The 461,373-nt window shown below is 37.8% G+C and carries 317 protein-coding genes, 4 tRNA genes, 1 other RNA gene and 3 pseudogenes (1 of these 325 running past the window's edge); 149 read left to right on the plus strand and 176 right to left on the minus strand.

Going from position 1 to position 461,373, the window contains the following annotated elements; translation table 11 throughout:
* From miaA to ACI7T6_RS01980, 6 genes and pseudogenes are all read left to right on the plus strand, one after another.
* On the plus strand, positions 1 to 85 hold the end of the coding sequence (gene miaA, locus ACI7T6_RS01955) for a tRNA (adenosine(37)-N6)-dimethylallyltransferase MiaA (protein WP_404665916.1). 911 nt of this gene lie to the left of the window's left edge; 85 of the gene's 996 nt are visible here — the last part of the coding sequence; the start codon falls outside the window, past its left edge; its stop codon occupies positions 83 to 85.
* A gap of 280 nt (positions 86 to 365) precedes the next feature.
* Positions 366 to 1,982 (plus strand): hypothetical protein, encoded by a 1,617-nt coding sequence (locus ACI7T6_RS01960; RefSeq protein ID WP_404665917.1) that lies wholly within the window; start codon positions 366 to 368, stop codon positions 1,980 to 1,982.
* Positions 1,963 to 2,634 carry an HAD family hydrolase gene (locus ACI7T6_RS01965; RefSeq protein WP_404665918.1) on the plus strand — a complete coding sequence of 224 codons (672 nt, stop codon included), beginning with the start codon at positions 1,963 to 1,965 and terminating at the stop codon, positions 2,632 to 2,634. Before ACI7T6_RS01960 ends, ACI7T6_RS01965 begins: the two co-directional genes overlap by 20 nt.
* Positions 2,635 to 2,699: 65 nt before the next feature.
* Positions 2,700 to 5,432: a tetratricopeptide repeat protein gene (locus ACI7T6_RS01970; RefSeq protein ID WP_404665919.1), complete on the plus strand. Its 2,733-nt coding sequence runs from the start codon at positions 2,700 to 2,702 to the stop codon at positions 5,430 to 5,432.
* Positions 5,433 to 5,592: 160 nt separating this feature from the next.
* Entirely contained in the window at positions 5,593 to 7,782 is a 2,190-nt protein-coding gene (locus ACI7T6_RS01975) for a hypothetical protein (RefSeq protein ID WP_404665920.1), read from the plus strand.
* A 317-nt stretch (positions 7,783 to 8,099) separates the two neighbouring features.
* Positions 8,100 to 8,244 (plus strand): annotated as a pseudogene (locus ACI7T6_RS01980) (IS5/IS1182 family transposase); the annotation flags it as partial.
* A gap of 45 nt (positions 8,245 to 8,289) precedes the next feature.
* On the opposite strand, the gene ACI7T6_RS01985 reads toward ACI7T6_RS01980, so the two are convergent.
* A complete protein-coding gene (locus ACI7T6_RS01985; RefSeq protein ID WP_404665921.1) occupies positions 8,290 to 9,915 on the minus strand; it encodes a hypothetical protein in 1,626 nt (541 codons plus the stop codon).
* 642 nt (positions 9,916 to 10,557) lie between these two features.
* Between ACI7T6_RS01985 and fabF the strand changes: the two genes are divergently transcribed.
* From fabF to ACI7T6_RS02020, 7 genes are all read left to right on the plus strand, one after another.
* A complete protein-coding gene (gene fabF / locus ACI7T6_RS01990; RefSeq protein WP_404665922.1) occupies positions 10,558 to 11,814 on the plus strand; it encodes a beta-ketoacyl-ACP synthase II in 1,257 nt (418 codons plus the stop codon).
* On the plus strand, positions 11,811 to 12,239 hold the full coding sequence (locus ACI7T6_RS01995) for an NUDIX domain-containing protein (protein WP_404665923.1): 429 nt from the start codon (positions 11,811 to 11,813) through the stop codon (positions 12,237 to 12,239). Before fabF ends, ACI7T6_RS01995 begins: the two co-directional genes overlap by 4 nt.
* Before the next feature lie 134 nt (positions 12,240 to 12,373).
* Positions 12,374 to 13,822 (plus strand): hypothetical protein, encoded by a 1,449-nt coding sequence (locus ACI7T6_RS02000; RefSeq protein WP_404665924.1) that lies wholly within the window; start codon positions 12,374 to 12,376, stop codon positions 13,820 to 13,822.
* 674 nt (positions 13,823 to 14,496) lie between these two features.
* Positions 14,497 to 15,162 carry a hypothetical protein gene (locus ACI7T6_RS02005; RefSeq protein ID WP_404665925.1) on the plus strand — a complete coding sequence of 222 codons (666 nt, stop codon included), beginning with the start codon at positions 14,497 to 14,499 and terminating at the stop codon, positions 15,160 to 15,162.
* Between the two features lie 85 nt (positions 15,163 to 15,247).
* Positions 15,248 to 17,911 carry an AMP-binding protein gene (locus ACI7T6_RS02010; RefSeq protein WP_404665926.1) on the plus strand — a complete coding sequence of 888 codons (2,664 nt, stop codon included), beginning with the start codon at positions 15,248 to 15,250 and terminating at the stop codon, positions 17,909 to 17,911.
* Positions 17,908 to 19,317 carry a cysteine--tRNA ligase gene (gene cysS / locus ACI7T6_RS02015; RefSeq protein ID WP_404665927.1) on the plus strand — a complete coding sequence of 470 codons (1,410 nt, stop codon included), beginning with the start codon at positions 17,908 to 17,910 and terminating at the stop codon, positions 19,315 to 19,317. The genes ACI7T6_RS02010 and cysS overlap by 4 nt, the downstream gene beginning before the upstream one ends.
* A 27-nt stretch (positions 19,318 to 19,344) precedes the next feature.
* The gene (locus ACI7T6_RS02020; protein WP_404665928.1) at positions 19,345 to 19,608 is read left to right on the plus strand and encodes a hypothetical protein; all 264 of its coding nucleotides are present in this window, start codon (positions 19,345 to 19,347) and stop codon (positions 19,606 to 19,608) included.
* Positions 19,609 to 19,619: 11 nt separating this feature from the next.
* On the opposite strand, the gene ACI7T6_RS02025 is transcribed toward ACI7T6_RS02020, so the two are convergent.
* Positions 19,620 to 22,205: an ATP-dependent Clp protease ATP-binding subunit gene (locus ACI7T6_RS02025; RefSeq protein WP_404665929.1), complete on the minus strand. Its 2,586-nt coding sequence runs from the start codon at positions 22,203 to 22,205 to the stop codon at positions 19,620 to 19,622.
* Between the two features lie 198 nt (positions 22,206 to 22,403).
* On the opposite strand from ACI7T6_RS02025, the gene ACI7T6_RS02030 reads away from it, so the two are divergent.
* The 5 genes from ACI7T6_RS02030 (at position 22,404) to ACI7T6_RS02050 (ending at position 32,519) form a co-directional block, all read left to right on the plus strand.
* The gene (locus tag ACI7T6_RS02030) at positions 22,404 to 22,715 is read left to right on the plus strand and encodes a hypothetical protein (protein WP_404665930.1); all 312 of its coding nucleotides are present in this window, start codon (positions 22,404 to 22,406) and stop codon (positions 22,713 to 22,715) included.
* A 104-nt stretch (positions 22,716 to 22,819) separates the two neighbouring features.
* Entirely contained in the window at positions 22,820 to 24,442 is a 1,623-nt protein-coding gene (locus ACI7T6_RS02035) for a hypothetical protein (RefSeq protein ID WP_404665931.1), read from the plus strand.
* Positions 24,439 to 27,795: a tetratricopeptide repeat protein gene (locus ACI7T6_RS02040; protein ID WP_404665932.1), complete on the plus strand. Its 3,357-nt coding sequence runs from the start codon at positions 24,439 to 24,441 to the stop codon at positions 27,793 to 27,795. The genes ACI7T6_RS02035 and ACI7T6_RS02040 overlap by 4 nt, the downstream gene beginning before the upstream one ends.
* Positions 27,796 to 27,860: 65 nt before the next feature.
* On the plus strand, positions 27,861 to 32,228 hold the full coding sequence (locus tag ACI7T6_RS02045; RefSeq protein ID WP_404665933.1) for a tetratricopeptide repeat protein: 4,368 nt from the start codon (positions 27,861 to 27,863) through the stop codon (positions 32,226 to 32,228).
* A gap of 48 nt (positions 32,229 to 32,276) precedes the next feature.
* Positions 32,277 to 32,519, plus strand: a complete 243-nt coding sequence (locus ACI7T6_RS02050; protein WP_404665934.1) for a hypothetical protein — start codon at positions 32,277 to 32,279, stop codon at positions 32,517 to 32,519.
* Positions 32,520 to 32,800: 281 nt separating this feature from the next.
* Here the strand turns inward: ACI7T6_RS02050 and ACI7T6_RS02055 are convergent, their stop codons facing one another.
* Complete coding sequence (locus ACI7T6_RS02055; RefSeq protein WP_404665935.1) at positions 32,801 to 33,616, minus strand: IS982 family transposase; 816 nt, start codon at positions 33,614 to 33,616, stop codon at positions 32,801 to 32,803.
* A 132-nt stretch (positions 33,617 to 33,748) separates the two neighbouring features.
* Here ACI7T6_RS02055 and ACI7T6_RS02060 point away from each other — a divergent pair.
* Positions 33,749 to 34,156, plus strand: a pseudogene (locus ACI7T6_RS02060) (ISAs1 family transposase); the annotation flags it as partial.
* Between the two features lie 126 nt (positions 34,157 to 34,282).
* Positions 34,283 to 34,417: a hypothetical protein gene (locus ACI7T6_RS02065; RefSeq protein WP_404665936.1), complete on the plus strand. Its 135-nt coding sequence runs from the start codon at positions 34,283 to 34,285 to the stop codon at positions 34,415 to 34,417.
* A gap of 144 nt (positions 34,418 to 34,561) precedes the next feature.
* Here the strand turns inward: ACI7T6_RS02065 and ACI7T6_RS02070 are convergent, their stop codons facing one another.
* The 6 genes from ACI7T6_RS02070 to sctU all read right to left on the minus strand — a co-directional run bounded on the left by ACI7T6_RS02070 (position 34,562) and on the right by sctU (position 42,458).
* Positions 34,562 to 36,028 carry a transglutaminase family protein gene (locus tag ACI7T6_RS02070; RefSeq protein WP_404665937.1) on the minus strand — a complete coding sequence of 489 codons (1,467 nt, stop codon included), beginning with the start codon at positions 36,026 to 36,028 and terminating at the stop codon, positions 34,562 to 34,564.
* A 120-nt stretch (positions 36,029 to 36,148) separates the two neighbouring features.
* Positions 36,149 to 36,595: a CesT family type III secretion system chaperone gene (locus ACI7T6_RS02075; RefSeq protein ID WP_404665938.1), complete on the minus strand. Its 447-nt coding sequence runs from the start codon at positions 36,593 to 36,595 to the stop codon at positions 36,149 to 36,151.
* A complete protein-coding gene (locus ACI7T6_RS02080; protein ID WP_404665939.1) occupies positions 36,596 to 37,780 on the minus strand; it encodes an HrpJ domain-containing protein in 1,185 nt (394 codons plus the stop codon).
* A 205-nt stretch (positions 37,781 to 37,985) separates the two neighbouring features.
* Complete coding sequence (locus ACI7T6_RS02085) at positions 37,986 to 38,615, minus strand: DUF6088 family protein (RefSeq protein ID WP_404665940.1); 630 nt, start codon at positions 38,613 to 38,615, stop codon at positions 37,986 to 37,988.
* A 655-nt stretch (positions 38,616 to 39,270) separates the two neighbouring features.
* Positions 39,271 to 41,391 carry a type III secretion system export apparatus subunit SctV gene (sctV, locus tag ACI7T6_RS02090; protein ID WP_404665941.1) on the minus strand — a complete coding sequence of 707 codons (2,121 nt, stop codon included), beginning with the start codon at positions 41,389 to 41,391 and terminating at the stop codon, positions 39,271 to 39,273.
* Positions 41,388 to 42,458: a type III secretion system export apparatus subunit SctU gene (gene sctU / locus ACI7T6_RS02095; protein ID WP_404665942.1), complete on the minus strand. Its 1,071-nt coding sequence runs from the start codon at positions 42,456 to 42,458 to the stop codon at positions 41,388 to 41,390. Before sctU ends, sctV begins: the two co-directional genes overlap by 4 nt.
* Before the next feature lie 310 nt (positions 42,459 to 42,768).
* Between sctU and ACI7T6_RS02100 the strand changes: the two genes are divergently transcribed.
* Positions 42,769 to 43,902 carry a hypothetical protein gene (locus ACI7T6_RS02100; RefSeq protein ID WP_404665943.1) on the plus strand — a complete coding sequence of 378 codons (1,134 nt, stop codon included), beginning with the start codon at positions 42,769 to 42,771 and terminating at the stop codon, positions 43,900 to 43,902.
* Between the two features lie 9 nt (positions 43,903 to 43,911).
* On the opposite strand, the gene priA is transcribed toward ACI7T6_RS02100, so the two are convergent.
* From priA to ftsY, 3 genes are all read right to left on the minus strand, one after another.
* On the minus strand, positions 43,912 to 46,122 hold the full coding sequence (priA, locus tag ACI7T6_RS02105; RefSeq protein ID WP_404665944.1) for a primosomal protein N': 2,211 nt from the start codon (positions 46,120 to 46,122) through the stop codon (positions 43,912 to 43,914).
* Positions 46,065 to 46,910, minus strand: coding sequence for a hypothetical protein (locus ACI7T6_RS02110; protein WP_404665945.1), 846 nt, complete (start codon positions 46,908 to 46,910; stop codon positions 46,065 to 46,067). The genes priA and ACI7T6_RS02110 overlap by 58 nt, the downstream gene beginning before the upstream one ends.
* Positions 46,911 to 47,009: 99 nt before the next feature.
* The gene (gene ftsY / locus ACI7T6_RS02115) at positions 47,010 to 47,924 is read right to left on the minus strand and encodes a signal recognition particle-docking protein FtsY (RefSeq protein WP_404665946.1); all 915 of its coding nucleotides are present in this window, start codon (positions 47,922 to 47,924) and stop codon (positions 47,010 to 47,012) included.
* A gap of 202 nt (positions 47,925 to 48,126) precedes the next feature.
* Between ftsY and sucC the strand changes: the two genes are divergently transcribed.
* Together sucC and sucD are read left to right on the plus strand one after the other, a co-directional pair.
* Positions 48,127 to 49,302 (plus strand): ADP-forming succinate--CoA ligase subunit beta, encoded by a 1,176-nt coding sequence (sucC, locus tag ACI7T6_RS02120; protein WP_404665947.1) that lies wholly within the window; start codon positions 48,127 to 48,129, stop codon positions 49,300 to 49,302.
* On the plus strand, positions 49,283 to 50,173 hold the full coding sequence (gene sucD, locus ACI7T6_RS02125; protein WP_404665948.1) for a succinate--CoA ligase subunit alpha: 891 nt from the start codon (positions 49,283 to 49,285) through the stop codon (positions 50,171 to 50,173). The genes sucC and sucD overlap by 20 nt, the downstream gene beginning before the upstream one ends.
* A 78-nt stretch (positions 50,174 to 50,251) precedes the next feature.
* On the opposite strand, the gene ACI7T6_RS02130 is transcribed toward sucD, so the two are convergent.
* The 4 genes from ACI7T6_RS02130 to ACI7T6_RS02145 all read right to left on the minus strand — a co-directional run bounded on the left by ACI7T6_RS02130 (position 50,252) and on the right by ACI7T6_RS02145 (position 55,094).
* Positions 50,252 to 51,184 carry a DMT family transporter gene (locus ACI7T6_RS02130; RefSeq protein WP_404665949.1) on the minus strand — a complete coding sequence of 311 codons (933 nt, stop codon included), beginning with the start codon at positions 51,182 to 51,184 and terminating at the stop codon, positions 50,252 to 50,254.
* 77 nt (positions 51,185 to 51,261) lie between these two features.
* Positions 51,262 to 52,689 carry a DegQ family serine endoprotease gene (locus tag ACI7T6_RS02135; RefSeq protein WP_404665950.1) on the minus strand — a complete coding sequence of 476 codons (1,428 nt, stop codon included), beginning with the start codon at positions 52,687 to 52,689 and terminating at the stop codon, positions 51,262 to 51,264.
* Between the two features lie 152 nt (positions 52,690 to 52,841).
* A complete protein-coding gene (locus ACI7T6_RS02140; protein WP_404665951.1) occupies positions 52,842 to 54,302 on the minus strand; it encodes a sodium/proline symporter in 1,461 nt (486 codons plus the stop codon).
* 48 nt (positions 54,303 to 54,350) lie between these two features.
* Entirely contained in the window at positions 54,351 to 55,094 is a 744-nt protein-coding gene (locus tag ACI7T6_RS02145; protein ID WP_404665952.1) for a tRNA 2-thiocytidine biosynthesis TtcA family protein, read from the minus strand.
* A 59-nt stretch (positions 55,095 to 55,153) separates the two neighbouring features.
* Here ACI7T6_RS02145 and ACI7T6_RS02150 point away from each other — a divergent pair, with 59 nt between their 5' ends.
* The 4 genes from ACI7T6_RS02150 (at position 55,154) to ACI7T6_RS02165 (ending at position 56,542) form a co-directional block, all read left to right on the plus strand.
* Complete coding sequence (locus tag ACI7T6_RS02150) at positions 55,154 to 55,351, plus strand: SEC-C metal-binding domain-containing protein (RefSeq protein ID WP_404665953.1); 198 nt, start codon at positions 55,154 to 55,156, stop codon at positions 55,349 to 55,351.
* A 61-nt stretch (positions 55,352 to 55,412) separates the two neighbouring features.
* Positions 55,413 to 55,484, plus strand: a tRNA-Thr gene (locus ACI7T6_RS02155).
* Between the two features lie 7 nt (positions 55,485 to 55,491).
* Positions 55,492 to 55,573 (plus strand) — tRNA-Tyr (locus ACI7T6_RS02160).
* Between the two features lie 108 nt (positions 55,574 to 55,681).
* Positions 55,682 to 56,542 carry a hypothetical protein gene (locus tag ACI7T6_RS02165; RefSeq protein WP_404665954.1) on the plus strand — a complete coding sequence of 287 codons (861 nt, stop codon included), beginning with the start codon at positions 55,682 to 55,684 and terminating at the stop codon, positions 56,540 to 56,542.
* Here ACI7T6_RS02165 and ACI7T6_RS02170 read toward each other — a convergent pair.
* Complete coding sequence (locus ACI7T6_RS02170) at positions 56,505 to 57,584, minus strand: bifunctional transcriptional activator/DNA repair enzyme AdaA (protein ID WP_404665955.1); 1,080 nt, start codon at positions 57,582 to 57,584, stop codon at positions 56,505 to 56,507. The genes ACI7T6_RS02165 and ACI7T6_RS02170 overlap by 38 nt on opposite strands.
* 280 nt (positions 57,585 to 57,864) lie before the next feature.
* On the opposite strand from ACI7T6_RS02170, the gene ACI7T6_RS02175 reads away from it, so the two are divergent.
* Together ACI7T6_RS02175 and ACI7T6_RS02180 are read left to right on the plus strand one after the other, a co-directional pair.
* Positions 57,865 to 59,292: a hypothetical protein gene (locus tag ACI7T6_RS02175; RefSeq protein WP_404665956.1), complete on the plus strand. Its 1,428-nt coding sequence runs from the start codon at positions 57,865 to 57,867 to the stop codon at positions 59,290 to 59,292.
* Between the two features lie 349 nt (positions 59,293 to 59,641).
* Positions 59,642 to 59,794: a hypothetical protein gene (locus tag ACI7T6_RS02180; protein ID WP_404665957.1), complete on the plus strand. Its 153-nt coding sequence runs from the start codon at positions 59,642 to 59,644 to the stop codon at positions 59,792 to 59,794.
* A 23-nt stretch (positions 59,795 to 59,817) separates the two neighbouring features.
* Here ACI7T6_RS02180 and ACI7T6_RS02185 read toward each other — a convergent pair whose 3' ends face one another.
* From ACI7T6_RS02185 to ACI7T6_RS02205, 5 genes are all read right to left on the minus strand, one after another.
* Entirely contained in the window at positions 59,818 to 63,045 is a 3,228-nt protein-coding gene (locus ACI7T6_RS02185) for a tetratricopeptide repeat protein (RefSeq protein WP_404665958.1), read from the minus strand.
* Between the two features lie 461 nt (positions 63,046 to 63,506).
* Entirely contained in the window at positions 63,507 to 64,577 is a 1,071-nt protein-coding gene (locus tag ACI7T6_RS02190) for a PotD/PotF family extracellular solute-binding protein (RefSeq protein WP_404665959.1), read from the minus strand.
* Entirely contained in the window at positions 64,574 to 65,362 is a 789-nt protein-coding gene (locus ACI7T6_RS02195) for an ABC transporter permease (RefSeq protein ID WP_404665960.1), read from the minus strand. Before ACI7T6_RS02195 ends, ACI7T6_RS02190 begins: the two co-directional genes overlap by 4 nt.
* Positions 65,355 to 66,221 carry an ABC transporter permease gene (locus ACI7T6_RS02200; protein ID WP_404665961.1) on the minus strand — a complete coding sequence of 289 codons (867 nt, stop codon included), beginning with the start codon at positions 66,219 to 66,221 and terminating at the stop codon, positions 65,355 to 65,357. Before ACI7T6_RS02200 ends, ACI7T6_RS02195 begins: the two co-directional genes overlap by 8 nt.
* Positions 66,218 to 67,348 carry an ABC transporter ATP-binding protein gene (locus ACI7T6_RS02205; RefSeq protein ID WP_404665962.1) on the minus strand — a complete coding sequence of 377 codons (1,131 nt, stop codon included), beginning with the start codon at positions 67,346 to 67,348 and terminating at the stop codon, positions 66,218 to 66,220. The genes ACI7T6_RS02200 and ACI7T6_RS02205 overlap by 4 nt, the downstream gene beginning before the upstream one ends.
* Positions 67,349 to 67,504: 156 nt before the next feature.
* On the opposite strand from ACI7T6_RS02205, the gene trxB reads away from it, so the two are divergent.
* Together trxB and ACI7T6_RS02215 are read left to right on the plus strand one after the other, a co-directional pair.
* Entirely contained in the window at positions 67,505 to 68,461 is a 957-nt protein-coding gene (trxB, locus tag ACI7T6_RS02210) for a thioredoxin-disulfide reductase (protein WP_404665963.1), read from the plus strand.
* Entirely contained in the window at positions 68,448 to 69,257 is an 810-nt protein-coding gene (locus tag ACI7T6_RS02215; protein WP_404665964.1) for a hypothetical protein, read from the plus strand. Before trxB ends, ACI7T6_RS02215 begins: the two co-directional genes overlap by 14 nt.
* Before the next feature lie 483 nt (positions 69,258 to 69,740).
* Here the strand turns inward: ACI7T6_RS02215 and ACI7T6_RS02220 are convergent, their stop codons facing one another.
* The 9 genes from ACI7T6_RS02220 to ACI7T6_RS02260 all read right to left on the minus strand — a co-directional run bounded on the left by ACI7T6_RS02220 (position 69,741) and on the right by ACI7T6_RS02260 (position 86,272).
* A complete protein-coding gene (locus tag ACI7T6_RS02220; protein WP_404665965.1) occupies positions 69,741 to 71,411 on the minus strand; it encodes a hypothetical protein in 1,671 nt (556 codons plus the stop codon).
* Positions 71,384 to 71,974, minus strand: coding sequence for a Maf family protein (locus tag ACI7T6_RS02225; RefSeq protein WP_404665966.1), 591 nt, complete (start codon positions 71,972 to 71,974; stop codon positions 71,384 to 71,386). Before ACI7T6_RS02225 ends, ACI7T6_RS02220 begins: the two co-directional genes overlap by 28 nt.
* Positions 71,975 to 71,977: 3 nt before the next feature.
* Entirely contained in the window at positions 71,978 to 73,873 is a 1,896-nt protein-coding gene (locus ACI7T6_RS02230; protein ID WP_404665967.1) for a DUF3604 domain-containing protein, read from the minus strand.
* Positions 73,874 to 74,028: 155 nt separating this feature from the next.
* Entirely contained in the window at positions 74,029 to 74,427 is a 399-nt protein-coding gene (locus tag ACI7T6_RS02235; protein WP_404665968.1) for a DNA polymerase III subunit chi, read from the minus strand.
* Positions 74,424 to 75,053 carry a DUF502 domain-containing protein gene (locus ACI7T6_RS02240; RefSeq protein ID WP_404665969.1) on the minus strand — a complete coding sequence of 210 codons (630 nt, stop codon included), beginning with the start codon at positions 75,051 to 75,053 and terminating at the stop codon, positions 74,424 to 74,426. The genes ACI7T6_RS02235 and ACI7T6_RS02240 overlap by 4 nt, the downstream gene beginning before the upstream one ends.
* A complete protein-coding gene (locus ACI7T6_RS02245; RefSeq protein WP_404665970.1) occupies positions 75,050 to 75,679 on the minus strand; it encodes a DUF502 domain-containing protein in 630 nt (209 codons plus the stop codon). The genes ACI7T6_RS02240 and ACI7T6_RS02245 overlap by 4 nt, the downstream gene beginning before the upstream one ends.
* Before the next feature lie 35 nt (positions 75,680 to 75,714).
* Positions 75,715 to 76,362 carry a DNA-3-methyladenine glycosylase gene (locus ACI7T6_RS02250; RefSeq protein WP_404665971.1) on the minus strand — a complete coding sequence of 216 codons (648 nt, stop codon included), beginning with the start codon at positions 76,360 to 76,362 and terminating at the stop codon, positions 75,715 to 75,717.
* 13 nt (positions 76,363 to 76,375) lie between these two features.
* Positions 76,376 to 78,571 (minus strand): ribonuclease R family protein, encoded by a 2,196-nt coding sequence (locus ACI7T6_RS02255; protein WP_404665972.1) that lies wholly within the window; start codon positions 78,569 to 78,571, stop codon positions 76,376 to 76,378.
* A 102-nt stretch (positions 78,572 to 78,673) separates the two neighbouring features.
* A complete protein-coding gene (locus tag ACI7T6_RS02260) occupies positions 78,674 to 86,272 on the minus strand; it encodes an ankyrin repeat domain-containing protein (RefSeq protein ID WP_404665973.1) in 7,599 nt (2,532 codons plus the stop codon).
* Positions 86,273 to 86,422: 150 nt separating this feature from the next.
* On the opposite strand from ACI7T6_RS02260, the pseudogene tnpC reads away from it, so the two are divergent.
* Positions 86,423 to 87,907, plus strand: a pseudogene (tnpC, locus tag ACI7T6_RS02265) (IS66 family transposase).
* Positions 87,908 to 88,083: 176 nt separating this feature from the next.
* Here the strand turns inward: tnpC and ACI7T6_RS02270 are convergent.
* From ACI7T6_RS02270 to ACI7T6_RS02315, 10 genes are all read right to left on the minus strand, one after another.
* Positions 88,084 to 88,935, minus strand: coding sequence for a bifunctional 5,10-methylenetetrahydrofolate dehydrogenase/5,10-methenyltetrahydrofolate cyclohydrolase (locus tag ACI7T6_RS02270; protein WP_404665974.1), 852 nt, complete (start codon positions 88,933 to 88,935; stop codon positions 88,084 to 88,086).
* A 101-nt stretch (positions 88,936 to 89,036) separates the two neighbouring features.
* A complete protein-coding gene (locus ACI7T6_RS02275) occupies positions 89,037 to 89,564 on the minus strand; it encodes a hypothetical protein (RefSeq protein ID WP_404665975.1) in 528 nt (175 codons plus the stop codon).
* Positions 89,565 to 89,813: 249 nt separating this feature from the next.
* Positions 89,814 to 91,163, minus strand: a complete 1,350-nt coding sequence (locus tag ACI7T6_RS02280) for a UDP-glucose dehydrogenase family protein (RefSeq protein WP_404665976.1) — start codon at positions 91,161 to 91,163, stop codon at positions 89,814 to 89,816.
* The gene (locus tag ACI7T6_RS02285) at positions 91,145 to 91,828 is read right to left on the minus strand and encodes an ABC transporter ATP-binding protein (RefSeq protein WP_404665977.1); all 684 of its coding nucleotides are present in this window, start codon (positions 91,826 to 91,828) and stop codon (positions 91,145 to 91,147) included. Before ACI7T6_RS02285 ends, ACI7T6_RS02280 begins: the two co-directional genes overlap by 19 nt.
* Positions 91,825 to 93,774, minus strand: a complete 1,950-nt coding sequence (locus ACI7T6_RS02290) for an ABC transporter permease (protein WP_404665978.1) — start codon at positions 93,772 to 93,774, stop codon at positions 91,825 to 91,827. Before ACI7T6_RS02290 ends, ACI7T6_RS02285 begins: the two co-directional genes overlap by 4 nt.
* A gap of 3 nt (positions 93,775 to 93,777) precedes the next feature.
* Positions 93,778 to 93,936, minus strand: a complete 159-nt coding sequence (gene rpmG / locus ACI7T6_RS02295; protein WP_404665979.1) for a 50S ribosomal protein L33 — start codon at positions 93,934 to 93,936, stop codon at positions 93,778 to 93,780.
* Positions 93,937 to 94,049: 113 nt separating this feature from the next.
* The gene (gene tsaD / locus ACI7T6_RS02300; protein ID WP_404665980.1) at positions 94,050 to 95,063 is read right to left on the minus strand and encodes a tRNA (adenosine(37)-N6)-threonylcarbamoyltransferase complex transferase subunit TsaD; all 1,014 of its coding nucleotides are present in this window, start codon (positions 95,061 to 95,063) and stop codon (positions 94,050 to 94,052) included.
* A gap of 91 nt (positions 95,064 to 95,154) precedes the next feature.
* Positions 95,155 to 95,586 carry a hypothetical protein gene (locus tag ACI7T6_RS02305; RefSeq protein WP_404665981.1) on the minus strand — a complete coding sequence of 144 codons (432 nt, stop codon included), beginning with the start codon at positions 95,584 to 95,586 and terminating at the stop codon, positions 95,155 to 95,157.
* 234 nt (positions 95,587 to 95,820) lie between these two features.
* The gene (locus ACI7T6_RS02310) at positions 95,821 to 96,237 is read right to left on the minus strand and encodes a hypothetical protein (RefSeq protein WP_404665982.1); all 417 of its coding nucleotides are present in this window, start codon (positions 96,235 to 96,237) and stop codon (positions 95,821 to 95,823) included.
* 222 nt (positions 96,238 to 96,459) lie between these two features.
* The gene (locus ACI7T6_RS02315) at positions 96,460 to 96,609 is read right to left on the minus strand and encodes a hypothetical protein (RefSeq protein WP_404665983.1); all 150 of its coding nucleotides are present in this window, start codon (positions 96,607 to 96,609) and stop codon (positions 96,460 to 96,462) included.
* Between ACI7T6_RS02315 and ACI7T6_RS02320 the strand changes: the two genes are divergently transcribed.
* The gene (locus tag ACI7T6_RS02320) at positions 96,608 to 97,489 is read left to right on the plus strand and encodes a TerC family protein (RefSeq protein ID WP_404665984.1); all 882 of its coding nucleotides are present in this window, start codon (positions 96,608 to 96,610) and stop codon (positions 97,487 to 97,489) included. The two genes, ACI7T6_RS02315 and ACI7T6_RS02320, sit on opposite strands and share 2 nt — an antisense overlap.
* 88 nt (positions 97,490 to 97,577) lie before the next feature.
* Here the strand turns inward: ACI7T6_RS02320 and ACI7T6_RS02325 are convergent, their stop codons facing one another.
* From ACI7T6_RS02325 to ACI7T6_RS02340, 4 genes are read right to left on the minus strand one after another with little or no spacing between them, the layout of a single operon-like run.
* Positions 97,578 to 98,894 (minus strand): hemolysin family protein, encoded by a 1,317-nt coding sequence (locus ACI7T6_RS02325; protein WP_404665985.1) that lies wholly within the window; start codon positions 98,892 to 98,894, stop codon positions 97,578 to 97,580.
* Positions 98,876 to 99,349, minus strand: a complete 474-nt coding sequence (ybeY, locus tag ACI7T6_RS02330) for an rRNA maturation RNase YbeY (RefSeq protein WP_404665986.1) — start codon at positions 99,347 to 99,349, stop codon at positions 98,876 to 98,878. Before ybeY ends, ACI7T6_RS02325 begins: the two co-directional genes overlap by 19 nt.
* Positions 99,289 to 99,450 carry a small basic protein gene (locus ACI7T6_RS02335; RefSeq protein ID WP_404665987.1) on the minus strand — a complete coding sequence of 54 codons (162 nt, stop codon included), beginning with the start codon at positions 99,448 to 99,450 and terminating at the stop codon, positions 99,289 to 99,291. The genes ybeY and ACI7T6_RS02335 overlap by 61 nt, the downstream gene beginning before the upstream one ends.
* A 4-nt stretch (positions 99,451 to 99,454) precedes the next feature.
* Positions 99,455 to 99,634 carry a hypothetical protein gene (locus tag ACI7T6_RS02340; protein ID WP_404665988.1) on the minus strand — a complete coding sequence of 60 codons (180 nt, stop codon included), beginning with the start codon at positions 99,632 to 99,634 and terminating at the stop codon, positions 99,455 to 99,457.
* Positions 99,635 to 99,868: 234 nt separating this feature from the next.
* On the opposite strand from ACI7T6_RS02340, the gene ACI7T6_RS02345 reads away from it, so the two are divergent.
* Positions 99,869 to 100,543: a thymidine kinase gene (locus tag ACI7T6_RS02345; protein ID WP_404665989.1), complete on the plus strand. Its 675-nt coding sequence runs from the start codon at positions 99,869 to 99,871 to the stop codon at positions 100,541 to 100,543.
* Here ACI7T6_RS02345 and tgt read toward each other — a convergent pair.
* Together tgt and ACI7T6_RS02355 are read right to left on the minus strand one after the other, a co-directional pair.
* Positions 100,525 to 101,646, minus strand: coding sequence for a tRNA guanosine(34) transglycosylase Tgt (tgt, locus tag ACI7T6_RS02350; RefSeq protein ID WP_404665990.1), 1,122 nt, complete (start codon positions 101,644 to 101,646; stop codon positions 100,525 to 100,527). The genes ACI7T6_RS02345 and tgt overlap by 19 nt on opposite strands.
* Positions 101,636 to 102,301 carry a queuosine precursor transporter gene (locus ACI7T6_RS02355; RefSeq protein WP_404665991.1) on the minus strand — a complete coding sequence of 222 codons (666 nt, stop codon included), beginning with the start codon at positions 102,299 to 102,301 and terminating at the stop codon, positions 101,636 to 101,638. Before ACI7T6_RS02355 ends, tgt begins: the two co-directional genes overlap by 11 nt.
* A 164-nt stretch (positions 102,302 to 102,465) precedes the next feature.
* Here ACI7T6_RS02355 and ACI7T6_RS02360 point away from each other — a divergent pair, with 164 nt between their 5' ends.
* Complete coding sequence (locus ACI7T6_RS02360; RefSeq protein WP_404665992.1) at positions 102,466 to 103,101, plus strand: MarC family protein; 636 nt, start codon at positions 102,466 to 102,468, stop codon at positions 103,099 to 103,101.
* Between the two features lie 63 nt (positions 103,102 to 103,164).
* Here the strand turns inward: ACI7T6_RS02360 and ACI7T6_RS02365 are convergent, their stop codons facing one another.
* From ACI7T6_RS02365 to ACI7T6_RS02395, 7 genes are all read right to left on the minus strand, one after another.
* Entirely contained in the window at positions 103,165 to 104,067 is a 903-nt protein-coding gene (locus ACI7T6_RS02365) for a hypothetical protein (RefSeq protein WP_404665993.1), read from the minus strand.
* Between the two features lie 207 nt (positions 104,068 to 104,274).
* Positions 104,275 to 105,708 (minus strand): hypothetical protein, encoded by a 1,434-nt coding sequence (locus ACI7T6_RS02370; RefSeq protein ID WP_404665994.1) that lies wholly within the window; start codon positions 105,706 to 105,708, stop codon positions 104,275 to 104,277.
* Positions 105,709 to 106,424: 716 nt separating this feature from the next.
* Positions 106,425 to 109,934, minus strand: coding sequence for a DUF4116 domain-containing protein (locus tag ACI7T6_RS02375; RefSeq protein ID WP_404665995.1), 3,510 nt, complete (start codon positions 109,932 to 109,934; stop codon positions 106,425 to 106,427).
* A gap of 784 nt (positions 109,935 to 110,718) precedes the next feature.
* Positions 110,719 to 111,438 (minus strand): 6-phosphogluconolactonase, encoded by a 720-nt coding sequence (gene pgl, locus ACI7T6_RS02380; RefSeq protein WP_404665996.1) that lies wholly within the window; start codon positions 111,436 to 111,438, stop codon positions 110,719 to 110,721.
* Positions 111,439 to 111,520: 82 nt separating this feature from the next.
* Positions 111,521 to 113,032, minus strand: a complete 1,512-nt coding sequence (zwf, locus tag ACI7T6_RS02385) for a glucose-6-phosphate dehydrogenase (protein WP_404666122.1) — start codon at positions 113,030 to 113,032, stop codon at positions 111,521 to 111,523.
* Positions 113,033 to 113,106: 74 nt separating this feature from the next.
* The gene (ruvX, locus tag ACI7T6_RS02390; protein WP_404665997.1) at positions 113,107 to 113,535 is read right to left on the minus strand and encodes a Holliday junction resolvase RuvX; all 429 of its coding nucleotides are present in this window, start codon (positions 113,533 to 113,535) and stop codon (positions 113,107 to 113,109) included.
* Entirely contained in the window at positions 113,528 to 115,147 is a 1,620-nt protein-coding gene (locus tag ACI7T6_RS02395) for a CTP synthase (RefSeq protein ID WP_404665998.1), read from the minus strand. The genes ruvX and ACI7T6_RS02395 overlap by 8 nt, the downstream gene beginning before the upstream one ends.
* Before the next feature lie 114 nt (positions 115,148 to 115,261).
* Here ACI7T6_RS02395 and ACI7T6_RS02400 point away from each other — a divergent pair, with 114 nt between their 5' ends.
* The 9 genes from ACI7T6_RS02400 (at position 115,262) to ACI7T6_RS02440 (ending at position 121,425) form a co-directional block, all read left to right on the plus strand.
* Entirely contained in the window at positions 115,262 to 116,644 is a 1,383-nt protein-coding gene (locus ACI7T6_RS02400) for an L-serine ammonia-lyase (protein WP_404665999.1), read from the plus strand.
* Between the two features lie 85 nt (positions 116,645 to 116,729).
* Positions 116,730 to 117,473, plus strand: a complete 744-nt coding sequence (locus ACI7T6_RS02405) for an SAM-dependent methyltransferase (RefSeq protein ID WP_404666000.1) — start codon at positions 116,730 to 116,732, stop codon at positions 117,471 to 117,473.
* A gap of 464 nt (positions 117,474 to 117,937) precedes the next feature.
* Positions 117,938 to 118,011: transfer RNA gene (locus ACI7T6_RS02410), tRNA-Val, on the plus strand.
* 13 nt (positions 118,012 to 118,024) lie between these two features.
* The gene (locus ACI7T6_RS02415) at positions 118,025 to 119,149 is read left to right on the plus strand and encodes a hypothetical protein (RefSeq protein WP_404666001.1); all 1,125 of its coding nucleotides are present in this window, start codon (positions 118,025 to 118,027) and stop codon (positions 119,147 to 119,149) included.
* Positions 119,136 to 119,645, plus strand: coding sequence for a translation initiation factor IF-3 (infC, locus tag ACI7T6_RS02420; RefSeq protein ID WP_404666002.1), 510 nt, complete (start codon positions 119,136 to 119,138; stop codon positions 119,643 to 119,645). Before ACI7T6_RS02415 ends, infC begins: the two co-directional genes overlap by 14 nt.
* A gap of 29 nt (positions 119,646 to 119,674) precedes the next feature.
* Entirely contained in the window at positions 119,675 to 119,860 is a 186-nt protein-coding gene (gene rpmI / locus ACI7T6_RS02425; protein ID WP_404666003.1) for a 50S ribosomal protein L35, read from the plus strand.
* A gap of 1 nt (position 119,861) precedes the next feature.
* Positions 119,862 to 120,218 carry a 50S ribosomal protein L20 gene (gene rplT, locus ACI7T6_RS02430; RefSeq protein ID WP_404666004.1) on the plus strand — a complete coding sequence of 119 codons (357 nt, stop codon included), beginning with the start codon at positions 119,862 to 119,864 and terminating at the stop codon, positions 120,216 to 120,218.
* A gap of 12 nt (positions 120,219 to 120,230) precedes the next feature.
* A complete protein-coding gene (gene pheS, locus ACI7T6_RS02435; RefSeq protein ID WP_404666005.1) occupies positions 120,231 to 121,250 on the plus strand; it encodes a phenylalanine--tRNA ligase subunit alpha in 1,020 nt (339 codons plus the stop codon).
* 87 nt (positions 121,251 to 121,337) lie between these two features.
* Positions 121,338 to 121,425 (plus strand) — tRNA-Ser (locus tag ACI7T6_RS02440).
* A 562-nt stretch (positions 121,426 to 121,987) separates the two neighbouring features.
* Here the strand turns inward: ACI7T6_RS02440 and ACI7T6_RS02445 are convergent.
* Both ACI7T6_RS02445 and ACI7T6_RS02450 read right to left on the minus strand, forming a co-directional pair.
* A complete protein-coding gene (locus ACI7T6_RS02445) occupies positions 121,988 to 124,420 on the minus strand; it encodes a hypothetical protein (RefSeq protein ID WP_404666006.1) in 2,433 nt (810 codons plus the stop codon).
* A 211-nt stretch (positions 124,421 to 124,631) separates the two neighbouring features.
* Positions 124,632 to 125,834, minus strand: a complete 1,203-nt coding sequence (locus tag ACI7T6_RS02450; protein WP_404666007.1) for a hypothetical protein — start codon at positions 125,832 to 125,834, stop codon at positions 124,632 to 124,634.
* 597 nt (positions 125,835 to 126,431) lie between these two features.
* Between ACI7T6_RS02450 and ACI7T6_RS02455 the strand changes: the two genes are divergently transcribed.
* Positions 126,432 to 126,575, plus strand: coding sequence for a hypothetical protein (locus tag ACI7T6_RS02455; protein ID WP_404666008.1), 144 nt, complete (start codon positions 126,432 to 126,434; stop codon positions 126,573 to 126,575).
* Positions 126,576 to 126,751: 176 nt separating this feature from the next.
* A complete protein-coding gene (proC, locus tag ACI7T6_RS02460) occupies positions 126,752 to 127,540 on the plus strand; it encodes a pyrroline-5-carboxylate reductase (RefSeq protein WP_404666009.1) in 789 nt (262 codons plus the stop codon).
* Positions 127,541 to 127,561: 21 nt separating this feature from the next.
* On the opposite strand, the gene ACI7T6_RS02465 is transcribed toward proC, so the two are convergent.
* A complete protein-coding gene (locus ACI7T6_RS02465; RefSeq protein WP_404666010.1) occupies positions 127,562 to 128,458 on the minus strand; it encodes a hypothetical protein in 897 nt (298 codons plus the stop codon).
* Positions 128,459 to 128,602: 144 nt separating this feature from the next.
* Positions 128,603 to 128,917 carry a TMEM14 family protein gene (locus ACI7T6_RS02470; RefSeq protein ID WP_404666011.1) on the minus strand — a complete coding sequence of 105 codons (315 nt, stop codon included), beginning with the start codon at positions 128,915 to 128,917 and terminating at the stop codon, positions 128,603 to 128,605.
* 56 nt (positions 128,918 to 128,973) lie between these two features.
* On the opposite strand from ACI7T6_RS02470, the gene ACI7T6_RS02475 reads away from it, so the two are divergent.
* Positions 128,974 to 129,561 carry a YqaA family protein gene (locus tag ACI7T6_RS02475; protein ID WP_404666012.1) on the plus strand — a complete coding sequence of 196 codons (588 nt, stop codon included), beginning with the start codon at positions 128,974 to 128,976 and terminating at the stop codon, positions 129,559 to 129,561.
* A complete protein-coding gene (locus ACI7T6_RS02480; RefSeq protein WP_404666013.1) occupies positions 129,558 to 130,496 on the plus strand; it encodes an L-threonylcarbamoyladenylate synthase in 939 nt (312 codons plus the stop codon). Before ACI7T6_RS02475 ends, ACI7T6_RS02480 begins: the two co-directional genes overlap by 4 nt.
* On the opposite strand, the gene ACI7T6_RS02485 is transcribed toward ACI7T6_RS02480, so the two are convergent.
* Complete coding sequence (locus ACI7T6_RS02485; RefSeq protein ID WP_404666014.1) at positions 130,493 to 132,961, minus strand: tetratricopeptide repeat protein; 2,469 nt, start codon at positions 132,959 to 132,961, stop codon at positions 130,493 to 130,495. The genes ACI7T6_RS02480 and ACI7T6_RS02485 overlap by 4 nt on opposite strands.
* A gap of 241 nt (positions 132,962 to 133,202) precedes the next feature.
* Between ACI7T6_RS02485 and ACI7T6_RS02490 the strand changes: the two genes are divergently transcribed.
* The 6 genes from ACI7T6_RS02490 (at position 133,203) to ACI7T6_RS02515 (ending at position 142,056) form a co-directional block, all read left to right on the plus strand.
* The gene (locus tag ACI7T6_RS02490; protein ID WP_404666015.1) at positions 133,203 to 135,251 is read left to right on the plus strand and encodes a hypothetical protein; all 2,049 of its coding nucleotides are present in this window, start codon (positions 133,203 to 133,205) and stop codon (positions 135,249 to 135,251) included.
* An 11-nt stretch (positions 135,252 to 135,262) separates the two neighbouring features.
* Positions 135,263 to 135,436, plus strand: a complete 174-nt coding sequence (locus ACI7T6_RS02495) for a hypothetical protein (RefSeq protein WP_404666016.1) — start codon at positions 135,263 to 135,265, stop codon at positions 135,434 to 135,436.
* Positions 135,437 to 135,489: 53 nt separating this feature from the next.
* Positions 135,490 to 139,707, plus strand: coding sequence for a DUF4116 domain-containing protein (locus ACI7T6_RS02500; RefSeq protein WP_404666017.1), 4,218 nt, complete (start codon positions 135,490 to 135,492; stop codon positions 139,705 to 139,707).
* A gap of 357 nt (positions 139,708 to 140,064) precedes the next feature.
* Positions 140,065 to 140,391, plus strand: a complete 327-nt coding sequence (locus ACI7T6_RS02505) for a DMT family transporter (RefSeq protein WP_404666018.1) — start codon at positions 140,065 to 140,067, stop codon at positions 140,389 to 140,391.
* A 3-nt stretch (positions 140,392 to 140,394) separates the two neighbouring features.
* Positions 140,395 to 141,219, plus strand: a complete 825-nt coding sequence (locus ACI7T6_RS02510; protein WP_404666019.1) for a hypothetical protein — start codon at positions 140,395 to 140,397, stop codon at positions 141,217 to 141,219.
* A gap of 102 nt (positions 141,220 to 141,321) precedes the next feature.
* Complete coding sequence (locus tag ACI7T6_RS02515; protein ID WP_404666020.1) at positions 141,322 to 142,056, plus strand: MIP/aquaporin family protein; 735 nt, start codon at positions 141,322 to 141,324, stop codon at positions 142,054 to 142,056.
* Here ACI7T6_RS02515 and ACI7T6_RS02520 read toward each other — a convergent pair.
* Positions 142,053 to 142,889: an RluA family pseudouridine synthase gene (locus tag ACI7T6_RS02520; protein WP_404666021.1), complete on the minus strand. Its 837-nt coding sequence runs from the start codon at positions 142,887 to 142,889 to the stop codon at positions 142,053 to 142,055. The genes ACI7T6_RS02515 and ACI7T6_RS02520 overlap by 4 nt on opposite strands.
* A gap of 95 nt (positions 142,890 to 142,984) precedes the next feature.
* Here ACI7T6_RS02520 and ACI7T6_RS02525 point away from each other — a divergent pair, with 95 nt between their 5' ends.
* From ACI7T6_RS02525 to ACI7T6_RS02560, 8 genes are all read left to right on the plus strand, one after another.
* Entirely contained in the window at positions 142,985 to 143,602 is a 618-nt protein-coding gene (locus ACI7T6_RS02525) for an FKBP-type peptidyl-prolyl cis-trans isomerase (RefSeq protein WP_404666022.1), read from the plus strand.
* Positions 143,602 to 144,870, plus strand: coding sequence for a 3-phosphoshikimate 1-carboxyvinyltransferase (gene aroA, locus ACI7T6_RS02530; protein ID WP_404666023.1), 1,269 nt, complete (start codon positions 143,602 to 143,604; stop codon positions 144,868 to 144,870). Before ACI7T6_RS02525 ends, aroA begins: the two co-directional genes overlap by 1 nt.
* Positions 144,863 to 145,351, plus strand: a complete 489-nt coding sequence (locus ACI7T6_RS02535; protein WP_404666024.1) for a shikimate kinase — start codon at positions 144,863 to 144,865, stop codon at positions 145,349 to 145,351. The genes aroA and ACI7T6_RS02535 overlap by 8 nt, the downstream gene beginning before the upstream one ends.
* Positions 145,315 to 146,391 (plus strand): chorismate synthase, encoded by a 1,077-nt coding sequence (aroC, locus tag ACI7T6_RS02540; protein WP_404666025.1) that lies wholly within the window; start codon positions 145,315 to 145,317, stop codon positions 146,389 to 146,391. The genes ACI7T6_RS02535 and aroC overlap by 37 nt, the downstream gene beginning before the upstream one ends.
* On the plus strand, positions 146,388 to 147,344 hold the full coding sequence (locus ACI7T6_RS02545) for a 3-dehydroquinate synthase family protein (RefSeq protein WP_404666026.1): 957 nt from the start codon (positions 146,388 to 146,390) through the stop codon (positions 147,342 to 147,344). The genes aroC and ACI7T6_RS02545 overlap by 4 nt, the downstream gene beginning before the upstream one ends.
* The gene (locus ACI7T6_RS02550) at positions 147,319 to 148,518 is read left to right on the plus strand and encodes a type I 3-dehydroquinate dehydratase (protein WP_404666027.1); all 1,200 of its coding nucleotides are present in this window, start codon (positions 147,319 to 147,321) and stop codon (positions 148,516 to 148,518) included. Before ACI7T6_RS02545 ends, ACI7T6_RS02550 begins: the two co-directional genes overlap by 26 nt.
* A gap of 150 nt (positions 148,519 to 148,668) precedes the next feature.
* A complete protein-coding gene (locus ACI7T6_RS02555; protein ID WP_404666028.1) occupies positions 148,669 to 149,268 on the plus strand; it encodes a type IV toxin-antitoxin system AbiEi family antitoxin domain-containing protein in 600 nt (199 codons plus the stop codon).
* Between the two features lie 284 nt (positions 149,269 to 149,552).
* A complete protein-coding gene (locus tag ACI7T6_RS02560) occupies positions 149,553 to 152,648 on the plus strand; it encodes a hypothetical protein (protein ID WP_404666029.1) in 3,096 nt (1,031 codons plus the stop codon).
* Positions 152,649 to 152,742: 94 nt separating this feature from the next.
* Here the strand turns inward: ACI7T6_RS02560 and ACI7T6_RS02565 are convergent, their stop codons facing one another.
* Positions 152,743 to 153,234, minus strand: a complete 492-nt coding sequence (locus ACI7T6_RS02565) for a hypothetical protein (protein ID WP_404666030.1) — start codon at positions 153,232 to 153,234, stop codon at positions 152,743 to 152,745.
* 377 nt (positions 153,235 to 153,611) lie between these two features.
* On the opposite strand from ACI7T6_RS02565, the gene ACI7T6_RS02570 reads away from it, so the two are divergent.
* Complete coding sequence (locus tag ACI7T6_RS02570) at positions 153,612 to 157,514, plus strand: autotransporter outer membrane beta-barrel domain-containing protein (protein WP_404666031.1); 3,903 nt, start codon at positions 153,612 to 153,614, stop codon at positions 157,512 to 157,514.
* A gap of 83 nt (positions 157,515 to 157,597) precedes the next feature.
* Here the strand turns inward: ACI7T6_RS02570 and glmS are convergent, their stop codons facing one another.
* From glmS to ACI7T6_RS02600, 3 genes are all read right to left on the minus strand, one after another.
* Positions 157,598 to 159,430 carry a glutamine--fructose-6-phosphate transaminase (isomerizing) gene (gene glmS, locus ACI7T6_RS02575; protein ID WP_404666032.1) on the minus strand — a complete coding sequence of 611 codons (1,833 nt, stop codon included), beginning with the start codon at positions 159,428 to 159,430 and terminating at the stop codon, positions 157,598 to 157,600.
* A gap of 7,104 nt (positions 159,431 to 166,534) precedes the next feature.
* Positions 166,535 to 167,275 (minus strand): class I SAM-dependent methyltransferase, encoded by a 741-nt coding sequence (locus ACI7T6_RS02595; RefSeq protein ID WP_404666033.1) that lies wholly within the window; start codon positions 167,273 to 167,275, stop codon positions 166,535 to 166,537.
* Positions 167,272 to 168,687, minus strand: coding sequence for an amino acid permease (locus tag ACI7T6_RS02600; RefSeq protein ID WP_404666034.1), 1,416 nt, complete (start codon positions 168,685 to 168,687; stop codon positions 167,272 to 167,274). The genes ACI7T6_RS02595 and ACI7T6_RS02600 overlap by 4 nt, the downstream gene beginning before the upstream one ends.
* Before the next feature lie 64 nt (positions 168,688 to 168,751).
* Between ACI7T6_RS02600 and ACI7T6_RS02605 the strand changes: the two genes are divergently transcribed.
* Positions 168,752 to 169,678 carry a 2-hydroxyacid dehydrogenase gene (locus ACI7T6_RS02605; RefSeq protein ID WP_404666035.1) on the plus strand — a complete coding sequence of 309 codons (927 nt, stop codon included), beginning with the start codon at positions 168,752 to 168,754 and terminating at the stop codon, positions 169,676 to 169,678.
* Positions 169,671 to 170,930: an alkaline phosphatase family protein gene (locus tag ACI7T6_RS02610; RefSeq protein ID WP_404666036.1), complete on the plus strand. Its 1,260-nt coding sequence runs from the start codon at positions 169,671 to 169,673 to the stop codon at positions 170,928 to 170,930. Before ACI7T6_RS02605 ends, ACI7T6_RS02610 begins: the two co-directional genes overlap by 8 nt.
* A gap of 504 nt (positions 170,931 to 171,434) precedes the next feature.
* Here the strand turns inward: ACI7T6_RS02610 and ACI7T6_RS02615 are convergent.
* The 9 genes from ACI7T6_RS02615 to typA all read right to left on the minus strand — a co-directional run bounded on the left by ACI7T6_RS02615 (position 171,435) and on the right by typA (position 181,945).
* Positions 171,435 to 172,631, minus strand: coding sequence for an AMP-binding protein (locus ACI7T6_RS02615; protein ID WP_404666037.1), 1,197 nt, complete (start codon positions 172,629 to 172,631; stop codon positions 171,435 to 171,437).
* A 7-nt stretch (positions 172,632 to 172,638) separates the two neighbouring features.
* A complete protein-coding gene (locus tag ACI7T6_RS02620; protein ID WP_404666038.1) occupies positions 172,639 to 173,472 on the minus strand; it encodes a hypothetical protein in 834 nt (277 codons plus the stop codon).
* On the minus strand, positions 173,465 to 174,325 hold the full coding sequence (locus tag ACI7T6_RS02625; protein WP_404666039.1) for a 1,4-dihydroxy-2-naphthoate polyprenyltransferase: 861 nt from the start codon (positions 174,323 to 174,325) through the stop codon (positions 173,465 to 173,467). Before ACI7T6_RS02625 ends, ACI7T6_RS02620 begins: the two co-directional genes overlap by 8 nt.
* Positions 174,322 to 175,182 carry a 1,4-dihydroxy-2-naphthoyl-CoA synthase gene (gene menB, locus ACI7T6_RS02630; protein WP_404666123.1) on the minus strand — a complete coding sequence of 287 codons (861 nt, stop codon included), beginning with the start codon at positions 175,180 to 175,182 and terminating at the stop codon, positions 174,322 to 174,324. The genes ACI7T6_RS02625 and menB overlap by 4 nt, the downstream gene beginning before the upstream one ends.
* Entirely contained in the window at positions 175,170 to 176,852 is a 1,683-nt protein-coding gene (gene menD, locus ACI7T6_RS02635; protein ID WP_404666040.1) for a 2-succinyl-5-enolpyruvyl-6-hydroxy-3-cyclohexene-1-carboxylic-acid synthase, read from the minus strand. The genes menB and menD overlap by 13 nt, the downstream gene beginning before the upstream one ends.
* Before the next feature lie 12 nt (positions 176,853 to 176,864).
* Positions 176,865 to 177,911 carry an isochorismate synthase MenF gene (locus tag ACI7T6_RS02640; RefSeq protein ID WP_404666041.1) on the minus strand — a complete coding sequence of 349 codons (1,047 nt, stop codon included), beginning with the start codon at positions 177,909 to 177,911 and terminating at the stop codon, positions 176,865 to 176,867.
* Entirely contained in the window at positions 177,908 to 178,603 is a 696-nt protein-coding gene (gene ubiE / locus ACI7T6_RS02645; RefSeq protein WP_404666042.1) for a bifunctional demethylmenaquinone methyltransferase/2-methoxy-6-polyprenyl-1,4-benzoquinol methylase UbiE, read from the minus strand. Before ubiE ends, ACI7T6_RS02640 begins: the two co-directional genes overlap by 4 nt.
* Before the next feature lie 85 nt (positions 178,604 to 178,688).
* Positions 178,689 to 180,095 (minus strand): Npt1/Npt2 family nucleotide transporter, encoded by a 1,407-nt coding sequence (locus ACI7T6_RS02650; protein ID WP_404666043.1) that lies wholly within the window; start codon positions 180,093 to 180,095, stop codon positions 178,689 to 178,691.
* 20 nt (positions 180,096 to 180,115) lie between these two features.
* Positions 180,116 to 181,945 carry a translational GTPase TypA gene (gene typA, locus ACI7T6_RS02655; protein WP_404666044.1) on the minus strand — a complete coding sequence of 610 codons (1,830 nt, stop codon included), beginning with the start codon at positions 181,943 to 181,945 and terminating at the stop codon, positions 180,116 to 180,118.
* 366 nt (positions 181,946 to 182,311) lie between these two features.
* Between typA and ACI7T6_RS02660 the strand changes: the two genes are divergently transcribed.
* Positions 182,312 to 184,522: a hypothetical protein gene (locus ACI7T6_RS02660; RefSeq protein ID WP_404666045.1), complete on the plus strand. Its 2,211-nt coding sequence runs from the start codon at positions 182,312 to 182,314 to the stop codon at positions 184,520 to 184,522.
* Positions 184,523 to 184,877: 355 nt separating this feature from the next.
* Here the strand turns inward: ACI7T6_RS02660 and ACI7T6_RS02665 are convergent, their stop codons facing one another.
* Both ACI7T6_RS02665 and ACI7T6_RS02670 read right to left on the minus strand, forming a co-directional pair.
* Positions 184,878 to 186,281 (minus strand): magnesium transporter, encoded by a 1,404-nt coding sequence (locus ACI7T6_RS02665; protein ID WP_404666124.1) that lies wholly within the window; start codon positions 186,279 to 186,281, stop codon positions 184,878 to 184,880.
* Between the two features lie 196 nt (positions 186,282 to 186,477).
* A complete protein-coding gene (locus ACI7T6_RS02670) occupies positions 186,478 to 187,311 on the minus strand; it encodes a hypothetical protein (protein WP_404666046.1) in 834 nt (277 codons plus the stop codon).
* 322 nt (positions 187,312 to 187,633) lie between these two features.
* Between ACI7T6_RS02670 and ACI7T6_RS02675 the strand changes: the two genes are divergently transcribed.
* From ACI7T6_RS02675 to ACI7T6_RS02695, 5 genes are read left to right on the plus strand one after another with little or no spacing between them, the layout of a single operon-like run.
* Positions 187,634 to 187,909 (plus strand): DciA family protein, encoded by a 276-nt coding sequence (locus ACI7T6_RS02675; protein ID WP_404666047.1) that lies wholly within the window; start codon positions 187,634 to 187,636, stop codon positions 187,907 to 187,909.
* Between the two features lie 13 nt (positions 187,910 to 187,922).
* A complete protein-coding gene (gene gyrB / locus ACI7T6_RS02680) occupies positions 187,923 to 190,403 on the plus strand; it encodes a DNA topoisomerase (ATP-hydrolyzing) subunit B (RefSeq protein ID WP_404666048.1) in 2,481 nt (826 codons plus the stop codon).
* 13 nt (positions 190,404 to 190,416) lie between these two features.
* Positions 190,417 to 192,867, plus strand: a complete 2,451-nt coding sequence (gene gyrA / locus ACI7T6_RS02685) for a DNA topoisomerase (ATP-hydrolyzing) subunit A (protein ID WP_404666049.1) — start codon at positions 190,417 to 190,419, stop codon at positions 192,865 to 192,867.
* Between the two features lie 3 nt (positions 192,868 to 192,870).
* Positions 192,871 to 193,479: a dTMP kinase gene (tmk, locus tag ACI7T6_RS02690; protein ID WP_404666050.1), complete on the plus strand. Its 609-nt coding sequence runs from the start codon at positions 192,871 to 192,873 to the stop codon at positions 193,477 to 193,479.
* Positions 193,409 to 194,299 carry an AAA family ATPase gene (locus tag ACI7T6_RS02695; protein WP_404666051.1) on the plus strand — a complete coding sequence of 297 codons (891 nt, stop codon included), beginning with the start codon at positions 193,409 to 193,411 and terminating at the stop codon, positions 194,297 to 194,299. The genes tmk and ACI7T6_RS02695 overlap by 71 nt, the downstream gene beginning before the upstream one ends.
* Before the next feature lie 93 nt (positions 194,300 to 194,392).
* Here the strand turns inward: ACI7T6_RS02695 and ACI7T6_RS02700 are convergent, their stop codons facing one another.
* Complete coding sequence (locus ACI7T6_RS02700; RefSeq protein ID WP_404666052.1) at positions 194,393 to 194,578, minus strand: hypothetical protein; 186 nt, start codon at positions 194,576 to 194,578, stop codon at positions 194,393 to 194,395.
* A 222-nt stretch (positions 194,579 to 194,800) separates the two neighbouring features.
* The gene (locus ACI7T6_RS02705; protein WP_404666053.1) at positions 194,801 to 200,395 is read right to left on the minus strand and encodes an NEL-type E3 ubiquitin ligase domain-containing protein; all 5,595 of its coding nucleotides are present in this window, start codon (positions 200,393 to 200,395) and stop codon (positions 194,801 to 194,803) included.
* 1,093 nt (positions 200,396 to 201,488) lie between these two features.
* On the opposite strand from ACI7T6_RS02705, the gene ACI7T6_RS02710 reads away from it, so the two are divergent.
* Positions 201,489 to 202,331 (plus strand): tetratricopeptide repeat protein, encoded by an 843-nt coding sequence (locus ACI7T6_RS02710; RefSeq protein WP_404666054.1) that lies wholly within the window; start codon positions 201,489 to 201,491, stop codon positions 202,329 to 202,331.
* Between the two features lie 129 nt (positions 202,332 to 202,460).
* On the opposite strand, the gene ACI7T6_RS02715 is transcribed toward ACI7T6_RS02710, so the two are convergent.
* Genes ACI7T6_RS02715 through xseA form a run of 3 tightly spaced genes read right to left on the minus strand, consistent with a single transcriptional unit; the run spans position 202,461 to position 204,779 of the window.
* On the minus strand, positions 202,461 to 203,300 hold the full coding sequence (locus ACI7T6_RS02715; protein ID WP_404666055.1) for an NAD(+)/NADH kinase: 840 nt from the start codon (positions 203,298 to 203,300) through the stop codon (positions 202,461 to 202,463).
* Complete coding sequence (locus tag ACI7T6_RS02720; protein WP_404666056.1) at positions 203,297 to 203,533, minus strand: exodeoxyribonuclease VII small subunit; 237 nt, start codon at positions 203,531 to 203,533, stop codon at positions 203,297 to 203,299. The genes ACI7T6_RS02715 and ACI7T6_RS02720 overlap by 4 nt, the downstream gene beginning before the upstream one ends.
* Entirely contained in the window at positions 203,523 to 204,779 is a 1,257-nt protein-coding gene (gene xseA, locus ACI7T6_RS02725) for an exodeoxyribonuclease VII large subunit (RefSeq protein ID WP_404666057.1), read from the minus strand. Before xseA ends, ACI7T6_RS02720 begins: the two co-directional genes overlap by 11 nt.
* Before the next feature lie 39 nt (positions 204,780 to 204,818).
* Between xseA and tpiA the strand changes: the two genes are divergently transcribed.
* The 5 genes from tpiA (at position 204,819) to ACI7T6_RS02750 (ending at position 211,402) form a co-directional block, all read left to right on the plus strand.
* Positions 204,819 to 205,562 carry a triose-phosphate isomerase gene (gene tpiA, locus ACI7T6_RS02730; RefSeq protein WP_404666058.1) on the plus strand — a complete coding sequence of 248 codons (744 nt, stop codon included), beginning with the start codon at positions 204,819 to 204,821 and terminating at the stop codon, positions 205,560 to 205,562.
* Positions 205,559 to 205,855 (plus strand): preprotein translocase subunit SecG, encoded by a 297-nt coding sequence (gene secG / locus ACI7T6_RS02735; RefSeq protein WP_404666059.1) that lies wholly within the window; start codon positions 205,559 to 205,561, stop codon positions 205,853 to 205,855. Before tpiA ends, secG begins: the two co-directional genes overlap by 4 nt.
* A 6-nt stretch (positions 205,856 to 205,861) precedes the next feature.
* Complete coding sequence (gene def / locus ACI7T6_RS02740; protein ID WP_404666060.1) at positions 205,862 to 206,398, plus strand: peptide deformylase; 537 nt, start codon at positions 205,862 to 205,864, stop codon at positions 206,396 to 206,398.
* A gap of 340 nt (positions 206,399 to 206,738) precedes the next feature.
* A complete protein-coding gene (locus ACI7T6_RS02745) occupies positions 206,739 to 209,939 on the plus strand; it encodes a tetratricopeptide repeat protein (RefSeq protein ID WP_404666061.1) in 3,201 nt (1,066 codons plus the stop codon).
* A 248-nt stretch (positions 209,940 to 210,187) separates the two neighbouring features.
* Positions 210,188 to 211,402, plus strand: coding sequence for a hypothetical protein (locus ACI7T6_RS02750; protein ID WP_404666062.1), 1,215 nt, complete (start codon positions 210,188 to 210,190; stop codon positions 211,400 to 211,402).
* A gap of 54 nt (positions 211,403 to 211,456) precedes the next feature.
* Here ACI7T6_RS02750 and cydB read toward each other — a convergent pair whose 3' ends face one another.
* The 3 genes from cydB to ACI7T6_RS02765 form a co-directional block, all read right to left on the minus strand.
* Complete coding sequence (cydB, locus tag ACI7T6_RS02755) at positions 211,457 to 212,485, minus strand: cytochrome d ubiquinol oxidase subunit II (RefSeq protein ID WP_404666063.1); 1,029 nt, start codon at positions 212,483 to 212,485, stop codon at positions 211,457 to 211,459.
* On the minus strand, positions 212,478 to 213,848 hold the full coding sequence (locus ACI7T6_RS02760; protein ID WP_404666064.1) for a cytochrome ubiquinol oxidase subunit I: 1,371 nt from the start codon (positions 213,846 to 213,848) through the stop codon (positions 212,478 to 212,480). The genes cydB and ACI7T6_RS02760 overlap by 8 nt, the downstream gene beginning before the upstream one ends.
* A 420-nt stretch (positions 213,849 to 214,268) precedes the next feature.
* Positions 214,269 to 215,087 (minus strand): hypothetical protein, encoded by an 819-nt coding sequence (locus tag ACI7T6_RS02765; protein WP_404666065.1) that lies wholly within the window; start codon positions 215,085 to 215,087, stop codon positions 214,269 to 214,271.
* Between the two features lie 65 nt (positions 215,088 to 215,152).
* On the opposite strand from ACI7T6_RS02765, the gene ACI7T6_RS02770 reads away from it, so the two are divergent.
* From ACI7T6_RS02770 to ACI7T6_RS02780, 3 genes are all read left to right on the plus strand, one after another.
* A complete protein-coding gene (locus tag ACI7T6_RS02770) occupies positions 215,153 to 216,121 on the plus strand; it encodes an anion permease (protein ID WP_404666066.1) in 969 nt (322 codons plus the stop codon).
* A gap of 246 nt (positions 216,122 to 216,367) precedes the next feature.
* A complete protein-coding gene (locus tag ACI7T6_RS02775; protein ID WP_404666067.1) occupies positions 216,368 to 217,303 on the plus strand; it encodes a hypothetical protein in 936 nt (311 codons plus the stop codon).
* 287 nt (positions 217,304 to 217,590) lie between these two features.
* The gene (locus ACI7T6_RS02780) at positions 217,591 to 219,144 is read left to right on the plus strand and encodes an NEL-type E3 ubiquitin ligase domain-containing protein (RefSeq protein WP_404666068.1); all 1,554 of its coding nucleotides are present in this window, start codon (positions 217,591 to 217,593) and stop codon (positions 219,142 to 219,144) included.
* 176 nt (positions 219,145 to 219,320) lie between these two features.
* Here the strand turns inward: ACI7T6_RS02780 and ACI7T6_RS02785 are convergent, their stop codons facing one another.
* The 9 genes from ACI7T6_RS02785 to ACI7T6_RS02825 all read right to left on the minus strand — a co-directional run bounded on the left by ACI7T6_RS02785 (position 219,321) and on the right by ACI7T6_RS02825 (position 229,828).
* Positions 219,321 to 220,523, minus strand: coding sequence for an MlaD family protein (locus ACI7T6_RS02785; protein ID WP_404666069.1), 1,203 nt, complete (start codon positions 220,521 to 220,523; stop codon positions 219,321 to 219,323).
* Complete coding sequence (locus tag ACI7T6_RS02790) at positions 220,520 to 221,305, minus strand: ABC transporter ATP-binding protein (protein WP_404666070.1); 786 nt, start codon at positions 221,303 to 221,305, stop codon at positions 220,520 to 220,522. The genes ACI7T6_RS02785 and ACI7T6_RS02790 overlap by 4 nt, the downstream gene beginning before the upstream one ends.
* 3 nt (positions 221,306 to 221,308) lie before the next feature.
* Positions 221,309 to 222,136, minus strand: coding sequence for an MlaE family ABC transporter permease (locus tag ACI7T6_RS02795; RefSeq protein ID WP_404666071.1), 828 nt, complete (start codon positions 222,134 to 222,136; stop codon positions 221,309 to 221,311).
* A 151-nt stretch (positions 222,137 to 222,287) separates the two neighbouring features.
* A complete protein-coding gene (locus tag ACI7T6_RS02800; RefSeq protein ID WP_404666072.1) occupies positions 222,288 to 222,728 on the minus strand; it encodes a hypothetical protein in 441 nt (146 codons plus the stop codon).
* Between the two features lie 13 nt (positions 222,729 to 222,741).
* The gene (locus ACI7T6_RS02805; protein ID WP_404666073.1) at positions 222,742 to 223,578 is read right to left on the minus strand and encodes a hypothetical protein; all 837 of its coding nucleotides are present in this window, start codon (positions 223,576 to 223,578) and stop codon (positions 222,742 to 222,744) included.
* A complete protein-coding gene (locus tag ACI7T6_RS02810; protein ID WP_404666074.1) occupies positions 223,571 to 223,981 on the minus strand; it encodes a hypothetical protein in 411 nt (136 codons plus the stop codon). The genes ACI7T6_RS02805 and ACI7T6_RS02810 overlap by 8 nt, the downstream gene beginning before the upstream one ends.
* On the minus strand, positions 223,941 to 224,495 hold the full coding sequence (locus tag ACI7T6_RS02815) for a hypothetical protein (protein WP_404666075.1): 555 nt from the start codon (positions 224,493 to 224,495) through the stop codon (positions 223,941 to 223,943). Before ACI7T6_RS02815 ends, ACI7T6_RS02810 begins: the two co-directional genes overlap by 41 nt.
* Before the next feature lie 117 nt (positions 224,496 to 224,612).
* A complete protein-coding gene (locus ACI7T6_RS02820) occupies positions 224,613 to 228,074 on the minus strand; it encodes a translocation/assembly module TamB domain-containing protein (protein ID WP_404666076.1) in 3,462 nt (1,153 codons plus the stop codon).
* Positions 228,074 to 229,828: an autotransporter assembly complex family protein gene (locus ACI7T6_RS02825; protein WP_404666077.1), complete on the minus strand. Its 1,755-nt coding sequence runs from the start codon at positions 229,826 to 229,828 to the stop codon at positions 228,074 to 228,076. The genes ACI7T6_RS02820 and ACI7T6_RS02825 overlap by 1 nt, the downstream gene beginning before the upstream one ends.
* 226 nt (positions 229,829 to 230,054) lie before the next feature.
* On the opposite strand from ACI7T6_RS02825, the gene ACI7T6_RS02830 reads away from it, so the two are divergent.
* On the plus strand, positions 230,055 to 230,636 hold the full coding sequence (locus ACI7T6_RS02830; protein WP_404666078.1) for a hypothetical protein: 582 nt from the start codon (positions 230,055 to 230,057) through the stop codon (positions 230,634 to 230,636).
* A 63-nt stretch (positions 230,637 to 230,699) separates the two neighbouring features.
* Here the strand turns inward: ACI7T6_RS02830 and ACI7T6_RS02835 are convergent, their stop codons facing one another.
* Entirely contained in the window at positions 230,700 to 232,421 is a 1,722-nt protein-coding gene (locus tag ACI7T6_RS02835) for a hypothetical protein (protein WP_404666079.1), read from the minus strand.
* A gap of 337 nt (positions 232,422 to 232,758) precedes the next feature.
* On the opposite strand from ACI7T6_RS02835, the gene hemL reads away from it, so the two are divergent.
* From hemL to acpS, 3 genes are all read left to right on the plus strand, one after another.
* Complete coding sequence (gene hemL, locus ACI7T6_RS02840) at positions 232,759 to 234,036, plus strand: glutamate-1-semialdehyde 2,1-aminomutase (protein ID WP_404666080.1); 1,278 nt, start codon at positions 232,759 to 232,761, stop codon at positions 234,034 to 234,036.
* 345 nt (positions 234,037 to 234,381) lie between these two features.
* Positions 234,382 to 235,398 carry a PIN/TRAM domain-containing protein gene (locus tag ACI7T6_RS02845; protein ID WP_404666081.1) on the plus strand — a complete coding sequence of 339 codons (1,017 nt, stop codon included), beginning with the start codon at positions 234,382 to 234,384 and terminating at the stop codon, positions 235,396 to 235,398.
* Positions 235,395 to 235,784 carry a holo-ACP synthase gene (gene acpS / locus ACI7T6_RS02850; RefSeq protein ID WP_404666082.1) on the plus strand — a complete coding sequence of 130 codons (390 nt, stop codon included), beginning with the start codon at positions 235,395 to 235,397 and terminating at the stop codon, positions 235,782 to 235,784. Before ACI7T6_RS02845 ends, acpS begins: the two co-directional genes overlap by 4 nt.
* A 19-nt stretch (positions 235,785 to 235,803) precedes the next feature.
* Here acpS and ACI7T6_RS02855 read toward each other — a convergent pair whose 3' ends face one another.
* Entirely contained in the window at positions 235,804 to 238,617 is a 2,814-nt protein-coding gene (locus ACI7T6_RS02855; RefSeq protein WP_404666083.1) for a valine--tRNA ligase, read from the minus strand.
* Positions 238,618 to 238,881: 264 nt separating this feature from the next.
* Here ACI7T6_RS02855 and ACI7T6_RS02860 point away from each other — a divergent pair, with 264 nt between their 5' ends.
* On the plus strand, positions 238,882 to 240,696 hold the full coding sequence (locus ACI7T6_RS02860) for a hypothetical protein (protein WP_404666084.1): 1,815 nt from the start codon (positions 238,882 to 238,884) through the stop codon (positions 240,694 to 240,696).
* 218 nt (positions 240,697 to 240,914) lie between these two features.
* Here ACI7T6_RS02860 and ACI7T6_RS02865 read toward each other — a convergent pair whose 3' ends face one another.
* The 4 genes from ACI7T6_RS02865 to ACI7T6_RS02880 form a co-directional block, all read right to left on the minus strand.
* Entirely contained in the window at positions 240,915 to 241,061 is a 147-nt protein-coding gene (locus ACI7T6_RS02865; RefSeq protein WP_404666125.1) for a DUF4116 domain-containing protein, read from the minus strand.
* A gap of 51 nt (positions 241,062 to 241,112) precedes the next feature.
* Positions 241,113 to 243,608 carry a DUF294 nucleotidyltransferase-like domain-containing protein gene (locus tag ACI7T6_RS02870; protein WP_404666085.1) on the minus strand — a complete coding sequence of 832 codons (2,496 nt, stop codon included), beginning with the start codon at positions 243,606 to 243,608 and terminating at the stop codon, positions 241,113 to 241,115.
* Positions 243,609 to 243,953: 345 nt separating this feature from the next.
* A complete protein-coding gene (locus ACI7T6_RS02875) occupies positions 243,954 to 247,229 on the minus strand; it encodes a DUF4116 domain-containing protein (protein ID WP_404666086.1) in 3,276 nt (1,091 codons plus the stop codon).
* Between the two features lie 212 nt (positions 247,230 to 247,441).
* Positions 247,442 to 250,120 (minus strand): protein kinase domain-containing protein, encoded by a 2,679-nt coding sequence (locus ACI7T6_RS02880; RefSeq protein WP_404666087.1) that lies wholly within the window; start codon positions 250,118 to 250,120, stop codon positions 247,442 to 247,444.
* A 45-nt stretch (positions 250,121 to 250,165) separates the two neighbouring features.
* Between ACI7T6_RS02880 and trpS the strand changes: the two genes are divergently transcribed.
* Together trpS and ACI7T6_RS02890 are read left to right on the plus strand one after the other, a co-directional pair.
* Positions 250,166 to 251,164, plus strand: coding sequence for a tryptophan--tRNA ligase (trpS, locus tag ACI7T6_RS02885; RefSeq protein ID WP_404666088.1), 999 nt, complete (start codon positions 250,166 to 250,168; stop codon positions 251,162 to 251,164).
* A gap of 335 nt (positions 251,165 to 251,499) precedes the next feature.
* Positions 251,500 to 253,557, plus strand: coding sequence for an NEL-type E3 ubiquitin ligase domain-containing protein (locus ACI7T6_RS02890; RefSeq protein ID WP_404666089.1), 2,058 nt, complete (start codon positions 251,500 to 251,502; stop codon positions 253,555 to 253,557).
* Positions 253,558 to 253,727: 170 nt separating this feature from the next.
* Here the strand turns inward: ACI7T6_RS02890 and uvrA are convergent, their stop codons facing one another.
* Positions 253,728 to 259,238, minus strand: coding sequence for an excinuclease ABC subunit UvrA (gene uvrA / locus ACI7T6_RS02895; RefSeq protein WP_404666090.1), 5,511 nt, complete (start codon positions 259,236 to 259,238; stop codon positions 253,728 to 253,730).
* Between the two features lie 141 nt (positions 259,239 to 259,379).
* Complete coding sequence (locus ACI7T6_RS02900; RefSeq protein ID WP_404666091.1) at positions 259,380 to 263,528, minus strand: hypothetical protein; 4,149 nt, start codon at positions 263,526 to 263,528, stop codon at positions 259,380 to 259,382.
* Positions 263,529 to 263,958: 430 nt separating this feature from the next.
* On the opposite strand from ACI7T6_RS02900, the gene ACI7T6_RS02905 reads away from it, so the two are divergent.
* Positions 263,959 to 265,590: a hypothetical protein gene (locus ACI7T6_RS02905; RefSeq protein WP_404666092.1), complete on the plus strand. Its 1,632-nt coding sequence runs from the start codon at positions 263,959 to 263,961 to the stop codon at positions 265,588 to 265,590.
* 186 nt (positions 265,591 to 265,776) lie between these two features.
* Here ACI7T6_RS02905 and ACI7T6_RS02910 read toward each other — a convergent pair whose 3' ends face one another.
* Both ACI7T6_RS02910 and ACI7T6_RS02915 read right to left on the minus strand, forming a co-directional pair.
* Positions 265,777 to 266,892: an NSE2 family E3 SUMO-protein ligase gene (locus ACI7T6_RS02910; RefSeq protein ID WP_404666093.1), complete on the minus strand. Its 1,116-nt coding sequence runs from the start codon at positions 266,890 to 266,892 to the stop codon at positions 265,777 to 265,779.
* Positions 266,893 to 267,362: 470 nt separating this feature from the next.
* Positions 267,363 to 267,989: a hypothetical protein gene (locus ACI7T6_RS02915; RefSeq protein ID WP_404666094.1), complete on the minus strand. Its 627-nt coding sequence runs from the start codon at positions 267,987 to 267,989 to the stop codon at positions 267,363 to 267,365.
* Between the two features lie 276 nt (positions 267,990 to 268,265).
* Here ACI7T6_RS02915 and ACI7T6_RS02920 point away from each other — a divergent pair, with 276 nt between their 5' ends.
* The 4 genes from ACI7T6_RS02920 to ACI7T6_RS02935 all read left to right on the plus strand — a co-directional run bounded on the left by ACI7T6_RS02920 (position 268,266) and on the right by ACI7T6_RS02935 (position 272,982).
* A complete protein-coding gene (locus ACI7T6_RS02920) occupies positions 268,266 to 268,859 on the plus strand; it encodes a type IV toxin-antitoxin system AbiEi family antitoxin domain-containing protein (protein ID WP_404666095.1) in 594 nt (197 codons plus the stop codon).
* Positions 268,856 to 269,716: a nucleotidyl transferase AbiEii/AbiGii toxin family protein gene (locus ACI7T6_RS02925; RefSeq protein WP_404666096.1), complete on the plus strand. Its 861-nt coding sequence runs from the start codon at positions 268,856 to 268,858 to the stop codon at positions 269,714 to 269,716. The genes ACI7T6_RS02920 and ACI7T6_RS02925 overlap by 4 nt, the downstream gene beginning before the upstream one ends.
* 225 nt (positions 269,717 to 269,941) lie before the next feature.
* Entirely contained in the window at positions 269,942 to 271,480 is a 1,539-nt protein-coding gene (locus ACI7T6_RS02930) for a hypothetical protein (protein WP_404666097.1), read from the plus strand.
* A 227-nt stretch (positions 271,481 to 271,707) separates the two neighbouring features.
* Positions 271,708 to 272,982 (plus strand): dicarboxylate/amino acid:cation symporter, encoded by a 1,275-nt coding sequence (locus tag ACI7T6_RS02935; RefSeq protein WP_404666098.1) that lies wholly within the window; start codon positions 271,708 to 271,710, stop codon positions 272,980 to 272,982.
* A gap of 7 nt (positions 272,983 to 272,989) precedes the next feature.
* On the opposite strand, the gene ACI7T6_RS02940 is transcribed toward ACI7T6_RS02935, so the two are convergent.
* The 3 genes from ACI7T6_RS02940 to ACI7T6_RS02950 form a co-directional block, all read right to left on the minus strand.
* On the minus strand, positions 272,990 to 273,847 hold the full coding sequence (locus ACI7T6_RS02940) for a nucleotidyl transferase AbiEii/AbiGii toxin family protein (RefSeq protein ID WP_404666099.1): 858 nt from the start codon (positions 273,845 to 273,847) through the stop codon (positions 272,990 to 272,992).
* On the minus strand, positions 273,844 to 274,437 hold the full coding sequence (locus tag ACI7T6_RS02945; protein ID WP_404666100.1) for a type IV toxin-antitoxin system AbiEi family antitoxin domain-containing protein: 594 nt from the start codon (positions 274,435 to 274,437) through the stop codon (positions 273,844 to 273,846). The genes ACI7T6_RS02940 and ACI7T6_RS02945 overlap by 4 nt, the downstream gene beginning before the upstream one ends.
* A gap of 611 nt (positions 274,438 to 275,048) precedes the next feature.
* Positions 275,049 to 279,896 carry an ankyrin repeat domain-containing protein gene (locus tag ACI7T6_RS02950; protein WP_404666101.1) on the minus strand — a complete coding sequence of 1,616 codons (4,848 nt, stop codon included), beginning with the start codon at positions 279,894 to 279,896 and terminating at the stop codon, positions 275,049 to 275,051.
* A gap of 165 nt (positions 279,897 to 280,061) precedes the next feature.
* Here ACI7T6_RS02950 and tpx point away from each other — a divergent pair, with 165 nt between their 5' ends.
* Complete coding sequence (tpx, locus tag ACI7T6_RS02955) at positions 280,062 to 280,574, plus strand: thiol peroxidase (protein WP_404666102.1); 513 nt, start codon at positions 280,062 to 280,064, stop codon at positions 280,572 to 280,574.
* On the opposite strand, the gene ACI7T6_RS02960 is transcribed toward tpx, so the two are convergent.
* Positions 280,553 to 282,214 carry an NAD-dependent malic enzyme gene (locus ACI7T6_RS02960; RefSeq protein WP_404666103.1) on the minus strand — a complete coding sequence of 554 codons (1,662 nt, stop codon included), beginning with the start codon at positions 282,212 to 282,214 and terminating at the stop codon, positions 280,553 to 280,555. The genes tpx and ACI7T6_RS02960 overlap by 22 nt on opposite strands.
* A gap of 24 nt (positions 282,215 to 282,238) precedes the next feature.
* Positions 282,239 to 283,423 (minus strand): Npt1/Npt2 family nucleotide transporter, encoded by a 1,185-nt coding sequence (locus ACI7T6_RS02965; protein WP_404666104.1) that lies wholly within the window; start codon positions 283,421 to 283,423, stop codon positions 282,239 to 282,241.
* A 350-nt stretch (positions 283,424 to 283,773) separates the two neighbouring features.
* On the opposite strand from ACI7T6_RS02965, the gene ACI7T6_RS02970 reads away from it, so the two are divergent.
* Positions 283,774 to 285,567: a hypothetical protein gene (locus ACI7T6_RS02970; RefSeq protein WP_404666105.1), complete on the plus strand. Its 1,794-nt coding sequence runs from the start codon at positions 283,774 to 283,776 to the stop codon at positions 285,565 to 285,567.
* Positions 285,568 to 285,646: 79 nt separating this feature from the next.
* Here ACI7T6_RS02970 and ACI7T6_RS02975 read toward each other — a convergent pair whose 3' ends face one another.
* A complete protein-coding gene (locus ACI7T6_RS02975; RefSeq protein ID WP_404666106.1) occupies positions 285,647 to 286,219 on the minus strand; it encodes a hypothetical protein in 573 nt (190 codons plus the stop codon).
* A gap of 423 nt (positions 286,220 to 286,642) precedes the next feature.
* Between ACI7T6_RS02975 and ACI7T6_RS02980 the strand changes: the two genes are divergently transcribed.
* The 5 genes from ACI7T6_RS02980 to ACI7T6_RS03000 all read left to right on the plus strand — a co-directional run bounded on the left by ACI7T6_RS02980 (position 286,643) and on the right by ACI7T6_RS03000 (position 291,413).
* Entirely contained in the window at positions 286,643 to 287,227 is a 585-nt protein-coding gene (locus tag ACI7T6_RS02980) for a 3'-5' exonuclease (protein WP_404666107.1), read from the plus strand.
* Between the two features lie 178 nt (positions 287,228 to 287,405).
* Complete coding sequence (gene cdaA, locus ACI7T6_RS02985; RefSeq protein WP_404666108.1) at positions 287,406 to 288,203, plus strand: diadenylate cyclase CdaA; 798 nt, start codon at positions 287,406 to 287,408, stop codon at positions 288,201 to 288,203.
* Entirely contained in the window at positions 288,203 to 289,444 is a 1,242-nt protein-coding gene (locus ACI7T6_RS02990) for a YbbR-like domain-containing protein (protein WP_404666109.1), read from the plus strand. The genes cdaA and ACI7T6_RS02990 overlap by 1 nt, the downstream gene beginning before the upstream one ends.
* Before the next feature lie 108 nt (positions 289,445 to 289,552).
* Positions 289,553 to 290,746 (plus strand): lysophospholipid acyltransferase family protein, encoded by a 1,194-nt coding sequence (locus ACI7T6_RS02995; RefSeq protein WP_404666110.1) that lies wholly within the window; start codon positions 289,553 to 289,555, stop codon positions 290,744 to 290,746.
* Positions 290,709 to 291,413, plus strand: a complete 705-nt coding sequence (locus tag ACI7T6_RS03000) for an RsmE family RNA methyltransferase (RefSeq protein WP_404666111.1) — start codon at positions 290,709 to 290,711, stop codon at positions 291,411 to 291,413. Before ACI7T6_RS02995 ends, ACI7T6_RS03000 begins: the two co-directional genes overlap by 38 nt.
* Here ACI7T6_RS03000 and pyk read toward each other — a convergent pair.
* The 8 genes from pyk to ACI7T6_RS03040 form a co-directional block, all read right to left on the minus strand.
* The gene (gene pyk / locus ACI7T6_RS03005) at positions 291,408 to 292,823 is read right to left on the minus strand and encodes a pyruvate kinase (protein WP_404666112.1); all 1,416 of its coding nucleotides are present in this window, start codon (positions 292,821 to 292,823) and stop codon (positions 291,408 to 291,410) included. The two genes, ACI7T6_RS03000 and pyk, sit on opposite strands and share 6 nt — an antisense overlap.
* A 265-nt stretch (positions 292,824 to 293,088) precedes the next feature.
* Positions 293,089 to 294,483: a hypothetical protein gene (locus tag ACI7T6_RS03010; protein WP_404666113.1), complete on the minus strand. Its 1,395-nt coding sequence runs from the start codon at positions 294,481 to 294,483 to the stop codon at positions 293,089 to 293,091.
* A gap of 175 nt (positions 294,484 to 294,658) precedes the next feature.
* Positions 294,659 to 298,183, minus strand: a complete 3,525-nt coding sequence (locus ACI7T6_RS03015; RefSeq protein ID WP_404666114.1) for a hypothetical protein — start codon at positions 298,181 to 298,183, stop codon at positions 294,659 to 294,661.
* Between the two features lie 61 nt (positions 298,184 to 298,244).
* On the minus strand, positions 298,245 to 299,105 hold the full coding sequence (locus ACI7T6_RS03020) for a hypothetical protein (RefSeq protein WP_404664943.1): 861 nt from the start codon (positions 299,103 to 299,105) through the stop codon (positions 298,245 to 298,247).
* An 11-nt stretch (positions 299,106 to 299,116) separates the two neighbouring features.
* Positions 299,117 to 299,821 carry a hypothetical protein gene (locus ACI7T6_RS03025; protein WP_404664944.1) on the minus strand — a complete coding sequence of 235 codons (705 nt, stop codon included), beginning with the start codon at positions 299,819 to 299,821 and terminating at the stop codon, positions 299,117 to 299,119.
* Positions 299,822 to 299,830: 9 nt separating this feature from the next.
* Complete coding sequence (locus tag ACI7T6_RS03030; RefSeq protein ID WP_404664945.1) at positions 299,831 to 300,238, minus strand: ankyrin repeat domain-containing protein; 408 nt, start codon at positions 300,236 to 300,238, stop codon at positions 299,831 to 299,833.
* Positions 300,239 to 300,250: 12 nt separating this feature from the next.
* On the minus strand, positions 300,251 to 307,006 hold the full coding sequence (locus ACI7T6_RS03035) for an ankyrin repeat domain-containing protein (protein WP_404664946.1): 6,756 nt from the start codon (positions 307,004 to 307,006) through the stop codon (positions 300,251 to 300,253).
* Between the two features lie 13 nt (positions 307,007 to 307,019).
* Positions 307,020 to 307,652, minus strand: a complete 633-nt coding sequence (locus tag ACI7T6_RS03040) for a hypothetical protein (RefSeq protein ID WP_404664947.1) — start codon at positions 307,650 to 307,652, stop codon at positions 307,020 to 307,022.
* A 319-nt stretch (positions 307,653 to 307,971) separates the two neighbouring features.
* Here ACI7T6_RS03040 and ACI7T6_RS03045 point away from each other — a divergent pair, with 319 nt between their 5' ends.
* The 3 genes from ACI7T6_RS03045 to ACI7T6_RS03055 all read left to right on the plus strand — a co-directional run bounded on the left by ACI7T6_RS03045 (position 307,972) and on the right by ACI7T6_RS03055 (position 309,105).
* Positions 307,972 to 308,268 carry a transposase gene (locus ACI7T6_RS03045; protein ID WP_404664948.1) on the plus strand — a complete coding sequence of 99 codons (297 nt, stop codon included), beginning with the start codon at positions 307,972 to 307,974 and terminating at the stop codon, positions 308,266 to 308,268.
* 131 nt (positions 308,269 to 308,399) lie between these two features.
* On the plus strand, positions 308,400 to 308,573 hold the full coding sequence (locus ACI7T6_RS03050) for an IS3 family transposase (RefSeq protein ID WP_404664949.1): 174 nt from the start codon (positions 308,400 to 308,402) through the stop codon (positions 308,571 to 308,573).
* Positions 308,574 to 308,610: 37 nt separating this feature from the next.
* Complete coding sequence (locus ACI7T6_RS03055) at positions 308,611 to 309,105, plus strand: IS3 family transposase (protein WP_404664950.1); 495 nt, start codon at positions 308,611 to 308,613, stop codon at positions 309,103 to 309,105.
* Positions 309,106 to 309,488: 383 nt separating this feature from the next.
* On the opposite strand, the gene ACI7T6_RS03060 is transcribed toward ACI7T6_RS03055, so the two are convergent.
* Positions 309,489 to 310,748, minus strand: a complete 1,260-nt coding sequence (locus ACI7T6_RS03060; protein WP_404664951.1) for a protein phosphatase 2C domain-containing protein — start codon at positions 310,746 to 310,748, stop codon at positions 309,489 to 309,491.
* A gap of 119 nt (positions 310,749 to 310,867) precedes the next feature.
* Between ACI7T6_RS03060 and ACI7T6_RS03065 the strand changes: the two genes are divergently transcribed.
* Together ACI7T6_RS03065 and ACI7T6_RS03070 are read left to right on the plus strand one after the other, a co-directional pair.
* On the plus strand, positions 310,868 to 312,163 hold the full coding sequence (locus ACI7T6_RS03065; RefSeq protein WP_404664952.1) for an ankyrin repeat domain-containing protein: 1,296 nt from the start codon (positions 310,868 to 310,870) through the stop codon (positions 312,161 to 312,163).
* 97 nt (positions 312,164 to 312,260) lie between these two features.
* Entirely contained in the window at positions 312,261 to 316,529 is a 4,269-nt protein-coding gene (locus ACI7T6_RS03070; protein WP_404664953.1) for an ankyrin repeat domain-containing protein, read from the plus strand.
* Between the two features lie 66 nt (positions 316,530 to 316,595).
* On the opposite strand, the gene ACI7T6_RS03075 is transcribed toward ACI7T6_RS03070, so the two are convergent.
* Positions 316,596 to 319,832: an ankyrin repeat domain-containing protein gene (locus tag ACI7T6_RS03075; RefSeq protein WP_404664954.1), complete on the minus strand. Its 3,237-nt coding sequence runs from the start codon at positions 319,830 to 319,832 to the stop codon at positions 316,596 to 316,598.
* 519 nt (positions 319,833 to 320,351) lie between these two features.
* On the opposite strand from ACI7T6_RS03075, the gene ACI7T6_RS03080 reads away from it, so the two are divergent.
* Positions 320,352 to 321,638, plus strand: a complete 1,287-nt coding sequence (locus tag ACI7T6_RS03080; protein WP_404664955.1) for an ankyrin repeat domain-containing protein — start codon at positions 320,352 to 320,354, stop codon at positions 321,636 to 321,638.
* 165 nt (positions 321,639 to 321,803) lie between these two features.
* Here ACI7T6_RS03080 and ACI7T6_RS03085 read toward each other — a convergent pair whose 3' ends face one another.
* The 4 genes from ACI7T6_RS03085 to rimO all read right to left on the minus strand — a co-directional run bounded on the left by ACI7T6_RS03085 (position 321,804) and on the right by rimO (position 329,555).
* Complete coding sequence (locus ACI7T6_RS03085) at positions 321,804 to 325,643, minus strand: ankyrin repeat domain-containing protein (protein WP_404664956.1); 3,840 nt, start codon at positions 325,641 to 325,643, stop codon at positions 321,804 to 321,806.
* Positions 325,644 to 325,774: 131 nt separating this feature from the next.
* Positions 325,775 to 326,983, minus strand: coding sequence for a sugar porter family MFS transporter (locus tag ACI7T6_RS03090; protein ID WP_404664957.1), 1,209 nt, complete (start codon positions 326,981 to 326,983; stop codon positions 325,775 to 325,777).
* Positions 326,984 to 327,039: 56 nt separating this feature from the next.
* Entirely contained in the window at positions 327,040 to 328,185 is a 1,146-nt protein-coding gene (locus ACI7T6_RS03095) for a class I SAM-dependent rRNA methyltransferase (protein WP_404664958.1), read from the minus strand.
* Positions 328,167 to 329,555 (minus strand): 30S ribosomal protein S12 methylthiotransferase RimO, encoded by a 1,389-nt coding sequence (rimO, locus tag ACI7T6_RS03100; protein ID WP_404664959.1) that lies wholly within the window; start codon positions 329,553 to 329,555, stop codon positions 328,167 to 328,169. The genes ACI7T6_RS03095 and rimO overlap by 19 nt, the downstream gene beginning before the upstream one ends.
* 29 nt (positions 329,556 to 329,584) lie before the next feature.
* Between rimO and ACI7T6_RS03105 the strand changes: the two genes are divergently transcribed.
* Genes ACI7T6_RS03105 through ACI7T6_RS03120 form a run of 4 tightly spaced genes read left to right on the plus strand, consistent with a single transcriptional unit; the run spans position 329,585 to position 333,150 of the window.
* Entirely contained in the window at positions 329,585 to 330,511 is a 927-nt protein-coding gene (locus tag ACI7T6_RS03105; protein WP_404664960.1) for an ABC transporter permease, read from the plus strand.
* Positions 330,504 to 331,361, plus strand: a complete 858-nt coding sequence (locus ACI7T6_RS03110) for an ABC transporter permease (protein WP_404664961.1) — start codon at positions 330,504 to 330,506, stop codon at positions 331,359 to 331,361. Before ACI7T6_RS03105 ends, ACI7T6_RS03110 begins: the two co-directional genes overlap by 8 nt.
* The gene (locus ACI7T6_RS03115) at positions 331,358 to 332,323 is read left to right on the plus strand and encodes an ABC transporter ATP-binding protein (protein WP_404664962.1); all 966 of its coding nucleotides are present in this window, start codon (positions 331,358 to 331,360) and stop codon (positions 332,321 to 332,323) included. Before ACI7T6_RS03110 ends, ACI7T6_RS03115 begins: the two co-directional genes overlap by 4 nt.
* Before the next feature lie 8 nt (positions 332,324 to 332,331).
* The gene (locus ACI7T6_RS03120) at positions 332,332 to 333,150 is read left to right on the plus strand and encodes an ATP-binding cassette domain-containing protein (protein WP_404664963.1); all 819 of its coding nucleotides are present in this window, start codon (positions 332,332 to 332,334) and stop codon (positions 333,148 to 333,150) included.
* 127 nt (positions 333,151 to 333,277) lie between these two features.
* On the opposite strand, the gene ACI7T6_RS03125 is transcribed toward ACI7T6_RS03120, so the two are convergent.
* From ACI7T6_RS03125 to ACI7T6_RS03140, 4 genes are all read right to left on the minus strand, one after another.
* On the minus strand, positions 333,278 to 335,146 hold the full coding sequence (locus ACI7T6_RS03125; RefSeq protein ID WP_404664964.1) for an amino acid permease: 1,869 nt from the start codon (positions 335,144 to 335,146) through the stop codon (positions 333,278 to 333,280).
* A gap of 126 nt (positions 335,147 to 335,272) precedes the next feature.
* Positions 335,273 to 337,033: a bifunctional serine/threonine-protein kinase/formylglycine-generating enzyme family protein gene (locus ACI7T6_RS03130; RefSeq protein WP_404664965.1), complete on the minus strand. Its 1,761-nt coding sequence runs from the start codon at positions 337,031 to 337,033 to the stop codon at positions 335,273 to 335,275.
* A 2-nt stretch (positions 337,034 to 337,035) separates the two neighbouring features.
* On the minus strand, positions 337,036 to 339,048 hold the full coding sequence (locus ACI7T6_RS03135) for a thioredoxin domain-containing protein (protein ID WP_404664966.1): 2,013 nt from the start codon (positions 339,046 to 339,048) through the stop codon (positions 337,036 to 337,038).
* Positions 339,038 to 339,451: a helix-turn-helix domain-containing protein gene (locus ACI7T6_RS03140; protein WP_404664967.1), complete on the minus strand. Its 414-nt coding sequence runs from the start codon at positions 339,449 to 339,451 to the stop codon at positions 339,038 to 339,040. The genes ACI7T6_RS03135 and ACI7T6_RS03140 overlap by 11 nt, the downstream gene beginning before the upstream one ends.
* 125 nt (positions 339,452 to 339,576) lie before the next feature.
* Here ACI7T6_RS03140 and rnhC point away from each other — a divergent pair, with 125 nt between their 5' ends.
* Positions 339,577 to 340,461 carry a ribonuclease HIII gene (rnhC, locus tag ACI7T6_RS03145; RefSeq protein WP_404664968.1) on the plus strand — a complete coding sequence of 295 codons (885 nt, stop codon included), beginning with the start codon at positions 339,577 to 339,579 and terminating at the stop codon, positions 340,459 to 340,461.
* A 153-nt stretch (positions 340,462 to 340,614) separates the two neighbouring features.
* Here rnhC and ACI7T6_RS03150 read toward each other — a convergent pair whose 3' ends face one another.
* From ACI7T6_RS03150 to ACI7T6_RS03160, 3 genes are all read right to left on the minus strand, one after another.
* Positions 340,615 to 341,583 carry a hypothetical protein gene (locus tag ACI7T6_RS03150; protein WP_404664969.1) on the minus strand — a complete coding sequence of 323 codons (969 nt, stop codon included), beginning with the start codon at positions 341,581 to 341,583 and terminating at the stop codon, positions 340,615 to 340,617.
* 745 nt (positions 341,584 to 342,328) lie between these two features.
* Entirely contained in the window at positions 342,329 to 343,825 is a 1,497-nt protein-coding gene (locus ACI7T6_RS03155; RefSeq protein ID WP_404664970.1) for a DEAD/DEAH box helicase, read from the minus strand.
* A gap of 451 nt (positions 343,826 to 344,276) precedes the next feature.
* Complete coding sequence (locus tag ACI7T6_RS03160) at positions 344,277 to 345,278, minus strand: hypothetical protein (RefSeq protein WP_404664971.1); 1,002 nt, start codon at positions 345,276 to 345,278, stop codon at positions 344,277 to 344,279.
* A gap of 685 nt (positions 345,279 to 345,963) precedes the next feature.
* Between ACI7T6_RS03160 and ACI7T6_RS03165 the strand changes: the two genes are divergently transcribed.
* Positions 345,964 to 347,316 carry a hypothetical protein gene (locus tag ACI7T6_RS03165; protein ID WP_404664972.1) on the plus strand — a complete coding sequence of 451 codons (1,353 nt, stop codon included), beginning with the start codon at positions 345,964 to 345,966 and terminating at the stop codon, positions 347,314 to 347,316.
* Between the two features lie 265 nt (positions 347,317 to 347,581).
* Positions 347,582 to 348,484 (plus strand): hypothetical protein, encoded by a 903-nt coding sequence (locus ACI7T6_RS03170; protein WP_404664973.1) that lies wholly within the window; start codon positions 347,582 to 347,584, stop codon positions 348,482 to 348,484.
* A gap of 4 nt (positions 348,485 to 348,488) precedes the next feature.
* Here ACI7T6_RS03170 and ACI7T6_RS03175 read toward each other — a convergent pair whose 3' ends face one another.
* The 6 genes from ACI7T6_RS03175 to ACI7T6_RS03200 form a co-directional block, all read right to left on the minus strand.
* The gene (locus ACI7T6_RS03175; protein ID WP_404664974.1) at positions 348,489 to 349,097 is read right to left on the minus strand and encodes a hypothetical protein; all 609 of its coding nucleotides are present in this window, start codon (positions 349,095 to 349,097) and stop codon (positions 348,489 to 348,491) included.
* Between the two features lie 81 nt (positions 349,098 to 349,178).
* Positions 349,179 to 349,808 (minus strand): YIP1 family protein, encoded by a 630-nt coding sequence (locus tag ACI7T6_RS03180; protein ID WP_404664975.1) that lies wholly within the window; start codon positions 349,806 to 349,808, stop codon positions 349,179 to 349,181.
* 358 nt (positions 349,809 to 350,166) lie between these two features.
* Positions 350,167 to 350,406 (minus strand): acyl carrier protein, encoded by a 240-nt coding sequence (acpP, locus tag ACI7T6_RS03185; protein WP_404664976.1) that lies wholly within the window; start codon positions 350,404 to 350,406, stop codon positions 350,167 to 350,169.
* A 30-nt stretch (positions 350,407 to 350,436) separates the two neighbouring features.
* Positions 350,437 to 351,189: a 3-oxoacyl-ACP reductase FabG gene (fabG, locus tag ACI7T6_RS03190; protein WP_404664977.1), complete on the minus strand. Its 753-nt coding sequence runs from the start codon at positions 351,187 to 351,189 to the stop codon at positions 350,437 to 350,439.
* A complete protein-coding gene (gene fabD, locus ACI7T6_RS03195; RefSeq protein ID WP_404664978.1) occupies positions 351,176 to 352,105 on the minus strand; it encodes an ACP S-malonyltransferase in 930 nt (309 codons plus the stop codon). The genes fabG and fabD overlap by 14 nt, the downstream gene beginning before the upstream one ends.
* Positions 352,098 to 353,099, minus strand: coding sequence for a beta-ketoacyl-ACP synthase III (locus tag ACI7T6_RS03200; protein ID WP_404664979.1), 1,002 nt, complete (start codon positions 353,097 to 353,099; stop codon positions 352,098 to 352,100). Before ACI7T6_RS03200 ends, fabD begins: the two co-directional genes overlap by 8 nt.
* A gap of 272 nt (positions 353,100 to 353,371) precedes the next feature.
* Here ACI7T6_RS03200 and ACI7T6_RS03205 point away from each other — a divergent pair, with 272 nt between their 5' ends.
* The gene (locus ACI7T6_RS03205; RefSeq protein ID WP_404664980.1) at positions 353,372 to 354,643 is read left to right on the plus strand and encodes a replication-associated recombination protein A; all 1,272 of its coding nucleotides are present in this window, start codon (positions 353,372 to 353,374) and stop codon (positions 354,641 to 354,643) included.
* Here the strand turns inward: ACI7T6_RS03205 and dnaG are convergent.
* Positions 354,640 to 356,424, minus strand: a complete 1,785-nt coding sequence (gene dnaG / locus ACI7T6_RS03210; RefSeq protein ID WP_404664981.1) for a DNA primase — start codon at positions 356,422 to 356,424, stop codon at positions 354,640 to 354,642. The two genes, ACI7T6_RS03205 and dnaG, sit on opposite strands and share 4 nt — an antisense overlap.
* 226 nt (positions 356,425 to 356,650) lie before the next feature.
* Here dnaG and ACI7T6_RS03215 point away from each other — a divergent pair, with 226 nt between their 5' ends.
* Complete coding sequence (locus ACI7T6_RS03215) at positions 356,651 to 357,385, plus strand: hypothetical protein (RefSeq protein ID WP_404664982.1); 735 nt, start codon at positions 356,651 to 356,653, stop codon at positions 357,383 to 357,385.
* Here the strand turns inward: ACI7T6_RS03215 and ACI7T6_RS03220 are convergent.
* From ACI7T6_RS03220 to ACI7T6_RS03245, 6 genes are all read right to left on the minus strand, one after another.
* A complete protein-coding gene (locus ACI7T6_RS03220) occupies positions 357,305 to 358,453 on the minus strand; it encodes a bifunctional folylpolyglutamate synthase/dihydrofolate synthase (protein WP_404664983.1) in 1,149 nt (382 codons plus the stop codon). The two genes, ACI7T6_RS03215 and ACI7T6_RS03220, sit on opposite strands and share 81 nt — an antisense overlap.
* The gene (locus ACI7T6_RS03225; RefSeq protein ID WP_404664984.1) at positions 358,450 to 359,289 is read right to left on the minus strand and encodes a PHP domain-containing protein; all 840 of its coding nucleotides are present in this window, start codon (positions 359,287 to 359,289) and stop codon (positions 358,450 to 358,452) included. Before ACI7T6_RS03225 ends, ACI7T6_RS03220 begins: the two co-directional genes overlap by 4 nt.
* Positions 359,286 to 360,152 (minus strand): UDP-N-acetylmuramate dehydrogenase, encoded by an 867-nt coding sequence (gene murB / locus ACI7T6_RS03230; RefSeq protein WP_404664985.1) that lies wholly within the window; start codon positions 360,150 to 360,152, stop codon positions 359,286 to 359,288. The genes ACI7T6_RS03225 and murB overlap by 4 nt, the downstream gene beginning before the upstream one ends.
* On the minus strand, positions 360,142 to 360,561 hold the full coding sequence (gene nusB, locus ACI7T6_RS03235; protein ID WP_404664986.1) for a transcription antitermination factor NusB: 420 nt from the start codon (positions 360,559 to 360,561) through the stop codon (positions 360,142 to 360,144). The genes murB and nusB overlap by 11 nt, the downstream gene beginning before the upstream one ends.
* A gap of 156 nt (positions 360,562 to 360,717) precedes the next feature.
* Positions 360,718 to 364,266, minus strand: a complete 3,549-nt coding sequence (locus tag ACI7T6_RS03240) for a DUF4116 domain-containing protein (protein WP_404664987.1) — start codon at positions 364,264 to 364,266, stop codon at positions 360,718 to 360,720.
* Between the two features lie 103 nt (positions 364,267 to 364,369).
* Entirely contained in the window at positions 364,370 to 370,306 is a 5,937-nt protein-coding gene (locus tag ACI7T6_RS03245; RefSeq protein ID WP_404664988.1) for a tetratricopeptide repeat protein, read from the minus strand.
* Between the two features lie 447 nt (positions 370,307 to 370,753).
* Here ACI7T6_RS03245 and ACI7T6_RS03250 point away from each other — a divergent pair, with 447 nt between their 5' ends.
* The 4 genes from ACI7T6_RS03250 (at position 370,754) to ACI7T6_RS03265 (ending at position 377,669) form a co-directional block, all read left to right on the plus strand.
* Positions 370,754 to 371,401: an SAM-dependent methyltransferase gene (locus tag ACI7T6_RS03250; RefSeq protein ID WP_404664989.1), complete on the plus strand. Its 648-nt coding sequence runs from the start codon at positions 370,754 to 370,756 to the stop codon at positions 371,399 to 371,401.
* Between the two features lie 66 nt (positions 371,402 to 371,467).
* The gene (locus tag ACI7T6_RS03255) at positions 371,468 to 372,388 is read left to right on the plus strand and encodes a DMT family transporter (RefSeq protein ID WP_404664990.1); all 921 of its coding nucleotides are present in this window, start codon (positions 371,468 to 371,470) and stop codon (positions 372,386 to 372,388) included.
* 254 nt (positions 372,389 to 372,642) lie between these two features.
* The gene (locus tag ACI7T6_RS03260; protein WP_404664991.1) at positions 372,643 to 376,650 is read left to right on the plus strand and encodes a DUF4116 domain-containing protein; all 4,008 of its coding nucleotides are present in this window, start codon (positions 372,643 to 372,645) and stop codon (positions 376,648 to 376,650) included.
* A 104-nt stretch (positions 376,651 to 376,754) separates the two neighbouring features.
* The gene (locus ACI7T6_RS03265; protein WP_404664992.1) at positions 376,755 to 377,669 is read left to right on the plus strand and encodes an enoyl-[acyl-carrier-protein] reductase; all 915 of its coding nucleotides are present in this window, start codon (positions 376,755 to 376,757) and stop codon (positions 377,667 to 377,669) included.
* Here ACI7T6_RS03265 and ACI7T6_RS03270 read toward each other — a convergent pair.
* Positions 377,644 to 378,924: a hypothetical protein gene (locus ACI7T6_RS03270; RefSeq protein ID WP_404664993.1), complete on the minus strand. Its 1,281-nt coding sequence runs from the start codon at positions 378,922 to 378,924 to the stop codon at positions 377,644 to 377,646. The two genes, ACI7T6_RS03265 and ACI7T6_RS03270, sit on opposite strands and share 26 nt — an antisense overlap.
* A gap of 136 nt (positions 378,925 to 379,060) precedes the next feature.
* Entirely contained in the window at positions 379,061 to 380,179 is a 1,119-nt protein-coding gene (locus ACI7T6_RS03275; RefSeq protein ID WP_404664994.1) for a hypothetical protein, read from the minus strand.
* A 61-nt stretch (positions 380,180 to 380,240) separates the two neighbouring features.
* Here ACI7T6_RS03275 and ACI7T6_RS03280 point away from each other — a divergent pair, with 61 nt between their 5' ends.
* Positions 380,241 to 380,606, plus strand: coding sequence for a flagellar biosynthetic protein FliO (locus ACI7T6_RS03280; protein ID WP_404664995.1), 366 nt, complete (start codon positions 380,241 to 380,243; stop codon positions 380,604 to 380,606).
* 45 nt (positions 380,607 to 380,651) lie between these two features.
* Here the strand turns inward: ACI7T6_RS03280 and ACI7T6_RS03285 are convergent, their stop codons facing one another.
* The 3 genes from ACI7T6_RS03285 to ACI7T6_RS03295 are packed head-to-tail and all read right to left on the minus strand — an operon-like array spanning position 380,652 to position 382,250.
* Positions 380,652 to 380,810 carry a hypothetical protein gene (locus ACI7T6_RS03285; RefSeq protein ID WP_404664996.1) on the minus strand — a complete coding sequence of 53 codons (159 nt, stop codon included), beginning with the start codon at positions 380,808 to 380,810 and terminating at the stop codon, positions 380,652 to 380,654.
* Complete coding sequence (gene floA / locus ACI7T6_RS03290; protein WP_404664997.1) at positions 380,797 to 381,786, minus strand: flotillin-like protein FloA; 990 nt, start codon at positions 381,784 to 381,786, stop codon at positions 380,797 to 380,799. Before floA ends, ACI7T6_RS03285 begins: the two co-directional genes overlap by 14 nt.
* Complete coding sequence (locus ACI7T6_RS03295) at positions 381,783 to 382,250, minus strand: NfeD family protein (protein WP_404664998.1); 468 nt, start codon at positions 382,248 to 382,250, stop codon at positions 381,783 to 381,785. The genes floA and ACI7T6_RS03295 overlap by 4 nt, the downstream gene beginning before the upstream one ends.
* Before the next feature lie 379 nt (positions 382,251 to 382,629).
* Here ACI7T6_RS03295 and ACI7T6_RS03300 point away from each other — a divergent pair, with 379 nt between their 5' ends.
* On the plus strand, positions 382,630 to 384,009 hold the full coding sequence (locus ACI7T6_RS03300; protein ID WP_404664999.1) for a cryptochrome/photolyase family protein: 1,380 nt from the start codon (positions 382,630 to 382,632) through the stop codon (positions 384,007 to 384,009).
* On the opposite strand, the gene ACI7T6_RS03305 is transcribed toward ACI7T6_RS03300, so the two are convergent.
* Positions 384,006 to 384,704, minus strand: a complete 699-nt coding sequence (locus tag ACI7T6_RS03305) for a hypothetical protein (RefSeq protein WP_404665000.1) — start codon at positions 384,702 to 384,704, stop codon at positions 384,006 to 384,008. The two genes, ACI7T6_RS03300 and ACI7T6_RS03305, sit on opposite strands and share 4 nt — an antisense overlap.
* Positions 384,705 to 384,912: 208 nt before the next feature.
* On the opposite strand from ACI7T6_RS03305, the gene ACI7T6_RS03310 reads away from it, so the two are divergent.
* The 10 genes from ACI7T6_RS03310 (at position 384,913) to ACI7T6_RS03355 (ending at position 400,269) form a co-directional block, all read left to right on the plus strand.
* Positions 384,913 to 386,313 (plus strand): NTP/NDP exchange transporter, encoded by a 1,401-nt coding sequence (locus ACI7T6_RS03310; RefSeq protein WP_404665001.1) that lies wholly within the window; start codon positions 384,913 to 384,915, stop codon positions 386,311 to 386,313.
* Between the two features lie 421 nt (positions 386,314 to 386,734).
* Positions 386,735 to 388,594 (plus strand): AAA family ATPase, encoded by a 1,860-nt coding sequence (locus tag ACI7T6_RS03315; protein ID WP_404665002.1) that lies wholly within the window; start codon positions 386,735 to 386,737, stop codon positions 388,592 to 388,594.
* A 47-nt stretch (positions 388,595 to 388,641) separates the two neighbouring features.
* Positions 388,642 to 389,079 carry a PaaI family thioesterase gene (locus ACI7T6_RS03320; protein WP_404665003.1) on the plus strand — a complete coding sequence of 146 codons (438 nt, stop codon included), beginning with the start codon at positions 388,642 to 388,644 and terminating at the stop codon, positions 389,077 to 389,079.
* Between the two features lie 233 nt (positions 389,080 to 389,312).
* A complete protein-coding gene (locus ACI7T6_RS03325; RefSeq protein ID WP_404665004.1) occupies positions 389,313 to 390,302 on the plus strand; it encodes a hypothetical protein in 990 nt (329 codons plus the stop codon).
* Positions 390,303 to 390,634: 332 nt separating this feature from the next.
* A complete protein-coding gene (gene lepB / locus ACI7T6_RS03330) occupies positions 390,635 to 392,503 on the plus strand; it encodes a signal peptidase I (RefSeq protein WP_404665005.1) in 1,869 nt (622 codons plus the stop codon).
* Positions 392,504 to 393,060: 557 nt separating this feature from the next.
* Positions 393,061 to 395,004, plus strand: a complete 1,944-nt coding sequence (locus tag ACI7T6_RS03335) for a tetratricopeptide repeat protein (protein WP_404665006.1) — start codon at positions 393,061 to 393,063, stop codon at positions 395,002 to 395,004.
* On the plus strand, positions 394,974 to 395,369 hold the full coding sequence (locus ACI7T6_RS03340) for a transposase (RefSeq protein WP_404665007.1): 396 nt from the start codon (positions 394,974 to 394,976) through the stop codon (positions 395,367 to 395,369). Before ACI7T6_RS03335 ends, ACI7T6_RS03340 begins: the two co-directional genes overlap by 31 nt.
* A complete protein-coding gene (locus ACI7T6_RS03345; RefSeq protein ID WP_404665008.1) occupies positions 395,338 to 395,784 on the plus strand; it encodes a transposase in 447 nt (148 codons plus the stop codon). Before ACI7T6_RS03340 ends, ACI7T6_RS03345 begins: the two co-directional genes overlap by 32 nt.
* 279 nt (positions 395,785 to 396,063) lie before the next feature.
* Positions 396,064 to 396,711, plus strand: coding sequence for a hypothetical protein (locus tag ACI7T6_RS03350; protein WP_404665009.1), 648 nt, complete (start codon positions 396,064 to 396,066; stop codon positions 396,709 to 396,711).
* 321 nt (positions 396,712 to 397,032) lie between these two features.
* Positions 397,033 to 400,269, plus strand: coding sequence for a hypothetical protein (locus ACI7T6_RS03355; protein WP_404665010.1), 3,237 nt, complete (start codon positions 397,033 to 397,035; stop codon positions 400,267 to 400,269).
* A gap of 184 nt (positions 400,270 to 400,453) precedes the next feature.
* Here the strand turns inward: ACI7T6_RS03355 and ACI7T6_RS03360 are convergent, their stop codons facing one another.
* Positions 400,454 to 400,984, minus strand: a complete 531-nt coding sequence (locus ACI7T6_RS03360) for a CesT family type III secretion system chaperone (protein ID WP_404665011.1) — start codon at positions 400,982 to 400,984, stop codon at positions 400,454 to 400,456.
* A 275-nt stretch (positions 400,985 to 401,259) separates the two neighbouring features.
* Here ACI7T6_RS03360 and ACI7T6_RS03365 point away from each other — a divergent pair, with 275 nt between their 5' ends.
* The 4 genes from ACI7T6_RS03365 to ACI7T6_RS03380 all read left to right on the plus strand — a co-directional run bounded on the left by ACI7T6_RS03365 (position 401,260) and on the right by ACI7T6_RS03380 (position 404,744).
* On the plus strand, positions 401,260 to 401,904 hold the full coding sequence (locus ACI7T6_RS03365) for a CT253 family lipoprotein (RefSeq protein WP_404665012.1): 645 nt from the start codon (positions 401,260 to 401,262) through the stop codon (positions 401,902 to 401,904).
* Between the two features lie 14 nt (positions 401,905 to 401,918).
* Positions 401,919 to 402,761, plus strand: a complete 843-nt coding sequence (locus tag ACI7T6_RS03370) for a lysostaphin resistance A-like protein (RefSeq protein ID WP_404665013.1) — start codon at positions 401,919 to 401,921, stop codon at positions 402,759 to 402,761.
* Between the two features lie 124 nt (positions 402,762 to 402,885).
* Positions 402,886 to 403,632, plus strand: coding sequence for a PP2C family protein-serine/threonine phosphatase (locus ACI7T6_RS03375; RefSeq protein WP_404665014.1), 747 nt, complete (start codon positions 402,886 to 402,888; stop codon positions 403,630 to 403,632).
* On the plus strand, positions 403,629 to 404,744 hold the full coding sequence (locus ACI7T6_RS03380; protein ID WP_404665015.1) for a cysteine desulfurase family protein: 1,116 nt from the start codon (positions 403,629 to 403,631) through the stop codon (positions 404,742 to 404,744). Before ACI7T6_RS03375 ends, ACI7T6_RS03380 begins: the two co-directional genes overlap by 4 nt.
* 27 nt (positions 404,745 to 404,771) lie before the next feature.
* Here the strand turns inward: ACI7T6_RS03380 and ACI7T6_RS03385 are convergent, their stop codons facing one another.
* Positions 404,772 to 406,436: a hypothetical protein gene (locus ACI7T6_RS03385; RefSeq protein WP_404665016.1), complete on the minus strand. Its 1,665-nt coding sequence runs from the start codon at positions 406,434 to 406,436 to the stop codon at positions 404,772 to 404,774.
* 307 nt (positions 406,437 to 406,743) lie between these two features.
* On the opposite strand from ACI7T6_RS03385, the gene ACI7T6_RS03390 reads away from it, so the two are divergent.
* Positions 406,744 to 407,082, plus strand: a complete 339-nt coding sequence (locus tag ACI7T6_RS03390) for a hypothetical protein (RefSeq protein WP_404665017.1) — start codon at positions 406,744 to 406,746, stop codon at positions 407,080 to 407,082.
* 87 nt (positions 407,083 to 407,169) lie between these two features.
* Here the strand turns inward: ACI7T6_RS03390 and ACI7T6_RS03395 are convergent, their stop codons facing one another.
* From ACI7T6_RS03395 to ACI7T6_RS03425, 7 genes are read right to left on the minus strand one after another with little or no spacing between them, the layout of a single operon-like run.
* Positions 407,170 to 407,595, minus strand: a complete 426-nt coding sequence (locus ACI7T6_RS03395; RefSeq protein ID WP_404665018.1) for an ATP synthase subunit C — start codon at positions 407,593 to 407,595, stop codon at positions 407,170 to 407,172.
* Positions 407,596 to 407,599: 4 nt separating this feature from the next.
* Complete coding sequence (locus ACI7T6_RS03400; RefSeq protein ID WP_404665019.1) at positions 407,600 to 409,525, minus strand: V-type ATP synthase subunit I; 1,926 nt, start codon at positions 409,523 to 409,525, stop codon at positions 407,600 to 407,602.
* Positions 409,522 to 410,127, minus strand: a complete 606-nt coding sequence (locus tag ACI7T6_RS03405; RefSeq protein WP_404665020.1) for a V-type ATP synthase subunit D — start codon at positions 410,125 to 410,127, stop codon at positions 409,522 to 409,524. Before ACI7T6_RS03405 ends, ACI7T6_RS03400 begins: the two co-directional genes overlap by 4 nt.
* Positions 410,124 to 411,437, minus strand: coding sequence for a V-type ATP synthase subunit B (locus tag ACI7T6_RS03410; RefSeq protein WP_404665021.1), 1,314 nt, complete (start codon positions 411,435 to 411,437; stop codon positions 410,124 to 410,126). The genes ACI7T6_RS03405 and ACI7T6_RS03410 overlap by 4 nt, the downstream gene beginning before the upstream one ends.
* On the minus strand, positions 411,434 to 413,200 hold the full coding sequence (locus ACI7T6_RS03415) for a V-type ATP synthase subunit A (protein ID WP_404665022.1): 1,767 nt from the start codon (positions 413,198 to 413,200) through the stop codon (positions 411,434 to 411,436). Before ACI7T6_RS03415 ends, ACI7T6_RS03410 begins: the two co-directional genes overlap by 4 nt.
* A 4-nt stretch (positions 413,201 to 413,204) precedes the next feature.
* Positions 413,205 to 413,975 carry a DUF2764 family protein gene (locus ACI7T6_RS03420; RefSeq protein ID WP_404665023.1) on the minus strand — a complete coding sequence of 257 codons (771 nt, stop codon included), beginning with the start codon at positions 413,973 to 413,975 and terminating at the stop codon, positions 413,205 to 413,207.
* A gap of 16 nt (positions 413,976 to 413,991) precedes the next feature.
* On the minus strand, positions 413,992 to 414,618 hold the full coding sequence (locus ACI7T6_RS03425) for a V-type ATP synthase subunit E (RefSeq protein WP_404665024.1): 627 nt from the start codon (positions 414,616 to 414,618) through the stop codon (positions 413,992 to 413,994).
* A 108-nt stretch (positions 414,619 to 414,726) separates the two neighbouring features.
* Between ACI7T6_RS03425 and recR the strand changes: the two genes are divergently transcribed.
* The 4 genes from recR (at position 414,727) to lpxD (ending at position 419,410) form a co-directional block, all read left to right on the plus strand.
* Positions 414,727 to 415,326: a recombination mediator RecR gene (gene recR / locus ACI7T6_RS03430; protein ID WP_404665025.1), complete on the plus strand. Its 600-nt coding sequence runs from the start codon at positions 414,727 to 414,729 to the stop codon at positions 415,324 to 415,326.
* A 101-nt stretch (positions 415,327 to 415,427) separates the two neighbouring features.
* Complete coding sequence (gene bamA / locus ACI7T6_RS03435; protein ID WP_404665026.1) at positions 415,428 to 417,791, plus strand: outer membrane protein assembly factor BamA; 2,364 nt, start codon at positions 415,428 to 415,430, stop codon at positions 417,789 to 417,791.
* 23 nt (positions 417,792 to 417,814) lie between these two features.
* Complete coding sequence (locus ACI7T6_RS03440; RefSeq protein ID WP_404665027.1) at positions 417,815 to 418,369, plus strand: OmpH family outer membrane protein; 555 nt, start codon at positions 417,815 to 417,817, stop codon at positions 418,367 to 418,369.
* Complete coding sequence (lpxD, locus tag ACI7T6_RS03445; RefSeq protein ID WP_404665028.1) at positions 418,370 to 419,410, plus strand: UDP-3-O-(3-hydroxymyristoyl)glucosamine N-acyltransferase; 1,041 nt, start codon at positions 418,370 to 418,372, stop codon at positions 419,408 to 419,410.
* 42 nt (positions 419,411 to 419,452) lie between these two features.
* Here the strand turns inward: lpxD and ACI7T6_RS03450 are convergent, their stop codons facing one another.
* Both ACI7T6_RS03450 and ACI7T6_RS03455 read right to left on the minus strand, forming a co-directional pair.
* Positions 419,453 to 420,070 (minus strand): hypothetical protein, encoded by a 618-nt coding sequence (locus ACI7T6_RS03450; RefSeq protein WP_404665029.1) that lies wholly within the window; start codon positions 420,068 to 420,070, stop codon positions 419,453 to 419,455.
* A gap of 44 nt (positions 420,071 to 420,114) precedes the next feature.
* Positions 420,115 to 420,579: a hypothetical protein gene (locus ACI7T6_RS03455; RefSeq protein WP_404665030.1), complete on the minus strand. Its 465-nt coding sequence runs from the start codon at positions 420,577 to 420,579 to the stop codon at positions 420,115 to 420,117.
* Between the two features lie 598 nt (positions 420,580 to 421,177).
* Between ACI7T6_RS03455 and ACI7T6_RS03460 the strand changes: the two genes are divergently transcribed.
* The 4 genes from ACI7T6_RS03460 (at position 421,178) to ACI7T6_RS03485 (ending at position 427,150) form a co-directional block, all read left to right on the plus strand.
* Positions 421,178 to 421,972 carry an autotransporter outer membrane beta-barrel domain-containing protein gene (locus ACI7T6_RS03460; protein ID WP_404665031.1) on the plus strand — a complete coding sequence of 265 codons (795 nt, stop codon included), beginning with the start codon at positions 421,178 to 421,180 and terminating at the stop codon, positions 421,970 to 421,972.
* Between the two features lie 4,148 nt (positions 421,973 to 426,120).
* A complete protein-coding gene (locus ACI7T6_RS03475) occupies positions 426,121 to 426,267 on the plus strand; it encodes a hypothetical protein (protein ID WP_404665032.1) in 147 nt (48 codons plus the stop codon).
* Positions 426,268 to 426,338: 71 nt separating this feature from the next.
* Complete coding sequence (locus tag ACI7T6_RS03480; protein ID WP_404665033.1) at positions 426,339 to 426,698, plus strand: transposase; 360 nt, start codon at positions 426,339 to 426,341, stop codon at positions 426,696 to 426,698.
* Positions 426,699 to 426,703: 5 nt separating this feature from the next.
* Complete coding sequence (locus ACI7T6_RS03485) at positions 426,704 to 427,150, plus strand: transposase (protein ID WP_404665034.1); 447 nt, start codon at positions 426,704 to 426,706, stop codon at positions 427,148 to 427,150.
* On the opposite strand, the gene ACI7T6_RS03490 is transcribed toward ACI7T6_RS03485, so the two are convergent.
* Positions 427,119 to 427,763: an IS982 family transposase gene (locus ACI7T6_RS03490; RefSeq protein ID WP_404665035.1), complete on the minus strand. Its 645-nt coding sequence runs from the start codon at positions 427,761 to 427,763 to the stop codon at positions 427,119 to 427,121. The two genes, ACI7T6_RS03485 and ACI7T6_RS03490, sit on opposite strands and share 32 nt — an antisense overlap.
* Positions 427,764 to 428,312: 549 nt before the next feature.
* A complete protein-coding gene (locus ACI7T6_RS03495; RefSeq protein WP_404665036.1) occupies positions 428,313 to 428,579 on the minus strand; it encodes a hypothetical protein in 267 nt (88 codons plus the stop codon).
* A gap of 110 nt (positions 428,580 to 428,689) precedes the next feature.
* Between ACI7T6_RS03495 and ACI7T6_RS03500 the strand changes: the two genes are divergently transcribed.
* A complete protein-coding gene (locus tag ACI7T6_RS03500; RefSeq protein WP_404665037.1) occupies positions 428,690 to 429,445 on the plus strand; it encodes an IS5 family transposase in 756 nt (251 codons plus the stop codon).
* Between the two features lie 605 nt (positions 429,446 to 430,050).
* On the opposite strand, the gene ACI7T6_RS03505 is transcribed toward ACI7T6_RS03500, so the two are convergent.
* The 6 genes from ACI7T6_RS03505 to ileS all read right to left on the minus strand — a co-directional run bounded on the left by ACI7T6_RS03505 (position 430,051) and on the right by ileS (position 441,154).
* Positions 430,051 to 430,668, minus strand: coding sequence for a hypothetical protein (locus ACI7T6_RS03505; RefSeq protein WP_404665038.1), 618 nt, complete (start codon positions 430,666 to 430,668; stop codon positions 430,051 to 430,053).
* Positions 430,669 to 434,432: 3,764 nt separating this feature from the next.
* Positions 434,433 to 435,737, minus strand: coding sequence for a dihydrolipoamide acetyltransferase family protein (locus ACI7T6_RS03515; RefSeq protein ID WP_404665039.1), 1,305 nt, complete (start codon positions 435,735 to 435,737; stop codon positions 434,433 to 434,435).
* 17 nt (positions 435,738 to 435,754) lie between these two features.
* Positions 435,755 to 436,735 carry a pyruvate dehydrogenase complex E1 component subunit beta gene (locus ACI7T6_RS03520; protein ID WP_404665040.1) on the minus strand — a complete coding sequence of 327 codons (981 nt, stop codon included), beginning with the start codon at positions 436,733 to 436,735 and terminating at the stop codon, positions 435,755 to 435,757.
* The gene (gene pdhA / locus ACI7T6_RS03525) at positions 436,732 to 437,748 is read right to left on the minus strand and encodes a pyruvate dehydrogenase (acetyl-transferring) E1 component subunit alpha (protein ID WP_404665041.1); all 1,017 of its coding nucleotides are present in this window, start codon (positions 437,746 to 437,748) and stop codon (positions 436,732 to 436,734) included. Before pdhA ends, ACI7T6_RS03520 begins: the two co-directional genes overlap by 4 nt.
* 45 nt (positions 437,749 to 437,793) lie before the next feature.
* Positions 437,794 to 438,042, minus strand: coding sequence for a hypothetical protein (locus ACI7T6_RS03530; protein ID WP_404665042.1), 249 nt, complete (start codon positions 438,040 to 438,042; stop codon positions 437,794 to 437,796).
* A gap of 10 nt (positions 438,043 to 438,052) precedes the next feature.
* Positions 438,053 to 441,154 (minus strand): isoleucine--tRNA ligase, encoded by a 3,102-nt coding sequence (ileS, locus tag ACI7T6_RS03535; RefSeq protein WP_404665043.1) that lies wholly within the window; start codon positions 441,152 to 441,154, stop codon positions 438,053 to 438,055.
* 65 nt (positions 441,155 to 441,219) lie between these two features.
* Here ileS and ssrA point away from each other — a divergent pair.
* Positions 441,220 to 441,577, plus strand: a transfer-messenger RNA (tmRNA) gene (gene ssrA, locus ACI7T6_RS03540).
* A gap of 46 nt (positions 441,578 to 441,623) precedes the next feature.
* Here ssrA and cyoE read toward each other — a convergent pair.
* A complete protein-coding gene (gene cyoE, locus ACI7T6_RS03545; protein ID WP_404665044.1) occupies positions 441,624 to 442,481 on the minus strand; it encodes a heme o synthase in 858 nt (285 codons plus the stop codon).
* A gap of 138 nt (positions 442,482 to 442,619) precedes the next feature.
* Between cyoE and ACI7T6_RS03550 the strand changes: the two genes are divergently transcribed.
* Positions 442,620 to 442,778: a hypothetical protein gene (locus tag ACI7T6_RS03550; RefSeq protein ID WP_404665045.1), complete on the plus strand. Its 159-nt coding sequence runs from the start codon at positions 442,620 to 442,622 to the stop codon at positions 442,776 to 442,778.
* Positions 442,779 to 442,961: 183 nt separating this feature from the next.
* On the opposite strand, the gene ACI7T6_RS03555 is transcribed toward ACI7T6_RS03550, so the two are convergent.
* From ACI7T6_RS03555 to ACI7T6_RS03580, 6 genes are all read right to left on the minus strand, one after another.
* The gene (locus ACI7T6_RS03555; RefSeq protein WP_404665046.1) at positions 442,962 to 448,586 is read right to left on the minus strand and encodes an NEL-type E3 ubiquitin ligase domain-containing protein; all 5,625 of its coding nucleotides are present in this window, start codon (positions 448,584 to 448,586) and stop codon (positions 442,962 to 442,964) included.
* 572 nt (positions 448,587 to 449,158) lie between these two features.
* On the minus strand, positions 449,159 to 449,485 hold the full coding sequence (locus ACI7T6_RS03560; RefSeq protein ID WP_404665047.1) for a cytochrome o ubiquinol/quinol oxidase subunit IV: 327 nt from the start codon (positions 449,483 to 449,485) through the stop codon (positions 449,159 to 449,161).
* A complete protein-coding gene (locus ACI7T6_RS03565) occupies positions 449,482 to 450,099 on the minus strand; it encodes a cytochrome c oxidase subunit 3 (protein WP_404665048.1) in 618 nt (205 codons plus the stop codon). The genes ACI7T6_RS03560 and ACI7T6_RS03565 overlap by 4 nt, the downstream gene beginning before the upstream one ends.
* Entirely contained in the window at positions 450,096 to 452,018 is a 1,923-nt protein-coding gene (locus ACI7T6_RS03570) for a cbb3-type cytochrome c oxidase subunit I (RefSeq protein ID WP_404665049.1), read from the minus strand. Before ACI7T6_RS03570 ends, ACI7T6_RS03565 begins: the two co-directional genes overlap by 4 nt.
* Positions 452,015 to 452,899 (minus strand): ubiquinol oxidase subunit II, encoded by an 885-nt coding sequence (gene cyoA, locus ACI7T6_RS03575; protein ID WP_404665050.1) that lies wholly within the window; start codon positions 452,897 to 452,899, stop codon positions 452,015 to 452,017. Before cyoA ends, ACI7T6_RS03570 begins: the two co-directional genes overlap by 4 nt.
* Before the next feature lie 21 nt (positions 452,900 to 452,920).
* A complete protein-coding gene (locus ACI7T6_RS03580) occupies positions 452,921 to 454,231 on the minus strand; it encodes a PhoH family protein (RefSeq protein WP_404665051.1) in 1,311 nt (436 codons plus the stop codon).
* A gap of 193 nt (positions 454,232 to 454,424) precedes the next feature.
* Here ACI7T6_RS03580 and ACI7T6_RS03585 point away from each other — a divergent pair, with 193 nt between their 5' ends.
* From ACI7T6_RS03585 to ACI7T6_RS03595, 3 genes are all read left to right on the plus strand, one after another.
* Entirely contained in the window at positions 454,425 to 455,111 is a 687-nt protein-coding gene (locus ACI7T6_RS03585) for a hypothetical protein (protein ID WP_404665052.1), read from the plus strand.
* A gap of 129 nt (positions 455,112 to 455,240) precedes the next feature.
* A complete protein-coding gene (locus ACI7T6_RS03590; protein ID WP_404665053.1) occupies positions 455,241 to 455,504 on the plus strand; it encodes a 2Fe-2S iron-sulfur cluster-binding protein in 264 nt (87 codons plus the stop codon).
* A 9-nt stretch (positions 455,505 to 455,513) separates the two neighbouring features.
* On the plus strand, positions 455,514 to 456,074 hold the full coding sequence (locus ACI7T6_RS03595; RefSeq protein ID WP_404665054.1) for an iron-sulfur cluster assembly accessory protein: 561 nt from the start codon (positions 455,514 to 455,516) through the stop codon (positions 456,072 to 456,074).
* Between the two features lie 67 nt (positions 456,075 to 456,141).
* Here the strand turns inward: ACI7T6_RS03595 and ACI7T6_RS03600 are convergent, their stop codons facing one another.
* Both ACI7T6_RS03600 and ACI7T6_RS03605 read right to left on the minus strand, forming a co-directional pair.
* Complete coding sequence (locus ACI7T6_RS03600; RefSeq protein WP_404665055.1) at positions 456,142 to 457,251, minus strand: 2-oxo acid dehydrogenase subunit E2; 1,110 nt, start codon at positions 457,249 to 457,251, stop codon at positions 456,142 to 456,144.
* Positions 457,248 to 459,887, minus strand: coding sequence for a 2-oxoglutarate dehydrogenase E1 component (locus ACI7T6_RS03605; RefSeq protein WP_404665056.1), 2,640 nt, complete (start codon positions 459,885 to 459,887; stop codon positions 457,248 to 457,250). Before ACI7T6_RS03605 ends, ACI7T6_RS03600 begins: the two co-directional genes overlap by 4 nt.
* Between the last annotated feature and the right edge of the window lie 1,486 nt (positions 459,888 to 461,373).

Genomic DNA, 461,373 nt, shown 5'->3' on the forward strand with positions numbered 1-461,373 from the left:
GCTTTTTAGATGGCTGAATTTACACCACTATAAGGAAGAAACAGCTTTAGAGATGATCATGCAAGATTATGAGCAACATTTTTAGAGGCTCTTCCCGATTTTTTTAGAGAGAGAAGAAGAAAAAGTCGCTCTTCAAAAGTTTTTTGGTAGAGTGAAATTCTGTTTTGTTCTACAATCATTCTGTGATACCGATTTCATCAATCTCTAAATAGGTGAAATCTACAAAAGCCCTTTTGATATTGGACACCGTCTGTCCTTAAGTTTAAAAACAATGGATCCTCTTAAAAGAGGGGATCGTTTGTCACTCTTAAGGCCGCTGTACAATCAATAAGGATAAGGTATAATCTCTTCAACATTGGATTTTTATGGATCAAGATTGTCAACAAACACCTCCTCATGATATAGCAACTCCTCACAAGCCACAGGTTAAGGAAAAAGAATTGTCAGATGTGGTGAAGGCTTTTGTTGAGCAATTAAAGAGTGTCCCTTCTTTAGAAGAAAAAATTCAAATGTATCTGGCTCAAATGCGGCTTGCCCTCGGCGAAAAAAAGCCACGCTTTAAAGATTATTGGGATCTTAAACAACTCTGCCTTCCTCTTTTTAAAGAAAAAGTGTCTCAAAACGTCCGTACTCAGCTATGGGAAGAATACACCCAGCTATCTGGAGAAGCTAGACACTTAAAATCCGTTTTAGATGAGCAATCGACTTTTGCTATTGAACAGATTGAACTGGCTATTGGAGCGGTTGAACACGATCTTTCTCAAAGAGATGAGTGGATTAGTCAAAAAGTGTTCCTTGAGCTCCCTGAAGAGTGCTACCTCCTCTCAGTGAGCGGTCAAATTTATGCAGAACTGCAGCAAGAGCTTGTGTTCCTCAATACCTTTGCAACACGCATTACAGCTTTACGTAAAGAGATCATTCAAACGGAAATGAGAATCCGTTTCAAAAATAAATTCTTTGATAGATTATCTCTTGCAGGAGACCATGTGTTTCCGAGAAGAAGAGAACTCATTCAGAAAGTGTCTGCTCAATTCTTACATGATGTGATGGAGTTTTCAGGATGTTACTTCTCAGAATCGGCATCTTATCAAAGACCTCCTATGAATCTTCGTCAAGAAATTAAAGCGCTTCAAACCCTTGCTAAAGTGTTAACACTTGATGCTGCAACCTTTAATCAAACACGGTTAGAACTGAGTAAATGTTGGAACCTTCTCAAAGAAAAAGATCTCGAGAGAAAGAAAGACTTTGAAAAGAAGAAGGAAGTTTACGAGCATAACCAAGCTCTTGTGATGGAAAAAATTGGGGTTCTTGCAGAACGTTGTCAAGATGCAGCTTTCACATCTGAAGAGGCGTCTAAGCTATCCTCTGAGATTTTAGCTTTTATGAAAACGGTTGATTTAGGAAGAGATTCGGTTCAACTCTTAAGAGATGAAATTGCAAAAGCGAAAGCTCCGATCACTGCAAAAATCGAACAGATCATGCAAGCCCGGGAAAAAGAAAACGAGATCAATCAAAGACAGCGCGTAGAAAAAATCGAGCAGTTTAAAGCCAATTTAAGCCAAGTGATTAAAGATATCGATAATAGCTCATTAGAGTCCCTCTTTAAAGAAAGAGAAAAGTTTCAGCAGCAGCTCATCACTTTACAGTTAACAAGTGCAGAAAAAGAGCTGTTAGAAAATGAAATTAAAATTTTTAGAGACTTAATCATCGATAAAAAAGAGAAAGCTATTCTCTCTTTAACACCTGAACAAAAGCAATCTTTAGAAAGCCTTTACCTTCACTTAACCGATTGGAAAGAGCAAAAGAATGAAATTCGGACGCAGTTAGAAGTGTACCGTAAAGCACTAGCCGGCTCTGGATTTGATTTTGAAAAAGCGATTCGGTATAAAGAACTTGTTGAGAACGAAAAACTTCGATTAGATAGGGTAAATGCGACCATTGAAAAGCTTGAAAAACAAATTGATGAAGTTGAAGGGTCCTAAAACACCCTCTTCTCGTTTAGCTGTTTTTGATCTTGACCGTACACTGATTTCTGTGGTCTCAAGTTCTTGCTACATGAAGAATCTATATCAAAAACGGCTTGTCTCCTTTGTCACGGTATTAAAAGCAGTGTGGATTAAGGTGAAGTATATGCTCACTTCGATGAGCTTAGAAGAGCTTCACCACCAAGTCTTTAATAAACTCGTTAAAGGGTTTTCTATTGAGGCTTTAGAGTATCATGTCGAAGAGTTTGTGAATCAATTACTGCCTAGTGCCATTTATAAGCCAGCTTTTCAAGAACTTCAAGAGGCTAAGGAAAGAGGGGACTACATTGCTCTCATCTCTAGCGCGCCTGATTTTCTTGTAAGAGCGTTTGCAACTTATTTCAATATTTCCCATTGGGAGAGCACCGTATATGCTGTAAATCAAAAAAAACAGGTATGCGATATTGCCAAACTCATGGTGGGATCCACAAAAAAAAGATCGTTCTTAAAGCTTAAAAAACAGCTTGGCTTAGCAAAAGATCAAACTGCTGTCTACTCTGATAGCCACGATGATCTTCCTCTTTTTTTCCAAGCAGGACACCCTGTAGCTGTCAATCCTGATCGCAAACTTGCAAAAGTTGCACGTCAGCTCAACTGGCGTATTATCTAATATTTCAGTCTGGGTTTTCCCTATTACTATATTTTGCTTTATATTGAAGGTCTTGCTAGGATGGCATGCATCATCCATATACTTGCATTACAATCCATCTTAAATATAGCTATATCATGACAATTAGACCCTATTCTTTAATGACAGCTGAATCAGCATCTCTTCATCAAGAAAATTTATCCTCTGTTTTAGAAGAAGAAAAGTCTTCTAAAAAGCTCCGAGTAGAGATCTTAAAAACAGAACAAATCGCAAATGTTGTTTTAGAAACAAATCCCAATAAAGATGTGAGCATAGGGGTAAATCTTACAAATGCTCATGAGATCAATAAGCCATTAAGTGATCAATACAGCGCAAAAAAAGAGTCTTTGCTACAGGCTATTAATTGTCATTCCAAAGACGAAAATGCCTATTGTAATCTTGCTGATCTTTTAAAAAAGAGTGAAACAATAGAGTTTTTCAATGGAGAAAGTTGTACACAAAAAGAGCTGTATCTTAAGGCTATTGCGTTGAATCTTCAAGATGGAATTTCTTACAATAATCTTGCGAATTGTTTAAAGGATGATGAAATAGTTCAGCTTTTAAACGGAGAAGGTTACACAAAAAAAGAGCTATATCTTAAGGCTATCCAGCTAAATTCTCAAGAGGGAGATTTTCACTATAACCTTGCGAAGTGTTTAAAAGATGATGAAACGATCCAGCTTTTAAACGGAGAAACGTATACAAGAAAAGAGCTGTATCTTAAAGCTATCCAGCTAAATCCTGGGGATGGAATTTCTTACTATAATCTTACGCATTATTTAAAAGATGATGAAATGGTCCAGCTGTTAAGTGGAGAAATGTATACAAAAAAAGAGCTATATCTTAAGGCTATCCAGTTAAATCCTGAAGATGGAAAAGCTTACTGTAATCTTGCACATTATTTAAAAGATGATGAAATAGTTCAGTTTTCAAATGGAGAAAGTTATACACAAAAAGAACTCTGTCTTAAGGCTATCCAGCTAAATCCTCAGGAGGGGGTTTCTTACAATAATCTTGCGCATTGTTTAAATAATTATGAAACGGTTCAGTTGTTAAATGGAGAAAGTTATACAAAAAAAGAGCTATACCTTAAGGCTGCCCATTTAAATCCTCAAAAGGGAATTTTTTACAATAATCTTGCGCATTGTTTAAATAATGATGAAACGGTTCAGCTGTTAAGTGGAGAAACATATACAAAAAAAGAGCTGTGTCTTAAGGCTATCCAGTTAGATCCTCAAAAGGGAATTTCTTATTCTAGCCTTGCAAATCTTTTGGAAGATGATGAAACTGTCCATCTTTTAAATGGGAAGCCCTATACTAAGAAGGATCTCTACTGTAAGGCAATTGATTTAGACTCAAATCTATTAAATTTTGATCAAACTAGGCAATATTTACAGAAATTTTATATCCAAGAAATTGAAAAGAATCCAAAGAATATAGAAAATCATTTTGGATTAATTGAAATCATTCAAAATATTTCTATTTTTTTAAAAAATGAAGAAATTGTAGATGGTGAATTTCTTTTTAAAGAGGCGCTGGATATAGATCCTACCCAAGCTCTTAGCGCGCCGTTTGCGCCTTATTTTCTCTCTATAGCAAATCATCTACATGAGAAAACAAAGTATCTTGTTAATAACGATATTTCTCTTAGAACACAGCTTCTCAAACAAGGGGCTTCTCTAACATTAAAAAATGGAGAGGTGATTTCTGTAAAAGCACTCTATCAACATGCGCTTTCTTTTCTTTCACTTGCTGATTTAAAATATAAAGGAGATGCAGGAATTGGAGACTATCTCTCCTATAGAAAGTATACCGTATTACAAGACGGAACAAAATTTAGAAAATTGATGGCTTACCTATATGCCTACAAAAAACATCAAAGCCCACCTATTTTAATGAAAATAGGAGATGCTCTTCACCCTGAACAGCGCGTTCTATTAAATGAGAAATTCTACGATAAAAGAACATGTTACGAAGAAGCAAGCTTAGATGAAAGGTATGAGCAACTTTTTTTAAGACAAGCGGAATCTCTTTATCCTCATGAATATTTAAGAAGAGAAGAGTTAGTTTATCAAACTTTAGAGTGTGCTTATCAATTTTCTAAAGATCGCTTAGCAGCTTACACAACATTGGCACGTGTTCTTTCTCAGTATGAACTGAAAGAGTTAGTATCTAAATACCTCTTTATGTTTAAAGAAGATTTGCAAGGAGATCATTTGACTCAGAATGAAACTTCTCACTTGCCTATAGCAGCGCGCATCCCAAATCAAGACTCTCTGATGATGGAGGATGACCTTTATTTGATCAAGAGAGAAGAGTTTTTACTTAAATTATTAACCTATATTCCTTCTTGTGAAGAAGCTTACGTAGCTCTTGCCAAAAGCTTTCAAGCTCCCTTGATCATTCATGAAAAAAACTATGCGTCCAAAGAGTCTCTTTATTTACAAGCAATTGATATTAACCCTGAATATAGCTTGCCCTACTTTCTTTTAGGAAAAGAGCTTTTTCATCAAAAGGTAGAGAGCATTCAGCTTTTAAATGGAAGCACACTATCTTGTAAGCAGCTCTTGATGAGAGCAATCCAGCTAGGCACATATGAGCCTGAGGCTTATCACTTAGCAGCTCTTTTAATGCAGGATAAAGATGGTATTCTTCTTTTTGATGAGAAGACCATTCTTTCAAGAGGAGACCTCTTTATCCGTGCCTTTGAACTGGATTCTGAACGGGTCATTGATTTGAAAAATTTTATTTCTTACGTAAAAAGAGTTCTAGTCAAATAAGGATGGGCCGCTGTTGAATCCTAGTTTTCCATACTGTTATGATTTTGCCTTAAATTGAAGGCTTTGTTAGGATGGCACGCATCATCAATATGTATACCTTTGTATAAAAAAACTATCCATATGCTTGCATTGCAAGCCATCTTAAACATATAGCTATATCATGACAATTACACCCTATTCTTTAATGAAAGCTGAATCAGCATCTCTTCACCAAGAAAATTTATCCTCTGTTTTAGAAGAAGAAAAATCTTCTAAAAGGCTCCAAGTAGAGACTTCAAAAACAGAACAAATCGCAAATGTTGTTTTAGAGATAAATCACAATAAAGATGTGAGTGCAGGGGTAAATCTTGCAAATGCTCATCAGATCAATAAGCCATTAAGTGATCAATATAGAGCAAAAAAAGAGTCTTTGCTACAGGAAATTCATTGTAATTCCAAAGACGAAAAGGCTTATTGTAATCTTGCTGATCTTTTAAAAGAGGGTGAAATAATCCAGTTTTTAAATGGAGAAAGCTATACACAAAAAGAGCTGTATCTTAAAGCTACCCAGCTGAATCCTCAATATGAAAAATCTTATAATGGTCTTGCGAATTGTTTAAAGGGTGATGAAACAGTTCAGTTTTTCAACGGAGAAAGTTATGCAAAAAAAGAGCTGTATCTTAAAGCTATTAAGTTAAATCCTCAAGAGGGGGCGTTTTACTGTAATCTTGCGGATTGTTTAAAAGATGATGAAATGGTCCAGCTGTTAAGTGGAGAAACCTATACAAAAAAAGGGCTATATCTTAAGGCTAGTGAGTTAGATCCTCAAGGAGGGACTTCTAACCTTTCCCTTGCGATTCTTTTAGAAGATAATGAAACTATCCATCTTTTAAATGAAAAGCTCTATACCAAGAAGGATCTCTATTATAAGGCAATTGATTTAGACCCCAATCTATTAAATTTTGATCGAACTAGGCAATATTTACAGAAGTTTTATAGCCAAGAAATGGAGAAAAATCCAAAAAATATAGAAAATCATTTCGGATTAATTGAAATCATTCAACACTCTTTTATTCCTTTAGAAAAAAGAGAAATTATAGAGTGTGAATTTCTTTTTAAAGAGGCACTAGATATAGATCCTACCCAAGCTTTTAGCGCGCGGTTTGCGCATCATTTTCTTTCTATAGCGAATTATCTACATGAGAAAACAAAGTCTCTTGTTAATAACGATATTTCTCTTAGAACACAGCTTCTCAAAGAGGGGGCTTCTCTAACATTAAAAAATGGGAAGATGCTTTCTGTAAAAGCACTCTATCAACATGCACTTCCTATGCTTTCACTTAGCGATTTAGAATATAGAGGAGATACAGGAGTTGGCGACTATCTCTCTTATAGAAAGTATACCGTACTGCAAGACGGAACAAAATTTACAAAATTAATGGCATATCAATATGCCTACAAAAAATATCAAAGCCCGCATATTTTAATGAAAATAGGAGATGCTCTTCACCCTGAGCAGCGCGTTCTATTAAATGAGAAATTCTACGATAAAAGAACATGTTACGAAGAAGCAAGCTTAGATGAGAAGTATGATAAACTTCTCTTAAGACGAGTGGAATCTCTTTATCCTCACGAATCCTTAAGAAGAAAAAATTTAGTTCGTCAAGCCTTAAAACATGCTTATCGATTTTCTAGAAATCGCCTAGCACTTTACACAACATTGGCACGGATTCTTGCTCAGTATAAACTGAAAGGGTTAGTCTCTAACTATCTCTTTATGTTTAAAGAAGATTTACAAGAAGATTATTTGACTCAGAATGAAACTTCTCACTTGCCTATAGCAGCGCGCATCCCAAATCAAGACTCTCTGATGATGGATGATGATCTTTATTTGATCAAGAGAGAGGAGTTTTTACTTAAGCTATTAACCCATGTTCCTTCTTGTGAAGAAGCTTACGTGGCTCTTGCTAAAAACTTTCAAGCTCCTTTGATCATTCATGAAAAAAACTATGCGTCCAAAGAGTCTCTTTATTTACAAGCAATTGATATTAACCCTGAATATAGCTTGCCCTACTTTCTTTTAGGAAAAGAGCTTTTTCATCAAAAGGTAGCAAGCATTCAGCTTTTAAATGGAATTACACTATCTTGTAAGCAGCTCTTGATGAGAGCAATCCAGCTAGGCACATATGAGCCTGAGGCTTATCACTTAGCAGCTCTTTTAATGCAGGATAAAGATGGTATTCTTCTTTTTGATGAGAAGACCATTCTTTCAAAAGGAGACCTCTTTATCCGTGCCTTTGAACTGGATTCTGAACGGGTCATTGATTTGAAAAATTTTATTTCCTATGTAAAAAGAGTTGTAGTGAAATAAGGATGTACTGCAAAGCGATGATGAATGATGATAATGATATTTTACACTAAAGGAATGATAGCTGTATCCTGTTAACTTTTATCCTTGGGACCTAGCTTCTAATCAGGGCTAACCCTAGAGGTGAAGTTTTATGAAAGTTCTTATTTAAGAGATGGGCGCAAGGAAGAGGCCTTTTTTAAGAAATACATAGGGTGTAAAAGAGGTCAGAATCGTTCAAATAAGGTTTGTTTTATTGCTTAACTTGTTTATTATCAAAGGCTTAATGTTAAATCTCTTTCATTGAAAAATTAATACCTTATAGAGAGATTACTGCGAAAAGAGCCTTGAATGAGAATGTAATAGGGTGTCTAAAAAATATTTAAAATTATAAATAACAAGGATAGAAATCGTAGAAAAAAGTTTGGGCTATGGTTTAATCTTACTACAGGGATTTATCATTTAGAACTCTCTAATGGATTTTGAAAGAAATCGATTCGATCTTTTCAAAAAGATCTTCTTTATCATTCATCATAATATATTACACGGCGTTATCTTAAGAGCTATGCAGTTAGAGAGGTTAAGAGATCCTTTAACCTGAAGATTTTTAGGTAAAGCAGTAAGGGCTATGCAATTTGAGAGATTAAGATCTTTTTCTACTTCAAGTCCTTCAGGAAGAGATGTAAGAGCTGCGCAGTTAGAAAGATTAAGAGATCCTTTAATTTTAAGATTTTTAGGTAAAGCAGTAAGGGCTGTGCAATTTGAGAGATTAAGATCTTTTTCTACTTCAAGTCCTTCAGGAAGATGCGTAAGAGCTGCGCAGTTAGAAAGATCAAGAGAGCCTTTAACCTGAAGATTTTTAGGTAAAGTAATAAGGGCTATGCAATTTGAGAGATTAAGATCTTTTTCTACTTTAAGCCCTTCAGGAAGATGTGTAAGAGCTGCGCAGTTAGAGAGGTCAAGAGAGCCTTTAATTTGAAGATGTTTAGGTAAAGCAGTAAGGGCTATGCAATTTGAAAGATTAAGATCTTTTTCCACTTCAAGTCCTTCAGGAAGACATGTAATACTTGTACAATTATAGAGATAAAGAGAGCCTTTAACTTTTAGATTTTTAGGTAAAGTAGTAAGAGCTATACAACTTGAAAGATTAAGATCTTTTTCCACTTCAAGTTCTTCAGGAAGACATGTAATACTTGTACAATAAGGGAGATTAAGAAACCCTTTAACTTTAAGATTCTTAGGTAAAGTAGTAAGGGCTGAGCAACTTGAGAGGTTAAGATCTTTTTCCACTTCAAGTCCTTCAGGAAGACATGTAATCCCTATACAATGAAAAAGATAAAGAGAACCATTAATTTTAAGCTTATCTGGTAAAGCCTTAAGGAGGGGGCAATAACTTAAGGTAAGATCATTTTCTATTTCAAATTCTTCAGGAAGATGTGTAAGAGCTGAGCAGAAACTTAAGTTAAGATTTTTTCCAATTTTAAGTCCTTTAGGAAGACATGCAAGAGTTCTACAATGTGAGAGATTAAGATTATTTCCCACTTTAAGTCCTTGCGGTAAAGCTGTAAGAGCGCTGCAGTCACTAACTGTAAGATTATATTTAATCTCTAGTCTTGCAGGAAGAGATGTAAGAGCTGTACAGTTAGTGATCTTAAGGTTGTTTCCTACTTCAAGATGTTCAGAAAGGAATTGAAGCTCTTGGCAATCCTCTAACGCAAGGTCTCTTTCAACTTGAAAAACCTCAGACAAGGAAAAAAGTCCATGGAGATTAGAAAGTTGTACATCTCCATTCACTTTGAGTTTTTGAGGAAAAAATCCCCATTTCTCTTCCCCAAAATGATGAGTATCTTTATCTAGGACGTGAGATAAGCGAATTTGATGACACTCAAGACTACTTTCTAGTTCAACATTTTTAGAGCTTAAAAGGGCAAAAGAGCAGATATTGGAGGGTGTAACTATTAGATGCCCTTTAATCAAAATTTTATCTGGCAAAGCTTCAAAAGACGTTAAATGGTGTAGTCTTTCTGCCCAAAAGACTCCCTCTTGCTCTAAATGCTCTTGATTTCTCAAGAAGATCCTCTCTTGTTCTAAGGCATTTGAATCTGAAGGGTGATTAATAGGGCAAGACTTTAAGTAATTAATATTTGAAATACTCATAAAAATCCTTGATATTTTTTTTATGAATTTCAATCTTATCCCTAGTGCCTTTTTTATGATACTGAAAGATGTAGAAAAAAGGCATGAGCCTGAATAAAAATTTATTGCTTTATTAGGGATGTGTTGTCCTAACATGACCCCTGTCTTGAAGAGCCATTAAGGATCTATAAAATCCCTTCGTAGCCCTTAAGGTGAATCTTAAGAATCATCATAGAACGGATCAAAAAAGCTGAATAGGTAAAAAGGCTGCTCTGTTTTTTCTTATTTTTCGCTTTAAATTTTTTATAGGCCCCTAGATTTTGCCTAAAAAATGATAATGGTCTATGTATTGTAGGGAGATTATATCAAGCTATAATAGATGAATGTTCTTAAGGGTATGATAAATGTCTCTAAAAGAGAAGAAGTTAAGATGACTTTAAAGCTTTTAGATATGATCGATCATAAAAGCCCTTACTTCTATAAAAGCTCTCTTTTTAAATAAATTGATATTAAAGGTTTTTTCAAGGGGTGTATAGAGCTTAAAAGAGATTTATCATCTTCAAATAAGGTTTGTTTTTTACATAAGTTGCTTATTATGAGCGATCTAAGCTTTAATCTCTTCCATTGAAAAATTAACACCTTAATGATATTCTGTTAACTGCTATGAAAAAGAAACGCGTTGTAATTACAGGAATGGGCATTGTCTCATGCTTTGGAACAGATGTTGATCATTTTTACCAACAATTGCTAGAAGGCAAAAGCGGTATTACTCCTATTACAGAATTTCCTTGCGAAAACTACCCTACTCGGTTTGCAGGAAGTGTTAAAGATTTTGATATCGGCAACTACCTAGATAAAAAACAGGCAAGACGAGTTGATCCTTTTGTGAGATACACGGTAGTTGCAGGGAAAAAAGCGTTAGAGCACAGCAATCTTTCAGAAGATAAGTTAAGTACATTAAATAAGCTCCGTTGCGGGGTCATTATCGGCTCTGGTATGGGCGGAATGAAGACATTTTACGAAGGGGTGGAAACACTTTTGCAAAGTGGACATAAAAGACTCTCTCCTTTCTTTGTTCCCTATATCATTACCAATATGGGGGGAGCCATGCTTGCCATGGATCTGGGGTTTCAAGGGCCTAACTACTCGGTTTCAACGGCATGCGCAACAGCTAACTACTGCATTGTATCAGCTGCTGAGCATATTCAAAGAGGTGATGCCGATCTTATGGTGTGCGGAGGCGCTGAGGCGTCTTTAAATCCGATCGGGGTTGCAGGGTTTGTGGCTTGTAAAGCGCTATCAGAGAGAAATGACGATTTTCAAAAAGCGTCCCGTCCGTGGGATAAAAGCCGGGACGGTTTTGTGATTGGAGAAGGGGCGGGTGTTCTTGTGTTAGAGAGCTTAGAGCACGCTCTTGCAAGAGGAGCTCCTATTTTAGCAGAGTATTTAGGGGGAAGTGTCAATTGTGATGCGTATCATATCACATCACCTCGTGAAGATGGCTCTGGTGTTTCTGAATGCATTAGGCTAGCTGTTCAAGATGCAGGGATTGAGAAGGAACAGATTAACTATGTGAATGCGCATGCCACCTCAACACTTGCAGGCGATGTATGTGAAATCACAGGCATTAAGCACTACTTTGGCGATCATGCAAAACAGCTTTCAATTAATTCAACAAAATCTATGACAGGGCACTGCCTAGGAGCTGCTGGTGGAATTGAAGCGATCGCTACCATTAAAGCCATTCAAACCAACTTACTCCATCCAACGATTAATCTTGATGACCCAGAAGAGATCATTCAAGATCTTGATTGCGTTCCCAACCACAAAAAAGAAAAAGTGGTGACAGCCGCTCTTTCCAACTCCTTTGGGTTTGGAGGGCACAACTCAGCCATTATCTTAGCTCCTTTTCAAAAATGACTCTTATCCAAGAAACATCTTTTGGCATCATCCCTCTTCATTTAAGTGAAGAGGGGTGGAAAACCTTAATCATTTGTCACACGTTAGGCGGGCACTGGGCTTTTCCTAAAGGAAGGCAAGAGGTGGGAGAGATGGCTTTAGAGACAGCTAGAAGAGAGCTCTTTGAAGAGACAGGTCTTAGTATAGAAACGGTGTTATCGCAAGACTCTTTCATAGAGCAGTATGAACTCATCAGAGATACAAGAGTGTTAAAGACCGTTCACTACTTTCCAGCAGTTGTTAAAGGGGAGCTTAAGCTTCAAGAAGAAGAGGTTTCACATGCCAAATGGGTTCTTTTGAAAGAGGCGCCTCAACTCCTCACCTTTCAAAAAACAACAGACACTTACCTAACTGTTTTATCCCATCTTCAGCATATTCTTGGGTAACTCTATCCAAGACGCTTTTTCAATTCCTTAATTCACTTTAAGGATTCTCACTCAACCCTTGTATTTTCTGTTGATTAAAATCGTAAAAGAGCTATATTAAAATAGATTATTTATGATTAAAAGGGTTGATTATTATGAACTTAGCTCCATCTGATTCAAAATTACACATTCAAACTGTTTTACCCCATGGTCACACATCTTTACTCTCTCAGGCTATTTATGAAACATGTGTGGAGAGAACGCCTTCTCCTGACCCTAACCGTATCATCCGTCTTGCGGTTAAAACGTTTTGTCTCATTGTATCAGCAGGGGCTAAAGCGCCTTATATCCCCATCTCGTTAACACTTCCAGGAGGACCTGCTTTTGCATTTGGAAACACAACCTCTTTTTTTATCTTAGAGTGGTGGGCAATTAGAGCCACCATTGATGAGGCGTTAGGTGCAAGAGGCAAAAGTGAATCTTTACTCATCAAGAGAGGCGGAAGAGGAGCGCTTTATCAACTAGCTACTCTTACAGGAGCGCTTGCTATCTCTATCTTTCCTCAGATTCCCATCGCATTACCCGCCCTTGACTATGATGGACAGTTTAAAGTGCCGGGATTTATTGTGCTCCTCGGAGCTGGGGTCTTTATTCCCATTAGATCACTACAGCTCACGGTGGATAATGTTTTAAAAAAAATGCTCATTGATCAAACAGGAAAAAAACTGCAGCAAGCACGCCTAAGTATGATGGGGCTTATCCAAGAGTATAGAGATATATTTCGGCAATCTTCTTTACAAGATAAAATGGAAAAGATCCTAGAGCTTGATTCCATTAGAGGGCAAAAAGATCTGACAGCTTACATACAGAAGGTATTTAAGCCAAAAGCTATAAAACCTGTCGTTCAAGAGAGTAAGATCTGTAAAAGAGTCTCTTTTGTAGCAGGAGCTATGCTTACAGCGGCTTTTGAAGCTGCGCTTGTGATGTACACCTGGGAAAAGACCGAGGAGCATTTTATTGATAATGAAGTGGCAGCTGGAGCCATTGCGATTGCAACTGGAATTTCTTGGCTCTATCTCACAGGGCAAGCTATCATTGGAACAACGCAGCGTGTATCGCAAGCTGTTGTGAATTTAATTAAAGGAAGAAAAGACCCTTCCATTGCCTCGCAGATCTATCCTAAACTCACCTTTACTCTTAACGCTTTAGGGCTGATCAATACCGTGCTAGCTCTTGGTCCAACTGTTGTCATCTGGGGAGAGTTTTATGAGAGTAATCGGTATGAGCAAGTAGCTGTTGAAATTGTGATGTGTAGCTCTTTATTCCTTCTGCTTTCTACAGCAACACTCGATATCATCCAAGACTTTATGCAGCAAATCATTCAAAAAAAGGGACTTCCCAACGAGAAGTTGATTGCAGAGCTGGATCTTGAACTCCAAAAATTTCAAGGGCTTTTAAAAGAAAGTGCTCTTCCTGATATCGCTGCATTTATCATGGATATTCCAGAAGATCTAAGAGAGACGCTTTTAACAAAAGCAGAGCTGACCTCCGAGGTATTGGAGAGTTATCTAGAGTCACAGCCTCTTCTTCTAGGTAAGGAATAGTTCATTTAAAGCGTTTATTTAAGAGAGCTGCATTGCATCATGTGCAAAACTGACTTATTAGTATTCTTCTATTTGGTAATAAATACAAAAAAAACTAGAGAAGATAGCACATGATTGCATCTTGAGCTTATGATGCATGTAGGATTGTTAGACCCTACACACGGCTTGCTTTCTGAAGATTGATTCCCTATTCTACAAAATAGATAATATTTTCCAGCTTGAATGTGGCCTTGAAGTTCTTTAAATCTTTCCCTAAAAAGAGCTTTATCAAAAGTGTGACCGCGGGCCGTTTTTATAGAAGGGGGCTATCTCCGTCTTTACTTCTGATTAGGTCGATGATCAACTGCGTTAAGTCAGAGTGATGATCTTGAGAATGCCAAAAGGTGACAAGCTCTCTATTATCTACATATTCTCCATGAGCCCCTATACTTGTAGAGCCTCAATAACGGAATTTTTTACACGCTTCAAATCAAAGAGTTCTTTCCCTAAGCTACAGCTTAAAAAAAGAGGATTATAGCCATAAGAGAAAAGCTTATCAAAAGTTCTTCCTAAATGGTTATCATGGACGGCATCAATGCAATACATCTTACAGTAATAAATGTTAGAATTGATGTTTATGTGTTATTAGATAAGAATTATGGTTATTTGTAAAAACATTATATTGCGAGGTGAATATGAGAATTATAAATTATTTGCAGTTCATGCGAAAAAGCCAATTGGTAGGATTTTCACAAGCTCAAAATTTTTCTCAAAAGCTCTTTTTTTGTCATGCCACAATTGGCAAAGCTCAATCTTGTCAATCAACGCATTTAAGTGATCCATCAGCAAATCAAAGAAATCAATTTGAACCATCTCTTTTAAAGCAGTCTTATCCATTGATCTCTTTAGAACAAGATCCATTAAAATCAGCAAAGGCTATTCAAGAGGCCGAAAAATTGATTAATCATCCAGAGGATACTCTTAAAATTGAACAAGTAATTAGGATGTATCAATTGATACATTCTAGTGAAATTGATCATGCATTAAAAGAAAAATTGGAAGAGCGTATTGATGAAGACGTAAAAAGATGTGAGGCTGAATTTTATGCTGATCCAGAGCTTGATGTATATATCGAAGCTCATCAAGGGAGAGTTGAAAACATTGAAGATTTTGATATTTGTAATCTTGCCCATAGAGCAAGATCAGGTCAATTAGATAGTGAAACTTCAAGGAAAATTTTTCAGATGCTTGATGATGAAATTGATGCGCTTAACAAACTTGTGCAAGAAGAAAATAAGAGCGGCTTAATGGGGTATGAAAGAGGAAGCAATACGGGTAAAAAGAGAGATATTTCAACATAGCAAACACTCAAATAAGCCTTAAGTTTTTGAGGCCTTAAGAAAATGCAATTGACTCTTGAATGAGTCACATGGGATAATTGAGGGCATGTTTAAAAAAATTTGGGTCAATATTATCTATTATATTCTCCGAATGGGGATTAGTATCCGTTACAGGTTAAAGATTCGCGGGTTAGAAAACCTTCATCCTAAAAACTTCAGTAAAACCGGGGGAGTTCTTTTTCTTCCTAATCACCCGGCAGAAATTGATCCTATTATTTTAAGTTTAATTCTATGGGATCAATACCGACCTCACCCTCTTGTTGTTGAGCAATTTTACTATTTAAAAGGGGCTAGCTATTTCCAAAAGCTTGTTGGTGCTATCCCTATTCCCGATATGAGCGGAATGATCAACAAATGGAAGCAGAAAAAAGTGCAGAAATGCTTTGATTTGATTGCAGAGGGATTAAAGAAAGGGGAAAACTACTTAATTTATCCAGCAGGAAGACTCAAAGTAGGAGCTGAAGAAGTGATTGGCGGCGCCTCCTTTGCCCACAATATCCTTCAAGAGTGTCCAGATACAAATGTTGTTTTAGTGAGAACAACAGGATTATGGGGCAGCAGATTTTCACGCGCTCTTACAGGATCGACACCCGATTTTGGAAAAGTGCTTTGGGAAGGGGTAAAAATTGTATTTAAGAACCTGATTTTCTTAACTCCTAGACGAGAAGTGACAATTGAATTTGAATCTCTTCCGCAACATATTCCCGTAAAAACATCTCGTATTGAATTTAACCAGTCGCTTGAAAAATGGTATAACTTAAGAGGTCCTGAGCCGTTAACCTTTATTTCAGACCGTTTTTATAAACACTCTATTCCTCAAGTAAAAGCTCTTGAGGTTAAAGAGGAAAAAAAGGTCACAGCTATCGATCCTGACACCGAGCGTCAAATTCTGCAAAAAATTGGAGAGCTTGCCAAAAGAGCATCTGTTCAAAAAGAAGACCGGCTTGCAAGAGATCTTGGGCTTGATTCTTTAGATATGGCTGAACTGCAGACATTTGTTTTAGACCGTTATGAAACAACAGTGACTACATTAGAGAGTGCAGAAACTGTAGGCGATGTGCTCAGTTTGATTTCTCATGTTGCACCCCCTCTTGAAAATATGACCGATTTCCTGCATGAAGGGTGGCCAAAAGAAGAGTCTCGTCCAGGGGTAATTGCTCCTCAAGGATCTACGATTCAAGAGGCATTTTTAAGAGTGTGTGACCGGATGGATCATCACTCTGCAGCAGCGGATCGTCAAATGGGAGCTGTGAGTTACCGAAGACTTAAACTCATTGCACTCACTTTAAGTCACCATTTTAGGCATTTAGAAGACAAAAAGATCGGAGTTTTACTTCCCTCTACAACGATGACGTATGTGATTATGTTAGCGCTTTTATTAGCAGATAAAACTCCTGTAATGCTCAATTGGACAACAGGAACGAGATCTTTAAACCAAAATCGAAAAACAGCTGATCTTCACACGGTGTTAAGCTCAAGGAAGTTTTTAGAGCATCTAGCGGATGGGGATTTAGGAGAGATTGATGATCTTTTACTCTGTATGGAAGATGTCAAAGAGTCAGTTTCTTTATGGAGTAAATTAAAGGGGATGTATGGTCTTTTACGCAGCTCTTCTCAGCTTTTAAAAGATTTAAAGTTAGAATATGTACAGCCAGAAGATCCTGCCGTGATTTTATTTACAAGTGGGACAGAGTCTCTTGCAAAAGCAGTTCCTCTATCCCATAAAAATATCTTATCCAATCAAACAAGCGGGATATCGTGTATTCATCTACTTCCCTCTGATGTGATGTACGGGGGACTGCCTCCTTTTCACTCGTTTGGATTTTCTATTACCGGGCTTTTACCGCTTCTCACAGGGCTTAGGGTGTATTATGCACCCGATCCAACACAATACACCCAGATGGCGCAAGAGATTAAAGATTGGAGAGTGTCTATTCTCTGTTCAGCTCCTACGTTTTTACAAGGGCTTGTTAATGCGGCAAAACCTCAGCAATTAAAATCCCTGCGGCTAATGATTGGAGGAGCTGAAAAGTGTCCCCCTGATCTTTTCCAAAAAGTAGAAAAGCTTGGCATTACCATGCTTGAAGGGTACGGAGTCACGGAGTGTAGCCCTGTTGTATCTTTAACACGGATCAAAAGTGTAAGAGAAGGAGTGGGAAAACCGATTCCAGGAGTTAAGCTTTGTGTTGTACATCCTGAAACGTTAGAAAAAATCCCTTCTTCAGAAGAGGGGGAGATCTGCATTTTTGGTTCTAACGTCTTTAAAGGGTATTTAGGAGATATTAGATCTCCTTTTATTAAGATAGATGGGAAAGAGTGGTACAGATCTGGAGATAGAGGATATATCTCAGAGTCTGGATGCCTTATGCTCACAGGAAGACTAAGACGTTTTGTCAAGATCGGAGGGGAGATGGTGAGCCTCATCGGGCTTGAAGAAGAGCTTCTAAAGCTTGCGCATACCAAGTCTTGGATGAGCGCAAAAGAGGCAGAAATGCCCTCTCTTGCAGTGGTTGCTAAAGAGCCCAAAAGTGATAAGCCGCTTCTCATCTTATTTACCACCTTTTTGATTGATAAAGATACAGTGAACGAAGCGATCCGTGAGAGCGGGTTTGGACGGATAGTTAGGCTCTCTGATGTGAAGCAGATTAAAGAGATTCCCGTCACTGCAACAGGTAAAATCCAACATAGCCGTTTAGAAGAGATGGTATGAAGCTCTATAACACGGAAACTTTGCAAAAAGAGCTTTTAACTGCAGAAGATAATCACATTAAAATGTACACCTGCGGCCCCACGGTGTACAATTTTGCCCATATTGGGAACTTTAGAACCTATGTCTTTGAAGACCTTCTTAGAAGGTCTTTAAAGTTTTTTGGGTTTAAAGTGACTCAAGCGATGAATATCACAGATATTGATGATAAAACGTTGAAAGGTGCTCTTGAGAGAAAAATATCTTTAAAAGAGTTTACTCAGCCTTACATAGATGCTTTTTTTGAAGATTTAAAAACGCTTCATATTGAGCCAGTAGAGTTTTATCCTCATGCGACAGATTTCATTTTAGAGATGATTGCCCTCATTGAAACGCTTATCAAAGAAAATATCGCCTATAGAGGCGCTGATGGAAGCATCTACTACGCGATTTCTAAGTGCCCAAACTACGGAAGGCTCTCGCACTTTCATCTGCATGATTTAAAAGCTGGCGCCTCAAATAGAGTAGCCTCTGATGAGTATGATAAAGAGCAAGCAGCTGACTTTGTGCTGTGGAAAGCTTATGATCCTTTAAGAGATGGAGATATTTTTTGGGAGAGTCCTTTTGGAAAAGGAAGACCTGGCTGGCACATTGAGTGCTCAGCGATGGCCATTTCTCTTCTTGGCCCCTCACTTGATATTCATGTGGGAGGCATTGATAACTTGTTTCCGCATCATGAAAATGAGATCGCTCAGTCTGAGGCGTGTACGCACCAAAAGTTTTCAAGGTTTTGGCTCCATGCACACCACCTTCTTGTAGAGCATAAGAAAATGTCTAAGAGTTTAGGCAATTTCTACACATTAAGAGATTTACTAAAGCGTGGTCATTCAGGAAGAGAAGTGAGATATCTTCTCTTACAAACGCACTACCGCACCCAGCTTAATTTCTCATTTGAGGCGCTTCAATCTGCTGTAAACTCAATAACTAGAATCGATGATTTTATGAGAAGAATCTCTTCCTTAAATCACTTGGTAGAAGAGAATGTGATCACGCCGCTCTTAGAAAAAGCGCTGAGGGCTTTTTCTGAGGCGCTTTCGGATGATTTAAATATTTCAGAGGCCCTTGCTGCTGTGTTTGATTTAATCCGGGTGATCAATAGCTTATGTGATGCCTATAAAATTGGGCGTGAGCAAAAAGAGGAGATTCTCGCCTTTTTTAAAAAAATCGATGCCGTGCTTGCTATCTTTAAATTTGAGAGTGAAGAAGAGCCTTTATCTCATGAGCTGACACTCCTTCTTCAAGAAAGAATAGCTGCAAGAAAAGAAAAAAATTGGGCCTTAGCAGATCAGTGCCGAGATCTTCTTCTTGAGAGAGGGTATTTGATTGAAGACACTCCCTTAGGGGCTAGACTTAAAAAAATTACGCCTTAGATCTTAAATCTACAACAATAAAAAGTTATGAGTAAAAATAAAAAAGCAACCACCAAAGATGAACTGTTCTTACTGAAACTCCATGAGCTTTCCTTAGAAAAGGGGAGTGAATTTGAAGAGATTGGACGGTTTGTGATTGGAAGAGCCATTGGTCAAAATGATAAAGGGGTTAATGCGATTTCAAAGCACCTTGCGCAAGCAAACTTCATTAAGAAGGGAAGTGAAGACTCTTTCTTCCTCACCCCCCACGGCCTTTCTTTAGTAGAGCTTCTCTTAAAAGAGAGAGCTTAATCTAATATCCTTTACTCTACGGTAAAGGATATTTGGTTATCTTTGACATGAAGAGTCACCGTTTTTGAAGAAGTAATATCTCCTTTTAAAATCGCAGAAGAGAGTAAAGAGACCACTTCATGTTGAATGAGTCTTTTTAAGGGTCTAGCCCCATAAAGAGGATCATACCCTTTATCTCCTAGGTAAGAGAGGGTAGCATTATCCCATTTCAAGAAGACATGTTTATCTTGCAGCCGTTTTTTCACAAGATTGAGCTGCAGTGAGACAATTGACTGCATATCTTTTTGATGAAGAGGAAGAAACGGAAGGATATCATCTAAACGGTTAAGAAACTCTGGTCTAAAGTGCTGCTTTAAGATGGGATCAACAACCGCTATAATTTCTTCTCTTGAAGAGGGATTTCTCGATAAAAACTCTAAAAGCTCAGTGGATCCTAAATTTGATGTCATAATAAAGAGCGCGTTTTTACAGTTTACAACTCTTCCTTTACTATCTGTTAATCTCCCATCATCAAAAATTTGTAAGAGGATATTAAACACATCAGGGTGCGCTTTTTCAATCTCATCAAAAAGCACAACGGTGTAAGGGTGCCGTCTGATAGCTTCAGTAAGCTGTCCTCCCTCTTCATACCCAATGTATCCAGGAGGAGAGCCGATCAGTTTGGAGACGGTGTGCCTTTCCATATACTCTGACATATCAAGTCTTACCATCGCCTCTTCTTGATTAAAGAGCTCTCTTGCAAGCGCTTTAGCAAGCTCTGTTTTCCCCACACCAGTTGGCCCCACAAACAAAAAGGCCCCGATGGGTCTTAAAGGGTCAGAAAGCCCGGTTCTTGATCTTCGAATCGCTTCACTTATAGCCTGAATGGCATAGGGTTGTCCGATCACACTTTTAGCTAGAGTCTCTTCTAAATGAATGAGTCTTTCTGCCTCTTTTCCCACCATTTTTTGCACAGGAATTCCTGTCCATTTTGAGACGATTTGAGCAATGAGCGGCTCATCGACTTCTTCTTGCAAAAGTCTGTCTTGCTGGCTACCTAGTTTTTGCTGACACTCGTCAATCTCTTTTTCAAGATGCGGTATTTTACTGTATCTTAGCTCTGCAACTTTATTGTAATCGCCTTTACGGTCAGCCTCTTCCTCTTGGAATTTGAGCTGCTCAAGTTTATTTTTTAGCTCTTTTAAGGCGTTAATCTCACCTTTTTCTTTATTCCACCGCTCTTTTAAAAGAGATAGCTGAGATTTTTTTTCTTCGATCTCTTTTGCAAGTTTTTCTCTTTCTGTAAGAGAAAGAGGGGAGTCTTCTTGTTTAAGCGCTTCTTGTTTTACAATGAGAGATGAAAGCTCTCTTTCTTTTTGATCAATGGGAAGGGGTCTACTGCCTAACTGCATCCGGATTAAGCTAGCAGCTTCATCAATGAGATCAATCGCTTTATCAGGAAGCTGACGGTCTGCAATGTATCTACTCGAGAGAAAAACAGCTGCATGAAGCGCGCTTTCTGTAATTCTCACTCCATGAAAGTTTTCATACCGCTCTTTTAGTCCTCTTAAAATGGCAATGGCATTTTCAAGAGACGGCTCTTCAATGGTAATTGTTTGAAACCGTCTTTCTAAAGCAGCATCTTTCTCAATGTACTTTTGGTATTCATTTAAAGTTGTAGCGCCGATACAGTGAAGAGTGCCTCTTGCTAGTGCGGGTTTTAAAAGGTTAGCAGCATCCATCGCCCCTTCACTGGCGCCTGCTCCCACAAGCGTATGCACCTCATCGATAAAAAGAAGAATTTGCCCATCACTTTTTTCTACCGATTTTAAAATGCTCTTTAGCCGCTCTTCAAATTCGCCTCGGTATTTAGCTCCTGCAATTAAGCTTCCCATATCAAGTGCCATAAGCTCTTTTCCTTTTAAAGAGTCTGGCACATCTCCTTGAATAATTCGTTGAGCCAGCCCTTCTGCAATAGCTGTTTTTCCAACTCCTGGCTCTCCGATGAGAAGGGGATTATTCTTGGTTCTTCTTGATAACACCTGCATCGCTCTTCTGATTTCTTCATCCCTTCCAATGACAGGGTCAAGTTTTCCCGATTTTGCAAGAGCTGTCATGTTTTTACAATATTTATCTAGCGCTCCAATGCCTTGTTCTGAAGTGGGTGATTCCATGGACTCTCCTCCTCGAAGTTGTAGTATGATTTGCTTTAGATTTTCAAGAGATAGTTGTGATGATTTTTTCCACGTATAAAACGGCTCTTTGGTACTTTTCCAAAAGAGATATAAAAGGTGATCTGTTGCGATGTATTGATCTTTCCACTCCTCTCTGAGAGAGTCAGCTTCTTGTAAAAGCTGCTTTAAGGAAGTAGCTATTTGCGGGGGCTTAGGGTCTTGACTATAAGTGGCAAGTTTTTTAAGAGAGTCTTGTACTTTTTGCATGAGACTTTCTAAAGAGAGCTTCTGCTTACTTATAAAAGAGGGGAAATATCCATCTGTGTCTTGCAAAAGAGCTAAAAGAAGATGGAGATCTGAAACTTCTGTATGATGAAACGCTTCTGCAGACCGTACTGCCTGTTCAAGTGCTTCTTGAACTTTTTCTGTGAGTTGAAGAGCCATCTTTCACCTCCTAAAAGCTTAAAGATAGCACTCTATTTGAAATAGTGCAAGAAATGGGATTTGATAGGTATTTTAGAGGCGTGACACCTAACTTGTTAGTTGATAAGTAACAGATTAATGAGAGAGATAAGAGTTTGAATTAAAATTTCAATTGTTTCAAAAGGGTTTGCTCCAGAAAAAAAACAACTTGGTTAAGCAATGATCATCTCTCCTGTAAGTGAGCATGGTTTAGCCAGATTAAAGCTTATTAATATTCCTCTTTTAAAAGAAAATTTGTTTTGTGAAGACAGGGCATATATCAACTATGGATGGAAGGAAAATCTGCTTCAGGAAAAAGGAATTAAACTAGGTAGCAGAGAGGAAAAAAACTCAAAAAGACACCATCCAAAAGAAATAGAACAAGATAAGCGTGAGGCTCGAAATCTCATAGAAACGGCTATCAGTGGAGTTGTTTATCTTATGCTAAGATGGTTCAAGCTGTTACAGAGAGAGGCTTTGAATTTAAATTAACGCTTTGTGTTATCGCCTTCGCATCGATGCAACTAACAAATTAAGTTTTTATATAGTAAAAAATAAAGGGTTAAGATATTTTCTTTCAAAAATAAGGAGTCAATATGACAAATGTAGTTCCTACAAGCCCAATAGTCAATCAATTAGAGGCGGATACACCTCAGTTTCATCTAGATCAATTAGAGACCCGTATATCTCAATTTCATCTTTGTTTAAGCAACTTTCAAAATGCAACGATTTGTTCATCAAAACCATTAGAGTCACTGATTAATGAAATTTATCATTCTATCATTAATTACAGGAATGCTCTCTATCACCAACCTTCAAGCAAAATGTATCATATAAGTAATCCAAAAGCGCATTTAAAAGAGATTTTTCAAAATTCGCCGACTTTTCTTCCTCTATTTCTTCGGTTAATTGAGACTCTTTCGTCCGATGAAGTTCAAGATAGAGATGAGCTAAAGCGCCTGCTAAGTAAAACGGCATTGGTAGCATATGAACTAGTCGCATTTAAGTTTGCTGCAGAAAAAAGGCATATTTATCTGCAAACAAGAGATCAGATAAATAGTTTATTAAATAAAATCTTGGAAACGCTTCCTAAGAATGACTTTGAAACATTTTTTTGTATATATTCCATGATTGCTCTTACAAGAAAATTTCAGCCGGGCGAAGGAAAATCAAAAGAAATCTTTAAAAAAGAAGGGTTTGAAGTGATTAAAGGAATTATGCAAGCAGCTTTATCTATTCCTGGCGCTGTAATTAACCCTAAATCTGGCTTAGATGGTGCTGCATATTTAGTCGGGCCTATGATTGATTTAATATGCCGTATTTATCATGAAATGGAGAAAGGTTGGTATAAGAAAGTATGGGTAATGAATTGGCTATTTTCAGGCAATCGCGTCACAGAGCTTGAACATTTAAAAACCCTTAATCAATTTATTGAGAATTATAAAATAGTAAGAAAGCATGAGCGCGCTTTGTATCTTGTTCAATTTTATTTTGAGTTGATAAATAATTCTGCAGCTAAGGAAGAAGTAAGAATGCGTGTTTTTTCTGGTAATGAAATAAAACCAAATTTTCTTGAGCTGACCCAATATAATCTACAAGACAAGGAATCTTGGAAAGTTCGTTATGTTGCGATCAAATATCTGATAAATTTTTCGACAGAAGAAAAATTTACAAAGCAGGTCGTTTCTGAACTATCAAAGCTCTGGCTTATAGAAAATAACAACTATGTGGGAAATTTTATAGAAAAGTCTTTAAATGAATTGACAAAAGAGGAAACTAATCGAAAATATATGTCTTTGGAAAAAAACTTAACGACTAAAAAACTCAACACAATGAAAAAGGAAATATCAACCCTTAAAACTGAAATTTCAAAGAATAAAGATGGTGATACTCTAGAGTTTGAAACCCAATTAAAGCAAAAAATAGAGTTTAAGGAAAGGGTTGAGATGGATTTAGCTCGGGCGCATGCGGCTAATAACGGAATGCAAAATCAATCTCAATTCAATGAAATTGATCCTATACCTGATATTGAAGCATGTGAAGAAGTGCTTAGTCGATTTAACAATGAAAAGGAGGAACTGGAACAATCTTTCAAAAGAAAGCAAGATGAATACTTAAAAAAAGAATTGGAACTCGATCAAAAACAGGAACGTTTAAAACGATTTGAGGACCTATTAGCTATTATTCCGGATGATAAAAATCAAAAAGAGGAATTATGAAAATCAGCCAATTTTGCACACAACAAGCTGAGGATTATTATAAAAAAATAGTTAGTGGCGGAATAAAACAATCAGAAATTAATAAGCAAGAGGCAGTCTCTATTGTATGTCAGACAAGTACAATAAAAAAACTCATAGATAATCGACAGGATAGTTTTCCTACCTGTGATATAGCTCTGATAAGCTCTCATATTAAAAGACACACTTGTGTTGTATATCAAGTGAAAACAAAAGTAAATGGGACATATAAGCCGAATGGATCAGCCTTTTTAATAGCTCCTAACCTTATTATGACTAATAACCATGTTATTCCAAATCAAGAAATTGCAAAGAAAAGTAAATTATTTTATAAAGAACTGGTAGGTAATTCAGAAATAAACAAGACGATTTTTCCGTTTTATCCAGTATCGCTACTTCCAGATGAAAAAAAAGGAGGATATTTTTTTTCCGGAACCTTATTAGATTTTACAATCGTAGCAATTGAACTAAATGAATATGTACAAGAAATTATGTCTAATGCTTTCTCTTTATCTAAAGTGGGAAAGCTAAAAGTAGACAAACTGACTGCAATAATACATTATCCTGAAGGCGTAGATGGAGATTCAGGAGAAGCCGATTTAGTAAGAGATTCTATTGGTACTATTCAAAGCATAGATAATTGTTATGCTCACCATGATCTTAAAACACAGATGGGGTCATCTGGGTCTCCGATCTTTAATTTAAAGGGCAAGTTAATAGGCCTTCATTGTCAAGGAAAAGCAGTTTGTCCATGTAGTGTAAATAATAGATGCTGTAATGCCTGTATTTCTATGAAAAGTATCTTAAAAGAGATAGAAAAAAAAGGGCAAACTCAAAAAATAAAAGATTTCTCCTTAACCGTAGCCCAGATTCCTAAAAAAAATACAAAGGTTTCTTATTTCAATATACCCCTTCTTGCAAAATCATTTATAGAAAGGCCTCAAAAGTTAGAGGAGATTAGAAGAGCATTTCAACAATTTTCAATAGTAACGATCTCTGGTCTTGGCGGAGTTGGCAAAAGCACTCTTAGCATAAAATATGGAAGATCTCTGGAAGGATATGAGTTTGTTTATTTGATTAAAGTAATGGATCAAAATTCTATTAGAGACGGACTTTTAGAGCTGGCAGAGAGATTGAGCATTACTGAAGGACTGCCAGGAGAGAGGCTTGCTATACTAAGAGGACGGTTATCAAAAATTGAAAAGCCTTATCTTTTTATTATTGATGGACTTGATGACACTAAACCATTTTTAGAGGCTAAAGATTCATATTTTTCAAATAAAAATTGCAAAGCCCTTATCACAAGGAGAATCCAGTTTGATGGTTCTAGTATTTCAGTGAATATTCATGATATTAGTCTTAGCGTATTCTCTGAAGAAGAGGCTACAAGATATATTACTGAAGCAATACCGGAAGAAAAGACTTTAGATTCAGTTAAAAATTTAGCCAATACTTTAGGATTTTTACCTCTAGCTCTTGTACATGCAGTCGCATATATTGAACATAAAAAAATTTTAATTGGCGAATATTTACAAGATTTCAAAGAAAAAGGAATCGAGCTCTTAAGTGGTCCACCTTTTGATTTTTTTCAAGAAAAAATCATTACTATAACCTGGGCAATTTCAATCGATACTATTGTTAAGCTAGACAAAGGAGGCATCGTTAAAGACCTTATGGAGTTTATTGCTTTTCTAGCTCAAGATAATATTCCGTTAAATCTTTTAGAAGCATGGATACAGAATACTTTTCCTCAAAAAAAATGTTTTTTAAAGAATACTTTAGAGCTACTTAAAAAATATTCATTCATTGAAGAAGAGAGCATAGAAAAAGAAAATAATACTCAGGGGAAATGGGTTATTTACAAAATTCACCCTCTTGTTCAGCAAGTGATTATTTATAATTTACATGATGATGAAAAAATTAAAATTAGAGCCATATTATATAAAACTTTATGTGATGAATTGCGCTTTTTTAAATCTCAACCCGAAGAGGATTTTTCAATACCTAAATCACGATTTCTCAAGACTTATATAAATCATATAATAGTTTATATTAACCACATGGAAACCCTACGTAGCATGCCAAGATTTAAAGAATCTATAGATTGGAGAAACCTTTGGTGTGATTTAGCATGGCTTTATTTAAGTACTGGGGATTTTGAAAAATCATGTGAAAGCTGTATGAAAATTACTGAAAAATTGAAGCAAGATCAAATTTCTTTAGAGGCTTATTATTACTTAGCTAAAGGAAGAAAACTATTGGGAGAATTGGATTTAGCGCTTAAAAGTTCAAATAAAATATTCGATTTAGGAGGGAAATTAAAGGAATATGATAAGTCATTTATAGTTAAAAATTACAAAGTGATTATGGGAATATATCGAGATTTAGGAGACTATGAAAATGCTATTCAATGGGCTAAAAAAACTTTGGATTTTATAGGAAAGTTAGGTGTTAATAATTCATATGACAGAGAGTCAATATATCATCAGATTATGAGAATTTTAGGAGATGCATTAAGTAATTATAAAAAATATTTAGATGGTAAAATTTTAAAAAAATTAAAATTCACAATAGGAGAATATATAGAAGGATATGGCGGCATTAATCGGATAAGTCATCAAAGCGAATATGCAAAAAAAGCAGAGATAGCGCTACATCATTCTACAGTGGGACAGCTATGCAAAAAATTAGATGATCCCGAGCAAGCATTAAGGCATTTTCAACTAGAACTTGAAATAAATATAGAAATATATGGAAAGAATTCTAGCCGTGTAGCAAAAAGTTATAATGATATTGCTTATCTACAATGCATTTTAGGGTTTACTGAAGACGCATTAGAAAGCTCAGAAAAAGCTATTGATATCAATGAAAAATTTTTTGAAAAAAAATCTCGTTATACAGCTGATTGCTATACAACTAAAGCTGAAATTTTAATGAAGGGAAATAATTTTGAGAAAGCATTACCCATAGCTGAAGAGGCATTTGAAATTAATAGGAAATTATTTAAAAAAGAAACTAGATATACAGCAGCGGCTTATTTTAGGATTGCTCGGATCTTAGATAAGATAGAAGGAAAAAATAAGGATGAAGAGTTAAGAAATAAGAATAAGGCGTTAGAATATGTAGAAGAAGCTTATTTAATCAATAAGAAAATTTTTGTTCATGGGTCAATTTATATAGAAAAATGCCTTAATTTAAAAAATATAATACAGGGCAAACTAGATGTATTGGAAAATTGGAAAACTATAAGAACTAAGATACCAAACTGGAGGCTTTCTCCTGCTTTAGGACACAACATTCTAGATATTTTAGAAAAATTATCAGTAAAAAAATAAAATATTACGCTTAAATTTATGATAAAAATTTATTCATCAGTTCCTCAAAATCAAAAAGAGCAATTATGACACCTTACCGAAGTTACACAAATAATTCAGAAAAATCTAAACAAATTGAGGATTATTATAAAAAAATAGTTAGCGGCGGAACAAAACAATCGGAAGCTAATAAGCAAGAGGCAGCCTCTATCGCATGTCAAACAAGTACAATGAAAAAACTCACGGATATTCGACAGGATAGTTTTCCTGTCGGTGATACAGATCAGATAAGATCTCATATTCAAAGACAAACCTGTGTTGTATATAAAGTTAAAACAAAAGAAAATGGGGTATATAAGCCGAATGGATCAGCCTTTTTAATAGCTCCTAATCTTATTATGACTAATAAACATGTTATTCCAACCCAAGAAATAGCAAAGAAAAGCAAATTATTTTATAAAGAACTTGTGGGTAATTCAGAAATAAAAAAGATGGATTCTACGTTCTATTCAGTATCACTGCTTCCAGATGAAAAAGAGGGAGGATATTTTTTTTCTGGGCCTTTATTAGATTTTACAATCGTAGCAATTGAAGTAAATCAAAATGTACAAAAAATTATGTCGCATGCTTTCTCATTATCTAGAGTAGGGAAGCTAAAAGTAGACAAATTGGCTGCAATAATACATTATCCTGAAGGTGTAGATGGGGATTCAGGAGAATTGGACTTAGTAAGAGATTCTATTGGTACCATTCAAAGCGTAGATAATCATTATGCTCACCATGATCTTAAGACACAGCAGGGGTCATCTGGATCTCCGATCTTTAATTTAAAGGGTAAGTTAATAGGTCTTCATAGGCAAGGAAAAGGAATTTGTTCCTGTAGTGTAAATAATAGATGTTGTAATGCCTGTATCTCTATGAAAAGTATCTTAGCAGAGATGGAAAAAGAAGGACAGACTCAAAAAATAAAAGATTTTTCCTCCATTAAGTCTTCTCTTCTTGAAAAGGATATAGGAAGTTGCCAATCCAATCTCCCCCATGTAATTTCATCATTTATAGGAAGAATTAAAGAGTTAGAAGAGATTAAGGAAGCCTTTAAAATCTCAAATAAAGTAGCTATTGCAGGGATTGGAGGAATGGGAAAAAGCACCTTGAGTTTTAAATATGCATCAGAACTTATTGGTTATCGTTTTATTCATTTTATTAAAGCAACAGCACCTGAGGCAATTAGAGCAGGGCTAATTGAACTTGCGATTTTCCTTGGCCTTAATAAAGAGAAGCATAAAGAACCCTTAGCTGAGCTAAAAGGTTATCTCCAGCAAATGGCCCTTCCAGGGCTCATTATTATTGATGGGCTCGATGAGGAAAGTTTTTTTCAGGAACTTACAAATCATGTCCCTAATGGAAAAAAATGTCAAATTTTAATTTCAACCAGGGTTGGACCTAAAGCTAAGGTAAATGGATTTAACGTGATTCCATTAACACAATTTTCCAATGAAGAGGCGATTTATTATCTTACTAAGATGAATAAACCCGTTCAAAAAGAACGATTAGTAGCAGAGATGCTTGCAAAAGAAGTTGGTTATCATCCCCTAGCGCTCTCTCATATTGCAAGGTATTTAGAGCAAGAGAAGATCTCTCTCTGCGAATATAAAGAGAAATTTGAAGGGTATGATCTTAAACTTCCTGGAAAAGATGACATTAATATTCCCACAGAAGAGGTATCGGTTTTTATCACTTGGCAAGTCTCTTTATTTGCTATTGGCAATAAAGAGAGAGGTACCTTAGCAATTAATATGATAAAATTTATTTCAATACTAGGGGAAGAAGATATTCCATTTGATCTACTTAATACCTTTGCTAAAACATTCTATCCTCATGAGGATCAAGTTGCTATTACAGGAGCTATTAAACTACTTAAAGACTATACGTTTTTTCAAGAAAGGATTGGAGCATTGGATCAGAAAAAATACTATCAAGTTCACTCCCTTGTTCAAAAAGTGACTGCCTATCAGCTAAGTCAGGAAGAAAAGAAGCGTATTATTAGAGAAGCCGCCTGTTCACTCCATCAAGAAATTAAGAAATTAAGAAGTTTTCCTCGTATAATTAATTGGAATAAATTTAATAGGCTAAGAAGCTTATATCAAGTACATACTCTTAACGTGCATGCAATAGAATATACCCAACAGATGTTAACAATAGAAGATCGTATTCAGCTATTTAGCCACCTAGGATGGCTATTAGGTATGCATAGTGATTATGAGATGGAGGTATCACACTCTAGTATGAATGGAGAATGTCAAACCTACGTAAATCTAGGAATTAAGCTTGGGCAAACGTTTTTTAAAGGATCTGAGTCCTTAGTGATGGCAGAGCTTTATCATTTAAAAGGCGATCGACAGTCAGTAAGAAAAGGATTGGAAATAAGAGAAAAGATATTGGGGAAAACGTCTGAATATACTGTAGAGAGTTATGAAAAATTATCATTTATTCTTCATATAGAAGGAAATGCAAATGAAGCCCTAATACTGGCTCAGCATGTGCTTGAAATAAGAAAGAAGAGGACGGAAAAAGTAGATTATTGGATATTAATGAGCTATTCAAATGTGATTGATCTTTTAAAAAGATTGGGGAAAAATGAAGAGGCTCTTGCTGTAGTGCATAAGGTATTAGATACAGAGAGCGAAGCTTTAGAATGTATGGATTATTTGAAAGAGCAGGTTTATAAAGCAATGATTGTTCATTTAAAAGAGCTAGGGAAAAATGAAGACTCCCTTATTGTAATAAAGAAGCTCTTAGAAAGAAGGAGAGGCGCTTTAGGAGAGGGAAATGAGTTGACATTAGATGGTTATGAATTATTGATTGATTTTTTGAAAAAACTCGGCAGAAATGAAGAGGCCCTTCCCTTAGCACTCAAGTTATTAGAGACAAGCAGAAAAATTTTTGGTGAAGGAAATTATAAGACATCAGAGAGTTACGAAAAAATTATTTGTATTTTAAAAGAATTAGGAAGGAAGGAAGAAGCTCTTAATCAAGCACAGAAGATGTTAGAGATAAGGAGGGACACTTTAGGTGAGGAAAATGAATGGACATCAGAGAGTTACGAAAAAGTTATTTGCATTTTAAAAGAATTAGGAAGGAAGGAAGAGGCTCTTAATCAAGCACAGAAGATGTTAGAGATAAGGAGGGACACTTTAGGTGAGGAAAATGAATGGACATCAGAGAGTTACGAAAAAGTTATTTGCATTTTAAAAGAATTAGGAAGGAAGGAAGAGGCTCTTACTGTAGCGCAGAGTATGTTAGAGATAAGGAGGGATACTTTAGGAGAGGAAAATGAATGGACATCAGAGAGTTACGAAAAAGTTATTTGCATTTTAAAAGAATTAGGAAGGACGGAAGAGGCTCTTACTGTAGCGCAGAGTATGTTAGAGATAAGGAGGGATACTTTAGGAGAGGAAAATGAGTGGACATCAGAGAGTTACGAAAAAGTTATTTGCATTTTAAAAGAATTAGGAAGGAAGGAAGAGGCTCTTGCTGTAGCGCAGAGTATGTTAGAGATAAGGAGGGATACTTTAGGAGAGGAAAATGAGTGGACATTAGAGAGTTGCGAAAAAGTTATTTACATTTTAAAAGAGTTAGGAAGGAAGGAAGAGGCTCTTACTATAGCGCAGAGGATGTTAGAGATAAGGAGGGATGCTTTAGGAGAGGGGAATCGGCAGACATCAGAGAGTTATAAAAAGGTTATTGGTCTTTTAAAAGAATTAGGAAGGAAGGAAGAGACCCTTATTGTAGTAGAGAAGAGACTAGAAAGAAGGAGAGCAGCTTTAGGGGAGAGAAATAAGCTTACGGTAGATAGCTATGAACAATTGATTGATTTTTTAAAAAAACTAGGGAGAAATGAAGAGGCCCTCCCTTTAGCACAGAAGTTATTAGAGATAAAGAGAGAAGTTTTAGATGAAGGGGACTATGAGATATCACAGAGCTATGAACAGGTAATTAATCTTTTAAAAGAACTAGGAAGAAATGAAGAGGCTCTTACTGTAGTTCATAAGGTGTTAGAAAGAGTAAGGGAAACTTTAGGAGAAGCAGATTATTGGACATTAAGTAGATATAGATATGGAATTGCTTTTTTTAAAGAATTAGGGAGAAATGAAGAAGCTATTGATCAAGCACAGAAGACGCTAGAACTAAGTAGAAAAATATTCGGGGAAGGAAATTATCATACATTCGCGAGTTATGAGCAACTGATTGATCTTTTAAAAGAACTAGGAAGAAATGAAGAGGCTTTTGATGTGGAGGAGAAAATGTTAAAGATAAGGATAGAAAGATTAGAGGAGGGAGATAAATTAATATTAAACAAAGTTCCAGATATTGATCTTTTAAAAAAACAGAAGAAGACTGAAAAGAGGTTTAAAGAGCTGCTAAACCTTCTAAATTCAGAGCGCTTTAACTAAAATATTTTGATAGTAGATGGCATACGAGTTCCTCAAACAGAGGAACTCATGGCACGGTGTCAGCCCATTGATACTAAAATTCTAGAAGCTAGCAAGACATTTGATGCTCATCTATTTGCAAGTACTATTAAAAGCTCATTTGTGGATTTCCTAGACTATAGGCGGAACCAAAAGAGAATTTTATACTCTATTTGGGATCTATCTCTTATCGTTCTTTGTGGCTGTAATACGATTGAAGAAATTGCTAAGTATGCTTATCATCAACAAGAGTGGTTTTCATCTATCCTTTGAGAAAACGTCTTTCCACCTTCCCATGAAACCCTATGGTGGTTTTTAATCAAAACTCCTCCTAGAGCCCTAAAGAATTATTTGCGAAAATGGTTTAGTAAAATTCTCAGGTTCCTTACAAGATCAACTGCTTGCATTAGATGGTAAAAGGGAGCTAGTTTTTTAGGTGATATTACCCATATCATAGAATTATTTGCTGCTGAGGATAGGCTTTGTTTTGCTGTAGAGAGGGTTTCAGATAAAACAGTAGAAAAGACCACATTACTGATCATTCTAGAGCAAACCTAACTTGCTAGTTGCATGGATGCAAAGGCGATAACAAAAAGCGTTAATTTAAGTTCAAAGCCTCTCTCTGTAACGGCCTGGATCCATCTTGGCATAAGACGAACAATTCCACTGATAGCCGTTTCAATGTTCTTTCGGATCTTACGTCTATCTTTTTCTATCTCTTTTGGATGCGGTCTTTTTGAGTTGCTTTTCCTCTCTGCTACGAGCTTGATCCCTTTTTCTTGAAGTAGGTTTTCCTCCCATGCGTAATCCGTATATGCCTTGTCTCCGTATAGCAAACTTTCTTTTGGTAAAGGAGTGTCGATCAGTTTTAATCCTGTTAAATCATGCTCACTTCCAGGCGAGATAATCATTGCTACCGGATGAGCTGAGGCTGTTATTAAAAGATGAACTTTTAGCCCTGAAAACCACATCTTATGTGAGGCACTATATCCTAAAAAATGACCTCCATAAAATAAGTGAACACGGTTCTTTCTAACCATTCGGCAAGTTGGAACAGGAAAGCTATCAATAATATATTTACTCTCTACTTCTTCTGGGCAAAAGCCTCTCATTACATGTGTCCATAGTTCTTCTGGTATCATATGCAGGCGGCGATTGAAACGGCTTTCACTTAACATACGAGGGCAATAGCCGTGTTCTTTTAAAAATTGACACGCCTTCCTTAGATTTCCTCCAAATACCCTTGCTGCAATCAGAGCTGCTAACATTACCTCTGATTGACTCATTTCTTGCCGAGAGTCTGAAATTAATCGAAGTTTACATTGATCATCTAGGTGACAAAATAAAGCAATAATATCATAATCACGCATGGTTCCCCCTTCTTGGCGCTAACCAAGTTGTTTTTTGTCTTGGGGAACCTTTTTATAACAATTCAAATTTTAACTCAAATTTCTCACTTTAATCTATTGCTCATCAACTAGCAAGTTAGGTTAGAGCAAGTTGATGTAAAGGACGCGATTATATCAGGAGATGCCCATCTCACTGTGCCAGAATCAGCAGAGAAAATCATCGATGCAAAAGCCGATTACTTACTAGCTGTAAAGAACAACCAACCGTCTCTTTATGCTGAACTGGAGAATTTTTTCGATCAAGCTCATGCAGTAGAATGTGAAGGAGTGCCACACCTGTTTTACAAAGAGCTAGATAAAGGGCATGGAAGAATTGAATCTAGGGAAGTCAGGATTATAGAAGAGTTAGACTTATTCTCTCAAGCAAGTAAATGGGTAAAGTTAGCCTGTTTGATTGAAATCAGAGCAAAGAGAGATAAAAGCGACTCAGATGAAGGAGAGCTATCCAGACGATTTTATCTCTCTAGCCGCCAGGTACCAGCAAAAGATTTTGGGAAATAGATCCTGCAACATTGGAGTATTGAAAATCAATATTACTTAATAGCGGATGTGACTTTTGAGGAAGATGATAACTTAATAGATAGTAGAAATAGTGCAGAGAACCTAAGATTGTTTAGGAGATTAGCGATGAATATGGCAGCCGTTGCTGATCCAGAAAGAGGCCTTGCTTCAGTGAGAAGAGCGGCTCATTTTGGAACCAGGTATCTGAAGGGATTTTTGACAACAATTTCCTGCAGTAAAGTATCAAGTAATTCTAGTTAAAGAGCTCTGCTTTTAAGTTAGTATAGAAAATACTAGGAATAAAGAGAGATGAAGATAAGTAGATCTCTAAGATTTAACTTAGGTGATTGATTTTTTTAACTTCTTGTTTTTCGCTTTAAATTTTTTGAAGATTTTGAGATTTACCTAAAAATTGATATTATCACGATCAAATAAAAATGGGATTAAATACCCTTTCAAGTCATTTCGTAAAGCTTGTAATACCGCACATTGATGATCTCTTTGAGTGAGGAGCTTTTCTGCAATTTTGTAGTGGTGCCACGCCTTTTTGTAGTTAAGCCTCTCTTTAGCAATGACAGCTAAATAGTACTCTACTGTTGCACTTGAAGGATCAAGTTTATGATAGCCCTCAAGTACTTGTTCAGCCTCTTTTAAACGCCCTAGCTGCATTAAACAAATAGCTCTTTGAAAAAGCCCTGAACGAAAATGAGGATACTTCTTTAAAACTTGTTCCAGCTGTTTTTGTTTACAGAGGATTGATTCCCGTGTTTCATCGACATGAGAAAATAGGGCCTTAATCCCTTCAATATCTACTTTTTTTGCAAAGTAGTCATCAATAAGCGTTTCAGGAGAGACTGCCCAATCAAAGGTAAAGTTTCTTAAAGGCAAGAGAAGCTCTCTTCCCTCTTGAATTTTCCCAATGAAAAGAGAGTTAATCCCTTCAAGGAGGTTAAGTAAGGGATCATGGGGAAGATAAATCCTGGCTTTTTGATAAAGCGTGACAGCTGTCTTAAAGTCATTTAGCCCCCAAGCAACAGATGCTTGGTTGATATAGGCAAAACCGATCACTTCTTTAAGATTTCTTTGTTGAAGCTTTCTTGTATCAATGCCGAGGTAAAGATCATCTGGGTAGTTGACACCTCTTGCTGTTGTTTCAATGTTAATGCAGGTATCTTTTGTCTGGTATCTTACGTAGATGTGGCCTGGCGGTGTGATGATTTCTAAAGGAAGCCCAAGCCTTTGAGCAAGGGAGAGGTATAAAATAGAAACCCCCAAACACACTCCTTCTCTACTATCCATCACAGAGGGCAAAAACGTATAGAGATCGATATCTTTTGCGTAAAGAGAGTGAGGAGGGAAGTGAAACCGCATTTCATGGAAGATGAAATGGTTAATCTTTTGGATGAGCTCTTGAGGAGCCGCATCTTTAGGAGTTCTTGCTTGAATTTGAAGCGCCATGAGATCAAGAGACGCTTCATACTGCATAATTTGCTCTTGATCTTCATTAAACTGCTCAATGAGAAGACCCCGGCTTAAATCGATATCTTCTGAAGGGAGATTAAAGAGCTCTTCTTTCGTCCATACATAGTGTCCTGGAAGACTCCTATTATAAAAATGAGAAGAGAGAGTATCAATAGCTTGGAGTTGCTGAGAGGTCAGGACAACTTTTTGAGAAGAGGTCCGTTCTGTGATGAGGGTGATGAGAGGCTTAAGATCAACTGAAGGGAGAAAAAGAGGGTTGCTATTTTGAGTTTCTGATCTACAAGAGAGAAGCGCCCAAGCGTGAGAGAGCGCTTTTTTCCCCTCTTCTTCTTCAGGATAAAGATCGTAAAAAGAGAGATGCTCAGAAATAGATAAAGGATCTAGGTTCATGAGCTTATCTTGAAGAGATAAGGGAGCAGAATAGATTAGGCACGGAAAGAGAAAAAAGATCACATACCACATAACGCTATAGTAAAACGGATGAAAAAGGAAAAGCAAGGAAGAAACGTGTTAAGGATGTAAATCAAAAATGGAAGGGGCTTCTTTTGAGGTAAAGGAGGTTTCTAACGGGTTTTCATTGGTATCAATCGCTTTTTTCCAAAGAAGCGCTTTTTGTAAAAACGCCTCTAAGATGTCAGCAAGTAATACTCCTGAAAGAGTCTCTAATTCCACAACGAGAAAAAAGGCAAGTTGGTTATTCCGAGGGGTGTAGCAAAGTACGCCTGTTTCAGAGCGTAATTGATTTTCTCTTAAAGCCCATTTTAAAAGCTGATCTCTTCCCACTCCAGGAGTAAGCTCTCCTAAAAAGGTAGAAATACACACCTTGTTATTTTCTTCTTTTAGCTGAAGATGGAGTGTATGATTAATCTCAAGACCGTAGAGTTGCTTAGGATCTGGTATGATGGGATAATCAATGAGTAAAGAGAGATCTGTGATTATTTTAGAAAAAAGATCCATTTAAACCTTGTGTTTGCTGATGAAAACGCCCTCTTTTTCAAGCCGCTTTTCAATCGATTCAATTGTGCTCATATAACAACTGAGTAAATCGTGATACTGTTTATCGCTTTGAAATAACCGGGAAGAGACTTGCCGCATAGCGGTTAAAAACTCGTGATAAATCACAATTTGGACAGCAGGGAGATCTTGAATAGAGAGCTCTTTAGATAAAAGAAGCGCTCTTTCAACCGTTGGATACTTTTCTAAAATGAGGGTGACAAAGGCTCTTGCTAAAAGATCAAAGGAGATATTAAGAGGTTTTGAGCATCTAGTATTTACCATCTTAGCAATCATGGGCATTTGCTTAGAAAAGTATCTATAGACTCCTAAAACAGCTTGCATATCCCGTGTTTCACTCATCATCTTAAAAAGCTCTCCAGGAGCAATCGAGGGCCCTTTGGCTTTTACATCAGATCCTAAAGAATGCAAAATAAAATGAATCACCACTTGCATCTTATCTAAGGAGAAGTTCAAAGAGAGCTCTTGAAAAAGCGTAACCGCGTTAAAAGGAGTGTGAGTGATCACTCTGTAAAGATCTCTAAGAGCAGTAGGGGATCCAAGTCCTTTAGCAGCGTAGTTTCTAGCTTGCATCCCAATATTTCGCCCAGCAGTAACTTCTCTTGCAAAGTCTTTATGCAAAAGATTTCTCGCCTCTATTAAGTTCTCTTTTAACACATCATCTGATGCATCAATGAGAAATTCAAGCGCCTCATCGACAAGGGCAATATCTAGATACACATTTTTAAGCTTTTCTAAAATCTCTAGGGGAGAGTCTTTAGCTGTAATGAGAGATCGGAGTGAAAGAAGCGTCTTAGCTTTAAGCTCAGGATTTTTTCTCTCATAGTTTTTAGCAATAGACTCTAACTTCCCAATACGGTGAGAAGAGTCTTCTTCAGCCCCTCTTTTCCCTTTAGATTCTTCAGCCTTAGATTTATCCTTCACCCGCTTTTCAAGCGTTTGAGACCGTTTAGCTAAAGCTAAAGGGTTCCAAGCGTTTAAATCCCCCCACTCTTGAAACTCTTCATTAACAGACTCTTGAGCTACTGCATACTGCAACAGCTTTTGAGCTGATTGCCGCATGGCTTGCTTGATGAGTGAAGGGGAGCTAACGCCTGGGACTGAAGGAGAAGAATGAAATAATTCCATAACTTATTTATACCATATAATATAAATAAATGTATATATAGATTGTGCAGTATTTTATTTAATTTTGAAAAGAGACTGTATAAGGAGTAGAACTTCTCCAGTTATTTTTCTAAGGAACAATCTGTCTAAAAGCCAGTCATCTTTTTCAATCATTACAAAGAGGATATTTTTACAATCAGCAGCTATTTTAAAGATAAAATTGTATTTATGGCTTAAGCTCTAGCACTTTAAACACAAAAAGGCGTATCCATTCAGGTGCAAATTTCATGTTTTTTCTTATTTCACTTTCACTAGAGTTTTTAAGAAGTGTTGCAACTTTAGCCCGAGACACCTCATCAATGTGATATTGTCCTAAATTTTTCAACGCTTGAATCAGAAGACCCTCTACCGTTCCAGCAGGTAGCATCATTTTTTTTGAGGTCTTTTTAAAAATGATTTCTTGGTTCCCAATTTTAACTCTCCTAGAGGGCCATTCAGTTAAAAAGATCACTTTTCCAGGCACTTGATTAGAAAGACCCAGTAAATTCGCAGCATGAGCGCCGCACGGTTGAATTTGAACTCCATTTTTTTCTGCAATGACCCCTGCAACTGCATTTAAATCAGGAGGGATGGTTCCCAATAGGGGATGCTCTATAGGGTAATCATAAACCCCTTGAGTTAATCTGCGTATAAAGCATTGTTTTTGAAGTTGTGAAAGTGCCTTTCGAATGGACACATCACTTCCTAGATCAGAAAAGTGTAGAACTATAAAACACCATCCAGGACCATGCTTAATGATTCTATTTTTGATAAGGAGTTTACAGCTTTGACGCATTTTAAGAGTTCTTTTTTTCACAAAAATAGCATCTTTTTGTGAAATTGAGCAAGCTCCTTCACCAAGGGAAGTGATCTTCAATACAAACCGCGCTTTTGGACCCCCTATACACACAGTTTGATTTATCTTAAGGGTAAAATAGTGTTTTAGAAGGTGTGAAAGACTCTTTCAAATGGACATATCACTTTCTTAGATCAGACAAGTGAATCGCTTTAAAATACTCAGCCAGGGGCCATACTTGATGATTCTGTTTTTACCTCAAGTTCAGAGCTTGGATGCATCTTAAAAGACGCTATTTTTCACAAAAAAATGCTATTTTTATGAAATTGAGAGGTGAAATGCCCCAAAATTTGGGGGGATAAGAGCTAGAGTCTTTGATTGTTTTTGAAAAAATGATCTTGAGTAAAACTTTTGGAATATCATGATCAAGAGGGTAAATGAAGACTTTTTTCTCTACAAGAAATGGTATTAGAACTTAAAAAGAATCCTTCATCTACAAAATAAAAAAAGAGTCTTGGGTATAAGGCTCTTTTTTTTTAAATATTCTCTTCAAAAAAACTGTTCGTAAAGAAAGTGCTTTTTGATGCAGGACTCTCATTTTTGCAAAAAGATTTGCTACGAGTTTAAAAATCCCTTAAAACGGTTTTGTTAAAAGGGATTTAAAGCTTTATAGGTCCTACAGTTGAACCCGTCCAAGAGGTTGAATCCGGATTTCAGGGATCACTTCTTGATAAGAGATCACAGGAAGATCGGCATATTCACTTTCAATCAGCTTACGTACAAACCGTCTCACATCAATTGCAGTAAGAAGAACAGGGGGCTGCCCTCCTGCTGGAGTCATCACAATCGTTGAGCGCATCGCTTGCATGATCATTTGAACAGAATCTGGATCAAGGGCTAAATAAGAGCCTGCTGATGTTTGTTTAATGGCTCCTCTTACAAGATCCTCAATCTCAGGATCAAGAAGGTAAACAGCAAGAACCGATTGCCCTTGAGAGTATTTGTAGCTGATGTACCGTTTCAGAGATGATCTCACATACTCTGTGAGGAGTACCGTGTCTTTTTCAGATTGAGCCCATTCACTTAAAGCTTCTAATATCGTTCTTAAGTCTTTAATAGACACTTGTTCTTGCACAAGCCGTCTAAAGATCTCTGTTAACCGTTGAAGAGGGACAAGCCGTGTCACTTCTTTCACAAGATCCGGATACGATTTTTCAATAAATTCTAAAATCGCTCTAATCTCTTGAATGCCCATAAAGTCACTTGCATGTGTTTTATAGAAATATGAGAGATGAAGAATCATCACTTCATGCGGCTTCCAAAACTTAATGCCAGCTTTTTGTAAGATTTCTTGATATCTAGAGTGGATCCAAATGGAGGGCTGCCCAAATACCGTTTTGGATTGGGTCATGGGAATATTATATCTTCTTAACATTTCAGGGGTCTCATTGACAAGAAGAGAGTCATCAGGGATTTTTCCTCTTACAATTGGCACTTCATTAAGCTGAATGGCGTATTCATCAGAATCTAAATCAGGAGCATCTGTTCGTACGTGAACTCCTGGGAACCTCACTCCTAGATCTTGATAAAGAGCGTGCCGCATTTTAGGAATCATCTCTTCAATGAAAGAAGGACCGCCGCGGTTTTTCTTAATGAAGTGAGAAAGCCCTTTACCCACTTCTAAAATCACAGGAAGCGTGAGCGCATATTCATCAGAGGGGCCTCTAACCATCGAGTGCCCTTCCATGTTCCCAACATTTGAGCCGCCTCTAGGAGATGCAGCATTTAAAGGCCCTTTTTTATTAAGCCTTGCAAATGAAAGAGAACCTAAAATGAGAGCAATAATGATAAAGGTCCATCTAGGAAAGCCGGGGATGAAAGACATCCCTAAAAGAACAGCTGCTGCTAACATGATCGCTTTTGGCTGACCTAAAAGCTGCTCAGAAATCTCTTTTCCAAGGGGCATCTCTTTTTTATCACTAGAAACCCGGGTGGTGACAATACCTGCTGTCATCGAGATTAAAAGAGAGGGGACTTGAGACACAAGGCCAGATCCAATGGAGAGAAGGGTGTAGGTTTGCATCGCATCAAACATACTCATTTGGTGAATGGTGACTCCGATGATGAGTCCTCCAATGATGTTAATGACGGCAATCACAATCCCTGCAATCACGTCTCCTTTCACAAACTTCATCGCCCCGTCCATGGCTCCGTAAAGCTGACTCTCTTTGGTAAGAGCGTATCTTAGCTCTCTTGCTTGATTAGAGTCGATAATACCGCTTCGCATATCTGCGTCAATACTCATCTGCTTACCTGGCATCGCATCCAAAGTAAATCTAGCAGCGACTTCTGCAACCCGCTCAGAACCTTTAGTCACAACGATAAACTGCACAATGGTAATGATCAAAAACACTACACATCCGACAACGAAATTCCCGCCCACAACAAAGTTTCCAAACGCTTCAATGATGTGTCCTGCATACGCTTTAAGAAGAATTTGCTTAGTCGCAGAAATCTCAATCCCTAACCGAAAGAGGGTTGTAATCAAAAGAAGAGAGGGGAATATCGAGAGGTTAACAGCTGTTGAGATGTAAAGAGCCACCATCATCAAGGCGATTGATATCGAAATATTAACAGCAATGAGATTATCTAAAAAAGTAGGAGTCACAGGGATCACGATCATTGCAATGATGGTGATCACAAATAAAGCGAGCACAACATCTGTTGAATGCGCAATGATTCTCAGCATTCTTTCCCCACTCAGAGAGCGAAGTATCGATTGTAAAAACGGTTTCATTGGAATAGATCTCCAGTTTCTTCTTTTTCTTCAAGGCGTTTAATCCACTGCAAAATATCTGCAATGTCTTCGTAGGTCGATTCAGGGACAAAGTTTCCGATTTTTCCTTCTTTAAAAAGGCGCTGAGCTAAGGGGACATTTCGCATGATAGGAACATGTGCCTCTTGAGCAAACCGAATAATTTGATCAGCCATTATACCTTGTCCCATTGTAATAATGCGAGGGGCAGGTTCTTTTTCCTCTAAATAATCAATAGCAACAGCAATATGGATGGGGTTGGTGATAATCGCCTTTGACCTTTTTGCAGAGCTTGGGCCGTCTTGATAAGCGATTTCTTGAGCCACTTGCCGCCGTTTCCCTTTAATGTGCGGATCTCCTTCCGTATCTTTGTACTCTTGCTTCACCTCAAATTTTTCCATCTTCATCTCTTTGGCAAAGTTATACCGCTGAAACGCTAAATCAAAAATGGCTATAATGATGAAAAAGATTCCGATACGAATAATCACTTTAAATAAAATTTCGTAAAACACTTGAGCCGCACCCAAGAGCGGCATCGCAGCTGTGGCAACAAGCTCTGGTAAGCTTTTATTGATCACAGAATAGATGATAAAGAGGGCAATGGTGATTTTAAGAAGGGATTTAAGCAGTTCGATGAGTGTTTTCAATTTAAACATGTTCTTTAAATTGGTCACAGGATTGAGCCTTTTTACATCAAACTTTAACACTTGAGTGGAAAAAACAGGCCCTACCACAAGAAAAGAGACGAGAACACCCACACACGCTGTTAGAGCAGATATGGGGATGGAAGATTGCAAAATGACAAGAAGTGACTCTCCTAACATCCCAGAAATTTTAGAAGAAAAATCGGTATTAGACCGGATGGAATTAAACACAGCAACTGTGAATCCTCCAAGCTGATTGAAGAGATATTTGGTAAGACACAGCGTTGTGGTAATTGAGGTGATAAACGTAAAGGCTGAAGGAAAATCTTGAGATCTTGCAACTTGCCCTTTTTTACGTGCATCGCGGAGTTTTTTCGGGGTCGCCTTTTCGGATTTTTCTGCCATATGCCTTATTCATTCTCGGAGGAAAAATAGTCTCAATTAAGTCATGAGCAATTCTTTCCTCTCATTTTTATCCCATCTTTACGAAAACGAGTCAATCTTTAATTGCGTTTACCCCCATTTTCCTCTTCTTTTTATCCAAATAGGGGGAAAAGAGATCTCTTTCTTTCTCCTTTAAGCTCTTACCTAAAAGGTAAAATCCCTATACCTATTTAATGGGTTATTAAAATTAATTAAATACTTTAATATATTATTATTTTAACATTAAGTTAATAGAGTTAATTGTAATTAGTTATAAAAAAGCAGGGTTAATATGAGTATAAATAATCAATTTAATCAAGATCCATCTATCAAAGGACTAACCCCGCAACTAGAGCCTTTGAAAGGCCCTTCTTTAAGCTTGGTTTCTTTAGTCTTGACAGCCCTTACGGAGGCTCCTCTCCTTTTACAACAGACTCCTTTAGTCAAAGACCGTACATATGAACTTCTGCTTAAGAAAGAAGAGCTAACAAATCAAATCCCCCATCGCTCCTTACCTTTAGAAAAAAGTGCTACGGCTCAAAACAATCCCTCTAATGATAACACGAAATTGCTTGAAGCGTTTCGTTTAGAAAGAAAGGAGTTGATGAAGCCTCTTCCTAGAAAAATAGATGAAGGTCTTCCGGAAATGATCAAAGACCTCAAGCACGAATTACGCTCCAGTCAACGTAAAGAATTTGTTGTACATTTAGAGTATTATAAAAATCTCCTTAATGGTTTAGAGTATTACTACGAGCGTGCTAAAAATTATACTCCTTCTTCGTACACTGAAAAATATTTATTTGGTAGTGAAAAAGAACGGTGTAAGGAGCTATTACTAGAAGAGATCCGTTTAAACCCCTCTGATGAAGAGCCGTATAGACTCTTAGGGAAATTATTACACCCTTGGGAAACCATCCCTGTTGGGGATCAAGGAACCTTTGGAAAAAAAGAGCTCTTACAAAAGTCCATTGAAAAACTTCCCCATCAAGCCAAAGCTTATCAACTGCTTGCTAAAGAGGTTTTAACAGGAGAAAAAATACGGCTTCCTAATGGAGAGCATTTGACAAAGATAGAGCTTCTTGTCAAAGCGCATCAGCATGAACCTACAAATGCTCATGTACTGTGTGATCTAGCGCTGCTTCTAGAACCTGGGGAATCTGTCTTTTTATCAAATAACAAGCAGTATACCTCTATCTTACTTTTGAAGGAGGCCATGCAAATAGAGCCAAGAGAGAGTAGAAGTTACCGCATCTTAGGAGAAAAACTTTTTCCTTGGGCAATTCTTCAATTAGATGATGGCACTTTAATCGACAAATATAAAGTGCTTTTATGCTTTTTAGATTTAGAGCCTTTTGTAGCACTTGGTTTCCTTAAACATGGAAACATACCCACGAGAGATAATGTATTAACGCTTTTCAATTTATAGATCTCTTTGTTAAAAATAGGTGGATAAAGGATCGATATCGATTAAAAGACGGATAGAAGAAGAGGTTGCAATACGGCTTAAAAGATCAGAAAGAAGCGGTATTTTTTCTGCTTTAATTAAGCATTGAAACCGAAACTGGTTTTTAATTTTTGCATAGCCGCAGGGGGTGATAGGTAAAAATTCAAAAGAGGAGGGAAGCTTTTGAGAGAGCTGATCTCTCACATGCTTTGCATACTTCTCTGTGAGCTTTTCATCTTCTCCTGTAAAAACAAGCTTAATGAGGTGGCAAAAAGGAGGGTATTTAAAGGTTTTTCGGATCTTGATCTCCTCTTGATAAAACGCCTCATAATCTTGTTTAACAGCATGCTCAAAGAGGGGATGAGAAGGAAGGTTTGTTTGTAAAATCACCTCACCTTTAAGCTGCCCTCTTCCTGATCTTCCAGATACTTGGGTGACAAGTTGAAAGACGGTCTCAGAGGCCCTAAAGTCAGGGATATGTAAAGAGGCATCAGCATTTAAAATCCCCACTAATGTGACAGAGGGAAAATGGAGCCCTTTAGCAACCATTTGCGTTCCAATTAAAATGTCTGCTTTTCCTGCACGGAACTGCTTAAATAGTTTATCATGACTTCCCTTATGCCGTGTTGTATCAGCATCCAGCCGTAATGTTCTTGCTTGAGGAAAAAGGAGTTTGAGAGTGCTTTCAATTTTTTCTGTTCCGCTTCCTTTAAATTGAAAAGAGTCTTGCGCCTTACATGTAGGACAAGAGCGCATTTGCTGCACTGTGTAGTTACAGAGATGACAAGCAAGAGAAGAGGACTCTTTATGCAGCGTTAAGCTCATTGAACAAGAGGGGCACTGAACACTATTTCCACAAGAGAGGCATGTTAAAAGGGTGTGAAACCCTCTTCTATTGAGAAATAACACCGTCTGTTCTCCAAGATCTAGCCTCTCTTTGATACTGCTTAAGAGCTTTTGAGAAAAGAGCGTAAAGCCAGAAGCTTTTTGATATTCTTGTTTCATATCCACAACATGAATAAGCGGTAAAGAGGCGGTATCAGCTCTTTGTGTTAAGCAGTTTAAATGGTACTTTCCTAAGGCTGCATTACTGTAGCTCTCAAGACTTGGAGTGGCGCTTCCTAAAATCACCGTAGCTCCTCTCATCTTACCCCGCATGACAGCCACATCTCTTCCTTGATAACACGGCATTTCATCACTTTGTTTATACGCCCCGTCATGCTCTTCATCGACAATAATGAGACCTAAATTGGGAACAGGGCTAAAAAGAGCAGACCTTGGCCCTATTACTAAAGGAGCTTTACCTAAATAGATATTTTGCCAGCTGTCACGCCGCTCTCCATCACTTAATCTGTGATGTAAAATGGCGACCTTTTCTTGAAACCTCCCTCTTAATCTTTCAAGAGTTTGAGAGGTGAGGGCAATTTCAGGAACAAGAAATAAAACAGAAAGACCCAGGCTTAAGGCGTATTCAATGGCTTGAAGATACACCTCTGTCTTCCCGCTCCCTGTCACTCCAAAGAGTAAATGCGTATGAAACTTCCTAGATAAAAGAGATGCTTGAATCGAGGTTAGAGCAGCTTGCTGCTCATCATTTAGGCTTTTAGGCTTTGTCGGGAAAAAATCCCACGTGCTCATTAAAGAGCGGTCAATGACAAGGGGATTTAAAGAAACAATTTTTTCTTTCTCAAGTGAGGTAAGCGTAGATCTTGAAGATCCTGATTTTTCTAACAATTCAGAGAGAAATAGCCCTTGGGCATTTTTAAGTAAAATTTCTATGATACGCCTTTTTGCCCCTTGTAACTTCACACAATAAGATAGGAGTTCTTGAGGAGAAAGAAGCGGTTTTACAAATAACTGACTCTTTTCTTGCATCTCCTTACGGATAGAAGGAGGAAGAAGAAGCTTGATTACTTTAGAAAAAGGGGCGCTGTAGTACCTAGAAATCCATATCCCTAATTGTAAAAGATCAAGAGGCACTCTTGTTTGATGTTGACTTAACGCGTGGATAAAGCTGAGTTTAAGAAAAGAAGAGTCCTTTTTTAACTCTAAAACAGTTCCAGTAGAGAGTTTATTTCTTAAAGGAACAATCACTCTTGATCCTGCATGCACCTCACCATACAGCTCTTCTGGAATTTGATAGTCTAAGGGTTTGGGGACCGCAAGATCGAGGACGATAGATACGTATTTAAACTCTTCCATAATAATTGTTTTTGCTGAGGATGGTGAAGGTAGGCTTGGATAGGCTCTAAGAGAAAAAGAGGTTTTTTATTTAAAAAATGTTCAAGAGTTGCGCTATTTTGCCGGTAGTATTGAGCAAGCATCGTTGTTTTCCATAACTGCAAGGGAGGGCAAATGACAAACTCTAAAGCGTGATTACTGAGTAAAAGATCAAATCCCCCCTCTTTTTCAAGCTCTTTTACACTTAAAAGAGATGCTGGGGTGATGAGGTGAGAAATCGCTCTACAAAGATTTTTTAAAAAAGAGAGCTCTTCTTGATGCTCTTCAAAAAAGAGAATTACAACACTGCTTTGAAGATAAACAGCATCCCATAGATTCTCCATTTTTTTGGCCAAATGATCACTTAAAGCCTCTGGATTCAAGATGAGATCTGGAAACACTTTCTCTAACAGTTTTTTTAGATCATGATCATGAGTAAGAGAGGGCTTTGAAGAAAGAGCGTCTTTTGGGCTCTCTCCCTTTTTCTCTTCTTTCTTGTCCTTTTCCTTGTCCTTTTCTTCTAGAGGGGGGAAGAGTTTAGCTTCTTTTGAAGGCTCTTTTGCAACATCCTGGCTTTTAACTTGGGAGGGAAGAGGGGGTAAAAGGGGAGGAGGAAGAGGCTTGATGACTGTTTTTAAAAGAGGAGCGTTTTTAAAATAGTTCACTTCCTCTTCTTTAGCAAGAAGAGCCTGGGTATGAGGCATCATCTCTTGTAAGAGAAGTAAAGCTTGCTGAAGAAGGGGCTGTGTTAAAGAGGGGCGTTTTTTCAAGCGGTTTCTAATCTTACAAGGTATTTAAGGTGTATTGATACCCTTATTTTACTTAAGAGTCAGTTTAAGAGCGAAGGTAAAAAGAAGCGCTTAAGACTTTTATTCATTTATATCAAATAACATCTTAGCGTAGTGGTGAGGATCAAACGGGGTAAAATCTCCCTCTTTTTCTCCAAGGCCTATCCACTGAATGGGAATGCCAAGTTCTTGATAAATAGGGAGCGCAATGCCCCCTTTTGCACTTCCATCTAGTTTAGAGAGAATAATACCTGTTAACGGGGTAAATTGATGAAAGACTCTTGCTTGCTCAACCCCATTTTGCCCAGTTGTAGCGTCTAAAACAAGGAGCACTTCATGAGGCGCATCCTCTACTACTTTTAAGCATGTTTTTTGTATTTTTTCTAGCTCATGCATGAGATCAGCTTTATTTTGGAGCCTTCCTGCCGTATCGATGATGACGGTGTCTATTTTTTTAGAGGTAGCGGATTTAAGCGCGTCAAACACCACACCGGAAGGGTCACTGCCTAATTTGGCCTTAACGATATCCACTCCAATTTTTTCTGACCATAATGTTAACTGATGAACAGCTCCTGCTCTAAAGGTGTCTGCAGCTGCTAGGAGTACGGTTTTTCCCTCTTTTTTTAAAGAGTTCGCCAGTTTTGCAATGGAGGTGGTTTTTCCACTTCCATTAACTCCTACCACTAAAATCACATGAGGAGATCCTTGATAAGAGCTTGGGGAAGATTTAAGTTGAAGAAGAGACTCTGTATAAAGACGGAGGTGATGCAGTATCTCTTCTCCCTGAGCACCTGGATGCTTTTTCACAAACCGCTTAACCTCTTGGATATACGCCTCTGTCATCTGAGATCCCATGTCAGCTTCATAGAGAATCTGCTCAAGTTTTTCATACTGCTCTTCTGAAAGAGGGTCTTTAAAAAGGGCTTTAAGTCTTGATCCTAAATAAAAAGTTGTTTTACTGACCTTTGATGTCAGTTTCTTAAAAAATTCAAACATAGTACTTACCCATTAAAAAAACAGTTTTTTTATTTAAGATTTTAAAAAGAAGGAGCCTCTATGAAAGAGAGGTCATCTTTACAAAATACGATCAGATTAACCAAGGGAGGGATTGTTTGTAAATAACAATAGATGTAAACACTTGATTTGAATTTTAAAATTCCTCATAAGGAAAAAAAGTTTGAATGAGAGGGGGGGGGGTATGCATCTTCATGAATATCAAGCCAAAGAAATGTTACAAAAAGCTGGCATCCTTGTGCCTCCTTTTAAAGTGATTAATCATGTATCTGAGGTAGATCAAAGTTTAGATGAGCTCATGAGTGACGCTGCCTTTGTTAAGGTGCAAGTACATGCTGGAGGGAGGGGTAAGGCTGGCGGTGTAAAACTGGGTAAGAACCAAGAAGAGGTAAAAGCTGTTGTAAGTGAGCTTCTTGGCATGAGTTTCTGTAATGCCCAAACAGGAGGAAGGGAGATCCCTGTTCAAAAGGTTATTATCACGCCTCCTATCACGGTCATGAAAGAGTTTTATATCAGTCTTCTGATCGATAGAGCAGAAAAAGAGCTTATTCTGATCGCTTCTTCTCAGGGAGGAGTAGATATTGAAGAGGTGGCTAAAAATGATCCGCAAAAGATTTTAAGACTAAAGCTTTACCAAGGGAAATTAAGGCCGTATCACTTACTTAGACTCTCTAAAATGCTAGGGTGGGAAAAAGAGGTGTTAACACAAGGAAAAGATCTAATTGAAAAAATGATCACGCTTTTTATGCAAAATGATGCTCTTATCATAGAAATTAATCCCCTTGTGCTAGATGCACAAGGAATGCTAAATGCGTTAGATGCAAAAATCACTCTCGATGATACCGCCTTATTTAGACAGCCTCTTCTTGCTACCTATTTTGATCCTACTCAAGATGCTATCAAAGAGACATTAGCAAGAGAGCATGACCTTTCTTACGTTGAGCTTAAAGGTAGTATTGGGTGCATGGTTAACGGGGCAGGACTTGCTATGGCCACAATGGATATGATTGCCCATGTTGGAGGGTCTGCTGCTAATTTTCTTGATGTGGGAGGGAGCGCAACAATAGATAAGATCCGGGCAGGGCTTGATATTATTTTATCTGATAGCCAGGTAAGAGTTGTTTTAATCAATATTTTTGGAGGTATTATGAACTGTGAAACGTTTGCAGAGGGTGTCATCTCTTCTTTAAAAGAAAAAAAGCATTTAGTGCCTCTTGTTGTGAGAATGGAGGGGACAGAGAGCGAAAAAGGGAGAGCGCTTCTAGAAGCATCTAAACTTCCCATTCATCTTGCAGACTCATTACTTGAGTGCGCAAAACTCTCTCTTAGGGAGGCTGGGTATGGGAATACTTGTTCATAAAAAGAGTAAAATCATCACACAAGGAATATCGGGTAAATCAGGAAGGTTTCATACAGAGCAGTGTTTAAAATACGGCTCTTCTATCGTAGGGGGTGTGACCCCTTTTAAAGGGGGGAGCACCATCTTTGACTTACCCGTCTTTGATACGGTTTACGAGGCTAAAGAAATCCTTAATCCTGATGTAAGTCTGATCTTTGTTCCTCCGCAGTTTGCTGCAAACGCGATATTAGAGGCAGAAGAGGCTAAAATCCCTTTAATTGTGTGTATCACAGAAGGTATTCCGGTAAAAGATATGCTAGAGGTGAGTGATGTGATGAGAAGCTCTTATCACAGTAGACTCCTTGGTCCAAATTGCCCTGGCATCATCACCCCAGGAGAGTGTAAAGTGGGGATTATGCCAGGCTATATTCACCAAAAGGGGAAAATAGGGATTGTCTCAAGATCGGGCACTTTAACCTATGAGGCAGCAAGACAAACATCTCTTTTAAACTTAGGACAATCGACTTGTGTAGGGATTGGAGGGGACGCTCTTTCTGGGACATCGTTTATCGATATTTTGAAACTGTTTGAAGAAGACCCTCAAACAGAGGGCATTTTACTCATTGGAGAAATTGGAGGAGGCGCTGAAGAAGAGGCGGCAGAGTGGATTAAAACCTATTGTAGCAAGCCTGTTGCTGCCTTTATCGCAGGGATATCAGCCCCTTCAGGAAGACGGATGGGGCATGCAGGAGCGATTATATCCCAAGGAAAAGGGCTAGCAAGAGATAAGATCTATGCGTTAGAGTCAGCTGGCGCCTTTGTGGCTAAAACACCTGATCAAATGGGATTTCAGATGAAAAGAGCTCTTGAGCAGCATCAAAACAGGGTATGAGGATCTTTGTGTGGATGCAAAACAAAAAGCTTGGAAAATCTTTCCAAGCTTTTTTTGCTTCTCAGTATCAAGTGCATTTTAAGCTGTGACTTTTTGCTTGGTTAAATACCCTTGATGCAGTTCTGTATAATACACAATAAAGAGACCTAAAGAGACTGTAACAGTTGAGATAAAGATGAGCCAAGAGGGGACTTCTCCTAAGAAAATCCATCCATGTAAAGAAGCAAAAACTGGACTTAAAAGACCCATGAAAGAAAGAAATGTTGCGGTCAGTCTTTTGAGGAGCATTCCGTAGATATTGTAGCAGATGATATTAGAAATCAAAGCCATGAGCGTTGTCCATCCCAAAAACGGAAGCATAGATCCTGCCATTAAGGGAGTGGGATTCCAAGATTCAACATAAAAAGAGTGGATGAGCGCAATCATGCTCCCAACTAACATGCTGCCGCCATTTGCGACAAGGGGGGACATGTTGTGATCTCTTACCATGAGTCTAAGCAGCACCCATCCGTAGACAGAGGCTAAAGAGGCTCCAATCATGGCTAAAGAAGGCCAGGAGAGGAAATGAAAAGCAGATAATAGCCCCTCTGAACCGGTTTGTAACAGGAGAATGGGAATCATCCCCATAACCCCAAGAGTAAGTCCGATCCATTTTCTTAAATTCATTTTTTCTCCAAAATGAAGGTAAGAGAAAAAGGCTGTAAAAAAAGGAGAGAGGCTATAAATGAAGCAAGCTTTTGCAGCGGTTAGATATTGAAGAGCCCAAAACTCTAAGACATTGGTGAGATAAATGCTAAAAAACCCCAGAAGCGTAATAGAGAGGAGCTGCACTTTAGAGAGTTTTAAAAGAGATTTCTTGGTTAATACAAGATAGGTGAGAAGAATCACGCTCCCAATCCCCATCCTTACAGCGGTTAAAAAGATCGGAGGGCTATATTGAAGAGCCACTTTTGCAAGAGAAAACATGCTAGACCAAAGGGCATACATCATCGTGACAGTCATTATGAGCATAAAAAAAACCTCTAATTGTCTTAAATTGTAGCATAAGAGCAATTAGAGGAGTAATAAACCGTCAAAATTTTTAGTTTCTATTCCACCCGAATGGCGTAAAAGCGGGAGAGTTTTCCATGTTTAGCAAGGAGCACAATCCGTTTATTTGCACTATTTTCAGCCATCAGTTGTTCATAATCAGATGTATTACTGATTTTTTTATGATTGATCGCTTGAATCACATATCCAGGTCTTAAGCCAGCAAGAGCAGCAGGTGATCCAGGTCTTACCTTGGTGATGACAACGCCCTCTTCTCCTACGGAGTAGCCGAGTTGCCGGGCAATATCTGTGCTTAAATTTTCTACTTCAAGGCCAAGTTTTTTTGATACAACAGCTGGCGCTGCGCTATCTTCTGATAAAGAGCCCAGGGTGATGGTGAGAGACAGGGTCTTTCCTTTACGAAATATTTTTAGCCTTACCTCACTTCCAGGATCCATCATAGAGATTTGATTCCGAAATGTTTCTAAAGACTTAATGGGCTTTTGATTTAGCTCTAAGATAATATCCCCTTGTAAAATGCCCCCTTTTTCTGCAGGAGAATTTTTTTCTACAGAGGCAATGAGAACTCCTTCAGCTTTTGGAAGGTTAAATCCAGCTGCAATTTCTTTATCCACAGATTGAGGAGTGACCCCTAAAAAGCCTCTTGTAACACTTCCTTTTTGCATCAATTGATTCATCACATGGCTTGCCATGTTACTAGGGATTGCAAATCCAATACCCATGTATCCGCCGCTACGAGATGCGATTGCGGTATTAATCCCAATCACTTTCCCCTCTAAATTAATGAGAGGTCCGCCTGAATTTCCAGGGTTTATTGCGGCATCGGTTTGGATAAAATCTTCTTGATCTGTGATTCTTAACCCCTGTCTTCCTGTTGCACTCACAACACCTACTGTCACTGTGGCATGGAGCTGAAAAGGGTTTCCAATTGCAATCACCCACTCTCCTACTTCTAAAGTCTCTGAATCACCTAGAGTCAGAAACGGGTAGTTTTGGTTATCAATCTTCTCAATTTTAATGATGGCAAGATCAGTTCTTGGATCTGTTCCAATCATTTTAGCTTCTCTAATTTGACCATCATTAAGTGTCACTTCAATTTTATCAGCGCCTTTAACGACGTGATTATTCGTCATGATGTAGCCGTCATCTGAGACTAAAAAGCCAGACCCTTGTCCTACCTGAGGTTGCGGTTGTCTAGATCCTGGAGGAATCCCGAAAAAGCGGTCTAAAAAGTCCTCTCCATGCTCCCAATAAGGGTTAGCATATCTTGCGCCTTCATCTTCTGAGGCGTTTACTTCAACGCGTAAAAAGACCGTAGCTGGTGTAGCTGTTTTAGCTACATCTGTAAACACTTTTGAATAGCTTTTCGCATTCAATTCACAAGGGGGGGTGGAACAATCTGTTGACGCGATAGCTGGGGTCAAAAGAAGAAGAAAAGATGCGGTAAATAGAGAAAAACGGGACATATAACCTCCTTAGAAGAATAAATATTGTATACCTCAAGAGAGGCTTTTTTATCCAAAGCTTTACGTAGAAAAGGCATTTTTACTCTTTTAAAGAAGATAGGGGGATGAATAGTTTAGGGGAAACTTTAAGCCAAGAACGTATCTTTTTTTCCTTAAGAATCTAGGAGGTCTTTATGAGATAAGTTTTGAGGAGGAGAGGATTTTTTACATAAAAAAGAGACAAAGATAATCAAGATCAAGCTGAAGAAAAAAGCCGGCAGAAGCGGGGCAATGGTATAAGAGGTGATATGAGGATTAAGAAAAGGCCAAATTCCGGAAAATAGCCCTCCTCCAAGAATGCCTGCCCACGCTCCATATTTATGCAATTGTTTGGCATAAAGAGAAAGAAGGAGAAGGGGGCCAAAGGAGGCCCCGATTCCTGACCAGGCATAATTCACAAGGATATAGATGGAGCTAAACTTGTGATAGGCAATGAAATAAGCTATGCTGCAGGATAAGATGACTCCCATTCTTGAAACCCTTAAGAGTTTTTGAGAGGAGGCTAAGGGGTTGATGAACCGTTTATAAAAATCTTCAGAGAGTGTTGAAGAGAGCACTAAAATTTGAGAGCTCATTGCATTCATGGTAGCTCCTAGGACAGCACATAAAATGAGCCCTACAAAAAAAGAGGGAAAAGAGCCCTTCACAATTTGGATAAAAAGTGTTTCAGGATTTGCAAGAGACCCTTGAAAAAAAGAAATGCCTAAAAGACCTATGAGAGTGGCTCCTCCTAAAGAAAGTGTCATCCATCCCATCCCAATCCATTTAGCTTGAGAGATCTTTTTCACCTCTTTAATCCCCATAAACTTGGTAATGATATGCGGCTGTCCAAAGTAACCAAGACCCCAGCCAAGTGAAAGGGAGAGAATTGAGATGAGGGTAGAGGGGGAAAAATCTGGAAAAAGAGAAGGGGATCTGTGATAGAGAGTAAGAGAGGGCATGATTTCTTGAAAACTGATCTTTGTCATTAAGTAACTAGGAATAAACAAAATGACAAGAAGCAAAAATACCCCTTGAAAAAGATCAATCCAAGCTAGTGTAACAAAGCCTCCAGAAAATACATACGGAATCACGATGCTAATACCTAGTAAAATCGCTACGGAATAATGCAGAGGAAATAAAGAGACAAGAAGATCTCCTAGTCCAATTAAAAAAGCAGAGATATAGATGGTATAGAAGACAATTAAAATGAGCGCAGAAAAAAGACGTAAGACTCCAGAAGAGTCTTGGAGCCGGTGTTCAAAAAAAGAAGAGAGCGTTAAGCTCTCAAACTGCTCAGTCTTAACCCGGATGCGAGGAGCAATTAGCTGCCAGTTTAAAAACATACAGAAGATAAGGCCAATTGCTGTCCATAGTGAGAGCATCCCTTGAGAAAAAACAAGCGCGGGGTAGGCAAGAAACAGCCAGCTACTCATATCACTTGCATGAGCAGAAAGAGCGGTGAGTAAAGAGTTTAAAGATCTACTTCCAATAATAAAATCGTTAGAAGAGAGGTGTTTTTGATACGAGGCGTAGCTGATGAGTAAGAGAATAGAGATATAGAGAATAATCGCTAAAAACTCAAAGGTGTACATGGGGCCACTCCAAAAAAATGGACCATAGCAGAAACAAAGAAAAAAAATCTAGGCCCGCGCGGCTTTATCTGATCCGTATACTTTTGCTGCATGAGCTAGGTTAGATCTAACATGCGGGAAATGCTCTTCTAATTCTTTAATGATCTCTTTCACTGTTTTGCGGACAGAGGTTTGGCCAACAGGGCATTGGCAAGAGATTCTGGCAAAGTGGTATTTTTTTGCAAATTCTACGATCTCTTGCTCAGAAATAAAGATTAAGGGGCGGATAATTGTGACACCGTAGTTGTGCATGGGAACTTTAGGAAGATTACCTGCAAATTCTCCTTTATGCAAAAGATTCATGAGAAGCGTCTCGATATTGTCTTCTCGGTGGTGCCCAAACGCAATGACTTTACACCCCAGTTTTTTTGCTGTATCAAAAAGTAAGCTTCTTCTTTCTCTTGAGCAGCCATAACATTCAAGGGTTGCAAGTTTTTGAGCTGATTCACAGATAGTGAGAGGAACATTTAACGCTTCACAAATCGGTTTAATAAAATTTGTTCCTAAAGAAGCTCCGCATGAGTAGTCTCCTGCAACATGAGCAGCAAAGATCTCAAAAGGGGGAAATCCTTTTCCTGATAGGGCTTTTAGAAGATAGAGAAGAGTTAAGCTATCTTTCCCTCCACTTAAAGCAATAAGTATTTTGGTTTCTCCTTCTAAAAGATCAAACTCATACATCGCCTTGCGGCACATGCTTTCAAGTCTTCTTCCCAGCGTTGTCCAAGGGGGAGTTGCAATAGGTAATTGATTCATGAAAAAAATGGGGTATGTGGAGTATAATACCACAGAATGGGATTTGTTGAGGGGTTTTCATGAAAAATATTGAGAGAAATGCTCGCTGCTTTTGCGGATCTGGAAAAAAATTTAAAAAATGTTGCGATAAAAAATCTCCTATAAACCCGATCAAAAATGCTCAGGTGACTTTAGGACATTCTTCTTTAACAACGTTATTTCAACGAGAGGTTAGAAGCTCTTTAACCCCTTCACAAGAAGGGTTTTCAAAAGAATAGAAAAAATACCCCTTGCTTAATTTTTTCTATTTTGATATCGTCTACTTCTTATTTCCTTTTTGCTGGCATAGCTCAATGGTAGAGCACCCGCCTTGTAAGCGGATGGTTGAGGGTTCAAGTCCTTTTGCCAGCATTTTTTTGGGGGTGTCGTATAGTGGCAATTACAAGGGACTGTAAATCCCTCGCCTTCGGGCTTCGTGTGTTCGAGTCACACCGCCCCCAATTTCCTCTAGACAACCTTTTTAATTTAAACAATTTCTTCTTAAATCACGATCTTCTTTCTTAAATCAGTGAGATTCAGGCATAATAAGTCCTTTAAAAAGGTGCCCTATGACAATTTTTCATGGACTCTCTCATTTACCTCCTGCCTGTAGAGATTTTGCCTCCCTTATCATGAAACTTCATCCGTACACAGAGGAAAAGAAACAGTATAAAAAAGATTTTGAAGAATTTTTTGTGAAGATGTTTCATCCAAATAGCCACTTAGAATTAGAAGATATGGCACACCAATGGACAGTGAGTTTATATGCCATTCAGGCAAGCTATACTTCCCTTTCCTCTGTTGAGATTCTTCTTAAGCGGATTTTTGATCATACCATGGAAAAACATCCCCTTCCTTTAATTGAAGCAGCTAGAAAGACATCTTTTTATCAAGGCTCAAGCTATTCTAGATGGCAAAAATTTGCAAAGATTCAAATCCCTCAGCTAGGCGCCTCTATTTTTAAATCGAGTATCACAAAAATCACGCTCACAGCGCTTTATTTCCTAGGGGTGCAAAAAATTGCCTCTCTACTCTTCTCTTCTTTGATTCCTCATCTCTATGATTGGAATCCGCATTTCGTAAAAGGGGTGAGAGTGTTATTAACATCAGGAAAAATTCCTTTATATGGAGCTCTTGCATTAGGAGCCCTTTATGGGATAGAGAAAATTTCTTCTGTTGTTTTTCTTTCCAATAAGCCCTATTTGAAGGCAGCTTTTCAAGGGATTGAAAGAGGGAGTAAGTTCTTATCTGCAAAAGTTCCGCTTCCTCTTTCATGGGTGTGGATCCAAAGCCAAAAATGGGGTCATTACTTAGATCATACATTCCAGGCACGTCAAAAGATGTACATCATGACCGAAAAAACGAAAGCTCGGAATGTATGGGATAAAATCATTAGAAAGTATGCAAATGTTTCTTTTGCGGATCATTAAAGGTGCTATTCTCATGATGAAGGAGCCATTTTTTTAAAGAAATGCCTCCTGCATACCCCCCTAGTGACCGATCTTTATAAATGACCCGGTGACAGGGAACAATGATGGCGAGGTGATTTTTGCTGTTAGCTTTTGCAACAGCTCTTGTTCCTTTAGGGTTTTGAATAGATAGAGCAAGCTCTTGGTAAGAAACCGTCTTTCCATAAGGAATTTGTCTTAGAGCTTCCCATACCGTTTTTTGAAAGTAAGTCCCTTCTAAGTGGATTGGGGTTAAGAAGCGAGAAAGTTTTCCCTCAAAATAGAGAAAGAGCTCTTCTTGAATCTGATCTAGAATAGGATTTTCCCCTGGAGTGATAGCAGCTTCTAGGCGGCTTTGTAGTTGAAGGACTTCTTTTTTTAGCTCTTTTCGGTTCATAAAGTCTAAAAAATAGAGTTTATGAGAATCTGCTAGAGCAATCATAGGACCTAAAGGGGTGTCTAGCCATACGGCATTCAGGATGATCTTATGCCGGCTTTTATCTGGCGAGCTACCGATGATTTTCCAAAAAGCGTCTCTAAATCCGCTTCCCGATTCATACCCAGCACTTAGCTGAGTGTCAATGACAGATTCTTGATGATGAAGCGATTTCATTGCATGTCCCATAGTGTTTGCCCTCGCATATTGTATGACGGTCATTCCAAACCGTTTTTTAAATTGCCTTCTTGCTGTAGAAGGGTGAAAAGAGAACTCTTTGAGATCGTGATCACTCCACCTTTTATGAGGCTCTTTGTGAATGGCAGTGATGATGTTTTGGATCAAAGATGAAGAAGCATCAGGATAAGCAAGAGGATGACACCGTTTGCAGGGAGAAAAACCGTCTTGAAGCGCTTCTTGAACAGTAGGATAAAAGAGGCAATGTTTTTTTAGCGGTTTTCGAGAAGGGCATACAGGTCTACACACAATCTTTGTCGTCGTAACTCCGACAAAAAATAGTCCATCATACTCTTTCCTTTTCTCGGTAAAGTATTGGTAATACAGTTCATGACAAGAGGAAATACACACGGTTTTTTTATCCTTAAAGTAAATGTCTCTTTTATTATACCGATCGCAAAAAAAGAAACAGCCGTAAAATGAGCGTGGTTTTTTTAGCCCGTTAAATGGGAGAAGTTTTGAAGAGATTTTTCAGTCTTAAAAGGAGGGGAGGAGTGTCATCTCCGCTTATTTTCTATCGATTTTTTCACCGTCTCATTAAAAGAGAAAAAAAGCTTAACGGCTTCATAGCTAAAATAGATCAGTTTATCTATACTTTGTTATTCTCTTTTAATCATTCAGGAATATGACGATGACATTTTTTCCAATTTCTCATAAGCCGCAGCTAGAAAACTCTTATCAACATTGGAGAAGTTACTACTCTGAACTGAATTCATCTAATATCAAAGCAATTGCTTGGCCTATTTTAAAAACAGCGATTCCTGCAATGGTTGTTTGGATTGGATGCCACCGTCTTCCTCCAAGAGCTGCACATATTGTGATGAGCTCTTCAGGAAAAGTCATCACAATGATCGTGTGCCAGCTGATCAATCCTATCTGTCTGGCGACGTTTCAACTGTTTTTACAAAAGCCTGAAATTGTTCAGCAAATGACGCTTTGCAAACAAACAAAATCTTTAAAAGAGCTCTCTTTTCTTTTGATGTTTCTCTATGTAGCAGCCTATTCATTCTATGAATGTGTTAAACAACCTCACCGAACATCTCCATTAAAAAGTTCTTTAGAAGATTTAAAAATGCCAGATCCTCAGGCAATGTTAGCTTATTTAAAGCAGCATCAGCTCACACTTGGAGACTTCCTATTTCTGAATGAAAACGTACAAGGAATGGACTTTCCTAAACATTATTCCCTAGAGGATAGGATAGCTTCTACATGCTCTCTTGTGAATCATAAAAAACTTCAAAAAATCTTTTCTGAGTCCATATCTCACCAAGATAAGATTTTCAAGGTTGATGCTTTGATGAAAAAAAGGAAGTTTTTTCTGAAAAATGTGAAGTATATTCCTCAAGCTACTTATAGCTATTCATTACGATTAATAGGAGCGCAGTTCTTTAAACTGATCTTACTGACCGCCTCTTTTGTGTATTTAGCAAAATTACAAGGGGTATTTAGCACGGCTCTCTTATTTAGCTTAGGGCTTATCTTAAATGAATCTCATTTGAGATTTCTTTTTAATGAGCGCCCTTTGAAAACATCCCTTAATATAGAAGTTGTGCATCTTTTAAAAGCAGAGTCAATTTTAACATCTTTGTACCCAAGTTTACTCCTCAGAAAAGAAGAGACAGATTTTTATGTGACCCCTTCTATCTTTCAAATGACAGCTCAGTTATGGGCATCCCTGACAAATATGGTGATTGCCTATAAAATGAGTCAGATGCATAACCCGATGTTTTCATTTAATTTTAGAATGTCTTTAGGGCAAACATTTGCCTCTTATCTAGAAGACATCTACTCTAGATATAGTCAAGACTCCTCTCGTATTCCTTTAAGAGATCAAGTGATGGGTTACTTAGAAAAACTCTATAATCAAAGTGTTTTGATTGATCCTGAAGAGCTTAAAGAAGCTGTGCGCAATGCTAAAGATAGACAAAATGCGAGAAGCAGTTCTTCTCCTAAAAGAGATTCTACAAAAGGATCTTCTACTCCCGGATTAAAAGAACTCTATTCTAAAAATAGATTCATCAATCCTTTAGAAAATCCAGACGACGATGATCCTTCATAATGGATCTAAGATTGATGAAAAAACCCAATTGTATGGGGATTTGATCTAGGCTATAAAAAGTCTTCAGCTTATATGCCCTATAGCCTCAAAGTCATAGAGAAATCATTGATTTGATATCGATAGAGCTAGTTGTGGCTGGAGCTCAATACAGCTCACGCGCTTTTTATGGTATATCCCCTAAACGCTGTATTTATCTGAAGGGGGGGGTAATAATTATTTTTATTGATTTTATCACTGTTCAGACACCCATCTATTACTAATATTTTTTTATTCTTGTTTAAAATTTTTCAAAAATTAGGTTGTTCATGACTGCTCTAAATCTTATTTTGCTTATCCACAAGTGAACCTGTTGTTAAACAATTTTCAACATTTAAGAGGGCTTAGCTTTATCTATGAAGAAGAGAGAGAAACAGTCTTTAGCTATGAAGAAGAATTTCTCTTTTTTGCTTATCAAATTCTTAAAAAAGAGCCTCTTTCAGAAGATGTTATCAAAATATTTTAATTAAAGCGCCTTGCCTTCTGGCGCTAATAATCAACATTTAAATGGAAGCTTTTTCTTCTTTTTGCATAAGAGATAAAATTTATCAAATCCATTATCCGTGTGAAATCAAGTTCAAATGCACGGACGAAAAGATCTCCTCTTGAAAGAATGGTCTTCTCATCAAAAAGCAGAATACCTTCCCTATCATCCATCATAAGAGCTGCTAAGTGATACGCTTCTGCTTCATATGTTCCTAGCTGTATAGCTCTCATGAAGAGCTGTTTACAAGATAAAATCATTCCATTTAAAAGTTGAATGTTTTCTATATTCTGATTAAAGAGCTCTTTTCCTAACAGGAAGCGGGGCAAGCTATACTCAGGATTAATATCGATGGCTTTAAGATAAAGAGCCTCTTTTGAGGTATAACTTTTTTCATGAATATTTAAAGGGTTCTGAAAACTTGTTGCAAGAGCCACATAAGCCTCTTCGCAAGAAGGCCTATACTTGAGTAATTCAAGTAAAAATTCCCGTTTTTTTGTAAAGTAAAGCTCATCACTGATATCAAGATCATCTGAATTTCCATAACGACGACTTACAAACCGAATACTTTTTTTATTTTTGGTGAGACTCCACTCTTTAAGGGACTTTTCAAAAATACAGAGATCTTTAGAGTCTGAGCCTGTAAGTTCAAACTGAGAAAGAATTCTAGCTAATACTGTGTAAGGCTCTAACCGAGCTTTGTAGCATTGATGAACTTTCTTTAAGACGTGATGAAACAACTCTTTCTTTCTTAACTGTTCATGAGGATAGAGAGATTCTGTCCATTTTAAGAGAGCTATAGCATCACTATCATCGGATTTGGCCTCTTCATAACATGTTCTTTTATCATAAAACTTCCCTCTTAATAAAATGCGCTCTTCAGGGTGAAGCGCATCACCTATTTTTGTTAAAATATACTGAGCCGGATTGTTTTGATAAACATACGTGTAAGCTTGCAATTTTGTAAGTTTTATCCCATCTTGTAATACCGTATACTTTCTCAAAGAGAGATAGTCTCCGACTCCTTCATTTCCCTTACGTTTTAAATATGCCGAAGAAAGAAAAGGGAGCGCATGTTGATAGAGTGTTTTTGTAGAGATTACCTCGCCATTTTTTAAAGTTAAAGAAGCTCCTTCCTTAAGAAGCTTTGCTCTTAAAAACTCATCTTCGATTGCAAAACTAGTGCTTAATTCTTGAAGAAGAGCTGTTGTTTTATGAAAGAAATGAGAAGCGACAGAGAAAAAATGAGGGGCAAATCGTGGGCTAAACGCAAAGGTAGGATCTAAATGAAGAGCCTCTTTGAATAAAAATTCAATATCTGCCTTTTTTTTATTTTTTAAGGAAACAGTGTTATTTTGAATGATTGAGATTAAGCCAAAATATCCTTCTATGTTATTTGGATTTTTTTCAATTTCTTGGGCATAAATTTGTTGTAAATAGCGCTGAGCTTGGGGATCTAGGCTTTCAATTGATTGTAAATCAACGACTTTAAGATAAAGCTCTTTTTTTGTATAAATCTCCCCACTTAAAAGTTTTACTTTTTCTTTATTTTTTAAGAGGTATGTAAGATTATAGTAAAGCATTGCATTTTTAGGATCTAATTCAATTGCCTTTAGATAAAGCCCTTTTTTTGTATAAATCTTCCCACTTAAGAGCTTGATTGTTTCATCATCTTGTAGGATGTATGCAAGCTTCGCATAAGATTGTGCATTTTTAGGATCTAATTCAATTGCCTTTAGATAAAGCCCTTTTTTTGTATAAATCTTCCCACTTAAGAGCTTGATTGTTTCATCATCTTGTAGGATGTATGCAAGCTTCGCATAAGATTGTGCATTTTTAGGATCTAACTGGATAGCCTTAAGATAAAGCTCTTTTTTTGTATAGATCTTCCCATTTAAAAACTTTACCGTCTCATCATTTTCTAGGAGGCATGCAAGATTAAAGCAAAGTATTGCATTTTTAGGATCTAACTGGGCGGCCTTTAAATAAAGCTCTTTTTTTGTATAAATTTCCCCATTTAAGAGCTTTATCGTCTCATTATTTTTTAGGAGGTACGCAAGATTAGAGTAAACTATTGCATTTTTAGGATCTAACTGAGTGGATTTAAGATAAAGCTTTTTATTTGTATAAATTTCCCCATTTAAAAGCTTTATTGTTTCATGATTTTTTAAAAGGTTCGCAAAATTGCAGTAAAACATCGCATTTTTAGGATTTAGCTGGATAGCCTTAAGATAGAGCTCTTTACTTGTATAGATTTTCCCATTTAAAAGTTCTACCGTTTCATTATTTTCTAGGAGGCAAGCAATATTGTAGTAAAGTATTGCATTTTTGGGATTTAACTGGATGGCTTTAAGATAAAGCTCTTTATTTGTATAGATTTTCCCATTTAAAAATTCTACTGTTTCACTATTTTCTAGGGAGCTTGCAAGACTATAGTAGAAATCTGCATCTTGAGGATTTAATTGGATGGCTTTAAGATAAAGCTCTTTATTTGTATAGATTTTCCCGTTTAAAAATTCTACTGTTTCACTATTTTCTAGGGAGCTTGCAAGACCGTAATAGAAATCTGCATCTTGAGGATTTAATTGGATGGCTTTAAGATAAAGCTCTTTGCTTGTATAAAATTTCCCATTTAAAAATTCTACTGTTTCACTATTTTCTAGGGAGCTTGCAAGACCGTAGTAGAAATCTGCATCTTGAGGATTTAATTGGATTGCCTTAAGATAAAGCTCTTTGTTTGTATAGATTGCCCCGTTTAAAAGTTTTATCGTTTCATCATCTTCTAGAAGATTGGCTAGATTATAGTAAGAATTTTCATGCTGAGGATTTAACTGGATTGCCTTAAGATAAAGCTCTTTACTTGTATAGATTTCTCCATTTAAAAGTTCTATTGTTTCATCATTTTCTAGAAGCTTAGCAAGCTTATAGTAAGCGTTTCCGCCTTCAGAATCACAATCAATTGCCTGAAGAAGAGATTCTTTTTCTATAGAGAATTTATCACTTAAGGGTTTTATGATAGAATGTATATGTAAAAAATTTGACCCTTTGTCAATATTTTTATTGTGATTTTTTTCTAAAATAAAATTTGCTGTCTGCTCTATTTTGGAAGAGTCTATTTTGATTTTTTTAGAGAAATTTTCATCATTATTTTCTGCTAAAGCAGGCAATAAATTTTCTTTGTAATGAGGAGATTTTGATTGATCTACTATTAAAGAATGAGATCTAATTATCATGATGTGATTCCGTGGATTTACGTTCTTAAGCTAATTTGAGATCAAAGCATCATACAATAGCCACTCACTGAAAATCAATAAAAAATCAACTATTGAGATGCCCTCACTACACACACATTTTTTTGTATGTAGGGGATATAATCTAACTATTAGAAGTTGAGAGAGTCAGTTTCTGAAATAAATCCTTTGTTGAGAATTTGATAAGCAAAAAAAGAAATACTTCTTCATAGCGAAGGATAACTCTTCTTTTTCTTCTCCATTGATAAAATTGAGCTCTCTTCAACGAATAGACATTGTGCAGTAGCAGACTCACTTGTAAATATGCAAAATAAGATTTTCACTAGGCGTGAATAGCAGGGTTTTTGAAAAATAATAAAAGGAAATAAAAAAATTACTTCTGCTGCTCTCTTACGGGTAGGAAAGGCGTCTGAATAGTTACATTTACAATCTCAATCAGCAATTTAATGCGTCTTAACCTGAACCCAAGCATTGCGTATGTTTGCTTGTGAAGAGAGCATGGAAAAAAAGTGAAATTTACCGAGCTCTTTATCTGAAAGAGACAGCAGTTTTTTCATCGGATCATTTGGAGGAAGAGAGTGTAAAACATCTTCTCTTGCAGGGAAAATACCGTATGTCTCGTAGTGAGTTTTCATCGAAGAGGGTTGATAGAGATAGTTAATGAGCTGATAGGTGAGATGCTCTTTTTGGCTAGCTTTTGGGATACAGATATTTTCAATCGTAATAAAAGACCCTTCTTTAGGAAGCACATAGTTGATGAAGGGGAACTTACGCATTGTTCTAAAGAGATAAGAGCTTGAACAGATCGCTAATTGACTATTTTTTGTCGCTAAAAAGTAGTCCGCTCTAAAGTCAGCATAAGCATTGACATAAGGCTTTTGCTTGACAAGAAGCGCTGTAGATTCTTGAAGCTGAGCTTCTGAGAGGGTGTCTACTGGTCCAAAGAGATAAAACGCTGCCATTTGAAGACTTTGAATGGGGTCATTGGACATGGTGATGCGGTAGTGAATCGTTTCAGGGTCAAATAAGCTTTTCCAGCTAGGGATAAACGGCTTTTCTTTAAAGTAGTCTTGATCAATCCCTAAGAGAAAAATTTCCCATTCAAAAGGGATGGAATACACATTTTGCGGATCAAAAGAGAGATTTAAGAGCTTAGGGCTTAGTTGAGGGAAAAACTCTAATTTTTCATGATCAAGAGGTTTAAGAAGATTTTCTTTAGCAAGGATTTCTACCGAGTAGTCTGAAGGGATGATCATATCATACCCCTTACCTTCAGTGGCTTTAAGTTTCACAAGGAGCTCTTCATTAGAAGAGTAGAAATTCATATTCACATGAATACCAGTCGCTGCTTCAAATTCAGCTACCACAGATGGCTCTAAGATATCTCCCCAGGTAAATACGTTAATGGAGTCTCTTTTTTTAAATAAGGAAAATTGGGGCATGTAAAGGATAAAAAGAAAGAGCGATATCCAAAAAAGAACAACTAAACTACGCATACCTGTTTTTTTGATCATAAGAAGAGTTTACTCCTCGAGCTAATTTGAAAATACATGAGTGCCATCAAACTACTAATAAAAAGAAGAAGAGCTGATAGGGCGTTCACAACAGGAGATATCCCTGACCGGATCATGGAGAGGATATAGAGTGAAAGCGTTTGAACAGAGCTTCCCGCACAGAAATAAGTTAAAATAAAATCATCAAATGAGATGATAAACACAAGAAGAGCGCTTGTAATGAGTGAGGGACGTAACAAGGGAAGTGTCACTTTAAAAAAAGTTTGAATTGGGCTTGCACCAAGCACTAAAGACGCCTCTGTTAGCCTCTCATCTAGCTCTAAATACCTTGCATAGACAAGAGGAATCACAAATCCCAGTCCTAAGACGGTATGTCCAACAATGAGTGTTGTCATGCCTAAAGAAATCGAAGCTAAGCTAAAAAAGCCAAGAAGACTCACTCCTAGTACAGTTTCGGGGATGATCATGCTTCCATAAAAAAGAGGGAGATACCTTTCAACTTTTCCTCCTTGAGAGACAAAGAAGATGAGTCCCACTCCCATACAAAGCGATATCATCGTTGAAGAGAGCGCAATAATCAAAGAATTTCCAAACGCTTTCCACAGGTAAACAGAATGAAGCAGCTCTTGATACCATTTAAGAGTAAAAGAGGTCCAAGGGGAGGGGAATCCTTCACTATTAAAAGAAAAGACGAGCAAAATGATTAAAGGGACCCATAAAAAGAGGTAGGTGAGGGTGATTAAAATCAGATGCGCTGTTTTTCCTAAAGAAGAAGATCTAGCCATGATGCACCACCTGTTTTCCAAGTTTTCCCAAAAGGTGATAAAAAAGCGCAGCTGTCACAAGAAGCACAAGAGAGCATATCACCATAAATGCCGCTCCTAAATCGCCAGTTCCCTCTGAGAGCATGTATTCAGATACCACACTTCCCACAACCATTAGCTTATCGCCTCCCATAAGAGAAGGGATAGCAAACTCTCCAAAGGAGGGGATATAGACAAGGAAAAAGCCAGCTCTGACACCTTGCATGGTCAGTGGCAGAATAATACGCTCAAAGGTTTGTTTCCAGGTGGCTCCAAGATCGTAAGACGCTTCAATGAGGCTTCTATCAAACCTTTCTAAAGACGAGTAGATGGGAAGCACCATAAAGGGGAGATAGTAATACACCATCATAATCATGATGGCAAAAGGGGTATTGAGAAGAAAAAGAGGCTCTTGGATAAGGCCTAAATAGGTGAGGAGGTTATTTAAAAACCCATGCGTTTCTAACACATAAAACCACGCATACACGTGGAGTAAAAAGTTCGTCCAAAAAGGGATTAAGAGAAGGAAAAGAAAGAAATTTTTGAGCTTTTTTCCTCTAAACGCAATGAAATAAGCAAGTGGATAGGCAATGCAAAAGCAAAGACAAGTGGTCGCAATTGCGAATCCCAGTGAGAGCCCAATCACTTTAAAGTAGGTAGGCGTTAAAAAATAGTAGATTTTAGAGAAGGTAAAGCTTGGCATCTCCGAAGAGGAGAACTGGAAAAAACTTGTCACCACAATGAGAAAAAGCGGAATATAAAAGAAAAGCGCTTGCCACACAATCGCTGGCATTCCAACAGAAAGAGGGTATTCGGAGGAGAGGGGTTTAGGAAGTTTCATTTTTCTAAAATCACAACGTTTTCTTTTTGCCAGTAAAGACTTACCTCATCATCGTAATCGATGATCTCTTGAGGGAAATGTTCTTCATTTTGCTCAAACACTTGAAGCTTAATGGAGCTATTGAGGTCAATATTATATTGAGTGGATCTTCCATGATACACAATCGATTGGACTACCCCTTTAACACTATTAGAAAAGTTATTTACCTGTTTTTTAGAGATAAAGATTTTCTCTGGCCGGATGCTAATGAGCACATCGCACCCTTCTTTCATCCACGGTTTAAGTTGAGAGATGAAGAGTTTAAATCTTCCTAAATCAGGGATGTTAATCTCTGGTTCATCTGAGCCAAGACCATGGAGCGTCCCTCCTAAAATGTTAGTTGTTCCCACAAACTTTGCAACAAAAGAGGTGTGAGGGAACTCATAGATCTCTTTAGGAGTTCCAATCTGCTCAATTTCTCCGCGGTGATTCATGATCGCCATTTGATCAGCCACTGTAAGCGCTTCAAATTGATCGTGAGTCACGTAGACAAACGTTGTTTTAAGCTTATCTTGAAGATCAATGAGCTCGATGAGAAGTCTTTCTCTTAACTTAAAATCCAGCGCAGCTAGCGGCTCATCGAGAAGTAAAACGTCTGGTTCATTCACAATTCCTCTTGCAATTGCCACCCGTTGCTGTTGCCCACCAGAGAGCTGAGAGGGGAATTTATAGATATGATTTTCTAGATGAAATGACTCTAATATTTTAAACACCTTCTGCTCGATGACAATCTTAGGTAATTGATTAATTCTTAAGCTATAAGCGACATTGTCAAAAACATTTAAATGAGGAAAGAGGGCGTAATTTTGAAAGACAACATTCACAGGTCTTTCGTGAATGGGATCATCGGTAATTTCTGTATCTCCTAGAAAGATTTTCCCAGAATTCACCTTTTCAAGACCTGCAATTAGACGTAAAAGGGTTGTTTTTCCACAACCGCTCGGGCCTAAAAGGGCAAAGAATTTTCCTGCAGGGATGGTGAGACTGATATCGTTGATAATGGTTCCACCGCTGATTGTCTTATGAATCTTTTCTAGCTTAATACTTCTCATGGTAAAAATTGTATCGATGACGGGAGTTTGTTGCAAAAATTTTCACCAAATTGATACAACTATATGAAATTATGTGAGCAGATGGCAGGATCAAGTGAGTTAAGACATCTCTTTTGACTCAAGATTTTAAGCCTTATTAAGCTCAAGCCAAAAAACACATCTAACTCTCTCTCATCTTTATAAGGATATCAAATGGAAAAAAGAAAGCTCACGATCATTGGTTCAGGACCTGCCTCTTATACAGCAGCAATTTATGCAGCAAGAGCTGGCCTTAATCCGCTTGTTTATGAAGGGTTTTATTCAGGCCCAGCAGGCGGGCAGCTGATGACGACAACAGAGGTGGAAAATTTCCCTGGATTTCCTCAAGGCATTACAGGTCCAGAGCTGATCGATCTTTTCCGTAAACAAGCAGAAAGGTTTGGAACAACATTCATTGCAGAAGATGTCATAGCAGTAGAAACGCTCCGTTCTCCTTTCCTTGTTAAATCATCCTCTCTTGAAGTGTTATCAGAGTCAGTGATCATTGCAACAGGAGCTACGGCTAAAAGGCTTTATGTGAAAGGTACTCACGATACAGAGTTTTGGCAAAAAGGGGTAACAGCGTGTGCCGTATGTGATGGCGCTATGCCGATCTTTAGAGATCAAGATCTCTTTGTGATTGGAGGAGGAGATACAGCTGTTGAAGAGGCGCTTTTCCTCACCCGGTTTGGTAAAAAAGTGTATATTGTTCACCGTAGAGATGAGCTAAGAGCTTCAAAGATCATGGCATCTCGTGCTCTTAATCACCCTAAAATCACTCTTCTTTGGAATAGTGAACTTGAATGTGTTGAAGGGGATAGGGTTGTGAGATCTGTTACCCTTAAAAACAGTTTAACAGGAGCTTTAACCACGTATCCAGCAGCTGGCGTCTTTTTTGCGATTGGGCATGAACCTAACACAAAATTTTTAGGCGGGCAAATTGAGCTAGAATCTAATGGCTACATTAAAGTGATAAAAGGATCTTCAAGAACAAGTAGGGAAGGGATTTTTGCAGCAGGAGATGTTCAAGATCACGTGTATAGACAAGCCATCACGGCAGCTGGAAGCGGCTGTATGGCAGCTTTAGATGCAGAAAGATGGCTTGCGGAACAGGAACATGTCTTACTTTAAAGGGCTCCTGATTTTTCCTCTAACACTCACGGCTTTTGAACAAGAGCCGTGGCCCTCTAACGTGTATGAATGTCAATTCACACCCTCTTATGTATCAAGTCACTATTCAAAACTCAGTAACGCGCTTTCTGAGGAAAATATAGGTTCAAAAAATACCCTTAACTCTTTTAACCTTCTTTTTACACCAGCTCCTAATTTGCAAACAGATCTTCATCTTGAGTTTGCAAAAACATCTCTTTATGCGATGGGATATCAAAGCGCTTTTTTTGAGTGTAAGTATCAATGCTTAGATGATCTTATCTCGGACCCAGTTGCTTTAGTGACAGCTGTATTATTGCGTAATGTTTCTTCAAAACGGCTTAATGATGTGAGCTGCCCCTATTCTGCTCCTTTAGAACTAGAGTTCTCTACTGTAGCTGGAAAAGAGTGGAGCGATCGGTTAGAAAGAGTTGTTAAACTGTTTGGAGGAATCAACCTTGGTATAGGCACTTTAGGGAGCCCTTGGCTAAAGAGCTTTATCACCTTTAACGGGGTCACTAAGCGTCATCAAGAATTTGGCCTCTCTCTTCACTACGCTAGAGGATTTGGATCTGAAACAGAGATCAACCCGCTCCACTTTCATGGATACGGCCCTATCAAATATCAAAACATCGATCTCTCTTTACATACCAAGTATCACATCCCGATTTGGGGCTCTTTTGCCATCAATTACGGAATGAGGCTGTATGCAAAATCGTGTCCTCAAAATCTCTCTTTTTGGCAAGTGAGTTATACGCTTCCTTTTTCTCTTTTTTAATAGCTATCGTGGATGGATTTGTATATTTGCGTTAATTAATAGATAGCGCATAAAATAATTTAATTGATTGTCTTTTTACAAAGATGCCACTCAATATCTGTCGATTTGCCATCATTGCTTTTAAATAATAATTAGAGAGTTTCAATGGGTGCTAATCGTAATATTTTATCAGAAGCTGAGCTTATCAAAGTGTCCTTTTCTGCTTTTTATTTCTTAGATAGCGGCAGTTTCGGATTAACCGATAAATATTTTCAATAATGAAAATTAGTGAAAATCCACCTTTTAAGCGTTAATTTTTTTTATCTAGAAAAAGAATAAACAAGAAGGTTGAAAAATGAATGAGTTGCCCTATTTTACCCTGTTGATAACTGTTATAAAGAGTTTGAACCTGTTTGGAAAAAAATGATCTTAGAAGATAGAAGATCGTTTATGAGATGTTGGATCACAAGAGAGCCGTCTCTATTATGAACTATATCAAAGGCTCTACTGAATCGCATGTAATAAAAGGCCAGCTAATACATAACGGTTATGAGGGTGTCCATGCCGTATCCCTTCTAGAAGTAAATCAATACCCTCATGCGTATGTCTTTTAGCAATTGCTTCATAGCTTTGCATTAAAAGCGCTGCATTTTCATGAGGAGTGAGTTCATAAGAAGAGGGACTTATTCCTTTCATCTTGGGGAGTGAGGGGCGAAACCCTACCATATCGATATGACACGTCTCATGAATCCACTCTTTAAGCCGGGTATCATAGGGTCCCTCTTCTTTTAAACGAAACAGCGCTAAGTGACAACACATCCGAATGAAGGGGAGCTCTCCTAAGGCAGCATATTTTTTTAAAAGATTAATGCACCCTTCTGTTTTATGATTCTCAAGAAGGTGACAAAGAAGAGGGATGAGTTCTACCTGCTGATTTTCAAAAATTTGAGAGGCGATCAAGAGAAAATCCCTCTCTTCTAACTCAAGGGTGTGCATGAGCATCTCTTGTCTTAGAGAATAAGATGACTCTTTAACAAAAAGAGCGTAGTTTGTCTCTTGCTGAGAGACAGAAGGGATGACTTTCCAGGAACGGAGCGCTTTACCTGGGGAGGCAAGAGGAAAGAACCCTAAGTCTTGACTTTGATGGAACAGAAACTCTGGAAGGGTTTTTAAGCAGGTAGGATCTTTTTGCAAAAGAAGCGATAGCGTGGCATTAAAACGGACATGGATAGAGGGGTGAGAGAGAAGCTCTTGAAGCACCAAGGGATGAGAGGGGAGCTCTCCTAGTAAGGTGATTGCAAAAAGATCCCCTTCTTGAGCTAGCTTTTCAATGGGTGTAAGGGCATTAAAGTCCCCTAGAAGATAAAGAGCGTAAAGCGCTGTTAGTTTAAGAGAAGAAGAAGAGCTTAAGGCAAGTTTTTGAATCTTAGGGAGTGAGTGAGAGTCTTTTAAAAGAGCTAATGCTAAAGTAGACGCTTCCAACTCTTTAAGATCTGTATGCGTTAAATAGTTTCTAATGAACGGAATAAAGTCTTCTAATTGATAATTTGCAACAGCAAGTATTGCCTCAATTCTTGTGTGAATGAGAGGAGAGTGCATCAGCTGCTTTAGATTCTTTAGAGCGTCTTTAGAGCTTGTCATGGCAAAAAGAGGGGGGAAGTAAGCTGAAAACTCTGGAGGGAATTTATGCATTAACGCCTCTAAATAGGCAGAAGATTTCGGGTGTTTTTTATGTGCTAAAAGGTAAGCTGACTCAAGGGCAATGACAGGGTAAGAAGAGGTGACAGATCTAGCTAGAAGTTCATCTCCTCTATCGTGAGAGAGTTTCGCAAGAAGGGAGAGGGCAGCTACTTGAGTTTCTAGGTGAGGGCTATGAAGCGTCTCTTCAATGATCTCTACAGAATGAGTGATTTGAGAGGCTTGAAGGCCATAAAGAGCTGAGAGCTGAGAATTTAGCTCTTGACTTTCTGCTCCCATTTTCAAAAGAGTGATCCCCAGTTCTAGTAAAACATCAAAATCGTGCGCTCCGTACTCTTTTTGATACGCATCATAAAGAGTAAAAGCTTTGACAAACTCTTTGGCTTTGAGAAGGTAGCTGATCTGTTCTTTTTCAATAGAGGTGAGGGGAAAGAGATAAAGGAGGGCACTTAAGAGAGCGGCTTTAAATAGTCCCATAGATCAATTCCTACCTGAAGAAGAAGTTTTTGCACACTGTTAACTGGAAGTCCAAGCACATTGTCATAGCTTCCTTCTAAACGAGAGATGATCAAATTTCCACATTTTTCAATTCCATATCCACCAGCTTTTGTCATAAATTGACAATAGCTGTGAAATTGCTGAATTTGGTAAGGCGTGAGGGGATTAAAAAGGAGTTTTGTTTCTTCTACATGAGAGTAGACATCTTCTCCTTTCCTAACGGCAACAGCTGTAAAAACCGACTGCCAGTTTCCTGAAAAAGTCATGAGGAAGTTAAACGCTTCCTCTTGACTGACGGGTTTATTATAGATCTTGCCTTGACAAGTGACAACGCTATCTGCTGTTAAAATCACATCATGGGGATATAAGGCACCTAGCGTCTCACTTTTTTTAAGAGCAAGGGTGAGTGCATGATTTTTAGGATCTCCTTCATAAGGCACAGATTCTTCATCAAAATGCGAAGGGACCTGCTCAAAAGGGAGGGAGAAATCACTTAAAATTTCACGCCGGCTTTTTGACTCGGATCCTAAAATAATGCGCATGAACTATTTCCCTTTTCCTTTTTTAAGAGGTGCTGCTTGCCCCTCTGCACTATCTACCCAAATCGGTGAGCTCCAAGCCATATGTTGATCTGCTTGCGTTACACGGAGGTAGTAAAAGATAAAAGGTGTTTTTCCAGCTCCCCCAGGAAGCGCGATCTTTGCAAGAGGCTCCATATCATCATACGTAAATGATAGAGAATCTCCATCCACATCAAACTTCTTAATCACAACGCCATTACGGATAAGAGCAACTTCTTGGATTGCTGTTGTTCCGCAAATATATCCAGAAATATGACGGTTAATCGCAAGACCTGGTTTTGCTTTGGTATTAAGCTCACTTCCCATCGGAGCTCCTGCAATGTGGAATCCAACGATGATGCGGGCTCCAGTTGTTGCATAGCAAGATCTACTAAGAATTGCTTGCGCAATCGACTCTCTTGTGTGATCGCTACATAAAACAGCCGTGAGGCCTGGAGAGTATTGCTCTTGTCCTGGCTCTAAAAATTTTGCAAACGGCTCTCTTTTATCAAGGCCTCCTGCCACAAATCCAAGCCTCTTATTATGGCAAAGCGCCTTCATAATTGATCCAGATTCTACTTCTTGAACTCCTTTTTTAGCAGAACTTCGAATCGGTCTTGGGTTTCCCTCTTTGCCGCTACATTCAGAAGAGCCCCAAGCGTTGTAAATTTCGATGACTTTTTCAACATCAGAATCAAGACTTGAAAAATCGGTTTCAAACCCTTTAGCCATACTCATCTGAGGAATCGTGATCCCTTCTTTAGGTGTTAAGATGTTGTGCAGCTTTGCAAGTGAGCTACTTTTTGCATCTTTTTGCCGAAGAAGAGGTCTTTGATCTTTAAAGTAGACAACTTGTCTAAGACCCTCTTCTGCAGGGAATTGAAACCCTAAGAAGGAAGAAAACCGTTGATCTTCATTAAATTCACTTGACTGTTGAGAAATGAGCTTCCACGCTTCATTCGACGTTTCTTCTAAACTCTCAAAAGGAGACACTCCGTAGAATTGAAACGCTTTTTCATCTCTAAATTCTCTTAAGCACGCTTCAATCCCTTCTTGAGAGCTATTTTTCTCAGACTCTCCGTGGAAAATTCCCCAACATAACATGGTTTGAGAATCAGAGAGACACTTAATAGGAGAAGAGTAGTATTTATCGTGTGTTTTGAGGTTCTCTAGCTGGATTTTATAGATGCTGGGTTCATTAAAATAGAGGTTAGGAAGGTTAATGAAGCCGGTTTCTGGGATGAAGAGTTTCCAGTTTAAGTTCCCTCTTTGATTTTCATAAGAGAGCTCAATTAAACTCCCTTCTGGAGCATGACTTGTCAGGTTGCCAAACGCATCTTCAAATCTCACAAGAACATCAAACCGTTTATTTTTAGCAACAAGAGAAGGGGCTAAAATACGGATATGATGGAGTATATTTCCCCGGATATCGAGGTGAAATGTCTCTTCTTCTTTAAAGTCGTTTTTTCCTCTAGGATCGATGAAAAGATGAAACGGTTTACGTCTTTGAACATTTAGCTGAGCTCTTGATCCTTTTTCATTCTCATCAGATGGGGATCCTAGGCAAATGACAAGAAGATCGCCGGATTTGATATCAATAGGTATGACAAATTCGTAAAGAGATGAGGATGACCCTTCTTTTTCTACAAGTTTTGGAGTGAGACTCTTTCCATCAGAAAGTTCCATCCAAATCATATTTTTTTTATCTTTAGGGTTGATTTGAGGGGACTGCCAATCGATATTTCTCCCTTCAGTTCCGAGGTCAAAACGGATTTTTGCTCCTTTAGGGAGGTTAATAGCTGGTGTATAGTGAAAACGGAATGTTCTCACTTCTCCAGCGTAGCAATGCAGGGGGTCACAAACACAAATTGAGCGGCGCATGGGTTTTGTCCTAAATCATAAAGTTGACAGTTATTTCACACTCTTTCAGGAAAGCGTGTATTACACACCTTACCGTTTATAGAGCAAGTGAAGACATAGTGTAAATAAAAAATCATTCTTTTTCAATGAACTTTCCCGTTTTGACTCCTAGAGATTCAAGAGTTTGAGGTGTCCATAATCACTTGGTAGCCGTGATTTTTATAAAGATCATATCGTTTTTTTGAAAGAGCCTGCTTTTCAGGATGGGTTAAGTCTTCTAATTCATAAACTGCTTTAAGAGGATGAAAAAGAGGGTCTTTACATAAATTAAACACACAAGGGAATTCAGGGAGCACTTTATCACTGATGTGAAGAAGATGACTTGGATGAGGAAGAAATCCTTCTTTGGGCATTTTCCAAAAGAGCTGATCTAAAAAAAGAGCCACCTCTTCACTTGGAACTAAAAAAAGCAGGGGCTCTTTTTTTTCAAAATGTAGAGTTGCTACTTGAACCAGTTTTTCTAGTTTAGCTTGCTGGGTTTTAACGGGATAAAAGATTACTTTGAGAGCGTTCATGATGAGGGAAGTGCCGTACCACAAGATATTAAGAACTTAAGCGCATCTTCAGGTGAGAGTTGAATAGTATGAAGGTCTTTTTTTAAGCAAAAAATCATATAGCCAGCAATGGGGTGAGGAGCTGTTGGAATAAAGACCGTGGTATCCACTAAGAAAGAGGCTCTTTGAACAAAATCAGGAACTCTCCCTGTGATAAACCCCATCGATAAGCTTGTCTTTGAAGGGAAAGGAATCAAAACCGTTTCTTGTAAAGGGTTATGTTGAGGAGAGAGGACAGCTTTGACAAGATCCCTTGAGAGTCTATAGATCGTTCCTAAGAGAGGGATTTTAAAAATCCATTGATTGATGAAATGGATGAGAGATTTAAGGACAAACTTCCTTCCAATAAACCCTAAAAAGGTAATGAAAATAGCTCCCACTAAAAGAGCGATGATACGGCTTAAAAACATCACCCCGAAAGAGTTAGAAATACCCTCAAAATAGCTTTTCTTTCCTAGTAAGATGAGAAGAGAGGTGAGCGTATGGTAGATAGGCGCTGTGATCAAATCAAAGATATACTGAAATAGCCAAAGAGAGATCAAAATCGGAAGAAGGATCATGAGCCCGGCTGAAAACGATTTTTTCATGGGGCGCTCTTTTCTTCTGGAACAAGGAGCCCTGCAGAAATCACATACTTAAGAGCCGATTCTACAGATAGATCAAGATAAATCAGATCAGAGGTTTGATACATCAAAAGAAAGCCTGAAGTGGGGTTTGGAGCTGTTAAAATCAGAACAGACACTTTAGAAGAGTTATCCCCTCCAAATAACTTGGGCACTTCTTTTGAAATAAGCCCAATTGCATAAACGCCTGGATAGGGAAAAGGGGCTAAAACAACTTGGGTAAAAGAGGAGTGATTAGGAGAAAAGAAAGTTTGAGTGACATCTTTGACTGTCTTATGAATGGTTTTAATAATAGGGATTTGATGCAAGATTTTATCTGTCAGAGAAAAAATAAAGCGGGTGATAAAGAGCCTTGTCAAAAGACCAAGCGCTGCTGTCATCACAACCATCATGATAATAATTAAGAGTTTACTTAGTATTAAAATCAGTTGATGGGGAGAGAGAAAAAGGATTTTTTCTTGAATAAACCCTTTATTTTCAAGAAAAGAAGAAACGAAGCTAACAAAAGGATCGGTAAAGAAACTAATCATGAAGTTGAGCAGCATGAAGGAAATCGCAATAGGGAGCAGAATCATGAGTCCTGCGATCAAATTTTTTCTCATTAATAAAAACATAAGGCTTAAAGTTATAGCAAATTCTTACCGTTTTGATCTAGAGAGGAATGCGTAGAGCTCTTTTTTTCTTCTAAGGCACTTAAGAGAGGTAAAGAGGAAAACGTTGCCACAAATCGGTAGGGAAGCTTCGCATCTTCTCCTGCATAATCAATACCAATACGTGGCGTTACAAGAATAGAGGTCGGAATCAGGCCGTGATCTTCAATCCAAAGAGAGGGGCCCTCAAAGCTTAACCCATTATGCGCTAAAGAAAGACCCAGTGCTTGACATACCGTGCCAGGTCCCTGACAAAGAGGTTTTTTCCCTTTTCTTCTTTCTACCATGATGTCATGCCCGTGATAAGGGATGAGCGCCCGGATGAGTACAGCATGAGGATCACCCTCTTGCGAGGTGACAATATTTAATAACGTATGAATGCCATAACAAAGGTAGAGGTAAGACACCCCTCCTTCTTGATACATGATTTCTGTTCTAGGGGTTCTTCTTCCTTGATAAGCGTGACACGCTTTATCTTCCTTTCCGCAATACGCCTCTGTCTCTACGATAATCCCTGACACTCTTTGGTTGTCTAGGTTAGAAAACAGCACTTTGCCTAGGAGATCCCGGGCAATTTGTACTGTATCTTTTTGCTGATAAAAACTCTTTACAAGGAGTGCCATGATTCTCCGAGATTTAGGAAGATTTTCTTCTTCTTTTTTTGGAAGAAGACACTTTTTTTGTTTTACGCGGTTTTTTAGAAGGAAATCTTTTAAGCTCAGCTGGAAGAGATAGCTCCCATTTTGCTTCTAAAAGAATTAAATCTAAACTCACCGGGATTACTTTTAAAACATCTCCTACTTTATGTACCTGTCCAGATCTTTCTCCCACAAGGAGATTTTGCTCAGAATTAAAGAGGAAATAGTCGTTTTCTAAAGAAGAGATATGAAGAAATCCTTCAAGAAGAAGCTCTTTTACATCAAAAGAAATACCAAATGGTTTAATTTTTGTAATGACAGCTTCATAAGAGGCACCCGGATCTTCTTGCATCCACCGGCTTAAGAGACGGAATTTTTTTAAGAGCTTAACACTCGATTCTGCGCGGAAAGAGAGCCTTTCATGATCTGAGCACATTTTCGCAATCTCTTCAAAGTCACTATCCATCTTCTCTTCATCAAATAAAAGTCTTTGGGTGACAAGATCTGAATACCTTCGAATGGGGCTTGTAAAGTGGCAGTAGTGATCAAGAGAAAGACCGTAGTGTCCAATGCCTTGTTTAGGAGAGTATTGAGCAAGCTTCATACTCCGAATAAAACTGACAGCCAGCTGACTTGTAAAAGGTGTCTCTTTTGCCTTTTGAAACATCACTTGGACATCTTGTCTTGTAGGCTCAGGGGGAAGGAAAAACCCTAAACTTCTAGCTGTTGCATAAAAATCTTCTTGATCATTGGGAGAAGGAGCTTCATGGGTCCTAAAAATAGAGGGCTTTTTTGCCTCAATGAGATGCAGCGCCACCATTTCATTGGCTTTAAGCATAAACTCTTCCACAAGTTGGTGAGTGATATCGTACTCAGAGGTGTGAAACCCCAGAGGATTGCCCTCTTTATCCACAACAATGGAGAGATCAGGAAGAGAAAAGTCGATGCTGCCGCGTTCGTTTCGTTTGGCTTTTAGAAGAGAGGCCAGTTTTACCATCTGTTCAAGAAGCAGAAGATGCGGGCTTTCTATCTTTTTATCCAGCACATCTTTAGCCTCTTCATAGGAAAAGCGGTGCTGACTTTTGATGACAGTGCGCAAAATGTTTGTCTTTAAAAGATTTCCCTCAGGGCTAAAATCCATCATGACAGAGATGGTTAGTCTAGAGACATACGGCTTTAAGCTACAGAGTTCATTAGAGAGCTCATAAGGGAGCATGGGAACGCATTTTCCAGGGAAATAGGTAGAGTTTCCTCTTTTAACAGCATCCAGATCAAGAGGAGATGAAGGGGGAACGTAGTGAGCGACATCTGCAATGTGTACACCCAGTGTATAGATCCCTTTGCTACTGACTGTTAAAGAGAGAGCATCATCAAAGTCTTTAGCCGTTTTTGGATCAATGGTGACGCATTCAAGATCTTGCAGATTCACTCTTGAAGATCCTTCCATTGAAGGGATCTCGGTTCCAAAAAGAGTGGCTTGCATAAGAGCATCTTTTGAAAACTCAGAAGGAATATCAAACTCTTTAAGCGCGCACTCAATATCGATGCTAGGATCTTCAATCGATCCCAAAACTTGGACCATATTAGCTGTTGGAGGTGATGATTCACTTCCCCAATAGGTCATTTTAAGCACGACCCTATCACCCACCTGGCTATTAGGATAGGGGGAGACAAGAATCAATTTAGACGATCCTAAAAGAGGGGAATACGCAAAGAAATGGTTTTCTTTAGAAGGGTGGTGAAGAATCGCTCCTACATGCGTGCGTGTTCTTTCTAACACTTGAACGATCTTTCCTTCAGGCCCTTTTGCCCAATCAGAGTTAGGATCAACTTCCACTTCTACACGGTCTTTATCGACGCACTCGGTAGCTAGATGCTTAGGGATAAAAATATCTTGCGTATAAATAGAAGGGGGATCCAGTTCCACAAATCCAAACCCTTTAGGGTGAAGATGGATGACACCTGTCACAGTTTCTGGTTTAGGTTTATTAGGAAGATACTGTTTTTTTCTGACAATAACTGTTTTTTCTTGAACGAGGTCTTTTAAAATTTGTTTGCAAAGAGCGTGAAACTGCGGCGCAATTTTTAATCTAGCTAAAAGGGTTTTTTCTCCGCACGGCTTGAATTTTTTTCCTTGAAGGTGCTCGAGAAGAAGTTGTTTAAATGTGGGGTATTGAGATTGTTGATTAACCATATCATACTATCATACCTGAGATAGGATCTAATAAACAATCTTTAACATTAATCTAGATTAAGCATCCATCTTAGATAGAAAACGCCCCTGGAAATAATTAACCTAAGATAGTGCGCATCTATCTATTTTGCCCCGTTCTAATATCCGCGGAGTATCAGGTGGAGTCACTTCTTTTTTCTCGCATTCTTTTAAAAGATTGTTTACTAATTGATAGCTCTCAGATGTTCGGTAATCTGTCTCTCCAAATTGTTTTATTCTAGCATCTAATTGCTTTTGAGCTGTTGTAAGAGCTTCTTCTTTTTGCTCAAATTCTTTGAAGAGATCAATGACTAATTGATAGCTCTCAGATGTTTGGTAATCTGTCTCTCCGAATTTTTTTATTCTTTCGTCTAATTGCTTTTGAGCGATAGCAAGAGCTTCTTCATTCCTTTCGAGACTTTTTAAGAGATCAATGACTAATTGATAGCTTATAGCTGTACGGAAATCTACCTCTCCGAGTTCTTTTATCCTTCCGTTTAATTGCTTTTGAGCGGTAGTAAGAGCCTCTTCATTTCGTTTAAGCCCTTTTAAAAGATCAATGACTAATTGATAGCTCTCAGATGTACGGGAATTTGTCTCTCCGAGTTCTTTTATTCTAGCATCTAACTGCTTTTGAGCGATAGCCAGAGCCTCTTCTTTTTGATCCAAATCTTTGAAAAGGTTAATGACTAATTGATAGCTTTCAGATGTACGGGAATCTGTCTCTCCGAGTTCTTTTATTCTAGCATCTAACTGCTTTTGAGCCATCGCAAGAGCTTTGTCTTTTTGATCCAAATCTTTGAAGAGGTTAATGACTAATTGATAGCTTACAGATGTTTGAAAATCTGTCTCTCCGAGTTCTTTTATTCTAGCATCTAACTGCTTTTGAGCGATAGCCAGAGCCTCTTCTTTTTGATCCAAATCTTTGAAGAGGTTAATGACTAATTGATAGCTTACAGATGTTTGAAAATCTGTCTCTCCGAGTTCTTTTATTCTAGCATCTAACTGCTTTTGAGCGATAGCCAGAGCCTCTTCTTTTTGATCCAAATCTTTGAAGAGGTTAATGACTAATTGATAGCTCTCAGATGTACGGGAATCTGTTTCTCCGAGTTCTTTTATTCTAGCATCTAACTGCTTTTGAGCGATAGCCAGAGCCTCTTCTTTTTGATCCAAATCTTTGAAGAGGTTAATGACTAATTGATAGCTCTCAGATGTACGGGAATCTGTTTCTCCGAGTTCTTTTATTCTAGCATCTAACTGCTTTTGAGCGATAGCCAGAGCCTCTTCTTTTCGTCCTAAAATTTTGAAGAGATCAATGACTAATTTATAGCTTACAGATGTTTGAGAATCTGTCTCTCCAAATTTTTTTATTCTTCCGTATAATTGATTTTGAGCCATCGCAAGAGCTTTGTCTTTGTGATCCAAATCTTTGAAGAGATTAATGACTAATTGATAGCTTTCAGATGTACGGGAATCTGTCTCTCCGAGTTCTTTTATTCTAGCATCTAACTGCTTTTGAGCGATAGCCAGAGCCTCTTCTTTTTGATCCAAATCTTTGAAGAGGTTAATGACTAATTGATAGCTCTCAGATGTACGGGAATTTGTCTCTCCGAGTTCTTTTATTCTAGCATCTAACTGCTTTTGAGCGATAGCCAGAGCCTCTTCTTTTTGATCCAAATCTTTGAAGATGTTAATGACTAATTGATAGCTTTCAGATGTACAGGAATCTGTCTCTCCGAGTTCTTTTATTCTAGCATCTAACTGCTTTTGAGCCATCGCAAGAGCTTTGTCTTTTTGATCCAAATCTTTGAAGAGGTTAATGACTAATTGATAGCTTTCAGATGTAAGGGAATCTGTCTCTCCGAGTTCTTTTATTCTAGCATCTAACTGCTTTTGAGCTATCGCAAGAGCCTCTTCTTTTCGTCCTAAAATTTTGAAGAGATCAATGACTAATTTATAGCTTACAGATGTTTGAGAATCTGTCTCTCCAAATTTTTTTATTCTTCCGTATAATTGATTTTGAGCGATAGCCAGAGCCTCTTCTTTTTGATCCAAATCTTTGAAGAGGTTAATGACTAATTTATAGCTCACAGATGTTCGAGAATCTGTCTCTCCGAATTTTTTTATTCTTTCGTATAATTGATTTTGAGCTATCGCAAGAGCCTTTTCTTTTTGTCCGAAAACTTTGAAGAGATCAACGACTAATTCATAGCTCATAGATGTTCGATAATCTGTTTTTCCAAACGTTTCTATGGTTTTATCTAATCGTTTTCGAGCTATCACAAGAGCGTCCTCTTTTGTTTCAACTTCTTTGAAGAGGTCAATGACTAATTTATAGTTCATAGACGTTCGATAATCCTTCTCCCCAAATGTTTTTATACTTGTGTCTAACTGTTTTTGAGCGATAGCAAAAGCTTCTTTTTTTTGTTTAAGCGTTTCAAAAAAATTGATTATTATTTTATAATTCTCAAATATCAACTGATTTTTATTTTCTAATACTGCTTTTCTTGCTTTTAATAGATGCTGCGCTAAAATAAGTGCCTCTTCTTGTTGCCCGATTTTATTTAAGAGATGAATTACTTCATCACCTTCTTTCAGTACAGTTTTTTTTGCTTCGAGAATATGTTGCGCTACAATGCTTTGTTCAGTAGCTCCTATATCTATTTTTGACCCAATATTTTTTAAGAGCGTAATTACACTTATATAACATTGAGCTGAATCAAAATAATTTTTTTTAGGCGTATCATTTTCTTTATTTGGAATTTGTTGAGCGATATATAAATTTTGTTGAAATTCGAAAATTTTGTCGTCTTTTTGTCTTGAATTTTTTAATACTCCCATTATTTTCTCATAGATCTGGAGTTTCTCCTGAGAATAGGTAGAGGAGGTTTCTTTATTGGGCATTAAATCATTAAGTGCTTTAATCACAACATCGTAGCTTTTTAATCTTGCCTCAAGAGTTTTTTCTAAGGTGTTGTTTTGATTTTCTAACATACACCGAGCAAAGGTCAACGCGTCGATTTCTTTTTGTGAATCGCACAAAAACTTAAGAATTTTTTGATAGCTGTTGAGTGTTTTGGGGTGATTTTCTCCTAATTGTTGCCTTTGTTTATCTAATCTGTGCTTGGTAAAATATAAAAAATATTCTTCATTTTTTGCCTTGAGAATAAATTTCATTGTTTCATTGTAGAGCGCTAAAGTCATATCATGATCTTCTCCAAACGAGCTCCCCAATTGATCTACGAGTTCTTGGATGGGCAAAATCATATTTTCATTTAGGGGCACATTTCCTAAGAGGTAGATAAATCTACCATAGCTTTCATTTGTTTCACCATCCGGCTCTGTAATAAAACGTATTCTATTTTTTAGTTCTTCTTGAGCTAGGAAAAAGGCTTCTGGATAATTTTTTAACCGGAGTAAAATATCGATGACTGTATCATAGGCGTCTAATATCTCATTATTACTATCTCCTAAAATATCTAATTTGAGTTTCAACACGATATTTGCATAATCAAGAGCCCCTTGATAATGTTCTAACCTTATTAAAATAGTTATGACTGTGTCATAACTTTGGAATAGTCCATCAAAATCATTATCTACTTGAGTCTTTGATATTTTCTCTCTGCTTTCTAAGAGTATTTTTGCGTGTTTTAGAGCTTCTTTATTTTCTTCTTGGTTTTCAGCAATGTCATATAAAATGGTGACAATTCGGCTACGGCTCTTTAATGTCTCAGGGTGGTTTTCATCTAGAGTTTTCATTTTTATTTCTAAAGCTTCTCTGACAAAAGGAAGCTCTTTTTCAAACTCTTCACGATCATGTAAAAGCCAAATAACTGCATCATAGCTTTCTAATAAGTAGGGATTATCATGATTGAGTAATTGCTTTCTTATCATGAGAGCTTTTTCTGCGAGGATTATAGCCTCCTCCGTGCTCTCTGTATAACGTATACACCGACTTTTAATTTGATAAAGTTCTGCCGCTATTAAGGCTTCCTCTCGGTCTAAAGAGTTAATATCTCTATCATTTAATAAACTGGTGCCATCACTCTTGAATAATTTAAGACTATTTTGATCTAGTAATGCAATGCCTTGATCAATGTATTGATGGGCTATATTGCGCGGTGATACATAACGAGAGTAGGCCCACCCTAAATGGCTTAAGAATTGTATTTTTTGATGATTCTCGAGAGCTTCAAAAAGATTTGTCATTCCATAGAGACGAGATAAATGAGCTCGGTACAAAATTTCTAATTTTTGATCGAAATAATTGTTTTTTGAATAGCTAGGCTCTCTTAGCTGTTTGATTGTGTGATTGATAGAAATACAAGTCTTTTTAAAAAAAATGTCTTTTTTTTCTTTGATTGAAAGTTCCATCACTTTTTGAACAAGTGAGTGAACTTGATAGTATTTTTTTTGATCAAGTTCGCCAATTATTTCTCGAAAAAATGAATAGCCTTTTAGTAGCTTAATAGCCCCTAAAATAGAAACTTCATCTTCCTGAGGGTAAGATAAATGGGCCCAGGCGTGGAGTAGATCCAAGGGGATATCTTCCTCTCCAAGAAGAGCAATCATCTGCATCATCTCAATGGCTAAGAATCCTTTTTCCTTTTCTTTAATCGCATCTAAAGAGACTTGCCAGGTGATAAAAATAGAGGCCTCTTCTGTGGGGAGATCAATATCATCTTTGCCAGGAAGTTTTGGATCACGTGCTTTAAATCTCCTTTCATATTCACAAAGAGAGATATTCTCTTGCTCTAAATATCTTGCAATATGAGAGAGTGCGAGTGGATGATATCCCACTGCTTTAGCAAGGGTTTCTGCAGCTTTTTTCTCTTCTTGAACTGGCTGATCTACCTGAGTAAGGTAGTGTATAGCCTCTTCTTCAGAAAACTCTATTAAGGGAATTACTTTAAACCCATTAACGTGAGCTTTATCTCCTACCCTCGTTGAGATTAAAATCTGACATCGATTGGTGTCGGGGATATAGTTTTTTAATTCTGTAAAAAAATGCTCATCATCAAGTCCATCAATGACAAAAAGTCCTGGCAGGGTCATTTGTTGGAGATACACTCTTAACTCAGCTAAGGTTTCCTCATGCTTCTCTTTTTTAATATTTAGAAGACCTGCAAGTTCAATAAGTGCTATTCTAATTGCACCAGAGGCTGTTGCTTTAATGAGATAGATAAATCTATATCTTGCTAGTTCTAAAGCATATTTAAAGCTTAAGGTGCTTTTTCCTATCCCTCCTAGTCCTGCAATAGCTACTTTAGAAGAACTAGCGAACATTGTTTTTAAGTCATGCAGTTCTTTAACTCTTCCCGTAAAGAAAATTTCTCTTTGAGGGATATTATTAATACAAGAAGATTGCTTTGGCAATAAGCTTTCATGAGAGAGAGAATGATTTTTAAGAAAAATGTCATATTTCCATGGGATGAGATTGTTCTTAGTTCCTAGATAAGTAGAAGGAAGATGTTTCTCCAGTAACGATTTTTTAGCTGATGAAAAAAGGCATTCAACCTTCTTTTCAGCAGCTATCATATGATCGTTGTCTTCTTCTGAAAGGACAATCTTCTTAATTCTTCCTCGAGAAATTTCCTCTGAAGGATTTCTTTGTTTAGCTTGGTTTATGTAAAGATCAATGAGTCTAGATACAAGAGGCATCTCTTGTAATATAGTTTCTTTTTCGGCTTCTTGATGATCTATTTTAAGCGCAAGCGTCCGGTAATTAGTTTGCTTTCCTTTATAGTAAGGATCTTCTTGATAGACGTGATCATCAAATCGATCTACAAGAGAAGTTGTGGAAGGAGCGATCATTTTTCCATAGGTTGTATCATCATAGAGATCACCATCACTATTTTTCCTTCTCAATATAAGAGGTTTAAAAATCCCTGGGAAGGCAAGTGTTGCAGCTAAGACATCAGAAAGCAGAAAATCCCCATATTCAGGATTTTCAGAACTGAAATGGATAATTTTTCCTTTAGTTAAACTATAGGCAGTAAGATGAATATGGCGATATTTTTCAGGATACCGTTGGATTTTTTCAGCTAGCTCTTTGAAAGAGAGGTTCTCTATTTTTACCTGATGATTGATGACTTCTTCAAGACTGCTTCGAAGCTCCTCTGTTGTACATAGTGCTATAGAGAAATCTAACCGCTTTTTTTCTGAAGAGGGTGGTAAATAAAGATCTTCAAGTTCTTTAAACTGAACATCTGTAAGAGAGGAATTAATAGTAAATAGATCTTGAAGGGAATTAAATGATAATTCTTTAATTTGTGAGGAGGTATATCCAAGAGCTAGGAGCGTTGCAATAATAGATCCCATTCCCAGTCCTGAAAATCTCCGAATCTCTTTTAAGATTTTTTTAGATCCTAGCCCTTTAATAATCCCAATAAACCCTTCTTTCTGATGATAACTTCCTTCTAAAATCAAATTAAATGGGGCGCTTTCGTAAAAATCCGCCTCTTTAATTTTTTCTGACCGTATTGAAGCTATAGAATTTTCTAGAATATTTTTACATCTTTTAATGACAGCATGTTCAGCTTCTTTCCCTTGTAAATAGGCAAGCGGTGTTTTGCCAGCTTCATCAGTTTTATTAGGATCTGCTTTTAGCGAAAGTAGTAGAGTGATTGCATCTGGCTGCTTTCCCTTCACTGCAAAGTGAAGAGTCGTTCCAGACTTTTCAAGCTCTCCCTTATGAATATACGCTCCTGTATCAACAAGTGCTTTTATGGCAAAGAGATCTCCTAAAAAAGCAGCGAGTTGAAGAGGAGTTCTTCCTGATCTATCTTTAATTTCTAAAATATGTTTTATTATAATATGCTTATCATTTAAGAGATAAGTAAGCATTTGAGGTTGGTTTGAGTGGATCGCAAGATGGAGAACGGTTTTAATATCTGGAATAGCATCTAAGAGACTGATATCTTTAAATTGATTGTGCTTGAGAAGAAGCTCTAAGATATTAGGATACCCTGAGGTAACTGCAAGAGCGATGAGTGAGATCATCGTTTTCCCATTCCTCCACTCTTGTCCACTGATTCCATACTCCAGGAGCCGTTGAAGAACTTTTTCATGCCCTTCATGAATTGCCCAATGAAGAGCAGTCAATCCTCGAGCATCTTTATCTTTAACATTTACAATACCAGAATTTCCTTGAAGAAGATCTCCAAGCATGTCTTCCCTTCCATAGATAGCTACTAGATGAAGGAGTGTTTTTCCTCTAAGCTCCTCTCTTCCTTCTAGCCCTTTAAGCTCCATCAGACTATCCACAGGATAATGACCAATGAGATAAGAAAAAAAACCTTTTTTCCCTTCTCGAATTGCTGCAAAGGCAAGATTCATCCCTTGTAAATCATAAAGCTCAAGTAATTTATCATAGACAAGTGCATCCCACACATCAGGTTTCATTTCATACAAAATAATATGAAAAAGATAATCTGCTAGATGTTGATCATTCTGCAAGCTTTCTTCTGGGACTGCTTGAATAAAGGCATCCTCAAAACCATAGGTTTTCATCAAAGAGCGTAGCTTCTCCTTTTGAATAGAAGAGATAGCAGTAGATCTTAAATCAGATGAAGGAACATTCATCCCCTGAGGTAAGGAAGAAGTGAAAGACGTAAGCGAAGAATTGATAGAAGAGGCTACTTGACTATTTTTATACGAGATATTCGTAAGAGATGTACTCATAAAAAACCTTTAATATGATTATCTTTGAATTTAACTTTACATCTTGAGGCTTAGGAAATATTTTATCAAATAAAAAACGTAACTATTCAGATACCCCCTCCTGATAAATTTTTTATTCCCTTTTACAATCATAGTTAGTAACCTGGGAATATGTCGATAAAGCCAGAAAATTTTACACCGGATTTTAATGAAGAACTTTTAAAGACGCTCCCTAAACGGACACCACTATATGTTCGCCATTTGATACGACATTTACTGATTGTAAATCAACAATCAGAGGTTGCTATTCAACAATTAAAAGCCGAGGTTCAAGATTTAAAAGCTATAGTTTCTAAAAATAGCTCTAATAGTCATAAGCCTCCTAGCAGTGATGGCTTTAAAAAAATCCCTAAAAGCTTAAGAGAGTCTTCAGGTAAAAAAGTTGGAGGACAAGAGGGACATAAGGGCGTAGGAAGATCGCAAGTGAGTAATCCTGATCATACGTTTTTATTAAGTCCTGATCGCTGTCAACATTGTCACGCTTCTCTTGAGGAAATTACAGGAAACTGCGTAGAAAAAAGGCAAGTGTTTGAGCTCCCTCAACCTAAGATAGAAACGACTGAATACCAAGCTATAGAAAAAACATGTTTGCGCTGTGGACGATTAACAAGGGCTTCTTTTCCAGAACATGTTAAAGGTCCTGTTCAATTTGGAAGCCGGGTAAAAGCTTTAGCTAGCTACCTAAGCTCTCTACATTTTATCCCCGTAAATAGAATTTGCCAAATTTTTAAAGATCTCCTTGGAATATCCCTATCCCCAGGGAGCTGCATGAACATCAATACACAGCTTTTTACAGAGCTTTACTCGTTTGAAGAGGGATTAAAAAAGGATCTTTTAAGTTCAAAAGTCTTACATTTTGATGAGACAGGAATGAGATGTGAGAAAAAGCTGAAGTGGATCCACGTAGTAGCATCTGAGATGGCAACTTTTTACACGATACATCATAAGAGAGGAAAAGAAGCCATGGATGCCATGGGAATCTTACCTCTTTTTAAAAACTATGCTGTTCATGACCACTGGAAATCTTACTTTAATTATCCGGGCTCAAGTCATGTGCTGTGTAATGTCCATCACTTAAGAGAGCTCAATTTTATCCATGAAGAGGAGAAAGAGGAGTGGGCCTTGGCCATGAAGAAGACTCTTCTTTTTGCTTATCAAGCCCTCAAAAAAGGACCTCTATCAGAAGGAATTATCAAAGAAATCCATCACTCTTATAATAAAGCTATCCAAGAAGGACACTCTTATCACGCAAAACTTGAATCTTTAGCTCCCGGAAAAAGAGGAAGAACTAAGTAAAGGCCAGGGAAAAATCTACTAGATAGGCTAGAGCAAAATGCCACTTCTGTTCTAGCATTTACTAGGGACTCTAAAATCCCTTTTAGTAACAATCAAGGGGAACAAGATATTCGGATGGTTAAACTCAAACAGAAAATTGGAGGGTGCTTCCGAACAATTCTTGGAGGACAAATTTTTTGCCGAATTAGAAGTTATCTTTCCACAGCCCGTAAGCAAAACTGGAATATGTTGGATGCGATTACAGATGCTATCCAAGGAAATCCGTATCACCTAACAGGTCCTCCTCAGTTAGTTCTTTAGATTTTTAAGAACTAGATCATACCCCCTATACACAAATATGTGTATAGGGGGGGTATCTGAACAGTTACTAAAAAACATGCTAAAGATGAGACAGGCTCAAGATTAGAGGGAGAGCGGCGATATTTTATTTTTCTTAAGAATAAAAGAGCTAGAGAATAGTCATGACTAAAGCGGACTTAAGACTCATGAGATCTTTGATACGCGAGCGCTGTATTAGAAAGAAGCATCGCAATGGTCATAGGGCCAACACCTCCTGGAACCGGTGTTAAAAAGGAAGCCATTTTCTGTACCTCCATAAAATCCACATCTCCTACAATTTTTCCCTCTTTTCTATTAATACCAACATCAATCACAATCGATCCCTCTTTAACCATGGGGGCGGTGATAAAATGGGGAACCCCGATCGCTGCAATCAAAATATCAGCAGAACGGGTTAAGGTAGCAAGATCTTCTGTTGCGCTATGAGCAAGTGTTACTGTGGCATTATGTTTTTTATTTTTCTGCGAAAAAAGAGCCGCAAGAGGTTTTCCGACAATTAAGCTTCTTCCCACAATCACCACATGTTTTCCAGGTATAGAGATATCATAGTGATGAAGGAGTTGAATAATCCCTAAGGGAGTACACGGTATAATGCCTGTAGGATCTTCTGTGATTAGCTTTCCTAAATTAAGAGGATGAAATCCATCCACATCTTTATGAGGAGAGACACGCTCAACAACTGCCAAAGAGGGAAGATGAGAAGGAAGCGGCTGCTGAATTAAAATCCCATCGGTATCAGGGTCTTGATTTAACGTGTCAACAAGATGAAGGAGTTCTTGCAAAGAGACGGTTTCAGGGAGTTGATACAGCTTGGAATGGATCCCCACTTCTAACGATTGCCGGTTTTTCATCCTCACATAGGTTTGAGAGGCCGGGTGATCTCCAACGAGGATAAAAGCTAAAGAAGGGGCTCTTTTAAAAACAGAAATCTTTTCTTTTAGCTCTTTTAAAACGGTTTGTGCAACAACGGTTCCTTCTAAAAGCTTCATGTAGGGGATTCTCCAGGGGTATCTAATGATTCTCTTTTTAAGTCTAATCAAAAAGAGGCTTAAATGGTAAGAAAAGTTCTTCTTTTAGAGTTCCTTAAAAGCTATCTTTTGTAAGAGTAGGGGTTTGAAAATAGCTTGTTTTGAAGTTTTTTTAAATCTCTACCTATAAAAATAGGGCAGGTGAACCACAAAAAGCTATAAACACCATCCATCAAAGGAAGAAAAAGGCAATCGGTGATGAGTGATCTTTTACTTAAGGGAATGCCTTCATCAAAAATAGAGATCAAAAGAAGCTGAAAAACCGTAAGAGATAACGATAAAGTAGCTGTAAAAAGAGAAAAGGCAAGAGGCTTATCTTCAAAAAAATGTCTTTTTTGAGGGTAGAGTAAAAGAGATGCCATCACAAAAGAGAGGGCATAAATCCCAAAATGAAATTCGGAAGATAAAAGATCCAAAATAAGTCCGCACCCACAGCTGATGAGTAAACTCCTTCTTAAAGGAAGAGCGTGATACACAAAGGGGAGAAAAGGGGCAAAAGCGTTTAAAGAGATGTGAGGGAAAATAGCTGAGTTAACGATCGCTATAATAAGAGAGAGGATAAAAGGAATATAAAGAGGGATACCGTACATCTGAATCTCTACCTTTAATAGAAAAGGGGAGCGATTAAGTGTGACTTCTCTTTGAGAAAAGTCTCTCTCACTTCACTGAAGTGAGCTCTTAGATCTTTTAACATCAAATATTCCTTATTGTAATTGACTGAAAGTGAAGGTTTTTTAAGTCCCTTATAACTAGCCACTTTTGTAGAGAAAATCAACTACCGGGTGAGTGATTTCAATAAAAATAGCTCTTAACTTACAGCTAAAAAGCTTAAACATCCTTTAAGAGATGGAAACGGTTTCTACTAAAAGAGAAGAAGGCGTTCCTATCCCGTGGTAATCAAAGCCTAAAGACCGCATCTTTTCTCCTTCAAACACATTTCTCCCATCAAAGAAGGCAGACCCTTGCATTTGAGCTAAAATAAGAGAGCAGTCACATGTATAAAATTGAGGCCACTCTGTCATGAGGACAATAGCATGAGAGGTAAGCGCGCATTCATATTCATCCTCACACCAGGTGATCAAAGGACTTTGTAGGACATGTTTTGCTTTGAGGATTGCAATCGGATCATAGAGCCTAAGTAGCGCCCCGTGATCTAACAGTTGCTGAATGAGTGTCAAGGAAGGAGATTCTCTTAAGTCATCTGTATGGGGTTTAAACGCAAGACCTAAGATGCCAATTGTTTTTCCAGTCACTCCTCCTTTAGAAGAAAAATAACTTTTTATTTTATGAAACATCACCTCTTTTTGTCTTTGGTTAACAGCATCCACCTCTTCTAAAAGAGAAGGAGAGTACCCGAATTGTTTTCCAAGAGCGACAAGCGCTTTCACATCTTTTGGAAAACACGACCCTCCGTAGCCAGCTCCTGCATTTAAAAAATGGGGCCCAATACGGTGATCAGCGCTAATCCCTTTTTTAACATCAGATACATTAGCCCCTATCCGTTCACATAAATTCGCGATTTCATTGATAAAAGAAATTTTTGTTGCAAGCATGGCATTAGCGGCATATTTTGTCATCTCTGCAGAAGAGGGGCTCATGACTAGCCACTTATCTTGAGAAAGGGCTAAAGGGTGATAAAGCTTCAGCGCTGTCTTTAAACTCCGTTCATTATCTACCCCCAAGATGATGCGGTCAGGATGTAGACAATCTTGGATAGCGCTTCCTTCTCTTAAAAACTCAGGATTTGAAATCACATCAAAAGAGACATGAGAGGGGAGTCTGGATTGAATAAGTGCTTTAATCTGAAGCGCTGTTCCTGGAGGCGTGGTAGACTTCATGATAATCGTTGATCCCTCTGTCATTTTAGGGGCAATAGAGGTAGCTGCTTTTAAGACAAAAGAGAGATCACAAGAGCCGTCAGGAAGAGAGGGGGTGGGAACTGCAATCATGTAAACTGTGCTCCGAAGAGTAGCTTCTTGGATATTTGTAGTAAAAGATAAGTTTCCCTCTTGAAGATGACGCTTTAGCATCTCTTCTAAGCCTCTTTCATAAAGAGGAGGAATTCCTTGAGAGAGCATCTTGATTTTTTCCTCATCAATATCTAAACAAATAACAGAGTGAGAAAATTCTGCTAGGCAAACAGCTGTAATGAGGCCGACATAGCCTGCCCCTAAGATGGTGACGTGCATAATAAAATTCCATTTTGAAGAATGTAGTGCTGATGACAAAGAGAGGCGAGCTTTAAATCATGCGTGACAATCATCACAGCTTGATTTCTTTTGGCTGCGCACTCAAGTAAAAGAGTATAAATGGATTCTGAGTGAAATTGATCCAAATTCCCAGAAGGCTCATCCGCTAAAATCAGCTCTGGATCGTTCATTAAAGCTCTTGCAATGGCTACACGCTGCTTTTCTCCTCCAGAGAGAAGCTTAATGGGAAAGAAGAGCCTCTCTAATAGCCCCACCTCTTCTATAAGATGAAGCGCCTTTTGATAAGAGGGCGATCCTTGATGAATTCTTTTTCTTGCAATGTGAGCTGGCATAAGAATATTTTCTAAAACAGTGCACTCTTCTAAAAGGTGGTAAGCTTGAAAAATAAATCCTATATGCTGAGATCTCATAGAGGCTGCATTCTTGGAAGAAAGAAGCTCCCCGCAAAGCGTGATAGTTCCTGAAGAGGGGAAATCAAGCCCTCCTAATAGATGCAAAAGCGTTGTCTTTCCTTCTCCTGATTTCCCTGTCACTGCGATAGTGTCTCCTGGATAGATATCCAAAGAGATGTCCTCTAAAATGGAGGTGTTTATAGGATGAGAGAACTGTTTAGATAGGTGAGAAGCCTTAAGTAAGGGATTCATTCTGACCTCAAGATTTCAGAGGGAGTAAGCCTGCATGCTTTTAAAGCAGGGATGAGGGCTGCAAGAAGAGAGAGAAGGGGCGCCGTCACTACAATAAAATAAAGTGCAGAGAGGCTCATTTCAGAGGGGAGAGAAGAGCCGTAGAAGGCCGGGTTAAAAGCTGGATATCCTTGAAGCCAGCTAAGCGCTGAAACGAGGCTGCTTAGATGTTTTAGTGTGAAAAGAGCTGCTAAAATGCCCAAAGAAGTACTGAGAAGTCCAATAAGGGCGCCGCACGCTCCAAAGATGAAGGCAATGCTTTTTTTTGAGGCTCCTAACGCCTCTAAAATACCAATCTCTTTTCGCTTATCATACACAAGTAAAATCAAGAACGAGATGATATTAGAGCAGGCCACAATTAAAATGATGCCGCCTAAAAAAACAAATAAAACACGGTCACTTTGAAACTGCAGCAGGAGATCTTTAGAAAACTCATAGTCATGGTAAGAGGTCACTTTCCAGTAAGAAGAAAGAGAAGACTGATCTAAAAGGGCTTGAATGTGATTTTTTAAAAAAGGAGTTTGGCGAAGATCTTGATGCCATACACAAAAGCCGCTTGATAAAGAAGGATCAAAATGTTGCATGACACTTGATGTTTGAATGAGATGAACGACATCAGGTGAGGCAAAAAGCGATTTATTTCCGATAGGAGTCACCCCTGGATTGTAAAAACCAGCAACTGTTACAGAAAGCTTTTGCTCTTGAAGAGCCCCTGTTGTCACAGCTTGATATTGAATCCATCCTTTATCTCCGATTTGAACACCGAGATCGCAAAATCCTTTGGCTAAGATAACAGGATGAGATGAAGACAAAGGAGGAGGAGATAAGGTTTTTAGGGGAGTTTCCTTAAGAGCTATTTGTACAGGAGCAAGCTCTTTCCAAGGCAAGGTCCCTTTAAGGGGGCAAGATCCAATTTCTCCTTCTACAGCAAGCTTTAAATGAGAGAGAGATTGAAGTAAGTGCGCGTTTTCTAAAGCAGCTGTGACACGGAATTGAATAGGATCTTCTGCAAAAATAGGAACATCTACACGCTCTTCATTCCAGAAAATCGCCTGATCACGCCGTTTAAGAACTCCCTCTTTACAAGAATTTGCATTGCCTACTCTAAGAGAATGCAGTTTTCCCTCAGAAAAGAACCTTTTAGCGGGTATGCTATAGTTTTCAGGAAGGAGATGGTAAGGAATATTCCACGGGAGCGCGCCTGTTTTGACGGTCTGAAGTGTGGCATGGGTAAAAAATTGAGATAGCTGCTCTGAGGTTGCAAGCGGAGTAAAAAGATTTTCTAGGGTCTCTTTAAGAGGAGGGATGAGAAGAGCTTGCAGGTAAGAGTTGTTTTCTGGAAATGATTGAAGATAGCACGCTTGCGTGAGAAATTGAGGCCCTCTTTTTTTTCCTGTAAGAGACGGCGTCATTTGAAGCTTGAGCACAGCGCCGCTTAGTTCAAAAGGAGAATACTCAGCTGTTGGATCAACTTTTTTTACAGATTCTAAAATTTGAGCCAGCAAAGTGACAGGGTCTTGAAGAGCCCCTTCAGCACTTAAGTGCGGCTTTTCCCAATCTAAAGGAATCATAGGGTCTGTTAAGGGGTCGTAAAGATCCTTGCCTTGATCTTGAAGCTTTTCAGAAAAGCTTCTCGGTTGATAGCTTGCCTTAGAGCTAAGGGTATCTGCTAGATAGTAATACGACTTAAAATAGGCGTCTTTAGGGGTGATTCGCAAAGGAGCATGAAGAGAGGTGAGCTTATGCAGCCACGCTTTTTCAATGCCCTCTGTAATAGATAAAAAGAGTAAAAGAAGCCAAACAACTGTTGTAATGACAGCTACCGAAACGGTTGCTAAAAGAGCTACAGACAGTTGTCGTTTGCGAGGAACTAAATACTTTCGTAGAATCGAAAGTTCAAATATCAAAGCTTATTTTGCCTCTTTAAAGACGACATGCTTTTTCATTCTTTTGTCGTATTTTTTGAGTTCAAGTCTTTCGGTCGAAGTTTTTTTGTTTTTTTGAGTCCAATACACTTCAGGACTTTCTGTGCTTTTCAATTTAACAAATTCGCGTGCTGTTTTTGCCATAAGATTCCCTTTCAAAGAGGATTAAATACATAGGATATCCGATAGAGAGAAAATAATCTATCAAATTCAATTTTTGAAAAGAAGAGAGGATAAAAGAAGAGTCAATACCTCTTCTAGAAAGGGATCCTCGTTTGAGGCTCTAACGTTAAAGGGTGCCCTTGAAGACCTACTTTTTGATAAACATGAAATCCTAGACCTGCAATCATCACAGCATTATCAACAGAGAGTCCTAAGGGGGGAAAACACACTTCGATAGGGCTTAAAGAGAAAAGAGATTGGAGATACCGATTTTGAGAGACGCCCCCTCCAAAAAAAATCATCTTACATCCAAAGGCTAAAGCCGCCTCCATCGCTTTTTTATGAATATTTTCTAGAGCTGTTTTTTGAAAGGCAGCAGCCACATGAGCCTTATCTTCTTCTGAAATGATGAGAGAGGTGTCTTTGTGACTATTTTGCCCTTTTAATGTGTATAAAACATTGGTCTTAAGACCGCTAAAAGAAAAATCCCAAGGCCTTCCTTTCACAACTCCTGGTTTAAAGTGATAACGCGTAGGGTCTCCCTTTAACGCCAGTTTTTCAATTTCAGGCCCTCCTGGATAAGGAAGATCAAGAAGCGCTGCAACTTTATCAAACGCCTCTCCAATGGCATCATCAACAGTTGTTCCAATTAATGTATAAACACCTACAGCCTCGATTTTGACAAGAAGTGTATGTCCTCCTGATATCACCACACCTAAAGCAGGAAAAAGAGGTTTGGGGCAGTGCATGAGCGCGGCATATAGGTGGGCCTCTACATGATTGACTCCTACAAACGGGCGCTTCCAAGAGAGAGCAAGCCCTTTTGCAGCGGTAAGTCCCATGAGGAGCGCGCCAATCAGGCCTGGACCGTAAGCCACAGCAATGACATCAATATCTTGAGCTTTTAGGCTGGCCTCTTGAAGCGTTTGATCAATCAGAGGAATGAGGACATCAAAGTGTCTTCTGCAGGCAAGTTCTGGATAGACGCCTCCATACTGACTATGCAGATCAAATTGCGTGGCAACGGTTTGAGCAAGCACATGCCTACCATCTTCCACAATAGCGCAAGCTGTTTCATCGCATGTCGATTCAATTCCTAAAACTTTCATAAGGAAAAAGTGTAACCCATTGAAAATAAAAATTAAAGAGGAAGAAAAAATCTCAACCTAGACTCTTAAGGCCTAGGTTGGTAAGAGAAGATTAGAGCATTTTATTAAAAAGTTTATCTTGAAAAAGATATACAGGACGGCTGGTGAAGAAAAGGACTGTCATCAATTTGATGGCAGTCTTATTCCATTTTTTGGAGAAAAGACCTTTTCCCTCGTCTGGATGAATCAGTTTAGGGATTTTTACAGCCAAATACCGAAATGAATATTGGTAAGCACAGCCAAGAGGAGAGACAAAGGGGAAAATATCACGTAAAAAATTAGGTGTTTTCCTCGTTGAGCTGATTTCTCTAAAAATAGCTACTGCAGCAGGGTATAAAATAGCTACTAACGCAGCAGCCATAATTTTTTTATCTGTAGGCGAAATCTGTTTGCTTTGACCTACTAAATACTTTGCTATAGCAAATCCTGATGTACAATAGGCGGGAATAAAATAACTAGCTGTTTGTTTCATTAAATTGATCATGAATTCCTCATTAATTAAATGACAATATCAATAATAGATGAAAATTTAATAAAAAGCATATTTAAAACAATAACGAATGAAGAATCGAACTTATCTTCTTTAGAAGAAGGTATGATGACAAAGAGGGCGCTTTAAAGATTGATTAACACCTAGAGTCGCTATCAAAACATGTAAAAAAAGGGAGAAAAAACTCAAAACCTAGATGGGTCATCTAGGTTTTGAGGTAGATAGAGATTAAAAAAACTTATTTGTAATCTTTTCTCCTAGGGTCCATGCAGGGCGCCCCGTGAGGAAAAGTATGGCTAATAATTTGATGGCGGCGACATTCCACTTTGTTGACAATACTTTAGAATTACTTAAAGTATTCATTTGATCTTTGCAAAGACCGACGGAATACTTGTATGTGTGAGCAAGAGGATTGATAAGAGGGAGTATATTGGATAGAAAGGGAGAAGACTTTTCTCCTGTGATTTTATTAAAGATCGCCACGGCTGTAGGATAGGCAAAAGCGACTACAGCAGCAGCTGCAATCTTTTTATCCGTAGAAGAGATAAATTGACTTTTCCCCATTAAATATTTTGCGGCTTCAACTCCAGATGAACAATAAGCTGGAGTTAAATAACTAGCTGTTTTGAGTATAAAATTTATCATAGAGCATCCTTTTTTTATCAGGCGTTAAAATGAGAATACGAAAACCCTTGATTAAAATGCTATAGATAAAAAATATTAAAATATGTAGGCATAGGGTCAATTCTCCTTTAAAAAGTTAAAATACATTTGATTTTTGTGAAGTAAGGTATGTTTTCATGCGTAAAAGTTGCTTGGTCTTTAGAAAATCAAGGCAAGCAAGAGCTAGAGATAAAAAGCTAGGGTTTAAAGGGGCACGGTGTTAAAAAATGGATAAGATCCAATTCTCATGAATGATTGAGGGTGGTAGTTAGAAAATAGGACATAAGAGAGCCGTTTTTCAAAAGGAGGCTTTTTATAAGGCGCTTTAAGAGTATAATAGAGAGAGTAAATCATGTTTTGGATCATTTTTCACGTTATTTTTGTCACCCTATTTTTCATTGACCTCACTCTTAAAATCTCCTCTTCTTTTCAAGCGCTCTTTAGAAGTTTTCTATGGATTATTCTCACGTTGATTTGGAACGGGATCATTTATTGGAAGATGGGAAGCGACTTAGCTTTAGAGTTTTTTACAGCGTATGCTGTAGAAAAGCTTTTAAGTGTGGATAATTTGTGTGTTTTTGCGTGGATTTTTTCTTATTTCAAACTCTCTTTACTACAGGAAAGGTGGGTTCTTACCTGGGGTATTTTAGGAGCTAGTGTATTTCGGTTAAGCTTAATTGGACTTGGGATCAAGATTTTGAGTTGGTTTCATCCACTTCTTTATCTGATGGGATTTGGGATCATGTACATGGGCATTAAGTTTTTTGGGTCATCAACTTCTCCTTTTGATTATCAAAAAACCCTTCATTTTTTTAAAAAGCATTTACCTATTGCAGAAGTTCTTAATCAAAATAGGCTCTATGTTAGAGAGGAGGGGAAGTTTAAATGGACGCTTCTAGCGGTAGCTCTTTTTTGTATTGAAGGAGTTGATCTTATTTTTGCGCTAGATTCTGTCCCGCTTGTTTTTGGAATCACTCACAATCTTTTTATTGCCTATACGTCTAATATTTGTGCTATTTTAGGGCTTCGCTCTCTTTATTTTGCCTTGATTCCTTATTTAGAAAATATCGAGAAGTTTCAAGGGACTTTAGGATTGATTTTACTTCTCATTGGAGCAAAAATGGTGCTGAGTTTTATCTATGAAGTGCCTCCCTTACTTTTCCTTATGCTCATCGTAAGTGTGATCATTTCTATGGAGATCAGGAAGAAGTTTTTTTCTTCCTATAACTCTTAAGATTAAGAAAAGAATGTCTCTCATGCATTTAAAAAGAAATCAGTTCTATCATGGGTATGTGAAGTATCTTGATCACTATCTCATATGATTAATCTACAATGGGAGAGGGGAGAATTTTGATTTTTTCTAAAGACCTTTCATCAGAGCTTAAAATCTCGAGATCAAAATTGTCGTGGTGAAGGCGCCATCCCTTAGAAGGAATCGATTTTGCTTGATGATAAATGTACCCTCCTAAAGTGTCGTATTCAGGACTTGGAGGGATGTGGATGAAGAGCTCTTTTTCAATATCTAAAATCGTCATCCTGGCATCGACAATCCACCCTCCAGAAGGAATATGGGAAAATAAAAGCTCTTGGCTAGCGTCATCTTCATCTGCAATTTCCCCTACAAGCTCTTCTAAAATATCTTCAATGGTGACAATACCCTCTGTTCCTCCGTATTCATCTACCACGATAGCTAGGTGAAGCTGTTTACTTCGAAATTCTTGCAAAAGAATCGATATTTTTTTCATCTCAGGTGTATATAAGACAGGCTTCATTAAAGACTTAATGGAAGAGTGAGGATCTTCCTCAGTGTAAGCTGAGAGGACATCTTTATAGAGAAGAACGCCAACAATATGATCAATGGTGTCTTGATAAACAGGTATTCTACTGTAACGCTCTAAAAGAAAGAGTTTTGCTGTCTCTTCTAAAGAAGTTTCTAAAGAAAGAGCCATGATATTAATCCGAGGAACCATCACTTCTCTCACGCACCGTTTAGTGAAATTAGCCACAGAAACAATCAAATTTTTCTCTTGAGGGTCTAAAGCAGAAGAGACATCTGATTCGTGGATCATTTCTAAAATGAGATCATACACCGAGTTTTCCGTTGAGGAGTTGCCCTCTTTTCTTAAAGCTAAAGAAGAGACAATTTTCACAATAGGAATAGTGATGGGGAGTGTGAATGTTAAATAAAATGAGGCCAATCTAGAAAAGATGCGAAACGATAAGAGCTTTTTCTTAACGGAGAAACTTTTTAAGATGAGATCAAGAAGAAGAGAAGGTAGGGGAATGACAATGAGAAAGGCTGTGATCCAAAGACCATTAGACACAGGAAAAATCCCTTGATCAAACGAGTGAATAAGCTGTGAGAAAGAAGGCTTTAAAAGGAGAAAGAAAAGAGCTGTGATCCCGTAACAAAGATGAAAGAAGTGTTTAGAAAAGCTCAAGCTTAAAAATAGGGCGTCCCATGTCCACTTTCCAAGAAAGGTTTTTAAAATGTGTTGAAAGAAAAACGGGGTTTGACCGTGCCTTAACTCTTCTTTAAGTTTACGTTTTCCTATTTGCTGAATGGAGGCGGTAAAGCCTGCTAAGATAGCTCCTCCGAAGAGAAAAAAAAGAGAGAGGATTAAGCTTGCAGTAGACACTCTGCTTCCTTGGCTAAGTTAAGGATTCGGTATTCTTCTTTACGCATTTTCCTCTGTTTGGCTTTTTCCGTATCTTCATAGCCGATGAGGTGAAGAAGACAGTGAATAAGATAGTGAGAGATTTCTTCGTAAGGAGCCTCAGGATTGACTTCAAGAGCAATTTGAGGGCAGATCACACATTCTCCTAAAAAATAGTGATTCATAGGAAATGTCATGCAATCTGTAGGAGAGGGATCTTGAAAAAATTGACCGTGGATTTCACAGATTTTTTTCTTTCCCACAAAGTAGACAGAAATCTCCTGACAGGAAATCTTCTTCTCCTTTAAAAAGAAAGAAACCAGCTTCTTGACGGAAGCTGGATCAATGACAATCGCTCTTTGACGGTTAGTAACCGTTATGTGGGGATTGGGGTCTTGGGAAGCCCAGTTACTGTTTTGTTGGTTTCGTCTTTCCATTTACCGAGCTTTCGTAAAACGTCGATGCGTTCATAACGTTTTAAAACATTTCTTTTTGTTCCAGATTGACTGGATCTTCCATAACTACGATGACGTGTCATATTTTTAACCTATTTTCTTAGGGATAAACAGTTTAGTTGAAAGAGATGAATCCCCAATAGCTGTAGCATGAAACTTAAAGCCTTGTGGTAAATCGTCTTTTTTCGGTCCTGTTTTAGTTGCTTTAGAACGAGGGCGGTGGGGGCTTTTCGCGCGCCGCTCGGATTGTTTACTCATACGTACCATAAAAGATCTCCAAATCGTGAAAGGTGAAATTGTAGACGAGAATCGAGAATGAATCAAGAAAGAACTGTAAAATAGGGGTGATTTTGGATAAAAAGAGACACTTCAAGAAAAATCCAAGAGAAAAAGAGAATAGGCATCAGAGAAATGAGAACAAGCAAAAGGAGGTGCCCTGGCATTTGAGAAGAGATTTTTAAGCTCCATTTTTTAAAAGAGACTCATAAAGAGGCGTAATTTGTGATTGAAAGCTCCTCAAAAAAATGGCTATTGGGTAACCTATTTATGGGTAAGAACTTAAAACACAATAGTAACTTGGAAAAACAGATGGCAAAGCTTTATTTTCGATATGGAACAGTAGGGAGCGCAAAGACGCTTAATTTATTAGCAGTGGCACATAATTACCGCCAACAGGGAAAAAAAGTGGTTCTTGTGAAGCCGAGTGTAGATACCCGTTTTGGTCAAGATCAGATTCAATCAAGAGCTGGTCTTCAAATGACAGCAGATATCTTAGTAGGAGAGACAACATCTCTTTTAGAATTTGCATTTGAAGATATTAGCTGCGTTCTTGTCGATGAAGCGCAGTTTTTATCAAGACAGCACATTAATGAGTTAAGAGACATTGCACAAGAGAAAAACATTCCTGTTATTTGCTATGGACTGAGGACCGATTTTAGAACCCATCTTTTCCCTGGCTCATTAAGGCTCATGGAGCTTGCTGACTCGATTGAAGAGGTGAAAGCGACGTGTTTCTTTTGTAACCGTAAATCTATCGTCAACTTAAAGCATCTTGGGGGTAAAGCCACTCTTGAAGGGCCATCTGTTCAGATGGGGCTTGAAGAAAAATATTTACCTGCTTGCTACAGATGTTATAAAAACCAGTTAGAAGAGGTGTCTCAAATTTTGCCTGAGTAAATGGATTCCCGGTAATTTTCCATCAATTTAACCATAAAATGGAGATTATGAATGGTCGTTAACGTGAGCGCGCTAATCTCTTTAGCTTTAAAAAGGTGGTTAAGGTAAGCCACTGTATAGTGTTTACAGGTGTAGCAAGAGCACTCTTCATCAATAGGGCGAAATAAAGAGCTGTACTTTCCTTGAGTGAGGTGAATATTTCCCCTAGAAGAAAGGGCGCATCCATGTCTTGCACTTCTTGTCGGGTAGCAACTATCAAAGGTGTCAATGCCTAAAGGAATGCAAGCGTCAATCGAGGGAAGATCTGCAATCCCAAGTAAATGATTTGGGGCTAAGTAAGGCAGATGAGGAAGCGTTGATGTGAGCATTGCAATCATCTCCTCTTTATTTTTCCCTACACTTCCTCCAATGGCAAAGCCATCAAAAGGGAGCTCTCTAAGTGTATGACAACTTTTTTCTCTTAGCTCTTTATCCACACCTCCATGAATCACCGCATACATCGATTGATGCATGGGGTTTTTTAGGTGAGCCTCTAACGATCTTTTTTCCCATCTATGCGTTCTTTCTAAAGACTCTACAAGCGCTCTTTTCTCAATATGGTAGGGAGGGAGTTCATCAAAAGGAATAATGATATCAGCGCCTAAATCTTTTTGAGCTTCAATGGAGCTCTCAGGGGTAAGTAATATTTTCTTGCCATCTCGGTAAGACCGAAATAAAACCCCGTCTTCTGTAATTTTTAAAACGCTTCCATCTGTTTTTTTTGTCCCTTGGCTTTTAAGCTCACTTGCCACAGATCCATAAGCTAGGCTAAACACTTGAAATCCCCCCGAATCTGTAATGATCGGAAGGGGTCTATTGATAAATTGATGAATCCCTCCTGCCTCTTTGACTTTAGAGGTTCCTGGCTGCAGCATGAGATGGTAGGTGTTACAAAACATGAGCTGAAGGCCAATGGTCTCAACTTGCTTGCTATCAAGTGCTTTAAGCGCGCCATTTGTCCCAACAGCCACAAAATTAGGAGTGTCAATGACTCCATGAGCGGTATAAATTTTACCTACTCTTGCCCGGGATTTACGGGATTGATAAGTGATTTCAAATTTCATAAGAACTTATATTACGGGTGGGAAAAAGAAGAGTCATGACAGATATGATACAACATTTAATTCCAAAACTCATCCAAAAAATTGAGGTCCAACTCTCCACTACCCCATAAAGGCCAAGAAGTGTAAAGAGGAGTGTATCACACGCTTGAGAAATAATTAAGGAAGTAGAAGAGCGCGCTCCCCATGAAGCGTGAGGCCACACTTTCATCAGAAACCGAAACAAAAATAAATCCAGTTGTTGAACGGTGTAAAAGGTGACAAGGGAAGCTAAAAGAAGTCTGGGTGTGATTCCTAAAATCGCTTGATAATGTGCATGAGCATAGTCGCTCTCACTGGGCATAAAGCTTAAATGCATTTGCGAGCAAAGCGAAAAGAGAAGCATGGCTCCAAACGAGAGGACAGTCACTTGTTTAGCTGCATTTAACCCATACTGCTGTTGCAAAAGATTAAGACAAAGAAGGTGCCCAATGACATAGGCATCGCTGCACGTGACACACAGCCCAAATAGAGTCATTTGTTTAAGGACAAAGAGATTTGCAAATAAGGCTAAAAAAATAGCTAATGTTAAAAGCGCCTCTCTTCCTAGCCGTTTAGCGCATATAACAGAGATCAAGATCATACCAATTTGGGAGAGGAAAAGAGCTTCATTGTACATGGTAAATTCCTCATATATAAACATCGTATCTTGCTTAAGAGGCAAGATTTTTTAAGAAAAAAATGCCTTTATAGCAAGAGTGAAAAAGAGAAGTTTTGTATTAATTTGATTGAAAGAGTACTCTAGATAAGACTTTTCCTCAATAAAAACAGGACGGTGAATCTATGGAAATATCAGATGTTATTAATTATTTAATCTCTTTATTTATTATATGTAATCCTATTGCAGCACTTCCAGCCTTACTCAATCTCACTTATGGGAGATCTGAGAAAGATAAAAAAAGCATTGTCATCACAGCAACTTTAGCCGTGATTGTCATTCTTACAGTTGTCACATGGATTGGACTTCCTTTACTGAATCTTTTAGGAATTCATATTCCTGCGTTTCAGGTTGCTGGCGGTTTTGTCATTGGACTCATTGCTCTTTCTATGTTAAATGCTCAGCCAAGCCGCATTCAACAAACAAAAGAAGATGAAGATGAAGCTATGAATAAAGCCTCTATTGCAGTAGTTCCTCTTGCAATGCCCATCATTGCAGGGCCTGGTGCGATGACAACAGCTATCATGGGAGCATCCATGTGGACAGGGTATTTAGACCGTGTTGTAATGATGCTTTGCGGCGTTTGTGTAGCGATTGTGATTGGAGTGGTTCTTTACTTTGCGACCCGCATTGAAAGAGTGCTTAAGCATACAGGGATTAACATTGTAACCCGGATTGGAGGACTTCTTCTTGCTGCAATGGCTGTTCAGTCAATTGCAAGCGGAGTGCATGGTCTTTATCTTGTGTTTACGAGAGTGTAATCACTTACATAAAGATTTGATCAAAAAAAAGCCTCTTCTATTTAGAAGAGGCTTTTTTTATGGTTAGTCATTTACGTTTTGGAATTGAATGTGTAGATTATTACTACGATCTTTTCTTGGTGTTTTTGTTGGCGTCCAGTTTTTTGTTGGAGTTCGATGAAGAATTGTTCGTGAGGATTTTGAAGGAGTACTTGCATTCGAGCTTCCTGAAGATCCTGAGGGTGTTTGGCTTTTAAGATTAGCTACTGTGGATTTTATTTGTTGGATGTATTTAGCTTTCTTATTAGTGTCAAGTGTATCTTCAAGTTCATCCATTAGTTGTAACATATGATCAATATGAGATTGGGAGGAGTCAGCCACTTGTTGTCTATACTGCAGCTGTATTTCAAGCAATTCGATGGCATCATTTTTTTCATCAACAACTCTTTGAGCATTATTAAAATCATCTTCTAATTTATCAAAGTTATCTCGCAGTTCGTCTAATTCATCTTCTAGACTATAGACTTTTGTTTCTAGATTAGAGCGCTCTTGATCAAGAGCTTTATAGGCAGCTTTAAACTTATTATGTTCTTCTATTAATGCATTATAAGAGAGTTTTAAAGAGTCAAGAGTTTCTTCTTTTTCTGAAAGAATAGAATTTTCATTATTCAAAGCTTCTTCAGTATTTTCACAGTTAGTCGTTAAGGTATTGATATTTTCCTGAGGTTCAGAAAGAGTTGGTTTAACGTCACCAGAAAAGACTTTATGATCTAGATGTTGTTTTACCCGGATGAGACCAAAGGTAGAGAGGGCAACTGTAGAGATGATACCAAGAGTTCCTACTTGAGATTCTTGATTAGACATGAGTTTGTAAGCTATTCCGCTCACTCCTAGAGTTAAACCTACTCCAAATCCAATTTTATCTACAGTATAAGTGGGGGAAGGGATAAGAGTACGCATTGAAGAATAATCTGTATTAGAAGACATAAAAACCTGTGGTTAAAGCATTTTTAATAAAAAACAAATATTTTTGAATAAACTTTAAATAATATTCGATATTTCATCAATGTTAAAATGAAGATAGAGAAACTTTATAAAAAGTTAAAAACTTTTGAGCAAATAATAGAGGACAAACAAGGGTCAAAGGTCCTATAAGTTTTTATAGGACCTTAGATAAAAAATAATGAAGTATAATTAACGTGACTTTGGGGAATTTTTTTCTGTAAGAGCTTTCTCCCTAGCAGCTTGTTCCTTAGCAGCTTGCTCTTCAACAATGGCTTGATTATCGATAATGGTTCCCAGTTCTCCAATCAGTTTTGTAAGGATCTCTTTTAAATCTTCTGTATTTTTCGCTCTTGCTACCACTCTTGCTGTTTGATTAGCACTAAGTGCTGTTTTTAAATTAGCCTTTAATTTGGTATAGAGAGTATTAGTAATATCGTAATTTATTAGAGCTTTGCTTAATTGAATGGCTGATGTATCGGTTACCTCTGATGAATGTTTTTGAACGTTATTACTATCCGAAATAACTTTTGTAACACCTGCCCTCTTTTGAGTAAGATTAGTTTTTAATAATATAATTTCATTAACGATGTTTTTGCCTGTTTCAGAAAATTGGCTGGTATTGGTTATTGTTAAATCTTCTTTCAAAAGTTTTAAAATTAAATCATTGCATTTTGTTGACTTAGAGCTTTCTTTGAAAATTTTTACAATTTCCGTTAAGATTTTTTTAGAAATTTCACTTGTCGTTTCTGAATTGATATCGATTGTTACTTCAGGGGCGTTTTTAATTTTAGAAACTATTTTTTGTATATTACTCAGTTCAGTATTTTTACTAGTCTCAATATCTTCCTTGGCTTTTTTGAGTTGATATTGTAAGGACGTGGATTCAAGATTTAATGTAGAGCATTTTTCTGTAAGTTCTAGCATTTCTTGCTCTTTTAATTTTAGCTGTTCTTGAGTTTTTTCGAGGTCAAGAGTTATTTCTTTTATACGCTCTTCTTGAGCTTCTGCTAGCTGAACAGTTATTTCTTTTATACGCTGCTCTTTAGGTATTGCTGAATTTACGCAGTCATTACTATTAACTGTAGCTTGCGGAGTAATATTTAACTGAGAATGAGAAGGAGGGGTAGAGATGAGTTGAGGAGTGATGCCTGGTTGAGAATTAGAGATAGGCGAAGTTGATGCTTGTGATTCTTTTTTAAATAAACGGTAGAAAGTTTGAGGTTTAAAGATTCCCAGTACAGCAACACACACAACAGCTGCAATTTGAATCAAGGCAATACTGCTATTTTCAAGTGAAGACCAGGCATGAGGAGTGGTTTCAGAAGGACTTTTGGTAAAAGAGTGAAAAGGAGTTAAAAATACCGATCCCAAAGATTTTAATGTAAAACAAGTTAAAGAAACTATGACGTTAATTGCTTGAAAAGGTGCTTTAATATGACGATCAGTCCATTCATCAGAAGTTCCCCAATCGGCCATTATATGAAGTTTGGACTCTAAGCTAGGTGTTAGAGGGGAGAAGATTGAGTGAGAGCCAGTAGGTGTTGTTCCATTCATAGACATATTGAGGACCTCCAATTGATCATTTTTAAACAGTGTCAAATTATGATTAGAGATATTTTTCATTTTTTTCTCTATCAACGATCAGAAATTTTAATCGTATAGTATTAATAAGTGCAACAAAAACTATTTGTTTTTGTTGAGTAAAGAGATTGATATTGAAATAAGCGTAGTTTTGAGCCTTAAACTAAATTGGATAATAGAGGATTTTCTTGATATCTGAAAGAAAAAAATCCCTCATTTAGAGTTTTCTATAAGAAATGCAAATAGATTTTTAAATATTAAAAAAATATTGTAACTGTTCAGATACTTCCTCATTTTCTTAAAAAAAGCGCTTTCTCATAGCTTTAAAAGGCAATTTTTAATAAAAAATATGTTGTTTTAGGCATTTTTATATAATTTTCACGTCTTCTCAAGAGAGGGTATCTGAATAATTACAATTGACTAAACAAAAAGCATGAATTTCATACCAGCTTTATTGATCTGGTAAAATAGCAACAAAGGTATTGAGAAGAGGATATTTTTTATGTGTCTCTCTATGAGGATCTTTAACTATCTCAAATTGACGGAGTAAAGAGAGTGGATTTTGGATAAGCTAAGTAATAGACACGCCCCCTCTCAAGCTTAGAGATTTTTAGTCTACACGGTTATCAGTCATTTTTAATGCGTCAGTTCTGTACTAGAAATAACAAAGGAGCTGTTCAAATACATGTTTATACAGAGGGTATATCTGAACAGCTATGAAAATTGATCTATTTTTGCTTGATTTTGCAATGTATTTATCAATCAGTGTAATGCATCCATTTTTCTTGCTCAGCAGCAAGGATTATTTCTGGATCATTCTTTAATGCCTGACTTATATGATAAAACGTCTTTTTATTTATCTGTATAGCCTTAAGGATAAACTTTCGATTGCTTTTTAACTCCTCGCTTGCATAAAAAAATGCACCATCATTGTTTTTCAAGGCGATAAGCATAAATTCCTCATTATTTTTTAATTCCTTATTTACGTAATAAAATGCAAGCTCATCGTTGTTTACAGCAGCAAGAGCGGTTTCTTCATCCTTTTTTAATGCATCACTTACATGCATAAGCGCCATTCCATTTTTCTTCACGACTTCAAGAATAAAAGTCTTATTATTTTTTAAACTTGCACTTACATACTGAAGTGTCCATCCAATATTCTGTATATTGGCTAGAACAAAATCAGGATTATTTTTTAACTCATCACTTGCGTATTCAAATGCTTCTTCATTTTCTTTTACAGCAGCTAGAACGATTTCTTTATCATTTTTTAACGTTGTGCTCATATACTCAAGTACGAGCCCATTTCTTTCCAAAGCGCTAAAAATAAATTTTTTATCATTTTTTAAATTCTCATTTACATAGTAAAATGATGATTCATGTTCTTGTATAGCTTTAAGAGCAAACTCTCTATTATTTTTCAACTCTTCACTTGCATAGTTAAATGCTCCTAAACCTGTCTTTACAGCAGCAAGGACAATTTCTGGGTCATTTTTTAATGCCTCACCGACATGCTTAAGCCCACTCCCATTTATCTTCATAGCGGTAAGAACAAACTCTCTATCATTTTTTAATCTTGTACTTGCATGCTCAAGCGCCTCTCCATACCCCTTCACAGCAGTAAGGACAATAGTTGGATCATTTTTTAACCGCTCACTTGCGTACCGAAATTCTCTTCCAGATTTTTTTATAGAAAGAAGGACAACATCTAAGTCATCTTGGAATGCTTCACTAACATACTCAAGTCCATCTTCAACTCTCTCTAAAGTCTTAAGAATAAATGGCTTATCTTTTTTTAATCTCTCACTGACATACTGAAGCGCCCATCCATCTTCTTCTAAGACAACACGGGCAATATTTAGGTCATCTTTTAATTCATCACTGATAAACTCAAATGTCCAATCGTGCTTCTTTAAAATGGGAAGGATAAATTCCTTATCATTTTTTAATCTTGCACTTGCATACTCAAGTGCGTAACCGCTCTTCTCTATAGCAGCTAAGACAACATCTGGATCATCTTTTAATTTATCATTTGCATACTTAAGTGCTTGCCAATTATTCTTTACAGCAGCCAGAACAATTTGTTTATTATTTTTTAATGCCTCACTTGCGTGCTCAAGCGCTAAGCCATCTTTTTGCACAATGGCAAGCTGCTTGGGTATGTTAGGCATCTCATATTGAAGAATATGATGAGAAGAACTCATCACAAGTGTTTCATCAAGCAGGCTCTTATTTATTTCTAATTGATTATTCAAAATTGTCTCAAACTCTTTTATACCTCCATCTAAATGAGTGGAGAGGTGATATACAGCAATAGCTTGTGCCTGAAGCTCTAAAAGTTGTCTAAACCATAAAGTGGTAAGAATTTGAATTTCATCATCGGTTGCATTGGGCAGATCTTTTTTTAGCTCTTTTTTGTAATTGGCTAAAAGAGCGCCTCTACCTGTCTCATCTGTTTCCATACAGAAACGTGATAAGGTATTAAGAGCATTAGAGAGTTTTTTAAGTTGTTCTTCCTGCTGATGAAACCACATTTTAGGTAAATATTGATACCCATGTAAAACATCTTTAATTTTAGATTCTGCTTTCCTAAATTCCTTCCAACAATCTTCTTTGAGGAGCCTACTAAGAGCTACTCTCACACTATATAGCTCATCTAAGGCTACAGTGGCATGATCATACACTTCTTTCACAGTCATTGCTATTGCATCGATTTTAGGATTAAGCTGACGACTTTCTATATTAATTTGTTGATGTATTGCGGCATTGATACTATATAGTCTATCTAAGTCTGTGTTTGTATTGTCATAGACTTTTTTTACTGTGGCTGCCATCTCATCGATTTTAGTATTAAGCTGACGGTTTTCTGCATGAACTTGGTGATACGTGGCAGCCCCTATCATACTCCAGCAAGCTCCCATGATTCGCGTCAATTGAGGGGATATTAATTTAGAGACCCAAGGAGAGAGTTCTTGCTCTGGAAGGATAAATCCATTGATATAAGATTGAGGTAAGTATTTAAGAGCATGAGAGAGAATATCTTTTGAGGAAAAGATTCCTTTTTTTACAGGATGGGCTGTATGACCGTTATAGAGGATCAGGGTATTTTCTTTAACTGCATAAAGAGGATAAGGATTAGAGTCTAAAGGGCGAGGAATCAGCATATGAACAGCTGAGATAATAGCGTCATCTGGGTGACTATAGGCCATATAGATTTCATCAGCTGATCGCTGAGTTGCTTCAATGACTCTTTCTTTATTTGCACGGCTTTTTGGAGAAAAGTAAAACCCATCTCCATAAGATCTCCATGTTTTTCCCTCTTGATTTTGAACATCAAGTCCATTGTTTCCATCTTCTTCATGCTGAGCCCCTGTTAACACTCCAGCTAATTTCTTACTCATCTTTAGAGGAATTTTGAGCTCATCTCTAAGAAATACCTCAAGATCACCGCGTTGATTGCGGATATGACCTGCAGCAAAGAGATCTGTGAGAAAGTGACATGCAAAAGCATCAAGAGCATAAGCCTCTTTCAGCTTTTCTAAATTTTGAGTGTGCCCAGCCTCTTTTGCCACTTGAAGAGCAAGAGTATGCCCAATACGGTAAGCATCTTCAGCGTTTTTTTCAAAATGATCACTATTATCAATGAGAAGCTCTTGGTAGTCTTTTTTGATCTGTTTAAGGGCATGCATTCCTTTAGCAGTGCAGTGGCTATAGCAATGATGGGGAGTTCCTGACTCTTTAACCTCCCTTGATTCTTTAGCAATTTCAGCAAGGATCGCCTTCAGCTCTTCATGATCTGCCTTGACAAGAGTATTAAAGGCGTTTTGAAATCGCACCGTTTTTGCGTTATCATCCCCGCCAGGCAGTGAAATCGCCTCTCCTGGAATAGCGTAAAAATCGCCAGCTAGTGCTACGATATGAGAAAATTTGAGTTGATGGGATCCAACTGTTAAAACAGTTTGATCTCCCTCTAATCCTTGAAGGGAAATCGCTTCTCCAATGGCTGCATGTTCTGATCCTCCAAATCCTCCAAGTAGTTTACACTGATGAGAAACGGTATCAATTTTATAAGAGGTGCCCTTGACAGTGATTTCAAAAATCCCTGCCGTTTTAAGAAAAATCGTTTGTAGTTGTGCATGTTCAAAGCTTCCTGGGATGAGCTGTTGAAGAAGCCGCTTTCCCTCTTGTAAGGAGATTGTAGACGGGAGAAAATTAGAGCTTGTTTTTTGAGAATATAAGAAGATATTGGAGGGAATCTGGCAACTCATGATTTATTCCTATAATAAAAAGTTTGTTAAATTTATTTTACTTATGCTTTATTGCAAGAGAGTTGATTAATTTATGCATCATTGATGACTATCTGCTTTCTCTTTTGTAAATAAAAGAAGCCTTATGGCTTTTGTATTCTCTCTTATTATTGGATGCATCAAACCTCTTAGGGCTATTTTTTTTAATAAGACTTTTTAAAAGATAAAAAATTATTCTTTGCTACTTCAATGAGAATAGGGGTTAAGCACAGGCTAAAACTTGCGATCAATCTCTAGAGAGCATGTTTATTTTTAAAGCAAAAAAGGTGTGATCAAAACGGGGTATCCCCTTCTTATATTGAGATAAGAGGTCAATCATGAAGTGTATAGAGCTTTTCTCCATAAAAAGAGTGTGATGGAATTTTGTTATAATGTTGATTATTGAATGTTGTAATTTCATTATTGTTAATATATTAACTAATAAATGTAATTATTGTAAATATGTTAATTATTAATTGTTTTAAATTTGCATTAATTAATTTGTTTTTAAAATAGATCTTCTTTTACTTTCATCTCAATTATTTATAGCTGGATAGGGGATAGGTTTTTAAGAGATATGAAATGGCTATCTTGGTGAAAAGAGATAGTAAAATAGGCGTTTAGGATAGGATTTTAGAATACGCTTTCAGCAGAGGATTTACAGTCTAGAGGTGTGTGATCTCTAGAGATAAAAGAGCTTTTTAGTCCAAATTTTAGAAGTAGCTGCTTTTATAGAAAAAGAGCCCCGTTAAGCTTATAAGATGAGTTAAAGGGCTGCAGCTGCAGCTTGATCCATAATCCATAGGGCTGGGTGTAAACGTGACCCCACTTGCTGACAAGGAAAAACATTTGAGGAGTGAAACACTTGCTCTACCATGAAAGCTTTAGACGCTCCTAAAACATAAAAAACAGTGTTTTCAGCTTGATTAATGCAAGGGAAGGTCAGCGTCATACGCCAGCAATTTTTTTGAGGAATATAGTTAGCAATCACTTGACGATCGGTGCATAAAATCCCTTTTGTTAAGGGAAAGAGAGAAGCTGTATGACCATCATCTCCCATCCCAAGTAAGATAAGATCAAAGGCGCCCTTAAAAAGCGTGAGATGAAGAAGCTCTTCATACCGTTTTGCATTCAGCTCAAGATCTTCTTCTGCCACCATACGGTGGATTTGAGAAGGGGGAATCGGCATGTCTTTAAATCCTGATTCCATCGCCATATGGTAGTTACTCTCTGAAGAAGAGGGAGAAGTAGCTCTTTCATCACTCCAGAAAAGATGCACCTTATCCCACATAATTAAATCAGAAAAAGGCGGTTTAGAGAGCATTTGATACACAGCAGAAGGAGTACTTCCTCCAGAGAGAGCAACCGTAAAAAAACCGTGGTGATCTACAGCTTTTTGATAGCAAGTGACAAAGTGATGAGCAGCAAATAGCGTAGCTGATTCTCTATTAGGTTCAATATGCCTGTTAGCGTAGGGTAGGGCCATCTTAGATCTTTTGATTTAAATAGTTAAGGATAGAATAAAACTGCGTATTAAATGGAGCATGATAAAGGTCAGGATATCCCCATTACACAACTCTCCACTTTTTCCCATCTCGCTCAAGAAGATCATCTGCCTCTTTGGGGCCCCAGCTTCCTGCTGGGTAGGTGAAGAGAGCGTCACTTTTTTGCTCTTTCCATAAATCCAGTACAGGAGAGAAGAGTTTCCAAGATAAAAGCACTTCATCTTGGCTTGCAAAGAGTGTAGAGTCTCCCATGATGGCATCATAAATGAGCCTTTCATACGCCTCAGGAGGCGTCATTCCAAAATATGATCCGTATTTAAAATCCATCTTCACAGGTTGCAGTGCATGGGTAAGCCCTGGCACTTTACAATGCATTTTTAACGAGATGCTTTCATCGGGTTGGATCCGTAAGACAAGGACATTGGGGCTATTTTTAGCTGCATCTTGTTGAAAAAGAATGGAGGGGGGATTTTTAAAGATAATCGCCACTTCTGTGGTTTTTTTAGGAAGCCTTTTCCCTGCTCTAATATAGAAAGGAACATCTGCCCATCTCCAGTTATCAATATGGAGTTTAAGAGCGCAATAGGTTTCTACAGAAGAAAGCGGATCCACACTCTTTTCTTCTCTATAAGATAAAACCTCTTGTTCATGAATGATCCCTGAGGCGTATTGCGCTCTAATGATGTTTTCAGGGGTAAGAGGCCGCATAGCTTGAAGCACTTTGACTTTTTCATTCCGGATTGCCTCAGCGTCTAAGGTGACAGGAGGCTCCATCGCAATTAAAGAGAGGAGCTGCATGACGTGATTTTGTACAATATCTCGTAAAAGACCGGTCTCTTCCCAAAAAAGACCCCGCGTTCCAATCCCTAAATCTTCAGCTACAGTGACCTGGATATGATCAATGTACCGATTATTCCATAGAGATTCAAAGATAGAGTTTGCAAACCTAAACACGAGTAGATTTTGCACGGTCTCTTTTCCTAGCCAATGATCAATACGGTATATTTGATCTTCTTTGAGTGAGAGAAGAAGGGATTTTTGTAAGTTGCTAGCAGAGGGAAAATCGTGTCCAAACGGTTTTTCAATAATCACTCTAGACCAAGGTGATGCGTCATCTTCGTCATAAATCAGATCGCTTTTTTTCAAGTTATCACAGATGAGAGGAAAGTAACTAGGAGGTGTTGCAAGATAGAAAATGCGGTTTCCTTTTGTTCCAAACTTGATATCCAGCTCTTGAAGAGTTTTTTTAAGGCGGTGATACCCTTCTAGCTCGGGAAAGGCAGCTTCATGATAAAAAAGATGATTTTCAAAATGGGCCCATAACTCTTGATCAAGAGGTTTGGATCTTGAAAACTCTTGGATGGCAAGGCGCATTTCTTGACGAAACTCTTGATCTGTTTTCACTCTTCTAGCAAACCCGATACACACAAATTGAGAAGGGAGAAGCCCTTCTTTTAAGAGTTCATAAATGGCTGGAATCAGCTTACGCGCTGTCAGATCGCCTGTGGCTCCAAAAATTGTAATGATGCAAGGTTCGGTAAACCGTTTTTGAGTTTTTTCATGCAAAGTGTTCATAGTAGCCATAAATGTTATTTAAAATTGAAAAGCTCCCTTTAGCCTACCGTATCATTTTCAAAAAAGAGGGAAATTCATAAAGGAGGTAAAGAGAAATCACACCGGTCAAGATAAGACTGTAAGATAATCACGGCAGCTAAAGCGTCCGTGACTTTAACTCTTTTCTTTCGGCTCATGCCTTGTTCCATGAGAGATCTTTCAGCATAAGCTGAGGTGAGTCTTTCATCCCAAAGAGCGACCGGTAAAGAGAGCTCTTGTTCAAGTCGGGGGGCAAACGCTCTTGCAAGTTCTGTCATGGAGCTGTCTTGACCGCTCAGTTTAAGAGGGAGTCCTAACACAAATTGGTCCACTTTTCCTTCACGAAGGACTATTTTTTGCATTTCATGAAAAAATGCCGCATCATTTTTCAAAATGCCCAGCGGTCTTGCAACGATTTGCCGCTCATCTGATATAGCAACCCCAATCCGTACCGTGCCAAAGTCAAGCCCAATCATTTTACCCATGACGTATCCTATGTTCAAAAGCTGCTTTAATGAAGCTTTGAAAAAGAGGGTGAGGGCTGCCTGGTTTGGATTTAAACTCAGGGTGAAACTGAACCCCTACCATCCAAGGGTGGTCGGTAAGCTCCACAATTTCACATAAATCTCTTCCAGGAAGAAGTCCTGAAACGATCAGTCCTTGATCTTGCAGCCTTGTTTTAAACAATTGATTCACTTCAAACCGGTGTCTATGTCTTTCTGAAATCTCTTGAACACCGTAAGCTTTCATCGCTTTAGATCCCTCTTTTAGGTGACAAGGGTAGGCGCCAAGTCTCATGGTGCCCCCTAGCTGCTCGATTCCTTTTTGCTCGTTTAAAAGGCAAATCACCGGATGAGGGGTATAAGGATCCATTTCAGTTGAGTTAGCCTCAGTTAAATGGAGCACATGCTTTGCAAATTCGACGCACATCACTTGAAGCCCTAAGCAAATACCAAAATAAGGGATGTTATTTTCTCTACAATATTGCGCTGTAAAGATTTTCCCCATCCACCCTCTTTTCCCAAATCCTCCAGGAACAAGATAGCCATCACACCCTTGGATGGTTTGCTGAGCAGTTAAGTAGTCCTCGATTTTATCCGATTCAAAAGGGCAAATTTCAAGTTCCATCTCTTGATCAATCGCTGCATGAGAGAGCGCTTCAAAAACAGATTTATAAGCTTCTTGAAACTGCATGTATTTTCCCACAACCCCAATTTTAATCTTTTTTACCGGGTTTTTGAGTTTGTGGACCATCGATTCCCAGTGGGATAGATTAATATCATGAAGAGGAAGCTTTAAGAATTCGATCACTTTAAGATCCACTTCTTGTTCATGAAGACTTAAAGGAACCTCATAGATCGAGTCTTTGACATCCACTTCATCCATGACAAATTCCCTTTTAACACTGCAAAAGAGACTGATTTTATTTTTAATTTCACTGGGGAGTGGCTGTTCACAGCGGCATAAAATCATATCAGGAATAATCCCAATACCCCTTAATGTTTGAATGGAGTGTTGAGACGGCTTTGTTTTCACTTCTCCTGCTGCACTTAAGTAGGGAACATAGGTGAGGTGAATGTTAAGGCAGTTATCAAAGTGCTCTAGTCTAAATTGACGAATCGCTTCAAGAAAAGGAAGTGATTCGATATCTCCAACTGTTCCTCCAATTTCAATCATCACAACATCGGGATGAGTGGGGGAGTTTGCCACACGGAGTATTCTTCTTTTAATCTCATCTGTCACATGAGGGACCACTTGAACGGTTTTCCCTTGATAGTCTCCGCGCCGCTCTTGCTTAATGACAGCGTCGTAAATTTGACCGGAGGTGACGTTAGAGTTTTTAGAAATCGTGGATTCAGTGAACCTATAGTAGTGACCTAGATCAAGATCTGTCTCAGCTCCATCATCTGTGACATACACTTCTCCATGCTCAAAAGGGTTCATGGTTCCTGGATCGACATTGAGATAAGGGTCGAGTTTGAGCATCTCTACTTTAAGCTTACGCTTTTCTAATAGCATGGCAATCGAGGCAGCAGTGAGTCCCTTTCCTAACGAAGAAACGACTCCGCCTGTAACGAAAATATATTTTGTTGGCATGAGCAAACATTGTAGGAGCTTAATTGCTTTTCTTGCAAACTAATCTCTTCTCAGGAAAAATGAATGCGATAAAACTGTGATCCAAAAAATACAACTAAACTTCTAAGAGTTTTTATGGTTAGCCTTTTTCAGCTTTTCTCAATTGGGATAGGCCCTTCAAGTTCTCATACGGTAGGTCCGATGAGAGCGGCGCGTTTATTTGGAAATATGCTGAAAGAAAAAGGCACTATTTGCTCTGTAAAAAAAGTGACAGTAGAGCTGTATGGCTCTTTAGCGATGACAGGAATTGGGCATGGGACAGATAAAGCTGTCTTACTTGGATTAGAGGGAGAGACTCCTGAAGATGTAGATCCTGATATTGTGGAATACCGCACGGCATCTATCTCTCAGCATCAAGAACTGACTCTCATGGGAGAATATCCCATCTCTTTTGATACCAGGCAAGATCTCATTTTTCATAAAGGTAAAAGACTTCCCTACCACTCTAATGCTCTGAGATTTAAAGCGTTTGATCTGGATGACAAGGTTATGATCAATCAACTTTACTACTCTGTTGGAGGAGGGTTTGTTGTTTCTCATGAACATCTTCAGCACTCTAGCGCAGAAGAGAGTATTGATCTCATGCCCTACCCTTTTAAAACGTATCAAGAGCTTCTTCAACATTGTGAGCAAAAGCAGATGATGATCCATGATATCGTCATGGAAAATGAAAAAGCTCTAAGGCCTGAACACCAGGTAAGAGAAGGCATTTTACGCATCTGGGAAGCGATGAATGGCTCAATTGAAAGAGGCTTTTTTCAAGAAGGGATTTTGCCGGGCGGCCTTGAGGTAAAAAGAAGAGCGCCAGGTCTTTATCAGCAGCTCTCCACAAATGGCAATGTCAACGACCCTACAGAGTTTATGGATTGGGTCAGTTTATTTGCGCTTTCTGTGAATGAAGAAAACGCAGCAGGTGGTAGAGTGGTCACAGCTCCAACCAATGGAGCTGCAGGTGTGATTCCAGCTGTTTTAAGATATTATCTAGAATTTACTCCAAATCCTACAGAAGAGGGGATTATTCGGTTCTTTTTAACAGCCACAGCGATGGGAACGCTTTATAAACTTGGCGCCTCTATTTCTGCTGCAGAAATGGGCTGTCAGGGAGAAATTGGGGTTGCCTGCTCTATGGCAGCAGCAGGACTCACATCTGCATTAAATGGAACAAATGGGCAGATTGAAAATGCTGCAGAGATTGGCATGGAGCACCATTTAGGGCTGACCTGTGATCCTGTTGCAGGTCTTGTGCAGATTCCTTGTATTGAAAGAAATACCATGGGAGCCATTCAAGCCATTACAAGCTCTAAACTTGCCTTAAGAGGAGATGGCACTCATAGAGTGTCTCTTGATCAAGTGATTAAAGCGATGCGCCAGACGGGAGAAGACATGAAGGGAACTTATAAGGAAACATCAGAGGCAGGCCTTGCGCTTCATGTCCCAGTAAATGTTCCTGAGTGTTAATTTTTACTCCATAACTACCTTGGGAACTCTCCTAGAACTCTTCCCAAGTTAACCCATAACTTTTTTATCTAGCTAATCTCCTTTCATGATGATGCAAACAGAAAACTCTAGAGCTCTTTCTTTGAAAAAAATCTCAAGGTTTTTATCTATCCTCAAAGAGGGAATAGAAATCCTTTACTACCGGCTTAAAGTGCCCTTTTTTGAGTGGAAAGAGCAAAGATGGGTCAGATTAAACCTCTATCACGATAAAACCTTTAAAAATCTCGACAGCAAGCTTCTAGAGAGCAGCAATCCTTATCTAGAATCTAAAGTGTTTCCTTACGGAGAAACGCCTCTTAGAGCATTTGAGCTGATGGGAAAAAAAGCAAATCTGACAGCTTCAGATGTTTTTATGGATTTAGGATGCGGGAGGGGAAGAGGCGTCTTTTTTCTCTCTACATTTTTTCATTGTAAGGGGATAGGGATTGATCTTACTGCCTCTTTTATGCAAAAAGCAAGGGCGCTTTCAAGGTCTCATGCAAAGAAAAATGTCTCCTTCATTTGCAAAAACTTTTTAGATTTTGATTTAAGCTGCGCAACCTGTATCTATCTCTACGGTATTACCTATTCAGATGAGACACTTAAAATGCTTGAGGAGAAGTTTAAAACACTTCCTCTTCATAGCCGTATTTTAACCATTGATGAGCCTCTTTCATCTTCTCTTACAGGTGCAAATACAAGCTCTTTAACCCCTTCTTTTCAGGTGGAGTTTAATTGGGGGAAAGCAGATGTGTTTTTATATCAAAAAACTGCTCTAGAAGATCCTCAATTTACACTTCAGTTTTCTTAGCAGGGTTAATAGATTAGCGTAAATTTTGGGTTAGATAAAAAATATTTTTGTCTTAATCCAAAACTTATGTGAAGTAAGAGTTTTATAAGAGATAATGCCTATATTTATCCACTTGGTCTTAGAGGCTTTTTGCTAAAGCAGCTAGAGTTTCTTAAGTAGCTAGCTTTAAGGCCTTAGGTAAGGTTACGATGACTATAAAGAGAATGGCTACAATGAGGGGGGGGGGGGGCTTCTAGCGTGCGTTGCATCATCTAAAATCAAAGTAAAAAACATGTTATGATATCAATATTTTATTGATCTGTGATGAGGCGTTTTTATGAGATATGAAATACCATCTGGGGCGCTTAGATAGATTGAAAAAATAATATTAAAAAATATTTTATACCCCCAATGCTCTACTGTTATTTGCATTTAAGTTGTTTTAAAATCTTCCATAAGATAGTATAAAGGTCTCTTTTCTTTACGGGGTATTAGCTCAGTTGGTTAGAGCGCCACGTTGACATCGTGGAGGTCAGCTGTTCGAGTCAGCTATATCCCAAATCAACCAAGACATGACTTTAATTTTAAGTGCTTCTTATCTTCTTCCTATTGCATTGCAAGAACTCTTTCCTAAGATAGAGATCTTGCATGTTGAAGCAACAGAGAGTGCATTTTTTTGTGATTTCATCTTTAATGGAGAATTCACAGCTCCAATTCTCAATCTCTTAGAAGAGAGAATGCGCGCTTGGATTGCCAAAAAAGAGCCGTTTCATTTCATGGAAATGATGGCAAGTAATGGATCGGAGTTTCTAGCTCACCATGGAGATAAAAAACTGAGTCTTGAAGTGAGAAAAGAACAAGGCCTTGTAGCTCTTTTAAGGTTAGACCGCTTTTTCTTTAAAGCAGGGGCTATGCAACCTGAATCTACAGATGATTACCCTTTCATTAAGCTCATCTCTTTTTATCCTTTAAAAACAGGCATTCGGCTGATAGGAACTGGAGCTCTTTCAAAAGATGCGCTCAAAGTTCAAGTGCAAAAACTGAAAAACGTTGAAAATATTCAACAAAAGCTAGAATCCCTTGGGCTTGTGAGCTGGTGCGGAAATACTCTTATTTGGGAAGCTAAGGCAGAGCAGATAAAAGCTTTACTTAAAGCCAATCTTACCCATCTTTATCACGGATTTGAGCCAGTTTTTATTGCCTCTGATGTTGTAAAACCGCTTTTTTTTAAAGAGTGGAGTGAAAAACACTCTTCTTGCGGATTTTTATTTGAGCCGGTAAAACAGGCTATATCTTCTCCTGAACCGTGGTGCAACCCTTTTTCTTGGCACGATCTTAGCTGGGGAAGAGAGGAATCTGTAAATTCGTTCTTGCATATCATCGCGCAATTCCTTAAAATTTTACACTTTGAATATGAAGTGATTTGCACGGGTCTTTTGAAGGTTCATGTGAAAGAAGCCCTTAAGGCGCATTTCCCATCCTTTAAAGAAGTTAAAGGTAAGCCACGCCGCCTTGAGTTTTTTGTGAGGGATCGTTTAGGGCGAAAGTGGCTCATGTCTTCTATCGAATGGGATATGAAATATGATCTCATTCAAATGACAGTGTGTGCTTCATTTGAAAGATGCATAGCTCTGATGATAGAGAGCTTAACAATTGAAACGGTATTGAATAGGTTAAAACTGCTTGAAAAGAAATAAAGAAATTCGCGCTCCTAGAGTGAGAGTAATCGATAAAGATGGTCAGCAACTTGGAGTATTTACGCTGGCAGATGCGATTTATCGCGCTGAACAAGCGGGGCTTGATTTAGTGGAGATTGCTCCTAATGCAGAGCCTCCTGTTTGTAAGATTGTTAATTTTGGAAAATTTCAATATCAACGGACGAAAAAGGAAAGAGAGAACAAAAAAGCTCAGCATCAAGTTAAGGTTAAAGAAGTTAAAGTTAAACCCAATACAGATGATCACGATATTGAAACCAAGTTAAGACATGCCCGGGAATTCATTGCAAAGGGCAATAAAGTCAAAGTAACATGCGTTTTCCGGGGAAGAGAAATGGCTCACCCTGAGTTTGGGGAAAGAGTTGTTAATAAGCTCTGCGAAGAGATGGCGGATATTGCCACTCCTGAGGCCCCTGCAAAAATGTTTGGAAAAACGCTCATTGTAGTTCTTGCTCCTGGCAGCAAGAAGAAAGTTTAAGAAGAAGAAGGATATTAAATATGCCAAAGATGAAAACTCGGAAGGCTGTTTTAGCACGATTTAAAGCGACTGGAACAGGGAAAATTAAACGACGACGTCCAGGAAGACGCCACCTTTTATCAGGAAAAGCTTCTAAAAGAAAACGTCGCTTAAGAAAAAGTACACTTGTAGATACTGGTTTTATCAAGATGTATTCAAGGTTAATGGGAGTATAAAATGGTTAGAGCAACAAATGCAGTTTATAGCAATCGCAAGCGAAAAAGATTGCTCAAACAAGCAAAAGGGTTTGTAGGAGATCGTAAAAATCATAGACGATTAACATCAAATTCTGTCCTTCAAGCGATGGCTTACAATTATCAAGGAAGAAAACTCCGTAAGCGTGACTTTAGAAGTCTTTGGATTAATCGCTTAAGCGTTGGAGCAAATCTTCATGGACTGTCTTACAGCAAGTTCATTGATGGACTCAACAAAGCAAGCTGCTTACTCAATCGTAAGATGCTGACAGAAATGGCAATTGCAGATCCAGCAGGTTTTGCAGCTGTTGCAAGCTGTGTTAAGCTGGCTCTTGTCTAACCCAAGGCGTTTATGAACCCAGATATCGGACAATTAAGAGAATGTTTTCATCAAGAGCTTCTACTTTGTAAAGACTCTAAAGATATTGAGCAATTGAAGGTCCGATATTTAGGCAAAAAAGGGTTTCTCCAAAACCTCATGATCAAGCTCCGTGAGGTTTCTTCTGAGCTAAGACCTGTTCTTGGCAAGGAGGTTAACGATTTTAAATGTGAATGTGAAGATCTTATTCAGCAGCATCTGAAAGATCATCACCATATAGAGCTTTCTTCCCAAATTCTGTCTGAAAAAATTGATATCTCTCTTCCTGGAAGAAAACAGAGGCAGGGGAAGGCACATCCTTTAACTCAGATGATGAATGAAGTCATTGATGTGTTAAAAAACATGGGCTTTTCTGTTCAATACGGACCTGACATTGATACCGATTGGTATAATTATGAAGGGCTAAATTTCCCTCCGGACCATCCGGCAAGAGAAATGCAAGATACATTTTATATCGATCCTCACCATTTGCTCCGTTCACATACATCTAATACGCAGCTAAGAGTCATGGAAAAAACGACTCCTCCGATTCGGATCATTGCGCCAGGAACTGTTTACCGAAATGAAAACATTAGCGCGAGGTCCCATGTCTTTTTTCACCAAATTGAAGGGCTCTATGTTGATAAGAATGTCTCTTTTGCAGATCTTTTTGCAACGATGCAAGAACTGTGGAATAAACTTCTTCATCAAGAGATTAAAACGCGGTTTAGACCCAGCTATTTCCCTTTTGTAGAGCCAGGCCTTGAGGTGGATATTGAATGTACGCAGTGCTCTGGAAAAGGGTGCAGACTGTGTAAAAATTCTGGATGGCTTGAAGTATGCGGAGCGGGTATGGTTCATCCGGAAGTGCTTCGTAATGGAGGGATTGATCCAGAAGTTTATTCAGGGTATGCTTGGGGCATGGGTATTGAAAGACTTGCAATGTTGAAATTTGGGATTACAGATATTCGGTTATTTACAGAGAATGATCTAAGGTTTCTTTCTCAATTTTAAGAAAAATCACAATTTTCTAGTTTTTTAATTCAAATATCACTAAAATGTTGTCCTTCCTAGGAATGCATTTCTTAGGGGTTGTTTTACGGAAGAGTGGCAGAGTGGCCGATTGCGGCTGTCTTGAAAACAGTTGTTGGGAGACCAACCGTGGGTTCGAATCCTACCTCTTCCGCCATTGCAACTAGTTCGAACCCTTGGATTTCTCTAGGGATCTTTTTCAATCATCTATCTAAATATCATTTTCATCTAATTTACACGGATCATCAATATCGTAAGCTTAAAGACAGTGTCTAAAGCAAATTAACGCATTAAAAATCTTTTATTCAATCACAGTATCAAAAAGAGAAAAATATATGGAGCCTTCTATCTGGCCTTTTAGCTTTTTTTAAACTTGATGATAGAGAAGATGACTTTCTTAGAAGGAGCCAATAGTGGTCCCTATATTTGAAAGAGCTCCTCTATGCATTTTTTAGGCACATAAAGGGGGCTTTAAATTTAGGAGCACACTTTTAACTCTAGCTTGTTTTAACGTGCTTAAGAGCTAGAAAATTTTCAGGCATCAGTTCTAGCCAAAAAAAAATGCAACATTTTTTATTACTCCCTGAAAGAGCTAGTAATGACTTAGAGGGCATCAGGTGGTTATGACTCTATGGTGAGCAAGAGTTTTTAACTCTTGCTCTTGGCTGATGAGGGGATAAAAAATGCGTATCTGTTTTTATCCAATCAAACGGATCTTTTTATGAGTCAAGTTGTTGATGCGCCTTGTAAAAATTCACGATTTCTTGATGAGAGGAAGATAACCTATAAGAAGGGTGATTGAGTATATTTTGGATTTCAGATTTTTGAAAAAATTGAGAAGATAAGGTTTTTACCTGGGTCATAAACTCTTTAAAGGGTAAAAAGTTTCCATTAGAGAGCCGAATTTTTTCTCTTTTTTGTAAAAAGGGTGAGAAAAACTTATTGATCAGAAGAAATTCTTCAATATTTGGACTCAGCTCAAATGCCTGTAGATACAGCTCAAAACGGTTTTTTCTCTCTTTACCGGGGATTTGAATGGTTCCATTTGAAGGAAGAGTTTCAGCTAGTGCGCAGTAAGCTTTGACGTGCTTAGGATCGAGTTCAAGCGTTTTTAAGAAAAGGCCCATTTTTTGCATTTTTTCTTTTGAAGACATTTCAACAGTTTTCCCAGAGGGGAGATAAGATCCTAAATTATAATAGAAATTGGCTGTGCGAGGATTTAACCGAATCGCCTCTACTAAAAGCTGCTGTACTCCCATTTTTTTTCCTTGAGGAAGTGTAATGACTTTTCCTGGAGCTAAAGAAAATGCAAGACTTTGATAACTATTCGCAAACTCAGGATTTAACCGAATCGCCTCAAGAAAAAGAGCTTCTCTATCCATGATTAAGGTAGGACTTAGTTGAATTTTTTCTTCAGAAAAGAGAAGAAGCCCTAATTTATAATAGGTGAGATAGTAAGTAGGGTGCTTTTGAATAACGATCTGATACACCTCTTTTTCACTTTTTAGAGTTCCGTCTTCAAGCTTTATAGATTGTCCTGGAAGAAATTGAGAGATAAAATTTTCAAGATTTTGAGGCCGCATCTGTTCTAAAGAAGAGATTCCTTGAGAAAAAGCTCTTCCTAATAGCTCTATTTGATCTAAAGAGACCGTGTCAGATGAGGAGACTGTTTCTGAAACTCTCATGCCTTTTAGAACAAGATCTCTTTGTGTCATAACACTATTATTTAACAGTGTGACTGTTTCTCCTGGCTGAATAACCTTTGAAAGAATAGTGTAATTTTCTTGATGTGTAGGTTCTAAATCAATGACCTTTAATAAAAGATCTTTCCTAGTCATGATGCTCTGATTGGGCAGTGTGATTTTTTCCTCTTTATCTAGAGCCATAGCAAGAAGCTTGTAGGCCTGCGTATGATGGGGATTTTGATCAATGGCATCACAACAAAGCTGCTGAATTTTGGGCTTAAGTCTTTCTACAGTGTTACTCTTTTGATCTAAACGAAGTAAGATGCCAGCTATTTGACATCTCATATCATACGATGCTGGGGAACAAGGGTCTATCTCAATAGCAATTTCATAAAGCTCTCTTCGGTTTAACACTCTGCCATCCAATAGAGTCACCGTTTCTGCAAAAAGATCTAAAGTAAGCCCTAGGTATCTATAGAGCTCTGCATGCTTAGGATTGAGATCAATGGCTTTAATGAATACATCTTGCTGCGTTAGAAAAAATCCTTGAGGAACAGTCAATGTTTTTCCACGGCTCCACTTAAGAGCTAAGGCTAAGTAGCTTTTTGCATGATTAGGATCGCATTTTATTGCCCGGGTAAGTAAGAATTCAATTCCAATCTCTTCTCCCTGTGTAGTTAGATGCACTCCTTCTTCTTCTACAAAAAGAGCAAGTTCATAGTAGGCTTCAGCAAAATCAGGATCTAAACGAATCGTTGTTTCTAATAATGCCTGTTTTATTTTGATTTGAACCCCATTATCCATAGAAACAGTATTGCGATGTAAAATACGGGAATAGTTGTAATACAGCATGGCGTTTTTGGGTTCTTTCTTGAGTTCTTCTTGAAACTCCTCAGGAGAAATTTTTTGAAGATTTTCTAGAGGAGTTTTAGGATTAATCATCAGAGAATAAACAGGGGATTTTCCTTCGTATAGTTTTTCAAGAGCTTTTTTATTATTGATGAGTATCTCATTCATTTCTCGCAGGGTATAATCCGGAAGATAATGCGTGATTAAAGTCTTATCTAAAGGGCAACATTTATCACTTAATGCCTCTTCACCTGTTGAATGGCCGCAAGGAACAAGAGTCACGGCTTTTTTCAGAAGTTCATAAGAGCCAATCGTTTTAAATTTTTCTAATATCAGATGGTGAAAATCATAAACGTCATGGTGACAAAGCTTTGTTAAATCTCGAAATAAAAGATTGGGGATAAATTTTTCAATTTTTAGATTATCAAGAGGGCATTGCTGATTTTGTTTAAACACTTTTTCCGCTGTCTCTTGACTTAAGTGATGGCCACAAGGCAAGAGTGTAACAGTTTGCACTAAAGAACCTGTTGTCACAGGATCTTCCAAGGATTCTTCGATAAGAGTCTTAAAATTTTGAAGCTCTTTTTTTAATTGAAAATTATTTGTAATCGTTGTCATCCCTAACCTAAAAAAGCATTTTTTATTTATATCAAATTTTTTTCTTTTGATGAATTTAATTCAGCTTAAACTCAAATAAAGAACTTTCCTATCTCAAGATAACATGAGATCATCTCAGTTTAGATCATTAATCTCTTCTTTAAATAACAAAAATCTCTATTCAGTGGAGCCCCTTTTAAGTTTTTACCTCAAGAGAATTTTATGAAGCGTTTTAAGATAGATATTGTTCTATTATAGATGCGAAAGGCATATTAGGATCCAAAGCAATTGCTTTCATAAAAAGCTCTTTTTTTGTCACTGAAGATCCATCTAAGAAGGTAACCTCTTCATTTTCATCTAAAAGAAGGCCTAATTCATAATATGCAAGAGGCATATCAGGATCCAAAGCAATTGCTTTTATAAAAAGCTCTTTTTTTGTTATGGAAGGTTTATCTAAAGGCTTAAGAGCTCCATTCTTACCTACAAGAGTAAAAAAATTATCCTTATCTAAAAAAGTAATAATTCCATTTTCATGTAAAAGAAGAGGAGCATTATTCTTATCGTAAAGAATAAATTCTCTATTTCTATCTAAAATAGTAATTTCTTTATTTTTTTCTGAAAAAGCAAGCTTTTGATCCTCATTTAAAACAATAAGAGCTTCATTCTTATCTAAAAGGTTTGCTAAGCAAAAATAGACTTCATTCTCGTTAGGCGTAGGGCCGAGGCTAATCACCTTAAGATAAAGCTCTTTTTTTGTCATTGAAGACCCATTTAATAAGGTAATTTTTTTCTTAGATATAATAGAGGCTAAATTGTAATAAGCTGCAGTCATATTAGGATCAAGATCAATGGCCTTAATGTAACAGTCTTGAACTGACATGCTTTTATTCTTAATCTGTAGATTCCCACCGCTCACATCTAGGAGATATCCTAAATTCAAATAAGTTTCAGCTGATTCACTGCCTTGGTCAAGGAGGCTAAGGTACATATTTTTAGCCTTATCAAAAAGATTAGCTCTATTGAAATCTTGATCTCCTAACTGAATTGTTGTTTGAGTCATAACTAAAGAAGCGTCCAAGTAGATGTAATATGCTGGTATCAAAGGATGGGCGCGAATTTTTTGTAAACATTCAAGTTGTTTAGCATAAAGATGCGCAATAAGATTGATGGATTTCCATTTTACATGAATAGATGTAAAACTAATGGTTTTAATGACAACGCAATATCCAACGATACGGTAAAAAAAAGAGGTGATCGGTTGATAATGAAAAAAAATAGTTTCTAAAGCTTTAAGAAGAGGGAGAGCAACTTTAGCCACTTGATTTAAAGAGCAAAATATTCTCTCAATTTGAGAAAACTCTTTTTCAAATTCAAGAATGTTAACAGATTCTCTTAAATTCCAAAGATGTTCAATATGTTGAGGTGAAATTTGCATTTTTTTTAATAACCTTATATTAAAAATCACGTAATTATTATGATTGTAATCATTTTAATTAATATTTTCAATATTTTTTGTATTTAAATAGTATACATATGAATAGAATTCATTAACAATGCGGGATAATGCAGTATGCATAAAAAATAATTTCCTTATTTTTAGACCCATTGAGGGCAAGATCTTAGCTGTCATGAGATGAATCTTACCCAGCTTAATCGCAATGATTTTTTATAAACATACACTTTCTTAACATTGACCTCCCTATTTTTTATCTCTAGAGGGGAGATTCTAAAAAATCAATGCCCTCACAACAAAAAATACCTAGACTATTTATCAGCCTGACAGTCAGTAAGTTAAAATAAATGACTTAGAAAAAAGGTGTTTTATCCTGGATAAAAGCTTCTTCTTCCATTAAATGCAAAAGAGCTGTGCTCTTTTCAAATAGAGTTTAATTGTAATATTTTTTTATAAAACAATTGAAAAATAAATTTTTAATCGTGTATATCATGATTATAAAGACAGTAAATAAGAGAGCATCTCTTAGAGAAGGTCTGATGATAGATGAATATCCATGATTAATAAGGAGTCAATTCAATGGCTAAAGTTGTAAAAAAACAAGCTGCTGCAAAACCTGTTCGTAAAGTAGCTGTTAAAAAAGTTGTCGCAGCTCCTGCAAAAAAAGCTGTTTCAGCTGTCAAAGCAGCTCCATCTGCTAAGGCTAAAAAAATCGCAAAGTAAGAATTTTTTCTTATATCAAGAGCTGGCATTTAGGTGCCAGCTCTTTTCTTATTGGATCATCACTTCCTCATCTGTAGGCACTTCTTTCATAGACAGCTTATAAGTCAGATATAGATTTTGAAGAGAGGGATTGGTTATAGTATTTTAATAACACCTTTAAAGAGAGAAGAAACCAGATGAAAATTGCCATTATTGGATGCGGATCGATGGGATCAATGTTAGCTAGGCATATTGCGTTAATGCATTCTGTGATCCTTTGTGATAGAAATAAAGAGAAAGGAGAGGCTTTAGCAAAGGAAACCAAGTGCATTTTCTCTCATAGCCCTCAACAAGCAATTGAAGAGGCAGAAGGGGTTATTTTGGCTTTTAAACCTAAAGATTTAGAGGCATTTTCACAGCAGATGGGAAAATGTTTTTTAGAGCGTCATTTCATTATTAGTATTTTAGCCGGAACTTCTCTTTTAACATTAAATCGGTATTTTCCTCAGGCCCAAATTATCCGGGGAATGCCGAATTTAGCCCTAACTTGTGCAAAAGGGGTCATGGGCCTTACAGCCCATTTAACTGTAGATAAGGATATCAAGGAAAAAGCGCACTCTCTTTTTGAAGGGCTTGGCCTGATCACTTGGGTGACAGAAGAGAAGCTAGAAGCGCTTTCTGTTTTAACAGGATCAGCTCCTGCATTTATTTTTGTAATGATTGAGGCGATGATTGATAGTGGAATTGCTTTAGGTTTTTCTAGTCATGAATCAAAACGGCTTGTTTTAAAAACACTAGAGGGATCTGTAGAGCTCCTTTCTCTTACAGAAAAATCTCCTACAGATTTAAAATGGCAAATCACATCTCCTGGAGGCTCTACGATTGCAGGGCTTGAAGTGTTAGAAAGCCGTGCTATCCGGGGTATTATTATGCAAACTTACCAAGCAAGCTTTAAAAAAGTACAAAGCTTTTTGGTAGAGGGATAAAATACAAAAGAGCCACTTTTTTCAAAACCACTGATGTAAAGTTAAAGCAATAGCAGGATCTATTTTTCTCGCCTCTTTCATCTCAGTCACGCTTATTTGAGGAGATAGGGTTTTAAGAAAAAGCGATAAAATGGCAGGCGGGCCATTCACTAGCGGAATGGCTCTTTTAAAATCAATTCCTGGATGCGGATTTTCAAGCCAAGCTTTTTTGAAGACATGAAGTCCTATCCCAATAGCTATACAGCAAACGCTTAAAAGAGTGATAACAAGAGCTGGCCAAGCAACCAGCATTCCTATAGCACATACCACGCCGATGACAGCTCCTAAGACTCCAATTCCGTGCAGTATTTCCTTTTTTTTAGCAGCTACTCTCATGTTAACTAAATCTTCAAATTGGAGCTGTTGCAATTTTTGATCCACATGAGAAGAGCCGTTTTCATCCAGAATATTGACCGTATCAAATTGCAGCTCTTTTTGAAGATAATCAGGGAGTGTTTGCCTGAGCTGGGTAAAGGGTATTTGTTTTAAAAGCGCTCTAGAAGTTTCAAGAATACGGGTTTTTTCCTCTTCATTAAGATGAGAGGGGAAATACCCAATGGATTGCAAAGTTTTATTTTGTTGATAAAGGGCAATGATTTCTGAAAAAAGAGAAATACCACTTCCTATGAGATTAATGGATCCAACAAACTGAAGAAAAGAGAGTCCATTAAGCACAGAAGAGATGTTATTGTAAATATTTGTTGAAATTAAGTAGGAATAAGCCCCCATTTTTTGAATCACGGTTGTAGCATAATTGGTGATATTTGTAGCGCTTTGAGTCAGTTGAAAAGAGTGATCAACAAGTCCTAGAACATGCCTTTCTTTGATGGCACTTCTCAGTCCTTCAAATACGTGTCTTGTAGATATCGGTAATGACATATATCCTCCCTCTCTAATTACTATTTTAATTAAATTATTATTTTAATTATATAGTTTAATGATCAGAAATAGATATAAATAGAGTATTTTTGAATACTAACAGGTAAATCAGGGGGGTATCAAGATAGAGACACCCCCTAGAAGTTATTCTTTCTTTTGTCTCATATAATAGCTAAGAAAAATAAGGACACTCCAACTGAAAAGGCTCAAAGCTCCTGCAGGCAGGAAATGGGCCATTTTAATCCACCGTAAGGTAAAAAATGCACTCAGTATTAAGAGGGTGATAAAAAGCCCTCTATAGGCTAAGAGAGGCTTTTTACGCGTTAAAAAAAGAAAAGAGAGAAGAGAGCCTGTGGATAAGGTTCCCATCATAAGAGAAGCTACGCTTCCTGCTTTGAAATAGCCGATCAAAGATCCTATAAATAGAAGCACTGTGTAAATAAAAATTAAAATATTCATTGTTGATGTTTGCAATCCTTTGACTTTGTATAAAAAAGTGTGTAAAATAATACCTTATGGTAGGAAGTTCTCAAAAAATTTACTTATGGGCTGCTCAAAAAGCACGCCATCCGTTAGCGCCTGTGTGGCTGAGTATGGTATTTTTGCTTGAACTGATTTTATTTATCCCTATGGATGCCATATTACTCTTATTTTGTCTAGAAAATCCCTCAAAAAGATATCTCTATGCCCTCATGGCAACACTTTCTGCGGTAGTGACAGGTGCGATAGGCTACGGACTTGGGTTCATGATGTGGGATGTTTTAAAACCTTATGTGCTAGATCACTTAGTCTCTTCGACGTTTTTTTACCGTATCACCGATTACTATCAAAAGATACAACATATAGCTGTCTTTTTAGGAGCTCTTCTTCCTGTTCCTTATAAAGCAGTCACGTTATCTGCAGGAGTGAGTCACCTGGCTTTTTTTCCTTTTTTAGGAGCGGTATGTGCTGCAAGGTGGATCAGATCTTTTCTCATTATTAAAGCGATTGAAAAATGGGGAGATCAAATTAAGGAATTTATGCATCGGTATTTTCATCATGTCATTTTAGGGATAAGCCTGAAGCTTGCTTTCATTTTATCTTGTTTATGGGCTCTATCATGATGAAACTCTTCCATGCTCACGAAATACCTCAAGCGGCAGAGCTTATGCTTCAGGGAATACCTGTTGCATTTCCTACAGAGACAGTCTATGGCATGGGAGCCCCTTTTTCAGATCAAAAGGCAGTTAACCGTATCTTTACCTTAAAGGGAAGGCCCTTAGATAACCCTTTAATTTGTCATATTGCTCAACTTGATGATCTCTATTTACTCGCAAGAGAAGTTCCAGATGAAGCTCTACTCTTAGCCAACCATTTTTGGCCAGGCCCTTTAACCCTTGTTTTAAAGCGAAAAGAGATTGTTCCTGATTGTGTTACAGGAGGGCTTGATACAGTAGCAATTCGGATGCCTTCTCATCCTCTTGCTCTTGAACTGATCCAGCAGGTTAAAGCGCCCATTGTGGGCCCCTCTGCAAATCAATCAGGAAGACCTAGCAGCACATCAGCTCAGCATGTGATCCATGACTTTCAAGGAAAAGAGTGCGGGGTTATTGATGGAGGCGTTACAGAAGAAGGACTTGAATCCACAGTGGTTTTTTTAGCAGACACTCCTCCTCTTATCTTACGGCAAGGAGCCATTACGCAAGAAATGCTTGAAAAAGTATTAGGATGTGAAGTTAAAAGTGCTAAGGGAGATACGCTAAAAGCCTCTCCAGGGACACGGTATCGCCACTATGCTCCTAGAGCACAAGTGACAATTAAAAGAGACTTTCATGACGTGCATCTCCTTCCTAACAAAAAGTATTTTTTAGCCAGCACTTTAGCTAAAGAAGGGTATCATCACCTTAAGCCCTCTAACTTATATCAGCTATTAAGAAAATCTGATGAAGAGCTGTGTGATGAGGTCGTGATTGTGTGCCTAGATAAAGAGTGGAATAATCTTGCCTTAAGAGATCGTTTACTGAAAGCGTCAGGACACTCATCTCTTTCCTCTTATTAAGGTTTTTGAGACTCAGCAAAAAAAGAGCTTAGTTGTTGAAAAAAGGGATCATCACTCATCTGGCTCAAATCAGCTTTTTCAAAAAAATGAAAAAACAGCTTCTTTATACTACTTTGAAAATCTTGATAGGGTAAGATTTTTCCATTAGAGAGCTGTAGCGGTTCTTTTTTCTTAAAAAAATAAGCAAGAGCTTGACCGATGAGGATAAATTCTTCATAGGTAGGATTGAGTTCAAGAGCCTTTAAATAAAGCTCGGGCTTGCTTTTTTTCTCTCCGTTAGGAAGCTGAATGCTTCCTTTAAGAGGAAGCGTTTCAGCAAGCGCGCAATGGGCTTTAACATGCTGAGGCTTAAGTTCAATTGTTTTTAAGAAAAGACCTATTTTGTGCATTTTTTCTTTGGAGGGGAGCTCTACGGTTTTTCCGATGGGTAAAGAGATGCCCAGCTGATAATACAGATCTCCTTGATGAGGGCTTAACCGAATAGACTCTAATAAAAGTTGTTGCCCATTCATTTTTTTACCCTGTGTTAGTGTAACAACTTTTCCTTTAGGCAATAAAGATCCAAGAGCTTGATAGCTGTTAGCATCTTCAGGATTTAACAAGATAGCTTTTAAAAAAAGCGCTTCTTTATCCATTGTCACTGTAGGACTTAGCTGAATTTTTTCTTTTAAGTCAAGAATATGGCCGAGTCTATAGTAGGGAAGAAAGTAATGGGGATATTTTTCAATAACCATTTGATAAACTTCTTTTTCACTTTTGATAGATCCATCTTCAAGTTGTATTGTTTGTCCTGGGGGAAATCCGTTGATAAAATTTTCAAAGATCAACATTGCATGATGGCCTTGAGCAGAGAGTGCTTTAGAGAAAGTGATTCCTAAAAGCTGAGCTTGATTGATAGAATTCCCATTAGGGAGAGCAATTTTTTCTGAAGAGGGAAGAGTTTTAGAAAGATGAAGCCACCCAAAATCATAGGGTGAATCTATTGCAAGCCCTTTTAAAGAAATTTCCTTTCCCGTCATCACAGTGTCATTTAATAGTGTAATTTTTTCTTCTGAGCCTAAATTTTGTGAAAGGAGAAAATAGTTAACTGAATTGTTAGGATCTAAATCAATGGCCTTTAAAAGTAGATCTTTTCCTGTCATAGAGCTTCCATCAGGGAGCTGTATTTTTTCTTCTTTTTTTAAGGTCCCAGAAAGATATCTATAGGCAGTAGAGAGAGAGGGATTAAGAGAGATTGCATCAAAATAAAGCTGTTGAATTTTAGGCATAACTTCTTGTTCTTTTTTATTTTTTGCACCCCAATTAAACAACACAGCTCCAATTTCACATCTCATATGATAAGATGCAGGAGAGTTTGGATCTAACTGAATAGAGATCTCAAATAGCTCTTTTCGGTTTAATGTTCTTCCATCCAATAAAGTAACAGTGCCTTTTAGAAGATCAAGAGTAAAACCTAGACGCGCATAGAGCTTTGCATGAGGGGGATTGAGGTGAATGGCTTTAATCAAAATATCTCGCCCTGTGATTGAAAATCCATTTTTATCATTAAATCCATTGCACTCACTCCACTCAAGCGCAATTGTAAAATAACTTTTTGCGTGATTGGGATCCCATTGAACGGCTTTACAAAGTAGCTGTAATCCGTTAATGGATCCTCCCTCATGATTTTTGATGTATTTCTCTTTACCTAGACAAAGAGCCAGCTCATAGTAGCCATCAGCAAAGGTAGGCTCTAGCCGAATTAATTTTTCTAAGAGTGCCTGTTTTACTGGGGTAGAAGTGCCATCTTTAACGACTATTGCATCTTTATCTAAGATACGGGAAGTGTTGTAGCACAGCATGGCATTGTCAGGATCATCCACAGATTCTTTTAAAAAATCTTCAAGAGGAATTTTCATAAGATCTTCTAGAGGAGTTTTAGGATTGATCATTTGAGGATAAAAAGAGGGCTTTTCAGCATAGAGTTGAGTAAGAAATTCTTCATGATCAGCTACTTTTTTAGCAATGTCTCGAAGCGTATAATTTGGGGCATGATGAGTGATTTTAATCTGATCTAAAGGGCATAGGGTATCATTTAAGGTTTTAAGCTTTTCTTCCGTTGTTGAATGACCGCAGGGAAAAAGAGTGATGGCTTTTGTGAGAAGAGAGCTAGATCCTATTTCACTAAACTTTTTTCTTAAGAGGTGATCAAAATCATAAACATCATGATGATAGAGATGGGCTAAATCACGGAGTAAAGGGTTGACAATGATAGAATTGATTTTTTGATTATCTAAAGGGCACTGCTGATTTTGTTTAAACACCTTTTCAGCTACCTCTTGACTTAAGTGGTGACCGCAAGGGAAAAGAGTCACAGCTTGATCTAAAGGGCCTGTCATAATGGGATCTTCTAAAAGTTCGAGGACAGCTTCTTTAAACGCATGAAGCTCTCTTTTTAACAGGGTATCTTTTGTAATCACTCTCATAAATCTCCCCAAGAAAATAATTTTTTTGGTTAGCATCATTTTCTTTTAAAGAATTTTAATCAATGTAAAAACGTAAGCGTGTATAGCTCACATTCTATTTACAGGTGAGCTTCTGCTATCCATGAATGAGGATAGGTTTTTAATTAAGGGAGCTTTCAATCAAGTTTTTTTGCGAAAAAACCTCTATATAGATATAGTCATTTCAAAAAAATGAACCCCATTATTACTGTAGGATCCTATCATGAGTTACTCTATTGCTTCTCAGTTATCTCTTTCTTCTCCAAACCTTTCCCAAAGGTTTGTCTCATCTACCCTCACGCTGCAAGAGGGAAAGCAGCTTTTAAAGCAGCTTGTTCTAGGGAGTCCAGAATATTTACAGTTGCAAAATGTACTCCTTAAAACGGCAGGCATTTTTGAAATAACTACCGGAAGTAGTTGTTATAAAATACATACAGGTTTAGATGACTCTAAACTTCTTGGAGGGTTTGGGGGCGGAGAGCATTTAGCTATTGGAGAAGCTACGCGCCTGCAGGGACTAGAGGGGGATCAAACCGTTTTAACTGTAGGGCCTCATCAACTTAGGTTTTCACATATTGTTGCTCTAGCTGGCGATTTCTATGCTATTTCAGGGGAGGCGATCTCTCTTCCTGGCGGAAATGATAGGGCAAAAACTGTGCGATTTCAAAATGCCTTTAACACTTTAGTCCATGCAAATCATGAGGAACTTAAGGCCATTCTTGATGAAATTCATCAAGAATCTAGAGATGTTAAAGAGTCAGGAACTCCGCACCATTGCTATAGTCACTGTAACGCTAAAGGGATGAGCGCCCTTAAAAAAATCAAAGCAGATTACGAAGATCTTCTCATTGATAATAGTGATCATTTTGAAAAAAATGCCGAAGATGCGTACCGGATTGGACACACTCTCGCTCTTCAAGTGGCAAAAGAAGCGGGGCAGACTCAAAATAAAGAAAAGCTTAAATATGCTTATGCTCTTGACGCTTTTGCTTGCCACTTTCTGACTGATCTTTTTGCTGCAGGCCATATTCGCAATCAGCGCGGAGCTCTTGAAGTATTTCTTAGGGATCAGCTGAAATTTTCAAACCTGATGAGCAAAAAAATTGCAGGGCTATTAACAGGTGCTCAGCATGAAGAAGATGGGAAAAAGGGACTTAAAGTACAAAATCAAGAAGGGAGAGTGTGGAAATCTTATGGAGATGGATTTTACTTTTCTCCTCAAAGTAGAGCAAATCAAGAGAGAGTCATTGAATCGGTAAATCGATCAGCAGGCGAAATCTATACAGCTTATAGTCACCCTGATGAGGAGTTTATAAGTCATATGACAATGTTGATTCCTCATCCTACAAGCTCAAACCCAAGGCCCCTTTATGTTGTTGAAAAAGAGGCGCTTATCTTATATGACAACGAGGAGAAAATTGTTATTAAGAAAGGAATGAGCGCCTTAAAGAAGATCTCCTCTCACGCTTTAAAACACTTACCGCAATCTTATATCAATGGGTTTATTGATAGTTTAGTGAGTGATCACCTCTTTTTAGGGCAAAAGCCGTCTTCTTTAAGTTCTCATTTATTAATACCTCAATTTAGACGGCTTATGGGAGTTGTTTGGAGTACAGTAGGTGTGGCAACGTATCACCAAGTTGAAAGAGAAAATCGTGAACTGAACGATAAAGTGGACGAGATGGCGGTCACTATAAAAAAAACCTATGAAAATACAGAGAGGGCTTTAGATGAACTATCTAAGATTAAATCAGCTCTTCATCAGCTTCTTCAAGAAGATCATTGGAAAGAGTTTAGGGAAGCAGAATCTAAGATTAAAGATGTATTACATGGAGCTCATCACTTTTCTGATATGTGGTTTAAGCATCAACAGGCAAATCTTAAAAAACTCTCTAATGGTCTTACGACTCTCTCCCGTTTTTGTATGGAAACAGATAGAGTAGGTGAAGGAACTCTTTTAGCAAATTATAGAAAAAAATTAAAACAGGAACTGCCTAAGATAGATGACCCTGCAATCAAAATGGTTGTCACTTTATGGTTTAGGCAAATTTTAGAGCTGCAAGCAGAGGCATTTGCTTTATATCAATTCTTTGAAGATGAAGGTTGGGGTATTCAAATGTTTGAAGACAATCTGCATAAACAAATAGAGATTAACCAAAGCTTTTTAGATAAGGCTCTCATCATGAACTCTTCTAGTTATATCCATCTTCAATATGAAAAACTTAATACCTTAAAAGAGATTGAGTTAACTCTAATGACGGATAAAAAATAAGGAATCATCACATGACTATGCCCTTTCCATTAGATCGTAGATATTGTAGCCAGCAAGGAAGCTCCTCTTCTTTTCATACCCTTAAAGAAGGGATAGAGTTCATTGAAGCTATCTTACAAAAAAAACTTTGTGCTTTCATGATGTTGCATATCTTGGCCATGCGTATCAATGCCTTGATCAGTTAGAAAAAAAAGAGAATATCTCTACAGAAAAAAAATCTATTAAAATCTTACAGCACATGGCTCAGAAAATTGAGAAGATAGCTCATAACGCCTTAGCTGAAGAAATTATTACGATACACCATTTAAAGCAGTTCAAGATATCTCCAGGAGATCAACCGTTTGCCTCTCTTTTAATCCCTCAGAACTTAACTTTAGAAAAAATGAAAGAGATTGCTCTTCACCTCCCTTTTTGTGAATCAGAGCAAGCTTTTGATAAAGATGTAAAAGCTCTTTTTGGACAAAGCTATTCTCCTGAGATTGCAGCAATATTACAAGTTAAGAGAAATCAATTTCATTGGCATCAAGAAAAAGAGCAAAGAGTTATTCATTTAAAGGGGCTAAGAGAGCAAAACGCCTCTTTTTATCCCCCCTACCTTGAAGAGATTCTTCAAGAAGGCTCTTTCCATCTCTATGATCACCTCATCAATATGAAAGCGCTCAGCACTAAAATGGAGCGGTCTCTTGCCATCACAAAACTCTCCTTTTCCTCCTTTGCAAAGATTATATTAGAGTTTAGAAAAATCGTTCTTTCTAAAGTAGAAAAGATGATCACGCAAGATCATCTTAGTGCTGTATTTCTCCTGGGCAATACAGGATCTGGAAAGTCCACTACTCTTTGTTATTTACGGGGAGATCAGATGGTTCTGAAAGAAGGAGCTTATCAATCCTTGATAGATGAAGAGCACCTGATTGGAAATGATACGGAAGCTTCTTGCACGCTCTTTCCCAATATGACTGTTAGAGATAACCTTCTCCTTGTCGACTTCCCAGGATTTTCAGATACCCATGGTGAGGTGATTTCCCTTGCGATTGAGCTAACACTACGCACTTTAGCAAGGAAATATTCTCCTAAGATTGTCCTTATTGCCTCTATTACAGATACTGAATCTAGATTTGAACATGTGCATCTTTTAGGCAAGCGGTTAGAAAGAGTCCTTGGAACCTTAGATCATTGCTTATTAGGACTTACAAAATATTCCAAAGATGCTGATTTCATAGGGGTCCAAACAATTGAAAATAGCCAAAGAGAAGAGCTCTTTTCTCCTAGTCAAGAAGAGGAAAATATCACCCAGCAGATTTTAGCTCTAACCCCTTTTGCAGGGGCAGTTCCTGCCATTCAAGCGCAGCTTGATCAACTTCAAGAGAGACTCCAAAAGCTTCAAGCGTTAAGATCCTCCTCTTTTAATCAGGCGCTTCCAGATACCGAAGAAAAATCGACACATTACAACAATATACTCCAAAAAGAAGAGGCCTTTAAAAAACATTCGGGGATTAAAAACATTCTTTCTTTTAAAGATCTTACAGATCAAAAGCAATTAGAAGAGGTGATTCAACAACTAAGCTCTCAAGACAAAAACATATCTCTTTTACGATCTAATCAGCTAGATGCAGCGGATGAAAAACTTCTAGAGGCGCTTTTTAAAAGTGATTTAATTCATGTGATTACATCGATAGAAAACCCTTCTTCTTTAGAAGAATCTTCTGTAGATATTTCTCAAGATGAACTCTCAAGTAAGATTGAGGCGTTTAGTCAAAGTATTTTAGAAACGAGTTTGATCAATACTCTTTTAAGCAAATCTCATCCAGAAATTGGAGAATTTTTGCATTTAGAAAGCATGGATCCCTCTATCGTCAGAAAATATGATCAAGAAGTGATTACAGGCTGTATTAACAGCTATATTGATAAAGTGGTGTCTGATGCTTTGTTTGCAGAAGATCTCATCAAAAACCTTGAAAGAACATTTACAGATAAGCAACGTAAAGCGGTTAATCATGAGTTATATGTATTAAAAAATTATATTCTCACCTTATCGATAGGAGCATCTCAAAAGATAGATTCAGCGGAGCTGGGTAGAGCATGGGAAGCTTTTTTAAAAAAGGGAGAAAAGCAATTAAAGAAGAAGGAAAATGAGTTAGAGCTGTCCTTAGGCATGAAGGCTCTTCTTCTTCTTCCTTTAGGCATCCCGTACGGAATTTTTACGCTATTTAAAAAAAATCAACTAGATAAAGCTAATGCCAAATTCATTGAAGAGACAGCTGATAGCTTATGTCAAAAAATTAAAGCGATGAGTCAAGCAATCGTGGCTTTAAAAGACCTTGAAACTCTTGTAAAAAAACAAGATCATTTTGATAAGATTTTATCTTCTAATCCACTCACTTTAAACTCTATACCTTCTTTACGAACATCTCTTGAAAAACAAATCTCTCAAGTGAAAAAGATTTACGGTGAAAAAGAGTGGGATGCGCGGGTAGATTTTCTTACGGCTCAATTAATTCCCACTTTTTCTTCTGTAAGACTAAAAGCTTCTCCAGAGGAAAATATCTTATATGCGTTAATAGCTCAAGAAGTGTCATGGGAACAGTTGCCTCCTTATTTTAATGAGCATACGTTCTTAGCTCTAATATGTGCTTTTCTGAACTTACCCACGAGTTACCAAGAAATTATTCCCCGGTTATTCCCCGGCTGGAAAATATCTTCTTACCAAGGGCTTAAGCTGAATGATCCTTCTCATTTTTTCCATACCTCTTCCATCACACAGCAAGAATATCACTTCTTGCAGAAACAAGGGGAGATACTGTTTGAGCAGTCTAGTAAAAATTCAATATCTAGGCTCTTAATCGTAGATGCTATCCGAAGGCTCTGGAATAGACCCTTTTCTCCAACTGAAAAAGCGAAAGGCTGGCTATCTATTTTTTCTAATGATCAAGCAAAGATCGTTGCTGAATCGGGGAAGAATGAATGGATACTTGAATATAGTAAAGAGCACCTCCGAAGTGATAAAAATTTCATCCTTTCTGCTGTAAAACTCAATGGAAAAGTTTTAGCATTTGCAAGTGATGTATTAAAAAATAATCAAGAAATTGTTCTATCTGCTGGGAAGGAAAATGGAGAGGCATTTCAGTATGCAAGCGATACATTAAAAAATAATAGGGAATTTATTCTTGCTGCAATAGAGAAAGATATTAGGGCATTTGAGTATGCAAGTGACGCATTAAGAAATGATAGGGAATTTGCTCTCTCTGTTATCAAGAAGAATGTGCAGGCATTTAAGTATACAAGTGATGCATTAAGAAGCGATAGGGAGTTTGTTCTATCTGCTATAGAGAAAAATGTAGAGGCATTTGAGTTTACAAGTGATGCATTAAGAAATGATAGAGAGTTTGTTCTCTTTGCTATAGAGAAAAAGGTAGGGGCATTTAAGTATGCAAGTGACGCATTAAGGAGTAATAAGGAATTTGTCTTTACTGCTGTAGAGAAGAATAGAGGGGCATTTCTCTTTATAAATAAAGAATTGAAAAGCGATAGAGAGTTTATTCTTGCCTTGATGCAGAAGCAGCCTCAACTATTTGAGGATGTCAATGAAGAGCTTAAAAGTGATAGGGAATTTATCCTTGCTGCTGTAAAAAAGAATGACCGAGTCCTTCAATATGTAAGTAACGATTTAAAAAATGAACGGGATTTTTTCCTTTCTATTGTACAGCATGATGGAAAATCCATTTGGTATGCAAGTGAGGCATTAAGAAATGATAGAAAGCTGGTTCTTACTGCTGTGCAGCAAGATGGATTAGCGCTTGAATATGTCAGTGATGTATTAAAAAATAATATGGATATAGCTCTTGCTGCTGTGCGGCAAAATGGGTTAGCACTTGAGCATGTAAATGAGAACTTAAAAAATAATAAGGAAATGGTTCTACTTGCAATACAGAAAGAGAGTAGAGCCTTTAATTATGCAAGTTTTAGATTAAAAAATAATAGGGAGTTTATTCTGGATGCTTTGCAGGAAAATGGGTTGGTGCTTGAGCATGTAGAGGGGATATTAAAACATGATAAAGATATTGTCCTTACAGCTGTGCGGAAGGACAGCCAGGCCTTTACTTATGCAAGTTTAGGGTTAAAGAATAACAGAGGGTTTATCTTTGCAGCTCTTCAGAAGAATGCAGCGGTATTTCAGTATATCAATGATCTATTAAAAAATGACAAGATGTTTATCCTTGCAGCTCTTCAAAAGAATGGGTTAATTCTTGAATACATAAGTGAGGCATTAAGAAATGATAGAGGAGTGGTTCTTACTGCTATACAGCAAAATGGACAAGCATTTGAGTACGTAAGTGAAACATTAAAAAATGACCACAAGTTTGTTCTTGCTGCTGTACAGAAAAATGGGTGGATCCTTCAGTATGTAAGTGAGGCACTAAAAAAAGATGTAGAGAGAGCTCTTAAGAAGAGGTCATAGAAATTTTAGTCTTTAAGCCTGGTTTTTTTGATCTAAAATTGTCATGGCATAAAAAAGCCCGTATTTTTTAATTGGGCAGGCTAAAATTTTTTAGGGGCAAGAGGAACAAATATAAAGAAAATAAATATTATTTTTTTATCTAAGGAGATGATCTTGTGTAATAAGATTTTTCTTAGGATTTTTTAGTCCTCAAGTCACAGCGATTTTCTCTTGCTAAGGCGGGTTTTTAAGTCTAGATAGGAGCGATATCATAAGAGTGCTTTTAAGTTTAAAAATCATCTCTTAAACACATGCAATAGGAAAAATAAAGATAAAAAATCCATGATATGTAAATCCATAATGCTGTATAAGGAGACTATGTCATTAGCGTGGTTCTTTTTACTCTTAGCTGGATTCTTCGAAATTTGTTTTACAATTACTCTTAAATATAGCCAAGGGTTTACAAAACTCATTCCGAGTGTGATTACGGTGATTTTTATTACGCTGAGCTTTTTTACGGTTTCTCAATCGATGAAAATAATCCCTATTGGAACAGCCTACGCTGTTTGGGCAGGAATTGGAGCTGTCGGCACTGTGATAGCAGGTATTGTTTTATTTGGGGATTCTTATCATATCATACGCATCATCTCTCTTCTTTTGATTATTTTAGGCATTATAGGTCTAAAACTTGCCCATTTCGAGTAGTTCATGTTTAGCTCCTTATATGCTCTTTTAGCGATTTATTGGTTCATTAAACTAACCTTATTTCAAAGCACCTTAAGGCAGAAGGTGTATTTTGCTTTCATGGCTGCTTTATCCCTTTGGATTTTTTTTAAGCTCCCTCAAGAGATGAATAGAGTATTTATAGGAGGAGCCGGAATACTTCTTCTCTTCTTTCTTTTTTTAGAAAGCCGTAAAAAGCCTCTTCGCTTTGCAGGGTTAATAGGGTATGTTGCAGCTTTTATTTATGTTACAGGGTTTATCCTTGCAGCTTTGTATCACACTTTTTCTCTCTTTGAGCATAACGTGATTGGATATATGCACTTAAAAGGGAAAGAAACCTCTACTTTATGCAGCTGGAAAAATCCGTATGATCAGCACGTTGAAAAAGCTTATCTTCCAGCTTATGAACTAGAAGTTTTAGATCAAAATAAGAATAGGCTCTTTCAAGGGCAAATGATAGGAGATCTTGTAGCCATTCGGACAAGGGTAATCATCCTCTCTTTTCCGGTGAGGTTTTTAGGATTTTCCCATCTTTATCAATTAGATATGATTTATAATGGATATAATACCGCATCTCGGCATATCTCTTTTCCGCACTTTGCTTACGGATTTTCTCAAAATAGAGGGTGGCTAGAAAAAATATGGTCTCAACTATTTACAGGGGAATGGAATTTTCCTGGAATTAAAAGAGCTGTCTTAGAATCTTCTTTTTTTCCTCTTAAAGATAATGACTCATGCCCTCTTCAGCAAGAGTATGAGCTGATTTTAGACGGAGCTGGGGTTTCAGCTCGCCTTTATCATCCCTCTTAAAAAAATGGCTATTTAGCCATTTCTAGTCAAAGAAGAGAGTTTTTTCTTCTAAAGCCAAAAAATACGCTTTATGTATGATCGTTAAGTAACAGGAGGCTAATTATGGCTTTTTTTTGGGCTGAATTTCTCGGAACAGCACTATTTGTCATGTTAGGTAATGGAGTCATTGCCAACAATCTTCTTGCTAAAACAAAAGGTCAGAATGGAGGATGGATAACAATTGCAGCAGGCTGGGGTCTTGCTCTCATGTTAGGCATCTATGCCGCAGGTTGGGTAAGCGGCGCTCATCTAAACCCTGCAGTGACCTTGGCTCTTTGGTTTTTGAACAAAATGGATGTTCATGCCATGCCTTTTTACCTTGGAGGGCAGATGGCAGGAGCTTTTACAGGCTCTCTTATTGTATGGCTTGCCTATTTTCCTCACTTTCAAAAAACCTCTGATGCTCATGCAAAACTTGCCTGTTTTGCCACAGAGCCAGCGATTCGAAGCTATGGATGGAATTTTGTCAGTGAAATGATTGGAACCATGGTGCTCATCATAGGCATACTGTGTTTAGGAAATGAACATACAAGAATCAGCGCTAGTGTAGCTCCTTGTATCACAGGGCTGCTTTTTTTAGGGATAGGACTCTCACTTGGAGGGCCGACTGGGTATGCACTGAATCCTGCAAGGGATTTAGCGCCGCGTTTAGCTTATACGATTTTACCCATTAAGGGAAAAGGGTCTAGTGATTGGTCTTATGCGCTTATTCCTGTAATAGCGCCCCTAGCCGGGGCTTTACTAGGAGCGTTTATTTACCACTCGTATTTAGGGCTTCTCATCCCTTCTCTTACTTAGAGAAAATATTTTCTAAAGGGGAGAAACGGTGCGGGTAAAGGAGCTTTAAAAGAGAGCTTTTTTCCCGACACCGGGTGAGTGAACTCTAATTGAAACGCATGGAGGCAAAGACGATGAAAAGCGTTGTTCTTTGCCCCATATTTTTCATCTCCAATGACAGGGTGCCCAGCGTCTGATGTGTGAACCCGGATCTGATTTTTTCTTCCCGTCTCTAAAGAGAGCCGGATACAGGAAAATGTCGGTTTTTCTCCCACAACTTGATAGTGAGTAATCGCAAGCTGTCCATGAGGAGAGCTATACACTTTATAAGCCGCATCTTCTTGAAGATAACTTTTCCAAGTTCCTTGCTTCTCTTCTAGATGCCCTTCAATTAGCGCTGCATAGTGACGGTGCACTTCATGCAGCTCAAACTGCTTTTTCATGAGATCTTTCACTTCAGTTGTATAAGCAAACATCATGAGACCTGATGTATCACGGTCAAGTCTATGGACAGCGTGAACCGGTTTATTTAGCCGCTTTTTTAAAATAGTGAGCGCTGTTCGCTCTTCTTCTTTAGCAGTGGCTACAGAAAGAAGACCTTCAGGTTTAATGATGACAACGAGATATCTATCTTCATATACAACTTTGACTCCTTCATCTGCAAAAGAGAGCGTGGGCCCAACAGTCACATGTTGTCCAATTTCTAGCAGTTGATGCGGCTTTTTCACAACGGTGCCATCAACTTGGACACGCCCTTTTTCAATCCACGATTTTAAATTATTTTTTGAGCTGTCAGGGCTTAAAGTCTGTAAAAAGTTGATGAGGATAATTTTTTCTTGAGTTTTTGCTTTCATTTGCCCAAAAGTATACCATAATCCTTGTTCCATTATCAAATGTGAGTTATAGAATTGACATATTGAACCGATATTTTTAGGAGAAGGAGTTTTTTATGAAATCGACACGGGAAAAAGTGAGCTATTGTTTAGGGCTTGAAACAGGAAGAAATCTGCAACATCAGTTCAGTGACCTTGACCTTGATTTACTGAGAAAAGGGTTTGAAGATGGAATCAGTCAGTTACAGCCTGCTTTAGAAATAGAAGAGATTCAATCCATTATGCGGACGTTACGTGAGCAAGTGGAAATGCAGCAGAAAAAGTTTTACTCAGAACTTTCTGAAAGAAACAAGAAAGAAGGGGAAGCGTTTTTAGAACAAAATCAAAAAGAAGAAGGCGTTCATACGCTTAGGAGCGGTCTTCAATATCAAGTGATCAAATCAGGAGAGGGGAAAAAACCTACCCCCATTGATCAAGTGTCTGTCCATTACCGAGGAAGCTTTATTAATGGATCTGTATTTGATAGCAGCTTTGAAAGAGGAGAGCCTCAAGTGTTTCCTCTGAATAGAGTGATTCCTGGATGGTCAGAGATTTTACAACAGATGCGGGTAGGAGATCAGTGGAAAGTGTTTATTCCTCACTATTTAGCTTACGGAGAGTCGGGGTTTGGTCATGAAATTGGACCCAATACGACGTTAATTTTTGATATGGAGTTACTTGGAATTGTTGAGTAATGCGTGATCAAGTAACCATTTACCCCTCAAGGTTATCAGGAGAAATAACAATACCTCCTTCAAAATCTCAAACCATGAGAGCGCTTCTTTTTGCCTCCTTGGCAGAGGGAGAAAGTGTTATTAAATCGTCTTTACCCTCACCTGATACAAAGGCGATGATAAAGGCGATTTCTCTTCTGGGCTCTTCTATTCAAGAGCAAAATCAAGAGCTTAAGGTTATAGGCGGCCATACAAAAGCCTCTGATATCATTGATGCAGGAAACTCTGGGCAGATCCTTCGGTTTATTGGAGCTGTCTCTGCTCTTTTACCTTCTTATACGGTCATTACAGGAGATCATTCTCTTAAGACAAGAAGACCTGTTAAGCCGTTAATAGATGGGCTCAATCAACTAGGAGCTTTTGCAACAACGTTGCATAAAGATCACGCCCCAATTTTAATTAAAGGTCCTTTAAAAGGAGGCGTAGCTACCATTTCAGGAGAAGATTCTCAGCCAGTCTCTGGCCTTTTAATGGCAGCTGCCTTTGCTCATGAGAGTTCAGAGATTAGAGTCACATCAATTGGAGAGACGCCTTGGATAGATCTCACTTTAAGTTGGTTTGATCGTTTAGGGATCACTTATCATAACAATTGCTATCAGCAGTATCAAATACCTGGGAGAAGTCAAATAAAGGGGTTTGAATACACCGTTGCAGGGGATTGGAGTTCAGCACTTTACCCACTAGCTGCTGCCTTAGTGACTCAAAGTGAAGTGACACTTCATGGTCTAGATTTTCAAGATGCTCAAGGGGATAAAAAGGTGATGGATTTACTCATGCAAATGGGCGCTTCTTTTACACTAGATGAAAAAGCTAGGCAGTTAACCGTAAAGAGATCATCTTTACTTAAAGGGCAAACAATTGATGTTTCTCCCTTTGTCGATGCGATCACGCTGTTACCTGTCATTGCTTGTTATGCAACAACTCCAACTGTCATTACAGGAGGAAAGATTACAAGGCTAAAAGAGTCAGACAGGATCCATGCGATTGTAACAGAGCTTAAAAAAATGGGAGCTTTAATTGAAGAAAAAGAAGATGGGATGATCATCACTCCCTCTACGCTTTACGGCGCTCATGTGAACACCTATCACGATCACCGTATGGCACTTGCTCTTTCGATTGCAGCGTTAGGAGCTAAAGGGCCCACAACAATTCAAGGAGTGGGTGTGGTGAATAAAAGCTTTCCTAACTATTTTAAAGAGCTTAAAAGATTAGGCGTTCATCTTGAATAATCTCATTTTGATCGGATTTAAAGGATCGGGTAAAAGTACACTTGGAAAAGCGATTTCCTTAAAGTATAGAAAACCGTTCATCGATACAGATGAGCTATTTAATGAGCCTGCCTATCTTGTTTATCAAAGAGCTGGGAAAAAGCACTTTCAAGAGCAAGAATCGTATCATATTCAGCAGCTTGAGCATGTGAGAAAAAGTGTCATTGCAACAGGGGGCGGCTCTATCTGTGATGAGAATAACCGTCATGTTTTACAAAAGCTTGGGGTCATCATTTTCCTCCATACTCCTCAAGAGGTGATTTGGGAGAGATTACAAAATAGACCCTCTTCTCTTGAATTTTTGCAAGATAAGGGAAATAGGGAGCCATTTAACAAGGTGTATGAAGAGAGGCTTTCTCTTTATCAAAAGATGGCTCATTATACAGTGAAGACGGAGCAGGAATTATGGCAAGTAATGGATTTGGAACAGTTTTTCGGATAACCACTTGGGGAGAGTCTCACGGCCCAGCTATTGGCGTTGTGATTGATGGGTGTCCAGCAGGTGTATCTCTTTCTCAAGAAGATCTTATTTTGGATCTTAAAAGAAGAGCTCCTGGTCAAAACGATTTAGTCACACCTCGAAAAGAAGAAGACATTCCTGAAATTTTATCTGGTGTTTTTGAAGGGAAGACAACAGGGACTCCTATTTCCATTTTAATCCGTAACAAAAATCACGATCCTAAAGAATACGCTGCTCTAGAGCATCTTTATAGACCAGGCCACGCAGGATTTACCTATTTCAGTAAATACGGCATTTATGATCATAGGGGAGGAGGAAGAGCCTCTGGAAGAGAGACCGCCTGTAGAGTGGCAGCTGGCGCTATCGCAAGAAAGCTTTTAGAAATGGAGGGTATTTCTTGTCATGCTCATCTTCTTCAAATGGGAGATATTAAAGCCTCTGGAGAATTTTCTTTAGAAAGAAGAAACAGGAGTTTAGTGAACTGCTCAGATGTAGAAGCGTCTCATGCGATGATAGAGCTGATTGAACAACTTAAAACAGAGGGAGACTCTATTGGAGGGGTTGTTGGATTTATCATTCAAGGGGTGCCAGTAGGAGCTGGCGACCCGGTGTATGAAAAAATTGAAGCAAAGCTTGCAAGCGGCATGCTCTCGATCCCTGCCACAAAAGGGTTTGAAATGGGAGAGGGATTTTATGCTTCTTGTTTAAAAGGGTCAGAGCACAACGATCCTTTCATGATAGAACAAGATCAAGTTGTCACGGAAACAAATCATTCAGGAGGCACTTTAGGAGGCATCACAACAGGGGCTTCTCTTTGGGGAAAAGTAGCTTTTAAACCGGCATCTAGCATTAAAAAACTGCAAAGAACGGTTTCTACGGAAAAAGAGCCTCTCTCTTATACACTTGCCTCTACCGCTCGTCACGACCCTTGCATCGCTATACGGGCAGTAGCTGTTGTAGAAGCCATGGCGCTTCTTGTCCTAGCAGATGCCATACTGATGAATAGGTTTGCCAAGGTATGATGTATGTCATCATTTGCGATTCTCATATTGCAGAGCTCTATGCAGAAGAGATTCAAAAAGGAATGGGATTTGATCCCTCTAAGATTTCTCTCTTAGTCATTTCGCCTGGGGAAGAGTCGAAATCTTTCAAAACATTTGAAACGCTTACATTAGAGCTCAAACGTCTTGGGTGCGGGAGGGATGTCACACTCATTGCTTTAGGGGGCGGAGTGATTCTTGATCTTACCGGATTTTTAGCTAGCACCTACTGTAGAGGGGTGAAGTGGATCGCGATTCCAACAACACTTCTTGCCATGATTGACGCCTCTATTGGAGGAAAGACGGGTATTAACATCGAAGGGGCTAAAAACTGGATAGGCTCTCACTATTTTGCCTCTCAGCTCATCATCAATCCCTATTTTTTAAAGACGCTTCCTCCTGAGGAGTGGGAAAATGGGATTGTGGAGATGCTCAAAATCTTTCTTCTTACATGTGAAGAGACCTTTTTGCAATTTTCTCAGGTCCCTTTTCCCTCTTTAATTGCAAAAGCCATTGAGGCAAAAAGACGGATCGTTGCTAAAGATCCTCATGAAAAAGGGGAAAGAGCGCTTTTAAATTTAGGTCACACCATTGGGCATGCATTAGAGGGGCTCTCATTATATAGCATGTCTCATGGAAAAACTGTTGGAGTAGGTATTGTTTTAGAATCGAGACTCTCGTATTTCATGGGTCTTTTATCTAAAAGAGATCTTTTGGTCATTGAAAAGAGTTTTCCTTCTCCTCATATTTCCTACTCTTTTGAAGAGCTGTATTCTCAGCTGAGGCTTGATAAAAAAAATAAGCAAGGCGTTCCGCATTTTGTCTTATTACAAGGAATTGGGGTTCCGTATGTGCATGAGGGAAACTATGCTCACCCTGTTCCAGAAGAAATTCTTAAAAAGGTTTTAGATGACGCTTGTATGCGCCCCTGTTAAGAGATGGCCTAACGATTTACCTGTTGATCTTTATGAATTTGAAGAAGGCAGAGTTAAAAAGATATACCGTAGGGATAAGAGCCTTGCCTGGGTTCTTATCAACTACGAAGATGAGGTCAACTATTATCAAGACCCTTTTATTGTCTCTTACCATGACTACCGTGCAACAGGGGACTTAGAGTCCATTTTAAGAGCTATGAAAGAAAAGTGGCCAAACGCTACTTATTATAAAATTGCTACCTTTGCTAATTCTTCTTTAGATGCGCTAAGAATGCTCCACTTTCAAAAAAAGCACCCTGAAGTGATCGGGTTATGCATGGGAGAAAAAGGGGTGATCACAAGGATTTTATCTCCGATTGTAAAAGCTCCCCTCATGTACGCTCCTTTAAAAGAAGAAGATCAAAATGCTCCAGGTCAGCTCTTATGGAAAACCCTCGTAGAAATTTATCATTTCCCCAAGTTAACAAGGGAGACAAAGATCTATGCTTTAATCGGAAATCCTGTTTCACAAAGCCTGGGTCATCTTTTTCATAACGATCAATTTCAGCTGAAAAGAGAAAATAAAATTTACGTGAAAATACCTTTAGAGGCCTCAGAGCTCTCTTGTTTTTTTCAGCTGATTGAGGGGCTAAATATTGAGGGGATGAGTGTCACATCTCCTCTTAAGGAAAAAGTCATTCCTTATCTTCAAGAGCTCTCACCTTTAGCCTCTTATATTCAATCGGTTAATACGATTACAAAAATAAACATTGGCTGGAAGGGAGATAATACCGATGGAGAGGCTGCTTTAAAAGGTTTAGAGAATCTAGAGGGTAAAACAGTTATTGTTTTAGGAGCAGGAGGGGCTGCAAGGTCAATTGTCTATGCCTTAGTGCAGCAAAAAGCGCATGTTGTGATTTGGAATAGAACGCTTAAAAGAGCTCAAAATTTAGCTCAAGAGTTTGGGTGTAAGTGGAGCGCCCGGGTCTTTGACTACGATATTTTAATTAATACAACCGCTTATTTTGAGGATCCATTACCTTGTACGTTTAAGAGAGACTCTACAGTAATGGATATTTCGGTTAAAAGCTCTTCATTTTTAGAAAGGGCCAAACATCAAGGATGCCATACTCTCAATGGTTTTTCGATGTTCTTTGCCCAAGCCATCAAGCAGCAAGATTTATTTAACACATAATGTTTTAACTTGAGGTGTATGACACACATCTAGTGACAAACCAAAAAATAAATCAACTTTTTAACTCTTAAGAAAAAGTACATTTTTTTAATAGGAACACCCAGTTTCCTCTTTTGGGTTTTGATATTAAAATTATGCAAAAGGTGAATGATGAAAAAAAATCTTATCTTTGCTCTTTTAGCCCCTCTCTTAAAGAAATCGTATTTTACAGCGGCAGAAGTTAGGGAGCTGGGGGTATCTACAGCAAAACTTGCCTATTATGTCAACCAGGGGCTCATTCAAAGAATGAGCCGGGGGGTATATAAAAGTCCTCAACATGAGCCTTGTCTACAAACGTTTCCATGGGATGATCTTTTAGAGACAAGTTACTTAGTTCCAGGAGGTGTGATTTGTTTAATTTCTGCACTAGCTCTTCACGAAATAACCGAAGAAATTCCTAGAACACATTGGATTGCTATTTCTCATAGCACCTCTTCAAAAAAAAGAAAGGGGGTTAAAATAATGAGGTTTCGTAACATGGATTTAGGAAAAACGGTCATGACAGTGGGAAAGAGCCAGGTGCCTATTTTTAACCAAGAACGTACAATTATTGATGTTTTTCGGTTCTTAAGTCATGAGACAGCCATCAAGGCGTTAAAAATGGCACTCATGAAAAAAGGAAAAGAGGCGCTTAATTTGAAGCTCCTCTATGAATATGGATGGAAACTGAAGTGTAATATTGCACCTTATTTACTTGCGATCACCACATGAAGGAGCAAGTTTTAAAAGAGAAAACTGTGGCAAAGAGAAAAAATGGATAAGACCATAATATGCACAGGGTATCATCACCTATATTGATACTTTTAGGTGAAGAAAATGCATTTAGATCCTGAATGAGAGAGCAGAATACAAGGACAGCTCTTTTCCTCTTTTTGAAGATTATCTTCTCTACAATTTCTCTTTCCCTTCATAATAGTTCTCAAGAGTTAGGGCATCTCTTTTTTTAAGAGAAGTGACCTTGTAAGAGATGAGATACCATTTGAAGAGGATCATGCATGATTAAATTGCTCATTAAAATTGCTGCGGCATGTATTTTTTGGTTTTGTGTTCTATGCGCTTTAACCCCTTCAATCTTATTAACAGAAAGAGGAAAGTCTCTCTTTTCTTATCTGATCCAAAAATGGACCCCTTATACCGTTACAGCTGAAAAAATTGAGCTTAGCTGGACGGGGACTCAATCGATTTCCCATTTAACAGTCAAAAGTCTTAAGCACCATGTGGATTTCTCTATTGAGCATATAGACACGGGTTCTTCTCTTTGGAATATCTTGTTTTATAGAGATATTGGTAAACTTTTCATCAAGGCGCCTGTATTTCATATCCAATCTTCTTATGCGTTAGAACAAAAATTTCCCGTCCATGAAATGGGATTTAAACTCCCCTTTACCTTGAAGCCGTCGTTTGAGCCTGTAGGTTCTATCACCATTTCTCAAGGGGAAATGGTTTATGCACTCTCTTCTCAGCAGAGGGTAAGAGCTAAGGATATCACACTATCTGCTCTTTTACTTCCCCATCAGTTTCAAGCAGATGTTGAAGGGATTTTGCAAGATCAAGGAGCTTTTCAGTTTCAGCTCTTTTCCTATCCAGAAATGGCGCAGCTAGACATCACAGGCCAGGTGGAAAAGCTCTCTTTAGCAGAGCTTACGTTTCTAGATCAGCTCTTTCCTTCTTATGTGAAAAAGATTTGGAAAAACATTGTTGCTGAAACCTACTCTTTAGAGATGAAGGCAAGCTACTATGGAAAAAGAGTGAATATGGAGCTTAAAGCACATTCACCTCATGCAGATATATGGATCGAAGGGACCCTTTTAGATAGGCTCTTTTCTCTTACGCGCCCAGCAAAAATTGATTATGATATCCCTCAGGTTAAGGTCAAAGAGTGGACAGGGATTGATCTAGAGGACTCTTTAAAAGGAAAGATTGTCATTAATCATCTCTTACTCCCTTTACTTGATCAAGAGGCGTTTACAGTTCAAGGGACTTTGCAATCAGAAAAGATCTCTTCAGAGGAAGTGACACTAGAGCCTTTTTCTCTGGAATTTGAAAAAGATCCGTTAAACTCTTATGAATGGAAAATGCAGCTAGACTCTTCGCAATTTCAACTTAAAGGGACAATGGGTTTTGGAAAAACGCTTCAAGAAAGTGCCTTTAATATACGCGCTTCTTTACCGTATCATACAGATATCACTATAGCGTGTGAGTCGTTAAGAAATATTCATATCACCTCTTCTAGTCAAATGCTTAAAGCCACTCTTTTCATGGGATTAGATCTTCAAGCAAAAACAGTAGAGATTTTACAAAACAGCTCACTGACATTTGAGGGGTTAAAAGAATGCAGGGGAAAAGAGAAATTAGAGGGGGACTCCTTTCCTATACCGCTAAACCCTTGCTTGCTGCATTTTGATTACCTTCCAGGAAGAGTTTTTGTAACAGGTAAAAATAAGAGGGGCTTATTAGATGATCTCTTAGGAAAAGAGAGAGACATGCATCTTTATCTTGATCTTTATCAAAAGCTTTTAACGGTAAGAGGCTCATTAGAAGTTTATCAAAAACCGTTTGACTTTGAGGGAAATATCTCTTGGCTTAAAGGTTTTGAGGGGGAATTTTTATGTGAAAAAGTGCCTTTAAGTGTCATGCCAAGCTCTATCAATAGATACTTTTCACTCTTAGGAGATGCGTTTAATGTGCATGTTAAGGGTCACATGTTAGAGAAAGAGGGTGAGATGAAGATGTGTATGAAAACACCCTCACTTACAGCTTCTTGTCACTTAATCCTTGAAGAGGGGTTTATGAAACTCAAAGAGCCAGCATTTTTGAAATTAGAAAGAGGGAGTCATGTAGAATTAGGGCCTCTTTTTCAAGATCATCAACTGATGAGCCCTCTTTCTATGCATCTAGAACTAGAGAAGCTTTTTTTTCCTTTTAAATTGCAAACACCTGCGGAATTTATTAAACAGTTAAATTACAAAGGGTTACTCAAAGTATCTGATATCATTTTAAAAGATGCAGAGGAGATGCAAATTATCCCTGCTCTTGAAGTAGATATTGAACAAGACACCTCCTCAGATCACCTCACTTTTCATGTAAAAAGTGTTACAGCTGATGGGTCTTTAAGATGCCAGATGGACTTGTTTTCTGATACACATCAGGTAGTCAATTTACATTGTCATCAATTTCCGGCAGTTCTTTTAGATTTAGTGCGTAGCCCTTTTTCTCCTCCTTTATTGAAAGAACTTCTAGGGCCTCATCTAGATCTTACGTTAAGCACCGAGATGCAAAATAGAACAGGTCCTTGCTGCGTAGAATTTAAAACATCTACATCTCAAGGAAAAATGAAAGGTTTTTTTCATGAGGGAGTATTATCTCTTGAAGAGCCGCTTGATTTTCAAACGCACCTCTCTTCCCGGGCATCTTCTTACTTACTGCAATCCTTGGATGCTAACTTAGGGGTATCTTTAAGTTCAAAGGGGCCTATCCATATTGAAATTGCTCCTGGGGGATTTTCTCTTCCTTGTATCCCTTTAGATCTTTCTAGGCTTACCATTGAAAAAGCTGTGTGTGATCCTGGGCAAATCTCTTGTCACGGCTTAAGTTTTCTAGATACGATCTTCTCTTTACTGAAAACAAAGCGGCCTTTATCTTCAAACGGCCTTGAGCTGTGGTTTGCGCCATGGCAGTTTAGCCTTCATGAAGGTGTTTTTAAAAGTGAGAGGTGTGATTTTCTCTTAGCAAGGGAGTTTCCTCTTTGTGTATTAGGGACATGGGATTTTACCCATCAAACTGTTGAGGGATTGGCTGGCTTAACAGAAAAGTGTTTGCAAAGAAGTTTTCAAATGACAAAACTTCCCCTCAACTACATTTTACATATCCCTTTTAATGGGACATTTCAACATATTCATCTTTATCCTAAGAAAGCGATTAAATCGATGGGTCAATTGATGCTTTGGCATCAAAAGAAACACCTCTCTAAAAACCGTGCAGGAGAAGCTATAGAATATTTTTTAGAAAAAGCACAAGCTTTTCCAGAAGGCAGTCAGGAATTTCCTCCTCTAAAGCAGCCTCTTCCCTGGGATTTAATGGATACGCCGTGAGAGAAGATCGTTGATAAACAAGGGCACATACCTTCTCAAAAAGCCTCTTCTTCATCACCCCTTGAAGCTTTCAATATAGATGATCTCTGAAAGTTTAAGACGGCTTATGTTGATGAAGAAGCGTTTTCAATTGTAAAGAGAGCGGAGCTAAAGCTTGACTTATGAGTAACTCTTCTACAGGGGTGTTCATTTTAAGAGAAAATGTTGTTTTTTTATCTGTTTTGGAAGAGATATAAGACATTTCTACCGGTTTAAAAATCTGTTGTTTTTTCACCCACCGATTAATAAGGGAACTCTTAGGATCGATCATCTGCGTAAATTTCAGATGAAGCCGAGGAGAGTGAGCAAGATCAGTTGGATAGTGACTCAGTGACTTGAGTGCTTGAAACGCGTGAGAGATATTTTGAGTCAGCTCTTGACGCTCGGAAAAAGAGAGATTGTTGATGTTTTTCCATTTTCCATCTTCTGATTTGAATCTAACATGAGTGATACGGTAGGTTTTATCATGGATTGTAATAATGTTATTTTCTTTAAATTCAATGTGAGCTTTAGAGGGAAGAGCCTTTAGGGTCAAAGCTTGTGTCATAAATAACCTCTCCTTTTAAATTTATTTTATCAATAAATAATTTATAAATCAAAATAATTATTTTATTAAAAGAACTTATTAATTGAATGATGACTGATTAGAGGAGATAGTTTTCTTCTATTTATAACGATTCATATAACTTTCTTAATAAAATTTAATAGTCTATAAATTTATTTAATTGAATGTCAATGCCTTGTTTTTCCATCTAGAGATTCTTTATATAGGACTCTTCATCATCAAAAAGTCACGATTTTTTGAATAGGAGTAGGCTCCAAACAGGTTAATAAATATGTAATATAAAATTTTTAATAAAAAAGCATTTATTTTTATTGAGTCAAGCAGTTATGGAATGAAGGTTAAAATCAAAAAGGATTCTCATGATCAAAGAGAGAAAATATCCCGTCTTATCTCTTGTGCTTGGCATTTGTTTAATCGCTCCTCACTTTTTATGGGGAGACGAGGAAGAGGCTTCAGAAGATATCAAACTTCTGGATACATTAGTGATTGCCTCTGGGGAATTTCAGGGATATGGCATGGGCGAACATTATATGATTATCACCCCTCCTTCAGGTAATCGAGGAATTGATAATCAAGGAGGAGTACTAGCAATCACCGATTTTAAAGGTAGTGGTTATTTTTCGCTTACTACAGATGGTGCAGTCGCAATATCTGGAACTAAGAAAGGGGAGACGATCATTCAACTAAATGGTTATAAACCTCCTCAAATTAATGTAACTAATCTTTCACCTAGTCTTCCCTCTAGCATAGGAGCCCTTAGTGTAGATACCTCAGCAGTTATTACCATGACTAAAGTAGAGATGAATGTCAGCGGATCTCAAAATAATACTATAGGATCAAGTGCTTCTACAGGGGGGAGTATCAAGTTGAATGAATCCCTTATTGAAATTAGAGGGGATAATAGCTGCGGATTTTTTTCGAATGGGGTAGATACCGCATTTAATCCCTCAACAATTACATCCCAAGACTCTTCTATTAGGCTTTTTTCACAAGCGGGAGTTGGAGTCATTGCTGAAGAAGGAGGAAAGGTCCAACTTAATGCTTCTGAACTGAGTATAGAGGGAAATTTTACGGGATTAATGGCACGTGGGACAGATAGCCGCTCTTATCCCTCAACGATTACATGTGAAAATTCTTCTATTATATTGGGCCCTGGAGAAAGTTGGGGAGCTTTGTCTGAAGGTGGAGGGAAGATTGAATTGAATCATTCTCAGATTAATATGGGGATAGAGACCTCTAATAATAGCTACAAGGGATTAGTGGCTGCCTCACAAGATAGCAACTCTAATATATCAAAGATTGTATGCGAAGATGCTTCTATTACGCTATTTTCAAACACCGGCTATGGAGCTTGGGCACAAACAGGGGGAGATATTCAATTAAATAGCTCGAATATGGATATCAACTCTTCAGAAGAAGGGTACGGGGCTTTTACAATATATGGAGGAAATATTACATTAAATGGTTCTGACATTAAGATAAGCGGGGATGCAGATAAGAGCAAGGGGCTAGTTGCAATAGGCAGAGATGAAAATGCTCAATTATCAATGATTTCATGCCAAGGTTCTAATATTAATGTGATAGGTAATAATACGGCATGGGGAGCCCATACAAGTGCAGGAGGGGAGATTAAATTGAATCAATCTCCTATCAAAGTGGAAGGGATAGATTGTTATGGATTGCTGTCAGAATTGTCAGATAGTCAATCTTATCCATCAATGATTTCATGCCAAGGGTCTAATATTACTGTGGGAGGTAAAGGCGAACCAAGAAAAAGAGAGGTTAGTAAGACGGCACGGGGAGCCTATGTAAGGGGAGGAGGGAAGATTGAATTGAATCAATCTCCTATGCAGGTGGAAGGGATAGAGTGTTATGGATTGATAGCAGAATTCTCAGATAGTCAATCTTATCCATCAATGATTTCATACCAAGATTCTACAATTTTTGTGAACGGTAAAAGCCCATCAGGATGGGGAAATACGAGCAATACGGCATGGGGAGCTTATACAGACACAGGCGCTAATATTCAACTCAGCACAACGACTATGAATGTAAGTGCTAATAACTGTTATGGGTTATATGCAAAGGGGACAGATATTAATTCTACGCCATCAACAATTAATTTTCAGGGATCTTCTATTGTATTGGATGGAGATGTAGTAAAGGGAGCTTTTGTTGAAAACGGAGGATTGGTTATCCTTACAGGGGAGGGAGAAAATTCTTCTTCTAATCATCCATTTCACATGACGATTACAGGCAGCAATTCATCTAGTCCCTCTTATGGTCTTTATGCAGATTCTCAGGGAAGTATCCAAGTGAGTGAGATGGATATATCCATGGATGCGCCTCTTGCTGTAGGAGCTCAGGCTATAGCAAAGGACTCATCCATTACATTAGACGGTGTGAATATGCATTTTTCACGGCCTAATGCGGTAGGTGTTGGGCTTGAATCAGGATCTACCGTCACACTGAAGGCATCCACTTTAATGAATAAAGAGGCTCTAGGAAAAAAGAAGCGTACACGGCGGGCCTTAAGACTCTCTCAAGATTTTATTTATCCAGCCATTTATTCAGGAGTTACTAGTGCAGATGAGAGTAACTCTTTGAGGGTGACAGATGGATCAATAGGAGGAAATTTTACCCATCTTATTTATGTAGATCAGTCTCATCTAGAAGCTACTTTTCAGGGTAGCTCTGCTGTGAGTAGCAACTTGCAGGCTCCTTTATGTCATGTAACAAAAGATAGCTTAGTAACAATGCAGGCATATGATAACGCCTCTTTAACAGGGGATTTAGAAGGAGAGGGAAGCATCAAGTTATCTCTTTTAAATAACGCCTCTTGGAGTGGAAAAAGATCAGAGGAGCTAAAACCCCTTGTTCAGTTAGAAATAGGTCAAAATGCTTTATGGGAAGTCACTGGGAGCTCTTCCATAGATCAAGTTAATAATCAACGAGGCACAATTGAAATGACTCCTATCAAAGATGCAGCTGCTACTTTTCTTGAAATCCATGAATATCAAGGGATAGGAGGCAATATCATTTTGAATACCGCTCTTGGATTTAATAACTCCCCTTCTGATTTAATCCAAATTAATCACTATACAGCGACAAGTCCTACAGTTGTCACCATTCAAAATCAAAGAACTCCGCAAAAGATGGTGTTAAGCCATACGGTTCCTCTCATTAAAGTGGCTAAGTCAGAGCCTTTAGATGAAGGGGCATTTACCTTCAATCAATTCATCAATGGAGAGAGGTATAACTACACCTTTCAATATAACCCCCATGATCCGCTATGGCATATTTGGGGTCTTCAGCTAGAGGAAAAGACAAGTCATACACCCCTTTATGTAGCGCTTCCCTCTTTAGCACTTAGCTATAACTTATCCCTCATTGACACATTCCATGAAAGGATGGGATCACTGTCTTACTCTAAAGAAGCTAGTAAAGTATGGAGTAGATATAGCTATCAAAAAGGAGATATTGCTCAAAAATTACAAGGAAGCGTTATAAAAAGAATAGGGTCTTCTTATACAAACCAAACGTTTCAGGTGGGATCTACGCTCTTATCGATGAAACATCAAAATGGGCATCAAGATGATATCGGTGTATACGGCGCTTTTGGAGAGGCTGCAAATCATGTTCCTCTTGAAAAAGCCTCTTCTGGAAAAAACGGGATGCAAATCCAATCTGCTGCTACTTATTGGACCCACTTTGGTCCCTTAGGAGAATATCTAGACACCGTGATTCAAGGGAGCTATTACCGCAGTCAGCTAGCGGCTTTAGAAAGCTCCTCCAAAACCACAGGTTTTGGGATTACAGGCTCTTTAGAAGGAGGGATCCCTTTTCAAATAGGGCCCGGGTTTTTCATAGAACCTGAGGTGCAGATGATTTCTCAGCTCATGCATTTACACTCTTTTGCTGAAGAAAATAGCCGTATTCATCTTAAAAATATCTCCTCCTTTATGACACGTCTAGGTCTAAGACTTGCAAAAGATTGGATGCTATCGGAAAAGAAACTCTCTATTTGGGCAAGAGTGAGTGACTATTATGAATGGCTTAAAGGGGCAAAAGTGACTCTGGATTCTTCAATGAGCCCTACAACCTTTTCTTCAGAGCCTCTAAAATCTTGGGGAGAGTTTAATCTAGGGATAGATGCCTATCTTTCTCCTGCCGTATCTCTTTACGGAAGTGCTGGGTATTCTACAGATTTTAGCGCAAGCCATGCACAGGATATACAAGCAGGGATTAAATTGAGATGGTAAGGGATGTCTATTAACATCCCTATAGGCTCTATTTAGCTGAAAAGAAATACCTTGCTAACAAAAAATAGCTAGGGTATTTTTTTTTATTCGACAGTGACAGATTTGGCAAGATTACGCGGCTGATCAATCTCTGTTCCTCTACATTTTGCAATATGATACGCAAAAAGCTGAAGAGCGACAGAAAAAGGAACAGGAGCTAGCTCATCAATACAGAGGGGGAGCGTGATGACATCTTCTGTTAAGGTATGCTCTTCTTCACTTCCTGCGAAGGTAAAGAGAACAAGCGGCGCGCCTCTTGCCTCAATTTCCATCATATTGCTCATCATTTTCCCTAAAGTCTTCTGATTTCCACAGAGACCAATGATGGGAAGCTGATCATCAACTAAAGCAATAGGACCATGTTTAAGTTCCCCTGCAGGGTAGCCTGTAGCATTTAGATAAGAGATCTCTTTAAGTTTAAGAGCGGCTTCTAAGCTTGTTGAAAACATGTAGTGTCTTCCTAGAAAAAAGAAGTTAGAATACTTAGCATATTTCTCTGCAATTGTTTGAATGTGAAGCTCTTTAGAAAGCACTTCTTCTACAAGAGAGGGAAGCTTTTTGATTTCAGAGAGAAATAAAATACCCTCTTCTTGACTCACATCTTTATGCCTTCCTAAGAGAAGAGCAAAAAGAGAGAGAACAGTAATTTGACTGGTAAATGCTTTTGTGGAGCAAACGCTAATTTCAGCACCTGCTCTTAAAAAGATCGTGGTGTCAGCTTCTCTTGTTAAAGTGGAGTTAGCCACATTACAAACAGCTACAACCTTAACCCCTTTTTTCTTCATTTCCCGCACGGCTGCAACGGTATCTAAGGTCTCTCCTGACTGACTAATCGCAATGACTAGTGTGTTATCTGTGACAACAGGGTTTCTGTACCGAAATTCAGAGGCGATTTCTACTTGGCAAGGGACATGAGCTAGCTCTTCAATTAAAGAACTTGCAATAAGGCCTGCATGCCAAGAGGTTCCGCATCCTAATATCAACACTTTTTGGATAGAAGATAGATCATCTGCTGTGAGCTTAAAATTTTCAAACTCCACGCTTCCAAGCTTTTCTAGAAGTCTTCCATGAAGCGCATGCTGCAGTGCTTCTGGTTGATCAAAAATTTCTTTGAGCATGAAATGCTCAAAGGCTCCTTTGGATCTGACGGTATCATCGATTAAGATTTTTTCTGCTTCTTTGATGATGACAGATTGTGTTGAATCAAACACTTCTACTTTATGAGCTTCGATGATAGCAAGCTCATGACTTTGGAGGAAAATCACATCAAGATCTGGCGTATAAAAGGCGTTAGCATCAGAAGAGAGAAACACTTCTTGATTCTCTGTATGGATCCCGATTGCAATCGGATTTTCTTTGGCAGCTGCAACGATTTGGTGAGGATGATCTTTATGGATCACAGCAAGAGCCCAAAATCCTTCCATAAGAGAAAGAGCTTTTTGTGTTGCCGTCCCAAGGTCGCCTTGATAAAAATGGGAAATGAGTTGAGCAATCACTTCTGTATCGGTTTGAGAATAGAATTTTGCTCCTTGTTTTTTAAGCATTTCTCTTAAGGCAGCATGATTTTCAATGATCCCGTTATGCACTACAGCGATATGGAGATGTTCATCAAAATGCGGGTGTGCGTTATCTTTTGTGGGAGCTCCATGAGTGGCCCATCTTGTATGCGCAATCGCAAGAGAAATTTGAGAGGGGTCTTCTTTCCAAGCTTTTTCTAAAGCGCTCACTTTACCCACTTCTTTCCACGCTTTAAGCTTTTGATTATGAATACCACAAAGCCCGGCTGAATCGTAGCCTCTATACTCAAGTTTTTCTAACCCTTTTAAGCAGCTTATCGCTGGGTCTTTAGACCCTATATATCCAAATATTCCGCACATCTGTTATAGCCTCACATCATCCATGCTTTTGAAAGTGTATTTTTAGGAAACAATGATAACATAAATAGAATCGAAGAGGAATATAAAAAAAGGAGGTAAATCTCGGTAATAGAATAATCTCACACTAACGCTGTTAAAAGACGGGTGGCAAATTTTCCCAGGATGTTAAATGAGTTGAGAATCCTATTTCTAGGAAAGATCGTAACTATTGTTCTCATCTTATCTGACTGTGATAGCCATATCTATAAGAAATCAGGAACGTCTGAACTATAAAATACATCCTCTTCAGCAATTGAAAATGATTATTAAAAAAGTCGTTGCCGTTTTAAAGTGAAAAAATCTTGATTAAATAGAATGGTGTAATTCATATTGAATTTTTCAAACATATCATTTGAGGTTTAAGATGGATGTTTATGCAAAATCCTTAAGCAAAGCTGGGCTGATTAAAATACCGCTGCCCTCTTCTGATGATTTCAAGGGTAAAATTCGGCTCTATGGTTTTTCTGATCAAACTCCGGAGGGTATTGCAAAGATTCAGAAACTATTTGAGCCAGAAATTCAAGGAAGAATTTATGATGGGCCTATTAGTGAAATGTTTCAAGAGGTTTCAAATAAGCCATATTTGCTTAAAGAAGGAAGCCATTTTAAACTGCTCTCAGAAGAAGAGATTTTTCCTCTAGGTGATAGTAATTTGGGAGATATTTACTATAAATCAAGAGAGTATTGCAAAGCAATCGCCTACTACAAGAAGCGTTTAAAGATTTCTCTAAATCTTCAAAATAAGGTGAAGGAAGGCAAAGCTTATAGCAAATTGGGAAATGCCTATTGGAAGTTAGGAGAGACCTGTAAAACCATCTATTTTCATAAAAAATATTTAAAGATCACTCTAGAACTGCAAGATAAAGGTGGGGAAGGAAGAGCTTATAGCAATTTGGGAATTGCTTATAATTCTCTAGGAGAGCCCCGTAAAGCAATCGAGTTTCATGAAAAACATTTAAAGATCGCTCTAGAGCTTCAAGATAAGGGTTGGGAAGGAAGTGCTTATAGTAATTTAGGAAATGCTTATCATTCTCTAGGAGAGAGCCGTAAAGCAATTGAGTTTCATGAAAAGCATTTAGAGATAGCTCTAGGGCTCCAAGATAAGGGTGGCGAAGGCAGGGCTTATAGCAGTTTGGGAAATACTTATCACTCTCTAGGAGAGACTCATAAAGCAATCGATTTCCATGAAAAGCATTTAAAGATCTCACTGAAGCTTCAAGATAAGGGTTGGGAAGGGATTGCTTATGGCAATTTGGGAAATGCTTATCATTCTCTAGGAGAGACTCGTAAAGCAATCGATTTCCATGAGAAGTATTTAGAGATAGCCCTAGAGCTTCAAGATAAGAGTGGGGGAAGGAAAGGCTTATGGCAATTTGGGAAATGCCTATAATTCTTTAGGAGAGACCCGTAAAGCAATCGACTTCCATGAGAAACATTTAAAGATAGCTCTAGAGCTTCAAGATAAGAGTGGAGAAGGGAGCGCTTATAATAATTTGGGAATTGCTTATCGTTCTCTAGGAGAGATCCATAAAGCAATCCATTTTTATGAAAAGCATTTAAAGATAGCCCTAGAGCTTCAAGATAAGAGTGGGGAAGGAAGCGCTTATAATAATTTGGGAATTGCTTATCGTTCTCTAGGAGAGATCCGTAAAGCAATCCATTTTTATGAAAAGCATTTAGAGATCTCTCTAGAGCTTCAAGATAAAAGTGAGGAAAGAAGCGCTTATAGTAGTTTGGGAAATGCTTATTGTTCTCTAGGAGAGACCCGTAAAGCAATTGAGTTCCATGAGAAGGCTTTAAGGATTGTTCTAGAGCTTCAAGACAAGAGTGGGGAAGGGACTGCTTATGGCAATTTGGGAAATGCCTACTATTCCTTAGGAAAGACCCGTAAAGCAATTGAGTTCCATGAAAAGCATTTAGAGATAACTCTAGAGCTTCAAGATAAAGTAGGGGAAGGAAGTTCTTATATTAGTTTGGGAAATGCTTATCGTTCTCTAGGAGAGACCAGTAAAGCAATCGAGTTACATGATAAGGCTTTAAAGATCGCTCTAGAGCTCCAAGATAAGGTGAAGGAGGGTAGTGTTTATTGCAATTTTGGACTTGTCTATTACAAATTAAAGGATTATCTACAAGCAGAAAAATATTTTCGTCAAAGCATTAAGATTTTTGCCCCTTTTCAGCATGATGCAAAGCGGGCCGAGTGGCAAATCTCTATATTTGAGAAGTTGTCAAAACCTTATATCGGTTTAGAGCGCGTTTTATTACGGGACAAAAGCGCTTCGGCTTTAGAGATTTCCGATACAAGACGCTCTCGTGCCCTCTCTTCTCTTCTATTTCAACGCTTAAGCTTAAAAGAGAATCCAGATTTTTGTCTTAAGCATCTTTCAGTTCACAACATACAGGATTTAGCTGAAAAACTAGATACGACTTTTATTATCTATTCTCTTAATATTCTAATTGAGGAATCTATCTCTATTCATGCATGGATTGTATCTTCTGAGAAGAAGCCTCTCCAATCCATTCCTCTGCCTATTTCAGAGAGTGAGTTTTCACAATTAGATCATATTTTTAAAACATTTCCCTATCAAATGGAAAAAACTCGTCCAGTTAGAGGTGAGAAGCAGCCAACTCAATTATTTGAGGAAAGGCTCTCTTCTTGGTACGACCTCTTCATTGCTCCTTTAGAAGAGCATATTCCTTTACCTGGTTCTGGAAAGACCCTCACCTTTATTCCCGATGGTTTTTTAGCGCATCTTCCTTTTGGAGCTTTTTATAATTGTAAAAGAGATCAATACCTGATTGAAAACTATCCGATTTCAGTAGCTCCTTCTATTCAGGTCCTCTCTCTTTTAGATCAACTTCCTAAAGAACCTTTAAATCAAGTGCTTCTGATGGGCAATCCCACAACCTCTGATAAAAAATACAATAACCTCGAAAAATCCGAAGGTGAAGTACGTCATACAATTGCCTCGCTTATGCAAAATTTGGATTTAAAAGTCCTAACCCAGAAAGGAGCGACTGTGGGAAACGTTTTTGCGCACGCTCCTGATGCTAAGATTATTCATATTGCAGCTCACGGAATGGCTAATCAAAAGCCTCTAGGTGATCCTTACTCTGTCTTTGAAGGATTCTTTAGATTAGCGCCAGATGAAAAATATCCAACAGGTGATCTTCATGCGAAAGATATCCATCTACTTACAGTACAAAAAGATGAGAGTCTACTCACATTAAAAGCAGAGCTTGTTTTTATGAGTGCTTGTCATTTAGGAAGAGGAAATCTTAAACGAGAGGGAAGTATTGGTCCGATTTGGTCTTTTTTAGGAGCAGGAGCTAAATCTACAATTGCTAGCTACTGGCCGCTTCCTGAAGGAGATATGACAGTTAAGATGGTAGATACTTTTTATAGGCACTATCTAGGGATTGATACTCCTCCGTTTAATAAGGCAAAAGCTCTTCAGCAAGCAGTTCTTATGGCGATGAAAACAGAGCGAAATAAACCGCGTCAATGGGGAGCGTTTTTCTTAGCGGGTTTAATTGATTAAGTGCAGTATAAGAGTTAAATCTAAAAAAGACATTTTATGCCATGTACACCATCTAACATCAAAATATTTTAGTTAAAGCGCCCTGGATAAAAAGCCTAATCTCATGATCCTTCTTTAATCGATAAAAAATTACTCTATTGCTTTTTTCACTGAGTGATAGATTAGTACAACACATCTTATTTTAAGGCTAAAAAATCTTGATTAAATAGAATGGCGTAATCCATATTGAATTTTTCAATCATATCATTTGAGGTTTAAGATGGATATTTATACAAAATCCTTAACCAAAGCCGGGCTGATTAAAATACCACTGCCCTCTTCTGATGATTCCAAGGGGAAAATCCGGCTTTATGGTTTTTCTGATCAAACGCCAGAGGGCATTGCACAAATTCAGACAATATTTGAGTTAGAAATTAAAGGAAGAATTTATGATCGGCCTATTAATAAAATATTTCAAGATATTTCAAATAGACTGTATTTATTAAAAAAAAGAAGTCATTTTAAGCTGATTTCAAAAAAAGAGGCTCTTTCATTAGGCTATAGTAATTTGGGAGATGTCTACTATAAATCAAGAGAGTATCGCAAAGCAATTCCATACTACGAGAAGAATTTAAAGTTTGCTCTAGGATTTCAAGATAAGGCAGGAGAAAGAATTGCTTATAGCAATTTGGGAAACGCCTATCACTCTTTAGGAGAGACACGTAAAGCCATCGATTTCCATGAAAAGCATTTAGAGATTGCCCTAGAGCTTCAAGACAAGATAGGTGAGGGTGCAGCTTATTGCAATTTGGGAGTTGCCTACGGTTCTTTAGGAGAGACTCGTAAAGCTATCGATTTTCATGAGAAGCATTTAAAAATCACCTTAGAGCTTCAAGACAAGGTAGGGGAAGGAAAGGCCTATGGTAATTTGGGAAGTGCTTACGATTCTTTAGGAAAGATCCGTAAAGCAATCGAGTTCCATAAAAAGCATTTAAAGATAGCCTTAGAGCTTGAAAATAAGATAGGTGAGGGCATAGCTTATTGCAATTTGGGAAATGCTTATGATTCTTTAGGAGAAAGTCGTAAAGCAATCGATTTTCATAAGAAGCATTTAAAGATCACCTTAGAGCTTCAAGACAAGGCAGGGAAAGGAAAGGCCTATGGTAATTTGGGAAATGCTTATGATTCTTTAGGAGAAAGTCGTAAAGCAATCGATTTTCATGAGAAGCATTTAAAGATCACCCTAGAGCTTGAAGACAAGATAGGTGAGGGCATAGCCTATGGTAATTTGGGAAATGCCTACTATTCTTTAGGAGAGACCCGCAAATCTATCGATTTCCATGAGAGGGATTTAAAGATAGCTCTAGAGCTTGAAGACAAGATAGGGGAAAGTAGGGCTTATAACAATTTAGGAATGGCTTATCATTCTCTAGGAGAGCCCCGTAAAGCAATCGATTTCCATGAGAGGGATTTAAAGATAGTTCTAGAGCTTCAAGATAAGGTAGGAGAAGGCAAGGCTTATAACAATTTGGGAATGGCTTATCATTTTCTAGGAGAAATCTGTAAAGCAATCGATTTCCATGAGAGGGATTTAAAGATAGCTCTAGAGCTTGAAGACAAGGTAGGGCAGGGAAGGGCTTATAACAATTTGGGAATGGCTTATCATTCTCTAGGAGAGATCCGTAAAGCAATCGATTTCTATGAAAAGGATTTAAAGATAGCTCTTGAGCTTGAAGACAAGATAGGGGAAGGAAGGGCTTATGGTAATTTGGGAAATGCTTATGATTCTTTAGGAGAGATCCGTAAAGCAATCGATTTCCATCAAAAACATTTAGAGATAGCTCTAAAGCTTCAAGATAAGGTAGGGAAGGGAAAAACTTATAGCAATTTGGGAATTGCTTATTATAGGTTAAAAGAATATCCTCAAGCAAAAGAATATTTCCGTCAAAGTATTGAGATTTACGCCTCTCTTCAGCATGATGCAAAGCGAGCCGAGTGGCAAATTTCTATGTTTGAGGAGTTATCAAAACCTTATATTGGTTTAGAACGCGTTTTATTACAGGAGAAAAATGCCCAGGCTTTAGAGATTTCTGATACAAGACGTGCTCGTGCCCTTTCTTCTCTTTTATTTCAACGCTTAAACTTAAAAGAGAATCCGGATTTTCATCTTAATCTTCTTTCATCTCAAAACATACAGAATTTAGCTGAAAAGCTTGATACTACTTTCATTATCTATTCTCTTGATTTGTCAATTAAAGAACTCACCTCTATTCATGTGTGGATTATATCCTCTGAGAAGAGGCCTATCCAATCCATTTCTCTACCTATTCCAGGGGGTGTGTTTTCAGAATTAGATCTTATTTTTAAAGTATTTCCCTACAAAATTGAAACAACTCGTCCAGAGAGAGGTAAGAAACAACCAAGTCAATTTTTTGAGGACAGACTATCTTCTTGGTATGACCTATTAATTGCTCCTTTAGAAGAGCATATTCCTTTACCAGGTTCTGGAAATACCCTCACCTTTATTCCTGACGGGTTTTTAGCGCATCTTCCTTTTGGAGCCTTTTATAATAGCAAAATAGATCAGTACCTGATTGAAAACTATCCGATTTCGATAGCTCCTTCTATTCAGGTGCTTTCTCTTCTAGATCAGCTCCCTAAAGAAGCTTCAACCCAAGTTCTTTTGATGGGCAATCCCACAACCTCTAAAGAAGAATACAATAACCTCAAAAAATCTGAAGGTGAAGTGCGTGATATCATTACACCGCTGATGCAAAATTTTGATGTAAAAGTACTGACTCAACAAGAGGCGACTGTAGGAAATGTCTTTACACATGCCCCTGATGCTAAGGTTATTCATATTGCAGGGCACGGTGTGGCAAGTCAAAAGCCTTTAGATGATCCTTACTCTGTCTTTGAAGGATTCTTTAGATTAGCACCAGATCAAGAACATCTAACAGGTGACCTTCATGCAAAAGATATACACCTACTCGCATTTAAAAAAGATGGGAGTCCTCTTACATTAAAAGCTGATCTTGTATTTATGAGCGCTTGTCATTTAGGAAGAGGAAACCTCAAAAGAGAGGGAAGTATTGGCCCTATTTGGTCTTTTTTAGGAGCAGGAGCTAAATCTACAATCGCTAGCTACTGGCCGCTTCCTGAAGAAGATATGACTGTGAAGATGGTAGATACCTTTTATAGACACTATTTAGGAGTTAATACCCCGAAGCTTAATAAGGCTCAAGCTTTACAAAAAGCTGTACTTATGGCAATGGAGACAGGGCGGAATAAACCACGTCAATGGGGGGCGTTTTTCTTAGCTGGTTTAATTGATTAAGTGCAGTATCAGAGTTAAATCTACAAACAGCATTTTATGCCATGTGCTCATGAGAACCAGTTGATCAAGGCGTCTTCTATGTTGGTAGAGACGCCTCTTCAAGCCATAGAAACCTTAAGAGGCTGATATAAGAGAGATAAACTTTCACTCAATCAAAGCAAAATTCAGCAAGGTATCAAGCGATGACTTTTTTAAGGGAATCTCTCTTTAAATTTTCTTTGCTAGAATAGCCATAAAAAGAGGGAACTCTTTTCTCGCTCTATTTTCCATTCCCGATCTTCCACCTTCACTTTTTTTATCAGAAATCCACTCTTCAAGGGTTTCAATAACAAATCCTGACTCTTTAAGCCCGTTGATAAAAAAAGAGAGCGGGTGATGAAATGAGTAGGTTAAAGGAGAGTCTTTCTGACTTCCTGGGTGAGTTTGAATGGGGATCTTTAAAGGGTCCATATACCGATCCATACGGCGGTATTGCAGTCTTTTTTGCTCATCAACGCCCCAGCTAGATTGTCTTGGAATACGGAAACAGGGGTGATTGAGAACGATGAGGAGCTTTCCTCCTGGTTTTAAAAAATGAGCGCTATTTTGAAAAGCCCCAAGAGGAAACTCTAGATTTTGCGTCACTAAGATGAGCGCTGCATGGGAAAAACCTGTTTCTTTAATCTCAAGAGGCTGCGTAATATCTGCCACATAAAACGGTCTATTTGATGTTTTACGGGCTGCTTTTACAAGAGATGAAGAGGCATCAACGCCGACATAATTGGTTTGTTTAGGAATCGATCTCTCTAATATCCCTTGACCGCATCCAAGATCAAGAAGAGAGTCACGGGGTTTAAGATCAAGAAGACGCAAGGCATTTGGAAGCACAACATGATCGTGATAGTAGTGACCTTTTTCTCCAACAAGGGCGTTATACCACTTGTGAGACGATTCCCAAGATGTTTTCAAATCTCTTCTCCTTCCTCGTGAGGCAGATGATGGTTCCAAGACGGCTTTTTAAATCTGTAGATAAGAGAGGGAGCTAAACAAAAGAGTATAATTCCTACGATCAAAGTGAGAACGTAGTAGAAACTACTTCCTGTAAAGATCTTCTCATTAGGTAAAAATCCAATCAAAAAGGTTAAGAAAGAACTTAAAATACCAAGGCCTGCAACCACCCAGATGCCAAGCTTTCCTCCAGGGATTTGATACGCTCTTTTAACATCAGGCTTTTTATACCTTAAAGCAATCGCTGCAGCAAACATCAAAAGATACATCACAAGATATACCTGCGTAACCATCACTGTTAAGATCCAGTAGGCGCTATTAATAGAGGGCATAAAAATAAAAATCAAGCTAAGCGCTGTGACAATTAAAGCTTGTAAAAGAAGAAGATGGCTTGGCATCCCTTGCGCGTTTTGATGTCTTAGCCAAGGAGGGAGATCTCCATGAGAAGCTGCTGCTAAAAGACCTCTACTTGGACCCACAATCCATGTACTTAAAGAAGCTAGCGCTCCAATAAACATTAAAAGAGCCATGAGCGGAGTAAAGCTCTCTAACCCGTAATTTTTCACAAAAAGGGTAAATGCTTGAATAGACCCTCCAGCTAAACTCATCGCATGTTGAGGTATCACAATACCGATTGATAATACACCTAAAATGGAGAGTGTCATAATCAAAAGAACGGTAATGAGAGTCGCTTTTGGGTAGCCGCTTTGAGGGTTTTGCATATCTCTTACGTGAATGGCAGACATTTCCATACCAGCAAGAGAGAGTAACACCCCTGTAAAAATCACCCACTCATTAAGAGAAAAAAGGTTAGGGAAAAATGTCTCTAAAGAAAAGGTGAGCTGCAGAGGATTTCCTGAGAAGAACCAAAGAGATCCAAGAGCAATAATCACAACAGCTGGAATTAAAGAGCCTAAAATGACCCCTACTGTACTGATCCATCCTGATATCTTCATGCCCCGCATATTAATGAGAGTTAATCCCCAAAATGCGATCAAAGAGATCACAGTCACATAAACTGGGTGATGAGCAAGTGAGGGATCAATGATATAGGCCCCGGTGACTGCGACAAAAGAGAGTGTTGTCGGATACCATATCACATTTTCAATCCAAAGAAGCCAGATCGCTAAAAACCCTAGCCGGTGTCCAAATGCCTCTTTAACCCAAACAAATACACCGCCCGTTTTTGGCCACCCTGTTGCAAGCTCAGCTGAAACAAGAGCTATGGGAATGAAAAAGACAACTGTTGCTAAGAGAAAGTAAAAGATCGCAGAAAAGCCTGACTCTGCAATGAGAGGCCAATTTTTTACGCTGCCAATAGCAGCTAGGTTGATCATCGCTAGAGTGAAGATGGAGAGAGATTTTTTATGCATAATATCGGAGAAACATGATGACATTTTTTGACGAAAAATTCTAGATAAATCATGATAGGAGAGCATGAAGAGAATTTATATTACCCGCCCTTTGATGCCCATTGCTCATGAAATGTTAAGTCATTATTTTCACGTAGAACAAAATAGAGAAGATAGAGCACTTTTGAAAAGTGAACTCATTCAAGTGATGCAAACCTTTGATGGGGTGTTATCAACTCTTATAGATCCCTTTGATGAAGAGGTGCTCTCTTATGCAGAGACACTTAAAGTGATTTCAAATTGCGCATCCGGGCTTGATAATATCGATCAAGAAATGGCCCTTAAAAAAGGGATCAAAGTTTTTAACGTGCCGCATGCAACAACAGATAGCACAGCAGATTTAACGCTTGCCATTTTACTTGCTCTCATTCGCAAGGTGCCAAAAGCAAGAGACTATGTAAAAGAGGGGTTATGGAAAGGGTGGGACCCTTCTCTTTTTCTAGGAGAAGAGCTAAAGGGTAAAACATGGGGTATTTTAGGATACGGAGATATTGGAAAAGCGGTTGCAAAAAGAGCTTTAGGATTTGGGTTAAAAGTCATTGCTCACTCAAGGAAAGGATTTATTTCCTCTCATGAAAATATTTTGTCTGTCTCTTTAGAAGAGCTTTATCAAACAAGTGATTATTTATCTCTACACGTCCCTTTAACAGAAGAGACTTCTGGTATGATTCATCAAGGAGCTTTTTTACAGATGAAAAAAAGACCTGTTCTTATCAATATGGCAAGAGGCAAGGTGGTTGTGACAAAAGATCTTTTAGAAGCGCTAAGCCGGGGGTGGATCCGGGCAGCAGCACTTGATGTGACAGATCCTGAGCCAATAGATTCTACCCATCTTCTTTGTCATCATGATAATGTCCTCATTTTACCGCATATCGGCTCTGCTACAACTGAGTGTAGATCACAAATGGCTAGACAAGCGGCAGAGAACTTGGTAAGTTATTTTTATGATTAACAATGACTCTTTACCCCCTCTAGAGGCTTCTTCTTTTTCCCCGCATCTTTTTAAACCAAGCTACGATGCTTTTAGTTTTAACCTCATACCTAGCACTCTTAAGGCAGCTTTTGGCATGCAAGGGAAGCCACTTCCTGATAGCTGTTGGGATAGAGGGGTGTATGAGAGAGTGATTTTCATTTTACTTGATGGATTTGGGTGGAATAGCTTTTTGCGGTATCAAGATCAGTTTCCTTTTTTAAAAAGAGTTGTCAAAGAGGGGATCGTATCTAAAATCTCTTCTCAGTTTCCCTCGACAACAACTGCGCATATCACAACACTTTGTACAGACAGTTGTGTAGGCGCGCATGGCCTTTACGAGTGGTTTATGTATGAGCCTGATGTGAATGAAATTGTGATGCCCATTATTTATCAATTTTCAAGAGATCAAAAAGGAAGGCCATTAGATGAAGTGCTCAGCCCTTCGCAATTTTTTCCTCAAAGCACCCTCTTTCATGATCTAAAAAAACAGGGCATTGTAAGCCGCATTTATTTAAACTCTTTGATTGTTGATTCCAACTATTCTGAGGCGATGTATGCAGGGGGAGAAAGAGTTAGCTGCCGTGATGAAAAAGCCATGATGGCTGCATTAAAAAATCATTTACAAAATCCTGGCTTTTTCTTGTTATACTACGGAGGATTTGATAGCTTAACCCATAGGCATGGGTTAGCCTCAGAAGAGGCTGAAAAGAGCCTTGTATCTCTTTTTACCCTTTTAGAAAATACAGTCATGACATCTCCTGAAATGCAGCTTTCCTCTACTGCTTTAATGTTATCTGCTGATCACGGTATGACCTCTATTCATCCAACAACCACTTACTATCTGAATGAAGAAATTCCAGAACTCATCTCTTTTTTACAAAAAGATGCAAGAGGGCATGTTTTAGCTCCTAGCGGCTCAAGTAGAGATTTTTTTCTACATGTGAAAAAAGGGTGTATAAAAAAAGTCATCAGAATGCTTCAAGATAAGCTTCAAAAAAGAGCTATAGTCCTTCCTGTTCAAGAGTTAATAGTTCAAGGATTTTTTGGTGAAGTACCTTTATCTGGTAAGTTTTTAGAAAGACTAGGAGATGTGGTGATTTTACCTTTGGGATCTCACTCCATTTGGTGGAAAGAAAAAGAGCAATTTGAGCAAAAATTCTATGCGATGCATGGAGGGCTCACTTGTCAAGAACTTGAAATCCCTTTTATCTTTTACCGAAAAAAGGGATAAGCCTACTTGTTGAAGTAGGCCATTAAAAAAAAAGTGACTTACTTTTTTTTCTTTTCTTGCTTCTCTAAACGCTTTTCTTTAAGCGTTTTTTGAGGCTTTTTTTTCTCTTCTTTTTTAGCATCTTTACTTTTTGTCATATAGAATATCTCCAAAATACGTTACAGATACAATTAAATTAATTGACGCCTTAATTATCTGTCTATTCAATAAAATTGTATTAAAGTTAATATGAGGGGAGTAAAAAGGACAAAAACAGCCTTTTTTACTGAAAATTGAGCTCCTAAATTTTCCTTAAGTTTTTAGTCTTTTTCTTGCTTAAAGCAATAAAAATATTTTTTATTCCAGGGCCCCTAGGCCGCAAGTTTAAATGGAGCTTGGCTAGATGATCAAAGATGTCTTTTGAGAGATAGAAAGGCGCCTATTATCTTCATAAAAATAAGAGGAGATACTTCTATCACTTAATGCAAAAAATATAAAATAACCCGCTTAAAATTAAGGACTTAATCAAGAATCAAGAGCTTGCTGTTGTAGCCATTTCCGGTTAGGTTTAAGCCCTGAGCCTTCCGGTAAAAGAAAAGCCTTAATGGGGATTTTAAAAGAAGGGAGGTGCTCTTTTAACCGGGCTTGAATCTGAGGAAAAAGTGAGGGGTTTTTTAAGTAAAGAGCAGGTCTTGCTCCGAATTCTTCATCCAAAATAGGGACAACAAGTGCTTCTTCTTCAGGGTAGTCAAGACGAATCACCCTTTCAATTTCTTCAGGTTGAATATTTTCTCCCCCTGAGATGAAGAGGTTATCTTGCCTTCCTAAGATAAAGAGCTGATTATTCTTCCACTCTCCTAAATCTTTGGTTTCAAACCACCCTCTAGCATCCACATTTTTAAGGAGTGTGTGATCATCTTGCAGATACCCTTGAAATAACACATCTCCTTTAACCCAAATCGATTGATCTTCTCTGATTTCAATTTGAGCATAAGGGTGCACCTGATGATTGGTGACAATTTGAGAGCTCATTTCTGTCATCCCGTAGGTGGGTAAAATCGGATAGGGGGTGTGAAAAGAGGGAAGCGGGGCTCCTCCTAATAACACAGATTGGAGGTTAGGGAGAGGGACTTTATCTCTTAAAAGACGGTAGAGCTGCGTAGGGACAAGTGATATATGGGTGGCTCTTTGTAAAGAAGAAGAGAACAAAATCTTTGCTTTTGATAGATAACACCGAAACAAAATCCCTAAGCCACCTACATGATAAAGAGGAAGTGTTTGAGCCCAGAGACTTTTGGGGGTTAAAGGGATCATTTGAAGAGACCCTTTAGCGCTGAAGAGGTGATTGCTAAGTGTGTGGCAAGCGATTTTAGGAGTACCAGAAGATCCTGATGTATAAAGGCAAGTGGCTAGTTGTTGAGGGTCTAGGGACCCTTCATCCCAACTCTTATCTGTTGGAGTTTGAGGAGAGGGAAATATAGGGATAAAAAGAGGGGATTTAACCCTTTGAAGAAACGGCTCTATGTTGGGGTGTTTAGGATTTAAAGGGCATGCAATTTTTCCCTCTTTCCAGATGGCAAAAAGCGTAATCACAGATAACGGGGTTAAAAAGGCTTGAAAAGGGACATAAGAAGAGGGGTGTTTCTTAACATCTTTTCTTAATCCTTCGACATAACTCTCAAAAAGGGGGTAATCCCAGCTCCATTTATCTGTGACAATCATAATTCAATCAAAATAGGTGGTTAAGAGGAGAAAATAACTTTCTTGTCTTGATACGGTAAGAATCTGGGAAATGCATGTTTTTATTATGAAATGTTGCAGGTTCTTCTACTAGATCGTCTTCAAGATATAACAAAGTTCCAAGCCCAAGCGTATGCTCTAGTACCCCGTGAGAAAGAGTGAGGGAAGCAATCATTTCAAGGCCAAGACTACTTTCAAAAGAGCTACTTAAGATGAGAGAAGAGCCGTAAGAGGGAAGGCCAAAAACCATCGGTTTATACACTTGCAATGCATGAGAGCGTATCTTCTTATCATAGGCAACAGGGAAGGAAGCTTTAGGAGAGGGAGGGTCTTCTAAAAACTCAACTGCAGCAGAGGGGATTTTTTCACAAAGAGCTTTTAATAAAGAAGGGGTCCACTGATCATTAAAATCTAGTCTTAGCCGAAGAGTCTTAGAGAGGGTTAAAATCACACCTACACTCTCTTCTAAAGACCAATCTCCAATTTTAAGTTTAGCTATCTCAAAAGAGGGGTGATGGCTAGCCAGTGTGAGCACCTCTTCAGGAGTACCTTTGAGTAAAAGAGCTGTGCGTATTTGACTTACCTTAGGAGCCTGTAACCCGTAGAGCCCAAATTCTACAGAAGGAAGAAGAGGGCCTTTCCACCCTTCTTGAAGTGCTTTTAACTGATCATACACATCTTTTAAAGATTCAGTGCTTCTTCCTGGTAACGGAGAGATTTCCGAGCACCTTCCCTCTGAAGATTCCAGTAAAAACCCGTGTTTATCAGGAAACCCTCTATGTTTAAGTGTAAATCTGTAAAATTTAAAAGGGATGTTAAACATAGAATAAAAGATTAAGACCAAGAAGGAGCGTACTGATAAGGCCTAGTTTTCCTGTCTGCTCAAGTGTGAGATTAAGCTCTACAGGATCTTTAAATCCCCACACCTTTTTTAAAGGGATAAGAGCTAAGATTAAAGTAAGAAGCGGAAGATAAAATCCTAAAAGAGAAGAAGTCAAGCTCCCCAGTAAAATAGCTACGGTATACTCAATCTGGGTCCACTTCGTTCCAAACCGGACAGCAAGGGTTTTTTTCCCCACTTTTTTATCATCTTGTTGATCCCTTAAATTATTCACAACTAAAATGGCCAAAGAAAAAAGACCTGGCATGAGTCCTAAGATGAGTGAGGTCCATGAAAGGGTGTGTGTTTGTAGATAAAAGGTGCCACAGGTTGCAATCGGACCAAAAAAAATTAGGACAAAGAGATCGCCTAGCCCCAAATAAGCAAGAGGAAAGGGGCCAGCTGTATAAGCAATTCCTGCCATCATCGATAGAAGAAGAAGAAGCCCAAAGTAGATTCCTCCTTGCCATGTGAGATAAACCGTTAAAAGCGTAGCTAAAAGAAAAACGGTAACAGCTGCTTTTTTAATCTGTAAGGGGGAGATGAGCCCCATTGCCACCACTCTTCTTGGGCCTTTGCGTGAGGGGGTATCTGCTCCTTTGATAAAATCGTAGTAGTCGTTAACAAAGTTTGTTCCAATTTGAATGCATAAGGCAGTTGTGAGCGTGATGAGGAAAAGAGAACAAGAGAAAAACCCCATTTTTAAAGCAAGAAAGGTGCCTAGTAAAACAGGATTTAAAGAAGCAAAAAGGGTTTTAGGACGGGTAGCTTCAAGCCATAATAAAAGAGTTTTCATGGTTTTCTTCCAAATTGCTTAAAGTTGGGTTTTCTCTTTTCTAAAAAGGCATTTCTTCCTTCTTGAGCCTCTTCTGACATGTAAAAGAGCATCGTTGCATTTCCTGCAAGCTCTTGAAGCCCTGCTTGCCCGTCGCAATCGGCATTTAAAGAGGCTTTAAGGCATCTTAGAGCCATTGGAGAGTGCTGAAGCATCTCTTCACACCAAGCAACCGTTGTGGCTTCAAGTTTTTCATAAGGAACGACATGATTGATGAGGCCCATCTGAAGCGCCTCTTGGGCAGAATATTGCCGGCAGAGAAACCAAATCTCTCTTGCTTTTTTTTGCCCTACGATACGGGCAAGGTAGCTAGCTCCAAATCCTCCATCAAAAGATCCGACTTTTGGCCCCACTTGTCCAAAGATAGAGTGATCTGCTGCAATGGTAAGATCGCACACAATATGGAGCACATGTCCTCCGCCAATAGCATACCCTGACACCATGGCAACAACAGGTTTTGGGCAGCTGCGAATTTGCCGCTGTAAATCTAATACATTTAAATGCTCTCCCCCTTGTCCATCTTGATATCCAGCAGTTCCCCGGATTTTTTGATCTCCTCCTGCACAAAAGGCCTCTTTTCCCTCTCCTGTGAGGATGATGACACCGATAGAAGAGTCTTGCCTTGCATCTTCAAGTGCTTCTCTCATCTCTTGCACGGTTAATGGGCGAAAGGCGTTTCTGACATGAGGCCTATTAATCGTAATTTTGGCAATGCCAGAGGTTTTATGGTAGAGGATATCTGTGAAAGATTTCACTTCACTCCACTGAATGGGAGAGGATAAGGGATGTGTATTCATAAATTCCTTTAACGTAATGATTGAAATGAGGGGGATAATAAGAGTGTTTGTTGGATCTTTTCTGAAAGCTCTTCATGGTGTTTAAAGTTTTCTTCCCTATGAGAAGAGAGTTCTACAATCACTGTTTTTTCTTGCTGAAAGATCGTATCTAACTCAGAAAAATCTCTTAGTTTAAGATAGGGAATATCAAAAAGATGCGCTGCATGCAAAAAGGTGTAGGGGTGAGGGGCCGCCACATATGGCTCAAAAACATCTTTTTCTTTAGCAATCGGGAGGAACGAAAAAATGCCTCCTCCTTGATTATTGATGACAATGAGAATTAAAGGGATTAAAGAAGATTTTATAAGAGCAAGAGAGCTAAGATCGTATAAGAAAGCAAGATCACCAATGAGGGCTACAAGAGGCTTTTGGCTCCCTTCTTTAAGACCGATTGCTGTTGCAATATTGCCATCAATGCCTGATAGTCCGCGCTGCCCAAAAAGAGTCCCTGTTTTTTTCTGAGGGAAAAAAATCCTATCGATATCCCTAACCGGCATGCTATTAGAAGAGTAAAGAGAGAAGTGAGAGGGGAGCTTATGGTGAAGGTACCGAATTAACCCCATTTCAGACGGTTTAACAAGAAGTTCATCCATAAGAGGATCTACTAAATGCGAAAGGGATTTCCACTTACCCACCCACGAGGCTTGAGGAGTGAGATAAGGCATCACTTCTTCACAAAAAAGATAAGGATCCATTTGGATACGGTCTGATACGATCCCTTGAGGGTCGTACCGAAGAGGGTGATTAGCAATCACAATATAAGAAGAACATGTTCTAGTAGCTAGCCATTTTTCTAGCGGCTTAGAAACGATTTTATCTCCGAAATGTAAAATGCAATCAGGCTGCAAAGAGTCTAACACTTTTAAAAGATCGTTATAGTAAGGAATAAGAGGAGAGTCATCCATCCCCTCAGATCTGAGGCCTGACATCGGATCTGCAAGGACAGGCCACCCTAGATGTTTGGCAAAAAAGAGAATGGAAGAAGAAGAAGAAGGCATGCTGCCGCAAACGATCACCCCTTTTTGATAGGAAGAGAGCTTTTTTCCCCACTTTTTAAAAGTGTCTTGAGAAAGGGTGAGATAAGGAGGTTCATACCGTGTGGGTGTAGTATGCAAATCTAAAACCTCTTCTCTAAAAAAAGGTTCTCTAAATTCACAATTCATGTGCACAGGGCCGTAAGGAGAACTAGTTGCTGTATGCACTGCATAAGCAACAGTTGATGTGACCCATTCAGGAGAAAGAGAGGGGTGATTAGCCGGTATATGTGTAAAATGCTTCACATAGTTTCCAAACAGTTTCAGCTGATCACAGCTTTGATTTGCCATCACATCTTTTAGCTCTGTTGGTCTATCAGCTGTTAAAAGAATTAAGGGGACTCTTTCATGAAACGCTTCCATGACAGCAGGAAGTAGGTTTCCGACCGCACTTCCAGATGTTGTGATGATGGCAACAGGGCATTTTGAAGACTTGGCAACACCGTAAGCGTAAAACGCAAGCGCTCTTTCATCAAAATGCACGCACTTAGTAAGCTTTTCTTCTCTAACAGCTGCAGCTGTAAGCTCTGAGGATCTAGAGCCTGGGGCAATGCAAACAGTCTTTACTCCGCAAGAGACAAGAGAGTCTATAATATGGTGAGAAAGGGACGTTTTCACAGTATTCTCTTGTTATAAGGGTGCAGTTTTAAACCATTGTAAAAGATGCGCAATTTTTCGCTCAATTTCTTCCCACTCTTTTAAAGGATCAGACTCTTTCACAATGCCAGCTCCTGAAAATAAGTGCACCTCATGACCTCTGATGAGAAGTGATCTGATGCCAACTGCTATTTCAGATGTAGACTCTTTCACAAGACCAATAGGAGATCCATACCACCCTCTATCAAAGGGCTCATGTTTTTTAAGGTAGTCAAGGGCTCGATTTTTAGGAGCTCCTCCAAGAGCTGGTGTTGGATGAAGAGCGGTAATGAGTACATCATCTAAAACATGAGGCTTTAAAACCCCTTCAAGTTTTTGATAGAGATGCTTTAAATGACGAAATTTTTTTTCCTCAGGAGCTTTCCACTCAAGGCTCTCACAGTAAGGTAAAAGCTTTTCTTGTAGATAAACCCGGACCGCATCCACTTCTGCAAACTCTTTAGTACTCCACAGCTCATGCTCTAAAAGCGTTCCTGCTAGAGCCTCTGTTTTGAGTAAGTGCCCTTCTCTAGAAAAAAGAAGCTCAGGGGTAGCTCCCATAAAAGCTGTCTCGGGGTCCAGTTGAACCATAAAAAGAGAGGTTGTACTTCCTAAGCTCATCAAATGCGTTAAAACGGTATAGGGACTGACAGGAGAGGCAAAGGTAAGAGTTGTTTGTCTAGCTAGTACAATTTTATGCAAAATATTGTCTTTAATGAGCTGTTTAACATCTGTCACAGATTGGATCCACTCCTCTTGAGAAGGAAGGTCTGATCTTGAAAGACAAGGAGGAAGAGGCGTTTGAGAAAGCGTGAGATTTTCATCAGATGATACAAGTTGATCTGGAATAAAATCCCACTCTGAAGGAAACCCTTCCCACACCCCCTGAGAGCTTCCTGGGTAAAAAGACCGAATTTTTAGCTTAATAGGAGATGATTTGCCTTCTCCAAATCCTAAATACGCCTTAGACTCTCCTCGTCCTTTCCAAAAAAAAGCAGGGTAAAGAGGCGGATTTTGTACCTGATTAACAAATGATGTCACGGTTTTTTTCCTCTATAAATGGTCACAATTCCTAAAGAAAGAGGGGTCATATGGATCTCTTTAAATCCAGCTGTTTCAAGATGCTCACAAAGCGCTTTTCCTTGAGGAAATGTCTTAATGGTTTCAGCTAAATAAGAATACGCCCTTTGATGCCGCGATATGAGCTTTCCCAGAAGAGGAAGAAGCTTATTTAGGTAAAAAAAATAGAGAGGGCGAATCAGAAAATGCGTAGGGTGAGAAAACTCTAAAATGAGGAGCTCTCCTTGAGGCTTTAGCACCCGGTGAATTTCTAATAAACTTTGAGAAAGATCTTCTACATTTCTAATACCAAAGGAGATGGAGACGGTATGAAACATCTCATCTTGAAAGGGAAGATGTTCAACAGATGCTTCAACTAACGACACCTTAGAGTGATATTGTGAGAGCTTAATACGTGCTTTTTCAAGCATTTTTGAAGCGGGATCAATCCCATAAGCTGAGGTGATGAAGGCGCTTTTTTTCAAAAATGCAAGAAGCTGATCTCCTGTCCCTGTTGCGCAATCTAACAAAGTGAAGGGAGTTTGCGGTAAAAACCGGCACATCACTCTTCTCCAATAGTAATCAATACCTAATGAGAAGAAATGATTGAGAAAATCGTAATAAGAGGCAATGGAGTTAAACATCTGAGCTGTGAGAGAAGGAGTCTTTTTCATAAATGTAGTTAATAATTTTTCACATTTTTAACAGATTGCTTGAATAAAACATAGCGTTATTCAAAAAAATAAAATTCAAAAATTGTTATTGAGATGAAGTAGCAGCTGTTTTTTGATCGACAAGTCTTCCTAATTTCACTGTGGAAATGAGAGACGCTCCATTCACAAACATCGCAATAACCCCTGTGATCATTCCACTTGCAAGGACCCCTCCAGAAAGAGTGATGAGAAGTAAACTCATCAGTGAAGCGCCAGCTCTTCCTACTCTTGAACAGATCCCATCAATGATCAGTTTTCCTTGGATTTTTTCAAGAGGAGGAAGAAGCAAAAAAGAGATCTCTTTAGAAGTGTCAAAAAGCGTATATTTAGCAGCTCTCACAAGGCAATAAAATAAAGAGCCTAAGGTGACAAGGAGATTTAAAGAGCTCTCAAGAGGGGTCAGCCATAATAAGAGAAAAAACGGAATTTGAGTGACAAAAAGACAAAGAGGCATAGCAAGAGAAGAGACAACCCATCTGTAGTGTTTCATAAAATAAGGGGTAATGAAGAGCGCGCTCACTGCTGTTAAAAGCCCATTCCAAAAGGAGAGAACTCCGTGGTAGTTAAAGTAGTCTTGAGGATGAGGAAATTTCTGTTTTAAAATATCTAGAAAAATGACCTCTCCAAAGGTGTAGGCAATATAGTCTGCAAGAGTGATCCATCCTAAAAGAAGAAGATAAGGAGATTTTAAACATTGCTCTAAGGCCCCTTTAACAGAAAGAGGGTCTCTTGGCGCTAAAGAAGAGGGGACTTGTGAGGGCGTTTCTGAAAGAAGATACCACAGTTTTGTATAGAGAAGAGCTGCTAAAACCCCTGTGAGGGTTAAAAGAGCCATCATGATGGTAAGAGAGTTTGACCAAGATTGTGCTGAGAAAGTCTCAAGTGTGCACAGTTTAATCAAAGGGCCTGAGAGCATCGTTCCAAGGCTTGCTCCTAGCATAAGAGGGGCGTACATTTTTTTTGCCTCTTCAACAGGTAAATGAGCATTTACAAAGCTCCAAAAAAGAACTGTTAAAAGAGCAATTTTCCACAGCTCTGCCATACTAAAAAAGAGCATGGAGAAAAACTGAGGAGCAAAATGGGCTAAAACAAGATGTCCTGGAATCTCTTGTGCATGCATCAGTAGATGGACAATAGAGGGGATTAAAGGGTATAGCACGGTTGCAAAGAGAATAAAAAAAGAGAGGAATCCAGTAAGTGTGATCCAAAACACTTTTAACATGGAGTGACGGTTGAGAAGGTAGGTCAGGATAAAGACCATGATAATGGAGGCTGGCATTGCTCCAAACAGTTCAAAGAAGGGAATGGAACTGGCATCTTTTCCAAGATCCACAACAGCTAACGTATTTCTAGCACTTTTTAAAAGAGAGTAGCCGGTATTAAGAAAACAGATCACTCCTAGCATAAGCGCAAATAATATCCATTGTTTGCTGTTAGCTAGGAGCTTTTTCATATAATACCGTGCTTTTTCGTTTATGACCGTTTATCGCCTCTTTTACGGTCTTGTTCTTTCAGAAAACGTTTACGGAGTCTAATCGACTTAGGAGTCACTTCAATCACTTCATCTTCGTTGATAAAGTCAATCGCTGTCTCTAAAGTAAATCGTCTTGGCGGAACTAAAATGATATTTTCATCACTTCCTGAAGCGCGCATGTTCGTGAGCTGCTTTTCTTTAGTGATGTTAACAATCATATCGTTATCACGACTGTGTTCTCCGATAACCATCCCTTCGTAAACTTCTTCACCAGGAGACATGAAAAGAGATCCTCGCTCTTGCAGGGCAAACGCTGCATAGCCAGTTGTTTTTCCTTGGTTACCTGAAATAAGCGCCCCTTTCTTGCGTCCTGGGATTTCACCTTTCCAATCACCATAGCTCTCAAAGACAGATGTTAAAATTCCAAGACCCCGTGTTGAGGTTAAAAACTCACTACGGTATCCCATAAGACCTCTTGTTGGCATGAAAAACTGAATCGTTGCAATGCCGTGTTCATTGGTTTCTAAGAAACGCATTTCCCCTTTACGGCGAGAGAGCTCTTCAATGACAGTGCCAGAATATTCTTGAGGCACTTCAATATGCACATTTTCCATCGGCTCTTGCCGCTTACCGTCAATTTCTTTAAGAATAACTCTCGGTTTAGAGATCACAAATTCATAGTTTTCTCTTCGCATCGCTTCAATGAGAACAGCTAAGTGAAGTTCACCTCTTCCGCTCACTTCTACAGCTTCATCTTTATCAAGATCAATTTTTAAAGAAATGTTGGCTTTTTTCTCTTGAGAGAGTCTGTCGCGGATTTTATTCATCGTGACATTCTTTCCATCTTTTCCCACAAACGGGCCGTTATTCACGGTCACTTCAATGGTTAAAGTAGGATCTGCAAGGTGAATCGGAGGAAGATGCACAATGTGAGAAGGAGCGCAGACAGTATCTCCAATCGTAATTTCTGTAATGCCTGAGAGGCTGATGATATCTCCTACTCCAGCTTCTTCCATTTCTACTTTTTTAAGACCAAGGTGCCCTTCAATTTTGACAATTTTATGCTCTGTCGGGTGGCCATTTTTATCCACTCTTGCAATCACATCGCCTTTTCGAATTACCCCTTCTAAAATACGGCCGCACGCTTGTCTTCCTAAGTAGCTGTCATAGGTGAGCGTTGTTGCTTGCATGAGAAACGGAAGTTCTAAGTTGCCAGGAGGATGAGGAACGACGTCGATAATCAGCTGAAAAAGAGGCTTAAGGTCAACTCTTGGATCATCCAGATGTTTCATCGCAAATCCTGCAAGACCTGAAGCGTACATGATGGGGAAGTCTAATTGAGCGTCAGTCGCTCCAAGTTCCACAAAAAGATCAAAAGTGAGGTTAAGCGCTCTATCAGGGTTTGCGTGAGGTCTATCAATTTTATTTAAGACAACAACAGGACGAAGGCCCATTTTGAGGGCTTGAGAGAGAACAAACCGCGTTTGAGGCATAGGCCCTTCTTGCGCATCTACCACGAGAAGAACAGAATTCACAAGTCCCAGCACTCTTTCAACTTCTCCTGAGAAGTCAGCATGTCCTGGAGTGTCAATCATGTTAATTTTATAATCTCCATAAAACACACTCGTGTGTTTTGCAAAGATCGTAATACCTCGTTCTTGCTCCTGGTCGTAGCTATCCATCACCCTTTCTGGTATTTTTTCATTGTCACGAAAGACACTGGACTGTTTTAACAGTTGGTCTAGAAGAGTTGTTTTGCCGTGGTCAATGTGGGCAATGATGGCAATATTACGAATTTTTTCTGGAGAAAAAGGTGTTTGAACAGTCATAACGTTATAATACTTTAGGTTAAACTTAAGGTTAGAAAAATACTGTAACAGAAGTAGAACATAAAGCCTATTCAATAAATAAGTTGATATTTGATGGTTTAAGAAGGGAAAACAGACTTTTTTTTATAGAGGTAGGAGAAGCTAAAAGCACCTCTTCTAAGCCAAGATATAAATGTCTTAAAATAATAAATATTTTCTTTGTGAGAAAAAATGCCACGAAAAGCACGAATGATCACTTTTGCATTTCTTTTTCCTCTACATACTAAGAATAGGGGATTTCAAAAGAGATTTTTTTATGCTGCATTTATTGGAATTAATTGTATGATGAATTTTCCCGAATTAGTAGGCATTCCATAAGAGGCTATTATGACCATTCAGTCCCGTTCTTTAAGTCACGAAAACTTATACATTTCAGAAACTCCACAAGATAATCTTTCCCTAGAAAATGGCGAATATTCTTTACCTGTAAAAAAAATTAAACAGGCATCTACAGATATTTTTCAAGAAAAAAATTCAGAAGCTAAGACTTCAAAAAGCCGTGATTATGCGTTAATGAATGATCCTGACGTCTTGGTAACCAAGATAAGACACATTACTACAGAAAGATGGATCCAGGCCATCTATGATGAACCTAATAATGGGGTTTTAGTATTTAACTATGGGAGAATGTATCCTCTTTTAACCCGGGATCACGCTAAGGGTAGAGGCCTTAACCATAGAGAATGTATTACTGATCTATTAAATGATATTGATTTTTCGCATAGATATGTATGTATGAATCAAGAGGAGCTCTTCAAGGAAGCTGCTAAAAGAGATTTTCAAGGAAAATGTATCTATAAACAGTTAGCTAAAGTCTATCAGTTCATCGACTACACGGTTCTTGAAAATCGTACGGCTATTGGTGAATATCAAGGAAAATTGAGTGTCATTCAGGAAGTCGATAATTTCCTTAAGTTGATTGAACTCTATTCAAACGATGATATGAACTACGCTTTATTAGGAAAGACGATTAGGTATTATTCGATGCTTAACAAGCAATTAGAGTATCCACAAGAAGAGGATTGGATAGAAGAAAAAATATTATCCCTTCCAGGCATTAAGCAAGAAGAAGATCTTTATCACAAAGCGCTTCTACTCAATCCTCATAATGATGAAGCTTATGTAGGGCTCGGGCTGATTAACGTAGCAAGAGATGAATTTAAGGAAACAAATCTTTTCTTTAAAGCTTTTCAGCTGAATCCTAAGAATTTAGAAGCTGCAGTATTACATTTAAATGAAATAGATAAATTTCTACACCCTAGAAATCATCAAACAAATAGAACTCAAGATGAGATCATTAAGTTTCCAGCTGATAATGGTATCGCTATGTGTAAAGCGATTGAAAATACCATTCAATCAGCTCCACACTACTTAGCAACAGCTCCTCATTGGTATGAGTGGGGGAATCTTAGCTCTATAGATGAATCCAAAAACTATTTTTCTGTTATTTTAAAAAAATTTATAAATTCTTCTCTTGAAAAACATGTTAAACGCCATGCCTTAAAATCTTTTATCAATGCGCAGGATCATATTTTTTATTCTGAAAATGAAGAGCAAATCGCAAATCTTTTATTTTTTCTAAGCAAAACACATTTAGTTAGCCCTAAGGAAGATTTCTGGGATATAAAATACTTTTGTGAGGAGAATTTTGGATTCCATCTAAAGTCTATTCATATTGTCTCTATATGGACTGAGTTTCTTAAAGCCCATTTTCCTCATGATGAAACAAGCTTAAAAAAACTTATCTCCCATTTTATGGCCACTATTAATGAGTCAGGTACGCATTCTGAGATGGCATATTACTATTTAGCCACATTGATATCTTCTGATGAAACCCTTGAGATCAGGGGAGAAAAATTAACTCAGCTAGAGCTTTATCAAAGAGCTGCAAGTTATGTATACAACACTTCGTTTTACCCGCATGATAAGTACTATACTCTAGATAGAGCAGCTCATATATTAGGACACTATGCCCAAATCTTAGAAGAAGATGAAAAAAAAGAAGATCTTGGTCAATACAATTTCGAGCCATTTGAGTGGGAAAGTGCCTCTTCCATGACCAAAAAAAATATCTATTTAAAAGCTTTATCCATTGGGCATGAGTCTGCCTGGCCTTATTTTTACTTAGGAAAAGCATTTCAAAATCCTATAGAGATTAGAGGAAAGAGATTTAGTTCATCAAAAGAGCTGTTTTTAACAGCACTTGATGTAGGTCCATACCATGCAGAGGCTTATTACCATCTCGGCAATTTGTTATCTCAGGAAGAGAGCATTACTTTGTTAAATGGGACGACACTCACGCGTCAACAGCTTTATACAAAGGCTATTCAATTAGGTGTTGATGAGGCTCATGCTTATTACCAAGCTGCAAATATGATGAAAGAGGGTCAAGCCATTCTTCTATTTAACGGGGTGACGTATTTATCTAAGATTGATTTACTTTTTAAAGCATTTTCTATGAAGATGGAATCTTGTTACTATTTAAACCAAATTGCCCTGCATTTTAAAAAGCAAAAATCTCTCACATCTGTGACTTAACTGAATGAAAGACTTTTATGTTCTTGAAAGAGCGTGTGGCATGATGCTCTAAAAATAGCTATTTTTTGAACATAAGTTTTTTTCAAAAAACAACTTATAGGGATTTAGAAGGGTTAAAAAAAGAAAATGGCTGCATTGTGTATTGAACTTAAAAAAGTAAGACATCATGTAACACTCTTTCAAGGAGCTTTGATATCCATATCTTAAAGGAAGGATCGCTATTTTTTGGGAAAACTCTTCAGGCGCTTTTACGCTTAAATCAGAGATGATGATGAGTGCGAGTTTTTTTACTTCTTCACTGCCTATTAGGCTTAAAATTAAAACAGATGTCACACCCTTAAGCTTATTATCAAAACTAGAGGAATGTACTGATGGTTAAAGCAATAAGAAAATAAATGGACATGGATAGAAAGTCATTAATGGCTGTCACAATAGGGCCCGAGGCAATTGCAGGGTCGACTCCCATCCTTGAGAAGAAAAGAGGAGAGAACACTCCAAGGAGAGTACTTGTAAAACAGGCTCCCCAAAGTCCAAACCCTACAATGAGTCCTACATGAAGAGGAGGGATTTCAAATTCAGAAAACCCGACCACATCTAAAATTGAGATCACAGTTCCAGCTAACATCCCAAAAAGGGTTCCGCAAAATACTCCAATAGAGACTTCTTTACGGATTGCCTCTCCTTTGTAACCTGATGAGAGGCTACCTGTTGCCATACTTCTCACAAGAACTGTACTGCACTGCAGTCCCACATTGCCTGAAAATCCTGTAATGAGAGGAACAAAAAATAATACAAATGTTAAAGCGCCGCCTTCATACCCTTGAATAGAAGACATCACTCCCACATTTAAAAGACCAGCACAGAGGGTGACAATGAGCCAAGGAGCTCTTGCTAAAAACCGTTTCCATGTCGGCTCATGCTCTCTTACTTTTTCTCCTGTTCCTGCAATCTGGGCAATCGTTTCATCGGTGATGTCTTCCATGGCCTCTACGACATCTTCATAGGTGATTACGCCCACTAAACGGTCTTCAGAATCTACAACAGGAAGAGCTGGCAGTCTATATCTTTCAACAACATCCACAACTTCTTCACGGGAAGCTTCCGTGTGAACTTTATGAAGAATCGGTTTCATCACCTGTTTAAGAGAAAGATGTCCGGGATTGACAATGAGATTGCGTTCTGGAACATACCCTAAGAGTTCATGAGAGGCTCCTTGGATAAACACCTGCTTAGCGAGATCAATGCCAGGGTTTTCCCGGATGAAGCTAGCTGCCTCCTCAACGGTGAGATCAAGAGAAAAGGCAAAAAATTCATTCGTCATTAGACGGCCTGCAGTATTGCGCTCATGTTGCTTAATTTCTCTAATACGAAACGCTTTTTTAGGATCGAGCTTATCCATGACTCTTCTAAACCGTTTTTCAGAAAGCGCCTCTAAAACAGAGACAGCGTCATCGGGTGGCATAGATTCGATAAGTCTTTTAATTTCAAGATCGCTAATATGACGAAAGACAGCAGCTCTTGTGGTCATATCGGTATTGATCATGAACTCCATCTTTGAATCGATGAGCGCCATATTTTCATAAAGAACGGGCCGAATATTTGCAGGGAGTCTTGGCGCTGCGTAAGCTAAGTCAACAGGGGAGTGCTCTTCTGCAATTTTGATGATATCATGCAAAATCACTTTAGAGGTGTGCTTATGGTAGGCTTTATCGAGTTTTTCTTTAAGAATGTCGTCAAGTTGATTGATAGGAGAGTCCATCATAGAGACGGAAGAAGAGAGTTCGTGATTAGTCATATCTCTTTCCATTATTTACCTACTCGTTAAAAAGTAACTATCGTCTCTCTAAGGCGTTTCCATTTTACTTTTTTTAGTCTTTTTCTGTCAGATATTTTTCAAGGGGCCTCTCCATGTAAAAAAAACTAGGCGGTAAAATAGAGAAAACTAAAAAATAGAGTTAAGAAAAAGAGCTCTTAAGCAAAGAGAGTCTATTAAATAAAATATTATCTAGCGAAGCAAGAGAAGAGGGGTCTTGCTGCTTTAGCCATAAACGAAGGGAGGAGAGCTCTTTGGTCACTTCTTCTGCAATTTTTAATCCATCCCCTTGAATATCTGCTCTTTGAAAGGAGCCAATATCGATAATCATCACCTTATCATCAATCACCCCAAAGTTGCGGTAGGCTCTAGGATCCCGGTTGATAATTCCTTTACAGCATTGAGACTGAACTGTTTCAACAAAAGAAGTGAGAAGCTTTTCTCTTTTTTCAGGATGTAAGAGGAAATATTCAGGAAAAGGGTGCGCTTTTTCTTGAACACACACAAATGTCTCACATTTATCTACTGTATGATGAATATTTAACTTATCAATTAAATGCCATGAAGAGGTCTCTTTTGCAAGTTTTACGTGAGTCTCTTCTTGAAGAGAATGAAGAGCAATCAATGTGCTTTGCATGATGGAATCAGCTGTTTTTTTTCTTTGAGAAAGATAGTCTCTTTTAAGGGAGTCAAATGGTAAAGGGATTTTTTCCAGCCAAGGAAGAGGTCTTTTCCTACTCCATTTCATGAACTTCACCACATATTTTTGATCAGCTGTTATAAAGGCATAAAACTGCTTTCCGGCTCCTAAAAATGTGAGCGGCTGTTGAAGGGTCACGCCGCTTTCATCGGCTAAATAAACCTCAGCATACGGGTTACGCATTTTCCCAAGAGCAAACGATCCTGTTTGAAAATAACAAAACCTCTCGATGACAGCAAGTGTGATGATAAAACAGATAATTTTTTTTAGTTTCATAAGATCACTCTATATTAAGGAGGCGTCAAAAAGATCCGTTAAGGCTCTATCAGAAGAGAAATGATAAAGAGATAAAAGGAAAATCTCAAATCAAATCAAGGATTTAATCAAGAGCTCTGTAATTTTTCCAGGTTGCACATTAGATTCTATTACGGTATGATTCCCAGCAGAATTTGAATTTTTTCAAGCTTTCAATTTAAGTAGCTTTTCTATGAAGAAAAGATGCGTGAAAGAAACTTGATAGCAAGGGCTTTTTTAAACGAATAATCCATTGACAAAGAAAACACAAACAACTTTACCTCACTCACATTTAAAGGATTTATTGCCTTCATTTCTGAGAGGGCTGAGTGTTCGGTATGAAGATCGAGCTGAACGTAAGACAGAAGAGGTCTTAGCGTATTGGCATCAAGTGATGAATCCTGATTGGGCTTCCATGACACGTCCGGTTTCTTTTGAAAATGGAATCATTGTCGTTCAAGTCAAAAGTAGCGCTCTTTACAGTATCCTTGTTCAGCATGAAGGAGCTCAAATTTTAAAAAAATTACAACATCAATTTCCTCAAAGCGGAATTAAGCGTCTTAAATTTCGTATAGGATGAAGGTATAAAAGCGATGACAGAAGAGAATAAAAACACCTACGATGCAAGTTCTATTACCGTATTAGAAGGGCTTCAAGCTGTTCGAGAGCGGCCGGGGATGTACATTGGAGATACACATTCTGCAGGATTACACCAACTTGTTTTTGAAGTTGTCGATAACTGTATTGACGAAGCGCTAGCTGGCCACTGTTCTTTAATTACGGTGACACTGAATAAAGATGGCGCCGTCACAGTTGAAGATAACGGACGGGGAATTCCGATTGGAATTCACGAGAAAGAGTCCAAAAAGCAGGGAAGAGAAGTGACTGCCTTAGAAGTTGTGATGACCATCTTGCACGCAGGAGGAAAGTTTGATAAATCCACATATAAAGTATCAGGTGGTCTTCACGGTGTAGGGGTTTCTTGTGTTAACGCTCTTTCAAACCTTCTTCATGTGGAAGTACATAAAAGCGGTAAAGCGTATTCGATGGATTTTTCCAAAGGAAAGCCGCTTCATGCTTTAAAGCATAATGGATCTACAACTAAACAAGGAACCATTGTTCACTTTATTCCTGATAACACCATTTTTAGCACTACCCATTACGACTACGATATTTTACTCAAAAGACTAAGAGAACTGGCGTTTTTAAACCGCGGTATTCGTATTATCTACCGTGATGAAAGAGATACATCTCATCCAGAGGAGTCACTTTTTTATGAAGGAGGTCTTATCTCTTTTGTTAGCTATCTGAATGAAAATAAGGTACCTCTTTTCAAAAAACCGATCTATATTCACGGCGTACGTAACGGTGTAGATGGCCCCATTGATGTCGAACTTGCCCTGCAGTGGAATGACACCTATTCTGAAAATTTACACTCTTATGTGAATAACATCTCGACAAGACAAGGGGGATCACACGTCTCAGGGTTTTCTACAGCTCTTACCCGGGTGCTTAATCAATACATTAAAAGTAACAACATGCTGAAAAGCGATAAGATCTCTGTGTCAGGAGATGACATGAGAGAAGGTCTCACAGCAGTGATTTCTGTGAAAGTTCCCAACCCTCAGTTTGAAGGGCAGACAAAGCAGCGGCTAGGAAATAGCGATGTGGGATCCGTTGTTCAGGTGATTTGCGGAGAAGAGCTCTCTGTTTTCTTAAATGAAAATCCAGCTGTTGCAAAACTCATCATTGAAAAATCGATCATCGCTGCACAAGCAAGAGAAGCTGCTAAGAAAGCAAGAGAGCTCACCATTAGAAAATCTGCACTCGATAGCCTCCGTCTTCCAGGAAAACTCACAGACTGTCAAGAAAAAGATCCTTCTCTTTGTGAAGTGTTTATTGTGGAAGGAGATTCTGCTGGCGGCTCTGCAAGAATGGGAAGAGACCGTAGGTTTCAAGCTGTACTTCCGATCAAGGGAAAGATTTTAAACGTTGAAAAAGCAAGACTTGAGAAGATTTTACAAAACACAGAGGTAGGAGCGATGATTTCTGCCTTTGGATGCGGTATTGGAAAAGATAACTTTTCTCTAGAAAAACTCAGGTATCACCGTATCATTATCATGACGGATGCTGACGTGGACGGATCGCATATCCGCACACTTCTTCTCACATTTTTCTACCGCCATATGCCAGCTCTTGTAGAAAATAACTACATCTACATTGCGCAGTCACCTCTTTATAGAGTGACAAGGAAAAAAGTGTCTCAATATATCCACAGTGAACGGGAGATGGATGACTATCTCTTAAAACTGGGGATGAGCGATTTAAAAATTAAAGCGGTTGGAGCTACTGAAGTTCTTGGCGAAGATAGAGTGCAATATCTCTTAAAATCGATCTTAGATATTGAGTTCATGATTGGATCGATTGAACGTAAAGGGATCCCTTTTAGAGAGTTTTTACAAGCTAGAGATTCTGAGGGGAGATTTCCTAGGTATCAAGTGATGATTGGAGATGAGGCGCAGTTTGTTTTCTCCGATGCTGAATTTAGCCAGCTGAAAGAAGAAAATGAAAGAGTGCAAAGACTTGCTCACGAAGAGACAATCAGCTCCATTCCTGTGGATGAACAGACAGAGAGCATGAAGCATTTTATTTATAGATCGCTTCCTTTCTTAGAGCTGTATGAGAAAGAGCAAATGGATAAAATCCGTTTAAGCCTCTCTGACTTTAACTTCTCTTTCAATGACTATATGATTGCAAACGGTAAGCTGTTTGATATTATCAATGAACATGGAGAAGAGACAGCAATCTTTACTCTCAAAGAAGCGATTGATTTTCTCCGTGTCAATGGCCGCAAAGGGATTGAAATCCAGCGGTATAAAGGTCTTGGAGAGATGAATGCCGACCAGCTTTGGGAAACCACGATGGATCCTGAGCAAAGAACACTCATTAGAGTCACTCTTCCTGATGCAGTTGCTGCAGATCATATGTTTACGATGCTGATGGGAGAAGATGTTCCTCCTAGACGAGCATTTATTGAAAAGCATGCGCTTTCTGTTAAGAATTTAGATATTTAATAGGCATATATATATGGACTACCCTCAAGATCACGATATCGTCCTCCGTAACGTTGAAGATGAAGTCAAAGAGAGCTATTTACGCTACTCCATGTCTGTGATTATTTCACGGGCCCTTCCTGATGTTAGAGATGGACTTAAGCCCTCTCAGCGCCGTATTTTATTTGCTATGCGTCAGCTGAATTTAACTCCCGGAGCAAAACACAGAAAATGCGCTAAGATTTGCGGGGATACATCAGGGGATTACCACCCTCACGGAGAAGCTGTCATTTACCCCACTCTTGTGAGGATGGGACAAAGCTGGCTCATGCGTTACCGTTTAATCGATGGACAAGGAAACTTTGGTTCTGTAGACGGTGACTCTCCTGCTGCGATGCGTTATACGGAAGCAAGACTCACTCACGCATCGATTGCTCTCATGGAAGATTTGGATAAAGATACTGTAGATCTCACTCCTAACTACGATGAGACAAAATCTGAGCCAACGGTGTTTCCTTCTAAGTTTCCTAACCTTCTTGCAAACGGATCGTCTGGTATTGCAGTCGGAATGGCGACAAACATTCCTCCTCATAACGTAGATGAGCTAGCGCTTGCTGCGATTAAAGTGATTGATAACCCTTCCATTTCAATTGATGAGATTATGGAAGTGATGCCAGCTCCTGACTTTCCAACAGGGGGTGTCATTTGTGGATACCGAGGTATTAAAGAAGCGTATCATACAGGAAGAGGAAAACTTCTCTTAAGAGGCATTCTCCATGTCGAAGATCAAGATGGAAGCGACCGGCAAAAAGTTGTGATTGATGAGCTTCCCTATAACGTAAATAAATCCGTACTCATTCAAAAGATTGCAGAGCTTGTTAACGATAAAACGATGACAGGGGTTGCAGACCTTAGGGATGAATCAGATAAAAGCGGCATGCGGATTGTTTTAGATCTTAAGCGGGGAGAAATTGCTGATGTAACGATTAATCAGCTTTATAAATATACCGATATGCAAATTACCTTTGGGTGCAACATGCTTGCCCTTGATAAGGGAATGCCAAGAACCATGAATATCAAGCATATGATTTCTGCATGGGTTGAGCACCGCATTGAAGTGATTAGAAGACGGACCCGTTTTGAGCTGAATAAAGCAGAAGCTAGAGCGCACATTTTAGAAGGGTATCTTAAAGCGCTTGATTACCTTGATGAAGTGGTAAAACTCATCAGATCAAGTGACAGTAAAGAGGTTGCAAAAACTGAGCTCATGAAGCAGTATGATCTCTCAGAGCGTCAAGCTAACGCTGTATTAGAACTGCGCCTTTATCAACTCACTGGTCTTGAAAGAGGCAAAATTGAAGAGGAGTATCAAGGGCTTCAGCAAAAAATTGCTCACTATAGAGCGATTTTAGCAAGCGAGCTTTTAGTAAGAGGCATCATTAAAGAAGAGCTAGAAGAGATCCGTAAGCACCATAAAGGTGAGAGAAGAACGAAAATTATCGCAGCAGAAGGGGAAGTGCAGATGGAAGATCTGATCCCGGATGAGCAGATGATTATTACCGTATCTGAAGACGACTACATTAAGAGAATGCCCATTGATGCCTTTAGAGAACAAAAAAGAGGCGGTCACGGGGTCTTAGGTCTTGATATCAAAAGAGAAGGGGACTCGCTTAAAAACATCTATGTGGCCTCAACGCATGAAACCCTCATGATCTTTACTAATCTCGGAAGATGCTACTGGTTAAAAGTGTGGCAAATCCCTGAGAGCGGAAGAAGAACAAAAGGAAAACCGCTTGTCAATCTTCTAGAAGGGCTGCAACCTGAAGAGAAGATTGCAACCGTCTTAAAGGTGAGAACATTCACAGAAGAAGCTTCTATTCTTTTAGCAACCCGTAAAGGGATTGTGAAAAAGACAGAGCTTTCTGAGTTTAGCTCTCAAAGACGGAAAGGGGTTTATGCCATTAACATCGATGAGGGAGATGAAGTGATTGCTGCAAGACTGGTTCTTGCAGGTAAGCAAATCATGCTCTTTACATTAAGAGGAATGGCAGTGAGATTTGAAGAAGATCAAATTAGAGCGATTGGAAGAGTGGCAAGAGGCGTTAGAGGCGTGATGCTGAAAAATGAACTTGATAAAGTTGTTTCTTGTGAAGTTGTCTCTCCTGAAGAGTCTGTTCTTGTTGTGTGTGAAAATGGATTTGGTAAACGCTCCAAAGTGAGCGATTTTAGACAAACGAATCGGGGCGGTGTAGGAGTGCGTTCGATCATTACAAGCCAACGTAATGGGCTTGTAATTGGAGCGATTTCTGTTTCTGATGAAGAAAGCGTTGTCCTCATGTCGAACCTTGGCCAAACACTCCGTATGAGCATGAAAGACTTAAGAGTGATGGGAAGATCAACACAAGGTGTGCGTCTTGTGAATCTCACAAGCGGAGATGGCCTGGTTGCTGTACAAAAAATCGAAGAAATTTCGGTTGAGCGGTAGAGCATGCTAATTTCTTTTGAAGGGGGAGAAGGAGCTGGAAAGAGTACACTCATCCACCGTTTGTATCACCATCTTCTTCCTCTTGAAAAACCTCTGCTTCTTACAAGAGCTCCAGGGTCAACTTCTGTTGGGGAGCTCTTAAGAGAGCTCCTCTTAAATCCGGAAGAAAAACCGCTCTCACTTCCTGCAGAGCTGTTTCTTTTTTTAGCAGATAGGGCAGAACATGTTGATAAAGTGATCCGCCCCGCTCTTTTACAAAAAACAGTTGTGCTGTGTGACCGTTTTAATGACTCTACAGCTGCTTATCAAGGGGGAGCTAGAGGCTTTGGAGTGAAGTGGATTCAAACGCTTTGTGATTTTGCAACGCAAGGATTACAGCCTGACCTCACGTTTTACTTAGACATTGAACCGTCTTTGGGTCTTAGCCGTGTGATGCGGTCTAAAGATCGCCTAGAACAAGAGAAACTCACCTTTCATGAAGAGGTGAGAAACACCTACCTTTCGATCGCTCAACAAGAACCTAAGAGGTTTTATATTCTCGATGGATCCCAATCCCCAGATGAACTCTTTCAAACAGCACTCCGCATTCTCATCCCTTATTGGGAATGTTAACGTTAAAGAGAAGCTAACACAGTTTCTTCTTAAGGACAAAATACCGAAGGTTTTGCTCTTTTTAGGCCCCATAGGCATTGGAAAGACACGGTTTGCAGAAGCATTTGCAAAGGCCGTCATTCAAACCTCTCAATTTCCTCATCCAGATATTCACACCCTTTATCCGGACCTAGAAACGCATCAACATCCGATTGCTAAATTAAGAGAGCTCATCCAAGAGACACTCTTTCCTCCTTTTCAAAGCCAGTATAAAGTGTTTATCATTGGGGACATTGAGAAAATGGTTCCTACAAGCATGAATACCCTCCTTAAAACCTTAGAAGAGCCGCCAGCAGATACACTCTTTATCTTAACCAGCTCTTTTCCCTCAGAGATTCTTCCTACGGTTCTTTCTCGCTCATCGAAAATCTCCTTTACCCCGATAGCAGATGAAGATATGGTGTCATTTTTGATGAAGCATCATGGTGTTTCAGAAGAAAAGGGGCGAAAACTTGCCTTTTTAGCAGAAGGATCGATCGCAAAAGCTTTAGAAAGACTTCCTCACCTTCCTCTTTTAGAAGGGGTTAAAAAAGCGTTAAAAGCGACATCTTATCTTGAAATCTATGACTGTTTATCGGATAAAAATCTTATGGTAGATACACTCTCACCAGATGTAATAGAGTCTCTTCTAGAAGATATCATCTATTTTGTGCATGAGCAAGATAGAGGCTCTTTACCAAGAGTGCTAGAGCTGATCCGTGAGTTAAGACATGCGCTTGATCACCATGTGAAGCTTAAAACAGCTCTTGAGTATTTTTTGATTTCTTACCGCCTCCTGTGAGGGAGAAAAGAACTTCTTTTTTGGGCAGCTATTCAGATACCCCCTATACACATATTTGTGTATAGGGGGGAGTATGATCTAGCTCTTAAAAATCTAAAGAGTTGCTTGAGGAGGACCTGTTAAGTGATAAGGATTTCCTTGGACAGCTGTTTTGATAGCCTCTAAAATATTCCAGTTTTGCTTACGGGCTGTAGAAAGATAACTTCTAATCCGGCAAAAGATTTGTCCTCCACGAGCTGTTCGAAAACACCTCCCTATTTTCTGTTTGAGCTTCACCATCTAAAATATTTTGTTCCCCTTGATTGTTCCTAAAAGGGATTTTAGAGTCTTTGGTAAAGGCTAGAACAGAAGAGGCGTTTTGCTCTAGTCTATCTAGAAGGGTTTTTCCAGGTCTTTGCTTTATTCTTCCTCTTTATAAAATCATAGCAATCACTATTACAGTATAAGGGAGAGTTATTTGATGTCCCTTTGTTTTTTGAAAGCATAATGGCTTTCATTTTTTTAAGCATCTGAAGTGAAGGCAGGCATCATACGGAAAAGGTTTTCAATTTGCACTGGTATCCGGTATAAATCCACACCTTCTTGAGTATATCTTGTAATGAAGGCATCATAATCGTATACCACATGATTATAAAGAACTGGACACTTAGGAGTATCTTGCAAGTAGGGACAAATATCTTCTGGTGATAACTTTCTATCTGCAATAGGGAGCTTATCCCATGCTACAACAGATATCCGTCTTTGAAATCGTTTCCAAGGATCCCAAGTAGCTAAAAATGCCTCAAAGGCAGTGTCCGTTGTTTTTCGTAAAATGAGGTCTCCAGTTGAATCAATTTCTTCATCAGAAATGGCCACACACCGTCTAAAGATCATCCCTTTCGTTTCTATTGGAAGCGTTAACATCTTCTGTAATCTAATATGAAATGCCATATACACTTCCACTTCATCTACAAAACGTAGCGTACTTGCATGAAGTTTAATTTTTTTATTCAGCTCTTCGAGAAAGAAAAATCCTCTCCCTGTATCCTTGAGTTCTTCAGAAGTTATGGATAAATTTTCTAACTTGTGAAGCTTTTGATAAAGGCCTATATCATCTAAGGTAGTTATGACACGGTCGCTACAAGAAGTGAGGCCTTGATGGATAAGAAGAGCACTATGATAACACATATCCTTATCTTCAATCATGAGCTGAATCATTTGAAGTATGCGCCTTGCAAGGTTTACTCTGGTCGTTATATTAGCGTAATCTGCAGTTCCTGTAAGACGTGTCAAAAATTGTAAGAGATTTTGGTGATCTTGAACCGAAGTAAGGGTTTTATGGAGCTGAGAACATATCTCTTCAAGCTTCATGAATGACTTCTCACTTGCTTGTTCTTGCCAAAACGTAAGGGCGGGAAGAAGGGCTTCGAATTGGATGAGGTATTTATTTGAAGTTGCTGTAGAAAAGTAAAACTGAACCCCTGTAATGCCCTGAGTATTATCTTGTAGCCTAATAATAACTGAAGGCGAGAGCCCAGTGCTTGTAAGATTTATGATACGTCTATTTCCATTAGAACAATAACCTAGGGTAGAGATCCAATTAGGTAAAGAAGTGATATTTCTGCAACGTATTAAGATTAAGTTTCCGCCAAGTTTTATTTTATTAGGTAAGGTCATAAGAGCTGTACAGTCAGTGAGATCAAGATTATTTTCTACTTGAAGGTCTTCAGGAAGATGTGTAAGAGCGGTACATGTTGATAGGTCAAGAGAGTCTTTGATTTTAAGCCTCTTTGGTAAAGCTGTAAGAGTTGTACAGTTAGTAAGATTAAGATCCCTTTCTACTTGAAGGTCTTCAGGAAGATGTGTAAGAGCTGTACAGCCGTTTAAGTTAAGATGACCTTTGACTTTAAGCTCTTTTGGCAAAGCTGTAAGAATTGTACAGTTAGTAAGATTAAGATCCCTTTCTACTTGAAGGTCTTCAGGAAGATGTGTAAGAGCTGTACAGCCGTTTAAGTTAAGATGACCTTTGACTTTAAGCTCTTTTGGTAAGGTCGTAAGAGCTGTACAGCCGGTGAGATTAAGATCCCTTTCTACTTGAAGGTCTTCAGGAAGATGTGTAAGAGCTGTACAGCCGTTTAAGTTAAGATGACCTTTGACTTTAAGCTCTTTTGGTAAGGTCGTAAGAGCTGTACAGCCGGTGAGATTAAGATCCCTTTCTACTTGAAAGTCTTCAGGAAGATGCGTAAGAGCTGTACAACCTGTTAAGTTAAGAGAGCCTTTGACTTTAAGCCCTTTTGATAAAGCCCTAAGAGAGGTACAGCCATCGAGATTAAGATTGCTTTCTACTTGAAAGTCTTTAGGAAGATGCGTAAGAGCTGTACAACCGTTTAAGTTAAGAGAGCCTTTTACTTTAAGTCCTTTTGATAAAGTCGTAAGAGCTGTACAGCCAGTGAGATTAAGATCATTTTTTACTTCAAGGCCTTCAGGAAGATATGTAAGGGCTGTACATCTTGATAGATCAAGGGAGTCTTTTACTTTAAGTCCTTTTGGTAAGGTCGTAAGAGCTGTACAGTCAGTGAGATTAAGATCTCTTTCTGCTTGAAGGTCTTCAGGAAGATGTGTAAGGGTTGTACATTTTGATAGGTCAAGAGAACCTTTTACTTTAAGTCCTTTTGGTAAAGCTTTAAGAGCTATACAGCCAGTGAGATTAAGAGCATTTCCTACTTCAAGGTCTTCAGGAAGATATGTAAGGGCTGTACATCTTGATAGATCAAGAGAGCTTTTAATTTTAAGCCCCTTTGGTAAAGCCGTAAGAGTTGTACCTCGGAGATAAAGATTTTTTCCTACTTCAAAATCTTCAGGAAGATGTGTAAGAGCGGTACATGTTGATAGATCAAGGGAGCATTTAATTTTAAGCCCCTTTGGTAAAGCTGTAAGAGCTGTACATCTAGTGAGATTAAGATCTCTTTCTACTTGAAGGTCTTCAGGAAGATGTGTAAGAGCAGTACATCTTGATAGATCAAGAGAGCTTTTAATTTTAAGCCCCTTTGGTAAAGCCCTAAGAGAGGTACAGCCATCGAGATTAAGATCTCTTTCTACTTGAAGGTCTTTAGGAAGATGTGTAAGAGCTGTACAACCGTTTAAGTTAAGAAAGCCTTTTACTTTAAGTCCTTTTGGTAAAGCTTTAAGAGCTATACAGCCAGTGAGATTAAGAGCATTTCCTACTTCAAGGTCTTCAGGAAGATATGTAAGGGCTGTACATCTTGATAGATCAAGGGAGTCTTTTACTTTAAGTCCTTTTGGTAAGGTCGTAAGAGCTGTACAGTCAGTGAGATTAAGATCTCTTTCTGCTTGAAGGTCTTCAGGAAGATGTGTAAGAGTTGTACATCCGTTTAAGTTAAGAGAGCCTCTTACTTTAAGTTCTTTTGGTAAAGCTCTAAGAGCTATACAGTGAGTGAGATTAAGAGCATATTTTACTTCAAGGTCTTCAGGAAGATATGTAAGGGCTGTACATCTTGATAGATCAAGGGAGTCTTTTACTTTAAGTCCTTTTGGTAAGGTCGTAAGAGCTGTACAGCCGGTGAGATTAAGATCATATTCTACTTTAAGGTCTTCAGGAAGATGCGTAAGAGCTGTACAACCTGTTAAGTTAAGAGAGCCTTTGACTTTAAGCCCCTTTGGTAAAGCTGTAAGAGTTGTACCTCGGAGATAAAGATTTTTTCCTACTTCAAAATCTTCAGGAAGATGTGTAAGAGCGGTACATGTTGATAGATCAAGGGAGCCTTTAATTTTAAGCCCCTTTGGTAAAGCTGTAAGAACTGTACAATCAGTGAGATTAAGATCATATTCTACTTCAAGGTCTTCAGAAAGGTGCGTAAGAGCTGTACATTTTGATAGATTAAGAGAACCGTTGACTTTAAACCCTTTTGGTAAAGCCCTAAGAGCAATACAGCCAGTGAGATTAAGATTTTTTCCTACTTCAATATTGTCAGGAAGATGTGTAAGGGCTGTACATGTTAATAGGTCAAGAGAACCTTTGACTTTAAGCTCTCTTGGTAAAGCCGTAAGATTTGTACATCTAGTGAGATTAAGATCCCTTTCTACTTGAAGGTCTTTAGGAAGATGTGTAAGAGCGGTACATGCTGATAAATTAAGAGATCCTTTTACCTTAAGTCCTTGTGGTAAAGTTATCAGAGCTGTGCAACCATTTAAGTGTAAAGCACCCCCCACATTAAGTCTCTTTGATAAGGTGACAAGCGACTGGCAATTAGAGAGGTTAAGATCAGTTTCGACTTTAAGATCATCAGATAGTTGATTAAGCATTTTGCAATCAGATAGATTAAGAGAGCCTCCAACTATAAGATTTTTTGATAAGGTGACAAGCGACTGGCAATTAGAGAGGTTAAGATCATCTCCGACTTTAAGATCATCAGATAGCTGATTAAGCATTTTGCAATTAGATAGATTAAGAGAACCTCCAACTATAAGATTTTTTGATAAGGTGACAAGTGACTGGCAATTAGAGAGGTTAAGAGAGCCTCCAACTTTAAGTTCTTTTGGCAAAATTGTAAGAGCTGTGCAATAAGAAAGATCAAGATCTTTTCCTACCTCAAAGATTTCAGGAAGATGTGTAAGAGATCGATAATCGCTTAGGTTAAGAGAGCCTTTGACTTTAAGCTCTTTCGGTAGAGTTATCAGATTTACACAATTAACGAGTTTAAGATCATTTCCAACTTTAAGATCATCAGGCAGCTGGGTAAGCGTTTTGCAATTAAAGAGAATCAGAGAGCCACCAACTGTAAATTCTTTTGGCAAAATTGTAAGAGCTGTGCAATAAGAGAGATCAAGATCTTTTTCTACTTCAAGATTTTCAGGAAGATGCGTAAGGGTTCTACAACCATTTAAGTTAAGAGAACCTTTGACTTTAAGCCCCTTCGGTAAAGTTGTAAGATCTATACAATTAGAGAGGTTAAGATCATTTCCTACTTCGAGGTCTTCAGGAATAAATTTAAGATCCCAGCAGGCAGAGAGATTAAGAGAGCCTCCCACATAGATCTCCCTTGGCAAAGCTACAAGATCCTTACACCAAGAGAGATTAAGATCATTTCCTACTCGAAGCTGGTTAGGAAGAAGTGTAATCATTGTGCAATCAGAGAGATTGAGATCTTTTTCCACTTCAAGTTCTTTAGAGATAGAGGTGAGTGCCATGCATCCCTTTAGATTGAGAGATCCCTTGACTTTAAGTCCTTTTGGTAAAACTGTAAGTGCTGTGCAATAGGGGAGATTAAGATGATCTTTCACTTCAAAGTCTTCAGGAAGATATGTAAGAGCTATACAATAAGAAAGATCAAGGCGACCTCCAACCTGAATACCTTTTGGTAAAGCCGTAAGAGCTGTACAACAAGAGAGGTTGAGATCTTTTCCCACTTCAAGATCTTCAGAGATAACGGTGAGTGCTGTACATCCTTCTAAATTAAGAGATCCTTTGACTTGAGTTTTTTGGGGTAAAACTGTAAGTGCTGTGCAATAAGAGAGATCAAGATGTCCTCCCACCTGAATACCTTTTGGCAAAGTTGTAAGAGCTGTGCAACAAGAGAGGTTGAGATCATTTCCCACCTCAAGATTTTCAGGGATAACGGTGAGCGCTGTACACCTTTTTAGATTCAGAGATCCTTTGACTTTAAGCTCTTTTGGCAAAGCTGTAAGCTTTGTGCAATAAAAGAGTGAGAGGGTTCCTTCAACTTTAAAATCTTTAGGTAAAGAGGATAGTTCAAAAATTCTAGAAAAAACACAATCACCCATTACCTTGAGCTTTTGAGGTAAAAAGAGAGTTATTTCTTTCTCAAAATCACGACTCTCTTGGCTAAAAATTGCTGAAATAGGCAGATTTTCACAGATTAGAGACCCCTCTATTTCAATATCTTGAGACTTTAAAAGGGCAAAAGAGTGGATATTATAGGGAGAAAGTTTAACATCTCCTCTAATAATAATTTGGTTTGATAAGTTTTCTGCTGTGGTTAATTGACCAAGTTCTTCTGCTAAAATAACATGACTAGATTCTCTATTCTGGAGATAGGAAATCTGATTGATAAAGGGATTAATATTTGAAATATTCATGACAATCCTTAATTGTTTAAGGGATTTATCCTAGGATAATTGATTTATTTGAATAGTTATTTTTTAAATGCATTCAATAATCCAGAAAGAAAGAGAGAATTAAGAAAGCTATTTTATCAAATCAATATTTTTTGTAAAGAATGTAAAGTCACTTGAAATTGAGGTTTTCTAGAGTCTTAAAACTCATAGGGTAAGGTCATTTTACAAGATATTTACACCTTTTAGAGAGGCGAGAAAGCGCCTTTTTCAAGAAAAATAGGGGTGTTTTAATAGTTACGATATTTTGTTAATCTGAAATATGTGTTAAGTGGATTTGATGCGTCTTCTTAAGGGCTTTTTTTTCGTCTTTTCGAAAATCTAGGGATTGCATGTCGCTGTAAATAGCGGAGCAAAGAAGATCTAGATAGGTAGGGAATTATTTCTTGAAGTGCAGATAGGGAGTCATCTAAAGGAAGAAGAGTTTCTTGTCGAAAAGCTGAAATTCTATTTTATCTGCCTTAGGACCATAGACTTAAAGTTCTTGTGGCCCATACAAAAATCCTATTGGGAGTCTCCTCTTTCACCGCTTCTTTACATTCTTAGGATTGATCCCAAATTTTTTTGCTAGGTTATTAAGTTCTCTTTACTCTCTTGGATTTCTTGACGTATTGCCTGAGTTGTTTTAGCGCATCCGTGTAATATTTTTCCCCTTGTTCATCCTAAGTTGATGGTCATTTATCACATAATCTTACCTATATTGGGGGTGTGTGTTGCATAATACTCTAAAAACACTGGTTTCTTAAAAAAACTCTCATTTTTCAAAAAAACTGGCCTAATTTTTCACATAATTTGTAGGAAATGTATATATAAAATTATTTAAAAATGAAAATAACATCATTTTTTTATTTAAAAATGCGATTTTTAGGCATTATGCAACACACCCTATATTGAGAGTAAATATTTTTTTGATCCATCTAAAAAATAAATTAATTTTATTTTTACTATTTTAATAGAGGATTTTATTTAAATTTAATCAAATTAGTAATAATTAATTTATAATTTTTGTTTATTATAAATAAAAATTAGTTTAATAATTAGATTAAAGGAGGAAGTGATGTTAATAGTAACCAAATTCAGCAATAATGACCGTGCTCTTCAAACCGTTACCCAAAAACTCATGCAGTTAGATAAAGGAGCTCATCTATCACATGCAGCGATGAAAGAGGTGAATAAAATTACCCAAATCACCGATCCTCTTATTAAAAAATGCGGATTTCTTTTGCCTCAGCATCCAAAAATTGTCCGTTTTTTTAATTTGATAACAGGAATTTATATTGCTTTTAGAGCAGTTCCTTTTGCACAGCTTTTTGCCCAAAGAAGAGCTGTGCCTCTTTTAGCTAAGCTGAGTGCAAGGCAGCTAGAATGCCTTCAAACCATGAAGGTTTTGCCTCATAGAGTAGAGGCTTATCTCACTCTTGCCTCTTCTTTAATTGGAAATCAGCAACAGGTTCAAGTTGATGAGAAGCTTTTTAATCAACAATCCCTTTATTTAAAAGCCATTCAGCTCTTCCCCAAAAATGGGGATAGCTATTTTCAATTAGGAAAAACATTAAGGGCAAGTCACACAGTTAAACTCTTAGATGGCACTGTGATGACAAATCAGCAGCTTTATCTGAAAGCGATTTCGCTAAATCCTCATGTTGTAGAGCCGTATCTTCAACTGGCTGATCAACTGAAAACAAATCAAACAGTTAAGCTTTTAGATGGTCATGTTCTTAATAAACAAGATATGTATTTAAAAGTCATTAGTATTGATCCAAGTCACGGTGAAGCGCATTTTAAACTCGCTTTAACACTAGATGCTCATGATAAGATTCTACTGCATGGAGGTGAAATGACCCGGGATCTGCTGTATCAAGTTGCCTCAGATTTAGGCTACCCTCATTATGTTGATTAATCAAAAGAGTACAATAAAGAGACAAAAAGTAAAAAAAAGCTTGCTATAGAAGAAATGAGAGAGTATTGCTAGAGTTTCTAGGGTGGTTTGTTTAAAGAGCGTGATATCTTTGTTATAAAGAAGAGGGGATTAACGTAATTTTCCTGACCATCCTAGCTTTGTCCTAAGTGTTGAAAAATAGTCGTGGTGAGGAAGGCTAATTAGCTTAAATGTTTTAGCACTTCTCTGAACTGAGAAAAATTGTTGGGGTTTAAGCGTTGTAAAGGGAAGGCCATCAGCTCTTACTTCAACAGAAGATAAAGGGCTTAAATAGTGCACTTTAATCTCTTGATCAGCGGTTAAAACAATCGGGCGGTTAGAGATGGTATGAGGACAAATGGGTGTAATGGTAATAGCTTCAAGATGGGGGCTAATAATCGGGCCTCCAGCTCCTAATGAGTAGGCAGTAGAGCCGTTAGGAGTTGCAATGATTAACCCATCTGCTTCAAAGGTGTTAAGGTAATAACCTCCTACTGATACGGCAATTTCAATCATGCTAGGGTTACAAGACCTATGAATCACAAGATCATTAATCGCAAATGATTGGTTTCCTTGAGAATCATTTCCTTCTAACATAAGTCTTGGATAAACATGATAATCATTTTGAATCAGCTTTTCTAAGCTAGAGTGGATATCAGAAACCAGGACGTCTGCCATAAATCCAAGGTGTCCTGTATTAATGCCTAAGATAGGAGCATCGAGGTAAGGGTAGCGATGTAAAATATTTAAAATGGAACCATCTCCTCCTAAAGAGATGATCCATTGGATAGAGGGGGCATTTTCTAAAGAAACTGGGTCTATAGAGAGCAAAGAGGCGTGATCCTCACATGTTAGGGTGCCAATATTGCGAGAGGCAAAAAATTGACAAATGGAGCGAGCTAGATTTTTAGCCTCTTTGTGACTTTCATTAAAAAAAACCGCTGCGATCATACAGTGAAGGTTTCTTTCATAGGCTCGCCTGTTGCATTGGTGGCAACTTCTCCTGATCTGTTTTTAATCAAAATCTCGATTTTCTTTTCCGCTTCTGTCAGCTGTTTTTGACATGTTGTAATTAAAGAGTCTGCCTCTTCATACAGTTTTAGCGACTCTTCAAGTGCTGTTTTTCCTGAGTTCATCGCTTGAAGGATCTCTTCAAGTCTTTGGTATGCATTTTCAAATTTCATATACTTTTGCCTTTACTTGGCCATCATGTAAAACGATCCGGATGGAGTCGTTTGGATGGAGTTCTGTGGAAGAAACGATAACGGAAGGGGAGTTTTCTCGAAAGAGCATAGAGTACCCTTTCTTGAGTAAGTTTTTCGGATCAATCGATTTTAAATGAGAAGAGATCTGCGAGAGCTTTTCTTTGAGATAGGTAATACGGAGTTTAGGGTTAATCGCATGATACTGTCTATGAAGAGCTGTCACACTTAAGGTTTTTTTATGTAGAAGATGCATCATCGCGGTATCGATTTCTCTTGCATAGTCATCTAGCCTTTGAGCATTAGATTCTAATAGAGCATAAGGAGATGCAAAGAGGGGATGCTTTTTAATGAGTTCAATCTTTTGGAAAGAGATCTTAAGGGTATGGAGAATGATTTGATCCATCCTTTTTTGAAACGCTTGCAAAGCAGCTAGCCTCTCTTCGGATGCTTTCATCACAAGTTCAGCAGCAGCTGAAGGAGTAGGAGCTCTTAAATCTGCAACAAAATCAGAGATGGAAAAGTCTGTTTCATGACCGACTGCTGATATGATAGGAATCTGTGATCGAAAGATCGCTTCTGCAACAATTTCTTCATTAAAAGCAAAAAGGTCCTCTAAGCTTCCTCCTCCTCTTCCCACAATTAACACATCTGCCAACTTATATTTGTTAAAATCATCAATGGCTTTTGCAATCTCTTGCGCAGATCCCTCTCCTTGAACCTTCACAGGATTAAGGATGAGGTGAAAATTGGCATGGCGCCTGTTTAAAATATTTAAAATATCTTGAATGACAGCTCCTGTTGGACTTGTGATCACGCCAATTGTTTTAGGAGTAGGAGGTAGGGGTTTTTTCTTTGACGCATCAAACCATCCTAATTTTTCAAGTTTAGATTTTAAAGCGTGAAGCCTGAGAAGAAGCTCTCCCACTCCTGCAAACTGCAGCTGCCGGATAATGAGTTGATAATTGCCTCTTGGAGCGTAAACAGACACTTCTCCTTGAACAATGACTTGATCCCCATTTTTAGGAAGGCGGCTTAAGCTTTGGGCATTTCCGCGAAATAAAACAGAAGAGATTTGCGCTTCAGCATCTTTTAAGGTGAAATAGAGATGGCCAGAGGTTTGCTCTTTAAAATTGGTGATCTCTCCTTGAACTCTCACTTCTCGAAACTGCGTTTCAAGCTGCTTTTTAATGGAAAAAGTGAGCTCAGAGACAGTTAATGGTTGCATTTGCGCTTTTCCTATTTCTTCATGTACAATAATATTAAGATGACAAAGAAGACTATTATCGCTGCTAACTGGAAAATGCACAAGATGGCAGATGATGTGATTGCATTTTTTCAGCAATTTCTTCCCTTAGTAGAAGATATGAAGGCCTCTATTTGGCTAGCTCCTTCTCCTGTACTTTTGCAGCAGGTGTTAAATATCACTAAAAACTCTTCCCTCAAAATTGGAGCGCAAAATATTTCTCACGAAATCTATGGCGCTTTTACAGGAGAGACATCTATTAAGCAAGTAGCTCACTTAGGAGCCTCTTTTGTGATCATTGGACACTCTGAGAGAAGGCGGCTTTTTCAAGAAACAGAAGATCAAATTACAAAAAAAATAGGGCTCACTCTTACCTACAACCTAGCGCCGCTTCTCTGTATTGGAGAGACTTTAGAGGAAAGAGAGCAAGGACTCACTCAGCAAGTACTTAGGCACCAGCTCTCTTCAGCGCTTAAGGTATTTCCTCATTTTCAAGGAGCCATCGCTTATGAGCCGGTATGGGCGATTGGGACGGGAAAAACAGCTACCCTAGAGATCATTCAAGAGACGCATCAACACTGCCGAGATATTTTAAAGACCCTTTGTGAAACAGGGGAGGATATTCCTCTTTTATATGGAGGCTCTGTCACAGAAAATAGTGCAAAGCATCTAAAAGGGATAAAAGAAGTTGACGGAGTTTTAGTAGGTGGTGCATCCTTAGAAGCATTATCGTTAACAGCTATTATCCAAGGATTGACGCAATGACCCCCTTATTTTCGATCGCTATTTTTTTATTTATGATGCTCTCTGTTGTGATCTGTCTTGTTGTTCTTGTTCAAGAAAGTAAGAGCTTAGGTCTTGGCGCCTCTTTTGGAGGAGATCCTTCCGAGTCTGTTTTTGGAACATCCACAGCTGCTGTTTTAAAAACAGTGACCGCTTATCTTGCTGTCATTTTTATGGTTTCTTGTGTTGTTTTATCTGCATGGTCATCTTCATCAAGTCGCAAAAAATCAGACACTTTCCCTCAAGTGACAGAACAACTCTCACCAGAAGAATAGAAGAAGATGAAACTACCCATCTGCTATTACGGCAATCTCATTTTAAGAAAAAAATGCACGCCTATTGAATCCATCACCAAAGAGCATCATATCCTTGTAAAAAATATGATTGAAACAATGGATCAGCATGATGGTATTGGTATTGCAGCCCCTCAAATTGGAGAGTCTATTCGCCTTTTTGTGTTAAGGCGGTATATTATTAAATCTGAAGAAGAGTGGGATGTTTCAGATCCTATTGTTTACATCAACCCTGTGATTTTAAATCACTCTAAAGAAGTCAATAGTTCAGAAGAAGGGTGTCTTTCTATTCCAGGGATTAAGCTCATGGTTCAAAGGCCCTCTAAAATCACAGTCCGTTCCATGCGTCTTGATGGATCTATTGTGGAAGAAGATCTTGAAGGGATCAATGCAAGAGTTGTCATGCATGAAAATGATCACATCAACGGAGTGCTCTTCATTGACCGTATTTCCAAAAAAGATATTAAGAAAGTAGAGCTGCGTCTTAATGCTCTTAAGAAAAAAACGTTAAGTTCTCTAAAGTAAAGAGATGAGCGTAAGGTTTAAAGTGAGCTACTTTTATTCCCCTTAAAAATACATGCAAAAAATTTTCTCTTAGAAAAATATGGATGAATTGGATTAAAAAATCATATTGATTAATCTAAAAACGCCATTAAAATTTATTGTTTAATTAAATAGAAGTCCATCAAATTTTGATTTCTTATGACGGAGATGGTATAGAATATAGGAGTAAAAAATACTTTCTCAAAAAGTTGGAAGGTTTGGTAAGATACGCTGTTTTTATGAATTTGAATGTTAATAAATGAAAAAACTCATTCATATTGGATAATGACTTCTCTAAAAAGTATAACTCTAGGATTACAGTATGACAATCAGACCCTATACTTCAATGACAGCTCAATTAGAATCTTCTCAGTATACAGAAAATTCATCATCTACTTTAACACAAGAGAGGGATGAAAAGCCCTTAAAAAAACTTCGTATAGAGTCTTCAAAAGCAGAACAAATAGCTCATTCAATTTTAGAAACCTATCATAATCAAGATAATGATGCTGGGGCAAATTTTTTAAATGTTCATCAGATTGTAAATAATGATAAATCTGATACAGAAAAAGAGTCTTTCATTCAGGCTATTCATGGCAATCCTAAAGAAGGGAATGCTTACCACAAGCTTGCAAATTGTTTAGAAAATGAGGAAACAGTCCAGCTTTTAAGCGGGGAGATCTATACAAATAAAGAGCTTTATCTTAAGGCTATCGAGTTAAATCCTAAAGATGCAAATTCTTATTATAATCTTGCAAATTGTTTAGAAAATGAGGAAAAAATTCAGCTTTTAAGCGGAGAGACCTATACAAATAAGGAGCTTTATCTTAAGGCTATCGAGTTAAATCCTAAAGATGCAAATTCTTATTATAATCTTGCAAATTGTTTAGAAAATGAAGAAGCAATCCAGCTTTTAAGTGGGGAGATCTATACAAAGAAAGAGCTTTATCTTAAGGCTATTGATTTAAACTCTGAAGATGCAGATTTTTATCATAGTCTTGCAAATTGTTTAAAAAATGAGGAAAAAATTCAGCTTTTAAGTGGAGAGACCTATATAGATAAGGAGCTTTATCTTAAAGCTATCGAGTTAGAACCTAAAGATGCAGATTTTTATCATAGTCTTGCAAATTGTTTAGAAAATGAAGAAACGATCCAGCTTTTAAGTGGAGAGACCTATACAGATAAGGAACTTTATCTTAAAGCCATTGATTTAAACTCTGAATATGCAAATTCTTATCATAATCTTGCAACTTGTTTAGAAAATGAGGAAGCAGTCCAGTTTTTTAATGGAAAGATTTATACAAAAAAAGAGCTTTGTCTTAAGGCTATCGAGTTAGATCCTGAATATATAGACCCTTATCATAACCTTGCAAATTGTTTAGGAAAAAAAGAAACAATCCAGCTTTTAAGTGGAGAGATCTATACAAAGAAAAAGCTTTATCTTAAAGCCATTGATTTAAACTCTGAATATGCAGATTTTTATTATAATCTTGCAAATTGTTTAGGAAAAAAAGAAACAATCCAGCTTTTAAGTGGAGAGATCTATACAAAGAAAGAGCTTTATCTTAAGACTATCGAGTTAGAACCTGAAGATACAGATTTTTATCATAGTCTTGCAAATTGTTTAGAAAAAGAAGAAACGATCCAATTTTTAAATGGGGAAGTTTATACCAAGAAGAAACTCTATTATAAAATTATTGAATTAAATCCTAACAATGGAATTCACTACAAAGATCTTGCAAATCTTCTAGATAATGAAGAAACGATCCAATTTTTAAATGGGGAAGTTTATACCAAGAAGAAACTCTATTATAAAATCATTGAATTAAATCCTAACAATGGAATTCACTACAAAGATCTTGCAAATCTTCTAGATAATGAAGAAACGATCCAATTTTTAAACGGGGAAGTTTATACCAAGAAGAAACTCTATTGTAAAATTATTGAATTAAATCCTAACAATGGAATTCACTACAAAAATCTTGCAAATCTTCTAGATAATGAAGAAACGATCCAGCTTTTAAGTGGGGAGGTCTATACACAGAAAGAACTTTATGGCAAATGTATTGAGTTGGGTTCAGTGGAAGAAATGTGCTACAGTACGAGGCACGAATTAGGGGAAATCTATTTTGAAGAAATTAAAAAAAATCCAAAAAATTTAGAGAATTATTTTCACTTAATTACACTTGTTGTAAATCATAATTTTTATTTTAACAAAAAATACGTAGATATTGAATTTTTTTTTAAAAAAGCTTTTGATATAGATCCTACCCAAGCGTTTAGCTTACAGTCTGCCGCTGCTGTTTTTTCATTAGCCTCTACGCTACATAACCAAGTAATGCATGGTTCTTCTAGGGAAATGAATTTATCGTTTCTTAAGAGAGAAAGCACTGTAACATTAAAAAATGATCAGGTGATGTCTATACAAGCCCTTTATCAACATGCACTTCCTTTTCTTCCGTTAACATATTTACAATATAGAAAAGATGAAGGATTAGGAGATTATCTCTCTTATAGAAAACCAGTTATATTACAAGATGGGACTAAACTCACAAAATTGATGGCTTATATGTATGCTTGTGAAAAAAATCCAGACGGGCATATTTTCATGAAAATAGGGGATGCTCTTCATCCCGAACAAAGGGTGACATGGGGTAAGACTTGCTATAGTAAAAGAGAATGCTATGAAGAGATTCATACAGATTACTCCCTAAGATTACCTCATGAATATTATAAGAGGTTCTTCAAAAGGGCAGAATCTCTTTATCCTCATGAGCAATTAAAGAAAAAAGATTTGTTTAACAAAGCATTAGAGGAAGTTTATCAGAAGAGCGCAAATCCTTGGAGAGCTGGTATCTTGCTAGCTCAAATTTTTACTCAATATGAAGGGAAGGACCTACACCCTAAGTATCTGTTAGCTACTAACGAATATATTAAAATGTTTGATCAAATTGAACATGAAGAGTTATTAAAATTTTCTGGCAATCTTTATAAAAATTCAGACAATTTTATTATGACTGATGATGTTTATTTCACGAAGAAGCAGGAAATTCTACTCGCGCTCTTAAAACATGTGCCTTCTTGTGAAGAAGCTTATGTGGCTCTTGCCAAAAATTTTGAGCATCCTTTAAGCATTCATGAAAAGAGTTATGCATCAAAAGAATCTCTCTATCTAAAAGCTATCGATATTAACTCTGAGTATAGCTTGCCCTACTTCTTATTAGGGAAAGAGCTCTTTTTTAAAAAGATAGAGAGTATACAGCTTTTAAATGGAGTTACTTTATCGTGTAAACAGCTTCTCATGAGAGCCATCCAACTAGGGACATATGAGGCAGGAGCCTATCACTTAGCAGCTTTTATTATGGATGATAAAGATGGCATTCTTCTTTTTGATGGGAAAACAATTCTTTCTAGAGGAGATCTCTTTATCCGTGCATTTGAACTTGATTTTACAAGAGTCGTCGATTTAAACAATTTTATTTCTTATGTAAAAAGACACCAAAAGACTCAATTGAGATCTTGATGTAATGATTTAGATATCCCTCCTCTACCTACATTGGTGAGGAAGGGGGGACCAAACTTCTAACACTGAGAAAAATTCTCTACGAAGAGTTGAAAAAACTTACTTTAATTTGCGCTCAGGCTTTTAACCTTATGTCATCAAGTAGAAGAGGAGATGAAGCTTAACGGTATGGAAAAGCTTTTTCTCAGGGTGGATTTTATTAGGAACTTTTCTGTATGATCTGTAGTTTAATAAGGCCTATTTGAGTTATGCATATTTCTTTTCCTCCATTATCTTTAGATCCTCATAGAATCAAAACTGTATTATCAAATGTGAGTCAAAAAGCGATTCCTCTTTGTCTTGAGAACTGGGGGACGCTGGCCTCTGGAATTTTACTCAGTCTTACAGTTGTGAATTTGGTGGATCACTACTTTCATCAACAGTGTGAAAGGATGATTAAAAATTATTATAAATCACTCAGTTTAGAAGAAAATCAAGGGATAAATTATCTTAAACCTCCTCAGCTTCAAGAACGCTTCCGCAAGAGGTCCTATACACTTATGGCAGCTACTTTTTTAACGCCTGCGGCAATTACAGCTGTTTTATGGAAAGTGGGAAAAATTCAATCGATTTGGAATCTATTTATTCCTTTGATGGTAGGAGGCGTGATTGGAAAGAGGCTCTTTCAGCTCAATCAATATTATCTCGGTGTGACAGCCCAAAAAATGATGGACTTAATTAAAGAATATTTTATTTATGCAAGGCATGAAGAGATCAATTTAAGCCATTTACAAGGGTATGTTGCAGAAGTTAACTTTAAAAGGCTCAATCACTACTTAAGAGAACACCGTCCTGAAATCACATCGATTGCTCTTGCTAACTGCAACCTGACAGATCACGATTTAAAAAGACTTAGTCAATCAGGGCTACTGACAGGTGTCACATCAATTGATCTTAGCGACAACCCGCGGCTTTCTTATCAAGGGCTTAAGTGGGTGGGGATGATGGCAAAGGATCATTTAGAAACACTGAATATCAGCCGGCTAAAGCTGAGAGATGTGGATTTACATCTCATGGAAAAAGAGGGGCATTTTAATGCTGTAAAAACAGTGATACTTGATGAAGCACCTCTTATTACAGGCTACGGGCTTGCAACTCTTGGAAAAGAAGGATTTAACGGGTTAGAAGTATTAAGCTTTAATAAACCGTCTTCTTGCTTTAAAGAAGGGTTTAAAGAGTGGCTAAACGCTCCGTTTCCCTCTCTTCACACACTGTATATGAATGATAGCTCTTTAATGGAAAAAGAACTTTCGCAGCTGCTAGATGATTCTCAATGGTTTATAAAACTGAAAGAGTTATCCCTTCATCAAACTGAGCGGCTCCAGGTGTCTTCAGAAATGCTAGAGAAACTGAGGGTTTTAGAAACAGCTACACTTGCTATCACAACAGTGTCCAAAATTAAACACCATCAATGGGTAAACTAATCCAAGTGAAAGAGCGCCTACTCTTTCACTAATATCTAGCTCTCTAACATTTCTCTAGTAACTCATGTGATCAATTTTCACTTTTCCCTTAAAAATACGGTAGACATAGGGAAAATAGAAAAAAGAGAGCGGCACGCCTGTTAAAGAAAATGCCACCAAAATCCATAAAGAAGACTCTGATACCGCGCTATTCATAAGCGTTAAAGAGGCGTGAGGATCAATAGTTGATTTCATAATGTAGGGAAAAGTTCCCAATAAAAAAAGCGATAACAGAGATAAGATAGAGAGACACGAGCCTAAAAAGGCTTTTAAATCTTTTTCTTTGTAAATGAAGTAAGGGACTGCGCCAATTGCTAAAAGCGTGCATAGCGGCATGAGAGCTAAATAGGGTCTATTTAAAAATGTTTGAATCATATGGTATTGGGTGAGAATTGTCATGACAGTTGCAGCTAGCCACATGATTAAAAAGAAAGGGATTGTGACCCATGTCCATTTTCTGACCTGATCATGAAACGCCCCTTCTGTTTTCATGAGCACATATAAAGAGCCGTGCATCGTAAAGCAGCTAAGACCTAAGAGCATGATGGTCAGCGTGTAAGGGGTGATGAGTGCTGTTAGCCCTCCTTCGATCTCTCCTTGAATGTTAACTGGCATCCCTTGAATGAGATTTCCTAAAATAAGCCCCATGATGAGCGCTAAAATGAGGCTTGCTGTAAAGAAGGCAATATCCCAAAAAGAGCGCCATCTAACGCTTTTATCTTTACTTCGAAACTCAATAGCAGCAGCTCTTAACATAAAGCCAAAGAGCATGAGCATAAGAGGAGTGTAAAGAGCCGGGGCTAGTATGGAAAATGCTTTAGGAAAAGCAGCAAATAATACCCCGCTTCCAATCACCATCCAGGTAGAATTTCCATCCCATACAGGACCAATCGCATTAATCATGATCCGCCTTGTATGATCTGTTCTAGCAAAAAGATGCAGACACCCCACCCCTAGATCAAACCCATCCAAAGTGGCATAGGCAATGATGGCCACCATGAGAACTAAATACATCATAAGCTGCGCTAAGTAAAGACTATCCATGGCTCTCTCCTGAGTATACATCGCGGTAGGGGAGCTCTTCATGTTCTATATCTGGGCCATTTTTAATCTTTTTATCAAGCATCACAAGAAAGAGAACAAAGAAAAGAAGATACATCACAACAAACATGATGAGGGACCCCATCACCTGTCCAGCTGAGATCACAGGAGAAAAAGCTTCTTTTGTTTTTAGCAGTTTATACACAACATACGGCTGCCTTCCCATACAGGCGCTATACCACCCAGAGATATTTCCTATTTGAGGAAATGCAACAGAAATAATGAAGTATTTAAGAACAATAGGGTGCATGGACCATTGTTGTTTTAACCAGTAGTATCCGCCTAGACAAGAGGCAAGAGCCATCGCTCCCCAAGAGAGGACCATGATGTGATAAAATTGAAAGACAGCTGGGACATAAGACCACTCTTCTTTAGGAAATTGATCAAGTCCAGGAACGGGTGTTTCAAAATCGTGATAGGTCATGAAGCTTAAAAGACCTGGAATTTTAATCCCATGGACCTTTTCATTTTGATGATCCACCCATCCGATGATATAGGCAGGGGTGGATTTTTCTGTTTTATACACCCCTTCAAATGCTGCAAACTTCTCAGGGTTGTGTTTAGCAACTTTTTGAGAGAGTCTATCAGCTGATATCAGCTGAAGCACTGTTGTCACTATTCCGATAAAAAGTCCTATCTTCATGCTTTTAATCGCAAATTCTGTATGCCGCCCTTTAAGAAGGTAGTAGGCAGAAATACTAATCATCATGAAAGCACCTGTCATCCAGGCGCCTAGAAGCACATGTCCAATATGGCTCATATTCGAGGGGCTAAAAAACACTTCTCCCCATTTTGTCACTTGAGCCACCTCTGTCCCATCAGGAAGGACAGTTAACTTATAACCTGAGGGAGTTTGCATCCAAGAGTTAAAGCTCACAATCCAAACTGCGCTAAAATGCGCTCCTAAGGAAACTAGGCATGTTGCCATAAAGTGAATTTTAGGTTTAACTTTATCCCATCCAAAGAGAAGCACCCCTAAAAAGCCAGCTTCAATGAGAAAAGCAAACATCCCTTCAGCTCCAATAATTGAGCCTGATACGTCACTGACAAAACGAGAGTATCTTGCCCAATTTGTCCCTAAGGAAAACATCATGGGAATGCCTGTTGCAACGCCTAGTGCAAAGGTCATAGAAAACACTTTAAGCCAAAATTTGGTCAGTTTTTCCCAAATTGGATTTTTTGTTTTTAAGTAAAGCGCCTCCATAAAAATCATCGCAAGAGAGAGGCCAATACTCATCGGAGGATAGATGTAATGAAATGTAATCGTAAAGGCAAATTGGATACGGGAGAGAATTTCGACATTCATAAGAGCTCCATTAAAGATTTTTAAGCAAATATACGGTGAGTGAAAAGGCAGATATCATGCATCATACGGATTTTAAGAATCCTCACGTTTTAGCCCCATCTTGAATGAGAGAGTAAAAACAGATTGTAAGGGGAGGCATAGTGATAAAATGAGGACAAAAAATGATCATTGTTCACTAGTGTATTAGATTGAAGAAAAAAAAGTATATTAAAATGTAGGGAGAGGTCTTAGAGGGGAGTTATCTATAAATTTCAATAAGGTTTTTAGATTTATCCTTATATGAAGATTTTAGCGATCAGAAAAATTCAGGAAAGTGAGAGGTGTTTTCAAGCTATTTTAGTAAAAAAAATTACAACCTAAGGTTTTTATGAAAAGATCAGATCCACCTTATTTTAAGAAATAAGGTGGATCTTTTTTTAGTTATAAGCCAATTGTGATCGTATGTTCAAGATCATTAAAGAGAGGGGATATGACTGTATTTTCAAAGTCGAGAAGTTCAAGCTTAATCGTATGAGAGCCGCTTCCAAGTCCGTAGAGGTAGTAAGGAGTCCACTCTGTTAAAATACGTTCATTTGAGCCATCAATCGTGAGTCTCACTTTATACCCATCAGAAGAGAGCGTTGCATTACTCACTAAGAAATCTAAGAGAATCGGCTGCCTGGGATCAAAATGGCCTTGAGGCTCATTGTAGGTGAGAAAAGGAGACATGAGATCTAAAGAAGCATTAACAATTTTTTCTCCGGTATAAAAGGTAGAGGTTGCAAACGCTTCACGGTTTTTTAAGCTCTCACCAAAAGAGCGAACAGGATAGGCTCTAATGATATGCTCTCCAGAAGAGAGAGTTTCTGGAATTTTGACCATCAAGATTTGATCCAGATTAATCTCTTCACTTCCCATGATGTCATCTATGGCTTGATTGACTAAGAGATATGGCTGATCATCAATGATTACACGAATAGCTTGCCCTTCTGAAGAGTTTCTAATTTCCTTAGCTCTTGCAAAATCACTATCAAATCCTAAAGGGTAAAGTTCAAGACGCATCTGCACATTGACGGGATTTTCAAGATCGATCACTTGATTTTTAGGATAGGCAATTCTTAGCTCTGTTAAATCAGATTCAGGTGTGCTCTCAACAGGAGTAACACTTGGTTTTGGCTTAATCAGTTGAGGAGCCTCAGCTCCTAAGGTGGTGAGCCAGGCGGCTGATAAAAGGCACGCTTTTGAAAGTAGGTTTTTCATCTTAACTCCTTTCTTTTTATTTAGAGGATCTTTTTTTTAATGTCTAGACACGTTATGAAAAAAGAATGAGCATTCTTATTTTAATGGTACTCATTGTACTGATTTTTGATTTTACAAATGGGTTTCATGATACAGCAAATGTGGTTGCAGCTCCCATTGCGACAGGTGCCATCTCTACAAAAAAAGGGATCCTTCTTGCTGCCATCTTTAACCTGATGGGGGCTATGCAAGTTAGCGGTGTGGCGCAAACGATGACAACAGGAATTGTGCATTTAGATGGGCTTTCAGAGATCACAGTGATTATCGCCACATCAGCTGCCATTTTATGGAATATCATTACCTGGTATTTTGCCATTCCTAGCAGTTCTTCTTATGCGCTCATTGGGGGTCTGATGGGATCTTCTTTTGTGAAAGGGGGATTAAAAGTGATTCTTTGGAAATCGATTCTCTATAAAGTGATCCTTCCAATGCTCCTAGCTCCTTTTGTAGGAGCTTTATTTGGGGCTTTAGTGATGTATGCTCTCATGAAAATCCAACAAAGAAATCACTCATTTTATCAAAAAGCTCAAATTGGGTCTTTAATGCTCATGGCCTTTTCTCATGGGCTGAATGATACTCAAAAAAGTATGGGGATTATTACAATGGGGCTTGTGGCGGCAAAGGTGCTCTCTTTTCCAGTTATTCCCATTTGGGTTGTAGGAGCTTGCGCTTTAACAATGGCACTTGGGACTGCAGCAGGGGGTATTAAGATTATTCAGACGGTTGGATACGGTATTACAACGCTTCATCCGAAAGATGGATGTGCCTCTCAGCTAGGAGCCTCTCTTGTTGTTTTAGGAGCTAGCTTTTTAGGGATTCCTTTAAGCTCAACCCAAATTATGACAGGAAGTATCGCAGGAATTACTCTAATGAACCAAGAGGGGCTGCAATGGAAAACACTTTATAAAATGGTTATCATTTGGATTCTTACGCTTCCAGGTACTGCAGGAGTCGCTGCAATCTTCAGTAGGGTATTCTCTTGTCTTACATCTTAATGAGAAAGGCTCTTTTTTCTTAGATCTAAAACGTCCTCAGCTGCGGCATTAGCCTATAGATGTTACTTAAGTAGCTATTGAGATATTTCCTCCATGTGTACACCTATTTGCGTAGACGATAAGGCATCTGGATAATTTCAAATTATTTTAATTTTAATTAAAAAACAATTATGATAAAGTTAATGTTATCGTGATAATAGTAGTCACAATTAAAAGCAATTTATAAACAATATACTCAGGATTTTCATGCATATTCCAAATATTGGCGGGCAGCCGGCTCATGATCTTACGTATGCTTCTAACCTTCAGCATACAGAGTCTCGTAAAGTAATTTCTGCAGAAAAATTATATTGTTTAACAAATATAGAACAATTGCCTCATCAAATTCTCATTAAAGGTTCTGTAAAAATTGATCCTTCTAATTTTCGCTCTTTGGCCCTTTTAAGATCTAAAGATGTTGAAATAGAGGGATCGTTTACCTGTGAGGATATTTGCCTTTCAAAACTTCTTGATACTGAGATGGGTGATGCTGATCAAGAGATGTTGTATTCTTGGTTCCATAAACTCAAAGTTAAAGATAATGTGCATTTTACAAACTTAAGCGCTCCTTTCGCTTTAGCTAATACATTGGAAGTTGGAGAAAATCTCTCTATTAAATCTTGTGCTAAACCTATAGTTTTACCCCAAGTACTTAATGTAGGAAAAAATATTGCACTCTCTAATTGCATGGGTCTTACCTCTCTTTCTGAAGGACTTGAGGTAAAAGGGAATCTAGATATCTATAGGTGTACAAACCTTACATCTTTTCCTAAGAGTCTTAAAGTAGGTGGATATCTCGCTGCCCGTGAGCTTAGAAGCCTTACATCTCTTCCTGAAGAGCTTTGGGTAGGAGGGGATTGTAATCTCTTTCTGTGTAGTGCTGTGACACATTTACCTGAAAATTTTACGGTAGGAGGTTCTCTTGACCTTGCTAGTTGCAAAGCGCTGACGGCTTTACCAAAAGGTTTTAAAGTGGGCGGCTCCCTTAGCCTTTTGGGTTGCGAAAATCTTATCTCTCTTCCTCAAGATTTAAAGATCAAAGGTTTTCTTGATCTCTCTCATTGTACAGGTATTACATCTCTTCTTGAAGGATTTCAAGTAGGAGGAAACCTTAATCTTTTCTACCTGGAGGGCTTCAGGTAGGAGGAGACCTTAATCTCTCTCATTGTACAGGTTTTACATCTCTTCCTGAAGAGCTTAAGGGAAAAAATGCTCTTATATCTCTTTTTGAAGGGGCTCAAGTAAGAAGAATTCTTGATCTCTCTCATTGTACAAATCTTACATCTCTTCCTGAAGGACTTACAGCATGGTATCACCTTAATCTCTCTCATTGCACAGGTTTTACATCTCTTCCTAAAGGGCTTAAGATAGAAGGAGCTCTTGATCTCTCTCATTGCACAGGCCTTACATCTTTCCCCGAAGGGTTTGAAGTGCAAGGAGATCTTAATCTTTCTGGTTGTACAGGTTTTACATCTCTACCTGAAGGGCTTAAAGTAAAAGGTGATCTTAATCTTTCTGGTTGTACAGGACTTATATCTCTACCTGAAGGGCTTCAGGTAGAAGGAGATCTTAATCTCTCTAATTGTACAGCGATTAGGTCTCTTCCTGAAGGACTTCGGGTAAGAGGGATTCTTAATCTCTCTAATTGTACAAGTCTTACATCTCTACCTGAAGGGCTTCAGGTAGGAGAAAACCTTAATCTTTCTAATTGTACAAGTCTTACATCTCTACCTGAAGGGCTTCAGGTAGAAGAAGACCTTAATCTTTCTAATTGTACAAGTCTTACATCTCTACCTGAAGGGCTTCAGGTAGGAGAAGACCTTAATCTTTCTGGTTGTACAGCTCTAACTGCATTGCCTAATAGCATGAGGCTTAAAGGAAATTTGAACTTAGAGGGCTGCCGTAGTCTCACATCTTTACCCAATTGGATAGGCACGTTAGGCATGAGATCTCGATCTCAGCGCACCGTAAACCTCACAGGAACCGGGCTCTCTCCTGCTGTTCTTTCTAGGTTGCAAGAACAAGCTCGGGGTATGAGAGGGGTTCAGTTTTATGTTTCTCAAGAAGCTTTAGAGGAATATGTTATAGATTTTACAGAACTTCTTCCTGCCCTTGAGTTTTGGCAAGAATGCACAGAAGAGGAATCTTTTATCAACATTAAAGAGCTGTCTAAAGAGCTTCACCACAGACTTACTGAAATACAAGATAAAAAAAATCTTTTATCATTTCTTACGCGTCTTACAGGAACAGCAGATTATCATAATGCTACGACTAGGCCGTATCTTGCAAAGCGGATACTGCAGATCATGCAAAGGATGAGTGAAGATGAAGAGGTGTGTCATCATACGGCTTTTCTTATCCATCAAGGCCTCTCTTCCTGTGATGACCTTGTTATGGCTACCTTGAATGATATTATGATTGATCAAATGCGCCGTGCATTAGAACATCCCTCAATAACGGCTGAAGAGCTCAAAACTGCAGGAAAAGGGTTTTTCTTCATGGAAAAACTAGATAAAAAAATTAAAATATGCGTTAACAAGCTTAACTTTATTGATGAAGTAGAGGTTTACATGGCCTTTCATACTCGGTTACAAAAAATGTTAAACCTTCCCATACATATGAAAAATATGCTCTTTAGAAGATGTGTAGCTATCTCAGATGAGGATATCGATTCCATTGGAAGAGATGTTTTACAACATGCAACAGAAGCTGAATTTGAAGTCTTTTTATCTGCCTGGAGCCCTTGGAAACGGTATCAAAGAAGAGTGTCTGTTATAGCCTGGGAACTCCTCCCTACCTTAGATAGAAAGTTAACAGCTACAGATATTTGTCCGTATCTTCAAGATAAGCCAGAGCGTCCTGTCATCTATAATAATGTGTTGTATGATTATGACGCATTCATCAAAAGATATATCGATGAAGGGATAGATGTATATAGAGCGCAAGTTCAAATGGATAGGCTCTTTCGTACTCAGTCTTCTTAACAGCCTCCCTCTGTAACTTTTCAGGTAGTCTTCCTGCATATACATAGAGTTGTATAGGGGAGAGCACCTTAAGAGCTTATGCAACCAAGAGGATGTCCATTAAGGGGCAAGAGATCAAAAAAGCCTTATCTTTGATGAGGGGATTTTGTTCCTTGCCGCTTTCATTTTTTTAATGATTATGGCTTAACACGCTCATTATACTGCTCATTATATAAATTAAGCTGGCTACTCATGGTATCAATTTGCCGAAGAAGGAGGGCAAAATCTTCTTGAAATTGAGGGTTTGATAACATTTCAGCTTGGGGATTTCCTTGAGCTTTATCAATCAGTTTACTAAGTCTTGTCATCGAGAGGTTAATGGAGTCTACCTCTTCTTCAAAATAGGTCTTAAAAGAAGCTGGGGATTTAAGAGCCTCTAGCTGATGAGCTCTTTTCAGCCGGCTGCGTTGCCACCCTTTATTAAGATGAAAGAGAAGTCCGTAGTGATTCACATCATTCATGAGCGTGTCCACTTTACTTAAAAGAGCTGTCACTCTTAAATACATATCATCTGAAGAGATGAGCTTTCCTAAAGTACCCTGAGGAGACGCCATATTTTGAAAGATGTCCTTTAAAGAGTTTGAAGCGTTATCTAAATTTTTAATAAGATGCACAATCTTTTCAGACACTTGATTGTCATTCATGATAGCTAAGGCGTGATCTAGTTTATTCATTACCTGGATAGAACTTGTTGTAATCTCTTGAAATTTAGGAATGAGCTTTTCTTCATTCATCGATAAAATGAGCGCATTGATTTGATTTGTAGCTTTTGTAAAAGAGCTGACTGCTAAAGAGAGTTCATCTTGATTGTGACTGAGCCATGCATTGACTTGACTTACGGTAACATTAAGCTTTTCTCCTAGCTCTGACATCGAATTAAAGGTGTTTTCAATTGGATCAACAGAGTCAGCATAGAAAGGTATTTTATCTGTAATACGTTCTGGCGTCTCTCCTTTAATAGGGGCTTTAGGAGTAATGGATATCGATTTTTCTCCTAAAAGACCAGATGTTTGGATAGAAATTTCATCTGTGGAGTAGACATGCACTTTAGAGTCAATTTTAAGGGTCAGCTGATAGAAAAAAAGTCTTCCCAGTTCATCTGTTGGCTGCGTCTCTCTTGCATGATAAATTTCATGGATTGCTGTCACTTCTCCAATCGCTTTTCCAGCAAAAAGGACTCTTGTTCCTACATTCACTTTATTAATGTCTGAAAACCTGACAAAAATTGTTTGTTTTTCATCTCCAATTGAGGGCTTTAAAAACAACACGAGAGTGACAAAAAAACCAATAGCGGTGGTGAAAAAAAGACCGATGAGAAAGTTTTTCGTTTGCTGTGTCATGTGATATTTTTCCTCATATAAGCGTCTTTTGGAACGGTTGTTTTTAAAAATTCAATGGTGGGATGACAAATATTCATAAAAAGATCTTTTCTATCAATATGGATGATAACGCCGTCTTCCATAAGCGCTAAGCGATCTCCGACATAAAGAGCAGATAAAATATCGTGAGTCACCACAACGCTTGTCGCTTTTAGCTCTTGCTGCGTTTTAACAATCAATTCATTAATTTGCATGGAAGTGATGGGGTCAAGTCCAGTTGTTGGTTCATCATATAAGATAATGGAGGGGTTATACACAATGAGCCTTGCAAGAGCAGCTCTTTTTTTCATCCCGCCAGAGAGCTCAGACGGCATCTTCGTTAAAGCCTCAATCAATCCTACACGTTTAAGCGCATCTTTAACTCTTAGGGTAATTTCTTCTTCAGAAAGAGGTTTTTTTTGCTTAAGATCACCATGATGGCGTAAAAAGAACCCAGTATTTTCTTCTACCGTCATGGAGTCAAAAAGAGCAGCTCCCTGAAAGAGCATTCCCATTTCAATAGTGATTTGGTAAAGATCAGAAGAGGAGAGATTAGCTAGTGACTTATCCCCAATTTCAATGGATCCGCTATCTGCTTTTGAAAGTCCGATGATGTGTTTCAGTAAGACGCTCTTTCCTGTTCCTGATTTTCCCAAAATCACTAAAGTCTCGCCTGGGTAGATATCGAGATTTAACTTTTTAAGAATCTCTTTTTGATGAAACCGTTTTGAAAGATCTCGGATGCGGATGAGAGGCGTTTGCATGACTTAGAGACCCTTTTGAAATTGCGTGTAAAAGATATTCAGCGAGAGGGTTAAAAAGAAATTCGTGAGTAAAATCGAGCAGTAGGTGATCACAACACTACTTGTAATCGCTTTTCCAACACCTGCAGCCCCGCCTGATGCCTTCATCCCTTTAAAGCACCCAATAGTCATGATTAAAAGACCAAAAATCAAAGACTTAATCACGCCTGTTAAAAGATCAAAGAGCGTGATTTGCATCGGCATCGGATCAAAGTAAGAAGAGGGAGGGATATGAAAAAATGTAGAGGCGATTAAACACCCTCCTAAAATGCCTGTGACCATGCTAAAAATAGTTAAAAGGGGCATTGCCACTGTCCCAGCAATAAGCCTTGGGGCTACAAGATATTGTTTAGGACTAATAGCCATGGTCTCTAAAGCATCAATCTGCTCTGTTACATGCATGGTGCCAAGTTCTGCGCAAATAGCTGCCCCCACTCTTCCTGTCACCATAAAAGCTGTTAAAACAGGGCCAAGCTCTGTGATCATTGCTTTTGCAACTAATAACCCTGTCACACTTGAGAGCCCTTTATCAGAGAGCTGATAGACTGCTTGCGCAGCTAGAACCATGCCGGTAAAAAATCCGGTGATAATCACAACAGGAAGAGAGGCAACCCCAATATCATAGAGCTGTCTTAGGCACAGCTTAAAAGAGGGGCGTTTATGACAAGAGGCTTTAATAATATCAAAGCAAAAGCACAGATATTCCCCAAAATTCTCAATCCATCCGCACTGCTCTTTAATCCAGTATAAAAGAGGAGAGAGTACCTGTTTTTCTCCCTGATGATTATGCAATTTCGATCCTTTTTTTATCATCATACAGATTCAAACATTTTTTGGAGTCATTAAGAGTTGTAAAACAGAAAGAATTTAAGAAAAGAGAGCGTTAAGAGTTAAAAAAAGCGCCCCAATGAGGGCGCTTTTAATATGAATAGAGTTTAATCCGTTAAGAGCGGATATTATTTTCCACTGAACGGAGTTGCTCAAGCGCTCTTTCATAGGTTTGAAGGATACTTCCTATTCCAGAAGTCCAAGTGGTATTTTCTTGAGCTTGCGCGTTAAATTTATGCATCTCCATATCATGAGAAATATCTTTTGGCTGAGCCCAAAATCCATTGATCATATTAGTGGTCGGTTGAATGGCTTCAGACGGAACAGCATAAGGAATCCATTCAGCTTTTTGTGCTAAAGAAGACATTCCTGCTGCAAGTGTAAAGATATCAATACCTGTTTTAACACGGGCATGATGGATTTTTTGAGAATACACAGTTTGTGTATCTTTATTAATCTTTGATTGAAATTCCAAACTATTAACTTGAATTTTTCTTAAATCAAAGCAAATGTTAAGCAAGACTTTTTCAGCTCTTTGAATAGCAGACATAGGCATGGGTTCATTCCTCCTAAACTTTTTGGGCAGCCGTACTGTTTGCCTGGATCAGCGACAGTATCGGTTTTTTTAAATTTGTTTTAATAGATCTAGTTTGTTGAATCGATAGATCAAGTAGTGTTGTAAAGAGATCCACATGGTCTTGATGGTATTTAATTTGACCTGCATTTTGAGCGATATGTATCTCTGATTGGCTTTTAATAGTCTTTAAGTAGTGATCTTTTAATGTCGCTACAGCGCTAAGTCCTGCAGGGACTTGCTTAAGCAAAGAAACTAATGTTTGATGAGAAGCGGGTATGGCCTCATGATGTCTTAAAGATAAAGAAGTGAGAAGAGTATTCGCTAAAAAGAAGACCATCGGAGCCAAAGTTTTAAGGCGGTCTTGAGCTATACTATGATGTTGAGAAAGAGGTTCTAAGAGTCTATCCCATCCACCGAGCCTCTCAATGCAAAGATGGAGTGCATTAAGTCCGCCTACGGCAAGAAGAGTCCAAGCATTTTGTTGATTGGCTCTACCATGCGATAAGAGATAAGCGAGGCCTAAGTTACAAGCTGTTGCTGTGTAATTAGCAACAGTTGAAAGTGTTGACCACGACTCTTCTACAAGAGCGCATTCTGCTTTTTTCTGTAAAAGAGAGAATTCTTTTTGAGACAGTATTTTCAGCTCTTGGTGCTCTCTTTCAATGGTATCGATAGAAACGTGAGAGACAGCTTCTAGCGTTTTATGAAAGGTTTGGTAATTTGAGATCAACCGAGGAATGAGGGGTTTTGAAGGCTCAAAGAGGTTTTTAGAAGGGGAAAGAGAGGGAATCAAAGAAGAGGAAATAGAGCTAACTTCAGGACTAGGCATGATTGAGTACCTTTGTTAAAGAGTGAATTTGTTCTAATAAAAGCTCAGTACAAGGAAGAGAGAGAGCTTTTGTAAGCGTTTTTTGAGCTTCAGGAAAGTTATTTTGGGCTATGAAGCACTCTGCTGCATGAAAATGTGGATAAGGGTCAGAAGCATCAAGAAGCGCTGTCATTGCCCAAGATGTAAGGGAATCACTATATGCTTTTTGCATTTGTTGACACGCGGCAAGTCCTTGCCAACCCTCTTTTTGTAGAGGGTTTTGAGAAGAGAAGAGAAGAAAAAGGTCGTGAGCGTTTAAGTAGTTCCCTTTTTCATACTCTTGGACAGCCTGTGTGTACACCATTTGCTCTTGTTGCAACGTATTAGCCTCTTTGGTTGCGGGTAAATGTTTGATGAAGTCCATGGAGCATATCCAAACATTTACGTGCGATATGAAGAAGCTCGATACCCTCTTCAATCACCCTGTTAACGCTGCTTGAGCACTGCTGCACTTTTTGCATATGAAGCTGACTGTGACGGGTTAAACTGGATCTAATGCTTTCTGCTTCTTCACGTGTCCAAGATGTTTTTCCATTAAGAAGAGGAATGTCAGTCAGTTCATACATAGTTTGAACAAGGGCGTGATCATCTGCCATATTGACTGTTTTTACAAAATGATCTTTTGCAAGTTCTGTTTCAATTTTTGTTAAAAAGGTCGTGGTATGAGAGAGTTGTTGTTGAAGCGCTTCTAACTCATCGAGTTTAAGGTGTGCTTTATTTTGAGAGGCTGTTTCAACAAGAAGATAAGTTTGAGAAATCAGTTGTCCTAAATTCGCCTCTTTTAGTTCAACTTGATGTGAAAAATCAAGCTTTTCAGCAGGCAAAGACGGCTCTTGTAACACGGGCGCTTGGTGGATGTGATTTAGAACTTCAGCCATAGATGTCATCCTCTTGTTAAGGTTAGTACAACTATATCAAAAAGAGAGGGGATTTCAAATAAAAAAAGAAGGTGGATTATTTTTTTATTCAAACCCGCTTGATCCCTTAAAAATTCTCTAATAGGTCGCATTCCATTTAAGAGAAAATTTCCCTTGGTTGTTCTCTTGAGTTTCCGCTTCAAGCGCAAATCCTGCTTTGAGAGCCACTTCTACTTTCACATGACTGCTTTCAGCTCCTTGGATTAAAGTTACAAGCACTCCTTCTGTAAGATATTTTCCAATTTGCACAAACACTTGATTGGCATCATCTGAAGAGGTAAAAGAAAGCGCGTCAATCCCAAGCCCTTTTCGGATTGATTCTAAAACATTTGGGCCTGTATTTCCTGATAAAGTCACAATGGTATTAGCGAGCTGCAAAGCTTGAGGAGCAGAGAGCTCTGCAATGTCTTTATTAAATAAAATCCTTGCTAAAATAGAACTTGTCGGTAGAGAAGGGCTTGATTCAAAGATCAGCTGAGGACTTCTCAGAGGTCCTCTTAAATGCACAGTGACAGAAAGATCGGGTAGCTCAATATGACTTGTCATATTGAGAAAATGGAGGCTTTCTGAGAAGAGAAGCTCTCCATTTGTGATTTTAAATTTCTTGCCTGCGCAAGAGAAAGATCCTGTTTTTGTTTCAAGTTTTCCTCCCAAAACAATGGCTAAATTTTGACCAGAAAGATGCACTCTTCCTTCTAGTTCTGCATCTACGCCTCGTCCTGAAAGAAATAAATTGTGCTCAGAATATAGATCTAGATCGTAGTGAATGGGGTAGGGTTTGGAATATTTGAGCTTTGCATGGTGGGATTTGGGCTGATTAATGAGGGTGATATCAAGTATGGGAAGCTCAAAAGGGAGTTGCTCAGGAATGGTAATATTTCCGTGTTTGAGCTTTAAATCGCCTTTAACGGTGGCTTTTTCAATATCCCCTTCAATGATAAAAGGGCCAGAGGCAGTTGTGGTTAACCAATCGAGCTTAATCAGACGGAATTTATCGACAGCCCCTTTAATGGAAAATGAAAAAAGCTCATTGAGATGAATAATACCTGTCATTTGAGAAGAGCCTAGTTCTCCATCTGTTAGCGTGATCTCTTGGAGTGTAATTTTATGAGCTTCTGCTAACGCCTCAATATAGCTATTTTTAAGAGAAATTCCAATAAAGTAGTTATCATAAAATCCTTCTTGAAGCGAGAGAGATCCATTTAAAATCGGTTGATTAAGTGTTCCGCTTAAGAGAAGACGTGAAGAGAGAAATCCGCCGATACGTTGAGAGCCTAGATTGATAAAATCAAAGAGTTGTTCAATATGTCCTTCTACAGTGCATTGACCTGTGAGGGGTTCATCTTGAGTTAAGGTAAAAGAGAGAGGATTTAAATTGAAGGCAAAAGGGAGTGTTGCAGAGCATTCACAAACTTGTTGATCCGTTGCCACAATATAGGAGTGAATTTGCAGGGTATTTTTAGAAAAATGAGCCTGAATATTTCCCTTTGTTTGAATTGGGGTTTCATTTCCAGCAGGATAGATATTTGCATGCTCTAAAAGACCGCTCATGTGACCTTCAAGAGAAGAGGGATCACCTTCTAACTCGATATCAAAAGAGGAAAGGCCCGTTAAAGAATATCTGGGAGAAAGAAGGGTGAGAAAATCAAGGGGGAAATGTTCTGCTTTCATTTGAAAAAACGCTTTAGTCTTGTTAAAAGAAGAAGAGAGTAATAAAGACCCTTCATCAATTAAAAGATCAAGAACATCCATTTTAAATTGCTCTTGAGTAAAATCTATTTTACATGGATTTTGAAGAACAAACTGTTTATCAAGAATCACGCCTTTAAATTCTTCACACTGCAGATGAAATCTTGAGGGACTTTGTGATAAGAGCCCTTTAGAAAAGAGGTGAAAATCTCCCTTCCATTCACCTCCCATCTCAATAGTGTAATTTACATTCTCTTGATTCCATGTGATATGAGAGTCAAAAGAGTTTAAATAGAGCTGATAGGCGTAAGAAGGGCCAAATGAGAGATTTAAAACACCCCGGTATTCATTAGAAAAGTTAAAATGTGAAAAATCTAAATCGATACGGTCAGAAACAAACTCATTAAGTTTAAGCTGTTTTGCAACAACAACACCTTGCCATCCTTCTTCTTTCAGCTGTAAAGAGCCTCCAGCTTGTCCGCTTAAAGATTGATCAAAGAGGTGAGAAAAAATGGAGAGATCTCCAATTTGAAAAGAAGCTAATCCTTGAAGGAAGCTCTCTTTTTGTAAATCGTACACCATTTCTCCTGCAGCCCAGCTGTTTAAGCATTTGATGGAAGACCGGGTGAGTGAAAGAGAGACTAAAGGATCAAAGAAAACAGCTGTAGAAGCTTCAAATCCTAAAAGAGGGTGATCTCCTTTGATATCTAGAAGCCCGCTCCAGATAGAGGCTTCTTTATGTGCTATAAAAGAAAAGAGACTTTTATCAAAACGTACCTGATTGATCTGAAGATCAGGAGCTAAGAGTGTGCATTTCATCTCATGGTCATTGAGAAGAATAGACCCTTTGGCTCCGCCTTCAAGAGAGGGAGTGATCAAAGAGAGTTTATGAAAAGAAACATCTGCTTCAATCTCACTTAAAATAGAGCTGGGGCTAAGCTGTGCATGCCCTTTCACATCAAGGAGAGGACTCTCAAGAGTAAAGGAGAGAAGATTTAAAGAAGCGAGATCTTGGAGGGCAAAATGTGAGGAGAGTGTAAGAGGCAGTGTCTCTTGCACCATGCCTGGATGATCAAACTGTGTCACATGAGCTGTAAACGTTCCTGAAAGTTGAGACTCTTTTTCTAAAGAGGGTGTAGAGCTCATCAGATGCATAAATGCATCCCAAGACCCTTCCACGTGAGATTTCCACTCTCCTGCCATTTGATAAGGCACGGTGTAAAAAGGGGAGAGCGCCTCTGAAGAGCGCATCTCTAATTTGCAATGGGCAAAAAAGTGATTGAGCTGAGGGAGTCCCTCAAGAGATATTTTTAAGTTCGACTCGAAAGACTCCAGGGAAAAAGCAAGAGATAACCGTTCATTTTTCACCCATTTACCGTGGCCTCTTAAGCTGTAGCTATTTTTTTCCTGGGTGACTTGGTTGAGGACATTGATTTGTTCAATATTGAAGTGACGGATAGAGAAAGAGTGGTCTAAGTAAGATTGATAAGAAGAGGAAGAGTTTAATGCATGCGGAGAATAAGTAAAATGGATGTGATGAGCATAGAGAGTATCAATTTTGATTTCTCCTTTCAAAAGAGGAAGTAATGCGATACTGAGTTCAACCTGATCCATATCTGCTTTCTCTTCTTCAGGAAAAATCAATTGAACATGATGGAATTTCCAGCTAAGGGGGAGTTTGCCTTCCATATCTTGAATCGATAATTGCATTCCCATTTGGGAAGCATAAGAGCGTAATACCTCAATCACCTGACCTTTCATCCAAGAGCTTTGAAGAAGCATTAAGAGACTTCCCATAGCAATGAGAGAGCAAGAAAGAAAAAGGAGGAAGAATCTAGGTATTTTTTTCATTAAAATGTTTGTCCTATGCTAACAAGAAGGCGGTACTTTGCATCAATTTCAGGTCTAGGATTAAGAGGAAATGCCATGTCACACCGAATAGGCCCTAGGAAGGTGAAATACCGTATTCCAATACCAGCTGATTGATACCATTTTTGATTCCATTTAGGAATAGAAGAGAGCTCAACAGTGCCGATGTCAAAAAAAGGGACAAGGCCAATAGATGAGGTGAGGCGAAACCGGCTTTCAAAGGTGTAAAAGAGCCCAAATCTTCCTCCAATCGGTTGAAGACCTTGTAACGGGCTCACTGTTTTAAATCGGTATCCTCTTAAGTCATCATCAGAGCCGCCAAAAACCCGTTTAGGAACAGGCACAGAGCTTAAATTAGGACTTAAAATGGTCATACACATCAGTTGCTGAGCTAACACAACAGAGTTATTTTGCGTGAGGGGAGTATAGCTTGCATAAGTTAAGGAGTTATACAGATAATACCTGCTTAAACTAGAAAAGTTTGCAGAGGGGATAACTTTGAGCTCAAGTGTATGTCCTTGAGTGGGATCTAACAGATGATTCGCTGAGCTTTTACGAAAATATAAAGGAGCTTCTGCAAGAGTAAATGTTCCATTAGCCACAGAATTAGAGACTAAAAGCCTCTCTAACTTAAGACCTGCTGACACTTGATAGCTCGTTCCAATACGCCGCTCTACACGCTCAGTGAGATGATAAGAGTGTTGATGATACGCAATAATCGATTCTTGCTGAGCTTGCGCTTCAATGACACAGTCTTGATCTACTTTCCAAAAATCGGGGATGAAAAATGTCGCAGTTCCTGTATGGGTTCTTGATGTGACGTCTCCTTTTAACGAGAGCGTTCTTCCTAAATCTCCAATATTGCGATTTTCCCACCCAAAGGTAAGACCTGGTCCAAAAAATGTTTGGTAGCTGACCCCGACATTGATGCTTTTATGTTTCGTTTCAATGGCTTCAATACGGAGGGGAAGCTCACCTTTTTCACTTACAATCGGTTCATGTGTAATGATAACAGAGCTAAAAAGACCTGTATCAAGAAGGTTTTTTTGTGTCTCTTCGACAAGCCTTGTATCGTAAATTTCTCCTCTATCCCAAGCAATTTTATTTTCAAAAAGCCGTTTTTTCACCCCATAGGCGCCTGTTATTTTGACAGGGCCAAAATAACAGGCATATCCTGGGTCAACACTTAAATGAATAGAAACGGTTTTTAAGAGATAATCAGCTGTCACTTTGCGCTCTATCAAAGAAGCAAGAGGGTAGCCATGCTGGCTTAAATGCGTGAGAAACTTTTGCTCAGCTTCTATGATTTGAAACGTATTGGCTGGGGCATTAAGAAACTGTTTTAAGTACCTTGTTTGTAAAAGTAAGGGGGCATCTTTGGGTTCATCGAGCGATGAGGTGATTTCAAAAGCTTGAATCGTATACACAGGTCCTGGATGGATCATGACAAAAACATCTGCCTCTTCACTCTCTTTAACAACCTCAATTGAAGCTGTTGCATCGTAATAGCCATAGATATGTAAAACTTTGAGAATATCGGGAATATCGGATTCTGCTCTATATCTTAGCGCATTGACAGAGACAGGTTTTTTTTCTTTAAGCGTAATCAGAGATGAGCTTTTCTTAATCGTTTTAAGCGCTTCTGAATCATTGATTCCTATAAAGTGCACATGATAGTCCATAGAAGCTACACACAGTAAAGAAGGGAGCAAGAATCCAAGAACTTTATAAATCATGTCTATTATTGTGCAAAAATAGACGGCTTTAATCAAAAGAATTTCATGTAAATCAGAACAAAAGCGTGTTTTAAGGAAAATGAAAGCCAAAGAGAGGCGGTTAGCTTCTCTAGAGATTTTTTAAGAAAAGGGTAAATTATAAATCCCTTCAACGCTTAAATGTGGACGAACAAATAGGAAATCTTCCATAATTAAGGCATTATTATTTTTTTCGAAAAAGGGAACTATGTCATTATCATTTAAGGTAGATTGGTCTAAAGAATTTTGCATTCGATTTGCATATAAAAAAGAAAATGAAAAAAAAGAATTCGAATTGAACAAAGGCTCTTTAGAGAGTGTTGTTAATTTAATTGCTTCTAAGACGTTAAATCCTATGGTTAGTTATGTGACACGTAATGTCTATGAAAAAACACAAAGCGCGCCTTTAGCAAGAACAGTACACTACGATACAAAAGTATGGATCTATAACCTCGCAACAGTTATGGCTGTTTATCAAACTGCAAAAACGATTTTTTCTCAGTACCGTCTTTTTTCTTTTGTGATGGCACTTATTGCTGTTGGAGTAAGATCTGCTGTTTCAAAAACAATGGATATTGACTCTTCTGAACAAGAGTCTCTTGTCGGAGCCTCTCTTGAAGAAAATTTTAAAAATTCAACTATCACTCAAGAACAACTGACTCAAACAATCCTGAGCTCTGTGATGAATGAACAGCCTAAAACTTGGGAAAAAGACATCTTTGTGATTAAAGGTCACCCTATTTTTAAACGCCCTGTTTTTTTACCCTATTCTGAAAAAACAGCTATTTAGAGATCCTTAAATGAGGTGTTAATCCTTAACACCTCATTTTAAAAAGCAACTGAAGCAAGAATATTAAGCTAATTTCACCCTCTTTTTAAGAGGTTGCCATTCGTTATTTGTTTGGTGCATTGTTTGTAAAATCGTCAGCATTCTTGAAAATGTGTGTTTGATTTTCTGAGCCGTTAAAGGATTGGATTCCTCTTCAAGAATCGATTCCATTACAGCAGCTGAAACCACATGAGCTGCAAAAAAACCTTCCTTATATTTTTTAACAGGATCAAAAGCCTCTTCTATCCGAAGAAGAGAGCGAAACACTTCATAATTTTTTTCATCTGTATCACTCCAACATCTGATATCAGCAAGAGACCTTCCTTGAAGGGCTTGTAATTTGGAGTTCATAATCGTATAAGCTACAACTTCAGCTGAACGCTTCATCTCTTGAATGGATATAGAAGTGTATTTCATCGTCATAGAATGGATATTAGGGGCATTCTTTGCTTCTTTTAATGTTTGAGGAATCTGCTTTTTAAGGAGAAATTCTGTAAATTTTTCTTTGTGATGGCTGTCATTCAAAAGAGAGTGAGCTGACTGAAAGGCGGTATAATAAAAGGGGAGTCTCAAGTTGATGCGTTGCTGCGCACAAAATTCTTTGAAATAGGCTCTCATCTCTGCCCGGGTTCCCATATTGATTTGATTCACTTTGAATTCAGTGACAAATTGACAATCTCTTTCAAGTTCCTGAAAAAGCAGAGATCCGTAATTCTTTCCTTTTGTAAATCCTTTACTGTGCATGAAGCTTACAGCATTAGCAAGTAAAAATCCTCTTGCCAGATCAGCTGGATGCTTGTCTTTAAGATACACCTCAGCAATTAATGTTTGAGAGGGTGTACTCCTTAATATACGGAGAAAGGCAATTAGAGAAAAAGCAGCAGCTGGTCCCATATTAAGCACTCCTAAAATGTCAGCAGCTGTCTCTTCTACCCGGTTTTCCCAGTGTTCAAGTGTTAAAGAGAGGTTCTGATTGATAAGATTTTGACGAATTTTTTCCTCAAGTTCTTTTCTCGATCCTGGATAGGTAGCTAAAATATCGTGTCCTGCAACTTCATGTCCTAAACATCCCCAAGCAATTGCAGAGCCTTCTGCATACCGTTTGGGGACATTGACAATTCCCACTTTCACTCCAGGGAAAAAGGGAGCGCCTGGATGGTAGGCATAAGTGGAAAGACACTCTTCTGACCAATAAGCCACGGGAGACGCTTTTCCCTTCTTGTTTACACAGGAAGCGCCGTCTGCATCAACAATGAATTTTTTATATAGATCACTCACGACTTCCCGTAAAGCTTTTAAAGATTGATTAAGAGAAGTTATTTCTTTTTGTAGAGCAAAATTTTGCTGGATGGCTGTGCAAATAACCTCGGCTAAATGAGCATTTGAATAAGACATGATTCCTTTTTCAATTTCTTGATAGAACGGATTAATAAGCAATTCTCTATAAAGAGGTGGAATACCATCTGAGTAAACAATCGGGTGCATGACTTTTTGAATAGATTGGCATTGCAAGGAAGAATTTTGTATGAGGGAGGAAAAGGAAGCGGCCTCAGATGGCGAAGGTGTGGAAGAAGAGATTTGTTTTATTTGGGATGCCTTTGGTTGAAATACAAAACTTTCATACAGTCTTGTCAGTAATGAAGATGAAGCTAGTGAATGACTCATCAGTGATACAGGATTTTCAATAGCCTGTAATTCGGTCATGACATGCTTCATATTAATTTTAAGATTTACAGAAAGAGACATGTGATTTCTCCTTAAGCCCTATTTTTTAGTAAAATAGGCATGGTTAAAAACAGGTTTGCTTTTTATTTTTTTTATACTTTTTTGAGGAAAAAAGTTTAGTAAGAAGATCTTTAAATGAAGATCTTCACGAGACACAGAAGATATTTTTTTTATGAAAATCATATAAAAAATAGTTTTCTTTTTTAGTGATCTAGTTTTTTAACAAGCTAAAGTTAAAATAACTCCCCATCAAATTCAAGATAATTTTACATCCTTTATCCTCTAGAGAAGAATTTCTTATCACCATTTTTTATCTCCATCTATGTTTTTAAAGGATGCTTCTCTATAGTGATTTTTTATGAAAAGAGTAAAAAGTTTAAGCATTTTCCAAGAAGCGTGTCAGAGGATGCCAGGAGGCGTGAGTTCTCCAGTAAGAGCCTGCAAGGGATTAGATATGACGCCTCTCATCATTGAAAGAGCTAAAGGATCTACTCTTTTTGATGTGGATGGAAATCGTTATACCGACTACTGCACAAGCTTTGGAGCCCTGATCGTTGGACACGCTCATCCTGAAGTTGTTAAATCTACTATAAGTCAAATCCACAAAGGATCTTCCTTTGGGGCCACGGCAGAAGAAGAGGTATTACTTGCAAAAAAAATTCTTCAGCATATGCCTTCAATGGATAAATTGCGATTTGTCTCTTCAGGGACAGAATCTACAATGACAGCTCTTCGTCTTGCAAGGGCGTATACAGGTAAAGATGTGATCATTAAATTTACAGGGCATTATCATGGCCATAGCGACGCTCTTTTAGTTAAAGCAGGTTCTGGAGTTTTAGGGATTAATCCTACATCGTCATCAAAAGGGGTTCCTTCTTCATGGATTCACTCGACACTCTCTCTTCCTTTTAATGATCTTGTCACATGTCAAAGCATCTTACGTGCAAGAGATGATATTGCAGCCGTCATTTTAGAACCCATAGCTGCTAACCAAGGACTGATTCCTGCAAATGTTGATTTCATTCAGATGTTAAGAGAAGAGACTGATAAAAAAGGTATTATTTTAATCTTTGATGAAGTGATCACAGGATTTCGGTTAGGGCTAGGGGGTGCGCAAGAACTTTATCACATTAAGCCTGATCTCACGTGCCTCGGTAAAATTATTGGAGGTGGGTTTCCAGCAGCTGCTTTTGGAGGGAAAAAAGCCCTCATGGATCAGCTGGCTCCTCTTGGAGAGGTATATCAAGCAGGAACGCTCTCAGGCAATCCTGTAGCTATGAGCGCTGGCTTAAAAACACTTGAGTTATTAGAAACTCCTGACTGTTATGAGACTCTTGCCTATCAAACGACTTTGATTACTGAGGCATTAAGAGAAAAGATCAATCAAGAAAAAGTGGATATAGAGGTGATTCAGGCGGGGTCTATGTTTGCTTTAAGCTTAAAAACAGAGGGAAGCAGTTCTTTTGAACCGTTAAGCTTAAAGCAGTATCATTACCTTTTTCATCAATTTTTTAATCACTCTATCTATCTCTCTCCTTCTCCTTATGAAGTGAACTTTGTTTCTTTGGCTCACACGGAGCCAGATATCCATCAAATGTTAGAGGTGATTCGGCGTTTAGAATTTAAGCTGTTTTGACCCCATTCTTAAATATCTTCTCTTAAGAAAATGAGAGGGGAGAGTCTCTCATTTAAAATGATATAGCGGTAAGCTTAGCACACTTACAGTAGAGCAGGCATTTTTAGAAAGAGTGATCGGTCAAAAGAAGTGAAGTTTTATTTTTGAAGTCCATTTTCTTTTGGATCATCTAGATAACATTTTTTCATGAGATAAGGTAAAAGTTAAGCCCCTCAAGGATTCAATAAACACCATATCTTGTTCAAAAAAGGAAGGCCCGTTAGACTGGGGAATAAAGCGGTAATCATGGTGCATATTTCCCTCTCTTTTCTAAGACGATTTTTTTTATGTGTCAGTATCATTTTTATGACACTTTTTATGACCTCTCTTCCTCAAGGAAAAACCGTGCAAAATGGTTTGTTAGGAATCATTTTGGGGACTATTTTTACTCTCTTTTTGATCGGGATGGATCAAATGTTTAAAAAAATCACCCTCCGTTCTTTGAATATCGCCTTATTAGGGTGCTTGATTGGCTATCTGATGGGAAAGACATTTTTCTTGATCTTTGAGGCAGCATTAGAGATCAGCTCCCTTGAAACAAAAGTAAATCCTTCTCTTTTAGAGCTTCTGAAGGTGTTAGTCTTTTTAATGACAACCTATCTTGGAGCGATTATAACACTAAGATCTAGTGATGAACTCTATATCAGCATTCCCTTTGTGCACTTTACGCCGCTTGCTCAAAAGAAAAAAGATCTCATTATTGACACTTCAGCTCTTTTGGACTCTAGGATCATTGATCTTGCGCTCACAGGGCTTGTTGATCATACGCTCATTATCCCTCAATTTATTGTGAAAAACCTTCAGATGAGAGGAGAAAAGGGAGAAGATTTAATCCACTCTAAAGCAAGAGATAGCTTAGAAGTGCTTAAAAAACTAGAATCTATCTTAGGTCTTGAGCTTCGATATCATGAGACAGATTTTCCTGAAATTAAAGAGCTGGGAGGAAAAATTGTCCGGTTAGCCCATCTTCTAGACGCAAATATTTTAACATCAGATACAAGCCGTATTCAAAGTCCAAATATTGAAGGAGTTAGAGTCATTAATTTACAAGCTCTTTCTAACGCCCTGCAGCCTTTGATGCAAGGAGGGGAGCATATTTCCATTAAAATTCAGCGGCTAGGTAAAGAGGCAGGGCAAGGTGTGGGTTATCTTGAAGATGGCTCAATGGTTGTTGTGAATGGCTCTTCAGATAGGGTAGGAAAAACTGTTGAAGGAAGAGTGCTTTCTGTTAAACACACCTCTTCAGGACGGATTGTTTTTTGTAATTTAACTGGCGGTGAAGAAGATAGCTTATTTTCCCCTACGCAAGAGAAGCTTTTATGAAATTTTTAGGGATTGGAAACGATATTATAGAAATTCAACGCGTGCGTGATGTGCTCAAAAGGCAGGGAAAGAGTTTTATGAAAAGGGTCTTAACGCCTCAAGAAGAGATGTATTGCCTTGAGCATCAAGATCCAGACCCTCATGTTGCTGCAAGATTTTCTGTGAAAGAGTCGGTTGTTAAAGCACTTGGATGCGGTATCGGGAAGGAAGTGAGGTGGCATGATATTGAAATCGTGCGCGATTCTAAAGGTAAGCCCCAAGCTGTACTTTCTGAGCATGTGAGAAAGAAGTTTAATCACCCAGTTATTCACATATCTATAAGCCATTGCAAAAACTATGTGGCAACAGTTGCTCTCATTTATGAAAATACCCCTTTAACCTTTTAAGAGATTAAAGGGATTTTATTTAAGAGGAAAAAGAGAGAAGCTGCTGCTGAATCTCTTCAAGGCTATTTTCAATTTGTGTGACAGTTGCCTGCATTTTCTGAATAATAGCCTCAGGTGCTTTTTGCATAAATTCTTGATTTTTAAGCTGATGTCCCAGTTTACTTTGTTCTAAAAGAAGCCTTTCTTGCTCTTTTAAAAGCCTCCCTTTTTCTTTATTTTGCAGCTCTTGAGGTAAAGGTAACACAAGTTTAAAAGGGCCAACAACGGCTGTTGAGGCAAAAGAAGTGGGCTTTTCTTGAGAGAGATATTCAATGCCTTCCAGTTTAACAAGGGCATATAATATTTTTTCATGTTGTTGAATAAAGCTAAGAGAGGACTTCTCAGCAATTAACATCAATTTTGAAGCTGTTCCTGGAGGAATTTGCATCTCGGATCGAATTTGACGTATGGCATGCACAAGGGCATTGACCTGATCAAACTCCTCTTCAATGATAGCATTGATGTCAGAGGGGCAAATCACTTGAGGGTACGGCGCAAGAGCGCACGCCTCAAATTGAAGCGCATCTATAGTCTCTTTGAGATAAGGCTCGCTCACAGATGCTTCAGACGGTATAAATTCTTTTAACACTTGAAAGAGCTCTTCTGTAATGAAAGGAGCCATGGGATGTAACAATCTAATAGCGTTTGAAAGAAGAGTAAATAAAATGACTTGTTTATTATTTTTCTCGTGAGATGAGCCTAGTTTGCCAAAAAGATAAGGCTTAGAGAGCTCAACATAATAGGCACAAAACTCTTTCCAAAAGAAATCATACGCAGTGATGGCAGCTTGACTAAAGTTATAAGAATCTAAAGCGGATTGAACTTCTTTAATCACCCGGCTTAACCTAGAAAGTATCCACTTGTCTTCAAGCGTCAGAAGGGATGCATCTATTCCACTATTTAGTACCATACCGTCTAGGTTCATTAAAACAAATCTAGCGCCATTCCACACTTTATTGGCAAAATTTTTAAACTCTTCAAGCCGGCGCATATCGAGATCAATTTGTCTAGCATCTGTTGTCGATGAAGCAAGCGCCATCCGGACAGCATCTGTTCCATAGAGAGCAATCATTTCTAAAGGATCTAAAATGTTGCCTTTGGATTTAGACATTTTTTCCCACTTACTATACACATCTGAAGGGACCGGAGCCCCTTGATCAAAGAGTAGCTTTTGTTCTTGAGATAGATAGGCAAGAGACCCTTTTGCATCCACTTTCCAATACGATTTACTAAAAATGAGTCCATGGAGAAACACTTCTTTAAAAGGGGGCTTTTGAAAGAAGTAATAACTCATCATCATCATCCTAGCAACCCAGAAAAAGAGAATATCGTGTCCTGTCACTAAAATTGAGGTAGGGAAGAATTTTTTCAAATCAGGGCTCTCTTCAGGCCATCCAAGAACCGTAAAGGGCCAAAGTGCTGAAGAAAACCAGGTGTCTAAAACATCAGGGTCTTGCTCCCACGCATCGGGGTTTAAGGCGACTTCAGGAGGCGTCCCTTCTTTATCATAACAAATCATGCGAGAAGGGTCTTCTTTAGAATACCAGATGGGAATACGGTGTCCCCACCAAAGTTGCCGTGAAATGCACCAATCTCTTAGGTTATCAATCCAGTGGAAATAGGTGTTTTCAAAGGATTCAGGGATTAAACGGACTTCCTTGGTTTTCACAAGGTTAATCAAGGTGTCTTTGAAAAGAGAGAGTTTAACAAACCACTGCCTTGATAAGAAAGGCTCAATCACAGCTTTTGACCTATAGGAGATCCCTACACGGTGTGTATAAGGGTCTACTTTTTCTAAAAAGCCCATCGCTTTCAGCTTTTCAGCAACTTTAAGTCTTGCCTCTTGCATCAGAAGCCCCTTAAATTCTCCAGCTACTTCATTGAGGCACCCATCAGGTGTCATGATATTCAGAAGTTCAAGATGGTGTCTTTCTGCCATGGCGTAGTCGTTGGGATCGTGAGCTGGAGTGACTTTAACAGCTCCTGTTCCAAAAGAAGGATCCACATGCATATCTGTAATGACAGGAATTAACCGATTTGAAAGGGGAAGACGAACCTTTTTTCCTATGAAAGATTGATATCTAGGATCGTCTTGAGAAACCGCTACGGCTGTATCTCCAAAAATGGTCTCTGGTCTAACCGTTGCAACTGTGATAAAATCAAGACTGTCTTCTAAGAAATACTTAATGTAGTAAAGAGAGCCTGTTTTTTCTTCATATTCCACTTCATCATCTGCAAGCGCTGTCTGAGTGATAGGATCCCAATTGACTAAATAGTCTCCTCGGTAGATAAGACCATCTTCAAACATCTTTTTAAAAGCGGTTCTCACTCCTTGCGACCGACTCTCATCCATGGTAAAGGCAAGCCTATCCCAATCACACGAGCATCCCAGTTTTTTAATTTGAGAGAGAATGCTTCCTTCACTTTCATTTTTCCACTTCCACACCTCTGCTAAAAAATCTTCCCTTGAGAAGTCAACCCGTCTTTTGCCGTGTGTTTTAATGAGATGTCTCTCTACAACTCCCTGTGTGGCAATCCCTGCATGGTCAGTCCCTGGAACCCATGCTGCTTCAAAGCCGCACATCCTCTTATAGCGAACTAAGATATCTTGCAGTGTATTAACAATGGCATGCCCCATATGAAGAGATCCTGTCACATTAGGAGGGGGCATCACAATCGTAAAGGGAGGTTTTGAAGAGGCAGCAGATGTTTTAAAGGAGTTACTCTGTTGCCAAAACTGGCTAATCTTATCTTCAATATCTTGGGGAATGTAGGCTTTAGGTAGTTCTTTCATAGGAGACTGATTGTAACAAGAGAGGATACGAAAAGTCCATTAATTCTTAAGGCTGAATATGGGGAAGCGGTGTTTTAAGTCAATATTAGGATATGGCGTCTATGGATAAGAGCGTTTCATCTCTATTTTGTATAAAGGGTGTAGGTGATTTTTATTTTATGGTTTATTGATTTAAACAGGATAGAGACGATTGTTTTAAAATTATTAATTATATTATAATAATATTTATAGAGATTTAATGATTTTATTAAATGAGGAGTTTATATGGTTTTAAATCAAATATATAATAATAGTATTATTGATAAAACAAAACAATGGCTCTTTGCTCCTCAAGAGACAAAAACTCCTTCAAAGGGGGTACTATCTCGGATCAGTCATACCACTCAAAAAATCAAGGGAATGGCTTCTTCCTATGGTCATAGAGCGCTTCAGTCAGGCGCTATTTTACAGTTAGCAGAGTCTACTATTAATACCTGCTTTCCTCAGCTAACTGTCGCGTATTCTCTAGCCTCTACAGCTGTTGGTTTAATCAGTCAAGATCCTCAAACAGAAGAACCTAAAAAAGAAGAAGAGAAAAAAATTTTAAAAATCAAAGGGAGGCTGTTAGTTGGCTGCATTGCTTTATCAGGAGTGGTTTCTCAAGCGCTCTCTTACGGCATTTTTGATGCCTCTTATGCACAGCCCCTCTTTACTTTAATGCTAGGGCATTTGGGATCTGTCATTATTACCACAAAAAATATCCCAGATAAAGTTTTTCTAGGAGGGAATAAGGGGGGGATCAAAGACTCTATTCTTTTCAGGGCCTTTCAACGTGAACTTTCTGCTTTATCTGTCAAAAGCTTAAACCATATTACGGGAATACAGGGAAATTTTTTATTTAATACCATTCTTCCTTATGCAGTTAAAAATTACATGTTTTATATAAATCCTTTTTTTAGCAAAGACAAGGGAGTGAATTATCAAGATGCGGGTGAAATCTTTAAACTTTACTACCCTGCTGCAACCTTATCTCATCAATTGCCCCCCTCTATTCAGCAATTTCCCCCTCTTAAAAAGCTCATTAGCTATGTTTTAGAAATAGGCATTGAGAAAAAAGTTGCGATGAACATCCTCACACGGCTCTTTAATGACTACTGTCTCTTACTTACAGAAAAACCTCTTCAGATGGCTATGGAAAAACTCAAACAGGCAGAAGGAGCTGAAAAGGAGAGGGCAAGTCATCAATTAGGCCTTTTGATTGAAAGTACGATCAATGCAAAATCTCAGTGGGCAGATAAGTTGTTATGGAGCCATATGAAATCTCATCTCCCTTCTTTAAAGAAAGAGGAGTTAGATGAGTGGATGCGAACTGTTTTACCTCAGCAAATCCACCCTAAAATGGTGATGGATCAAGATATTACAGTTCACTGCATCAATCATTTTATGGAATTTGCGATCCATCAAGTCCGAGGTAAGCTTTTTAATAAAGCATATCAAAATGAGCTCCAAGATGCAGAAATCCATCTCTTATATAAAAATTTAAATGGACTGCTTTTTATGAAGATGGGCCATGTTCCTTTTACAAGTGCGCTCATTGGCGGAGTTCTTTCTCTAACAAAAAATTTAATTTCTAAAGAAGTCACCAGGTTTTTAGATCTTAAGGAAACTTTATCTAAAGGAAACGAGCCTTTAAAAGAGTTAGAATCTCTCAAGGTGCACTCTTTTAAGCATGAAGAGAAGGGTGCTAGTGTTGCAAATACTTTTCTCACCCAGGTAACCAACTTTATGAAACGGCTTCGATTATCGATCCCCAAGAAAGAATGGCTAACATTGAGTTTTTATTCAGCAAAAATAAGAATGCTCTTAGCTAAAGGGGTATATTTAATGCATATCGTTCAATTCAAAATTAAAGAGCAGCTAGAAAAAATATTAGCCTCTCGTCTTATTAAGAAACAGCCATCTGAACGTGGTGAAAATGTCAAAGATCAAAGTGTAAAATCTCAAGAACTTTATAAGGAGAAAAGCGTTATAAAGGGCCGTTTAATGTCTATACAAGGAGAGAGCAGTATGCTGAAGAGATATTTAAAAAAAGATCTCTAATTCTTTAAACGTAGATGAAAAAATAAGAATCCTAAAAGTATTGAAGAGAAGGTTATTGAGAAAAAATAACCTTCTCTAAGAGAGGGGAAAAAACTAAAAATTTAAGCTGTCTTAAGCCCGTCATCTTAGATGTTAATTCTTTAATCATTCATTTCTGATATGCCCAGAATATGTTTATATTTATTGGATTTTTGCTCTGCAGCTACAGAAAATAATATTTAGCTTCCTTCAAATTTTTGTTTGATATAAAGCTGAGCCTGCTCATTGTTTTGTACGGCTTCAAAGATAAATTCTTGGTTATTTTGTAACGCCTTATTTGCATAACAAAGAGTCTTTCCTTTTTTCTGAATGGCTACCAGGATAATAGTTCAATTATTATTTAATTCTTAGCAGCATTAAAGCATTTTATAAAAATTTCAACTAAATACAGAATTTTGAAGATATTGCAAAAAGCCTTCCTTATTATTGATCAGCTGTTCAGCTAATGTTAAAAGAGCCTCTTTAGAATATTCAAACTCCTTTCCTAAAGACATGAGAGATAAAGATTCAAGCATATCAGACAGTTCAGAAGATAAGTTTGGAAGGTGCACATTATCAGCCCATTGAGCCACAGTTATCGGATTAAAGGGGGTTAAAAGAGCCTTCAATTCTTTGCCTAAACGTATCTGTATTTCTTGATTGGAACCGTCTTGATAGGGGACTGAGTAAAGAGGCTGTTTTTGTGTTAAAGGAAGAAGAGAGAGTTTAAGTAATAGTTGGATATAAAATGCCGAATTAGCTGAAAGCACTTCGAATTGAGCCGATTGCAAATCTCTTCGATTAAGCTGGATGCTTTTATTTTCACAAACTAAAAAAATAGTCTTTTTAAGATCCCAAGCAGAAAGGGTGAGGTCTACTGCTTGTGCAACTGAAAGCCCAAATTCTTCGTATAATTTAAGAGATATGCACTGTTTTTCTTGTAAAATAGCTTTCAGCGCGGCGTGAATGTGGTGGTTATTATTAACATGCATGGATAGCTTTTTTAAGGCTGCATTGATAGGATTTTTTTCTGCTAGTAAATTTTTAAGTGCAGTTTTAACTAAATCAACTTGGGAAAAAAGAGCAGTGAAATCTTGATTTTGCTCTTTTAAGGATTTCCTTTGAAAGGATTGCATTAGAAGAGAGTAGAGGGGCTTGATAATCAAACATTCAGAGCTCTCTAAAAGCCGTTTTTCTTCAGGAAGTAGAATATACCGATCTTCAGTTGCACATCCTGTTACATAGGCCTCTTCTTTTTGCTTTTGATAGTGAGTATGTAGCTTATTACGGATCTTATAAATCGCCGTAGAGAACTCTCGAAGAATTTTACAGCTCTCAGGCACAAAAACTTCTCTTTCTTGAAGGGCGTTGATAATTTCTTGTGTATTGCTATAAGGAATATCCCAGTAAAGAGCTATATCAGCTAAAAGCAGATTAAGAGGCTGGGCATAATTTTTTTTGAGATCTTTAACATCTTCAAGATATTTTAGTTGAAGATAGTCATCAACTCTTGCCTTAATAAATCGAAGAGCTTGAGCTTTGCCTAGAGCAATTTGGTCCTTTGAAACCTCTTTAAAAATCCCCCTTAAAGCATCGCTATATTGTTTAAATAGATCTTCCGTATTTGAAGATAGGCTGACTGAGAATAAAGCCATATGTTCAAAAGTAGCAGGATCACCTTGGGGAATTCGTTGAAGGTTTGCTAAAGCAGTAGGGGTTTTGATGCAGTTATCGCCAATATCTAAATGGAGCCCAGAAAGATTTTTTGCATTTGCACAGGTAAAAATAATTTGACTTTCTGAAGCTTCACTCTCTCCTAAAGAACAAATTTGTAGGTTAAGAAGATCAAACAGGAGTTTAAAATAGGATAAGCACTCTTCTTTCTCAATTAAAATCATCACTTCAAGATCAGAAAAGCGGCACATCTCTTCTCTTCCTGCAGATCCCATAGCGCGTAGATCGTAGCCACAAGGAGGCGGGCCCATAATAGTGAATAGATCAGAGAGAAATACATTAATTAAAGTTCTAAGTGCTAAGGTAATTTCTTTTGTAGAAACATTGTTTTCAAGAGCTATTTGATTAAATGTTTGCCGAAACAATTGCAAAGCTTGGAGGTACTTTTCAGTTGGGTACTCTTCTAGGGCTGTATTTACCAAAAGATTGTGCTGTGTTCTTGCAATCCCTTTTTGAATAGGAGAAAAGCAGATCTGAAATCTTTCCCGAGATTCTTCAGAACCTGCCAGGAAGGGATCAATAATGCCATTATAAAGAGTATTGATCAGCTTTAAGGTTTGTTTTCCCCAGTAAGGGGAGTGAGAGAGCAATTCAAGAGGCTCAATTTGATGAATAAGATCTTCAAATTTTTTGGTGTCACCAGACCGTTTTGCAAGATCAAGATGATCTGCTAAGTTATTCAATCTTCCTCGAAAGAGCGCTTGCATAAGTAGCTCTGATGCTCTCTCATGATGATCAGAGTGAGTTGAAATTTGGATTGCCTTAGCAAAATAGTATAAGGCTTCACGGTAAAGGGGAATTTTTTGAGAAAATACAGAAAAATGATTAGAAGCTAAGGCTTCATACCAATCTGTTAACTGAAGGGCCAAAAGCTTTTGTTCTTGATGTAGATGAGAGCTTACTTGACACAGTTTTCTTGCAATAGGAATAAAGGCTCTAACGTCGCTCTGCTCCATATGCGGTAGCAGTTGAGAAATATATCCATATGCTTTGACTAAATCGGGGATATTTTGAGTATCAGCAAGGACAAAGAGTAGATATTTAATAGCTTGCTTAGTGTCATCTTGATCAAGGGAGTTTTGAATGATGATAAAAGGGTCATTTTCAAGCAAGGGCTCAGAAGCTGCTATGGGACGCCCTAATGAAGAGATATGTGTCATATAAACCTACAAACTTTAGTTACTGAGTGTTAAGGGAAGTTTACGGGATAAGGATAAATCAATAAATTCATCTTATTTTAAGCCGTATTTAGCTCTTAGCAAGCTTAAAGGGTCGCATAAAAGCTTAAACTAGCTTAAATCATTGCCTAATGAGCATTCTTCTCCTTAAAAACTTTCCTTTTTTATAAAAAAATCTTCAATCAAAACAGATGTTTTTTGCAACATCTATTTTTAATACACATAAAAAACCTAATTTTTATGGTGTAGATCAAGAGCCCCCTGAGGTGGGGTACATTAGAAGGGAGCTTGATCTTAAATTGTCATTTCCGTGGCAAGTAAAAGCTGCTACATTCTTATTTCTTTCGCAATAAGAATGAGACCAGGATCTTTTTTTAATCGATCACTTGCATACTGAAGTGCTTGTCCATTTCTTGCTATAGCAGCAAGGACAACTTCTCTATTATTTTTAAGTTCCAGACTTGCATATTGAAGAGCTCGCCAGTTTTTCTCAATAGCCGCAAGAACTACTTCTTGATCATTTTTTAAAGAGTCTGTTGCAAATGCAAGTGCTTTGTTATGAATTTTAATCATAGATAAAATAAAAGATTTATTCCCGCGTAGCCGCTCCCTGCTATATTCATTTGTCCAGGCACTCTTTTTTGCTGCGCTTAAGACTTTGATTTGATTACTGTCAGTAAAATCCTCAATCGGTTGTTTCCCTTCAATTTCATAATGAAGAGGAAGTTTTTTCCAAAGTTTATAAATAGCATCTGCCACGAGAAGACGAATGATAAGAGTCTTATTAGATTGCTCAAGTAGCTTTTGCCCTTGTTTTACAAGATTTAAATAGTCTTGATGTGTTACGGAAGGGGTCTGAAAAAAATAGGAAGAGCTGCTTAATTTAAGATCTTTATAGGAGAGTATCTTCCAGCTGGGGACCAACTGAGAAAGGACTTCTTGATGGTTTTTTTGAAATGTGATGAACGAGTAAATGAGGGCAAGGGATAGAGGTTTATCAAAATGAGGGGGAAGATTTTCTTCTGAGATCTCTTGTGAAATGAGCGCATATAAGAGGGTTTCTCCAAGAGGAAACCGAGGCCTTATGGAAGAAAAATTGCGTTTTAATTGATTTGTAAGGAAAGTGACTCGTTCATCCCACTCTCTTTCTCCATAGACTGCCTTCACCCTATTAATTTGTTTTTCAAAAGATTCTTGTAAAGAGGAGATGGAATTTGAGGAGAGAAGGTGAGAGGAAAAAATCTCATCAAACTGAGCTTTCTTTTTAACTGTATTTTCGATGTCTTTTAAGTGAATCACAGCCTCACCTGCAGCTTTGATGCTTTGATATAGCTTTTTGGCTGTGCTTTCCATCAAGGCTTGGGCTGCATTATCTTGTGCGATTTGTTTAAATAAGGAAAAAATACCGTAGGGTATACCCAAGGGAGCAAGTAGAACAATTTTCATCCATTTCGAAAGACCTAACGCTTTTTTCGAGCCCTCTACTCGTTGATGATGCTCTTTTTGAAGCGATTCCCACGCCTCTTTAATTTTACTCTGGTCTGCATTGGGAGGAATTCCTTTGGATAAAGTGAGGATATAGCTTTTTAATGCAGCCCATTCATGGTTAGCATCTTGGCTCTGACGTAGTGTATAGTGTTCTTGGAGCTTGTTGATGAGGCCCTCTGTGACTAGAAGGCCCTCAATCACCTCGTTAATATATCCATCGATACATTCTGTAATCACTTCTTGGTCATATTTTCTAACAATAGCTGGGTCCATACTTTCTAAATGTAAGAATTCTCCAATTTCTGGATAAGATTCTACTAAGAGGGTATTGATTAAACTTGTTTCTAGAATACTTTGCTCAAAATCCTTAATTTTTTTTGAAAGTTCATCTTTAGAGATGTCCATAGAAAAAGAGTCCAAAGGAGGGGCAGAGTGATTTTTTTTAGCTGTAATGACGTTACTTAAGTCATTTATGAAAAGCGCTTCTAAAAGCTTTTCATCAGCAGCATCTAACTTGTTAGGGACTAAAGTAGGCATAGCTTTTTCTTGAGAGCTCAATCTCTGGATAATCAGCTGCAACTGCTTTTGATCTGTGAGGTCTTTAAGGGGAATTAGATTTTTTATCCCTGAATTTTTTTTAAAGGCCTCTTCTTTCTGCACAAGCTTTTCACTAAGCTTAGATTTTTCTTCTGTATTAGGAAGCATCTGATCAGAAGAGGAAAATTTTAATTCTTGAACTAGAAGCAATTGATTTTTGAGTTGAGCAATCTGATCTTGAATAGCAGGAACCATGTGTGCAAAAGGCTCTAAAGCTTGAATCTGCTGCTCTAAATTCTTCATTTCTTTGTTGGGAGAGGAAAGCTCTTCGCGTTGTTTTTTTTCAATGGCTTGGATGTTAATAAAATCCACATCTTTAGAATATTTTGTTAGTCCTAATAGGCAATTATCTAAGGTTCCCAGGATTCTTTCTAACCGTTTCCCTAAAAGATGCACATGTTCAAATCTAGATTCTGTATCCGTAATGGAGGCAAGGAGTAAAATTTTAGGGGAGTATTTCTTTGTTAAGCTTTTTAATGTTAGCTCAATGGCGAGCGAAATGACCTCTCCATGGGTATCTGCAAATCCAGGGAAGTCTACAAGGATAAAGTCTCCTCTAATAGAAATATTTGGAAAAAGGGTGCATGACATTTCCCCATCGCTTCCAATCAAATGCTCTTCGTCCGTAGAGGATTGATAAGCATTATCTTGGAGTATCATCTGATCTCCTCGTAAATAACAAAGAGTGGTTGACTTCCCAGATCCCGTATCTCCCAGGAGAAAGATAATATCACTATTTTCTTGAGTTATTGCCTTCTCTACTTTAACAAGGGCGGTTTTTCTAAACTCTAAGATGATACTAGCAAAGGAGGCAAAGGAGAGATTTTTAATTGCAGCTGATCTCTTTTCTTTAGTGTTAAGCGCTTTCATTGCAATCAGATGGTCATAGAGGTTAAAAAAACCTTCATGAAGAATCTCTTCAAGATAAAGAGGGTAAATAGCAGGGTTTTGCTCTCTTAGCCGCTTTAAATGTGTAAGCTTTTCCTCTTTCTTTTGATGCTCAGAAAATTGATCTCTTTTAATCTGCAATATAGCTGCAATGTCCGTAGAATAATTTTTTCCTAGAAGAGCTTGAACATCAGCTTCAAATGCATCCTGTGACTTACAAAAGGGAAGGTGTGTGGCTATCTCCTTCATCTTTTCTCCAGTCAAGTTCATGGGATTAAAGAGGGCCTTAAACACTTGATTGATAGGAGATACTGGAAAACGTTGCAGATGGTAGAAAGCAATAAGCTCTTCAGCTAAAGCATTATGGCGCATTTTCTCAATCTTTTGAGCAAGTTTAAGTAAGATCGTATGCGAGTTTTGATCAGGAACCGTATCTACTTCTTTTTCTAACTGCTCAAGTGCTTGGTATGCTTGATTAATATGGGTAACATCGTGATAACAGAGGGTCTTTTTTTGCAGAATATCTTCAATAAGCTTTACCCCTGCTTCAATAGTATCAAAAGAAGAAGAGAAGTTTCCTTGTAGGCTACAATATTCACGGTGTGAGAAAGGAGGGAATGTTGGATTCATACTATTGCTCCTTGAAGCGTTATTATTTGCTTGGATGGTACCTTTATTTGTTTTAATGTGTCAATAAGCTCTTTGAAAATGAGCTGTAAAAAATATTGATTTTTTTTATTTATACGATTTTTAAAGAATCATAATTTTCTTGATAAAAAGATCATCTAAAAAATGCATATCAAAAAAATCCACTTAAAAAGATGATACTTAATACACAGTGTTTAGTCATTTGCATGCGCCGTTTTTAAAACCTTCAGCTCTTCTTGAAGAAGAGGAATTTGATCATCAAGCTCTAAACAGTAGGCAAGGAGGAGCCTTTGCCTTGTAAGAGAAATTTTCTCCCATAAAAAAGCATCTTTACCCCACTTTCCCTGTACATCAATTTTCCCCAGCATCAGATGGGGTAAAAGAGCTGTATAAGGAGGGTAGGAGAGTTGGTGGATGACACTAAAATGCGCTTTTGCAATCTCTTCTCCTTCAACTGCCCATAAATAACAACCAAAAAGGGTAAAAATAGGAGTTGTTTCCGTTGTCTTTTTCTCTAAAGAAAACGTTTCAAAGATTTTTCCCGCTTCAGAAAATCTCCTTTGGGCAAGAAGAGCTCTAAGCTCAAAGTAAGGATTTGAGCTGTAGTCTAAGAGGAGGTCTAAATTTCCTTGATCAAACTGGGCACAAAATAAAAAATCTAAGAGGTGAGCACTCTGTACAGCTTGCGGTAAGGGAAGAACACCTTTTGTCACATAGTCAATGGCGCAAACAATAGCAGGGTACTCTAGGAATTTTGGATGAGAGGAAATCCTATCAAATTCTCCTAGCTCAAGGAGTGCAAAAAAACCAGGCTCTACTTGATGATCCTGCTCCATGATTTCAATAATTTTTAAAGAATTCCCTAATAAGAAGGCAAGCTGTAAAGCGGAAATAGGGGATAAAAAGTAGGGAAGCTTTTCCCACTCTTTTTGAATGGAAAGAAGAATTTGATGGTGATCGGGATTGGAAAAAATCTGCGGTATTTGTCTTAGGGCAAGAAGAGCTAAATGGTAAGCTGCAACGCGTTGACGAGAAGACGCTTCATGAAGTCTAAAGGCAACATGCTCAACAATCCTAGGAAGAAGAGGGCTATTTGCATACCGCCTTAAAGCAAGCTCTAGACATTTACTCTCCTCTTCCCATTCCCCAAGAGCTTCATAAACAAGAGATTTTCCCAGAAACTCAAAAGGAGCAAGAGATGTTGATCTTAACCTGCTAAATTGATCTAACGCGTGATTTAAGAGCGCATCTTTTTCTAAAGGAAAATCTAGCGCCTTTTGAATTAAGGTCACTCCCGCTTTATAAGTGGCTTCTCTCCCTTCTACTCTTCCAGCAAACGAGAGCTCAATTTTTTTATACTCTTTTAACGCTTTATCATACTCTTTATACATCATAAATGTATCAGGAATCGCTAAACAGCTCACTCTTGCATTTTGACTCCCCGTTGAGATTTTAACTGGGCCAAGAGCCAGATGTGTATCTCTTCTTAAAAGCCCGATGTTAGTCCCTAAGAGAGGAGAGGGGAGGTGGTAGTCTAAAGAGAGAGCATCATTAATATATAATTTAATAAAATGGTCATTCTTTTCAATCGATAGGGTATAAGAGGTGTGTAAAGAAAGAGGAGGAGAAGGGAGTGTTAAAATATTGATATTATTTCGAAATAAACGAATACCTGGATGCGAGGGGGACCCAATCCAAAGCTGATATCCTTCCATGAGATCTTTACGCTCCTTAGGAGAGGGGAGCCCAACAAGAATGCCGATTCCTTGAGCCTCTTCTTCAAAAGAGACGGTGGTCTCAAGTTTGATATTTCCATGAAAAGAGGCTTTAGAAATCATGAGATTGACCCATTCCATTTCTGCATCTTGAGAAATAGCCATGAATTTAGCAAGTAAGATAAGCTCTTGAAATTCCCAATCTTCTTTACAATCCATAGAGAGCTCTCGTTTCAGCGTCCAATCAGGTCTTCCTTCAATAAACGCTTCAATATCTGTGATCAAATCATTCACACAGCTATAACGAGATTCGGGATGAGTGTTTAAAGCTTTGAGAACGATAGTACTTAAAGTGACAGGAATATCTCGGTCAGGTGCAAATTCAAGGGGATTAGGGACTTTTTCAAATTTCCACCGTTTTTGAAACAGCTCTAAATTTCCTCTCTTAAAGGGAGGCTTAAGCGTTAAAATTTGAAATAAGATGACCCCAAGCGCATATAAGTCTGTTTGCTCATTTGCAGGATTTCCAAGCGCTCTTTCAGGAGTGAGATAAGCAAGCGTACCGACAACTTTCCCCGGCCTTGTTAAAAAGCTAGAAGGGACGGTATCTGCAGGAACCGATTTAAGATCATCAAGATCTCCAATCACTTCAGCAAGACCCCAATCTAAAATGACCACTTCTCCAAACTTTCCAATAATAATGTTTTCTGGCTTAAGGTCTCTATGAAGAATTTTTTTTGAGTGCGCATACGCAACAGCTTGGCAGATCGTGAGGAAAATACGGATGAGATAAGATATAGATCCTTTATGTTCTGATCCTTTTGCCTCTTTAAGGATGTCTTTTAAGGTAAGCCCTTTAATGTAGGGCATCGTATAAAAGCTGTTACTCGGTTCATCGGAGATCGAAAAAATGGAGACTATGGTGGGATGGGAGAGTCTAGCTGCAATTCTTGCTTCTCTTAAGAAACGTCTTCGAATGGAGGGAAACTTTTGGAGTTCAGAGCGGATCCGTTTTAAGGCTACCATCCGTTTACACTGCACATCTTCGGCAAGGAAAACTTCTCCCATGCCGCCTTTTCCTAACGACCGAATTAAGGTGTAATCGCCTAGTTTTTGAGGGAAATCTAAAGAGGGTGATTGCTTTTGTTGTTCATTCATTGCTTGAAATATACCGATTTGGCAAGATTAAAGAGTAGCATAGATATGAAAAAACAGATAATTCTTACGGGCGATCGCCCAACAGGCCCTCTTCACCTAGGGCATTACGTGGGATCTTTAAAAAATAGAGTCGCACTGCAAAAAGATATGACGCAGTTTGTGATGTTAGCAGATGTACAAGCAATGACAGATAATGCAGATAATCCCATGAAGGTAAGACACAACGTCTTTGAAGTGGCTCTTGATTATTTAGCAGTCGGGATTAACCCCTATGAAAGCACCATCTTGATTCAATCTCAGATTCCAGAACTTTTTGAGCTCACTCTTTACTATTTAAATCTTGTGACATGGAATCGTTTAAAGCATAACCCAACAGTTAAGCAAGAAATCATGCAAAAAGGGTACAAAGAGAGCGTTCCTGCTGGGTTCATGGTGTATCCTGTCTCTCAAGCAGCAGATATTACAGCGTTTAAGGCAACAGTTGTGCCTGTTGGAGAAGATCAAAGACCGATGATTGAACAAACCAATGAAATTGTAAGAAGCTTTAACCGCACCTATAAAACAGATGTGCTTGTTGAAGCTGAGGCCCTCATTCCTAAAATTGCAAGACTCTCAGGTATTGATGGAAAAGCGAAAATGAGTAAGTCGCTAGGTAATGCCATTTTTCTTTCTGATTCACCAGATGTAGTCTTAAAAAAAGTGAAATCGATGTACACTGATCCTAACCATTTAAGAGTAGAAGATCCAGGCCGTGTTGAAGGAAATCCCGTCTTTGAATATTTAGATGCTTTTTGCCCTGATAGCTTGCATGTAGAGCGTTTAAAAGAGCACTATGCAAGAGGGGGTCTTGGAGACTCTACTGTGAAAAAAGATCTTTGTGATGTGATTCAAGCCTTTTTAGATCCGATTAGAGATAGACGTAAGAGTTTTGCTCAAGATCCAGAAGCGGTATGGTCTATATTAAAAGAGGGGACACTAAAAGCTAGAGAAACGGCTAGTCAAACGCTTTTAGAAGTAAAAGAGGCGCTCTGCCTTAACTACTAGAGCTTTTAATTAATTTTTTTTTGATCCGCAGGCACTCTATTATGACGGATTATCCGTGATCAGTAGAATGATTCAAGGGGTAAATCAATGGTATTGAATAAAACCCCTTAACTGCTAAAAAATATTTGCCCTATTGATGGAGGGTGAATATTATTTTATTAATAGACATGGGTGATTTAGAAAATCTTTATTTATCCGCATGCTAATGAAAAATCCAGCTGATTTTTCTTAAAATAAGAATCTCCTTCATATAAGTAGTATTTTTAAAATAGAATGGAACTCCTTGTGTGTCATAAAAAATGCCTATCTATTAAAATTGATTGCAGGGGGATTGCATGAATATCTCAATATCTAATCCATCACACGCTTCAACTTCTTACTTAGAGCCTAGAGGTGATCGTCAGATCTTTTTAGCAGAAGAGTTAAACCAGTTAACCTCTCTAGATATCTTACAGAATAAAATTTTAATCCAAGGGAATGTAGAAGTTAACTCTTCAAACATCTGCTCTTTTATCTTTTTAAGAGATAAAGAAGTTGAGATTGATGGGCTATTCACTTGCCAAAATCTTCCTTTTTCTCACTCCTTAAGTCAAGAAATCACAGATTGTGAAGAACAACCATTTTGCTTTTTACCTCATCAATTTAAAGTTAAAGGGAATGTGATTTTTTCTCATATTTCTGAACCTTTTTCTTTTCCTGAATTTTTTGAAATTGAAGGAAATTTCACCATTTCTTATTGCAAGGCGCTAAAGAGTTTACCTAGAGGACTTAAGGTTAAAGGCTCTTTAAATCTTTTTAGCTGTGAAAACTTGGCACATCTTTCAGAAGAGACTGAGATTGGAAATGAGCTGGACCTTTCTGATTGTGAAGCGCTCATCACTTTACCTAAACAGCTTAAAGTGGGAGGATCTTTTGATGTGTCTTACTGCACAGGGCTCACACATCTTCCTGAAGACCTAGAAGTTAAAAAAGATCTGCATGTCTCTAATTGCCCAGCTCTTAGAGCGTTATCTAAGGGGCTTAAAGTTAAAGGCTCTATTACACTCACTCATTGCCCAGCATTTACACATATTTTTGAAAATTTTGAAACTGAGGGGCACCTTAGCTTTTATGACTGTCCTGTTTTAACAACGCTCCCTAAAGGGCTTAAAGTAAAAAAAACTTTAGATCTTTCTTACTGTACAGAGCTAACACATCTTCCTGAAGATCTTGAAATAGGGGGCGATTTGATCCTTTCAAATTGCATAGGTTTGATGGCACTTCCTCACCAATTAAAGCTTGGGGGAGATTTAGGGTTAAGAGGGTGTTATAACCTCTCATTTTTACCCAGCTGGATTGCCACACTTGGTAGATGTGTCAATAGACGAATACGTGCCATTGATCTTACAGAAACTAGACTCTCTTCTACCCTTATTAACAGGCTACAAGAAGATACGAGGCATGTGGAAGGGATGCAGTTTTATTTTTCTGAAGCAGCGGGGGAAGAGTATACCGCTCACTTTGAAACTCTTTCTGAGGCTCTTGAATTTTGGCAGGAGCAAGCAGAAGATCCTCTATCTTTAGAGATTCAAAGCCTCTCTGATCAACTGCATCAAACACTTACATCCCTTCAAGATTATCAAAATCTTTTAAGATTTCTCACTCGCCTCACGAGAACTGCTGATTACTTGAACTTAACCACAAGAGTTCAGCTTGCAAGAAGGGTTCTTGAGCTGATTTTGGTTATGGCTAAAGATAACGAATTATGCAGTCACTACGCTTTTTTGATCCACCAAGGACTCTCTTCTTGTGATGACCGCATCATGGCAACTTTAGAAGAGATCAATCTTGATCAAAAACTCCGTACAATTGAGCATGAATCTGTAACTGCTGAAGAACTTAGAGATTTTGCAAAAGGTTTTTTCTTTCTTGAAGAGCTAAATAAAAAGATTAGAGAGCGCATCAAAACCTTACGTTTTGTCGATGAAGTGGAAGTGTATATGGCTTTTCATATCAAGCTGCAACATCTATTAAATCTTCCTCTTGATACAAAGGAGATGATTTTTAGACGGTGTGTAGCTATTACCGATGAGGAAATTGAGAACACTGGAAAAGAGGTTTTACAAACTTTAGAAGAGTCTCTCTTTGAGGCCTTTTTAGCAAATTGGGATCCTTGGAAACGGTATCAAAGAAAAATCTCTGTTATCCCTTGGCAGCTTTTACCTATTGTAGATAGGCAGTTATTATCAGAAGATATATGTCCTTACCTTCAAGATGTTCCAACCTACCCCGTCCTTTATAAAAGTGTAGTGTATGATTATGATGCATTCATCCGAAGATATATTGAAGAGGGTGTGGACTTACATAGAGAAAAAGTTCAGATTGATCAACTTTTTCGTCTAAACACTTGGTGACATTTCTTTTAAAATGAGATAAGCCGTTTTAATGTGTGAGTGTTTAAGGCTGTACACTAAGAAATTAAGATCTTTTTACGATTAAATCTTCAGGAAGATGGGTTGGTCTAGTACAGCGAAGGAGGTCAAAAGACCTCCTCATCTTAAGCTCATAAAATAGATTTCTATCTTTACAAATACATCCCTGTTACAGAATGAGGATTTTCTTTCACCTCTTCTGGTGTTCCTTCTGCAATGAGATACCCTCCCTTTTCTCCAGCTTCAGGTCCTAAGTCAAAGATGTAGTCACTATTGCGGATCATTTCAATATTATGCTCAATAATAACAAGGGTGTTGCCTTGATCTGCAAGCTGATGAAAGATTTTTAAGAGCTTATTAATATCATCACTATGAAGACCAATCGTTGGTTCATCAAGAAGATAGAGCGTTTTTCCAGCAGCTTTACGGGAAAGCTCTTTAGAGAGCCTTAACCGCTGCGCCTCTCCGCCTGATAGTGTTGCAACCTCTTGTCCTAGCTGTAAATACCCCAGCCCTACGGCAAGAAGCGTATCTAAAATTTTCACAATTTTAGGGAATGCATCAAAGAAGGGTCTAGCTTCTAGTACAGTCATTTTAAAGATTTGACCGAGATTTTTTCCTTTGTACTCAACGGTTAACGAGAGGGGATTTAGACGAAGTCCATGACACGCTTCACACTCAACTTTTACAGCAGGGAGAAATTGGAGCTGGATGAGTCTTGTTCCATGCCCTTTACAGGTAGAACACATCCCTCTCGGGTGATTAAAGCTAAAGCATTTAGGTTCAAGCCCTTTGATGATTGCCTCAGGAAGCGACGCAAATAGATATCTTAAGGGGGTTAAAAGATCTGAATAGGTCGAGACATCTGAGCGGCTGGTTTGTCCTAGAGGATTTTGATCTAGAACAATCAGTTGATTCCAAGGGGTCTCTTTAATATTTCTTTCTACAGCAGGCTTTAAGATTTGATGCAGTAAGCTGGATTTTCCGCTTCCTGAAACACCTGTTAAAGAGGTGATGATTCCCACGGGAATATTCACCGTAAAGTTTTTCAAATTGTGCACCTGGCAATCTGGAAGGGGGAAATACGAAGACGCTTTTCTCCGTTTTGTGGGAGTTATCACTTGAAGCCTTCCACTGAGGTAATTTCCTGTTAAAGACTCTTCATTAGCTAAGATCTCATCAAGAGTTCCTCTTGCGATAATCGCCCCTCCTTCATTTCCAGCTTTAGGTCCAAAATCTAAGATATAATCGGCAACTTTGAGGGTTAAAGGGTCGTGTTCCACCAAAAGAAGAGTATTTCCCATGTTTTTAAGCGTTAAAAGCGCCTCATTAAGCTTAATGTTATCTTTGGGGTGAAGACCAATCGTTGGCTCATCAAGGACGTAAAGACACCCTGTCAGACCGCTTCCTAGCTGTCTTGAAAGCCGGATTCTTTGTGTCTCTCCTCCAGATAACGTAGGAGCGCTTCTTTCAAGGGATAAGTAGCCAAGCCCAATGGAGGCTAAAAAGGAGAGCCTGCTTTCTAACTGGGAAAACGTTTCTTTAAGGTAAGGAGGAATGGTCCAAGACCTCAGTTCTTCTAACGCCTTAGAGACGGGGAGTTTACAAAATCCTGCAAGAGTGATCTCTCCAATTTTAACATGGCGAGCTAGAGGATGAAGCCTACTTCCTTCACAGCTTAAACAGGTACTTTGAGTGAGAAGAGAGGCAAAAGCGTCTCTATAGTCAGATCTTAACTTGGCCGCTTTTCCAAGAACGTGACTGAGCCCTTGCCAATGCATATCCCCGTAGTGCATAGGGCCATAGAAAAGAAGCTGAAGGTGAGAAGGGGGCTGCTTTTTAAGAGGAAGCTTAGGATCAATGCCAAAGTCACGTAACATCTCTTTAACAAGATTAAAAGCTGCTCTAGAGGCTAACCCTTTCCATAAAAGCTCACAAAGCTCTAAAGGAGAGAGCGCTAAGAGCTCTTTTTGTCCCCAGAGATCAATCCCAAATTGAAACCCAATTCCTAGACAATCTGGGCACATTCCGCTTTCTGTATTAAAGGAAAATGTGTGCGGTGTGATCGAAGGGTAAGATTCTCCTGTTGTGGGATCTGAAAACGCAAGGTTAAAGAAGAGATCTTGAGATCCTGTATCAACGGTGATAATGCCTTTGGAAAAATGCACGGCGTGTTCAATCGCTTCTAAGAGCCTAGATTCAGAATCTTTGGATAAAACGCACCTATCAATCACAAGATAGAGTTCGTTTTTTCTTGAATTATCAAAGGGGATCTCTTGATCCAGTTCATAATAGGAGCCATTTAGCCGAATGCGTAAGTATCCACTAGATTGAAGCTTAGATAAGAGTTCTTTAAACGGCTCTAGCGGTTTAAGCTTAACAGGGGATAAGATGTAGAGCTTACTTTGAAGGGGAAGCTCTAGTAATTTATTCACAACAAATCGAATGGTAATAGCTTCTAGTTTCACTCCCGTTGTTGGGGAATAGGCTGTCCCTAGATAAGCAAAAAGAATCCTTAAAAAATCATAAGCCTCTGTCATCGTTCCCACGGTACTACGGGGATTTCCTGCATGGCTTTTTTGTTCAATAGCAATGGCAGGAGATAGTCCATCAATGCGGTCTACTTTAGGTTTTGACATCTGCTGAATGAATTGTCTAGAAAAGGGAGGCATCGATTCAACATACCGTCTTTGCCCTTCTGCATAGACTGTCTCAAAGGCAAAAGAGCTTTTTCCTGAACCTGAAGGGCCTGTACAGACCGTGATTTTTCCTCTGGGGATTAAAGCAGAGACCGATTTTAAGTTATTTTGAGACGCTCCTTCAACAACGATATGCTCAACAGCTTTAACAGGCGTCTCTACTTTGGGAGTGAGTGTAAAGGTTTGCCGAAGCGCCTCTGCTGTCGCAGTCTCTTTTTTCATGATCTGCTCAGGCGTCCCTTCAGCAACTAGATACCCTCCTAAAGCTCCTCCTTCTGGCCCCATTTCAATGATCCAATCGGTTGCCTTAATCAAATCCATATTGTGTTCAATCACAATGACGGTATTTCCTTTATCAACAAGCGATTGTAAAATTTCAACTAGCTTTTCAATGTCATAAAAGTGAAGACCTGTTGTGGGTTCATCTAACACATAAATCGTTTTTCCTGTTGAGGCTCTAGAGAGTTCTTTGGCAAGTTTAATTCTTTGCGCTTCTCCGCCTGATAAAGTAGGAGACGGCTGCCCCACTTTCAGGTAGTTAAGCCCCACTTGCATAAGTGTTTGGAGTTTAACTTTAATAGAGGGGATAGAGTCAAAGAATACAGACGCCTCTTCTATGGTCATTTCTAAAACATCGTGAATATTTTTTCCCTTAAAGGTGACAGCTAATGTTTTTTCATCAAACCGTTTACCTTCACAGTGAATACACGTTGTCCACGCGTCTTCTAAGAAGTCCATGTCAATTTTCACCATGCCCATACCTGTGCAATGAGGACACGACCCTTCCTTCACGTTAAAACTGAACCTTCCGGGTTTATATCCAAGAGAAAGACTCTCAGGAAGCTGGCTAAAGAGATCTCTAATCTCATCAAATAGCTTCACATATGTGGCTGGATTGGATCTGGGTGTTTTTCCAATTGGGGTTTGATCAATGCCTATGATTTTATCTACCTTTTCAATCCCTTGAATAGCTTTGTGAGCTCCAACAGGGAGCTTAGCACTATGCAATTGGTTAGAAAGAGCAGGACATAAAATATCAGAAATTAAAGATGATTTACCCGATCCTGAAACCCCGGTAATAGACACAAAAAGGCCAAGAGGAATTTTAACATCTACGTTTTTTAAATTGTGGTGAGAAGCCTTTTGAATAAATAGCGCCTCTTCTGTTTTTTTCCTCCGTTTTTTGGGGATAGGAATACCTCTTCTTCCTGTTAAGTAGTCAGCTGTAAGAGACTCTTTACACTCAAGGAGCCCTTTTACATCTCCTGCATAAACGACATTTCCGCCCTGACTTCCTGCAAAAGGGCCAATATCGACAACCGTATCTGCTGCAAAGACAGTTTCTGCATCGTGTTCTACCACAATCACTGTATTGCCTTGATCCCGTAAAGCCCGTAAAGAGGTGAGAAGGCGGTGATTATCGATCGGGTGAAGACCAATTGAGGGCTCATCTAGAACATAGGTTGTATTGACAAGTCCTGATCCAATTTGCGAGGCAAGACGAACACGCTGAGCCTCTCCTCCAGATAGTGTAGGGGATATACGGTCTAAGGTGAGATAGTGGAGTCCAACACCTTGTAAAAAGGTAAGTCTTCTTTCAATTTCTTTAAGCACTTCTTCTGAAATAAGAGTTTTTGGAACAGCTTGAAAGAAGGTGACAGCTTCTGCAATCGAAAGCGCTGTCACCTCAGAAAGCGTTTTTCCTCCCACTTTAGCAACAGACGGATAAGGTTTAATCCGGCTTCCTTTACAAGATGGGCATAGTGCCTCATCCATGAGAAGCTCCATTTTTTGCCGGTATCCTTCGCTTTTAGCTGCTGTATACCGATCAAACGCTTCATGAATCACTCCTCTCCACTGCACATACTCAATCCAACGCGAGGACTTTTGCGGATGGGAAAACAGCATGCGGAGCCACTTGTCTTGTGTTCCATATAAGAAGATATCTTTTGCTTTTTCAGAGAGAGATTTCCAAGGCGTATTGAGATCAAATTTATACATCACAGCCAGGTTTTCATAGATATTACTAAAGCGGACTGTTTCAAATGAAGGGGCAATGGAGCAGCATCCTTGAGCAATAGAGAGCTGAGGATCAATGATTTTATCTAAAATAAATGTTTTGCAACTCCCTAATCCTTGGCAAGTAGGGCACATTCCTAACGGATGGTTAAACGAAAAATCGTGAGGCTCAAGGGGAGGGTAAGAAAGATTAGATTTTTTTGCATAGGCGTATTTGGAAAAAAAGATTTCTTGACCTGTTTCATGGTGAAGGACCGTGACAAGTCCATTTCCAAGATCCATTGCTTGAGATACGGCCTCTTTAAGACGGTCTGTATTAGGAAGCTCAATGCGATCAACGACAAGATCGATATCGTGGCTTTTGTGTTTATCTAAAGAGAGTTGATCGGTGAGTTCCGTGATTTTTCCATCAATACGAACCCGGGTAAACCCTTTCCGTTGAAGATCTAAAAACTCTTCTTTAAATTCTGCTTTTTTTCCTTTGGAAAAAGGAGCTAAAATAATGAGTTTTGATCCATCAGGGAACTGCAATAAGGCGTCAATAATTTGAGATAAACTTTGAGAAGAGACTGCCTCACCGCTCACTGGACAATAAGGTGTAGCTGTTCTTGCAAATAACACTCTTAGAAAATCATAAATGCCTGTCATGGTGGCCACAGTTGAACGGGGAGTTCTCCCTGAGGTTTTTTGCTCTACAGCAATGGTTGGAGAGATCCCTTCAATTTTTTCAGCATCGGGTTTAGGAAAGTCTCCTAAATGCCGCCTTGCGTAAGCAGATAAAGATTCAATGTATCTCCGTTGTCCTTCTGTATATATGGTATCAAAGGCAAGAGACGATTTTCCCGATCCAGAAACTCCTGTAAAAACAATGAGTTCAAACGGTTTAAGGGTGAGATCAACCGATTTAAGGTTGTGGACATTCACTTTCTTTAAAATAATTTCCATGTTTTACGCTCTAACAATTGAAGCCCTTAAAAAAGGGGGGATAAACAACAACAAATACGCATTTTTTTTTTGCAAACAGGTGAGATTATGGCTTAATGAATGAATTGAATCAATAAAAGTCTTCAGTAAAATAAGCTGTATTTAAGGGGGGAGAAGTTTAGGCTGGTGATATTTTAAATACCCAATCCATTCTTTTAGATAAAATGAAGATGTTGGATCCAAAAGAAAAGCAGCCATGAAAAGATCGGCTTTTGATAAAAGAGTTTTACCGTCAAAAAGAGCAACACCTTGTTTGGAAGATAACCTAGACGCTAGGCGGTAGTAAATAGATGGATCATCAATTTCTAATTGAACAGCTCTTTGATACAACTGTTTCTTTGAAAGAGATCCTGCACGAATGAATTGAACAGTTTCCCCATCTTTCAATCGGTTACCTAGGAAAGCATAGGGGTAGGGAGAGTTCAACTCAGAGTCAATGAGATAAATATAAAGATCTTTTAAAGAGGTAAAAGTATAATGCATGATTTGATCTAATCTTCCAGCGGTTTGTATTCCTTGCCATACATAATCATTTGAAAGCAAGCGATTAAGGTCTGGGTAATGTTTCAACCTTGGATTAAAGGCTTCTGGGAGTATTTTAAAGAATTGATGGTAAATTTGATCATCAGAAAGAAAGCGATCAGTCTGAAAGTGATAACAGCTTTCAGGAAGTGATTCTAATCCGATAAACGGCTCTTTGTTGTAGGGATTTAAGAAGAGAGCTTCAAGATATAAATCTTGTTTGCTAAGAGCTTTTACACGAGGTAAAAAAGGATGGGCAGAATCTATATGGCAAATAGAAGGGACAATTTCCTCTCCTTGACGAATGATATAGAGTGATTCTTCTGGGTTTAATACAGCTGCCAGCTTGAGATAAAGATGTTCTATATCGCCTTCATCTAGATTCATAGTGAATAATTCTTGATGTTGATTGAGTTTTAGACGTATCTCACTAGTACCCCAAAAAATGTAATCGCTAGAATTTCTGCAAAAATAGTCATTTGCAACATAACTATTTTTATTTTTAGAAAAATTTTTAGGGATAAAATTATAAAAGCTACGTATATATTGATAATTGCCTATTTCTTCCCCAGGCCTTAATTGAAAAAAACTTCTTCTATAAATTTGGGTGTAAAATTCTCCAACGGAGCAGCACATCCCTGGTTTTATCGATTGGCAAACTTGGATGATAAGATCAAATAGTTTCACTTTTAAATGGCGTGGAAGAATTCCTCTTTTAATCAGTTCGATAGCTAGAGGAATCTTGGATATTGGACTTTCTGTCCCCTGCAAAAACTCTGTAATATTTCTTAAATTTAAAGGGACTAAGTTATTTGTAATGAGTGAAAAAACTCCTAATAAGCTATCTAGCTCATAATAGCCAAGGCTAAACTGAGCCTGAGCACTATCATATTGAAGATAAGGGTATGTTTCATGTGAAAGACTAAAATAGAGAATCTGTTGAGGAAAACAAGATGCAATTTTTTTAACGAGATCAAAAATTGTGTTCTGAATTTCTTGGTATAGTACGTACGGATGGTTGATGCGGTGCTGATGAAGAAGTTCTAGATAAAGAGGAGTATGATTTACAATGGCTTTTTCTATCTTAACGGCAAGATAAGGCGTGATGTGGTTAGTTAGTTGATGATAGAGATCTAAGGCTAACGCTTGATGAAAAAGATGTTGTTCAGATAGAAATGAATTTTGATCTATTTGATTTCTTGGCAATCTCATTAAATTCAAGATGTTAATAACATTTTCAGGCGCAATATGAAAGGCGATGGAATAAAAAATTGGAATCAAATTAACGGAATCGTTGATTAATAATGAATCAATGAAATGGCGGTAGGCATAAAAATTAAGAGGATCTAGTTTTAAAGATCTAAAGTAGAGATTAAATATAAACAGTTGAACGAATTTTGGGTTATCGCTAGAAAAAAGAGAATTCTTACTATTTTTAAGATAAGAGGGAGTACACATCTCTGCATGTTTTTGAAGAATTTTATAAACTAAATCCAAAGGTTGCCTATTCTCTTTGATCGCTTCACTACAGATCCTTGCGAGATTACAGTAGAAATAGGAATGTAATGGATTTTTTTCCAAAGTATGCATCCATGTTTCCCATGAAATCAAAAACAGCTCGTCCAAAGAGCTTTCAGGATGAATCATACGAAGATCAGGATAGTCTAGAGTTTCAAGAGTGTGTGAGGAAAATTCTTTACCCTTTAGTTGTTGATAAAGAGGTTTTAACAGAGAGATTAATTTGTTGATATTATCGATTGCTTGTTCAGAGTTAAAAAATAGGTCATCATCTCTCTCATCGTACTCAAATAACTCATATTTCCAATATAAATTATTTTTAAACTCATTTTGAAAAAGAAATTGATAAATAGTAGTGATTTGATAGGAATTTAGAGGATGGATCTGATGTTCTTCGTGAAATGCATTCAGTAAAGATAGCATATTTAACGGCTTGATGGGATTTAAAAAAAACCGATTGAGATGACAGGAAGAGGCAATGATTTTGATCACAAGAGCTTCATGAGATAGCACCTGTTGATTCATTAAAGTGATAGGATAGGGCAGATCGAGCGTGTAAAGTCCATGATAAGCATCAAAATTGAGTGGATCTATATGAATGCTCATTAAATAAAATGATTTGAATTTATCCATAAAATCAGGTGGGGAATCATTATGAATGCCCTTTAAATAAAATGATCTGAATTCATCCACAAAAGTAGGAGATGGGGAAGCATTCAAAAAGGGGCATAATCGAATAAAATTGATACACGATGCATAAGCTTGTCCATTGTAAGGATTTTCACACATAGCCCGGGTAAAAAGAGATAGAATGACATGAAAATTTAATGGACTAGCGATAGATTCAGCTAGGAGCTGTGCTACATAAAGGGTGCGTTCTTGATGATGTAATAGATGTTCAATTGCCCCGTTTAAAGATTCAGCAGGTGAAAGATCCTTAGAAACAGCCATGAACGATTGTATCTGTTCATATAAAGCTATACTTTGCCTAAATACCACCTCCTCATTTAACACAGGTTTTTGAGGGCCTCTTTCTTTTGCAATCAAATTCATTAGGTTTTCCGCAAGAAGGGGAATGTGTAGAGGCCTCATGAGTAGCTGATGAAGAAAAAAATAATAGATATCTAACTTAGCGCGAGAAGGAAAAGGAAAATAGTCTATTTTCTTTAAAAAAGCAGGAAAGCAAGGATCTGTTATAAGGGAGTGAGTCTGATACATACGCTTCAAGTAAGGATCATGACAAGATAAGGAAACGGCTTTAACAAGAAGGGTTTCTTTTCTAAATTTTTTTTGATTAATAATAATAAATATTTTTTTCTTATCTTGAGAGTGTTGAATGAGATCCCAAGCTTGGTAAAGGCTAATATACCCCCTAGGATGATCAGGATTTAGATGAAGCGCTTTTAAATAAAGTTCTTTGATTGTTAATCCCAAAAATTGTAAACATGCAGGATGTTTTTGAGAAAGATCTGCCAAACAGCGGTAGCTATCTCCATATAGAGGATCTTGATGAATTACCTGTAAGCATAAATGGGTAGAGGTTAAATCTGTCTGATCCTCAAGTTGCACGGTATCTTTTTCCTGTAATAAATCGGCTAGCCCAATCAAAGCAGCAAAATAGAGTGGATTGTAAAAGAGAGCTTTTTTATAAAGTTCTTTAGCATTCTCATAATCACTCCCATTAAAAATATCCGTGGATTGAGAGAGATTTTCTCTTTTTTTAGACATCTCGAGATGGTGATGTAAATAAAGATGATGCATTTTATCGGCAAAATAAAAATAAATATGGGGATTGTGAGGTGCTAACTCTAGCGCCTTTAAAAAGAGGGATTTTGCTGAAAGAAGTTGATCTTGGTCAAGTTGAGCAGTCTCTTCAAGTTCAAGTCTTCTTGCCAGATGGCAATATAACATCTCTTGAGTAGGATGATCCTTAATCCATTGAATCCATGTTGTTTTAGAGATTGCATAAATCTCTTCTAATTTTAAATGCGGTTGTAGCATCAAATGATCTAGAGCAAACGGTTCATGAACCGTGATGTGAGGAGAAGAGAGGCTTTGAGTTTTCACACTAGAGTTGGACGTTAATAAGGCAATGCTTTTGATTCCCTGTTCATGAATTTGTTGTGTACGGTCTAAAGAAGGAGAATGTAATTGAGATTCTTGGGAAGAGTAATTACTTTTTTCAAAAGATAGCCCAGCCCTAATTGTCATGGGTCACCCCAATGGTTAAGGTAAAAAATCATAGCATCATTTTAGCATGTAGCTGGAAATAAACAAGTATTTTCAATTGTACCTAAGAGACTGATATTATCCAGATTTACGCTCTATACGATAATTTATCCCTTATGGTTAACCATCACATGAAGCTGTAATCCCAAAAACCATCCTGTAGATATTTTTCCTTATAATCGTCCTTAAAAGTTTGTGACTTGAAGAGATGAAAAAAGAGGATAATGATCATGATTTAATTGAAATATTTTTTTTGTTAATCCGAAACTGGAGTTAATTAATGTTATTCGATCATTAATTAATGAGTTTCGATATTTTTAATTAATAAAATTAATGCTGTTTCGTTTTATATTTATTTAATGTTAAGATAATAGCTTTATTACAAAAAAATAAAAACAAGAGCGTTATAATGATGAGCAGTATTCAACAGTTCCCTTTTTCCTCTTTAAGCGTATTAAATACATCGCTACAACAAGCGATTACAAAAAAAAGCAGTCAAGAGATTGAGCAAATTCTTAGCTCATCCCTTGCTGAAACATCTCCTCTTTTGGGAGAGGGTATTTGCGCCTTAATGGAGCAAGAAGGCTCTTTGGCCTGTTCTTTTATTCAACAATATAGAGCCACAATCAATGCATGCGCCATGAGTGTAAAGCGTCTATTTATGACAGCTGTTACACAAGCTAACCAAAAACCATACGCCTTACCTCTTTATGTAGAATATGTCATTACAGTGATTGATCATTTTAATTTTCATGAAATAACACTAGATGAAGAAGATAAAAATACACTCGGTGTATTTCATATGCAATTGATGAAACAGGTGCATAAGCTTTCTCATCTGTTTAAGAAGATAAGCGCATTGAAAGGGTTAACTTTAGATGAAAATAAAAATCATCAAATCGAAAAATTATTGCACACGGTTAGTCCTTATATTGTCGTTAACAAAGATATGCATTTTTCTTCATATCAAGAAGCATTGCTTTTTTTAGAAGGGTTAAAAAAACACTCTTCCCAATTAGAGAAATATACAAATAAATATAACGATTTGATTGTCACAATTTTTTCAAAACACCCTTCTTGGATTAAACTGAATCAACTGTATGGGCTGGGGCATTTACTTTTTTATGCACTATCTCATAATAACTTTACCGTCATTCCTAAGCTCATGGATCATCCTGATCTCTCAAGAATTACAAGTCATCTCAATCCAGATGGAAGTGTGAATTCTTACGGTTTTTTTGAGCTTTTACAAGAATTAATTGGATATGCATTTGAAGCCAGTTCACCAGCTGAGCTAGATTATGCCTATTTTCCTGATAAGCTCCTTAACAAAATGACTCCAGATTCCCAATTTATAGATAACCCCTTCTATAGCTACGAAAATCTTATAGAAGACACTCTTTCCTTTGATTTTGATATTTTTAAAAAAATAGTTTCTATTCCAAAAGTGCAAGTCATCTATCAAAATATGATTGAAACTTTTGATATGAACTCCTTACTGAAACTTGATGATAAAAAAAATTGTAAAGATGCATGGAGAAAACTTGCATTAAGGGTTAAGTTAAAAAGGCGCGCCTTACAAAAAATAACAAATGATATTCATGCATTACGTGATAATTATTTGCATTTGCAAACGTTTGCTAGTCATCAAAACCCATCTTCTTTTCTAAAATTCTATCACGACAACCCGCACGAGCAATTTTTAATGAATCTCATTCAGCCAAAACTTGAAACTTATCTCTTAGAGCTTAGAGAATCTTTAATCGAATTGGTCTGCCAATTTTGCAAAAAAAGCAAGAAAATGCGTGGTTTAGTTGCTGAAAAAAAATACCTTGCCCGGCTGCTGAAAAAGCAAGAAAAATTGCATGAAGATTATAAAGACGAAATGGCCATCATTGTTTATGGACCTAAAGCTTATGATGATGCAAGTTTACTACACCGAAAGCATGAGGCAGCGCTTAATAGCTATTTTGTAGGTGGAATGACAGCTCAAAAATTTTTAATTCCAGAAGAGCTATCCTCTTTTAAGCTAGATGAAGAATAGGGCATCATGCAGGGATTTAAGTAAGAGTACTCAAAAGAGTAAATGATTCTATCAGATGCATAATGATCCCCATTTTTAAGTGCTTTTCAAGAACTTAAACATATTTTATTAAAGGTAGGCATGTGTACTCATACATGATCTCCATTAATCGTTCATGGTTATACTCATTTTTATAGCTCTAAGGAGTTAGCGGGAGTCTTTTTTCTCTTTAGCCATAATATAAAATTTATTAATGATTTTACACTCTTCAGGAATCACTTCAAAATGGGTATACCAATTGCTTAATTTAACCATTTGGCTATTAAATACACTTTGATTAATGCTTCCTTTTGTTCTTAATTGCATTAAAAACTTTCCAGCAATGTTGTGAATCGAATCAATTTTCTCCTTAAGGGGAAATATTTGATTAATGAAGAAGTAACTTAAGGCAAAGAGTTCTTCTTTAGAGAGCTGATCTGGCTGATGAATCTTTTGTACAATAGAAATCGCATCTCCCTCAAGAAACTCTTGTCCTTGTTGAGCTTTATCATAAAGATAGGAGGTCATACTACTATCAGAAAAATCAGGAATCAAGATGTCGTCAAGATCTCTGGGGAGTGATTGAAGAAGAATTTCCAATTTCAAGAAGAATGTTTTTACAATATTCCCGATTTTCAATTCGAGCTCTTGGTTATGGGTAAGGTCTTCAAGTTTGATTTGTTTTCTACATAAAGGGCAAGGAGCATGAGATTTATTTTCAAAAAGCTTTAATACAGAATAGTATTCAAATGTATGTCCTTTAGCATCGCAATTTGTTTTAACAGGATAGGCCATGACTTGAAGGGATATCGGGCAGAATATATCCTTAAACTCTTCACGATCTTGATGACTATTTAAATGGCTTTCTAAAAACGCCTCAAGAATGGTTTTCGCTTTTTCAGAAGAGTTATCAGCTAGATTCATAACAACGTGGTTTTTAAGAGAGTAGGTCTCATATCTATAGTATCCAAGACCGAGTCCTGCTATTGCAGAAGGGACAACCCATTTTAGAGCATCTTCAGTTGCTTGACTCAAGCTGAATTTATCTTTTGTAAGAGCGCTATGGATAAATCCTATAGCTCCACCTAAAGAAGCAGTAGCTGTCATATATAAAAAGGTAGGAAAAGCAAATGTTTTGAGCATGTCATCTTTTCCGCCCCATCTACAATATGTCCAAAAGTTCAGGCCATGGATTTGATACCCTTCTTTCGGATCAAAATTAAACTCCAAAAAATCTGGTAAAGCCTCTCTCTGGAGTTGGGCTCTTGTGGATCCTACTGTCATAGTTTCTCCTTTATAATAGTTTTCATCACAAAGAACTAACTTAATCAATTAATGACAGTCTTTTATTATTTTTATTTAAAAGCAATGAAAAAAAGTTTTTTAAATATTTTCTTATATATCAAGAAAGAGAAATGTATTTCCTTTATGCTGTAAATAATTTGACTCAAAAGCTTGATGATCAATCCAATAAAAAGGGGATTTAATGGCTTGATTAATAGGGGATTAGGTGAGATGAGTTTGAGTTTTTTTCGCTTTCCATGATCAAATGAGGAAGCCGCAATTGAGAGGCTCTTTCTTCTTATTTTTTTGAAAAAAATAGTATTTTTAAGAACATAAAAAAATGCGGTTTTTAATAAAAAAATAAGGAATCTAAAAAGAAGGAGAAAATCTAGTAATCAAAATAGAGGATAAATGCATCAAGAGAAAAAGGGGGTAGAGCTTAAAGCCTAATGATCTACCCCTTATTTGCATTAAAAACGGTACATGATTGATGTTTTGAGACCTGCTGAATCTTGATACTCTTCCCGTATTTTTATAGTAGAAAAATAAGGCTGCAGTTCTAATTCAACTCTATTATCCATTGTTATAGGAATAATGAATGGAATTCCCACTTCTTCCAAAGATCCTTGACGGCTTAATCCTTTCTTAAAGTAAAAACCTGTTCGTATGTTTGAAGCAAGTAGACGCTCGTACTTAAATCCTATAATAGGAAACGCGGTAACATCATAATCATCTTCCTCGCTATCATAACCCAAATCCACATAGGAGAGCCCTACAAAAGGCGCAATCACTCCAGTTGTAAAAATGGGAAAGGTGTGTCCTATAGAAATATCTGCTGCTTTTTCCTCTTTATCAACAGCTACTCTTAAATTGAAGTAGGTTGAATAAGGTTTAAGCTTTTCATAGATCACCTCAAAGTGTCTGAAATCCGATAAAGACTCTTCTTCGATAACTTTAAGCCGCTGAGAATAATGCGAAAATATAGACTTTTCTACTTTTACATCAGAATCAACTTCTGAAGAGAGAAGGGGATTTGTATCAGTAAACTGCATGGCTAATATAATAAATACGGATGCTTTTAAATGAAAATAATTCATGTTTTTAATCTCCAAAATACATTTTAAATGTATTTAATTGTTATTATCAATATTAACAAGTAATTTAAAATGATTAAATAAATGATGATTTATCTATTAAAATCGAAAATAAATATATTAAAAAATGAATATCAATGTCATTGCTCAATGAAAGCTTAAAGTCTCAAAACTGGCTGGGAATTTTAAGAGGAAATTCTCCTTCTTTTTAACTTAATAGTAAAACCCAGTTGACTGACATGGGTGTTTTTGTTAAGTTAATGGAAAGGAAAATATCTCATGAGACCTCAAGCTTGTTTACAAATTCTAAAGCCTTTATTGAGCAAACCTTCTTTTACCTCAAAAGAAGCAAAGACCTACGGAGTTCCCTCAGCTGTTTTAAGCTATTATGTAAAGAGCGGAAAGCTCAAACGAATCCGTAGGGGAGTGTATCAATCCAGTCATTATCACAATAAGAAAGCATTTCGTTGGGCCGATTTGATAGAGGCTGTTTATTCAGTGAATGATGGTGTTATCTGCTTAATTTCAGCTCTTGCCATTTACGATTTAACTGAGGAGATTCCTCGTCAACATTGGATAGGGATTTGCCATAAAACCTCTATTCGAAGTAACCGTCAGATGAAGATTATTCGGTTTCGTGATCTCACTTTAGGAAAAATAGATATTGAACTGGAAGGAGTCCGTGTTTCTATTTTTGACCGTGAACGTACAATCGTTGATGCCTTTCGTCTTTTGAGTAGAGAAATTGCGATTAAAGCTTTAAAATTAGCTGTAAGAGGTGGAAAAAACCGTATCAACTTCATTAAACTTGAAGAGTATGCGAAAAAGCTTCAATTTGATATTTCACCTTATCTCATGAGTATCACAACATGATTCAAGAACAAGCGCTTAAAGACCGGCTTCAAACGATTGCTAGAGAAAAAGAACTCCCTTTTAACAGCTGTTGGAAGCAACTTTTATTAGAGAGATTTTTAGCTAGACTAGCAAGATCTTCTCATGTGAATAAATTCATATTTAAGGGCGGATTTTTACTATCTTATATGATGAAAATAGGAAGAGAAACTGTAGATCTTGATTTTCTTTTAACCCGTATGCATAGTGAAGCAAGGGGACTTCAAGAAGTATTTGAAGAGATTGCCTCTATTCCCTCAGAGGATGGATTTATGTTTTCCTTTGAAGAGATCGAACTTCTTTCTCAGCCGCATATGGAGTATCCTGGCTACCGCATCACTTTTAAAGCTTCTTTTGCCAAAATGAAAGATAAAATTCATGTCGATGTGGGTGTTGGTGATAGCGTAGAACCTCAAAACCAAGAGCTTAAATTTTTTGAATACCGGGGAAAGCCTCTTTTCGAAGAATCCATTTCTCTTTCTGTCTATCCTATGGAAACAATTTTTGCAGAAAAACTAGAGACAGTGCTTTCTAAGGGATCTAGAAATAGCCGAATGAAAGATTTTCATGACCTATTTTTAATGCTGAATGATAAAAGGTTAACGCCCTCTAAAAAATTGCATAAAAAAATCCAGAAAACGTTTGAAAATCGAGGGACAGTTTTAAAATCTATCCAGTTTGATAAAGCAGGCTACAAGGCGCTTGAGCAGCTTTGGACTGCTCATCTTCAAGGTCTTGGTGATATAGCCAAAGAACTGAATCTACCGGAGAGCATTACAGTCATAATAGAGAGAATTAATTCCAGTATCAATCAATTTGAAATAGAGCGTATTACATGACATCTAAAACTGCGGATTTTTAGGAAAGCATCCTTATTTTTCGCATGAGCGGTTTTAGATAGGATGCAACGCACCCTCCAATTTCAAGTAAAATTCATAAAACCACCTTTTTATTAATAAAAAACAGTAACTAATTATCATTAATCAATCATTTTTATTTTTCCATTTAATAAAATGAATGAGTTTTATTATATTTAAATCGATTTAATAAAAAGGTCTGTTTAAATGGATATTAATAAATTGCATTCTTCATATTTGAATGAAAATAATCTATATAAAGAAATTCAATCTTGTATTTTTGCTAAAAATAGTGAAGGGGTTAAGCAACTTATTTACTCTTATCCTGTTGGCCACATTGGATTAATCGGAAGTGCTATGAGTTTATTCATCGATGAGAGAGTTACTGAAACTTCTCATCATATTTATAATTATAGAGAAGTTTTATCTCGCTCAGAAGAACTTGTTTCAGGGCTTTTTTTTAAAGTCATTCAGTCCATGCGTTTTCAATACCCTCAGGTGCTTTTTGATTTAGATGTCTTAGCCTCTATCATTGTTAATCTCAATGTGGCAAATATTCAAATAGCTGAGGAAAACAAAAGAAAGTTTAATGAATTCATTGAGACCTTTTTTGCTTATAATAATTTTTTAAACCAATCCGGCTCTATTGATGCGGCTGTACAATCGAATATGCTGCTTGGATTTATCATGGACCATTTACAGCACTGGATGAGTATCAATGGAAAAGAGGGGATTGGATATTTATTCTTACGTTCAATTGCCTATGACAATTTAATGGCTTTAGAAAAACTTGCTCAGCATCCCCATTTTGAAAGAATTGAGTCTAAAGGGCCTTTATCTGAATTTGAATCGATTGGATTTTTTGAAATCCTTAAATGCATCATTTATGCGCCTCAATTACATTTAAATTCCAAAATACACTTGCTTCAGAAGGTCGCTCAGAAAATACCTTATTATTTAGATTTTGAGCCTAAAAATGGATCATCTTATTTTAATCTTTTAATTCAAGGATCTGATCATTCCATAGAAATTTTTAATGAGCTTTTGAAAATTGATCAGATAAAAAATATTTTTATTAGGTCTTGGAATCAGGCGCAATCTCCAAGACATGAAACTCTCTTTTATTTTGAATCAAGAAGTAACGATCTAAAAGTTTTGAGATTAGTAGGGGATTTAATGCTATTTATTGGGTACCACCAATTTATCTTAAATCAACTGAATGCTTTAAAAGAGCGTCTCAGTATGAAGCAAATCAAGAAAGAAAAATTAGACGGTGAATTTTCACAACACGTTGCATCGATTGAGGCACGTACAAAAACTAAAATTGATGAGATGTCTGCAAAAGATGTCAACATGGGTGATATTTTAGATATAACCCATCCTTTTGATATAGAACTTAATAAATTATGCCAAGAAGATAGGGTTCAAGAGCTTCATCAAAAAATGCAGCAAAAGATTCAAAAACTTCATCAACGGCATCAGAAGAAAAGCCATAAAATTACCCAGCTACAGCGACTTATTTTTAAAAAAGAGACTCATCTAAAAACGTTAGATCATAATAAAGCACACGATTTGGGAGCGCTCCTTGCCATTTTTTCTTCATGCCGTTTGCTTAGAGGCTCAGTTGATCATGAGACAATCTATAAAGTTCAGAGTTTAGTGTTAGAGAAAGGGCCTGTAGGATCACTGTATTTTCCTTTTTTCACGATTCCTAAAAAATCCGCTTTTTTTTCATTCAAACTATAAGGTGTAATAGTTTTTGATGAGCTCATCAAAAATCCAGAGATTTAAGCTCTATTTCTTTGCATAAAAGAACATGATGAGTAGAAAGGATAGGGGTTTCTAGATTAAACCCCTTAATCCTCATGTTTTCCCCTTTCAACGTCTGATAATGTATATTATGTAGGGTTTAGGGGATTTATAAGAGGCTTTTCATTGAATCTAAACAAAGTTTAAGGTAATCTTGTTAGCTTATGATAAAAAAATCTTCATCCTTTGTATGGATTGTTTTAGCCATTGCCTCAGCTGCAATCATTGGCCTCTACTCAAATCCTCATTCCACTTTTATCGGCATACCTTATATTCAGCTCTCTGGATTTTTAGGACAGCTGTTTCTTAATGGCCTGACATTACTTGTTGTCCCTCTTGTTTCTTCTAGCATCATTTACGGCATTAGCCAAATGAGTCATGATCAATCATTTAAACGCCTGGGAGCAAAAACGTTTTTCTTCTACTCCGTAACTACGCTCTTAGCTGTTTTAACAGCTCTTCTCTTTGTTAATGTGATTCAACCTGGAAGACAATTCTCTCACGCCCCTTATGTAGAAAGTCTGAGTTCATCTCAATCTACACTCAGCTTAAATGCGGCCCAATCTCATGCAGATGTGATTGGTCAAATCTTTCTAAAGATCATTCCGACGAATCTCTTTGAAGCAGCCTCTTCTGGAAATATGCTAGGCATCATTTTCTTTAGCCTCTTTTTTGGATTTTCCTTAGCCCAAATTGACCGCTCTTTGGCACAGCCTGTCTCTGATGTCGTAAAAGGCGTTTTTAACGCTTTAATGAAAATGACCCATTTCTTTATGCGCGCTATGCCAATTGGTGTGTTTTGTTTAGTGGTTAAAGCAATGACTGGTCAAGCGTCTGATAAACTCTTTGCCCTTTTATCTTTCTTTATGACCGTGGTAATTAGCCTATCAGTCTTTATGCTTCTCATTTTACCAGCTCTTCTTAAAGCGGCAGGTATTGATCCCATTAAGCACTTTAAAGCGATGGCTCCAGCTCTTATCACGGCCTTTTCAACAAGTTCTTCTGCAGCAACGCTTCCTATTACCATGGAATGTGTTGAAAAAAGAGCCGGTGTTTCGAATAAAATTTGTAGCTTTGTTATTCCTCTTGGAACCTCTGTTAATATGGCAGGCTCAGCTCTTTATGAATGTGCAGCTATCCTTTTTATTGCTCAGCTCTATGGGATCCATCTCACCATTACGCATCAAGCTATTGTAGTCTTCCTATCGCTTCTAACCTCTATGGGGATTGCAGGGATTCCCTCAGGCGGTTTAGTGGCTATTTTAATTGTGTTAAATACCATGGGCCTTCCTGCAGAAGGGCTAGCTCTTATTTTGCCGATGGACCGTATTTTAGATATGTGTAGAACGCTTGTGAATGTGTTTAGTGATACCTCATGTGCTGTCTTAGTAGCTCATACAGAAGGTGAAAAGGTTTTAGAAGAAAACTATGATTCTTAATTTTTTTTTAAGACTTTAAATTAACAAGGAGCCACTGATTAATCTCATGGATGATTTCACTAAAAGCTTTAGGCAAGTATTTTAGATGATCATGATGTACATCTGTGAGATAGTCATTCCAAAAGAATTGCATGCGATTTAGATCGCTTTCTCGGTAAAATAGAGGTAAAATAAATTTTGTTTTTCGGTGCTTAAATACCCTATTAACAATGGTTTTAAGATGAGGAGAGGGTAAAAAAAGAAATGAAGATATCATTGAATAAAGGTCATGAAAATCTTTCATTCGGCTGTTAAAAGCTCCTCGATAAATGATTGTTTCTAGTTTCTCAGCAAAAATAAATTCTTTGGGGTAACAAGTTAAACATACGTATTTTTCAAAAAGATCTCCCTTAGAAGAAGTTGCAAGAGGAACTTTATATTCAATAGGATCTACGATGTCTCCAAATCCGATATCTACAACTACTTTAAATCTTGTTTTCCCAAAATAAGCCATCATTGATGCTCTTGCTCCAGAATATTCCATATGAGGATGGGCAAGCTCTTTTACTTGAATGCCTTTAAAAGAAAATCCATCATTAAGATCAATATTTGCAATATTTTCAAAAATAGTCGTAAGATAGTATTTTTCATTGTTAATTTTCTGTGCAAGAAAATCGAGATCTGTTGTTTCTCTACCGATAGAGATATATTTGGAGAGGAGAACTCCACCTTTTAAAATAAATTGCTTGTGATAAGGTGATTGAGCTAAACGAACGAGAAATCGTTCTAAAGTAATGATTTGCCAAAGATCTGCAGGATCACGGTGGGTCTCTTGTGCAAAAAAACGCAGTTTTGCTTTAAATGATTTTTCTAAATCAGATGTCATGTTGTATAAGACAAAACATAAGGGGTTATATCTACACGCAGCATTTTTGCATAATCCCCTAATTTTTTAAAATCAGGTTTTTGATCTTCACTCTTCAGATATCTCTGAAGCGCTTTGAGTGCAATTTCAATACTTAAGTAACGGAATGCATCAATAATGCACCGCTCTCTATCAAAAATTTGCACCTTATACTCCCCTAAAATAAGTGAAGTTTTCCCTAGAGTCATATTTCTCATTCTTACAATTCTAGCATGAGGCCTTTTAGGAGCATGTGATTCATGAGGTACGGCAATCCAAATCTCTTTCATTTTTTGATCCGTTAAATCGTAATAATAAAGAGCTGAGACCAAACAAATTATACCTTTAGGAATACTTGCTGCTACAAGTGCTAAGTTTTCCCATTGAAATTCAACTTTAAGTTCATATTCAGAAAAACGGTAAGCTCCAGGATAAACCCTTATTAAATCCCCTTTTTTGACTAAATAAGAAAGAGCATGTCTAGGAACATTTTGATAGCTAGCATCTTCAGCTGTAAAAAAAGGGACATGAGAAAATAGCGATAGTTTCTCAAAATATTTTAATTGTTTCATATTTTCTAATTCTACAAAATCTCTCTAATTTAGTCAATTGGGTAGGTTTTGAGTATTCTTTAAACAAAGACTCACTCTTGATAATAATGTAACACGCTTATTACAAGCTCTATAATCACTTTTTTCTTATATATCACCTATTTTTTGTTAATTTTCATAAATTAAAAAACTGTTTCATGCCATCTAATTCTACAAATTCTACAAAAATGGCTAGCTTGGGTAGGTTTTGTAGAGATATTTGGAGTAAATTCTCTGTTGCAATATCCCCTACGATCCTTCCTGCAGAAGAGCTGGCTCTTATTTTGCCGATAGATAGTATTTTAGATATGTGTAGAATACTTATGAATGTATTGAGTGACACATCATGTGCTGTCTTAGTGCCCATACAGAAGGTGAAAAAGTTTTAGAAGAAAACTATGATTCTTAATTTGCATAAAGGCTACAGTTTATTATAAAACAAGGTCTATAAGATCACGGTAGATCTTTTGTGCCGCCATCATAGTGTGTAAGATAAAATATAAGAAGCTACCTTTATACAAAGCCTTTTTGCCTATTCCCTTCATTTTTTAAGGGTATGTTTTTGATCCTTATACTTTAAGTGTAGGGATATTTCACGAAGACAAGAAGTTAGGAATCCCCTGCTTTAAATTATTAAAAATAATATTAAGCCGAAAAATGTATTTCAGATTTTCCTCTGTTTTTTCTTGATGATTGAGCAATTCTTTTTGAATAAAGGTTAAGGCTTCCTCCAGTTTTTCAAACTGTATAAGAATATTTGTAACAGCTGTACAGTCGTTTAAGGCTTCTGCTTGATACCCTTTTGTAACAACAGTTTTGTGATTTTCTAATATCTCCTCTAGGAATGCTGTAATTTCTTCTGTTCTTCCTAGTTCATGAAGAGAGATAAGCACAATAGCATACCAATTCCAAGTATCGCCATAATACGGTGTTAAGCCCCGCCCTCTCTTATCTAATACCTTTTTAGCAAATTTTACTATTTCCTCTTGTTTTTCTAGCTCATAAAGAATGCGAAGAGCTGTCTCTTCGAAAAATTTTAAGCCTTGATGATTCTCACCTAGACTTTTTTCTGTTGTCTCTAAAATGCCTAAAACAAAATTTAGAGCTTCTTCTTTTTTTCCTAGAGCTTCAAGCGATTCTAAATTCAGCTCATATTGAAGAGAAAACCAATCCCCAGTGACTCTAAGTTTATTCCCTACTTTCTCTTCTACTTGTTTAAGAATCTCTACCGCATCTTCTCTTTCCTTGAGTTCATGAAAAATAGCTAATTCAGCAGCATAACACTCTTTTCCATAAGGGTGCTCTTTTTGATAAGGTTGCTCTCTAAAATCTAAAAATTCTTTTGTTATTTGTAGTGCCTCTTCTCTTCTTTTTAGATCCCAGAAAACTCCTGCAATATATGTGTAGAGAAGTGTTGCCATATTATCAAATTTGAGTGTGTTATTTTGTTTCCTACTGGCCAAAATGGTTTGGGAAATTTCTAAAAGTAGCTCTTTTTGTTCAAGCTTTAAGAGAAGTTTTACTAATATCTCATAGCTTTTTCTTGTTGATGCAGCATCTTCTCCTAAAACTCGTCTTTTTATCTCTAAAACTTTTTTTAGAAGTTTTACTGCTTCTTCTTTCTTTTCTAATTTCTTCAGAAAGGTTATGCATAAGTCATAATTTTCTAGGACATAAGGAGATTCTTCTTGTAGAAATTTTTTTCTAATTTCAAGAGATTTTTGATTTATTATATCCCCTTCTGTAAAGATCAGCTGAGATTGACTGGGTATTTTATACTCACCTATTCTTGATAAAATCACAGCTTTAAGGTGATAAAATTCTGCCATCATAAGAGACTCGTCTCCAAGTGAGATGCCCATTTCAATCGCTTGATTGATACAGATGAGCGCCTCATCGCTAAAAGATCTTTGTAAATGAATCCAAGCTAAATTACATAAAAATTTTGCCTTATTTTCCCCCTGAAATGTTTGATCAAATTCCTCCATTGCAGATAGATTGAACGCATGAATTTGGTAGATTTGATTTAATTTATTATTTAAAGACCAACCTCTATCATGATAAGGAGCTCTAAGAAGTCCTATGGATTGGTTTAAAATAGCGCTTATTATTTGAAATACCCCTTTTTTTTCTAAGGTACTCAGGTGATTTGCAATAACTTTTTGTACAAGTGAGTGCACTTGGTAAAACGATGAGTTATCTTTGTTCCGCATTTTTTCTTCAAGAAACGAGTAGTCTTTCAGAAGTTTAATCGCCTCTTTCAAGCACCTCTCATCTTTTTTAGGATAAAATTCTCTTAACCAAACCATTAATAGATCAAACGGAATATCTGCTTCTCCTAACATTGAGATGAGCTGAATCAGATGAAAAGCAAGATCTCCTTCCTCCATTTTTTTAATAGCTTCAATGGAGATATTCCATGTGATCAAAATAGAGGTTTCTTCATCGGGAAGGTTCAACTCTGTTTTTTTGGGCACTTTTAATTGATATTTTTGAAACAGCTCATCGTACTTACAAAGAGAAATTTTATTTTGTTCAAGATATCTTGTAATATGTGAAAGAGCTAAAGGAAGATATCCAACACTTTTACAAAGGGCCTCAGCAACCTTTTTCTCTTTTTCATCAGAAGATAAGGAGCTATTTAATACATAATGAATAGCTTCTTCTGGACTAAAAGAACTAAGAGGAAATATTCTAAACCCTTTGGCCTGAGCATCACTTCCAAGTCTTGTTGTAATAAGAATTTTAGATTGCTCTGTAGCTGGAATGTAATCGTTAATCTCTTTAAAATAACTCTCATCATCTAGACCATCAATGATTAAAAGATAGCGATTTGTCATTTGCCGAAGCTTGATTTTTAATTGAGTTAGCAGCTCTTGCTGGGTGCTTCCTTCTAAATGCAGTAATCCTGCAAGCTCGGTCGCTCCTTGCATAATGGCATCTCTACTCTTTGCTTTAATAAAATGAATGAATGCATATTCTTGAAGAGTACTTGCATATTTGATACTAAGCGTGCTTTTTCCGATTCCTCCTAGCCCTACAATCGCGACTTTTGAAGATACTTTAAAAGCTTCTTCAATGGCTTTTAACTCTTGAGATCTCCCTGTAAATGACAAAATAGGTTGAGGTGCAGTTGAAAAAAATAGAGTTCTTTTTTCTTGAGATACTCTTAAAGGAGAAATAGCTGCTTTAAGAAATAAATCATATTTCCAAGGCATGAGGCTTTCTTGTAAACCCTTGGTTAAAGTCACCGTTTTTCTAAGTGGAATTTCTTCTGCTGTTAAAAAAAGTTCTTTAAATTGCTGTTGAATTGACGCGGTCACGGTTTCCTCATTTTCTAAAGAGGCTTTAGAAAAAGAAAAAAGTTTGGCCCTTCCTCTAGAAAAAGAGCTCGCAAGAGGCTTTTTAGAAGAAGTTGTATAAATCTTCAGGAAGTCATGAAGAAGGTCTTGAGATTCTAGAGAAGGTAGTGATTCATCAAGCTCATCATGCATTTGAAGACTTAAGGTTCTGTAATTAGTTTGCTTTCCTTGAAAATAGGGATCTTCTTGATAAGAGTGATCATCAAAAAGATCAACAAGAGAGTCTTCTAAAAAAGGAGCTATCAGTTCCCCATAGATTTGATCATTATAAAAGGTTCCTTGATGATTTTTACACCGTAATACCTTAGGTTTAAAAATACCGGGTAAAGTAAGAGAAGCAGCTAACACATCAGAAATAATAAATTCTTTAAATCGAAGATCTTCTGAATTAATAGATATAACCTGACACATTTTCAAGCTAAAGACAGAAAGATGAAGATGTTTATACTCACTATTAAGATGTACTTTATGAGAGAGCTCTCCAAAAGTTAGATGAGAAGTTGTAGTGTAGTCATCGATCCACTCTTCAAGCTTTTGTTTTAAAACTACTTCATCACAGAGGCTAGAAGTTAAATCCATGTCAGTATAAGAACTCCCCTTTTTTACATGGCTGTAGAGCGTTTTAAGTTGTTTGAGCATCTCATTAGAAAGATCAGTCTGATGATGCTCAAAAAAAGTTGTTAAAGAATCAAAGGGAAGCTCTTTGAGCTTTGAGCTTGGATAACCTATTGAAAGAAGGGTTGCAATCACACTTCCCATTCCTAATCCTGAAACTCTTCTGACTCCAGGGATAATTTTTTTTGCTTCTAGTGCTTGAATCGCCTTGATAAAAACGTCTTTTCTATCACACTTTCCTTCAAAAATCACATTAAAAGGCGCTCTTTCCTTAAAATTTGCGGGGTTAATTTTTTCTAATCTTTTAAATTTTTGATAATTTTCAAGAATATTTTTACACCTTTTTACAGCAGGTGAGAGAGATGTTTTTTCATTGATGAGAGCTAGCGCCGTTCTTCCCAGATGATCTGTTTTTGAAAAATCAGCTCCTAATGTCAGAAGAAGAGAAACAGCTTCTGGCTTCTCTCCTGCTACTGCAAGATGAAGTGCCGTTCCTATTTGGCTTCCTTCTCCTTGATGAAGATAAGCTCCTTTTGTTATTAAAAGATTAATAGCAAAAAGATCCCCTAGAAAGGCAGCTAGTTGAAGAGGAACTCTTTCTACTGGATCTTTGAGTTCCATCAGGAGTTGTGTATTTTGATATTGGGCGCAAAGAAGATGTTTTAGCATGAATGATTGATTACAATGAATAGCAAAATGAAGCACTGTTCCCCATGGGAAAATTGTATTAAGAAGATTGATCTCTTGAAAGTGATTGCTTTTCAAAATCAAAGACAGAATATCTTCATAGCCAGAGGCAATTGCAAGAGCCAAAATAGGGACTTTAAAAGTATGAGAAAGGCTCCAATGTCTTCCTAAAGAGGTCATTGTTAAAAGTTTTTCAGTCGTTTTTAGGTGTCCTTCATGAATTGCCCAATGAAGAGGAATAAGTTTTTCACAATCTTCATCGTAGCAATTTGTTAATCCATTTTTGGTTAAAGCATCAATCAGATGATCTTGTCCATAAATAGCTGCAATGTGAAGAGCTGTTCTTCGGCTCGTATCTTTTAAAGAAATCAATAAATCTTGATTGAGCGCATGAGTAAGTGCTTGTACGCACCCCTCATTTCCTTCTCTAATAGCTGCAAAAAAGATATTCATTCCTTTTGAATCTTGAAGAGTGAGTAAAAAGTGGTGATCTAAACTGTGCCAGTGAATGTTTGAGCAATCATCCATTAGGTGTTTAAAAAGAAAATCTATCCAAAGTTTTTGATCTTGTTTCGGATCATGATTAAAACCACATTTTTGAAAAAACAATTGAATTTTTTCACTTTGAATAGACGTAAGGATTTTTTCTTGAAGAAGAAGACTCTCTTCTACTTGAAAGCCGTTATTTTCCTCTGGAAGAAGAGGTCTTTCTATTGAATGAGAAAGAAATGTAGTATTAATACTGGCTTGAGATCGATTTAATGGATTTAGGTGCATGATGATACCTAATAAAAAAATGACTATTTTGATAAAAAATATACAATATAAAAATGGGTAACTTTAGGTTGCTTAAAAGGAGCTATTTTTTTCTAGAACAAAATAACATTGCAATATCCCCTACGATATTTTAAAGTACTCCTCTTTACCAATAAGGAGTTTGTAGTGGGAACCGTTAATTTTCAAGGAAAACCTGTGCATCTAGCAGGACAATTACCAGCCATGCATTCTAAAGCGCCAGCCCTTTCAGGTGTTGATACGAACTTTCAACCCAGATCATTAGAGGCATTTAAAGGGAAAAAGAAGATCATTTGCTTTGCTCCAAGTCTAGATACTCCTGTTTGCTCACTTTCAGCAAAAAAATTCAACGAGCAGATGAAAGCACATCCAGAAGCTGTGATCATTTATTGCTCCCTTGACCTTCCTCCTGCCCTTAAACGTCTTTGCTTAAGTGATACAGCGCATTATGATAGGGTTGTTTTTCTCTCGTTATTCCGGGATATCTTAGTGGCTGGTGAGTACGGCGTTTATATTCAAGAAGGGCCTCTTTCAGGGCTTTGTGCAAGAGCTGTTTTTGTTTTAAGTGAAGATAACACAGTAATTTATGAAGAACTTGTACCTGAGATTACAGATGAGCCAAGTTATACAGCAGCAATTCAAAGTCTCTCTTCTTCATAATCTGGATACCATACTGTATCTTTGATCATCTGTTTTTGGCTTTCTTCATTAGTAAGTGGAGAAAGCCCCTCTTCTTGAGCCACTTGAATGACTGCTAAAGCAATCAATTCAGAAATCTCTCTTAACGATGTAAAGGAAGGAAAGAGTGATCCTCCCTCATTTTTTAATAGAGGAGAGTGATTGCTAAGCACTTCTGCAGCTTTATAAAACATCGTATCTGTCACTTTTTTGGCTTTACAGGCCACAACGCCTAAACCCACTCCTGGAAAAATATAGGCATTATTACACTGATTAATAGTTACTATATTACCTTGATAAAAAACATCTGTATAAGGGCTTCCTGTTGCAATGAGAGATCTTCCTTCTGTCCAAGCTAAAATGTCCTGAGGGTGTGCTTCGCTCTTGCTTGTGGGATTTGATAAAGGAAAGATAATGGGTGTTGCATGTAATTTTCCCATGCACCGAATCACCTCTTCATTAAAGGCCCCAGGTTGTGCTGACACTCCAATTAAGATATGAGGCTGAACTGCCTGAATAACATCTAGAAGAGAAAAATAAGAGGAATCTGTTTGTTTCCAACTTTTAAGCTCATCGTAATCTCTTGCAAAAGGGCGTTGATGAGGAGGTATATAAGTAAGCTCTGTATGAATAAGCCCTTGAATATCTACCACATAAATGGATTGAATAGCTTCTTCGTAAGACACACCTAAAGCTTTCATAGCCCCTACAAGATAGTGACAAATACCAATGCCTGCAGATCCTCCGCCAAAAATAACAATCTTTTGCTGAGATAAATTTTCTTTTTTAAGTTTAACAGCTGCATGCAAAGCTGCAAGAACAACAGCTGCTGTCCCTTGGATGTCGTCATTAAACGAGCAAATCACATTTTGATATTTCTCTAATAAAGGAGCCGCATGATCCCTTCCAAAATCTTCCCACTGTAAAAGAGCATGGGGATACCATTTTTGAATGGTTAAAACAATCTGCTCTAAAAATGTATCATAAGCTTCTCCTTTGATACGAGGATGCCTCCACCCTAAATACAGAGGGTCATTGAGAAGCTCTTGATTATCTGTTCCCACGTCAATGATAATTGGAAGCGTCTTTTTAGGATGAATCCCTCCAAACAGTGTATAAAGAGAGAGTTTTCCAATGGGGATAGCAATCCCTCCAACTCCTAAGTCCCCCAGTCCTAAAATACGCTCGCCATCAGTGATGACAATCACGTCAATATCAAAATCCTCTCTTACTGAAAAGAGCATATCTAATTGATCTTTGAGAGGATAACTTAAATAAAGGCCTGTAGGCTCTGTGTAAAGATGGCTAAAATTGAGGGAGTACTCCCCTATTGTAGGTGTATAGATAAAAGGGAGCATTTCCTGGATATGCGTTAAAACAAGCTTATAAAATAAGGTCGTATTACGGCTATGAAGAGCAGATAAAAAAAGGTTCTTTGAAAGGCTAGACTCTTGAGCTTTAAAGTTTAAATACCTTCTTTGTACCTGCTCATCTAAAGTAGAGACGTGAAAAGGTAGCCTTCCATGCAGTTTAAATTCTACTCTTTCTCTATCTGTAAATGCAGACCCTTTATTACGTAAAGGATCTGACAAAATTTCCCAAGGCTTTAAAGCATTTGTCATAATTTATGTTTAATCAGAAACAGCTTATTTTTCTACAGGAATATGAGGCTGTAGTGCGGTTGTTGTTTTTTCTGAAGGGAACATTCTTGCAACAAGAAATATCCAAACAAGAAGAAGAATAAAGGCAAGCCATGAAAGTGTAGAGACCATATCTGAAAATCCAACCATTTGCAAAAATAAAATCAAACATGAAGCTAAAGCTTTTGCACTTCGGTAAGCAAACACATCAATGATCGCTTTGGCTTGAAATTTCTCTTCTTGTCTTAGCGGCACATAGAGCATTTCTTTAAGGACTCCAAAAATAGAAAAATCAAGCGCTTTAATCACAATAAAGGCAGCAGTCACCATTCCAAAGGAAGGAAATACAATCGATCCTGCCATATTAAGGCAAAGAAGAAGCGGCATCGAAAGATGACTTTTCCTGATCCCTAAAAATTGCACCAAAAGAAAGGAGCCAATAATTTGTAAAATGAGACTTAGAGAGTTTGCGATTCCAAATACATAACCGCAGTGCTCAGTTCTTGCATCAAGGCTTAAAACAGACTGCTCAAGAGATAAATTAAACTGATAATAAATGAGCGTTGTGACAACTTGCATCAGTACGACAATGGAGAGAATAAATCCCAAATATTTGGAGTTTGCAATCAGCTTACACCCTTCTAAAAAGTTGTTCACTTTCACTTCTTTAGAAGTTTTTTCTTCCACTAATGAATATTTTAACACGTTGTAAAAGCTTAAGCCTAAAACAAGCATGAGCGGAAGACTTGCAAAGAGGAGATTTTGACTGCCTGCTTTGACGGCAAACTGATCAATAAATTTATTACCACAAGTGGCTCCAAGTCCCCCAAAGGCAAAGAAAAGACCGTAGAGGTACTTCGCTTCTTGCATTTTAATTGTTGAGTGAATCATCGACCATAGCTGTTGAAAAAGAAGCATGACATACACTTCTTTCCAGATATAAAAAAGAAATGGAAAGCTGGGGATTTGGGTCATAAAAAAGGCTGCAAAGCCATTCACAACGAGTATAATTCCTAAGATGGTGTAAAACATCTTATAAATCCCAAGTCTTGGGAGAAACCGATTATAGAGCTCAATGATCAAGAAGTTAAAGGGAACCACTGCAATCCACACATAAGGAAAGACATCACTTCCATATGTTGAGAGGAAGACGCTATGGCTAATAGGTCTTACAATTCCATAGTCTGCCATAATGCAAAAGCCACATACCATTGCACACAGGATAAATAGCTTTTGCTCTAAGCTATAACTCAAAATCTTATTTTTTAAATCTTTCCACAACATAAGCAGATTATATCGAGCAGGAGACTTTGATAAAAGGTAAACTCTTCTCTTCATTCATCGTATGCTAGATAAGTATCTTATTTCCTTATCTGTGCTACGAGATACCCTCTCTAGAGCAGTACAAAAGAGTTCTTGCTTTTTTAAGTATTCATAGGAATAAAGAGATAGTGATTATGACGAAGAAATAGTGTATACTCGCAATTAAATGTAATTAAATATTCAATATTTAATTATTTGTTTGAAAAAGAAGAGGTTTCATGGAAATCAACAGATCTCAAAAGCTTACAGCTAAAAAAGAAAGCACTACTCCTAGCTCAGAAAAAAGCGTTACCACTTCTTCTGCAATATCAAAAGTTGCAAATGAAGCTCTTGAATCCAGGAAAAAAACATCCAAGAAAGAACCTGCAACTTTTATAGAGCTAAAAGATCAAGAGAGCCCAAGTTTAACGCCTTCTCAAAGAAGTAGTGAAACTTCAAGAACAACAACTACTACTAATACAGCAACCTATTCTCAAGAAAGGCTGAAGTCATCAGCTTCTAGTAAAAAGCAACCGTTTGGTGTTCCTCACCTCACTGAAAGTAAGGCTGCACCTTTAAAATTCCTTCCCTCTTTAGAGACTTCTAAAAAATCATCTTACTTTGTAAAGATGAAGTCTTTAGGAAAAATCACTCCAGTTAAAAATAAACCCTTTACTATCCCCTCTCAATTTTCAGATGATAATTCACCTTCTCTAGCCCCCCCACACTCCTCTTCTTCCCATAAAAAATCCACTAAGGCTAAATCATCTCTATTTAATAAAAAAATCAAAGCTTCTCACCCATCCGCTCTTCGTTTAAGTTTTAATGACGCAGCAACCATAATTAAAAATATAACCTTGCAATATGGAACTTCTATTGATTTTTCTCTTTCCCAGGCAGACATCATTAAGCAGCTTATCCTATCACTAAAATCGTATCTTAAAAATGAGCTCATTACAGAAAATTTTATTCATGAGGTTTCTAAAGCTCTAGTAAGTGAGGATCTTAGCTCTTCGGTATTAGCAGCAAATGCAAACCCAAATCCTTATATTGATCCGCACCCTTTTCAGGTTATAGAGAGCCTCTCTTTATGTTTAAGCCGGTTGCCTTCAGGTCTTTCTTTCCTTGAAATCATGAAAGAGAGTGCAAAATATATGCAAAAGGCTAGGGAAGACTATGAAACCTTATTTCCAATCTCAGAGTTTTTAGAAACAGCACCTAGCGAAAAAATTCAAAAAGTGATTCAAGAGGGCCCTCTCTATACAGCGTTTGATTGGTTTGAATGTTCAAATGCCAATCCTACCTTTATGATTCTTGGTAATAAAAATGTGACACCTGAGTGGGTTTTCAAGCCAGCAATTGATAATTCTCAAGATGCTTCTTCTGAGGCCAATGATCTGAAAGATTTTGAGCATTACGCATTTCAAATGAATTACCATCAAAAGTTCCCTATACCCGCTGTTTATTTAATAGAAATTAGAGGAGTTAAAGGCGTGATTCAACCTTTTATTCCAGGAGCTGTTCCTTTGCAAAAAATTGAAGATGATCTTTACCCCTCACTCACAAATTCTCTACAAAAATTGCTTGTTTTTGATCTTCTCTTTGCAAATCAAGATCGAAGCGGCTCTAATATTTTATTTTTAAAAAAAGATGATCAATACACTGCCTATGGTATTGATCATGAGCACTGCATGCACAATTCTAAAGGGTTCTTAAATATCGGTTATCTTGAATCGATAGAAGATCTATGTGAAAGTGCCTCTTTTTCTACAGCAGATGAAGAGATTCAAGTGCTTTTTTCAGAAGAGTGTTGCAATCGGTATGTTCAAATTTTACAAGAGTGCTTTAAAGATAAAAATAATTTAGGCAGTAAGGATGATATTGACCAAGAAAAAATCTGTGACTGGATAACAGATATTGGAAAAATGCTGCGTACATCAAATAAGACAATGACTGAGCTTGCTAGTGAAATTAAAGAAAAGTATGAAGAAGGAAATAGCCTAGATGAAGAGGAAAGCTATTTAAATGACTAAATAAATCCTTCACTCATATAAGGCTATTTTCTTTTTAAGATTAAAGAAAATAGCCCGAGAGATCTCAAAAAATTTTGAGTTATACTTTTTTATCTATCAGAGGCTCTCTTTTTGTCTTAAAATGAGAGGGTATGAAAGGTTTAGCTGCTGGAATTTTATGCACTTTTTGATGAAGAGGATGAATATCTGGTTGCTGAGTAGTACCCTCTTCTTGAACATCCACACGTTCTTGGATTTGCTCCCAAAATGTCATATTCTTGGATTCAGCAATATCGATATCTTTCTCTAATTGAAGAGAGACTTTTTTCATCCCCTCTTCTTTTTTCTTTTTCTCTGAATCTGCATCAATATATTGATCAGGAGAACTCCAATAACAACTTTGAGGAACAAGTTCTCCTTCACAAAGCACTTTTTCAAATATTTGGGTAAAAAAATGAGGATCTTGTTCTAAATCTGTGAGATGAAGAGTGAATTTTTTCTTTGCAATCATTTCTTCTGTTCTCAAATCTTGAGGAACGCCAATTCCCGAAAGTTTAATGCGATTTTTAAGCCTTGAATAGAGAATTTCAGTGGTCCGAGTTTGATCATCACCCGTGATGATTTTGGCTTGAACTTCAAAATTATGTTTACTAACCAATAACCTAATTTCCATTAAAAACTCCATACTGTTTTGATTTGATGTTAATGAATAAAGACATTCCATTCAATCAAATACCCTCGCTTTCAATTAGTATTATTACAAAGCACTCTTTTTATATATTTATTTCATAAGAAACCTCTCTATTTTATGATTTAAAAAATCATAAAGTGGGGGATTTTTTTCCTAAAACGGAAAGGGAGAAAGCCTTTTAAGAAAAATCTAGATTCTCAATAGAGAGAGTTCTCCCTTTTTAACCCATGCCATTTTTTTGATAAAAAATCTGATTAAAAGACGTAAAAACAGCAACTTACGCTCTCTTTTACGGTTTTTTTAAGAGAAAAACTAAACCTCTTTTGACATAAAGCCATCAATCTTGCTACGTTTAATAGTTTAGATGAGAAGAGAAACTCTGTCATTTTGCTTAAGAGGTAACTTGTGCGCGGTATTTTCCTTGATACAGAGACTAATGGATTGAACTTCTTCATCCATAAAGTCCTAGAGATTGCTTTTAAAATTGTTGATCTCTCAACAGGAGATGTTTTAGATCAATACTCAACGATCATTAAGCACCCTTTAAATATTTGGGAATTAAGCGATCCTGATAGCCTTGAAGTTAATGGCTTTACTTATGAGATGATGATGCAAGGCATTCTCCCCGCGAAAGCTTCTCTTGAAATCACACAATTATTACAAAAAAATCGTATCCACCGTGATAATGCCGTTTTTATTTGTCAAAACCCCTCTTTTGATAGAGTGTTTTTTTCCCAGTTGATTGACCCATCGATTCAAGAAAACTTTAAATGGCCTTACTACTGGCTTGATATGGCATCGATGTATTGGACACTAGCTATTCAAGCAGGCGCTTTTAATGCAGCTCAACTGCCGTGGAAAACAGGCTTTTCAAAAAATAAAATTGCAGCTGTATATCATCTTCCCCCTGAAGAAAACCCTCACCGCGCCATGAATGGAGTGGATCACTTACTTCTTTGCTATCAAAAAGTAGTCGGCTTTTCAGCTTAATTCCCTTGTTTTACATCAAAGTTTTCCCTCTCTTCTTTTTAGATCTTATTTAATTGATTTTTATATTCATTACCAAGTAGAATAAGACACTAAATTGGTCTTTTAAAAGAGCTTCTTGGATCCCATTGATTATAAGTTAGTCTCTCTCTAAAATGAGCTTACCTGTTAAATAAATAGCATGAACATCATCGATATTCTTACACCTTTGATTGAGATTGGCGTGATCGCCTTCATCCTGAACTACCTGTTGTCCTTTTTCTGGAATACAAGGTCCATGGATCTTTTGATTGGAGTTCTTGCCTTTTTTATTATTTTTGCCATCAGCTCCGTTTTAGGGCTCCCAGTTCTTTATACTATCATGACAAACCTGGCAAATATTGCAGCAGTGGGTCTTGTGATCATTTTTCAACCAGAACTTAGAGTAGCTCTTTCTAAGCTCAGTGTTAAAGGTAAGCGTTACCGTGAAATTACAGCGTTTGATAAGTTTCTAGATCAACTCACCAACTCGATCTATAAACTATCTGAAAAAAAGATGGGAGCTTTAGTCGCTCTAGAATATACCGATAGGTTAGATGATTTTGCGCAAAAAGCTGTAATGCTTAATGCCAATTTTTCTTCAGAGCTTTTAGAAACAATCTTTTCTCCTTCAACTCCTTTACATGATGGAGCTGTCATCATTAGAGAAATGACAATTGTAGCAGCTGCTGTCATTTTACCTCTTGCCAATGAAATGATTGAAGTGTCAAGTTCCATGGGAACACGTCACAGAGCAGCACTTGGTATTTCTCAAACAACCAATGCCCTTGTGATTGCTATCTCTGAAGAAACAGGAAAAGTCTCTCTTGCAAGAGATGGGGTGATTTCAAGAGGTGTAAAAATCAATCAGTTTAAAGGGATACTTCACAGCATTTACAGCTCTTCTGCAATGAAGCCTAAACGTAAACGTTCTCGTATTAAAGAATGGATGGGATTTTAATGGATTTTTTACGCTCTCTTTTTTTTGATCATTGGCAAAGAAAACTCATTTCTCTCATGCTAACAGCAGCTCTTTGGATTCTTGTAAATGAATCTCTCACAACGACCAAAACACTTGAAAACATCGCTGTTAGGCTCATTAATATTCCTGAAGGGATGACAGTTGATGGACTTCTTCCTAATAATATGCTTTTAAACCGGATACCGCTCACCTTATACGGCAATAAAAACATCTTAAAAGACTTAACATCAAACGATTTAGAAGTGGTTCTTGATGCAACAGATAAATCTGATGAATGGACTGCGATGATTTCAAGTAAAAATCTCGTTTCCCTCAATCCTGATGTCGATCTTTCTAAAGCCATTAAAAGAATCCTTAACCAAAGGTTTTCTGTTTCATTTACAAGGCTTGTCACAGAAAAAATCCCTATTATTGTCACCCATCCCATTGGAGAAGCTCCTAGAGACTATCAATTTTTAGATGTTTGGCCTTATAGACTATCCATTACAGTGAGTGGCCCGGAAGAAAAAATTAAGCAGATTAAAGCTAAAGGCGTGAACCTTACCTTTAACCTAAATGATATCACCCGGATGAATCTTGATGAGGCCACAACCACTTCTGATGAAGTGTCTTTCATTGTTCCAAACGCTTGGAAAGAAATCATTCTCCCCTCTATTTCTGATCGGCCTCTTGTCATCGATGATCCTCAAGCTCAAGAGCTCAGAATTGACTTTGTAAAATCTGATTTTCATGCGATTGCAAAGCCTATCCCCATTGCTCTTTTTTTCCCCATCGAACATAGCCACTATCTCAATCCTGATATGTACTCGATTGCAACAAGCGGACTCATTGAAAGAGTTCACGGTATCTATATGATCCGTGGCCCTCTTTTTATCAAAGGCGCTAGCCGGTTATTTGTAGAGCTTGTTCAAGAAATGCTTCAGATCTCGATCTTAGTGCACCCCAAGCAACATAAGCTCGATTGGTGTGTCCAATGCCAAAACCATAGAGTGATTGAAGATAAATATGTCTCTGTTTTGCTCTCTGATGAAGAACTGAGATACGAAGATCCGAATTTTTCTAAACAAAGAGAAGAGTATTTACGCAACCGTTTTCGTAGCTATATGAACCGGTTTCAAATCTTTAAATCTCAAACAGAAAAACTCAATCTTGCGATCGAGCTTGACCACAAACATATCTGTATTCAAGATGTATCTAGTGAAAAAGTTGCTGCGCATTAAGTTTTTCTTTTTTCAAAAGAAAGTTTGTTTTATAGACCTAGGCAGCAAACAAGAGCGCATTTACTTAAATGTCACTCCTCTAGATGCTTCCTTATACTTTGAAAAGCTATGCTTTGGATAAACTACGCTCTCTTTCGTCTTGTTGCCTTTCCTTTGCAATTTTTGCCCTACCCCGTGCTTCATTTTCTTGGAAAACAAGTGGGAAGGCTTCTTTACTACTACCCTAAATACCGTAAACGGTCGCTCTCTAATCTAGCGCTTGCCTCCTCTTTAAACCTCAAAAATGATGAGATTATCCTTCTTGCAAAACAGTCTCTTCAAAACCTTGCCATTACCGCATTAGAGTACCCAAGGCTTTATCGTGATAAAGCTATTATTAATGCCTTTTGTGATAATTCTGAAACGGTGAGTCACTTGATTCATCAAGGGAAAGGGGTGATTTTTTTCTGTGGCCATCAAGCAAATTGGGAAATACTTTTTCTAGAGGGAACTTACCGTATGCCAGGTGTGGCAATTGGAAGACCCATTCAAAATCACCTCCTTTATGAGTGGATCTTAACGCTTCGTCAAAAATTTGGAGGTGTGATCATCCCTCCAAAGAAGGCGTATAAAGCAAGTCTTCAAGCGTTAAAAGCGGGGAAATTTTTAGGCATTGTGGGAGATCAAAGTATGCCAAGTTCTAGCTTTTATTCCTCTTTTTTAGGAAGAAGAGCCTATACCTCTAATCTTCCAGCACTTCTTTCTGAACGCACCGGCTCCCCTATCATTGTAGCTACCATTAAACGGGAAAAATACCACTACCGCATTCACTATAGTGATCCGATTTTTCCAGAAGGCGATCCCTCTTTACAAATGAAAGCGGTGCTAGATCTATTTGAAAAAAGTATCTTAGAAACGCCTAGTGAATGGCTCTGGATTCATAATAGATGGAAACAGCCTCGTTTAGAAGGGCTCACGCCCTCTTGCAGATCAGATTCTCTTGTCATCATTTTTAAAGAAGAGATCTCACTTCAAGAATACGCTCTTCATCTCCGCACACTTTACCCTACAGAACAACTCACTATTTTTGTTCCAGCTCACCTCTACTTTACACATGAATCGATTGAAGTGATCCCTTATCATCACATCCGTGATATTTTGCAAAAAGATTACAGATTTAAACTCCTCATTGATTTTACGAATAACCCCCTAATACACCGTCACTACAAACGGCTGAGCGTTCAAAAAGTGCTCCAATTTAAACACCCTAAGGAATTTTTTCATTATGCCTTCCCATCGCTTTTTCCTTCCTCAGCCCTTTAACCAAGAAAAACTCCTTCTCACCTTTGAAGAGTCTCACCATCTTCAAAATGTGATGAAAGTAAGACAAGGAGAATCTGTTGAAATCGTCAACGGAATGGGTTTTTTAGCTCAAGGTAGAGTAGAGATGCTAGATAAATCTGGAACAACAATCTGTTTAATGAAACAAAGCTTTACTCCCAAGGGCCCCTATGAGCTTATTTTAGCCCAAGCACTCATTAGGCCCTCTCTTCTTGACTGGGTAATTGAAAAAGGGACAGAGCTAGGCGTCACGCAATTTTGGCTCTATCCAGGAGAGTGTAGTGAAAAAAAAGAGCTTTCAGCTCAGCAATTAGAAAGGCTTCATCATTTGATGATTGGAGCGCTTAAACAGTCAGGAAGACTCTACCTTCCTCAAATTCAGTTAAAAGATCCCCTCTCTTATTGGAAAAAACCCGGTGATCTTCTCTTATTTGGATCTTTAACCCCTCAAGCAGTGAGACTAGAGCCTGTTATGGATTCCTCTGTGATCATCGCCATTGGGCCTGAAAAAGGGTTTTCTCATCACGAAGAGAAGATTTTACACCGGCAGCTTGGAGGAAAAGGCATTCAGCTTCATACAAACACCTTAAGAACAGAAACAGCTGCTATTTGCGCTCTTTCTCTTCTATCGTATGCGATGAAGCTATAGAGGAATAGATTCAATGGTGAGTCTGTCTGTAGATCCCTCTATCCAAAACGGCTCCCCAGCTGTTGTAATGACAGAGCTTCCCTTTTTTAAAAGATTGCGCTCTAAAGCAAAATCAAAAGCACACTGAAGCGCTTCTTTAAAAGAGGCGCTTGCATGCACTTTCACGCTAATCACTCCCCATTCAAGAGAGAGCTCATGATACACTCTTTCACTGATTGTGACTGCAATGATCGGCACGCGGGGCCTAAAGCTAGAGATGAGACGAGCTGACGCTCCTGTCAGTGTAAACACAACAATGCCTTCTGCTTTCATTTGATGTGCAACATCAACAGCTGCTAGTGCAATCGATGCTTGAGCATTTAAAAGCTCTTTTCGGCAAGATGAAGGGGTATAAATCTCTTGAGAAAGCTCTTTTTCTATCTGAAGAATAATTTGTTTCATCATAGAAGCCGATTCTAAAGGGTAATCCCCAACAGCTGTTTCTGCAGACAGCATGACAGCTGAGGCGTGATCATAGATAGCATTTGCAACATCTGACACTTCAGCTCTTGTGGGTCTTGCATGTACAGTCATCGATTCAAGCATTTGCGTGGCAATCACAATCGGTTTAGGAATAAATTGACACGCTTTTGTCATCATTTTTTGTAGTGAGGGAACTTCTTCAAGAGGAAGCTCTACTCCTAAATCCCCTCTTGCCACCATGATGCCATCAGAATGGGCTAAAATATCTTTAAACTGCTCAACAGCTTCTAAGCACTCAATTTTAGCCATGATCAAGATAGAGCTTTTTCCGTGATCTAATAAAAATGATCGCATTTGCATGATGTGATCAACAGATTGAATGAAAGAAGCTGCAATCCATTCTACACCGTGATGAGAGGCAAAAAGGAGATCCTTTTGATCTTGCTCTGTCATCAGCTGCTGACTTCTTTGCATTTGAGGAATAGTAACGCTCTTATGAGATTTTAAAAATCCAGATCTTACCATCTTAACCTGGATATGATCTTGTGTGTGATGAATGATTTTTCCCTCAAGAGATCCATCATCAAAAAAAATAGGCATACCATCCTTTACCCTATCAATGACATTAGGTGGATGAATTTCAATTTGCCCTTGTGTTTTTTTCTCTTTGACAAGCTCTAGAACTAAGTTATTACTCAGATCTCTTCCTCCCCCTTCAATCTCTCCCACCCGGATTTCAGGCCCCTTTGTATCAACCATAATGGCTAGTTGTACTTGAAGCGTCTCTCTTGCCTTTTTAATCAACTGAATAACCTGTGCATGTTCTTCATAAGATCCATGGCTGAGGTTAATCCTTGCCACATCCATTCCGGATTGAATTAAGCGTACGATTTGATCATAAGAGTTACAGGACGGCCCTATTGTACAAATCATTTTTGTCTGCTTCATTCTCACTCACACACTAAAAGGGTTATGATCTATTTATATATTTATCATATTTTCATTTTTATCAAAATAAAAATAAAATTAATTGATCATATTAAAAATAGATAATGAATAAACAAGATTATTTTAAGGGGCATGTATTGGGGTATTTTTAGTAAAAATATGGGGGTTAAAAAATATGAATGCATTTAAGAAACATATTTTCACATGATAAGACAACAGAGAAAAAATTGACTTAAATCTCTATTGATCCTCAATATAAAAATACTTATTCCTCTGAATCTGAAGGAGCGCTGGAATTAAAAGAGGCGGTATAAATGCAATATCGATAAGCACTATCAAGTAGCAAAAATAAAGAAAGAGATAGAGGCTTCCACTCATCAGTTGCCATTTCTGGATTTACATACGATATGCGCTCGGTATATGCTTTCTTATACTCTTTCACTTCTGCTGTACGGGCACAGCCTAAAGCCTCATAGGGGGTATTTATATCAAAAACTTGACGCTGCATACGTTGTAAATGATCTGGCGTTCCCTCTTCTATCCGTGTTCTCTGAAGTATCTCTAATAAACTATCAAAACTGCGGAGAATCATGCTTCGCTCTTCAAGGTTTTGAGCTTCAGGTAATCTATCAAAATACATCCTGCAAGCGTCTGTACTAAAAGGAAATAGCGCAAAATTCCTGATGGAGCTCCCCTCAAAAAAAATGGATTCATCTGTTAGCTCTGTAGCTAAATCATAGCTATTTATGGCATCTAGAACATCTATTACTTGACGGTATGCCCAATTTTGTTGAGCATGGTTAAAAGAGCCATATAAATTACTTAAAAAAAGTTGGGGATGATTACATAATGTGATTAACTCTTCATCGGAGGGTCTAAAATCCACTCTTGAAAAGAGAGCTCTAAAATGTAAAAGCAAATTCACAGCTTGCTGAATATGCATATGATCACACGCTTGCTCTAGATGCTCATGCTCTAAAGCTTTATTTTCTTGCGAAGTAAGCAGCCATCCATTTTCGCCCACAATTCCAAATTTTTCTTTTAATGTTAACGACATCGGATATTTGATCAGGAATCTAACCAAAGCGCAAGCGATCTGAGACATGGTCCATACACTCCCTAAGATAAGAGCGCAAGTTACGATATTTTGAGGAATTTTTTTAATGGAATGAGATAAAAAGATTCGGGCTGCAATAGACCCTATCTTCATCAGTTGAATCATGAAAGCCGCTGAGCCTAAAAAAGCTAGGCTCCATTTGATTTCACAAATAAGAGACTGCATTAAATGAGAGCGCTTATGACTGTCTGTATGAAGAGCCCGATCATAGATCACCTGACCTAAATGCCATATCAATCCAAAAGGAGCAAAAATTGTGACCACGCTTAATAAAGCAAGAGCTCTTTTGACTTTACTCATTTCTCCTAAAAATCCGCTTTTTGAGAAATGAGGGTTCACTTCACGGTCAAAGATATCAATATCAGTAGAGGCTAATGACTCTTTAAGAGAGCTTAGATTGATAATTTTTCTTGATTGGTACTGACAAGGGTTAAGTGTATCATTACTTAAAACCCAAAGGACACCGCATTCTGTAAAAGATGTATTTTGATAAAAGGGATAATAGGTTGAAGGAGAGGGATATAGAGAAGAAATCAGGTTCATTCAAAAGCTCCGCTCATAGTTATCTCTTATCTTATTGCTTAAGTCGGATCTTCATTGTAGAGTATTTTCATTCTTTTGACCACTTTTCTTAAGGAGAGAAGATAAAATTGCCTGTTTTACCAAGATTTATTTGAGTTTAAGAGCTAAGTTTACATGAGAGTTAGATACGGTGATTTTATTGAATTGATCCTAACTTAACGTGAAGTAAGAGATTAATGTATTCAATAATCCCTTGCCCAGAAGGGTTAAAATACCGATTCCACTTCTCTTTTTGTTGATTAAAGGCCTGTGTCATCTCTTGTTTAATCAAGTTCATTGCAGAGATAGCTTTTTCTTTTATCAGATGTTCTAAAAATAAATTACTCAGTTCTTCTGAAAAATCCTTTTCTAAAGATTGCTTTTTCTGTGACTCTTTAATCAACTCTAAAGTCATTAAAGAAAGCATTACTCTCGAGTCTTGCTCTAAATCTACAATTAAGGAATGAAAATTTACGGCAAATTCATTAATAATGTGGTCTTTAACTCTTTCAATTAACTGTTGAATAATCACTTCCCACTCTGTGATTTGGCTATTAGATTGGTTTAAAAGTTTTAATACCTCTTGAGCCATTTGCTTTTCTTTTGGACCTAAATCTTTAAATTCTCTTTCCACCTTTTTTAAGAAACGGCGATTTTTAAGAAAATTGGCAATTTTATACGAGAAAAAATCTTTTGAAGAGATCTCATGAAAGACATGAAGCATCTGATAAAATTCTTCTTTTAATTTAAAAGCTGCACGTTCAACTTCTGCATGGCACAAATGAGACGCTTTTTGCTGAATTGCTTTAAGTTGCCTCTCTTCTTGCAAATGAGAAATGATTTGGTCATGACTTAAATGAGCAAATTTGTTCTTACCTTCTATTTTTTCTATCAAAAGAATCATTTCCGATGATCCAGGCTGTCCTTGTCTTCCAGCTCTTCCTTTAGCCTGAAGCTCAACACGTTCAGATTCAGGATAAAAGGTTATAATTACATGAAGGCCGCCATTCATAAGGCTCTCTTCTGAAAGCTTAATATCAGTTCCTCTTCCTGCTGTATTTGTCGCAAGAGTAGTAGAACCTGCTAACCCTGCTTGACGAATCACCTCTTCTTCTGTTTTTTTCTGAGCTTCATTGAGTAATTCATAAACAATTTGCTCTTGATCAAGCTGCTTTGCAATGATTTCGGTTTCTTCAATGCTATAGCATAAAACGAGTAAAGGTCTCTTTTGTTGCTTGCACTCTTTAATGGCTCTTATGATTAATTGAAGATATTCTTCCCTTGTCTTTACAAGAACAATAGGCTTATCTTTTCTTTGAGGAGGTAAGTGAGTTGGAACATCAAAAGAATGGATATCATAAACTTCTTTAAGTTCTTCTCTTTCTACATGAGAGCCAATGGTGCCTGTAATCCCAAATAAAGATCTATACATTGTATAAAAGACGGGATGAGATAAGGAGATTGGGGAGATATTTTCCCGGCTCACATCAAGACCATGCTTCACTTCAAGAAATTCATGTACACCTGCTTGCCACCGCATGCCATGCATAACCCGTCCTGTATTACTTACGTCAATAATTAAAATTTGATTAACTTTTTTCCCATAAGCAGATTCTCCGACGCCTATGATGTAATCCCTTTTTTCCTGATGGTCAAAAAGCGCTGAAAAAGCAGATTTCATCCATAAACTGAGCTTTTTATCTAAAAAATAAGAAACATGGTCGGCAAATTTCCCTTCATGATAAGTCTCAAGCCGAGATCGAAGCTTTTTGATCCACTCTTCAGATGAGGTGAGAGCAATGTCATTTTCATTGAAATGCATTTTTACAAATTGAAAAATAGGAATGTAGACCCAGTCATAGGTCACTTGCGCCTCAGTAGCTAGCCTTGCCCCGCTACGCGAAGTGTCAATGGTGAGATTATCAATTTCATCAACAATAACCCAATCAAATCTTTGACCTGATAATGGCTTTTCTTGAGGAAAAAGCTTTTCAAAGTACAGCATCTCTCTCATGATCGCAAATTCAAAATCTGTGGCCGTTCCATATAAAATATCTGCCTGAAATCGATCTTTCAAGGGGCTTCTTTCACAAATATGCGATGTCTTAATTCCAAATTTTTTAAAAAAATGAATGTGTTCTTCCTGATCTCGTATAGCAAGAGAGGGAGATGAGGAAATGATATGTCCTTGAAAAGCTCCTTTCATAATCAGAATAAAGGCAAGAAGCGTTACTTCTTTTGTCTTACCCTCCCCCGTTTTTACTTGAGCTACAGATCCTTTTGGATAAGTGAGTTGAGAAAGTACAGCACAAATTTGTGTATGATAAAGGTACATGCCAAATTCTAAGAAAATAGCAAGGCGTCCAATAGCTGTTAACTTAAGAAGATCATTTTCATCTTTTTGAGTCTTTGATTGAATTTCTCTTGCAACTGTTACAAGCGCGCTTAGATCAAATTGCTTGAACTCTTCGCAATAAGCATGAACTTTTTCATATTGAGCTCTCACTTCTTTTTGTTTTTCTAAAGAAAGAGGAAATTTAACATGAGGGTCGTGATCACTTCCTGAAAATCGCTTAAATAATGCATCTAAAGTATCAAGATCTTGTTGTAGATGTGCATTTGCTGGGCCGGCTTCTCTCAGCCTTTCAAGTCTTGATATGAGTTTAGAGAGATTGAATTGTGAATCAAAAAATAAACTCAATAGAGTCATGACATCATCAAGCAGATCTATATCTTTGCATAATATTTTAATCAGCTGTAAAGCTCTTATTACTTCACTGAGTAAAGCTCCTTGATAAAGAGTTGGAGCCTGAGAAAAAGTCATGATGATCTCTTCTCCGCACTCTTCATGGATCTCTAAAAGAAGCAATAGAAGATCTTGAAGATGTTCTAAATGATATGCCCCGGTTACGGGATTGATAGTGTCTGTTGTTGTTATCAGGATAAGGAGTACAATTCCTTTTTTTTCTAAGAAATTGAATTTTTTGTATTCGGGTTGATTTTGTAAACCATTTAATAATTTTAAGTAGATATCAATGGATAGTCTGTTTTTTTCGTGAAGAGAAGCAATATAACGAATGGCATATGATTTAATTTGATCAAAATTGCCAGTCATTTGGCTTAAAGTTTTAATGGAATATTTTTCTACCTTTTGAGAATCCATTTTTACACTATGATGAACTATCTCATCGATTTTAGATGGCGTTTTAATGATCTTTATTAAAAGCTCTTTCCCTCCACGGTTGTAAGGCAAGAACGGTTTAAATACAGGGATTGGGACAGGAATATAAGGAAGAATAGATTCAAAAGATTGGATGATTTCTTTTAGCTCTGATAGGGAGTAATATTGCTGTTTTTGTGTTGAGCAGCAGGTCCAAAATAGCTCTCCGCATCCATGCTGAGTAATGGTTAATATGCTCATTAAATCATCATGAATATCATTAGAGGGCATTGTTAAAAAAACCGTGAAAAACTCTTCTACTTTTTTATCACAAGGGTACGAATGCTCTCCGATAATATCAAGAATAAGCTGTGATATTTTAATAGCATGAGGGGCATCTGAAGAAAAAAATGTATTTGAAACAAGAGCTTGAAGGAATGTTGGAATTTCTTTATAGATTTTTTGATGTTTATGGGATAAATTTGCTTCAACTCTTTCCATTGCATTCATGCCAACTAGCATCAGAAAATCTCCCTTATGTTGAATTCTCGCACGGCAATCATTTTTTAATTAGATTAAAAATTTATTTTTTTGATTCAAAAAGACATTCTTGAAAACACTTAAACACCTCTGAATGTATTCTTATAAAATACTTTCTCTCCCGAATTTCATGCTGGAGTGCAAGAATTTTTATTGAGAGTAACGCTACCTTTGATAGCCAGTCCTCATCATTTTTAACCTGAATAGTTGTTTTAAATGAAAATCTAGCAACATATTCTCCATATTTATGAATATGCTCTTCAACAACTGCCTTTAAATGAGGCCTTTCATTAATAAAACCATCAAATTTTTCTATCCAGCTTTTTAAATAATTAATTTGTTTTTGAAGATCAATACACTCTTCTTCATCAAGATCAATTATAGTTATTTTTTTATCTTGTAAATATTGATTAATGATCTTATGTCCTATGAAAAGGATAAAAGAACAGCTTCCTATTGAAGCCGCAAATAGAGTGAAAAGAGCTCTTGGCAGCGCTTCTTTATGCAAAGCCCGGTACCCTATCCCTAATTGAACAACTCCAAATAGCGTCCATAAGGCAATGATTTGCATTTTTTGAAGAACAGGCAATAAGTAATGAATGTTTAGGGCCAATATTTTTATATTTAAATAAAGTGGAAATAGTAAAGGAAAAGTCCCCAAAGCAGTTATGCAATACCAATAAGAAAATCTTGATAGGGTGGAAGCAGAAATGATAATCAATGATACGCCTGTCCAATAAAGCGCTACCTTGAGTGAGGTTGAGTCTGTGAAAATGGGCTTTGAATTTTTCTGACTTATGTGTAAATAATTTTCACCATTAAACATTGCTGAATCGATGACAATAGGATCTGAGTTCTTTTGATTTATCCCTGACTCACTTCTATTAACAACTATTAACGACATTATAAATTCTATTAATGAGATGGTTTTAAAATCTCTTCGATATCTGCAAATTCTTCATAACTAGAAAGAAGATGTTTAATTTGTGCATCTTCTGGCAATGAAGAGCCTGGAAAATGCGCATGGTATACTTTTCTTAATTCATAAATTTCTTTTGCCATTTGACTATCTGTTACATTGTCTTTTTCTAATTCTTCAAGATTTGCAATCACGGGGTTAATCGCTTTTTTGATTTCATCTCGAATGACTTCTAGTCGCATTTTTTCCATTGAATTCACATAAATCAGCCATGCATATCGATGCGTTCTTGCATCATTATTAAAATCTACTTGGCTAATAAACTGCGTACCAAGGAGTTGTCTAATTCCTACAAACCATGAGTCTTCATAAATAGGAATCTTTGTATTTTCAGCGATCAAGTTTTGATCTTCTAGTTCTGCTTTTGCAAGATCTGTATGGTATTGGCTTATTGCATTTCGATAAACTTGATCAAGCCTTATGGTTATGAATGTTTGAGGTTTTTGAAAGCCTGCCTTAAGCGAAGGCAATTGCGCTTCATCTCGCATTACAGTTAAAATACCATCTACATTAATGATTTTTTGTTCAGCAATTGATAATTGTAGAGGGTAATTATTCCATAGATTCTTTTGATCAATAGAAGCTTGGATCCAACGGTCATGGTTTTCACCATAAATATTTTTAATTACAAGAGGAGTCATAAATTTTTCCTAATTAAAGTTATACTCAGTTAAAAAAGCAATGAGGCTTTCTTTCCATGGAGATGCTGAAGCCTTAACCATATCTATTGCATTCATCTGATTGCAATCCATTATTGAATGATCTGCCCCGCATTCTATCAAAAGTTTCGCACCTTCAATTCCTTTTATGCAAGCGTAATGAAGAGGGGTTTTCATTGAATAGTCTTGGCAGTTAATCTCTGCCCCTGCATTGATCAAAATTTGGCAAATAGAGAGATTATTGAGATCGGCAGCTAGATGTAAAGAAGTTTGTCCTAAGCTATTTTTTAGATCAACATCTTCGCTTTCACTCATGATCAATAGAGCTAATGGGTTTTCATGTCTTACAGCAAGATGAAGATACCCTTCAGCTTGATTAATGTATTTTTGAAAAATCACATTCCCTTTCTTTCAAAGAGCTTGCATGATTTCATCGTCTTGTTTGGCAAGATTTCTTACACATAATCCCATAGAGGATATAGCCTGCATATCTGCCCCGCAAGCCATTAAAAGCTTAACCATTTCATAATTTCCCTGCTGGATGGCAAGATGAAGAGGCCTATCTCCCTTACTATCTTTCAGATTAATATCTGCAAAATGTTGAATAAGATATGCAACATGAGCAAGCTTACCCGCCTTTACGGCAACATGAAGTAATGACTCTTTTCCTTGATAAAGTTCATCTAAATCACTCCCTATAACTTCTAGTAAAAGCGCAAATTGCGCTACAGATGAATTTTTAGCTGCGAGTTGGATTGCATTCTCATTTCCAAGACATAGGTGAAAGGGATCCGCTCCTTGACTTAGTAGCCACTGAGTAACATGTAAAGCGCCGAAGAGTGAGGCAAGTTGAATGCCTGTTAATCCATTTTCAATCTCCGCATTAATCGGAATGCCTTTTTGATAAAGGACAGTGGCGATATCTATATTATCCCTTTTAATGGCATTGAAAATAGATTTTTTTAATGCATTTGCATTTACATAAAGTTTATCTTGCACAAATAGATCCATAATTGCTGTAGAACCTGATAAGGCTGCAAGAGAAAATGCTGTATCTCCAAGGTCGGTTTCAATCTGAGAATGAGCTTTCTGCTGAAGGAGTTCTTGAGCTGCAGGATAATTATTTGAGTGGGCTGCAATATGCAGCGGAGTTGCTCCTTTTAAATAACTTCTTTCTTTTGTTTCCTCATTCTCACAATTTACAATAACTTCATTAATGGAATCTGGATTGAGTGCAAGGATTGTTTTAATCACTTCAGGACTTCCTCTGCTTGCTGCAAAGTGAATAGGTAAAAACCCTGCTTTACCATCTCGTTCTTCTAAAGAAAATCCCTTACTTGCAAAAAAATTGATCATAAAGCTTCTGCTACCTATTGCAGCAATATGCATTGGCGTGATTCCTTCAGTAGAATTCTCTAATTGAGCTCCATGATGTATTAAAAGCGGAACAAGTTGATCACTACCAATAGTAATGGATTTTATAAGAGGGCTTATACGTTCAGATGTAACAGGTTGATTGGGATCAGCCCCACACTCTAATAATTTTTTCACTACCCTTAGAGAAGGAGCCATTTTTGCATATGACAGCACAAGAGGTGTCCATAAATGAGTATCATAAATATTAAGATGCGCTCCATACTCTATTAAAAGATCAATATTATTTTCTTGATTATAAAGAATAGCTTCATAAATAGGCGTCCTCCCTTCATCATCAACTGCATTGACTAAATGAGATAATTTTTTATTTTTTAATTCTTTTAATATATGCCTTAAGAGGGAAGAATCTCTTATTTTTGCCGCAAAATGCAGAGGAGTCTTTTTGCGGTGATTACATAATTCCCAGTTAATATTTTTTAACCCGATAGGAAAAATTCCAGCCTTTAGCAATAAATGCACTAACGAATTCCCTTCATCATCTAAAATATTAAGATCAAGATTACTGTTTGTAAAAATGTCTTGAGATAGATTTGTAGTCATTAAATCATGATGTAACCTTAAGAGAAGCTGAAAAGGCGTTCCAGAAATCATCTTTCCTTGATGTTCTATGCTTATTGTTTCATTCATAGGCCAACATTCAATTGCTTGTACCAATTGATGCATTTGCTCTATTTTGTAAGATTTGGTTATGAGCTGAGCAAATTGTGTAATATTGAGTCGGTATTGTTCTGTATTTTTAAAAAGCATCTCTAGTCCCAAATGTTTGATTTGAGACTGTTCATAAAAATACTTAGCTCCTTCCTCTTTGTTTCCAAGTCCAATATCAAGTAATAGAAGCACACAGTCAGCATGCCCATATTGAATGGCTTCAAAGAGGGCTCGTGTTCCATTTTGCAATGTTTTTTTTGATTCTCTATCTTGTAAAATGATCTTAAGAAGGTCTGACTGCCCTGTCTGGCAAGCTAAGATTAAAGGATTAATGTTCTTTTCTGATATATAGGTGAAAGAAGCCCCGCATTTGTATAACTTAAGAAAAGCTTCTTTATTATAATTTTGAATAGCAAGAAAGAGCGCTTCATCTAAATCAGATTTTGCAACATTGAACTGCAGAAGTTGATCTAGAAATTTTATCTTCCCTTGAGATGCGGCTAAAAACAATTCTAAAGCACTTACAATCTTTTTTTTCGCGTTTTCTAATAAATGAGTAATGATCTTTTCATGATTTAATTTGATGGCATAAGCTAAAGCTGTATGCCCTTGAAGATCTTTTTGCGTAATGTCAGCATCGCGACTTAATAATAATTTTATAATTTCTAAGGAACCTATCTGAGCAGCTACATGTAAAGGCCGCCTATCCAATTGATCCAATCTCATATTTATAAGATTAGTTTGATCATTTCCAAATATTTTTAAGAAGATTTCCACCCCTGCTTGGTTTCCTTGATGTAATACAGAGTAGAATAGATGTTTATCTTCATGGTGTGCATCTAAGGAAACATTTTGTTTTTTCATTTGCTCTAAGATATATTTTAAAACTCTATTGCTATGATTTTCTCCAGCAATATAAGGAAGTGTTTTACCCCCTTCTTCCTCAAGAGCCAGCAATAAATTAGGCTGATCTTTTGACATGAGCTTAAATAATAGTATCCCATCAGATTTTGCTAGATAATGAAAAATATTCCATCCTTTAGGCCCCATTAAATTTTTTAAATCAATCCCTTTTTTTCTAAATTCTAGAAAAAGCGCTTCATGATTACCGGATTGCGCAGCTTGTAAAGCAAGCTCTTCTAATTCTTTTTGACTTAGTTGACATCGATCTATTAACTTCCCTAGTTCAGGATGAAACTGTCCAGAAATCAGTTTCTTTAAACAAGGTTTAACCCTATGAGAAGAAAGATGAATTTTCTTATCTATAAGATTGAAAACTTCCCAATTTCCTAGTTGAGCTGCAAGAGAATAAGGGGCTTCTCCTAATTTGTTTGTAAAAGTTAAAAGAGACTTTCCTGATGGTTCATTTTTTTCATTCATCTGATAATGTTCTATAATCGCAATAGCTCCATGACTATTGCCATATCTAATCGCTAGATGAAGAATATTATCTTGATCAAAATTATTATAATTATAAAAATAAGATTTACTTAAAAATATATTTAAAACATTTGCCAAGCTTTCTTTGGCAATTTTTTCAATCACATGAGAAGAAATAGCAACATCATATTTTAATAGTGTATTAATTAAAGAGATATTTCCCTGCTGAACTGCAATTTCAAGAGGGGTAACACCATTACTTTTCCCTTTATTAGGGTTTGCTCCAAGTGTAATTATTTTTTCAATCAAGTCCCAAGGTAGACCTAGTTCACAAGCAATCGCTAAGGGAGTGCCTCCTTCTTTGCTCATTTGATTAATGAATTTTGTAGATTGGTAATCATTAAGAATTAATTCAATAATCTTAAGATTCCCTTGGTGAATGGCACAATGGATTGTATTATAATCATCGTCAAGTTTATTGAAAGCGGCACCTAACTCCAATAAATATTTTACTGATTTAAGTTGATCATACTGAATTGCCGTAATTAATGGAGTACACCCATTCAAGCTCTTAGCATTTAATAGCTTGATTCCTCCTGCTTGCAGTAAAAGCTCTATTGCATAGATTGAGCCCTTCATCGCTGCATAGTGAATGGGTTGATATCCATATAAATCTTGTTCAGATACAGATAGCTTTTTTGCGATTAATGTTTCTAAATATAAAGAGTTTTGTACAGATGCAGCTTTATGGATAAGGGTCCTATTTGATGCATCTTTCATTGAGACTAAGTTTTTTGATTCATTAATGAGCTCATTGAAATGTAATACATTATCAAGATCCATTGCTCTTTCAATATCTAGCCTCTCTCTCATAGAGTCTTCACTCTTAGAAGATGTAAAAAAAGTATTTTCCATCCACTCATAAGTATCATGAATATGTGCTGGCACATCTTCTAAAGCCAATCGAAAAACAAATCCTTTATTTTCTTTACTGCTGTAATTAACTGCTGACCACTCTTCAAAATTTATTTGTCTAAGAAGTTTGTGATGATCTGCTAAAATAGAACTTGCTAGATGGCTTATTTGTACTGCTTGTTGCTCTAGCCGCATTCCACATCCACCAACAATTTTCTCTCCTTTTTGAATCTCACTGGCTTTTAGCTCTGTAATAAGACGTAGTTGAGAAAATGGTAAGGATATTATTTTTTTTTGGTTATCAGCATAATCGGCCGGATAGAGAGCAAAAAAATCTTTATGCCAGTTTTGAATGATTGGAATCAGCTCTGATTCAATAAGATCAAATATTGACTCTAATTCACATAAAAAATTTGGATGAGTTGAAGTAACTGAAAGAGAGCACTTATTCATTTCTCTCAATAATAACTCTCTAAAATCTTTAGAAATTGGGTTTTCAGAGCTTGCAGCTTTACAAACATCATCTGTATAAAGATCAATTAGACCTTTCTGTTTACTCACTCTAGTATTAAAATCTTTCCATATATTTGAATTCACAGTTTCTAATAATAAACTCATTTTTTCTTTAAAGAGTTTAGGAAAAGATTTTTCCATTCTGGCTATAAATTTTTTCGCACTTTCTTCGAATCGTTTTACAAAAGATATTGCCAAATCATGACTACATTTTTGAGCTTCTTTTGATTGATCAATTTCCTTGCACATCTCTCTAGGAACTGAGGAAAAGGCAATAAACTGAAGCTTGATCTCTGATTGAAATGCTTGAAATAAGGGACTTTGCTTTATCAAAGTGTCTGATTTAGGAAATTCTTCAGGCTCTTTTTGTATTGATAAGAAATATGATTTTACGACTTCAGTATGAGAGTCCACTATTTTTTCTATCAATTGACGCTCATTAATTTTTAAAGTTTCTACTCTAGAGGCCCGAATAGGAAGGGAGGGAAAAAGTAGAGGCACTTTTTTCATCAAAAGAGGTGCCATAGAAGGTAAAACAGGAATTTTTCGGTAAGCCTTTAAAGTAGAAAAGTATCCCGAAAAAAAATTGATAATTCCTAGCATGGCAAAATAGTCACGGCATAAGGGAAGTTTCACCATATGATCATGAATTTTTACACAAAACAATTGATAGGCTTGTTCTAGTTTTTGATAGGAAGGCGGAAATATTAAGTGTTTTTTAGCATAATCTTGAACAGCAACCTTGTATTCAAGAGAGGGTTCAATGGTATATAAAACATCAAAATCCGCATCTATAACAAAAAGGTTGTCTTTTTTTTGAATGGTATTTTGCTTAGCAATAATGCGAAATGAATTCCTAAATCCTTTAAATTCTTTCAATGATGGAGATTCATAATCTAAATGCACTTGCTGAAAGGCTTCAGGATCGATCTCAATCCCCATCTTTTGTTGAAGCTCTCTCAAAGACATATAATCAGAAATTTGATGTTCTTCACAATATTGATGAAAATCAATCATTTCTTTTAATGCTGCACCATCTCTTTTTTCCCAATTAGGATCGGAATGCCACTCGTCAATAAATTTTTCATTGAATACTCCCCCATTTAGATATCCCTTCATAATATAGTCGAGCATACTAATAACACGCCCCACAAGGGTATTTTCATAAGCTGGATGGATAATAGGATAGAGATCGCTTTGTTCATTAAAATGCAGACTAAAAAAAGGAATGGTATCATGAACATAAATCCCAATAGCCAGTTCCCTTAAGATTTGCTTAAGCTCTAGATTACTAAATGGCATTTTCCCATCAGGCATTCTTGGAACAAAAAATGCATGTTCATTTTCAAAAAATGATTCCGGATTATTAAAAAGACCTTCAATATAAGAAGTGCCACAAGCCACTCCTCCAATTTGACCTGAATTTCCTCCTCGTTGAGGAATAGGGCGATTAGGGTTAGCCGAATTATAAGAATCTTGCAGCTTGGTATTTTGAATTTTTTGTTGAAAATTTTTTAAAGAAGGTTGGAAGTGTTCCTTTTTACTTGCAGAGGTTGTGAATTTTCTTGAGTCATCTAAGATCCTACTTGCTTTTGACAGTATCTTTTCTAAATCTTTCATTTGAGTAGGATTATCATCCATCCTTCCCATTCTTTTTTTAATCTCCATAATTAAATTACGGGCCGCACTCTGGTAATTTTTAACATCCATAATATGATCATAAGGTTGTTTGTCCTTAGGATTCAAAAGAGGTTTCCCTTCTTTTGTCAGAAGAGGCTCTCCTTTTTGCTCCTTACGGAAAGCTTTATAGTGCTTATAATTAAGAGCTCCATTATCATATATTATTTTATTAAGACGGTGATTAAAATCATTCATAGCCTCTGAATGAGAATATTGATCTTTAGTTCTTCCTGCAGCTTCTAACCACGGCCAAATTGTTAGTGATAGGTGAATAATATCAAAAACAAGAGCCCATTTTTTTGGACTTGTTTGCTTTAAAGGCGGCAGTAAACTTTTATTTTCAACTTGATTGAATAAAGGATTTATAATTTTATGTTCTGGAATTACCAAAAATTGCTCATTTTGATTGACAACAGTCCCAATACATTGGCAATTAAATTCCCATAATTGAGATGTATATCCCAAGCTGTCTGTATAAGGTAAAGTTAAAGGATGAAGCTGCTTCATTAATAAAGAAACTTTATTCGAATTTTTTGGTGGATTAAGAGGTGTTTTCAAAGAAATTTTTATTTCAGGTGAAACATTGAGCATCATCTATCCCCTATTTTTAAGCTTTACACGCTTGATGTGCCTGAAAAATCATCATCAAATCCAGTTTTATCAATTGTTTATCTGCAATAGCTTGCTCTATTAGTTCTTCATCAAGGATTTGGTTATACTCTTTTCCCATAGCTCTTGCAATTGCATAGTAGGCACAACTTTGAATAAATGCTCTTGCATAATCTCTTTTTTCATTTAAATCAGGATTAATACCTAGATTTTCAAAAACGTCAAGAAGTAGTTTCAATAATTCCCTATTCATGTTGTTTCTAATTGATTCACCGGCTACACTTATCGCAATTAACCGTATCTCATCTACTGGATCCCACTCTACACCGCGAATAAACATTTTAATTTCTTCAATATAGGCTGTAGAATACTTCCAATAATTGCATAATACTCTTAGGGCAATTACACATAAATCTTCTGGATGTGGACCATATAAATATTTTTCGATTTTTTTCCTATATTTTACAGCTCCAATACGCCCTAAAATGTATATGAGATTGGAAAGTTCATTGACTGGTAACTGCTCCTTTGATTCAAATTTATTAGTTACATAAGCGATTTCATCTTTTGTAAGCTCATCCCAAGTGGCTTTGTCAATTAAGTGAGTCATATTATATTTTTTTTCTGACACAGGTTATTCTCTAGTTTGGATTATTCTTCGTTAAAAAGTAGTCACCTTTTCACTTTTTGTAAATCCTAAAGTTTCCCTTTCTAACATCAATTTTTTATTCATCATAATTACACTTTATTAATAGAGGGAAATTTAATTGAGTATTACCATCGTTAGATATGGAAGATTGTTACTTAACTTTAAAATGCCGATTGGGCAATGAGCTAAAAACTCTATTAACCTTCACTTACGACCCTATAGCTATATAATGGTATGGAAAATTAGGACCACTTTTTAAGGACTTTTAAGCTTATAATCTCCCTAAAAAAGGAGATAGAAAATGCCTAAAAAAAGACGAGTTCATTCAGCTGAATTTAAGCTTAAGGCCGTCATGGAGATCTTAAAAGGTGAAAAAACAATGGCTCAGTTAGCAGGAGATTTAGAAGTCCATCCTTTACTTCTGTCTAGCTGGAAAAAGCAGTTTTTAGAAGAAGGACCTAGAATCTTTGAAAAACGATCAAAAAGCTCTGGGGAGTCTCCCCTAGAGACAAAAGAAAAAGTAGAGCTTTTTGAACAGATCGGCAGGCTAAAAATGGAAGTGGAGTGGCTTAAAAAAAAATTAAAGATTCTGACTTAAGTGAAAGACGGAAGCTTATAGAGCCTTCAACTAAGGGGTTATCTCAGCGAAGGCAATGCGAGCTCCTTAGCGTGGGTAGGTCAGGGTTATGCTATAAGCCAAAAGAGCCCTCATCAGAAGATCTTCTTCTGATGAGGGCGATTGATGAAGAGTACCTTAAGCATCCCTACTATGGAAGACGACGAATGGCGATTGCTATGAAACATCAGGGGTTTAATATAGGACAAAAAGCTGTTAGAACAGCTATGCAAATGATGGGGTTAGAGAGGGTTTTCCCTCAAGCCAAATTTAAGTTTAAGCAGTAAGGAGTTCAAAAAGTTCCCTTACTTATTAAGAAATAGGGTGATTGATAAACCAGACCAAACATGGGCAGCAGATATCACCTATATCCCTCTATTAAAAGGGTTTGGATATCTATTTGCGATCATTGATTGGTTTAGTAGATATGTGATTACATGGGAACTTTCAAATGTCCTTGATACAGAATTTTGCCTCGAGGCTTTACAAAGAGGGCTAAAGAATAGATCCCCAGAGATTTTTAATACAGACCAAGGCGTTCAATTTACAAGCCTTAAGTTTACAAATTATCTAGAGAAAAAGGGGATTAAAATCAGCATGGATGGGAAAGGAAGAGCTCTGGATAATGTATTTGTAGAGAGGCTCTGGAGAAGTGTTAAGTATGAAGATATTTACCTCAAAGGACAGATAAGCTTAAAAGAGGTGAAGGTTAGACTGAAAGACTACTTTAACTTTTATAACGAAGATAGGCCTCACCAAGGACTTAAATATCAGACACCATCAGCAGTCTACTTTGGGACAAGCAAAATAGAGAAATAACAACTGAGATTACTAGCTTAGAAAACTGCAATTTTTGGTCTTGACAACTCGTACCACTTCACTATTACGAAGTGGGTTGACCATATTCATCATATTTATCCACTAGAGTTATCAGGTGAATTATATGAGGTAATTGAGTGCCTCTCCTTAATGTTTTTTGGAGAAGAATTTGAATATTTCCAAGAAGCGTTTCTAAAACTTGCTGATGGGCTCATTCATAATGAAGAGGGTTTTGCGCAATATCTAAGAGATTTCTAATAGCTAAAAACAGTCTAACTATTTGAAGGCAAGGGAGTGAATGCACTATCCAATTTAGCTGCTCTATTACTCTTATAAAGAAAAAAAACTAATGCTTTAATTTTTATTTAAAGTGATCCTAAAAATCACTTTTTTTCATTCTTAAATATATTCAAGACTTTTTGAAACCAAGACTTAGGCTTAACTAAATGGCATTGAGCAAGTGAGAAATCATCTCCAACACAACTCTCTGGAATGTTTAATCTCTCTTGCCGTAGCACCTCTGTTCCTTGAAAGCTTTTTTGAGTTAATGCATCTAAATAAGCGTTAACAGGTTTTGATTGATCGATCACTCCTAAAATCTCTTCTACTTTCGTTAAAGAACGCATAAAGTATTTTAATCCATTAGGATAGAGATCTTCTTTTTCTTCAAAAGGAAGTGTATCGTGGACTCCATCTGACATGAGAAATAATAGAGTCCCTTCAGGTAGAATGATATCAATATGTTGAATTTCAAAGGATCTATAGACATTAGGAAGAAAAGCCGTCCCAGCTTCACTTGCATGAGAGGCAAAAAGCTGAGAAAATGTTTGAGTTAAAGGGTTCCAGCTGATTAACATATTGTCTCCAATATTGATACCCACAATCCGAAATCCCTCAGGAATAGAAAACGCTCTACAGGCAACTAAAGTAGCCCCTTCTCCCCCGCATTTACTTTGTATTGCTTGATCCACTTGTTTAATTAATGCAGGAAAATCTTCTATAAGCTCTTCAGCTTGATGATACCCTGACATCAATTGAACAGCTGTTTTTGTAGCGATACGGGCAGCTTTAGCAATACGCATGTCTTGCTGCTGGTCTCCAAAGTGACCTCCAGCTCCATCTGAGAGAGCAAGAGCAAAACCATTAAACCCTTTAGTATCTTGGCAAGAGGCCATACATACAGCGTCTAAAAGAGTGTGTTCTTGATCATCGATACGGCTTTCTTTATTCGTGGCAAAAGTGCTTGCACAAATCGCTGACATATCCCCTGCTGCTTTATACTTTATTCTCTCTTGAGTAAGAGGGCGGCTCATTTGATTGGCGTATTGAACACGGACTGAGTAAAACTCCAATTTTTTTTTAAGATTAATATTCAAAAGACCTGCTTTCCAGTGCATTTCATCGCCACAGCGAGATAGCTGTTTTTTAAGCTCTTCTCGGTTACTGGAAAGTATAAATTTGGGAAGCTCAAGGGTTAGGTATTGCACAATCAATCTTCGATCTAAAGGTTTTACCTGAGCAGAAAGATTCCAAAGTAAAGTAGCCACCTCTTCAGCTAAATCTAGATCTCTTTCGTTAGAGGCTTGTAATAAAGCTAAATTAGAATGATCGAAATGATCACGAATAAGGGGGTTAAGGCTCATATTTCTCCTGCATACAGATAATATAAAATCGGTTTGAACTCAATTTTATGCTCTTTTGAAAAAATAGTTGCAACAAATATCTATATTATGTAAAAACTTTTGGAAAATGGAGGAGCTGTATGGTTTTACCAATACAAAAAGATTTTAATAATCTCAGCGCTATGATTGAGAGAAAAGAAAAAGAAGAACTTGATCATCGATCACGAATTGCAGCCATTGATCAAGTGATGAGAGAACGTATCCAACTCAATGACGATTTAATCAATTGCCAGATCGAAATTGTTCAAGATCTTTTAGCAACGCCTTTAGAGACAAGAGATTTTACAAGAGTTAGCGACGCTGTTCATCAAAAGCTTGAAGTGATCAGGGAAGAACATATCCAAAGTTTTAACGCCATTCTCTCCGCTAGAGAAGCTTATGTAGAAAATGGACAGCTCATTGATTTAACGCGTGAAAAGAAAGACATTTTACGTGAGCAATTTCAAACTTCTTTAGCAGGCTCTCTTCAAAAATTTCAAGCCAGTCTAAAAATTGATCCCTCTACAAATCTTCAAAATTTGGCTGAAAGTCTCAAAATCCAAAGGGAAGAAAATCTTGCTACTCACGATCAAATGTTAGATAGCAAAACCCCTTTAACCATGGAACTTGACACTCTTGCAGATCAACGGCAAAAGCTTCGAGAAATTTTGATGGGAGATAATGCCACATCCTCCATGAATATTTGGGTTGCCTGTCAACAAGGGAATCTCTCTTATCTACAAGAAGAATTTGATAAGAAATGGCCTTGGCAAAAAAAAGACTTTGTTAATCAACCCAATGCAGAAGGGTATACTCCGCTGCACATTGCAACATTTTCTAATCAACTAGATATTGCTGAATGGTTATTACAAAACCAAGCAAATCCAAATATCTCAGATTCTCTTGGTTACCAACCTCTTCACTACGCAGCTAAAATGGGAAATGTTTCGCTTGCACATGCTTTAGTTCGCAGTAAAGCCGATGTTAATGGAAAGGGTGAATATGAAAGAACTCCTCTTCATATGGCAGCTCATAATGGAAAAACTGAAGTTGTCGCTTTACTCATTCAAAACGGGGCAAATATCAATAAGCAAACCTCAAAAGAAGATGCCAAAAAAACACCTCTTCATGATGCTGTTATCCGGCAAAAAATACGGACAGCTGCAATTTTACTCCAAAACCCTAAACTTAATGTTGATATACGGGATGTGAAAAACTACACTCCTCTCTATCACGCGGTATTAGATGGTTCTTTAGAAATTGCAACGCTTATTTTAGGCCACAGCAGCTGGAAATCTCTTCAAGATAGACAAGATCCTAACCACCCTTCTCGCTTGCAAACGCTTATCCCTAGAGAAAATAAAACTGAGATTGAGCAGTTACTCAAAGGTCTATAGGTAAGGCTTTATAGTTAGTGCAATCATATTGTGCCCTAGATTTTATCTGGGGCATTTTCTTAAACCCTATCCAAGTTATGCAATTTTCTAGGTTTTTATGACATCTATCCCTTCGGTAAAATCTCAAAATCCCCCACCTATTCTCACTTGGAGCCAGGATTATTTTAGTATTATCCAAAATCCACTTGATGAAGGCCATACACAAGAAGCTATTGATAATTTGCTTTTAGTGCTCAATAACCCTCAAGATATTCCTGATTTGGAAAAGGCTTATCGCTATGTTTTCCATCTTTTACCTCATATGAATCAAAATGACGTAGGAATGCTCATCCCTCTTGTGCAAAACTTATGCCAATATGCTACTCATTGCGTAAAAGAACAAGCCCTTTTAGCTCTTCATTTAGCAGATTGGTATGTTTGTTTAGCTTCTAATAATCAACTTCAGCTCTCAGAGCGATTCTCTAGTTATCTCAAAGCAATGGACTACTTTGCTAAAGCGATTCAAATTTCTTCAAGCCATGACTATCATAGAAGAGCATCTGAGCTACTTATGAAGCTCATGCAAATATTAGCTCTTCATCCTGAATACGGATTTCTAAATCGGTTAGATCATGCAAGACGCTCTAATCACATCGAGAAGTTTGGAGAAATTATTAGCGGGCTTAATGCACTTGAGTCTCTATGTTGGGGAGAAATTGGTGCTACACTCATCAAGCAGCTCTATAAAGAAGCTGTTTCACTCATGATTAAGATCCCAGAGGCCTCTAAACAAAAGCTTCTTCTTCACTACACAGCAGTTCAAGAAGGAACGCAAAGAGCTCAACAAAATCTCTTGCTAAAGGTCGTTCCTCAAGAATATCTAACGCAAAAATACTTCCGCGCCTTGCAGGCGTTTAGGAATGTATTTGATCAATTGTTAAGAGAAGATGCCATTTCTAGAGAACAAATTACCCAAGCAGTTAAAAGCTTAGTTGGAGTTTTTTTTAGAGATGCCTTTACGATTTTGGGCACTCCCCCTTGTCACTACGATATCCGTGCCATGGGCTCTTGCGGTAGAGAAGAGCTATGCCGTTTTTCTGATCTTGAAGTGTTGATTTTAATTGAAAAAGAAAATTATATAGAATATTTTAAACTTTTGCTTGAGCTGCTAGACCTACAAATTCGCTCTTTAGGAGAGACAGCAGCTTCTCATCTTCAGATTATTTTTAGCTGTATTCACCTCAAAAATCCTTCAGGATTTCATTTAGATAGCGGAGATAATTGTATATTAACCCCTACTGCTTTAGCCAATCTTCAACGGATTCCCAATGATGATCCAGCCACTTTTGCGCATATGGCGCTCTTCTCAATCAGCTTATCTCAAAATACCGATGAACTCTTTAACCAATATCGCCATGCTCTTAATGAAATCTTTAAAGAAACCTTAGAGGAAGGTGTTACACTAGGACAAGCTCAAGCTCTTCGATTTATCAAAGCACGGGTGGATGACTATAACAAACTTCAAAAATCCCCCATTTGGGGCGTCAAAGATCTTAAAAAAAATTATACTCAATCTTTAAACTTACTTCTTGCCGATATTGCTCTTTATTGGGATATTCCTGATAGCAATACAGAAGATATCATTGAGGCTTTAAATGAACTGAAGGTTTTCACCCCGGAAAGTTGTGAACTTCTAAAAGAGTTCTCTCATGCCATTTATAAAATCCGTCTTAAACTGCACTCACATTATCAAGAGCAAAAAGAAGAGGGGTATTTAACAGGGATCTCAACTCAAACTAAATATGTGTTATCTCATGAAGAAAAACATCTTTTAGAAAGGTGCGACTGTCTTGTTTTAAAACCTCTTTATGCCCTCCTTACACCTTTATTTAAAAATTATTCTCTATGCCAACAGAATCAAGATTTTGCCAAGACTTTCTCTCAAGTTGATTTGGTAAAAACAGCGCTAGAAAATTTACTCCTAGCAGATACACATTCAGGTGCAGAGCTAAAGAAATTATCAAAACATATTAACAATACAGATCTCATTCACGTCTTAATTAAATCTCTTTTAAAAGAAAAGAAATTCTTTACTCTAAAACTCTATGAAGAACTTGGGCTATCTGTCCAGCAAGCTGTTGATGTGATTTATTACGCTAGAGATTGCTCTAAGTCTACTTTTTTAGTCTGTCATCAAAAAATAGTAGAACTCACTTTAGAAAATGTACAAAGCGCGCTTCTTGAAGCGATATCAGCAAATTCACTTTTCTGCACTCAAGTGCTGATTCCCCTAGGAGCCCGTATCAATCCCCTTACTGTAACTGAGGAAATTCCCCTCCACTACGCTATCCGTGAGGAAGCCTCTAATGTCATTTTTTTTCTCATCTCGCAAGTTGCTAATGTCAATATCATGAACCACAGTAGAGGGAGCACAGCGATGCACCTTTCTGCCCAAAGAGGGCGCGTTGATGATTTAAAGCTGTTACTTGAAAGAGGGGCGAATATAGAAGCTACAGATCTTGATAAAAAAACGCCGCTCTATGTTGCAGTGATTGCAGGACAAGAGTCTGCTGTAGATTTTCTATTTAAGCAAGGAGCTGATATAGGAATACGTGATTCTGAAGGGAAAGGTTTACTTCATATAGCCATTGCATATAATCACCTCTCTACAGTGCAAGTGTTGCTTAAAAGTAGTCAAGGTAAAGTACTTCTCACTTATCAAGATAGTGATGGTAAAGCACCCCTTCACACTGTATTTTGGGGAAATGAAAAACTAGAAATCCTTAAAGCTCTTTTAGAAACAGATGGAATCGATGTTAATATTTTGAATGCTCATGGCTATACACCGCTTCACTGGGCATGTAAACACAACCATCTTGAAGGGATCTCTCTTCTCATTGAAAAGGGTGCTGATCCTACTATCCTTAATCATTATGGATATACTCCCTTTGATTTAGCTTTGCAGCATGGTAAATACAGTGCAGCTCACAGACTTCTTGGAACTGATTACGAGCAGATAGTAAAGACGCTCTCATCTAGTGACGACGTCTCTAAACGATTACAAGAAGCTATAGATCAAGGGCAAACTCTTCATCAAATCATCTATCTTGAAAAATTAGGAAATTCTCATTTAGAGCGTAAAGAATATCTCAAAGCAAGCACCTGTTTTAACCAGGCCTTAGTTCTCTCAGAGCTTGCAGGTTATAATGCACTCTATCAACAATGTTTCTCTTACAAACTTGAGCAAGTGGAGATGTATTTTTTAGAGAGCCTGAATAAAAAAATGCCTGGGAGCTATCGAAATTTTGTCTCTAACTACCGCAAGCAACTTAAAAGCATTCGTGAAAGCATTGCTCTTCACTTCCAAGAAAATCTCTTCCCCACCTCTTTTTATCAAGAAAGCTCTAAACTCTTGCAAGGATTCTTGAAAGCCGTTGTAGAAGATTGTATTCAGCTCTTAGGAACCCCTCCTGTCCCGTATGCTATTATGGGGTTAGGAGCTTATAGTACAGAAATACTTCCCTATTCTGAGTTCAAATTAACCTTTTTAGTTGGAGAGCAAACTCCTGAAAGTACAACCTATTTTGAGTCACTTAAGAAGTTGATTGCGTTAAAGATAACTGGCCTTGGAGAAAGCGGACAATCGATAGTAAATCACGTGTCTTCAACCCAAGGGTTTAGAGTCAGCTATATCACTCCTCCTTCTCTAAATGTTGAAGGCATCACTCCTTTACAATTAGCTTCTTGGCAAAGTGAAGTGCATGATCATCCTCTTAAAGATCAAGCGCTCTATGGCTATCTCATCACAGGTCATTTAGAGGTTTTCAATCTCTACTGTAAAGAGGTGCAATCAATTTTAGAAAAAAGAGATATTCCCGTTATTGGAACTTCATTAAGAGAAAAAAGAGCTCTTCTACTCATGAAAAAAGCTCTTGCGGAGTTTAAATTAGCCTCTCCCCCCTCTGGGCACACACCCTTTAACAGCAGAAAATCTATTTTAAACCCTCTACAAAGTCTTATTGCAGCTCTTGCACTTTACTACGATATTTATAATATTCAAGAAGAGAGTAGCTTTTCCCGCATTGAACATCTTCAACAAAAAAAAGTACTTTCTCAAGAGACTGGAAATACAATTGCTGAAATCATACGTTATACGCAAAATCTATGCTGTAAAGCGCATTTATTTTATAAAACTGAGCAAGAAAAAGTGCTAAGGCAGACAGCTACTCCCCTACAAGTTCCTACATTACAAGTTTTACCTACAGAGTTTACGCACTTGACTAAGGGTTATGAAAAAGTGTACCAGCTCTATTTAACAGCTCATGAATTCACAAAAGAGAAGGATAAGAAGCTCTTTTACCAAATGAATTTTAATCCTAAGACTTAAAGTAAAAAGGCAGCTTTTATAAGCTGCCTAAAAAACAAAAGACATGTGTTTACATAAACTTGCTGCTTAATTATTTTTTTCATAGAGCTCTAATAACGTTAAAGCCTGCATCAGATGGCTCTTTGTGAGAATAACATCAGGATGAAAAGTTCCATAAACTGCAGTGAGTATTGCAAGCGCTACTTGATGAATTGCAACAGCTTCTTTCCATTTTCCTTGCCCTTGAAGACAAAGTCCTATCTCATCACAACAAAGTCCAACATCAGGATGGTTGTCTCCAAAAATAGAGGTTAAAATACTGTGACATTCGGCATGATATTTAAGAGCCTCGCTATATTTTTTCTGCGCAAAGAGTAGCACTCCTATATTTCCATAGCTTGTGGCAACTTCAGGATGTTTTCTTCCAAAACAACTGAGTTTCATTTCAAGGGCAATCTCGTAATATTTGAGAGCTTCATCTAAAGAATCCATTTTTCTAAGAACAAGTCCAATATTATTATAGATCGCTGCTATATCTTTTGTATGTTTTAAAATATACAACTCCGGCCCACCTTCATCATCTTTTAAAGAAATAAGTTTTTCTTCAAAACACCGAATTGCTGCATGAAAATATTCACGTGCCTCTTCATACCGTTTAAGCATTTGTAAGGCTCTTCCTATGAGATCATAGGCATAAATTAACATGATTTTGTCGCATATATCTCCTAAAGCAAGCAAAATGGAAAGAAATTGCTCACCAGCGTTTAGAGCCTCTTCATAGTTTCCCATACGGTGAAATGCATTTCCCATGTGTTGATAAGCTTGCGCTATACGGTACTCTTTCTGAAGGCTATCCGGCAGCTCTATGGCAACCTTAATCGCATGCTGAGCCCTTTTAAGAGCATTCACGGGATCTCCAAGTTCTTCTTCTGCAGCGCTCATTTCTAATAAGCTACTCATATCATTTGGATCTAAAGCCAAAGCTTGTTGAAATGCCTCTTCTGCTTTTTTGTATTCTGCCTTAAATGAAAGAACTACTGCATTAGGAGAATACAATCCATAAGCAAAATCATTTTTATAAATAATTGTTGGATCAGGTGATTTGATAAACTGTTGTATAGAGGCAAAAAAGGGTAAAAGAAGACCGTAAATTTCTTTTAACTGGCTTTGTGTAGAGGAGTCAATATAGAGCTTATGCGGATCTTCTATTTGACCTGGTTCTTTATGAAATAAGATTTCTTCTTCACTTTTATAGAATAAATGCGCTTTAAGTCTTAAGGATAAGACACTCTTAAAAGCTTTTTTAATATTACCAGCTCCTCGCTCAGAAAAAACTTTAAGTTTAGCTAAAGCATCGATGCGCTCTAAACTGTTTTTTTCTTTAATGTCAAAAAATAGAGCAAGACCATTAATCACTTCTTGAAGAGGACGGTAGAGTTCCTTTTTAATCCCAAACGCTTTTAGCTCTTCTTTTTCTAAAGAGAGATTAGGCTTAAATTCTAAAAGATGCCCTTCTAAAAGATGGAGTCCTAGCATCTTATGGAAAGGGATAGAAGGAGTTCCTGTCTTTTGACTACTGATACGCTTACGTTCTTGTTCATACATGCGCACAAGTTCAAGATCTCCATCTAGATAGTCTGTACAATTAAGAACGTTGGTAAAAATGATATTTTCTTCCATCCGTCTAGCTGTTTGAAACCCTGCAAAATAAAGAGGTGTTCCAATGAGTTCACTTTCTCCAATCCCATCAAAACGAAGCCCTTGAGGAGTAGGACTTAATTCTTGTCCTCCAAAAACAGGAAACGGAGTCTCTCCCATATTCGTAATTCTTAGCTGTAAAAATTGTGAAAGTCTCCTAAAATAGCTTAAGGCAGAAGGAGTTGCAGATTCAATGAGAAATCCAAAATCAACATCTGAATAAGGGCACATTTCTTTTCTTGCCATTGATCCCATACTCATAGCTGCCCATTTCACAGGAGGAGGCCCAAAAATAGAAATCCCCTTTTGAATGAGGTTCTGAAGAAATAGAGCTAAATCTTCTGAAAAGGCTTGTGTGGCTTTAAAAGGATCAGCCTGCATCATTTCACATGTTTTACGGTACGCTTTAAGATAAACACGGTAAGAGTGAAGTAGCTCACTTTCATCAGAAACAAGTGATCCTTCTCCTTTAATAAACCTATGTTCTATTTTACTGATCTTTTTAAAGACTGCCTCTTCTAATTCCTTCATACGCTCAGGAGCTTTTTCTAAAATAGCTAAAGCTGCATTTAAGAATTTAGCTGCACTTAGAATCTTTTGATATTGAGCTAAGGGATTTTTTTCTTGAGAGAGGTTTTGCTGAATATATTCATCGCTGATCCCTATTAAAGCCATCACCTGTTCTTTGATAGAGTCTATTTTTTTGGCTTCTAAAAGAAGATTAGCATAATAGGCAATCCTATCACACCCTTGAGGAGGAGGCAGCGATGGTGTTATCTTTAATAAGTGATAAGCAATTGCATAACGGTAAGGTGTTAAAGCTAGATCTAGCGGAGTTTCATGCTGATGATTCTTCTCTGAAATCAAGGCTCCTTTTTGAAGTAAAAGCTCTACACTTTTTAAACACCCACTTTTAACAGCTCCATGTAAAGGCGTATTTCCTTTATGATCTTTTTGATAAACAGCAGATCCAGATGTTAATAAGAGCTCGGTGATGTGAGGCTGCTGTTTTTTTAAAAATGCTTTATGAAGAGGCTGTCTTCCTTCTCGGTCTTGAGCATTCAAATATTTTTGAATTTCTGGATGAACTAAAAGCTGTTTTAGTAATGCTTCATGCCCATAAAAAGCTGCAACATGTAAAATAGTCTCTTGTAAACTTCCTGGAAATATTGGTGTCGATCCTGCATTAAGTAAGCAATCTACTATCTCTAGATGATTATGAATGGTTGCTAGATAAAGCGGCGTTTTTTGAAATCCGTTTAAGATATCAAGAGGCTTATTCGCCTCAATCCACAATTTTACAGCTATAAGGTCTCCTCTAGAGACAGCTTCATGCAAAGCAAAATCAGTTGTGTTAAGGGTTGTTTTATGGTAAAAAATAACTTTACCTGCATTAATTACAGGAGCATACCGATGATGGATGAGCCACTGTACCATTTTTTCAGCCGATAAACGTACATGAGGAGGAACCTTTTCTAAGGAAGAACTAGAGAGATCTAGAGGATATTGAATAACTCCTTGCTCAGCTTTTTTCTCTACAAAAACCTCATTTCCACGGAGATGAAAATCAAGACAAAGCCCCATGGATTGGTAGGTAGCAAATTTGGATGATAAGATAGTAGACATAGTAAGACCTTTTTTATTAAAATACAATCTTATGTCAATCTTTTATTTATTGAGAAGAATTAAAAATTATCCAGAAATTTGAAATAAATTATTTATTATTTTTCATAACCATCTTTATATAAAACAGTCTTAAGTTTAAATCTCATTATGTTTCATAAAACAGGATGAAAAAGTTAAAGATCAAATGACAACTCAATTGATGCTATAGAAATATCTTTTTTATCATGTTGTAAAGCCATCTCATCTAGCCGCTTAAATTAATAAAAAATAGATCTTCTCTAGATGTTTCCTCCTTTTTGGGTTCTATGGTTTTTTTAATAAATAGGCTCTAGTATGTCCACTCTATATCTTCTAGGATTCAGAGACATCTGATGAAATTTTGCCTTATAATAAGATCTATTTCTGGCAGAATTTTACTCTATATTATTTTTTAAAAAATTGACTCCGTTTTTTATTTAAAACAATAATTGCAATAAATATATGATTAATGCAAAGTTTTTTATAAAAAGGGAGGATTTTATGGTTTCACCGCTACAACACGATTTTAACAATCTTAATGCTCTGATTGAAAGAAAAGAACAAGAGGAGCTTGATTGCAAATCACGTATTGCACTACTTGATCAAGTGATTATGGAAACAGTTCAGCCTAATGGCCATTTGATCACATGCCAGCTTGAAATCGTTCAAGATCTCCTTACTCAACCAGCTGAGACAAGAGATTTTACACGAATCAATGATACCGTTTCTCAAAAGCTTCAAGGTATTTGGGAAAAACAAATGAAGAACTTTAATGACTTTTTCTCAACGAAAAATAGCCATATAGAAAATGGACAGCTTTTTAATTTAACCTATGCAAAGAAAGAAATTCTTCGTCAGCAATTTCAATCTTCTTTGAATAACTCTTTTCAAAAATTTCAAGAAAATATCAGGATTAGTCCCTCTACAAACCTTCAAATATTAGATCAAAGCCTTAAATTACAAAAAGAGATCAACTCTAAAACACTGGAACAGATTCTTCATAACAAAACCTCTTTAATAACAGAAGTTAACAACCTTACCACTCAACGTAAAAAACTTCAAATGACTCTGGTATCAGCTGATGCTGATTCCTCAATGAATATTTGGATTGCATGTCAGCAAGGAGATCTTTCTTATTTAATAGAAGAGTTTGAAAAAACAGATAACAAAAATTCTGTTAATACGCCAAATAAAGAAGGGTTGACCCCCCTTCATATTGCAACACTTTCTAATCAACTTGATGTTGTTGAGTGGTTATTAAAAAATCATGCAAATCCAAATCATCAAAACGCTCTAGGTTATCAACCTTTACATGATGCGGCTAAAATGGGATATACTTTGCTAGCACACACTCTAGTTTGTAACAAAGCTAATATCAATGGAAGGGGTGAATACCAAAGAACACCTCTTCATATGGCAGCACATAATGGAAGAAGTGATATCGCCTCCTTATTGATTCAAAATGGAGCCGATATCAATTTGCAAACTTCTGAAGAAGATCATAAAAAAACACCTCTTCATGATGCTGTCATTCGGCAACAAGTGCAAACTGCTGTTATTTTATTACAGAGCCCTAAGCTCAATGTTAATATTAGAGATGTTAAAGACTTCACTCCTCTTTACCATGCTGTCATTGATGGGTCTTTAGATATTGCAACGTTTATCGTTAATCACGTTAGCTGGAAATCTCCTCAAGATAGGAAAGATCCTAACCACCCTTCCCAGCTGCTAACTCTTTTGCCTAAGAAAAATCAAATTCAAATTGAGCAACTACTCAAAAGAATATAGAAGACATTTTAATTGTGAGCATTCTAATGTACCCTAGATTTTATCTAGGGTATTTATAAATTCTCTATCTCCAAAAAAAATATATGTGTAAAAAAAGACTATTTATATTCTTTGGCGTTAGATCCTAAGCCATAACTTCTTGCTGATAGCATGATACCGTATCAATCATTCGGGTACTGGCGCTAATTTAAAATAATCAACATCAGTTAAACTCCCCAATAGAATGCAATCATCTCCCTCAAGACGACTAGCTTGCATATAAGCTATACAGACAGCTTGAGAGGTAGGGAAAAGCTCTTCCAAAGAAGCTTTAGCAGCTTTGCGGATTTCAATGGCTTTTTGATAAAATATAATAGCTTCTCTTAATTTGCCGATTTCATGTAAATAAGCTCCTATACTATGAGCATAGTCACCTATAAGAGAACTGTTTTTTTCCTTCATGGAGAGTAAAATGTTTAAAGCCTTTCTATGATTCCAAATAGCTCGGTTAGGTTTTTTTACCTTAAAATAGAGAGCACCTATTTGTGTAAAAATATCACTAATTTCAAGCTGTTTTTCTCGCTTTCCTTTAATTGAAACATTGAGAATATTCTCTTTTGGATAGCTAAGTTTTGCTAAAAGAGCTTCTTCATAGCATCCAATAGCAATCTCTAGGGAATGCTCATGGGTTACTTCAAGTAAAAACCCTAGGTTCATGCAGCTATCTGCGTGAAGTTCTTGGTAATTTTCGCGTCCAAGTTGTTTATCATATTTGATAAAACCTCTCAGCTCTCCTATGCACTGAATTGCGCGAATAAATTCCCTTTGAGCCTCTAAATATTGTTCAAGATCTTTTAAATGGTGACCTGCGTGGTTATAATCTTTAGCTAGTGAAAATAATGTATAATTTTTACCAAATTTGAGTAAGACTGCATTCAGCTGTTTATATGCTTGTTCAAATTCTTTATGCTTTTTCATCTTGAGTAATGCTGTCGCAATATAACTGTAACACCTAGCAATAATCTTATCTTTTTGAATTCCTTCTTCAAGCTGCTGTGCAAGGGTAAGCGCTTGCTGAGCCCTTTCAAGAGGGCTCTCTCCTAAGGAACTTATTTCCAGTAAATTTTCTATTGCATCTGTATTCAAGGCAAGAGATCGTTGAATATGCTTTTTCAATTCCTGAGCATGACTTTGCCTGAAGATATTGTTGTAATCTATATGAGCATCAAATGTTTCCTTATCAAGAGTTTCCTTATAAGGTAGATCCGTAAATTTTTTTATCGCATGAAAAAATGGTTCAATAAAGTCATAAATTTGAGTAAGTTGCTTTTCTATAGATGGATCAATGTAGAATTTATGAGGATCTTTATTTTGATGAGACTCTCTATGAAATACAATTTCCTCTTCACTTTGATAAAATAGATGTGCTTTGATTCTTAATAATAAAACATGATGAAAGGCGTCTTTAATTTTTTGAGCGCCATTTTCAGAAAATACATTAAGCTTAACCAAAGCATCAATACGGTCTAAACTGTTTTTCTCTTTAATATTAAAAAATAAAGCAAGGCTATTGATTACCTCTTGGATAGGACGGTAGAGCTCTTTTTTAATTCCAAATGCCTTGAGCTTTTCTTTTTCTATTGAGAGGTTGGGCTTAAACTCTAAAAGATGCTCTTTTAAAAGATACATACCCAGTATTTCATGAAATGGCTTTGAGGCTGGATCTATTTTTTCACAGCTAATACGATCTCGCTCCTCTTCATATTGCTTAATAAGCTGAAGATCACCGTCTATATAGCCTGTGCTATAAAGAGCATTGGTAAAAATAATATTCTCATTCATTTTTTTAGTTGTAAGAAACTGAATAAAATAGCTAGGAGTTCCAATCAGCTCATTTTCCCCAATTCCATCAAAACGAAATCCCTTAGGAGTTGGGCTTGGCTCTAATTCTCCAAAAATAGGGTAAGGAGTTTCTCCAAGATTTGTGATGCGTAATTGTAAAAACCAAGACAATCTTTTAAAATACACTAACGCTTCTGGGGTAGCAGATTCAATCAGAAATCCATAATCCAGATCTGAATAAGGACACATCTCTTTTCTTGCCATTGATCCCAGGCTCATTGCTGTCCATCTGACGGGAGGCTCTCCAAAAATAGCAATTCCTTGTTGAATTAAACTCTTCATAAGATTGGCCAAATGTTGAGTCAGGTTTTTAGAAGCTATAAAAGAGTCTTTCATTTCTGAAGAACATGCCATCCGGCTTGTTTTAAGATAAAGACGGTATCCTTCTATTAAATGATTCTCTTTTGGAGCTATAAAACCTTGATTTTCAATAAAATTTTGTTCAATTAAACCTATTTTTCTTATGATAGCAGCTTCAAGTTCTTGATAGTAATTGCATTCTATATTGTTTTTTAAAATAGCTAAGGCACAGTTTAAAAATTTTGCCGCATTAAGAATGGCCTGGAATTTTCTTAAAGGTTTGTTATGATCTACCTCATGACTCTCCTGCATAGAGTAGTCACTTAGCTTGATTAATACCAATATCTGTTCTTTGATAGAACCTGTTTTCTTAGCCTTTAATAAGCAGTTTGTATAATAGGAAAGCTTATCTGAAGTTACGGGTATTGATGCTGGAGAGGGAATATCAAGTATTTGATGAATCTTCTCATATTGGCCATGGATAAATAACTGATCAAGGGATGTTTCACAGCCATTATCCCTACAGATTATAAAGGCTCCTTTCTGCAATAAAAGATCTACACTTTCTACACATTTTTGCTGAGCTGCCCAATATAAAGGAGTGTAGCCTTCATCATCGGGCTCATTTATAGGTGCTTTAGCTTCTAATAAGATACGCACGACTTGAGGATCAGGACGATGAAAAAATACTTTATGAAGTGGTTGCCTTCCTTTTTTATCCTTTATCTTTAGCAATTCTTTCACATTCGGACGGGTTATAATTTTTTGAATAATATCTTTATGTCCATAAAAAGCTGCCACATGAAGGATCGTCTCTTGGGTCTCTTTTGAAAATACAGGATTTGCTCCTTCATTAAGTAAATAACATACAACATCTAGATGGCCATGAATCGCAGCTAAATGAAGAGGAGTTCTTTGAAAAAGATCTATGGCATCAATGAGTTTTTCTGATTGAGAAAATAAAGATCTATCAGAGAGGCTTTCTTGAGATAACGCTTTCTTTTTTTCAACTAAAGAGGGATTTAATAAACATGCATCAAGCTTAGAGTGTGCTATGGACACTTCTTTTTTTAGTAAAATTTTTACACTATTTAAACACCCTTTTTGAGCCGCCCAGTGTAAAGGCTTATATCCTTGATAATCTGTCTCATTGGCACACGCTCCAGCTTCTAATAAAATTTGCACAATTTGAGAATGGGGTTTTTTGAAAAATACTTTATGAAGAGGCTGCCTCCCTTCTCGATCTTTTATATCTAAAAGTTTTTGTATTTCTGGATAAACAATCACCTTTCTTAGCATCTCTTCATATCCATAAAAGGCTATAACATGAAGAAGGGTCTCTTGAATCCCCTTTGGAAATAGAGGGCTTACTCCCATATCAAGTAAATAACATACAACATCTAGATGATTATGGATCACTGCTAAGTAAAGGGGCGTTTGTTGAAAAAGATTTAAAGTGTCGATAGATTTTTTAGAAGCGATCTCTTGCTTTATAAAGGAAAGATCTCCCTTAGAAGCTGCTTCATGTAAGCAAAATTCTTGAGAAGGAGTATTTTCTTTTAGATCAGCGATATCTTGATCTTTTTCTAAATGAAGAGATTTACAAATTTCAGACAGCTCTTTTAACTCTCTTTCTAATGAAGAGCTCCGTTTAGAGGGAATTTCACCTCCCTGAGAAATAGAGTAATCAGGAGAATGTTGAATACTCCCCTCTTCTACAGTTTGCTTTTCTTCAAAGATATTATTTTCATTATGAGAGAGCCTCAAATAAACTGGCTGTGCATGAGGGACTATAGATTTTGAGGATTGGGCAGCTGATAACATAATACGTTCCTTGATTCAAAAACACCATGATATGTTGAGCTGCTAGTCTAGGCGAAAAACTCTTTTATAGAAAACTGAAAAAAGAGCTGACTTTTCCTCAAAAAATCAGCTCTTAAAAAATAGTATAGAATCTATTCGAGGACAATACCTTTAGTCTCTGGAGTTTTTACCCAGACAAATAAAAGGGTGGCTAAACTAAACAGGCCATAGAGAAAAAATATCCCTGATTGAGATAAAAGATGGCTTAAATCCATAAAAGTGAAGACCACTAAGAAATTGCAGATCCAGCTCACTAACATACAAAGAGAGTATGCTTTTGCCCGGATATTTTGAGGAAACAGTTCTGAAATCATCAGCTGAGGAATAGGACCTAAGCTAATGGCAAAACAGGCAATGTAGAGCATTAAGCTAAATGTTGCTAACAAGGACGCTGGTGTTCTTGGAAAAAATGCAAAACTTAAAAATAGTAGCGCTACAATCATGCCAGATAATCCTACCTGTAGTAAGAATTTCCTACCTTTGGTATCAATGAGAAAAAGAGAAATAATCGTGGAGAAAAAATTTACAGCCCCGATTAAAACGGCAGAAAAAATGGCTTGAGAGGCGGTATGAAACCCGCACAATTTAAAAATAGAGGGAGCAAAATACAGCACTGCATTAATCCCTGTCAGCTGCTGAAAGCTGCTGATAAAAAGCGCAATCAGAAGCGGTTTTTGATAGACAGGATCTAAAAGCGCCTTCCAAGAGAACTTTGATTCTTGAGTAGATACTTTAGTAGAGGCTTTAACCGGTTTTTTAGAATCAGGAAGAAAGATAAATCCTACAAAGTGCACTACTGCAGGAATGAGGGATAAAGCAAACATCATTCTCCAAGACCCATTACCAGAGAGCATATACCCAGTGCCATAGGCAACAAGTATCCCTAAAGTAAGAGCTAATTGATAGTAGGCTACAAGCTTTCCCCTCTCTTTAGAAGGAGCCATTTCAGCAATGTACATCGGCCCTATGACAGAAATGATACCTAGCGCTACCCCTTGGATGATTCTTCCTAAGATGATGACGGTGACATCAGTTGCCAAGCTCACCATCAGAGCTCCTATAAAAAAGAGGAGGGCAACGCCTTGCTGACCTTTTTTTCTCCCAAAAAAATCGGCAATATCGCCTCCTGCTAAAGAGCCAGCTAGGGCTCCCATGAGGACAGAACTTACAACAAACCCTTGTTGAGTTAAGCCTAAGTTATAGGCTGGGGTAAGAAATAAAATCGCACTTGCCATAATCGCAACTGCATACCCGAATTGAAATCCACCAAGCACAGCAATCAATAATTTCCACAATTCCATAGAAACTCCTTAAAAGGTGATGATCTCTTAAGAAGAGCATGGAATGAGTTGCCTTTCTATTCAAGGAATAAAATTAGGCTCTTTAAATAGTCCCCTTCTGGATGATACAGCGATACAGGGTGATCAAACGCTTGCATATGCCTGCGTAAAATCCTTACATGCCTCCCTGTTTCTGCTGCAGCTTGAAAAATAATTTGTTGAAATAAATCTTGATCCATATAAGCTGAGCAGCTACTTGTCACAAGAATCGACTGCGCTGGCATCTTTTGAAAGACATGTCTATGAAGCTCACGGTATCCACTCGATGCTTGAGCAATATCTTGCCGCTTTTTCACAAACGCTGGAGGATCTAAAATCACAAGATCAAAATCTAAAGGATCTTCTTCTAAAAAGGTAAAGACATCGCTATTTTGAATGGTGTGCTTACCTTCATCAAACGCATGTCTTTTCATCAAATGACACGCCTCTTCTGAAATTTCAACACTTGTCACAGAAATAGCTCCTCCTTTGAGAGCAGAGAGAGAAAAGCCGCCTGTATAAGCAAAACAGTTAAGTACCCTTGCCCCTTGGCTCAAATGACACACCTCTTTACGCATCTCTCTTTGATCAATGAAAAATCCTGTCTTTTGCCCTTCAAGAGGACGCACAAGAAAAGAGAGCCCATTTTCTTTAATCCACAGCTCTTTAATCGCTTCTCCATAAAGAAGCCCTTTTGTATCTAAAAGCCCCTCTTGTCTTCTTGCTGCCGATACCGATTTTTCATAAATGGCTTTAGGATGACAAAGTTCTTTTAGATTTTTGATGATGTGGGGTTTGAGACGCTCCATACCCCATGTCGAGATAGAAATGACGAGCGTGTCTTCATATTGATCAACAATTAAACCAGGCAGTTCATCGGATTCTGCGTTGATGAGTCTTCTTGCAGATTCTAAAACAAGCAAATCTCTCATTAAAATCGCTTGCTTCATTAACTGTGCTAAAGAGACTAAAGGATCTGTTTTATCAAAGTTGATCATCCTTCCTGCAATGGAATTTTCTGGATGAAAGTAAGCGTGTCCCAGCAGTTTTTCTTGAAAAGAGTAGACAGGGAAAATATCTCCTGGCGCGTGAGAAGGTCTTGATTGAATCGCCCCTGAAAAAATCCAGGGGTGTTTATTCAATATAGACTTTTCCTTACCCTCTTTTAGGATGACATAAGACATAACTTAGAAGATCCTGTTTTTTTAACGGGGGCAATTGCAGATCCTATGAGATCATATCCTGCAACATCTGTAATTTCCACTTGGTAGAGCTTACCAAAAGACTTAACAGCTCTTGTGTCGTTAATGATGATATGACCATCAATCTCAGGACACTGTCCATAAAATCTTCCTTTCATCAAGTAAGGAGAATCTGGATGGTACCCTTCCACAATCACCTCAAGAGTTCTTCCAATGTAGCTTTTTAGCCTTTTGTCTAAAATCTCTTGCTGAAGCTTGACAAGCCGCTCAAAACGGTCTTGTTTAACCTCTTCAGGAACGTGATTCGGAAGTGTTGCAGAGTGAGACTCTTCTTCTTTTGAATACTTAAAGACGCCGATGTTATCAAGAGGATAAGTTTTCACAAACTCTAAGAGTTCTTCAAAATCGTCTTCCGTCTCTCCTGGAAAGCCCACCATTAAACTTGTTCTTAACACGATATGAGGAAAACGGTTTCTAAGCGTTGTAATTGTATCTACAATGTGCTCTTTAGATGTTTTTCTTCTCATCGATTTTAATATTTTGTTGCTCACATGTTGAATGGGCATATCAAAATATTGACACAGTCTTGGATCTTTTTCTAAAAGATCCATGATCCCTGGAGTGATTTCATCTGGGTAAAGGTAAAGGAGTCTTAACCAAAATTTCTTTGGATTTGAAAGGAGGGCTTTAAGGAGCTCTTCTAAAGCATCCGTTTCTTTCCGATCTTTTCCAAAGTCCCCTAAGTCTTGTGCAATTAAAATGATTTCATGCACACCTCTTGCTAAAAGCGCTTCAAACTCTTTAACCACTTGAGCCATCGATTTAGATTTTAAAGGGCCTTTGATTTGAGGAATAATACAAAAAGCACACCGTTTCATGCACCCTTCTGCAATCTTAAGATAAGCAAAATGGCTTGGAGTCGAGAGTTGACGCGGAATTTCTCCCCATTCTAGATAACTTTTTGCAGAAGAAATCACTTCACCTTCTTCAGGTGTTGAAACAGCGTCCAGAATTTTTTCCATATCTCCTGATCCCAGGAAGTAGTGCACTTCTGGAAACCGCTGCCGAATTTCAGGGCCATATTTTTGGACCATGCAACCTGCCACAATCACTTTGGCCCCTTTTTTCTTATGGGTTAAAAGGGTATCAATGGTTTGACATGACTCTTCTCTAGCTTCTTGCAAAAAGCCGCAGGTGTTCACAATGAGAAAATCGGCCTCTTCCAGTTCTGCTACGGGCTCATAGCCTGCTTTTAAAAGGATTCCTAGCATCACTTCACTATCAACAAGATTTCTTGCACAACCAAGACTTGTCATATGTATTTTATTTTGATTAATTTTGACTCTTTTCATAATTCTGAAAGAAGTATACAGTATTTTTTGTGTTTAAGCATCTACTAAAAAAAATTACGATCTTGCTTTGCTCGCTTTGGAGTGTCATGACCCTGACATTTTTCCTCTCGCACGCAATTCCAGGAGACCCTTTAACTGACGAGGAAACCGTTCCTCCAGAAATTTTGCAAGCCATGTCACGTCACTATGGTCTTGATAAGCCCTTATGGGAACAATATGTCACGTACGCCTCTAATCTTTTGAAAGGAGATTTAGGCCCTTCGTTTAAATATCAATCTAGAACAGCTAATGACATCATTAGAGACGGGTTTCCTATTTCATTAACACTTGGCTTTGAAGCGCTTTTTATCGCGATACCTTTAGGGCTTTTTTTAGGCTCTCTTGCCGCCTTAAAAAATGGGCAGTGGCAACAGAGGGTTATTATGTTAATATCTGTCATTGGAATTTCTGTCCCAAGCTTTATCTTAGCCTCGTTACTGCAATACATTTTTGCTATGCAGCTTGATCTTTTTCCTGTCGCTAGATGGGAAACATTTCAGCACACCATTCTTCCAGCCCTCACGCTTTCTGCACTGCCGACAACCATCATTACAAGACTGACTCAATCGAGTTTAATTGAAGTGCTTCAGCAAGACTACATTCTCACCGCAAAGGCTAAAGGGTTATCGATGACAAAGATTATCCTTCATCATGCTCTAAGAAATAGTCTTCTTCCGGTGATCTCTTATTTGGGTCCTTTAATTGCCAATGTCCTCACAGGAAGTTTTGTCGTGGAAAAAATTTTTGGGATCCCAGGGCTTGGGCAATGGTTTGTCATGAGTGTTGCAAATAGAGATTATTCCTTAATCATGGCGATGACAATTTTTTATAGCAGCTTCTTAATGGTATGTGTTTTTATTGTCGATGTTTTATATTCATTGCTGGATCCTCGCATAAAAACCCAAGTTTATGAATAAACAACAGAAATTTTCGTATTTTACGATGTCTTGGCATCGCTTTAAATCGCAAAAAAATGCGGTCGTTGCGCTGACCCTACTCTTAATTTTATTCATCATGGCCATCATTGGACCCTTTTTTTCTAAATACACCTACTATGAAACCCACCTTCCCCTAAAAAATCGCCCCCCTTCTTGGATGTTTTGGTTTGGGTCTGATGAGTTAGGAAGGGACATTTTTACAAGGGTTTGGTGGGGAGCGAGAATCTCTTTATTTGTTGGGCTCATGGCAGCAAGCATTGATCTATTTGTGGGGGTTGTGTATGGCTCTATCGCCGGGAGAAAAAGAGGCCGCATCGATGAATGCATGATGCGGATTGCAGATATCATTTACTCTATACCGTATCTTCTTGTTGTCATTCTTCTAACTGTTGTTTTAGAGCCAGGCCTTTACACAATTATTATCGCCTTAAGTCTTACAGGATGGATTCCTATGGCACGGGTCACAAGAGCTCAAATTCTTTACCTTCAAGAGCTTGACTATGCACAAGCTGCTATTGCTCTTGGAGCTTCTAACTTAAGACTTCTCTTTCGGCATTTACTTCCAAATGCCATGGGCCCCATCATTACCACCATGACCTTTACCATCCCCTCTGCTATTTTTGCTGAAGCTTTTTTAAGTTTTTTAGGACTTGGCGTTCAAGCTCCGATCGCTAGCTGGGGGACAATGGCAAGTGATGGCCTCTCTGCACTCCGTTATTATCCGTGGCGACTTTTTTTCCCTGCTTTTTTCATTAGTCTAACCATGCTATGCTTTAATATTATTGGAGATGGGGTTCGAAATGCCTTTGATCCTCGACTAAAACGATGAAGACAATTTTAGATATTAAAAATTTAGAAATTTCCGTTGAGAATAAAACTCAACCCTGGAAAGTGATCCGCAATGTAAGTTTTTCTTTAAAAGAAGGAGAAAAACTCGGGATTGTTGGAGAATCAGGTAGCGGAAAAACCCTTCTAGTCAGATCCATTGTTAAGCTCCTTCCTCAAGGGGTTTCCATCACGTCTGGTGAAATTGAATATGATGGAAAAATCCTCTCTTCGATGAGTGAAAAGCAGCTTCAAAAAGTGAGGGGAAAAGAGATTGGAATGGTGTTTCAAGACCCCCTCACCTTTTTAAATCCCACGTTAAAAATTGGAAAACAGATCATTGAAGGGTTTAAGCTGCACTTTCCAAACGCCTCAAAAGCTCAAGCAAACGCCAAAGTGTTAGAGCTCCTCTATCAGGTGGGAATATCTCAACCCGAACTTCGCCTGCATCAATACCCTCATGAACTAAGCGGCGGGTTAAGGCAAAGGGTATTAATTGCCATAGCACTAGCAGCATCCCCTCAACTCTTAATTGCAGATGAACCAACAACAGCTCTTGATGTGACTGTTCAAGCGCAAATTTTAGAACTTCTCTCTCAGCTTCAAGTGAGAAGGAGCATGATTTTAATTACCCACGATTTAAGCATTGTCGCCTCTTTTTGTGATAGAGTCATTGTGATGTATGCAGGAGAAATTGTTGAAGATGCTCCTGTTCACGATTTATTTTTTAAACCGTCTCACCCCTATACAGAGCAGCTTCTTAAAGCAATACCCACACTAACTGCGCAAGATAAACTTGTCACCATTCCAGGCTCACCCCCGGATTTATCTAAACCTCTTGTAGGATGTCCATTTGCTCCAAGATGCCCTTACGCATTTCAAAAATGCCATGAAAAAGCGCCTCCTCTTTTTTCTGTAGGGCAAAAGCACCGCTCGCTTTGCTGGTTAAAAGAGCCTAAAGGGTAAATCATTCTATGTTAGTTGCAACCCATTTAACCAAACAATACTCCACATCTCGGGGGCTAATTACTGCAGTGAACGGAGTCTCTTTAAAAATTGAAGCGGGGAAAACGTTAGGGCTTGTAGGAGAGAGCGGCTCTGGAAAATCAACACTTGGAAGAATGCTTCTGCATTTTACTCCGCCAACATCTGGAATGGTGCATTTTAACGGGGAAAATCTCCTCTCTTATACAGCTAAGGAGCTAAAAAAATGGAGACAAACAGCGCAAATGATCTTCCAAGATCCTTACGCCTCTTTAAATCCTTGTATGACCGTAGAAGATAATGTGATTGAACCTTTAGTGATTCATGGTCTTGAGATTAATCAAGACATCATCATTAAAGCATTTGAGCAAGTTGGCCTCAATCCAGCTCACAGGTTTAAATACCCTCAAGAGTTTAGCGGAGGGCAAAGACAACGGATTGGAATCGCAAGAGCCCTCATTTTAAACCCAAGATTTATTGTGTGTGATGAACCCATTGCAGCTCTTGATGTCTCTGTTCAAGCTCAAATTGTTAACTTACTCAAAGAGATTCAAAGTCAAAATGGACTCACCTACCTTTTCATCTCTCACGATTTAAGAATGGTTAAATACATTGCAGACGATGTCGCTGTCATGCATTTAGGGCAAATTGTAGAACAAGGCCCCACCCAAGAAATTTTCTCTAACCCTCAGCACCCCTACACCCAAACGCTTCTTGCCTCCATCCCCAAACACCCTTATAAACAAACAACTCACCCTCTTCATAAACCCTCTTCCACTCAAAATTCTGATCTTTTTTTTCCTTTCTAATCCAAGATTAAAAATATATTATTTTTTTAATTTGCATTTTACTTTAAATCAAAAATATTGACCTTATCAAGGTTAAATGGATGTTTTGTAAGAAAATGGAGATATTCAAAGTGCAATACTCTCTTCTTCATTGACGGCAAAACCACACTTTGCAAGGAAGGGCTTTAAGAGAATCCAGGAGAAGCTTTTGAGAATTTGTTCTGATAGATCCTTCTGAGTTTATTCCTAAGATGACTAAATCCCCCTGATAAGAATAGACAATATCTACAATGGCCTCAGCAAAGTGTCTTGCCCGGATCACTTCAACTTCAATATCTACTTCTTGATCTCTTGCAATGGCTTCCATGATCTTTAAGATGTGCGCCGCGTTTTGTAAGCGGTGAGGGATCACCATCTCTAAAGGAAGTGAGATAGGCACTTCAATGATATGACACGCTAAGACTTTAGCGTGATAGAGTTTAGCTAGAAGGCAAGCTACTTGCATCACTTCTATCTGTTTTCCTTGTTTAATAGGGACAATGATTTGAGAAATTTTTACAGGTTCAAGTGAGGGAATTTTAATCTTTTGAATCTCTAGTGTCCCTGATACTGTCATCCCTTGCTTTTTACGGTAAAGAAAATACATACACACACCTACTAAAAGCCAGAGGCATCCTAAATTTCTCCCATCAGGCTTAGTCATTACAACTAAAATCCAAACCGCTAAACTACTTAATGCTCCTATAATGGCTGTGAGAGGAATCTCTTTCCCCTTAATCCAAATATTTAAAGGAGCTTTAAAAGGTCTTACAAGATGCGGCTCTTTGATTCTTAGGAAAATTAAAGAGACATGTGTCGAAAAAAACGCAATTTGAGATCCAAAGTTATAAAGATCTGCTAAAAAGCTCATTTTAGCTTGGCTGAGCATGACCACAATCATCGCAATAGAGGCGAATAAAGAAAGAGCGATGTAAGGGGTCTTAAACTGGCTATGAAGGCGGTATAAGAACCTAGGGAGCTGATAGTGCTCCCCCATGTTAAATGAGAGCCTAGACGCTCCAATAAGGCCAGCGTTTGCTGCAACAAAGAGTGTTACAGCGCTGAGTATTGCAGTCCAAGGGACAAGCCATGAACTTCCCCATGATAAATGTGATACAATACCCACAATAGGAAACTCTTCATAATCTCTTCCAAATTGATACGGATTAATTAAAGAAAATCCAACAAATGAGAGCCCAAGATACATAAAAATGAGCACACATGTTGTGATGAGGATCGCTTTGGGGATCGTTTTTGCAGGCGCCTTTGTTTCAGCACTGAGCTGCGCAATCGATTCCACACCTGTATAGGCCACCATTGCCATGGCGGTCCCCTTAAAAAATCCTGACCACGTGGGAGAAGAGAGGGATCCCACTTGATTGATTTTAAGCTGCGAGAAAAATAAAGAAAAATCTTCGATAGAAAAAAGGCCAATCCCAATGATCAAAAATTGCGTTAAAACCGTTGTGATCATCAAGAAAAAGCTCATCCTTGCAGAGTCTTTAACACCGTAAATATTAATACCTAAAAGAAGCGCAATGATTCCAACTGTCACCCCAATTTGCATAAGAGGATCTTTAAGCTCTGGAAAAAATTGCATGAGATACGGCCCAATCGTAAAGGCAGAGATCGCAATGGTGACAATATAATCAAGTAAAAGTCCCCACCCTGCAATGAATGAGATGAGATCGTTAAAGAGCTTCCTTGTGTAACTTGCAGACCCTCCAGAGTCGTGGAAAATAGAGGTCATTTCTGCATAAGAGAGCGCAGTGCAGCTAAATACTAGGCCTGCTAAAAGAAGAGATAAAGGCGTTGATCCTAAAGCAAAGATGCTTGTAATCCCTAGAGCATAATAGATCGAAGAGCCTAAGTCTCCATACCCAATCGCAAAAAGATCAAAAACCCCTAAAACCCGTTTAAAAGCCCCTCTATCTAACTGAGCAATCACTTGATCTTGTGAAGATTCGTGAGCAGTCAATACGTTATCTCCCTTTTTTTAGGGTATGAACGGTTCTTGATTATTTTGCAACTTTTCTAAAACAGAAATCAGTTTGATCTGTGAGAGGCAAAACAGGGATTTTTGCCTCTCACACTTTAAGGATGATTAAAGAATCACATCTGCCACTAATCGAAATCCATAGGTTCCATTCACAGTTCCTGGGTTATTACGGTGGCGATGCGCGCATCTTAAATCTTCTTTAAGACTCTTCCAACATCCGCCTCTTAGCACACGGTAAACCCCTTGATGTGGCCCTTTAGGCTCATGAGGCTCTTGAACCGAGGTGTTATAGTAGTGGTAGTCGTACCAATCTTGGCACCACTCATACACATTGCCTGCCATATCATAAAGACCGTAACCATTAGGAGGATAACTCATTACAGCTGTGGTATCGGAGCTAAAAAAGTTTGCCTGTGTGCGGTCAATATCAAGATCTGTTGGATAAAGAGGATTTATCAGTCCCCCTGCTGCTGCAATTTCCCACTCTGCCTCTGAGGGGAGCCTTTTACCTACCCACTTAGCATACGCCATAGCCCCGTACCAAGAGACTCCTACCACGGGATGTTTTGCATATCCTGACTCAATGAGAATCTGCCCCCCTGCCTTTTTAATTCTCGATTCTCTTAGCCGGATGATATCATTATTATGATGATCTTTTTCTCCGCCCATCTCCTCTAAAAATCTTATAAACTGCTCATTTGTGACAGGATGGATATCAATAGCATAAGGGTTTAAAAACACCGTGTGCCTTGGCGCCTCATCACGGCCGCCTTTATTACTGCCTCTTTCAAACTCCCCTCCTTGAATCACGCACATCTCTGTTAAAAGCGGTTCAATGGACACTTTTTTCTGAGGATCGGGGTTATATCTCGCCACCACCTTTTCCACGTGGAAAATAGCACCAGGATCGGGGTCGTATTCAGGTTTTTGGATCTCTTTAGGCTTAAGGATAGGCTTAAGGGGTAAATTCTCATTAGATCCCTGTAAAAGCTCTTGCATGAGAGGCATCAGCTGCTCTATCCGTTTGGACTCTTCTGCAAGACAAAGACGGATCAAAGGATCCCACTGAAGCTTATGCTGCGGAGCTAGTGTAGAGACAGGCTCAAAGGCGCCTTCTGGGTAAGTTCTTGTGAGCATGAGATAAAGCAATATACCAAAAGCGTAAATATCACTTTTAAAAGGGGAAGCTAGTTTTTTTTGCCACCTGAATTCGGGGGATAAAAAAAGGTAGTGGTGAAGAAAAGAGAGAGAATTTTGAGATATCTCTTCAGTTTGAGGTATCTGTGCAATATGGTTATAAATATGGGCAAGATAAGAGGGGCCAACTGCTAAAGAAAGGGCAAAATCTGTCACTTTAACCGTGATATGAGCCCCCTTCATTTCGACAAGAATATTAGAAGGCTTAAGAGCTAAATGCGCTATTCTTTTTTTTGAGGGATCTTCTTTATGGGCGTAATCTAAAAGAGAGGCTAGTTGGAGGGCAATCTCTAATATTTCTTTTTCTAAAAGAGGCTCCCTGTCACCTTCTAGATAGGTATGAAGGTTTTTAAAAGAGGGGCTAAGACACTCAGAAACAATAAAATAAACGCCTCCCTCTTCTGAGACATGCTGTAAAGGAAGAAGGTTATCATGATTTAATAAGGCAACTTCTGCAATATACGTTTCAAAATTTTTTAAAAACTGTGGATGTTGATACAGAGGTGCATCAATCACCTTAATCACAAATTTTTTCTGCAAAAACCTGTGTTCTGCGGTAAATGTTTGCCCTAAAGCACCGTAACCTAGTAACTCAAGTAAACGGTAATCTCCCAGCTGGTCCCCCACTTGAAGTGTATGTTTTTGGGTGCGAAGATGCGAAGATTCCATGTTTATCCTGTATTTTTCTTAAGTTTATCTACCAATTTGACAACTTCTTCGTATTTGGTCAAGCAAGGATTGCACCGATCTTTCTCACACAGCATCACAAAACCGCTCTTAAGCTCTTTACTTTGCCTCTTTAAAGAAGAAAGCGCCTCTGTTTTTTTAAAGATCACAGTAATGTGAGGAAGATAAGCGCTCTGTAGTAAATGTCTCACCTCATTAGAGAAATTTACATCTATCCCCTCTTGAATCATGATCACTTTGGCATCGCTATCCAGGTAGTGAAATAAAGCGCTCATTTGATAAAAGCAAAGAGGAGCGGCTGTTTTTAAAAGAAAAGAGGCTCCTTGAAAAATCTCTTCTACTTGCTTTTGAAACCTATTTTCTCCTGTAATGAGATGAAGTCTTACCAAATTTTCAGCATGAACACTATTTCCAGATGGATAAGCATCATCATGAAAATGATACATTCTTGTGATGCTTTTTTGACGGTGAGCGGTTTGGTAAAACCCCTCCCCTTCACGCTTAAACTCTTTTTCTAAATGATCTGCTAAATCTATAGCTTGCTGAAGGTAGCTCCGATCTCCTGTCATTTCAAACAAAGTAATGATGCCTTTAATAAAACAGGCGTAATCTTCTAAAATAGCTTCCCCTAAAGCCTCTCCCTCTCTCCATGCATGAAAGAGAGTGCCTTCTTGAAAAAGGTTTTCCCTGATGAAAGAAGCCGATTTTATAGCATGATCTAAATAAAGACCTCCTGCTAATGCAAGCGCGTCAATAGCTAGGCCATTATATCCTGTAATGATGAGCGTATGGGGTTGAGGTCTTTTTCTTTGACTCCGTTTTTTTAAAAGCACATCTCTTGAGTGTGCTAAGCTCTTTTTGATGTATTCAAGAGAGGTGCGATAGCCTCTTGCAATATCATCTACTTGCATATCTATATAAAGAGTGCTTCTTGCTTGAGAGCCAAGATGCGGCATGACATTATAATAAGAACAAAAAATTTCACCCTCTTTTCCAGGAAGGAGATTTAAAACCTCTTCAGCAGTCCAGGTGTAAAACATCTCTTCTTCATGCCCTCTTCCTGAATCTTCTCCTGCATAAAACCCTCCACAAGGAGCTTTAAGGTGGCAAATGAGATAGTCTAATGTTTGAAATGCAAGGGATTCGTAATCCCTTTCTTCTAGTGATCTTCCAAGAAGAAGAAAGCTTCTTGCTAAAAGAGCATTATCATAAAGGGTCTTTTCAAAATGCGGAAAAAGCCACTCTTCATCAACAGCATAACGAAAAAAACCGCCTCCTAGCACATCATGAAGCCCTCCTTTAGCGATCTTATCTGCTGTGAGGAGGACATAGTCCATCACTTTTGAATGATTGCGCCTTCTCCCCCACTTCAGTAAAAACTCTAGATGAAACCCTAGGGGAAATTTGGCGGCATTTTTAATACCCCCATTCTCAAAATCTGCAACTTGTAAAAACGCCTCTACCCCTTTTTCAAGATCTTGCATCACAGGAAGGCCACTTTTTTTAACAGATCTATTTTCTTGAAAAGGATCAAGAGTGGGAGTGCATTCAGATAACAAACGATTTTTTTCAGAAGAGCGCCACTTTTTTTCAACTGTTTTTACCACGGTTAAAAAAGAAGGAAGTGTTAATGAGCCGTTTAAAGGAAGGTAGGTAAAGGCTGTAAGCGGCACTAAATCTGAAGTGAGAATGAGGTTTAAAGGCCAGCCTGTCTTTTCTTTTAACCACCTTTCTGATGCCTGCATATAAAAGCTACTCACTTCAGGATACAGGTCTTTATCGATTCTAATGGAAATAAAATTTGTATTTAAGGTAGATATGACCTCTGGATGTTGAAAGACCTCTTCTTCCATCACATGGCAAAAATGACACGTCTCATAGGTAATGGATAAAAAAAGGAGCTTTTCTTGTTCTTGGGCATGATAAAATGTTGTTTTTTCCCAAGGATACCATTTCATGTTTTGATCACAAGAGGCGTGAGGTAAATCAATAGACAAGTTCAAAGAACCAAATGATATATCCTGTTAAGAGTAAAAAGGCTCCAATCCCTAAAATCTTGATAAAAAGGGATTTAAATTTCCCTTCACCCTTATGCGGAATCACCCGCATTTCAAGGGTCCCAATGCCGTAAGAAAAATCGTGTTTTTTAGAGGGCTGCTGAAAAATATGGGGATAGCTCTTTTTGATCGCTTCTTCTTGAATCCCTAAAAAAGTGGCATACTGTTTAATAAATCCTTGGACATAAACAGCTGCTAATCTCTCACCAAGAGTCCCCTCTTCAATCGATGCTAACACCGACTCTCCGATAGAAATGCCATTTTTTACATCTTTTAACGTGAGGTTTTTTTCCACTCTTTTGGCTTTTAAAGCTTGACCTAACTGTCTAAATTCTTCTTCCACTTGGAAACTCTTTTTAAAATTATACGTTCAATATAATCGGTTTACTCTCTCAATGCAACTTCTCTTTTTTGAATTAAAATCCAGGTTGCTCATGAGATCTCTATTATGGTAGCATGATAGCTCTTATGACCATCTTTGTAACAAAAATTGACACCTCGTTATCTCTTAAACTTGAGCAAGATCTAGAAAATCAAGGCTTTACCCTTTCCAAACCTCCCTATACCCTTTTTTCTGCAGCAAAACCGGGAGTTTCTTGCACGCTTTACCAAAGTGGAAAGCTCACGGTACAAGGAAAAAATAAAGATGAATTCATTCTTTACTACTTAGAACCTGAAATTTTAAAAACAACAGAGTTTAGCCACCCTCCTCAAACAGTGGATTTTACTGCAAGGATTGGAGGCGATGAAGCGGGAAAAGGAGATTTCTTTGGTCCTCTTTGCATCGCAGCTGTTTATGGAGATGCTAAGATCATTGAAGAGCTTTTAAAGCTGGGTGTTAAAGACAGTAAAGAGATGACAGACCCTCATATGATCTCTCTTGCTCCTAAAATTCAAGCTGTTGCCCCTTCTAAAGTGATCAAAATATTTCCTTCTAAATACAATGAAATGTATGCAAGTTTTCAAAATCTTAACCACCTTCTTGCTTGGGGACATGCAGCTGCTGTCTCTGAACTCTCTCTTCAAACAGGATGTAAAGAGGTTTTAATCGACCAATTTGCAAAGGCTCCTCTTGTCGATATTGCACTTAAGAAAAAAGGGCTTCGGTTAAATGTGACTCAAAGAACAAAAGCAGAATCCGATCCTCTTGTGGCTGCAGCTTCTATTTTAGCAAGATCTGCGTTTGTTCAAGGAATGGATAGACTCAGTGATGAGGCAGGATTTACGCTTCCTAAGGGAGCAGCATCCATTGTGATTAAAGCAGGAAAAAGAATTTTAGAGCAGAAAGGAAAAGAGGCTTTAGCGCAATTTTGTAAGCTCCATTTTAAAACAACCCAAGAAGTTCTTCATTAAGATTTCTTCGGTGGATAGAGTACATAACTTCCCCTAGTGATTTTGTATTTTCACCCCCCTCCTGACTAACGTGATTAATCTAAAAAATGATCCCATTTTTCCGCCCTATTATAAATAAACTACAGAGGCTTATGAGTAGAAGCCATTTGACTCCTACTCATGAAATAAATAAAATTTTTTTAAATCAATCACCCGGGTAGAGTCTAGCTCAAAGGCTCGGATAAAAAGATCTCCTCTTGAAAGAACTGTCTCTCCATCAAAAAGAAGAATGCCATCTCTATCCTCCATGATAAGAGCTGCTAAATGGTACGCTTCTTCTTGATAGGTGCCCAGCTGAATTGCTCTCATTAAAAGCTGCTTACAGGGTAGAGTGATCCCATTCAAAAGCTGAGTATTCTTATCCCCCTTTAAGAAGAGCTCTTTGCCTAAAAGAAAGTAAGGCAAACTATACTCAGGATTAATATCGATAGCTTTTAGATAAAGAGATTCTTTTGAGGCATAACTCTTTTCCTGAATCATCAAAGGAGCTTGAAAGCTTCTAGCAAGAGCTACATAAGCTTCTTCACAAGAAGGTAAATAGGTTAACAACCCAAGTAAAAACTTCTGTTTCTTTGCAAAATAAAGATTGTCATCAAGTTTTATATCCTGTAAATCTTCATATTTATATGAACTGTTTAAAGAATCATAATACTCTATAATCGAATTTTCAAATTTTTCACCCTCAAGATTTTTATAACTTTCTAGACACTCTTCAGAAATCAAAAGATATTTAACCCATGATTCTTTAAGTTCCTGTTGAGAAAGAATCTGTGCTAATGTGATATGCGCTTTCCAGTGATCTGTAGAAGAGAAGAAGTTTTCTTCTAAAGCAGAACCCAATATTTCCTCTTTTCTTACGTGTTCATGAGGATACAATGATTCTGCTTCTTTTATGAGTAAACTACGCTCGTCTTTATTTAGATCAGCTTCTCCTTCTCTATAACAGCTTCTTTTTTCATAAAGCTTATTATTTAATGTGATACGTTGTTCGGGGTGAAGAGCATCCCCAATTTGTATCAAAAAGCGGTTATCTTGACTTTTTTGATAGGCATAGACATAAGCCATTAATTTTGTGAGCTTCACTCCATCTTGTAATACGATAGGTTTTCTAGAAGAAAGATATCTCCCAACCCCTTTATCTCCCCTATCCTTTAAATATATTGATGAAAGAAAAGGAAGCGTATGTTGATAAATTGCCTTTGTAGAGATGACCTTATGATTGTGTAAGGTTAGAGAAATCCCTTGCTTTAAGACTGTTTCATTAAAAGATAGATCTTCGGGAGTAAGCCAGCTCTTAAGAGCATAAAGAAGAGATTTTGATTTTTTATGTAATAGGGAAGCTGCAGAGAAAACAGCAGGGGCAAACCGCGGACTAAATGTAGCGGTAGGATCTTGGTGTGTTGCATAATATCTAAAAATCGCATTTTTAAATAAAAAAATGATATTGTTTTCATTTTTTTAATAATTTTATACTTATATTTCCTACAAATTATGTGAGAAATTAGGCCAGTTTTTTTGAAAAATGAGAGTTTTTTTAAGAAACTAGTGTTTTTAGAGTATTATGCAACACACCCATTTAAGGTAAAAAATCAGAAAAGCTAAACTAAGAGATGAGTATGAATTTGGGTACTACTCATTTAAAAAAAGCCCATAGCAAGAATGCCATGCTTATTTTTTAATCCATCCAAATTTTATTAAAGATGTTTTAGCGTGTGCTGAGCTGTTACAACTCTGTAAAACCCATGACTGAGTACAAAAAAAAACCTCTTTTCATCATCCTATCAAAAGTGTGATAAAAAGAGGCTTTATCGTATTTTCAGGTTAAATACTATTTGAAACGAGGACGATTTCCTTTGAAACCTCTTCCTGTATCAGAAGATCCTGGCCCTCTTCTTGAAGAAAAACCGGGTCTTCCTTGACCTGAATTTCTTGATTCTCTTCTTGGCCTTTCACTTGAAAATGTAGATCCTTCACCTAAATGCATTTTGAAAGATGCCCCATCGCTTCCTTGAAGAAGGCTTTCTCTTCTTCCTGGTTTAAAAGGTTGATCAGAAGAGGGAAAACTCTCTCTTTTTGGACGAGAATCAGAGAATGATGACCCTTCTCTTCTTGGTCTAGATGATGAATCATCTCTTCTTGGTCGAGAGAATGATCTTCTTTCACCTGAAAAAGGCCTCTGTTTTCTAGAAGACTTTGAAGAACCTTCAGAATGTGAAGAGTGATCAGGAGCGCTTTCTTTTCCTGCAAATCGCTCAATTTCTCTTTTAATTTGACGATCTTTATGAGAAAAGAAAGAGATAGCAATCCCTTTATTTCCAGCTCTTCCTGTTCTTCCAATACGGTGGATATAGTCATCAAGACTTTGCGGCGCATCAAAATTGATCACGTGACTCACATTAGACACATCAATACCCCGACCTGCAACATCTGTTGCAACGAGAATCTTGATCTTTCCATCACGGAACTGTTGAATTGTCTTTGTTCTTTGACGTTGATTTAAATCTCCATGGAGAGATCCTGAATAAATTCCTTGATCTCGTAAATCATCTGAAATACGGCGCGCTTGCATTTTAGTGGATGAGAAAACAATGGCTTGAGTCAGTTCTGCCTCGGATAAAATCTTTTCTAATTGATTTTGTTTATCCGCTAAATTATCTGTTTGAAGAAATTCTTGCGTGATATTTTCATGCCGATTTTGCGTTGTATCTGTAGAAATTTCTACAGGATCTCTTAGAAGCTCTGCAGAAAGTTTACGGATGCCTTTTCCAAATGTCGCTGTAAACATGAGTGTTTGTCTTGTCTCAGGAAGAGCTTCAGCGATATCTTTAACAGGACCAATAAATCCCATATCCAGCATGCGGTCAGCTTCATCTAAGATAAACATCTCAATTTCACTGAGTTTAATCCGTCTTTGATTCATATGATCTAAAAAACGGCCAGGAGTTGCAATCAAGATATCGTGACGTCTTGCCAGCTCTTGATTTTGCTTAGGGTAAGGGACTCCCCCATATAATGAAACCGTGACAAGACCTAAAGATCTTCCTAGTTTTTGAGATTCTGAAGCAAGTTGGATCACAAGTTCACGAGTAGGAGCTAGGATTAAAACTCTAGGTCCTTTACGAGCTGTTGTGCTTGAGAGCTTCATGAGTGCAGGAAGAAGGAAAGCCGCTGACTTACCTGTCCCTGTCTGTGCTGATGCTCTAAGGTCTCCTCCCTTCATAATTTGAGGAATAGCTTCAGCTTGAATCGGAGTCGGCGCTTGAAACCCAAGGCCTTCCAAAGTTTTAAGAATTTTTTCGTTGTTAATAATGTCTTTAAATTGCATGTAATCCTAATCTTACTGGGAACTCCCAGATGTGAGGGTTACAGTTTAACATATTCAGAGATACAACGCATTAAAAATCAATAATTATTTTTTTCAAGGTGGAAACAATTTTATCCTGTATCTTTTAAAATACCTTTTGGATCAAAAGTGAAATGCCTCACTTAAGATCCAAATATGCTTTGCTTTTTTCTTTACTCTTTGACTCTCCTATTTTGCCTATTCTCTACAAGAAGGAAGATCAGCGCGCTAAAGATTTACGCCGCGGCTGTTTATCTTGAAGCTTGATGTTTTCGTATCAAAATCTATGAATAGAGCTTGAGAAAAAGAACATGGAGATGTTCTCTTAGTTGAATAAATGCACACTCGTTAGGATATTTTTGAGGAATGTAATAAGATAAAGTCTTAAAAATGGTTCTCCTATTCCCCGCCATTACACGGTATAGAAAATCTATTACTTTCTTATAAATCTAAGATCTATCCCATCACGCTTTTTCTTTAATTCTTCCCGTGCGTTATAACTTAGGTCATCCCTCTTTAGCGCATCTTCAATTTTATCAGCAACCATCTGTTTATGCGTGTACTCATCATATTCTTTTTTTAAATCGTCGATCGCAACTGTTTGACCTCCTTGAAGCTTATTCAGAGCTTGATAGATCGTAAAAGCCATACTTTTTTCTAAAATTTTATGACTCTCTTCCGATTTTGCCTCTTTTAGCTTGACGGTTGGGATTAACTTCATCACATTAGCTGCTGTATAAGGTTTCATCTCCTGATTAGACGCCTTAGCTTTTTCCACTTTATTGAAAATCTCATTAATTGAGTGAACTTGGGGATAGTTAAATAAGCAATAAAGAGATTCTATTCCTTGAATAAAAGAATCATTTGAATTTTGATTGAAATTCACAACATGCTTTAATATGCTTACAGAGTTATTCAACTCTTGAATCATGACATCTTCTGGTTTAGAGGATAATTCTTTTAAAAATGCGTTCATATAATTGAAGCAAAGACGCTTTTTGTCCTCAATAGAGAGAAAATCAGAAGCTCTAAAATGTAAACGCCCATCAGATAACTGCTGAACTGCCCGGGAAAAATGCAGAAGCCCATGCTCCATCACAGCTTTATGAAATGATTGGATTTGCTGCTCAAGTTTAACGCTCTCTTGACTAGCTAACCTAACAGCCCTAGAAGAACGGTAAATAACAATTCCAAATAGCGCAGTAAGCCCTACAAATGTTAATCGATTAAGCCAGGTAAAAGAGCGAAAAGTGAAAAAATTCTTTCTCAGTGTAAAGGAAGCACTAACAATTAAAAGAAGCTCTGTTGCTATCACTCCGGTTAACTGGTTAATCCATACTGTTTTTTGAGTCTCTAATGCACCAAATACAGCATGAACACCTTTTTGATCGTGATGAATGGTAATAGGATTGATGTTTAATAAGCTTAAACGCAACTCCACCCATCTTTTATTAAGAAATAATTGATTAAAAATGCTCACTTGACTTCCCTTTATAACGATCAGTTTACCTTAAAGTACACTATTTATCATCTATCAATTAAATGCATGTATTTAATAGGGCTTCCATCAAAAGATGAATCCCTTTTTAAATTTTTATATAGAACGCTCTATCATCCATCAACTTTTACCACGTTTTAGATAAATAAATATTTTTACAAAAAAGACACTAACCTTTTGAAAAGCAGATAAAAAGCTCTCAGGAATTTCTCAAATAAACATAGAAGAAGTCCAAGCTCTTTTAAGACATTTAATTTATAAACAACAAAGTTTAGGCATTTAAGGCCCCGAAAATAATCCCTAGATTACTACATCTCTATCCAAAAAAAACTTGGCTTAAGCTCCTCCTCATCTTGACATCTTTGAATGAGAAAAAAACATCCAGGATACAGGATACACAAATGTTAAAAAGCCCTGCTTAAATTCATTTTAAATTCAACTCATGACAACAGTTGATACAGTCATTATTTATGATAATTAGAAAAAAAGGGTTTTCTTATTATTTGTAAATAATCTATAGTTCCTGTTCGAGAGGCGGTAATTTTTTAAAAAAAATAAAAATCTATCTATTAACGCCTGAGGCGCGCATAAATTTTTTTTCGAACCTATAGGATATATATTTATGAAAAGCACTCCTTTAGATGACTTCTTTACTTTTCTCATGAAGGGAAATCTTCCTCTTGAGCGAAGGTTTTCGCCAAGTAGCTGTGTGAATGAAGAAGCTGTTTCTGAAAAACTCGAAGAAATCAAAAATAAGACTCAAGCGATATGGAATGAAATCAAGATCAAAACAGTGTATTGCACTTTTTTATCTTTAACAACCGCTTTACTCTTTACCCATCAAATCAAACATATTGCTACCCCTCTTAACTTTTTACAGTTAGCGCCTCTTTTATTTTCTACAATTGCGCTCACCATGGCATCCATTTTTTTAAGTTACCGCGCTTTTCAAGCCCATGCTCATTTAAAAAAATGCGATGAATATAGCGATGTTTTTCAATTTAAACAAAAACTCATGCAATTTGATCTGAATGCAGAAAATGAAACAGGTCTTCAACATCTCTTAGCTCTTGAGAACCAGTGTACGCCACCTTTTTATCAAAGAGCTATCGACTCTTTTCGGCAAAATGAAAAAAATCAATTAGTTAAAGGATATTTTTCCTCGATGTCTTTAGATATTAATGACATTTTTTTCAATCTGCCTATTCACTTGGTTAGCACTTACTCCATTGAGGATAATAGCAGCTCTTTCAATATTAATGATCAAGTGACTCCCTTTCTTGTAAAATACCCTTCTCTCAATCATATTGAGCCATTTTTTAGCCCTTCTCTTTATCTCTACTTCTCAACAGCTCTTCAAAATGTGAAAACCATTATCCATAACCATCTAGATTATGTTCCTTCTGAGGCCAATGTTAACTTGGCTTTGCAAGATGTTAAAAATATTGCCTATCAATTTTTAAACTCTTCCTATCAGGAACCTCATTTTAGTGATTTCTTCGATCAATTTTGTAATAAAAAGCGCATTTTTTCTACGGAAGAGGCTCAATTTCATGCCTTAGGGCTTCTTTGTCATCAACTTGTACAAAGTGCAGATTACCGATTAACAGCCTCCTTTGCAGTTAAAACTCATCATATGAAAAATATCTTAACTGAGCCTAATCTTTCACTATTAGAAATTGCTAGGCAATCATATCAAGATCATTTTATTGGCGTTCTTCTTTTTCTCCATTTTAAAGTCATGTTCTATACAGAACCTAATGACTACGCAAGCTTAGTTGTAAAAAAAGCTGAAGAAGACCCATCCACTCAGCGCTATCAATCTTACCGCCTATTCCTGAATATGGTAAGACATGCTAATCCTGAGCTCCCTATTTATCATGAGGCTCTTCATCAATTCCTCCTGGCGTTTAGCGATTTTAAAAAATCATTCCTAAAAAAAACACAAGGGCCCAATCACACACAACTTGCTTAAAAAATAAAATTTGCGTATCTAAAAAGACTATTTATTGAATCCAAAAATAAAGCTTTAAGCCTCTTTTTAGATAAAATATTCTCTTAAAAATCACTGAGTGATTTTTACATCTCCTTATGGGTAGAAAAAATTCTATATCTATCACATTCATAATGGATCACACTTGCTAAGCTGCAACCTCTCGCCTCTTCTTTTTTACAAAAAATAAAATAAATTCTTTTCTTTTAATGAACCCTTTCTAATAATCACCTTTTATAGGAGTTTTATGAAACGGTATTACGCTATAGCTACAATGCTATTTTTATCTTCTCTCAAGGCCTCTTCTTACGGCTTTTCAGATTACAATTTTATTAACCCTTCTACCCCTTATCAAATAGAGGGTACTACCCATTACGTGGATAAAGCCTTTTTTAAAGATCAAACAAAAGGGCATCTTCACTACGGTGATGCTTCAAACACACTTTACTACACCCACTTTATCGATGAAGAAAATAGCCTAACTTATGGAATGGGCTATGATTTCTTAAACCTGGGGTGGAAAAATAACCCAGCTTTTTTAGAAAATCAGTTTCATTATCTAAATGGTTCTGTGGGGTTTGTCTCTACAACGCTTAAAGATTGGCGGTGGGTCATCAATAGCGGATTTTCTGTGGATACTAAAGGCCTTAATTTTGGACAATCAGCTGTCTATCATGGGATGCTTTGGGGAAGATACGATACCACAAAGAATATTGGCGTCAATGTTGGGGCTCTAGGTTGGTACGGGGTAAAAAATGGAAGAGCCTTTCCTATCTTTGGTATTGACTCTTGCTATAGAGATCACTGGAAAATCCAAGCTATTTTCCCTCTTGATGCCTCAATTTCTTATCAACTAGATAAAAATTGGCTGCTCGGGGTGATGTATGAAAATGTAGGCGGGCCTTATAAATATCCAAGAAGAGCTCACCACCCTTTAATAGAAGAGTCTTCTCCAATTTTTATGATCAAATCAACAGGCATCACAGCTTTACTGCAGTTTAATCAAGAAGAGCACATTCAAGCTTCTCTTGGCGCAGGTTGGAATTTAGGAGGATCACTCTTGATTAAAGATTCCACCAATCATAATGGAATCCGTTACCCCTTCCATTCAGCCCCCTACGCGCAAGGAAACTTCTCAATGAATTTTTAAAATACTACGATCTTGCAGCTGTTTTTCCAGGGGAGAGCTTAAATGAGTCAATAAATTGTTTGTAATGAGTTTCATCATAACTTGGGATTTCACACTCCATCGCCATGAGATACAAACTGTTTTTTACCATTACAGCTCTACCCTTAAAATAGACGTTTCCTGCACTAATAAAAAAATCAAGGGCTTCATGACCATCCACTAACACTAAATCTGCAAAAAGAAGTTGATTCGTGGGATTATAGGTTAAAATTCCATTTAAAAAACTCTCTAAGCTCCCTTGAGCATACCCCTCATCCACAAAATCGGGATACTGGGCAACGAGTAACATAAATACCGAATCTGACTCAGAAGAAGAGATATAAGCATCATACTTGAGCTCAAATCCAGCCTCTGGCATGGTCATTTTTTCAGAAATATGTTCAGGTTCTGTGGGCATGTATAGTGAGCAGTTACTGCTTTTTGCATAATATTCTGTCCAGCCAACAGGAATAATGGGCTGCGTGAGTGTAGATAGTGGTTTAGGATCAGAATACAACATCGAAGAGCTGCTCAAAAGAAAAAGCCCTCCCATTACAACCGTTGCTATCTTTTTTAACCTTTTGATTTGAATCATATGTTCTCCCCTATACTTATGATTGATCTATTTTGAAGACGCCCCTTTGATGAAGAAAAAAGGGGTTTTACCACCTAATCATTAATAAAATAATCCCGGTACGATCACAGAAAAAACGATGCATGCTCCCATGATAACAAGAGCCATTAAGAGCAGGTTAAAAAGCGCCTTCCATGTAGAAAATTGCTGAACCTCTGCTAATGTTTTAAGCATGATAACGCAGCCCCACACTCCAGCTACAAATTGAAGTAAAGAGCTCACTCCTAAAAAAATCATCTCGGATGATGTGAAAGCGGTTTGAAAAAAACCTGAAGTAAAAAGAGTCTCTTTAAAAACAATCATTTGAATGATCCAGATGAGAAGCGTTACCCTTGATACAGAACTTGACCAACTCACTGCAGCTCTTATCCCAGAATATCCTCCCTTACCGCCAACCCACTTCCCTGTCCAATAAAGAAGAGAAGAGGTGATATTAATGCCTATCCATCCTAAAACTAGCCCTCCTATAGCACCGCTAATAATGATGGTAAGTAGGGATGCCTCATCTCCAACATAGGTGTTTTGAAAAATTTGTAATAGAAGAGGAAATCCATAAATCCAATAAAGTAAAGGGAGACAATACCCAGAACTGTACCGAATAATCGCCCGAATTGTTGCCCTTGGATGAATCCAAATCCCTAGCCAAGGATTGACAGACAGCTTTTTTTGCATGTAAACTCCTTCCCTTTTCCCCTAGCCTTTAATGGAGGGGGCTTTATGCTTAGGGTAATAATTAAAATTATAATTTTCAATATTATTTTATCACAATAAGAGAGAGTTAAAGAAAATCACTATTGATGCGCAAGAGAATCAATGAGATAAAATCAAAAAATAGGATTTTATTTTTTTCAATTTTATAAAAAAGAGATAAGCTAAATTTAAATATTAAATAAGAAAATCGATTTAGTGAGAAAATCACTCTCAAAATGATTTGAAGAAGTGCAAATATGAACCCGATAAAAAAAATGTATTTTATCTTCAATAAAACAGTTTAAAGCAGGTAAAGCACCTGCTTTGAACCATTAAAGAATTAAATGTTTTTCTTTTTTTGAATAAAAGAGACAACATCTCCTACTGTTTTAAGTTTTTCCGCTTCTTCTTCAGCGATTTCAAAACCAAAACGTTCTTCAAATGTCATAATGAGCTCTGTGAGATCAAGAGAATCTGCATTAAGATCTTCAATGAACGACTTATTTAAGCCGACATCTGCAATGTCAACACCGAGTTGTTCAACCACGATGTCAATGACGTCTTTTTCTAAAGATGACATAGTATAGTTTCCTTTTTAAAAAAATTCATATTACATAACCATTCCACCATCAACAGTCAATACTTGACCTGTGATGTAATTGGACATAGAGCTTGCTAAGAAAAGCGCTGCATGCGCAATCTCTTCTGGGGATCCAAAACGATTAAGCGGTATTTCTTTAAAAATCGCCTGTTTTTGATCTTCTGTCAGTTCATCTGTCATCGATGTTTCGATAAATCCAGGAGCGATGCAGTTAACACAAATGCCCCGGCTAGCAACTTCTTTTGCTAAAGATTTTGTCATCCCAATCATCCCCGATTTTGAGGCGGCATAATTTGTTTGACCAGCATTTCCCATGAGGCCAACAACAGAAGAGATATTAATGATTTTACCCCTCTTGGCTTTTAGCATTGGCCGGATTAAAGCTTGCGAGGTGTTGTAGACTGATTTTAAATTGACATTGATAACACTATCCCAATCTTGCTCTGTCATTTTCATGAGAAGTGTATCTTTTGTAATCCCTGCATTATTGACCAAAATATCCACTGTTTTCATCTCACTTAGCACTTCTAAAATCGCTTCATCAACGCTTTTTTTATCTGCAATATTTAAAAGCTTAAATCCAAATTTCTGATCGGAAGAGCCCCGTTTTTCCATTTCCGATACTACCTCTAAAGCTCTTTCTAAATGGGTTCCAAAAATGATAACAGAGGCGCCCTCTTCTGCAAATTTAAGGGCAATCGCCTTTCCAATTCCACTTGTTCCCCCTGTGACAAGAGCTACTTGCTGCTTAAGTTGTGGCATATAGGCTCTCCAGGAGGGTTAAATCACTGATTTTTTCAATGGATAACGTAGGAGCTAAGACACCCATTTTTTTATTCATGCCTGCAAGCGTTTTTCCAGGGCCCATTTCAATGTAAGTTGTGATATTTTCTTTTTGCAGTGTTGCTATACCTTTTTCCCAGTAAGTCGTACTCACAACTTGCTCTATTAAAGAAGATCTAATTAAAGAACTATCACTTACAATTTCCCCTGAAACGTTCATCACAAGATTAACTGGGCTCTTTTTTAATAAGACCTCTTGAAGCGCTTTTTTTAATTTTAGTTGAGCAGATTTCATTAAAGGAGTATGAAACGCTCCTGAGACATCAAGAGGAAGAATACGTCTTGCTCCTTCTGCTTTTAGCATCTCTTCTGCGCTGCCCATATGTTCTTCATAGCCAGCAATCACCACTTGACCTGGACAGTTAAGATTGGCAATCCAAATCCCTTCTGGTAAAAAAGAGGCTACTTTATCAGGATTAAGCCCCAGTACAACCCGCATCACGCCTCTTTTCTCCTGACACGCCTCTTGCATGAGCTTTCCTCTTAAGGCAACAAGCTTAAGACAGCTGATGAAATCGATTTTATCTGCAGCAAAAAGGGCTGTATACTCTCCAAGACTTAAACCTGCACACGCTGTAGGGGTTAAAAAAGGGAATTCTTTTTGAACGTTATTTAAGATGACAGCAGACATAAGAAAAATGGCAGGCTGGCTGTATCTTGTTTCTGAAAGGGTTTCTAAAGGCCCTTCAAACATCACCTCTTTAAAAGAATACGATAAACAATCTGATGCCTCTTCAACAATTTGACGAGCCGTTGCAAAATTTTCGTAAAAATCTTTGCACATGCCCACATATTGAGATCCTTGTCCAGGAAAAATAAACCCATATTTATTCATAAGTTAAAACAGATGCTCCCCATGTTAATCCTGAGCCAAACGCCGGAAGTAAAAGATGATCTCCCGGTTTTAACTGATTTTCCTCTAGTAGCTCATCTAAGGCAATACCCACAGATGAAGCCGATGTGTTACCGTATTTATGAATCGTTACAAAAACTTTTTCCATCGCAATATTAAATCGTTTAGCTAGCGCTTCAATGATCCGGATATTCGCTTGATGAGGAACAAGCCAAGTGATGTCTTCTTCTTTAAGCCCAGATTTTTCAATAGAATCTTTTGAAGCAGACTCCATCCTCCGAACAGCATGTTTAAACACCTCTTTCCCCTCCATCTTTAGAAAATGGAGCTCTTCTTCAACAGTTTGCTGCGAGGCTGGCCTACGAGATCCTCCTGCAGGAAGAATGAGTAAATGCGATAGATCTCCATCTGCACCAAGTGTCACATCTTGAATTTTCAGTCCGCTCCCTTGTGAAGAGACAACAGCTGCAGAAGCGCCGTCCCCAAAAAGAACACATGTATTGCGGTCTTTATAGTTCACAATGGAAGAGATTTTTTCTGATGCAATACAAAGAACATTTTTATAAATGCCCGATTCAACAAACGCTTTTGCAATGGATAAAGCATAGAGGTAGCCCGTGCAAGCTGCCTGAATATCTAAAGCAGCTGCTTGTTTAGCGCCAAGTTCACTTTGAATGAGACACGCTGTGCTTGGAAAAATGTAGTCAGGTGTGAGCGTTGCACATAAAATAAGATCAATATCCCCTACTGAAATCATCGCTTTTGTGAGCGCTTTCTGAGCGGCTTTAACTCCCATGTGAGAGGTAAACTCATCAGGGGCCGCAATTCTTCTTTCTTTCATCCCTGTACGCGAGACGATCCACTCATCATTTGTTTCAACCATTTTTTCTAGGTCTTGATTCGTTAAAACGCGTGAAGGGAGGTAGCTTCCTGTCCCAATAATCCGGGCTTGTTGTTGAATTTTTTGCATGTGCATCCAGTATACATAAACTCTTAAAAAAAGAGAACTCTCCATCCTCAATTAACTTCTAAGAACCATTTACATGTTTTTTGTTAGATAAGCTTGGGGTAGAGAAAATAGACTCTTTTGATCCCTAGTAAGCGCTTCTAAGAACATAAGAGAGCTTACCTATGGGATCATACCTTTTTAGCTTAGGTGATGGTGCTTGACTTTGTGAGTTTCTACTGAATTATATAGAGATATTTCTTTGATGTTCTCTTTACCTCATATGCTATAAAATAGGGTATATGAATAAGATCCCTCTTGCTGAGCTCATGAGACCTCAAACCCTTGAAGAAACATCAGGGCAGAGCCACTTAATTTCTTCTCAAGGGTTTTTAACCCATCTCATTGAGGCAAAAAAACCGCTCTCTCTTCTTCTGTGGGGCCCGCCTGGCTGCGGCAAGACAACTCTTGCTAAGCTCTATGCAAATTCTCTAGATGCCCATTTTTACCCTATCAGCCCCCTGATGCACGGCATTTCGGATTTAAAAGCGCTCATTGAAAAGCAACGTCAATCACCCCTCCTTTCTCAAAGACTCATCATCTTTGTGGATGAGATTCACAGGTTTAATAAAGCGCAGCAAGATATTTTCCTCCCTTATCTTGAAAACGGAACCTTGATTTTAATTGGAGCCACCACAGAAAACCCCTCCTTTGCTCTGAATAAAGCGTTGATATCAAGGCTCCGTGTGTTACAGCTTCATCCTCTTTCTGATGATGAGCTAGAAAAAGTGCTCTTACGGTATGAGTCTAAAGTGCGCAGTCTACATCTTACTTTAGAAGCTAGAGTCCTTCTCATCCGTATGGCTCAAGGAGATGCAAGACATCTCTTAAATCTCATTGAAAATATTGAGCACGATTTAGGAGAGATCACACCTCAAAAGTTAGAGCTTTTAGCGCAGCAAAGGCCAGCTTTATACGACGCTCATGCAGATACGCACTACCAGCTGATTTCAGCTCTTCATAAAGCAGTGAGAGGATCAGATCCTGACGCCTCTTTATATTGGCTCTCAAGAATGTTAGAAGGAGGAGAGTCCCCTCTTTATCTTGCAAGAAGAATCACCCGTATGGCCATTGAAGATGTTGGACTTGCCGACCCTGAAGCGCTTTCAAGGTGTCTTCACGCCTGGGAAACGTATGAGAAATTAGGCTCACCTGAGGGGGATTTAGCGCTAGCAGAAGCTATTGTTTACTTAGCGCTTGCTCCTAAGAGTAATGCCATTTATACCGCCTTTAAACAAGCAAGAGCTCTTGCAAAAGAAACCTCTCACTTTCCTCCCCCACCTTGGATTATCAACGCGCCTACTTCCTTGATGAAAGATTTAGGGTACGGTAAGGGGTATGTGTATGATCATGATGCAGATGACTCTTTTTCAGGGCAAAACTATTTCCCTCCTGGCATGGAAAGAGTCTCTTTTTACCATCCTCGCTTAAGAGGATTTGAAAGAGAGATGAAGAAAAGAGCTGATTATTTTCAAAAACTTCGGGAGCAAAAAGCGGAAGAAGAGAAGCTTTAATCAGAAGATAGCTCTTGGACAAAGGGAACTTGTTTTTTTAAAAGATCAAATTGCCTTGCAAGATTTAGAGCCTCTTCTTCAGAAAGAGATCCCCCATGAAGGGCAATTTTAATCCTCTCTCTCTCTTCTAGCCAGTTTCTCTCTAAAAGCCGCTTAATGGTTAGCCGGATCATATGATCTGCTTTATCAAGATGCACTTTCCGACTCATGACAGTTTCCACAATAGCTTCTTCTTCTCCTTGCTCAACGCCTGTTGCAAGAGAGAGAAGATCAAGTTTTTTCCCCTCTTCTTCAATCTCTAAAAACTGCGCATAGAGTCTTTGACAAAGCGCCATTTTCAGTTGAGAAGGGTTGATATTATTTCTAGCTAACTGAAAAAACTCTGACTCTTTCTCTCCTGAAAATAACAAGAGTCTTAAAAAATCTGTCTCTAAAATATGGTTAGCATCAATACGGTTTTGAGAGGCACCTTCTTTAGGAATCACAGGTGCTTCAAGAGAGAGTCCTTGGGTGATTACATGAACAGGGAGTTTTAAAAGAGTAGCTAGTTTATTTAAGCTTTCATGAACAAGAACAGGCTGCTCCCAGCTTCTAATCCGTTTGGTGATGAGGTCAACCAGCTGCTGCTTACCTGCAGGAGTTGCGGTATCAATTGTTTTAGAAAATTTATTCACGATAAATGTGAGATAGTCAGTAGGTGTTTGAAGGAGTTTTTCAAAGGCATGTTTTCCTTTTTTTCGAAGGAGAAGATCAGGGTCAAACCCAGAGGGTAGTTCAACAATCCATACGGCAATCCCTTTCTTCTGAAAGAAATCTCCAATCTTGACACTCGCCTCTTCTCCAGAGAGATCTCCATCAAGAGAAAGATACACCTTTTCAACCCCCAGTTGAATGAGCTCTTTCACATGATCTTCTCCAAATGCTGTCCCCTGCCCGGCTACTGTCCAATCAAACCCTTGATCAATGAGTCTTAAACAATCAATTTGCCCTTCCACAATGAGCGCTTTTTTCTCTTTCATGATCTGCTTTCTGCTATAGTGAAGACCAAATAACACGTGAGACTTTTTAAAAAGAGGCGTCTCTGGACTGTTCACATACTTTCCGCCAGAAGTTTCTTCTTTAAATTTTCGCCCTGAAAATCCAATCACATTTCCCATTCCATCACAGATCGGAAACATGATTCTTTCAATGAAAAAATCTCTTGAATTTCCTTGATCAGAGGTTAAAAGAAGACCCGATTTTTCTAAAGCTTTCTCCGAAAACCCTTTGGCATAGAGCAGCTTTTGAAGCGCTTTTCGGTAAGATAAAGCGTATCCTAGTTGAAACTTTTTGATGAATTCTAAAGTAATGCCTCTTTGATAGAGATAGTGAAGAGCAGGTTCTGCTTCTTTTGCATGCAACAGTAAATAGTGATAAAGTCTAGCTGAGAGCCCTAAAGCATCTTTAAGGACCCCTCTTGGCACTTCATCTTTATCTTGCGCTTCAGTTTTTTCAAGCACCACTCCAAATCTTTCCGAGAGCCACTCTAAAGACTCTACAAACCCTAAGCGCTGAAAATTCATAAGAAAAGTGATGGCATCTCCATGAGCTCCGCACCCAAAACAGTGGTAGTGATGATCTCCTTGACGGATCATAAAAGAGGGGCTTTTTTCCTCATGAAAAGGGCAAAGACCTTTATAGGTTGACCCTATTTTTTTAAGAGTGACATAGGCCCCAATGACTTCTGATAAAATAATCTTATCGCGTAAAAGATTGATACTTTCTTTCGTATATAAAGGCATACTCCCCCTAGTCTAATGGATTAACATCTCCTTAGCAAATAAAATGGTAAGTTAAAGCAGGGAAGAGCCATGAATTAAAAAATATTCATAAGCCTCAAAGATTTAATAAGAGTACAACTTAAAGGAGTTATCTTAACCTTCTTCTTAAAAGCGAAGAGTGCCTCAGATAAAAAAGTTTTACGCCTCCTCTTGCCATTATTTTCCTAACAGAGTATGAAAAAGAGATATGCGTAAACAGCCATCTCTTCATTCTGTTAAACACTCTTTATTTTGCCGTAAAATGGCAAAGGTTCATCAAGATATCACTGCCCTTGAAGATAAGATCGATGCAAAGCTTCCTATGTACCCTAAAAACTACGCTCTTTTCATGAAAAAACTAGGGAAGATGTCTTCGCTTCTCTTATCCCTTGAAAAGATGACACCTGAAGTTAAAATACCTCTTTACCGTGATCTTAAAACAATGCGGGAGAAAATTATTACGCTCTATTCGTTGATCGATTCTGCCTATCTTGACACCCAAATTGATCAGCTTCGCCTCACTTCAACTCTTTTAAAAAGCTGTGTACAAAACCGTCAAAAAAGAGCTGTCATTCAAAAGACAAATGACGCCCGTGAGCAGATTCATCACATTTTAGCCCACTTCCTCCCCTCTTTTAAGGAGAGAAGAGTGCTTGTCATGGCAAAGCTTGTGATTGAACAGGCGGAATATTTCTTATTAAATCAAACGATGCCATCCATTTGTCTCTCGGAAAAGCTGTTTGAAGAGGCGGAAATGATTTTAGAAGAAGTGGCTGACTATCTAACAGACAATAACCCTAAAGCGATTAAAGCTCTCATGAAGTCCGTTTCTCTCACGCAGAAAAAAATCATATCCGCTTATTTAGAGCCTAAGGATCTTCTCACGAATGTCCTTCATGATGTAGAAAGAGCCGCACACCAAAATGTCCGGTTTGCAAGCTAGAGCTTGGCTCAGTGCAGATTCTACCGTTTGACACGCTGTAAAATGTGTTCTGTTGTTTTTTGTTAAAATCTCTGCAAGAAGTGGTGTAGGAGCGCTTCTTGAGGTAGAGGCTTGAACAAGAAAAATATGCTGCGAGCGATTAGCTAGCTGAAGTAAACAGTTTTCTAAATCTTTATCCAGTGATAGGGAGACGATGCTATTTATAGGGCGCCCTGGATAACTTTGATCCCACATCTTGATTAAAGAAGAAAACCCTTCAGGGTTATGAGCGACATCTAAAGTAAATCTTCCGATTGTTTCAAAGCGGCACGGAGGATTGACTCGAAGCCCTTTTTGAATGGCTACGGGATCTAAATGAAAATAAGATTTTAGCTGATCTATGGCAACCTGTGCAATCTGTTTATTTTCCTCTTGATAAGACCCTTCTTGAAAAGGGGTGATATAACAAGGGGCATAGAGCTCTTTTGCGGTGTTAATGACACTTTCTCTTGCAGCTTTAGGGCCTAAAACAACAGGTGTTAAAGGTTTAATAATACCGCACTTTTGAAAAGCGATCTCCTCAAGACTTGAGCCTAAGACATCTTGATGATCTAAAGCAATGGTCGTGATGACAGAAAGTAAGGGCATGATACAGTTTGTAGAGTCATAAAGCCCTCCCATCCCTGCTTCAATGATGGCAATATCCACTTTTTCTTCCGCAAAGTAATCAAGTCCTAAAAGAGTTGTATAGTCAAAGAAGCTAAGATTGGGATAATGTGTGAGGAGGAAAGGAAGATGCTCTAAAATAAATGCCTGAGGAATAAGCGCTCCATTCACTTGGATCCTCTCTTCAAAATGATAAAGATGAGGTGAGGTAAAAAGAGCTGCTCTATACCCTGATTCTTCAAACACTTTAGCAAGTTTGGTAGAGACGGACCCTTTTCCATTGGTTCCTGCCACATGAACGGCGGGGTATTTTTTTTGAGGGTTACCAAGACCCTTTAACGCCTGGCTTAAAAGAAATTGATCTTGAAGATGTTTAGATCTTCTTTTGAGAGATAACTCTAAAATGAGCTCTTCAAAGTTCATACACAATGACGTTCAAAAATTTGATAAAATGTTTTTTCATCCACACCTTGAATCCCTAGCGGAATCTTGGGCTTAATGATCCCGTGAAAATCTGATCCTCCGCTGACAATCCACCCTTTTTTTTCTGCAATCTCTGCCCAGTAACGGCCCTTATCTTGGCTAAAATTTCCGTAGAAGCATTCAATGCCGTTAAAGGGGCACTGAAGTAGTGCCTCGATGGGGAAATTTGACTGCAATAAATGCGGATGGGCAATAAAACTCTTACCCCCTGACGCCCGGATCACCTCTAGGGTTTCATGAACAGAGATGCTAGGTCCTTGGGCATAAAACGGTTTACCCTCTCCAATATAGCGGTAAAACGCCTCTTTAATCGATTTGACATACCCTCTCTCAAGCATCATCTTAGCAATATGCGGTCTTCCTACCATTTGACCTGGATATTTTTGATAAAGCGCCTCTAAGGAAAATATCATCCCTTCTTGAGAGAGCTTTTCTAAAATGATTTGATTTCTTTCATACCGTCTTTGTAAATGCAGCTGACATAGAGCTTGAATAGAGGGCGCCTCAATATCGATATCATAGCCAATTAAATGCAGATCGAGCCCTTGAAAGGCGCAAGAAAATTCCACCCCAACCCCTAAGTGAATCCCGATCTTTTGCGCCATCACCTTCGCTTCTAGATATCCAGCTAATGTGTCGTGATCGGTTAAACATAACCCTTTAAGCCCTTTATCTTTTGCATGAAGAACAAGCTCACTTGGAGATAGTGAGCCGTCAGAGGCAGTTGAGTGGCAATGTAAATCTGCCCAAGGAAGCGCTTTTAAGGATTTTTTCATGAACTATTTCCCTGGTAGGGAATATGACGCAGTTCCATTTCAAGATGCACACCTGTCTTGATATGCACTTCATCTTGAACATATTTTGCAAGTGTCATCACATCATGAGCTGTTGCATTTTGCTCATTGACAATGAAATTGCCATGAAGAGGTGACACTCTTGCTCCTCCATAAGAGGTGTTTTTAAGATGACACTCTTCAATGAGCTTTCCTGCAGATTGAAATTCAGGATTACGAAAGACACACCCTGCTGACGCATCATCATACGGCTGCGTTTCTGTGCGGTATTTCACAAGAGAAATTTGCTTTTGCCTTGCCTCTAAAGAAGGGGTAAGCTGAAAGGTAACAGAGACAATCATGCCTTGCATTTCATGAAACTTTGTCCAGCGGTATCTCCAAGGGATCTCGTCTTGAGAGAATGTATAACTCTCTCCTTCTTCTGATAAAAAGGTGACTTCTTTCACGGTTTGAAGGGTTTCTTGTCCATTGGCTCCTGCATTCATGAAGACAGCGCCCCCCACAGAGCCGGGTATTCCTGAGGCAAACTCAAGGCCTGTCCACCCCCTCCTAGCTGTTTGAGAGCCTAGAAGAGAAAAACTATACCCTGATCCGACAGAAAACATCCCTTCATCTTCTTTCATCCAGTGAAGTTTATTTAAAATGACAGCTCCATTAAACCCTTGATCATCAAAAAGAGTATTAGACCCTTTTCCTAAGATAAAATGGGAAATACCTTGCTGTTTACAGAAAATAAAAGCGTCATGAACATCTTGCACTGAAGAGACGGTGATTAAATACCTCGCTATACCTCCGATTTTAAACGTTGTGTACGGAGCTAAGGAGGTATTTTCTTCAACTTTCATTCGGATCTTTTTGAGCTTGATAGATGGTGTCTAAAATCGCGTTAATAAACCCTGACCCCTCTGTTGTAGCAAACTTCCTCGTTAACCGCATCGCCTCAGAAATGGCTACCTTAGGAGGTGTTTCTTGATCGTATAAAATTTCAAAGATGCCTAAACGGAGTAAGCTTTTTTCTACCTGAGGGATACGGTCAAATTCATATCCTGTCGCATACTTTTGAATCAGCTCATCGATTTTTTCAAGGGAAGTCCGGATGGCTTTCACCGTATCTTGAGCCATAAAAAGGTATTTTTTTGTCGTCTTGTGGTATTCCATGAGGAAAAAAATGTTGTCTTCTTGGAACGGTTCAAAATGGTCGCTGTAAAGAAGATGGAAAACGATTTCTCTAAGTTTCTGTTTAGGTAAAGACATATGGCAAAAAGTATATCAGGTTGAGTTCACAGCTTCAAGAGGTGATCTCAATTTGAAAAAGGGAAAGGAAAGCATTCTCAAAAAAATTTTGATTCATGTGTGATTTGAATTAATAATAAAATGCTTTAAAAATGCAAAGTATTTTTAATGCATCTCTTATCCATTGAAATACCCCCACTTATTTTTTTGAGAAGCAAAGCCAATCTCTTGGTCATTTTTTAATGCCTCACTTGCATCCTCAAGTGCCGCTCCATTCTGCTGAACAGCAGCAAGGACAATCTCTCGGTCATTTTTTAATCTCTCACTTGTATACTCAAGTGCCCGCCCATTCTGCTGAACAGCAGCAAGGACAATCTCTCGGTCATTTTTTAATCTCTTAATTGTATACTGAAGCGCCCACCCATTCTGCTTGACAGCAGCAAGAATGAACTCTCGGTCATTTTTTAGTTCCTCACTTGCATACTCAAGCGCCCACCCATTCTGCTTGACAGCAGCGAGGACAATCTCTCTGTCATTTTTTAGTTCCTCACTTGCGTACTCAAGTGCCTGCCCATTTACCTCAACAGCCGTAAGAGCAAATTCTCGATTATTTTTTAAAAAATCCTGAGCAAAAGTAAAAGATTGACTATTAACTTTAATAGCAGAAAGCAGGAATTCTTTATCACATCGTACATGCTCTTTACTATATTCAAATATCCATGCATTTTCCCAAATAATCTCTAGGATCTTGTCTTGATCATTCTTAAGAGAACTATTAAAAAATCCATGTTTTTGATTGTCATTTACAGGGGGAGCCAGCTCTTTCCAAAGCCTATAGATAACATCGGCAAAAAGGAGACGTAAAATGGGATTTTTATTGTACGACTCTAATATTTTTTTCCCTTGTATATTAAGTAAATGATAATCTTGCCGTGTTACTATTGAACTATGAAAAAAATAAGAAAAATTACTCAAATTGAGATTTCTGTAGTTAGTGAATTCCCAACTCGGCATTAATTGTTTAAGAATTTCTTGATATCCTCCTTTAGAGTCTGTTAAGTTAGATCCTAAAGAAGAACTTAGAAAAGAGTAAATAAGAGCTAGAAACGTATGCTCATTGAAATAAGGAGGGAGGTCTTTACAAACTATTTTTTGAGATATCAATGCATACAAAATATTTTCTCCAAGAGGAGAAATTGGTCTTATGGAAGTAAAGTTTAATGTTAATTGATTTGTGATAAATGCAATCCGTTTATTCCATTCTTCCTTTCCATAAATCTTTTCTACTTCAGAGATTTGCTTTTCAAGAGACTTCTTTAGAGAGGATACTGAATTTAAAGAGAGAGGGTAAGAGGAAAAAATTGCATCAAACTGCTCCTTCTTTTTCACAGTATTCTCAATGTCTTTTAATTTAATGACAGCTTCACTAGCGGCTTTGATCCCTTGATATAGCTTCTCGGCAGCATCCTTCATAAATGCTTGAGAGGTTTTATTTTGTTTAATTTTTTTAAATATATGAAAGATACCATAAGGTATTCCTAAGGGAATCAACAGCATAACCTCTACCCATCCAGGAAATTTTAATTCCTTATCTGATTTATCTAATCGCTCTTTATGTTCTTTTTGAAGGGATTTCCAGACCTCTTCAATTTTATGAGGATCCGCATTGGGAGCAATTCCTTTGGATAAAGTCAGAATATAGCTTCTAAGCGAAGACCATTCACGCTCAGCCTCTTTATTTTGCTGAAGCGCATATTTACTTCTAAGCCCTTTAAGGATTTCTTCTGCAACGAGAAGGCCAGAGATCACTTCATCAATATATCCGTTAATACAACCTGTAATGACCCCCTTGTCGTATTTTCTGACGATAGCAGGATCCACGCTCTCTAAGTGTAAAAGCTCTCCAATTTCTGGATGAGATTTTTCTAGAAGAGCATTGATTAAACTTGTTTCTAAAATGCTTTGTTCAAACTCTTCAAGTTTCTCTGAGAGTTCATTTTTTGAAACCGCAATTAAGGAAGGATTAAAAGAGGGAGTTAGTGATTTTTGTTCAGCTGTAATGACTTTAATTAAATTACTTGTAAAAAGGGTATCTAGAAGCTTTTCATCAGATGCATCTAATTTATTTGGCACTAAAATAGGCACATTTTTCTCTTGTACGCCAAGTATATGAATAATCTCTTCCAAGTCATTTTGGTCTGTGAGATCTTTAAGAGCGATGATATTTTTAATCCCTGAATGTTTTTTAAAGGCCTCTTCCTTTTGAAGAAGGTTGTTATAGTGTTCAGATTTCTCTTCAGTATCAGGCAGTATCTGATCCGAAGAGGAAAGCCTTAACTCTTGAAGCTGTAGCAATCTCTCTCTATGTTGATCTACCTGGGTTTGAATCGCAGGAACAATCCCTGCAAAAGGCTCTAAAGCTTTAATTTGTTGTTCTAAGTTCTTTTCTTCTTCACTAGGAGCAAACAATATGTCTCTCTGCATTCTTTCAATATTGTTGATGCCTATGAAATCGACATCCTGAGAATATTTTGTGAGGCCTAATAGACAATTATCTAAAGTCCCAAGCACCCTTTTTAACCTTTTTCCTAAAAGATGCACATGTTCAAACCTAGATCCATTATCTGTGATGGAGGTGAGGATGACAATTTTTGGGAGGTATTTTCTTGTTAAAGCTCTAAGCGTTAACTCAATAGCAAGTGCTATCACTTCTCCGTGAGTATCTGCAAATCCAGGGAAATCTACTAGGACAAGACCTTCTTTTATAGAAATATTAGGAAAAAAAGTGCAGGAGGTTTCATGATTATTTCCAATTAGATGCTCTTTATCTGTAGAAGATTGATAACCATTTCCTTTAAGAATCATCTGATCTCCGCGTAAGTAACAAAGAGTTGTTGACTTTCCAGAGCCCGTATTTCCTAGGAGAAATACAATATTATGATTTCCTTGAGGCATCATTTGTTCAACTTGAGAAAGAACTATTTTCCTATACTCTAAGATAATATGTGCAAAGGAAGAAAAGGAAAGTTTTTCTATGGCAGTTGTTCTCTCTGCTTTAGTAGAGAGGGCTTTCATATCAATAAGATGATCATAGAGACTAAAGCATCCCTCCTGAAGAATCTCTTCAAGATAGGCAGGATAGAGAGAGGCATTTTGCTCTCTTAGCTGCTTTAACTCATCAAGCCTCTCCCTTTTTTGATATTCACAAAATCGATCTTTTTTAGATTGTAATAGAGCTGTAATGTCAGAAGAATCACTCTTTCCTAAAAGAGCCTCTACATCTAACTCAAATTGCTTTTTTGATTTACAGAAAGGAAGATGTGTGGCTATTTCCCGGATTTTTTCGAGTGTTAAATTTTGGGGAGGGCAAAAAGAGATGTCAGCTTCATTAGGAGTAAGAGCCTTAAAGCTCTGCAGATGGTAGGCTGTAATAATCTCTTCAGCTGAAGCTTGACTAAGGTCCTTTAAAGCTTGAATTCGCTCAGCTAGTTTTAATAAGAGAGAGGAGGCATTCTTATTAGAGGTAATTTTTTCTTTACTTTCTTGGTGATGGACTGTGCTGTATGCATGATTGAGATGGATAACATCATGACAACAAAGTATCTTTTTTTGCAGGGTATCTTCAATAAGCTTTAACCCTTCTTCAAAAGTATGTAAAGAAGAAGATAAACCTCCTTGCTGGCTACAATAGTCACGGATGAAAGAGGGAGAAAATGTGGGATTCATGGCATTGCTCCTCAAAGGATTATTTTAGAATAGGATGCTACCTTTTTTTGATTTAATGAGTCAACAAGTTCTTTTAAGCTTTGATCCCATCAAGATAAGACAATCATCTTATAGGGGTGCATGAAGGGTTTGATGAAGAAAAATGGAATTTCTCTTTTAATTGCCGCTCTTTTTCTTGATAAAGCGCTGCCTTACCATCTTGCTTAAGAGCTGTTAAGATTTTGATCACAATAAGATAGTCTTGATTTTTGAATAAACTATAATCAAGAAATTTTTTCTCTTTAAGCTCTACTCCTTTAAGAGCGAAGGCAAGAGCTTCTCTAAACTGATGTTGCTCATATAAGATCTTTGCTAAAGAAGTGTAATACTTGGCTGTTCGAATAGCTCCTTCTCCTCCGATACATACTTGAATTTTAAGACCTTTTTTACTTTTTTCTGTAGCCTCTTCATCTCTTCCTAGCTGCTTTAAAACAAGAGATATTCTTTTATAACATTTTGCTGTATAGATGGAATGGTCTCCTAATACCTTTTGATTAATCTCTAACGCCTTTAAGCTATTTTGAAACGCTTCTTCTAACTTTCCTAAACACTCAAGAGTTTTTGATATCCCCCGGTAACTTCTTGCTGTATAAGGAGAATATTCTCCCAGCGTACTTTTATTGATGTCTAATATCTTCCTTCTTCTTTCAAGCGCCTCTTCATATCTTCCTAAATCTTGAAAAATCTTTGCCTCTAATTGGTAATGCGTCACTGTAGATAGCGTCCCCTCTCCAAATACAGATCTTTTGATCTCAAGTGCTTTCGTGTTTTTTTCAAGCGCCTCTTCATACCTCTTGAGTTCTCGTAAAATCTCTACAATGCTTTGATAACACTCTGCTGTATAGATAGAGCTCTCTCCTAATATCTGTCTTGTGTTTTCTAACACTTTGAGGCTGATTTCAAGCGCCTCTTCTAATCTTCCTTGTTTGCGCAATATCTGTGCTATACCTTGATAACACCTTGTTAAATAGAGAGAATGATCCCCTACCACATGTCTTTGAATTTCTAAGGCTTGATGACTTTTGATCAGCGCCTCATCGAGTCTTCCTAAATCTTGAAGAATCTTGGCCTCGAGTAGATATCCAGTTGTTGTAAAGGTAGAGTCTTCTCCTAGAACCTCTTTTTTAATCTCTAACGCTTGATGACTTTTGATCAGCGCCTCATCTAATCTCCCCAACTTGTGAAGAATTTCAGCCACACCTTGATAACATCCTGCTGTATAAGGAGAGTTTTCTCCCATGATATTCTTGTGAATATTAAGGGCCTTCAAGCTGTTTGTAAGAGCCTCTTCTAATCTTCCCCTATCTTGAAGAATCCTAGCCTCTAAATGATAACTTCTTGCTACAGGAAGCGATCCTTCTCCTAGTATTTTTCTCTTGATCTCTAACGCTTGATGGCTTTTTTTAAGTGCCTCTTCCCCTTTTCCCAGTTTATGAAGAATCTCTGCTAGATCTTCATACCCTTTTGCTGTAGAGAGACTATTTTCTCCTAATGTAGAGCTGTAAATTTCTACTGCTTTCACACTTTTTGTAAGCGCCTCATCTAACCGTCCCATCCTTTGAAGAATATCTACGACTAATGGATAACACTCTGCTGTATAAGGGTTATGGTCTCCTAATACAGATGTTGTAATCTCTAACGCCTTTGAGCTCTTTTCAAACGCCTCTTCTAATCTCCCTAAAGAGAGAAGGATTTTTGCAACTCCTTGATAGCTCTCTACAGTAAGACGGGCCTCATCTCCTAGTAAAGATTGATTGATCTCTAACGCTCTTAAGCTCTTTTCAAAAGCTTCTTCAATCCTTTTCAAAGAGAGAAGGATCCTTGCAACAGAGGCATAACTGATAGCTGTGATGAGATTCTCTTCTCCTAGCACACGCCTATTGATCTCTAACGCCTTTATACTCTTTTCAAGCGCCTCCTCAGGCTTTCCTAAATCATAAAGAATCGTTTCCATGGCTTGATAACTAGCTGCTGTTTCAAGAGAATCTTCTCCTAGTACGCGTCTATTAATCTCTAATGCCTTTGTACTTTTTTCAAGAGCTTCTTCAAATCTTCCTACCAGCCAAAGAATTCTTGCTTTGCCTTGATAACACCTTGTTGTATAAGAAGAATCTTCTCCTAGTACGCGTCTATTAATCTCTAATGCCTTTGTACTTTTTTTAAGAGCTTCTTCAAATTTTCCAAGTTCCTGAAGCATTTGCGCAACGAGCTGATAACACTCGGCTGTATAAGGAGAATCTTGGCCTAATATTTTTTTTGTGATCTTAAGTGCCTGAGTACTTTTTTCAAGAGCCTCTTCGACTTTCCCTAAATTTTGAAGGACCATTCCTATAATTTGATAACTTTCTGCAACCTGAAGCGACTCCTCTCCATGCATTTCTACTCTTTTTTTAAGGGCAAATGTCCAAATATTTAGACTATTTTCAAAAGCTCCTAAATAAAAATAGATATCTCCTAACTCATTGAAGACTCCAATTTGTAAAGAAGGATGTACCTGCTCTTTAAACAGCTCTAAATCCACAATATGTTGCATATGAAGAGCGTATGTGATTAACACTTTTCTGCTATACTTTTGCTTCTTTTTCAGAGCTTTGATGATGTCTAAAAAAACTTCTAAGATCTTAGTAATGGATTGCTCCTTGAGATCTTGAGTTAAGCTCTCTCTCATTACCTGTTGAACAAGGGGATGTACCCTGTAACAAATAAAGTCTTCTTCAGCATCAGTTTGTTTAGCCAAAAGTGAATAGTTTAAAAGAAGTGTAACCGCTCCATTAAAAGAGAGCTCATCTTCATTCAGATCTTTAAGGGTCCAGTGAACTAAAAGAGATAAAGGGATTTTCTCCTCTGCAAGAAGAGAGATCATTTGCATTAACTGACTAGCAAGGATTCCTCGGTTCTGCTTTTTAATAGATTCAATAGAGATATTCCATGTGGTTAAAATGGACTGCTCTTTCTCCTCTTGAATCAGACCAATCTCTTTTTGATCTAAAATTTTTAAATGATGTTTTTGAAAAAGTGCGTTATAGGCTTTAAAAGAGATATGCGGGGTTTGAAAAATGTATCTAGCTGCATGCGTGAGGGCCAAAGGTAAATATCCTAAGGAACTAGCTAGCTGCTTTGCAAAAAAAACATTCTTATCTGAGACCACTTGAGAGGCGGCTTTAAAAAGGTAACTCACTGCCTCTTCTTCTGAAAAACCGTCTAAAGAGATCAAATGAAACCCCCGTTTTGTCATATCAAAGAAAAGCCTTGTAGAAACAAGAATATTACAAAGCGGTGTAGAAGGAATATAGTTATTAAAGATTGCAAAAAGATCAGGGTCATCTAACCCATCGATGATAAAAAGATAGGGATCTTTTTGCATTTGAAGGTGCCCTTTTAGCTGAGAGAGGACTTTATCTTGATGCTCTTTTTCAATGCCTAAACTATAAGAGATCTCAAGAAGTGACTGAATCATAGAGACTTTGCTCATCGCTTTGATAAAAGCGGTAAGTCCATAATTTTTCTGATATTGAAACCCATATTGAATTCCCAAAGTAGTCTTACCAACTCCTCCCATTCCAGAAATCGCCACTTTTGAGTGGTGTAAAAACGCCTCTTTAATCTCTTTTAGCTCTTTTTTTCTTCCTGTAAAAAGATGAGAAGGAAGAGGAATATTACAGTAATGTATTTTATTTAAAGATTTCTTAAGAGTCGGTGTTTCTTCTAAAGCGTGAAGAAAAATCTGATATTTCCAAGGCCGTATTGGATCCTCTACGGAGCCTTTTAAAAGAACTTCTTTTGAAGGTTCAATCTCTTTTAAAGAACAAACAAATTTTTCTAATAACTTTTGAGTCAATGCGCTGGCTTTTAAGACTCCTGTACCTTCATCTGTATCTTCATACCGAATATCGATCAAACGGCCCTGAGCTCTATCAGAAGAGATCTGAGGCGTGAGCGCTTGGTTTCTGTAGAAAGTGAGAAGCTTTTTAAAAAGCTCTTGCTGACTTAAATCTTGAGGCTCTTCTCTTTTCTCAACACCCTCTTTTTTTCCTCCAAAATGGACTCCTAACGTCCGCCTGTTCGTTTGCCTTCCTTTAAAATAGGGATCTTCTTGGTAAGCATGTTCATCAAAAATTTCTATTAAAGAATTTTTGAGAGAAGAAGCCATCCACCTTCCATAGTTTGGATCTTCATGAGGAGCTCCCTCTGCATTTCTAACCCTTAATCCAATAGGAGACAAAATACCAGGAAACGCAAGCGTAGCTATCAGTACATCAGCAATAATCACATCTTTATATAAGGCATTTTCCGAGCTAAAATGGGCGATTTTTTGATCCTTTAACCCAAAAGCCACAAGATGTAAATGTTTATAATCAAGAGGATGTTTTTTAACCTCTTCTGCAAGATCCCCAAAAGTAAAGTAGGCTTTACCTGTTTTATCAAAAATACAGGTTTCTAACTTATCTTTTAAAAGAGATAAATCCCCCATTCCTTCTATAGGGATATCTTGTATAGAAGAAGAGGATGAAAGTAGCTTAGAATAAAAGTTTTTTAAATGAGAGAGTTCTTGTTCAGACAGCTCTTTTTTAAGATCAAAAAGATCTTCAAAAGAGAACGGTAAATGGTCTTCAAGTTGAGATGCGCTATAGCCAAGAGCAAAAAGAGTCATTACAAGAGATCCCATCCCTTGCCCCGCCACTCTTCGAAGCTGGCCCGTAATTTTTTTTGCTTCAAGCACTTTAACAGCCTCTAAAAACAGCTCTTTTTCATCATAACTTCCCTCTAAGATGAGATTTAAGGGAGGTCTTTGTTGAAAGTTAACAGGCTGAGTTTTTTCAATCTTCCCCATTTTTTGAAAATTTTCAATGATATTTTTACATCTTCTTGCAGAGGGGGATAGCTCTTTTTCTTGAAGATGGGCTAAAGGGGTTTTTCCTTGATCATCCACTGCTGAAGGATTAACACCTAAAGAAAGCAGCAGTGAAACAGCTTCTGGTTTTTCTCCTTGAACAGCAAAGTGAAGCGGAGTTCCTAAGGGGTTAAATTCCCCTTGGTGGCAAAGCGCCTCTTTTGATGTGAGCTGCATAATAGCAAAAAGATCTCCTAAAAAAGCAGCTAGTTGAAGAGGGGTTCTTCCTCCTCTATCTTTAGATTCAAGAAGAAGTGCTGTATCATGGTGCTCTTCTTCTAAAAGATATTGAAGCATGTGGGACTGATTAGACTGAATCGCCAGATGAAGAACCGTCCCCCATGAGGAACTGATATCTAAAAGAGATATTTCCTTAAAAACATTGTGCTTAAGTAAAAGAGAAAGAACCTCTGCATAACCTGATACAATAGCTAGTGCAATGACAGGTATCCGTAAGGAGGGATAAGGTATCCACTCTCTTCCTAAGGAAGTGATCTCTAACAGTTTTTCTACAGTTTTAACATGCCCTTCATGAATGGCCCAGTAAAGAGGAATGAGTTTATCTTGATCTTCATCATAACAGCTGACAAGGCCTAATCTAACAAGATCATCGATTAGATCCTCTCTTCCATAGATCGCTGCGATATGAAGAGCCGTTTTTTGATCACAGCTTTTTAAATGGGTGAGTGCATTGGCTCCAAGTGTTTGGATTAATTGCCTGACGCAGCTTGAATTTCCCTCTCTAATTGCGACGAAGAAAATATTCATGCCCCTAGAATCTTGCATTTTAAGTAAGAGATCTTGAGAATATTGATCCCAGTCTAGAGTTTCATGGTGCTTTAAAATCACGTCAAAAAGGTGATCTGTAAGGGCTTCTAGGTTATTTTGACTTTCATTAAGAATGATTTTAAGTGTTTTTTCATCGATGCCGCTCTTTCTCAAGAGCTCCGTGATTTGTTCTACCTGAACTGATTGAACCGCTTGTTGTTTTAAAGATTTCGTCTGCTCTAGAAAAGAAGAGCCAAAATGAGAAGGGTAAGTTGTAAATCCTTGCGAAAGAACAGGAATATTACCCCATTCTAAAGAGCTTCGAACCGGCAATATCGCCATAAAGACACCTCAAAATTAAGGTTACCTATACGATAAGAATGCGCCTAAACAAACTTTTTTATCCACTTTTTTTATCTAACTCAAAAGACGTCACTATTTTTAAACTATGGGACTTCCCCAAACACTTATTAGATCATAATCTTTTACTCAAATGAGAAGTGATCTTTTTACAGCCCATAAGCAAAAGGGAAATATTTTGGAGGCTATCTAAGGAAACCCTTATCCCTTAACAGCTCCTGGAGTTAGCTCTTGAGATGTTTAAAAGCTAGATGATATCCCTTATACAAAAATAGGGGTATAGGAGGGTTGAATCATGACAACACCCTTAAGATCTCACTCGTATTTTGCCTGAGCACTTTAACAAAAATATTTTTAGAAAATATTCAAGGAAGAGAAAATGGCTCTATATTGAGAAACCTTTTTTTGTTACTCTTGTCTCTTAACTTTATGAAAAAACTCTATCTTTTACCCAATATACTCCATGAAGAGTCTCCTTGGAGATACACTCCTCCTTCAATTGATGCTCTCATTGCAGAGAGCCATAAGGGAGGCTACCTGTTTCTTAAAAAATTTGCTCTTCCCTCTGTCCCCATTTACTTACTCAATGAACATACAAAAGATATTGAAGAGCTGCTTGCCTTAACAGAAAATACAGTCGGCTTAATTAGTGATGCAGGACTGCCTTGTCTAGCAGATCCAGGATCTGTCATGGTTGAGCGCGCCTTTAAAAAAGGGATTGAAGTGGAAGCTATACCAGGACCTAGCTCCATTACAATGGCGCTTCAACTCTCGGGATTTTCAGGACAACTGTTTACCTTTCATGGCTATTTCCCAAGAGAGGAGCATGATATTGCAAAGCTTCCTAAAACACTTCACCCTCTTTATACACACCTATTTATTGAAACGCCGTATAAACTGGAAAAAACCTTTCAAAAGCTCCTCAAATTTTTCCCCTCTACAGTCAAAATTGGCGTGGCACTCGAACTCATGAGCCCCTCTTCTTTTGTAGAGGTGCACTCTGTAGCAGAATGGAAGAAAAAGTCTTTGCCTTATCCTAAAGCAAGAGGTGTGATTTTGATTCATTTTACAAAATAGAGGATCTAACGTTTACACCTTTCCCCTGTCCGTGGTAAGCTTAAAATTCAATTTGGAGACAAAAAAATGTCAACGCAAACCCCATCAAACCGGCAGTTACAAAATAGAGCGTCCCTAGGTATCATGCTCATGATCTTAGGTCTAGCTCTTTATCCCCTATCAGATGCTTTTATTAAACACTTAATGGGAACCTACTCCTTCTCCCAAACCTCCTTTTTAAGATCAGCTATCCGTTTAATCCCCTTACTCATCTCTGTCCATTTTCAAGGAGGGATTAAAGAGACTCTAGCAACACGCCGTTCAGGAAAACATGCAGTCCGGTTAATTGTGAGTCTCATCTATACCGCCTCGTTTATGTTTGCACTATCAGAGGTCCCCTTAACCACCATTTATACCTTAAGCTACACCTCTTCTTTATTTATGATTATGCTCAGTGCTTTTTATCTTAAAGAGCGCATCTCTTGGGACAGATGGTTTGCCGTCATGATGGGAATGGTAGGGGTGATTATTGCCATGAGACCAGGCTCTAATCTTTTTCAAATGGCAGCGCTCATTGTGCTTGCAGGAACTTTTTTAGGCGCCCTTCAAAAGATTTTAATTAGAGACCTTGTCAAAACAGAACATAGTCTCTCCATTGCGATCTATCCTAATGTTGTGATGCTTCTTGTGTGTCTCCCTGGTATTTTAACAGGGTGGACTCCGATGCCATTAGAGCACTGGGCTTTATTTGGTATTGTAGGAATTGTTACAGCAGCTGCTCAATATGCTATGGCTCAAGCGTTAAGATTTGCTCCGGCTTCTGCTCTTGCCCCGATTGATTATTCCACCTATTTTTGGGTCTTAGCTTTAGACGCTCTTTGGTGGAACAAAAAACCTGATCTTTTCATGATTGTAGGAGCTGTGATCATTGTGATGAGTAATTTATATATTCTCTACCGAACACGGCAGACACAACAAGATACACTTCCATCAAAGGCAAGCTCTTAATCCCTTAAGAGCTTGTTTAAAACTGAAAACTATTCTCCTTAATAATGAATATTTTTTTGCGAAAAAACCCCTTCATAGCTATAGTTTTTCCAAAAGAGCACATGTAGTAAATTTTTCATTATGGAAATATGCTATTATCAGTTCTCACCACTTTAGGTAGCCTCTCTCTTCTTTAAAGCGTGTCTACATTATCATAAGAGAGGTGTAGGTGGATGTTAGTAGGCTCACACTCATTAACCTTAAGGAAAAAACGTATGAACACCCTATTTCCTACCTCACCCTACTCTAAATATTGTAGTCAACAAAGGGACTTTTCTACCCCTTTTAATACACTTGAAGAAGGCATAGGAGTCATTGAAAATCTCTTACAAAAAAAAATTCTCTGCCGTCATGATGTCGCTCATCTCACTCAAATCTATCAAACTGTTGATGAACTAGAAAAAAATTCAGAAAAAACCTCTCATGCTGCCTTACATCAAGTAATTTGGAAAATAGAAACCGCATATCATGAAGCGTTAGCGGAGCAAATCATTACAGCCTACCATTTGGAGCAGTTTAAGGTATTTCCTTTAAAGCAAGTATGGACCACCCTTTTATCTCCTCTTAAATTACCTTTAGAAAAGATTAAGGAGATCGCGGTTCATATCCCCTTTTGTGAATCAGAACAAGCTTTTGATACAGATGTTAAAGCTCTTCTTGGAACAACTCATTCTGAGGAGACCCTAGCTCTATTACAGACTAAAAAAGATCAATTTTGTGAATATCAACAAACCATTAGAGCTCATCAGTTAAAAGAGTTAAGAGAACAAAATGCCTCTCTCTATCCTTCTTACCTTGAAGAGATTCTTCATAAAGGGTTTTTCCACCTCTATGATCACCTTATTGCTATGAAAGCGCTCAGCACCAAAATAGAGCGAACAGCTGCTATCAAAAATCTCTCTTTTTCCTCTTTTGCAAAGATTATCTTAGAATTTAGGGAGGCGGTGCTTAGTCAAACTGAGAACATGATCTCTTCCCAAAATACTAATATTGTCTTTCTCCTGGGAAATACGGGATCTGGAAAATCAACGACTCTTTGTTACTTACGAGGAGATCAAATGATATTTCAAGATAACGCTTACGAATCCTCTATGGATAGAGGGCATTTGATTGGGAGCGATGGAGAAACTTCTTATACTCTCTTTCCTAATATAGCTGTAAAGGATGATCTTGTCCTTGTAGACTTCCCTGGGTTTGTAGATACCCATGGTGAGGTGATAACACTGGCTATTGAGTTAACTTTAAGAGCTTTAACAAGGAAATATGCTCCTAAGATTATTCTTCTTATTCCCATCACAGATACTGAGTCCAGATTTGAACATGTGCATCTTTTGGGAAAGCGGTTAGAAAGAATCCTTGGAACTTTAGATAATTGTCTATTAGGACTCACCAAATATTCTAAAGATATGGACTTCATTGAAATCAAAAAAATTGAAGAAAAACAAAGAAAAAAGCTCTTTAGTCCTAGCAAAGAAGAGGAAAATATCATCCATCAGATTAAAGCTCTAGAGCCTTTTGCAGAGTCTGTTCCTACTATTCAAGCACAGGTAGATCAACATAAAGAAAGACTCTCTAAGCTTCAAGAGTTAAGACCTTCTCCTTCAACTCATCAACTCCCTGAGACCGAAAAAAAATCCAAGTATTATCAAAAGCTTCTTCAGAAAGAAGAAGCTTTTAAAAAACATTCTGGGATTAATCATGTCATTTCTCTTAAAGATCTCACCGATCAAACCCAATTAGAAGAGATTCTTAAGACGTTTAGCTCACAAAAAAGCATCCCCTTAACCCCTAGAGATAATCAGTTAGATTCCACGGATAAAGATCTTCTGGAGTTCCTTTTTGAAAATAGTTTAAAGAAAGTGATTATATCTCAAGAAAATCGCTCTATCTTATCTTTAAATGCTTCCGCAGCATCAGATTCAAAAGATACCCTCTCAAAAGGAGTTGAGGCGTTTGAGCAAAGCATTTTAGAAACAAGCTTAATTCATACGATTTTAGCTAAATCCCATGAAGAAATTGGGAAGTTCTTACATCTAGAAGAGATGGATATCATGATTGTAAAAGAATATGATAAAAAAGTGATTACAGACTGTATTCAAGGTTGTATAGATGAGGTGATTTTGGGTCTCTTAGTCACAGAGGGCATTATAAAAAAGCTGGAAAAAACATATTCAAAACAACAGAGTAAAGAGGCTCAGCATGAATGGTCATTATTAAAAAGTTATATTCTCACTTTAACTAAGGGAGTTCCTCAAGAGGCGGATAAGAAAAAGGTTAAAGAGGCTTGGGAGTCGCTTCAAAAGGAGCATCAAGAAAGGCTACAAGGAACAGAAAAAGAGCTAACTCCCCCAGGATGGTTAAAGACAATTCTTTTCATTCCTCTAGGAATTCCCTATGGTATTTTTGCTATATTTAAAAAAATTAAGCTAGATAACACCTCGAAAGAGTTTCTTGAAGAGACTGATCAAAACTTACACCAAAAGATTAAAGCTGCAGCTCAAGCTGTTATCGCTCTAAAAGACATCGAAAATACAGTCAGAAAGAAAGACCGTTTTAACAAGATTTTTTCTTCCTATCCGCTACTATTAGACACCGTCTCTTCTTTACAAGACTCACTTGAATCTCAAATAACACGGGTGAAAATGATTTATGGAGAAAAAGAGTGGGAAGATAGGGTTGCCTTTCTGATGGATCAATTAAAATCCGATTTTTCTTTAATGAGGCCAGGATCTCCTCTTGGAGAAACAATTTTATGTGCATTACTCTCACAAGAAGTATCATGGGAAAAATTCCCCCCTTGTTTTGATCAACCGATGTTTCTTGCTCTGATATATTCTTTCATCAAATTTCAAAAAAATTATCAAGAGATTCGAAATCAGCTCGTTCCAAATCAAAAAGCCCCGTCTTATCAAGATCTTAAATTAAGTAACCCTTCTCATTTCTTTCATAGCTTATCTGTGACTGAGCAAGAGTACAAATTCCTTAAGGAACAAGGAAAAAACCTGTTTGAATCATCGTATAAAACTCCTATCAGCCGCCTTCTCTTAGCTGATGCCATTTATGAATTATCCAAGGAGTTATTCCTCATCAATGAAAATGCAGAAAAAATAGCCCCTGATTCTTCTACCCTAGAAGATGAAATAAAGATTTTAGAAGCCATAAAAGATGATGAAGGGATCCTTGGATATAGCAAAGAGTGGCTGCGCAATAGCAAATTTTTTATTCTCTCTGCTGTAAGAAATAATGGGAAAGCATTTCAATTTGCAACAGATCTCTTAAAAAAAGATAGAGAATTTGTGTTAACTATTATGAAAGAAAGTGGAGAAGCACTGGAGTATGCAAGTGAAACCCTAAAAAATGATAAAGAAATTGTTCTTACTGCTGTACAGGAGAATGGACTCTCACTTCAGTATGCAAATGAAATCCTAAAAAATGATCCAGAAGTTGTTCTTCATGCTGTAAAAGAGAATGGGCTCTCACTTCAGTACGCAAGTGAAACATTAAAAAATGATCAAGAGATCGTTCTTAATGCTGTAATGGAGAATGGACTCGCACTTCTATACGCAAATGAAACGCTAAAAAATGACCGAGAAGTTGTTCTTACTGCTACATGGAAGAATGGACTCTCACTTCAGTATGCAAATGAAACGTTAAAAAATGATCTAGGGGTCGTTCTTACTGCTGTACAGGAGAATGGACTTGCACTTCAGTACGCAAATGAGACGTTAAAAAATGCCTTAGAGATTGTTATTACTGCTATACAGAAAAATGGACTCGCACTTCAGTACGTAAATGAAATGTTAAAAAATATCCCAGAGATCGTTCATACAGCTATACAGAAAAATGGCCTTGCGCTTGAGTACGTAAATGAATCCTTAAAAAATGATCAAGAGATTGTTCTTGTTGCTGTACGGAAAAATGGCCTTGCACTTCAGTACGCAAATGAATCTTTAAAAAATGATAAAGAAGTGGTTCTTGCTGCTGTAAAAGAGAATGGATTTGCACTTCAGTATGCAAATGAGCCCTTAAAAAATAATAAAGAGGTCACTCTTACTGCTTTACGGCAAAATGGACTTGCACTTCAGTACGCAAATGAAATATTAAAAAGTGATAAAGAGATTGTTCTTGCTGCTATACTGCAGAATGGGTCTGCGCTTCAGTATGCAAATGAGGCGTTAAAAAATGATAGAGAAATGATCTATTTTGCTCATATAAAGTCCTAGAAAATAAAATAATATATTTAATGTGCTCATTTAGAGCTTATCTTCCTTATTTGAAAAGAACATGGGGCTCATGATACACTCCTCTTTTTAAACTAAGGACGTTTATGGCTTCAATGAATTTAAAAGGGAAAAAAGCTTTTATCGCAGGTATTGGGGATGATCAAGGGTACGGCTGGGCAATTGCAAAAAGTCTTGCAGAATCAGGTGCTGATATTATCATTGGAACATGGACCCCGATTGTAAAAATCTTTACCCAGTCATGGAATCTAGGGAAGTTTGATGAGTCCCGCAGGCTCTCTAATGGTAATCTGATGGAATACCTTAAAGTGTACCCTTTAGATGCAGCATTTGATAAGCCTGAAGATGTGCCTCAAGAGATTAAAGAGAATAAAAGATATCAAGACGCCTCTGGATATACCATTTCAGAAGTGGCAGCTCAAGTGGAAAAAGACTTTGGTAAAATTGATATTCTCGTTCACGCCTTAGCTAACGGTCCTGAAGTCAAGAAGCCCCTTCTTGAAACATCTCGGCAAGGGTATTTATCAGCCATTAGCTCTTCAAGCTACTCTTTCATTGGTCTTTTACAGCAGTTTGGCCCTCGTATGAACCCTCATGCATCTACCATATCTCTAACCTATATTGCCTCTGAAAGAGCTATTCCTGGTTACGGAGGCGGCATGAGCTCTGCAAAAGCAGCTCTTGAGAGCGATACAAAGATGCTGGCTTTTGAAGCAGGAAGAAAATGGGGTATTAGAGTCAATACAATATCAGCTGGACCTCTTCGAAGTAGAGCTGCAAGAGCGATTGGTTTTATCGATAGCATGATCGCCTACTCTGAGGCAAATGCTCCTTTAGTAAAATCCATGGAAGCTGAAGAAGTGGGAAATGCAGCCTGCTTTCTTGCCTCACCTCTTGCCTCTGCCATTACGGGTGTTACTCTGTATGTTGATAACGGCCTTCACGCTATGGGTCTTGCAGTAGATAGCCCAGCTCTTATTCTTCCTCAAGAAGGGGCTTAATCAGGCGCCATTTTTTTTGAATCTTTTCTACACACTTAGAGCTCACTCTAATGGGAAAAAGGATCAAAAAAAGGGGCATCGATATCACCGCTTTGAAAACATTAAAGAGATATCTTAAAGCTCTTCTGTTTTCATAGCGAGGATACACTTTTAAAATCACAACTGAGCCAAGTCCTAAAGGCTGAGTATGTGTGATAAAAAGATCTTTCTTCTCTTTTGTTAAAACAGCATACATTTGGCAGTGCTTCGATTGCGGATGAAACCCAATCAATTGAATCACATCTTCATAATGAAAAAATACTTTTCCCTGTATTTTTTTCATCTTGTGATTTTCAGAGATCACGCCTGGAGCTCCGTACACATAGATTTCAACACGGGGGCCGTAGTGGATTCCCATATGATACGCAAGTGCTCCCCCTAAACTGAGGCCAAAACATTTCACACGCCCTTTATCCTTTATCCACGCATCGATATTTTTTCTCCCCGCCTCAAAAATATCTTTTCCAATAGAGCATGCTGGGTAAAAATCACTGAGGAGCGCATCAAAAAAACCTGGCGCTGCCGGGTAAGGTGTGCCTCTAAAAATGAGAAGGGATGAGGCATCTAAAGACTCTACAGGGATGAGTCCATAGGCAATGATCTTATCTTCAATTAAAGGAACATATTGGATTTGATATTCAACTTTTTGCCACTGATCTCCAATCTTTTGATAAAGAGAAATGCACTGACCCTCTGTAAAATCAAAGTAGGGAAGAAGGGAAATGAGATTTCCAATCAATGTTTCAGTTGCAAGGGAGCTTCTTTCCCCCCAATTAGGACCTTGATCTAAAATATTTAACACCTCTTGAAAGATTTTTCGGTGTCTTGCAATGAGCTCTGGATTATATTCAATAAAAAGAGCTTTGATAAGCTCTTTACTGAGTAATTGCGGTGTGATTTTAACTGCAGGGTCAAGGAGAAGCTTAATGCCCAGTAAGTCTAAGTCTTCTTTTGCAAGTAAACTGGCAATATCCATGCCTGACTCTTCTACACTTTGAAGAGTGTCATAAAACACCTCTTCTAATCGGTGTATTTCCTCATCAGATAAGTGTAAAAGATGGTTATCCCAAGATTTATAGCCGGCATTTTGCACAGCAATAGCCCGTATTTCTTTCCATTTATCTCTTAAAAGCTCCGCTTGACTAAACGAGAGCCCCTCACAGCTTTTTTCTAATAACCTTTGACTTAAGAGCTCTAAATGATCAACCTTTCCCATCTTTTACTTAAGCACCCTCTTCTTATGGCTCATCTTATCTTATAGGATAACATTTAATCAGCTTCTTTTACAAAAGAGGTTTCAAGTTTCTTGGTTTAAAAGGGTTAAGATTTTAGTGCTATTAAATAAGCTTTCTTTAAGAAGAAAGCGCTTTAAAGATGACTTGAATGGTGCATTTTTGCACTCTTTCAATCGTTCGAAGAGCAATCTTCCAATCAAACGCTTCATAAGGGGCAAAGTTCTTTGAGCCCATTTGTCCAGGACGATTTCCTAGATGAATGTGTCCCCAAAACTTACCCTCTCCTTCTAAAGCTGTGAAAGAGAGCTGAAATTTCTCTCCGTTTGATTCAACAGTGATCCATTCTCCTAGCTGAAATGTCGTTGCAGAAGTCCCTTCTACAACAATCTTTACAGAGGGGTTTTTATTCAAGAAATAAACAACTTCAAACTCATCAAGAACATCTTTTTCAGGAAGCTCTATGGTAATTACATCCTCTTTTTCTTCAAAAGATCCTGATGTATAAAGAAGTGATGAGTGGGTAGGTTTCCCCTCACCCCAAAACTTCCTTACCCAGCTCTTTTTTAAGGGGCTAGAAATAGATGCATCAAGAGCTTTTTGAAGAGGATAAATGAGACAAGCTTCTAGATGACGAGGGTGATCTTTTAAGGCTCTTTCTGAATACGCTCCTAGCCACTCTCCTAATATGAGGTCTAAAAGCGTCACTTCAGGTTCAAACTCTTGCTGCTTTTGTAATCCTGTAAAGCAAAGAGCCTCAGAATCCCACAAAGAGAGCGCTTCTTCAATAGGCATATCCTCTAATTGAGAATGGATAAGAAAATTTGCCCACTCTTGAGGTGTGACTGGATGAAATGTTTTTTTTAGGCAAGGTGTTAGCTCCTCAAGCTTTTTCACAAGATGCTCTCCTAAAACAGCACTAAAATCTTTGAGTAAAAGATGCGCGATAAGAGCTAATTTTTCCTTTAGCCAGCTGGATTTTGCATGAGGGTATTCATGAAGGTAAAGAGGAAAGCCCTCTTCAGTTTGAAAGGCAAACAGTTTTTCTAAATGCGCTTTTCCCTCTAAGATGTGAGAGGCGACTTTTGTTCGAAAAAGAGTCAAAACAAAACAAAAATTTTCATAGATGGGGATGAGCTCACTTGCATGCTCAGGGTGTTCAAAAGAGTGGTGAATCCACCCTGTGATAGTGTTTTGCCGAAGACGGCTCGCTTTTAGCGCAAGATCAACTGTTTTCATAAAAGCTACTGATTATAGGAGAGTTCTTGAAAATAAACAAATGATCTTCAATCATAAGAGAATGACTCAATTTAACCCTCTCTTATTTATCATTGCAGACGCTCTTTCTTCCCCTGTTGAAATAGCGCCTCTTCCAGAACTTCCCAGTTACGAATGGGCTTTTGTAAAAATGCTTTTTACTCTCATTCTTTTAATTGGAAGTTTAATTGCTGTTGTTGCCTTTCTTAAACGGGTTGCTCCGGGGAGATTTAATGGCACACTAGACTCTTCTTCTCTAAAGCTTCTTGAAAAAAAGGCGCTCAGCTCAAAAACCATGCTGTATCTTTTAGATATTGAAGGAAAACAGGTTTTAATTGCGGAGTCTCAGCTAGAAGTCAAAGTGATTTCTCAGTTAAATGCAGAAGTGCACTCTACTCAAGAGTCTTAAAAAAAAGAGGAAGGTCAACACTTTGACCTTCCTCTTCATTAAAACTTAATAGATTTTTCCTGCCGCGCCTAAAGGAATATTTTCCTTTTCATAAGGTGAGAGGTAAGGGTTATGAAGAATCAAAGCCATCTTGAGCCCCTCTTTGACTTTTTGCGGTGAAATCTTTCCTTTTTTATCTGTTTTTAAAGCTTTAGCTCTCTTCATGAGGGGTGTCCTCAGAAAAAGCATTTCTCATCGATGTATCTGCTTGGATGTTTTTTAAACGGTAAAAATCCATCAGACCAAGATTCCCTTTACGAAACGCCTCAGCGATTGCTAAAGGCACTTCTGCCTCTGCAGCCGTGACTTTTGCGGTGTTTTCTTGCTCCATCGCAACTGCCATCGCTCTTCTCTCTTCAGCTTTTGCTTGAGCGATTCTCTTATCAGACTCTGCTTGATCAGCTCTTAGTTTAGCTCCAATGTTTTCTCCAATGGAAATATCTGCAATATCAATCGAGAGAATTTCAAAGGCAGTGCCTGCATCAAGCCCTTTTTCAAGCGCTAAGTGAGAAATACGGTGAGGAGCGCCCAGTACATCGGTATGGGTTAAAGACCCCCCAATTGAGTTGACAATCGCCTCACCCACTCTTGCCACAATTGTCTCTTCTGTCGCTCCGCCAACAAGTTGCTGAATACTTGTTCTCACAGTCACCCTTGCCCGGCATTTCACCTGAACTCCGTCTTTAGCAACAGCTGTAATGTATTCTCCATGTTTTTCATCAGGACAATCAATCACCTTAGGATTCACAGAGGTTCTAACAGCATCTAAAATATCTCTTCCTGCTAAATCAATGGCAGTGGCTTGTCTCCACGTAAGAGAAATGCTAGCTTTTTCAGCCGCGATGATCGCTCTTACGACGTTTGAGATATTGCCCCCTGCTAAGAAATGCGTCTCAAGATCTGCGACAGAGACATCACGGACACCTGCTTTATAGACGTTAATGTAGGCATTAACGATGTTTCTTGAAGGGATTTTCCTTAAGCTCATCCCGATAATATTGGTGAGTGATACAGGGGTCCCAGAGACAAGCGCTTGAAACCAAAGCCCAATGTAACGGCTGATTGTAATGACGAGCATACCACCAATGATGATGGCAATGAAGACTAAAAAGTATAGATCGGGTGCGGGATTTTCGTTCATAAAACCTCGGTATTTAAAAGTTTAACAATGACAGTAGAACCTCTTAGCTCAATCACATGAACTAAGGAATCTTTTGGAAGATAGCCCATTTCAACGGTTGCAGGATATTGATTTCCTTCAATCTGAACATATCCTGACGGTTTAAGATCACTTAAAACAACGCCTTCTTTCCCCACGAGTAAAGGATCGAGTTGATGAATGTAAAACCCGTATTGATCATCATTTAACACAATACGGCTTCTGATACGAGAAAGAGCAATGGCTACCGTAACAATAATGGCTAATATCAACACTAAGCTATAAAGAAGAGTTAAGCTTGTTCCAAGTCCTAAAGAAGAAAAGGAGAAAACACTTGCGAGCAAAAAAATCACAGCTGAAAAGATTAAAAAACCTGAAGGGAAAAAAAATTCCATAAAGATAAAGCTTAAGCCTAAGATTCCAAGAATAAATGTTAAACTCATCATATAAAGCACCTCTTGTCCCTGCATCATTGTTTGATCTATCTTAACTACCCTCTACTATAGTTCTTTAAAAAGTTTTACGCTACCCCTCTCCTCAAGAGATAGTGCTAAGGGGTTATTAGAAAAAACACCTTAATAAGAAAAATTTAAAAAGTCATTAAAGCTTCTCAAGATTACTCACCACTTATAGAACCCAAGATAAGGTCACCCCTATAGCTTCTCCTGATCTTTTTTATATATTTTCCATTTTCGCTAGACACAATGCTCTGCTTCATTTAGAGTTTCAGGGGTTAAAAGCTGCTCAACCGTTAAAATAGGCTCAATTCTAAGAACCTCCCTCTTGCTTATTTTAGGTAAATTATTTATAACTCCATCCTAAACTATGCAACATCACTTTAAAAAGTCCCTTTTTATTTTTCATAGAGACTTAAGACTAGAAGATAATACGGCTTTACTCTTTGCTTTAAACCACTCTGAAACAGTCATACCGTGTTTTATTTTTACTCCTGAGCAAGTGGAAAACAATCCCTATAAAAGTGTTAAAGCGCTTCAGTTTATGATAGAGTCTTTAGAAGATCTTGATGAAGCTCTTCATAAGAACCACTCAAAGCTGTATCTTTTTTATGGTAAAAGCCATGAAATCGTTGCGAGGTGTATAGAAGAGCTTCACATTGATGCTGTGTTCTTCAATCAAGACTACACTCCCTATAGTCAAAAACGAGACGCTGCCATTCAAGCAGTATGTGATGATCACCATATGTCTTGCTTATCATTTGAAGATTTACTCTTGCACCCTATTCAGCAGACGCTAAAAAGTGATGGCTCTCCCTATGTTGTATTTACCCCCTTTTACCATAACGCCTCTTCTTTTCCTGTTAACTTGCCAGATCACACGGCATTTAGTAATTACTATAATAAGCCCATATCTTTTGCTAAGACAAAAGCATTTTATCAATCTATTCTTCCCTCAAGAAGCGCCCAACAAAAAGGTGGAAGAAAAGAGGCTCTTAACATTTTAATAAAATTAAAAAAGGGAGTAGTCACTACTCCTATATACCTCAATCAACCCGTAACGCATCTCTCACCTCACCTTAAATTTACAACGGTTTCGGTAAGAGAGGTGTATTTTGCTTTAAAACATTCTCAACAAGATCACTCATCTCTCATCAGATCACTCTATTGGAGAGACTTTTTCTTGAGTATCGCTTTTCATTTCCCTCATGTGTTTACAAGCGCTTTTCATCAAGAATTTAATAATCTTAAGTGGAAAGATGATCTGGATCTTTTTCAAAAGTGGTGTGAGGGAAAAACGGGATTTCCCATCGTTGATGCAGGGATGCGAGAACTCAATGCGACAGGTCTTATGAATAACCGTGCCAGAATGATTACAGCTTCATTTTTAGTCAAAGATCTTCATCTGAATTGGCAATGGGGAGAAAAATATTTTGCCCAGCACTTGATTGATTACGACCCTTCTGTCAATAATGGGAACTGGCAGTGGGTAGCTTCTACAGGGTGTGATAGACAGCCGTATTTCCGTATTTTTAATCCTTGGCTTCAACAAAAGAAGTTTGATCCTGATGCTCTTTACATTAAAGAGTGGATTCCAGAGCTTCAAGAGGTTCCCCTGTCTCATATTCACACATGGTATACCTCTTATAACTCCTATTTTGATAGCAGCTATCCTATGCCGTGTGTGGATCATAAGCGTGAGAGCCAAATCGCTCTTCACGCTTATCAAACAGCTGCTTTAAAAAATTAGCTCCACTCTTGCGTGAGTAAAAGCTCAAGCTCCTTCTGTTTTTTTTCTAAGCTGACACTTTCTAAAATGTCTTCATGAGAAAAAGAATCAAGGAGGGTTTGTAAATTCACCTTCCCTATTTGACTAGGTCTTGATTTTTCCCCAATCATGAGCACTTCTATTCCTTCTTCATTCAGGAGCTCAACAGGGTCTAAAGGAATGAACTGTTGCCCATTTAACCGGTTAAATAAATTCTTGGCTTCAGCTTCTTCATAATGAGGATTTTTGATTTGCAGCATAAAAATCCCTTGAGATGCTACTCCAAAATGGCTAAGTGCCTCTTGATGCGCATGATCCAAATCTTCTAAAGAGTAGAGAAGGTGGGTGGATTTTCCCCATTTTAAAATCAAATACTTACCCTCTCCCATGGCGTTTGCAATTTTAAAGAGGAAATCTGAAGGATCTTTCTTTTGCCTCTTAAAGTAGGCCTGAAGATGATCTAAATGCGTGGCTGTATGAGCCATGACCCCTTTTTGAACATGGTGCTCTTTCATATCTGGCATATGGCCGTTTTGTAGTGTGATCACGCGGTAAAGCCCTTCTGGCTGATTTCTTAGAACAAAAAAGAATTGATTATCCTCTTTCTTATCCTCATCTAGCCAATAGAAGAAATAGATGTCCCCTTTTTCTAGAACTGTTAATGGAATTCTCATCATCCACCTCCTGCATTAAAAATGCATTTGCTAACATTAACCAATTTAATGCCCCTGTATCCTGCATCTTATTAAATAAATTTCATCTGGTCATGCAAACTATCATAACAAACTTATCTATTTTAGATTTTGATCTCGGATGTTTTTTCGAAATAAAAAAATATTGTCTATTTTTTGAAATTCTATTATGAGAAAGCTGAAGGAGAAAACTATGGGCTCACGGCTTTTACATGTATTTCAATCGATCTGCCGTTTCAATTTTGGCTATTTCGAAAAAGAGGAATTTAAAAAATTTCTTCGAATGGGGCTTATCTTTGCCCTGATCATTGGTGTCTATTGGACACTTAGACCTTTAAAAGATGCTATTTTTATCCAGCTTGTTGATAAACTCCAACTCCCCTTAGCAAAAACGCTCTCTGTGATTGCACTTCTTCCTCTTGTGATGTTTTACACCAAGCTTTTAGAAAAAAACTCCCGGGAGAAAATGCTCATGTTATTACCTTTTTTCTACGGAATCATGGTATTTCTTTTTGGAATGTTGATGTTCTTTTTTCAAGAAGGTCAAGATATCATTAGAGAGCGAAGCGGAGGGTTTCTCATCGCTACAAAGGCTGTTGGCTACCTCTGGTATCTCTTTGTTGAGAGCTTTGGATCTTTAGTTGTTGCGCTTTTTTGGGCATTTTCTGCAGATACGACAAATCCCGCTTCTGCAAAAAGGGGATTTCCCCTTGTTGTAGCTATTGGTCAGCTTGGTGGTATTATTTTCCCCTATTCTATTGGAGGGCTTCCTCATAGACTCGGTCTTGAGACAGATGTTCTTTCGATGATGTGCTTAGGGTTTCTCACACTCCTCATCATCCCCCTTGTAAAATACTTTCTTAAGGCAACTCCCTCTCACTTGCTCTCCTCATTTCAAGAGTCTCAAGCGATTAAAGAAGTTACTCCGCATGAGCCAGGATTTTTAGAAGGGTTTAAGCTGATGATCAAGCATAAATATTTGCTGGGCATTTTTGCAGCTAACTTCATTTATGAAGTGATCGTCACCATCTTTGATTTTAACTTTAAGGTAGCAGCAGGTGAACAATTTACGGGAGTAGCTCTTAGTCACTATCTTTCACTTTACGGCTCCAGCGTTAATGTTGTGTCTTTAAGCTGCTTGCTTTTAGGAATCAGTAATATTACCCGGTTTTTAGGAGTTGGCATTGCTCTTGCTCTTATGCCCATCATTGTAGGAGTAGCTCTCTTTGGGTTTTTAACTGTGGATACGCTCTCTTTCCTCTTTAGCTTAATGGTTGGCGCCAAAGCGATTAATTACGCCTTAAATGGTCCGGCTCTTAAACAGCTTTATATTCCCACCTCACAAGATGTGAAATTTAAAGCTCAAGCGTGGATTGAAACATTTGGATCAAGAGCTTCCAAGGAAGCGGGATCTCTTTTTAATCTTCTCCTCTCCTTCCTTCAAAAAACATTTGGAGCAGTTGCAGGAAGAGCCCACTATCTTACGCTCAGCGGGATCTTAGGGTTTCCCCTTCTTCTGATGTGGTTCATGACAGCGATTTATTTAGGGAAGACATTCCGTAAAGCTGTGGAGGAGAAAAATATTATCTGTTAAGAAGGGCTCTTTTCATGATATAGGCTGTATAAAAAAATACTACTTTTTTATACAGCTTTTTTCACTTTTTATTTGTAGGGCAAAAGGTCTATTTTGATAAAATCAAGAATGCTGATCTACTTGATCATCGGATGAATTATCTTCGTATAGCCAGGGATATTCAATCCTAAATCAGCTTGTTTTATATAAGATTCTCCATTCAAAAGCTTGACGCTCTCATCTTTTAGCCCCTTTATATTGTAATCAGGCGGGATCCCTTTTCTTGCTTGATAAAAAAAATATTGTCTCATGCTTTCTAAAACTTACCTTTTTTTGCTTCATTTTCTGATTTATCAATGAGTGAGTACAACACAAATCAATGCCTCCATTGATAGATAACGGTTTATAACTGTAATATAATGCTTAGTCAATGAAGGTGTTCGTGTCAATTAAGCAGTTAGTCAGCCAAAACTATAAGATAGCAATAGGAATGCCAGGCTCTTTGTCTTCTAGCTCAAGGCAAGTAACAAATGCTTTCCTTTCCTTTTTTAACTCAAAGATTCAGCTAAGAAATAGTTCTCAATCTTCTAAAAATCCTTATTTTCAAAAGCCTCTTTTAACCTCGTTGTCCTCTCGAATTTCCTCTTATAACGTTAAAAATCAAAAAATCCCTCTAGGAATACAAACCATTGAAGATGTTTTAAAAAATAACTATGTCTATGTTGATAAAACACATTTTGCAAAACAATTGATCGAAGGGGGGAAATACTATTTTATTAACCGACCGCGAAGGTTTGGAAAATCTTTATTTATCAGCATGCTAAAATCTATTTTAGTTGGAAATAAAGAGCTTTTCAAAAATCAAAGCATTTATCAGACTAAATATGATTGGAAAGAGCGTTCAGTCATCCATTTGGATTTTTCCCAAATGAATACACGGCAATTAGGAGGAGCTGAAAAGGACTTAGAATATAAAATTATTAACATAGCCGCAAGCCATGGGATCGTTTTAAATACTCCTTCAGTGGAGACCAAATTTAGCCTATTAATTGAAGAATTATTTCATAAGCATCAAAAAAAAGTTGCAGTTTTAATTGATGAATACGATAAACCGCTAACAGATAATTTAGATGAACAAGAGATTGCAGATGAAAATCGCCGTCTTATTCGGTCATTTTTAGGAGTGCTTAAAGGCTCTGATGCCTATTTAGATTTTGTCTTTATTACAGGAGTCTCAAAATTTTCTCACGTATCTCTTTTTTCCGGGGCAAATCAATTAAAAGATATTACCATACACCCTTCGTATGCAGCGATGATGGGATATACAGAAAAAGAGATGTATAATGCTCTAGGCCCTCTCATTAAAAATACCATTCGATCTCAAACTCATCAAAAAAAAGCCGTTAGCAAAAAGCAGCTATTTTCTAAAATGGAAGAAATTAGGAGTTGGTATAACGGATACCGATTTTCAAAAGAAGATATAAAAGTTTACAATCCTCATTCAATTTTAAATTACCTAGAAGAAAAAGGAGAGTTTAAAAACTATTGGATGCAGTCTGGATCACCTGCCTATCTTATTAAACAAATTGAAAAAGAATTCAATCTAGAAATGTATTTAGGCGGTGCTAGAGTGCAAGAAGAGGATTTGTTAGGCCATTTTAATGTTGATACGATCAATATCCCTGCCTTAATGTGGCAAACAGGATATTTTACCATTCATCATTATGATCCAGTTTCCCGCTTTTACACCTTAGATTTTGCTAATCAAGAAATAAAATCTTCCTTTTCAAAATTGTTAATGTCTCACATGACTAAACTTTCATTATCATATATCAATAATTTATCTCTTGATTGTAAGAAAAGTTTAGAAAACATGGATCTTCAAACGTTTTTTGATAAGATTAATACGCAATTTGCAACGATTTCCTATCAAGTTCATAAAAGTCCAGTTGATGAGAAATTTTTTCATATAAGCCTTAGCTTATTCCTAGCTGGAATGAATATTCCTTATCGTCTTGAAGAGAGTACAAATTTAGGCCGTGCTAGTTTATTAATAGATATAGATAAACACATCTATGTGATTGAGATCAAAAAAGATAAAAACGCACAAGCAGCTTTAGATCAAATGTTAGAAAAAGAGTCTATCACAAAGTTTAAGACAAAATTTAAAGGAAAAGATATTATTGCACTCGGTATTAACTTTGATCCAAAAACAAAAAGTATTAATGATTGGGAAGCGCAAGTATTTTCATCAGAAGGTGAAAAAAAGCAGCAATTATCTTACGCTCCTAAGCAAAAATAAAAAAATTACGATGGTCATTATTACCCTTTAAAACAAGAGAGATTTCTATGAATTCTTCACAACAGCCCCTTTGGAAAACATCCTCTTCTCTTGAAGAGTTAGACCATCTTTGCCGCCTATCATTTATAAGCCATTTAGGTATTTACTTCACTCGTATGGGAAATCGTGACCTTGAAGCTGAAATGGTCATTCAGCCCTACCACCTTCAACCGATGGGAATTGTTCATGGAGGAGTGTGGGCAGCTTTTGCTGAAACCGTTGCAAGTGTTGCTGCCAACTTAGCTTTAGATCAAAATAGTTATTATGCAGTAGGGACAAACCTTACCGTCAACCACCTTAAATCGGTTTCATCAGGGAAAATTGTAGCTATCACATCTCCTGATCATATCGGTCTTTCAACACAGGTTTGGTCTATTCAGATTCAAGATGAAAACAAGAGAGTGATAGCTGTTGCAAGACTGACTGTCTCTAATCTAAAAAAATAGTAAACCTATTTAATGAATAAGAAGAGCTCTTTAAACAGCTCTTCTTTCTTACAGTGCTTCTTAAGAAAAAGCGCTCCTCATCAAGCTTAATCTGAGGAAGAGCTAGAGTAGAAAAGAGTTTTTTAGATGCATGATTCTTGCATCAAAATGATAAAATCAGGTATACCACAGAAAACCCTTTATTTGTTTTAAAGACAATTAAAAACATTTAAACAACATTTATTGTTAATTACATGAAAAACCTATTAGTCATTTTATCTTTATTTTTTCTCATTCCTCTTCACTCCTTCTCACTCAAAGATAAAATTATTAAGGGGAAAGAGGGAGATTATGTTGTCATTGAGCAAGGAAAAATGGCTTCTTGCTTGTTAATACGGAAGATGTCTTTAGAGCATATTCTTTTTGAAGAAATCACTATTCCCTCCCTTGCCTATCCTCCTAAAGATCTTTTATGGAAAGAGTGGATTCATCAAGGAGCTCCTGGACACACCGCATGGACAAGTTATTTAATTAATATCAAAACAGATGAATTAGAAGAGTGCTACTCTCACTCTGAGCAAACATGGTTCTCAGTTAAAGACCCTAACCATTTTTTACCTCAACTGCTTAAACTCCCTTTATATCAATCTCAAGAAGCTGATCGAAAAAAAATTGGCCCTCCTCCTTTAGAAGGGGAAAAAGATCACAGATCTCTTTGGCATCCTCCCTTAATTGTAGAGGGACAAAAAATTGAAAAACCCTCCATTACCACATGGGTCACTAAATGGCCCTCTGATGAATCTCTCATGGCAAATAGCGACATTGAGATGTACTTCTCTTCTTTAGCTTTTCCCGTATGGATTGAAGTGAAGATCCCTCACTATAAAGTCAACTTAAGATCTATTGATATAGGGCACGGTATAAAGTCCCCTCAACCGATTGTTTTTAAACGTTCTTTGCAGTTTAAACAGCTTCCTACACTCTCTGATGACGCTCTAAGCTTTACGATTGAATCCCCCTCTTATTATGCGCCGGTTAAAGTCTTTGCAGTGTTAGTTTCCTCTAAACGAGAAATGATTGAAATTGGAACCATCCCCTTTCATCACACCTCATTTGCCCCCTTTTCCCTATCAAGATCCAGTTTATCTCAGTTTCTTATACAAGGTGAAAGGTACCAAATTGCTCTTAAGCCTTCTCTTTATCCTCATTTGATCACCTACTCTCCTTCCTTCTTCGACTTATAAAACAGCTATTTATCAACAATCTTTCCACATTTTAAATCACTCTAGACTATTAGGAGCATAAATCACTTATAATCAATGAGTTAAAAACGGTTATTTCGGCATAAAAATGGATTTTTTAATCGCCTTTTCCGCCAAGTTATCAACAGGTTTTCCACATCTTTCAAGAAACTGTTTCGGCTGTTTTTCTCTGATGAAAAAATCGATTAGGAGGATATTCTCTATCATGCTAGACTCCGCTTTTAATTCTTTCACATGGAAAGAAAAAACCTACATTATACCCCTCTAATCATCAGATGGGGTGTATGAACTTTAAGTTGATTGGAGAATGATGTATGAAAGCGTGGTTTCAGCTGAGAAAGAGTAAAAAAGTTTTAATTCATGTCTATTTAAAGCTTCAGCAGGTTAAACACCGCCTTCCTGACTCAGTTTATCAAGAAATCAAAGGTAAACTTCTGGAACTCCAAGAGGCTATTTTAACAAAACAGGTGAATGCCACATCTAATCTGATTAAATCTTTAAATCACCTCTATAAAAAACATCTAAAAAAGACCTCTTTTAAGCAAATAGTTAGCTCTATTTTGGGAATTTTGTTTGCCCTCTTTATAGCCATGTTAATTAGACAGGTGTGGTTTGAGCTGTATGAAATTCCAACAGGATCGATGAGGCCAACTTTTAAAGAACTCGATAGACTATCGGTCTCTAAAACAGCCTTTGGAGTCAATCACCCCTTTACTACGGGCCATTTTTACTTTAATCAAGAATTGATTAAACGAAATAACATTGTGATTTTCACCACTGAAAACATGGATTTTAGAGACTCTGATACGCTTTATTTCTACCTCTTTCCCGGTAAGAAAATGCTTGTGAAAAGAGCAATTGGAAAGCCTGGAGATACGCTCTATTTCTATGGAGGGCAAATCTACGGCGTTAATGCCCAAAATAAAGATATATCGCATAAACTTAGAACTCCTGAATTAGAAAAAATTGATCACATCCCTTTCATTTCTTTTGAAGGAACCCGTCTTTCTACAACCACATCAATCATTCCAGGGGTTCACTCTCCTGTCATGATTTATCAAATGAATGAGCCGATCGCAAGGTGTTACGCTTTAAGTTCAACTCAAGCAAAAGGAGAACTTCTTCCTCGTATCACCAAAAGATCACCTGGCATTCATTATAATGAGCTGTGGGGCATTGGAAACTATGCGATGGCAAGATTACTCACAAAAGAGCAAGTGCGTGTTTTAAGTGAACACGACCCTTCGCAAATAGAAGAGGGGCTTCTCTATTTAGAACTTAGACACCATCCCAATCTAGAAAATACGCGTATGGGGTATGATGAGATGCACAGGTTACGCCCTTTAATTGGCCTATCCACCTCCATTATTCCCCTTCAGGAGTCTCATCTTAAAGCTTTAATGCATAACCTTTATACAGCCCGTTTTATTGTGGATAAAGGGTTTGCATACCGTTATGGCGTTAATCCGCAAAAATTTGGTGCTCAAGCCTTTTTTCCCTACTTTCCAGGGATTCCTGATGGAACATACGAATTTTATTATGGAAAAGCCTCTTCTATTGGATGGCAAGGCATATCTCATGAACTCCCTCTTTCTCATCCTCTCTACTGGTTTGATCTTCAACGGACCCAGCTCTTATTTAATATTGGGATGGAGTTTGATACAAGATACAATCCTCAAGGAAAAGAGCAGTCCATCTACCCTTCTCGTTATGCCTATTTTAGAGAAGGAAACCTCTATCTGATGGGAGCGCCTATTATTTTAAAAGATGACCCAGCCCTCATCCGTTTCATCGAAAGAGAAGAGAAAAGAAAAAATACTTCCCGCACTCACTATGAACCGTTTATTGATGCTGGAGCCCCCCTTCTCTCAGACGGCTCTTTAGATATTGAAAAAGTGAAAAAATATGGCTTAACTGTTCCTCCTAAAATGTATCTTGTCCTTGGAGATAACCATGCCAATAGCGGAGATAGTAGAGAATTTGGATTTGTCCCTGAAGCTAATTTAAAAGGGGGCCCCTCCTTTATATTTTGGCCTCCAGGACACAGGTTTGGAGCGCCTAATCAGCCAAGTTATGCCCTCTTGAATCCTGGAAGAGTTGTGGTTTGGAGTTTAGCTTGCATCTCTATTTTAGGATGGATGGCTGTTCAACGAAAAAGGACCAAACTCCCTTTAAAGTTTTAAAGCCCTAGGCTTTACTCTTCAAAAGAGAGTAAAGCTCTCCTATATTTTGATTATTATAGCAAAAACTAGCTGTTCTCTATTTTTTAGGAGTAGCTCCTATCTTGTTATGTAAAAAAATCTTTTTTTACGGCCAGGAGATCGCTCTATTTGAGAGAACCGAGATCTTTATTAACTTTTCTTATAGCCCCCTCTAAACTGCACTTAAGTGATTAGATATTAGAAAGATGTGTAATAGCTTTAGGTATCATACCACCATCTAAATTGTTTAGCTCAATTTCTATACAAAATTTAGACTTAAATTAAGATTAACCAGATGGCCTGCATCTCATTAAGAGAAAAGGGTAAACAAAAAAAGGGTGATAGCCCTCTTGGTTTAAAAATTTTCACTTCTATTTTTTAGATGGGTTTTTATTAATGGAAAACAAGAATAAATTTACCATGAAAGGATCATCATCCTTGAAATAATGTCCTTAAAAAATCTATAAATACTACTGCTAAGCTAGTTTAATGTATTTCTTTACAAGCTAACTTAAGAGTGATAAATTCGGAGATCATTCATGGCAATTAGACCCTATTCTTTAATAGAGGCTCAATCACCTCAAACCCCTCATGAAGAAAATTCATCATCTACTTTGGGAGAAATCAGTCATGAAAAACCCTCTAAACAGCTTCGGATGGATACATTTTCTGCTGATAAAATAGAGGCATCTTTATCTCAAAATACAGAGTCTTTAAAAACAGAACAAATTGCAAATGCCATTTTTGCAACAGCTCCAAATAAAAATAGTGATACTAATTCACCTATTTTATCTACTCATCACATCATAGAGCCTTTAAATGATCCATCTAGTAGAGAAATAGAGTCTCTTATTAAGTTAATCGACCTTAATCCTAAACAGACAGCTCCTTACTTTAAACTCGCAAATCTTCTTAAAAAGGATGAAACAGTAAAACTTTTAAATGGTAAGTCTTATACAGAAAAGAAACTTTATCTTAAAGCCATTGATCTAGGGGCTAAAGAGAGAAATTTTTACTCCTATCTTGCTAATTGCCTCGAAGAAGATGAAATGGTACAACTCTTAAATGGTGAAACTTATACGCAGAAAGATCTTTATACTAAGGTGATTGATCTCAATTCCACATGCCAATTTTCTTACTACAACCTTGCAATGATCCTTAAGACAGATGAAACCGTAGAGCTCTTAAATGGCAATATTTACACTCAGAAGGAACTCTATATTAAGGCGATTGATCTTAATCCTAAGACGTATAATCCCTATGATGCCCTTGCACATTTCCTTGAAAAAAATGAAAGCATACAGCTCTTAAATGGTGAGTGTTATACAAAGAAAAAACTTTATCTTAAGGCGATTGACCTGAACCATCAATATAGCAATGCTTACAATAATCTTGCAAATTCCCTTGAGAAATATGAAACAATAGAGCTCTTAAACGGTAAAGAGTACACATCTAAAGATCTTTATATAAAAGCGATTGATCTTGATCCTAAAAAGGGACTTTATTACCACAATCTAGCAGGTCGCCTTGCGGAAAATGAAATAATAAAGCTCTTAAATGGTGAAATATATACATCTAAAGATCTTTATATAAAAGCTATTGATCTTGACCCCGAAAATGGAAATAGTTACCAATTACTTGCTAAACTTCTTGATGAAGGCGAAAAAATCCAATTTTTAAATGGAAATTTTTACACTCAAAAAGAACTGTTTTTAAAATCACTAGATTTAGGCAGCTTCAGAACTTATGAAACTCATAAATTTTTAAAGCAAATCTACATTCAAGAAATTGAGCAAAATCCCAAAAATATAAAAAGTTATTTTGATTTAATTATAATTCTCGATCTCCAAAATAAAGAAAGTTATTTTGATTTAATTACAATTTCAAGAGGCATTTCTATCTTGACGACGGAGAAATTTAAAATAAATCAAAAAAATATCTCAATGGAATTTCTTTTTAGAGAAGCTCTTGATTTAGATCCAGTTCAGGCTTTTAGTTTGCAATTTGCCCCTGCCTTTTTATGCATGGGTTCTTTTCTACATAGTAAAACGGTATCTATCCTTGATAATCTTAATAGTAAGTTGACTATTGAAGATTTATCTTTTAAAGAAACACTTTTAAAGCAAGGAACTTCTATAACATTGAAAAATCATCAAGTTCTCTCTACAAAAGCCATCTATGACCATGCGCTCTCGCTTCTTTCCTTGACATATTTAAAGCGTAGAGGAGATCAAGAAGTAGGAAACTATCTTTCTTATAGGAAGCCTATCTTATTACAAGATAAGGTAAAATTTACAAAATTGATGGCTTACACGTATGCCTATCAAAGTAATCAACTTCCAACTCTTTTGATGAAAATAGGTGATGCCCTTCATCCTGAGAGACTGTCTGTAAACTTAATAAAATTGCTATTATGGTATAATCATTCTTCCAATCATAGGAGGAAAAAACCATGGCTCGGCAAAATTATCCGTCTGATTTAAATGATAAAGAATGGGATTTAATCAAAGAATTTGTAGAAACAGATTTTTCAAAAGGAGGTAGACCTTATAAATACTCTCGAAGAGAAATCTTAAATGGGTTTTTTTATGTCTTAAAAACAGGCTGCCAGTGGAGGTATCTTCCTTCAGATCTTCCCCATTGGAAAACTGTCTATCTACAACATAGAAGATGGATGAGGCAAGGGATTTTTGAGGAAATTTATAAGAAGCTCCACCGACTCGAGAGACTGAGGAATAATAAAACTCCTAAACCGTCAGCTGGGATCATTGATAGCCAGTCTATAAAGACTGGAGAAAAAGGCGGTATTAGAGGCTTTGACGGAGGAAAAAAAAATCAAGGGACGTAAGAGGCATCTACTCGTTGATCATTTAGGATTTCCTCTAGCACTAGAGCTAACTGCAGCTAATGTAGGAGATCGAGAGGGATTTAAGTTGCTATTAGACAAATACAAAGAGCACACTCCTAATATAGTTTTTGCAGATAGCGGATATAAAGGTAAGGATTTTGAACAAGAGTGCATGAATCAGGGGGTAAAAGTACAGCCCGTTCCAAGGAATGAAGGGTGGTGTCTGAAGACAAATTCTTTAAAAGTTATTCAGGGATTTCAAGTTGTTGCTAAAAGATGGATTGTAGAGAGATCATTCGCGTGGCTGGGTAAATACAGGCGTATGGTAAAGGATTATGAGTTGATACTGACTGTAAGCAAGGCCATGATTTGGATGGTATTCATTAGATTACTCTTAAGTAGACTTGGGAATTAAGGTTTACAGACCATCTCTGAGAAACGTATCCTATTAGATGATAAACTTTATGAAAAAAGAACATGTTATGAAGAAGCTGCTCAACAAGACTGTGAATATAATTTTTTATTCAAACAAGCCGAATCTCTTTATTCTCATGAATATTTAAGAAAACAAGAATTATTTTCTGCTGCTTTAGAGTCTGCTTACTTTAACTGCAAAGATCATTTTGAGGCCTATACCACATTAGCAAGAATTCTTTCTCAGCATACACTTCAAAATATTGACTTTAAATACCTCTTGATTTTTGGAGAGTGTCTAAAAAGTTATAAAAATCTTAATTCTAAAAAGATCACAGATTCTATTGAAAGACATTATGAATCTTTAGATAGTCAGTATAAATATGATAATTTAGAGAACATAAATATTAATAATAGTCTTTATTTAACAAAGAAGCAGGAATTTTTACTTGAGTTATTAACCTATTTACCTTTTTGTGAAGAAGCTTATGTAGCTCTTGCAGCAAGTTTTCAAACTCCCTTAATCATTCATGAAAAGAGCTATATCTCAAAAGAATCCCTTTATTTAAAAGCCATTGATCTTAATCCTGAGTATAGCTTGTCTTACTTTCTTTTAGGAAAAGAGCTCTTCACTAAGAAGAGCAAAACCATTCAACTTCTAAATGGAGTCACACTATCTTATAAACAGCTTTTAATGAGAGCAATCCAGTTAGGTACATATCAAGCAGAAGCGTACCATTTAGCAGCTCTTAGTATGCATGATCAGGAAGGCATTCTTCTTTTTGATGAAAAGATAATTCTTTCAAGAGGGGATCTCTTTATCCGGGCATTTGAATTAGATTTTACACGAGTCATCGACTTGGAGAATTTTATTTATTATATAAAAAGAAATCCAATGAATATGAGCTCTTTAACTCAAACCACTTAAAAAATTAAATATTAAAAAACTTTTACTCACTATTGCACAGAAGTAGGACAAATTTTCTCGTTAATCTTATAGAAGGGTTAACTGCTTACTCTAAAAATAAGAAGTGCCCCTCCTTAAGGAAAGGGGGAGTGAATTAGATTAAAAAATTATATCGTTAATCCAAAATGAGTTTTCATTAATGAAAAATAAGGATAAATTTACCATAAAAGAATCATCCTCTTGCAATAATGCCCTTAAAAAAATCTATAAATATTACTGCTAAGCCAGTTTAATGTATTTCTTTACAAGCTAAATTAAGAGTGATAAATCCGGAGATAAATCATGACAATTAGACCCTATTCTTTAATAGAGGCTCAATCACCCCAAACTCCTCATGAAGAAAATGCATCGTCTACTTTAGGAGAAATCAGTCATGAAAGACCCTTTAAACAGCTTCGGATGGATACATTTTCTTCTGATAAAATAGAGACATCTTTATCTCAAAATATAGAGTCTTCAAAAACAGAACAAATTGCAAATACTATTTTTGCAACAGCTCTAAATAAAAATGATGATGCTGCTTCATCTATCTTAGCTACTCACCAAATTGTAGAGCCTTTAAATGATCAACCTAGTTTAGAAATGGAGGCTCTTATTAAGGCCATTGACCTTGATTCTAAGCAAGCAATTTCTTACCATAAGCTTGCAACTCTTCTTAAAAAGGATCAAACGGTAAAACTTTTAAATAGCAAGTCTTATGCAAAAAAGGATCTCTATCTTAAAGCGATTGATCTAGAGCCTCAAGAGGGAGATTTTTACTTCTATCTTGCTGATTGCCTCGAAAAAGATGAAACGATACAACTCTTAAATGGTAAAACTTATCCAATAAAAGATCTTTATATTAAAGCAATTGATCTCAATCCTGTACACCAGCTTTCTTACTACAATCTTGCAGTGATCCTTGGAAAAGATAAAACAGTAGAGCTCTTAAACGGTAACACTTATACAAAAAAAAATCTTTATGTTAAGACGATTGATCTCAACCCTCAGGACCCATTTTCTTACTCTCATCTTGCAACACTCCTCAAGAAAGATGAAACAGTTGAGCTCTTAAATAATGAAACTTATACGCCAAAAAATCTTTATATTAAGGCAATTGATCTCAATCCTAAGATGGGAAGTTTTTACTATAATCTTGCAACAACTCTCAAGGAAAATGAAACAATAAAGCTCTTAAATAATGAAACTTATACGCAAAAAAATCTTTATATTAAGGCGATTGATCTCAATCCTAAACACCAATCTTCTTACTACAATCTTGCAAGTCTCCTTGAAGAAAATGAAACAGTAAAGTTCTTAAATGGTGAAATTTACACCCTAAAAGATCTTTACATTAAGGTGATTGATCTCAATCCTAAACACCAATCTTCTTACTACAATCTTGCAATAATCATTAAGAAAAATGAAACAATAGAGCTCTTAAATGGTGACATTTACATACAGAAGGAACTCTATATTAAGGCGATTGATCTCGATCCTGAATGTTGTAATTCCTACTATGGTCTTGCTAATCTCCTTGAAGAACATGAAACAGTTGAGCTCTTAAATGGTAAAGAGTACACATCTAAAGGTCTTTATCTAAAAGCGATTGATCTTGATCCTAAAGAAGGACTTTATTACAGCAATCTCGTAAATCTTCTTGAGGATTATGAAACAATAGAGCTTTTAAATGGTGAAGTGTATACCCCTAAAGATCTTTATATAAAAGCTATTGATCTTAATCCTCAAGAGGAAAGCTCTTACAGCAATCTTGCAGCTCTTCTTGAGAAAAATGAAACAATAGAGCTTTTAAATGGTGAGATGTATACATCTAAAGATCTTTATCTAAAAGCACTTGATCTTGATCCTGAAAATGGAGATAGTTATCACTTGCTTGCTAAACTGCTTACTGAAGGTGAAAAAATCCAATTTTTAAACGGAAATTTTTGCAATCAAAAAGAATTGTTTTTAAAATCATTGGATTTAAGTCACTGCAAAATTTATGAGAATTGTAAACACTTAGATTTAAGCACCCGTAGAGTTTATGAAACTCACAAATCTTTAAAACAAATTTATATCCGAGAAATTGAGCAAAATCCCAAAAATATCGAAAGTTATTTAGATTTAATCATGACGATAGGAAATAGCCCTGTCTCTTCAATGAGTACAGAAGAAATTAAAATAAATCAAAAAAATGTCTCAGTAGAATTTCTTTTTAAAGAGGCTCTTGATTTAGATCCTATTCAAGCTTTTAGCTCGCAATTTGCCCCAGCTTTTTTATCTATGGCTTCTTTTCTACATGATAAAACAGTAGGCATTCTTAATGGCATTAAAAATAAATGCATCATCCAAGATCTAGCTTCTAGTGAAATGCTTTTAAAACAAGGAACATCTATAATATTAAAAAATCATCAAGTTCTTTCTACAAAAGCACTCTATGACCATGCGCTCCCTCTTCTTTCATTGGCATATTTAAAGCGTAGAGGAGATCAACACATAGGAAACTATCTTTCTGATAGGAAGCCTATCCGACTAAAAGATAAGGTGAAATTCACAAAATTGATGGCTTATACGTATGCCTATCAAAAAAATAAACTTCTACCTCTTTTGATAAAAATAGGTGATGCTCTTCATCCCGAGACGCGTGTCTTATTAGATGATAAACTTTATGAAAAAAGAACATGTTATGAAGAAGCTGGTCAACGTCAATATGAGCATAACTCTTTATTCAAACAAGCAGAGTCTCTTTATTCTCATGAGTCCTTAAGAAAACAGAAATTATTTTCTATTGCTTTAGAGTCTGCTTATTCTAACTGCAAAAATCATTGGGAAGCCTATACCACATTAGCAAAAATCCTTTCTGAGCATACACTTCAAAATGTAGATTCTAAATACCTCTTGATTTTTGGAGAATGTCTAAAAAGTTATAAAAATCTTAATCGTAAAAAGGTCACAGGTTCTATTGAAAAATATTATACATCCTTAGATAGTCAGTATAAATATGATAATTTAGAGAACGTAAATATTGATGATAGTTTTTATTTTATAAAGAAGCAGGAATTTTTACTTGAGTTATTAACCTATTTACCTTTTTGTGAAGAGGCTTATGTGGCTCTTGCAGCAAGTTTTCAAACTCCCTTGATCATTCATGAAAAGAGCTATACCTCAAAAGAATCCCTTTATTTAAAAGCCATCGATCTTAACCCTGAGTATAGCTTGCCTTACTTCCTTTTAGGAAAAGAGTTCTTTGCCAAAAAGAATAAAACTATTCAACTTCTAAATGGAGTCACACTATCTGATAAACAGCTTTTAATGAGGGCAATCCAGCTAGGTACATATCAAGCAGAAGCGTACCACTTAGCAGCTCTTAGTATGCATGATCAAGAAGGCATTCTTCTTTTTGATGAAAAGATAATTCTTTCAAGAGGAGATCTTTTTATCCGGGCATTTGAATTAGATTTTAGACGGGTCATTGACCTGAAGAATTTTATTTATTATGTAAAAAGAAATCCAACAACTTCAATGAATAGCAGTTCTTAGCTAGCGGACTTGGGTTAACCTATTTTTCTTTCTAAAAATCTATGAGAAGGCAAAAGGCATCTGAACCTTTATGCTATTTTTGCTATTGAAAAAGATGTATAAGATCAAGAAGAGTAAAAAACTAAAAAATTACTCTGAATAAAAAAATCCTATCTTAGGAAAAGATAGGATTTTTTAAGCAAAATTAAATTTTAATAAAAGGTTGCTGTGGTGATAAACTTGGACCTTGTTTAGGAGCTCCAACATTCATAGGATTTTGAGCAGGAGGCATATCCTCTTCTACAGGCTCTCTTCCTTCTGAAATGTCTTTTGCTTTTCTTCTCCATTTCTCTACAGTCTCAACAAAAACAGGAGCAAACCGGCTTAAAAGAAAACCGTCAGCTGCAATCCCCATTTCAATGACAGAGTGCATTAAAACAAGTTCTTCTTTTGTCGCAACGCCAACTCCGCCGCCAGCCATTTGAGCTCCAAGCATAGAGCCGCTAAGTAAAGCTTCATAGAGCTTTAATTTAAGGCTATCTTGCTTAGGAAGTCCATCTAACACAGGAGAATAGAGGTAGAGTCTATCTGAGTGCGGTTCATAAGTGATGTGTAAAGAAAAGGCGTTATCGATTCCAAGGATACAGGTGTGATTTTCATCAAATTGTAACTCTTCTGATATTTTTAAATCTTTGCCGAGCTCTTTGAGATTAGCTTTTGCATTTTCGTATGACATTTAAACTCCTTCTAGCGAAATTGGATCTTTTTTTCTTCCCTGTTTGGAAGGGTAATCTATATAAAAGGTGAGTTTCTCAGTTTAAGAAAATAAATGCAAATAGATTTCTCTATGAAAAAAGAGAAGCAAAAAAACCATTCTTTTATGTTCACATATCTTTTGATGGTTTACAATTCTAACTAGGGTCTGTCAGAGAATTCTCAATTTTGCTATTTTAGAGAGTCAATTAACAGATTGGATGAACCCTAAGCAATTTGAGATGGAGGTCTAATTCTATGAAACGCGTCACTTATATTCTTTTCTCTTTCACAATTTTTCTTGGAGGTTGCGGACACCATCAAGCTCCTTTCTCTATGGAAAAGCCCACTTCTAATAGACCTATTGTCTCCTTAGTTCCCGTGATTGATCACTCAAAGCCTCTAGCCAGATGGAATCTTTCTCAAGAGCTTTCTCAAACCATTAGAAGCCGGCTAGCTCACGAAGGAACGCTTTACCTTTTAAGTAAAGACCTTGTAGATAATCTCTCAGAAAAAATTAAACCGGGTAAAAACCCTTTTAGCCTTGATACCCAGTGGATTAAAAAAGCTTATCCTCCGAGTGAATTTATCGCTTTTTTTGAGCTTTTAAACCATAAGATCTCCCCTTTAAATCACTCTGAGTCCGATCTTCAGCCCACCTCTTCTTTTCTCAACATGTCAGTTAGAGTCCGTGTATTTGATGTGAGGGGAAGTTCTCCTCAAGTTGTTTTAGAAGAGCTTATTGAACACTCCCAATACCTTCCTCTTCAAGCAGAAAACACCTCTTGGGGCGATGATATGTTTGAGCTTTCTCCTGTAGGATTAGCTCATGAAAAGCTTTGCCAAGAGCTTGCAACACGTGTAGAAGATTATATTTTGATCCGTTCTGTTAGCAACATTTAGTCAAAAGGGATGCTATGCAAGATGCCATAATGGGCATCCTATCTTTGAGCTTGATAGGGTTGGTATTTACATTGATTGCCTCTTCTTTAGGTTTTTTTGATCTCCCCTCTTTAAAAAGACCCCCTATTGAACTATCTCAAGTGGCATCTTTATTTGCGATGTATCTCAGTTTTTTATTTCTTTCTCCCCTTTTTTTATCGTTTGCCCTCTCTTTAATCCCGTCTTACCCTAACATCTCTTATCAAACAGTAAGCATTCTGCAATTTGTCATCACAAGCAGTATGTTAATATCTTTATTCCTCTATACCTTATCTGATCGGCAAGGCAGGTTTAAAACTCTATTAAAACACCCTTGTAGTGACTCCTCTTATTTAAAAGATTTTGGCATCGGATGTTTGACATGGTTCATGGCTTTCCCTTTTGTAGCTGCCATAAACCAACTCTGTGATACAGCCCTATTTCCTTTTTTTGATGGAAAACCGTATGAGCAAGCAGCTGTAGCTTATCTGAAACACAATCTCGAAACGCCTCTTCAAGCATTCTTTGCTTTGACCTCCATTGTGATCATTGCACCCGTCATTGAAGAGTTTTTATTTAGAGGCATTTTACAACAGTACATTAAAAAATTCTTAAGCGTTAGATTGTCGATTGTTCTCACTTCATTTTTATTTGCGCTTTTCCATTTCTCTTCCTCACAACATTTAGGTAATGTGTCTTTGATTTCCTCTCTTTTTTGTCTTTCTTGCTTTTTAGGATATCTTTATGAAAAACAAGGATCTCTCTACGCTTCTATAGGACTTCATATGAGCTTTAATTTAGCAAGTTCTCTACAAATTATGTTGTTTCCAGAGGCATAACATGAAAAATACACCCTCTTGCATCAGTTAAACCGTATGCAGCTCAATTTATCTTTTTTTAAAAGTAAGGGCTCTTTAAATCAGCTCTCTTTCCTAACACTATCGCAGCAGGTAATTGTTTATTATGAAATTTAAAATGCCTTCTATTGAAACCTTTGGTATTTCAGATATTGGCCTTTCAAGGGAAAATAATGAAGATGTCTGGGGAGAACTCTTTGATGATCGATTTTATGTTTTAGCCGATGGAATGGGCGGGCACTTAGCTGGAGAAGTAGCTGCTAAAGAAGCTGTCTTACATTTTTGTGATGCGATCGATAAATATTTTAGAGACTTGACCCCTCCCACCATTTCTTCTGCAAAAAGGTATTTAGGAGAGACATTTATTTCAGCAAATTCCTGGATCAGAAGGCTTGGAAAAGACCATCCTGACCTCCATGGCATGGGAACGACTCTCTGCTCGCTTCTGATTTTAGAAGATCACATTATTATTGGTCATGTGGGAGATAGCCGCATTTATCAATTCCGCAATTCCCTCTCTCTTTTAACAAACGACCACTCACTAGAAAGACGGCTGATTGAAAAAGCTAAACAAGGTAGACCTTGCCACCCTTGCAAACATATTTTAACTAAAGCACTTGGCATCCACTCGATCATTGAACCTGATTTAGCAGAAACTCCTTATGCTGTAGGAGATATTTATATGCTTTGCAGCGATGGGCTTCATGATGCGATTTCTGATCATCAAATGGAGATGATCTTTAAAAAAAATCTCCCTCTTAAAGAACTCGCCATTCAACTTGTTGACCTTGCTAAAGAAGAAAAAGGAGATGATAACATCACTTTATTACTCATTAGAATTGGAAATCCATGAAAAGAGTTTATCTCGATAACAATGCAACAACTCAAGTGGATTATGAAGTTGTGAGCTGTATGCAAGAAGTTTTACTCTCAGCTCCTTTAAACCCTTCAAGTACCCACTCTTTTGGGCAAGAAGCCAAACACCATTTAACGCGTTCAAGAGACCTCATTGCCAAATTTTTGCATGTTCAGCCCAAAGAAATCATCTTTACATCAGGTGGAACAGAAGCGCTTAACTCCTTAATTCAAGGGTTTTATGCCCTTGATCCAGAGTGTCATATCATTAGCTCTAATGGAGAGCATCCAGCTGTTCAAAACACTTTGATCCACCTGCAAAAAAAAGGAGCCAAGGTTTCTTTTCTTCCAATAGGAAGAAAAGGATCAGTTGAGCCTCATGCTGTTCAAGAGGCGATCACTCCTCATACCCGCCTCATCGTCTTGATGGCTGTGAATAATATCACGGGAGTAAAAACAGATATTGATCAAATTGCAGTCATTGCAGAGAAAAATACCATCCCATTTATTGTAGATGGAGTGCAAATCCTAGGAAAAGAGCTCTTTAAAATTCCTAAGGGAGTATCTGCTATGGCATTTTCTTCTCATAAAATCCATGGACCTCAAGGAGTTGGGGCCTGCTTTTTACGCTCCTCTTATAAAATACCCCCTCTCATTATAGGAGGAGGGCAAGAGCTTGGAAGACGCAGTGGAACAGAAAATATTGCAGGCATTGTAGGTTTTGCAAAAGCGATTGATCTTCTTCATACTCATTTACCCTTAGCTACTGAGAAAATGGAGCGCCTTAAACAAAAGCTTATTTTAGGCATCCGCTCTTTTTTCCCTCAGCTCATTATTCATGGAGAAGGGCCTTTTATCTGTAATACTGTCCAGCTAGGATTTCCCTCTTTTGATGGAGAAACCCTTTTATTACAACTCGATTTAGCCGGAATTGCTGTCAGTCACGGCTCTGCCTGTACATCAGGAGGGCTTGAGCCCTCCCCGATTTTGCTAAATATGGGGGTACCCCCTTCTCTTGCAAGAGCAAGCCTTCGTTTTTCTTTAAGCCGCTTTACAACAGAAGAAGAGATTGATCAAACACTCTTAGCTCTCGCCTCTTTCATTCAATAGTCACTTAAAAGGGAAATCGAATTGGATTTATCCCTCTCTTGATGAAAAGAATTCTTCGTAAAATTTCTTTTCGATCTCTTCGATAAGATCTGGGATAGTTTTTTCTCTCCCTGTGCTTCTTAACAAACTTCCGATGGAATCTACCCAACTGCTCAGGTTAGGATTAAGTGAAAATGATCTTAAGATCTGTTGATACCTTTGGCAATTTTCTATCGAAATCAGCTCTAATGTTTCTATATCAAAGTGTAGCGGCCTGTCATTTTCATAACCAGCTAGCCACCAGTAATCGATTTTGAATTCCTTAGGAACTTTAAAACATTCTTCATGATTAATACCATAGATGACTTCTAAGTTTATCGTTAAAATATCATTAAAACTTCGATTTGCATTACAAAATAAAATATCAAAAATTAAAAGCGCCTGAAGGCTCTTGCGAAATTCGCTGCTAAATATGGATCGCTCAACAAAGATAGAAAGCGGTTCAGCTTTGAGAATCACATGATCGAGTTGCCCTGTAATATTTTTGGTTCGGATTAAAAATGTATCTAAAATAGGAAACCCTCGGTGAAAATTCATCGCCGAAGCATAAAGTGTAGACTTCTTTGTCTCAAATAAATTAGGAGATGCCCACTCAGGTTTAAAAATCCAAGGATAGATATCTTTTCTGTTCCCCAAAATATAAGATGGAAATTGTCCATCTTGTCCTGTCCAATCTTTCATTGTATATAAAGGTGCCCCATTGATAATCTGCCTATAAAGCGCCCCTAAAGGCTTTTTGAGCTGCTCTCTAATGGGCGTGAGGTAAATATTGGGGTTTTCTTTTTCATGTAAAAAACGTCCCTCTTTTATGGCCTCAAAAGTTGGATAATTTCTAAGTAACATTAAGCTATGATAGAGATCTTTAATCGCTGCAAAAGCTTCGCTTTTTTGAAAAATATCTCCCCCTTCTCTATTTTGCAATAAGAGTAAAGATTGGTATATATTCTCTATAAACGTATCTGTAATGACCCGGGTATTTTTATAGTCAAAAAAATTGTAACTTATGACTGAAATAAGCCTCTCTAAATGATTTGCATTTAATATAGATTCTTTATCATAGTCATCAATAAAACAATTGGCAATTTTACCCTTAATATATTCCATCGATTCATCTTCAATAGGATCATTTACTAACAATTGATTTGGTGAAAAATTTCTTATTGGATAAGGAGATCTCTCTTCACCAGAACCTTCACTCTGTTTTAAAGGGGCATGATTAATAGGCAAATTTTGCTCTGAATCTTGCGTAAAAACAGGGTTAGATTGAAGGTAACGAGAAAAAAATATATTTAACCTATTACCCCTTTCCCTCTCTTGTATTTCTTGCTCGAGAGCTAATTGTGATTCTTGATCGCTATCTGTCTCTTCTTTATTAGGACTTCCTTGATATAGAGGTGAAGAAGTGAGTTGGAGTGAATAAGAATTGTCCTCCTCATCATTGGAAGTGTTATGCAAGGCACTAGGGATACTAGAAGAGCGTGCCCCATGAGGCGAAGCAGCTGTAAATATATTCTCTTCTTGAACCACTTCATTGACTCTATAAGCTGTTTCTTGAGAGCTTTCATTCTTGCTTTTTTTATTCAATTGAGAGCTTTCAGTCTCTTCTTGAGTCCTTTTACTCACATTTTCTTTAAAATTATTATTAATTGTCATGAATCCCCCCTCACATCTTCTTAAAAACAGGTCTCTCACCTTTTTGATTAAAACGATATACCCCCTATGAATTAAAAAACATTGTTAAATTAATGTTACACCCATTATTAAATCTATTAATTCAAAATTAACACATTGAGTTTTCGATTCAATTGAGAACTCATTTTTCAATTTTGATTAGTTATCAATATGCTGTTGTTAATTACTCTCATCTTAAAGGTTAGATGGCTTATTTTAAAATTGTTAACTATTGAAATAAACACCCTATTTGTCCAAAATAAGAGCGTTAACACAAGGCAGGTTTTTTATGTTAATCCAAGATCTTATCAACCCCAAAACACATGAATCTGTAGCACAGGTTACAAGAAATAATGCAGGAGAGATTCTTGATGTGAAGGTGCATGCCTATATGCTCGTTCAGTCACTGAAATTTAACGGCATGTTAATTCCTCAAAAAGAGAGAACCGATGATAAACAGACCCATCTCTATTTAAATGACCAATCCAAAAACCCCCCTTACTTTGCTAAGCTATTTGTCGAGTATTTTTATGATAATATGCTTGCTAAAGTAGGTTTCTACTGGAAAGAGGCGCAAACGTTAGATGAAACCCCTCTTCATCAACAATTTGGCACGTTGAAAATTTAATCCTCCTCCTTTCTTTTTATCAAGAAATGAAGTGATGGCTATTGGCAATGAAGAATCATTGCCAATAGTTAAAGAACTCTTTTTTGCTTAAATCAAAAGCAGGGCAAACACAAAGGCAAAAAGAGAAAATGACTCAATAATCCCTAAAGCAATCAAACATTTCCCAATAATTGCTGGCTGCTTAGCTGACGCTTGAATCCCTGACGCTGCGCACATGCCTTGATAAACAGAGGAAAAAAGAAGAGCGAGGCCCACAGAAAACCCAATCCCTATTCCTGAAAGAGCAGAAAGCGTCCCTGCATTAATGCTGTCTCTCATTAAAAGCATTAAAATGAACCCAAAAATTGACTGAGAAGCTGCCATTCCAGACATCCCAATAAACTGACTGTGATTCTCTTCTACACGGCTCATGACAGCATGACACGCCATTCCTCCAATTGCACATCCAATTGAACTTCCAATACATCCTAGCCCTAACACAAGAGCGGGTCCAACCATTGCATAATCCATCAAAATTTCATCCTTTTATTTTTAATTTCTGAAGCGGGTTAAAGAGTTTGCCATTCCCTTCAAAACAGTAACGGTACCACTCTAAAAAATTTAAACGAAGACCGTGAATCACGCCTCCCATCAGCGCAAGCGTAATATTCACCAAGTGCCCTGCAAGTAAAATAATGAACCCCGTCACAAGCCCAAGCCGGCTCCCTTCTCGGTTAAATGTCGTCGCCATAATCGCCCCTGCTAAGCTTAACGCGTAGAGTCTCAGATAAGAAAGAACATCTGCAATCACTTGGATCACATGTAAAAGTTCTCCTATCCCCTTCATACCGTGTTGAATCAGCGCTGCAAAAGTGGCAAAGACAAAACCTACACCCATACATTCTAAGCCAACTGTTGTTGCGACAGTTGATGAAAGAAGTCCTGTAAATTGAAAAAGCGTGACGGCATTTAAAAGAGAGGGGAAGAAAAGATACCCTCCTATGATGACAAAAGACCACCCTAGGCCAGCTACATGCCGTTTGATATTTCTCACCATTGAAAGGGTTAAATGCACGATCCCTAGGAATAAAGAAAGCTCTAAAATGATATTTCCAAAGAATTCACTCATCATCGGATAGATCACACTCCCCTTTTGAGAAAAAGAGGCCATCTTTAACATCTCTTTACCTGAAGAGGCTGTTTTAATCAGAGGAAATTTTTTCTCCCAAGATTGATATACAGCATCATGAGTTTTAAGATGAAAGTCTGCTTTTTTCACAACGAGCGCTTGAATAGGAGATATTTGCATTAAAGGGTGATCAGGAGAGAACTGAATACCAAAATAAGAAGCTGTCATCACACCCCATCCGATGCATGCCACTGATAAAATCTTCATCAACTTGACACTCCGCATAACAGATTCAGAGGGCTCTTTAAGTTTCCTTTGGAAATAAAGCGCTGCTGCTAAAAATAAAACGCCGTACCCTGCATCTCCTACAATGATGGCAAAAAATAGAGCAAAAAATCCTAAAACCCACCGAGAAGGGTCTTTATCTCTAATGGAGGGCGTATCATAAATCTTGATTAAATCTTCTCCAATCAGATCTACCCCTTGATTTTCTAAGTAAGTAGGAACTTTATCAGAAGGGTCTAAAGCAATCGGCTCTCCTTGAATATGTAAGGTTTCCATGAGCTCAAAGAGCTCATCCACCTTGTGACTTGGAATCCAAACCTTACTGAAGAAAAGCTGTGCTTTTAGGGGATAGATGACATTTTTTTTCGCTGAAGTGAGATTGTAAGCGTTGAGTTCGGTGATAAATGTTTCTCTTAGAAGATCAAGATAACAAGCGCTCTCTTTAAGCTCTTTTTCTAAATGCACTCTTTGATTGGCGATAAAATCTAGCCGGTATCTAACCTCTTCTAGAGTAACATCCACACGCATTTCCATCATTTGAGAAGGATTCATACCCTCACGGCTGATTCCCATAAAATAGTCGATATCATTTTCTGTTGTGATAAAGAGTAACTCTTCATTCTCTTTGGCTTTGGGCCGGTCTGACACATTCATGCAAAAAAATTGAATTTTTCTTTTCCCTGCTTTTTCAATGAATGCAATCTGATCCATGGAAAAATCGCCTAAGGGAGAAATGCGTGACTTTTCTAATTGAAGGCTTTTTTCCTCTTCATCTAGCTTTTCTAGTCTTAGCTTTAAATCGATAATATCTTCTGCGATTTGAAAGGGAGAATTTAAAGACTCCTCTTTTTGAGAAGAGGGCTCTAGTGTCACCGTCATGACGATTTTAATCGCCTCTGCAAGCCGGTTTAAAGAAGAGGGCATCCCCATTTTCTTCTGCGTATCAAAAGCAATAAATTCTAAAAAGCCTCTTTCTTGAGCAATGAGGAAAAATTGATCTAGATCTTGCTGAGATCCATAGATGAGATATTTCAGGACATCTTTAATCATAAAGTCTCCTTTTCTTTCTCTAAAATCTTCGCTTTTGCAACTTTTGCTTGGCAGATGGCAGCTAGTTGCTGATCGCCTAAAAATATTTTAATCTTACGGATATGGTCTTGAGCTCTAGGGATTAAGATTTTTTCAAAGAGGTTAACCCGCGTTGAAACCTCTTTAAGCTCTTGCTCAAGAAGCTGTTTACGCTTTTCTGCAATACGCATCTTTTCTTTGATCAAAAGAAGCGCTCTCATCCCTTTCATAGCTGAATGAAGCCAAATGGGAGCGTCAAATAAAAAAGCTTTGCTTTCTTCAAAGATCACATTCATAAATACTGGGAGATCAACTCCTGCAATATTTTCACTCATGACCTCTACCTCTAACACTTTAAGCGCTGGAAAAAGATCAAACGCCTCTGGACTGGATAAGAGAGGTGAGTACGCTTTTACAAGTTCATACTGATGATTGAACTCTAATTTGTATTGAGTAGCTGCTTGTAATGCCATACTGACTTCACTTTGAAAGAGCATTTTTTTCAGTTGAAGGGTTGGCAAATACTTTTGAAGCTGCGTTAACCGAATTTGTTGAAGGCGTAGTTCATTCTTGGTGAGTTTCATGCAAGGTCATTTACCTTAGGCCAATATTTATCTACAACGGTTTGCTTAATCCCCACTTCATGAGGCTCAAAACACTCTGCAAGCGTTTTCCATCCATAATCTAGCGCAATTTCTAAAGGCATGTCTACTTCTAAATTCATCATCCGCTCTTCAAATAAATGGGAAAAATAGAGAATCTTTTCATCCCATTTTGATAATTTAAAGCCCATCGATTCCCGCTCTCTCGCTTTTTTCCCTTCCGCATAAAGCCGAATTTGGGCATTTGCAATATCTGCATGATCTGAACGGGTCGCTTTTCCAATCACTTGCTGCTTCAGCCTTGAAAGGGATCCAAAAGGGTCAATGCGTCCCCCGTGCAGATAAAACTGACCCTCTGTGATATACCCTGTATTATCAGGAATGGGGTGCGTGACATCTCCCCCTGGCATTGTGGTGACAGAGATGATGGTGATCGAGCCGCTCCCTTCAATATCGACCGCCTTTTCATAACGAGAAGCCAAATCGGAATAAAGAGAGCCTGGATACCCCCGGTTAGAAGGGATTTGATCCATAGTGATAGCAATCTCTTTAATGGCATCTGCAAAGGCTGTCATATCGGTGAGAAGAACTAAGACATTTTTATTTTGCGTTGCAAATTTTTCTGCAGAGGCAAGAGCCATATCAGGGACGAGTAAACATTCCACTGCAGGGTCTGTCGCTTGATGAATGAACATCACTGTTTTTTCTAAAGAACCTGATCTTTCTGCATTTTCAATGAAGGCGTGATAGTCATCAAATCTAAGACCCATTCCTCCAATGATAATAATATCTGCATCTGTTTGATTGGCAATTCTCATGAGAAGCGGGTTATAAGGCTCTCCTGAAATCGAAAAAATAGGAATTTTTTGAGATTTAACTAGGCAGTTAAAGACATCAATCATGGGAATATTTGTCCGGACAAGTTCGTGAGGAATCACTCTTTTTACAGGGTTAAAAGAAGGAGCATTAATCGTCACTGCATCTCCTACAATGAGAGGCCCTTTATCAATAGGCACACCTGCCCCGTTTAATCGTCTTCCTAAAAGCGCCTCTGAAACAGTTGCCTGCATTTGTCTTCCTAAAAAGGTGACTCTATCGTGTGTGGAGATCCCTCTTGTATTTTCAAATGCTTGCAGAGTCACTTTATCGCCATCAATTTTCAGAACCGAGGCGTAAACTTTTTCCCCTGACTGCTTATAAATGAGGGCCATTTCACCTAAACTCACATTTTGAGCCATCACTGAGAGGAGGTTTCCTCTCATGTCAACAATACGGTCATAAATTCTTTTCATGAGATCCCTCTAGTAGCTGACTGAATTTTATCTTGAATCCGTTTATATGTTTTAACATACCGCTCAGACTCGTAGGGCATAAAGTTCATATTTTTAATGTCATTTTGAAGATCGAGAAAAAATGACCTAGCTGCATCGTGTCCTTCTAATCTAAAATGAGAAATAAACACTTGATTGATCAGATAAAACAGGGCAATTTGCCGTTTAAGAGGGCTATAGGCATCTTCTTTATCAAAAGCATTTTGTTGAAGATAGGCAAATTCATACAGTTCTGCTTTCAGATAAATCATCATATCAGAAAGACTAATACCTTCTTGCCCCACCACTTCCATCCGCTTCCCGATCTCATCTCCTTGATGAAGGATTGCTAAAGCCCGTTTAACAAGCTCTCCCCAGCCGCTTGCATGCTTTCCTAGCTCGGCACTCACATCCCCTACATATTTACTCCAAGAAATCAAAGGATCAATAGCTGGATATTTCCTCGCATCTGATCTCTCTCTTGATAAAGCTAAAAAGGCTCCCACGACAGCTAGAGTTGCCTGTGTGACAGGTTCTTCAAAGTTTCCCCCAGCTGGAGAAACTGTGCCCCCAATGGTTAAAGAGCCTGTTTTATTGTTAGGGAGTTTTAAGACCCCTGATCTTTCATAAAACGCTGCAATTCTTGAAGCTAAATAGGCAGGAAAAGCTTCTTCTCCAGGAATTTCTTCTAATCTTCCTGACATTTCCCTCATGGCTTGTGCCCATCTTGAAGTGGAATCTGCAAGGAGCAAGATATTAAAGCCCATTTGACGGTAGTACTCTGCAATGGTCGTGCCCATGTAAATTGAAGCTTCACGTGCTGCAACAGGCATAGAAGAGGTATTACAAATCATCACGGTACGGTTCATTAAAGGATCGTTTGTATGCGGATCTCTAAGATGAGGAAATGTTCTTAACACTTCTACAATTTCTCCAGCTCTTTCACCGCAAGCGACAACAATTACCATATCAACGGAGGAATATTTAGCTAGGTGGTGTTGTAACACCGTTTTTCCAGCTCCAAAAGGTCCAGGTGAACAAAATGTTCCCCCTTTTAAAATAGGAAACTGGGTGTCGATAATTCTCTCACCTGTATCCATCATTTGCGACGCTTTAACTTTTTCTCCAATCGCAAGAGGCGCTTTAACTGGCCATTTTTGAATCATACTCCATTCGTAGCAAACGCCTTTAGCATCAATTGCTTTTGCAATGATATGATCTACTGGATAAGAACCAGAAGGAGCTATCCACGTGATTGTGATGTCTTCTCTATGGATAAAAGGAACCATAATCAGATGGCGAAATTTCCCTTCCATCACATACCCCAGTTCATCTCCTCTTGTGACGCTATCTCCCACTTTTGCAGCTGGGTGAAAATCCCAATGTTTAGATCTACAAAGAGGCTCAAGATACACACCACGGGATAAAAAAAGACCAATGGCATTAGCAACATCTTCTAAAGGGTTTTGAAGACCATCAAATACAGCGCCTAAGAGCCCAGGCCCAAGCTCAGCTTCCAGAAGGTGGCCTGAAAACTTCACAACACTGCCTTTTTGAATGCCAAAAGTGTCTTCAAAAACTTGTACCTTCACCTCTTTTCCAGCGACTTCAATCACTTCCCCTTTGAGGCGCTCTTTCCCCACCTCAATCATGACAACCTCGCCTTGGCAAATGCTCCCCTCAAATTCGACATAGAGCAAATTCCCAAACGCTTTGATGACTTTTCCTATCGCACTACTTTTCATTTTATTAACCTACAAACGCTTCGAGAATTATTTCACCCCTAGAAGAATCCAGTTCGTTAAACTCTTCTATCATCATCAGCTGCACAACATATGCTAAAATCACATCCATCGAAAAGAGATCTTTTTCAATGAGATGATTGATTTGATCAAACTTCCACTCTATCCCCATTTTAACGAGCTCCCAAGGATCAAGCCCGCATCCTAGATACTTTTCCTTTAAGCTCATAAACTCTAAGGGAGGCTCATAAATAGGCGCCTCTTTCTGAGCTAAAATATCTATAATGAGTGGGTCTTTTAAATCTTCAAATTGTAGCTCTTTTTCTACATCTTTTCCAAGCTCTTTGGCTTTAATGGCTAAAAGAATGCATCTCCAAGACCGCTCAAAGGAAAAATAACTTTGAAGAAACCCCTTACAGCATCTTTCTTCCTCTTGAAGGTAACGCGCTAAAAGATGAGGAAGGAAGCGGAGTTTATCTTCCCTGCTCTCAAATTTCTCTAGAAAATCAAAGACATAAGCGGGAAGAAATTCTTTTATAAGAAGCGCCTCTTCAAGTTCTTTTTCATTTAAATTGCCCCTAGGATCAATTGTCTCTCCTAAGTAAAGAGGCCGTATATTTTTTAAGTCAATCCACCGTCTTAAAACAGCTAACTTTTGAAAATCTGATGCAGTCACATTCAGTTCAATACGGCTCATCAAATCGCTAAATGAAAGAGGCGCTTTTTCTCCTAAACGAAGAGGAGGAAGAGATAGGGTGAGAAAATAGTAGTGAGACATATCTTTCCTTTAACGGTTATAACCCAAACAAAAATTGTCTAAAGTCTTTTCTTAAATAGCTCACAATCATCTCATGGAAAGTTTCATCAGAAAGATCAAGAGTCATATGTTGATCTGTCAGTTTCACTTCAATGCCCCCTTTAAGAGAGGTGTGTAATACCGTTTTATCTTTAAGCTTTTCAAGGAGTTTCTTTCCTAAAAGGTGATTCACTTCATCAATGGGGGCTCCGAAGGGAATAAACGCCTCCATATTCCCCATGATCCCCTCTTTTTCAATCCCTTGGATCACTGATTGAATGAGTTTTGCTATCACGTTAGGATCTTTGAGAGGTGCTTCAATGAGCGCAAAAAGCTGAGGGTGAAAAAACTGTGTCTCTATTTTCTCTTTCAAAGACTCGGTGGTTTGCCGGCAAGCTTGCGCAAGAGATGCTTCAAAGGCAAGTTTTTGTTTTTGCATTTCAAGCTGTGACTCAAGTTGCATTTGCTCTGATCTTTGATGAGCTTGAGAAATGATCTCTTCAGCTTCACGCTTTGCCTCTTCAATTAAAGCTTGTGCTTTGAGCTCAGCTGGCTCTAACGTCTCTTTTTTTAACACATCACAAATTTTCTTAATTTTATTATGTCCTGTCTCCAACCCTTTCATGCCTGGCCTCTTCTTAAGTAAAACACTCTTCTTTATAGTTATTTTCCAAGCTGCTGATATTTTTCAACTTGAAATCCTTACGATGTTCCTTCTATAGTATCGTATTAAATGTCTAAATATCCACCTGCTTTACAACAATTAATGACAACGCTGAAACAACTCCCCGGTGTGGGGGCTAAAACAGCGGAGAGATTTGCTTTTCAGCTCCTCACCTGGTCTGATGAATCATTGCTTCAATTCTCCTCTACGATTGCCAAAATCAAAGAAGATGTTCCTCTATGCCCTGTCTGCCACTGTCTCTCTTCCCCTACCGGATGCCACTTTTGTAACCTTGCAAAACGAGACGCTACCCTTCTTTGCATTGTAGGCTCTCCTAAAGATGTGTATGCCATTGAAGAGACTCACTCTTACAGCGGCCTCTACCATGTTCTAGGCTCTTTAATTTCTCCTTTAGATGGAAGGACGCTACAGCATCTTAATCTCACCACACTTTTTCATAGACTCTCTGAGCATCCTATACGGGAAGTGATCATTGCTCTAGACTCCACACTTGAAGGAGATGCAACGGCTTTATACCTTAAAGAAAAAATACACGCGTTAAATATTCACGTCTCAAGACTTGCCTTTGGACTGCCGATGGGAAGCCCGCTTGAGTATGTGGATGGCGGCACACTTTCAAGAGCTTTTATCGGAAGACAGCTCTTTTAAAGATATTTAAACCTAGATTAAGAAGAAACATCGCCTTTTTCATAATCATATTTGCTTATTTTTTCCCTCTTTTTTTATACTCCCCTTCTTTATAGGGTTTCATGGGATACACAAAAAAATTTTTCGTTTTTTCATCTTTAGCTGTTCTCTCCTCTTTTCCGTTGCAATTGCAAGGAACTAATCAAAATTCTTTTGAGCAAGTTCACCATCAAAGAGTGAGTAATATCCTGATTCAAGTGGAGAATGTCCCTCCTGAATCATCTTTTGATGAGACGTTGATCTTAGAAAAGCTTAAAACACAGAAGGGAGCCCCTTTTTCCCCCTCTATTTTTGATCAAGATCTCAAAACACTCTCCGAACATTACGACCGTATTGAACCTGTTGTGAAGGTTCAATCAGGAGAAATTGTAATCTCTTTGAAAGTGTGGCTAAGGCCCATCATTAAAAACATCGTGTGGGAGGGAAATAGCGATATTTCTTCCAAGATCTTAGCAAAAGAGCTCTCTGTTAAACCGTCTCAGCCGTTTAACCGCATGACCTTTAGCCAGCATTTCAATAAAGTGAAAGAGTACTACATCAAAAAAGGGTATTTTGAATCTCAGCTCTCTTATGTGATTCACTCCATTCCTCATACCAATGCTGTAGATATTCACATTCATATTGTGGAGGGCCGTGCTGGAACAATTGATGATATCATTTTTAAAGGGTTTACCAAAAAAGAGAAAAGCCAAATTTTAGAAATGATCTACACCAAGAAATACAATCTTTTTATGAGCTGGATCACAGGACAGGGGCTTTTAAATGATGAGGCAATTGAGCAAGATAAATTCACCATCCTTAATTTCTTGCATAATGAAGGGTACGCCGATGCAAAGCTCGATGTTTTGATCACTAACTCTTTAAAAAAAGGGAGAGTCAATCTTACAGTAACCGCAAAAAAAGGGGCTCTTTTCCATATTGGAGATGTCTCTTTTCAAGGGAATTCTCTCTTCTCTGATGAGACGGTAAAAGATGCTCTTCTCATCCAACCAGGAGATATCTACTCCCCTGAAAAAATCCGGATGGCAACAGAGACGGTTAAAGATCTTTATGGAAGAAAAGGGTACATTGATACGCATGTGCAGTTCTCCTCTACTCCGCATCCTGAGCTTAATGAGTACAGTATCCATTTCACTATTGAGGAAGGGTCTTTATATAAAATCGGTCTTATCCGCATTGTCGGAAATGAACAAACAAAAAATAACGTGATTTTAAGAGAGTCCCTTCTTGTTCCAGGAGAGGTATTTGACTCTGTTAGGCTTAAAGCCACGCAAGAGCGGCTTCAAAATATCGGCTATTTTAAAAGTGTTAATGTCTATTCTGTGAGATCACAAGATGATAAGGTATTAGGAGGAAACTACCGAGATGTCTACATCGAGGTGGAAGAGATGCCAACAGGTCACGCCAGCGTTTTCTTTCAAGCCAATTCAGGAGAGCTTGTGGGAGGGTTAGATGTGACGGAATCTAATTTTAACTACAAAGGATTCACCTCTCTTTTCCAAAACGGCTTTTCTTCGTTAAGAGGAGGAGGAGAATATGCTCATGCTAAGATCTCTTTAGGCTCTAAACAAAGATCGTATACGATGTCGTGGATTACCCCCTATTTCCATGAAACCAAATGGAGAGTTGGAGTAGAAGGGTTTTTAAGTCAAAGCCACATTCAAGCTAAAGAATATAAAATTGACTCTCTAGGAGGAAGCTTATTTGCCTCCTATCCCCTCACTCCTTACTGGACACTTAGCAGTAAATATAGAGCTAAACATGCCAATATTGATGTCTCAACTGGAGCGTCGCCTCAAGAACAAACGCTTGAAAAAGGAACAGGGAACATTTCAGCTGCCTCGATTTCTTTTAACTTTGATTCGACAGACCGTATCTCTAAACCTCATCACGGATTTAGATCTCTCTTAGAATTTGAATTTGCAGGGCTTTTAGGAGATGTCGCCTTTTTAAAATACAACTATATTAACAGCTTTTACCAACATCTTTGGCATCATGGAACTTTAAAATATAAGTGGGAAGCTAAATTTATCCAGCCTATCTTTTGGACAAGCTCTTTTAACTCCATCCCTGTCAGTGAGCGGTTCTTTATTGGAGGTCTTCACTCGGTACGCGGCTTTAAAGATTTTGACTTAGGGCCTCACTTCCCTAATGGAGATCCTCAAGGAGGAATCACAGCTTCTGTTCTCTCTCTTGAATACAACCATGAACTTCTCAAGATGCTCGATGGATTTTTATTTGTCGATGCAGGATCTTTATCTCAAAAACCGTTTCAAATTGATCGTTATCAAGCCAGTTACGGCTTAGGGATCCGGGTAGAGGTGATGAATAAAATGCCTGTCACCATTGGATATGGCATTCCCATTCATCCTTTAGACCCTAGCCAAGTTCAGAAATTCTTCTTCTCCATGGGGGGACAGTTTTAGTTTTTTTAACCATTAGGAGTGTTATGAAAAAAATGTTATTTACTCTTTTCTGCTCAAGTTTATGTTTATCTCTACATGGAGCTGAGCAAAAAATTGGCGTTGTAAATTTTAACAGCTGTATTTTAGATTCTAAAATTGGAAAACAAGAGCAAAACGCTTTTGAAACCATGCGTAAGCAGTTTGCCTCTCTTGTTGAAGATACAGATAAACAACTAAGAGACCTCGCTGAAAAATTGCAAGATCAAGACTATCTCGATGGTTTATCCAAAGAGGCAGAAGAGAATATGCAAGTGAAAATCTCTCAGCTAAATGATGAGCTCAATAGATATCAACAGCAATACTACCAATTCATGAATCAAGGGCAGTATAAAATTGTTCAAGCGGTTGTCTCAAGCATTCATCAAGCGTCAGATCATGTAGCTAATGCTAAAGGGTATCAAATCATCCTCAATAAAGAGGCGTGCTTTTTTTATACCCCAGCCTTGGATGTGACAGGAGATGTCATTAAAGAGATGGATAAAGAGTTTGATGAAGAGGCTAAAAAACCTTCTTCTAAGCTTGAGTTAAAAGGACAATAAATGGAGAAATCCCTTTTAGAGCTTTCTCAAATCACCCAGACAGAGTTGATGGGAAATCCCCATCATCTCATTTCAGGAGTTGCAGATCTTCACTCTGCAACCTCTTCTGAGGTGAGTTTTTTAGAAAATAGTAAATACACCTCTTTGTTAGAAAAAACACAAGCTGGAGTCATCTGTGTACAAGCTGGAACTCCCCTTTCTCCTCATCAAAACTATCTCATTTGCTCCTCTCCTACTCAAACATTTCAAGAAATCATTAAACTCTTTTATGAAGAGAGTAAACCTCAGTCAGGGTTTAGGGGTATTCACCCTACAGCTGTCATCCACCCCACTGTAAAGCTTGGGGTTAATGTCACTATCGGCCCTTATGCTGTCATTGATGCTAACTGCATGGTTGGAGACTCTAGCCTCATTGAATCCCATGTGTTTTTAGGGGCAAGCGTATCATTAGGCACGCATTGCCACCTTTATCCCCATTCTACTGTAAGAGAAGGGTGTAGACTCGGAAACCGCGTCATCTTACAACCAGGGTGTGTCATTGGATCTTGCGGCTTTGGGTACTTTACCGATAAACAAGGGCGTCATCAAAAGCAAGATCAAATGGGTATTGTTGTGCTAGAAGATGATGTTGAAGTGGGAGCTAATACCACCATTGATAGAGCCCGTTTTAGTCAAACACGCATTTCTCAAGGAACAAAGATCGATAACCTTGTCCAAATTGCGCATAATGTCTCTCTTGGAGCTCACAACTTGATTGTTTCTCAAACAGGCATTTCAGGATCTGTCAAAACAGGTCACCATGTTGTGATGGGAGGACAAGCTGGCACCGTGGGTCATATTGAAATTGCAAGCGGAGCTTTATTTGCAGCAAGAAGCGGTATTAAAAAATCGATTAAATCCCCTGGGAAATATGGAGGAGATCCTGTGACTTCTTTATATGAACATCAAAAAGAAAGAGTCCATATGAGAAATCTAGATAAGCTGTCTGCCAAGATTAAAGAGCTTGAGCAAAAAGTAGAAGAGCTTTCTTTAAAATCTTAAAAGATCAGGAGGCAATAAAATTGCCTCCCTTGAAAAAAATCATTACTCAATATGATGAGCTCTGACATAGTGATTGTTCGACGTGTTAATGAGAAGATAAGGGCTTTTTTCCTTATTCTCCCCAGTATTCGCCCCCACAATGATACGGTCATGCTCTGTAATTTTACTAAGCGTTCCCCTATCTGATGAGTGAACAATCCAGTTTTTACCGTCGCTAAGTGTAATGATATCATTTACACGGTCAACAGCTTTAACATAAGAGACTCCGTGTGCTGGAGCTGGCTCTCGAATTAAGCTTGCAGGAACTGCAAGTTTAAGGTCTGCATTCACAAGAGCATATCTTGAGGTAGAAAAATTAGAGTGATTTTGAGTGATAATCAAATTCTTACTCTTTTCCCACCCTTTAACAAGGGTTGTTTTAGATATACTCCAACGGGATCCATCTTCTAAATCAACCACACGGTCATCAAGATTGATGTGGTTAATTTTATGAAATACCCCAGGGAATTTAACATAGTGCGTGAAAATAAAATCAATATTGCCTGCATCAGTGTTGACCACCTCAGTGCGGTTGTGACTGCCAGATGCTTGGACCATAGGAAGACCTGAGATTCCTACGTAAAGAGTTAACATCATAATATGGATAAGTTTTTTATTCATAATTCCATCCTTTGGTTAAATCATTTCAGTTTCAAAATAATTTCCTACACGGAAGCTTTTTTCCGAGTTTTTGCCGCTTTTGAAGCAGCTTTAGATTTTTCTGCATGACTTCTAGCTTGAGATACCTTACGAGCTCTTGCAAGTGTTTTCTCAAGTTCGTCACGGTTTCGGTGTTGAATCGCCCGCATCGCGGCCTCAGATTTTTCTTCATGGCTTCTGGCTAAAGATGCCTTACGAGCTTTTGCAAGTGTACGCTCTAGCTCAGCACGGTCTCTTGTTTGAATGGCCCGTTTTGCAGCCTCAGACTTTTCTTCATGACTTCTTGCCTGAGATGCCTTTCTTGCCTTTTGTAGTGCAGTTGTATTATTTCTTCTAACAGGAGAGATTTTTTCTTTCCCCATTGAAGCCATCTTTCTTCCCACTAAGGAAGCTTTCTTTTTCACTGCACTTGCTTTAACACCGCTGATAGGTGCCTCTGTTTGTCTACTACCTTTTTTCATCGTTACCATAATAGCAACTCCTTTTCAAAAATAAGGATCTAGTGGAAAACCTTAATTCAATATTTCGACTTTATTCTATTTTTTGTAAAGCTCTTATTAATTTAACACTGTACGATAAAGAGTATAAATTACGCTCTTTTATATAGATAAAATAGAGAGCTCTCTTGCGTGAAATTATTCTTAAAATCTTTTAGATTAAAGGATGGATTCAGTATCATTTCGACACTCATCACCCAAAATGCATGCATCAAACACGTAAAATCGCTTTGCTATGTAAAATATAGCCTCTAAATCAAGACTTGAATGCATTCCAACTCCCCTCTTTTTTCCTGACTTATTGCCTGTGACTTGAATCATTATCTTTTTATTTTCTTGTTTTCCATCCAGATTAAACCTCTCTCATAACGCCTCATAAGTTGTCTACTTTATCCTCTTAAACTCTCAGGATATTCTTTTGATAAAAGGTCTCATTATAAGATACAGCATAAACAAGAATATTAACTGAATAAAACCACGAACAAAAAAAATCGTATTGAATAAATTGTAAAATGTAGCTTATGTTTGTTTATGTTGAGTAACATAACACCGAAAAAATAGGAGGTTTCAAATGAAACAAACTATGATGATATTAACGATGTCAGGAATTTTAGGAACTTGTGCTCTTAATGCCTACAACGGGCATACAGTTGTCATTAAAGACACCTCTGATGGAACAAAAATATTGATGCTCGAAACATCTAAACGGGACCGTTTATACTGGGGTCCGGATATTTTCTGGTCTGACGAATCCCCTAATATTAAAGGGATTAATGTTAAAGGAGACAGCATCTATTACGGCCTAAGAGCGGGTTACGATTTTCTTAGACCCAATTCCATGTATGCTGGTATTGACGCTTTATATGCAGTAGGAAGAACGAATCTTAAAGCTGAAATGGCTGAAAAAGAGTTGTACAAAGACAAAATTACAGGGACTGTTGGTAGAGGAGAGCTTCGATTAGGTTATAACTTCGTCGGAGAAGATAAAATCTATTTTAGTCCTTTTATAGGAGTTGGAGGATACCACTCCAGATCCGTCAAAGCAATCCACTTTGTTCAAAATTGGCTCTACCTCACGATGGGGATGAAAGTCGATTATGAAATAACCCCTAAAGTGAATGCAGGCCTCAACATTAAAGGAATGCGGGCTCTTTACTTAGAACAAAGTATTGAGAAGAATTCCGTCTCTGCTGAGCGTCATGACAATTCTAATGCTTTAGGATATGAAGTGTCGATTCCTCTTACCATGCGGTTTGGAAAAACCAATAATTGGGATTTCAGACTAGAGCCTTACTACATTAAGCTTAACAGTCAAAGTGATGCTAATGTAGCTGGAGCTCAGTTCACATTTAGCAACCGCTTCTAATAACCATCACCTTCACTTCACACTGTTGTGGAGGTGATTAAATACTTACTCTCACTCTTAGGTGCAATTTAAGAGTGAGATCCACCAAGTGATATTTTTTTTAAATCTATCTCATAATCATTAAACCAAAAGCTGATTGATGAGAAAGCTTTTAGGATATTTTTATATGGGTAATCCTGATAAGAAAAACGCTCCCCATTGACGCGGTTTATTCCGCTCTGTCTTCATTGCCATAAGAGTAGCTTTCTGTAAAGCTCTGACTTTACTTAATTTTGGAGTATTAATTCCTAAATAGTGCTGATAAAAAGTCTCTACCATCTTCACAGTCATGTCTCCTTCAGGAAGCGGCCAGTAGCTAGCAATCGTGGATTTAGCCCCGGCTCCTAAAAAAGACCAGATGGGGCCAATACTCCCCTCTTTTTGAAGATTTCCTCTTCCTAAATGACAGGCGCTCATGAAAACAAGATCAGCTTTAAGGGCAAGTGAGTTCACATCTTTAGCATGAAGGTATTTAGGATGCTTAATATCTTCACTTGCTAACTTAAAGAACCCTTCAAAGACAGAGTAAGGATCATCTTGCGGCTTCTCTTCTGCGATTCCGTGACATGCAATATGAATGACTTTGGCCTCTGGAGCATGCTTAAATACATTAGCTACTGTTGCCTCTTTTTGAATGAATACTTCCGTTTTAGAATTTTTTATCATCGGTGCAATGATGTCTTTTACTTCATGCTCTGCTTGCTTTAACTCATCTTTTTGATGAGGGGTTGTAGGATTTCCTATGAGAAGAGCTTCATTAGAAAATTCCTGAGGAAGCTCCTTTAAAAGAGAGAGCACTTGAATAGATGGTGCAACTGAAATAGGATAATTTTCAATTAGATATTGATCTTTTTTGGCATTATAAAAGGCTCCAAAAGGAAGATGGGCTAAAAAACCATCAGGAATAAACGTGAGGGTTTCTTCAGAACCCGGTAAAGGAAGGTACTCCTCTAGAGGAGCAATGAGAAGATCATACCAAGAAGAGAGTTTTTCATTAAAAAGCTGCGTTGAACTCTTACTTCCTCTTGTAGGCCGTTTAGTCTCTTGTTGATAGGGAAATGCTTTAAAAATAGGATCTAATTCCGTAAATGTTTCCTTTGGAATAGGCAAAGAAACCGATTGGAGGCTTTTTCCTTTTGAAAAAATAATCCAAGCTTGAATAGCTTCCTCTTGAGTATGTAATTGAATAAGAGAATACATCACAAAATTTGTAGAAAGCGTTTCTGCAAGCTTTTGAATCTCTGCAATGGAAAGAGGATTAAAAGAAGAGTCTGAATTCTCTTCTAAGGAAAGTTTTTGAGATAGAAGAGAAGAAAGAGCTCGAGACCGCCTCGTATCAGAAATTTCTAACGCTTCAACGTTTTTATTCTGCAAGAGCAACACCCGTTCTAAACCCGTATAAGGTCTTGACAACTCTTCAAACAAAGTGATTTGCCACTGAGCTTTTTTTGCATCTTTTTGAATAGAAGCAGCAATATCAATGCTTTTACAAAAATACTCTTTAGCTTTAGGATGGTCTTCTAATTGTTCATAGGAACTTCCCAAATTGCTATAAATCTTCTCCTCTTTTACTTGATCTTTAAGCTCTTGTACAATGTGCAAACCCTTCTCATGATATTCGATGGCTTGATGAATTTCTCCTAAACTGTGATAGGCATTTCCCAAATTATTATAAACTGCTCCTTTTCCTACTTTATCTTCAAGTTCTAGTGCGATCTTTAAATGCTCTTTATGATAGTCGATGGCTTTATGGTATTCTCCTAACCACTGATAGGCATTTCCTAAATTACCACAAGCCTTAGCCGCTCCTACTTGATTTTTAAGCTTTAGCATAATTTCTAAACATTTTTCATGATAGCCGATGGCTTTATGATATTCTCCTAACCACTGATAGGCAATTCCTAAATTACCACAAGCTTTAGCCGCTCCTACTTGATCTTTAAGCTCTAGTGTGATCTTTAAATGCTTTTCATAATAGCTGATGGCTTTATGATATTCTCCTAACTTTCGGTGGGCAACTCCGAAATTGATATAAGCACTCATTTCCCTTATTTGATCTTTAAATTCTAGTACGATCTTTAAATGCTTTTCATAATAGCTGATGGCTTTACGAGTTTTTCCTAAACTATCATAAGCAATCCCTAAATTGTTATAAGCTTCCATCTTTCCTACTTGATCTTTGAACTCTAACGCGATCTTTAAATGCTCCTTATGATAGTCGATGGCTTCATTAGTTTTTCCTAACTCCTGATAGGCGTTTCCTAAATTGTTATAAGCCTTTCCTTCTTCTACTCGATCGTTGAACTCTAACGCGATCTTTAAATGCTCCTTATGATAGTCGATGGCTTCATTAGTTTTTCCTAATTTAACATAAGCGAGCCCCAAATTGTTATAAGCTCCCATCTTTTCTACTTTATCATTAGACGCTAGAGAGATCTTTAAATATTCCTCGTGGTAGAGGACAGCTATATTGATTTCTCCTAACTTCTGATAGGCAATTCCTAAATTATTATAAGCCTTTCCCTCTTCTACTTTATAACCAAGCTTTAACGCGATTGTTAAATGCTTCTTATGATAGTCGATGGCTTCATTAATTTTTCCTAACTCCTGATAGGCAATTCCTAAATTATTATAAACCCCCATCACCCCTACTTTACTGTTAAACGCTAGAGGGATCTTTAAATATTTCTCATGATAATCAATGGCTTCATTAGTTTTTCCTAAACTAGCATAAGCAGTACCCAAATTGTTATAAGCCCTCCCCTCTGCTGCTTGATCTTTAAACTCGAGCGCAATATTTAAACGCTTCCTATGATAGTCGATGGCTTCATTAATTTTTCCTAACTTCTGATAGGCAATCCCTAAATTATTATAAGCCCTCCCTTCTCCTAATCGATCTGTGAATTTTAACGCGATCATTAAATGCTTCTTATGATAGTCGATGGCTTCGTTAGTTTTTCCTAAACTATCATAGGCAAGTCCTAAATTACTATAAGCATTTATCTCTCCTACGTGATCTTTAAGCTTTAGTGCAATCTTTAAACCCTTCTTATAATAGCTAATGGCTTTATCGGTTTCTCCTAAAATATCATAAGCAAGTCCCAAACTGCCATAAGCCCTCCCTTCTCCTACTTGATCTTTAAATTCTAGAGCAATCTTTAGCTCATTTTCGTAATATTCGAGAGCTTTACGAATTTTGCCTAAACTATCATAAGCAACTCTTAAATTGCCATAAGCCCTCCCTCCTCCCAATTGATCTTTCAGTTCTAGCGCACTCTTTAGCTCATTCTCGTAATACTTGCTAGATGTTATCTCCGTTCTTAATCGAAGAACCTCCTCTTTTGATATCAACTCCAATTGATTACCGATTCTATAAAGATAGGGTTTAGTCTGAATGTCTTGAAACATCTTATGAATCATTCCTGCGTATTCTCTTCCTTTAATCTGTAGTGTAAAGAGTGTCTGAATTTTTGCAATCCCTTCTGGTGTTTGATCTGCAAAAGAGTAAAATCGAATTTTATCGTTAGAAATATGAGAAGAAAGGATAGAAATTTTAGTGAAACCTACATTACTTAAGATTTTTGAAGAACTTTCCATTTATAACCTTATAAAATTTGTGTAAAAAATCCACTATAAAATACAAGTTTATATTTTTTCAACTGTATTAGGGCGTTTTGATAAACAAAATTTGATGACATTTTAAATTTTAAATATACAAAAAAAAGAGACTTATGTTTTCGTTATTCTCTAAAATAGGAGAATATAAATGGTGGGTAGAGTTACTAAGGACCCTGATTATATTAAGTTTTTAGACCCCCCTCGAGGCGCAAAAGCTTGCAGCTGTGATTAAAGAAATTTTTTCAGCTGTGAACGATCCTAGACAGTCTTCTAAAACCGTATATCCCTTTTGGTTTTTGACATTCTGTATCGTATTTGCTTATCTAGCTAATGCAAATACTTTGGCAGATATTACTCTATTACTAGAGTACGGCATTGATTGGATCAATAAGCTTGTTCAAGAGCGATTTCCAACTCCTTCTTACAATACTTTATGGTGGGCTCTATCTCGTATTCATCCTGCTTTATTACAACAAATATTGAAACAGTGAGTGTCTTATATTCCAGGAGGATTAGAAAATAAACTCTTAATTGTAGATGGAAAGCGGCTTAAAGGCTCTTCTTCAAAAGGGAAACTTGCCCATCCTGTAGAACTTTTTGTAGCAGAAAATCAGCTTATTCTGGGATCAAACACTTAGAGACTGTCTGTAAACTTAATAAAATTGCTATTATGGTATAATTATTCTTCTAATCATAGGAGGAAAAAACCATGGCTCGGCAAAATTATCCCTCTGATTTAAATGATCATGAATGGGATTTAATCAAAGAATTTGTAGAAACAGATTTTTCAAAGGGAGGTAGACCTTATAAATACTCTCGGAGAGAAATCTTAAATGGGTTTTTTTATGTCTTAAAAACAGGCTGCCAGTGGAGGTATTTTCCTTCAGATCTTCCCCATTGGAAAACTGTCTATCTACAACATAGAAGATGGATGAGGCAAGGGATTTTTGAGGAAATTTATAAGAAGCTCCACCGACTTGAGAGACTGAGGAATAATAAAACTCCTAAACCATCAGCTGGGATTGTTGATAGCCAAGTCTATAAAGACTGGAGAAAAAGGCGGTATTAGAGGCTTTGACGGAGGAAAAAAAAATCAAGGGACGTAAGAGGCATCTACTCGTTGATCCTTTAGGATTTCCTCTAGCACTAGAACTAACTGCAGCTAATGTAGGAGATCGAGAGGGATTTAAGTTGCTGTTAGACAAATACAAAGAGAACACTCCCAATATAGTTTTTGCAGATAGCGGATATAAAGGTAAGGATTTTGAACAAGAGTGCATGAATCAGGGGGTAAAAGTACAGCCCGTTCCAAGGAATGAAGGGTGGTGTCTGAAGACAAATTCTTTAAAAGTTATTCAGGGATTTCAAGTTGTTGCTAAAAGATGGATTGTAGAGAGATCATTCGCGTGGCTGGGTAAATACAGGCGTATGGTAAAGGATTATGAGTTGATACTGACTGTAAGCAAGGCCATGATTTGGATGGTATTCATTAGATTACTCTTAAGTAGACTTGGGAATTAAGGTTTGCAGACCATCTCTTAAACAGAGCAAACACGGATTCAATCAGAGCTCTTTTTTTCAAAAGGCACTTATCAAAGGTATCCATAAGAATGTTTTTCATATTAGAGCGAATCCTTGTAAGTAACTGTAAACCCTCTTCAATCAATAAGTTAAATAACTTACTTGATATATATCCTCTATCTCCCACAAGCTTACCTTTTAAATTTTTACACAGCGGCTGTACTTGAGATAGATCACTGACATTACCTTGGGTCAAGCTCCATGTGATAATTTCTCCCTTATGATTAACAATGACGTGAAGTTTTAATCCAAAAAACCACCCTGTAGAAGTTTTTCCTTTTGCAGCCACATCTTTGAAAAGCTTATGAGATGAAGATCTGCATATATGACATACGCTTAAAGGTGTGGAATCTATAAAAGCAATCCCCTTGGAGGATCCTTGAAGGATTTTTTGAAAAACATATAAGGGAACAGTAACCTGCTTCATAAGGGAGACAAATCTGGAATAGCTCACAAGTTTAGGAAAAAAGTGTTTCCATGTTGTGACATGATCTAGATAATAGTCTTTAAAAGTCCGTGATTTAAAGATTTGAAAGAAGACGACAATTGTCATGATCTCACTTAAAGCCATAGAGGATTTTCTTATTTTCCACTATCTCGATGAAGATGTGGGACCTTCCAGAAGTTTTTTTTCCCAGATAGGCTCAAACATTTTACAAAAATTATCAACGTGATAGAATAAAGTAATTAATTCGAGTTCTTTCATTTTTCAACCTTCTTGTTTATTGTTTTTCTCGATAAAAAAATTAACATTTAGAAGGTTGATTTTCAACAGCTTTTAAAAATAAAAATATTTTTTGGTCGATGTGAAACTGGCGTTAAAAAACTAAGGTAAATAGACGGGCGGCCATTTTTTTCTGCCTCTGGGTCTCGAATTGTCTAAGGGCGTTGAAGTCAAACCAAAAACTAATTCTACCTTAGGTTTTCTAAAGATCTGTTATATTTGGGCCAGTTACGTTGTAATCGCATGGGATTTCCTTTTTTGCTTAGTAACTAAAAATATAGTCCCATGCTTCTTCTCTGATCGGGTTTGTTGTACTAATGCTGAAAAACAATATTTTAGAGCAAAAAAATGACAATAATTCCACTTTCCCAGGAACTTTTATCCACATTTTCTAGAAGTTACTTTGTTAATCATACCTGCTTTGACCGCAACTTCAACATTTCTCCTCTGCAGACATCTACTTTTTAGGCTTCCACTAAAGGTTCTTTTCCACCTAGACATCATACTTTCGACTACCGCTCTTCGACTGTATCCAGTTAGCTTTCCCCATATCGATCTTGCTTCTAGATCACCTCCCAGTCCTTTGATGATCTGGATAGCCTCATTTCTTTTTTCATAAACAGGTTTATCACGGGTGTGTTGCATATGTTTCGGAAGCAAAGCTTAAAATGAAGTAAAAAAACGGATAAAAAAATTATTGATCAAAGAAGAAGCATGGGATTATACTTTTAGTTACCACACAAAAAGGAAATCCCATGCGATTACAGCGTAACTGGCCTAAATATAACAGATCTTTAGTTAACCGTGGTAGAGTTAGTTTTTGGTTTGACTTCAACACCCTTAGACAATTCGAGGTTCAAAGGCAGAAAAAAAATGGCCGTCCGTTTATTTACCCTGATTTTTTAATCGTGGCAATGATCACTTTAAGATTTTATTTTCACTTAAGCTTAAGAGCAACTGAAGGCTTTTTTCAAGAGATACTTGAGCTTCAAGGCATTGATATGCAGTCTCCTTCCTATACACAGCTTTGCAGGAGAATGAAGAATCTTCCCCTTCCTAAAAATCTAGTTAACCGTAAAGAAATCACAGATATTGTATTAGATTCCACAGGGTTAAAAGTGTATGGAAAAGGAGAGTGGTGTGCTTCTAAATATGGGGGTAGATCGAAGTGGAATAAGCTCCATATAGCAATGGATTTAGAAAGCGGAAAAATCATCTTAGCAGAAGTTGGAAATGAGTATGAGGCTGATACAACACATTTTGAAAAAGCACTCAAAAAAGCAAATAGCAACAAAGGAAGAGTTCTTATGGATGGTATAGCTGATAACGAAAACTGCTACGCCCTTGCTAAAAAATATAATAAAGAACTTCTAACACCTCCTAGAAAAGGAGCGATTATCCGCGATGAGCCTGTCTATGAAAAAAGAAATGAGGCTGTTCATATTATTAAAGGACTAGGCGGAGACTTAGAGGCGAGATCTCTGTGGGGAAAAATGACGGGATACAATTAAAGAGCTATAGTTGAAAGTATGATGTCTAGATGGAAAAGAACCTTCAGTGGAAACTTGAAAAGTAGATGTCCGCTAAGGAAAAGAATCGAAATTGGGGTAAAATCAGGCATGATCAATCAAATGATTTCTAGAAAAAATGGATAAAAGCTCCTAATAAAAGGGGAACTATAAGCGTTTTTTTCCAATAAAAAATCCTATTTTCAGACCTTATGCAACACACCCTCTCTGATCAATAATCTTTTATCCGTTTTTTTACTTCATTTTAAGCTTTGCTTCCGAAACATCTGCAACGCACCCATCTAAGATTGATAAAAGGCTCTAAAGCCCTTTGAGTAATAACCAATGAAACGGCTATTTGAATATTTAATCTTAAATAGAAAGTTAATGGACATTTCTGAATATTTCCTAGAAGGAAAATCTTTTACCGTATTGGGAAGTTCCCTTTCTACAGTAGATTAGCAAAACTGAAACATGCATGGTTATCAAAGAATCTATCTGACAAAATCGTTATCAATTAATATCTCTCTAAAGGTAGATTCCCCACTCTATACACATGTGTATAGAGTGGGGAATCTAAACCATGGCCTTTTCTTCAAAATTAATCGTTATGATTTTACAATAATCAAGCCGATTGTAGATATATTAGAAGATTCTCTCTCTTGAACATTCTTCCATAAGTAAAATGACTCTTTCTCTGTTAAATTTTCACAAAGCCTATATCTAACTTCATACACGCCTTGTGTTTTAGGAGCTATTAGTTGAAATTTCTCTACGCTCTTTCTTCCTATAGTCCCTAAGCTATTTCCGATGATGACCTGAGGGCCTGCTTTTTTAAGTCCAATCACCACTTGGTAGAGTGAGAGCGGATTAGAGCTTGCAGCATCGATACCCATCTCAATCTCACACTCAATCGTTGCACCAGGCTTAACAATGACAGCTCTTGAGTGTCCATTTAAGGTGAAGTTTTGAAGCGTTAAAGGACCCTCTTTATTTTTATTTTCAATCACTCCTTTCCAAGGATAGTGATTCATATGGTATTGAATCTTTTCAGCGCTGATTCCGCACTCATCTAGTTCCTCTTCAATAATTTTGGCAATATGGCTCAGCCCTTCTTTCATTTTATTTGTAAAATTCTTGGCATGAAGATATGAGGGGCTCATGAAAGCAAACATCGATCCTATAATAAGAAAAAAGCACATCGATTTATGAAGACTATTTTTCATAAAAAAACTCCTTTTTAATGAAGTGGATAATTCCATCAATGATCACAATTTTCTGTGAATGAATTATTTTTAGCTATCTGTTTTTAAAAATCAAATCCTCCATTCTCTATCTACCTACAAGGTGGCATCCATTTGGATGCTTCTATATTTGATAAAAAATACATGTATTCATCTGGTGAATCAAACTTCTTTGTATTATTTTTTTATCAATACAGACCCTAATCCATTAATCCTGCTAAAAAAAGTGATCCCCATTGGCGGGGTTTATTCCGCTCTGTTTCCATCGCCGTAAGTATAGCTTTCTGCAGGGATCTTGCTTTATTAAGCTTAGGAGTATTGATCCCCAAATAGGACCTATAAAATGTATCTACCATCTTAACAGTCATATCTCCTTCAGGAAGCGGCCAGTAACTAGCAATTGTTGATTTAGCGCCTGACCCCAAAAAAGACCAAATAGGCCCAACACTTCCCTCTTTTTTGAGATTTCCTCTTCCTAAATGGCAAGCGCTCATAAATACAAGCTCAGCTTTTAATCCGAGTAGATGCACATCTTTTGCATGAAAGTCGCCTGCGGGGTGTTTTTGATCTGGTGCTAATCTCAAGAATCCTTCAAAGACAGAGTAGGGATCATCTAAAGGTTTTTGATTAGCCACCCCATGACCTGCAATATGAATGACCCTAGAATGAGGGGCGTGTGTAAAAACGTTTCCTACAGTCGCTTCTTGCTGAGTCAGTACTTTTACATCAAAATTTTGCATAAGTGGAGCGATGATATTACGTACCTCAACTTCAGATTTTTCAAGATTATTGTATTTTTGCTCAGAAGTTGTAGGATTACCCATCAAAAGAGCTTGAGTAGGAAATTCTTTCGGAAGGTGATCTAGGAGGGAGACAATCTGCATAGAAGGAGCTATCGAAATCGGATAATTTTCAATCAGGTACTGATCTTTTTTACGATTATAAAAAGCTCCAAAAGGAAGATGGGCTAAAAAACCATCAGGAATGAAAGTGAGGGTTTTTCCAGAACCAGGTAAAGGAATATGCTCTTCTAGAGGAGCCATTAAAAGCTCGTACCAAGAAGAGAGTCTTTCTTCAAAAATCTGGTTCGGTTGTTTCTCTCCTTTTCTTGGACGCGTTTTTTCAATTTGATAAGGAAATGCTTTAAAAATGAGATCTAACCTTGAAAATACATCCTCTGGAATAGGAAGAGAAAGTGCTTGGAGAGGCTTTTTCTCAGAAGATATAATCCATACGTGAATAGAGTTGAGTTCCTTACTTAAAAAATTAAGAGAATAGATAATGAAAGTCGTATCAAATTTTTCAGCTAAATCGTACATGTTTTGAATGGAAAGAGGCCTAACATGAGAATCTTTATTCTCTTTAAAATTTAAATGTTGAAGTAGAAGAGAAGAGAGAGCTCGAGCACGTCTTGTATCAGAAATCTCTAATGCTTCAGCATTTTTACTCTGAAATAACATCCATTCAAGACCTATATAAGGTTTAGATAACTCCTCAAATATAGAGATTTGCCATTCAGCACGTTTTGCGTCATGCTGAAGCAAGGTAAAAATCTCAACACTTTTACGAAAATATTCTTCCGCTTTACCGCCTTCTCCTAAAGAATAGTATGCACTTCCCAAATTACCATAAGCAATTCCTTCTCCTATCTTATCTTGAAGCTCTAAAGCAATTTCTAAAGCGTTTACATAATTAGCAATTGCCTTATGAATCTCTTCTAGAGAATAGTAGGCAATTCCCAAATTGTTATAGGCACTGCCTTGTCCTACCTTGTCTTGAAGCTCTTGAGCAGCCCCTAAATACTTCTGATGATAATCAATTGCCTTATGAATATCTCCTAACTCCTGATAAGCATTTCCTAAATTGCAATAAGCTCCGCCTTCTCCTACCTTGTTGCGCCACTCTAGAGCAATTTTTAAAGCTTTCTCATGAAAATTGATTGCTTTATGAGTTTCTCCTAACTTCCATTGGGCATTGCCTAAATTGTTATAAGCAATTCCTTCTCTTACTCGGTCTGAAAGCTCTAGAGCAATCTTTAAATGCTTATCTTGATAATCGATTGCCTTATGAATATTTCCTAACCTTAGGTGAACATTTCCCAAATTATCATAAGCTATCCCTTCTCCTACTTTGTCTTGAAGCTCTAGAGCAATCTCTAAACCTTTATTATAGAAATCAATCGCTTTATGGGTCTTTCCTAACCCTAGGTAGGCATTTCCCAAATTGCCATAAGCAATCCCTTCCCTTACTCGATCTGGAGGCTCTAGAGCAATCTCTAAAGCTTTTTCATAGAAATCGATTGCTTTATAGATCTTTCCTAACTTCAAATAGGCATTTCCCAAATTGCCATAAGCAACTCCTTCTCTTCCTCGATCTGAAAATTTTAGAGCAATCTTTAAATATTTTTCTTGATAATTGATTGCTTGATCGGGTTTTCCTAATTCCAGATAGACATTTCCCAAATTACCATAAGCAATTCCTTCCCTTATCTCATCTTCAAGCTCTCGAGCAATCTCTAAGCCTTTATTATAGAAATCAATCGCTTTATAGATCTCTCCTAACCCTAAGTAGGCATTTCCCAAATTGCCATAAGCAACTCCTTCTTTTAATCGGTCTGGAAGCTCTAGGGCAATCCCTAAAGCTTTTGCATAGAAGCCGATTGCTTTATGATTATCTCCTAAAGAATAATAAGCATTTCCTAAATTGCTATAAGTCCTACTTGCACCCGCCTTATTTTCAAGCTCTAAAGCAATCTCTAAGGCCTTTTCATAATAAGGGATTGCTTTACGGATCTCTCCTAACTTTTGGTAGGCAATTCCCAATTTGTCATAAGCCCTATTTTCTCTTGCCTTGTCTTGAAGCTCTTGAGCACTCTTTAAAGCTTTTTCATGATAGTTAATTGCTTTACAAATCTCTCCTAAAGAATCATAAGCGTTACCCAAATTGCCATAAGCTTTATCTTCCCCCACTTTGTCTTGACACTCTTGAGCAACCTTTAAATGCTTCTTATGGAAATCTTTTGCTTTCCGAATTTCTCCTAACTGATGGTGAGCAATCCCTAAATTACTATAAGCCCTCCCTTCTTCACCCTTATCTTCTAATTCTAGAGCAGTTTTTAAATCTTTTTCGTAGTATGAGATGGCTTTTCTATACTCTCTTAATTCATAGTAGACATCCCCCCAATTCCCACAAATCAATAAAAGAGCCTCTTCTTTTGAGATCAGCTTAAAATGACTTCCTTTTCTTAATAAATACGGCTTATTTGAAACGTCTTTACACATTTCACTGATAATACCGTCATAAATTTTCCCTTTAACTTTCAGCTCAAATATTTTCTGAATCTTTACAACCCCCTCTGGTGTTTCATCAGCAAAACCATAGAGCCGAGTTTTAGTAGTTAACGAATCAGAAGAAGGTAGCGATAGTTTAATCAGCCCTGCTTCAGTAAAGGATTTTGTATGAATATCCATCTTGAACCTCAAATGATTTGATTGAAAAAGATTACTATGAAATGCATCATTCTATTTAATCAAGATTTTTTTGATCTTTGAAAAAGAGGAGATTTTTTTTAATATTTAATATAATGATTCAAAGCCATTTCTCCTTCTAGATGTAGGTTAGAGCAAAATTCATCTAAATCATGAATAGAAGACAGAATGTGGGATAAATGGATAAGAGGGTTTTAAAGCTCTTCATAAAAAAGGGCCTTCTCCTAAGAGAAGGCTTAAAAAGAAAAGAGACCTACCCTAGATTAAAAGAGAGGCAGGATTTTCGAGATACTTCTTTAATGTTTTCAAGAAAAGCGCAGCATCTACTCCGTCAATTACCCGGTGATCAGCGGAGAGTGTAAGCATCATCACTTTTCCAGGAACTACGAGCTGATTTTCTACAACAGCTTTATCTAAGATACTACTGATCGCTAAAATAGCTGCTTGCGGAGGGTTAATGACAGCGATAAAGTCAGACACATCATACATCCCTAAATTTGAAAGAGTAAACGAGCCGCCCATGTACTCTTCTCGTGAGAGTTTTCCTTCTTTAGCAAGAAGCGCAAGTCTTCTCAGCTCTTTTGAAAGCTCTCCAATATTTTTAAAATCTGCATGCCGAATAATGGGGGTGATGAGTCCATCTGGAATCGAAACAGCTACGGCTATATCAATTGTTTTAAAGCGGATGATTTTATTTTGCTCTGAGTCAAATCCGCTATTAACTTTAGGATGCTCACGGAGCGTAAGAGCGGCTGATCTCATGATGAGATCATTGACAGAAACTTTGAGCCCTACAGCTTTTAGCTGCTCTTTAATGGCAAGGAGCTTTTCACACCGAATCTCGATAGAGACATAAAAATGGGGAATAAACGTTTTTGCAGCTTGTAGCCTTGAGGCAATCGTTTTTCGCATGGGAGTAAGCCCTTCTTCCTCAAACGCCCCTGGAACTTCTTTGGGAGATTCATTGCGGCTAAAGGTGACAGGTAAATCAGGCTGTCCAAGCTCTAGATCCCGGCTTAAAATACGGTTCAAGGGACCTGATCCTTTAACGGTGCTTAAGTCAATCCCTTTACTTTTAGCTAACTTTTTTGCAAGAGGAGACGCTGCTAAATGGGCACTTTGAGGTGCCTTATGGGAGTTAAATTGATAGTTTGTCAGCGGCTCTTCCGGTTTAAAAAGAGGCTGCGTAAGTCCTATTGAAGAAGAGACTGGGGTGGTTTTTTGCTCTTTAACAGGGTTTAATGTATCAGAAGATATCTCGCTTACGATCTTTTGTATTGTAGGAGAAATACCTGTAGGGATATACCCTTCAATGCTCTCTTCTTTTGTCTCTGTAAAAATAGCCACTGCTTGATTAACAAAGGCAGAAGATCCTTGAGGGATGAGAATTTGACGTAAGTACCCCTCATCAAGAGAAGAGTGTTCAACCGTTGCTTTATCTGTTGCGATTTCAAAGAGAGTGTCTCCTACCTGAGTAAAATCTCCTTCTTGTTTACACCATTTGACAATGACTCCCTCTTCCATTGTGGGTGACAATTTTGGCATCGTTAAAGTAAATGGCATAATATCCTCTAGTGATCTTAATGTAGGGTGTCTAAAACAGTTTGCATGATGCGCTCAGCTGTTGGAATCGTCTCTTTTTCTAACACTTTAGAGTAAGGCATGGGCGTTTCTAATTGCGTTACACGGGCAACTGGGGCATCGAGAAAATCAAAACACCGCTTTTGAATTTCAAAAGCCACCTCTGCACAAATACCTGCAAAGGAGTGCCCCTCTTCTACAATCACTGCATGGTGAGTCTTTTTTACAGACTCTGTAATTGTAGCAATATCTAAAGGTTTTACACTTCTTAAATCAATGAGCTCAACGGAAATGCCTTTCGCTAAGAGAAGTTTTACCGCCTCTTTACAAAGAAGGGTCATTCTTCCGTGAGCAATTAAGGTGATATGCGTTCCTTCACTCACAATACGGGCTTTTCCAATCGGGACAAGGTACTCTTCTACAGGAATTTCCATCTTGTCATTATAAGAGAGCTCACTTTCTAAAAACAGGACAGGGTTGTTATTACGGATGGCTGACTTTAAAAGACCCTTGGCATCATACGGGTTACTCGGCGCTAAAATGATTAAGCCAGGGATATTTCCATATAGCGCCTCAACACAGTGCGAGTGTTGCGATGACACTTGAGCTGCAGCCCCGTTAGGGCCTCTAAACACAATGGGAACAGAAAACCTGTTTCCTGACATGTAATACATTTTGGCTGCATTAGAAATGATTTGATCTGCTGCCACAAAGGAGAAGTTAAAACTCATGAATTCTACAATCGGGCGAAGACCTGTCATTGCAGCCCCAATAGCAAGCCCCGTAAACCCCTCTTCTGCAATCGGGGTATCAATGACTCTTTCAGATCCCCATTTACTTAAAAGCCCTTTGGTGACTTTATAAGCGCCGTTATATTCAGCAACTTCTTCTCCCATGATAAAGACCCTAGAGTCTCTTGTCATTTCTTCATCAATGGCTTGTCTAAGAGCCTCTCTCATATCAATCAGTTGCATCTTCATAAGGAAAAAACATCCTCTCCTAAAACAATAGGGCTTGGCCAGGGGCTCTCTTCAGCAAATTCTAAAGCGTCCATGACAATCTTTTTCTGCTCTTGATCTAGCTGTTTAAATGCATCTTCTGTCAAGATGTGAGAATCGATGAGTTTTTTAGAAAAAAGGTGAAGAGGATCGCGTTGCATGCAGTTTGTTAACATTTCTTTAGAGCGGTAAAGCCCTGGATCTGAAATGGAGTGCCCTTTAAATCTTTCGGTCACAGCTTCTACTAAAACAGGTTTAGAGGTGGATTTAACTTCTTCAAAAATCGCTGAAAATCCTGCATAGCAGTTAAAAAAATCCATTCCATCTAATGTGTAAGACTTCATATTGTAAGAAATGGCCTGCTTTTCTCCGATGGGAGAAGAAGCAATAGCTCTAGAAACAGCTGTTCCCATGCCCCACTGATTGTTTTCAATCACATAGATGCAAGGAAGATTCCATAAAGAGGCGATATTTAACGCTTCATGAAACGACCCTTGAGCCACTGCCCCGTCTCCTAAAAAGCATATAGCCACACCTTCTTTCTTTAAATACTTTAGGGAAAAAGCAGCGCCTGTTGCAATGGGAACCTGACCTGCTACAATCCCAAATCCTCCAAGAAGCTGGTCGGTATAAAGGTGCATAGAGCCCCCTCTCCCTTTTGCATTGCCTGTAGATTTTCCAAACAGCTCTGCCATGAGTTCTCGGGGCTTAGCTTTTAAAAGAAGCGCGAGGGCGTGACATCTGTAAGAGGTTGCCCACCACTGCTGATCTCCCATCACATGAACAGCAGCAGTTTGAATCGCCTCTTGTCCCATATAAGAGTGGAAGAATCCCCCAATTTTTCCTTGAAGATAGGCAGACTCTGCCCTTAGCTCAAAATGGCGAATGAGGAGCATATCTTGCAGCGCTTGAATGAGCTTTTTTGGGCCCATGAGCTGCATGATCTCTTGATCTTGGCTATCAAAAAAATGGTATTTAATCGGTTGCTTTTCCATGACTGCTGTTTTTAACCTTAATAAATTTATCCCATCATCTTTAGGTTAAAAGACGGCTGGAAAAGGGGCTGCTTGGTGAATCCCTGGCATCGCCTGACGATTATTGGTAATAGGAATCGTGGAGATATAGTCTTCTTCAGGGGAGATGCGGTAGCACCCTGTCATTAAAAAGCTGAGTAGAACAAAAGTGATTTTACTGAGCTTCATCGCCTGACATCTTGCTATTTTTGATTCTCTATTCGAGAGAGCATCATACCCCTTTTTAGAATTATTGCAAACAAGTCCCTTATGCATCTTTTGCCCCTTAAGAGATCTTTTTAAGATCAATGAGCACTGGGTATCCGTTGATATCTACCGTTTCTCCCTCACATGCTATAAATTCGACTTTTAAAGAGAGTGTTTCATGACATACATAGTCTTGATGTGCCTCAAACGCTTTTTGAATGAACGCATCACTTTGAATACGGACTTCAATACGGTCTGTGACGGCAAAATCTTTTTCTCTTCGAAGCGTGTTAATGCGGTTGATAAGCTCTCTTGCAGCTCCTTCTAAAATCAGATCTTCTGATAGCTCTGTATCTAAAGCAATGGTTAAATCCCCTTCTGTCAGCGCAATGACACCCGGTTTCACTTCTCTTTCAACAGCCACATCTTCTGGTGTTAACGTCATCACGGTATCTTGAACGGTGATCTCTATGGTATTTCCACTTAAAAGAGCTTTTAGCCTCTCAAGAGAGAGCTTTTGAATTTCTGCCTGCGCCCCGTTCATAAGAGGTCCCACTTTTTTCCCTAAAATACGGAAATTGGGTTTAGCTTTGAGCGTGACAAAAAGCCCCTCTTCTTCATGAAAACAAATATCTTTAACGTTAAGTTCATCTTGAATGAGTTCTTTTTGCTCTCTTAACGATTCTAAGATAGAAGCATTTGCGCAGATGATATGCGCTGCTCTTAACGGTTGCCGCACTTTAAGATGGTGCTCTTTTCTTAAACTATGTCCTAGGCTCACAACTTGTTGAACCCTCATCATCTCCTCTTCTAAATCTTTAAGTCTAAGATTTTGATTATATTCAGGGAACTTACATAAATGCACAGAAAGCGCATCTTCTTCTTTTTTGAGTCCTTGGTAGATCGATTCACTGATAAAAGGAGCAAAAGGAGCTAGGATTTGAGAAAGCGTTAATAACACATGGTACAAGGTGCTAAACGCCTCTTCACGGTCTACTGTGGCCTCATCTTGCCAAAACCTCGATCTTGATCTCCTGATGTACCAATCGGTCAGTTTATCAATGAATTGGATGATGGGCTCAACAGCTTTTTGTAAAAGATACGCCTCCATGGATTCTGTGACAGACTGCGTTAACTGCTGAAGCTCTGATAAGATCCACTGATCAATATCTGCCTGAGGACGGAGATTAAACGCCTTGGGTGTGAAATTGTAGATATTTGCGTAAGTGGCTAAAAAGACATAGCAGTTCCAAAGCGGAATTAACACTTGTCTTACCATGAGCTCAACGCCTCTTGCCGAAAACCTTAAGTCATCTGCTGTGACAGCTGGGCTACTGATTAAATAGAGACGAACAGCATCTGCTCCAAATTGATCAATAATAAGATTAGGCTCTGGGTAGTTTTTAAGCCGCTTAGACATTTTAGCCCCGTCTTCAGCTAAAATGATGCCGTTAACAATCACGTTTTTAAAAGCTGGCTCATCAAATAACGCGGTAGAAAGAACTGTTAACGTATAAAACCACCCTCTTGTTTGATCCAGACCCTCTCCAATAAAATCGGCTGGAAACGACTGCAAAGTGAGCTCTTTATTCTCAAACGGGTAGTGATTTTGCGCATACGGCATCGATCCTGATTCAAACCAGCAGTCAAACACTTCAGGAATCCGTCTAAAGGTTTTACCCCCTTGCTCAAAGTTAAGATCATCAATAAAGTGGCGGTGAAGATCAGGTATTTTTTGCTGCGTTTTCTCTTCTAACTCTTGAACACTTGAAATGACAATGATCTCGCCATCTTCACTTCTCCAAAGAGGAATCGGGGTTCCCCAATACCGATTACGTGATATCGCCCAATCTCTTGCATTTTCTAACCACTTACCAAATCTTCCCTCTTGAATGTGACCTGGGACCCATTTAATTTTTGCATTGGCTTTTAAAAGTCTCTCTTTGAGTGTCTCAACAGCCACAAACCATGTTGTGACGGCTTTATAAAGAAGAGGGGTGTCAGATCTCCAGCAAAAAGGGTAGCGGTGACGGATCTGGGTATGTAAGAAAACTCTTCCTCGTTGCTTTAAAGACCGTATGATTTCTTTATCGGCATCTTTAACAAAGACGCCTTGATAATCTGGAACTTGAGAGGTAAATTTTCCATTTTGATCAATCGGGCAAACAGGATCAATCCCCTCTTTTTGGCAGATAAAAAAGTCTGACTCTCCAAAAGCTGGAGCCATATGCACAATACCTGTTCCATCTTCCATCGACACAAACTCATCGGTTAAGACCCGAAACGCGTGAGGATAGGACTCTTTAAAATAGGTAAACAGAGGTTCATAAGAGATATTTTTTAATTCTTTCCCTTTCATGACAGCGATCACTTCTACCTGTTTGAAATACGCACTAACTCTTGCCTCTGCTAAGATAAAAAGTTTTCCCGTTTCTAAATCTTTAATTTTTACATAAGGTTGCTCAGGATGAACAGCTACTGCTAAATTCGAGGGAAGTGTCCAAGGGGTGGTTGTCCAAATGAGTAAAGAGACATCAGGCGCATTTGTAAGAGGAAATGTAACAACAAGAGAGGGGTCATCGACATCTTTATAGTTGAGGTTCGCTTCAAAATTGGATAAGGGGGTTCCTAGCTTTGCAGAAAAAGGCATCACTTTTAACCCTTCATACACAAGCCCTTTTTTATAAAGCTCACCAAACACCCACCATACCGATTCCATGAAGGATTTATCCATCGTATGGTATGTAGAATCAAAATCAACCCACCGTCCCATCCGGTTAACCGTTGTTTTCCACTCTTTTGTATAACGAAGGACAATGCTTCTACACTCTTCATTGAACTGAGCAATTCCAAACTGCTCAATTTCAGGAGCGCCTGATAGATTATGGGCCTTTTCAATTTCATTTTCCACAGGAAGGCCGTGGCAATCCCATCCAAACCGGCGCCTTGCGTGATACCCTTTCATGGTCCAAAATCTTGGCACAACATCTTTAATGGTTCCAGCAAGGAGGTGTCCATAGTGAGGAAGTCCTGTTGCAAAAGGAGGGCCGTCATAAAAAGAGAAGAGAGGACCATTTTGAGTTTGATCGAGCGATTTTTGAAAAATTGCTTCTTTTTCCCAAAAATCTAAAATTTTGCGCTCTTTTTCTGAAAATGAATCCCGGCTACCTAATTCAAACATAATCGCTCCCCTTACAAAGAGAAGCAATTGTATCCTATTTTTCATTATGATACAATGAAGGTTATGGGGGTGAAAGGCTTCGACTAGGAAGCTGAAGATTTGTGGCATGCGGAGGTTATCGATATCCTCCTTAATCCATCGGTAAAACAGTAACTGACGAACAAAACGTCTTTGAATTAGCAGCTTAACCGCTTCCTGATTCCGATAGTTCATTGCCTGGCCAAGAGCTTTGAGTCCTATCGTCATAAATCTTGGCGTGGCTTTTCTTGTTTACCCTTTGAGAAGAAACAGCCGAGATATTCAAAGGGAAAATGGTCAGATTTGGGGCGCCTTCCAGCACTGATCATTACATAGAAGGCGATAAGCATGTAGTCATAAGTGGGATGTTTGCTTAGCACGAGAGTTCGAATCTCTCCACCTCCTAACTCTTAAAGGACCTAACAATTTAGGTCCTTTTTTTATTCCCTTTTTAAAAGCTCCAGATAATAGCAAGTGTTAAGGCAAGTATTGTGATAAGAGACCACTGAAAAATCTGTTTTGCCCAAGCCCCATTTTCATGTGTAAAAAATCCTTTTACGCTAAGTGTCATCCAAATGGTGTTAAATACCATCATAAGTGTTCCATATAACGCCCCTAAGTAGCCCCCTATATAAAGAAACATGGAGGCAACGGTAAACGCTATAATGTACCCTAATATGTACAGCTTCGTCTCTTTTAAAGAAGAAGCTACTGGAAGAACAGGAACATTTGCCTGTTGGTAATCTTTGAATCGGTAAAGGGTAATGGCAAAAAAATGGGGCATTTGCCAAAGAGCTACCATCACCCCAAGAATCCACCCATCAACCCCTACATCTCCCCTAACAGCAGAATATCCTACAAGAACGGGCATGCTTCCAGCAAGGCTTCCCGCCTCTGTGGCATACCGGCTTCTTAGTTTTAAGGGGGTGTAGATCAAGGTGTAAACACAGAGTCCTATCCAAGCAAAAAGGAGCGTACTATGAGGAGTTGTCATAGCTAAGATAAAAGATCCTAAACCCCAAAGCATCAAAGCAAAAACTTGCGCCTCTTTAAGAGACACGGTTTTCTTCACAAGCGGACGAGAATTTGTTCTTTCCATTTTTTGATCAAGTGTCACATCCCAGATGTTATTGATCACACACGCTGAGCCTACGATGAAAAAAAGCCCCATTAACATTTTGGTTAAAAGAAGATAAGAAATATCTCCTCTTGCTGCGAGAAAAAACCCAGCAGTAGCTGTGATCAAATTCCCTATAATGATGCCAGGTTTCATCAGTTTGATGTACCCCTTCATCTTAAATCTATACATTGCTACCGCCCTACTTTAATACACTCTCTTATCTCACTTCTTAAGCAAAAAGAGAGTATTAAGTAAAAACATATTTTTTTATTTATGAAAAATGAGAGGGTGTGTTACATCCAAAAAAAACTCTCCTTAAGGATAACGATGAAAACAGCTCTACTCATCTTAATGATGCTTGCCTCCATTTGCACCCTCTTCTCTTGCACCCCTTCAAAGAAAAAAACAGATTGCAATAAAGAGATCTGTAAATGCCTCTCTGACTGTGAATGCAGCTTAGAATGTGCTTGTAAAAAGCTGCTTTAAAGATTTTATTTTTAGATAAGAGATTTCTTGGATAGGCATGGGGATACCACGTTGATCAATAGCTGTTGATAAATCCACCATTTAAAAGAGCTGCAACACTAAGCACAGCTCTATGCATTTACGCTATTTGACAAGATTTTTCAATAAAAAATGTCTTTATTTTGCAGAATTAACCTACCTTCTTTATCTAGACTCTCCAGAAATCCTTGAAGGTTTAGGATCAGGCTCCATTTGAAAAAGCTCAGTCATTTGAATAGCCTCCCCATATAAATCCCTATTTTTTTCAACATATCTTCGAATGAATGCACCGTAATCGTAAACTACATTTCTATAGAGTACAGGTTGCTCTGGCCTATCTTGAAGGTAAGGGCACATATCAGTGGGTAAGAGCTTTCTATCTGCTAGAGGAAGAGAGTCCCAAGTGATGATAGATTGTCGTCTTTGATAGCACTTCCAAGGATCCCAGGTAGATAAAAAGGCTTCAAAGGAAGATTCTGATAACTCTTCTAAAATACGGTTTCCGATGGCATCTATTTCTTGATCCGAAATCGCTACACACCGTCTAAAGAGCATTTCTTTACTCTCTAGTGGAAGAGATAACATCTTTTGCAACCTAATATGAAATGCCATGTACACTTCCACTTCATCTACAAAAAGAAGTGTTTTGATATAATCTTTAATCTTTTTATTCAGCTCTTCCAGTAAGAAAAATCCTTTTCCTGCCTTTTTGAGCTCTTCAGCAGTGATCGATATGTCTTGAAGTTTTCTCAGTTTGTGGTAGAGCCCTATCTCACTTAACGTAGTCATGACACGGTCATCACAAGAGGCTAGCCCTTGGTGAATCAACAAAGCACTATGATGGCAAAACTCCTCATCTTCACTCATCATTTGAACGATTTGGAGAATCCGCCCTGCAAGCGCTTCCTTCGTTACACCATTTCGAAAATCTGCAGTTCCTGTCAGACGGTGAAGAAATTGTAAGAGGTTTTGGTGATCTTGAGCTGCTAAAAGAGTTTGATGGAGCTGATGACCTACTTTTTCAAAATCCATCAATCTGTTTTTTGCTTTTTCTTGCCAAAACTCAAGAGCTGAGAGGAGAGTATTAAACTCTATGATGTATTCTTCTTCCGATTCCATAGAAAAATGAAACTGAATTCCTTCCACGTGAAGAGCTTCTTCTTGTAATCTAGTAATAACAGTAGGAGAGAGCCCAGAGCCCGTGAGATCAATTGTACGTCTCTCTCCATTACCACAAAAGCCTAGAGTGATGATCCAATTGGGTAAAGATGTTAGATTACGGCACCCTACTAAATATAAATTTCCACCAAGATTCAGGGAATTAGGGAATGTAGTAAAAGTTGTGCAATCAGAAAGAATGAGATCTTTTTTTACTTCAAGTTCTTCTGGAAGAACTTGAAGAGCTGTACATCCAGATAGGTTAAGAGATCCTTTTACTTTAAGTCCTTTGGGGAGTGCTATAAGAGACGTGCAATCACAAAGAGTGAGATCTCCTCTTACCTCAAGTTCTTCTGGGAGAACTTGAAGAGCTGTACATCTCGATAGATTAAGAGATCCTTTTACTTTAAGCCCTTTGGGGAGTGCTATAAGAGACGTGCAATCACAAAGAGTGAGATCTCCTCTTACCTCAAGTTCTTCTGGGAGAACTTGAAGAGCTGTACATCCAGATAGATTAAGAGATCCTTTTACTTTAAGCCCTTTGGGGAGTGCTATAAGAGACGTGCAATCACAAAGAGTGAGATCTCCTCTTACCTCAAGTTCTTCTGGAAGCTGTATAAGAGCTCTACATCCAGATAGGTTAAGAGTTCTTCCCAATTTAAACGCCGTAGGAAGTTTTGTAAGAGATGTGCAGTCACAAAGAGTAAGATCTCCTCTTACCTCAAGTTCTTCTGGGAGCTGTATAAGAGCTCTACATCCAGATAGGTTAAGGGATTTTTTCACTTTAAACGCCGTAGGAAGTTTTGTAAGAGATGTGCAGTCACAAAGAGTAAGATCTCCTCTTACCTCAAGTTCTTCTGGGAGCTGTATAAGAGCTCTACATCCAGATAGGTTAAGGGATTTTTTCACTTTAAACGCCGTAGGAAGTTTTGTAAGAGATGTGCAGTCACAAAGAGTAAGATCTCCTCTTACCTCAAGTTCTTCTGGGAGCTGTATAAGAGCTCTACATCCAGATATATCAAGACTTTCTTTTATTTTAAGCCCTCTAGGTAGGACTGTAAGGCCTGTGCAATCACAAAGATTGAGGTCTCCTTCTACCTTAAGTTCTTCTGGGAGAACTTGAAGTGCTATACATCCCCTTAAAGTAAGAGATCCTTCCACTTTAAGCTCCTTAGGAAATTTTGTAAGAGATGTGCAATGAGAAAGATTAAGATCTCCTCCTACCTCAAGTCCTTCAGGGAGCTGTGTAAGAGCTGTACATCCAGATAGATTAAAAAATCCCTCCACTTTAAGCCCTCTAGGTAAGGATATAAGAGACGCACAATAAGAGAGGTCAATATCTCCTCCTACCTCAAGTTCTTTAGAGAGCTGTGTAAGAGCCGTACATCCAGATAGATTAAAAAATCCCTCCACTTTAAGCCCTCTAGGTAGGACTGTAAGGCCTCTGCAATAAGAAAGATTGAGGTCTCCTTCTACCTCAAGTTCTTCTGGAAGTTGTGTAAGAGCCGTACATCCAGATAGGTTAAGAAATCCCCCCACTTTAAGCCCTCTAGGTAGGACTATAAGGCCTCTGCAATAAGAAAGATTGAGGTCTCCTTCTACCTCAAGTTCTTCTGGGAGTTGTGTAAGAGCCGTACATCCAGATAGGCTAAGAAATCCGCCCACTTTAAGCTCTTTAGGTAGTGCTATAAGAGACGTACAATCAGAAAGATCGAGATCCCCTTCTACCTCAAGTTCTTCTGGGAGTTGTGTAAGAGCCGTACATCCAGATACGTTAAGAAATCCCCCCACTTTAAGCCCTCTAGGTAGGACTGTAAGGCCTCTGCAATCACAAAGATTGAGGTCTCCTTCTACCTCAAGTTCTTCAGGGAGTTGTGTAAGAGCCCTACATCCAGATAGGCTAAGAAATCCACTCACTTTAAGCTCTTTAGGTAGTGCTATAAGAGACGTACAACCAGAAAGATCGAGATCCTCTTCTACCTCAAGTTCTTCAGGGAGTTGTGTAAGAGCCCTACATTCAGATAAGGTAAGAGATCCCCCCACTTTAAGCCCTCTAGGTAGGACTGTAAGGCTTCTGCAATAAGAAAGATTGAGGTCTCCTTCTACCTCAAGTTCTTCAGGAAGTTGTGTAAGAGCCCTGCATTCAGATAGGTTAAGAGATCCCCCCACTTTAAGCACTCTAGGTAAGACTGTAAGGCGCGTGCAATCAGAAAGATTGAGGTCTCCTTGTACCTCAAGTTCTTCAGGAAGTTGTGTAAGAGCCCTGCATTCAGATAGGTTAAGAGATCCCCCCACTTTAAGCCCTCTAGGTAGGACTGTAAGGCCTGTACAATAAGAAAGATCGAGATCCCCTTCTACCTCAAGCTCTTCAGAGAGCTGCGTAAGATCCCTACATCTATATAGGTTAAGAGATCCTCCTACTTTAAGTCCTCTAGATAGGACTGTAAGGCCTGTGCAACAAGGAAGATCGAGATCTCCTTCTACCTCAAGTTCTTCAGAAAGATGTGTCAAAGCTGTACAGCTTGATAAACTAAGAGAGCCCCCTACTTTAAGCTTTTTTGGTAAAGTTGTCAGAGACGTGCAATCAGAGATGTTAATATTAAGCCCTACATCAAGTTCTTCAGGAAGATGCGTCAGAGCTGTACATCTAGACAGGTCAAAACTCATCCCTACCCTAAGTTTTTTTGGTAGCGTTGTAAGAGATGTGCAGTAAGAGATAGTAAGATATTGTTCTACTTCCAGTTCCTCAGGAAGAGCTTGAAGAGCTGTACATTGCCAGATATAAAGAGCCCTTCCTATTTTAAGCTCTTTAGGCAGTGTTGTAAGACCTGTACAATCAAAGAGGTGAAAATCTAATCCTACCTTAAGTTTTTCAGAGAAAATTTGAAGAGCTGTACATCCCGAGAGCTTAAGAGAGCCTCCCACTTTAAGTTCTTTAGATAGGATAATAAGAGCTGTACAATCAGAAAGATCAAGATCTTCTTCTACCTCAAGTTCTTCAGGAAGATGTGTCAAAGCTGTACATCCTGAGAGCTTAAGAGAGCCTCCCACTTTAACCCTCTTCAATATCGCTGTAAGAGCCTTGCAATCAGAGAGGTCAAGATTTCCCCTCATCTCAAGTTCTTCAGGAAGATGTGTAATGGCTGTACATCCTGAGAGCTTAAGAGAGCCTCCTACTTTAAGCCCCTTCGGTATTTCTGTAAGAGATATGCAGTTAGAAAGATCAAGATCTTGTTCTATCTCAAGTCCTTCTGGAAGATGTGTCAAAGCTGTACATCCTGAGAGCTTAAGAGAGCCTCTTATTTTAAGTCCCTTCGGTATTTCTGTAAGAGATGTACAGTTAGAGAGATCAAGATCTTGTTCTATCTTAAGTTCTTTAGGGATCACTTGAAGAGCTGTACATCTTGATAGATTAAGAGAGCCTCTAACTTTCATCCCCTTAGGGAGTGCTGTAAGAGATATGCAATCAGAAAGATAGAGATCGCCTTCAACCTCAAGCCCTTCAGAAAGATGTGTTAAAGCTGTGCTTCCTGACAAAATAAGAGATCTGCCTACCTTAAGACCTCTAGGCATTTCTGTAAGAGCTGTATAATCAGAAAGATTAAGATCTTTTCCAATTTCAAGCTTTTGGAATAGAAGAGTGAGTGCTGTACATCCCTGTAGTTCAAGAGATCCTTTCACTTTAAATCCCTTAGGTATTTCCATAAGGGATGTACAATCAGAAAGGTTAAGATCTTGTTCTACATCGAGTTTTTCAGGAAGAGTTTGAAGATGTGTACATCCTAATAGACTAAGAGATCCTGCCACTTTAAGCCCTTTTGGTATTGCGGTAAGAGCTGTAGAATAAGAAAGATCAAGATCTTGTTCTATTTCAAGTTCTTCAGGAAGATGCGTCAAAGCTATACATCTTGAAAGGGTAAGAGAGCCTCTAATTTTAAGGCCCTTAGGAAGTGTTGTAAGAGAGGGGCAATCAGAAATATTAAGAGAATAGGGTACATCAAGGCCTTCAGGAAGGTGTGTCAAAGCTGTACATCCTGATAGATGAAGGGATCCCCCTACTTTAGGTCTAGGGAATTCTGTAAGAGCTGTACAATCAGAGAGGCTAAGATAATCGCCTACCTCAAGTCCTTCAGAAAGATGTGTGAGAGCTGTACACCCCAACAGGTAAATAAAATCCTTTACTTTAAGTTTTTTAGGTAACGCCGTAAGAGAGGTGCAGTGCAGTATCCTTAAACTCCCCTCCACTTCAAAATTTTCAGGTAAAGAAGAAAGTCCAGAAAAATAAGAAAAAGTTACATCTCCTTTGACTTTAAGTTTGTGAGGCAAAAAGCAAAAGTCCTTATCAAGGTAATTGACCTCCTCTATATCTGAGAAATCAGCAAGAGATTGATCTCTACAGATCAGCGCTCCCTCTATTTCAACATCTTTAGATTGTAAAAGAATAAAAGCACTCCCATTAGAGCCACAAATATCCACATTGCCTTTAATCAAAATTTGATCTGGCAAGTATTCTTCCGCATTTAATTGCTCTAATTCCTCTGCCAAAATGACCTTATAAGATTCTGTATTTTCTAGATGAGTCACTTGAGTGATGTGGTGAAGGGGCGAGCAATTAATATTTGAAATATGCACTATGATCCTCAATATTTTTTTAATAAAGGTCTATATCTTTCATAATTTTTGATTTAATTGCATTAAAAAAAATATAAAAAGAAAAGGCGTATTACATGGGCCTATAAATACTTAGAGTGTGTTGCCCTTATCCATAGGCAATCACAAAATGGATAGCCTCTTATACCAAAGAGAAAAATAGATGAGATGATGCTCAATATGAACACTATACAATCATATAATATTAGCAATCTTACGGCCTTGCTTTGAGAAAATGCATTCAAATAATCAATAGACTTCTTTCAAAACTAGAATTTTGAAGAGAGTTCATATAAAATATTTCCTTTGTTGCATAAGGTTTCAAAATATAGAAAAAAATGCTTATAATTCTCTTTTCCCAGGAACTTTTATCTACTTTTTCAGCTCATTTTAAGCCCTTTCCCCAAGACAAATGCAACACATCCGAAATCATAGTAAAGTAGATGCTTCCCCTCCATCGAAAAATCCGGAAAAATAACTAGAGTCAATCTAGGGCTGTTTTAGGTTAGATAGAGCACTACAGATGGAAAATTCTTGAGAAAAAGGATCTCTTTTTAAGCCCCCATTACCATCATCTGATGGTTGAGGTTATTCATCACCCAAAGAGATCCTCCAATCACAACAAAAAGAATGCATAACGTGAAAGCTAAAATACCCATACCCCACTGAGAGTTTTCTTCAAATCCTATTTGAAGAAAACAGATCATTTGGACAAGAATTTGCAAAAAAGAGAGCACTATCACTGTTAGTGATATCCAGTGACTACTCACGAGTTTCATTTTGATGGTGAGGTAAGTCCCTAATATGATAAGAGATGAAAGAGCCCACCCTGTTATTGTGGGAATAAATTTCTGATTCCACTTAGAAGAATAACTCATCATAAGGCCGCTCCTTTTAAGATGATAAGTGACCAAATAAGCACCCAAACGATGTTGAGAAATTGCCAAAACAGTTTTAGACAGTTAGCTCTTCTGATATGCACTCTTAGATTTAACTTCGTTTTAAAAGAAAGTAGCAAAAGAGCTGTCCATAAAAGTCCTAATATCACATGCAACGTGTGCGTTCCTATCACGGTATAAAATGCAGAAAGACATCCATTACTATCCCATCTGTACCCTTGATAGGTTAACTGCTGAAACTGCTGCATTTGCAACTTTAAAAAAATGAATCCAAGACAAAGGATCGAAGCTAGAGAAACCCCAGCAACCTGTTTTTTATTTTGATAAAGAAAGCTTAAACTAAGTCCTGATATTGCACTTAACGTTACAAAAGTGATTGTTTGCATCAAGAACGACTCTTGAAACCCCTTTCCTTGGAGTGATTTCATAACCTCAGGGTTAAAGAGAACAAAATAGGTCGCAAAAAGAGTTCCAAAGAGAATGAGGTCACTAAGTAAATAGATCCAAAAACCCAGCACTGTTTTTTCATGAAGCGCCTCTTGCTCCTTAACGGCATGAAGATGAGGCTCTATCTTATCTTTTCTTTGCCCTCTCATAACATATCCTTAGAGACAGTAAACTCTGTCTCCTTTGTATAAAATCTCACAAAAAGAGCGCCAAGAATCAAAATAGCGCTAATGATGGCTAGCCAAAATAAATACCAAATCATCCCAAATCCCAAAAGAAAACTGAGCATTCCAATAAAGGGGCCAATTCCGCTATTTTTCGGCATATGAAACGGCTCATCACTTAACTGCTCCCTTTTCACGCCTTGCTGCTTGAGTACCCAAAATGCATCTTTTTCTGTAACGATGGGAATAGTTGCAAAATTATAAAAAGGAGGAGGTGACGCTGTCATCCATTCTAACGTTCTTCCATTCCAAGGATCTCCTGTCTTGTCTTGATCTTGTTCTTTGATGCTTATATAAAGCTGAAGAACTTGAAGTCCAAACCCGATCAACATGATAAGCGCGCCAATTGATGCCACAATAAAAAGAGGTTGCCATCCTAAAGATGCGCTATAGTGAGAGAGTCTTCTCGTAGCTCCCATAAGGCCTAAGATATAAAGCGGCATGAAGGCGACAAAAAAACCGATGATCCAACACCAAAACGCATATTTACCGATCCTTTCATTGAGCTTAAACCCTGTAAATTTAGGGAACCAATAAGAGTAGGCAGCAAAAAAACCAAAGAGAACCCCTCCAATAATCACTGTATGAAAATGAGCGACTAAAAATAAGCTATTATGTAGCTGAAAATCAACAGCTGGAATGGCCATTAACACACCTGCCATACCTCCTAGTGTAAAGGTGACGATAAACCCTAAAAACCACAGCATAGGTGTTTTAAAATGCACCCTTCCCCTATGCATGGTAAAGAGCCAGTTAAACACCTTCACACCTGTAGGAATCGCAATCACCATGGTCATAATGCCAAAAAATGCATTTACATTCGCTCCTGCTCCCATGGTAAAAAAGTGGTGAAGCCATACAAGAAAAGAGAGAAAGGCAATACCCATTAAAGCAGCTACCATCGAGGTGTAGCCAAAAAGCCTTTTTTGAGAAAAGACCGACACAATTTCAGAAAAAACCCCAAATGCGGGAAGCACTAAAATATACACTTCCGGATGTCCCCATGCCCAGATGAGATTCACATACATCATGGGGTTACCTCCTAGATTAGAGGTAAAAAAATGGGTCCCGATCAACCGATCGGTTGTGAGCATGCTGGCTGTTGCAGTCAGTATGGGAAAAGCAAAAATCACAAGTAGCACAGTTGCAAGCGATGCCCACACAAAAATCGGCATCTTCATGAGCGTCATTCCAGGACACCGCATTTTTAAAATCGTCACAAGAAAGTTAATGCCAGAAAGAAGAGTTCCCACCCCTGAAATCTGCACGCTCCATAGCCAATAATCCACACCTACTCCTGGACTATACTCTAACGTAGAAAGAGGGGGGTATGCTGTCCATCCCGTGCCAGCAAACACCCCAATAACAAGTGAGACTAAAATAAACAAAGAGCCTGAGCTAAAGAGCCAAAAGCTTAAAGAGTTTAAAAAAGGGAAAGCGACATCTCTTGCTCCAATTTGTAAAGGAACCAAAAGGTTCATCATCCCAAATGTGACTCCCATACCTACAAAGAAAATCATCGTGACGCCGTGAGCGGTAAAAATTTGCTGAAAGTGAGACGGGCTTAAATACCCCATTGAACCCTCAACTGCCATGGCTTGCTGCGCTCTCATCATCCCTGCATCAATCAGCCCTTTTGAGAGCATGATAAAAGAGACAACAATGTACATGATCCCAATCTTTTTATGATCAACCGATGTGAGCCACTCCTTCCATAGCCATTTCCATTTATGGAGATACGTTAAAAGGATGATCACACCAATGAGCCCTAAAAACATCGAAAACCCGGCTGCATATTCAATCATATCGTGCTTAAAGGCATGAAGAGAGAGTCTTCCCATCATGAGGCTAGCCTGTCTATTGTTAAAGAAGGGTCTTGCATGAGAATCTTATGAAAGAGCTTAGGGTCTTCTACACGGTAAAATGTGACTGCATGACTAGTCGTTGGAACTTTAAGAGCTCTATATTCTTCTTGTGTTAAAGGAGAAGAGAGTTGATAAATATTGTGACTCCACTTCTCAAATTCTTGAGTTGTCACGGCTTTTGCTTTAAACGTCATTTCAGAAAACCCTTTGCCGCTAAAATTGGCTGACATTCCGTAAAACTCCCCCTCTTCATTTGCCATTAAGTGAAGCTGTGTTTGCATCCCTCCCATGGCATAAATTTGCCCCCCAAGTTCTGGAATCCAAAAAGAGTTCATGGGAGCATCTGCTGTAATGTTAAACTGAATAGGTCTATTTTGAGGGAAATAGATCTCTCCAATAGAGGCGATCTCTTCTTCTGGATAAATAAAGAGCCACTTCCATTCAAGAGCTACTACCTCAATCACAAGAGGCTTCTCATCAGAGACAAGCGGTTTATAAGGATTTAGAGAGTAGCTACTTCTCCAAGCCATGACAGCTAAAATGGCCACAATGCCTAAGGGAATCAGCCACCATATCACTTCTAAAAAATGGTTATGTTCAAGATCTGGAGCATAGTTTTTAATAGAATCTTTAGCCCGGTAGAAAAAAGCAAAAGAGATCATGAGAACTAAAACAGGAATCACAACAATGAGCATGAGAGAAAAGGCTGTGATGAATAAATCTCTCTCCTCTAAACCAATTACTCCCTTAGGAGAGAGAATGACCATATTGAGCTTCCCTAAAAGCTTTTCAGCAAAAAAGGCAAGTGCCCCTATCACGGCAATACTCCCTAAGATCCAGCCAGCAATTTTTATTTTCACTTGAAAATACCTATTAACCTTCTAAAGAATATCTGCCGCAATCGCTGCAAGTTCAGATCTCTCTGTTTTTTCAAGGAAAACGTGGCCATAATTAGGATATCCTCGCATTTTTCCTACCACATAGGTTAAAGCGTTGGAATCTTGATCAAGATACGGATTATCAATTTGAGTTGGATCTCCTGTTAAAACCACTTTAGTCCCCTTGCCAGCTCTTGATATAATGGTTTTAACTTCATGCGGGGTGAGGTTTTGCGCCTCATCAATGATGATATACATCTTAGGAAGCGATCTTCCCCGGATATAGGTGACAGCTTCCATCTCAATTTTTTTACTCTCTAAAATCCACTCTTTAGCATCTTCTCCATTCTTTTCACTTGTGGCTGAAGAAGAGAGAAATTCTAAATTGTCATAAATGGGCTGCATCCAGTGGTACAGCTTCTCTTCTTTAGTTCCTGGAAGATATCCAATATCTTTCCCTAAAGGCATAATCGGTCTACTCACTAAAATCTTGGTATAAACTCCCTCATCAAACACCTTTTTAAGACCAGCTGCAAGCGCAAGAAGGGTCTTTCCCGTCCCTGCTTGCCCAATTAATGTCACAAGATGAATATCATCACGAAGGAGAAGATCAATGGCACACTTTTGCTCTAAGTTAAGAGGTAAGATGCCCCAAATATTTTTCGGGAGTTTGAGAAGAGGCTCAATTCTTTGAGTGATGCCATTCATCTTCCCTAAAGCTTTGCCCTCATCCCCTGATACCATTTGCACATATTCATTAGAAGAGAGATTCTCTAGATGAGAAGATAGTTGTCCATTTTTTAAAAAGAGGTCAAGATCACTCTTGGGAATGTTAAGTTTTCTTATCCCTTTATAAAGCTTTTCGTAAGAGAATTTTAAGTTTTCATAATCTTCTGCTTCAACGCCGATCGATTCAGCTTTTACCCTTGTTACAAAGTCTTTAGAGACAAGCACAACATGGTAGCCAGATTCCTTAAAAATAGATGCCGTGAGAAGAATTTTATGCGTTGCTCTATCTAAGGGAAAAGGGAAATGTCTTTTTTCAGGAAGCTTTAAATCCATATGGATTTTAATACAAATCCCGTTTTCAATCATGACCCCCTGACTTAAATCTCCCCTTTCAGCTTTTAAAGAGTCGATATAACGCAGGACATACCGCACATTTTTTCCAATCTCATCGCTATTTCTTTTCATGGAATCGAGCTCTTCAAGAACAGCAAGCGGAATCACAACATCATTTTCATGAAATTGCTTTAGGGCATCCCTGTCATGAATGAGTACATTGGTATCAATGATAAATACTTTTCTTGCCATACGCCTCTACTATGTAATTGATTTTTTTATCTCACCATATAGAATTTCTTTTCTAATATCAATTGTTTTCATAATATTACTGATAATCAACAGCTTAAAACACATTTTCAGCACTTATGATGAAAAAGCGCTAATTTTGTTGATCAGATGAAGATCATGCATTATAATGGAATTTAAAAGAGCGAAGGTGCTTATGAAAATCACAAGTCAGATCGTATCAATTCCTCCTTACATTTCCACATCATGGAAAAACATTGTCTCCTTTCACACTAAAGGAGATTCTTCAGAGCAAATCGTGATTGTGGAGCTTAAAAGCGGAGATAAAGTCTTCATTCCTGATTTAAAACAAGAAGAGATTACAACTCTTTTTCTAGCTCACGCAAAGTTTCTAGAAGAGTCTCTTCAAGAGCCTGCTAAAGAAATCAAAGCGGCAGCTTTTTCCCCGCCCTTTCCACTTCCCTTTCTCTTTCCTAATTTTGAAGGGTTTTCAGCGCTTATTCAACACGATATAGACAAGAAAGATCATCCAAATCTCCCCCCTGAACTTATGGAAAAACTTGTCCCTATTTTACAAACCCTTATTTCAGAAGAGCCTAATCTCTTATCTCCTTCTGAGCCAGATTGCAACTGCCCTCACTGCCAAATCATGGAGCACGTATTAGGATCAACTGATGCGTTCATAGAAGAAGATGACGATGTTGTTTCTCTAGAGGAACTTAAGTTCCGGGTATGGGATATTGAAGAGAAAACGCCAAGACTCTACAACGTGAAAAACCCCTCTGATGCAAAAGAAGAATACACTGTGTTTTTAGGAACCCCTCTTGGATGCACATGCGGATTTTCAGGGTGTGAACATATTCAAGCTGTACTGAAGAGTTAAAGTCATTTTCTCTCTTTTATCAAAAAAAGTAGGCGTGGAATGTTTTCTAAGATAAGAACAAACTCTTGAGAAGCTTTACAGGAAACATTCCCTTGATTTTAACCCCTTTTTGAGGTGTAATAGATAGCTATGGGCAAATTAATCTTTGAACACAATGGTGAAGAATTTGATGTTCCAAATGGAGAAGGTATCGCCTCCATTTGCGAAGAAGCAGGAGTCCCTTTTGCTTGTACAGAAGGAATCTGTGGAACATGTGTCATTGAAGTTGTAGAAGGGATGGAAAATCTCTCTGACTTCAATCAAGAAGAAGCAGACTTCTTAGGAGACCTTGGAAATGAGCGGCTTGCATGTCAATGCAAGCTTCAAGGTGGATGCGTAAAAATTAAGTTTTAAGGAAAATCAATGACAGATCAAATTACAAAAGAAATGACAATCGAACAAATTTTAACCGCATTTCCTCAAAGAAGCCAAAAGCTTGCTCAAGAGATGATGAATGCAGGTCTAAATTGTGTCGGATGCGGCGCAGCTGTTTGGGAAACGTTGGAAGGCGGGGTCTTAGGTCACGGTTTTAATGAAGAACATCTAGAAAAACTCCTTGCAAAACTCAATCTCATTCTTCAAGAAAAAATCGACTTATCCACCATTACACTCTCTCCTAGAGCTGCAGAAAAATATAAAGAAATCTTAGAAGATGAAGGAAAAGAAGGGTGGGGATTAAGATTTGCAGATCGAGCCGGCGGCTGCAGCGGATTTGAATATGTTCTTGACTATTCAGAAGCTCCCTCTGAAGAAGATGCTGTCTTTCATTCTGAAGGGGTAGAGATCCACATTCAGAAAAACTCTGTTGACCGTCTTAAAGGGTGTGTGATTGATTTTGTAGATGGACTTAACGGTTCAGGCTTTAAAATCACCAATCCTAATGTGAAAGGGTCTTGTGGTTGCGGGAAATCTCAAAGCTACTAGAAAACCTTAAAAAGATCACTCAATGATCATCCCTTCTTAAACATTTAAGAAGGGATTTTTTTTGCCCTTAAAAAAGAAGATGCAAAGGATTTTCAATGAGCTCTTTAATATAGGCTAAAAACTCAACCGCCTCTTTCCCATCAATTTGCCTATGATCGTAAGAGAGCGCAAGGTACATGATAGGACGAATCACAATTTGATCATCTCTTACCACAGCTCTTGGAATGATGGTGTGCATCCCTAAAATAGCGCACTGAGGAAAATTAAGAATGGGAGTAGAAAATAACGATCCAAAAACGCCTCCATTTGTAATCGTAAAGCATCCTCCTTGTAAATCTGCAAGTGTCACGAGTCCCTCTCTTGCCCTCTTTGCAAATAGCTCCACCTTCTCTTCAATCTCTTTAAAGGAACTTTTAAGACATCCTCTAATCACAGGGGTCATCAGCCCTTTATCTGTAGATACAGCCACAGAGATATCGTAGCGATCATGATACACGGTATCATCCCCGTCAATGTAGGCGTTGACTTCTGGAAATTTTTGAAGAGCAAGCGCTGCAGCTTTGATGAAAAAGGACATGAGACCAAGCTTAACTCCGTAATGCTCTTGAAAATGCCCCTTTTCTTTTCCTCTAATGGCTAACACCTCACTCATATCCACTTCATTAAATGTGGTGAGCATGGCGGTCACATTTTTCGCTTCCACAAGTTTTCTAGCGACTGTTTTTCTTAAAGTACTCATCTTCTTCCGTTTAGAAGAGGAGGAATTTTTTTGAGAGGGCTCTTCTAAAGAAAGACTTAAAGTGAGAGATTTTTCCTCTTGAGGAGCTTGGATATCTTGCACACTAGGTGAAATGAAAGAGCTCTCTTGCACCCCCTTTGATTCTACAATAGAAGATGAGGATAGAGGTTCTTGAAGAGGTGCTAGCTCATTAGAAGTTTTTGCACTTAAATCAATGGATCCAATCTGTTGATGAACTGTGACACTGTCCCCTTCACTCACTAAAAGCTCTAATACCCCTGTGTCTTGTGCATAGATCACCTGGTTCACTTTATCTGTCTCAATCTCTAAGATTTCCTCTTCTTTTGTTACAAAAGATTTAGAGGGCTTTAATATTCTACTGATGGTTACATCTGAAATGGACTCCCCCATGGCAGGGATTAAAATATCAATTTTCACCGAAGGGCCTCCTTAATCAAATTCGCTTGTTGCTCGCTATGTATAGAGTGCGATCCTGTAGCAGAAGAGCTACTGGACGCTCTTCCTGCATACATCAAAGGACACAGCAACCTCTTTTCAATGAGAGGTTTAATGTAGCTCCATGCTCCCATATTTTGCGGCTCCTCTTGCGCCCACACCCAAGTTATCACAGTACAGTAGTGCTTGATCACCTCTTCAATCTCTTCTTGAGGAAAGGGGTAGAGCTGCTCAAGCCGGATGATGACAACAGTCTCTTTTTTTTGCTGGATCAAATCGTAATAGATTTTCCCGGTACAAAAGATCATCTTCAAAGGAGATGTTGCAGGAGAGATTAAAATCTTTTGAAAGGAGCTCTCATGAAGCTCCTCTAAACTCGATCTACACTCTAAATGCCTTAAAAGACTTTTAGGCGTCATCAAAATCAGCGGCTTTTTACTAGGATTTATTCCTTGATCTCTTAAGATATGAAAGAGCTGTGAGGGAGTTGTTACTTGCGCAACCAGCCAATTATCATCACAAGAGAGCTGAAGAAACCTTTCCAGTTTTGCAGAAGAGTGCTCAGCTCCTTGCCCCTCATAGCCGTGCGGTAAAAAAAGCGTGAGAGAGCTTTTTAGATTCCACTTCTCTTCCATGCTAGAGAGAAACTGATCAATGATGACCTGCGCAGTATTCACAAAATCTCCAAACTGCGCCTCCCAAATCACTAAAGAGTTAGAAGAGTTAAGAGAGTACCCTAACTCAAACCCCAGCACTGCATATTCTGATAAGGGAGAGTTATACACTGTAAAAGAAGAGTGATTCTCTAGCCCTTTAAGAGGGGTATAACGCTCTTCTGTCTTTTGATTGGTCCAAACTGCATGCCGGTGAGAAAAGGTGCCTCTACAAGAGTCTTGCCCGGACAAACGAATAGAAATCCCTCTTGAAAGAAGCTCTGCATAGGCAAGCTCTTCTGCTAAAGCAAAGTCTACATTTTTTTGAGTTATGTTTTGCAGGACTTCTTTTTTTTCTTCCTGCCGTTTTTGCAGTTTAGGATGTAAAGAAAACCCTTTTGGGATAGAGGTGAGGTGATTAATGGCTCTTTGAAAAAAGGAGCCATCAATAGGTGCTACCCTGCTTTGTATAGGAGAAGACTCTTCTTGCAAAGCTTCATACTCTAAAGCGTTTTGCAAACTTTTTTCTAGCTTCTGCGTAAACTGCTCTTTCACCTCTTCTATCCACGTAGGCTCTATTAGAACCTCTTTCTGTAATTCAAGGTAGAGCGTACTGATCCCTTTTTTTTGCTGTAAAGCTTGATAAATAAGGGGCTGTGTAAACTTAGGCTCATCACTTTCGTTATGTCCATATTTCCGGTCGCAATTAAGATCTATAAATACATCCATATGAAACTGCTGCCGTATTTTTAGCGCAAGTTTGATCACATCTAGACAAGATTCTGGGTCATCTCCATTCACATGAAAAATCGGGACTCTAAAAGTAGAGGCAATATCTGTACATAAATTTGTTGATCTTCCCTCTTGAGGGGATGTGGTAAATCCGATATGGTTATTGATCACGATATGCAGCGAGCCACCTGTTTGATACCCTTCTAATTGACTCAGCTGTAACGTTTCATACACAACACCTTGCCCGGATAATGAGGCGTCCCCGTGGATTAAAAGGGGAAGGATTGAAGCAGTATCTCCCCTCTCTTGTTTAGCTCTTACTTTCCCCTCAATAACAGGAATAACAGCTTCTAAGTGACTAGGATTTGGACTCAAAAGAAGCTGTATTCCGTGATCTTGAACTGTCTTCCACCCCAAATGATACTTCACATCTCCAGATCTTTGCTCTTTGCCTAAAGAGAGAGGATCTAAAAATTCTTTAAAGATGTGGACATAAGGTTTTTGAAGCACCTCTGCTAACACAGTGAGCCTTCCCCTATGGGCCATGCCGATTTCTACTTCCTTAATCCCTAAAGCGTGCATGGTTTCAAAAGAGCCCTTCAGCATCGGAATAAGCGTCTCTGCTCCCTCTAAAGAAAACCGTTTTTGACCTGTAAATTTTTTATGTAAAAAACTCTCAAACGCCTCCCCTTGATAAAGCTCTTTCCAAATCTTTTGCTTTTGAAGAGAAGAGTATGAACTCACGACCCTTTGGCAAAGCTCTTGATGAATAAATTGCCGTAAAGCCTCATCTTGAATCATCTCAAGCTCTACCCCTATAGAGCTGCAGTAAAGGGTTTCTAATTGCTGGATGATCTCTTTTAAAGAAGCTGTTAACCCCATACCTAGTGTCTCATTCACAAGAAAGAGTTGATCTAGTTCCTCTGAAGAAAAGCCATAGGTAGCATAAGAGAGTTTAGATAGAATTAATGAAGAGTGATCTCTTAAAGAATGCACAGACTTTTTTAAGTACCCATAGTTTTGATACGCCATCTTAAGAAGATCAATCCGTTTATCGTAACTAAGGGGTAAAAGCTCTTTAGAGACGCCCTTTTGATGAGAAGATGAAGTCTCACTCTCTTCTTGCTTTTGGAAGAACTGAATCCAAGAGGGATCTAATGAGCTTCGATCTTGCAAGTAATGTTCATAAATGTCTTCGATATAAGGTAGATTTGTTAAAGGTATCTCTTCCAAGTCACTCTCCCTGATCTAGAAGCTTCTTATCTCCTCTTATCATAAATTAATATTTTAAATAGATATTTTTTGATGGCAGGGGTCTAAAAAGAAGAAGTGATCCATGCGATTTCTCATGATTCAATAAAAAGGGGAAGGACTTGTATTCCTTAAGATTTGCCTAAATCACTAAGTAGATAAATGAAGAATAAATTTTTTAAATTGCTGTTTTTTTCCAAGTTATAAGATACTCTCATCATATTTTTGATAAGCTCATGGCTGCTTAACTCTTAGAATAAACCGTTATGTAATAAGTCCTGATAAGAAAAAGGCTCCCCATTGGCGTGGTTTATTCCGTTCTATTTTCATTGCCATGAGAACTGCCTGCTGAAGGGCTTTAGCTTTATTTAGCTTAACAGTTCCTATTCCTAAGTAATGCCTATAAAACGCATCTACCATCTGAACAGTTATTTTTCCTTCAGGAAGCGGCCAGTAACTAGCAATTGTAGAGAGAGCCCCAGCTCCTAGAAAAGACCAAATGGGGCCAATACTCCCCTCTTTTTGCAGATTGCCTCTTCCTAAGTGGCAAGCGCTCATAAAGACAAGATCTGCTCTTAATACGAGAGAATTTACCTCTTTAGCATGAAGCTCTCCTGATGGATGCTTCTCATCAGGAGCTAGCTTAAAGAACCCTTCAAATACAGAATGAGGATCACCGGGAGGCTTTTGATTAGAGAGCCCATGACACGCAATATGAATCCACTTAGCAAGAGGCGCATATTTAAAGATATTATCCACTGTTGCCGTCTCTTGCGTAAAGATCTGCTGAGAAAAGGGTTCCATCAACGGAGCAAGAGTTTGCCGTATTTCACTTTCTGCATAGCTTAAATTATCTTCTTCTTTTTTAGGGGTTAGAGGATTACCAACTAAAAGCGCTTGATCAGAAAACTCTTTAGGTAGCTGATCTAAAAGAGAAAGCACTTGAATAGACGGTGCTATAGAAACTGGATATTTTTCAATAAGGTATTTGTCCTCTTTTGCATGATAAAACGCTCCAAAAGGCAGATGCGCTAAAAACCCATCCGGAATAAAGGTGAGTGTCTCTTCACCATCTTGAGAAGGGAGATAAGGCTCTAGAGGGTGAATTAAAATGTCATACCAATTGATGAGTTTTTCTTTAAACAGTTCATTAGGGTTCTTTTTCCCTCTTACCGGGCGTTTACCTTCATCTTGATAGGGAAATGTTTTGAAAATTTGATCTAATTGCGAAAAAGCACCATCTGGAATAACGATAGGAATAGATTGAAGAGATGTCTCCCTAGCAGAAATCATCCAAGCATGGATATCCATCTTTTCCTCTCCTAGAGGTATAACAGAATAGACGATAAAAGTTGTATGAAGTTTTTTGGCTATCTCTTGCATTTTTTGAAATGAAAGAGCTTGAATAGCAGTTTCTTGTTTCTTTTCTGAGAAGAGTTTTTGAGATAGAAGGGAAGAGAGCGCACGT

The organism is Rhabdochlamydiaceae symbiont of Dictyostelium giganteum, from assembly GCF_964291045.1.
Lineage (GTDB): Bacteria > Chlamydiota > Chlamydiia > Chlamydiales > Rhabdochlamydiaceae > PALSA-1444.

Excerpts from the sequence above, each read along its gene's own strand:
- ACI7T6_RS01960 (WP_404665917.1), top strand. The coding sequence starts at position 366 with ATGGATCAAGATTGTCAACAAACACCTCCTCATGATATAGCAACTCCT.
- ACI7T6_RS01965 (WP_404665918.1), top strand. The coding sequence starts at position 1,963 with ATGAAGTTGAAGGGTCCTAAAACACCCTCTTCTCGTTTAGCTGTTTTT.
- ACI7T6_RS01970 (WP_404665919.1), top strand. The coding sequence starts at position 2,700 with ATGCATCATCCATATACTTGCATTACAATCCATCTTAAATATAGCTAT.
- ACI7T6_RS01975 (WP_404665920.1), top strand. The coding sequence starts at position 5,593 with ATGACAATTACACCCTATTCTTTAATGAAAGCTGAATCAGCATCTCTT.
- ACI7T6_RS01985 (WP_404665921.1), bottom strand. The coding sequence starts at position 9,915 with ATGAGTATTTCAAATATTAATTACTTAAAGTCTTGCCCTATTAATCAC.
- fabF (WP_404665922.1), top strand. The coding sequence starts at position 10,558 with ATGAAAAAGAAACGCGTTGTAATTACAGGAATGGGCATTGTCTCATGC.
- ACI7T6_RS01995 (WP_404665923.1), top strand. The coding sequence starts at position 11,811 with ATGACTCTTATCCAAGAAACATCTTTTGGCATCATCCCTCTTCATTTA.
- ACI7T6_RS02000 (WP_404665924.1), top strand. The coding sequence starts at position 12,374 with ATGAACTTAGCTCCATCTGATTCAAAATTACACATTCAAACTGTTTTA.
- ACI7T6_RS02005 (WP_404665925.1), top strand. The coding sequence starts at position 14,497 with ATGAGAATTATAAATTATTTGCAGTTCATGCGAAAAAGCCAATTGGTA.
- ACI7T6_RS02010 (WP_404665926.1), top strand. The coding sequence starts at position 15,248 with ATGTTTAAAAAAATTTGGGTCAATATTATCTATTATATTCTCCGAATG.
- cysS (WP_404665927.1), top strand. The coding sequence starts at position 17,908 with ATGAAGCTCTATAACACGGAAACTTTGCAAAAAGAGCTTTTAACTGCA.
- ACI7T6_RS02020 (WP_404665928.1), top strand. The coding sequence starts at position 19,345 with ATGAGTAAAAATAAAAAAGCAACCACCAAAGATGAACTGTTCTTACTG.
- ACI7T6_RS02025 (WP_404665929.1), bottom strand. The coding sequence starts at position 22,205 with ATGGCTCTTCAACTCACAGAAAAAGTTCAAGAAGCACTTGAACAGGCA.
- ACI7T6_RS02030 (WP_404665930.1), top strand. The coding sequence starts at position 22,404 with ATGATCATCTCTCCTGTAAGTGAGCATGGTTTAGCCAGATTAAAGCTT.
- ACI7T6_RS02035 (WP_404665931.1), top strand. The coding sequence starts at position 22,820 with ATGACAAATGTAGTTCCTACAAGCCCAATAGTCAATCAATTAGAGGCG.
- ACI7T6_RS02040 (WP_404665932.1), top strand. The coding sequence starts at position 24,439 with ATGAAAATCAGCCAATTTTGCACACAACAAGCTGAGGATTATTATAAA.
- ACI7T6_RS02045 (WP_404665933.1), top strand. The coding sequence starts at position 27,861 with ATGACACCTTACCGAAGTTACACAAATAATTCAGAAAAATCTAAACAA.
- ACI7T6_RS02050 (WP_404665934.1), top strand. The coding sequence starts at position 32,277 with ATGGCACGGTGTCAGCCCATTGATACTAAAATTCTAGAAGCTAGCAAG.
- ACI7T6_RS02055 (WP_404665935.1), bottom strand. The coding sequence starts at position 33,616 with ATGCGTGATTATGATATTATTGCTTTATTTTGTCACCTAGATGATCAA.
- ACI7T6_RS02065 (WP_404665936.1), top strand. The coding sequence starts at position 34,283 with ATGAATATGGCAGCCGTTGCTGATCCAGAAAGAGGCCTTGCTTCAGTG.
- ACI7T6_RS02070 (WP_404665937.1), bottom strand. The coding sequence starts at position 36,028 with ATGAACCTAGATCCTTTATCTATTTCTGAGCATCTCTCTTTTTACGAT.
- ACI7T6_RS02075 (WP_404665938.1), bottom strand. The coding sequence starts at position 36,595 with ATGGATCTTTTTTCTAAAATAATCACAGATCTCTCTTTACTCATTGAT.
- ACI7T6_RS02080 (WP_404665939.1), bottom strand. The coding sequence starts at position 37,780 with ATGGAATTATTTCATTCTTCTCCTTCAGTCCCAGGCGTTAGCTCCCCT.
- sctV (WP_404665941.1), bottom strand. The coding sequence starts at position 41,391 with ATGAAACCGTTTTTACAATCGATACTTCGCTCTCTGAGTGGGGAAAGA.
- sctU (WP_404665942.1), bottom strand. The coding sequence starts at position 42,458 with ATGGCAGAAAAATCCGAAAAGGCGACCCCGAAAAAACTCCGCGATGCA.
- ACI7T6_RS02100 (WP_404665943.1), top strand. The coding sequence starts at position 42,769 with ATGAGTATAAATAATCAATTTAATCAAGATCCATCTATCAAAGGACTA.
- priA (WP_404665944.1), bottom strand. The coding sequence starts at position 46,122 with ATGGAAGAGTTTAAATACGTATCTATCGTCCTCGATCTTGCGGTCCCC.
- ftsY (WP_404665946.1), bottom strand. The coding sequence starts at position 47,924 with ATGTTTGAATTTTTTAAGAAACTGACATCAAAGGTCAGTAAAACAACT.
- sucC (WP_404665947.1), top strand. The coding sequence starts at position 48,127 with ATGCATCTTCATGAATATCAAGCCAAAGAAATGTTACAAAAAGCTGGC.
- sucD (WP_404665948.1), top strand. The coding sequence starts at position 49,283 with ATGGGAATACTTGTTCATAAAAAGAGTAAAATCATCACACAAGGAATA.
- ACI7T6_RS02130 (WP_404665949.1), bottom strand. The coding sequence starts at position 51,184 with ATGCTCATAATGACTGTCACGATGATGTATGCCCTTTGGTCTAGCATG.
- ACI7T6_RS02135 (WP_404665950.1), bottom strand. The coding sequence starts at position 52,689 with ATGTCCCGTTTTTCTCTATTTACCGCATCTTTTCTTCTTCTTTTGACC.
- ACI7T6_RS02140 (WP_404665951.1), bottom strand. The coding sequence starts at position 54,302 with ATGTACACCTTTGAGTTTTTAGCGATTATTCTCTATATCTCTATTCTC.
- ACI7T6_RS02145 (WP_404665952.1), bottom strand. The coding sequence starts at position 55,094 with ATGAATCAATTACCTATTGCAACTCCCCCTTGGACAACGCTGGGAAGA.
- ACI7T6_RS02150 (WP_404665953.1), top strand. The coding sequence starts at position 55,154 with ATGAAAAATATTGAGAGAAATGCTCGCTGCTTTTGCGGATCTGGAAAA.
- ACI7T6_RS02165 (WP_404665954.1), top strand. The coding sequence starts at position 55,682 with ATGACAATTTTTCATGGACTCTCTCATTTACCTCCTGCCTGTAGAGAT.
- ACI7T6_RS02175 (WP_404665956.1), top strand. The coding sequence starts at position 57,865 with ATGACATTTTTTCCAATTTCTCATAAGCCGCAGCTAGAAAACTCTTAT.
- ACI7T6_RS02185 (WP_404665958.1), bottom strand. The coding sequence starts at position 63,045 with ATGATAATTAGATCTCATTCTTTAATAGTAGATCAATCAAAATCTCCT.
- ACI7T6_RS02190 (WP_404665959.1), bottom strand. The coding sequence starts at position 64,577 with ATGATCAAAAAAACAGGTATGCGTAGTTTAGTTGTTCTTTTTTGGATA.
- ACI7T6_RS02195 (WP_404665960.1), bottom strand. The coding sequence starts at position 65,362 with ATGGCTAGATCTTCTTCTTTAGGAAAAACAGCGCATCTGATTTTAATC.
- ACI7T6_RS02200 (WP_404665961.1), bottom strand. The coding sequence starts at position 66,221 with ATGAAACTTCCTAAACCCCTCTCCTCCGAATACCCTCTTTCTGTTGGA.
- trxB (WP_404665963.1), top strand. The coding sequence starts at position 67,505 with ATGGAAAAAAGAAAGCTCACGATCATTGGTTCAGGACCTGCCTCTTAT.
- ACI7T6_RS02215 (WP_404665964.1), top strand. The coding sequence starts at position 68,448 with ATGTCTTACTTTAAAGGGCTCCTGATTTTTCCTCTAACACTCACGGCT.
- ACI7T6_RS02220 (WP_404665965.1), bottom strand. The coding sequence starts at position 71,411 with ATGGGACTATTTAAAGCCGCTCTCTTAAGTGCCCTCCTTTATCTCTTT.
- ACI7T6_RS02225 (WP_404665966.1), bottom strand. The coding sequence starts at position 71,974 with ATGCGCATTATTTTAGGATCCGAGTCAAAAAGCCGGCGTGAAATTTTA.
- ACI7T6_RS02230 (WP_404665967.1), bottom strand. The coding sequence starts at position 73,873 with ATGCGCCGCTCAATTTGTGTTTGTGACCCCCTGCATTGCTACGCTGGA.
- ACI7T6_RS02235 (WP_404665968.1), bottom strand. The coding sequence starts at position 74,427 with ATGAACGCTCTCAAAGTAATCTTTTATCCCGTTAAAACCCAGCAAGCT.
- ACI7T6_RS02240 (WP_404665969.1), bottom strand. The coding sequence starts at position 75,053 with ATGAAAAAATCGTTTTCAGCCGGGCTCATGATCCTTCTTCCGATTTTG.
- ACI7T6_RS02250 (WP_404665971.1), bottom strand. The coding sequence starts at position 76,362 with ATGGCACTCCTTGTAAAGAGTTTTTATCAGCAAAAAGATACAGTACAA.
- ACI7T6_RS02255 (WP_404665972.1), bottom strand. The coding sequence starts at position 78,571 with ATGGTTAATCAACAATCTCAATACCCCACATTTAAACAACTTCTTCTC.
- ACI7T6_RS02260 (WP_404665973.1), bottom strand. The coding sequence starts at position 86,272 with ATGAGTACATCTCTTACGAATATCTCGTATAAAAATAGTCAAGTAGCC.
- ACI7T6_RS02270 (WP_404665974.1), bottom strand. The coding sequence starts at position 88,935 with ATGAAGCTTTTAGAAGGAACCGTTGTTGCACAAACCGTTTTAAAAGAG.
- ACI7T6_RS02275 (WP_404665975.1), bottom strand. The coding sequence starts at position 89,564 with ATGTACGGTATCCCTCTTTATATTCCTTTTATCCTCTCTCTTATTATA.
- ACI7T6_RS02280 (WP_404665976.1), bottom strand. The coding sequence starts at position 91,163 with ATGCACGTCACCATCTTAGGGGCAGGCTATGTCGGCCTCATTACAGCT.
- ACI7T6_RS02285 (WP_404665977.1), bottom strand. The coding sequence starts at position 91,828 with ATGAATCCCTTACTTAAGGCTTCTCACCTATCTAAACAGTTCTCTCAT.
- rpmG (WP_404665979.1), bottom strand. The coding sequence starts at position 93,936 with ATGGCAAAAACAGCACGCGAATTTGTTAAATTGAAAAGCACAGAAAGT.
- tsaD (WP_404665980.1), bottom strand. The coding sequence starts at position 95,063 with ATGAAAGTTTTAGGAATTGAATCGACATGCGATGAAACAGCTTGCGCT.
- ACI7T6_RS02305 (WP_404665981.1), bottom strand. The coding sequence starts at position 95,586 with ATGATCAATTTAATGAAACAAACAGCTAGTTATTTTATTCCCGCCTAT.
- ACI7T6_RS02310 (WP_404665982.1), bottom strand. The coding sequence starts at position 96,237 with ATGATAAATTTTATACTCAAAACAGCTAGTTATTTAACTCCAGCTTAT.
- ACI7T6_RS02320 (WP_404665984.1), top strand. The coding sequence starts at position 96,608 with ATGTTTTGGATCATTTTTCACGTTATTTTTGTCACCCTATTTTTCATT.
- ACI7T6_RS02315 (WP_404665983.1), bottom strand. The coding sequence starts at position 96,609 with ATGATTTACTCTCTCTATTATACTCTTAAAGCGCCTTATAAAAAGCCT.
- ybeY (WP_404665986.1), bottom strand. The coding sequence starts at position 99,349 with ATGGAAAGACGAAACCAACAAAACAGTAACTGGGCTTCCCAAGACCCC.
- ACI7T6_RS02335 (WP_404665987.1), bottom strand. The coding sequence starts at position 99,450 with ATGACACGTCATCGTAGTTATGGAAGATCCAGTCAATCTGGAACAAAA.
- ACI7T6_RS02340 (WP_404665988.1), bottom strand. The coding sequence starts at position 99,634 with ATGGTACGTATGAGTAAACAATCCGAGCGGCGCGCGAAAAGCCCCCAC.
- tgt (WP_404665990.1), bottom strand. The coding sequence starts at position 101,646 with ATGAAATTTGAAATCACTTATCAATCCCGTAAATCCCGGGCAAGAGTA.
- ACI7T6_RS02355 (WP_404665991.1), bottom strand. The coding sequence starts at position 102,301 with ATGTACAATGAAGCTCTTTTCCTCTCCCAAATTGGTATGATCTTGATC.
- ACI7T6_RS02360 (WP_404665992.1), top strand. The coding sequence starts at position 102,466 with ATGGAAATATCAGATGTTATTAATTATTTAATCTCTTTATTTATTATA.
- ACI7T6_RS02365 (WP_404665993.1), bottom strand. The coding sequence starts at position 104,067 with ATGTCTTCTAATACAGATTATTCTTCAATGCGTACTCTTATCCCTTCC.
- ACI7T6_RS02370 (WP_404665994.1), bottom strand. The coding sequence starts at position 105,708 with ATGAAAAATATCTCTAATCATAATTTGACACTGTTTAAAAATGATCAA.
- ACI7T6_RS02375 (WP_404665995.1), bottom strand. The coding sequence starts at position 109,934 with ATGAGTTGCCAGATTCCCTCCAATATCTTCTTATATTCTCAAAAAACA.
- pgl (WP_404665996.1), bottom strand. The coding sequence starts at position 111,438 with ATGGCCCTACCCTACGCTAACAGGCATATTGAACCTAATAGAGAATCA.
- zwf (WP_404666122.1), bottom strand. The coding sequence starts at position 113,032 with ATGAACACTTTGCATGAAAAAACTCAAAAACGGTTTACCGAACCTTGC.
- ruvX (WP_404665997.1), bottom strand. The coding sequence starts at position 113,535 with ATGGGTAAAATGATTGGGCTTGACTTTGGCACGGTACGGATTGGGGTT.
- ACI7T6_RS02395 (WP_404665998.1), bottom strand. The coding sequence starts at position 115,147 with ATGCCAACAAAATATATTTTCGTTACAGGCGGAGTCGTTTCTTCGTTA.
- ACI7T6_RS02400 (WP_404665999.1), top strand. The coding sequence starts at position 115,262 with ATGGTTAGCCTTTTTCAGCTTTTCTCAATTGGGATAGGCCCTTCAAGT.
- ACI7T6_RS02405 (WP_404666000.1), top strand. The coding sequence starts at position 116,730 with ATGATGATGCAAACAGAAAACTCTAGAGCTCTTTCTTTGAAAAAAATC.
- ACI7T6_RS02415 (WP_404666001.1), top strand. The coding sequence starts at position 118,025 with ATGACTTTAATTTTAAGTGCTTCTTATCTTCTTCCTATTGCATTGCAA.
- rpmI (WP_404666003.1), top strand. The coding sequence starts at position 119,675 with ATGAAAACTCGGAAGGCTGTTTTAGCACGATTTAAAGCGACTGGAACA.
- rplT (WP_404666004.1), top strand. The coding sequence starts at position 119,862 with ATGGTTAGAGCAACAAATGCAGTTTATAGCAATCGCAAGCGAAAAAGA.
- pheS (WP_404666005.1), top strand. The coding sequence starts at position 120,231 with ATGAACCCAGATATCGGACAATTAAGAGAATGTTTTCATCAAGAGCTT.
- ACI7T6_RS02445 (WP_404666006.1), bottom strand. The coding sequence starts at position 124,420 with ATGACAACGATTACAAATAATTTTCAATTAAAAAAAGAGCTTCAAAAT.
- ACI7T6_RS02450 (WP_404666007.1), bottom strand. The coding sequence starts at position 125,834 with ATGCAAATTTCACCTCAACATATTGAACATCTTTGGAATTTAAGAGAA.
- ACI7T6_RS02455 (WP_404666008.1), top strand. The coding sequence starts at position 126,432 with ATGGCTAAAGTTGTAAAAAAACAAGCTGCTGCAAAACCTGTTCGTAAA.
- proC (WP_404666009.1), top strand. The coding sequence starts at position 126,752 with ATGAAAATTGCCATTATTGGATGCGGATCGATGGGATCAATGTTAGCT.
- ACI7T6_RS02465 (WP_404666010.1), bottom strand. The coding sequence starts at position 128,458 with ATGTCATTACCGATATCTACAAGACACGTATTTGAAGGACTGAGAAGT.
- ACI7T6_RS02470 (WP_404666011.1), bottom strand. The coding sequence starts at position 128,917 with ATGAATATTTTAATTTTTATTTACACAGTGCTTCTATTTATAGGATCT.
- ACI7T6_RS02475 (WP_404666012.1), top strand. The coding sequence starts at position 128,974 with ATGGTAGGAAGTTCTCAAAAAATTTACTTATGGGCTGCTCAAAAAGCA.
- ACI7T6_RS02480 (WP_404666013.1), top strand. The coding sequence starts at position 129,558 with ATGATGAAACTCTTCCATGCTCACGAAATACCTCAAGCGGCAGAGCTT.
- ACI7T6_RS02485 (WP_404666014.1), bottom strand. The coding sequence starts at position 132,961 with ATGAGAGTGATTACAAAAGATACCCTGTTAAAAAGAGAGCTTCATGCG.
- ACI7T6_RS02490 (WP_404666015.1), top strand. The coding sequence starts at position 133,203 with ATGAGTTACTCTATTGCTTCTCAGTTATCTCTTTCTTCTCCAAACCTT.
- ACI7T6_RS02495 (WP_404666016.1), top strand. The coding sequence starts at position 135,263 with ATGACTATGCCCTTTCCATTAGATCGTAGATATTGTAGCCAGCAAGGA.
- ACI7T6_RS02500 (WP_404666017.1), top strand. The coding sequence starts at position 135,490 with ATGGCTCAGAAAATTGAGAAGATAGCTCATAACGCCTTAGCTGAAGAA.
- ACI7T6_RS02505 (WP_404666018.1), top strand. The coding sequence starts at position 140,065 with ATGTCATTAGCGTGGTTCTTTTTACTCTTAGCTGGATTCTTCGAAATT.
- ACI7T6_RS02510 (WP_404666019.1), top strand. The coding sequence starts at position 140,395 with ATGTTTAGCTCCTTATATGCTCTTTTAGCGATTTATTGGTTCATTAAA.
- ACI7T6_RS02515 (WP_404666020.1), top strand. The coding sequence starts at position 141,322 with ATGGCTTTTTTTTGGGCTGAATTTCTCGGAACAGCACTATTTGTCATG.
- ACI7T6_RS02520 (WP_404666021.1), bottom strand. The coding sequence starts at position 142,889 with ATGAAAGCAAAAACTCAAGAAAAAATTATCCTCATCAACTTTTTACAG.
- ACI7T6_RS02525 (WP_404666022.1), top strand. The coding sequence starts at position 142,985 with ATGAAATCGACACGGGAAAAAGTGAGCTATTGTTTAGGGCTTGAAACA.
- aroA (WP_404666023.1), top strand. The coding sequence starts at position 143,602 with ATGCGTGATCAAGTAACCATTTACCCCTCAAGGTTATCAGGAGAAATA.
- aroC (WP_404666025.1), top strand. The coding sequence starts at position 145,315 with ATGGCAAGTAATGGATTTGGAACAGTTTTTCGGATAACCACTTGGGGA.
- ACI7T6_RS02545 (WP_404666026.1), top strand. The coding sequence starts at position 146,388 with ATGATGTATGTCATCATTTGCGATTCTCATATTGCAGAGCTCTATGCA.
- ACI7T6_RS02550 (WP_404666027.1), top strand. The coding sequence starts at position 147,319 with ATGACGCTTGTATGCGCCCCTGTTAAGAGATGGCCTAACGATTTACCT.
- ACI7T6_RS02555 (WP_404666028.1), top strand. The coding sequence starts at position 148,669 with ATGAAAAAAAATCTTATCTTTGCTCTTTTAGCCCCTCTCTTAAAGAAA.
- ACI7T6_RS02560 (WP_404666029.1), top strand. The coding sequence starts at position 149,553 with ATGATTAAATTGCTCATTAAAATTGCTGCGGCATGTATTTTTTGGTTT.
- ACI7T6_RS02565 (WP_404666030.1), bottom strand. The coding sequence starts at position 153,234 with ATGACACAAGCTTTGACCCTAAAGGCTCTTCCCTCTAAAGCTCACATT.
- ACI7T6_RS02570 (WP_404666031.1), top strand. The coding sequence starts at position 153,612 with ATGATCAAAGAGAGAAAATATCCCGTCTTATCTCTTGTGCTTGGCATT.
- glmS (WP_404666032.1), bottom strand. The coding sequence starts at position 159,430 with ATGTGCGGAATATTTGGATATATAGGGTCTAAAGACCCAGCGATAAGC.
- ACI7T6_RS02600 (WP_404666034.1), bottom strand. The coding sequence starts at position 168,687 with ATGCATAAAAAATCTCTCTCCATCTTCACTCTAGCGATGATCAACCTA.
- ACI7T6_RS02605 (WP_404666035.1), top strand. The coding sequence starts at position 168,752 with ATGAAGAGAATTTATATTACCCGCCCTTTGATGCCCATTGCTCATGAA.
- ACI7T6_RS02610 (WP_404666036.1), top strand. The coding sequence starts at position 169,671 with ATGATTAACAATGACTCTTTACCCCCTCTAGAGGCTTCTTCTTTTTCC.
- ACI7T6_RS02615 (WP_404666037.1), bottom strand. The coding sequence starts at position 172,631 with ATGATTGTCACAGATAAATGGAGCTGGGATTACCCCCTTTTTGAGAGT.
- ACI7T6_RS02620 (WP_404666038.1), bottom strand. The coding sequence starts at position 173,472 with ATGTTTAACATCCCTTTTAAATTTTACAGATTTACACTTAAACATAGA.
- ACI7T6_RS02625 (WP_404666039.1), bottom strand. The coding sequence starts at position 174,325 with ATGAAAACTCTTTTATTATGGCTTGAAGCTACCCGTCCTAAAACCCTT.
- ubiE (WP_404666042.1), bottom strand. The coding sequence starts at position 178,603 with ATGAAAAAGACTCCTTCTCTCACAGCTCAGATGTTTAACTCCATTGCC.
- ACI7T6_RS02650 (WP_404666043.1), bottom strand. The coding sequence starts at position 180,095 with ATGAAAAAGCTCCTAGCTAACAGCAAACAATGGATATTATTTGCGCTT.
- typA (WP_404666044.1), bottom strand. The coding sequence starts at position 181,945 with ATGACTGTTCAAACACCTTTTTCTCCAGAAAAAATTCGTAATATTGCC.
- ACI7T6_RS02660 (WP_404666045.1), top strand. The coding sequence starts at position 182,312 with ATGACCATTCAGTCCCGTTCTTTAAGTCACGAAAACTTATACATTTCA.
- ACI7T6_RS02665 (WP_404666124.1), bottom strand. The coding sequence starts at position 186,281 with ATGGACTCTCCTATCAATCAACTTGACGACATTCTTAAAGAAAAACTC.
- ACI7T6_RS02670 (WP_404666046.1), bottom strand. The coding sequence starts at position 187,311 with ATGAAACTAAAAAAAATTATCTGTTTTATCATCACACTTGCTGTCATC.
- gyrB (WP_404666048.1), top strand. The coding sequence starts at position 187,923 with ATGACAGAAGAGAATAAAAACACCTACGATGCAAGTTCTATTACCGTA.
- gyrA (WP_404666049.1), top strand. The coding sequence starts at position 190,417 with ATGGACTACCCTCAAGATCACGATATCGTCCTCCGTAACGTTGAAGAT.
- tmk (WP_404666050.1), top strand. The coding sequence starts at position 192,871 with ATGCTAATTTCTTTTGAAGGGGGAGAAGGAGCTGGAAAGAGTACACTC.
- ACI7T6_RS02695 (WP_404666051.1), top strand. The coding sequence starts at position 193,409 with ATGGATCCCAATCCCCAGATGAACTCTTTCAAACAGCACTCCGCATTC.
- ACI7T6_RS02700 (WP_404666052.1), bottom strand. The coding sequence starts at position 194,578 with ATGGTGAAGCTCAAACAGAAAATAGGGAGGTGTTTTCGAACAGCTCGT.
- ACI7T6_RS02705 (WP_404666053.1), bottom strand. The coding sequence starts at position 200,395 with ATGAATATTTCAAATATTAATCCCTTTATCAATCAGATTTCCTATCTC.
- ACI7T6_RS02710 (WP_404666054.1), top strand. The coding sequence starts at position 201,489 with ATGTTAATAGTAACCAAATTCAGCAATAATGACCGTGCTCTTCAAACC.
- ACI7T6_RS02715 (WP_404666055.1), bottom strand. The coding sequence starts at position 203,300 with ATGATCGCAGCGGTTTTTTTTAATGAAAGTCACAAAGAGGCTAAAAAT.
- ACI7T6_RS02720 (WP_404666056.1), bottom strand. The coding sequence starts at position 203,533 with ATGAAATTTGAAAATGCATACCAAAGACTTGAAGAGATCCTTCAAGCG.
- xseA (WP_404666057.1), bottom strand. The coding sequence starts at position 204,779 with ATGCAACCATTAACTGTCTCTGAGCTCACTTTTTCCATTAAAAAGCAG.
- tpiA (WP_404666058.1), top strand. The coding sequence starts at position 204,819 with ATGACAAAGAAGACTATTATCGCTGCTAACTGGAAAATGCACAAGATG.
- secG (WP_404666059.1), top strand. The coding sequence starts at position 205,559 with ATGACCCCCTTATTTTCGATCGCTATTTTTTTATTTATGATGCTCTCT.
- def (WP_404666060.1), top strand. The coding sequence starts at position 205,862 with ATGAAACTACCCATCTGCTATTACGGCAATCTCATTTTAAGAAAAAAA.
- ACI7T6_RS02745 (WP_404666061.1), top strand. The coding sequence starts at position 206,739 with ATGACAATCAGACCCTATACTTCAATGACAGCTCAATTAGAATCTTCT.
- ACI7T6_RS02750 (WP_404666062.1), top strand. The coding sequence starts at position 210,188 with ATGCATATTTCTTTTCCTCCATTATCTTTAGATCCTCATAGAATCAAA.
- cydB (WP_404666063.1), bottom strand. The coding sequence starts at position 212,485 with ATGGATAGTCTTTACTTAGCGCAGCTTATGATGTATTTAGTTCTCATG.
- ACI7T6_RS02760 (WP_404666064.1), bottom strand. The coding sequence starts at position 213,848 with ATGAATGTCGAAATTCTCTCCCGTATCCAATTTGCCTTTACGATTACA.
- ACI7T6_RS02765 (WP_404666065.1), bottom strand. The coding sequence starts at position 215,087 with ATGAAAAACCTACTTTCAAAAGCGTGCCTTTTATCAGCCGCCTGGCTC.
- ACI7T6_RS02770 (WP_404666066.1), top strand. The coding sequence starts at position 215,153 with ATGAGCATTCTTATTTTAATGGTACTCATTGTACTGATTTTTGATTTT.
- ACI7T6_RS02775 (WP_404666067.1), top strand. The coding sequence starts at position 216,368 with ATGCATATTCCAAATATTGGCGGGCAGCCGGCTCATGATCTTACGTAT.
- ACI7T6_RS02785 (WP_404666069.1), bottom strand. The coding sequence starts at position 220,523 with ATGACACAGCAAACGAAAAACTTTCTCATCGGTCTTTTTTTCACCACC.
- ACI7T6_RS02790 (WP_404666070.1), bottom strand. The coding sequence starts at position 221,305 with ATGCAAACGCCTCTCATCCGCATCCGAGATCTTTCAAAACGGTTTCAT.
- ACI7T6_RS02800 (WP_404666072.1), bottom strand. The coding sequence starts at position 222,728 with ATGCCTATGTCTGCTATTCAAAGAGCTGAAAAAGTCTTGCTTAACATT.
- ACI7T6_RS02805 (WP_404666073.1), bottom strand. The coding sequence starts at position 223,578 with ATGCCTAGTCCTGAAGTTAGCTCTATTTCCTCTTCTTTGATTCCCTCT.
- ACI7T6_RS02810 (WP_404666074.1), bottom strand. The coding sequence starts at position 223,981 with ATGGACTTCATCAAACATTTACCCGCAACCAAAGAGGCTAATACGTTG.
- ACI7T6_RS02815 (WP_404666075.1), bottom strand. The coding sequence starts at position 224,495 with ATGGCTGAAGTTCTAAATCACATCCACCAAGCGCCCGTGTTACAAGAG.
- ACI7T6_RS02820 (WP_404666076.1), bottom strand. The coding sequence starts at position 228,074 with ATGAAAAAAATACCTAGATTCTTCCTCCTTTTTCTTTCTTGCTCTCTC.
- ACI7T6_RS02825 (WP_404666077.1), bottom strand. The coding sequence starts at position 229,828 with ATGATTTATAAAGTTCTTGGATTCTTGCTCCCTTCTTTACTGTGTGTA.
- ACI7T6_RS02830 (WP_404666078.1), top strand. The coding sequence starts at position 230,055 with ATGTCATTATCATTTAAGGTAGATTGGTCTAAAGAATTTTGCATTCGA.
- ACI7T6_RS02835 (WP_404666079.1), bottom strand. The coding sequence starts at position 232,421 with ATGTCTCTTTCTGTAAATCTTAAAATTAATATGAAGCATGTCATGACC.
- hemL (WP_404666080.1), top strand. The coding sequence starts at position 232,759 with ATGAAAAGAGTAAAAAGTTTAAGCATTTTCCAAGAAGCGTGTCAGAGG.
- ACI7T6_RS02845 (WP_404666081.1), top strand. The coding sequence starts at position 234,382 with ATGACACTTTTTATGACCTCTCTTCCTCAAGGAAAAACCGTGCAAAAT.
- acpS (WP_404666082.1), top strand. The coding sequence starts at position 235,395 with ATGAAATTTTTAGGGATTGGAAACGATATTATAGAAATTCAACGCGTG.
- ACI7T6_RS02855 (WP_404666083.1), bottom strand. The coding sequence starts at position 238,617 with ATGAAAGAACTACCTAAAGCCTACATTCCCCAAGATATTGAAGATAAG.
- ACI7T6_RS02860 (WP_404666084.1), top strand. The coding sequence starts at position 238,882 with ATGGTTTTAAATCAAATATATAATAATAGTATTATTGATAAAACAAAA.
- ACI7T6_RS02870 (WP_404666085.1), bottom strand. The coding sequence starts at position 243,608 with ATGACACATATCTCTTCATTAGGGCGTCCCATAGCAGCTTCTGAGCCC.
- ACI7T6_RS02875 (WP_404666086.1), bottom strand. The coding sequence starts at position 247,229 with ATGAATCCAACATTCCCTCCTTTCTCACACCGTGAATATTGTAGCCTA.
- ACI7T6_RS02880 (WP_404666087.1), bottom strand. The coding sequence starts at position 250,120 with ATGAATGAACAACAAAAGCAATCACCCTCTTTAGATTTCCCTCAAAAA.
- trpS (WP_404666088.1), top strand. The coding sequence starts at position 250,166 with ATGAAAAAACAGATAATTCTTACGGGCGATCGCCCAACAGGCCCTCTT.
- ACI7T6_RS02890 (WP_404666089.1), top strand. The coding sequence starts at position 251,500 with ATGAATATCTCAATATCTAATCCATCACACGCTTCAACTTCTTACTTA.
- uvrA (WP_404666090.1), bottom strand. The coding sequence starts at position 259,238 with ATGGAAATTATTTTAAAGAAAGTGAATGTCCACAACCTTAAATCGGTT.
- ACI7T6_RS02900 (WP_404666091.1), bottom strand. The coding sequence starts at position 263,528 with ATGACAATTAGGGCTGGGCTATCTTTTGAAAAAAGTAATTACTCTTCC.
- ACI7T6_RS02905 (WP_404666092.1), top strand. The coding sequence starts at position 263,959 with ATGAGCAGTATTCAACAGTTCCCTTTTTCCTCTTTAAGCGTATTAAAT.
- ACI7T6_RS02910 (WP_404666093.1), bottom strand. The coding sequence starts at position 266,892 with ATGACAGTAGGATCCACAAGAGCCCAACTCCAGAGAGAGGCTTTACCA.
- ACI7T6_RS02915 (WP_404666094.1), bottom strand. The coding sequence starts at position 267,989 with ATGAATTATTTTCATTTAAAAGCATCCGTATTTATTATATTAGCCATG.
- ACI7T6_RS02920 (WP_404666095.1), top strand. The coding sequence starts at position 268,266 with ATGAGACCTCAAGCTTGTTTACAAATTCTAAAGCCTTTATTGAGCAAA.
- ACI7T6_RS02925 (WP_404666096.1), top strand. The coding sequence starts at position 268,856 with ATGATTCAAGAACAAGCGCTTAAAGACCGGCTTCAAACGATTGCTAGA.
- ACI7T6_RS02930 (WP_404666097.1), top strand. The coding sequence starts at position 269,942 with ATGGATATTAATAAATTGCATTCTTCATATTTGAATGAAAATAATCTA.
- ACI7T6_RS02935 (WP_404666098.1), top strand. The coding sequence starts at position 271,708 with ATGATAAAAAAATCTTCATCCTTTGTATGGATTGTTTTAGCCATTGCC.
- ACI7T6_RS02940 (WP_404666099.1), bottom strand. The coding sequence starts at position 273,847 with ATGACATCTGATTTAGAAAAATCATTTAAAGCAAAACTGCGTTTTTTT.
- ACI7T6_RS02945 (WP_404666100.1), bottom strand. The coding sequence starts at position 274,437 with ATGAAACAATTAAAATATTTTGAGAAACTATCGCTATTTTCTCATGTC.
- ACI7T6_RS02950 (WP_404666101.1), bottom strand. The coding sequence starts at position 279,896 with ATGCACCTAAATCCATTAAATCGATCTCAAGCCAGTATTAATACTACA.
- ACI7T6_RS02960 (WP_404666103.1), bottom strand. The coding sequence starts at position 282,214 with ATGACAAATGCTTTAAAGCCTTGGGAAATTTTGTCAGATCCTTTACGT.
- ACI7T6_RS02965 (WP_404666104.1), bottom strand. The coding sequence starts at position 283,423 with ATGGCAGACTATGGAATTGTAAGACCTATTAGCCATAGCGTCTTCCTC.
- ACI7T6_RS02970 (WP_404666105.1), top strand. The coding sequence starts at position 283,774 with ATGGAAATCAACAGATCTCAAAAGCTTACAGCTAAAAAAGAAAGCACT.
- ACI7T6_RS02975 (WP_404666106.1), bottom strand. The coding sequence starts at position 286,219 with ATGGAAATTAGGTTATTGGTTAGTAAACATAATTTTGAAGTTCAAGCC.
- cdaA (WP_404666108.1), top strand. The coding sequence starts at position 287,406 with ATGAACATCATCGATATTCTTACACCTTTGATTGAGATTGGCGTGATC.
- ACI7T6_RS02990 (WP_404666109.1), top strand. The coding sequence starts at position 288,203 with ATGGATTTTTTACGCTCTCTTTTTTTTGATCATTGGCAAAGAAAACTC.
- ACI7T6_RS02995 (WP_404666110.1), top strand. The coding sequence starts at position 289,553 with ATGCTTTGGATAAACTACGCTCTCTTTCGTCTTGTTGCCTTTCCTTTG.
- ACI7T6_RS03000 (WP_404666111.1), top strand. The coding sequence starts at position 290,709 with ATGCCTTCCCATCGCTTTTTCCTTCCTCAGCCCTTTAACCAAGAAAAA.
- pyk (WP_404666112.1), bottom strand. The coding sequence starts at position 292,823 with ATGAAGCAGACAAAAATGATTTGTACAATAGGGCCGTCCTGTAACTCT.
- ACI7T6_RS03010 (WP_404666113.1), bottom strand. The coding sequence starts at position 294,483 with ATGAACCTGATTTCTTCTCTATATCCCTCTCCTTCAACCTATTATCCC.
- ACI7T6_RS03015 (WP_404666114.1), bottom strand. The coding sequence starts at position 298,183 with ATGCTAGTTGGCATGAATGCAATGGAAAGAGTTGAAGCAAATTTATCC.
- ACI7T6_RS03020 (WP_404664943.1), bottom strand. The coding sequence starts at position 299,105 with ATGTCGTTAATAGTTGTTAATAGAAGTGAGTCAGGGATAAATCAAAAG.
- ACI7T6_RS03025 (WP_404664944.1), bottom strand. The coding sequence starts at position 299,821 with ATGACTCCTCTTGTAATTAAAAATATTTATGGTGAAAACCATGACCGT.
- ACI7T6_RS03035 (WP_404664946.1), bottom strand. The coding sequence starts at position 307,006 with ATGATGCTCAATGTTTCACCTGAAATAAAAATTTCTTTGAAAACACCT.
- ACI7T6_RS03045 (WP_404664948.1), top strand. The coding sequence starts at position 307,972 with ATGCCTAAAAAAAGACGAGTTCATTCAGCTGAATTTAAGCTTAAGGCC.
- ACI7T6_RS03050 (WP_404664949.1), top strand. The coding sequence starts at position 308,400 with ATGAGGGCGATTGATGAAGAGTACCTTAAGCATCCCTACTATGGAAGA.
- ACI7T6_RS03060 (WP_404664951.1), bottom strand. The coding sequence starts at position 310,748 with ATGAGCCTTAACCCCCTTATTCGTGATCATTTCGATCATTCTAATTTA.
- ACI7T6_RS03065 (WP_404664952.1), top strand. The coding sequence starts at position 310,868 with ATGGTTTTACCAATACAAAAAGATTTTAATAATCTCAGCGCTATGATT.
- ACI7T6_RS03070 (WP_404664953.1), top strand. The coding sequence starts at position 312,261 with ATGACATCTATCCCTTCGGTAAAATCTCAAAATCCCCCACCTATTCTC.
- ACI7T6_RS03075 (WP_404664954.1), bottom strand. The coding sequence starts at position 319,832 with ATGTCTACTATCTTATCATCCAAATTTGCTACCTACCAATCCATGGGG.
- ACI7T6_RS03080 (WP_404664955.1), top strand. The coding sequence starts at position 320,352 with ATGGTTTCACCGCTACAACACGATTTTAACAATCTTAATGCTCTGATT.
- ACI7T6_RS03085 (WP_404664956.1), bottom strand. The coding sequence starts at position 325,643 with ATGTTATCAGCTGCCCAATCCTCAAAATCTATAGTCCCTCATGCACAG.
- ACI7T6_RS03090 (WP_404664957.1), bottom strand. The coding sequence starts at position 326,983 with ATGGAATTGTGGAAATTATTGATTGCTGTGCTTGGTGGATTTCAATTC.
- ACI7T6_RS03095 (WP_404664958.1), bottom strand. The coding sequence starts at position 328,185 with ATGTCTTATGTCATCCTAAAAGAGGGTAAGGAAAAGTCTATATTGAAT.
- rimO (WP_404664959.1), bottom strand. The coding sequence starts at position 329,555 with ATGAAAAGAGTCAAAATTAATCAAAATAAAATACATATGACAAGTCTT.
- ACI7T6_RS03110 (WP_404664961.1), top strand. The coding sequence starts at position 330,504 with ATGAATAAACAACAGAAATTTTCGTATTTTACGATGTCTTGGCATCGC.
- ACI7T6_RS03115 (WP_404664962.1), top strand. The coding sequence starts at position 331,358 with ATGAAGACAATTTTAGATATTAAAAATTTAGAAATTTCCGTTGAGAAT.
- ACI7T6_RS03120 (WP_404664963.1), top strand. The coding sequence starts at position 332,332 with ATGTTAGTTGCAACCCATTTAACCAAACAATACTCCACATCTCGGGGG.
- ACI7T6_RS03130 (WP_404664965.1), bottom strand. The coding sequence starts at position 337,033 with ATGGAATCTTCGCATCTTCGCACCCAAAAACATACACTTCAAGTGGGG.
- rnhC (WP_404664968.1), top strand. The coding sequence starts at position 339,577 with ATGACCATCTTTGTAACAAAAATTGACACCTCGTTATCTCTTAAACTT.
- ACI7T6_RS03155 (WP_404664970.1), bottom strand. The coding sequence starts at position 343,825 with ATGCAATTTAAAGACATTATTAACAACGAAAAAATTCTTAAAACTTTG.
- ACI7T6_RS03165 (WP_404664972.1), top strand. The coding sequence starts at position 345,964 with ATGAAAAGCACTCCTTTAGATGACTTCTTTACTTTTCTCATGAAGGGA.
- ACI7T6_RS03170 (WP_404664973.1), top strand. The coding sequence starts at position 347,582 with ATGAAACGGTATTACGCTATAGCTACAATGCTATTTTTATCTTCTCTC.
- ACI7T6_RS03175 (WP_404664974.1), bottom strand. The coding sequence starts at position 349,097 with ATGATTCAAATCAAAAGGTTAAAAAAGATAGCAACGGTTGTAATGGGA.
- ACI7T6_RS03180 (WP_404664975.1), bottom strand. The coding sequence starts at position 349,808 with ATGCAAAAAAAGCTGTCTGTCAATCCTTGGCTAGGGATTTGGATTCAT.
- acpP (WP_404664976.1), bottom strand. The coding sequence starts at position 350,406 with ATGTCATCTTTAGAAAAAGACGTCATTGACATCGTGGTTGAACAACTC.
- fabG (WP_404664977.1), bottom strand. The coding sequence starts at position 351,189 with ATGCCACAACTTAAGCAGCAAGTAGCTCTTGTCACAGGGGGAACAAGT.
- fabD (WP_404664978.1), bottom strand. The coding sequence starts at position 352,105 with ATGAATAAATATGGGTTTATTTTTCCTGGACAAGGATCTCAATATGTG.
- ACI7T6_RS03200 (WP_404664979.1), bottom strand. The coding sequence starts at position 353,099 with ATGCACATGCAAAAAATTCAACAACAAGCCCGGATTATTGGGACAGGA.
- ACI7T6_RS03205 (WP_404664980.1), top strand. The coding sequence starts at position 353,372 with ATGAATAAGATCCCTCTTGCTGAGCTCATGAGACCTCAAACCCTTGAA.
- dnaG (WP_404664981.1), bottom strand. The coding sequence starts at position 356,424 with ATGCCTTTATATACGAAAGAAAGTATCAATCTTTTACGCGATAAGATT.
- ACI7T6_RS03215 (WP_404664982.1), top strand. The coding sequence starts at position 356,651 with ATGCGTAAACAGCCATCTCTTCATTCTGTTAAACACTCTTTATTTTGC.
- ACI7T6_RS03220 (WP_404664983.1), bottom strand. The coding sequence starts at position 358,453 with ATGAACTTTGAAGAGCTCATTTTAGAGTTATCTCTCAAAAGAAGATCT.
- ACI7T6_RS03225 (WP_404664984.1), bottom strand. The coding sequence starts at position 359,289 with ATGAAAAAATCCTTAAAAGCGCTTCCTTGGGCAGATTTACATTGCCAC.
- murB (WP_404664985.1), bottom strand. The coding sequence starts at position 360,152 with ATGAAAGTTGAAGAAAATACCTCCTTAGCTCCGTACACAACGTTTAAA.
- nusB (WP_404664986.1), bottom strand. The coding sequence starts at position 360,561 with ATGTCTTTACCTAAACAGAAACTTAGAGAAATCGTTTTCCATCTTCTT.
- ACI7T6_RS03240 (WP_404664987.1), bottom strand. The coding sequence starts at position 364,266 with ATGAATCCCACATTTTCTCCCTCTTTCATCCGTGACTATTGTAGCCAG.
- ACI7T6_RS03245 (WP_404664988.1), bottom strand. The coding sequence starts at position 370,306 with ATGGCGATATTGCCGGTTCGAAGCTCTTTAGAATGGGGTAATATTCCT.
- ACI7T6_RS03250 (WP_404664989.1), top strand. The coding sequence starts at position 370,754 with ATGAAAAAACTCTATCTTTTACCCAATATACTCCATGAAGAGTCTCCT.
- ACI7T6_RS03255 (WP_404664990.1), top strand. The coding sequence starts at position 371,468 with ATGTCAACGCAAACCCCATCAAACCGGCAGTTACAAAATAGAGCGTCC.
- ACI7T6_RS03260 (WP_404664991.1), top strand. The coding sequence starts at position 372,643 with ATGAACACCCTATTTCCTACCTCACCCTACTCTAAATATTGTAGTCAA.
- ACI7T6_RS03265 (WP_404664992.1), top strand. The coding sequence starts at position 376,755 with ATGGCTTCAATGAATTTAAAAGGGAAAAAAGCTTTTATCGCAGGTATT.
- ACI7T6_RS03270 (WP_404664993.1), bottom strand. The coding sequence starts at position 378,924 with ATGGGAAAGGTTGATCATTTAGAGCTCTTAAGTCAAAGGTTATTAGAA.
- ACI7T6_RS03275 (WP_404664994.1), bottom strand. The coding sequence starts at position 380,179 with ATGAAAACAGTTGATCTTGCGCTAAAAGCGAGCCGTCTTCGGCAAAAC.
- ACI7T6_RS03280 (WP_404664995.1), top strand. The coding sequence starts at position 380,241 with ATGACTCAATTTAACCCTCTCTTATTTATCATTGCAGACGCTCTTTCT.
- ACI7T6_RS03285 (WP_404664996.1), bottom strand. The coding sequence starts at position 380,810 with ATGAAGAGAGCTAAAGCTTTAAAAACAGATAAAAAAGGAAAGATTTCA.
- floA (WP_404664997.1), bottom strand. The coding sequence starts at position 381,786 with ATGAACGAAAATCCCGCACCCGATCTATACTTTTTAGTCTTCATTGCC.
- ACI7T6_RS03295 (WP_404664998.1), bottom strand. The coding sequence starts at position 382,250 with ATGATGAGTTTAACATTTATTCTTGGAATCTTAGGCTTAAGCTTTATC.
- ACI7T6_RS03300 (WP_404664999.1), top strand. The coding sequence starts at position 382,630 with ATGCAACATCACTTTAAAAAGTCCCTTTTTATTTTTCATAGAGACTTA.
- ACI7T6_RS03305 (WP_404665000.1), bottom strand. The coding sequence starts at position 384,704 with ATGATGAGAATTCCATTAACAGTTCTAGAAAAAGGGGACATCTATTTC.
- ACI7T6_RS03310 (WP_404665001.1), top strand. The coding sequence starts at position 384,913 with ATGGGCTCACGGCTTTTACATGTATTTCAATCGATCTGCCGTTTCAAT.
- ACI7T6_RS03320 (WP_404665003.1), top strand. The coding sequence starts at position 388,642 with ATGAATTCTTCACAACAGCCCCTTTGGAAAACATCCTCTTCTCTTGAA.
- ACI7T6_RS03325 (WP_404665004.1), top strand. The coding sequence starts at position 389,313 with ATGAAAAACCTATTAGTCATTTTATCTTTATTTTTTCTCATTCCTCTT.
- lepB (WP_404665005.1), top strand. The coding sequence starts at position 390,635 with ATGAAAGCGTGGTTTCAGCTGAGAAAGAGTAAAAAAGTTTTAATTCAT.
- ACI7T6_RS03335 (WP_404665006.1), top strand. The coding sequence starts at position 393,061 with ATGGCAATTAGACCCTATTCTTTAATAGAGGCTCAATCACCTCAAACC.
- ACI7T6_RS03340 (WP_404665007.1), top strand. The coding sequence starts at position 394,974 with ATGGCTCGGCAAAATTATCCGTCTGATTTAAATGATAAAGAATGGGAT.
- ACI7T6_RS03355 (WP_404665010.1), top strand. The coding sequence starts at position 397,033 with ATGACAATTAGACCCTATTCTTTAATAGAGGCTCAATCACCCCAAACT.
- ACI7T6_RS03360 (WP_404665011.1), bottom strand. The coding sequence starts at position 400,984 with ATGTCATACGAAAATGCAAAAGCTAATCTCAAAGAGCTCGGCAAAGAT.
- ACI7T6_RS03365 (WP_404665012.1), top strand. The coding sequence starts at position 401,260 with ATGAAACGCGTCACTTATATTCTTTTCTCTTTCACAATTTTTCTTGGA.
- ACI7T6_RS03370 (WP_404665013.1), top strand. The coding sequence starts at position 401,919 with ATGCAAGATGCCATAATGGGCATCCTATCTTTGAGCTTGATAGGGTTG.
- ACI7T6_RS03375 (WP_404665014.1), top strand. The coding sequence starts at position 402,886 with ATGAAATTTAAAATGCCTTCTATTGAAACCTTTGGTATTTCAGATATT.
- ACI7T6_RS03380 (WP_404665015.1), top strand. The coding sequence starts at position 403,629 with ATGAAAAGAGTTTATCTCGATAACAATGCAACAACTCAAGTGGATTAT.
- ACI7T6_RS03385 (WP_404665016.1), bottom strand. The coding sequence starts at position 406,436 with ATGACAATTAATAATAATTTTAAAGAAAATGTGAGTAAAAGGACTCAA.
- ACI7T6_RS03390 (WP_404665017.1), top strand. The coding sequence starts at position 406,744 with ATGTTAATCCAAGATCTTATCAACCCCAAAACACATGAATCTGTAGCA.
- ACI7T6_RS03400 (WP_404665019.1), bottom strand. The coding sequence starts at position 409,525 with ATGATTAAAGATGTCCTGAAATATCTCATCTATGGATCTCAGCAAGAT.
- ACI7T6_RS03405 (WP_404665020.1), bottom strand. The coding sequence starts at position 410,127 with ATGAAACTCACCAAGAATGAACTACGCCTTCAACAAATTCGGTTAACG.
- ACI7T6_RS03410 (WP_404665021.1), bottom strand. The coding sequence starts at position 411,437 with ATGAAAAGAATTTATGACCGTATTGTTGACATGAGAGGAAACCTCCTC.
- ACI7T6_RS03415 (WP_404665022.1), bottom strand. The coding sequence starts at position 413,200 with ATGAAAAGTAGTGCGATAGGAAAAGTCATCAAAGCGTTTGGGAATTTG.
- ACI7T6_RS03420 (WP_404665023.1), bottom strand. The coding sequence starts at position 413,975 with ATGTCTCACTACTATTTTCTCACCCTATCTCTTCCTCCTCTTCGTTTA.
- ACI7T6_RS03425 (WP_404665024.1), bottom strand. The coding sequence starts at position 414,618 with ATGAAAGGGTTGGAGACAGGACATAATAAAATTAAGAAAATTTGTGAT.
- recR (WP_404665025.1), top strand. The coding sequence starts at position 414,727 with ATGTCTAAATATCCACCTGCTTTACAACAATTAATGACAACGCTGAAA.
- bamA (WP_404665026.1), top strand. The coding sequence starts at position 415,428 with ATGGGATACACAAAAAAATTTTTCGTTTTTTCATCTTTAGCTGTTCTC.
- ACI7T6_RS03440 (WP_404665027.1), top strand. The coding sequence starts at position 417,815 with ATGAAAAAAATGTTATTTACTCTTTTCTGCTCAAGTTTATGTTTATCT.
- lpxD (WP_404665028.1), top strand. The coding sequence starts at position 418,370 with ATGGAGAAATCCCTTTTAGAGCTTTCTCAAATCACCCAGACAGAGTTG.
- ACI7T6_RS03450 (WP_404665029.1), bottom strand. The coding sequence starts at position 420,070 with ATGAATAAAAAACTTATCCATATTATGATGTTAACTCTTTACGTAGGA.
- ACI7T6_RS03455 (WP_404665030.1), bottom strand. The coding sequence starts at position 420,579 with ATGGTAACGATGAAAAAAGGTAGTAGACAAACAGAGGCACCTATCAGC.
- ACI7T6_RS03460 (WP_404665031.1), top strand. The coding sequence starts at position 421,178 with ATGAAACAAACTATGATGATATTAACGATGTCAGGAATTTTAGGAACT.
- ACI7T6_RS03480 (WP_404665033.1), top strand. The coding sequence starts at position 426,339 with ATGGCTCGGCAAAATTATCCCTCTGATTTAAATGATCATGAATGGGAT.
- ACI7T6_RS03490 (WP_404665035.1), bottom strand. The coding sequence starts at position 427,763 with ATGACAATTGTCGTCTTCTTTCAAATCTTTAAATCACGGACTTTTAAA.
- ACI7T6_RS03495 (WP_404665036.1), bottom strand. The coding sequence starts at position 428,579 with ATGCAACACACCCGTGATAAACCTGTTTATGAAAAAAGAAATGAGGCT.
- ACI7T6_RS03500 (WP_404665037.1), top strand. The coding sequence starts at position 428,690 with ATGCGATTACAGCGTAACTGGCCTAAATATAACAGATCTTTAGTTAAC.
- ACI7T6_RS03505 (WP_404665038.1), bottom strand. The coding sequence starts at position 430,668 with ATGAAAAATAGTCTTCATAAATCGATGTGCTTTTTTCTTATTATAGGA.
- ACI7T6_RS03515 (WP_404665039.1), bottom strand. The coding sequence starts at position 435,737 with ATGCCATTTACTTTAACGATGCCAAAATTGTCACCCACAATGGAAGAG.
- ACI7T6_RS03520 (WP_404665040.1), bottom strand. The coding sequence starts at position 436,735 with ATGAAGATGCAACTGATTGATATGAGAGAGGCTCTTAGACAAGCCATT.
- pdhA (WP_404665041.1), bottom strand. The coding sequence starts at position 437,748 with ATGGAAAAGCAACCGATTAAATACCATTTTTTTGATAGCCAAGATCAA.
- ACI7T6_RS03530 (WP_404665042.1), bottom strand. The coding sequence starts at position 438,042 with ATGCATAAGGGACTTGTTTGCAATAATTCTAAAAAGGGGTATGATGCT.
- ileS (WP_404665043.1), bottom strand. The coding sequence starts at position 441,154 with ATGTTTGAATTAGGTAGCCGGGATTCATTTTCAGAAAAAGAGCGCAAA.
- cyoE (WP_404665044.1), bottom strand. The coding sequence starts at position 442,481 with ATGTATAGATTTAAGATGAAGGGGTACATCAAACTGATGAAACCTGGC.
- ACI7T6_RS03550 (WP_404665045.1), top strand. The coding sequence starts at position 442,620 with ATGAAAACAGCTCTACTCATCTTAATGATGCTTGCCTCCATTTGCACC.
- ACI7T6_RS03560 (WP_404665047.1), bottom strand. The coding sequence starts at position 449,485 with ATGATGAGTTATTCTTCTAAGTGGAATCAGAAATTTATTCCCACAATA.
- ACI7T6_RS03565 (WP_404665048.1), bottom strand. The coding sequence starts at position 450,099 with ATGAGAGGGCAAAGAAAAGATAAGATAGAGCCTCATCTTCATGCCGTT.
- ACI7T6_RS03570 (WP_404665049.1), bottom strand. The coding sequence starts at position 452,018 with ATGATGGGAAGACTCTCTCTTCATGCCTTTAAGCACGATATGATTGAA.
- ACI7T6_RS03580 (WP_404665051.1), bottom strand. The coding sequence starts at position 454,231 with ATGGCAAGAAAAGTATTTATCATTGATACCAATGTACTCATTCATGAC.
- ACI7T6_RS03585 (WP_404665052.1), top strand. The coding sequence starts at position 454,425 with ATGAAAATCACAAGTCAGATCGTATCAATTCCTCCTTACATTTCCACA.
- ACI7T6_RS03590 (WP_404665053.1), top strand. The coding sequence starts at position 455,241 with ATGGGCAAATTAATCTTTGAACACAATGGTGAAGAATTTGATGTTCCA.
- ACI7T6_RS03595 (WP_404665054.1), top strand. The coding sequence starts at position 455,514 with ATGACAGATCAAATTACAAAAGAAATGACAATCGAACAAATTTTAACC.